At 45.7% G+C, this 461373-nt stretch carries 383 protein-coding genes and 1 riboswitch (2 of these 384 only partly in view); of the genes, 150 read left to right on the top strand and 233 right to left on the bottom strand.

The window, feature by feature from the left end:
- A protein-coding gene (locus B5X68_RS09745; RefSeq protein WP_082214500.1) for an AGE family epimerase/isomerase crosses the window boundary here: on the top strand, positions 1–930 show its 3' portion. Its footprint begins 249 nt before the window's first position; only the last 930 of its 1179 coding nucleotides appear in the window; the start codon falls outside the window, past its left edge; its stop codon occupies positions 928–930.
- Between the two features lie 8 nt (positions 931–938).
- Here the strand turns inward: B5X68_RS09745 and B5X68_RS09740 are convergent, their stop codons facing one another.
- Genes B5X68_RS09740 through B5X68_RS09730 form a run of 3 tightly spaced genes read right to left on the bottom strand, consistent with a single transcriptional unit; the run spans position 939 to position 6964 of the window.
- Positions 939–3110, bottom strand: coding sequence for a c-type cytochrome domain-containing protein (locus B5X68_RS09740; RefSeq protein ID WP_170916615.1), 2172 nt, complete (start codon positions 3108–3110; stop codon positions 939–941).
- Positions 3111–3155: 45 nt separating this feature from the next.
- A complete protein-coding gene (locus B5X68_RS09735) occupies positions 3156–4610 on the bottom strand; it encodes a DUF1501 domain-containing protein (RefSeq protein ID WP_082214499.1) in 1455 nt (484 codons plus the stop codon).
- 32 nt (positions 4611–4642) lie between these two features.
- Entirely contained in the window at positions 4643–6964 is a 2322-nt protein-coding gene (locus B5X68_RS09730) for a PSD1 and planctomycete cytochrome C domain-containing protein (protein ID WP_082214498.1), read from the bottom strand.
- Between the two features lie 150 nt (positions 6965–7114).
- Here B5X68_RS09730 and B5X68_RS09725 point away from each other — a divergent pair, with 150 nt between their 5' ends.
- On the top strand, positions 7115–7762 hold the full coding sequence (locus B5X68_RS09725) for a hypothetical protein (RefSeq protein WP_082214497.1): 648 nt from the start codon (positions 7115–7117) through the stop codon (positions 7760–7762).
- 44 nt (positions 7763–7806) lie between these two features.
- On the opposite strand, the gene B5X68_RS09720 is transcribed toward B5X68_RS09725, so the two are convergent.
- Positions 7807–9579: a DUF885 domain-containing protein gene (locus B5X68_RS09720; protein WP_082214496.1), complete on the bottom strand. Its 1773-nt coding sequence runs from the start codon at positions 9577–9579 to the stop codon at positions 7807–7809.
- A 147-nt stretch (positions 9580–9726) separates the two neighbouring features.
- Between B5X68_RS09720 and B5X68_RS09715 the strand changes: the two genes are divergently transcribed.
- The 3 genes from B5X68_RS09715 to B5X68_RS09705 are packed head-to-tail and all read left to right on the top strand — an operon-like array spanning position 9727 to position 12181.
- A complete protein-coding gene (locus tag B5X68_RS09715) occupies positions 9727–10326 on the top strand; it encodes a class I SAM-dependent methyltransferase (RefSeq protein ID WP_082214495.1) in 600 nt (199 codons plus the stop codon).
- Between the two features lie 9 nt (positions 10327–10335).
- A complete protein-coding gene (gene rbsK / locus B5X68_RS09710; RefSeq protein ID WP_082214494.1) occupies positions 10336–11235 on the top strand; it encodes a ribokinase in 900 nt (299 codons plus the stop codon).
- A 7-nt stretch (positions 11236–11242) separates the two neighbouring features.
- Positions 11243–12181, top strand: coding sequence for a nucleoside hydrolase (locus B5X68_RS09705; protein ID WP_082214493.1), 939 nt, complete (start codon positions 11243–11245; stop codon positions 12179–12181).
- A 6-nt stretch (positions 12182–12187) separates the two neighbouring features.
- Here the strand turns inward: B5X68_RS09705 and B5X68_RS09700 are convergent, their stop codons facing one another.
- The 21 genes from B5X68_RS09700 to flxA all read right to left on the bottom strand — a co-directional run bounded on the left by B5X68_RS09700 (position 12188) and on the right by flxA (position 30028).
- Entirely contained in the window at positions 12188–13420 is a 1233-nt protein-coding gene (locus B5X68_RS09700; protein ID WP_082214492.1) for a multidrug effflux MFS transporter, read from the bottom strand.
- 178 nt (positions 13421–13598) lie between these two features.
- Entirely contained in the window at positions 13599–13910 is a 312-nt protein-coding gene (locus B5X68_RS09695) for a hypothetical protein (RefSeq protein WP_082214491.1), read from the bottom strand.
- Positions 13911–14021: 111 nt separating this feature from the next.
- A complete protein-coding gene (locus tag B5X68_RS09690; RefSeq protein ID WP_170916614.1) occupies positions 14022–14453 on the bottom strand; it encodes a putative toxin-antitoxin system toxin component, PIN family in 432 nt (143 codons plus the stop codon).
- Complete coding sequence (locus tag B5X68_RS09685; protein WP_082214489.1) at positions 14450–14665, bottom strand: hypothetical protein; 216 nt, start codon at positions 14663–14665, stop codon at positions 14450–14452. The genes B5X68_RS09690 and B5X68_RS09685 overlap by 4 nt, the downstream gene beginning before the upstream one ends.
- 146 nt (positions 14666–14811) lie before the next feature.
- Entirely contained in the window at positions 14812–17031 is a 2220-nt protein-coding gene (locus B5X68_RS09680; protein ID WP_082214488.1) for a sodium-translocating pyrophosphatase, read from the bottom strand.
- Positions 17032–17189: 158 nt separating this feature from the next.
- Entirely contained in the window at positions 17190–18344 is a 1155-nt protein-coding gene (locus B5X68_RS09675; protein WP_082214487.1) for a DUF2062 domain-containing protein, read from the bottom strand.
- A 67-nt stretch (positions 18345–18411) separates the two neighbouring features.
- Complete coding sequence (locus tag B5X68_RS09670) at positions 18412–18768, bottom strand: ApeI family dehydratase (RefSeq protein ID WP_082214486.1); 357 nt, start codon at positions 18766–18768, stop codon at positions 18412–18414.
- A gap of 24 nt (positions 18769–18792) precedes the next feature.
- The gene (gene lolA2 / locus B5X68_RS09665) at positions 18793–19422 is read right to left on the bottom strand and encodes a flexirubin biosynthesis/transport protein LolA2 (protein WP_082214485.1); all 630 of its coding nucleotides are present in this window, start codon (positions 19420–19422) and stop codon (positions 18793–18795) included.
- Entirely contained in the window at positions 19415–20179 is a 765-nt protein-coding gene (locus B5X68_RS09660; RefSeq protein ID WP_082214484.1) for a polysaccharide deacetylase family protein, read from the bottom strand. Before B5X68_RS09660 ends, lolA2 begins: the two co-directional genes overlap by 8 nt.
- A complete protein-coding gene (locus tag B5X68_RS09655; protein WP_082214483.1) occupies positions 20169–21131 on the bottom strand; it encodes a beta-ketoacyl synthase chain length factor in 963 nt (320 codons plus the stop codon). The genes B5X68_RS09660 and B5X68_RS09655 overlap by 11 nt, the downstream gene beginning before the upstream one ends.
- A gap of 29 nt (positions 21132–21160) precedes the next feature.
- Positions 21161–22345 (bottom strand): beta-ketoacyl-[acyl-carrier-protein] synthase family protein, encoded by a 1185-nt coding sequence (locus tag B5X68_RS09650; protein ID WP_082214482.1) that lies wholly within the window; start codon positions 22343–22345, stop codon positions 21161–21163.
- 13 nt (positions 22346–22358) lie between these two features.
- Positions 22359–22616 carry a phosphopantetheine-binding protein gene (locus B5X68_RS09645; protein ID WP_082214481.1) on the bottom strand — a complete coding sequence of 86 codons (258 nt, stop codon included), beginning with the start codon at positions 22614–22616 and terminating at the stop codon, positions 22359–22361.
- Between the two features lie 44 nt (positions 22617–22660).
- Positions 22661–23272: a hypothetical protein gene (locus B5X68_RS09640; RefSeq protein ID WP_082214480.1), complete on the bottom strand. Its 612-nt coding sequence runs from the start codon at positions 23270–23272 to the stop codon at positions 22661–22663.
- Positions 23269–24351 carry a beta-ketoacyl synthase N-terminal-like domain-containing protein gene (locus B5X68_RS09635; RefSeq protein WP_082214479.1) on the bottom strand — a complete coding sequence of 361 codons (1083 nt, stop codon included), beginning with the start codon at positions 24349–24351 and terminating at the stop codon, positions 23269–23271. Before B5X68_RS09635 ends, B5X68_RS09640 begins: the two co-directional genes overlap by 4 nt.
- Before the next feature lie 10 nt (positions 24352–24361).
- Complete coding sequence (locus B5X68_RS09630; RefSeq protein WP_082214478.1) at positions 24362–24775, bottom strand: acyl-CoA thioesterase; 414 nt, start codon at positions 24773–24775, stop codon at positions 24362–24364.
- Positions 24776–24796: 21 nt separating this feature from the next.
- Entirely contained in the window at positions 24797–25216 is a 420-nt protein-coding gene (locus B5X68_RS09625; protein ID WP_082214477.1) for a hotdog family protein, read from the bottom strand.
- Positions 25216–26082: a lysophospholipid acyltransferase family protein gene (locus B5X68_RS09620; RefSeq protein WP_082214476.1), complete on the bottom strand. Its 867-nt coding sequence runs from the start codon at positions 26080–26082 to the stop codon at positions 25216–25218. The genes B5X68_RS09625 and B5X68_RS09620 overlap by 1 nt, the downstream gene beginning before the upstream one ends.
- A 2-nt stretch (positions 26083–26084) precedes the next feature.
- Positions 26085–26351 carry a phosphopantetheine-binding protein gene (locus tag B5X68_RS09615; RefSeq protein ID WP_082214475.1) on the bottom strand — a complete coding sequence of 89 codons (267 nt, stop codon included), beginning with the start codon at positions 26349–26351 and terminating at the stop codon, positions 26085–26087.
- Positions 26352–26546: 195 nt separating this feature from the next.
- The gene (locus B5X68_RS09610; RefSeq protein ID WP_082214474.1) at positions 26547–27767 is read right to left on the bottom strand and encodes a beta-ketoacyl-[acyl-carrier-protein] synthase family protein; all 1221 of its coding nucleotides are present in this window, start codon (positions 27765–27767) and stop codon (positions 26547–26549) included.
- A 3-nt stretch (positions 27768–27770) separates the two neighbouring features.
- Positions 27771–28502 (bottom strand): flexirubin biosynthesis SDR family reductase FlxB, encoded by a 732-nt coding sequence (gene flxB / locus B5X68_RS09605; RefSeq protein ID WP_082214473.1) that lies wholly within the window; start codon positions 28500–28502, stop codon positions 27771–27773.
- Positions 28499–30028, bottom strand: a complete 1530-nt coding sequence (gene flxA, locus B5X68_RS09600; protein WP_082214472.1) for a flexirubin biosynthesis tyrosine ammonia-lyase FlxA — start codon at positions 30026–30028, stop codon at positions 28499–28501. The genes flxB and flxA overlap by 4 nt, the downstream gene beginning before the upstream one ends.
- Positions 30029–30145: 117 nt before the next feature.
- Between flxA and B5X68_RS09595 the strand changes: the two genes are divergently transcribed.
- The 3 genes from B5X68_RS09595 to B5X68_RS09585 are packed head-to-tail and all read left to right on the top strand — an operon-like array spanning position 30146 to position 36862.
- Positions 30146–34030: a trifunctional MMPL family transporter/lysophospholipid acyltransferase/class I SAM-dependent methyltransferase gene (locus B5X68_RS09595; protein WP_229208350.1), complete on the top strand. Its 3885-nt coding sequence runs from the start codon at positions 30146–30148 to the stop codon at positions 34028–34030.
- 31 nt (positions 34031–34061) lie between these two features.
- The gene (locus tag B5X68_RS09590) at positions 34062–35594 is read left to right on the top strand and encodes a phytoene desaturase family protein (protein WP_082214470.1); all 1533 of its coding nucleotides are present in this window, start codon (positions 34062–34064) and stop codon (positions 35592–35594) included.
- A gap of 2 nt (positions 35595–35596) precedes the next feature.
- Positions 35597–36862, top strand: coding sequence for an NAD(P)/FAD-dependent oxidoreductase (locus B5X68_RS09585; RefSeq protein ID WP_082214469.1), 1266 nt, complete (start codon positions 35597–35599; stop codon positions 36860–36862).
- On the opposite strand, the gene B5X68_RS09580 is transcribed toward B5X68_RS09585, so the two are convergent.
- Positions 36848–37891 carry a beta-ketoacyl synthase chain length factor gene (locus B5X68_RS09580; protein ID WP_082214468.1) on the bottom strand — a complete coding sequence of 348 codons (1044 nt, stop codon included), beginning with the start codon at positions 37889–37891 and terminating at the stop codon, positions 36848–36850. The genes B5X68_RS09585 and B5X68_RS09580 overlap by 15 nt on opposite strands.
- Before the next feature lie 24 nt (positions 37892–37915).
- A complete protein-coding gene (locus B5X68_RS09575; RefSeq protein ID WP_082214467.1) occupies positions 37916–39550 on the bottom strand; it encodes a glycerol-3-phosphate dehydrogenase/oxidase in 1635 nt (544 codons plus the stop codon).
- A 193-nt stretch (positions 39551–39743) separates the two neighbouring features.
- Between B5X68_RS09575 and lysM the strand changes: the two genes are divergently transcribed.
- Positions 39744–40202 (top strand): peptidoglycan-binding protein LysM, encoded by a 459-nt coding sequence (gene lysM, locus B5X68_RS09570; protein ID WP_082214466.1) that lies wholly within the window; start codon positions 39744–39746, stop codon positions 40200–40202.
- A 64-nt stretch (positions 40203–40266) separates the two neighbouring features.
- Here the strand turns inward: lysM and rplI are convergent, their stop codons facing one another.
- The 4 genes from rplI to B5X68_RS09550 all read right to left on the bottom strand — a co-directional run bounded on the left by rplI (position 40267) and on the right by B5X68_RS09550 (position 42449).
- Positions 40267–40713, bottom strand: a complete 447-nt coding sequence (gene rplI / locus B5X68_RS09565) for a 50S ribosomal protein L9 (protein WP_082214465.1) — start codon at positions 40711–40713, stop codon at positions 40267–40269.
- A 20-nt stretch (positions 40714–40733) separates the two neighbouring features.
- Positions 40734–40985 (bottom strand): 30S ribosomal protein S18, encoded by a 252-nt coding sequence (rpsR, locus tag B5X68_RS09560; RefSeq protein ID WP_026630174.1) that lies wholly within the window; start codon positions 40983–40985, stop codon positions 40734–40736.
- Positions 40986–40988: 3 nt separating this feature from the next.
- Positions 40989–41369 carry a 30S ribosomal protein S6 gene (gene rpsF, locus B5X68_RS09555; protein WP_082214464.1) on the bottom strand — a complete coding sequence of 127 codons (381 nt, stop codon included), beginning with the start codon at positions 41367–41369 and terminating at the stop codon, positions 40989–40991.
- Between the two features lie 138 nt (positions 41370–41507).
- A complete protein-coding gene (locus tag B5X68_RS09550) occupies positions 41508–42449 on the bottom strand; it encodes a DUF8428 domain-containing protein (RefSeq protein ID WP_082214463.1) in 942 nt (313 codons plus the stop codon).
- A gap of 141 nt (positions 42450–42590) precedes the next feature.
- Between B5X68_RS09550 and B5X68_RS09545 the strand changes: the two genes are divergently transcribed.
- The gene (locus B5X68_RS09545) at positions 42591–43253 is read left to right on the top strand and encodes a YggS family pyridoxal phosphate-dependent enzyme (protein WP_082214462.1); all 663 of its coding nucleotides are present in this window, start codon (positions 42591–42593) and stop codon (positions 43251–43253) included.
- Here the strand turns inward: B5X68_RS09545 and B5X68_RS09540 are convergent.
- A complete protein-coding gene (locus B5X68_RS09540; RefSeq protein ID WP_082214461.1) occupies positions 43245–44291 on the bottom strand; it encodes a glycosyltransferase family 9 protein in 1047 nt (348 codons plus the stop codon). The genes B5X68_RS09545 and B5X68_RS09540 overlap by 9 nt on opposite strands.
- Before the next feature lie 147 nt (positions 44292–44438).
- Here B5X68_RS09540 and B5X68_RS09535 point away from each other — a divergent pair, with 147 nt between their 5' ends.
- Positions 44439–44816, top strand: coding sequence for a DUF423 domain-containing protein (locus B5X68_RS09535; protein ID WP_082214460.1), 378 nt, complete (start codon positions 44439–44441; stop codon positions 44814–44816).
- Positions 44817–44831: 15 nt separating this feature from the next.
- Here B5X68_RS09535 and rodA read toward each other — a convergent pair whose 3' ends face one another.
- From rodA to B5X68_RS09515, 4 genes are all read right to left on the bottom strand, one after another.
- Positions 44832–46115 carry a rod shape-determining protein RodA gene (gene rodA / locus B5X68_RS09530; RefSeq protein WP_082214459.1) on the bottom strand — a complete coding sequence of 428 codons (1284 nt, stop codon included), beginning with the start codon at positions 46113–46115 and terminating at the stop codon, positions 44832–44834.
- Positions 46116–46128: 13 nt separating this feature from the next.
- Positions 46129–48054, bottom strand: coding sequence for a penicillin-binding protein 2 (mrdA, locus tag B5X68_RS09525; protein ID WP_082214458.1), 1926 nt, complete (start codon positions 48052–48054; stop codon positions 46129–46131).
- Between the two features lie 120 nt (positions 48055–48174).
- A complete protein-coding gene (locus B5X68_RS09520; RefSeq protein WP_082214457.1) occupies positions 48175–49746 on the bottom strand; it encodes an NFACT RNA binding domain-containing protein in 1572 nt (523 codons plus the stop codon).
- Positions 49747–49782: 36 nt separating this feature from the next.
- Positions 49783–50841 carry a PLP-dependent cysteine synthase family protein gene (locus tag B5X68_RS09515; RefSeq protein WP_082214456.1) on the bottom strand — a complete coding sequence of 353 codons (1059 nt, stop codon included), beginning with the start codon at positions 50839–50841 and terminating at the stop codon, positions 49783–49785.
- Between the two features lie 141 nt (positions 50842–50982).
- Between B5X68_RS09515 and B5X68_RS09510 the strand changes: the two genes are divergently transcribed.
- Both B5X68_RS09510 and B5X68_RS09505 read left to right on the top strand, forming a co-directional pair.
- Positions 50983–51201 carry a DUF8507 family protein gene (locus tag B5X68_RS09510; protein ID WP_082214455.1) on the top strand — a complete coding sequence of 73 codons (219 nt, stop codon included), beginning with the start codon at positions 50983–50985 and terminating at the stop codon, positions 51199–51201.
- Between the two features lie 3 nt (positions 51202–51204).
- On the top strand, positions 51205–51615 hold the full coding sequence (locus tag B5X68_RS09505) for a putative toxin-antitoxin system toxin component, PIN family (RefSeq protein WP_082214454.1): 411 nt from the start codon (positions 51205–51207) through the stop codon (positions 51613–51615).
- Between the two features lie 86 nt (positions 51616–51701).
- Here B5X68_RS09505 and B5X68_RS09500 read toward each other — a convergent pair whose 3' ends face one another.
- From B5X68_RS09500 to B5X68_RS09485, 4 genes are read right to left on the bottom strand one after another with little or no spacing between them, the layout of a single operon-like run.
- Positions 51702–53276, bottom strand: coding sequence for a DHA2 family efflux MFS transporter permease subunit (locus B5X68_RS09500; protein WP_082214453.1), 1575 nt, complete (start codon positions 53274–53276; stop codon positions 51702–51704).
- Positions 53277–53308: 32 nt separating this feature from the next.
- The gene (locus B5X68_RS09495; protein WP_082214452.1) at positions 53309–54418 is read right to left on the bottom strand and encodes an HlyD family secretion protein; all 1110 of its coding nucleotides are present in this window, start codon (positions 54416–54418) and stop codon (positions 53309–53311) included.
- Positions 54419–54465: 47 nt separating this feature from the next.
- Positions 54466–55800, bottom strand: coding sequence for a TolC family protein (locus B5X68_RS09490; protein ID WP_229208349.1), 1335 nt, complete (start codon positions 55798–55800; stop codon positions 54466–54468).
- The gene (locus B5X68_RS09485; RefSeq protein ID WP_082214451.1) at positions 55778–56422 is read right to left on the bottom strand and encodes a TetR/AcrR family transcriptional regulator; all 645 of its coding nucleotides are present in this window, start codon (positions 56420–56422) and stop codon (positions 55778–55780) included. Before B5X68_RS09485 ends, B5X68_RS09490 begins: the two co-directional genes overlap by 23 nt.
- A gap of 272 nt (positions 56423–56694) precedes the next feature.
- On the opposite strand from B5X68_RS09485, the gene B5X68_RS09480 reads away from it, so the two are divergent.
- Positions 56695–59874 carry a zinc-dependent metalloprotease gene (locus B5X68_RS09480; protein WP_082214450.1) on the top strand — a complete coding sequence of 1060 codons (3180 nt, stop codon included), beginning with the start codon at positions 56695–56697 and terminating at the stop codon, positions 59872–59874.
- A gap of 3 nt (positions 59875–59877) precedes the next feature.
- Here B5X68_RS09480 and ruvC read toward each other — a convergent pair whose 3' ends face one another.
- Positions 59878–60462 (bottom strand): crossover junction endodeoxyribonuclease RuvC, encoded by a 585-nt coding sequence (gene ruvC / locus B5X68_RS09475; protein WP_082215291.1) that lies wholly within the window; start codon positions 60460–60462, stop codon positions 59878–59880.
- A gap of 7 nt (positions 60463–60469) precedes the next feature.
- Between ruvC and B5X68_RS09470 the strand changes: the two genes are divergently transcribed.
- Together B5X68_RS09470 and B5X68_RS09465 are read left to right on the top strand one after the other, a co-directional pair.
- Entirely contained in the window at positions 60470–61489 is a 1020-nt protein-coding gene (locus B5X68_RS09470) for a lysylphosphatidylglycerol synthase transmembrane domain-containing protein (RefSeq protein WP_082214449.1), read from the top strand.
- 4 nt (positions 61490–61493) lie between these two features.
- Positions 61494–62645 (top strand): glycosyltransferase family 2 protein, encoded by a 1152-nt coding sequence (locus tag B5X68_RS09465; RefSeq protein ID WP_082214448.1) that lies wholly within the window; start codon positions 61494–61496, stop codon positions 62643–62645.
- Positions 62646–62649: 4 nt separating this feature from the next.
- Here B5X68_RS09465 and B5X68_RS09460 read toward each other — a convergent pair whose 3' ends face one another.
- Genes B5X68_RS09460 through B5X68_RS09450 form a run of 3 tightly spaced genes read right to left on the bottom strand, consistent with a single transcriptional unit; the run spans position 62650 to position 66253 of the window.
- The gene (locus tag B5X68_RS09460) at positions 62650–63786 is read right to left on the bottom strand and encodes an FAD-dependent monooxygenase (RefSeq protein WP_082214447.1); all 1137 of its coding nucleotides are present in this window, start codon (positions 63784–63786) and stop codon (positions 62650–62652) included.
- Positions 63787–63821: 35 nt separating this feature from the next.
- Positions 63822–64535, bottom strand: coding sequence for a T9SS type A sorting domain-containing protein (locus B5X68_RS09455; protein WP_082214446.1), 714 nt, complete (start codon positions 64533–64535; stop codon positions 63822–63824).
- Positions 64532–66253 (bottom strand): tail fiber domain-containing protein, encoded by a 1722-nt coding sequence (locus B5X68_RS09450; RefSeq protein ID WP_170916613.1) that lies wholly within the window; start codon positions 66251–66253, stop codon positions 64532–64534. Before B5X68_RS09450 ends, B5X68_RS09455 begins: the two co-directional genes overlap by 4 nt.
- 508 nt (positions 66254–66761) lie before the next feature.
- Here B5X68_RS09450 and B5X68_RS09445 point away from each other — a divergent pair.
- The 3 genes from B5X68_RS09445 to B5X68_RS09435 all read left to right on the top strand — a co-directional run bounded on the left by B5X68_RS09445 (position 66762) and on the right by B5X68_RS09435 (position 73517).
- On the top strand, positions 66762–71243 hold the full coding sequence (locus tag B5X68_RS09445) for a M4 family metallopeptidase (RefSeq protein ID WP_170916612.1): 4482 nt from the start codon (positions 66762–66764) through the stop codon (positions 71241–71243).
- A gap of 3 nt (positions 71244–71246) precedes the next feature.
- Entirely contained in the window at positions 71247–71609 is a 363-nt protein-coding gene (locus tag B5X68_RS09440) for a T9SS type A sorting domain-containing protein (protein ID WP_082214443.1), read from the top strand.
- A gap of 189 nt (positions 71610–71798) precedes the next feature.
- Entirely contained in the window at positions 71799–73517 is a 1719-nt protein-coding gene (locus B5X68_RS09435; RefSeq protein ID WP_082214442.1) for a tail fiber domain-containing protein, read from the top strand.
- A gap of 143 nt (positions 73518–73660) precedes the next feature.
- Here the strand turns inward: B5X68_RS09435 and B5X68_RS09430 are convergent, their stop codons facing one another.
- The 3 genes from B5X68_RS09430 to B5X68_RS09420 all read right to left on the bottom strand — a co-directional run bounded on the left by B5X68_RS09430 (position 73661) and on the right by B5X68_RS09420 (position 77428).
- Positions 73661–73924, bottom strand: a complete 264-nt coding sequence (locus B5X68_RS09430; RefSeq protein WP_082214441.1) for a hypothetical protein — start codon at positions 73922–73924, stop codon at positions 73661–73663.
- A 219-nt stretch (positions 73925–74143) separates the two neighbouring features.
- Positions 74144–76228 (bottom strand): choice-of-anchor A family protein, encoded by a 2085-nt coding sequence (locus B5X68_RS09425; protein ID WP_082214440.1) that lies wholly within the window; start codon positions 76226–76228, stop codon positions 74144–74146.
- A 381-nt stretch (positions 76229–76609) separates the two neighbouring features.
- On the bottom strand, positions 76610–77428 hold the full coding sequence (locus tag B5X68_RS09420) for an XRE family transcriptional regulator (RefSeq protein ID WP_082214439.1): 819 nt from the start codon (positions 77426–77428) through the stop codon (positions 76610–76612).
- 130 nt (positions 77429–77558) lie between these two features.
- Here B5X68_RS09420 and B5X68_RS09415 point away from each other — a divergent pair, with 130 nt between their 5' ends.
- The 6 genes from B5X68_RS09415 (at position 77559) to B5X68_RS09390 (ending at position 82622) form a co-directional block, all read left to right on the top strand.
- Positions 77559–78467: a MerR family transcriptional regulator gene (locus B5X68_RS09415; protein WP_082214438.1), complete on the top strand. Its 909-nt coding sequence runs from the start codon at positions 77559–77561 to the stop codon at positions 78465–78467.
- On the top strand, positions 78449–79957 hold the full coding sequence (gene crtID, locus B5X68_RS09410) for a bifunctional phytoene desaturase/3,4-desaturase (RefSeq protein WP_082214437.1): 1509 nt from the start codon (positions 78449–78451) through the stop codon (positions 79955–79957). The genes B5X68_RS09415 and crtID overlap by 19 nt, the downstream gene beginning before the upstream one ends.
- Positions 79954–80790, top strand: coding sequence for a phytoene/squalene synthase family protein (locus B5X68_RS09405; RefSeq protein ID WP_082214436.1), 837 nt, complete (start codon positions 79954–79956; stop codon positions 80788–80790). The genes crtID and B5X68_RS09405 overlap by 4 nt, the downstream gene beginning before the upstream one ends.
- 72 nt (positions 80791–80862) lie before the next feature.
- The gene (idi, locus tag B5X68_RS09400; RefSeq protein ID WP_082214435.1) at positions 80863–81384 is read left to right on the top strand and encodes an isopentenyl-diphosphate Delta-isomerase; all 522 of its coding nucleotides are present in this window, start codon (positions 80863–80865) and stop codon (positions 81382–81384) included.
- A 39-nt stretch (positions 81385–81423) separates the two neighbouring features.
- Positions 81424–81897, top strand: a complete 474-nt coding sequence (locus B5X68_RS09395; protein WP_082214434.1) for a sterol desaturase family protein — start codon at positions 81424–81426, stop codon at positions 81895–81897.
- Entirely contained in the window at positions 81894–82622 is a 729-nt protein-coding gene (locus B5X68_RS09390) for a lycopene cyclase domain-containing protein (RefSeq protein WP_082214433.1), read from the top strand. Before B5X68_RS09395 ends, B5X68_RS09390 begins: the two co-directional genes overlap by 4 nt.
- Here the strand turns inward: B5X68_RS09390 and B5X68_RS09385 are convergent.
- From B5X68_RS09385 to B5X68_RS09370, 4 genes are read right to left on the bottom strand one after another with little or no spacing between them, the layout of a single operon-like run.
- A complete protein-coding gene (locus tag B5X68_RS09385; protein WP_082214432.1) occupies positions 82596–83768 on the bottom strand; it encodes an NAD(P)/FAD-dependent oxidoreductase in 1173 nt (390 codons plus the stop codon). The genes B5X68_RS09390 and B5X68_RS09385 overlap by 27 nt on opposite strands.
- Positions 83752–84447 (bottom strand): methyltransferase domain-containing protein, encoded by a 696-nt coding sequence (locus B5X68_RS09380; protein WP_082214431.1) that lies wholly within the window; start codon positions 84445–84447, stop codon positions 83752–83754. Before B5X68_RS09380 ends, B5X68_RS09385 begins: the two co-directional genes overlap by 17 nt.
- A complete protein-coding gene (locus B5X68_RS09375; RefSeq protein ID WP_082214430.1) occupies positions 84440–86398 on the bottom strand; it encodes a UbiA family prenyltransferase in 1959 nt (652 codons plus the stop codon). The genes B5X68_RS09380 and B5X68_RS09375 overlap by 8 nt, the downstream gene beginning before the upstream one ends.
- Before the next feature lie 59 nt (positions 86399–86457).
- Positions 86458–87567 carry a glycoside hydrolase family 26 protein gene (locus B5X68_RS09370; protein WP_082214429.1) on the bottom strand — a complete coding sequence of 370 codons (1110 nt, stop codon included), beginning with the start codon at positions 87565–87567 and terminating at the stop codon, positions 86458–86460.
- A 156-nt stretch (positions 87568–87723) separates the two neighbouring features.
- Here B5X68_RS09370 and B5X68_RS09365 point away from each other — a divergent pair, with 156 nt between their 5' ends.
- Both B5X68_RS09365 and B5X68_RS09360 read left to right on the top strand, forming a co-directional pair.
- Positions 87724–88200: an Lrp/AsnC family transcriptional regulator gene (locus B5X68_RS09365; RefSeq protein ID WP_082215290.1), complete on the top strand. Its 477-nt coding sequence runs from the start codon at positions 87724–87726 to the stop codon at positions 88198–88200.
- A 6-nt stretch (positions 88201–88206) separates the two neighbouring features.
- The gene (locus B5X68_RS09360; protein WP_082214428.1) at positions 88207–89154 is read left to right on the top strand and encodes an EamA family transporter; all 948 of its coding nucleotides are present in this window, start codon (positions 88207–88209) and stop codon (positions 89152–89154) included.
- Positions 89155–89404: 250 nt separating this feature from the next.
- Here B5X68_RS09360 and B5X68_RS09355 read toward each other — a convergent pair whose 3' ends face one another.
- The 14 genes from B5X68_RS09355 to B5X68_RS09295 all read right to left on the bottom strand — a co-directional run bounded on the left by B5X68_RS09355 (position 89405) and on the right by B5X68_RS09295 (position 110417).
- Complete coding sequence (locus tag B5X68_RS09355) at positions 89405–89656, bottom strand: hypothetical protein (protein ID WP_082214427.1); 252 nt, start codon at positions 89654–89656, stop codon at positions 89405–89407.
- Positions 89657–89678: 22 nt separating this feature from the next.
- Positions 89679–90857, bottom strand: a complete 1179-nt coding sequence (locus tag B5X68_RS09350) for a cysteine desulfurase family protein (RefSeq protein WP_082214426.1) — start codon at positions 90855–90857, stop codon at positions 89679–89681.
- Positions 90858–91031: 174 nt separating this feature from the next.
- Positions 91032–91125: riboswitch (SAM riboswitch) on the bottom strand.
- 126 nt (positions 91126–91251) lie between these two features.
- On the bottom strand, positions 91252–92679 hold the full coding sequence (locus B5X68_RS09345; protein WP_229208348.1) for a sulfatase: 1428 nt from the start codon (positions 92677–92679) through the stop codon (positions 91252–91254).
- 12 nt (positions 92680–92691) lie between these two features.
- Positions 92692–94071, bottom strand: coding sequence for a sulfatase (locus B5X68_RS09340; RefSeq protein WP_082214425.1), 1380 nt, complete (start codon positions 94069–94071; stop codon positions 92692–92694).
- A 22-nt stretch (positions 94072–94093) separates the two neighbouring features.
- Entirely contained in the window at positions 94094–95479 is a 1386-nt protein-coding gene (locus B5X68_RS09335) for a sulfatase family protein (protein WP_082214424.1), read from the bottom strand.
- 13 nt (positions 95480–95492) lie between these two features.
- Positions 95493–97100: an arylsulfatase gene (locus B5X68_RS09330; protein WP_229208347.1), complete on the bottom strand. Its 1608-nt coding sequence runs from the start codon at positions 97098–97100 to the stop codon at positions 95493–95495.
- A gap of 6 nt (positions 97101–97106) precedes the next feature.
- Complete coding sequence (locus B5X68_RS09325) at positions 97107–99446, bottom strand: arylsulfatase (protein WP_082214422.1); 2340 nt, start codon at positions 99444–99446, stop codon at positions 97107–97109.
- A gap of 19 nt (positions 99447–99465) precedes the next feature.
- Complete coding sequence (locus B5X68_RS09320; protein WP_082214421.1) at positions 99466–100902, bottom strand: sulfatase; 1437 nt, start codon at positions 100900–100902, stop codon at positions 99466–99468.
- A gap of 153 nt (positions 100903–101055) precedes the next feature.
- Positions 101056–102483 carry a RagB/SusD family nutrient uptake outer membrane protein gene (locus B5X68_RS09315; RefSeq protein WP_082214420.1) on the bottom strand — a complete coding sequence of 476 codons (1428 nt, stop codon included), beginning with the start codon at positions 102481–102483 and terminating at the stop codon, positions 101056–101058.
- A 39-nt stretch (positions 102484–102522) separates the two neighbouring features.
- Positions 102523–105555: a SusC/RagA family TonB-linked outer membrane protein gene (locus B5X68_RS09310; RefSeq protein ID WP_229208346.1), complete on the bottom strand. Its 3033-nt coding sequence runs from the start codon at positions 105553–105555 to the stop codon at positions 102523–102525.
- Positions 105556–105644: 89 nt separating this feature from the next.
- Entirely contained in the window at positions 105645–106577 is a 933-nt protein-coding gene (locus B5X68_RS09305; RefSeq protein ID WP_082215288.1) for a hypothetical protein, read from the bottom strand.
- A 474-nt stretch (positions 106578–107051) separates the two neighbouring features.
- Positions 107052–107204, bottom strand: coding sequence for a hypothetical protein (locus B5X68_RS28890; RefSeq protein ID WP_170916611.1), 153 nt, complete (start codon positions 107202–107204; stop codon positions 107052–107054).
- A 42-nt stretch (positions 107205–107246) separates the two neighbouring features.
- A complete protein-coding gene (locus B5X68_RS09300; RefSeq protein ID WP_082214418.1) occupies positions 107247–108116 on the bottom strand; it encodes a ThuA domain-containing protein in 870 nt (289 codons plus the stop codon).
- Between the two features lie 54 nt (positions 108117–108170).
- Positions 108171–110417, bottom strand: a complete 2247-nt coding sequence (locus tag B5X68_RS09295; protein WP_082214417.1) for a M1 family metallopeptidase — start codon at positions 110415–110417, stop codon at positions 108171–108173.
- 344 nt (positions 110418–110761) lie between these two features.
- Between B5X68_RS09295 and B5X68_RS09290 the strand changes: the two genes are divergently transcribed.
- Positions 110762–111136, top strand: a complete 375-nt coding sequence (locus tag B5X68_RS09290) for a hypothetical protein (protein ID WP_082214416.1) — start codon at positions 110762–110764, stop codon at positions 111134–111136.
- On the opposite strand, the gene B5X68_RS09285 is transcribed toward B5X68_RS09290, so the two are convergent.
- On the bottom strand, positions 111115–111309 hold the full coding sequence (locus B5X68_RS09285; RefSeq protein WP_082214415.1) for a hypothetical protein: 195 nt from the start codon (positions 111307–111309) through the stop codon (positions 111115–111117). The genes B5X68_RS09290 and B5X68_RS09285 overlap by 22 nt on opposite strands.
- Positions 111310–111455: 146 nt before the next feature.
- On the opposite strand from B5X68_RS09285, the gene B5X68_RS09280 reads away from it, so the two are divergent.
- Entirely contained in the window at positions 111456–111806 is a 351-nt protein-coding gene (locus tag B5X68_RS09280) for a hypothetical protein (RefSeq protein ID WP_212567990.1), read from the top strand.
- Between the two features lie 30 nt (positions 111807–111836).
- Positions 111837–112028 carry a hypothetical protein gene (locus B5X68_RS29085; protein ID WP_212567989.1) on the top strand — a complete coding sequence of 64 codons (192 nt, stop codon included), beginning with the start codon at positions 111837–111839 and terminating at the stop codon, positions 112026–112028.
- Between the two features lie 101 nt (positions 112029–112129).
- Here B5X68_RS29085 and B5X68_RS09275 read toward each other — a convergent pair whose 3' ends face one another.
- The gene (locus B5X68_RS09275) at positions 112130–113113 is read right to left on the bottom strand and encodes a GlxA family transcriptional regulator (protein ID WP_082214414.1); all 984 of its coding nucleotides are present in this window, start codon (positions 113111–113113) and stop codon (positions 112130–112132) included.
- Positions 113114–113241: 128 nt separating this feature from the next.
- Here B5X68_RS09275 and B5X68_RS09270 point away from each other — a divergent pair, with 128 nt between their 5' ends.
- Together B5X68_RS09270 and B5X68_RS09265 are read left to right on the top strand one after the other, a co-directional pair.
- On the top strand, positions 113242–114018 hold the full coding sequence (locus B5X68_RS09270; RefSeq protein WP_082215287.1) for a DUF899 domain-containing protein: 777 nt from the start codon (positions 113242–113244) through the stop codon (positions 114016–114018).
- A gap of 144 nt (positions 114019–114162) precedes the next feature.
- Positions 114163–116328 carry an outer membrane protein assembly factor BamB family protein gene (locus B5X68_RS09265; protein ID WP_082214413.1) on the top strand — a complete coding sequence of 722 codons (2166 nt, stop codon included), beginning with the start codon at positions 114163–114165 and terminating at the stop codon, positions 116326–116328.
- Here B5X68_RS09265 and B5X68_RS09260 read toward each other — a convergent pair.
- Positions 116320–116679 carry a DoxX family protein gene (locus B5X68_RS09260; RefSeq protein WP_229208345.1) on the bottom strand — a complete coding sequence of 120 codons (360 nt, stop codon included), beginning with the start codon at positions 116677–116679 and terminating at the stop codon, positions 116320–116322. The genes B5X68_RS09265 and B5X68_RS09260 overlap by 9 nt on opposite strands.
- Before the next feature lie 97 nt (positions 116680–116776).
- Between B5X68_RS09260 and B5X68_RS09255 the strand changes: the two genes are divergently transcribed.
- Positions 116777–117184 carry a winged helix-turn-helix transcriptional regulator gene (locus B5X68_RS09255; RefSeq protein ID WP_082214412.1) on the top strand — a complete coding sequence of 136 codons (408 nt, stop codon included), beginning with the start codon at positions 116777–116779 and terminating at the stop codon, positions 117182–117184.
- Here B5X68_RS09255 and B5X68_RS09250 read toward each other — a convergent pair.
- The 11 genes from B5X68_RS09250 to B5X68_RS09195 all read right to left on the bottom strand — a co-directional run bounded on the left by B5X68_RS09250 (position 117159) and on the right by B5X68_RS09195 (position 129712).
- On the bottom strand, positions 117159–118082 hold the full coding sequence (locus B5X68_RS09250) for a hypothetical protein (RefSeq protein ID WP_082214411.1): 924 nt from the start codon (positions 118080–118082) through the stop codon (positions 117159–117161). The two genes, B5X68_RS09255 and B5X68_RS09250, sit on opposite strands and share 26 nt — an antisense overlap.
- 210 nt (positions 118083–118292) lie before the next feature.
- Positions 118293–119921 (bottom strand): alpha-amylase family protein, encoded by a 1629-nt coding sequence (locus B5X68_RS09245; RefSeq protein ID WP_082214410.1) that lies wholly within the window; start codon positions 119919–119921, stop codon positions 118293–118295.
- A 91-nt stretch (positions 119922–120012) separates the two neighbouring features.
- Positions 120013–122988, bottom strand: a complete 2976-nt coding sequence (locus B5X68_RS09240) for a glycosyltransferase family 117 protein (RefSeq protein ID WP_082214409.1) — start codon at positions 122986–122988, stop codon at positions 120013–120015.
- Between the two features lie 188 nt (positions 122989–123176).
- Entirely contained in the window at positions 123177–123827 is a 651-nt protein-coding gene (locus B5X68_RS09235) for a response regulator (protein ID WP_082214408.1), read from the bottom strand.
- Between the two features lie 75 nt (positions 123828–123902).
- Positions 123903–125213: a sensor histidine kinase gene (locus tag B5X68_RS09230; RefSeq protein WP_082214407.1), complete on the bottom strand. Its 1311-nt coding sequence runs from the start codon at positions 125211–125213 to the stop codon at positions 123903–123905.
- 672 nt (positions 125214–125885) lie between these two features.
- A complete protein-coding gene (locus tag B5X68_RS09220; RefSeq protein WP_082214405.1) occupies positions 125886–126095 on the bottom strand; it encodes a hypothetical protein in 210 nt (69 codons plus the stop codon).
- 253 nt (positions 126096–126348) lie between these two features.
- Positions 126349–127050, bottom strand: a complete 702-nt coding sequence (locus B5X68_RS09215) for a DUF4097 family beta strand repeat-containing protein (RefSeq protein WP_082214404.1) — start codon at positions 127048–127050, stop codon at positions 126349–126351.
- Positions 127051–127071: 21 nt separating this feature from the next.
- On the bottom strand, positions 127072–127857 hold the full coding sequence (locus B5X68_RS09210) for a DUF4097 family beta strand repeat-containing protein (protein ID WP_082214403.1): 786 nt from the start codon (positions 127855–127857) through the stop codon (positions 127072–127074).
- Between the two features lie 72 nt (positions 127858–127929).
- Positions 127930–128703 carry a HEAT repeat domain-containing protein gene (locus B5X68_RS09205; RefSeq protein WP_082214402.1) on the bottom strand — a complete coding sequence of 258 codons (774 nt, stop codon included), beginning with the start codon at positions 128701–128703 and terminating at the stop codon, positions 127930–127932.
- Entirely contained in the window at positions 128687–129205 is a 519-nt protein-coding gene (locus B5X68_RS09200; protein ID WP_082214401.1) for a GFO_1088 family ECF-type sigma factor, read from the bottom strand. The genes B5X68_RS09205 and B5X68_RS09200 overlap by 17 nt, the downstream gene beginning before the upstream one ends.
- A gap of 186 nt (positions 129206–129391) precedes the next feature.
- Positions 129392–129712: a hypothetical protein gene (locus B5X68_RS09195; protein ID WP_082214400.1), complete on the bottom strand. Its 321-nt coding sequence runs from the start codon at positions 129710–129712 to the stop codon at positions 129392–129394.
- 350 nt (positions 129713–130062) lie between these two features.
- Between B5X68_RS09195 and B5X68_RS09190 the strand changes: the two genes are divergently transcribed.
- The 3 genes from B5X68_RS09190 to B5X68_RS09180 all read left to right on the top strand — a co-directional run bounded on the left by B5X68_RS09190 (position 130063) and on the right by B5X68_RS09180 (position 132445).
- Positions 130063–131256 (top strand): sensor histidine kinase, encoded by a 1194-nt coding sequence (locus B5X68_RS09190; protein WP_082214399.1) that lies wholly within the window; start codon positions 130063–130065, stop codon positions 131254–131256.
- Positions 131225–131998, top strand: a complete 774-nt coding sequence (locus B5X68_RS09185; protein WP_082214398.1) for a LytR/AlgR family response regulator transcription factor — start codon at positions 131225–131227, stop codon at positions 131996–131998. The genes B5X68_RS09190 and B5X68_RS09185 overlap by 32 nt, the downstream gene beginning before the upstream one ends.
- 138 nt (positions 131999–132136) lie before the next feature.
- Complete coding sequence (locus B5X68_RS09180; RefSeq protein WP_082214397.1) at positions 132137–132445, top strand: hypothetical protein; 309 nt, start codon at positions 132137–132139, stop codon at positions 132443–132445.
- A 2-nt stretch (positions 132446–132447) separates the two neighbouring features.
- Here the strand turns inward: B5X68_RS09180 and B5X68_RS09175 are convergent, their stop codons facing one another.
- Entirely contained in the window at positions 132448–133860 is a 1413-nt protein-coding gene (locus B5X68_RS09175) for an enolase C-terminal domain-like protein (RefSeq protein ID WP_082214396.1), read from the bottom strand.
- 102 nt (positions 133861–133962) lie between these two features.
- Between B5X68_RS09175 and B5X68_RS09170 the strand changes: the two genes are divergently transcribed.
- The 4 genes from B5X68_RS09170 (at position 133963) to B5X68_RS09155 (ending at position 138307) form a co-directional block, all read left to right on the top strand.
- The gene (locus B5X68_RS09170) at positions 133963–134442 is read left to right on the top strand and encodes a DUF1440 domain-containing protein (RefSeq protein ID WP_082214395.1); all 480 of its coding nucleotides are present in this window, start codon (positions 133963–133965) and stop codon (positions 134440–134442) included.
- A gap of 93 nt (positions 134443–134535) precedes the next feature.
- Entirely contained in the window at positions 134536–135060 is a 525-nt protein-coding gene (locus tag B5X68_RS09165; RefSeq protein WP_082214394.1) for a (2Fe-2S)-binding protein, read from the top strand.
- The gene (locus B5X68_RS09160; RefSeq protein WP_082214393.1) at positions 135057–136052 is read left to right on the top strand and encodes an FAD binding domain-containing protein; all 996 of its coding nucleotides are present in this window, start codon (positions 135057–135059) and stop codon (positions 136050–136052) included. Before B5X68_RS09165 ends, B5X68_RS09160 begins: the two co-directional genes overlap by 4 nt.
- Positions 136049–138307, top strand: coding sequence for a xanthine dehydrogenase family protein molybdopterin-binding subunit (locus B5X68_RS09155; RefSeq protein ID WP_082214392.1), 2259 nt, complete (start codon positions 136049–136051; stop codon positions 138305–138307). Before B5X68_RS09160 ends, B5X68_RS09155 begins: the two co-directional genes overlap by 4 nt.
- Positions 138308–138359: 52 nt before the next feature.
- Here B5X68_RS09155 and B5X68_RS09150 read toward each other — a convergent pair whose 3' ends face one another.
- From B5X68_RS09150 to B5X68_RS09095, 12 genes are all read right to left on the bottom strand, one after another.
- On the bottom strand, positions 138360–139292 hold the full coding sequence (locus B5X68_RS09150; RefSeq protein WP_082214391.1) for an aldo/keto reductase: 933 nt from the start codon (positions 139290–139292) through the stop codon (positions 138360–138362).
- Positions 139293–139427: 135 nt separating this feature from the next.
- Positions 139428–139853, bottom strand: a complete 426-nt coding sequence (locus tag B5X68_RS09145) for a hypothetical protein (protein ID WP_082214390.1) — start codon at positions 139851–139853, stop codon at positions 139428–139430.
- A gap of 87 nt (positions 139854–139940) precedes the next feature.
- Positions 139941–140303: a hypothetical protein gene (locus B5X68_RS09140; protein ID WP_082214389.1), complete on the bottom strand. Its 363-nt coding sequence runs from the start codon at positions 140301–140303 to the stop codon at positions 139941–139943.
- Between the two features lie 106 nt (positions 140304–140409).
- Positions 140410–142143, bottom strand: a complete 1734-nt coding sequence (locus B5X68_RS09135) for a PQQ-dependent sugar dehydrogenase (protein ID WP_082214388.1) — start codon at positions 142141–142143, stop codon at positions 140410–140412.
- 121 nt (positions 142144–142264) lie between these two features.
- The gene (locus B5X68_RS09130; RefSeq protein ID WP_082214387.1) at positions 142265–142606 is read right to left on the bottom strand and encodes a hypothetical protein; all 342 of its coding nucleotides are present in this window, start codon (positions 142604–142606) and stop codon (positions 142265–142267) included.
- A gap of 185 nt (positions 142607–142791) precedes the next feature.
- On the bottom strand, positions 142792–143136 hold the full coding sequence (locus tag B5X68_RS09125; protein WP_082214386.1) for a hypothetical protein: 345 nt from the start codon (positions 143134–143136) through the stop codon (positions 142792–142794).
- Positions 143137–143263: 127 nt separating this feature from the next.
- Positions 143264–145144 (bottom strand): RagB/SusD family nutrient uptake outer membrane protein, encoded by a 1881-nt coding sequence (locus B5X68_RS09120; RefSeq protein ID WP_082214385.1) that lies wholly within the window; start codon positions 145142–145144, stop codon positions 143264–143266.
- Between the two features lie 9 nt (positions 145145–145153).
- On the bottom strand, positions 145154–148408 hold the full coding sequence (locus tag B5X68_RS09115; RefSeq protein WP_082214384.1) for a SusC/RagA family TonB-linked outer membrane protein: 3255 nt from the start codon (positions 148406–148408) through the stop codon (positions 145154–145156).
- Between the two features lie 787 nt (positions 148409–149195).
- The gene (locus tag B5X68_RS09110; RefSeq protein WP_082214383.1) at positions 149196–149978 is read right to left on the bottom strand and encodes an SDR family NAD(P)-dependent oxidoreductase; all 783 of its coding nucleotides are present in this window, start codon (positions 149976–149978) and stop codon (positions 149196–149198) included.
- A gap of 7 nt (positions 149979–149985) precedes the next feature.
- The gene (locus B5X68_RS09105; protein WP_082214382.1) at positions 149986–150846 is read right to left on the bottom strand and encodes an alpha/beta hydrolase; all 861 of its coding nucleotides are present in this window, start codon (positions 150844–150846) and stop codon (positions 149986–149988) included.
- 54 nt (positions 150847–150900) lie between these two features.
- On the bottom strand, positions 150901–152322 hold the full coding sequence (locus B5X68_RS09100; RefSeq protein WP_082214381.1) for an SDR family oxidoreductase: 1422 nt from the start codon (positions 152320–152322) through the stop codon (positions 150901–150903).
- A 12-nt stretch (positions 152323–152334) separates the two neighbouring features.
- Positions 152335–153714, bottom strand: a complete 1380-nt coding sequence (locus B5X68_RS09095) for a Gfo/Idh/MocA family protein (RefSeq protein WP_082214380.1) — start codon at positions 153712–153714, stop codon at positions 152335–152337.
- 92 nt (positions 153715–153806) lie between these two features.
- Between B5X68_RS09095 and B5X68_RS09090 the strand changes: the two genes are divergently transcribed.
- Positions 153807–154289, top strand: coding sequence for a DinB family protein (locus tag B5X68_RS09090; protein ID WP_082214379.1), 483 nt, complete (start codon positions 153807–153809; stop codon positions 154287–154289).
- A 32-nt stretch (positions 154290–154321) separates the two neighbouring features.
- Here the strand turns inward: B5X68_RS09090 and B5X68_RS09085 are convergent, their stop codons facing one another.
- Positions 154322–155113, bottom strand: coding sequence for a 3-keto-disaccharide hydrolase (locus B5X68_RS09085; protein WP_310588642.1), 792 nt, complete (start codon positions 155111–155113; stop codon positions 154322–154324).
- Positions 155114–155153: 40 nt separating this feature from the next.
- On the opposite strand from B5X68_RS09085, the gene B5X68_RS09080 reads away from it, so the two are divergent.
- Complete coding sequence (locus B5X68_RS09080; protein WP_082214378.1) at positions 155154–157556, top strand: PAS domain-containing sensor histidine kinase; 2403 nt, start codon at positions 155154–155156, stop codon at positions 157554–157556.
- A gap of 18 nt (positions 157557–157574) precedes the next feature.
- On the opposite strand, the gene B5X68_RS09075 is transcribed toward B5X68_RS09080, so the two are convergent.
- Complete coding sequence (locus B5X68_RS09075) at positions 157575–157865, bottom strand: GNAT family N-acetyltransferase (protein ID WP_082214377.1); 291 nt, start codon at positions 157863–157865, stop codon at positions 157575–157577.
- A 145-nt stretch (positions 157866–158010) separates the two neighbouring features.
- On the opposite strand from B5X68_RS09075, the gene B5X68_RS09070 reads away from it, so the two are divergent.
- Positions 158011–159003, top strand: coding sequence for a phosphotransferase enzyme family protein (locus B5X68_RS09070; RefSeq protein WP_082214376.1), 993 nt, complete (start codon positions 158011–158013; stop codon positions 159001–159003).
- 40 nt (positions 159004–159043) lie between these two features.
- Positions 159044–159562 (top strand): hypothetical protein, encoded by a 519-nt coding sequence (locus B5X68_RS09065; protein ID WP_082214375.1) that lies wholly within the window; start codon positions 159044–159046, stop codon positions 159560–159562.
- On the opposite strand, the gene B5X68_RS09060 is transcribed toward B5X68_RS09065, so the two are convergent.
- Positions 159563–160477, bottom strand: coding sequence for a sugar phosphate isomerase/epimerase family protein (locus B5X68_RS09060; protein ID WP_082214374.1), 915 nt, complete (start codon positions 160475–160477; stop codon positions 159563–159565).
- A gap of 110 nt (positions 160478–160587) precedes the next feature.
- On the opposite strand from B5X68_RS09060, the gene B5X68_RS09055 reads away from it, so the two are divergent.
- A complete protein-coding gene (locus B5X68_RS09055) occupies positions 160588–161082 on the top strand; it encodes a VOC family protein (protein ID WP_082214373.1) in 495 nt (164 codons plus the stop codon).
- A gap of 6 nt (positions 161083–161088) precedes the next feature.
- Here B5X68_RS09055 and B5X68_RS09050 read toward each other — a convergent pair whose 3' ends face one another.
- The 7 genes from B5X68_RS09050 to B5X68_RS09020 all read right to left on the bottom strand — a co-directional run bounded on the left by B5X68_RS09050 (position 161089) and on the right by B5X68_RS09020 (position 171554).
- The gene (locus B5X68_RS09050; RefSeq protein WP_082214372.1) at positions 161089–162237 is read right to left on the bottom strand and encodes a glycoside hydrolase family 5 protein; all 1149 of its coding nucleotides are present in this window, start codon (positions 162235–162237) and stop codon (positions 161089–161091) included.
- Positions 162238–162321: 84 nt separating this feature from the next.
- Positions 162322–164343 (bottom strand): M56 family metallopeptidase, encoded by a 2022-nt coding sequence (locus B5X68_RS09045; protein WP_082214371.1) that lies wholly within the window; start codon positions 164341–164343, stop codon positions 162322–162324.
- A 22-nt stretch (positions 164344–164365) separates the two neighbouring features.
- Entirely contained in the window at positions 164366–164731 is a 366-nt protein-coding gene (locus tag B5X68_RS09040; protein ID WP_082215284.1) for a BlaI/MecI/CopY family transcriptional regulator, read from the bottom strand.
- Between the two features lie 84 nt (positions 164732–164815).
- On the bottom strand, positions 164816–165409 hold the full coding sequence (locus tag B5X68_RS09035; protein WP_082215283.1) for an HD domain-containing protein: 594 nt from the start codon (positions 165407–165409) through the stop codon (positions 164816–164818).
- A gap of 73 nt (positions 165410–165482) precedes the next feature.
- Positions 165483–166481, bottom strand: a complete 999-nt coding sequence (locus B5X68_RS09030; RefSeq protein WP_082214370.1) for a sugar phosphate isomerase/epimerase family protein — start codon at positions 166479–166481, stop codon at positions 165483–165485.
- A gap of 27 nt (positions 166482–166508) precedes the next feature.
- The gene (locus B5X68_RS09025; RefSeq protein WP_082214369.1) at positions 166509–167633 is read right to left on the bottom strand and encodes a redoxin domain-containing protein; all 1125 of its coding nucleotides are present in this window, start codon (positions 167631–167633) and stop codon (positions 166509–166511) included.
- Between the two features lie 78 nt (positions 167634–167711).
- On the bottom strand, positions 167712–171554 hold the full coding sequence (locus tag B5X68_RS09020; protein ID WP_082214368.1) for a PVC-type heme-binding CxxCH protein: 3843 nt from the start codon (positions 171552–171554) through the stop codon (positions 167712–167714).
- Between the two features lie 167 nt (positions 171555–171721).
- Between B5X68_RS09020 and B5X68_RS09015 the strand changes: the two genes are divergently transcribed.
- Positions 171722–172573 carry a hypothetical protein gene (locus tag B5X68_RS09015; RefSeq protein ID WP_141110245.1) on the top strand — a complete coding sequence of 284 codons (852 nt, stop codon included), beginning with the start codon at positions 171722–171724 and terminating at the stop codon, positions 172571–172573.
- Positions 172574–172660: 87 nt separating this feature from the next.
- Here B5X68_RS09015 and B5X68_RS09010 read toward each other — a convergent pair whose 3' ends face one another.
- Positions 172661–172918, bottom strand: coding sequence for a hypothetical protein (locus B5X68_RS09010; protein WP_082214366.1), 258 nt, complete (start codon positions 172916–172918; stop codon positions 172661–172663).
- A gap of 493 nt (positions 172919–173411) precedes the next feature.
- On the opposite strand from B5X68_RS09010, the gene B5X68_RS09005 reads away from it, so the two are divergent.
- On the top strand, positions 173412–175538 hold the full coding sequence (locus tag B5X68_RS09005; RefSeq protein WP_082214365.1) for a type IA DNA topoisomerase: 2127 nt from the start codon (positions 173412–173414) through the stop codon (positions 175536–175538).
- 24 nt (positions 175539–175562) lie between these two features.
- Here B5X68_RS09005 and B5X68_RS09000 read toward each other — a convergent pair whose 3' ends face one another.
- Positions 175563–175805: a transcriptional regulator gene (locus B5X68_RS09000; protein ID WP_082214364.1), complete on the bottom strand. Its 243-nt coding sequence runs from the start codon at positions 175803–175805 to the stop codon at positions 175563–175565.
- A gap of 167 nt (positions 175806–175972) precedes the next feature.
- Between B5X68_RS09000 and B5X68_RS08995 the strand changes: the two genes are divergently transcribed.
- Positions 175973–176815 (top strand): aldo/keto reductase, encoded by an 843-nt coding sequence (locus B5X68_RS08995; protein ID WP_082214363.1) that lies wholly within the window; start codon positions 175973–175975, stop codon positions 176813–176815.
- Positions 176816–176824: 9 nt separating this feature from the next.
- Here B5X68_RS08995 and B5X68_RS08990 read toward each other — a convergent pair whose 3' ends face one another.
- The 4 genes from B5X68_RS08990 to B5X68_RS08975 form a co-directional block, all read right to left on the bottom strand.
- Complete coding sequence (locus B5X68_RS08990) at positions 176825–178186, bottom strand: amidohydrolase family protein (RefSeq protein WP_082214362.1); 1362 nt, start codon at positions 178184–178186, stop codon at positions 176825–176827.
- A gap of 39 nt (positions 178187–178225) precedes the next feature.
- On the bottom strand, positions 178226–179404 hold the full coding sequence (locus tag B5X68_RS08985) for a Gfo/Idh/MocA family protein (protein ID WP_082214361.1): 1179 nt from the start codon (positions 179402–179404) through the stop codon (positions 178226–178228).
- Positions 179405–179521: 117 nt separating this feature from the next.
- Positions 179522–180346 (bottom strand): DUF481 domain-containing protein, encoded by an 825-nt coding sequence (locus B5X68_RS08980; protein WP_082214360.1) that lies wholly within the window; start codon positions 180344–180346, stop codon positions 179522–179524.
- Between the two features lie 58 nt (positions 180347–180404).
- Positions 180405–180848: an RpiB/LacA/LacB family sugar-phosphate isomerase gene (locus B5X68_RS08975; protein ID WP_082214359.1), complete on the bottom strand. Its 444-nt coding sequence runs from the start codon at positions 180846–180848 to the stop codon at positions 180405–180407.
- A 50-nt stretch (positions 180849–180898) separates the two neighbouring features.
- Between B5X68_RS08975 and B5X68_RS08970 the strand changes: the two genes are divergently transcribed.
- Positions 180899–184285, top strand: coding sequence for a DEAD/DEAH box helicase (locus B5X68_RS08970; RefSeq protein WP_082214358.1), 3387 nt, complete (start codon positions 180899–180901; stop codon positions 184283–184285).
- Here B5X68_RS08970 and B5X68_RS08965 read toward each other — a convergent pair.
- Genes B5X68_RS08965 through B5X68_RS08950 form a run of 4 tightly spaced genes read right to left on the bottom strand, consistent with a single transcriptional unit; the run spans position 184282 to position 188827 of the window.
- Entirely contained in the window at positions 184282–185412 is a 1131-nt protein-coding gene (locus B5X68_RS08965) for a glycoside hydrolase family 18 protein (protein WP_082214357.1), read from the bottom strand. The two genes, B5X68_RS08970 and B5X68_RS08965, sit on opposite strands and share 4 nt — an antisense overlap.
- Before the next feature lie 20 nt (positions 185413–185432).
- Positions 185433–186614: a fibronectin type III domain-containing protein gene (locus B5X68_RS08960; protein ID WP_082214356.1), complete on the bottom strand. Its 1182-nt coding sequence runs from the start codon at positions 186612–186614 to the stop codon at positions 185433–185435.
- Positions 186615–186656: 42 nt separating this feature from the next.
- The gene (locus B5X68_RS08955; RefSeq protein ID WP_082214355.1) at positions 186657–187559 is read right to left on the bottom strand and encodes a magnesium transporter CorA family protein; all 903 of its coding nucleotides are present in this window, start codon (positions 187557–187559) and stop codon (positions 186657–186659) included.
- Between the two features lie 5 nt (positions 187560–187564).
- Positions 187565–188827 carry an NAD(P)/FAD-dependent oxidoreductase gene (locus B5X68_RS08950; protein WP_170916610.1) on the bottom strand — a complete coding sequence of 421 codons (1263 nt, stop codon included), beginning with the start codon at positions 188825–188827 and terminating at the stop codon, positions 187565–187567.
- Positions 188828–189064: 237 nt separating this feature from the next.
- Between B5X68_RS08950 and B5X68_RS08945 the strand changes: the two genes are divergently transcribed.
- A complete protein-coding gene (locus B5X68_RS08945; protein WP_082215281.1) occupies positions 189065–189922 on the top strand; it encodes an SDR family oxidoreductase in 858 nt (285 codons plus the stop codon).
- A gap of 36 nt (positions 189923–189958) precedes the next feature.
- On the opposite strand, the gene B5X68_RS08940 is transcribed toward B5X68_RS08945, so the two are convergent.
- Positions 189959–193462: a PAS domain-containing hybrid sensor histidine kinase/response regulator gene (locus B5X68_RS08940; RefSeq protein ID WP_229208344.1), complete on the bottom strand. Its 3504-nt coding sequence runs from the start codon at positions 193460–193462 to the stop codon at positions 189959–189961.
- 245 nt (positions 193463–193707) lie between these two features.
- Positions 193708–193884: a DUF6496 domain-containing protein gene (locus B5X68_RS28885; protein WP_170916609.1), complete on the bottom strand. Its 177-nt coding sequence runs from the start codon at positions 193882–193884 to the stop codon at positions 193708–193710.
- A 138-nt stretch (positions 193885–194022) separates the two neighbouring features.
- On the opposite strand from B5X68_RS28885, the gene B5X68_RS08935 reads away from it, so the two are divergent.
- Entirely contained in the window at positions 194023–195357 is a 1335-nt protein-coding gene (locus tag B5X68_RS08935; protein ID WP_082214353.1) for an amidohydrolase family protein, read from the top strand.
- 28 nt (positions 195358–195385) lie between these two features.
- Complete coding sequence (locus B5X68_RS08930) at positions 195386–195754, top strand: VOC family protein (protein ID WP_082214352.1); 369 nt, start codon at positions 195386–195388, stop codon at positions 195752–195754.
- A 32-nt stretch (positions 195755–195786) separates the two neighbouring features.
- Here B5X68_RS08930 and B5X68_RS08925 read toward each other — a convergent pair whose 3' ends face one another.
- The gene (locus B5X68_RS08925) at positions 195787–196665 is read right to left on the bottom strand and encodes an alpha/beta fold hydrolase (protein WP_082214351.1); all 879 of its coding nucleotides are present in this window, start codon (positions 196663–196665) and stop codon (positions 195787–195789) included.
- A gap of 197 nt (positions 196666–196862) precedes the next feature.
- On the opposite strand from B5X68_RS08925, the gene B5X68_RS08920 reads away from it, so the two are divergent.
- The 8 genes from B5X68_RS08920 to B5X68_RS08885 all read left to right on the top strand — a co-directional run bounded on the left by B5X68_RS08920 (position 196863) and on the right by B5X68_RS08885 (position 206170).
- Positions 196863–197864, top strand: a complete 1002-nt coding sequence (locus B5X68_RS08920; protein WP_082214350.1) for a hypothetical protein — start codon at positions 196863–196865, stop codon at positions 197862–197864.
- The gene (locus B5X68_RS08915) at positions 197864–199009 is read left to right on the top strand and encodes a glycosyltransferase family 4 protein (protein ID WP_082214349.1); all 1146 of its coding nucleotides are present in this window, start codon (positions 197864–197866) and stop codon (positions 199007–199009) included. The genes B5X68_RS08920 and B5X68_RS08915 overlap by 1 nt, the downstream gene beginning before the upstream one ends.
- A 36-nt stretch (positions 199010–199045) precedes the next feature.
- On the top strand, positions 199046–200194 hold the full coding sequence (locus B5X68_RS08910) for a glycosyltransferase (RefSeq protein ID WP_082214348.1): 1149 nt from the start codon (positions 199046–199048) through the stop codon (positions 200192–200194).
- A 60-nt stretch (positions 200195–200254) separates the two neighbouring features.
- Positions 200255–201181 (top strand): glycosyltransferase family 2 protein, encoded by a 927-nt coding sequence (locus B5X68_RS08905; protein WP_082214347.1) that lies wholly within the window; start codon positions 200255–200257, stop codon positions 201179–201181.
- Complete coding sequence (locus B5X68_RS08900; RefSeq protein ID WP_082214346.1) at positions 201138–201704, top strand: WcaF family extracellular polysaccharide biosynthesis acetyltransferase; 567 nt, start codon at positions 201138–201140, stop codon at positions 201702–201704. The genes B5X68_RS08905 and B5X68_RS08900 overlap by 44 nt, the downstream gene beginning before the upstream one ends.
- The gene (locus tag B5X68_RS08895; RefSeq protein WP_082214345.1) at positions 201701–202444 is read left to right on the top strand and encodes a glycosyltransferase family 2 protein; all 744 of its coding nucleotides are present in this window, start codon (positions 201701–201703) and stop codon (positions 202442–202444) included. The genes B5X68_RS08900 and B5X68_RS08895 overlap by 4 nt, the downstream gene beginning before the upstream one ends.
- Before the next feature lie 152 nt (positions 202445–202596).
- Positions 202597–203805, top strand: coding sequence for an MraY family glycosyltransferase (locus B5X68_RS08890; RefSeq protein ID WP_082214344.1), 1209 nt, complete (start codon positions 202597–202599; stop codon positions 203803–203805).
- A 94-nt stretch (positions 203806–203899) separates the two neighbouring features.
- Positions 203900–206170, top strand: a complete 2271-nt coding sequence (locus tag B5X68_RS08885) for an NADP-dependent malic enzyme (protein ID WP_082214343.1) — start codon at positions 203900–203902, stop codon at positions 206168–206170.
- A 59-nt stretch (positions 206171–206229) separates the two neighbouring features.
- Here B5X68_RS08885 and B5X68_RS08880 read toward each other — a convergent pair whose 3' ends face one another.
- A complete protein-coding gene (locus tag B5X68_RS08880) occupies positions 206230–208092 on the bottom strand; it encodes a glycoside hydrolase family 2 protein (protein ID WP_082214342.1) in 1863 nt (620 codons plus the stop codon).
- A 116-nt stretch (positions 208093–208208) separates the two neighbouring features.
- Here B5X68_RS08880 and B5X68_RS08875 point away from each other — a divergent pair, with 116 nt between their 5' ends.
- Positions 208209–209273, top strand: coding sequence for an isoaspartyl peptidase/L-asparaginase family protein (locus B5X68_RS08875; protein WP_082214341.1), 1065 nt, complete (start codon positions 208209–208211; stop codon positions 209271–209273).
- A gap of 138 nt (positions 209274–209411) precedes the next feature.
- A complete protein-coding gene (locus B5X68_RS08870) occupies positions 209412–210515 on the top strand; it encodes a T9SS type A sorting domain-containing protein (protein ID WP_082214340.1) in 1104 nt (367 codons plus the stop codon).
- A 190-nt stretch (positions 210516–210705) separates the two neighbouring features.
- On the opposite strand, the gene B5X68_RS08865 is transcribed toward B5X68_RS08870, so the two are convergent.
- On the bottom strand, positions 210706–211629 hold the full coding sequence (locus B5X68_RS08865) for an alpha/beta fold hydrolase (RefSeq protein WP_082214339.1): 924 nt from the start codon (positions 211627–211629) through the stop codon (positions 210706–210708).
- Positions 211630–211834: 205 nt separating this feature from the next.
- Here B5X68_RS08865 and epsC point away from each other — a divergent pair, with 205 nt between their 5' ends.
- The gene (gene epsC, locus B5X68_RS08860; RefSeq protein WP_082214338.1) at positions 211835–212665 is read left to right on the top strand and encodes a serine O-acetyltransferase EpsC; all 831 of its coding nucleotides are present in this window, start codon (positions 211835–211837) and stop codon (positions 212663–212665) included.
- Here epsC and B5X68_RS08855 read toward each other — a convergent pair.
- A complete protein-coding gene (locus tag B5X68_RS08855) occupies positions 212658–213251 on the bottom strand; it encodes a TetR/AcrR family transcriptional regulator (RefSeq protein WP_082214337.1) in 594 nt (197 codons plus the stop codon). The genes epsC and B5X68_RS08855 overlap by 8 nt on opposite strands.
- Before the next feature lie 207 nt (positions 213252–213458).
- Positions 213459–215555 (bottom strand): polyphosphate kinase 1, encoded by a 2097-nt coding sequence (ppk1, locus tag B5X68_RS08850; RefSeq protein ID WP_082214336.1) that lies wholly within the window; start codon positions 215553–215555, stop codon positions 213459–213461.
- A gap of 144 nt (positions 215556–215699) precedes the next feature.
- Between ppk1 and B5X68_RS08845 the strand changes: the two genes are divergently transcribed.
- Complete coding sequence (locus tag B5X68_RS08845; RefSeq protein WP_082214335.1) at positions 215700–216722, top strand: aldo/keto reductase; 1023 nt, start codon at positions 215700–215702, stop codon at positions 216720–216722.
- Positions 216723–216785: 63 nt separating this feature from the next.
- Here B5X68_RS08845 and pyrE read toward each other — a convergent pair whose 3' ends face one another.
- The gene (pyrE, locus tag B5X68_RS08840; RefSeq protein ID WP_082214334.1) at positions 216786–217427 is read right to left on the bottom strand and encodes an orotate phosphoribosyltransferase; all 642 of its coding nucleotides are present in this window, start codon (positions 217425–217427) and stop codon (positions 216786–216788) included.
- A 2-nt stretch (positions 217428–217429) separates the two neighbouring features.
- Positions 217430–218734, bottom strand: a complete 1305-nt coding sequence (locus B5X68_RS08835) for a hemolysin family protein (protein ID WP_082215280.1) — start codon at positions 218732–218734, stop codon at positions 217430–217432.
- A 101-nt stretch (positions 218735–218835) separates the two neighbouring features.
- On the opposite strand from B5X68_RS08835, the gene B5X68_RS08830 reads away from it, so the two are divergent.
- A complete protein-coding gene (locus B5X68_RS08830; protein ID WP_082214333.1) occupies positions 218836–219525 on the top strand; it encodes an NUDIX hydrolase in 690 nt (229 codons plus the stop codon).
- A gap of 27 nt (positions 219526–219552) precedes the next feature.
- Here the strand turns inward: B5X68_RS08830 and coaD are convergent, their stop codons facing one another.
- The 4 genes from coaD to B5X68_RS08810 all read right to left on the bottom strand — a co-directional run bounded on the left by coaD (position 219553) and on the right by B5X68_RS08810 (position 222008).
- Positions 219553–220035, bottom strand: coding sequence for a pantetheine-phosphate adenylyltransferase (gene coaD, locus B5X68_RS08825; RefSeq protein ID WP_082214332.1), 483 nt, complete (start codon positions 220033–220035; stop codon positions 219553–219555).
- 18 nt (positions 220036–220053) lie between these two features.
- Positions 220054–220959 carry a DUF3822 family protein gene (locus tag B5X68_RS08820; protein ID WP_082214331.1) on the bottom strand — a complete coding sequence of 302 codons (906 nt, stop codon included), beginning with the start codon at positions 220957–220959 and terminating at the stop codon, positions 220054–220056.
- 27 nt (positions 220960–220986) lie between these two features.
- A complete protein-coding gene (locus tag B5X68_RS08815) occupies positions 220987–221502 on the bottom strand; it encodes an NUDIX domain-containing protein (protein ID WP_229208342.1) in 516 nt (171 codons plus the stop codon).
- Between the two features lie 65 nt (positions 221503–221567).
- The gene (locus B5X68_RS08810) at positions 221568–222008 is read right to left on the bottom strand and encodes a CBS domain-containing protein (protein WP_170916608.1); all 441 of its coding nucleotides are present in this window, start codon (positions 222006–222008) and stop codon (positions 221568–221570) included.
- A gap of 146 nt (positions 222009–222154) precedes the next feature.
- On the opposite strand from B5X68_RS08810, the gene B5X68_RS08805 reads away from it, so the two are divergent.
- Positions 222155–223582, top strand: a complete 1428-nt coding sequence (locus B5X68_RS08805) for an ATP-dependent DNA helicase (RefSeq protein WP_082214329.1) — start codon at positions 222155–222157, stop codon at positions 223580–223582.
- 131 nt (positions 223583–223713) lie between these two features.
- On the opposite strand, the gene B5X68_RS08800 is transcribed toward B5X68_RS08805, so the two are convergent.
- Complete coding sequence (locus B5X68_RS08800) at positions 223714–224670, bottom strand: L-threonylcarbamoyladenylate synthase (protein WP_082214328.1); 957 nt, start codon at positions 224668–224670, stop codon at positions 223714–223716.
- A gap of 177 nt (positions 224671–224847) precedes the next feature.
- Here B5X68_RS08800 and B5X68_RS08795 point away from each other — a divergent pair, with 177 nt between their 5' ends.
- The 3 genes from B5X68_RS08795 (at position 224848) to B5X68_RS08785 (ending at position 229100) form a co-directional block, all read left to right on the top strand.
- Complete coding sequence (locus B5X68_RS08795; RefSeq protein WP_082214327.1) at positions 224848–226587, top strand: GMC family oxidoreductase; 1740 nt, start codon at positions 224848–224850, stop codon at positions 226585–226587.
- 29 nt (positions 226588–226616) lie between these two features.
- Positions 226617–227252, top strand: a complete 636-nt coding sequence (locus tag B5X68_RS08790; protein WP_082214326.1) for a gluconate 2-dehydrogenase subunit 3 family protein — start codon at positions 226617–226619, stop codon at positions 227250–227252.
- 177 nt (positions 227253–227429) lie between these two features.
- On the top strand, positions 227430–229100 hold the full coding sequence (locus tag B5X68_RS08785; protein ID WP_141110243.1) for a hypothetical protein: 1671 nt from the start codon (positions 227430–227432) through the stop codon (positions 229098–229100).
- Between the two features lie 70 nt (positions 229101–229170).
- On the opposite strand, the gene B5X68_RS08780 is transcribed toward B5X68_RS08785, so the two are convergent.
- From B5X68_RS08780 to folP, 5 genes are all read right to left on the bottom strand, one after another.
- On the bottom strand, positions 229171–230784 hold the full coding sequence (locus B5X68_RS08780) for an ABC-F family ATP-binding cassette domain-containing protein (RefSeq protein ID WP_082215278.1): 1614 nt from the start codon (positions 230782–230784) through the stop codon (positions 229171–229173).
- 130 nt (positions 230785–230914) lie between these two features.
- Positions 230915–232195 (bottom strand): beta-propeller fold lactonase family protein, encoded by a 1281-nt coding sequence (locus B5X68_RS08775; protein ID WP_082214324.1) that lies wholly within the window; start codon positions 232193–232195, stop codon positions 230915–230917.
- Positions 232196–232367: 172 nt separating this feature from the next.
- Entirely contained in the window at positions 232368–232631 is a 264-nt protein-coding gene (gene rpsT, locus B5X68_RS08770) for a 30S ribosomal protein S20 (RefSeq protein WP_082214323.1), read from the bottom strand.
- Positions 232632–232736: 105 nt separating this feature from the next.
- Complete coding sequence (gene cdaA / locus B5X68_RS08765; protein WP_082214322.1) at positions 232737–233540, bottom strand: diadenylate cyclase CdaA; 804 nt, start codon at positions 233538–233540, stop codon at positions 232737–232739.
- A gap of 38 nt (positions 233541–233578) precedes the next feature.
- Entirely contained in the window at positions 233579–234427 is an 849-nt protein-coding gene (folP, locus tag B5X68_RS08760) for a dihydropteroate synthase (protein ID WP_082214321.1), read from the bottom strand.
- An 84-nt stretch (positions 234428–234511) separates the two neighbouring features.
- Between folP and B5X68_RS08755 the strand changes: the two genes are divergently transcribed.
- The 3 genes from B5X68_RS08755 to B5X68_RS08745 are packed head-to-tail and all read left to right on the top strand — an operon-like array spanning position 234512 to position 236697.
- Entirely contained in the window at positions 234512–235057 is a 546-nt protein-coding gene (locus tag B5X68_RS08755; RefSeq protein ID WP_082214320.1) for a DUF1599 domain-containing protein, read from the top strand.
- 39 nt (positions 235058–235096) lie between these two features.
- Positions 235097–236188: a BT_3928 family protein gene (locus tag B5X68_RS08750; RefSeq protein ID WP_082214319.1), complete on the top strand. Its 1092-nt coding sequence runs from the start codon at positions 235097–235099 to the stop codon at positions 236186–236188.
- A gap of 5 nt (positions 236189–236193) precedes the next feature.
- Positions 236194–236697, top strand: a complete 504-nt coding sequence (locus tag B5X68_RS08745) for a shikimate kinase (RefSeq protein WP_082214318.1) — start codon at positions 236194–236196, stop codon at positions 236695–236697.
- A 51-nt stretch (positions 236698–236748) separates the two neighbouring features.
- On the opposite strand, the gene B5X68_RS08740 is transcribed toward B5X68_RS08745, so the two are convergent.
- Positions 236749–238305 carry a hypothetical protein gene (locus tag B5X68_RS08740; protein WP_082214317.1) on the bottom strand — a complete coding sequence of 519 codons (1557 nt, stop codon included), beginning with the start codon at positions 238303–238305 and terminating at the stop codon, positions 236749–236751.
- Positions 238306–238416: 111 nt separating this feature from the next.
- Positions 238417–239673, bottom strand: coding sequence for a hypothetical protein (locus tag B5X68_RS08735; RefSeq protein ID WP_229208341.1), 1257 nt, complete (start codon positions 239671–239673; stop codon positions 238417–238419).
- A 187-nt stretch (positions 239674–239860) separates the two neighbouring features.
- Here B5X68_RS08735 and proS point away from each other — a divergent pair, with 187 nt between their 5' ends.
- The gene (gene proS / locus B5X68_RS08730; protein ID WP_082214315.1) at positions 239861–241336 is read left to right on the top strand and encodes a proline--tRNA ligase; all 1476 of its coding nucleotides are present in this window, start codon (positions 239861–239863) and stop codon (positions 241334–241336) included.
- A 72-nt stretch (positions 241337–241408) separates the two neighbouring features.
- Positions 241409–241837: an FKBP-type peptidyl-prolyl cis-trans isomerase gene (locus tag B5X68_RS08725; RefSeq protein ID WP_082214314.1), complete on the top strand. Its 429-nt coding sequence runs from the start codon at positions 241409–241411 to the stop codon at positions 241835–241837.
- 60 nt (positions 241838–241897) lie between these two features.
- On the opposite strand, the gene B5X68_RS08720 is transcribed toward B5X68_RS08725, so the two are convergent.
- Both B5X68_RS08720 and dprA read right to left on the bottom strand, forming a co-directional pair.
- Positions 241898–242530, bottom strand: coding sequence for an AlbA family DNA-binding domain-containing protein (locus B5X68_RS08720; RefSeq protein WP_082214313.1), 633 nt, complete (start codon positions 242528–242530; stop codon positions 241898–241900).
- Entirely contained in the window at positions 242531–243655 is a 1125-nt protein-coding gene (gene dprA / locus B5X68_RS08715) for a DNA-processing protein DprA (RefSeq protein ID WP_082214312.1), read from the bottom strand.
- A gap of 83 nt (positions 243656–243738) precedes the next feature.
- On the opposite strand from dprA, the gene B5X68_RS08710 reads away from it, so the two are divergent.
- On the top strand, positions 243739–245562 hold the full coding sequence (locus B5X68_RS08710) for an alpha-amylase family glycosyl hydrolase (RefSeq protein ID WP_082215277.1): 1824 nt from the start codon (positions 243739–243741) through the stop codon (positions 245560–245562).
- A gap of 48 nt (positions 245563–245610) precedes the next feature.
- Here B5X68_RS08710 and lepB (B5X68_RS08705) read toward each other — a convergent pair whose 3' ends face one another.
- From lepB (B5X68_RS08705) to B5X68_RS08670, 8 genes are all read right to left on the bottom strand, one after another.
- Complete coding sequence (lepB, locus tag B5X68_RS08705) at positions 245611–246789, bottom strand: signal peptidase I (protein WP_082214311.1); 1179 nt, start codon at positions 246787–246789, stop codon at positions 245611–245613.
- Positions 246790–246921: 132 nt separating this feature from the next.
- Positions 246922–248058 (bottom strand): signal peptidase I, encoded by a 1137-nt coding sequence (gene lepB, locus B5X68_RS08700; protein ID WP_082214310.1) that lies wholly within the window; start codon positions 248056–248058, stop codon positions 246922–246924.
- Between the two features lie 32 nt (positions 248059–248090).
- Positions 248091–248804: a 4-hydroxy-tetrahydrodipicolinate reductase gene (gene dapB, locus B5X68_RS08695; RefSeq protein WP_082214309.1), complete on the bottom strand. Its 714-nt coding sequence runs from the start codon at positions 248802–248804 to the stop codon at positions 248091–248093.
- A 24-nt stretch (positions 248805–248828) separates the two neighbouring features.
- Positions 248829–249521, bottom strand: coding sequence for a DUF5683 domain-containing protein (locus tag B5X68_RS08690; protein WP_082214308.1), 693 nt, complete (start codon positions 249519–249521; stop codon positions 248829–248831).
- 1 nt (position 249522) lies between these two features.
- Positions 249523–250437, bottom strand: a complete 915-nt coding sequence (locus tag B5X68_RS08685) for a ParB/RepB/Spo0J family partition protein (protein ID WP_082214307.1) — start codon at positions 250435–250437, stop codon at positions 249523–249525.
- Between the two features lie 27 nt (positions 250438–250464).
- Entirely contained in the window at positions 250465–251262 is a 798-nt protein-coding gene (locus B5X68_RS08680; RefSeq protein ID WP_082214306.1) for a ParA family protein, read from the bottom strand.
- A 165-nt stretch (positions 251263–251427) separates the two neighbouring features.
- Complete coding sequence (locus tag B5X68_RS08675; RefSeq protein WP_082214305.1) at positions 251428–252450, bottom strand: SPASM domain-containing protein; 1023 nt, start codon at positions 252448–252450, stop codon at positions 251428–251430.
- 76 nt (positions 252451–252526) lie between these two features.
- Positions 252527–252988 (bottom strand): Lrp/AsnC family transcriptional regulator, encoded by a 462-nt coding sequence (locus tag B5X68_RS08670; RefSeq protein ID WP_082215276.1) that lies wholly within the window; start codon positions 252986–252988, stop codon positions 252527–252529.
- Between the two features lie 183 nt (positions 252989–253171).
- On the opposite strand from B5X68_RS08670, the gene ald reads away from it, so the two are divergent.
- The 4 genes from ald (at position 253172) to B5X68_RS08650 (ending at position 257106) form a co-directional block, all read left to right on the top strand.
- Positions 253172–254287, top strand: coding sequence for an alanine dehydrogenase (gene ald, locus B5X68_RS08665; RefSeq protein ID WP_082214304.1), 1116 nt, complete (start codon positions 253172–253174; stop codon positions 254285–254287).
- 207 nt (positions 254288–254494) lie between these two features.
- Positions 254495–254704, top strand: a complete 210-nt coding sequence (locus B5X68_RS08660) for a hypothetical protein (protein WP_082214303.1) — start codon at positions 254495–254497, stop codon at positions 254702–254704.
- 42 nt (positions 254705–254746) lie between these two features.
- Positions 254747–256525 carry a DEAD/DEAH box helicase gene (locus B5X68_RS08655; protein ID WP_082214302.1) on the top strand — a complete coding sequence of 593 codons (1779 nt, stop codon included), beginning with the start codon at positions 254747–254749 and terminating at the stop codon, positions 256523–256525.
- A 62-nt stretch (positions 256526–256587) separates the two neighbouring features.
- On the top strand, positions 256588–257106 hold the full coding sequence (locus B5X68_RS08650; RefSeq protein WP_082214301.1) for a DinB family protein: 519 nt from the start codon (positions 256588–256590) through the stop codon (positions 257104–257106).
- Here the strand turns inward: B5X68_RS08650 and B5X68_RS08645 are convergent.
- On the bottom strand, positions 257103–258137 hold the full coding sequence (locus B5X68_RS08645) for a zinc dependent phospholipase C family protein (protein ID WP_082214300.1): 1035 nt from the start codon (positions 258135–258137) through the stop codon (positions 257103–257105). The two genes, B5X68_RS08650 and B5X68_RS08645, sit on opposite strands and share 4 nt — an antisense overlap.
- Positions 258138–258481: 344 nt before the next feature.
- Here B5X68_RS08645 and B5X68_RS08640 point away from each other — a divergent pair, with 344 nt between their 5' ends.
- Positions 258482–258886: a Dabb family protein gene (locus B5X68_RS08640; protein ID WP_229208340.1), complete on the top strand. Its 405-nt coding sequence runs from the start codon at positions 258482–258484 to the stop codon at positions 258884–258886.
- Positions 258887–258951: 65 nt separating this feature from the next.
- Here B5X68_RS08640 and ung read toward each other — a convergent pair whose 3' ends face one another.
- Entirely contained in the window at positions 258952–259617 is a 666-nt protein-coding gene (gene ung, locus B5X68_RS08635; protein WP_082214298.1) for a uracil-DNA glycosylase, read from the bottom strand.
- 150 nt (positions 259618–259767) lie between these two features.
- Between ung and apaG the strand changes: the two genes are divergently transcribed.
- The 12 genes from apaG (at position 259768) to B5X68_RS08575 (ending at position 271478) form a co-directional block, all read left to right on the top strand.
- Positions 259768–260154 (top strand): Co2+/Mg2+ efflux facilitator ApaG/CorD, encoded by a 387-nt coding sequence (gene apaG, locus B5X68_RS08630; protein ID WP_082215275.1) that lies wholly within the window; start codon positions 259768–259770, stop codon positions 260152–260154.
- 42 nt (positions 260155–260196) lie between these two features.
- Complete coding sequence (locus B5X68_RS08625; RefSeq protein WP_082214297.1) at positions 260197–260973, top strand: O-methyltransferase; 777 nt, start codon at positions 260197–260199, stop codon at positions 260971–260973.
- 106 nt (positions 260974–261079) lie between these two features.
- A complete protein-coding gene (locus B5X68_RS08620; protein ID WP_082214296.1) occupies positions 261080–262051 on the top strand; it encodes a DUF2157 domain-containing protein in 972 nt (323 codons plus the stop codon).
- On the top strand, positions 262048–263193 hold the full coding sequence (locus B5X68_RS08615) for a hypothetical protein (RefSeq protein WP_082214295.1): 1146 nt from the start codon (positions 262048–262050) through the stop codon (positions 263191–263193). Before B5X68_RS08620 ends, B5X68_RS08615 begins: the two co-directional genes overlap by 4 nt.
- Positions 263194–263244: 51 nt before the next feature.
- The gene (locus B5X68_RS08610; protein ID WP_082214294.1) at positions 263245–264222 is read left to right on the top strand and encodes a glycoside hydrolase family 43 protein; all 978 of its coding nucleotides are present in this window, start codon (positions 263245–263247) and stop codon (positions 264220–264222) included.
- A 91-nt stretch (positions 264223–264313) separates the two neighbouring features.
- Positions 264314–266356, top strand: a complete 2043-nt coding sequence (locus B5X68_RS08605) for a sialate O-acetylesterase (RefSeq protein ID WP_141110242.1) — start codon at positions 264314–264316, stop codon at positions 266354–266356.
- Between the two features lie 83 nt (positions 266357–266439).
- Positions 266440–267501 carry an endonuclease/exonuclease/phosphatase family protein gene (locus B5X68_RS08600; protein ID WP_082214292.1) on the top strand — a complete coding sequence of 354 codons (1062 nt, stop codon included), beginning with the start codon at positions 266440–266442 and terminating at the stop codon, positions 267499–267501.
- A gap of 132 nt (positions 267502–267633) precedes the next feature.
- Positions 267634–268416 (top strand): EcsC family protein, encoded by a 783-nt coding sequence (locus B5X68_RS08595; RefSeq protein ID WP_082214291.1) that lies wholly within the window; start codon positions 267634–267636, stop codon positions 268414–268416.
- A 48-nt stretch (positions 268417–268464) separates the two neighbouring features.
- Complete coding sequence (locus B5X68_RS08590; RefSeq protein ID WP_082214290.1) at positions 268465–269253, top strand: MlaE family ABC transporter permease; 789 nt, start codon at positions 268465–268467, stop codon at positions 269251–269253.
- Position 269254: 1 nt separating this feature from the next.
- Positions 269255–270019, top strand: coding sequence for an ABC transporter ATP-binding protein (locus B5X68_RS08585; protein ID WP_082214289.1), 765 nt, complete (start codon positions 269255–269257; stop codon positions 270017–270019).
- Positions 270019–271032 carry an MlaD family protein gene (locus B5X68_RS08580; RefSeq protein WP_082214288.1) on the top strand — a complete coding sequence of 338 codons (1014 nt, stop codon included), beginning with the start codon at positions 270019–270021 and terminating at the stop codon, positions 271030–271032. The genes B5X68_RS08585 and B5X68_RS08580 overlap by 1 nt, the downstream gene beginning before the upstream one ends.
- A 74-nt stretch (positions 271033–271106) precedes the next feature.
- A complete protein-coding gene (locus tag B5X68_RS08575) occupies positions 271107–271478 on the top strand; it encodes an Hpt domain-containing protein (protein ID WP_082214287.1) in 372 nt (123 codons plus the stop codon).
- Positions 271479–271516: 38 nt separating this feature from the next.
- Here B5X68_RS08575 and B5X68_RS08570 read toward each other — a convergent pair whose 3' ends face one another.
- Together B5X68_RS08570 and B5X68_RS08565 are read right to left on the bottom strand one after the other, a co-directional pair.
- Complete coding sequence (locus B5X68_RS08570) at positions 271517–272689, bottom strand: glycosyltransferase family 2 protein (protein WP_082214286.1); 1173 nt, start codon at positions 272687–272689, stop codon at positions 271517–271519.
- Positions 272690–272692: 3 nt separating this feature from the next.
- Complete coding sequence (locus B5X68_RS08565) at positions 272693–273610, bottom strand: glycosyltransferase family 2 protein (protein WP_082214285.1); 918 nt, start codon at positions 273608–273610, stop codon at positions 272693–272695.
- A 188-nt stretch (positions 273611–273798) separates the two neighbouring features.
- Between B5X68_RS08565 and B5X68_RS08560 the strand changes: the two genes are divergently transcribed.
- The 5 genes from B5X68_RS08560 to B5X68_RS08540 are packed head-to-tail and all read left to right on the top strand — an operon-like array spanning position 273799 to position 277524.
- Positions 273799–274344 carry a hypothetical protein gene (locus B5X68_RS08560; protein ID WP_082214284.1) on the top strand — a complete coding sequence of 182 codons (546 nt, stop codon included), beginning with the start codon at positions 273799–273801 and terminating at the stop codon, positions 274342–274344.
- A complete protein-coding gene (locus tag B5X68_RS08555) occupies positions 274341–275498 on the top strand; it encodes a response regulator (RefSeq protein ID WP_082214283.1) in 1158 nt (385 codons plus the stop codon). The genes B5X68_RS08560 and B5X68_RS08555 overlap by 4 nt, the downstream gene beginning before the upstream one ends.
- Positions 275499–275504: 6 nt before the next feature.
- The gene (locus tag B5X68_RS08550) at positions 275505–275843 is read left to right on the top strand and encodes an STAS domain-containing protein (RefSeq protein ID WP_082214282.1); all 339 of its coding nucleotides are present in this window, start codon (positions 275505–275507) and stop codon (positions 275841–275843) included.
- Between the two features lie 3 nt (positions 275844–275846).
- A complete protein-coding gene (locus B5X68_RS08545) occupies positions 275847–276413 on the top strand; it encodes an ATP-binding protein (protein WP_082214281.1) in 567 nt (188 codons plus the stop codon).
- A 1-nt stretch (position 276414) separates the two neighbouring features.
- Positions 276415–277524, top strand: a complete 1110-nt coding sequence (locus B5X68_RS08540) for an acyltransferase family protein (RefSeq protein WP_082214280.1) — start codon at positions 276415–276417, stop codon at positions 277522–277524.
- 103 nt (positions 277525–277627) lie between these two features.
- Here the strand turns inward: B5X68_RS08540 and B5X68_RS08535 are convergent, their stop codons facing one another.
- Entirely contained in the window at positions 277628–278971 is a 1344-nt protein-coding gene (locus B5X68_RS08535; RefSeq protein ID WP_082214279.1) for a flippase, read from the bottom strand.
- Between the two features lie 34 nt (positions 278972–279005).
- Positions 279006–279218: a hypothetical protein gene (locus B5X68_RS08530; protein WP_082214278.1), complete on the bottom strand. Its 213-nt coding sequence runs from the start codon at positions 279216–279218 to the stop codon at positions 279006–279008.
- A gap of 153 nt (positions 279219–279371) precedes the next feature.
- Here B5X68_RS08530 and B5X68_RS08525 point away from each other — a divergent pair, with 153 nt between their 5' ends.
- The 4 genes from B5X68_RS08525 to B5X68_RS08510 are packed head-to-tail and all read left to right on the top strand — an operon-like array spanning position 279372 to position 284490.
- Entirely contained in the window at positions 279372–280244 is an 873-nt protein-coding gene (locus B5X68_RS08525) for a glycosyltransferase family 2 protein (protein ID WP_082214277.1), read from the top strand.
- 5 nt (positions 280245–280249) lie between these two features.
- Positions 280250–281023 (top strand): glycosyltransferase family 2 protein, encoded by a 774-nt coding sequence (locus B5X68_RS08520; RefSeq protein WP_082214276.1) that lies wholly within the window; start codon positions 280250–280252, stop codon positions 281021–281023.
- 23 nt (positions 281024–281046) lie between these two features.
- Positions 281047–281814, top strand: a complete 768-nt coding sequence (locus B5X68_RS08515; RefSeq protein ID WP_082214275.1) for a glycosyltransferase family 2 protein — start codon at positions 281047–281049, stop codon at positions 281812–281814.
- A 60-nt stretch (positions 281815–281874) separates the two neighbouring features.
- Entirely contained in the window at positions 281875–284490 is a 2616-nt protein-coding gene (locus B5X68_RS08510; protein WP_082214274.1) for a hybrid sensor histidine kinase/response regulator, read from the top strand.
- Here B5X68_RS08510 and B5X68_RS08505 read toward each other — a convergent pair.
- Both B5X68_RS08505 and B5X68_RS08500 read right to left on the bottom strand, forming a co-directional pair.
- Complete coding sequence (locus B5X68_RS08505) at positions 284472–285686, bottom strand: glycosyltransferase (protein ID WP_082214273.1); 1215 nt, start codon at positions 285684–285686, stop codon at positions 284472–284474. The genes B5X68_RS08510 and B5X68_RS08505 overlap by 19 nt on opposite strands.
- Before the next feature lie 6 nt (positions 285687–285692).
- Complete coding sequence (locus B5X68_RS08500) at positions 285693–286571, bottom strand: beta-1,6-N-acetylglucosaminyltransferase (RefSeq protein ID WP_229208339.1); 879 nt, start codon at positions 286569–286571, stop codon at positions 285693–285695.
- 48 nt (positions 286572–286619) lie between these two features.
- Between B5X68_RS08500 and B5X68_RS08495 the strand changes: the two genes are divergently transcribed.
- Positions 286620–286823: a hypothetical protein gene (locus B5X68_RS08495; RefSeq protein ID WP_082214272.1), complete on the top strand. Its 204-nt coding sequence runs from the start codon at positions 286620–286622 to the stop codon at positions 286821–286823.
- Here the strand turns inward: B5X68_RS08495 and B5X68_RS08490 are convergent.
- The 4 genes from B5X68_RS08490 to B5X68_RS08475 all read right to left on the bottom strand — a co-directional run bounded on the left by B5X68_RS08490 (position 286813) and on the right by B5X68_RS08475 (position 292522).
- Entirely contained in the window at positions 286813–288342 is a 1530-nt protein-coding gene (locus B5X68_RS08490) for an O-antigen ligase family protein (protein WP_082214271.1), read from the bottom strand. The two genes, B5X68_RS08495 and B5X68_RS08490, sit on opposite strands and share 11 nt — an antisense overlap.
- Before the next feature lie 156 nt (positions 288343–288498).
- Positions 288499–289680 carry a glycosyltransferase gene (locus tag B5X68_RS08485; RefSeq protein ID WP_082214270.1) on the bottom strand — a complete coding sequence of 394 codons (1182 nt, stop codon included), beginning with the start codon at positions 289678–289680 and terminating at the stop codon, positions 288499–288501.
- The gene (locus tag B5X68_RS08480) at positions 289677–291857 is read right to left on the bottom strand and encodes an exopolysaccharide transport family protein (protein WP_082214269.1); all 2181 of its coding nucleotides are present in this window, start codon (positions 291855–291857) and stop codon (positions 289677–289679) included. The genes B5X68_RS08485 and B5X68_RS08480 overlap by 4 nt, the downstream gene beginning before the upstream one ends.
- On the bottom strand, positions 291854–292522 hold the full coding sequence (locus tag B5X68_RS08475; protein ID WP_229208338.1) for a TolC family protein: 669 nt from the start codon (positions 292520–292522) through the stop codon (positions 291854–291856). Before B5X68_RS08475 ends, B5X68_RS08480 begins: the two co-directional genes overlap by 4 nt.
- Before the next feature lie 109 nt (positions 292523–292631).
- Between B5X68_RS08475 and B5X68_RS08470 the strand changes: the two genes are divergently transcribed.
- Complete coding sequence (locus B5X68_RS08470) at positions 292632–293249, top strand: acyltransferase (protein ID WP_082214267.1); 618 nt, start codon at positions 292632–292634, stop codon at positions 293247–293249.
- A gap of 46 nt (positions 293250–293295) precedes the next feature.
- Here B5X68_RS08470 and B5X68_RS08465 read toward each other — a convergent pair whose 3' ends face one another.
- The 4 genes from B5X68_RS08465 to B5X68_RS08450 form a co-directional block, all read right to left on the bottom strand.
- On the bottom strand, positions 293296–294510 hold the full coding sequence (locus tag B5X68_RS08465; RefSeq protein ID WP_082214266.1) for a sugar transferase: 1215 nt from the start codon (positions 294508–294510) through the stop codon (positions 293296–293298).
- A 13-nt stretch (positions 294511–294523) separates the two neighbouring features.
- Entirely contained in the window at positions 294524–294913 is a 390-nt protein-coding gene (locus B5X68_RS08460; RefSeq protein WP_082214265.1) for a response regulator transcription factor, read from the bottom strand.
- Positions 294914–295397: 484 nt separating this feature from the next.
- The gene (locus B5X68_RS08455; RefSeq protein WP_082214264.1) at positions 295398–296408 is read right to left on the bottom strand and encodes an energy transducer TonB; all 1011 of its coding nucleotides are present in this window, start codon (positions 296406–296408) and stop codon (positions 295398–295400) included.
- Entirely contained in the window at positions 296395–296865 is a 471-nt protein-coding gene (locus tag B5X68_RS08450; RefSeq protein ID WP_229208337.1) for an RNA polymerase sigma factor, read from the bottom strand. The genes B5X68_RS08455 and B5X68_RS08450 overlap by 14 nt, the downstream gene beginning before the upstream one ends.
- Positions 296866–297141: 276 nt before the next feature.
- On the opposite strand from B5X68_RS08450, the gene B5X68_RS08445 reads away from it, so the two are divergent.
- Positions 297142–298995: a YfbK domain-containing protein gene (locus tag B5X68_RS08445; RefSeq protein ID WP_082214262.1), complete on the top strand. Its 1854-nt coding sequence runs from the start codon at positions 297142–297144 to the stop codon at positions 298993–298995.
- Between the two features lie 14 nt (positions 298996–299009).
- On the opposite strand, the gene B5X68_RS08440 is transcribed toward B5X68_RS08445, so the two are convergent.
- The 4 genes from B5X68_RS08440 to B5X68_RS08425 all read right to left on the bottom strand — a co-directional run bounded on the left by B5X68_RS08440 (position 299010) and on the right by B5X68_RS08425 (position 304852).
- On the bottom strand, positions 299010–299594 hold the full coding sequence (locus B5X68_RS08440) for a DUF4202 domain-containing protein (protein WP_082214261.1): 585 nt from the start codon (positions 299592–299594) through the stop codon (positions 299010–299012).
- A 22-nt stretch (positions 299595–299616) separates the two neighbouring features.
- Complete coding sequence (locus B5X68_RS08435) at positions 299617–300090, bottom strand: hypothetical protein (protein WP_082214260.1); 474 nt, start codon at positions 300088–300090, stop codon at positions 299617–299619.
- A 74-nt stretch (positions 300091–300164) separates the two neighbouring features.
- Positions 300165–304376 (bottom strand): malto-oligosyltrehalose synthase, encoded by a 4212-nt coding sequence (gene treY / locus B5X68_RS08430; protein ID WP_082214259.1) that lies wholly within the window; start codon positions 304374–304376, stop codon positions 300165–300167.
- A gap of 98 nt (positions 304377–304474) precedes the next feature.
- Positions 304475–304852 (bottom strand): response regulator, encoded by a 378-nt coding sequence (locus B5X68_RS08425; protein WP_082214258.1) that lies wholly within the window; start codon positions 304850–304852, stop codon positions 304475–304477.
- Positions 304853–305157: 305 nt separating this feature from the next.
- On the opposite strand from B5X68_RS08425, the gene B5X68_RS08420 reads away from it, so the two are divergent.
- The 5 genes from B5X68_RS08420 to B5X68_RS08400 all read left to right on the top strand — a co-directional run bounded on the left by B5X68_RS08420 (position 305158) and on the right by B5X68_RS08400 (position 314369).
- Positions 305158–307143: an alpha-1,4-glucan--maltose-1-phosphate maltosyltransferase gene (locus tag B5X68_RS08420; RefSeq protein WP_310588640.1), complete on the top strand. Its 1986-nt coding sequence runs from the start codon at positions 305158–305160 to the stop codon at positions 307141–307143.
- A 4-nt stretch (positions 307144–307147) separates the two neighbouring features.
- A complete protein-coding gene (gene treS / locus B5X68_RS08415; protein ID WP_082214257.1) occupies positions 307148–310489 on the top strand; it encodes a maltose alpha-D-glucosyltransferase in 3342 nt (1113 codons plus the stop codon).
- 10 nt (positions 310490–310499) lie between these two features.
- Entirely contained in the window at positions 310500–312431 is a 1932-nt protein-coding gene (gene glgB, locus B5X68_RS08410; protein ID WP_082214256.1) for a 1,4-alpha-glucan branching protein GlgB, read from the top strand.
- Positions 312432–312460: 29 nt separating this feature from the next.
- Positions 312461–313258, top strand: coding sequence for an SDR family NAD(P)-dependent oxidoreductase (locus B5X68_RS08405; RefSeq protein ID WP_082214255.1), 798 nt, complete (start codon positions 312461–312463; stop codon positions 313256–313258).
- Positions 313259–313601: 343 nt separating this feature from the next.
- Positions 313602–314369, top strand: coding sequence for a LytR/AlgR family response regulator transcription factor (locus B5X68_RS08400; protein ID WP_082214254.1), 768 nt, complete (start codon positions 313602–313604; stop codon positions 314367–314369).
- On the opposite strand, the gene B5X68_RS08395 is transcribed toward B5X68_RS08400, so the two are convergent.
- From B5X68_RS08395 to B5X68_RS08310, 18 genes are all read right to left on the bottom strand, one after another.
- A complete protein-coding gene (locus tag B5X68_RS08395) occupies positions 314362–314745 on the bottom strand; it encodes a DUF3037 domain-containing protein (protein WP_082215272.1) in 384 nt (127 codons plus the stop codon). The genes B5X68_RS08400 and B5X68_RS08395 overlap by 8 nt on opposite strands.
- A complete protein-coding gene (locus B5X68_RS08390) occupies positions 314723–315520 on the bottom strand; it encodes a HipA family kinase (RefSeq protein ID WP_082214253.1) in 798 nt (265 codons plus the stop codon). The genes B5X68_RS08395 and B5X68_RS08390 overlap by 23 nt, the downstream gene beginning before the upstream one ends.
- A 41-nt stretch (positions 315521–315561) precedes the next feature.
- Complete coding sequence (locus tag B5X68_RS08385) at positions 315562–317628, bottom strand: S8 family serine peptidase (protein WP_082214252.1); 2067 nt, start codon at positions 317626–317628, stop codon at positions 315562–315564.
- A gap of 70 nt (positions 317629–317698) precedes the next feature.
- Entirely contained in the window at positions 317699–318172 is a 474-nt protein-coding gene (locus B5X68_RS08380) for a hypothetical protein (protein WP_082214251.1), read from the bottom strand.
- Between the two features lie 29 nt (positions 318173–318201).
- A complete protein-coding gene (locus B5X68_RS28880; RefSeq protein ID WP_082214250.1) occupies positions 318202–319323 on the bottom strand; it encodes an eCIS core domain-containing M35 family metalloendopeptidase in 1122 nt (373 codons plus the stop codon).
- A 10-nt stretch (positions 319324–319333) separates the two neighbouring features.
- Positions 319334–320812, bottom strand: a complete 1479-nt coding sequence (locus B5X68_RS08370; RefSeq protein ID WP_212567988.1) for an ATP-binding protein — start codon at positions 320810–320812, stop codon at positions 319334–319336.
- Positions 320806–322161: a contractile injection system tape measure protein gene (locus tag B5X68_RS08365; protein ID WP_082214249.1), complete on the bottom strand. Its 1356-nt coding sequence runs from the start codon at positions 322159–322161 to the stop codon at positions 320806–320808. Before B5X68_RS08365 ends, B5X68_RS08370 begins: the two co-directional genes overlap by 7 nt.
- Positions 322162–322164: 3 nt before the next feature.
- Entirely contained in the window at positions 322165–325692 is a 3528-nt protein-coding gene (locus tag B5X68_RS08360) for a contractile injection system baseplate wedge protein (protein ID WP_082214248.1), read from the bottom strand.
- Positions 325693–325704: 12 nt separating this feature from the next.
- Entirely contained in the window at positions 325705–329922 is a 4218-nt protein-coding gene (locus B5X68_RS08355; RefSeq protein ID WP_082214247.1) for a baseplate J/gp47 family protein, read from the bottom strand.
- Positions 329919–330383, bottom strand: coding sequence for a gp25 family contractile injection system sheath assembly initiator (locus B5X68_RS08350; RefSeq protein WP_082214246.1), 465 nt, complete (start codon positions 330381–330383; stop codon positions 329919–329921). Before B5X68_RS08350 ends, B5X68_RS08355 begins: the two co-directional genes overlap by 4 nt.
- 33 nt (positions 330384–330416) lie before the next feature.
- A complete protein-coding gene (locus tag B5X68_RS08345; protein WP_082214245.1) occupies positions 330417–330710 on the bottom strand; it encodes a PAAR domain-containing contractile injection system baseplate protein in 294 nt (97 codons plus the stop codon).
- A gap of 25 nt (positions 330711–330735) precedes the next feature.
- Positions 330736–332364: a type VI secretion system tip protein VgrG gene (vgrG, locus tag B5X68_RS08340; RefSeq protein ID WP_082214244.1), complete on the bottom strand. Its 1629-nt coding sequence runs from the start codon at positions 332362–332364 to the stop codon at positions 330736–330738.
- A 5-nt stretch (positions 332365–332369) separates the two neighbouring features.
- Positions 332370–333044, bottom strand: coding sequence for a CIS tube protein (locus B5X68_RS08335; RefSeq protein ID WP_082214243.1), 675 nt, complete (start codon positions 333042–333044; stop codon positions 332370–332372).
- Complete coding sequence (locus B5X68_RS08330; RefSeq protein ID WP_082214242.1) at positions 333044–333226, bottom strand: DUF5908 family protein; 183 nt, start codon at positions 333224–333226, stop codon at positions 333044–333046. Before B5X68_RS08330 ends, B5X68_RS08335 begins: the two co-directional genes overlap by 1 nt.
- A 3-nt stretch (positions 333227–333229) precedes the next feature.
- The gene (locus B5X68_RS08325; RefSeq protein ID WP_082214241.1) at positions 333230–333685 is read right to left on the bottom strand and encodes a phage tail protein; all 456 of its coding nucleotides are present in this window, start codon (positions 333683–333685) and stop codon (positions 333230–333232) included.
- A gap of 9 nt (positions 333686–333694) precedes the next feature.
- Positions 333695–334153 (bottom strand): phage tail protein, encoded by a 459-nt coding sequence (locus tag B5X68_RS08320; protein ID WP_082214240.1) that lies wholly within the window; start codon positions 334151–334153, stop codon positions 333695–333697.
- Positions 334154–334180: 27 nt separating this feature from the next.
- Positions 334181–335680: a contractile injection system sheath protein gene (locus B5X68_RS08315; RefSeq protein ID WP_082214239.1), complete on the bottom strand. Its 1500-nt coding sequence runs from the start codon at positions 335678–335680 to the stop codon at positions 334181–334183.
- A gap of 30 nt (positions 335681–335710) precedes the next feature.
- Positions 335711–336343: a contractile injection system cap protein gene (locus B5X68_RS08310; protein WP_082214238.1), complete on the bottom strand. Its 633-nt coding sequence runs from the start codon at positions 336341–336343 to the stop codon at positions 335711–335713.
- Between the two features lie 263 nt (positions 336344–336606).
- Here B5X68_RS08310 and B5X68_RS08305 point away from each other — a divergent pair, with 263 nt between their 5' ends.
- Entirely contained in the window at positions 336607–336981 is a 375-nt protein-coding gene (locus B5X68_RS08305; RefSeq protein WP_082214237.1) for a hypothetical protein, read from the top strand.
- A gap of 76 nt (positions 336982–337057) precedes the next feature.
- On the opposite strand, the gene B5X68_RS08300 is transcribed toward B5X68_RS08305, so the two are convergent.
- From B5X68_RS08300 to B5X68_RS08290, 3 genes are all read right to left on the bottom strand, one after another.
- The gene (locus B5X68_RS08300; protein WP_082214236.1) at positions 337058–337897 is read right to left on the bottom strand and encodes a KilA-N domain-containing protein; all 840 of its coding nucleotides are present in this window, start codon (positions 337895–337897) and stop codon (positions 337058–337060) included.
- A gap of 89 nt (positions 337898–337986) precedes the next feature.
- Complete coding sequence (locus B5X68_RS08295) at positions 337987–338388, bottom strand: DUF1801 domain-containing protein (RefSeq protein ID WP_170916607.1); 402 nt, start codon at positions 338386–338388, stop codon at positions 337987–337989.
- Positions 338389–338464: 76 nt separating this feature from the next.
- Complete coding sequence (locus B5X68_RS08290) at positions 338465–340915, bottom strand: ABC transporter permease (protein ID WP_082214234.1); 2451 nt, start codon at positions 340913–340915, stop codon at positions 338465–338467.
- A 193-nt stretch (positions 340916–341108) separates the two neighbouring features.
- Here B5X68_RS08290 and B5X68_RS08285 point away from each other — a divergent pair, with 193 nt between their 5' ends.
- The 4 genes from B5X68_RS08285 to B5X68_RS08270 all read left to right on the top strand — a co-directional run bounded on the left by B5X68_RS08285 (position 341109) and on the right by B5X68_RS08270 (position 347057).
- Positions 341109–342002: a LysR substrate-binding domain-containing protein gene (locus B5X68_RS08285; protein WP_082214233.1), complete on the top strand. Its 894-nt coding sequence runs from the start codon at positions 341109–341111 to the stop codon at positions 342000–342002.
- Between the two features lie 123 nt (positions 342003–342125).
- Positions 342126–344777, top strand: coding sequence for a DUF7133 domain-containing protein (locus B5X68_RS08280; RefSeq protein WP_082214232.1), 2652 nt, complete (start codon positions 342126–342128; stop codon positions 344775–344777).
- Positions 344778–344902: 125 nt separating this feature from the next.
- Positions 344903–346207 carry a hypothetical protein gene (locus B5X68_RS08275; RefSeq protein ID WP_082215270.1) on the top strand — a complete coding sequence of 435 codons (1305 nt, stop codon included), beginning with the start codon at positions 344903–344905 and terminating at the stop codon, positions 346205–346207.
- Between the two features lies 1 nt (position 346208).
- A complete protein-coding gene (locus tag B5X68_RS08270) occupies positions 346209–347057 on the top strand; it encodes a hypothetical protein (protein WP_082214231.1) in 849 nt (282 codons plus the stop codon).
- A 155-nt stretch (positions 347058–347212) separates the two neighbouring features.
- On the opposite strand, the gene B5X68_RS08265 is transcribed toward B5X68_RS08270, so the two are convergent.
- Positions 347213–348364, bottom strand: coding sequence for a threonine aldolase family protein (locus B5X68_RS08265; RefSeq protein ID WP_082214230.1), 1152 nt, complete (start codon positions 348362–348364; stop codon positions 347213–347215).
- A 92-nt stretch (positions 348365–348456) separates the two neighbouring features.
- Between B5X68_RS08265 and B5X68_RS08260 the strand changes: the two genes are divergently transcribed.
- Both B5X68_RS08260 and B5X68_RS08255 read left to right on the top strand, forming a co-directional pair.
- Positions 348457–349863 carry a DUF4932 domain-containing protein gene (locus B5X68_RS08260; RefSeq protein WP_082214229.1) on the top strand — a complete coding sequence of 469 codons (1407 nt, stop codon included), beginning with the start codon at positions 348457–348459 and terminating at the stop codon, positions 349861–349863.
- A 102-nt stretch (positions 349864–349965) separates the two neighbouring features.
- A complete protein-coding gene (locus B5X68_RS08255) occupies positions 349966–350343 on the top strand; it encodes a hypothetical protein (protein WP_082214228.1) in 378 nt (125 codons plus the stop codon).
- A gap of 16 nt (positions 350344–350359) precedes the next feature.
- Here the strand turns inward: B5X68_RS08255 and B5X68_RS08250 are convergent, their stop codons facing one another.
- Positions 350360–350812, bottom strand: coding sequence for a GNAT family N-acetyltransferase (locus B5X68_RS08250; protein WP_082215269.1), 453 nt, complete (start codon positions 350810–350812; stop codon positions 350360–350362).
- 119 nt (positions 350813–350931) lie between these two features.
- Here B5X68_RS08250 and B5X68_RS08245 point away from each other — a divergent pair, with 119 nt between their 5' ends.
- The gene (locus tag B5X68_RS08245) at positions 350932–351162 is read left to right on the top strand and encodes a DUF433 domain-containing protein (RefSeq protein WP_082215268.1); all 231 of its coding nucleotides are present in this window, start codon (positions 350932–350934) and stop codon (positions 351160–351162) included.
- Positions 351146–351469, top strand: a complete 324-nt coding sequence (locus B5X68_RS08240) for a DUF5615 family PIN-like protein (RefSeq protein WP_082214227.1) — start codon at positions 351146–351148, stop codon at positions 351467–351469. Before B5X68_RS08245 ends, B5X68_RS08240 begins: the two co-directional genes overlap by 17 nt.
- Before the next feature lie 18 nt (positions 351470–351487).
- Here B5X68_RS08240 and B5X68_RS08235 read toward each other — a convergent pair whose 3' ends face one another.
- The 15 genes from B5X68_RS08235 to B5X68_RS08165 all read right to left on the bottom strand — a co-directional run bounded on the left by B5X68_RS08235 (position 351488) and on the right by B5X68_RS08165 (position 374494).
- A complete protein-coding gene (locus tag B5X68_RS08235) occupies positions 351488–352786 on the bottom strand; it encodes an MFS transporter (RefSeq protein WP_082214226.1) in 1299 nt (432 codons plus the stop codon).
- Positions 352786–353424 (bottom strand): bifunctional 4-hydroxy-2-oxoglutarate aldolase/2-dehydro-3-deoxy-phosphogluconate aldolase, encoded by a 639-nt coding sequence (locus B5X68_RS08230; protein ID WP_082214225.1) that lies wholly within the window; start codon positions 353422–353424, stop codon positions 352786–352788. Before B5X68_RS08230 ends, B5X68_RS08235 begins: the two co-directional genes overlap by 1 nt.
- Positions 353421–354428 (bottom strand): 2-dehydro-3-deoxygalactonokinase, encoded by a 1008-nt coding sequence (locus tag B5X68_RS08225; protein ID WP_082214224.1) that lies wholly within the window; start codon positions 354426–354428, stop codon positions 353421–353423. Before B5X68_RS08225 ends, B5X68_RS08230 begins: the two co-directional genes overlap by 4 nt.
- Before the next feature lie 78 nt (positions 354429–354506).
- Positions 354507–356723, bottom strand: coding sequence for a pyrroloquinoline quinone-dependent dehydrogenase (locus B5X68_RS08220; protein ID WP_082214223.1), 2217 nt, complete (start codon positions 356721–356723; stop codon positions 354507–354509).
- A gap of 34 nt (positions 356724–356757) precedes the next feature.
- Complete coding sequence (locus B5X68_RS08215; RefSeq protein WP_082214222.1) at positions 356758–358236, bottom strand: RagB/SusD family nutrient uptake outer membrane protein; 1479 nt, start codon at positions 358234–358236, stop codon at positions 356758–356760.
- A 13-nt stretch (positions 358237–358249) separates the two neighbouring features.
- The gene (locus B5X68_RS08210) at positions 358250–361240 is read right to left on the bottom strand and encodes a SusC/RagA family TonB-linked outer membrane protein (protein ID WP_082214221.1); all 2991 of its coding nucleotides are present in this window, start codon (positions 361238–361240) and stop codon (positions 358250–358252) included.
- 126 nt (positions 361241–361366) lie between these two features.
- Positions 361367–362608 (bottom strand): galactonate dehydratase, encoded by a 1242-nt coding sequence (gene dgoD / locus B5X68_RS08205; RefSeq protein WP_082214220.1) that lies wholly within the window; start codon positions 362606–362608, stop codon positions 361367–361369.
- A 40-nt stretch (positions 362609–362648) separates the two neighbouring features.
- Positions 362649–363890 carry an enolase C-terminal domain-like protein gene (locus tag B5X68_RS08200; protein ID WP_082214219.1) on the bottom strand — a complete coding sequence of 414 codons (1242 nt, stop codon included), beginning with the start codon at positions 363888–363890 and terminating at the stop codon, positions 362649–362651.
- Between the two features lie 106 nt (positions 363891–363996).
- Complete coding sequence (locus B5X68_RS08195) at positions 363997–365034, bottom strand: LacI family DNA-binding transcriptional regulator (protein ID WP_082214218.1); 1038 nt, start codon at positions 365032–365034, stop codon at positions 363997–363999.
- Positions 365034–366389 carry an enolase C-terminal domain-like protein gene (locus B5X68_RS08190; RefSeq protein WP_082214217.1) on the bottom strand — a complete coding sequence of 452 codons (1356 nt, stop codon included), beginning with the start codon at positions 366387–366389 and terminating at the stop codon, positions 365034–365036. The genes B5X68_RS08195 and B5X68_RS08190 overlap by 1 nt, the downstream gene beginning before the upstream one ends.
- Positions 366390–366453: 64 nt before the next feature.
- Positions 366454–367995: a SusD/RagB family nutrient-binding outer membrane lipoprotein gene (locus B5X68_RS08185; protein ID WP_082214216.1), complete on the bottom strand. Its 1542-nt coding sequence runs from the start codon at positions 367993–367995 to the stop codon at positions 366454–366456.
- 36 nt (positions 367996–368031) lie between these two features.
- Positions 368032–371163, bottom strand: coding sequence for a SusC/RagA family TonB-linked outer membrane protein (locus tag B5X68_RS08180; protein ID WP_082214215.1), 3132 nt, complete (start codon positions 371161–371163; stop codon positions 368032–368034).
- A gap of 469 nt (positions 371164–371632) precedes the next feature.
- Positions 371633–373957: a mechanosensitive ion channel family protein gene (locus tag B5X68_RS08175; RefSeq protein ID WP_170916606.1), complete on the bottom strand. Its 2325-nt coding sequence runs from the start codon at positions 373955–373957 to the stop codon at positions 371633–371635.
- A gap of 19 nt (positions 373958–373976) precedes the next feature.
- On the bottom strand, positions 373977–374288 hold the full coding sequence (locus B5X68_RS29185; RefSeq protein ID WP_229208336.1) for a hypothetical protein: 312 nt from the start codon (positions 374286–374288) through the stop codon (positions 373977–373979).
- Positions 374285–374494 (bottom strand): hypothetical protein, encoded by a 210-nt coding sequence (locus B5X68_RS08165; RefSeq protein ID WP_082214213.1) that lies wholly within the window; start codon positions 374492–374494, stop codon positions 374285–374287. Before B5X68_RS08165 ends, B5X68_RS29185 begins: the two co-directional genes overlap by 4 nt.
- 126 nt (positions 374495–374620) lie before the next feature.
- On the opposite strand from B5X68_RS08165, the gene B5X68_RS08160 reads away from it, so the two are divergent.
- Together B5X68_RS08160 and B5X68_RS08155 are read left to right on the top strand one after the other, a co-directional pair.
- Complete coding sequence (locus B5X68_RS08160; RefSeq protein WP_082214212.1) at positions 374621–375358, top strand: DNA-formamidopyrimidine glycosylase family protein; 738 nt, start codon at positions 374621–374623, stop codon at positions 375356–375358.
- Between the two features lie 80 nt (positions 375359–375438).
- Positions 375439–376032: a 2OG-Fe(II) oxygenase gene (locus B5X68_RS08155; protein ID WP_082215266.1), complete on the top strand. Its 594-nt coding sequence runs from the start codon at positions 375439–375441 to the stop codon at positions 376030–376032.
- Between the two features lie 33 nt (positions 376033–376065).
- On the opposite strand, the gene B5X68_RS08150 is transcribed toward B5X68_RS08155, so the two are convergent.
- From B5X68_RS08150 to B5X68_RS08125, 6 genes are all read right to left on the bottom strand, one after another.
- Positions 376066–377400 (bottom strand): WG repeat-containing protein, encoded by a 1335-nt coding sequence (locus tag B5X68_RS08150; RefSeq protein WP_082214211.1) that lies wholly within the window; start codon positions 377398–377400, stop codon positions 376066–376068.
- A gap of 100 nt (positions 377401–377500) precedes the next feature.
- Positions 377501–379666, bottom strand: coding sequence for a 2'-5' RNA ligase family protein (locus tag B5X68_RS08145; RefSeq protein ID WP_082214210.1), 2166 nt, complete (start codon positions 379664–379666; stop codon positions 377501–377503).
- A 110-nt stretch (positions 379667–379776) separates the two neighbouring features.
- A complete protein-coding gene (locus B5X68_RS08140; protein ID WP_170916605.1) occupies positions 379777–380391 on the bottom strand; it encodes a 2'-5' RNA ligase family protein in 615 nt (204 codons plus the stop codon).
- Positions 380391–381086, bottom strand: coding sequence for a hypothetical protein (locus B5X68_RS08135; RefSeq protein WP_141110240.1), 696 nt, complete (start codon positions 381084–381086; stop codon positions 380391–380393). Before B5X68_RS08135 ends, B5X68_RS08140 begins: the two co-directional genes overlap by 1 nt.
- Positions 381087–381209: 123 nt before the next feature.
- Positions 381210–381782, bottom strand: a complete 573-nt coding sequence (locus B5X68_RS08130) for a cupin domain-containing protein (protein WP_082214207.1) — start codon at positions 381780–381782, stop codon at positions 381210–381212.
- Complete coding sequence (locus B5X68_RS08125; RefSeq protein WP_229208335.1) at positions 381782–382228, bottom strand: hypothetical protein; 447 nt, start codon at positions 382226–382228, stop codon at positions 381782–381784. Before B5X68_RS08125 ends, B5X68_RS08130 begins: the two co-directional genes overlap by 1 nt.
- Before the next feature lie 113 nt (positions 382229–382341).
- On the opposite strand from B5X68_RS08125, the gene B5X68_RS08120 reads away from it, so the two are divergent.
- Positions 382342–382962, top strand: coding sequence for a TetR/AcrR family transcriptional regulator (locus B5X68_RS08120; protein ID WP_229208334.1), 621 nt, complete (start codon positions 382342–382344; stop codon positions 382960–382962).
- A gap of 9 nt (positions 382963–382971) precedes the next feature.
- Here B5X68_RS08120 and B5X68_RS08115 read toward each other — a convergent pair whose 3' ends face one another.
- Positions 382972–383442: a DUF6644 family protein gene (locus B5X68_RS08115; protein WP_082214205.1), complete on the bottom strand. Its 471-nt coding sequence runs from the start codon at positions 383440–383442 to the stop codon at positions 382972–382974.
- Between the two features lie 2 nt (positions 383443–383444).
- A complete protein-coding gene (locus B5X68_RS08110) occupies positions 383445–383798 on the bottom strand; it encodes a DUF6152 family protein (RefSeq protein WP_082214204.1) in 354 nt (117 codons plus the stop codon).
- Positions 383799–383882: 84 nt separating this feature from the next.
- Between B5X68_RS08110 and B5X68_RS08105 the strand changes: the two genes are divergently transcribed.
- Entirely contained in the window at positions 383883–384341 is a 459-nt protein-coding gene (locus B5X68_RS08105; RefSeq protein ID WP_082215264.1) for a lipocalin family protein, read from the top strand.
- Positions 384342–384460: 119 nt separating this feature from the next.
- Here B5X68_RS08105 and purL read toward each other — a convergent pair whose 3' ends face one another.
- Together purL and B5X68_RS08095 are read right to left on the bottom strand one after the other, a co-directional pair.
- Entirely contained in the window at positions 384461–388120 is a 3660-nt protein-coding gene (gene purL, locus B5X68_RS08100) for a phosphoribosylformylglycinamidine synthase (RefSeq protein WP_082214203.1), read from the bottom strand.
- Between the two features lie 39 nt (positions 388121–388159).
- Positions 388160–388987 (bottom strand): SGNH/GDSL hydrolase family protein, encoded by an 828-nt coding sequence (locus B5X68_RS08095; protein ID WP_082214202.1) that lies wholly within the window; start codon positions 388985–388987, stop codon positions 388160–388162.
- Positions 388988–389095: 108 nt separating this feature from the next.
- Between B5X68_RS08095 and B5X68_RS08090 the strand changes: the two genes are divergently transcribed.
- The gene (locus B5X68_RS08090) at positions 389096–389656 is read left to right on the top strand and encodes a DUF4468 domain-containing protein (protein ID WP_082214201.1); all 561 of its coding nucleotides are present in this window, start codon (positions 389096–389098) and stop codon (positions 389654–389656) included.
- 15 nt (positions 389657–389671) lie between these two features.
- Here the strand turns inward: B5X68_RS08090 and B5X68_RS08085 are convergent, their stop codons facing one another.
- Positions 389672–390016 carry a winged helix-turn-helix domain-containing protein gene (locus B5X68_RS08085; protein ID WP_082214200.1) on the bottom strand — a complete coding sequence of 115 codons (345 nt, stop codon included), beginning with the start codon at positions 390014–390016 and terminating at the stop codon, positions 389672–389674.
- 249 nt (positions 390017–390265) lie between these two features.
- On the opposite strand from B5X68_RS08085, the gene B5X68_RS08080 reads away from it, so the two are divergent.
- A complete protein-coding gene (locus B5X68_RS08080; protein ID WP_082214199.1) occupies positions 390266–391513 on the top strand; it encodes an SGNH/GDSL hydrolase family protein in 1248 nt (415 codons plus the stop codon).
- A 121-nt stretch (positions 391514–391634) separates the two neighbouring features.
- Here B5X68_RS08080 and B5X68_RS08075 read toward each other — a convergent pair whose 3' ends face one another.
- Positions 391635–392225, bottom strand: coding sequence for a hypothetical protein (locus tag B5X68_RS08075; RefSeq protein ID WP_082214198.1), 591 nt, complete (start codon positions 392223–392225; stop codon positions 391635–391637).
- A 173-nt stretch (positions 392226–392398) separates the two neighbouring features.
- Here B5X68_RS08075 and B5X68_RS08070 point away from each other — a divergent pair, with 173 nt between their 5' ends.
- Positions 392399–392698: a hypothetical protein gene (locus B5X68_RS08070; protein ID WP_082214197.1), complete on the top strand. Its 300-nt coding sequence runs from the start codon at positions 392399–392401 to the stop codon at positions 392696–392698.
- Positions 392699–392704: 6 nt separating this feature from the next.
- Here B5X68_RS08070 and B5X68_RS08065 read toward each other — a convergent pair whose 3' ends face one another.
- The 3 genes from B5X68_RS08065 to B5X68_RS08055 all read right to left on the bottom strand — a co-directional run bounded on the left by B5X68_RS08065 (position 392705) and on the right by B5X68_RS08055 (position 395110).
- Positions 392705–393469, bottom strand: a complete 765-nt coding sequence (locus B5X68_RS08065) for a methyltransferase domain-containing protein (protein ID WP_082214196.1) — start codon at positions 393467–393469, stop codon at positions 392705–392707.
- Positions 393470–393510: 41 nt separating this feature from the next.
- A complete protein-coding gene (locus B5X68_RS08060) occupies positions 393511–394614 on the bottom strand; it encodes a Fic family protein (RefSeq protein WP_082214195.1) in 1104 nt (367 codons plus the stop codon).
- Between the two features lie 97 nt (positions 394615–394711).
- Positions 394712–395110: a GNAT family N-acetyltransferase gene (locus B5X68_RS08055; RefSeq protein WP_082214194.1), complete on the bottom strand. Its 399-nt coding sequence runs from the start codon at positions 395108–395110 to the stop codon at positions 394712–394714.
- A 113-nt stretch (positions 395111–395223) separates the two neighbouring features.
- On the opposite strand from B5X68_RS08055, the gene B5X68_RS08050 reads away from it, so the two are divergent.
- From B5X68_RS08050 to B5X68_RS08020, 7 genes are all read left to right on the top strand, one after another.
- Positions 395224–396744 carry an ArnT family glycosyltransferase gene (locus B5X68_RS08050; RefSeq protein WP_082214193.1) on the top strand — a complete coding sequence of 507 codons (1521 nt, stop codon included), beginning with the start codon at positions 395224–395226 and terminating at the stop codon, positions 396742–396744.
- A gap of 101 nt (positions 396745–396845) precedes the next feature.
- A complete protein-coding gene (locus tag B5X68_RS08045; RefSeq protein ID WP_229208333.1) occupies positions 396846–397406 on the top strand; it encodes a TetR/AcrR family transcriptional regulator in 561 nt (186 codons plus the stop codon).
- A gap of 93 nt (positions 397407–397499) precedes the next feature.
- Positions 397500–398678, top strand: a complete 1179-nt coding sequence (locus B5X68_RS08040) for an efflux RND transporter periplasmic adaptor subunit (RefSeq protein WP_082214191.1) — start codon at positions 397500–397502, stop codon at positions 398676–398678.
- A 134-nt stretch (positions 398679–398812) separates the two neighbouring features.
- A complete protein-coding gene (locus tag B5X68_RS08035; RefSeq protein WP_082214190.1) occupies positions 398813–401971 on the top strand; it encodes an efflux RND transporter permease subunit in 3159 nt (1052 codons plus the stop codon).
- Positions 401972–402022: 51 nt separating this feature from the next.
- Positions 402023–403444 (top strand): efflux transporter outer membrane subunit, encoded by a 1422-nt coding sequence (locus B5X68_RS08030; protein ID WP_082214189.1) that lies wholly within the window; start codon positions 402023–402025, stop codon positions 403442–403444.
- 243 nt (positions 403445–403687) lie between these two features.
- The gene (locus B5X68_RS08025) at positions 403688–404194 is read left to right on the top strand and encodes a DinB family protein (RefSeq protein WP_170916604.1); all 507 of its coding nucleotides are present in this window, start codon (positions 403688–403690) and stop codon (positions 404192–404194) included.
- 106 nt (positions 404195–404300) lie between these two features.
- Positions 404301–405206, top strand: coding sequence for an NAD(P)/FAD-dependent oxidoreductase (locus B5X68_RS08020; protein WP_082214187.1), 906 nt, complete (start codon positions 404301–404303; stop codon positions 405204–405206).
- Between the two features lie 71 nt (positions 405207–405277).
- Here B5X68_RS08020 and B5X68_RS08015 read toward each other — a convergent pair whose 3' ends face one another.
- Genes B5X68_RS08015 through B5X68_RS08005 form a run of 3 tightly spaced genes read right to left on the bottom strand, consistent with a single transcriptional unit; the run spans position 405278 to position 411081 of the window.
- A complete protein-coding gene (locus tag B5X68_RS08015; protein ID WP_082214186.1) occupies positions 405278–405973 on the bottom strand; it encodes a DUF3823 domain-containing protein in 696 nt (231 codons plus the stop codon).
- A gap of 8 nt (positions 405974–405981) precedes the next feature.
- Positions 405982–407865, bottom strand: coding sequence for a RagB/SusD family nutrient uptake outer membrane protein (locus B5X68_RS08010; protein WP_082214185.1), 1884 nt, complete (start codon positions 407863–407865; stop codon positions 405982–405984).
- A gap of 12 nt (positions 407866–407877) precedes the next feature.
- Positions 407878–411081 carry a SusC/RagA family TonB-linked outer membrane protein gene (locus B5X68_RS08005; RefSeq protein ID WP_229208332.1) on the bottom strand — a complete coding sequence of 1068 codons (3204 nt, stop codon included), beginning with the start codon at positions 411079–411081 and terminating at the stop codon, positions 407878–407880.
- 482 nt (positions 411082–411563) lie between these two features.
- Between B5X68_RS08005 and B5X68_RS08000 the strand changes: the two genes are divergently transcribed.
- From B5X68_RS08000 to B5X68_RS07980, 5 genes are all read left to right on the top strand, one after another.
- Positions 411564–412871: a nucleoside hydrolase-like domain-containing protein gene (locus B5X68_RS08000; RefSeq protein WP_229208331.1), complete on the top strand. Its 1308-nt coding sequence runs from the start codon at positions 411564–411566 to the stop codon at positions 412869–412871.
- 63 nt (positions 412872–412934) lie between these two features.
- Positions 412935–413186 carry a type II toxin-antitoxin system Phd/YefM family antitoxin gene (locus B5X68_RS07995; RefSeq protein ID WP_082214183.1) on the top strand — a complete coding sequence of 84 codons (252 nt, stop codon included), beginning with the start codon at positions 412935–412937 and terminating at the stop codon, positions 413184–413186.
- Positions 413183–413461 (top strand): Txe/YoeB family addiction module toxin, encoded by a 279-nt coding sequence (locus B5X68_RS07990; protein WP_082214182.1) that lies wholly within the window; start codon positions 413183–413185, stop codon positions 413459–413461. The genes B5X68_RS07995 and B5X68_RS07990 overlap by 4 nt, the downstream gene beginning before the upstream one ends.
- A 114-nt stretch (positions 413462–413575) precedes the next feature.
- Positions 413576–415153: a MutS-related protein gene (locus B5X68_RS07985; RefSeq protein WP_141110239.1), complete on the top strand. Its 1578-nt coding sequence runs from the start codon at positions 413576–413578 to the stop codon at positions 415151–415153.
- Positions 415154–415252: 99 nt separating this feature from the next.
- Positions 415253–416155: a DUF808 domain-containing protein gene (locus B5X68_RS07980; protein ID WP_082214181.1), complete on the top strand. Its 903-nt coding sequence runs from the start codon at positions 415253–415255 to the stop codon at positions 416153–416155.
- Here B5X68_RS07980 and B5X68_RS07975 read toward each other — a convergent pair.
- Positions 416147–416692 carry an alpha/beta fold hydrolase gene (locus B5X68_RS07975; protein ID WP_082214180.1) on the bottom strand — a complete coding sequence of 182 codons (546 nt, stop codon included), beginning with the start codon at positions 416690–416692 and terminating at the stop codon, positions 416147–416149. The two genes, B5X68_RS07980 and B5X68_RS07975, sit on opposite strands and share 9 nt — an antisense overlap.
- Positions 416693–416863: 171 nt before the next feature.
- Between B5X68_RS07975 and B5X68_RS07970 the strand changes: the two genes are divergently transcribed.
- Positions 416864–417286 (top strand): secondary thiamine-phosphate synthase enzyme YjbQ, encoded by a 423-nt coding sequence (locus tag B5X68_RS07970; protein ID WP_082214179.1) that lies wholly within the window; start codon positions 416864–416866, stop codon positions 417284–417286.
- On the opposite strand, the gene B5X68_RS07965 is transcribed toward B5X68_RS07970, so the two are convergent.
- The 9 genes from B5X68_RS07965 to B5X68_RS07925 form a co-directional block, all read right to left on the bottom strand.
- A complete protein-coding gene (locus tag B5X68_RS07965; RefSeq protein WP_082214178.1) occupies positions 417260–420577 on the bottom strand; it encodes a VCBS repeat-containing protein in 3318 nt (1105 codons plus the stop codon). The two genes, B5X68_RS07970 and B5X68_RS07965, sit on opposite strands and share 27 nt — an antisense overlap.
- 44 nt (positions 420578–420621) lie before the next feature.
- A complete protein-coding gene (locus B5X68_RS07960; RefSeq protein ID WP_082214177.1) occupies positions 420622–421896 on the bottom strand; it encodes an MFS transporter in 1275 nt (424 codons plus the stop codon).
- Between the two features lie 6 nt (positions 421897–421902).
- A complete protein-coding gene (locus B5X68_RS07955) occupies positions 421903–422916 on the bottom strand; it encodes a LacI family DNA-binding transcriptional regulator (RefSeq protein ID WP_082214176.1) in 1014 nt (337 codons plus the stop codon).
- A complete protein-coding gene (locus tag B5X68_RS07950) occupies positions 422913–424400 on the bottom strand; it encodes a sialate O-acetylesterase (protein ID WP_212567987.1) in 1488 nt (495 codons plus the stop codon). The genes B5X68_RS07955 and B5X68_RS07950 overlap by 4 nt, the downstream gene beginning before the upstream one ends.
- A 22-nt stretch (positions 424401–424422) precedes the next feature.
- Positions 424423–427068, bottom strand: coding sequence for a glycoside hydrolase family 38 C-terminal domain-containing protein (locus B5X68_RS07945; RefSeq protein WP_082214174.1), 2646 nt, complete (start codon positions 427066–427068; stop codon positions 424423–424425).
- A 66-nt stretch (positions 427069–427134) separates the two neighbouring features.
- Entirely contained in the window at positions 427135–429477 is a 2343-nt protein-coding gene (locus B5X68_RS07940) for a GH92 family glycosyl hydrolase (RefSeq protein WP_082214173.1), read from the bottom strand.
- A 76-nt stretch (positions 429478–429553) separates the two neighbouring features.
- Positions 429554–431005, bottom strand: a complete 1452-nt coding sequence (locus tag B5X68_RS07935; RefSeq protein WP_141110238.1) for a RagB/SusD family nutrient uptake outer membrane protein — start codon at positions 431003–431005, stop codon at positions 429554–429556.
- 27 nt (positions 431006–431032) lie between these two features.
- Positions 431033–434101, bottom strand: coding sequence for a SusC/RagA family TonB-linked outer membrane protein (locus B5X68_RS07930; RefSeq protein ID WP_082214171.1), 3069 nt, complete (start codon positions 434099–434101; stop codon positions 431033–431035).
- A gap of 247 nt (positions 434102–434348) precedes the next feature.
- Positions 434349–434825 carry a hypothetical protein gene (locus tag B5X68_RS07925; protein WP_082215261.1) on the bottom strand — a complete coding sequence of 159 codons (477 nt, stop codon included), beginning with the start codon at positions 434823–434825 and terminating at the stop codon, positions 434349–434351.
- A 353-nt stretch (positions 434826–435178) separates the two neighbouring features.
- Between B5X68_RS07925 and B5X68_RS07920 the strand changes: the two genes are divergently transcribed.
- A complete protein-coding gene (locus B5X68_RS07920; protein WP_082214170.1) occupies positions 435179–435505 on the top strand; it encodes a PadR family transcriptional regulator in 327 nt (108 codons plus the stop codon).
- Positions 435502–438141, top strand: a complete 2640-nt coding sequence (locus B5X68_RS07915; protein ID WP_082214169.1) for an ABC transporter permease — start codon at positions 435502–435504, stop codon at positions 438139–438141. Before B5X68_RS07920 ends, B5X68_RS07915 begins: the two co-directional genes overlap by 4 nt.
- Positions 438142–438197: 56 nt before the next feature.
- Here the strand turns inward: B5X68_RS07915 and B5X68_RS07910 are convergent, their stop codons facing one another.
- Genes B5X68_RS07910 through B5X68_RS07895 form a run of 4 tightly spaced genes read right to left on the bottom strand, consistent with a single transcriptional unit; the run spans position 438198 to position 443908 of the window.
- Entirely contained in the window at positions 438198–440927 is a 2730-nt protein-coding gene (locus B5X68_RS07910; protein ID WP_082214168.1) for a PQQ-dependent sugar dehydrogenase, read from the bottom strand.
- Positions 440928–440971: 44 nt separating this feature from the next.
- Positions 440972–441799, bottom strand: coding sequence for a class II fructose-bisphosphate aldolase (locus tag B5X68_RS07905; RefSeq protein ID WP_082214167.1), 828 nt, complete (start codon positions 441797–441799; stop codon positions 440972–440974).
- Positions 441796–442749 (bottom strand): carbohydrate kinase family protein, encoded by a 954-nt coding sequence (locus tag B5X68_RS07900; RefSeq protein WP_170916603.1) that lies wholly within the window; start codon positions 442747–442749, stop codon positions 441796–441798. Before B5X68_RS07900 ends, B5X68_RS07905 begins: the two co-directional genes overlap by 4 nt.
- 16 nt (positions 442750–442765) lie before the next feature.
- A complete protein-coding gene (locus tag B5X68_RS07895) occupies positions 442766–443908 on the bottom strand; it encodes an SIS domain-containing protein (protein WP_082214166.1) in 1143 nt (380 codons plus the stop codon).
- A 227-nt stretch (positions 443909–444135) separates the two neighbouring features.
- Between B5X68_RS07895 and B5X68_RS07890 the strand changes: the two genes are divergently transcribed.
- From B5X68_RS07890 to B5X68_RS07840, 10 genes are all read left to right on the top strand, one after another.
- Positions 444136–446106 (top strand): S9 family peptidase, encoded by a 1971-nt coding sequence (locus B5X68_RS07890; protein ID WP_082214165.1) that lies wholly within the window; start codon positions 444136–444138, stop codon positions 446104–446106.
- A 58-nt stretch (positions 446107–446164) separates the two neighbouring features.
- Positions 446165–447052 (top strand): DMT family transporter, encoded by an 888-nt coding sequence (locus tag B5X68_RS07885; protein WP_082214164.1) that lies wholly within the window; start codon positions 446165–446167, stop codon positions 447050–447052.
- Between the two features lie 126 nt (positions 447053–447178).
- Positions 447179–448423 (top strand): hypothetical protein, encoded by a 1245-nt coding sequence (locus B5X68_RS07880; protein WP_212567986.1) that lies wholly within the window; start codon positions 447179–447181, stop codon positions 448421–448423.
- Positions 448420–449625 carry an NHL repeat-containing protein gene (locus tag B5X68_RS07875; RefSeq protein ID WP_082214163.1) on the top strand — a complete coding sequence of 402 codons (1206 nt, stop codon included), beginning with the start codon at positions 448420–448422 and terminating at the stop codon, positions 449623–449625. The genes B5X68_RS07880 and B5X68_RS07875 overlap by 4 nt, the downstream gene beginning before the upstream one ends.
- A 33-nt stretch (positions 449626–449658) precedes the next feature.
- Positions 449659–451581, top strand: a complete 1923-nt coding sequence (locus B5X68_RS07870) for a glycoside hydrolase domain-containing protein (RefSeq protein WP_082215258.1) — start codon at positions 449659–449661, stop codon at positions 451579–451581.
- A 36-nt stretch (positions 451582–451617) separates the two neighbouring features.
- Positions 451618–454869 carry a DUF5107 domain-containing protein gene (locus B5X68_RS07865; protein WP_170916602.1) on the top strand — a complete coding sequence of 1084 codons (3252 nt, stop codon included), beginning with the start codon at positions 451618–451620 and terminating at the stop codon, positions 454867–454869.
- 9 nt (positions 454870–454878) lie between these two features.
- Positions 454879–456909 (top strand): alpha/beta hydrolase, encoded by a 2031-nt coding sequence (locus tag B5X68_RS07860; protein WP_082214161.1) that lies wholly within the window; start codon positions 454879–454881, stop codon positions 456907–456909.
- A gap of 5 nt (positions 456910–456914) precedes the next feature.
- Positions 456915–457202 (top strand): ACT domain-containing protein, encoded by a 288-nt coding sequence (locus tag B5X68_RS07855; RefSeq protein ID WP_082214160.1) that lies wholly within the window; start codon positions 456915–456917, stop codon positions 457200–457202.
- Positions 457203–457326: 124 nt separating this feature from the next.
- Positions 457327–458085: a transcriptional repressor AgaR gene (gene agaR / locus B5X68_RS07850; RefSeq protein ID WP_082214159.1), complete on the top strand. Its 759-nt coding sequence runs from the start codon at positions 457327–457329 to the stop codon at positions 458083–458085.
- A 231-nt stretch (positions 458086–458316) separates the two neighbouring features.
- Positions 458317–461373: the 5' portion of a T9SS type A sorting domain-containing protein gene (locus B5X68_RS07840; protein WP_170916601.1), read on the top strand. Its footprint extends 1194 nt past the window's final position; only the first 3057 of its 4251 coding nucleotides appear in the window; its start codon is at positions 458317–458319; its stop codon lies beyond the right edge, outside the window.

Genomic DNA, 461373 nt, shown 5'->3' with positions numbered 1-461373 from the left:
GTAAAACATTTCTTCGACCCTGAGCACGGCGGTGTTTATTGGTCTGTAAAAGCGGATGGTACGCCACTTGAAACCAAAAAACAGATTTACGGCAATGCATTTGCAATGTATGGACTGAGCGAGTATTATCGCGTTACGCACTATCAGCCGGCGTTGGACAAAGCCAAAGAACTCTTCAATGTTATCGAAAAATACGCATTTGACGCGGTTAATGGCGGTTATAGGGAAGCATTTGCTCGAGACTGGTCCGAAACGGATGATTATATTCTGAATAAAAGTCCATGGATCAAGAGCATGAACACGCATTTACATTTGGTTGAAGCCTATGCCAATTTGTACAGCGTATGGCCGGACCCGAAACTGAAAAAACAAACGTCCGACATGCTGGAAGCGATTATTACACGTATCGTAAATCCGCAAACCAACAGCATGGAGTTGTTTTTCGACGAAAAATGGAAGCCAAAAGATCACATTATCTCCTACGGACACGACATTGAAGCATCATGGCTTTTGTTCGAAACGGCTGAAATTCTGCATGACGAACGCCTGATAGAAAAGCTGAAAAAAGTGTCTATCGCCATGGCCGATTCGGCCAGCAAAGGCTTAGCAGCGGACGGCGCGCTTAATTATGAATATGACCCTGCGACCAAACATTTGCAGACCGACAGATCCTGGTGGGTTTTGGCCGAACAAATGGTCGGGTTTTACAATGCATACCAGCTTACTAAGGACGAGCAATATAAAGTGAAGGCCGAACGCAGCTGGGATTACATTGTAGATAAATTCGTAGACCACGAAAAAGGCGAATGGTACGGCACTGTGAAGGCAGACGGCACGCCGGTGAAGGGCGACAAGATCAATTTTTGGAAATGTCCCTATCACAATTCCCGTGCGTGTGCTGAAATGCTCAGGCGCGTCTCTAAAAGTTGATTATTGGATTAATTAAGGAACATTTCATCCACCAATAGCAGGGCCTTATTGCCTTTGCTTCTGTGCCATTCCGGGATTTTGCTTAGAGGTTTGGCAATGATTTTCAGGTACGAAACGCTTTGCGGCTTGAATGTCCATTCCACCGTTTGCAAACTTGGCCTATCCCCTTTTTTCGGCATTCCAGCCTTGAATTTGGTTAATAATTTCAGGCTTTGCGCATTCTCGCCGCCCCAGATTTCTATGGATTCGGGAGGAAAAATGCCGGTGTCTTCTTCCACCATATAATGCACGCCGAGTGACGAGATCAGGATCGGTTTTTTGAATTCTGATATAAAAGCCATGTCATTGTCCCTAACGCCCGCCCAGTTATTAGCCCAGGCGGGATTATTAGCTCCGATAACACCCAATTTATGGTCAAAAAATGTCTTCGCACCCTCCGCCTGATGCACCCGGTTCAGCGGTGCGAGCAGGTTAACACTATCAGGGTTATAAGCACTTTTGAAAAAGTCAAATGTGGCCAGATCGCTTCCATACCAGCCTTCTTTATATGCTTTTGCTTTAATAGTCCCGCTTTTGGTAACGAGCATTTTGTCAAATAAAGGCGACTTGATGCTGTCCGGCTCCGAGCCATCGGTCGTGTAACGGATATCCACGTTTTTGATCGGGTGGCGAAGTTCCAGGTTGAGTGACCGGGCAAAGATCGTGGAGCTGTTTTTTACTTGCGGCGGGTTCAGCTTCAAAGGGTTTTTCCCGTCATCTTTAAATCCGCCAATGATCTCAATGTTCTTGTTTGCATTTTGAAGATTCTGTACGTCCGTCGCGGTCAGTTTTGTATCCCAAACGGCAACCGTTTTAAGTGGTTTGAGTTCGGGTAATAATGCTTTCATATCATTAAAATCAACTTTTGTGCCCGACAATGTGAGGTTTTGCAAATGTTTTAATGAGGCCAATGTCTTCAAACCATTGGCTGTGACATCGGTAAAATTGAGGTCCAGCCTGCGAAGGTTTTCAAATTCGGTAATGCTTTTTAAATCAGCATCTTTAACAGGCATTTTATTCAAATTCAGCGATATAACCTGCTTTTTTATTGTCTCTAACTCATTCAACTGCTTAACGTCATAGGTTGCGCTGTTGTAAATGTTTACGGCCAGGGCGGGAGATTCTCTTGCAAGCGGCAATATTGTGCGGTAGTCCGTGTTCAGTTTGGCAACTGTTTCCTCATCAGCGGCATCAAAATTATATGCTATTTCCTGCTCAACGGGCTTCAAATATGCTGTTGCAACGATTCTTAATGAATCAGTTGCGGGCAATTCTGTCAGCTTTTTCTTGAAATCCGCATTCTTTTTGACCCAAAGCGTTAGCAAAGCAATTTCCTGCAATGTAAGCTGCGCCTTACCTGTTGGCGGCATGTGCTTTTTGTCCTCCATCGGCAAATGGACTCGTTTCAGCAGCAAGCTTACCTCAGGGTTTCCGGCAACGAACAATTTCCCCGATTTTCCTCCTTTCAATAATGACGCTGCATCCGCCATGTTCAACTGGCCTTTCAGCTTATCGGGATTGTGACAGCTTGTGCACTTTTGTTCCAGAATGGGCCGGATCACATTTGTAAAAACAACCGCCTGCTCCAAAGGAACCGCCGCCATTGTTTTTTGGCTATCGATCGGCTCCCAGATAAAGTTGCTGCCGTGGGTTAATGCGGCGCCATAATGTCCCGTCATCACCAATGCCACAACCGTTACGAAAGCGCCAGCCTTCGCCACGGGAGCCTTGTACCAGGTCGTATTCCTGACAAAATAAATGAATGATGCAAAAAAGAAGATGCCGGCACCCGTCCATTTGTGATAATTAAGGACATCGCCGCTATAACCCTCTTCTCTTGATAAAAACAGGCCCATGACCACCGTAATGGCGGCGAAAAGCGCGCCTACCAGCAGCATATTTTGGAGAAAATTCCTGTAAAACTGATTGGTCGCATATTCCGGCTTGAACCTGAAAAATTCCAGCAGCATAGCGATAAGCAGGATCACAATCGGAAAATGCAGGATCAGCGGATGCATACGCCCGACCGTTTGTAACCAGGCGGGAATGACCAGTTTGTTTTCGAAGATCAGTAAAAATAAAATGACAATATTAGAGGCAACCAGTAACTGCTCTGCAAAAACCCTGAATCTCAAATGCATTAAAATTTAGCCGATAAATTGATTAATCGATAACTGCCAGGCATTTTAGCTGATAATGTCTTTTACCACTTTCCCGGAAACATCGGTAAGCCGGTATCTTCTTCCTAAATGTTTGAAAATCAGTTTTTCATGATTCAAACCCAGCTGATGCAGGATAGTTGCCTGAAAATCATGCACATGCACAGGATCTTTGGCAATGTTGTAACCCAACTCATCCGTTTCGCCATACACCATTCCCGGCTTAATGCCGCCGCCTGCCATCCAGATCGTGAAGCATCTCGGATGGTGGTCACGACCGTAATTATCGGCAGTCAGCTTGCCTTGCGTGTAGCTGGTGCGGCCAAATTCCCCGCCCCAGATCACCAGCGTTTCATCCAGTAATCCGCGCTGTTTCAGGTCGGTTACCAATGCTGCCGACGCCTGATCCACGTCCATAGCCTGTTTTGTTATTTCAAAAGGCAGGTTACCATGTTGATCCCAACCCTGGTGATAAAGCTGCACAAACCGCACCCCATTTTCAGAAAGCTTCCTGGCCAGCAGGCAGTTGGCTGCATAAGTGCCTGGAACAAGACATTCGGGGCCATATAACTTGATAATGTCGTCCGATTCTTTGGACAGATCCATTACTTCCGGCACGGCAGTCTGCATGCGGTAAGCCATTTCATACTGTTTGATTTTGGCCGTTATTTCCGGGTCACCAAACTCCTGGTAAGAAAGCTCATTCAACTGCGAAAGGTTATCAAGCATATCCCGCCGATCGTGGCGGTCCATTCCTTCGGGGTCACGCAGATATAAAACCGGGTCCTCGCCCTTGCTGAACTGCACACCCTGGTGCACAGAATCCAGAAAGCCATTGGACCACAATTTGGAATAAACACCCTGACCATTTCCTACGCCGCGTGAAAGCAGCACAGTGAAATTGGGCAGGTTTTTGTTCTCATTACCAAGTCCATAGCTCAGCCATGAACCCATACTCGGGCGGTTACCTTGTTGTGAACCAGTTTGCAGGAATGTCAACGCAGGATCGTGATTAATAGCCTCCGTATACATTGATTTTACAAAACACAGATCATTCACAATCTTGGCCGTATAAGGCATCAAATCACTCACCCACGCGCGCGAATCGCCATATTGTTTGAAATCCACGAATGATCCGACAAGCGGGAATGATGCCTGGTTAGCCGTCATGCCCGTTAGCCGCTGCGTTCCGCGCACCGAAGGTGGAATTTCCTTGCCAAGCATTTCGCGAAGCTTAGGTTTATAATCAAACAGTTCCTGCTGCGACGGAGCGCCGTTTTGGAACATATAAATGACCCGTTTTGCCTTGGGGGCAAAATGCGGAATCCCCGGGGCAAGCCCCTCCTCTTCCAAACCTCCGCCTTTCAACAGGTCGGGCATCAATAATGAGCCGAGCGCCACGCCCCCGATCCCGAGGCTCATGGAAGACAAAAAACGCCTTCTGTTGAAATTGAACCCGTGTTCTAATATTTCCTTTTCCATATTATTCCGGCTTTGAGCTTTCGCTGTCGGCTTTAAGATTTTGTTATGGTTTCTTCCAGATTATAAATGGTGGAAATGACGCGCATTAATGCTGCCTGCGCCTTTTTATCCAGATTTTTGGTCAACGGATACTCTCCTACCGCAACCATTTTCTCCGCAGTTGCGGGCTTGATGGATTTGATTTGTTTATCATAATAAGCAGTCAACACGTCGAGTTCCTTCTCACTTGGTTTGCGACAGACGATCAGGCGAAATGCTTTCGTGATCTTGTCTTTCGATTCCGTTTTTTCCTGTAACAGTTTGGCTGCCAGCACACGGGAAGCTTCCAGCACAGCCGGATCGTTCATCATCACAAGTGCCTGCAATGGCGTATTGGTTTTTAACCGTTTTACTTCGCACAAATCCCGGTTACTCGCGTCAAAGATGCTCATCGTCGGCGGCGGAACGGTCCTTTTGATCAATGTGTACATGCCGCGACGATACAATGCTCCGCCATGGTCCTGGTTGTAAACTGACAGCAAACCACGCCCCGATGTGGCTCCTTCCCAAAGTCCTGCTGGTTGATAGGGCTTCACGCTTGGACCGCCAATGGTTTTGTTGAGCAAGCCGCTGCTTGCAAGCACGAGATCTTTGATAAACTCGGCGTGAATGCGGTAACGCGGGCCACGCGCCAGCAGAATGTTGTCCGGATCAGTGGCTAGCTTCTCTTTCGTCACAACGGCCGACTGCTTGTAAGTAGCAGATGTAACCATTTGTTTTACAAGGCGTTTAATGTCCCAGCCATGATCCATAAAATCGGTTGCCAGCCAATCCAGCAATGCGGGGTGTGACGGAAGCTCGCCTTGCATACCGAAGTCGCCGGAGGTTTTAACAATGCCTTTTCCAAAGAATTCCTGCCACAGAATGTTCACATATACGCGGGAAGTCAAAGGATTTCTCTTGTCGAAAAGCCATTTTGAAAGTCCTAACCGATTTTTTGGTAAATTTTTATCAAATGGCAAAATGGAAGTCGGCGTTGCTGGCTGCACCTCGTCGCCCGGTGCATCGTAAACACCTCTTAGTAAGATATGCGTCTTGCGCAATGTGTCCAGGTCACCCATCACCGACACGATCAAACGGTTGGTATCCGGCTTATTTACGAATGTCAGAATGTCTTTAACGTCCTGATTGCTGATCTCCATCAGCGGTTTCTTGGCATAAGTTTCCGGTCCGCCGATCACGGATTCAATCCCCACTTCCTTCACATTATTGAAGAACGCAAACATTTGATAATATTCCTTCTGGGAAAACGGGTCGTATTTATGGTCATGGCAATGTGCACATTCCAGTGTAACGCCCAATAACCCCTTACCAAACAGATCATTACGGTCCGTTACGTACATAATGCGGTATTCTTCCGGAATGACGCCGCCTTCTTCCGTAATCTTATGGTTTCTGTTAAAACCTGTTGCGAGCAGCTGTTCCTTGGAACTGTTTGGCAACAAATCACCCGCTAACTGCCACGTCACGAAGTCATTATAATGCATGTTTTTGTTGAATGCATGGATCACCCAGTCCCGCCAGGGCCATTGCGTGCGGTAACCGTCGTCCTGGTAGCCGTGCGAATCTGCGTAACGTGCCAGATCCAGCCAGTGAATAGCCATTTTTTCGCCGTAAGCAGGATTTTTGAGCAACTGATCGACCATTTTTTCATAGGCGTTCGCACTATTATCCGCCATGAACTCGTCCATCATTTTCAATGTAGGCGGCAAGCCGGTGAGGTCCAGGCTGAGGCGTTTCAGAAGTCGTTCTTTATCTGCTTCCGCATTGGGTTCAAGACCTTTCTGCTCCTGTTTGTCCAAAATGAAGTAATCGATCTCATTTTTCGGCCAGTCCTTATTATCAACCTCTGGCAAAGCAGGCTTTTTGGGCGCTACAAAAGCCCAGTGCTTTTCATATTTGGCGCCTTGCTTAATCCATTTTCCGATGAGGTCAACTTCCCGCTGGGTGAGTTTGAGATTAGAGCCTGTAGGAGGCATGCGAAGCGCGGTGTCCGCAGTAGTAATGCGCAGATAAACCTGAGAAAGTTCGGGTTTGCCCGCTACCAATGCATGTGCTTTGGGATTTTCCTGCAATGCTTTGAATGCATTTTCGGCAACATCAAGGCGCAATCCTGCCTCGCGTTTATTGGCGTCAGGGCCGTGACAGGCCAGGCATTTGTCAGAAAGGATCGGGCGAATATCAAAATTGTAACTGACTTCCTTTGGAATATCTTCTTCAACAGCCGTATTTTCTGACGATTTGTTGCAGGACTGGAAACAGACAGCCGTTCCAGCCAGCAGCATGGTCAAAATCAATCTTACTCTAAAAATCATATCGTGGGTTTAGGAAAGTGCGTTTTTTTACTTAATATAACTAATTAACTAAAAAAATGTACATTTATTGGGGACAATAATGTCAATTTCCAATTTCCCAACTGTCCTGCTCTATGCTGTTTTGCCATTAATTCTCATCCCTATTCTGCTATGAACCAAAGGTTTTACCTACCTATTCTACTTTTTTTCACTGTAATTACGGGCTTTTCACCGTCCAAAACAGGTTTGTTTGAACAAAGTGCAGATATTGGCAATCCAAAACTGGCCGGATCGGCAAAATATGACGCGTCTACAAAGCAGTATACATTAAAAGGCGCTGGCTATAATATTTGGTTTGAGCGTGATGAATTTCAGTACTTATTCAATAAAATGGTTGGCGATTTCACGGTAACCGCTGATTTTGAGTTTGTAGGAACCGGCAAAGATCCGCACCGGAAAGTGGGCTGGGTGGTCCGGGAATCGATGGCTGACGACGCTTCACATTTAAGCGCGGTGCTGCATGGCGACGGCCTGTCTGTTTTGCAATGGCGTGTGGCAAAAGGGAAAATGATGCGGGATCCCGAAGATGAGATTTTCAGTAAGGATAAGAATTTCCAAACCATTCAAATCGAGCGGAAAGGGAATAATTATACTATGCGCGCAGCGGCAAAAGGTGCGCCGTTACAGGAAGTGGGGTCGCACGAAATGGATAATCTGAACAAAGAAGTGATGGTAGGACTCTTCATCTGCTCTCATAACCCTGCTGTTTTGGAAGAAGCCAAATTTTCCAATGTTACAATTTCGAAAGGAAAGAAATAGTAGAAAGCCTCCGCTTCTCAACAGACAGCGGAGGCTTTTCTATGTTATTTTTTGGAAGTAATCCAGGCATTCGTCTTGTCTTCCAGCAGCCTGAGCGGCACGCAGCCTGACTCTAAAACCAGTTTGTGAAAATCCCTGATATCAAATTTTGATGCCAGCTCCTTCTCTGCCTTTGCTCTTAACTCTCTTATTTTCAGCTGTCCTATTTTATAAGAAAGTGCTTGTCCGGCGCCGGCCATATAGCGTTCAATCTCAGCCGTGATGCTTTCTTCCGACTCCGCTTCATGGTCCAGCGAATATTGAATAGCCTGCTCGCGCGTCCAGCCTTTTGAATGGAGGCCTGTGTCGACCACCAGCCTGATTGCACGGTGCATTTCGCCGCTTAGCATACCAAAATACTGGTAAGGATCAGTGTAAAGGCCTAATTCTTTGCCCAGCGATTCAGAATATAGCGCCCAACCTTCTCCATAAGCACTGTACCAAAGATTTTTTCGGAATTCGGGCAGGGTTTTGTTTTCCTGTTGCAAAGAAATCTGATAATGATGGCCCGGGATGGCTTCATGCAAAAACAGACTTTCATCTGATACCACATTATACTTTTTGGCATTCGGGACAGGAACATAAAAAACGCCAGGCCTTGAACCGTCTGCCAGCCCCGGATTATATTCTGCCGCCGCCGAAGCTTCCCGGAATGCTTCCGTTCTGCGAACCTCAAATTTGGTTTTTGGGGTCAATTCAAAGAGCTTTTGAAGGTTTGGCTTCATCGTTTCATGAATTTTGTTGAAATGCACGATCACTTCTTCCGGTTTGGCAAAAGGCATCAACTTTTTGTCCTCTCTCACCACATTGAAGAAGGATTTCAGATCGCCTTTGTAACCAACCTGCGCCTTCACTTTTTCCATCTCACCCGAAATTCGCGCAACTTCATCCAGACCGACCTGATGGATCTGCTCGGCAGTCATTTCAGTGGTTGTGAAATACTTAATATAATAATCATAGAGCGCTTTTCCATTTGGCAATGCGTCGAAACCATTCGTGCTCCTTCCCGCCGGCAGATATTCCTTTTCAACAAAATTATGCAGTTTCTTAAAAGTCGGGATGATCTTTTCTTCCACCATGGCCGCATATTCTTTCTCAAAACGGGCTTTATCGTCGGCTGAAAAGTCCTTCGGGAAATTTTTAGCAGGAGAATAGAAAAGGTGCGCTGTCGTTGGACCTTGATCCATATCAGCCAGCTGCGGGATCATTTTTTTAATGAGCGGCTTCGGTAAAACGTAGCCCTCCTTCATGCCTTTTTTCATGTTTACCATAGCCGTATCGCACCACACAACAAAACCATCGACGCGTTTGAGCCAGTTTTCATAGTCTTTAACAGTCTTAAATGGTTGTAAACTTCCACCGCTGGCCATTTGGCCAATCATCAAATGGGTAGAAAAAATTTGGTTCAAAGGCATTAGTTCAGTTGGGAATTTCAACCCTTCCAGGCTGATATTACATTCCCACTGCAGCAAGTCCCAACTTGTCCTTTCTTCTTCTGTCAGCTTTTCGCGATTATATTTGGCAAGCTCTGACTGGTATTTTTTGAAGAAGGTTTCCGCCTTCAATTTTCCGGCTTTCGTGAGGTCGTCCGACATTTTGTCGTTGTAACGGTTATCACCATTCATTGTCGCTTCCAGCGGAAACAATGCGAGGCGCTCTTCATAATAATCGGCAAAAACATCCTTAACAGGCGCTAATGCCTCATCTTTTTCCGATTTTTGCTGGCAAGACTGCATAGCGGCTCCTAAAAAGATAGTGAATACGATAAGTTTTAACATGTTTGCTCATTTAAGGGATTGTCAGACAACCCTGATGTTGTCTTAGAAAATAACGTATTCTTTAAATATCGGATTTCTACGATTAAAATCAGTTGTTCGGATTTTAATTATTTGTCATAGGTTTGCATTTATACAAAATCGACAGCCATGGGACTGAGGACTTACATCAGGGAGAATTTTATTGAGGACATCAAGCCGTACAAACCGAAGCATTTCAGCAAGCCGGAAAAAATGCTGGAAATTGTTTCAGCCTGGAAGGGGTTGGAATTAATTATAGCCGACATTATTGACCAATTTGATTTGAAGAAGGAACGCTGCATTGAATTTGGGGTAGAATTTGGCTATTCTGCCGTCGTTTTTTCTAATTATTTTAAAAACGTGACAGGCGTTGATACTTTCGAGGGCGACATTCATACGGTTAATAAAAACGAACATTTCGAGGAAACGAGTCGTCGCCTTGCTCCTTATACAAACATTCAACTCGTAAAATCAGATTATAAGGACTGGATTGCGACTGACGATCAGCGCTATAATCTGGCCCATGTGGACATTGTCCATAATTATAACGAGACATTTGAATGTGGCCTTTGGGCGGCTCAACATAGTGATTGCACTATTTTTCATGATACGGAAAGCTTTCCGGAAGTGCGCCGGGCGGTGAAAGATCTGGCAAAAAAGACTGGTCACAAGCTGTACAATTATCCGCAGCATCACGGTTTGGGAATTTTGGTTGCGCGGAAAAGATGAGTTGAATAAATGAAAAAGAAAGTTCTTGTCATTGGAAGCTCAAATACGGATATGGTTGTGCAAACAGCCGAGTTCCCTAAACCCGGCGAAACGGTTTTGGGTGGAACATTTCTGATGAATGCTGGCGGGAAGGGCGCCAATCAGGCCGTTGCGGCGGCAAGGCTGGGTGCAAGTGTTCGGTTTGTGGCCAAAATCGGTAAAGATATTTTCGGGCAGGAGGCTAAAAAAGGCTTTTTGAAGGAAGGTCTGGATATTGATTATTTGATCGAAACTACCGATCATGCCTCTGGTGTCGCATTGATCACCGTTAATGCAAATGGTGAAAACGAGATTGTAGTGGCCTCCGGTGCGAACATGGATCTGCTGCCGGCAGATCTTCCTGACGAAATTTTTCAGGGCATAGACTTCGCTTTAATCCAGCTGGAAATTCCTATGGAAACCGTAACCTACATCATTGATAAATGCCGCAGTCTCAGCATAAAGGTTATTCTGAACCCCGCTCCGGCAGCTTTACTGGATAAGGAGCTTTTGTCGAGTACGTTTCTCATCACACCCAATGAAACCGAAACCGAACTCCTGACAGGCATTTATCCCAGCAATGTTGAAACTATGCAAAGGGCCTCCGATTATTTTCATCAGGCTGGCATTGAGCATGTTATTATCACGTTAGGAAGCACCGGAATTTATTTGTCCAATAAACAATATGCCGAAATGATTCCTGCGCAACAGGTAAAAGCATTGGATACGACGGCTGCCGGTGATGTGTTTAACGGCGCAATGTTAACCGCATTGGCTTCCGGAGAAGACTGGCCCGAAGCTTGCCGTTTCGCGTGTGAAGCAGCGGCTATATCCGTTACCCGCATTGGCGCACAGAACTCTGCCCCTTACCGACACGAGCTGACTTCCTAAAACCATCATGAAAAAGAGACCATTAATCATTGATTGCGACCCCGGACATGATGATGCATTGATGATAATGCTCGCAGTGGGCTGTGGTTTGTTTGATATTAAGGCCATAACGGTTTCCGCCGGAAACCAGACACAGGAGAAGACGCTGTCCAATGCATTAAAAATCCTGACATTAATTGACGCAGACATTCCGGTTTATCGGGGTGCCGAAAAGCCCATGTTCCGCGATCTGATCGTTGCAGATTATGCGCACGGCGAAACCGGACTGAACGCTCCTTCCCTGCCAACGGTCACCCGCTCGGCAGCACAAGGTTCAGCAGTGGAAGGCATTGCAAAAATTTTGAGCACCACTATTGAAAAGATCACGATCGTCCCCACGGGGCCACTGACCAACATTGCTACATTTTTGCTGGCATACCCGCATTTAAAAAATCGGGTAGAGAGAATATCATTAATGGGCGGAGGAATTTTCAGGGGAAACATGACGCCTTTGGCGGAATTCAACATTTATGCCGATCCGGAAGCGGCCGCCATTGTTTTTAGTTCGGGCATTCCTATTACCATGTGCGGCCTCGACGTGACGCATAAAGCACTTGTGTTTCAAAAAGACATTGACCATTTCAGGGCAATAGGCAACAAAACGGGCAATGCTGCGGCTGATCTCATGGATTTCTTTTCGGTGTATTACCGCGAACATCATTTGGAACTGGAAGGAGGCGCGGCACTGCATGACCCCTGCGCAATTGCCTGGTTGATAGATCCATCGATCTTCAAAACCAAGCTTTGTTATGTAGATGTTGAAACTAAGGGAGAATTAACAACGGGTACGACAGTTGTGGATTTTTACAACACGCTGAAAAGAGAACCCAACACCGAGGTGGCTTACGACATTAATCGCAAAGCTTACATGGAAATGATTTATCAGGCTGTAAAACGACTGCCCTGACTTAAATTAAAGCAAAACGGAGACTTCGTCTTCCACTTCATTCCTGCGTGCCTGATGCTTAACAACCGCGTTACCAGCATGCAGAATAACCAGTCCACCCAATGAACAGGCGGCCATCATTCCGACCATAGGCAAGGCGGTGTTATTGTGCAAAATACTCACTATAGCAGAAATGATCGCCCCTGCGCCCATTCTCCAGCTGCCCATCAATGCGGAAGCACTGCCCGTATGTTTTCTGAATGGCGCAAGCGATAATGCAGAGCCGTTCGGGCCGGTAAGTCCCTGGCCTGTAAGGAAAATAAACATCATTCCGATCAGTGAATATAGCCCGAACCAGTTGTTGTAAACGCCTGCAATGAGCAATACACCGACAATGCTTTGGTAAAATAAAGTCACCTTGATGATCTGCTCGCTTTTAAATCTTTTAAGTAAAATATGGTTCAACTGTGTAGAACCTATCATGGCTACGGCAAGAAATGCGAAAATCCAACCATATTGCTGCTCTGTAACCTTGTAGATGTTCATGAACACATCCGAAGAACCCGCTATATAAGCAAAGGGAGCTGCTGTCGCGAGACCACCTGCTAATGTATAAATTAAAAATTGAGGTTGCTTTATCACGGTTGCAAATCCATTCATTACGGCTTTTGGACGTAGGGAAACGGAAGAGTCAGCTTCTCTTCCCGTAGGAAGGAAAAAATAAATAGCCGCGATAATGAGCGAAACAATTCCCGCTAAAATGATAAAAATCCACTGCCATGCAATAGAGGCCGTCACGTAACCACCAACGGTTGGCGCGATCATTGGGGAAACTGCTATTACAAGGGTAATCAATGAGAAAACTTCTGCACGTTTATCAGACGGAAAAAGGTCACTAACAAGTGCCTGAGAGGCAACCAGACCGACGCATCCACCCATCGCCTGAAAGAAACGCATCACGATCAAAGCATCAACTGAGGACGTCATTGCGCAACCAAAAGAAGCCAGCACATACAAGGCTAAACCCGCATACAATGGTTTCTTCCTGCCAAACCGGTCTAATAAGGGGCCGTAAAGAACCTGTCCTATGCAAATTCCAATCAGATAACTCGTCAGGGAAAGCTGAACCTGATCTATCGTTGTCCCCAAATCCTTTGCAATGCGCGGGAAACCAGGAAGATACATGTCAATGGAAAATGGACTAACCGTGGCCAGAGAGCCAAGAATGAGAATGATGAAAAAATACTGCTTACGACCCATAGATTGCTAAAAACTTACTTCGGGTTAACGAGCAATTTATCGTATTAAGTTCCTGTTTTCCAATAAGTACAATAATTTCACCGATGATCAATATCCAAACCTACCTTCCCGGTAAAATGCAAAATGCCCGCCTGAACGCTGACGTTCAGACGGGCACGAAATTGAACGGAATGTTCCGCTATTTGTCTACTTTTTCTTTGATGTCTTCTTTTGCTTCCTTGGCTTCTCTCTTCGTTGCTTTATAAGCTTTTTTGGTTCCTTTTTCCACTTTATCGGCTCCTTTTTCTACACCATCTCCAACAGCCTCAGCGCCTTCTTTGGTTTTTTCACCAACCACTTTCGCGTCCTTTTTGATCTCCTTACCCGCTTTTCTTCCAGCAGCTTTCGTATTATCGACCGCCTTTTCCGTTTTTGTCTTCGAGTCGTCCTGTTGCGCAAATGCTGCCGTCGACAATCCGATCAATGCAGCTAAAACAAATACTTTTTTCATGTTATTTCTTTTTGATGAGATATTTCTGCTTCCTCACAAATCGCTAAATCAGCAACATTATAACGGAAGCATTAAGACTCAACAAAAATCGTTCCGGGCGGAAATCAGCTGCTAGAAATCTGACTGATTAGTTGGGAAGTACTCCACTAGAAATTGTGTCAGGGATAAAATTGATGTGGCCCCATATTGCTTTAAATCGAGCAAATCGATCTTATTACCCGTGATCAAATAATGCGAGGCCCCATCCAGGGCTAAGGCGAGGAGAAAATCGTCTTTCGGATCTGGACTGTGTGAAACTTTCGAAGTTGTGTTTATACGCGTGCAACGTTCATCAAGCAAATTTAAAAATGATTCAATCTGCTCAACACTAACGTATCTTTTAAACTTAGGTCTATGAATAACCTCGTGGAATTCTTCAAAAAGCGTTTTATCAATCAGAATATCAAAGCGTTGATCTTTAAGTATTTGATCTAATCTGTGACGTGAATTTCTACTGATCATAGCACTCACGTACAGATTCGTATCAATGACAATACGGATCACAAACCGTGGCGATTGGATCTTACAATTGCAATTTCGTCAAAAATATCCTGCTCTGAAATGTCTTCGACGTCAGGCAATGTTTTGGAAAAATCATCCCAGCGCTCATTCCACGCCGGTTTCGCTTCCTTAATTGATATTAAACCCAAATCTGCCAAATCATCGAGCAAACGTTTGGCTTTTGGGTCACTTACCTCAATGGTCAGTACTTCCATGACAATAACTTTTTATCAATTTAACTATTAACATTTGGAGAAACAAATATTACCATCGGCAGTTACGTGCTACGAGAATAAAAAACCGCCCGACAAATTACTGCCGGGCGGTTTGCAATATATCGGTTCAATTAATGTTCGCCAACCTACCTTGCAGGATACACCGCAATATCAGCCCGGCCTTCCATGTTGGTGGCTTGTTCGGAAATAGCGTGGATTTCTTTCGGTTTTGCATCGAAACCTTCCAGATCAGCCTTATCTACTGCGATGTGCGGTGCGATGACGAGGGAAACGATGGACATTAGTTTAATAAGAATATTCATCGACGGACCCGAGGTGTCTTTGAATGGATCCCCAACCGTATCGCCCGTTACAGCGGCCTTATGCGGCTCAGACTTTTTATAGTAAGTTTCACCATTGATGACAGCACCTTTTTCAAATGACTTTTTCGCATTATCCCAGGCACCACCTGCATTGTTTTGGAAAATACCCATTAACACACCTGAAACCGTAACCCCTGCTAATGTGCCTCCCAGCACCTCTGGTCCAAAAAGGAAACCAACAATAACCGGGACAATCAAAGCAATGAGACCAGGCGCAACCATTTCTCGGATGGATGCCTGCGTGGAAATGGCCACACATTTATCATATTCAGGCTTGGCAGTTCCTTCCATAATTCCCGGAATTTCACGGAATTGGCGGCGCACTTCTTCAACCATTTTCATGGCGGCGCGACCTACTGCGGCAATCGCCAGAGAGGAGAAGATGAATGGAATCATAGCTCCTACAAACAGCCCGGCCAACACATTTGCTTTGTAAATATCAATCGAATTAATGCCTGCTACACCACAGAAAGCGGCAAAAAGCGCCAAGGAAGTAAGTGCAGCGGATGCAATGGCAAAACCTTTTCCCGAAGCGGCAGTTGTGTTACCAACCGCATCCAAAATGTCCGTACGACCACGAACTTCCTCCGGTAAATGGGCCATTTCAGCAATGCCACCTGCATTATCAGCAATCGGTCCAAATGCGTCGATAGCAAGCTGCATAGCAGTAGTTGCCATCATTCCTGCGGCTGCAATCGCCACCCCGTACAATCCGGCAAATTCATAACTGATGAAAATACCAGCTGCCAAAACCAAAGTTGGAATCACCGTAGATTCCATACCAACAGAAAGTCCGCCGATAATGTTTGTTGCGTGACCTGTTGAAGATTGATTTACAATGGATTGAACGGGCCTTTTACCCATAGCGGTGTAATATTCAGTAACCAGGGACATGATCGCACCCACAATAGATCCCAATAAAATGGCCCAGAAAACATCCAGTGAAGTAAAGTCAACGCCCCGAATTGTCAATGTTCCTTCCGGCAGCATCCATATGGTGAGTGGATAACTTGCGATCAAAACGAGGATGATTGAACCCCAGTTGCCCAGGTTCAATGCGCCCTGCACATTTCCGTTATCATCTTTTACGCGAACCAACAGCATGCCAATGATCGATGCGATCAAACCCATGCCCGCAATCACCATAGGGAGCAAAATCGGGGAAATCCCTCCGAAATTATCTGTTCCCTCCGCGATGATCTCCCGGCCCAGAACCATTGTTGCTAAAATTGTTGCCACATATGAGCCGAACAAATCTGCTCCCATACCAGCGACATCGCCCACATTATCACCCACATTGTCAGCAATTGTCGCGGGATTTCGCGGATCATCTTCCGGGATTCCAGCTTCTACTTTTCCAACAAGATCGGCTCCAACGTCGGCAGCTTTGGTATAAATACCACCGCCCACACGCGCAAAAAGCGCAATGGACTCAGCGCCAAGCGAGAACCCTGCAAGCACTTCGAGCACTTTCTCCATGCCCAGCCCATTCACATCCGTGCTGTCGCCAACAAAAAAATGATATAAAATGATAAATAAACCGCCCAGTCCGATCACGGCCAGGCTTGCCACACCAATGCCCATGACGGAACCGCCAGTGAACGACACTTCAAGCGCCTTGGTAAGACTTGTGCGTGCTGCCTGCGTGGTGCGGACGTTGGATTTAGTTGCAATATTCATCCCGATGTAGCCTGCAAATGCAGAAATAAATGCACCGATCAGGAACGAAATGCCAATAAAGGCACTGGAATTTTCAACCAATGTGCCTGAGTAACCCAACAAAATGCTGACAATGATACCAAAGACTATGAGTACACGCCATTCGGCTTTCAGGAAGGCAAGGGCACCATCTGCAATAGCATCCGCGATTTCTTTCATCTCAGGACTTCCACCGTCCTGCCGGACCACCCAGCCTCTTTTGAAGAACATAACCAGCAAGCCAACAAGGCCCAAAGCCGGCACTAAATAGGTAATGTTACTCATGCGATAAACTAAATTAGGTTAAAGGTTTTTAAAATCTCGTAAATATAGAGAATGAGACCTCATAACAAAATGTGAAACCGCTAATTTTTGATCAATTCGTATAGATTTTATAAAAATTTGTAGAATGCCCGGACGGGCGGGATGCTGGTGAAGTGGCGTTACCCGCGAAAAATGACCAATAAAAGATACGTTATAATGAAGCCCACAACTCCGGTTGCCGTCGCAAGCAATGTTCCGCCGATGAAATATTGTACGAAATTTACATGGATCGAGCTGAGTGTAAGATTCTCAATTGAAGTGAGTTGCAAGCCATCTTTATAAAACAGCCCGCCAAACTTATAGCTCCCGTAAATAATAATGGGAATAAATGGAGGAATGCTAATGTTAGCCGCAGCCAGAAAAAGCACCTTGTTCATCCTAAAATAAATGGAAAGCGGAATCCCGATCAACAGCTGAAAACCCCAAACCGGGACAATGCCCATAAAAAACCCAAAACCAATGGACTTTGCCTTGCTTAAATTGGACTCTTCCGGCTTGACCGCCTCCTCCTTAATGATCTTCCAGAGGCCTTTTTTTTTTATTTTACCAATCAGCCTTTTGGGTAAATAATAAAGCAATGTGAGAATGACCAGGACCGTGTTGAGAACGCTTATCCTTGCAAAATCCTTGAACGGGCGAAAGTGTGTGACGCGCTCTTCCTTATCATATATCACATCAATTTTTACGGGAATGATGGGAACATTGCGCCATGCAAGCCTTACCAGAACTTCAATTTCCGTTTCGAACTTGGTCGTGTAAAGCTTCATCTCGGCGATTTCAGCCAGTGGATACAGCCGGAAACCCGTTTGCGTATCCGGAAGGGAAATGCCTGTCTCGAACTTGAACCAAAAGTTGGAAAACTTATTCCCGAAAGAGCTTTTACCAGGCACGCCCTCCTGCTCCATATCCCTGGAACCCATGATTACCGCGCCGGGGTTTTTCGCAGCGGCCTCAAGGAAAATCGGAATGTCGGAAACTTGGTGCTGGCCATCAGAATCGATTGTAATCGCATTATCATAGCCCATAATAATCGCTTGTTTAAAACCTGCACGAAGCGCGAAGCCCTTGCCGTGGTTAAGCACATAGTCGATAACAGTTACCCGCTTCGTGTATTTCAACAGCAGATAAGGTGTCCTGTCCGTAGAGCCGTCGTTGACAACAATGATGTCCTGTTCGCCTGAGAAGAGAAGAAGGGATTCGAGAATCCTTTCTATGGTATTGATATTATTGTAAGTAGGTACAATTACGCAGCAATTGATGTCCTTTAAGGTCATTGTTATGTTTATGATCAGTTGGCTAATTTGAATGATCGGCCGCTGAGTATATTGAACGAATCTTCAATTAAAGGTAGCTCGCCTGCATTTTGAAAAAAACTTTTCCGTTGTCTTCTCCTGAGGCAATCACATCTAAAATTTCCGACTGCTTGTATTTGATATGGATCCGAACATTTGGATTTTTCCTTGGATCAAGCACTTCAAGGAATTTACATGTCCGCATCGCTTTCATTGCCAGTTTCCTTTCAAGATGCGCTTCCAAAACTTCTTTCACGATCTGTAACTGCACCACGCCAGGCATAACGGGTGAGTTGGGAAAATGGCCTTCAAATACGGCATGTTGTTCATTGATCTTTATCTCTGAAACAATGTTCTCCGGAGTCAGCTCATTGCTGATGATGAAATAGAGACTATTTACAAACATGCCTGCGTTCTATTAATGGATACCTCAAAAGTTCAAGAAAAGACTATCGTCTATCGGTTGATTAAATTTTTCGTTCTGAAATTTCATGACACTTTTGTCCCCGCCTTTTTCAAAAAACGAAAGCTCTTTCAGGTGCAGCGTGTTTTTCGGAAAGACCAATGTGATCTTCGAATAGATACTTTTCAACCTGCGGTTAACGGGTGTCAGCACGACCATATACTGATCCGCACTTTCAAGACAGCTCTGGGAAAATGCTTTATTTTGATGAAAATCGCCGTTAACAAGCCCAATCATTAGTTCCTTGATCTGTCCCGCCATCCTACCTGCCTGCCCTACATTTTTCTCCTTTCCAGCCTCCTGAACACGCATTCTATCACCGTTAATTAATATTACATAATTAACAGGCGTCTTTTGCTCCCACCTCATCTTGTCATTTTTTTTGTAATAAAAAAGCCCTGATGAATATTCAGGCTGCTTTAAAACGGACAAAAATTTCTCTTCCGTAAATGCTGCCTGAATAGAACTCACTGCTTGCGAGGCCCTGCGCAGGTCCTGAAAAACTTTTTCCTGATTTGCAGAATTTTTGAAGGCTTGTCCATTCGCGAGCCGGATGGTCGCAAAACACACGAGCAACATTAACGCGAATTTATTCATATGGTTCCCTTTGGATCAGCTTTGAAAGCGGTTCAATTTTTATTCCTTTTTGCAAACAATGTTCGATAAGATCTTCGAGCGAATCGGCAGTAACCTTCCTGTTGTCGTGCAGCAAAACGATGTCTTTCGCCTTTAATTTTGAGATGACCCTATTAATGATTTCGTACTTATTTTTTGCCTTCGTGTCCATGCTCCTCACCGACCATCCGACGGAAGCAAGTTTCAGTTCGCGCAACACATGGGCATAGCGCGGGTTGGTAACACCGAAAGGCGGCCTGAAAAAATTTGGTGTTTTTCCAAGAATTCCGGAAATCACATTTGTACAATGGTCCAGGTCCTGTTTCAGTTTTTCTGTCGAAAAAAAAGCGATCAGGTAATGATGGCTGTATGAATGATTGGCAATGATATGGCCTTCCTCATCGATGCGGCGAAGCAGGTCCGGATGCCTTTCGGCTCTTTTACCAATCACAAAAAACGTCGCTTTAATGTCCTTTTCTTTTAGAATATCCAAAATCCTGGGGGTGGTTTCGGGATCTGGACCGTCATCGAATGTTAGGGCAATTGATTTTCGCTTTCCCCGATTGATGGATTTGATGAAGTAATTGGCCTGGATCGTAAAAGAACCGTACGCCGTGATGGCCAGATATGCGAGTGTGATCGCGATGAAGACCAGCCATGCAAAACCTGTTTCCCAGAAAATAATTCCGCAGAGTGCAAAAACGGTGATGGAGATTGCTGTTGTAATGTTATGCTTCAACGGATTGCAAGAGTGTTAACCCCAGGTTACTTTGAATCAATGTATTGCAAATCAGCACATTTTTTAGCGATTTATCCGCTTTCATTTTATCCGCTGCCAAATGCATTGCAAAAGCAGAAGCAGTAGGGTAAATTCCTGAAAAGCGCAGATAATCGACGCATTTATTTTCTTCCAGATTCAAACTGGCGAGTGAAGCAGGAAGCCCATCGCTATGATGGCTGGTTCCAGGCAAAAGCACTAAATCCAGATCCTGAACTTTCATTTCATTCCCTGCCAAAAAATCCTTGATCTGCCCGGTAACATCATTAACAAGCCCTATTGCCTGGGTATCCTTCACACACGCAAGCGCATGATCATTTTTCTGCTTCGAAAGGATAAAAAACGACGCCCCGGAAGTGAGGGAATGTTGCAGCTGCAAGTGAAGCTTTTCAGAAATTACGTTTAGAAAGTCAATAGCTTCGTCAGCAGCGCCTATCAGAACGTTTCTTTCCCCTTCTTCCAGAAGCAACATGGCGTCAAGCAGGGCATTTTCAAACGAAATAGAATTTTGCGTGTGGGTCATGTTATACCCGTGGTTGCCGATGCTTAAAGAAATTTGGCCAGCCATGGTGTTGTGCGTCGACTGAATAAACGACGTTGGTGGAAGCAGACCTTCGATTGTCAGAACATTGTTAAGAAATTTTTCAGTATCCAAAAGACAGCCTAATCCCGTTCCAACGATGATTGCGTCCGGCTGATCGATCCCGGCCTGCCCTATGCAATCTTTTGCGCAAGCCACTGACATCCTTAATATCTTGCTCATTCTGCGAAGAAGTCCTGCGTCGATAAAACCTTTATAATCCGGCGTTAGAAGCACGGAAGTTTCCTGCAGCGGCTCAATATGCGTGGAAAAGCCAACATTCTGAAATGTGGGCTGATGTGAAATGGTCGATGCGGCAGAAATGTAATACAACTATAAGGGGCTTTGAATTTGTTGAAAAATTAATCGTGGTTGGAAAAGACCAATGAAGAGTTATTTCCGCCGAAACCAAAAGAATTGGACAGAACTGCCTTGACAGGTTTTTCGGTTTGCAGCGAAGCAACAGGTTCCAGACCCGTTTCAGCAATAGGTATTTTGTAATTCAAATTGGGAAAAATCAGGTCGTGCTGAATGGCCAGAATGGAAAAAACTGCTTCAATAGCACCGGCAGCGGCTAATGTATGACCTGTAAACGACTTTGTTGAACTAAAAGAAGGAATATTCTCACCGAACACATTCCGAAGTGCAACCGACTCAGACAAATCGTTATTCTTCGTGCCCGTGCCGTGGGCATTAATGTATGAAATGTCCGATAACGCAAAGCCGGATTTCTCCAAAGCATTCGTTATAGCCAGCGTAGCGCCTTTTCCGTCCGGTGACGAGGCAGTTTGATGATATGCGTCTGCCGCATTCGCCCAGCCATTGACGTAACCGATCGTTTTATTTCCCGAAATGTCAATGCTGCTATCATTTTCAAGTAATAAAAATGCGGCACCTTCGCCAAGATTCAAACCGCTTCTGGTCTCGTCAAATGGCCTGCACCATTGATCATCGTAAATCATCAGCGAGCGAAAACCATTGATTGTGAATTTTGTCAACGCGTCGGAGCCTCCTACCAAAACCCTGTCCAGTTTTCCGCTTAAAAGCAGGCGTGCACCCAACATGATCGCATTAGCGCCTGACGAACAAGCTGTTGAGAGCGTGTTGATGTAACCTGAAATGCCCAGCTCAGCAGCTATTCTCTCCGTTGTATTGCCGCTGTCGTGCGTTTTCAGCAGCTTATAATCAGGATTTGTGCCAGCCAGATATGTTTTGTAAAAATCCTCAGTCCTGTCCATTCCTCCGACGGATGTTGAAGAAATAATTCCGGTCCTGATCTTTTTTGAGTGCTGGTTTTCACCCCAGGCCTCTTTTGCCGCTTTAAGGCCTAGTAACGACGTGCGGGAAATGGCTTTTGAACCAATCCCAAGCTCATTTTTCAGGGTCTGGTCAGACATTTTGACCTCGCCAACCAGCAATCCTTCCTCCTCTTCCAGATATTGTACCGGCCCTATTCCGGACCTGCTTTCTTTCAGCGACCGCAGGTTTTCCGCAACTGTTAGTCCAATCGCTGAAATAATGCCAATACCGGTTACTCGGACGCTCATTTTGAGATTTCGTTCAGCTTTTTCTTTTACGGATGTATTCAGCCATCGTATCAATAGACCTGAATGCGACCTTTCCTTCTTCTGGATTTACAACTTGTATCCCATGATATTTTTCAAGCAAAACGATCAGTTCCAACGCATCGATAGAGTCCAGTCCAAGACCTCCGTCATCGAACAGCAATGCATCGTCCGCAATGTCGGTGGGCGTAATATCTTCGAGGTTTAACTGCTCTATTATCTGTTTTTTAAGGTCTTCCTTTAAATTATCCATTGTGAATTAATGTGTAAACTTAAATTTCGGTTTGTTATGACGGACTAAATCCCGGCGAGTTCCAAAAGATTTTCTTTGTTGAAATCCAAACCATTCTCCGATTCGTTTTCTACCAACCATACGAACACTTCAATATGATCCCCCAGAACGCCCAGCCATCCGCAAAGAACGGCTTTCGCGCCGGTTGACAGGAGAATCCGACCGTAGTCTGCGAAAAAACCGGGGGCGAATTTAGGCAAAACAGCGAACATATTTTCGCCATACCATTTGTTTATAATCGCTATTTCACCCAGAACAATGTTAGGTAAGGTGTACACAAACAGCGATGGGCTCGGCGCACCATTATGCTCATAGGAGTGCATAAACCGCAGATCCGTGTCTGCGCTGGACGACTGGTTTGCAAAAAGCATGGCAATCTCGTCGTCCTTATAACTGTTTACTATTCCCTGATTAGCCCTCTTTATCAATTCGGATGCAAGAAAACCGGCCTGTGAAAGCGCATCCATTTTGTAAAACTTGGGATATACAAATTCCTGCTCCTTATAAATCTGTTTAAACCAACTGCCAGCCGCGCTTCTCTCGCGTGTTGACACGACTTTACCATTCACAGAACATTGATCAGCAGATAAATGACAATATGTGGTAATTAAACTCATAAACTCCTGATAATCAAAGAAGCATTCCCACCACCAAAGCCGGAAGCTGTTTTTAAGATGGTTTCGGGCCGGCTGCTAACGTTCTCTGCAAGAACATTTAATTTTTTCGAAGTCCCGCTTTCATGATAACCAAGACTTTTTAGCAGCGTTCCATGTCGCATCATTTGCATAGATGCAGTCGTCTCAATCACGCCAGCAGCTCCCAGCGTGTGTCCAAAATAGCCTTTCAGACTGCTTAGCGGCACATTAGTCAGACCAACTCTGTCAAAAGCAATGGACTCCATTTCATCATTAAAAACCGTAGCGGTTCCATGTGCACATACAAAGTCAATCTCGTCCGGCGCGATCTGATTGCTTTCCAATGTTTTCCTAACGCTACGAAAAAGCCCTTCACCCGTTCTGGACGGCCCCGAAATGTGATTGGCATCATTGGCACTTGTACCGGACAGGAGCTGTAAGGCACCATTTCGGAATATTTCCTTTGTATTCGAAACCACCACTGCGCCGCAGCCCTCGCCCATGGTTATGCCGTTACGCGAAGCGTCAAAAGGCGCACAAGGCTTGTCGCTGATGGCAAAAAGCGACTGAAATCCATAAACTACAAAGTCCGAAATCAGGTCGCAGCCGATAACAATTGCGTGATCGTAGATTTTAGCCTGTATAAAATTGCTGGCTGCATTGATGGCCAACACACCGGATATACACGCATTCGAAAGCACTAATGGTTGATTAACAAGCGAAAACCTCTCAACCAATGCTGCAATGCTCTTTCCAAACGGATCATTGATATCTTTATCCAACTCACCTTTGGTCGAACTGATAATCACAATAGTCCGTTGTGAAGTCAGGATTTTCGGATCAATTTGCTCTGAAACCGCTGTCAATGCATCTGAAAGAAGCCTTTCGAATTTATAGTCATCAACCAAATCAAGCATTTTTGACAAATAAAGGTCAGCATTATCAAATCCTGCCTGTTTCACCAAAGAAATTCCAGACTGGTTTGCGCTGATAGCTGCCCAGTTTTGCGCTGTGGTCCTACCCAATGGACTTATAATCACTTCCGCACCAATGTAGGTCATTCTGATTTTCCTAAACCTTATTTTTATCTTTCCATTCCCGGTAAAAATCGGGTGTGATTAATTCCAATGTCCTTGTCTCCTTGTCCAAAAAAACCTGCATTGTTTTCCCAACGGCACATAGCTCGCCGGTTGTCAGGTTAATCACCTCGTATTCGAACTGGATTTTTGCAGATTTCGCAGGAACATATTTTGTTATTACCTTGATAATCTGACCGTAATAAACCGGCGCCTTATGGTCAATTTCGGATTTCACAATGGGTGTGAAATAGCCTTTGTCAAAAATGGTCAGGTATTCCAATCCGTAGGCTTTGCCAAATGCTTCTCTGCCGTCTTCAAAAAATTTGAGGTAGTTTCCATGCCAAACCACGCCCATTGCATCTGTTTCACTAAAACGTATATCAATTTCGATTTCCGAAGCAATCATATAATTCAATCTCGTTAGGGGTTATTGTGTCACCACAATCTTCATTTCACAGCCGAGCAATATACGCCCTTCCCTGAAACTTTCCCCTTTAACAAGGTAAATATTTCCTAACTGGTGTAGTGGAACAACGATGGTACGGATCGTTGAATTGACCGGTGGAAGCTCATAAACTTCTACTTTGGTCATTGCGCCAATGAAGCCAATTTTGGGTTCGCCTGCTTCTTCACGATCTAAAAATCCAAATGAAGCCGCACAAGTTTGCGCAATATTTTCCAGTAACCCGGACTCCGTCAAACGCCCGCCTTCAACCAGCACATTATTCTCTTTAATTAAAAATTCCGACTCAAACCGCTCAGCCGTGGCGCTTACCAGACTGCCGATCATGATAAAGGGATCTCTGTGAGGAATATATTGATTTATAGACTCTTGCGGTACGATCATTAAACAAAAAAGTTGAAATAGTTAAACCATTGTTCCGGATATTCCTTCACTTTTCGTTCGAGTTCAGCAACATACAATCTGGCAATTTCCTCCGGTTTCAGTTTATTCATAATGGGCAATGTTGCGCTCAGGTGATAACTGTATTTGCCGTCCTTTGCCGCAAATACAAATGTTACCGGCGCATCAAACTTGGAAGCGATCACAAATGGTCCGTAAGGGAATTTTGCCTTTTTACCGAAAAAATCAAGCTCGATAAACTTAGCGCCATCCAGGTAACGATCGGAATGAATGGCAACGAACTCGTTATTAACCAGTGCATTACGAATGGCTATAATGTGGGAAAGGTCATCCTTGATCGCAATTACTTTAAAACGGGAACCGCCAGTTGAGGTGTCCATAAACTGCTTAATGCTTTCCACTTCCGCATCCAGCATGACGATATTAATGGTCGGCGTAATGCGCCCTTTGAGCAAATTGCCCGCAGTTTCCCAGTTACCAAGATGTGCGCTTAAAAGTATCCCTCCTTTTCCACCATCACGGATATCAATCAGATATTGCTCATTTTCAAAAACATGCGTGAATTGCCCGGTTTTCCCAAGCAGAAATGCGGCCCTGTCCACCAACGTCTGGCCGAAGATGTAAAAATTTTGCCTGGCCAGCTTCTTGGCCTTTGCAACAGGAAAATGAAGGATATTTTGGTAAAAGTCCAGTAACGCACTTTTTTGCTTTTTTGCAAAAAGATAATAATAGTACGTTACCAGCTGCAAAAGGCGGTAGGCAAAATCCAGCCCTAGCGTATTAATGAAAAAGAGAAAGATTTTGTAACCAGCTAATGATCCTTTGGTCTTACCATCCCAACGGCTCATTCTTACAAATTTAGTTTCTTACGGACAAGCTGATAGAAATCGCCAAATGTTACGATTTCTTTGAAATCCTCACCTGTAATTTTAATGTTAAGATTTTCTTCAATGAGCACTACCAGATCCACATAGTCAAGACTGTCTAAATCGAGCGTTTCTTTGAGACTGTTTTCAGGAAGAATCAGATTCCGGTCCACCTCAAACTCCTCAGATAAAAAATCCCTCGTTTCTTCAATAACTTCTTCCCAACTCATTTTTACGTCGTTAGCATACATGGCTACAAAATTAATTTATTCTTGCTGATAGTTTAAAAATAATCCTCTTTTTTAAATTAAATTCTAATAGTCACACAATAATTTTACCAAAAAACCATTGCGCGACCCAACTCAAAACCGAGGAGAACAAAAATACTAATTTATGGTCGCCGGGAGGTGCCGGTTACGAAGTTATAATATCGCAAACGGCTTCGATCAGGAGATCTTTTTAAGGATCAGTGTTGAATTTGTCCCCCCAAAACCAAACGAATTGGAAAGGAAACAATTGATATCCTGCTCCTTGGTTTGCGCGACAATGTTGATTTTCGCCGAGTCTTCGTCCGGGTTTTCGAAGTTGATATTAGGTGCAATAAATGAGTTTTGCATCATTAATAAGGAGTAGACGATCTCGCTTGCGCCAGCCATCCAGCATTCGTGACCCGTCATCGACTTGGTGGAACTTACCGGCGTCTCATTACCAAAAACCTCGAAAATCGCCCTGGCTTCACTCCCATCGCCCACGGGTGTAGATGTTGCGTGCGCATTAATGTAGTCGACATCGCTGGCTGCAATGCCTGCCTGCTTCATTGCCATTTTCAATGAGCGCGTTTGTCCGTCAATGCTTGGGTTGGAAATGTGGTCGCCATTGGAAGAAAAACCGTAGCCGATCAGCTCGGCCAGGATCGGGGCGCCACGCTTTACTGCTGCTTCGTAGGATTCGAGAATAACTGTGGCCGCGCCGCCGCTTGGAATAAGTCCGTCCCGGTCACGATCGAAGGGCCGGGATGCTTTTGTCGGGTCCGATTCGCGAACGGAGAATGTTCCCAGGCCGTCGAAACTGGCCATAGCAGCCGAGTTAATCTCCTGCGCACCGCCGCAAATAATCCTGTCTTGCAATCCCTGCTTGATCATCAGATAGCCCATTCCTATTGAATGTGAACCGGATGCGCAAGCCGCGCTCAGGGTAAAATTGATACCTTTTAGCTTGAAAATCGTCGAAAGGTTCATATTTACGGTGCTATTCATGTTTTGAAAAATAGCGCCGCTTCCAATTAATGTCGTGTCGTGTTTTTCTTTGGCCTTATCAACGGCTTCAACCACGGATGCAGCTGTGCTGTCGTTGCCATATATGATGCCGGTTTCGGTCGTTTCGAGGAAATCGACGTCCAGGCCTGAAAGTTCAAGCGCCTGCCGGGTGGCCATATAGGCATAAATTGCGGGCTGGTGCATACCCAGGCGTTGCCTTCTCGACAGGTAATTTTTAAGGTCCGGTTCCGGAACCATGCCCGTTAAAGCGGAACGAAAGCCGAAATCCTTCCTTAGCTGATCAAAAACAATCCCGCTCTTCCCGGCATATAATGATTTTGTGACCTCGTCCAGGTTTTCACCCAGGCAGGAGTAAATCCCTATTCCGGTTACGACAACTCTATGATCCATCAATTATGAATAAATTCCTCCGTTGATATTAATCACCTCACCCGTAATGTAGGCGGCCTTATCCGAGACCAGAAAACTCACCAGATGTGCGACTTCCTCTGCTTGCCCAAAACGGTTCATAGGGATCATTTGCTTCAATTCTGCTTCGTTCAGGTCTTTGGTCATATCGCTGGTTATAAAACCAGGCGCAACCGCATTCACCGTGATCTTGCGCTTGGCAACTTCCTGTGCCAACGCTTTTGTGGCCGCAATAATTGCCCCTTTTGCTGCCGAATAGTTGGTTTGCCCCGCCACGCCTTTCATGCCTGAAACGGATGCAATGTTAACGATCCGGCCCGAGCGCTTACGCAACATTTGCTGGATTGCGTTCTGGGTTACATTAAAAAGTCCTTTTGCGGAAATGTTGATTACGTCGTCCCAATCCTGCTCGGGCATCCACATAAAAAGCCCGTCACGCGTAATTCCGGCATTATTCACCAAAACACTGATATGCTTTTCTTCGTTCTTTTCCCTCCATTTGTTCAGTGCCTCATCAACCTCTGTTTTTGTCTGAACGTTGAATTGCAAAAGCTCACCATTGCCGCCCGCAGCCACAATTTCCGCAAGTGTTTCCTCCGCAGCAGCTTGGTTGGAAGCATAATTGATCAGAATGTAAAGTCCGTGATCTTTTGCCAGCTGCACCGCAATGGCACGGCCCAGTCCTCTTGATGCGCCTGTTACCAATGCACAGTTCATAATTTAAACGGGGTTTCTTTGATATATTCAAAAACCGCAGCAATGCTTTCAGACTGAGGTAAATCTTCTTTTACAAAATGCGCATATTGCCGGATCTGGCTATAAATTGATTTTGCATTGGGCGACAAGCGTTCCTTCTCACCTGGTTCAAGCAGATCAATCGCCTGGCAAATAGCCATAATATGGATAGACATCACCTGAAATGAGTTTTCCAGAACCTGTTTTGCCAAAACCGCACTATTGGTTCCCATGCTCACAATGTCCTGATTATCATTGTTATTCGGAATGCTATGCACATAAACTGAACCGGATAAGGCTTGATTCTCAGCCGTTGTAGAGGTTGCGGTGAACTGCACGCCCTGAAATCCGAAGTTCAGCCCCCAGGTCCCAGCATTCAAGAACGGAGGAAATTTACCATTCAATTTGCTGTTCATCAGGAAGTTTAGTTGGCGTTCCATCAGCATTGAAAGCTTCGTCAGGACAATTTTCACTTTATCCATTTCCAACGAAATATAATCGCCGTGGAAATTGCCGCCGTGGAAAACATTATTGTCGTCCGGGCTGACGATTGGGTTGTCATTGGTTGAATTCAACTCATTTTCAACCACTTCCTGCGCATATTGTAATGTATCAAGTACAGGTCCCAGAATTTGCGGAACGCAGCGAACCGAATAATATTCCTGAATTTTGCGTTCGAACTCCTTCCGCTGCAAGGCCGTATCGTCTTTAAAAAGTTCTTCCCTGCTGCGTATTAGCTGACTTCCGGCCAAAAAATCGCGCATTTGCTGCGCAATCACTTGCTGTCCTTTATGATGTTTTACGGCATTCAGTTCTTTGGAAAATGAATCATCAAAGGCCTCAATCACCTCGTTCAGCATCGATGAAGCTGCAACTGCCCATTGCAACAGCCTTTTTGCATAAATAATGTTTATAGCCGCAATGCCTGTCATGCAGGAAGTGCCGTTTATCAGCCCGAGGCCGTCGCGCAATTCCATTTTAAGTGGGGCGATGTTATTTTTTGCCAAAACATCCGCCGTCTTAGTCCGTACGCCCGCTTCATACACATGCCCCTCGCCGATCAGGTTAAGGCCCAGGTGAGAAAGCTGAACAAGGTCTCCGCTTGCACCCACACTGCCGTGCTCAAAAATTTCGGGAACAATGCCATTATTTAAAAACGCGACAAGCTGCTGGATTACGCCGGTGCTCACACCCGAATTGGCCTGCAAAAAGGAATTCAGGCGTGCCACCATGACGCTGCGGGCATAAATTTCGTTGAGTGGTTTTCCTATGCCGCTGGAATGGCTGCGGATCAGGTTGTATTGGAGGTTACTCAATTTGTCGGTCTCGATCCGATATTGGGCCATCGGGCCAAAACCGGTATTGATTCCGTATATAATTTTATCTTTGGAGAAATTCGTGAGAAAGGTAAAGGACTTCGAAACTTTATTAAGGGCGTCTTCGGCTAAGATAAATTCCTTCTTTTCAAAAGCATACTGCTCGATATGAGCTAAGGAAATACTATTCATTTATAGTTTGCATAATTAATATTACGTAAAATAAATCTTTTTTTGCGGTTTTGACAAACATACCCTAATCTGCAAACGTGCCACCGGAAGTTGCCGGAATTTTACATTTGCTTACTTTTGTCTGACATTCACGTTCCCCTTTCAATGATCGGAGATTTACTTTTAAGGTTATATAAGTTCCTTTCCAGACACAAGCCCGCATTTTTCCTGAGTCTGGTTGTCCTTACAAGTATTTTGCTCTTTGGCATTTCGCGTTTAAAGGTAACTGAAAGCATCTTTGCCACCCTACCGAAGGGTAAAAGCTTCGAAGAGTTCAACAGGCTGATCGAAAGCAAAAACATCATTAACCAGATCGTCTTCTCTATCGACATTCCCGAAGAAACCACGTCCGATGATGCGAAACTGCTCGGAGAAGCGTTTTCTGACTCCTTAACACGGTACACCAACGGCGCAATACGGAACATTCAAATTGACAGGCCGTTTGCTCAGGAAGACGTTTACCAATTCGTTTACGGTCATTTTCCGCAGTTGATCGATTCCTCCTATTACAGCCACATTGCCAGCCGCCTGAACTTGGACTCGATTAAAGCATCTGTGAATTCAGCTTATAATCAGCTTACTACACCGGGTGGCACCTTCCTCAAACAGTTCATCATCAATGATCCGCTCGGCATAACCGGTCCTTATTTCCGAAAACTGAACGCCACAAGCAACGCCAACGGAATGGTGCTGGAAGACGGTGTCATGTTTACCAGCGACCGGAAGAAGATGATCATTTTCGCAGCCACAAGCTTTGATTCGGGTAATTCCGAGAAGAATGTTGAGCTGTACGAAGATGTGGAAGCATTCAAATCGCGCTGGAACAAGCAGCAGCGGCATCATAAATTTTCCTATTTCGGGACATTTGAAATTGCGGCGCGCAATGCGATTCAGGTCAAGCGGGATTCTTATTTTACCTCATTTATCGCATTAGGAAGCATTTTGCTGCTCTTAATCTTCTATTATCGCAAATTCCTCATCCCGCTATACATAATATTACCAGGCGTGTTCGGGGCTGTTTTTGCATTGGGCATCATTGGTTTTATCCGGCCGGAAATCTCCGGCATTTCCCTTGCAACAGGAGCTGTTGTTTTTGGAATCCTGCTGGATTATGCATTTCATTTTTTTACGCATTTAAGACATACCAACTCAATTTCCACGGCCATAAAGGAAGTAAGTGAACCGCTTTTAACCGGCAGCTTTACCACCGTTATGGCATTTAGTGCATTGCATTTTGCCAATTCGGCCGTTTTGCAGGATTTTGGTTTGTTTTCGTCCCTTAGCTTGCTGGGAGCTGCGCTCTTTACATTAATTGCCTTGCCCGTTATTCTTTCGTCTTTTGCATTTGACAATAAGAAGATCCCGGAGGACGGTCGCGGATTCCAATTCCCCCAAATCCACGAAAAAGCAAGACCGATCGTCCTGGCATTTATTGCCATTTTGACACTGTTATTCCTTTATTTTGCCCGATTTACAGAATTCGATAGCGGGTTTGATAACCTCAGCATTCAGGACGATGATTTGCAGAAACGGGAGGAAGCAATGACCGGAATTGATCCGAAGTCTGAAAAACGGATCTATATATTTGCTGGCGATCCGGTAAGGGCGAAAGCGGAACAAATGAATTTTCAGGTCTACCAAAACCTTATTCGGCTTCGTGACCAAGGAAAGATAAACAGTTTTGTATCGTCCGGATCTTTTCTGGTGCCGCAGAATGTAAAACTCGAACGCAATCGCAGGTGGCATAATTTCTGGGACATCAGCCGCAAAGAAGCAACCTATAACGTTTTGGATCAGGCCGCTGTGAAGAACGGTTTCAACGCCACGGCTTTCAGCGATTTCAAGTCGTGGATCGCCGGCCAGCCGTCCTACTCCGTTTCCGCCGACACACTTATGAAGGAGCTGGGCCTCGATAACCTAGTCGATTCCAACAGCAAGGGAACCACATTCATCACCACATTGATCGTACCTCAGAACCAGCTTAACAGTGTTAAAGCTGAACTGCGGGCCATTCCGGGAATCGCATTATTTGATCGCGGCGAACTTGCGGGTGACCTACTGAAAATGGTGAAAGACGACTTCAATTACCTGCTGCTGATCTCGGCATCTATCGTGTTCGTCACTTTGCTCCTCGTTTACGGCCGAATCGAGTTAACACTGTTAACTTTTCTTCCAATGGTGATCAGCTGGATCTGGATCTTGGGTATAGCGGCCATCTTGGGCATAAAATTCAATTTTGTTAATGTAATTGTCACCACATTTATCTTCGGGCTCGGAGATGATTTCAGCATTTTCGTGACAGATGGATTACTTAATAAATACAAATACGGAAAGGATTCGCTTCGTTCATATCAGTCGGCGATTGCTTTATCTGCTACCACGACGATCATAGGAACCGGTGTCCTATTCTTTGCGAAACACCCGGCCATCCACTCCATTGCATTCATCAGCGTACTAGGCATTTGCTGCATCCTTTTCATCTCGTTTGTCTTCCAACCCGTGTTGTTCGGTTTTTTTGTCCAAAACAGGATTGCCAGGAAAAAGGCGCCGGTTACGTTCCTTCCATTTTTGATCAGTATTTCGAGTTTTACTTATTTCTTGTCGGGTTGCCTTTTCCTGCATTCAAAGCTGGTCACAATCTTGTTACTGCCGATTTCTAAGTTGAAAAAGAAGGCAGTGCTGAACCGCTCGCTTTCTTTCTATGCAAAAACCGTCATTTATTCCGGTCCGCATGTGAAGAAGAATTTTTCCGGTCTCGAAAATCTGCACCCGGAAAAGCCTGTCATTTTTATTGCTAACCACACTTCGTTTCTGGACATTTTACTGGCTATCATGCTCAACCCTAAGATCGTTTTAATGGTTAAAGGCTGGGTTTACAATTCACCGTTCTTTGGCCCCATCATTCGTCACGCAGGTTACGTATATACTGACGACGGGCCTGAGGAAAACATTGAGAAGGTTAAAACACTGGTTAAAGATGGATATTCGCTCTTGATTTTCCCGGAAGGAACCCGGTCCGAAGACGGCGGGATCGGGCGGTTTCACAAAGGTGCTTTTCACCTCGCCGAACAGCTTAATCTGGACATTCAGCCCATCCTGATTCACGGGGCATCTGATGTTTTACCCAAAAACGACTTCCTCATACGCCCCGGTGCGCTGAATGTGCGCGTACTTCCCCGCATCCGGCTGGCCGATGCGCAATGGGGCACCCAACTTCGGGATAAAACCAAAAACATTGCGACATTCTTCAAAGCCGCGTTTGCTTCGTATAAGGATGAAATGGAGGACACGGCTTATCTGAAACATAAGATTTTTACCAACTACGTTTTCAAAGGCCCCGTGCTCGAATGGTATTTCAAGATCAAATGGCGGCTTGAAAGCAAGAATTTTACTTACTACAATGACCTGATCGGAGAGCGGAAAAATATTCTGGACATTGGCTGCGGTTATGGCTATCTATCGTTCTATCTGCATTACAAAGACGCGGAAAGAATCATTACAGGCATCGATTATGACGATGAAAAGGTGAGTATAGCACAGCACAGTTATCATAAAACAAGCCACCTACGCTTTATTTGCGCGGACATTATGCAGGCGGACCTGGGTAGCCAGGACGTGATATTTTTAAATGATACCCTGCATTATTTATCGAAAGAAAAACAGCTTAAATTGCTCAATCGTTGCGCCTTAGCGCTGCAATCTGACGGCATCCTTTTCATCCGCGACGGCATCACTGATAACAAAGAAAAGCACCAGAAAACAGAAACAACGGAAGCTTTGTCAACCGGATTATTTTCATTCAACCGCAAAGAAGATGCATTTCACTTTTTTTCGTCGGCCGACATCCGCGACTTTGCTGCAAACCACAATATGCATTGCGAAATGCAGGAACACTCTGCAAACACGTCGAACGTCCTGTTCATTTTGAAACCCATGCATGTAGACCTACCGAACAATAATTAGCCTGTTATAAACTTTTTCAGTAATCATATAAATGCAATCTTCCGCCTTGCAAAAAGAATACGACTTCGTAATTGTGGGTAGCGGCCTCGGTGGCCTGGCTTGTGCGAACATTCTGGCACTGGAAGGTTTCAGCGTTGTTGTGCTGGAAAAAAACCATCAGATAGGCGGGCACTTGCAGGTTTACAGTCGCGGTAAAAGTATTTTCGATACGGGCGTGCATTATGTAGGCAGCCTGGACGAAGGTGAAAATCTGTATCAATTCTTCAAATATTTCGGTATAATCGACAAGCTGAAAATGAAACGGATGGACAATGACAAGTTCGATGTCATTCGCTTTCAGGACGGTTCAGAATATGACTATGCGCAAGGATTTGATCATTTTAGAGACACGCTGATCAACTACTTCCCGGAAGAGAAAACTGCTATCGAAACGTATTGCGATAAAATCCAGGAAGTGTGCAACAAGTTTCCTCTTTATAATCTCCGCGTTTCCGGTGAAAATTATCAGATGGATGGCGAGGTTGTTGGATTGAATGCTTACGATTTTATTGCTTCTATCACCGATAATGAGCGACTTCGTAATGTTCTGGCGGGCTCAAACCTGCTTTATGCGGGTGTCCGTGACAAGACACCGTTTTACGTGCACGCGCTGATCATGAAAAGCTATCTTTCAGGCTCTTATAAATTCGTCGACGGTGGTTCGCAGATTGCGATTCAGATGAGTAAGGCGATCAGAGCGCATGGCGGTGAAATTTATAAATACAAAAAAGTGGTCTCAGCCAACTTTAATGACGATGGCCAGATTGCCGAGGTGGTTTTAGAAAATGGCGAAACCTTTAAGGGAAAACAGTTTATTTCAAATGTTCACCCCGCTGTGACCATTGATATTTTCGGCAGTGAAAGGTTTCTTAATGTCTATAAAAACAGGGTTCAGGGCCTTGAAAATAGCATTTCCACTTTTCTGGTCCACATTACTTTCCGTGAAAAAAGTTTTGAATACTTAAATCACAATATCTATCAGCATCACATTGAAGACGTTTGGGGTGGCATTGACTATGATCAGGAAACCTGGCCGCAAACGTATTTTATCTGCACGCCATACATTTCAAAAACCGGTCAATATGCTGATTCAATGTCGGTTATGACTTACATGAATGCTTCTGAAACCGAAAAATGGAGTGAAACTTTCAGCACTGTGGCTGAACCTGGAAATCGCGATGCGGAGTATGAGCAGTTCAAGAAAGATAAAGAAGCAAAAGTGCTGGCGCGTCTCGAAGAAGTTTTTCCCGGAATTTCCCGGAAAGTAAAGGCCATCCACAGCGCTACTCCCCTGACATTCAGGGATTATATTGGTAATAAGGACGGCTCCCTGTACGGCGTGCTCAAAAACTCAAATTCGCCTACGCGGACGCAGATCAATACCAAAACAAGGATTCCTAACCTGCATTTGACAGGACAAAATATATCCATGCATGGCATACTCGGCGTCACGGTAAGCGCCTTCGTAACATGCTTCCCATTTGTTGACAAAGATAAACTCATCCAAAAAGTTAAAAGTGCCTAAATATGCGAACAGTTGATGTTGTGGTCATTGGTGCCGGACCTGCCGGGACAGTTGCAGCTTCTTATTTGAAAAAACAGGGCTACAATGTCACAATTTTAGAAAAAGAAAAATTTCCCAGGTTCCAGATCGGCGAAAGTCTGCTTCCATGCTGTATGGAACATTTGGATCAATCGGGCCTGTTGGATGCTGTTGAAACCAAAAATTTTCAGAAGAAAACCGGCGCAGCATTCATGAAGGGTGAAAAAAGATGCGAATTCCTGTTTTCCGAGCAATTCACAAAAGGCTGGACATGGACCTGGCAAGTGAAACGGGCAGACTTTGATCTTACCCTGGCAGAAGCCACACGCGCAAAAGGCGTTGATGTAAACTTTGAATGCGAAGTGCTGAAAGTCACTTGCAGTCCGGATATTCAGCACATTGAGTATAAAGATGCCGACGGAAACATTCACGAGATCCAATCCAAATTCATTATCGATTCCAGCGGGTATGGACGCGTGCTTCCACGGCTTTTCGATTTGAGCAAGCCTTCGTCATTCACTCCGCGTGGAGCTATTTTTGCGCATTTAGAAGATAGAAACCGCACTGAGAAAACCAGTAATAACATTTTTGTCCACTCCTTTGACAATAATAAATCGTGGATCTGGGCCATTCCATTTTCCGATGGCTCAACGTCTGTTGGCATTGTGGGTGACAAGGAAAAAATCACGGCTATGGCCGAAAACGGCGGTGAGGCCTATAAGAATTTTATCCGTGAATTTGAAGATCTAAGCGGGCGCTTCAAAGATTCAGAACTGAAATTTGAGCCGCGTCACATTCTCGGCTATTCAATAGGTGTAAAAAAAATGTATGGCGATGGATTTGTTCTTTCGGGAAACAGCACCGAATTCCTCGACCCCATATTTTCGTCTGGTGTAACCTTTGCGACCGCGTCGGGATTGCTGTCCGCGAAAATGACGCATAGACATTTGCAAGGCGAAACGGTGGATTGGGAAAACGAGTACGAAAAAGTGATTCAGAAAGGCATAGATGTGTTTAGAAGCTATGTTACCGGCTGGTACAGTGGTGATTTTCAAACCATTGTCTTTACCCCGCTAATTGATAACAACATTAAAAACCAGATTTGTTCGGTCCTTGCGGGTTATGTCTGGGATCAATCAAACCCATTTGTGAAAAAGCATGATACGATTTTACCCACTTTGGCAAAAGTGATCAAAATGAAAGAAAAGAATGCAGATGACAGCGGTGGACATCTGTTAAGCGGAGAGTAGGATAAAGCTATGCTGAATGCCCTTGTAATGATTGTAAATCAACACATTATTTGCTTTTTCTACGTTTCGAGTGGTATGAATACATGGTGAAGGAACGGGATGGCCTGAAAGTATTTTGACGGCCATCCATGTTGCGAATGCCGAGGCAGTAGGATAATCGCCAACCATATTTTTATAGGTGTAACTGCTGCTGTCCGGGAAAAATTTCTTTTGAAAACCCGCGTACAAATGATCCGTTCGATTATCTCCGCTGATGCCTAAAATTAGCGAATCGATATTCTTTCTTGTGAGCCCGTTTCTGGCTAAAAAATGCTCCAATTTCATTTCCAGGTCGTCTTCGCTCGGAGAATTCATTTGATCCACATCTTTGATTTGAGCCAATGTGCGCTCATTTCGCGCTGATTCAACAACAAACATCGTCGCCCCTTCCCCATTCGCTGACCCGGGCGAAGCGCTTGTCAGAATGTTTTCCGAAGACGAGTCCTCGACTTTAAAATGTCCGTTCAGGAAATCGATGTTGTGATTGTAATCCGAAATTTCATCCACGCTGCCAACCAGCACACGGTTGAATTTATGTTCTTCCAAAAGCATCATGGCGTCCAGTAAAGCTGCTTCAAATGCCAGTCCTTTGTGAACGTGTGTCGTATTATAACCCGTAACCTTGCTCATCAGAGCCAGATTTCCGGCCACAGCATTAGGCGTGCTCTGGACAAAGTTGGTTGGAGTTAAAGTGCCTTCGTCATAGTCCACGATCTGGTTCAGGAATTTGAGGCAGTCCTCCAATCCGCCGTTGGCCGTCCCGAGAATGATCCCGTCCATCGTGTATTTCTGGATCAACGGCAAGCCAGCACCCACACCCATCCGCACGGCCTTACCCATTCTGCGCAGTAAACCGGCTGGGATTAATTCTCCATAACCCGGCTCGACAGCAGCATAACGATTGCCATAATGCACTTTTATCTCTCCCTGAAAAAAGGCATCATCGAAAGTCCTCTGTGGAGAGATACAAGCTGAATCGGTTATGTACATTTCTGGCTTTATGTGAGTTGGTTGCTATGCTCCGGCGTCGGCGATGAATTGTTTAAGTTGAAGCGAATAGTCATCAATTTGCCGCTTCGTTTCGCTCTCATCCCAACCCAATTCCCGTGCCATCAGATTTGCGACAACAGGCAGACATTTCAAGGTCTCATTCCAATCTGTAATTTCCAGCCTGACCCTTCTCGCCAAAAAATCGCGCGGCGCAACAACCATTTCATTTCGAACTGTATAAATTACCTCTGCCTTAATGTATGGATAGGAAGTGCTCAGACGCTCTTTTAACGTGCTATCAGAAGACGTAAAATCGGCCACCAATGTCGCCCGCGATCCGTATTTTCTGACCAGGTGCCGGGCCACATCCACAGGTAACGCGTATTTTGAAACAAGTTGTTCAGATAATAACGGATCAAAGTTTTCCCCACCGGCCAGCATATGGTTTGCCGTAAGACATTCATTTCTTTTGGACAAAATGGCATCTGCTTCATCGATTGTATCTTTTGCCATGAGCCGGTAAGTGGTCCATTTTCCACCCAGCAAACTCACAAGGCCGCTGGACGAATCCACCTCCACTTCATGATCCCTAACCAGGCTTTTTGTTGATTTGGACGGATCGGCTGAAAGCAAAGGTCGGAGTCCCCCGAATCCTGCTTTTAATTTTGAAATGTCTATCTGGTTAGCCAGGAAAGGATTCAGCGTGTCAACAAGATATTGCTTTTCCGATTCGTTCAGCGTCGCTTCGGAATCTATGCTGTCCGATTCTGTATCCGTTGTGCCAATCATCATCGCACCCTCGAACGGGATCGCAAAAACCACACGCCCATCCGAAGTCTTGGGAATAAGCATGGCATATTCGCTGTTTAACGTTTCAAAAGGCAGCACAACGTGAACGCCTTTGCTGGGGCGTAGCCGTTCTGGCAATGCGGGATTGGCAAGCAGCCTGACCTTATCCGAAAACGGCCCGGTGCAGTTAATAACCAGTTTCGACTTAATGATGAATTCAGGTCCCAGCTGCGTGTCCCTTACCTGAACACCGACCAGCTTGCCGGAATCATTCTTTGTAAATCCGGTTACGTCCAGATAATTCGCAGCAACGGCACCAGCTTCCGAGGCCGATTGAACCAATGCGAGGCAATAACGTGCATCGTCCAGTTGGCCGTCGTAATATAATACGCCGCTATGCAATTTCTTTTTATTGAGCGTTGGAATCTTATCCAGCACTTCCTTTTTCGAAAGCCATTTGCTCTTCGGAAGCGAATCATTGGTCGCAAATGTGTCGTAGATCTGCAAGCCAATTTTGAAATACAAACCTTCTATCCACGAGCCTACAGGCGTCATCAACGCGAGCGGGCGTGCCAGGTGCGGAGCGTTTTTCAGAACGGTATGACGCTCTTCCAATCCATGCCGAACCTGTTTCAGTTGTGCAAAATCAAGCTTTTTAAATGCCTGTTCGAGGTAGCGCACGCCACCGTGGATGAGTTTGGTGGAACGGGACGAGGTTTCCGATGCAAAATCCTTTTTGTCAATGATAGCAACTTTATAACCGCGCAAAACGGCATCCAACGCACAACCAGCTCCGCTTGCTCCTGCCCCAATGATACAAATATCAAATTCTTCACTTTTTAACTTATCCAGCGACGCGTTACGATTCATTTATTTGCAGAATATCGAGCATTTGATTGACCTGGTGCAAAAGTACAAAGCCAGACTTTAAAACTGGTCGCTGTGGACGGCTGTTTTGCGAATTTGATTCAAACTTTGGTATAGTTATTGCTCTTTTGATTTGTGATCAAGCATCACTACTACTCTTACAGTTTTCACAATCTATCATTTAACCAACTTAAACATGGGCTTACTATCGTTTTTAAAAGGCGTAGGAGAAAAAGTTTTTCATAAGGAAGAAACTGCTGTTCCGGCACCTGAGGCAGAACCATTGCGTGCGAGTGCACTACTGGCTCACGTGAAAGCACTTGGACTTGCGTATAACAACCTCACGGTCAAAACATCTGGTGACACAGTAACAATTGAGGGTGAAGTGGCCAAGCAGGAAGATGCTGAAAAAATAGCCCTTGCCGTAGGGAATGTGGAAGGCGTACAAGTCGTAGACAATCGCCTGAAAGTGGCAACACCAGCACCGGAAGCAACATATCACACTGTGGAAAAAGGCGACACGCTTTCAAAAATCGCAAAAGAGGTTTATGGAGATATGATGAAATACCCCATTATTTTTGAAGCAAATAAACCAATGCTCACACATCCGGACAAAATATACCCAGGCCAGGTTTTGAGAATTCCAGCGCCATGACAAATATCTGAAACAAAAAAAAAGCAACCTTTTGGGTTGCTTTTTTTTTGAATTCTTGAAACGATTAATCTTCCTGAGCGATAACGTTCAGCGCGATTTTGTGTTTCACTTCTTTATGCAAATCGATTGTTGCAGAGTAAGTTCCGATGGATTTTACATCATCCAAAGTAATTTTCTTGCGGTCGATATTGAAACCTTTTGCTTTGAGGATATCAGCAACCTGTGTGTTGGTAACACGTCCGAAGATACGGCCGCTTTCTCCTACCACAGTTTTGATATCAATTGTAAGATCGCCGATTGCTGCTGCAATTTCTTCTGCGTCTTTTTTCAGCTTTTCAGCTTTGTGCGAAGCCTGACGCACGTTTTCAGCAACGATTTTGCGGTTAGAGGCGTTAGCCAATAATGCAAAACCCTGAGGGATAAGGTAGTTACGACCGTAACCTGCTTTCACAGTAACGATATCGTTTTTATAACCTACACCTGCTATATCAGTTATTAGTATGATTTCCATTGTTTGTAGCTCTTTCTATATTATTTCAATTGATCAGCAACAAAAGGCAATAAAGCCAAGTGACGCGCTCTTTTAATGGCCTGAGAAACTTTGCGTTGATATTTCAAGCTTGTTCCTGTAAGGCGGCGTGGCAAGATCTTACCTTGCTCATTCACCAGTTTCAATAAGAAATCCGGATTCTTGTAGTCGATATATTTAATGCCTGCTTTCTTAAAACGGCAATATTTCTTACGGTTATTGTTTTTTTCAACCGGTTCGTTTACTAGTGACATAGCTTATGCGTTTTCGGTTTTAGACTCAGTTGATTCTTCTCTTTTTCTTCCAACCAGACCCTTACGTTTTTTCTCGTTGTAAGCAATTGAATGCTTATCCAGGGCGATTGTCATAAAACGCAAAATGCGCTCGTCACGACGGAATTCGGTTTCCAAAACGTCAACCACGTTTCCTTCTGTTGCAGAATACTCTACTACATGATAGAAACCTGAGTTTTTCTTTTGGATAGGGTAGGCCAGCTTGCGCAATCCCCAATTTTCTTCATGTACAATCGATGCACCATTTGAGGTGATGATTGTCGTGAATTTTTCAACGGCGTCCTTTGCCTGGGCCTCAGACAAAATGGGAGTTAGAATGAACACCGTTTCATATTGCTTAGACATACGGTAATTGATTAATTATATAATGTTAAATAAAAACCCTCACTTTGGGATTATACCAAAATGAGGGTGCAAAAATAGGGCTTGAAATTAACAATTCCAAGCCCTGATCTTACTTAAATTCAAGTTATTCAGCTTCGATTACTTCACTTCGAAGTCGCCCTGCCCTATCTTAAAGCCTTCGCTGTAAACTTCGATGGCATATTTGCCGTCTTTCAAGGGAATGCCGCCGCGTCCGTACAGGATATCAACGGACTGTCCGCTGTTAGTGAAATTAACCGTCTGCCGCGAGCTGTAAATCAACTCCTTACCGTCATGAATGAATGATCCCGATCCTGTGGCCATATCCGACAACACTGCGCCGTCCGGATCCAGAATCCGCAGATACATCTCTTTCTCGTTCTGCTTTGCAACCGCATTGGGCGCAAGACTGAAATTTACTCTCAGTTTGTCAATCCTTTTGGCTTTGTATTTTCCGCCCTCACGTTCTTTTCCTTTTGCGGAAACGGCATTAACTGTCAGGTTTTCAGCTCTTAGTGCAGAGGCAATGGTCACCTTCTCGGCCAATTCCCTGTTTTGGACAGAATAATTGGTTACTGAGTCGGCAAGTTGCTGTTTTTCTGTTTCCAGACCCGTCACTTTTTCATTCAGTTCCTGGTTTTTTGTAGTTGCAATGCCCAGTTCCTGTCTCAGCTGCGCTATCTCCGTGTCTTTTTCATTCAAGACCGTTTCATAGCCTTTGATCTTCTTATTGTAGCCGGAAGCGGAGTAATTACTCATATTCTTCAATTCCAGCTTATCCTTTTCTAACTGATTTTTCATCTCGATCAGGGAGTCAACACTACCGCCCAGTTTCTGAATTTCGGCGATTTTAATGTCGAGTTCCTGCGAAATAGAGTCGAGCTTGGTTTTGATAAAAAGCACTTCCTCGGTCTTGGCCGTTATAATGTCATCCTTTGCAAGATTTTCCTGTTTTTCATGATAGATAAAATAAACAAGTACCAAATTAAGCAATAGTAATACCGCCAGAGCGGCCCATAAAAGTGTTTTCCTGTCTTGCTTTTGTTCCTGATTATAGTCCATACAGAAGGTTATATTTTTTAATTAGTTGGTAAAAGAACTATGTTTTTTTCAATTTTGAAATATGTTAACATCTATTTTCTGGATGCCAACAGGCAAATCTTCTGTTTAATACTTTAATACTCAAAAAATTAGTCTTCCCAAATGTCATCAATCGCTGAAAATATTGATCAAATAGAAAAAGGATTAAAACAGGAAACCCGCTTAATTGCCGTAACAAAAACCAAGCCCGAAGAAGTTCTCCTCGAAGCTTATCAGGCTGGCTGTAAACGCTTCGGAGAAAACAAAGTCCAGGAGATGACGGCTAAATACGAGGCACTTCCCAAGGACATTGAGTGGCACATGATCGGCCATTTGCAAACTAACAAGGTCAAATATATGGCTCCTTACGTTGCTTTGGTACATTCCGTTGACAGTTTTAAATTATTAAAGGAGATCAATAAAGAGGCTGCCAAGCACAAGCGCGTAATCAACTGCCTGTTGCAAATTTTCATTGCGCGGGAAGAAACCAAATTTGGATTGTCAGAAGAAGAAGCCATTGAAATACTAACTTCCCCGGCACTGAAAACATTGCAAAATGTGCGGATACTTGGGTTAATGGGAATGGCCTCAAATACAAATGATCAGAATATGATCAGGAACGAGTTCCGGGGACTGAAATCGCTTTTTGAAACATTCAAAAAATACAATAATGAACAAATCAGTATGCAGGAGCTTTCCATGGGCATGAGCGCGGATTACAACATTGCAATGGAAGAAGGAAGCACACTTATACGGGTTGGGAGCTTTATTTTCGGGTCAAGATAATTTGATTACGCCCGCTACTTTATCTTTTACAAATTCAAACGAGAGCTGCGAGCACGGAAGGCCTTTCTGACGAACAAAAACTGCGTTTTCCTGCCTGCCATACCCCCCTGAATAAGGATTATACTCGGGGAAATCATTCAGCGACCCCATTAAAATGATCCCAAAAGTGCCCGTAGCATTGCCCAAGTGCGACGGGCCGCTGTCCAATCCGATAAAATAAGACGCACGCCGGATCACTTCGGCGGTTTCCAGAATTGTAAACTGCCCGCACAAATTGCGGTAAGATCCAGTCTTTACCGAAAGATTGCTTTTCAGTCCGATTTCAACAATTTTATAAGGATAATTATCAGCCAGCCATTCCACCAATTGCTCCCATTTTTCGGCAGGCCAATCCTTTGGCGCGTAATTGGATTGGCAATGCAGCACGATAAATGGCTCTTTCAGATTTAAAGAATCTACCTTTTGCCGGTGCTTATCCTGCAAATAAAGTTTGGGCCTGTCGTCGCCTGGGAATGCTGCTTTTTCAGGAATCAGATCACCTGTTTGCGCGAAAACTTCCAGCAGGTTTCCAAAATTGAAGTAATTGAAAATGTTGATGTTACGGCGATCGGCAACAGGATTGTCAACGAAAACCTGGCATTTGGGGCAGTGATTGTTATTGGTGAATTGCAGCTGGATAACCTCATCAAAAATGCCGGTGTCGAGTAAAGTCTTTCTTTCCGTCACGCAAAACTCCTTGAAAACCTCGTCTAGGGATGGATTGTGACTAACCAATTCACTGAATGAAGGCTTGACAAACCATACAATGTGCGCATTTGGATGCAGTGACCGCACATATCGCGAAATTGGTTCCGCTGCGACTATATCGCCAAAATGTTCGGTGCGGATGATCGCAATCAGCTTCTGATCCGTCTTTAATTTACTTTTTACTCCCTTGAAATGTAACCAGGCCCGATATCCAAGAAAATGCGCTTTGCTAATGTGCGTGTATTTGTGATAACGATGAGTCCAGAGCGCTATAAAACTTTTTAAAGTCATTGCTAAGTATAATCTACAACTGGCGGCCACGATGAATCCGCCTCTCCAAGCGCGCAAGATAATAAAATTGAAACAAAGAGTTGGTTACGCTTCGATCCGGGCATAACTTTACCGCATTGCGTTAACAATACATTAATAATAAAGAATATGAAATTCATGATTCAGGCTGGCGGTATTTTGGGAGCGCTCGCCGTAGCACTAGGCGCTTTCGGCGCACATGCATTGAAAGGAATGCTGGAAGCTTCCGGCCGGAGCGAAACTTTCGAAACCGCTGTAAAATACCAGTTTTATCATGCTATTGCCATGGTTTTGGTAGGGCTGCTCATGCAACGCGCGGGCACGGATGCCGTAAAATTGCTAGGTTGGTCAGGCAATGCATTTGCGATTGGCGTGATCATTTTTTCGGGCTCGCTTTATGCAATTTGTTTCACCGGCATCACCAAATTTGGCGCAACGGCTCCGATTGGCGGGTTAGCTCTGATAGCTGGTTGGGTTTTGCTGATTTTGGCCGCGGGCAAATTATGAATGATTGAATTCATTTCACCCCCGGGAAAGCGTAAAGGGCCGCTGCGCGTCAATTTTTAAGAATACAAAAAGTAAAATCGAGAACGACCATAGCGAAGAACCTCCGTAACTGAAAAACGGCAGCGGAATCCCGATCACCGGCATCAGCCCGATCGTCATACCAATATTGACCATGAAGTGGAAAAAGATAATCCCAGCCACGCAGTAACCATACACCCGCGCAAACCGGCTTCGCTGTCGCTCGGCCAGTACAACAAGTCTTGCTATTAATGATACAAAGAGCACAACTACAACAGCGGAGCCAATGAAACCGTGCTCCTCTCCTACGGTACAAAATATAAAGTCGGTGCTTTGCTCTGGTACGAAGTCGAATTTGGTTTGTGTTCCCTGCAAAAATCCTTTTCCGGTAAATCCACCAGAGCCAATCGCAATCTTGGACTGTATCACGTTCCAGCCAATTCCCCGAGGATCGGAATCCGGGTCCAAAAGCACCATAATACGACCTCTCTGGTGTTTTTGAAGCACATTATTCATAAAAAAGTCAACCCCGAAAACGATGCCTATCATCACAAATGCGATGATGATCGTCGCCCAAAGCCCTCCGCGTCGTCGTGTCATTACGGGCATAAGCCAGATAGCAAGCCCTGCAATAACGATGATCACACCCGCAATATACCATTTCACAAAAAGCAATGTAATGATCAGCAAAGCTGCCGTAACAATGCCGATGGAAGGAATAAAACCAGGCATTCCTTCACGATAAAGGACAATTGCAAATGACGCAAATACGAGCATAGAACCCGTTTCATTGGACAAAAGGATCAAAAAAGCAGGCAATGCAATGATCCCCATAATAGGATAGTAATCTTTCAGCTTACGTGTGAGACTGATGGCGGGATCACTCAGATATTTGGAAATAGCGAGACTGATTGCAAGCTTCGAAAATTCTGCTGGTTGCAGTGAGAAAGCCCCGAATTTGATCCACGAGCGTGATCCGTTAATGTTGCTTCCGGCAAATAACACCACCACAAGCAGGAAAACGATGACCGCGTATATAATGAAGGAAAAGGTTTCGTAAAACTTATAATCGATCACCAGAATACAAATGATCAGCAATGCAGCGGTCCCGATCCACATCAGCTGCTTTCCCGCATTGTTGGAGAGGTCAAACATGCTCATGTTCACTTCCGGGTTATACACGGCGGCATAAATATTCACCCAGCCAATTCCCAGACAGGCGATGTAAATGAGCACCACCATCCAGTCAACATTCTTCGTTATGGGCTTATTTTCAGCCATTTTAAGTCTTTGGTTATTGTTTTTTTGGTGCAGTTATTGGCTTCACAACTGGCTTTTTCTTCATCGAATCCGCAGAAATCAACTTTTTCTTTAACGAATCGGCAGAAATCGGCTTCTTCTGTCCCGGCAAAATAACTTTGCTCATTAAGTCCGCTTTGAACATCCGCTCTTCCAACGCTTTGTTTGTAATCTTCCGCGTCAGATATTTTTCAATGATCAGGTTGGCAATCGGCGCGGCAGCCGAACCTCCCGCTCCTGCGTTCTCTACAAAAACGGCAATGGCGATTTTAGGATTTTCGACCGGGGCGAAGGCTATAAAGATCGAATGGTCGTCCCCGCGTTTGTTCTGCGATGTTCCGGTTTTTCCGGCAATGGTAATGCCTTCCACGCGAGATCTGCGGGCCGTTCCGCCTTCCACCGCTCCGATCATTCCTTCAATAACCGGATCAAAATTGTGCGACTCAACACCTGTGTCGTGTCGTACTAAAAATTCGGGATTCACTTTCTTGCCGTCACCAATTCCGTGGATCACGTGGGGCGTGTAGAAATAACCTCTGTTGGCAATGATGGCTGCCACATTTGCCATTTTGAGTGGCGTAATCAGCAACTCACCTTCCCCGATGCTTAGTGAATAAATGTTTGAGAATTTCCACCGATACTCCCCGTAAAAGCGGTCATAGTATTTTTTATTAGGCAAATTCCCTTTGTACTCGCTGGGAAGGTCAATTCCCAATCGTTGTCCGATCCCAAATTTGCTGATCGCATCATGCCAGGCATCCAGGCCGACTGCAGAAGCTTTGAATGTATTCTGAATGTTGTTTTTATAAATGATTCTCCTGAAAACATTGTAGAAATACGGGTTGCAAGAGTGCATAACCCCCAAAGCCACCGTTCCTGTTGCGGGGTGATTATGGCAGCCAACCGGGCAATTGGCATGCGTAAAACCGCTTTCCGGCGTAATCACACCTTCTTGCAAACCAATCAATGCCTGTATTAACTTAAATGTAGAACCCGGCCTGTAACTCGCCATGACAGGCCTGTTAAAAAGCGGCTTGTAAGGATTTCGCGCCAGCGCAGCATAATTTTTGGAAAAATAACGACTCGCCAGAATGTTGGGATCATAAGTCGGAGCGGACACCATGGAAATGATCTGACCTGTTTTTGGCTCAATGGCAACCACACTGCCTACTTTATTCACCATCAGACTATCAGCATATTGCTGCACTTCGAGATCGATCCCGGAATACAGATTTGCGCCGGCAACAGCCATTGTGTCCAGTTCGCCGCCTTTCCAGGGACCCTTGTAAACGCCGCTTACATTTTGCATCACAAACTTCGTCCCACGTTTTCCGCGCAGTTCGTTCTCGTATATTTTTTCAATCCCGCTTTGTCCAATGTAATCACTTTGGCGGTAATAAGGCTCTTCCTGCTTTTCCAGCTGTCCTTTTGTGATCTCACTTACGTAACCGAGCGTGTTTGCGAGCGTAGGCGCCGTATAAGTGCGCAAAGAGCTTTTGGCAAATTCAAAACCGGAGTAATCCACCATAATGTCCTGGATTGAGGCAAAATCCTCTTTGGATAACTGGCGGAGAAATAAGGATGGTTTTACGCGGCTATATGCGCTCGCGGCGTTCATTAAACTGTCGAAATCACGACGTTCGATGCCCAAAACCTGGCAAAAACGGAGCGTATCATCTACTCTCGCTTTGTAAGGCGTAACCAATAAATCGTAAACGGGCGTATTATAAACGATGAGCTTTCCTGTGCGGTCGTAGATCTGTCCACGAAAGGGGATTTCTATGACACGCTTTATGGAGTTACTGGACGATTCGATGGAGTAACTCTCGTCCAGAACCTGTAAGTAGAAAAGTCGTAATAAGTAGATTATACCTACTAAAGCAAAAAAACCAATGATGACAAAGCGACGACTTTCAAGCATTCTGCACTAAAAATTCCTGTTCTCTATTTTCATACGAAGTTCGTTATATCGCCAGACTTATCAAAGCCCGCTTATACGTTTCACGCACTAAAAACTTCATTTTTAGCAGAATAAAATCGGCTACTCACCTTTCGCCTCCACCATCAATACATTTTCCTTATCAACCACCACAGCACCCTCTGGCAGGCCTTTTGGCTTGCGGACAAATTTCTTCGGTGTATAAATCACCGGGCATAATGAATCGTTTTTTCTTTTGGAATAAAAGGCGGCCAGTTCCGCCGCTCGCTCGATGACCAATGCCGGAAAATTGCGTCCAGGCTGGTTTTTGATCACCACGTGCGAGCCCGTAACATCCTTTGCGTGCAGCCACAGATCGTCTTTGGAAGCAAATTGTTTGGTCAAAACATCATTGTTCTTCGCATTACGCCCGATCAGAATGGTATATCCCATGAATTCCACTTTTTTAAACAAGTCGGCCGGTGTTGCAACGACTTTGGTTTGATCAAGACCATTGGTTTTAATGTAACTTCTCAGCTCACGGAGCGACTCAATTGCTTCTATTGCACTTAAATGTTTAGCCAGATTTTGCCGCTCCGTTTCCCGTGCACTCAGACTGTCATTCAGCCTTCCTAATTCAATTTTCTCGTTTTTGGATTTTCTGTAATACCCTTCCGCGTTTTTCTGAGCGGTGAGCTCCTTTTTTAGTTTTACCACAATGGGCTGGTCACGGTAAAAATCAAAGAGTTCTATTTTTTCAGTTCGTTCCGGAATGATGTGAAGATTGGCCATAATGATATTTCCGATCTCGTCATTTTTTGTTGCTTCTTCCAGCTCAACCAGTTTTTTGAATGTGTTGTCAAGATAATTATCAGTCTGGGTAAGGCGCTTGCGGAGGACCCGAAGCATCTCCGCCTTCTCTTTTTCAATGCCGCTCAGCCGGATATAAGCCAGATAAGACCCGTTCAATGCCTCAATCGGATCGCTGTATTCAGAAATGATCTCTCCTACCGGTAAAAGCGAAAGTGTCGGAACAAGCTCGATTTTGGTTAAATAATATGGCGGAGAACTCAATTCATTTAATGTGTCCTGGATGATCGCCCACTTTTCAGCGGCGGTATTTAAATGTTGAAATTTGTTTGCCAGATAAGCGTTCACAAGCTTCCCAAATGTTGGAAACAATGCTTCATAGCGTTCATTATTTTGGACAAATGCTTCAAATGACTGGTCAATGTTGCGGTCGAGCGATGCGGCTGTGATGGATTTGTCCGCGGGAAGTTTATTGTTAAAAAGCTGCGTCGCTTCGCCTTCGCTGTTTAAAGCGATCAAATTAGAACGGTTACCAAAAAGCTTGAAGACCAGTTTCTTACCATCTTCAAAGCTGATTTGAATCGCCCTTTCATTGAGATAAACCCGAACAAAATCAACTTTTTGTTTTTGAAAATCTGTGAAAAGATTAACGCTGTTCCGACGGGCACGGTCGAAACTATCGGGAAAGCTCAGGCAGGCAAAATTAGACCTTAATGTTGCTTTGATAAAAAACGGATCCAACAGCGCCTCATCATTCACCGCTGTATCAAAGACCAAAATGATTTCATCCTTTTCCTGGCTGAAAGCTTCAATAAAGGTTTTTCCGGCCAATTGCTGATGCAAAACCGGGGCAAGCTGTTTTAGAAAATAGTAATTCTGATGCACGGGATATTCAATAATTCAGCGCAAAAGTAGACACTTTTACACTAAACCGGTCACCGCGGCCAATCTGCGAGACTCTTCCTGAACTGCATTTAGAAACCCATTCTTCGCCAGCCATGCATCATTATAGTAAGTATCCTGATAACGCTCTCCGGAATCACAGATCAATGTAACAATAGAGCCCTGCATATTTTGTTCTTTCATATCCTGTGCAAGTTGCAGCACGCCCCAGAAGTTGGTTCCCGTTGAGCCTCCTACCCGCCTGTTAAGCAGTTTCGACAATGTTTTCATGGCAGCAAAGCTCGCCGCATCCGGCACACGGACCATGTGGTCAACCACTGTCGGGATAAATGACGGCTCCACTCTAGGCCGGCCTATGCCTTCAATCCTGGACCCATATTCGCTGCAAACGCCGGGATCATTGGTTTGCCAACAATCATAAAACACGGAATTCTCCGGGTCAACCACACATATCCGGCTTGCGTAACGCTCATAGCGCACGTATCGGCCCAATGTCGCCGAAGTCCCACCCGTGCCAGCACCTATGACGATCCAGGTTGGAACCGGGTGCGCTTCAAACTGCATTTGCCGGAAAATGGATTCCGCAATGTTGTTGTTGCCGCGCCAGTCCGTCGCCCGCTCGGCATAGGTGAACTGATCCATGAAGTGACCATTATTTTCTTCCGCAATGCGCTTCGAAACACCATAAACTTCCGCAGGGTGATCCACGAAATGACACCTCCCTCCATAAAATTGTATCGCCTGAACTTTATCCTGGCTTGTGGTTTTGGGCATTACGGCAATGAATGGCAGACCAAGCAACCGCGCAAAATACGCCTCAGAAACAGCAGTAGAACCACTTGACGCCTCCACCACCGTGGTTCCTTCATGAATCCAACCATTACAAAGCGCATACAAAAACAACGACCGCGACAACCGATGCTTCAAACTCCCGGATGGATGCGTCGACTCGTCCTTAAAATAAAAATCAATTCCAGAAAATTCAGGCAACTTCAAGGGAATCAAATGCGTATCCGCCGACCGCTGATAATCCGCTTCAATCTTGGTAATGGCGGTGGTTACCCAGGAATTAGACATGTTCGTTTCAATAATTTTATCAATAATGTGCACAAGAACGGAATATTTGGAGTTAACTTTTAGTTCTACTTATGAGAAATCGAACTTCCTTTGAGGTTATCTTAAAGGTTACTAATTTGTAAAAATTTAATTCCTTTAGAAATGGAACAGGCGACTAAACTAAACTCCATGCAGTTGTTTATGCTCAAAATATTTGAGAAACAACTGAACAGCAAACAGGAAAAGGAAATCAAGCAGCTGCTTTCCGAATATTTTGCAAAGCAGATTGATGAAGAAATGGATGAAATCTGGGAAAAGCGCGGTCTATCACAGAGAGATTTGGATGAAGCTTTGATTACACACAAACGCACTAAATACTAGTTAATGGTTCTTGTCATTGACACTAATTGCCTGATGGTGAGCATCCCAAAACTATCGGCATCACGCTGGCTTTTCGACGGTTTGAAATCAGGCATTTTTGAATTTGGCATTTCCACAGAGATTCTCGAAGAATATGAGGAGGTAATAGGTGGATTTTATTCCCCTAACCTTGCTACCAATGTCGTTGAACTTCTTCCAAATTTGGAAAACGCAATCTGGGTCACACCATTTTATCGGTGGAACTTGATCAGCGATGTGGACGACAACAAATTCGTTGACTGCGCATTGGCTTGCCAGGCAGACTACATTATCACACACGACAAGCACTTCAATGTGCTCGGTTCAATTCCTTTCCCAAAGGTTAACATTCTCAATTTACAGGAATTGAAAATTATCCTGGCAACTTGGAAATAACGAAGACCAGGACTAATTCACACGCCCAAACAACAAAAAGGCCTCAAATGAGGCCTCCTGTTTAAAACACCACTACACTTGAAATCTTAATGTACTGAGGATGGGTCGACTTTGGTTTTGCCACTTTTGGTCCAGAGTACAAAGGGAACGCAGATCAGGAACATGAGTCCTAAATAGAGAAATACGTCCATATATGACATTACCTGGGCTTGCTTTGTGACCGTGTAATCCAGGATCTTATAGCCGCTTTTTAGTGCAACATCTGACGGCATGCCTTTGGCCATGAATGAATGCTGTAAACCTTCCACGCGTTGCATAACGGACGGATTATTGACATCCAGCTTACTTACCAGATCATTGCGGTGCAGCATATTCTGTCTGGCCAAGTATGTGGTGATCACTGCCACGCCAAACGAACCGCCCAACTGCCGCATCATCCCCGTAAATGCTGCTCCTTCGCCAATTTCACGGCCTTTCAGTGTAGAAAGGGCTAATGTCGTGATCGGCACAAATAGCAATCCTAAACCAATTCCGCGCACAATCAGCATATTGAAAAACGCATCCTTTCCTGTGTCGGGCGTTAGAATGAGATAGCCCCAGTAACTATAAATAAAGAAGAAAATCATTCCGGCAGCTACCAGATATTGCTGTTTCACCCCACGCTGGATCAGCTGACCGACAATGGGCATCATCATGGCCGTAACAATGGCTGCGGGCACCATCAGCATCCCCGATTGTGTTGCCGTCCAGCCTAATGTCGCCTGGGTGTACAAGGGGATAATAAATGTAGAGCCATATAAGCCAAAACCAAGAATGAAGGAAAGAATGGTCCCGACCCGGAGGTTTCCATTGGCTAAAACCCTGAGGTTCACGATCGGATTTTTATACGTCCATTCACGCCAGATGAAGAAAAAGAAACCAAAAACGGCTGTAACGGTCAGTAGAATGATAATTTCATCATTAAACCAATCCTCTTCCTGCCCCTTTTCCAATACATATTGAAGCGATCCTACGGAAATGGCCAGCAGGACAATGCCCCAATAGTCAATCTCGTTGGCCGCTTTCTTTTGAGAGAATCTGGGGCTTCGTACAAATTGCAAGGTCAGCATTGCGGCAATGATACCGAGCGGAATGTTGATATAAAAAATGTAAGGCCAGCTGTAATGATCCACAATGTAACCTCCCAGCGGCGGGCCCAGGGTTGGGCCTACAATCACACCCAGACCGTAAATAGCCTGCGCAATTCCGCGTTTTTCAGGTGGATAGCTTTCGGTAATCAATGTTTGGGCAGTTACCAGCAACGCGCCGCCACCCAGTCCTTGTATCAATCTGAAAAATACCAGTTCCCAGATGTTATTCGCATTACCGCAGAGAAAGGAGGCGACCGTAAAGATGATGATCGAAGCTGCAAAATAATTGCGGCGTCCAAACTGCTGTGAAAGCCAGCTGGTCATGGGCACAATGATCACATTACCAATGGCATAGGCCGTAATAACCCAGCTCACTTCAGATAATGTGCCGCCCAGGTTTCCCCGCATGTCGTTGAGCGCGACATTGACAATAGTGGTGTCAACGATTTCGAGCAACGCACACAGAACAGCTGTTATCGTTATGATGACCCTTCGGAAACCATATTCGACGAGTGATTCCTGTAATTCCATTTAATTTGGGTTTAAGGTCAGTAAGCTGATCCTTAGTTCAATTCCACGTCCACGAACACGTTCATGCCCGGTCTCAATTCTGCTATGCGCTCATCTTTTGCCTGCGTAAACTCAATCCTTACTGGCAGACGCTGCACAACTTTTACAAAGTTTCCACTTGCATTGTCAGGAGGAAGCAATGCGAATCTTGCGCCTGTTGCCGGTGAAAAAGAAGCCACTTTTGCCTCAAATTCATGATCCGGATAAGCATCCACGTGGATTTTTACTTTTTGTCCGAGTTTCATTTTAGTCAATTGCGTCTCTTTGAAATTGGCAACAACCCAGGGCTCATTGGTGGATATAATGCTGAACAGCGATTGTCCTGCCTGTAAATACTGGCCTACCTGTGCATTAACCTTCGAAACGCGTCCGTCTGTTGGAGCAGTGATAACGGTGTAGGAAAGGTTCAACTCTGCGTTTGCAATTTCTGCCTGACGAGCCTTAATGTTCGCATTAGCCACATTGGTTTGTACCGAAGTTGCGCGCGTTTGGCTGCCTGCCGCCTTTGCCTGGCGTTCGGCGGCATTTTTCTGAGCCACCAAAACGGCCAATTGACGTTCAGCACGTTGTTTTGTAGCGGAAGCCTGCTCAAATTCCTGCTGCGTGATCGAGTGATCTTTGATCAGGTTTTCATAACGGGCAAAGTCCTGGTTAGCGCGCCATACATTTACTTTCGCCTCCTCAATCTGCGCTTCCACAATTGAAACATTGGCTTGGTAAGTAATGCCGCTTGCCTGTGACGCATTTGTAGTTGCATTGGCCACAACCAAACTCCCCTGTGATCCGGCCAATCCAGCTTTCGCTTGTTCGAGTTTGATCAGCTGATCGCGGTTATCCAGAACGATCAGTGTGTCGCCTTTTTTAACAGTTTGGTTATCCTTAACCTTAATTTCTGTCACATATCCCGAGATTCGGGGAATTACGGGACTGATGTTCGCGTCGATCTGCGCGTCATCCGTCTCCTCATGATGCAGTCCGTGGTTATATTTGGTATAACCCCAGGTCCCGCCGATTGCGATCAGGACGCAAAGAATGATAACGAATGTGTAATTTTTCTTTTTTGGAGCTTCCTCAGTTTCCAATGTATTTTGTCTGGTTTCCATTGTGTAATGTTGAATTTTGAATGACTGAATGAGTGAATGATCTTCGGTTAATTAATCACTCCGGCTGATTGTTCTAATTTTTTGTAGGCTACGATGGCGTCGGCTTTGGCGGCTTCGTAGTTGATGCGGGATTGCACTTGTGCCACGTCCGCGTCGAGTAGTTCTGTGGTGGTTACCAGACTGTTATCGTACTTATTTTTTGTGATCCGGTAATTTTCGTCTGCCTGTTCCACTGCTTTGGCATAGACATCTATTTTTCTTTTGCTCAAAACATAATTGTAATAAGCCGTGTTGACTTCCAGATGGATACGGTCGAGAAGGATTTGCTCATTTGTTTTTAGCTGGTAAACTCTTGTTTTGGCCTGCTCCATTTTGGCTCCCGATTTCCAGAGCGAACCAATGTCATATCTGACGCCAATTCCGGCATTCATAGCATTCGGGATCACAGCCACACCTGGAATGTTAAGCGCCACATAACCAGCGGTCAAAGCCACATTTGGATAAAAATCTGCTTTTACAACCTTAATGTCCGAGTTGGCCGCCTTCTGACGGATGCCGTTTGCAGCAAAATCCTTCCGATGTGAAATTGCCGTTTGCTCCCACTCGGCTGCATTGCCTTCTTCCTTTAATGTTATAAAACTTGCCGAATCTGCCGCTAACACTGTATTCTCCGGCATTCCGAGCAGCAGGTTCATATTAATGGTCGTTACTTTCAGATCATTCTCAGCATCCAGCAGCGTAAGTTCAATGTTCGATTCCTGCAACTTGGCTTTCATCAGATCATTTCTGGCAAGCATACCGTTTTTTTCACGGTTTGTAAATTCAGCCACGCGCTCACGTTCACGCAAAAGGTTTTCAGCAACCAGATCGACCGATTTTTTTGCTTTATACAAATTACTATATGCTGCAACTGTGTTCTGGATCACTGCGTCACGGTCGTTTTCAGCGTCCAATTTTGCAGCTTGTTCCAGATAATGTGCTGATTCTAAGCCGTATTTAAACCTGAAACCCGAAAAGATAGGCAGCGATGCGCTCGCCATGCCGTACATTACCTGATGCACCTGCGGTGTGCTTCCACCCGTGCTGTCATTTCCATCCTGAGGAAGTTTAAGGTTAATGTTAGGTGTGTTCAATCTCAGATAAGAGCCTGATACGCTAAGACTTGGCAGTTGGTTTTCCTTAATTTGCCTGATGCTCAGACCGGCGAGATCTACATTCGTCTGGCTTAATTTGAGCTGCTTACTATTTTTCAAACTCATTTCAATCGCTTCTTCCAGCGTTAGTTTCCGCGGGTCCTGAGCGAACGAATGAGCGGTTGCGGCGAGCCAGAACACGCTGGCGATCGCAAAAACCATTCTTTTAGTTCTGGTTGTGGTGTTCATTAGTTACTGTTGATTTAAATAAACTTTTTAAGTGCTGGCTTAATTTTCTTCTCAAATGAATCTGAAATTCAGCCTCTTCCATATCTTCCAGGCCATTGATCCGCTTGTAAAAATCCTGCGTAGCGATCGCGTAATTGATCGTGCCGTATAATGTTGTGCTCATCAGGCTGAGATCGATATTTTTACGGAATGCGCCTACGGCCTGGCCCTCTTCGATCAACTTCTGCATTAACTGCACATTCCGCAGTTTCAAGCCCCTGATATGCTCCGAAATGGTTGGCGTCCGTTCCGAAGAAAGTTGCTCACGCATCATAATGTTGTGAAAGCACTGGTTTCCCATCAAACGGTCAATGGCGCTGTCAATCAATATGTTGATTTTTTGAATTGGGATTAAATCCTCGTTTCCAAGCAGCATTTCCATCCGCGAACGCGACTCGCCCATGCGCATCGCAAAAAGCGCCTCGATCAACTTTTCCTTTGATCCGAAATAATAAGAGATCATCGATACGTTCACATTAGCTTCTTGCGCAATGTCCCTCACGGATGTTCCCGCAAATCCTTTGTCGGCAAACAACCGTTCTGCGACTTCTATAATCTGTATTTGCTTTGCGTTATATTCCATTTAAATTGCTCATTACCAGTTATTAGCGTTGGCTTTCCGATAATGGTGATGCAAATTTAATTGAACCAAAAATAAAAATCAAACGATTGTTTGATTTTACCAAACAAACGTTTGATTAGTAAAAGGAAATGTTGTTTAAATACCATTAAAATTTTTTTAATCTCGGTTCTAGGGCAGTTGCAACGAAAATGTGTCAAACATTGTCCTATTTTTAAAGCAAACGGGCACATTGACATGCGCCTAAACTCCAACCTCGCGTCTTCCCTCTTTCTATGAAAATATCCTTTACCAAAATCATTTGCCTGATTCTGCTTTTTTTAGCGCACGCCGTATTTACAACAGCGCAGCACGGTCCGCCTGTCTGCGGCACAAATGACTCATTATCAGCGTCCAGATTGCAAAAATACAGCCGATCCAAAGACCTGACCCGCGCCAGAACAGCCGGTGACGAGATGTTGGAATACAGGCTGGCACTAGATATCAATTACAAGACCTACCTGCTTTACGGAGGAGATAAGGCATTGATTACCCGCAAAGCAGTTAAATTTATCAATGAAGCCTCGGCCATTTTCGAGCGCGACATCAATGTAAAGCTTACGATCACTTCGATCCTTATTTGGGACCACCCCGAGCCTTACGCGCTGGACGACGATTTTCAATATTATAACAATGTTCAGAATTACTGGCTCTTCAACAGGAGCGACGAAAGGGACGCGGTTGTAGGCTTTTCGGTGCGGGATGGCTGGTTTTATGGTGGTTACCGGATGTGTACATCTAATTTTCCAAAACCTGAAATGTCCGACCTTCCGGTTGATTTGCTTTGCCATGAACTCGGTCATACGCTTGGCTCGCCGCACACGCACAATTGCTATTGGCCAGGCGGACCTATCGACCGCTGTACAACACTCGACGGTGCCAGTGTGGAATGTGAGGAAGGTTATCAGGAGTCGGTTAATGGCTCCATTATGTCCTATTGCCGGTCTGTTTTGAGTTTCCATCCGCTTTGCCAAAACCTCATGCGCGATTACGCTGAAGGGCGCATTGACGAGAGTTTCAAGCTGAACGCAATAACGGAGCATCCCAACACGCCGGACTCGTTGACCATTTATGAAGATAATGCTCAAGAAGCTTCGCATACGCCATCCTTTCGATGGAAAACGCCTTTTGGTGTAAACAAATATCGCTTTCAGATTGCCCGGGATGCGGCTTTTGCGAACATTGTTGAAGATACATTAGTTGCCCAATCTCATTTCACGTCAGTTGGCCAGCGCGAAGGAGATTACTTCGCCAGGGTGCTTTCCATGCAAATCCCTAAGGCTGCGTTGTGGTCGGAGACATTGCCATTTACCATTTCCCCGTATAACGAAAAGTCATCACCGCCGCTTCTGTTGCAGCTTGACTGGAAAGACGACGGTTTTCTTTCGGGCACTTTTCATAAATATGATGGCATCCAATCTTACCAGGTTGAAGTCGCTGACAAAAACCAGACGGACGGTGTTATTTTTCATGATTTCTCGGCTACCGAACCAAAAATCCAGCATTTCAACATTCCACTGGCTTCCAAAGGCTTCGAACGATACGCCGTCCGGCTCCGGGTCAAAAAGGACGACATTTGGAGCAGATGGTCATATCCAACTTTTTTTAGCTCGCCCTGGACCAGTCAAGTTTGGGCGCCCACCAACCTTTCGAACACATCAGCAAATCCAATAATCGCCGTTTCTACTTACGCATCAACATTGCACACCGGTTTTTTGCAGAATATTGAGGTTGCAGAAGATGAAGCATTCAAAAATATTGTGTTCAGAGATTCTGTTGCTTTAAATGGGATGAATGAAAGTTTCGTCAATAAAGCCATTTTTCAGCCAGTTCTGGAAGAAAACAAAACTTATTATGCCCGGACAAGGGTTCAGTATATGCCGGGAATTTTTACCAGCTGGAAAAATTTCGAGCTGAGTACAAATTGGAATGATACACGATTTGAATTTTTGGGAGTTGTTTCTAAAAACCTGCTTTCTACAACCAATTCCTATGGCGCGACGCTAAAAAACCGGCTCTATAATGCGGGTGATAAACTGTTTGTGTTTGACATTAACAACGGTTACTACACAACAAAAGACCTTAAAACCTGGGAAGCCAGCACCACAACAACCACAAAAGGCAGAAGCCCGAACATTATCAACTTGTTCGGGGCATCGAAGTCGGGGGATGTTTTTGCAATGAGTTTCAATAATGTGCTGCTTAAACGCAATGTGAGTGGCGCGTATGAGCATAGTTTTGCCAATGAAAAGTTTGCGACGGATGCAGTCGCACCGTTCGTGGTGACGTCGTCTGCGGGCATATTTTTCGCGACGATTGACCGGGGTGTTGGGCACTTCCAAAACGGAAAATGGATTTTTTACGGCGCGAATGTGCTCACGAATGATCACGCAATTTGCGTGGCCGCCGACGCAGACGATCACGTATGGGCGTTGATGCAAGAAGGTTTGATTTATTCATTTGAAAATAACACATGGATTGCACAGCCTGCGATCCGCAATTTCAGGGGACTGGTGGGCATAGCCTTTGACAATGAAGGCGACATTTACGCCTACGGTGAACCAGGCGTTTTCAAGCTCAATCGATCTACCCGAAGTTGGGAACCGGTTTTTTCACTGAACGGCTATGTCATCCGCAAAATTATTTTTGACAAAGACAATCGAATGTGGGCTGCTTCCTACGGCATCTCGGAACAGAATTATGAGCCACACGCCTTGATCCGTTTCAAAGATCAGAAAGCGACCATTTATTCCGACGGTCTGAACATGCTAAAAGAGCCATTTGACCTCACAATTTTTAATAATAAACTGCTGATCCTCACCACCGGAGGAGAACTTCACGCATTCGATGAAGAAAATTTCCAACGTTTTCAACCCAAGGCTTCCTACACTGCCGGAGACGAAATAGCATTAACATTGACCACCAACACGACTTTTGGGAAAAATAACGAGGCCAGCTTTATCCTGCGAAATGTCAGCAGCAATGAGACAATAAAAATTACGGGAAGGAACATTGCGAACAAGACTTACACCTTCAAGATTCCCATGAGTATAAAAGAGGGAATGTATCGACTAAAAACTGTCACAACCGAGCCGGAAGTTACTAGTAATGAAAGTGTTGCATTCAAAATAACTCCGTCGGCCTCGTACAATATGCCAACGGAAGTGACTTTAATGCAGAATGTTCCTAATCCAGCCGGCACCACCACGGATATAGCTTTCTTCCTGCCTAATGATGAACTGACTACACTGACGCTTTATAATGTGAAAGGCCAGAAGATCAGGTTGTTGGCAGAAGGAAAATATCCGGCGGGATGGCATATCGCAAGGCTGGACGGCCAAAATCTGGCCTCTGGACTTTACATCTATCGGCTCAAAGCGGGAAATGTGACAAAAACGCTTAAAATGATTCGTTAGGAGCTATTTTACACGTTCAGGATTCTCGCTGACGAATGCGCCCCAACCTCCTTTTTTGGATTTTTTGGAAGATCCTGAGGAAACAGAAGCGGGCGAATTGGCGTGATACTGATGGCAAATGGCGATGGCAATTCCATCTGTTGCATCCATAAATTCACGGCTCAGCTCCATATTGAGAATTTTTTCAAGCATATAGGCAACCTGTTCCTTGGAAGCGCTGCCGCTGCCTGTGACGGATTGTTTCACCTTTTTGGGAGAATACTCGACAATGGGAATGTCCCTCGCCAGCGCCGCTGCCATTGCCACACCCTGCGCACGGCCCAGTTTGAGCATAGACTGCGGATTTTTCCCGTAAAATGGATCTTCAATCGCCATTTCGTCGGGCAGATAGTCTTCAATTAGCTGGGTAATGCGCTCAAAGATTTTCTTTAACTTCAATTCATGCGTAGTATATTTGCTCAGATGAATAACACCATATTGAACCAAAGTAATGTGCTGGCCTTTCACCGAAATCACGCCGTAACCCATCACCTGGGTGCCGGGATCCACTCCAATAATCACTTTTTCGGTAGCGTCGGTTTGCTGCATTTTAATCATGGTGCAAGATAAGGAACTCTCTACTGCCAAAGAAAAAAGAAACCTGCAAAACCTGCTGTGGCTGGGCAAGCTGATTGTCACGATCCTCATCCTGAGCTACATCTATAAAACCTTCCGTAATGAGCAAAAAGGCATTGGCGATGTGGGATCCGTTTTTCACGATATCCTTGTATCAGATCATCATCCGGTCCTTCTCGTGATGCTCCTGCTGGTGCCTGTTAATTGGGCTCTGGAAAGTCTGAAATGGCAGCGATTAGCTAAAAAAGTGGTTGATATCACCTTTCGGGACGCTTTTCGCGGGACATTAACCGGGCTTGCCTTCGGCGTGGCTGCGCCAGCGCAGCTCGGCGACACGATCGGGCGCGTGGCTGCACTTAAATCGGATCGGCGGCTCGAAGCGATCGGTGCGGCCATTGTTTCTAACGGAATTCAGTTTTACATTTCTGTTGCAGGCGGTGCGGTCGGTTGGTTTCATTTGCAGGAAAAAATCGGGCTGTCATTGCAGAGCAAGCAAGTGATCAATGCGCTGCTCGCCGTGGTTACTATATCCGGTATCCTGGTGGTATGGTTTCGCAAGCCGCTTACAGATTGGCATCCTGAGAAGAGAGTTTTTCAAAAGGCAAATACTTATTTACGCATCATTGGCAATTATTCTGCATGGGATTTGGCCGTTTCTGCGTTTTATGGTTTGCTTCGTTATCTTGTCTTTTTGAGTCAGTTTGTGCTGGCATTATCGCTTTTCGACTTTCCCGTTCCTGTAATTGAACTTTCCTCAGCGGTTTCGCTGATTTTTTTGGCCAAAACACTGATCCCGGCTATCAATGTGTTGGGTGATCTGGGGCTGAGAGAATTTACGGCTTTGCTGGTTTTTGAACAATACAATTTGCCCGCGGAAGAAATTATTGCGGCTACCTTTTTAGTCTGGATACTCAATGTGCTCGGACCGATACTGATCGGAATTTTCCTGATCTGGAAATATAAATGGAGTAAGATGAAATTTTCAAACTCCAATAATTAACTCAATGACAGAACATTACCTGCTTTCATGGCTTATTCCCCTACTCTGGCTCCTGATTTTGAGTTATGCGGTCTTCACATTCATTCTTACCTTTTTCTGGAATCGGATCAAGCCATCGGGTGTTTTTAAATTTGACAAAAGAATTTTCATTACTGTTATCGTTCCGGTGCGTAATGAAGCAGAAAACATTGGTTTTTTGCTCAATGACCTGGACAAACAGCACTTTCCGCACGAGCAATTTGAAGTCCTCATTATGGATGACGGTTCCGTTGACCGGACGGCAGCCATCGTTCGGGCATTTGCCGCCAATTCCCAGGTAAATCTGCAATTAATAGCGCTTCCCGACACCGTTACAACATCGCCTAAAAAGTGGGCGATCGAAACAGCTATAGCCCGCGCAAAAGGAAACCTTATTGTGACCACAGACGGTGATTGCCGTGTGGAATCGGGCTGGTTACAGGCCATTGCCGCATGTTATGCAGCAACCAATGCAAAATTGATCAGTGCGCCTGTTACTTTTTCAGAGGAAAAATCGGTTACGGATCATTTGCAGACAGTGGAATTTGCAAGCCTGATCGGAAGTGGTGCGAGCGCGATTGCGGCGGGATATCCTTCTTTATGCAATGGGGCTAACCTGGCTTATGAAAAGAATGCCTTTCTGGAAGTCGGTGGATTTGATGGCGTGCGGCACATTGCCTCAGGTGATGACGAATTTTTGATGCATAAGATTGCTGCGAAATATCCGGAAGGGGTCCATTTTCTGAAAGATCCGAGGGCGATTGTTACTACGAAGGCGCACAACAACTGGCAGGCTTTCTTTTGTCAGCGCAAGCGCTGGGCAAGCAAATGGAAACATTATCAAAGTAAAACGCCTCTTTTTCTGGCACTTTATGTTTTTGCTTGCAACTTTTCGCTGATAATCAGTGCCTTGCTATATTCTTTTGGACTTGTAGATGGCTACTTTTTTTTGAGCCTGTTATCTGCTAAATGTCTGCCTGAGTGGCTTTTTCTTGGCTCTGTATTATCGTTTTTGAAAAAGCCAAAATCAATTCTATACATTCCGGTAACGCAGATTATTTATCCTTTTTACGTTTGCTTTTTCGGGCTGGCCGCGCAGAAACCGGCGTATGAGTGGAAGGGACGTAAACTTGTGTAGGCGGTTACAATTTCATCGTTGTAACGTCATACAAAAAGTATTTATCGACAACTTTCAGCGTGAAGGATGAAGGGGTCAGGCTTAGGATCTTATTCCTTACGTAAACAGCAATGCTATTTTCCAGTTGTCCAACCTTACCCAGTTTACGGCTGTCCTGGACAATGTTTTTTGCGTGGATAAAATGCAGGGATTCGTACCGCTGAAAGACCGTATCTGTAATGCCGTATTTCCGGATGATCTCTCCGAGTATATAGGCCCCCTCTATGGCAAGACACCCGCCTTGCCCCAGGTTGGGCGTGGTCGGGTGCGCTGCGTCTCCTAATAGCGTACAATTTCCTCTGGACCATCCTCGGACAGGAATCCTGTCTGACAAGCTTGTTTTGAAGATTTTGCCGGTTTTGGAGATTAGTTCCGGGATCGGATCATGCCAGCTGCCGAATAACCTTTGCAATTTTTGCTTCGTTCCCTCGGGCTCGTCGTCTGCCATAAACTTCTCATTCTTTGTTGCCCACCAGCCACATTGACTTTTGCTGATCGGGATAATGCCAAATCGTTCCCCTTTGCCGTAACTCTCACTTGTATAACCCACGCCTGCATTTGATTCGGCTATGCCACACCAGATGCTGTAACCCCGAAAAATAGGTTTTCCATCACCAATAATGTTTTGCCTGACAACTGAGTGAATCCCGTCGGCGCCGATCATTGCGTCAAACACTTTAAACACACCATTCTTAAAGCTAACATTGACCTTTCCATCAGGCGTATTTTGAAAGGATTCAAGCTCGTGATCCGAATAAAATGTTGCATTGGCGTGTTTGACCAGGATGGCATGCAGGTCAGCGCGGTGCATACTCATGGCTGGAAGCTGATATCTTGGTTCAGTCTGACCCAGGATTTTGCCCTGATCCGTTTTCATTATGATTTTCGTTATTCCGCTCGCTATGTCCATTACATCTTTCAAAACCCCCAGTTGTCGGAGTACCCGCAAGGCATTCGGAAATAAGCTGATTGAAGCATCTATCTCTTTAAACTCTGTACTTTTTTCAAATATATGGCACTTGAATCGCGTGTTTCTCAGGCTGACGGCTAATGTCAAACCTGCGATTCCGCCGCCAATGATTGCAATTTCCTTGGTTTGCATTGGGTCAGGGTTTGGGTTTTTAGTTGTTGATGATTTTAGTTCTTGATAATTTTTTCGGATTGTACAGATCCGTCCTTTCTGGTTACACTGATGATATAGATTCCGGAAGAAAAGTCCTGAAAATCAAACGCCTTTCCCGTCAACTTCTGCAATTGCTCTTCCCGAAACGCTCCGACTGTAACACCAGCGACATTGGTAATTTTCAGATCTTTCACCGTAACCCAATCCTTGACATCGACCGTTAGCCAGTCTGAAACCGGATTGGGATGAAATGTAACCCCGCTTATGCCTTTGAAATAAATATTACGCACACGACTATACGCAAAAGTTGCATCGTGATCCACCATTTTGAGCCGGTAAAAATTATCTCCGCTCACGGGGCTGCCATGTTCAAATTCATAAGTCTTCACCGCACCACTCTCACCATTCGCCTTCACCTGCCCGATCTGCGTCCACTGTTTGCCATCAACGCTATGCTGGATTGCGAAAAAATCACTGTTGGTTTCCTCCGACGTGCTCCATGTAAGTGACACGGTGGAAGCATCGGTAAGCACACATTTAAAATCGATAAGCTTCACCGGCAATGCGGACATTGCCTGCAGCGTCAAACTTCCCAAAACCCAGCTGACGCTTGCCCCGCCACCGGGCGAAGTGCCGGACGCCCCGTAAATCCCGGAAGGGGAAATGGATTGTGCGCCAGCCATGGTGACTGAGCAGCAAAAACCTGTAATTATTAGAAGTCTTCTCATTTTGCAGCTGTTTTAACTTCCGAAACACCGGCTCCTTTATTGATACTCGCTTCCAGCAACTCCAACCGCTTACCCATTTCCCGCATGCCTTCCAATTCCTTGCGCAGCACGGCAATTTCATCCGTTTTGCTTTTCAATTCCTTAACAGACTCAATCAGGTGCGGAACCAAACCAATGTAGTTGACAGATTTAAACCCATCTTTATTCGTCGAAACCAGCTCAGGAAAAATCGCCTCAACTTCCTGCGCAATCAAACCCGTTTGAAGCGTCTGATCTTTGGCTTTATCTTCCCAATTGTAATGATAACCCTGCAAGTTATTGACCTTGGCGAGGCTGTTTTTGAAAGGTTGAATGTTTGTTTTAAGGCGGCGGTCTGAGGTCTGGATCAGGTTGCCGTTTAAGTAACCATTACCTTGGTCGTTTACCCAAAACCGCCATGCTGCGTTTATATAGAGCCCGATTTCTTTGTCCGTCTTCATTCCCACGAAACCTTCGGCAGCGCTTTGTGAGGCATCTAGATAAATTCCGGCAGTAGAACCGTTATGTCTGATTCTTAAGCGACCAGCTACGTCCAACGGAAATTGTGGATCTACGGTATTATTTCCAAGACCAATATTTCCATTTCTCATTATGGTCATCGCATTGGAGCGCGTATTTTCTCCTGTTCCATTTCCAATCTGAAAAATTCTATCAGTTGCAGCTGCGACATCTGGATTAGGATTGTCACCTATCCAGTTGTAAGCACCAAGGGTCGTAGACCTAAGGGCTTTTGCTCTTGAGCTTTCCCCAATAGCGACAGAATAGCTTCCAGAAGCTAGACTGCCACCACCCATTGCCACTGAATGAAAGCCTGTTGATTTACTAGCCGCACCTATTGATACTGAATGACCTCCACTTGCCAATGTTTCATACCCAATAGCCACGGCAAAATCATTCGTAGCGTCCGAAAAACCCAATGAAATGCTGCCTTGGGCAGAAGCCGTTGCACCATAGCCCAGTGCTGTGGAAAATTCATTTGACGCATTCGCTCCGGAACCAAGCGCAATTGCATCTTTTCCATCTGCCGCGGAAGATTTACCTAGCGCAGTGGAATATTTCCCACTTGCATTGGACCCGTGTCCCATTGCTATTGAATAATCACCTATGCTTCCGTCTTCCCAGCCACCTATCGTATGCCCTACTCGAAATGCGCTTTTTCTTGGATACCATATCAACCTGGATCCTGAACCAACACCGGATAAAATATTTCCGCTACCAAATGTTCCTTTAAGAACTATCGGATCATCATTCTTTAATCTTGCCGCTTCTTCGGCATGTAATGCATAAGGAACGCTAAGTAGCTGAGTAGTGCCTATATCACTATAATTACTTCCACCTTCTTGATCCATTTCAACTTGCAAAAAATATGAATTTGCCTTCCAATCCACCAAAGCAAGATTTCCTCCCGCGCTGCCTACTGATACGTTAAAAATACCTCCTGCACCGGTTTGTACGTTATGTTCCTCTGTAAAACTGGATGGTCCGTCAGCAGCTCCTAAATGAATTGTCAGTCGAATAGCAATGTTTGCATTCCCAATAACTTTCCCTGCCGCGTCCCGCGCGACTCCTTGGAAACTAAACTGCTTTGGCGCTTGTGCTCGAGCTAGTAAGCAAAGAAGCAGCAGTATTATTGCGATGAGCAATGTTCGATAATTTGATGGTAATTGATTTGTCTGCATGTTTAAGTGTAGTGTTCTGTTTCTCATTTTTTCTATTCGTTATCAATATGAATGAGCCGAATGCATTGCCCAAGACCTCGCATTTGCTGAGCCTAATTTTCAGTATAATGTTTGAGAGAAAAAACAGCCAATGAGCCAGAGGCGCGTTTGAATTATTTAAAGGTTAGGATTTACGGTTTTCGTAAACTATTATAAGCAGTGCTTATAATTTGGCTATTTTCACCAAAGTACTCTATTCCGGCCAACCTCAAAAAGCCCCATACTTCGTGCAAAAGGACCTTTGCTGTCCCAGAAAAACCAACATACTGGAAATTGTTTTTTTGATCAAAAAACCGTTTGGAAAATTCGCGTAACCGTTAATTCATTGGATAAAGGAGAGGTGTGATGAAATGCGCTATTTGAGGCGTTTTAAATAGTAGGTCATTTCAAATACACATTATCTATGCAAAAACTCTCCCAATTACTGCGAGTTAAAATGAGCAGCTGTCCATTTCTTCAAACATCTGTTATGATGTTGATGACGCTAATTTTCTACTGCAGTCCACTTTCGGCACAGCCCTATTATCCCCCCAAGGAAAAAGCAGGTCCGTTTGGAACGATGTACCAGCCTGAACCTTACAAGATTCCTGCAGGGAAAACATATTATCATGGCAATGTTCCTTTGTATGCAACCAAGTATCTCAGAGATCCGAATGACCCTGCTTCGACTTCTGTAGCATTGTGTTCGTTCAAGAATGATGCGCTTGGTCTATATGGCAATATTGAAGTTGTCGGAGATGAATCTGACCAAATAACACATCCATTTGCCGCCCCTGTTGTTGGACCAAATCAGAATGGCCCATTCAATACAAGTCCCAACCTAAATTCGTTGCCAGGGAATTTCCAGCATCCACACCCTACTATTTATGGTTTAAGCGCATTGGCTCACATTCAGGAATTTAACCGAATGACGTTTAATTTGTTTGGTTGGGCAGGAGTTGATAAAGGTGGATTGAAAACTTTAATTACCAGAATCTCAAATACAGCACAAACGGCCGCTCACCATACAGATCCGCCACAGATATTTCTAAATGTTGGTCAAGGGAATAAAAATCCCCGGGTATCCAGGGATATTATCGGTCACGAGTTCACCCATCATATTTCCATACATAGCTTGGGGTCAGGAAACTATGGCCCTGAAACCCAAGCATTAAATGAAGGATTTGCCAATATAATAGGGGCAGCTTTAAAAAATTATTTTGCAGATTTCAATGATCCGGGAGCCGGATTTGCAAACCCGGACTGGGAATTTTTAAGTAATGAACAGGGCCAATACAATGTTTGGAATTTTGGAAATTCTCCCCATGAATGGAATATGCCCGAGTGCTATAAGGGTCTGTTCTGGAAAGATGAGGGACAGCCGGGATACGACTATGACAATAACAGCATCGTGTTGTCAAAAATCTTCTTTCGTATGAACGTCGGCGAAACAGGCTACATTGACAAGAATCCGGCAAATGGCACTTTCATCATATTGCCACTCATTCCGAATAACCCAAAGGCAACTTATGAATTATCACTGAAGCTCTTTTTCAGGACTTTTACAGAAAAGATATCCTATTCATCAACATTCCCAGATCTGCGCGAGAAAATGCTTGAAATAGCAGAGGACATGGGATATGCTGACGGTTCGCACGTTTACCAACAAATCAAAAATGCTTTTAAAGCAGCTAAGATAGGCGACGGATGGGGTTTCGATAATGCAGACTGCGTTTTAGGGCCAAATACGCTAGCGCAAGGCTGGAACGGCCTTGTTCCTATCAGCGTACAAGTTGCAAGCCTCGACAACGATCCCCAGGGCAAAAAAGTAAACTGGATTGCGGACTGTGCGGGAAACGAAGTGCTGGTAGAAACAGAAATATACAATCCGAAAAGCCCGGACGCTCCGTACTATCCAATTGACCTTAATGACGACGGTATTTATACTGTAGATGACAATCTTCCCCTGTCGAAATCGATTGTATCATTGAACCATGGAATCAGGTCAAGTGTGGATCACTTTGCGAAAAAATTCAATTTCCAGGCGCTTACCGGGAAAGGCAAATATATCCAGCACATCATAGGCCCTTCTGGCCCGGACTTCATTCCAGGGGCTTATGGTGCCCAAATTAAATCTGATTCGGACCCTTCAAAAACGACGTTAGATCAGATTGCTGGAAATTATTTTGGCGGAATTTATCATTCAGTAAAAAGTGTACAACTGCCCGAATCGAAAGAATCGATAGCCATTCGCCGGGCTTTGATGGATATTTTCGGCTTGGAAATCAGTAATGAATTTAGATTATCCAATGGTGACGAAGCATTATGGACTATTGGTTCTGATCTTTTTGGCGATGGCAATTACCTACGCAGTTTTTCTAACCCAAAATCAAAAGGTCAATTTAATTTTTACAACGTGCAGGGCTGGGACGTGGCACATCCCGATCAAATGGCCGGAGTATGGACACAGTTTTATTACCTTATTGCCAAGGGAACCCCACTAAATGGCTTTACTAATGTGGTGGGGCAGACCCGCTTTTTTACCGGGCTTGAAGATGGAGTTCCGGAAAAGATCATGTTTGCTGCTTTTTTATATTTCCTTCCCGCGAACCCGACCTTCGATGATATGGTTGCGGCCATTCAATCTTCAATTCTGTTCCATGGCTATAAAGAAACATCGGCAACCTGGAAGAAATGTAATGACGCACTCACCTGCGTGATTGGCAAGGAATTTACTCCGCAACCCAGATTGTGGGCAGTTGATTCGGAAGGCAATGAGGTAAAAGAAATTGACCCATTTAATGCGCAATTCCGCTCAGAGGAATATTTTCCGGACAAAATTGAATATCGCTTATTTGAAGTGTCCAAAAATGTAGCATTCGATGATCAGATATCACCAGTATACCGGGCGTTTCAGCATACAACGGAAGTGTTGCTTCCTTATATTGATGAAAAAGACCCAGGTAAGCGGACTAATACGGCCAAGTTTTTCTTGGAAGAAGGCACCTACTATGTCCGGAGCAGGTTTTACAGCGCTGGCGGGCCGGGTTGCGCGAGCTCATTAGGCGGGAATCTGGAATGCCGCGCCCTTGAAATGATGGTAAATAACTGGAGCCCCATATTACAGCTAACAGCCGCTCCGATTATTACTAAACCGATCAGTCCTTTGGAACACGATAAGCTTCAGGCATGGAACAGTGTTTTCGAATGGCAGGCGACGCCTGGTGCAGCAGGTTATGTTCTTAGGGTAACGGATTTAACAGGCAAAGTTCCCGTACAGGATGTTCCGGTTGAAGCGACTAGCGATGAGGCAGAAGCTGCGGAGCTTGCACTTGCTAAGGAACGCGATTACAGCTGGCAAATAATTGCTACGCACAAACTGGGGTCAGAAGAGGGCGTTACATGGGATAAGGGTTTGAAGAAATTCCTACAAACCGGGCTGACCGATATTGACATCTTTGGCTCTTGGACAGATCCAATGTCGTTCCTGACTGACTTGCCCGAGTCCCCTTTATTAGTTCCTCCCGGACCTGCTGATGCAGAACATGTCCCACCCTTTGGGGAAGAGATCCTGCTGTCCGCCAAGGAAGTGCCCGGTGCGAGCGGTTATCGTTACCATATCCTTGACAAAAAGGATGACATGGAAACCCCGCAAGTCCTTTACGATCATGAAAACCTGAAACTCCCAGACATCTCAGACGGGAAAGTATACACATGGGCGTTTGAACCTTACAAGGATATCACGGCGCCATTTATTACCGAGCAGGAATTTGGTAAAAAGTACTTTTCGACTTTTGTGGTTGATTATGCATTAATTCCCGCGCCTCAGTTGCTTTCGCCAATTAATGATGCAGTTTTCAACTATGGGACGTCTACACCAGATGAAGTATTTAACTGGTTACCTGTTGCAGGGGCTATGGAATATGATTATTCAATTGATTTTTTTGAAGACCCAGTCACCAATAATCACAGTTCTACATCGGAAGTTAGTGTCATCCACAACGTCGGCAATGTATCTGCCAAAGCACAGGGAGGGTTTAGATGGAAAGTAAGGGCTAAGGGAAAAGATGAAAACGGAAATTGGATTGAGGGACCTTATTCTCCATTGTCATTTTACTGGCTTAGACCAGAAAAGACGACCCTCAAATATCCCTCTGACGGTGCACAAACGGTCGATAACCATAAAGCCGAATTCTCCTGGCATGAGCAGTGGGCACCTGCCGGGCACCTTTTTAGGTTATGGAAAAATAATGTGATCGTTTTTGAAAAGGAAGTGTTTGGTACGAGCATAACGATCACAAACTTGGAAGTCAACAGCGATTACACATGGGACGCCCCGGCCATGACCAAAACACCGACCGCTACCCATTTTCCTAAAACTTACACTTTTGCACATTTCAGGACAGCAAATGCGCCAGATGAAGAAAAGAATGGAACGGAAATCAAAGAGTATGACCCTAATGAGGAACAATCAGATCCTGGCAATCCCAATGACCCAAATGATCCTGACCAGGATTCGGGTAAAAATTTCCTTCCTGTACTAGGTTTTACACTCGATGTAACTGACAGCGAAACAGCCAATATACCCAATAGTTATAATTACAAAGTAACTGTTACCAATGATAAAGGCTACTTTCAAGAGTGGGAAAATTGTTTTGTAAATGGATTTGGCGTTCCATTCATTCCAGAAGACTTGACCGTGGCCGATATCAACGGGGACTTGCCGGAAGAAACTGCCATGTTCACCGTTAAAATTGAGATTACCAACCTCAACGGTATTGCTGACAACTATGCCGCTACTCCATCATGGAACTTTTGGCTTTACTTATACGATGGCTTGCCAGCAGTGCAGCAAATCGGCAAAATGCCACTTATTGATGCGATCCCAAAATCAGGTGCATTTGGCGGTCGATGGGTGGGAGCCAGCGTAGAATTTGATTTTGGATATATACACACCAATAAAAAACCCTAGAATATGAAGAAGATATTAACAAGTGTGACAGCATTGCTTCTATTCTGTGCTTTTCAAACTCAGGCACAGGAAAAAATAATTCGTAGCAAATATGGGTTAACAATATATCCAACCATAAAAAGGCCTAATCCAGTAACAATTTATCCAAATCCAGCAAAGTCATCGATCAGGATTAGGTCAGCAAAGCCAATCATCGGCTTTGATTTGGAAGTATTCGACCAGACTGGGTTGAGCTACTTGAAACAGCCCCAATGGAACGGAGAAGCAGTCGATGTCTCCAAGCTGCATAACGGAATTTACATTGTCAGGTTTACCAGAGGTAGAGAGCATTATTCGCAGAAACTGATTGTCAAGCAAGAGAGGTGATGATGGTTACCGTATATTTTTAATGTTAGTGAAAGATTATACGTCTTTCACTAACATATTGACCGCTTCCTTAAAAAAGTTCATCCCTACCATACAGTAATCGCTTAGGAGTTTTTTCCAGTTTAAACAGCAGGTTTGTTTTTAAAAAGCGAGGCAGCTCAAACAATTGCCCGATAAACAAACATAACGATGAAAAGAATTAACAAGGCGGTAGCGCTATTTTTAACAATTGGTTGCCTTATTACCCAAGTAAAAGCGCAGACACATTATGGGTTGGGAGCTGGCATCAGTGGCGAGAAGCATACTTTTTTTGGTAAAGACGCGGGCAAGTTTAATTTAAGCTTCAATAACGTCTTTATTGGCCAAGAAGCTGGTCTCAGCAATACTACGGGTAGTGAAAACATATTTATAGGAACCTATTCTGGTTATAAGAACATTTCTGGCAAGCAAAATACATTCATTGGAAATGCAGCTGGTGACGCTAACAAAACTGGAAGTTACAATTCAATGTTTGGACATAACGCCGGCAGTTCCAACATAACTGGAGAAGAGAATGCATATTTTGGAAATTCTGCTGGAGGCTATAATACGAGCGGCTCATTCAATACTTGTATGGGTTCCTCGGCAGGATATTACAATTTAAATGGCAGCAATAATAGCATTGTAGGTGCCTTGGCAAATGCGGTTGGGTTTGGTGGAAACGATAATTGCATTTTTGGTTTCAAAGCTGGACTATTCTATGAGGGAAATTCAAATGTTGTTATGGGCAGTGAAGCCGGATATAACAGTAAATCGGGAGACCAAAACACACTAATTGGTTTTCACGCGGGTTATCAAAACCTCAGCGGTCAATGGAATACCTTCTTAGGTGCAGAATCAGGCCTTTCCAGCACCGTCGGCGCCGCGAATGCATTTCTAGGAACGCAAGCAGGATATGCCAATACCATCGGCAGCAACAATGCGTTTGTGGGATTCGGCGCCGGATACACCAATACTACCGGTGATAAAAACACTTACCTGGGTTATGCATCCGGCGGAAATGCTTCAATAACCAATGCGACCGCAATTGGTGCTCTGGCGAAAGTGACGACAAGCAACAGCCTGGTTTTGGGCAATAATGCAAACGTAGGAATTGGATTGTCGGCCCCAGCCTATCAACTTCAATTAAGTACGGATCTGGCAGCGAAAGCAGGATCACCGGACTGGAAGGTGATGTCCGACAAAAGATTAAAAAAAGACATTTCAGATTTTACAGACGGATTAACCGTTTTGAAAAATATCAATCCTGTGTGGTTTAGCTATAACGGGGCAGCGGGAATTAAAACGGGCGACAAGAAATTTGTCGGTGTCATCGCACAGGATATGCAACGGATTGCACCTTACACGATCGATCACTTCAATTATCAGGATTCGCTGGGAAATAGCACGCAATATCTGGATTACGATGCCAATGCGGTCACCTACATCCTCATCAACTCTGTAAAAGAGCAACAGAAAGCTATTGAAACGAGGAACGCAGAAATTGAACAGCTAAATAAGCAAGTTTTAGATATGAAGCAACGATTGGAAAAACTAGAAAACTTAGTAAAAGCTAATGCGACTGCTAGCCCAGCGCATAACCTCGCTTCTGCCAGAGAGAACGCGGAGGAGGTTGTTCTAGAGCAAAACGCTCCAAACCCTGTCACCAGAAGTGCCTCCATAAGATTCTTTATCCCACAAACAGTAAAATCGGCTACTTTGCAAGTAACATCAGGTGAGGGCAGAATGATTGGTTCTTATCCAATCGGGGAGCGCGGAAGCGGACAATTTACATTCCATGCGAACACATTGGACAGTGGAGTATATACATACCATTTAATCACCGACGGAAAAATCAGTGGCGCTAGAAAATTGGCAATTACTAAATAGAAAGTAATTGACACAAAAGAATACTGCCATCAAAATTGATTGCAGTGTTCTTTATTCTCTTCGATTAATGGCTATTCTCTAGCTCTTTTTTAGCCTTTCAACCTCCGCATTTAGGTATTTAATCGACTCAATCAAATGAGGGATCAGCCCGATATAGTTGACTGATTGATACCATCAATACCCGTATTTACCCGCTCACGAAAGGGGGCTTCCACTTCCTGGTTATTAGGCCGGTTTGCAGGCTTTGATCCTTTTCGCCCTCTTTCCAAATATTGGTGACCTTTTAAGGTATTAATCTTTCCAAGGCTTGAAGCCAAGAAAACATTCAAAGTTATAAGGACATCAGCATACAAAAATTTGAACTTTCCTATAAGAAATGTTGCAGAAGCGGTTGTTTGATTTTTCATCGTATTCAATTTGACAATTAAAGAGAGAACACATGTTATGACAGGTGCCTCGAATATCCGTCAAACCTATGTTTAAAACTGGCAGGTGTCCAGCCCTCGGTTGCGCATTGTCGCCGAACGGTTTAGCGTAAATCTAGAACCGTAAATCGCAAAAAAAGGGCTGTCCCAAAATGAGACAGCCTTTTCCAAGTCACATAACGCTATATAAGAATTTCAAACTTACTTTTTCACGATTTTGGAGGAGTATTTACCTTCGGCATTGACGATATTCACGATGTACATCCCCGTTGCGAATGCCTGAATGTTCACTTTCAATTCGGTTTGGTCCTGATTGGGCAATGTTTGGTAAACCTGCTTGCCGCCCGATGTCAGGATTTCCAGTTTTTTAACCGGAGAGTAGCTTTTCACGATCACTTCGTCTTGTGTTGGATTCGGATAAAAATCAACTGAAAGTCGTGCATCGCAAGTTCCGGCTTCTACGCTGCGGATGGCGCTGTATTCAAACGTCTCATCTGTATCAACCTGCTGTAAACGATAATAATAGTTTTTTGAAGGTGCTATTTCCCTGCTGTAAGGCGAATCGTTGTAAGCATATGCATTTTGGTTCGCGCTGTAATTGACGCGGTTTAGCGAGACGAAGTTTTTTGCATCCGTTGAACGCTGCACAACAAAGTGCGAAAAATCTTTTGCTTCGGTGACCGTCCATTGCAATTGAATATCGCAATTTTCATTTCTCGCGGTGAAGCTTGCTAATGTTACTGGTAACGAACCTGAGGGCGGAGGGCTGGTGTAGCACTTTCCGTCTGATACCGGATAAGTAATCTCTACGACCTTCCAGGGAGTAACGGTTATCCTTACCTTCGCGCCGTCATCCAGGATGGACGAATACCGATCCGTAACTTCAACCCATTTTTCACCATCTTTTTCCCATCCTGGCCAAGCGATCCCAGCTCCGTTTTCGTCCACAGCTGCTCCTGGAAACAAAATGCTGCCTGTCAACGGTCTCTCGGTGTCTTCCTGGATTACATTGTTTTCCGAATTCAGCCATTCGATTTTAGCTGTTTCGCCTGTTGCTGGATAATTTGGGGTAATTGTATATTCAAGCCAGGGTGCATTATTAATACATTTTGAGACTACATTCACTTCTATCGCCTTTTCCACCGGCTCGGGAATCGATGGCAAAAAAGGCCAGAAGTGCACTTCGTCACGGGTGTGAACAAAGCTTTTCGCAATAATCTGACCGTTAATATTGCCGTTGTTTTCTTTGATCAAGTTTGCACAGGGAGCGAAAATGGTTCCGTGAATTGGCGTATTTCCGCCAAGCACTAATTTATCCGTCGCATCAGGAAAATTGTAGATCACGTAGCTTCCCTGCGGGTCAGACAAACCACCCACGCCCGGAAAGTTAATAATTGGATTATTTCCTTTTGACGCTGCGAAGGTTGGGAAGTCAACGATGTTAATGATCAGTGCAAATGGACCTGTATAACTGCCGTCTCCTAACTGTGGCCCCTGGGGAATTCGCTCGATATTCGTGTTTCCGATTTTATCCCAAACCGCTGCTGAAACCGTTAAAACATTAATCGCGTTCGGGTCGACGATAATTTTGGGGTTGTTTCCAATTTTCGAAGGATCCAGGTAAGGTCCTGTTTCCATTCCGGTGATGATATTGCCGTTCTGGTCACGAATGGCCAGATTGTCTTTCATGTCTTTCAATTGGTTCGAACGCTTTATGAAAGTTGTGAAAGCGCCGTCGATATCAATCTGATTCGCGCCTGTTCCGAATACGTTTTCACAGATCGGATTCTCACTATCTCCTACCTTTGGCGACCACGTATTTACGCTTGCATTAATGGTAATGTTGGGTGTATCGCTGTATCCCGCCGTAGCGCCGGTAATCCGGATTGTGGATTCGGCATTGTTATTGTCTTTATACCAAATCCGCAATGGCGTTGCAGTATTCGCGTCTGATGGGGCGCATTGGCCGATTTTCACATAATTATCACCATTTACAGTCAGGCTTCCGCTGCTAAGCTTCACGCCACCACGCACTGCCAGGCCGATTGATGCGCCTCCTACAAAAAATACGCCGTGGTTCTTATTAAAACTGATTTGATACTGGTTCGTAGTCAGATTACCTCCGATAGCAACAGGTCCTTCTGTTTCGTCGGAAGTAAAAGTGGCATCGCCTTTTACAAAGATGTTGAATCGCTTGGCGGCTGCGGTCGGGCTTTGCGCCCTGGCATCATTCAAGTTAAGTGTGATAGATGCAAGAAGGGTTACGAGTAAAAGTTTGGCAGACATTGTTGAGTTACTTTTTATTACTCAACGAAAGTAGAGGACAGCCAAAAGTTTGTGATTCTTTTTGTGACCAGTCTGCAAATGCTTGGGGTAATATCGGACAATCCAGGGGTTTTGACAAAAACAAAAATTGCACTTTCCCGATATATTCCCACAGCAAACATTAACTATATTGCATCGGATACATATTTATTCTTTTGCGTCAATTTTATTTATTCTACAAGCCTAACCTCTATCCTACCGCGAAAAATCTATCCCAACATAGAAATTCTACGATATCTGCCCGATTTAGGGTTTTAATACAATTCTAACGTTGTAATCGTCCCAAAGTAATCTGGCTAATCTAAAAACATCTTCAATTAGCGACGTATGGGGATTATCCAATTATTTGGATGCCGGTTTACTCTTAATTTCCTTGATTTCATTCTGCATTTCCTGCAACATCTTCATCAGTTGCTGCATATCCGTTTGCGGTTCGGGAAGAGCCTTACTATGAAAACTGTAGTATTCCCAAAGCTCAATTACTTCCGAAAGCGGCACGGTGTAGGCGAAATATTGCTTGTTAAATGATTGCAGCAGCATCGTTCCGTCTTTATTAATGGTCACTTGTTTGAAGACGAAATCCTGATCCCCCTTTAAAATGACGATGCATGGTGTCTCCGGGCGGATCGTTGTCCAGTCTTGCACATATCTTGTTATAATATCAGCACCTTCGGGGACCGGCAGCATGGAGTCACCCACAGTCGGGAACATTCTGAATGTGCCGTTTTTGGGAAGCGTAGGCAAGCTGAAACGTGGCAATGTTGCCAGAAACTCAGGGTCGCTGTAACCGGAGCGATATCCGGCTTTGGCCTGAACCGGAACATATTCAATGTTCTCTTTTTCCTCGCGGTCCACTGTGATGGCCAGTACACGAATATTATTGCCCTTCATAAACAGCTCGCTGCCCTGTTCGAAATCCTTCACCTTTTGTTCGGAAAGCTTACTCAGGTCAACCTTTAGTAAACTGTCGATGCTCATCCGGAAAAACTCCGAAAAGTGTATCAGATCGTCAATCGTCGGATTGGCCGTGCGGCCGCTTTCATGTGCATTTAACTTCACTCTCGTGATTCCCAGACGCTCCGCAAGTGCCTCCTGACTCAATTTAAGGCGTAAACGAAGGAATCTGATGTTCACCGGCCAAAAAATTTCCTGACTTCCCATAACGTGAATGATATTTTATAAATCAAACATATGATATTAATAATATCAAAAGTAGCAGCATTTTTTTATTTTCCTACAAATAATCGCTAAAATAATTTTGTTTAACTATTTTTGAAAAAACTTAAACAAAATGTCATCGTATTCGATCAAAGACCTGGAAAGAATCAGCAGCACGAAAGCGCATACGATTCGCATGTGGGAACAGCGCTATGGCTTGCTTGTACCCGAACGGACGGATACGAACATTCGCTTTTACAATGATGAACATGTAAAAAAGATCCTGAACGTCTGCACATTACTGGACAAGGGAATGAAAATTTCCAGGATCGGCAAGCTCACGAAATCTGAAATGGCTGCGGAGATCGACAAGATTATCCGGGAATCATTTCAGGGGGATATGCATGTAGAAGCGATCATTAATGAGGCTTTGGTGGCTGTCACCACATATAATGTTGCGCTTTTCGACGAACTCTTTGCCAATGCTGTTAAAAGGCTTGGATTAAAGAAGACATATGTAAAAATCTTGTATCCGCTGCTGGTGCGGACAGGATTAATGTGGGTAAAAGATGACCTGCTTCCCTCGCAGGAACACTTTTTATCAAATTTGATCCGGCAAAAATTATTTGCTGCGATTGATGCCCTGCCTTCAACCGAAAACGGCGACCAGAAATGGATCCTTTTTTTGAATGAGGAAGAAGATCATGAGATCGGATTACTATTTGCATATTATATGATAAAGCAGCTCGGCAAGAATGTCATTTACTTGGGTGCGAGGGTTCCTTTCCGGGACCTTTCCGCGGTGATTTCAGCTTGCAAGCCCACACACGCATATTCTTTTTTCGTACGCCACCAGTTTGATAATCAAGCAGAAACACTCCTGGGAAGTCTTACCAGCAGTTTCCCCGATGTGCACATATGCATCTCGGGAGGTGACGAAAAAACAAAGGAAATCGCCATCAAAAAAGGCGTTACCTTAATTGAGACAATTGAAAATCTGACAGAAATTCTTAACACTTCTAAATGCATAACCGAAGCCTGACCCAATCTGGAAAATCACATGAAATTGCAGTCATAGGTGCAGGATTTGCGGGACTGGCTGCCGCGGCTGTGCTGGCCAAAAGTGGAAATAAGGTAACCGTTTTTGAGAAAAATACGAATGCAGGAGGCCGTGCAAGGACTTTTTCCCAAGATGGGTTTCTCTTTGATATGGGGCCGAGCTGGTATTGGATGCCCGATGTTTACGACAGCTTTTTTGCGCTGTTTGGCAAATCCACTGCTGATTTTTACGAACTAAAAAAACTCGACCCGGGATTTGCCGTCATTTTTGAGAATGAAGTAATGGACATTCCAGCCGATTACGATGCGGTTTGTGCGCTTTTTGAAAGCATTGAGGCCGGCAGCGGGGCCAAGCTGCGGAAATTTATTGCAGAAGGCGAATTCAAATATAGGGTTGGGATGGACGACATGGTCTACAAGCCGGGCCATTCGGTTACAGAATTTTTTAGTTTTAAACTGTTCAAAGACGCACTGAAACTACAACTTTTCACCTCATTCAGTAAGCACGTCAGGCAATATTTCAGAGATCCGCGGTTGCTTGCACTCATCGAATTCCCAGTCCTTTTTCTAGGTGCAATGCCCAAAGACACGCCTGCATTATACAGCCTGATGAATTTTGCAGGCCTGAAACAAGGCACATTTTACCCAATGGGCGGTTTTGGCAAAGTTGCCGAGTCATTCAAAAAGATAGCAGAGGGTGCCGGCGTCGAGGTGCTGACGGCACAGAACATTGAAAAGTTTGATATATCATCCGGCAATATCAGCCACTTACACACAAACAGCAAAAGCATTCAAACCGACGCCGTCATTGGAAGCGCTGATTATCACCATATTGAGCAGGATTTGCTAAACAAAGAATACCGCACATATGACGAAGCTTATTGGAAAAGCAGAACATTTGCGCCTTCCTGCCTGCTATTTTACCTGGGGGTAGATAAAAAGATAGAGAAGCTGCGTCACCACAATTTATTTTTCGACGAAAACTTTGATCAACACGCAATTGAAATTTATAAAGACAAAAAATGGCCACAAAATCCGCTTTTTTACGTCTGCTGCCCTTCGAAAACAGATCCTTCCGTCGCACCCCAGGGAAGCGAGAATTTGTTTGTATTGATGCCCATCGCCATTGGTTTGAATGATCCTGACGCAATCCGTGAAAGCTATTTCAACGTACTTATGGAAAGGCTCGAAAAATTTGCTGGTGAAGACATCAGGAGCCATGTGGTTTATAAGAAAAGTTATTCAGTTTCCGATTTCATTACTGATTACAATGCTTACCAGGGAAATGCTTACGGACTTGCTAACACACTGATGCAGACCGCAATTTTTAAACCAAAGCTCAAAAGCGGCAAGGTCAAAAACCTGTTTTACGCCGGCCAGCTAACGGTTCCGGGACCCGGAGTTCCGCCTTCGATCATTTCGGGCCGCATTGCAGCCACCGAACTTCAAAAATTCCTAAATAATAAGTCATGAAGAGCTTATTCGACAATCTTTCCGCGTCATGCAGCAAAACAACGACCCAACTTTACAGCACGTCGTTTTCGCTTGGCATTTATTTTCTAAAACCGGCGTTGCGGGCGCCGATCTACGGCATTTACGGCTTCGTGAGGCTTGCCGACGAAATTGTGGATAGTTTTCATGACTACGATAAGGAATTTATGATGAATAAAATACGTGAGGATACGGTGGAAGCGCTTAAGCATAAAATCAGCATTAACCCGATCCTGAACAGCTTTCAGCATGTCGTGCACGCTTACAACATCGAATGGGAGTTGATCGACACATTTTTAAAAAGCATGGAAATGGATCTGATGAAAAAAGAACACAATCCGGATTCCTATTCCGAATACATCCTTGGTTCTGCGGAAGTTGTAGGGTTAATGTGCCTGAGAGTGTTTACAGAAGGAAATCAGCAGCTTTTTGAGGATCTAAAACCATTTGCAATGAAGCTCGGGGCAGCTTTTCAAAAAGTTAATTTCCTGCGTGACCTGAAAGCAGATTACGTGGACCTCGGCCGGACTTACTTCCCGGGCGTGAATTTTGACCATTTTTCCAACAAAGAAAAGGAAAAGATCCAGCAGGAAATCGAAGAGGATTTTGAACAGGCATTGATTGGCATCAAAAGGCTGCCCAGCGGCGCACGACGTGGCGTTTATCTTGCATATTATTATTACAAAAAGCTTTTTCTGCGGATCAAAGAAACGCCGCCGGAAAAAGTGATGAACGCCCGAATCAGAATTCCGGACTATGACAAAGTTGGACTCATGTTTCGTTCGTTAGTAAGGCATCAGTTCGACCTTTTATAACGTTTTTTTGTTAGACATTAAAAAGGAACTGAATTATTGAACTGTTAGCCCGTGAACCTAAATCCCGATTTTATGACTGATCAAGTTGTGCTGGTGAATGAAGACGATATGGAAATTGGCTTGATGCCAAAGCTGGAAGCGCATCAAAAAGGCGTTCTACATCGTGCATTCTCCGTTTTTATTTATAATTCAAATGGCGAAATGCTCCTGCAGCAACGGGCTTTCGGAAAATATCACTCGGAAGGACTCTGGTCAAATACTTGCTGCAGCCATCCGCTTCCCGATGAATCCGCACATCATGGAGCAGTACGGAGGCTTTCGGAAGAAATGGGGATTACGGCTGATTTGCAATTCCTTTTCACATTTCAATATCACGTTAACCTTGAAAATGGTCTTACAGAAAACGAGCTTGATCATGTTTTTTGGGGAGTTTCGGACGCCAGGCCCAACATTAATGTGAGTGAGGCAAATGATTACAAATACATGAAACCGGCTGATATCAAGGCAGATATGCAGCAGAACCCCGATTCTTACACCGAATGGTTCAAAATCTGTTTCTCAGAAGTAGCCGACAAAATAAAACCCAAACACTAGCCAAGGGCCAAAACCCGGAAGCTGACAGCTTGATTTGCAATGAGTCCCTGGATCGTCAACACATTAATCGTACTGGCCGCATTTGTTGGAATGGAATGCGTAGCCTGGCTTGCACATAAATACCTGATGCACGGTGCTTTATGGTTCTTACACCACGATCACCACCAGCGTGATGATGGTGATTTTTTTGAAAAAAACGACTACTTCTTCGCGATCTTCGCTACACCCGGGATCCTTTGCCTTTTGCTGGGGGTCAACCAGGGATTTAACTTTTTCTTTTGGATCGGATTGGGGATCACGCTTTACGGATTCACTTATTTTTTAGTGCATGACATTTTTATTCACCAGCGCTTCAAAATGTTCCGAAACACCGATTCTGTATACTTGAAAGCAATTCGCAGGGCCCATAAAATGCACCACAAGCATCTTGGGAAGCATCAGGGAGAATGTTTTGGCATGCTTTGGGTGCCATTGAGATATTTCAGAGAAGCTAAAAACGCAGCGGTCAAATGAATTTCCTCTATCTGCTCGTTGATTTGGGCGCTATCGCCGTTCCGCTGTTATTTTCCTTTCATCCTAAAATTCAGCTTTACAAAAGGTGGCACCTGCTTTGGCCTTCTATCTTGCTTTCATTGGTGCCATTTGTAATCTGGGATAGCTATTTTACCAAAATCGGCGTGTGGGGTTTTACTCCGAAATATTTGGTGGGCACATACTTATTTGGCCTTCCTATTGAAGAAATCCTCTTCTTCATTTGCATTCCCTACGCTTGTCTTTTCACTTATTATTGCTTCCGTATTTATTTCAAGACAGATTATCGTTTAAAAAACGAAAACCTGATCACAGCCATTTTCCTATGCTTCACTGCTGTGATGGGCGTAACATATTACGACCGTTATTACACATCATGGACTGCGGTAGGATTGGTCGCTTTCCTGCTATTTTTAAGATTTATCGTGAAAGCCAGGTGGCTGAGTCTTTTTTACTTCTCCCACATGTTTTTATTGGTCCCGTTTTTCATCGTTAATGGAATTCTAACCGGATCGGGGCTTGATGAGCCTGTTGTGTGGTATAACAATGCCGAAAACATTGGCGTAAGGATCTTTACAATTCCGTTCGAAGATATTTTTTACGGCATGTTAATGCTGCTGCTGAACACGTTTTTGTTTGAATATCTGCTGTCAAAATATCCGGTTCCTGAGAATAAAGACCTAGAAACGGTCTCCGTGGGTCAGTGAAACAAGCTTGTTTGTAAGGGCCGGAAATTTATCCAAAGTCCTCAATGCCAGATCAGTTGTGATTCTTTTCCCAAACAATCCCTGCAAATAATAACCCGCAGTTATCCTTCGGCCGAAGGCGTTGTCCCAGGCTTTTTTATAACGTGCCGCGACCGCTTCTTTTGTCTGTTTTTTCTGAAAATACCCGATTAATTCACCCGCAAGAATCTTGGATGCGCGCATGCCCATGCTCATGCCGTTCCCACAGAGCGGAGTGATAGACCCAGCTGCATCACCGAGCAGGAAAACGCCTTCGGTTTGCGTCTGCTTTTTGGAAAAATGCACATTGCTGATGACCAGCGGCTTAGGGTTAACAAATTCCGCACGGGTGAAATAATGTTTCAAAAAAGGATTCCTGTGAAGCACATTTGCCTCCATGGCCTGAATGTCCTTGCCATTTTCCAGCAAATTCCGGGACGTGGTCAGGTAACACAGGCAATGCCAATCCTGGTCCACCTTTGAAACGCCACAATAGCCGTCTTTGAAGTTGTGCAGCTCGATGCGATTGGGCGCAAGATCCGTTTTAATGTGATATTTTACACCGATGTAGTTGGTGTTTTCACTGCCATCACCGGGCGTTTCATGCGGCACTCCATGAGGCATTCCATGCGGCATTCCATGAGGCAAAAATTGAGGCGTGTATTTTCCGTAACTGCCGCACAGGATGTTTACATGGAAATTTCCGAGCGCTGATTTTACCTCAAAACCATCACGATCATTGTTTTGCAGTCCGTTAACCCGGCAATGTTCCAGAATATGAACGCCTTTTGCGGAAGCAATTTGTGACAGCGCGTGATCAAGGCTAAACCTGCTAATCCCAAACCCTCCCATTTGCAGGCTGTGTTCGAGCAAAAAACCTTTTTCTGAGCTAATTCCGAGCTTATTAATGATGGGCAAACAGAGCGATTCGAGATCCAAACCAAGACTTTTAATAAAATCCCAGCTTTCCATGGAAATGTATTCGCCACAGACTTTATGAAAAGGAAATTGATTTTTCTCAAACAAAATAACTGAAATACCGCGATCCGCAAGCTGAATAGCCAGGCAAAGGCCTGCTAACCCACCGCCAATGATGCCACAATCGTACGTTTTAGCCTGCGTTTCCATACACTATCACTTCATGCCTGAACGCCCATTTATTTCGAACCGAATATTTAACCGCTCCCGCTTTTTGCAAAATCGCTAACCACTCCACTTTCTTGAAACCCCTTAAAACAGACAATGGCGCATCGTTTTTGACCAGGTAGGACTTTGAAAACAACTGCGTGAGCCATTTAATGGAGTAGTAAGCCAAAGAATTCCGTTCCAGATCATTGATCACCAAAACCGACTTGTTATGCAGAGCAAACCTAACAAGCTCAACAAGTTGATCTTCCGCTAAATGATGGCAAAACAGGCATGCATGAATGACGTCGACCTGCTGCAAATGATTGAAAATGTGCCGGTAATCATCGCAAATGAGCTTCACCGATGCAGTTCCCAGGTTTTTTTCCGCATAAGCAATACAAACCGGCTTAATATCCACACCATATAAGTCGAGCTGATAGCCAGCATTTCTGTTCCATTGATCAATGCGTTTCAGCGTATCGCCGCCGCCGCAGCCGATGTCTACCAGAATGTATGGCTTTCCGGGCTTTATGACTTTTTTTAAAGCATCAAAAGAAATTTTATAACCGCCAAGCCAGTGATTAATGAAGTCAAGTTCTCTTAAATTTCGGAAAAGATCCAGGGGTGGAATCTCCTCTTGATCAAGCAGTTCCTTATCCTGGCTGCGAAATCTAAACATAGCGCAACTGCATTGTTTCAATGCTTAATCCCGGACCGAACGCAGCAGTAAAAATACGGTTTCCAGCATTCTCCGGTTTCGCTTTTTCCAGGACTTCCTTTAACACAAACAAAACGGTCGGGGACGACATGTTTCCATAATTTTTCAGCACATTATAGGTAGGCGCCAAATGACATTTGTCCAGTTCCAATGCGCTTGCAAAATCATCCACAATGCGTTTTCCGCCAGGATGCACCGCCCAATGTTTAAAACTTTCCGCCGCCAGCCCGATTTTTGCCATCATGGGTTTGATATTTTTCCGTATCAGATCCGGAACGTAGGAGGACAAATTCATAATAAAGCCTGTTTCTGACAACTGCCAGGCCATATCGGAATATCCATTATGCAGTATGAGCGAATTGAATGTATCAATTTGAACAGCATGAATATAATGCTTGTCAGGTTCAGCAGTTACCAAAACCGCTGCAGATCCATCTCCAAAAATCAGGTTTGAAAGCAGATAATCATCATTATACCGCTTCTGAAAATGGATGGTGCAAAGTTCTGTACAAACGATCAAAACTTTTGCGCCAGGTTGGCTTTTGCAGATCGCGTCCGCATTTTTCAGCGCAATGATAGCTGCATTACATCCCATAAAATTGACGCTGCTACGCTGTATGGCTGGATTAAGGTCCAATTCACGCATGAGCTCAACATCCAGGCCAGGTGCAAAAAGACCTGTGCAAGTGACGGTTATTAGATGGGTTAATGTGCTCTTTATTTGTTCAAAACCCTTAATTTTCTCTATCGCACTTTTAGAAAGTTTCGTAGCATGCCGCTGGTAAATTTGCATGCGTTCGGTCAGCGTCGGCTCGGGGAGCAATGTGGCCGTTTTGTTGAAGAATTCGTAGTCCTCTGGCGACTTATCAAAGTCTGAAATCACGGAATAACGGTTCTCAATGCCCGTCTTTCCTGCTACTATTTTAATCTTTCTCTTATTGGTCAGATCATCCGTCGATTTCAGGTAAAATGAAGTCAACGCTTCTTGCGAATAACAATGTTCGGGTACTGCTGTCTCAATAGCGGATATATAACTCAATGGAATTCTGTTAATTACAATTAAAACTATGAAACAACTGTTCATGCAAATGGCCGCAATCCAGTTCATCCGCATTGTATTTCTGAAATTTGCTTCGCCCCTATCCTTCCAGACCAGGTAAAACCAATAACCGAAATAGACGACGATCGGCAGGAAGAATACCTGGATAATGTAAAAAACCATTCCAAGGTCCTTCGATGTAAAATACAAATAATAAAATACATTGCACAGCAAAAACATCAGCGCAGTGAACAGAAACGTGCCTATGTAACCGAGCTTATAACTCAACGTCACAACGCCGTCTTTCAGATCCTGCTTATGCTGGTAAACCTGCGTCAACGGATAGGCACCGGCAATCTGAAAGGAACAGCCCAAAAGCACATAAATGTGCGCTTCATTCAGCACAAACGCACTTCCGGAAACGCCCGCAATGGACATATAATAAGTAAAGGCCCCCTGAAAAATCACGACGGTCAGGAAGCCGATGATCGGATATTTCTTTAACCGGACCTGTCGCGAACTGTACGCACGTGATGCAGCAATGTAAAGCACCAGACACCCTGCGAACATTGTATTTACGAACAACAGCGCCAAAACGATCGCGGTAAAATCCAGAAATATTGTGAGATAAAACAGGCTTTTCGTTGGCATAGGTGGTTTTTCCAACCCGCCAATGCTGTCCTCATCCTTGTCCACATAACTATTGTAACCATTGCTGGCTGGATAAATCAGCAAATGAATGATCAAAAACGCGAAAAGCGCCTGATGATGTATAACCGTTTGTGCCTGGCTGTATGCAAACAGGAACAGGGGCAATAGAAAAAAGGAAAAGGGGATCCTGAGAAGTTTGATTGTATTGCCATCGATGCTCATGGCTCAATTTAAGAAGAAAATCGATGTACGAAAGTGTAAGTTTGATGCGATCATTTGGGTTATTTATAAATATCCTTTAAGTCCTTTTCAAACAACGTGTAAGGATCATTATAAAACTTCACAAAATCCGCAGCGCTGACCTGCTCAGGGAAGGGCGCGTAAAAATGCGTCGGACTTTTGCTGTCATTTCTCCAAACGAGCACGTAGGCGAGCTGCAATTTTTCCGCTTTCAATGTTTTCAGCAATGTTTCTGTCCACCAGGTGGGGTTAGGGATGCTTTCCAGGCCCGTTTCTGTAAATGCAGCCAACTTATCCGCCTTTTTGCCATAGTCTGATATGATTTTGAGTTTCTTCAAACCGGCTTCCAGATTATATTTTCCGTCGCGCCCAAAGTCCCCGTAATTGTCCATCCCAACCATATCCACCCACTCATTGCCGGGATATCTTTCCAGGAATTCGGCCTCCGTAGTAAATTTATTATCTGGGGAAAACGCATAAATAAAGTTGTGGACATTCAGGCTATCACGCAGATACGAAACGGTGAACCGCCAAACGTCGATAAAATCCTGCCGCGATGTGTGTCCTTTTCCCCACCAAAACCAATCACCGTCAAACTCATGATAAGGCCTGAAAATCATGGGTGCCAATGTACCATCCTTACCTTTCACCGAGTTGGCAAAATCCGCCAGCGTTTTCAGTATTTGCTTATATTTTTCATGATGCGAGCCGCCCGGCTTAATCAGTGCCATGGAAGCTTTTGAAACAGAATCATTCCAATAAAATCCCCCACCCGAAGCTGGGTTGGAAAAATGCCAGGCCACCGTCGTTACCCCGCCCCGATCGTAAGTCGCGACCACATTCTTTCGCAGAGCCTCTTTTGTCTTTGCAATGACATCATCCGGGCGTTCAGACAATCCGCTGAAATCGATGCCTATCACCGCCGGATGTGAGCCTGTTACCGTTTTCACATCCGAGCGTTCCTCATCCCCTGACCAGCCATGCCCGTATTCCGTCGCATGCTGATGCCCGAACAAAATATTGGTTTCGGACAGCTTAGCCAGGTTTCGATAAAGCGCCTGTGTTTCCTTTGTTGCTTTCGTATCAATCTGAGCAAATGACAACTGCCTGTGACACAGCAACAATGCGGTAAAAAGAAGAAATTTTCTCATGAGCTGGGAAGTGAGGTTGCTATCAAGATAAAAAACTCCGGAAATACATTACTTAAAAGAACCGTTTACTCAAAGTCTACGCATAAACTGAATTATATACAAAATATTGGTTTGTATATTGAATATAATTCTGAATTATTATACCTTCACAGAATTATGAACGGAACGGAAATTATTCTCGATAAAACAGATCTTGGCATCCTCCGCCTCATGCAGGGCAATGCCCGTATCACCAATGCGGATATTGCACGTGAGCTTGAAATGGCTCCATCTGCGGTGCTTGAAAGGGTCAAGAAGCTGGAACAGAAGCAAGTAATATTGCAATATACGGCCAGGATTAATCCGGTGGCTGTAAATCAAAAACTGCTGGCATTTATTTCCATGAAATCCTCTGAAGGAATGGGCTCCAATAATACGGCGAAGGAGCTTGCGAAGATCCCGGAAGTGCAGGAAGTCCATCACATTGCAGGTGAAGATTGCTATCTGGTGAAAGTGAGGACAGCGGATTCCGCGTCATTGATGAATTTAATGCGTAACACTTTCAGTCATATCCCCAATATACTTTCCACCAGGACAACCATTGTTTTGGAGACAGTTAAAGAAGAACAACAATTAGTCATACCTGAAAAATAAAAGATCATGCAAGCACAAAGTAAAGCACCGTCCACCCTGTTGGTTGTATTGGCTTTTGCCACCGTTTACATTGTATGGGGATCCACCTATTTCTTTATTCAACGTGCGCTGGAAGGGTTTCCGCCCTTTTTCTTAGGTGCTTTTCGCTTCATCACGGCAGGGGTGATTATGCTGATATGGAGTCTTTTCCAGGGAGAAAATGTCTTTTCCGCGAAAGCAATCAAGCCGGCGATCATTACCGGGCTTTTACTGTTATTCGTCGGAAACGGCATTGTAATCTGGGTTGAACAATTCCTGCCTAGTGCAATGGTTGCGATCATGATTTCTTCATCTCCCCTTTGGTTTATTTTATTGGATAAGCCAAAATGGTCGGAAAACCTGAGCAACAAATCTACAATTGTTGGTCTGCTGATCGGGTTCGCAGGTGTTGTGCTTTTGTTCAGTGAAAAAATAATGGTTTCCATGTCTTCCTTAAACAGCTCCCGCGACCTGTTTGCCATGGCGCTTGTGGTTTTTGGCTCTATGGCTTGGGCAGGCGGTTCTTTGTATTCCAAATATAAATCCGGTACGAACTCAGCGACTGTCAACTCAACCTGGCAAATGCTCGCAGCGGGCATTGCCTTTCTTCCCGGAAGCATTATTTCCGGCGAGCTTACCAGCATTGATCTCGCAGCGATTCCATTGGATGCCTGGCTTGCAACGACTTATCTTATCATTTTCGGGTCAATAGCCGGTTTTGGTGCTTACGTGTGGCTTTTAAAGGTGCAGCCGGCCACCAAGGTTAGCACTTATGCATATGTAAATCCCGTTGTCGCAGTTCTGTTAGGCATATTTTTCGCCAAGGAATCTATTTCCATACTGCAAATAGTAGGACTCGTAATCATCCTGGGGAGTGTTCTTTTAATCAACCTGCACAAATATCGCAAACCGAAAGAAGTTGTTTCCGCTTATTAGATCGGTTTTCGTTCCATGCCTCCGGCATTTGGGACCACCTTAGCCGGGCGATTTCGCTACCGATATGTTATGCCTCTGGCATTCGGCTTCCTACATGAGCTGGACAATTTTGCTACCGATATTTATGCCTCCGGCCTCCGGCACTTTGCGAGGGCATAGAAAAGTGCCGGAGGCACGAAATATCGGTAGCAAGATAAATTTAGAGGAATCACAAAATCCCGTAGGGATGTAACTGCATCCGACAGCCCAATTAACAAAAGCTTGCATCGGTGATCTGCTCGACCTCCGAAATGTCCGTGTTTCCTCTGATCATGTTATAAATTTGCTCGAAATCAATGAGCTGTGATGCTTCAAAAGCAATTACCCCGACGAACTCCCGGCCCTTGCTGATGAAATTAAGGTGTTTGATCTTCGCACCTTTGACCGATTCTACGATAGACGTGATCTTGTGGAGACTTACAGCGTTTCTGTAAATGATTCTCAGAAAAAAGATTTTGCTCATGTTGATGTTTAAGCTTGCACGGTCAATGCGTTAGTTCAAAATGGAAGCGTGACTGATTTTTTTGTGTAACACGATCGGAATTGTAAATGCCAGCAATGGCCTGAACAATGTGATCGATCTCGTCAAATGTGTTGAACTTGCTGAATGAAAAACGGACATTTTCTTTGTCCTTTTGACAGGGAAGTGCGGTGATCACATGCGAACTGCCCTGGCTCGAACAGGCACTTCCGCCCGAAACCGCAATCCCCAGATTATCAAGGCTTTTAACCAGACTTCCGACAGCCAGGCAAGGAAACGAAACATTGAGAATGTTTACCAGACTATTTTCGAGCGAATGACTTTCACCATTATAGCAAATGCTATGCACGCCGCTGATCGCCAGTTTGGAAACCATATATTGCTTCAATTTCGAAATCTTACTATGGTTTGCATCCAGGTCGCGGTAAGCCACTTCCAGCGCTTTTGCTAATCCTACAATGCCAGTCACATTCTCAGTACCGCCCCGCTGGCCCTTTTCCTGGCCACCGCCGAATATTTGTGCTTCAATGCGGTGCTTTTTGTTGATGTAGATGAAACCTGTGCCCTTAGGCCCATGAAATTTGTGCGCGGAACCCACCAGAAAATCGATTGGCGTTTGGCTCAGGTCGAACCATTGCTTACCGATGGTCTGTGTGGTGTCCGTGAAAAAAATAGAATTATAACGTTGAGCAAGTTTACTGATCGCCTGGATATCTGTAAGATTTCCAATTTCATTATTGCCATGCATCAGGCTGATCAAAGTCCTTGGATTGGCTCTTAGAAGATTTTCAAGATGGTAAAGGTCAACATTGCCGCGCTCGTCCAGCTTCACAAAGCTGGTTTCAATATCGCCTGACTTTTCGTGCTGCAAAATAGTCTGCAATACAGCCTTATGCTCAATTTTGCTCGTCACAACATGGTTTATATCATAAGCCCGGATCACTCCCGAAATCGCCAGGTTGATCGCCTCGGTTGCGCCGGAAGTGAAATAAATCTCATCCGGAGATGCATTTAAAACCTTTGCAACGGTTTTGCGCGCACCATCAATCGCATCCTTCACCTTTCTTCCGGCCCAATGGGTTGAGGAAGGGTTACCGAAGCTTGCGGTAAAAAATGGGAGGATAGCTTCAATCACTTCCGGATCCAGTGCAGTTGTGGCGGCATTATCGCAGTAAATTTCCATTTTGATCTAAGTTTATTTGACTATTTCAGTTTGTCGATTCCGAAATGCCGCACGCTCCCAAGTAACTATTAACGCTTTCGCCAGTTGCGAAATCGACATAGACATTCATGGATAAGCTTGTGGCTTTCCTGTTAATTCACCATTACTCTGTTTACTCCGGTGGTTGGATTCTCAGATTTATCATTAGAATTAGGTTGGGGCACCTTAAAAAGTCATAGGTTGCCAGAAGATCATAGAGCCTAACCTCTCCCTTCCTTCTTTATAAATCTACTAATTCGATAGACAAAGATTGAATAAAGATTTTAAGAATGCAAGAAAGGGCTGGTAAAAAATATTTGGGAGGGAAAAAAATGCAAAAAAAAGGCCCCGAAGGGCTTTTTTAATTTGTATCAGATTACTTCGTCTCAGGATAGCCCTTTTGGAGGAGCATAGACATTTCGCTTACTGTGATAATGTAGGTAGCTTCTTTGGCCAGATTCGTGAATTCGTTTGGGTCTTTCTGGTGGTCGTAAAGCTCTACGCCAGCTTTTCCCCCGTCCCATTCGGTGTAGCGGAAGCGTTCTGTTCGCACACTGCGCCCAAAAATCTGGTTGCGGCGCACTTGCGTGTAAGCGGCTTTATCCCAGATAGCATCCGGGTTTTTAAGTAATGTTGTAAGGCTTTTGCCACCTAATTTTTGTGTAGGAGTCAATCCGCATAGCTCAGCCAATGTCGGGTAAATGTCCAGCAACTCTACGGTCCTGCCGGAGGACTGGCCTTTTGTACCGCCCGGAACTGAAACGATCAATGGAACGCGTGCTGAGTTTTCAAACAAACTTTGCTTCATCCATTGCCCGTGCTGCCCAACATTATATCCATGGTCACTCCACAAAACGATGACTGTTTTATCGGTCAATTTCAGTCTGTCGAGTTCGTCCAGCACGCGTCCTACTTGTGCATCCATGAATGTGATGGTCGCGTAATAAGCTCTTAATGCTTCTTTTCTTTCCGCAACCGATAATCCCCAATGCGATGGTTTTGTGAAAATTGCAGCCTCAGGAATGTCGTCCAGGTCATTTTCAACTTCCTTAGGTAGCGGAATTGTGGCCAGCGGATATTGGTCAAAATACTTTTTCGGAGCTACATAAGGCGAGTGCGGACGATAAAACCCTACGGCCAGAAAGAACGGCTCATTTTTCTTTTCCTTTAACAATTTGATTGCCTCGCTTGCCACCATGCCGTCGGTTTGCTCCCCGTCTGTTCCCTCACTGGCATGCCAGGCCAGTGCGCTGCCCAGACCTCGATCCGGCGTCAGATTTTTAACGAGTGATTCTTCTGTCTTGTCGCGGCCTTTCGGATTTACCTTATTGTCCCACGAAATCGGGTCATCGAGTCCGTCGGTCCCGATCTGGCCCGGAACGCCGTAATGATAAATTTTACCCACGCGGGCGCTGTAATATTTGTTGTTTTTAAACAACTGAGGCAATGTAACCACATCCGGCAAAATCTTGCGAAAGTGTGTTTGCAGCTCGTAGATTTTGGTGACGTCAGGCCTTTGCCCGGTCAGCAGGGATGAGCGGCTCGGGCTGCAAAGCGGGAATTGCGTATAAGCCCTGTCAAACTTCACGCCCCGTTTGGCAAGGCGATCGATATTGGGCGTTTTTACATATTTATTACCATAGCACCCCAAATCCGTATTGAGGTCATCAACTGCAATGAAAAGCACATTCAACTTCTTTTTAGCATTGCCGTTTTCCTCCCCCGCAGCATAACCTTTATGGACATGAAACCCGGAAATTGAGCAAAACAGAAATGCGGAAAATAAGTATCGTTGTATCATCATCAGTTGAGAGATTTATTCTTTGCCTTCCTTCACGGTCGGGGCGTCTTTTGTATTGATAGCAGGCAATGATTTTGCCAGTTTGATTTTTTCGGACAAATATTTTTCGTCTTTGGCCACGTTTTTGAATTCCTGTGGATCATTTTCGTGGTCATACAATTCCTCAGAACCATCATTGTAACGTATGTAACGCCACTTTTCAGAGCGTACCGCATGGTTTCCAAAACCATGGGTTGTGACCGAAGGATGTTCCCAAGTAGCCGAAGGATTTTTTAAAAGTGGTACAATGCTGTTTCCTTCCAGCTCCTTTTTGGCGGGCAAATTACACAATTCCGCCAGAGTTGGGTAAATATCCAGCAGATTCACAGTCCTTTCAGAAACCGAATTCTCTTTCGAAAGACCGGGTGCATACACAAGAAACGGAACGCGTGAAGCTTCTTCCCAAAGCGCAAACTTACGCCAATGTTCCTTTTCGCCCAGATGCCAGCCATGATCACCAAAGAAAACAATGATCGTATTTTTGGCATATTCGCTATTTTCCAAAGCATCCAGCAACCGTCCGATCTGGACATCGGCAAAAGTAATGCTCGCCAGATAACCCTGTACAGCTTTCTCCCACTGCTTGTTATCGACGATGAACTTATGGTCGCCCTTCGGTTTGGCAATCTTCACACCTGCGTCTGGCACGTCGGAGAGATCATTCGCAACCACTTTTGGCAGCTTAATGGATGATAGCGGATACAGATCATAATATTTCTGAGGCACATACCACGGTAAATGCGGGCGCGTCAAGCCGATCGCCAGGAAAAAAGGCTTATCGTGTTTTTGATTAAAATATTCAATGCCCTGATTGACCACTTTGAAGTCACCCATATCTTCATCCTTCACATCCACCGGGCTCCAATCGAAATGTGCAAAACCATTGACGGGCGCTTTCGGCGGCTCTGGTGATTTGGGCACATCGAAATATACAGGCCACGAAGCGTCATCATTAAAAGCATTGTGAAAGATCTTCCCAGCTCCCTTAACATCATAACCATTGGCAGTAAAATACTGCGGCAATGTAACGGCATCTTTCAAAACCGGGCGCCAGGGCTGGTTGTTATGGTAAACTCCCGAAGTGGAAGGACGCACGCCCGTCAACAAGCTCGCCCGCGATGGATTACAAGCCGGCGCAGCACAGTAAGCCCGTTTGAAAACCACGCCTTTCCTAGCAAGCTTATCTATATTAGGCGTCTTAATCCCCTCGTAACCGCCAAACGGACCCACCCAATCGTTCATATCGTCCACCGCGACGAAGAGGACATTGTATTTGGGTTTGGTTTGGGCAAAAGCGTTATCAAACAGCGCCGAAACAAGCGCTAACCCAGTGAAAAATGTGTATTTGATTTTCATAAATATCTGACGAATGTTTTTATCAATCCCCTTTCTCCGCAAATGTTGGGTCCGGCTCCAAGCTAGGCAACACAACCTTCGCAACGCCCGGGTCACCGAATTTCCAGGCTGGAAGTTTCGCAAGTTCAGCCTGGAATATCTTCCGCGCACGTTCACCTTCCGTATCTGATTTTCCTTCCCCGATCGGGCTTTTTTCTTCAATGTCCTTTTTCAGATCGTAGAATCTCCCGTCCGAATAAAGCTTATAGTGATGATTTCGGAAGAAGCGTGCGGAATTTTTGTTGGCACCTTCGCTGTGGATCGGCTGATAATGTGAAAAAATCCATTCTCTTTCCTTAAACGGCTTTTTGGTGAGCAAAGGCAGGATACTAACTCCGCCATTCGCATCCCAGCTTTTGGGGATTTCATGCTGGATCGCTTCTGCTATCGTTGGCATAACATCTGTAAAATCGAACAAATGATTGAGCTCGTGCTGGCTGTATTTGAATTTAGCCCAGTTTACAATCAGCGGAACATGATGTCCTCTGTCTAATGTAAGCCCTTTACCGCCAGGCAGTTTGCTCCCATCTCGTAGCGGTGTCACAATAGCCCTTCCCGTGCCGTTATCGCCTGTAAAAATGATGATCGTGTTGTCATAAATGTTCAGGTCTTTTAATTTCTGAATGATTTTTCCAACATTTTTATCACTGTAAGACACCATATCACGGAAATTGAGCGTGTCTTTTTTATGGCGTCCGGCCACGTCGCTTTTCCAGCTTTTGCTGTCGGGAGTTGGCAGGAACGGATCATGCACCAATGCCATCGGGTAATAAGCCAGGAACTTCTTATCCTTATTTTTTTCGCTAAAATCGAGCATATAATTCACAAAAATATCCGGCCCATAGTCATCATCGGTTGTTTTGAGGATTTCTCCGTCCTTATCGATCAGTGCTTTTGCGTAGCGCTCTCCTTCTCGCCTTGGCTTGCTCAGCTGCCACAAACAATATTGATCAAAGCCAAAATGTTTCGGCAATTTCTGGTTCGCGCCAAGCTGCCATTTACCAGCTATCGCCGTTGTATAACCCGCTTCTTTTGCCAGATGCGCAAATGTTTTCTGATCCTGGTTCAGGTGACCAAACTGTGAATAATTCTTGTAATTATACTTGCCGGTCATGATCTGCACACGAGATGGCGTGCAGAGCGGTTGCGAAAATGCGTAATTGAATTTCAATCCTTCTTTTGCCAGCTGATCGATGTTCGGAGTCTTGTAAGTGCTTCCATAAGCGCCGATACACTCTTTTCCCATATCATCCGCCATGATGAGGATAATGTTAGGTGTATTTTTTTGGGCAAAAACATTCGGAATGAACGCCAGGGCCATTAGCAAAAGCACGAAGTAACGGCTGGTTTTATTTGTTTTCAGATTCATTTTTCAGTTGAAATTATTTACCGGAAACGGCTTGTTTTTTTGCTTTGTCATAATCGTAAAACCATTTGAATGTCTTGTCATATTCCTCTGCTCCTACCCGCTTGTACCATTCTTCATATTGAACAACGAGCTTTTTAGCGATTTCCGGCTGCTTGTCAAACAGGTCATTCAGCTCCGTTCTATCCTTTTCGACATCATATAATTGCCATTTTTCGGTCTTTTCGGCTACAAGCTTCCATTTCCCGTCGCGTATGGCGCGGTTGCCTTCGTGCTCCCAGAAAATCGGGCTTTTACGATTGATTGATTTTCCCCCGAATGCAGGTTTCAAACTCGTTCCTTCCAATGGCTGGATCGCCTGTCCTGCAAAAGTTGTCGGATATTTTGCGCCGCCGAGGTCCACGAGCGTTGCCATAATGTCGATAATGTGCGCAGGTTGTTTTTCAAATTTGCCATTTCGGGATGCAAGAATGCCATTTGGCCACGAAATGATGCCCGGAGAAGAAATTCCTCCTTCATGCGTGTGATGTTTATATGCCCAGAACGGCGTGCAAGCCGCTTCCGCCCAGCCCTGACCCAGAAACACGGTCGATTGCGCGTTGCCTGGCTTATCGCCTTCGTATCTTCCTTCCATGCCCGGCTCGGCGTTCCCACCATTATCAGAAACGAAAAGAATCACCGTATCATCAAAAACACCTCTTTTTTTCAAACCTTCAACCAGGTCGCCAATGCTTTTGTCCAAACGGTAAATAACGGCGGCATAAATAGCCATCATATCATCATATCGCTTTTTCTCCTGCTCGCTCAGGCTTTCCCATTTCGGGATATTCGGATTAGCCGGCGGCAATTTCCAGGAAGGATCGATCAATCCAAGTTTGAGCTGTTTGGCATAGCGTTGCTCCCTTATTTTTTCCCAGCCCTGGAGATATTTTCCCCTGAATTTCGCAATGTCTTCTTCCGGCGCTTGCAATGGGAAATGAGGCGCATTGTGAGCAAGGTAAAGCATAAATGGCTTCTTTTCGGCTGCCGCTTCATCAATAAAACGCAGGCCAAAATCCGTCCACAAATCCGTTGAGTACCAGTTCTTCGGCAGCTTATCCGAGTCGTTTTCCAGCGCTTCGCCGTTCAAAAAAACTTTTGCGTTTTTGCCGTCACCATAATAAAAGCCGCCCGCAGGTGCATTCAGCGACCGGTCAAAACCCCGCTTCCACGGAACTGTTCCGGCTGCCTGGCCCACATGCCATTTGCCTGTCATCGCCGTAAAGTAACCCGCCGTCTTCATCACTTCTGCGATGGTCACGCTGGTCTCATTCAAATGTCCGCGGTAAGCTGGATGATCTGCGCCTTTGTCATCCATCATGTGCCCAATGCCTGCCTGATGACTGTAAACGCCGGTTAGCAATGCCGCGCGCGTCGGGCAGCAGCGGGCCGTGTTGTAGAAATTGGTCAGCCTTACTCCGTTCTGTGCCAGTTTATCCAGGTTTGGAGTAGGAATTTCACTTCCATAACAACCCAGATCAGCATAACCCAGGTCATCAGCGAGGATGACGATGACATTTGGTTTTTTCTGGGCGAAGGAAATGTGGGTGGCGAGAAGCGCAACGAACAATAACTTTATTTTCATAAACATTTAATTATATGTGATCGTAACCTTTTTCAATTTGCCTGTAAACGTGAATGGTGCATTGTACAGATCCGAAACTGCGTATTTCTGATCCCTTCCTACATCTGTCCCGTCCAGATTGCGTGGCCCCTGAATGGGAGCTTGCGTGGCTGTGAAACTCCTTTCGCCTATTTTTTCATCATTCAAATAAACCGTTTCCTTCCCTACTGACTTTCCTGCCTCGGCTGGCCCGGAATGTTCGTACACGAGCTTGAAATTCACTTTTCCTTTTGGAATAACACTGGATGAACTCGCATTGAAAACGTCCTTTGGCGTCTTATGTGCGTAGTGGAATTTCCCGTCCTTCAAAAACAAACTGATCCCACTTTTATCACCGCCTACTGCAAACAAAACGCCCTCTTCTTTGCCGGTAATAATCTCTGCCTCAGCATTAACCGTAAAAGAACGACCGTCATAAAGCGGGCTGCTCACACCAACCAGATTATCCACACCGGGAAACAATGTTACCACCGGCATTTTGCCGAAAACCGTCCTTCCGGCAGGCATATCATGCGCTGAAAAATCCTTGATCGGATAGACATTGTATTTTTTTGCTTCCTGATCAAAAACGCCTTGCAATTCTTTGAGCTTGTCGGGAAATTTCGCTGCAAGGTTTACATTCTCGTTAAAATCCTCATTCAGGTTATAAAGCTCCCAAACCTCTTTGCTGAAATCCACCTTCTTACCGCTCGGATCAGCAGCATTGCCAATATTGATGCCCTCTTTCGACTCGTGTAAAACCCCCGCTTTCCAGCCATCCTTGTAAATGGAGCGGCTTCCGGCAATTTCATAATACTGGATCGTGTGCTTGGATGGTGCTTTTGCATTGTCTACAGTGTAAGCCAGACTCGTCCCCTCGAATGGTTCCTGTTTGTATCCATTGATGATCTTAGGCGATTCTCCCTTCACAATTTCAAGTGTAGTAGGCAGTATATCAATCACATGACCGTACTGGTGCCGGATTCCGCCTTTGTCCTTAATGCCTTTTGGATAATACAACACCATCGGATTACGCGTGCCGCCTTCTGTGTTGGCATCTGCTTTCCAGTAGCGGAAAGGCGTATTGGCGGCCGCTGCCCAGCCGATCGGATAATCTGTGCTGGACTCGTCCGTTCCGATGAGGTCGCTTGCATTCAGGATCGCATCAATGCGTTGCTCGCCTTGCAGGCGGTTGATCTGCGGGTTAATGGTGCCATGCTGTGTGCCGCCTTTACTTGCACCATTATCGCCAAGGATGACGGCGATAACCGTGTTATCCAACTGATCGATTTGTTCCAGATAATCAACAATTCTGCCGATTTCATAATCGGTGTAAGAATAAAAGGCCGCATACACTTCCATGAAATGAGCGTAGGCTTTTTTCTCTTTTTCTGTTAATGTTGCCCATTCCTTTACGCCTGGATTTCTTTCCGGCAGAATGGCATTTTGGGGAATAATTCCTAATTTTTTCTGTTTTTCGATCACCACTTCGCGGTAATTATCCCAGCCCAGATCGAATTTCCCCTTGTATTTATCAATCCATTCTTTCGAAACCTGATGCGGTGAATGCGTGGCGCCAGTAGCCAGATACAGGAAAAAAGGCTTTTCTGCATCGACAGATTTTTGATTAGCAATGTATTTGATCGCCTTATCGGCCAGCAGTTCATTCAAATGTTTTGTGTTGGGTTCAATGTCAATCTTGGTCACATCTTCCCAAAGCTCGGGATGCCATTGGTCTGTGGCGCCGGGCAAAAATCCGTAGTAATGGTCAAATCCCCTGCCGGTTGGCCAACGATTAAACGGGCCCGCCTGAGAATTTTCAGTGACCGGTGTCAGATGCCATTTTCCTAACGCAAATGTACTGTAACCATTTTCGCGAAGCACTTCTGCCGCCGTTGCTTTTTCGAAAGGAATGTAAGTGTCATAACCCGGGAAATCGATCGCGGCAGGTGTAAGCAGACCCACGTGCGTAGAATGGTGATTTCTTCCGGTCAATAATGCTGCTCTTGTTGGCGAGCAGATTGCCGTGGTGTGAAAATTGGTAAACCTTAAACCTTGATTCGCAAGCTTTTCAATGTTGGGTGTCTCTACCAGCCCGCCAAAAGCAGTTGTCGCACCGAAACCAGCATCGTCGATCAGGATCCAGACGACATTAGGGGCTCCTTTCGGGGCTTTTTTGTTATACTCAATTTTATAAGGTGTCGATTCCAGCAGCGTTTTGCCTTGCTTGCCATTCCACGGTTGCTGTGGACTATTTTGGGCAAGAGCCTGAGTGAAAGGCAAAAGGCCGGTTATAACCGACGCGGTAATTTTTAAAAATGTTTTCATAAAATCGCTTTGGAAAAAATTATTTACCCGTTGCAGAGGGTACATATTCAGGGTTTAGTTTTGTGGGGACGGGAGCGTTGGTTTTTACCTTCCAGGCTTCCAGCCTGTCTTTCAACTCCTTGGTTTTAGCCGGATTAGTCTTCGAAAGATCTTTTGTTTCGCCAATGTCTTCCCTAATGTTGTAAAGCTCAATACGGCCGTCTTCGTAAAACTGATGCAATTTGAAATCCCCTGAGCGAATGGTGCTGGTGGGCCGCGTGCGGAATGCATCCTTGTTTCTTTTATCTCCTTTATAAGCTTCCAAATACGCCGGGAAATGCCAGAAGATATCGCGGTCTGGTGTTGTTTTTTGAAGTAATACCGGCGCAAAGCTCTGCCCGTCAAACTCCGGGTTAAGCGGCTTTTTAATGTTGGCAATTTCCAGTAATGTGGGATAAAAGTCAATGCCGATCACTGGCTTATCCGTCGTGGCGCCCGCCTTTGTTTTGCCTGGCCATTTCACGATGAGCGGAACGCGAACTCCACCTTCATATAACATTCCTTTGGAACCTCTTAACGGATGCTGCGCTGTAACTGCTCCCATGCCGCCATTGTCCGAGAAGAAAACCACCAGTGTATTTTCGTCAAGATCCAGTTTTTCGAGTGTTTCCAAAACTCTTCCAATGCCCTGGTCGGCGCTTTCGATCATGGCAGCGTAAATCGGGTTGTTGTGATTTTCATCTCCTTTTTTTGCCTTGTATTTGGCTATAATTTCCTTTTTGGCCTCAATGGGCGTGTGCACAGCGAAGTACGACAGATAAAGAAAAAATGGCTTCTGCCTGTTGGTATCCAGAAATTTGACGGCCTCATCCGTCAGGCGATCGGTTAGATATTCTCCCTCCGGCCCGGACGTAATGCCCTCGTGAGGGGATGCTTTACCTTCTTTGTTGTAAGGATAAAAGTAGGAACTGGTGCCGCCTGTGCCGCCTATCACATGATCGAAACCCTGCGCGTATGCGTCAGCACCCTTGTTTTTTCCGCCGAGCTGCCATTTTCCAATTAGCCCTGTGCTATAACCCGCATTTTTGAACTCCTCGGCAATGGTTACAAAAGACGGGTTCAAAACGGTGTTGTTTTCAACCGGAATGAGCTTACGATCAACAGATTCTCCACGATCCGCATTGCCGACGGTGTAGATGCCGTGCCGCGGTGTATATTTTCCCGTCATCAGCGACGCACGGCTTGGCGCGCAGTTTGGCCCAACTGAATATGCCTGGGTAAAACGCAGCCCTTCTTTCCCTAGTTTATCAATGTTCGGCGTTTCGTAAAATTTGCTCCCCGCCAAACCCAAATCTGTCCAACCCCAGTCATCCACGAGAATGAAGAGGACGTTGGGCTTTTTTTCAGTGGTTTGGGAGAAAGTGGTTAATGTGCTTGCGATCAAAGCGATAGTGAAGATGATAGCGCTTTTTTTCATTGGGTTTGGTTAAATAGTTAAGGATGATAGTATTATCGGATCGGAAGTATCTTTGGTGGATGTCCCTTCGACTCCGCTCAGGGTGACAAGGCGTTGTGCTTGTCACCCTGAGCGGTCCGGGCCGCCTGGCGGTCGAAGGGACGAGCAGCCAAGCTACTCCCATCCCGGATTCTGCACCAACTTAGGATTCAAATCAATCTCCCTTTGCGGTATCGGGTGCAGGTAATGTTTTTCGGCAGCATTTGTTTTACCGGCGGCGTGCAAAGCTGTGATCATTCTTTTGGTCCTTACCAGGTCGAACCAGCGCTGGAATTCAAACATCAGTTCCAGGCGCCTTTCCAGGTAAACCGCTTCGCGGAATGTGTCCTTGGTGAGGCCTGCCAAAGCTGTCAAACCAGCGCGCATCCGTACTTTGTTGATGGAGGCATAGGCTTCGGCTGTCGGGCCGCCTGCTTCGTTTACTGCTTCCGCATGGATCAGAAGGATTTCGGCAAAACGGATGACCGGAATGTTTTTGGCTGATTCTGTGGGATTTCCGATTTGGGCCGGATCAAAATATTTGAAAAAACGTGGGGGAAATGTAATTTCCTTGCTGGTGGTCGGACTAACAAGTGATGTGAAAAAGGTCACGTCACGCCGCTTGTCCGTTGCGCTGTAAAGGTCATAGGCGCTCGCATGAGGCTCGTCTGTGCCCGCAGATGCAACGCCCGGAATGCCCACCGGCGTTGCGGAAGACGCCAGGCGGTTGCCCTGCCCGTTTACATTGGATTTGCATTGAACCGAGAAAATATGTTCTTTCCCATTTTTTGTAGCAACATTGAAAACATCCGCAAAATTTTCGAAAAGATCATAACCATAAGGGCCATTGATCACTTCAAGACTTTTCGCAGCTGCCTTCGCCCACTCCTGCCGTGTAAGGTAAACCTTTGCCAGAATTGACTTTGCTGCCCCACCTGTCGCCCGGCCAGCGTCACCGCCCGAAAATGAAGCGGGCAATGCTTCTGCATCGGTCAAGTCTTTGATAATCTGCTGATAAACTTCTTCTTTTGGTGTCCTGGAAACCTGAATTCCCTCCTTATCCAATGAGTTGGTTTCTGTCAGAATCAAGGGAACATCGCCCCACAATCTAACCAGATTAAAATACAGCAAGCCACGCAGAAACTTGGTTTCATTCACGAGCCTGGTGCGCAATGTGGCATCCATTTCGATCTGCGGAATCCGCTCAATGGCAATGTTGGCCCTGTTAATGGCCACGTAACTTTCTCGCCAGAGCTCGTCTACACGGTCATTCGTTGTGGAATGTGACAATACAGAAATTGACCGCACATCCGCATTCGTAACCCGTAAACCGGCAATGGCATCGTCGGACATGATCTCAAACGCCAGGTGGAAAAGGCGGTTATACATCGTCAGACCGCCATTGTTCAACGCCGCATTATACACACTTGTCACAGCCGAAAGTGCATCGCTTTCGGTTTTGTAAAATTGTTCCGTGGTGATCAGTGAGGCCGGGTTTTCGTTCAGGTCCGTGCAGGAGGTGAGAGCAAAAACGCTTAAAAATATATAAAGTATCTTTTTCATTATGATGATCTTAGAATTGATCTAAAACATTTATCTTACTTAGAATGAAATGCTTAAACCCGCGAGAAACGATTTAGAAGAGGGATAAATGCTGTAATCGATGCCCTGGTTGAGCGTGCTTTGCTCATTGCGGCTCACCTCGGGATCAAAGCCAGTATATTTTGTCCACGTGAATACATTAGCCGCCGAAACATAAACTTTGATCTGGTTCGAATGAATCTTTGCCGCAATGTTTTTAGGTAGATTATAACCCAGCGTAATGTTTTTAAGCCTTAAAAACGATCCGTCCTCCACATATCTGCTGGTGTTCACAGGGGCAGGATCTTCAAAAGCGCGTTGCACATCATTGGTCGGATTGGTCGGTGTCCAGCGCTCGTAAGCGGTTACCGAAGCATTTTGCTGACCGGTTAGCAGTTCCAGTTGCTGCTTATTCTGGTTAAAAACCTTATTGCCGTAAGTCCCCTGAAAAAAGATGCTCAGATCGAAATTCAGGTAAGACAATGTGTTGGTGATCCCACCTTGGAACTTGGGTTGTGCATTGCCGATAAATGTGCGGTCGTCAGCCTGCGTAATTTTGCCGTCGCCGTTAATATCAATGTAACGACGGTCACCTGGCTTCGTCGTTGCCGGATTGATCGTTGGAAGATTTGCAATATCGTCACCCGTCTGGAATAATCCGTTGGTTTGGTAACCATAAAATGTGCCCAGTGGCTGCCCGACCTGCGCAATGTTGGCTCCGGAAATGATGTAATCGGCCCCATCTCCCAGCGTAAGCACTTTATTGCGGTTTACAGAGAAAACGAAGTTGGTATTCCAGGAAAACGGACCCGTCAGGTTTTCGGTGTTAATGCCCAGCTCAATCCCTTTATTCTCAACCGATCCATAGTTCTGTAAAGCCGTCGTCTGGCCCGAAGTGTAAGGAATCGGCACGTTCAGAAGCAAATTTGTGGTCTTTTTCAGATAAGCGTCGAAGACAAAGTTGATTCGGTTTTTGTAAAGAGACAGGTCGATTCCGGCGTCATATTGCGCTGTTGTTTCCCATCCAAGATCCGGGTTTGCAATTCTGTTGGGCGCAAAACCCACGTAAGTCTGGCCGCCAAAAAAGTAAGTGTTTGAGCCTAATGTTGCCAATGAAAGATACTGGCCAATTTCCTGGTTACCCGTCACCCCGGCGCTGAGACGCACTTTCAGGTTGCTGATCGTCTTATATGAGGACAGAAAATCTTCCTTCGAAATGTTCCAGGCAAACGCTGCTGATGGGAAATAACCCCATTTTTTATCCTTACCAAAACGCGAAGAACCATCGGCGCGGCCACTTACTGTAAAAATGTACTTTTGGTCAATCGAATAGTTGATCCGGCCCAGGTAGGAGTTTAAAGCCCAGGCAGAAGATCCCGATTCGGGCTGCGTGTAGACCGAGCCGCTGGCCAGATCATTATAACTTAGCTGATCCGTAATAAAAGCCTGTGAGCCTGCAATCGCACTTTCTGTTTCAAAAGCCTGCTGCGTGTAACCCACAACGACATTCAGCGAATGTTTGTCGTTAATGGTTTTGGAATAGCTTAATGTGTTCTCATTCAACCAGGTTGACGCAAACTTGCTTCCTACGTAAGCCTTACCCGTTGGATTGGAATTAGCTCCCTGGTAAATATCTGATGGGATAAAGCGGTTTTGTTTGTTGTTAATGATGTCTGTCCCAAACGAAACCTTTGCAACCAGACCGTCAAAAAAGGCGTATTCACCATACGCATTACCCAAAAAGCGGTAAGTTTCGGTGTAATTGATTTCTTTTTCCAAAGTCGCGATCGGGTTTCCCAGGGGCGTTTCAAACTCACTTTGATAAGTGTATTTGCCACTCGCATCCCGGATGTTTACCGCTGGCGGCATCGCAAGTAATGCGTTGACAACGCCAGCATTCGCAACCTGCGCGCTAATTTTGCTTGCCGTCAAATTAACCCCTACTTTGAATTTCTCAGAAAAATCACGCTCCAGATTTACCCTTCCTGAATATCTCTCAAAGTCTGTATTTAATAAGACCCCCTTTTGCTTGAAGTAATTTCCGGATATGGCATAACGCGTTTTATCGTCACCGCCCGTCATCGAGATCTGATGGTTTTGAATAGATGCCGACCGGAATGCCGCATCCTGCCAATCAGTTCCTTCGCCCAGTCCATTAATCTGATCCTGAGTATAATATGGCGCTTTTCCAGAGTTGGCACGCGCTTCGTTTTTTAATATCGCCCAATCTTTTGCATTGGTCATGACATCGATTTTTTTCAACACCTGCTGCGTGCCATAATACGCATCGTATGTCAATGTATTCTGGCCCGCTTTCCCTTTTTTAGTCGTGATCAACACCACACCGTTTGCTCCGCGTGATCCATAAATGGCCGTCGCGGAAGCGTCTTTCAACACCTCAATGGACTCAATATCACTGGGATTAAGGCTCGCCAATGCGTTGATGCTCGGCCCGGCCGTAACACCCGCACTCGCATCACCGTTGCTGTTATAAACCGGAAAACCATCGATTACATAAAGCGGCTCGTTACCACCCGTAATCGAGTTTCCACCGCGGATACGGATACTCACAGCAGCGCCTGGCTGACCGGAAACCTGCGTAACCTGCACGCCCGCCGCAGCTCCCTGCAAAGCCCGATCGAAGGAACTAATAGGCTGTTTTAAAGCTAATTGTGGAACAGAAGAAACGGAACCGGTAATGTCGCCTTTCTTTTGTGTCCCATAACCAATCACCACCACTTCGTCCAGGACATTCGCCGTTTTCAGAATAATTTCAGCAGGCTCGTCTGACAATTCATAAATATCAATTTCCTGCTGCTGGTAGCCGGTAATGTTGATTTGTAAAGTAAAGGGAAAATCTTTGAGCGCCGCAATGCTGAATTTACCGTCCAGATCACTGCTGACATACTTTGAGGTGCCTTTAATAACAACTGTCGCTCCGGGAATTGTCTGCCCGGTTGCATCTTTTACTACTCCCGTGACGACTTCCTGAGCATATGCATTGAAAAACAGCCCCGAAAAGAACAGGGTAAGATAAATGTACTTCTTCATCATTAAAAACCAGGGTTATTTGAATTTTAGGGCGCAACAATCCTTCCGCATATGTATATACGCGGAAGGATATTATTTGAAACAGGCCTTGGCTACTTCACAGCCGCGAACCTTTCAATTTTCTGTTTTTCGTCTTGCAGGCGTTTTGGATCTGGTTTCAGATAACCGAATTGCTGTAAATCTTTCTGTGCGTTTTCAGCCACCCATAAGAGAAACTTCTTAGCCTCGGGATTTGAATTGTGCTTATCGATGGAAAGATGAATGTATTCGACCGGCACATTTTTTATCTTCTCATTTTCAACGCTAGCCAGCACCTGATCCAGGTTTTCGAGCGCTTTTTCTTCTTTTGAAACTCTGCCATTGCCGTCCAGGTCGACAGGGATCAGCGCGATTCCTTCCGTCGGCTTACGGGTTGTGAGGTCAAAGGCAAGTCCCGGAATTGTGTAAGTTACTCCTGTTTCATCTTTCAAAAGTGCCTTGATCAAGTGCTCATCGGCACCAGCAATGGTTTTGCCTTTGATATCCTTTTGCTCATAACCGAAGTATTTGGCAAATGTGATCGGCGCACCTGCTTTTTGCAAACGGGTATAAATGGTATATGGCGTGTTGAGCGACTTGTCCTTTTCTGCATAGATGTCGTGAAAGAAAATCTGTTTGTAAGTTTTCTCATTCAAACCCTTCTCTGCATATTCTTTGGCAAATGCTGATTTCGCATTGGCGATGGGAATTAAAGCGTAACGGGCAATGGAAATGTATTCACGCGTTTCCTTTACTTCTTTTTCCTGTTCATAAGCTTCAATGAGCAGGTCGTATTTCAGCGGATCAGTTACTGTTCTTGTTTCAATACGGATCTGCGCTTGTGGATTGGCAGCTTTGTATTCTCCGATCCATTTCTCCACCAAAGGATAGGCGAATCGCACGCCGGTAATAACAACTTCATTAGGATTTGCGGTTTGTGAAAAACCCGACTGACTGATTGCCAGGGACAAACCAGCTGCTACAAGTAATGTTTTGATACTTCTCATGATAATATAAGAGTGATGATGGCCCAGGCTGAGGCGCATGGTTTTTGAAAAAATACTGGTTTTGATCAACTGTTTAGTTGCAACAACAGCACGTTTCGAAATGCGGAAGATTTTTGGAGTTGACCACCATGGACGTAGTTATCTTGTTCGAAGAATATGAATTCATCGCTTTCATAGGTTAATAATGTTTCTGCTATCTCTCTTGCTGGTGGTTAACAAGAAAGAATCCTACTAATCTGATAGACAAAGTAAAGTTAAAGGAGAATGAATAACAAGATTTTTTTTTCACTTTGTTGAAAATAGTGGAAAATTTGGAGATAAAATCCTGATTACCAAACTAATTTCAACCCTTCTGACGCATATTTACTTATGTTCTCATCATCGCTGATCAATGTATAGCGGTGAAAAAGCGATTGCCAAATCAGCATTCTATCGAACGGGTCTTTGTGGTAAGTTGCGGAGAGTTGGTGAATTCTACGACTTTTCTTCAAGTTTTTTATAAGGAACAAGATAAGCCTTAATTCGGCCGTCAGCGTCATCTGATATTGCAACTTCTTCGCCGCTTAGGACTTCATTCATGATTAAATCAAAATCAATTTCTAACTCTTCAATAGTCACTGTTTTCATATTTTTAGACTTAGATAATTAATAAATACGAAATTAATAGCATCACTCAACCTTCTTCGTCAGCGCGTTCAAGTCGGCTTCCGTGGGCGTTGTGGATGGGATCCCTTCTTTCGGGACTTGTGCTCTGGCAGTCCAGGCGATGGCGTTGAGAACTACCTTTCTGAAATTATCATTGCCCCAGTTTTTATGCATATGACCACCCGAAAAACCAAATCCCCGGCCTCCATCCGGGCGTTCCAGCGCCCAGGCGACGGGCTGCAACTCTTTTTTGGTGAGCACTGCTTCACGTACCGCCGGATTGTTTGAATGTGTTCCATCTTTCCCTTTTAACGTAGATTCCGGCGGGAGCGCTTGTAAAATGGGCGTTATGCTTTTCGTATCGTCTGCAAATCGCATGTGATAGTACCACTCGTCTTGAATCGAGAACGGCTTCACACCATTGGCAACGGGATGATCAGGAAAGCTTGAAAAAGCGGCTTCCCAAACCGGATTAACAGACCAATTAATCTCAAAATACCCTCCTATCCAATCTTTAAAATAATTCCCCACCTTTCCTTCCGGCACTTCCAGTGAAAAATGCAACATGACCAACCCTACGCCTTTCTTGGTCAACCGATCGATCTCAGCCAAATGCGGTATCAACAAATGATCCCCACCGCCATCGGCATAAATAACAATGGCAGCCGCATCATTTAAAATCGTACTGTCTTTCGGCCATCCGTTCCGGGCGAGTACAGCATTAGCACCGGGCAATCCTTCGTTGATCGCTTTGACGAGCAATGTGCTGCCGCCATGGTGTTCGTGCTCTCCTTTGCCGTGGCTGTCGGGTCCTGCGATGAATACGATCTTTTGCGCCAGCAGGCTACCACTCAAAAACGCCAGTAATAATGTGATTTTCAATATCCGCTTCATCCTCATTTATCGGTCGGTATGGAAACAGGATGGTAAAAAATCACGCCATATCCTTTATTCCTTCAAAAATCGGACTGCTTTTATCGTTTTTGCGTCGGTATCTTGCAACTGCAAAATATAAAGGCCGCGGGCTAATCCGGAAACATGGATCGAACCTGAATTCAGGAACAAAACTTGCGGTGCCAGTTCCAGACGCCCATCTGGATTATAGATTGAAATTGTTTTGATTCCCTTACTGCCTTCATTGGTTTTGAAACTCAATTCACTTCTCACGGGATTCGGCGAAACGATCAGATCCGACTTTTCCATCTTTTCACACGCACTCCGCAGAATGCGCGACTGTTGGGTTTTACCATCCAAATCGTGTTCAAGTATCCGGTAATATTGCCCTTTGGCGAGCCCGGCGTTATCAGTGTATGTATAGTGTTTCAGTTGTACGCTATTTCCAGCTGCTTCCACGGAGCCGATTGACGACCAGTTAACCGCATCGAAACTATTTTGAACTTCAAAAAAACCTGCATTTACCTCCTCGGAAGTGGTCCACACCACCTGCGGCTGATCTCCTACACATTGGATCTTTACTGATTCAAAGCTGACCGGCAACGGATCATCGACATGAATTATATTATTATTTTTAGTGACCAGCCATTTCTCCGGATCAAAGGTTACCTGATTAGGTGTAAATCCCAGATTTTCCAGAAATACCTGACCATCAGCAATGTTAATAAGCACCACCAGCTTCTGCTGGCCCGTCACTGAATTCCTGAACAGCAATGGCACGGGCAATTCAAAAAAGCTGACCGACGCATGAGAAGTGGTTTGGCTTAACTTGATTTGTACATCATTTTCACCAGAAAACCACTCCACTTTGTATGAAGGATAACCCTGACCTGTAAACCATTGGTTAAAAAAATAGGTTAGATCTTTGCCGCTGGCATCTTCCAGATGACTTTTGAGATTGGCCGTTGTAGCAAATCCATATGCGAGCGCGGGATCCTTCAAATAATTTTTAATGGCTGTAAAAAACACTGCATCGCTCAATATCCATCGCAGCATATAAAGTAAATGTGAGCCTTTATAGTAGCTCAGCCGCTGGTCAAAAATGCGGTTTGGATTACCCACATCATCCACCCACACCGACCCACCGGGCTGTGCTGTGATGGCATTTATTTGAGCATTCCTGTAAACAACCGCATTGGCCGACGTTTTATTTTCATTGTAAATGCTGGCCATATGCGTTGCAAAGCCCTCATTGAGCCAGATATCTTCCCAATTTCCACAAGTAATTTTATCCCCGAACCATTGATGCGCCAGTTCATGCGCTATCAGGGTTTCGCCCATATTGACCATGAACGAGCAGGTCTGATGCTCCATTCCACCGCCGAAGGCGAATTGCACATGTCCGTATTTTTCCTTTTTAAAGGGATAATCCCCTAGCAGATTGCTGAACTGGGTCATAGCGTTCATCGCATTCTGCGCACCGGCTGCAAATACTGCCTGGTTTTCGGGATAGCAGTAAGTTTGCATCGGGATTGTTGTGCCACCGATAATCACGCTGTTGTTCAATACATTATAATTAGAAACCGCAAGGCAGACCAGGTAACTGGCAATGGGATAGCGATGCTTCCAATGCGTGACGATTTTTGAGTTAGCAACAGCGGTTTCGGACTGCAACACGCCATTGGAAGCGCCTTTGTAATTTGCCGGATGTTTCAGATATACGTCTATCGAATCGGCTTTATCGTCCAGCCCGTTCTTGCAAGGCCACCAGTCCCTGGCACCGTATGGCTCACTGACCGTCCACATTGTAGGGTCTTGAGCGGGGCCGTGCGTCGCTGTTGCAAATGGACCGAAAGCTGTCGGCGGAATGCCTTCGTAAGTCACGCTGATGGAATCCTTTGCCCCGCTCGCAAGCTGCGACTGAAAAGAAATCGTCAGCGTACTATTGCTGTGAACAAATGATAAAGCAACATTATTTCTTGTTACCGAACTCACGGTGTGCTCATTGGCCAGATCGAGCGCAATGGAATTCCCGGAACCTGTCATTACAAAATGGGTGGTGACCTTACCTTTGATATACCGAATGGCCGGGTCCACTTCCCACTCGCAGCGATAATAAGTTACATTGAAATTCTGTGAGGCACTGGTTCTTGCATTCGACTGGTTGACTGCCACCCTGCTTCTAAACCATTTCTGTTCCAGTTCAGCAATTTCTTCAATTTCGTCATCAATGTGATCGGCCTGCTGCGCCTGACTAAAATCTGTGATTATAAGAAAAAGGACAAGTAGAATTAATCTCATAATCAGTGAGTTAGTTATTCAAACTATTTAGATATTGCCTTTGCAACCTTTCTACGAATATGAAGAAAAATCCGGTAACAAGTAAGACTCATTTATCCAGGCGTGCATATGGATTTTTTTTCGGTCAATGGTGAAAAAGTCTACACATTGGATAGATTAATATAAATCCCGCTAAACGCGATCTGCCAGCACAGTCGGCAATAGAAACTAGATAAATGTGGAGATAAACGTATATAGGAAGGTATGAGATGGGAATTGCTTCCGGGAATCTGATAAACAGGCAGCAACTGCTCGGTTTGGCATGATTTTGCTGCCATATTGGGCCTAATCGAAAAAGCAACAATATGGAAGTCGGGACAATCAAGGCTGTTCACATATACATTCATGAAGAAAAATATGTCACTGCCGAGCTCGAACTAAATGTGAAGGGAGCGAATTATTCTTTTGGAGGAACATCAACATTTTTGTCAGGCCCGCAAGGAGGGGATGCGGGGGATGCGCCTTATCTGGCAAGATTTATATTTCGCTGTATGCAGATTTGCGGTGTTGAAACTTTCGAATCGCTCAAAAGCCATAAAGTGCTGGCGCACATTGTCGACGGCGAAGTGATTGCCATCGCCAATGTGGCCGGTCAAAACTGGTTTAACGTAAGACAGGAATTTGATACGATCAGGAAAGAAAAACTGACGAATTCAGGTCACTCCAATCTGATCCTGTAACTTCCGTCCTCCCCTTTTTCAGGCAGCGACATTTCGAGAGCTTCCCCCTTATTTACTCTTAAATAATTTTCTACGGCCAGAATTGCCTCGTTTTCCGATGACGCATTGGTTACAGAAAGTGTCACCCCCGCCTTAACTGATCCGGATGGATCCATATTTTCAATATTTGGCATATCTATCAGTGTTTTTAAATGAATCAACTATAATTCCCATACCAGCAACTGGCATAAAACAAAACAGCCCACCGAATGGCGGGCTGTTCATATTTCAAAACCTAACTATGCCCAGCTATTATTTCTGAGGAGTTGATGGTCTTGAAGTGCTGCTACCTGGAACTGTTGAGGATGATGGCGTTGTAGCACTTCCCGGCACTGTTGATGATGGGATAGTTGTACTTTGCGGAACAGTTGAAGGTTGTGTTGTATTGTTTGGAATGCTCGAAGCAGGCACATTGCTGTTAGGCACTGTGTTGGATGATGGCTGCGTTGTGCTTCCCGGTACAGTTGTCGATGGCTGTGTAGTTGAACTTGGCACAGTGCTCGATGGCTGCGTAGTCCTGTCAGGCACGGTTCCCGGCGGGATAGACGATGGCCTGGTTGTAGAACTTGGTGTTGTAGTCGACGGCTGGGTGGTCGTTGTCGAACCCGGCTGGGTCGTTGAACCTGGCTGAGTCGCTCCCGGTAAAGTTGATGGCTGCACTGTGCTTCCAGGAACTGTTTTCGGTTGTGTTGAGCTTCCCGGCGTAGTCGACGGTTGTGTTGTGCTGGACGGCGTGCTGCTCGACGGTGTACTGCTCGAAGGCGTTGTCGTTTGCGCAAACACGGCTGTCGATCCTAATAATGCGATTGCTAGTATGTTTAACTTTATAGCTTTCATGACAATTGGTTTTTGATGATGAATCTTTATTGTTAATATGATATTATAAAGATTAATTAAAAAGAATCGTACCAAAGCCGCATACCAGCAAGCATAATTATCAAAACCTGCTGAAAATCAGGCTGCAATTGCACCCGAACGACTATATTTTTTCCTGTAATCCTGGGGTGTGAGGCCGGTGATCCGTTTGAAAACGCCGCGAAAGGTCTTCATATCATTGTAACCGGAATCGTACATTACATTGGCAATATCCTGCGAGCTGCTTTCCAAGGCCTTTTTTGCCGACTCAATCTTCACGCGTTGAATGTATTCCAACGGTGTGTTTTGTGTGGCTGATTTAAATCTTCTGATAAAATTTCGCTTGCTCATATGCGTTTGGTCAGCCACCTGGTCGATAGAGATCTGCGTGTGATAATTTTGCTCAATGTAGGTCTGCGCTTTAAGGATCACCTCATCTTCATGCCTGCGCTGCCCTTTAAATACGGCAAAGTGGGCTTGACTTACCCGGTCCATATCAATGGAAAACATCTTGCTCACCGGAATACAGATTGCGCGACCACAAAATTTCTCGATCAGATAAAGGATTAAATTTAATGAGGAAAAGGCTCCTCCGCTTGTATAAACGCCTTCGTGGTCAGTCAGCACCATATCCGAAAGCACCTGTGCGTCGGGATATCTTTTTTTCATATCGTCAATGGCCATCCAGTGCGATGTGCAAGTTTTGCCCGATAACAACCCCGCCTCTGCCAAAAAATAACTTCCTACGCACAAGCTGGCCACTTCCACCCCTTTTCCGCTCATTTCCTTTATCCATCCAATAGCCGCCTGGTTTTTAGCGAGCAAGTTTTCCACATCGCCCAGAAAGGCGGTTGCAATGATCAGGTCTGTGTCATTTACTTCATCAAAAGTCTTAAGAGCAACCAGCTGTGTATGCCCTTCGAGGCGAATGTTATCGGATTTCTCACCAACCAGCTCGACCTCAAATGCCGCCGGCTTACCCGCAGCAGTTAGTATTTGATTCGTGCCTGCGAACAGGTCAAGAACACAGGAAATAGATGATAGTACGGCATCTTCGTGGACAACAAGTGCAATTTTTTTCATGACGAAGTAAATTGAGTTTGGCTAAGGAATTGGAACATTCTGTCTCAAACACCCCCTTTATCCGGCGTTTTTGCACAGCTTGCTTTACAAAATTATTGGGGAAGTTTGTAAACAACAATAACATCGACATGGAAAAACAAAATGAAATGCTGGCTGGAATTTCAGCCGAAAGCACTGAACACCATCGCGTTGTCTCTCAACAGGAGTGGATCGAAGAACGAAAAGAACTGCTTAAAAAAGAAAAGGAACTTACCCGCCTGAATGACGAGCTTGCCCGTCAGCGCCGCACGCTGCCGTGGGTGAAGATAGATAAATTATATTCATTTGAAACCGAGCAGGGCAGCCAAACATTGTCAGACCTGTTTGGCGGAAAAAGCCAGCTCATTATCTATCATTTTATGTTCGGCCCGGGCTGGAAGGAAGGCTGTCCGGGTTGCTCTTTCCTGGCCGATCATATAGATGGTGCCAATCTGCACCTGGCGCACCACGACGTTTCCGTGGTAGTCGTTTCCCGTGCGCCATTGCAGGAATTGCTGCCTTTTAAAAATCGCATGGAGTGGAAATTCAAGTGGGTATCTTCCTTCGGCAGCGACTTCAATTACGATTATTTTGTTTCTTTTACCCAGGAGCAAATTGCTAATGGTGAAGTGTATTACAATTATCGGAACCAAATTAACGATGAGGGGACCGAATCACCTGGAACAAGCGTGTTTTTCAAAGACGGATCGGGAAACATTTATCACACCTATTCCAGCTATTCACGCGCCGGCGACATCCTGATCGGTGCTCATAATTACCTCGACCTGACGCCAAAAGGAAGAAATGAGGACAGTACAATGGATTGGATGCGTCATCATGATAAATATGATGACTTTAAAAAAGACAGCGGTTCCTGCTGTCATTAATGCATACGAAGGGTTGAAATAAGCAGAATGAGTCAGGTTAGGGAAAAAGAAGTAAAACAGACTTGCGGATTTCTTTTTGGTAATGTCCGTTTTCTCAAAAAGATAATCTTCCTAAACCACCCTTAAGCAGCATTTCAACCCTTTATGATTGAATTTCTACAATTTGCGCTGCGCTTTTACAAAAAAAATTTTGGCCTAGCGCTGGCAATCCCTGCATTCATTGTCCTGGTAGCCAACCAGACGAAAGATGAAGAGCGTACCTGGGGAGTCTACAAAGCCGACGCTGAAAGCACGAGTTATGCGCCATTGAGCCAGATCAATACTACAAATGTGCACCAGTTGCAACCAGCGTGGACATTTGTATTAAATGATATAAAGCCCGGATCCCGGGCTGGAAACAGCGAATGCAATCCGATTATTATTGACGGTGTACTTTTTGCCACATCTGCAAAACACCTCGTTTACGCAGTGGACGCCGGAACGGGTAAGCAGATCTGGGCTTTCGATCCGTTTGATGGAGCCGAAGGTGGCGGTGTAAGCCGCGGTGTCACTTATTGGGAAAAAGGCAATGATAAACGCATTCTCGTCACTGGTGGCGATGTGCTGTTCGCACTGGATGCAAAGACTGGGAAACCGATTCCTTCATTTGGGAAAGATGGGAAAGTGAGTATGAATGTGGGGCTTCGTGACGATCCGGAAACGATTTCCGTGATTCCTACCAGCCCGGGAATTGTGTTTAACGACTTGCTCATCATGGGCGCTGAAGTATCTGAATTGTATGGCGCCCAGCCCGGCTATATCCGTGCTTACAACTGTGTGACCGGCAAATTGGAATGGACATTTCACACCATTCCGCTTCCGGGCGAGCCGGGCTACGAAACATGGCCAAAGGATGCCTATAAATATGCGGGCGGTGTGAATGATTGGGCCGGAATAAGCCTGGATATAAAAAGAGGCATTGTTTTCCTGGCATTAGGATCTCCCAGCTACGACTTCTATGGAGCTGACCGTAAAGGAAGTAATCTCTATGGAAACAGTGTCGTGGCGCTTAATGCTGCCACCGGAAAATATATCTGGCACTATCAGCTTGTGCATCATGACCTTTGGGATTACGATCTGCCTGCCCCGCCGAATCTGGTAACAGTACAGCGGGACGGAAAAAATGTGGATGCGGTTGCCCAGGTCACCAAGCATGGATTTGTTTTCGTATTTAACAGGGAAACGGGTGAGCCGCTTTTTCCGATTGAGGAGCGGAATGTGCCGGTGTCCCACATTCCCGGCGAAGAAGCCTGGCCCACGCAGCCGTTCCCAATCAAGCCTAGGCCATTCGCCCGGCAATGGATGACCGAGGAAGATCTGGCGCATTATTCCGATGCGGGCCGTGACTCTGTTGTGAAAAAGTTTCGCTCTATGCGCTACGAAGGGCTTTTCACCCCACCCGACCTCAAAGGTACATTGATGCTGCCCGGTACGCGCGGCGGCGCAGAATGGGGCGGCGCTGCCTACGACCCGTCCACTTCGGTTTTATTTGTCAAATCCAACGACTCTCCCGAAATCCAGTCTATGAAAAAGGTGGATGCAGAGAAGGAAGCAAAGGACCAAACTGTGTTTGAACAAGGTAAAACCATTTATATGACCTATTGTGTTGCTTGTCACGGGAAGGATAAAAATGGCGATGAACCGAATTACCCTTCACTTGTTGGGCTCAAAAACCGCATGACGCGGGAAGCTGCATTGGATAAAATCAAAAAAGGAGGAGGAAAAATGCCTGCCTTCGCCAGTGTGGTTAAAGGCAAAGAAAAAGGCATCATTGCATTCCTTTATGAACGTGAGCAAAACTCGGGCAAGGTTACCAAAATGGAGACAGGCCAGACAAAAGCAGGTGCAGATAAATATCTGAACCTGACTGCTTACGGGCATTTCCGCGACCCCGATGGAAACCCTGCGCTGCGTCCGCCCTGGGGAACATTGAATGCGATCAACCTGACGACGGGAGATTATGAATGGCAGATCCCGCTTGGAAATAATGAGCGATTGCAAGCCAAAGATTCCCCCGAAACAGGGCAGGAAGGCTCTGCCGGACCAATTGTGACTGCCGGAGGGCTCATTTTCATTAGTGGAACGAATGATAGAAAGCTCCGCGCGATCGATAAAAAGACCGGAAAGATCCTCTGGCAAACCGTCCTGCCCGGAGTGGCAAACGCAACGGCCTGCACGTATATGCACAAAGGCCAGCAATATGTTGCGTTGTCGGTAGGTGGAAACAAGGAAAACCCTTCCGGCTCCATTATGGCATTCAAACTACCTTGATGCTGAATCGGGCAGAAAAATACTGCTGTCGCGCAAAAAAGCAGCGATCCATACCAATGAAATGGGTAAAAGCGCATTGAATGGCATGCCATGAGAAAGTTCTGTGGCCAGTGCGCCCGCGAAGTAGCAAGACAGCAGAATGAATCCGATCTTCATGGTTTTGGGGTAAAGAAATAATGCGGTAAAGCCTATTTCCATTAATGCCAGGGGAACAAGATAGGCTGCTATGCCGACTTTGCTCATTGAATTGACGATCTCTTCACCCGCGGTCAGCTTCATAATTCCGCTCATTACGACCAGTGCACTGGCGACCACGGTAACACCGATTGTGATAATTTTTTTTGCTTTCATAGTTATTTTATTTCTCGCAAATCTAATTACCTTTACTAACGAAAATATAGTAGTATACAAAAGGTTAGTAGTATTCTTTTGGTTAGTCAACAGATATATGGAATATTCAAGTCGACATTCGGAACATCATTCCGGTGCAGAATGCAATAGCAAATTGGGTGCGATCGGCGACGCATTGTATGTGATTGGCGGGAAGTGGCGACTGCGTATCATCATTGCACTTAAAGAAGGAGGCACCCGTTTTAACGAGTTGCAGCGGATGATCCCGGGTATATCTCCGCGAGTGCTTTCCAATGAACTGAAAGAATTGGAGATCAACGGTTTCTTGACCAGAAACGTGTTTACAGACATACCTGTGATTGTGGAATACAGGCTTACCCCATACAGCAGCACGCTCGACCCTGTCATGGGCGCGCTTGTGGAATGGGGCGAAATGCACCGGGCAAAAATACGGCAGGACGATCGGGAGAAAATGCAGCCTATTGTTCAGGAAGCGATAATGTAATGTGCCACATATCACCAGAATTGGTCACCCTCGGCGTTCCCCACACACCAGGCCCGCCATCTGTTCGCAGGTAAACGCCGAAAACCAGGCTGGTAACGTCCGAGCCCGTTACCATTACGCTCCCGCAAGCAGCCCCGTTACCGCAGTTGCCGGTAATGGTTGATTTTGTGTGTAATATTTTCGTTTTGGTATCATCCAGGACAAATTCCTTGCTCCCCGAAAGTTTTATAAGCGTGCGCCCGGGCGATTGCAGTTCCAGTTCGGTTGCAAACCCAAGCCGCTTATTCGAGAAGTTCGTCGTTGCACCCAACCCTATAATAGAAATTACAGGATTATTCACAGGCCTGCTGAACTGTAAGCGAAGCTTCCCATAATAGTAGCGACTTGTATCCGAAGTCGGCGCGTTGGCGGTCAGCAACGGTTTGGCTGACAAAAAAACCTGTACACCAACATTATTATACAAATTAACTCCACGGCCCGCTTGCCCTTTCGGATGTGCGGTAAAAATGCTGCGCGTCGTATCTTCGAAAAAATTATTGTTAACAACCGGAACAGGTTTTACCTGGCTGGTACTGGCACCCGAAGCGGCTCCGAATGTCAGGCCGGTAACGTGTTGCGGTACGGTAATATACGTCTGATCATCAAAGCTGAATGTAACAGATAGTTGAGATGAAGGCCTTTGAAAATAAATCCCTTCATCTTTGCTCCCATTGCTATTAAGGAAGAAGGAAAGCGTTTGTGGAATGGATGTCGGGCCATTTGGAACAGGCGGATTGTAACTGTTATTGATCCCGTCCTGTACAAATTCCAGCGTGTTTTGAGCGGGTGCGGCATGAACTGCCAGGCAGGTGATCAATAGGAAACACCCTCGAAGGATGAAAGTTTTTGTAGAGAGCATGTGTAGAAACGTTAAATAACATTGAGCTAATAATTGAGTGCAATATACCATTTCGTAAATAACGTTGACATCCTATTACTCACAAATATGACGATTGCGACGAAGGATTACGAAATGCAATTTTAACCAATAAAGGATTAACCCAATGTTAATTTCGTTTGTAATTATCGTATGGACACTATTCGCAGTCCAAGCGGAGTTCTCTATTCCTTACGGGACTGCGCGAAACCAGCGATAACCGTAAGCTTCTAATGTGATTGTATGCCTGCCCTTTTCGTCCACAATGCTTTCAATGTTACTCATCAGATCAGCGATCCGGGATGCTCCGGCCATTTTTTCGGGCACGACCAATTCGAGTGATTTTTCCTGAAAATTGTGCCATATGAGCAGGATCTTGTTTTTCCAGGTGTAACGCATACCCAGAATTTCAGTATGGCCCGTTTCCATAATTTCCCAGTTTCCGTAACCTATCTCCGGGCACTCTTTCCGCATCCGTATCAGGGAAGTCATCCAGTTCAGCAGGGATCCCGGTTCGCGCCGCTGATCTTCAACATTCACATGTTCATATGAATAATAACCTTCGTCGACAACGGGGTGGATCGGCGTTTCTCCTTTTGTGAATCCGCCCTGTTTTTCACCAGTCCATTGCATAGGCGTCCTAACCGAATCACGCTCTTCCAGTTCCAGGTTATCCCCCATGCCAATTTCATCACCATACCGGATCACGGGCGTTCCGGGCAAAGAAAACATCAGGCTATAAGCCAGTTCTGTTTGCTGCCGGCTGCCTAACATTGGGGAAAGCCTGCGCCGGATTCCCCGCTCATACAGCTGCATATGCTTTTCCGGCCCGAATCTTGCGAAAACAGTCTGGCGTTCTTCCTCGGTAAGTCGGCCCAGATCCAGCTCATCGTGATTGCGCAGGAAATGCGCCCATTGGCTGCTTCCCGGGATGTCCTTGGTGGCTTCAAGCGCTTTAATCAGCGGCCGGGTGTCGGCAGTGGCCAGCGCGTAGAATGTATATTGGTTAACAAAAAAATTGAACATTAAATGAATGCCTTCGCCCTCCTCGCCAAAATACTTTTTGCTTTCATTCGGCAACACATTTGCCTCTCCAAGCAGCACCGCGTCCCCTTTTCGCCATTGAAGGAACTTGCGCATTTCTTTGAGATATTCAAAATGGAGTTTCGGATTTTCGCCTTTTTTGGAATTACTGGATTCCAAAATAAATGGAACGGCATCCACTCTGAAACCGGCAATGCCAAGTTCCAGCCAATAACCCATGATCTTATTTATTTCCTCTCTTACTTCGGGATTATCCGTGTTCAGATCGGGTTGAAATTCATAGAAACGGTGAAAATAATATTCCTTTGATTCCTTGTCCCTGGTCCAGGTAGCCTTTTGTACGCCGGGGAAAACCATGCCCTTGTTCCAGTCTGCCGGCCGTTCCTCCGACCATACATACCAATCCCGCTTTGCATTGTCCTTCGAAGACCGCGCCTCCTGAAACCAGCGATGCTGATCCGACGTGTGGTTAACAACAAGATCAATAATCACTTTAATGCCTAGTTTCCGTGCCTTATGAATGAAGCTGACAAAATCCCCGCTGGAACCGTGTCGCGGGTCTACGCCGTAAAAGTCGCTGATATCGTACCCGTTATCCCGGTTTGGAGTGGGCTGAAAAGGTGCCAGCCAGATCGTGTCAAGCCCTAGTGCATGTAAGTAATCCAGCCTGTTGCATAGTCCCTCAAAATCGCCTGTGCCATCATTGTTGGCATCCATGAAGGTTTCAAGATCGAGGCTGTAAATCACAGCGTTTTTGTACCAAAGGTCTTCCAGCATAGGTTTGAGGTTTGTTGGTTTTTATAAAGCCTTAAAAAAGCAATGCCATGAAATCTGCATTCCATGGCATCAATTTGATATAACCCAACATCTAATTACCTCCGCTGTACATATTGAACGCCAGCAAATGTTTCCTGAAAATGGCATCGTATTCTTGCGCAGCGGCTTCCTGTTTAGCACGCTTGCATTCCTGAACGATGGTTTGCAGCGTATAAAGATCTACATTCACATCCCGGTTTCGCACCCCTCCGTTTTTCTTGATCCACGAGAGATTTTCGTCTGATCTGAGTGCCATGGTCCTGGCGGAGTCCAGCGCTTTTTTCTTCTCGCCCAAATCAAACAACATGCCCACGAAACCAACGGAAAACTGGTCGAACGGGATTGTGTCATCTGGCATCACAGTCATGGCTGTGTTAACCACTTCTTTCGCCTTTTTCAGATCATTTTCAGCAATTAACTGCCCTGCGAGCCGCAAAAACGAGATACGCGCGGTTGCGACCGGGGAGCCGCGGTAGGTGTCGTCATAATAAACGTCGGGGTTATCCAGGGATCGCCACTTCATCTTTTTCATCATGTTATCATACATGATTTCTGAATTGACATACCCATCCGTAGCACCCTGTACGCGGACCGGCAACAAACGGTAGGTGTAACCTTCCAGCTGCATGTATTCCTGCAAACCCAGATTATGCGTGGCGCCCATTGTAGAGGAAAAATAAACGGGCCGCTTCCAGTTGTTGGTGGCAATAATGTCCAGCATCACCAGATCGCTTTTGTAAAGATCGCCGGTCCCGATTTTCCAGCTCATGGAGTCGGACAGCATGGGCAACAATTCATTTTTGACAATTTTCATGGCTTGCACTTTTTGAGCATCCACGGGCAAAAAGAGTGTGGACGAGGGCAAAATTGAGGTCATATCGCCACTGGTCAGCGGAACCTGGATCGCCTTATTTTCCTGATTGATCAGATCAAGATATTCTTTCAGGTTAATGCCGTTTTTCACTGCCGGAATCTCATAGAACGGCACGAACTCGTTTTTCCCTGTGGCATAATCACCCATATCCAATGACAGCGGCAACGCTTCTGACTGGTTGGTCTTCCTTTTGAGCTGCTCGATGTACCAGTCGATGCCTAAAAATGTCTGCACACAAACGCGCACATCCGTCCGGACGCCCTCCACTTCCTGCAAATACCACAATGGAAATGTATCATTGTCGCCACCTGTGAAAAGTATCGCATTAGGGGCGCAGGAATTGAGCAGGTTGCGCGCAAAATCAACAGAATGATAGCGGTTGCTGCGGTCGTGATTGTCCCAACCTTTTGCCAACATGATGAGAGGCACGGAAAACCCGGCGGCCACCGTCAATGCTGTGCGCAGTCTGGTCGTTTGAATGGCTTTTTGCAAAAATCCCGCAACGGCCATTACGCCAAACCCGATCCAGATGCAGAAAATATAAAACGATCCAACGTAAATATAATCCCGCTCGCGAGGCTCAGCGGGTGGAGAATTAAGGTAAATCACAAGCCCCACACCCGTTAAAACAAACATCAACCCAAGAACCAGCAGGTCGTCACGGCGTTTTCCGTACATCCAGAATAACCCTGCAATGCCTAGCAGAAGCGGCAGCATAAAAAAATTGTTATGTCCCCTATTTTTAGCAATCGATGAAGGAAAATCACTGGTGGCCTGCCAGGGTAACACCGTCCCCGCTCCTTCCCGGTCACTTTCACGTCCCACAAAATTCCAGAGAAAATAGCGCCAGTACATATGCCCGATCTGGTGAACAAACATGTAGGCGAGATTGTGTTTCATCGTCGGCTTTTGCCCTTCTGCCAGCCCCGTCATTTGCTGGTAAAGCTGCGGATGACCTGGCAGCGAGCTGGACATCCGCGGAAAAAGCATGTTGCTGCCGGGCTCGTATCCATAAACCGGGCGGTAATCAATGATCACATATTTCCCGTCTTTTTTGCGATAAACCGGCGCGCCCCGCTCCTGGCTTATGGGTCTTGAGTTGAATGACGGTCCATAAAGCAGCGGCCTGCTTTCATACTGTTCCCTTTTCAAATAAGAAACAAAACGCAAAACGTCGCTGGGATTATTCTCATTGATCGGCGGATTATACTCCGAGCGGACCAGCACCATCACGTAAGATGAATAGCCGATCAGCACAAAAACGAGCGATAACAATGCTGTGTTGAGCAAAACCTTCTCCTTTTTGTGCGCGTAGCGGATCGACCAAGACAGTGTCCCCAGAAAAAGGACGATGAAAAAGACAATCCCGAAGTTATATGGGAGCCCGAGCGTGTTGACAAAGAAAATTTCAAACTTACCAGCCAGATCGGGCAGGCCTGGAATAATGCCCGAATTAATGATCACCAAAACAACCAATCCGCCGCAAAATGCCAGAATCCTTCCTAAAATGGTCGGTTTCGGGTATTTTTTGAAGTAGTATACCAATGCCAGGGCAGGAATGGTGACCAGGTTCAGTAAATGCACGCCAATGGAAATGCCGGTCAGGTAAGCGATAAGGATTAGCCAGCGGTTTGCAGTTGCCGGATCTCGTGTTTGCTCCCATTTGAAAACTGCCCAGATTACTATGGCTGTGAAAAAGGAAGACATGCCATAAACTTCTGCCTCAGCCGCTGAAAACCAGAATGAATCGGACCAGGCGTAGGCAAGCGCACCTGTTATGCCGGAAAAAATGACCAGGATTGCATCTGATTTGCTCAGTTCGTGCTCACCTTTATTCAAAAACTTTCGGACAAGCAATGTTATAGTCCAAAACAAAAACAGAATGGTAAATGCACTGCTTAGGACCGAAACCATATTTACCCAGTAAGCGACACGGGTAACATCGCCAAAAGCAAGCAATGAAAAAAGTCTGCCCACGAGCAGAAAAAAAGGTGCTCCCGGCGGATGAGGCACTTGCAGTTTAAAAGCCGCTGCGATAAATTCACCGCAATCCCAGAAACTGGCCGTACGCTCCATGGTGAGCGCATAAGTCAGGAATGCTGTTAAAAAGACTGCCCAGCCCGTAATGTTGTTCCATTTTTTGAAAAGTGTCATGTTAAGTTAAGTTTATCCTGAGGTTCAAAGCTATCGAAAGCACCTTGAACAAAGGCCCGGCCAACTCTTAAAAAAAGTTAACTGAACCCCTCAAAATCAACCATTTAACTTAAATTAACACTTACTTCCCAACAAAGCGATAACCTGAACACGGAGTTGAATTAAGGTGTATCTTTCTGCGAGTACGGCTAGGGAAAGCTGTTGTTATGCTTTTTGTAGATTTCAACTTTTTTAAACAATTCGAGGACATTAGTAACTTCCAGCTTTTCAAAAATACGGGCTTTATAAGTGCTTACCGTGCTTTCCTTAATGTTCAGGTCAATGGCGATGTCCTTTGTCCACTTGCCTTTGAGCAGCATATCCATGATTTCAAGCTCACGGTTGGAAAGAATTTCAAGCGGGCTTTCGCGGCTTTCTCTTTCCATAATGGTGTTTTTAACCAATTGGACCTGAACGAGATTTGTAATATATGTTCCTCCATTCAAAACCGAAGTCACGGCACGCTCCAACTCTTCGTTACTGGTATCTTTTGGCAGGAAACCGTTTGCGCCTGCCTTCACGTAATGCAATGCATAAAGCTCCTCTTCCTGGGATGAAAACACCAGGATTTTTACCTTTTCCTGCACGGACCTGATCTTGGGAATCATGTTGAAAGCTTCACCGCCGGGAATTCGAATGTCCAGGATAACCAGGTCAAAGTGTCTGGTATGCAACACTTTAAGCGTTTCATTAAATGTTCCAACTTCAATAATAACCACCGATGGCATGAAATCTTCTATCAGCAACTTCACTCCCATCCGGACAATCGAATGATCCTCTACTAATAAAATTGTCTTCATTCCGTACTATTTCGTAAACCTCTAAAAGTAATTTAATATAGAGGGAAATTAAATAGGACTTTAACTACAACAAATTCATTTTTGAAATATTATGCTAATCGCAACACCCTGTTTTTCGTTAGGTTGTGCAAATAATCCCGCATTGATCAAAGCACTAACTTCCTTAACAATGACGAGCCCCATTCCAAAACGCTCCGGATCGAGGTCTTTACCAGGCACTTTTTCACTGCTATTAATCCAGCTTATGATCGCAGGATCCATGCCAGGCCCGGTGTCCTTAACGATCAGATGCACCGACTCCCTATAATCCCTATGCAACACCTCTATAATCCCCTTATTGGTCACCTTGTTTGCATTATCGATCAGATTGTGCAGCATAATGCTTAGTAGTTGCACATTGTTCTTAAGAATGACGCCCTCCCCAACGGTGTTTAGAAATTTGTTTCCGCTGCTTTCCGCCTCGCCCATAAATATGGCAAACTTCTGTTCGACCAGCTCATGCACATCCAGATAGTTAAAAGTAACCTGCGTATTCCGGTATCGGAACTGTGTATATTCCAGCAGATTTTTCATAAAATGATATAGCCGGTAACTGGACTGGCTGATGGCACGTATCGTAGGCAAATCCGGATTGCTTTTGGCAAGGCGACCCGTTGTTGCCATTAAAAACCGGAGCGGGCTTTTTATATCATGTGAAATGCTTGCCAGCAACAACTTCTGATGCCTGAATTCAGATTCCAGCTGCTTTTGCGAATCCTCCTGAAAAGCGAGACTGGACGATAGTTCTATGGTGCGCGCATCCAGTGCAGAGATTGTCGAATAAAAAGAATTGAAAAAATAATAGTTGATCAAAAAAAGGAAGAGAAAATTATCCAGAAGCAGGATCGCTATGGTTATTCTGCTTACGCCCATAGGCCCCCACGGAATTGCGGCACCCAGCTGGTGTGCCAGGTACATGTATACAAAAAGAGGTAAAATGGCGAATAGGGAATAGAATATCCCCCATTTGTTGCCGAGGCCATAAAAGGCGTAAATGCTGATGATCACAACATATTGCAGCGTAACAACGTGAAAGCCTTCTTCATAAAAGAACAGGTTGGACCATATAAGTGACACAAAAACGAGGATCGCAATGTGAATGGCGCTCCGCCAGTTAAGCCCTAATCTTAATGCAAAGTAATATAGCACAACAACGCCCATCAGAAATCCAACCCGCTGGATTTGCAATGTATGATCTTCGGCAAGATATAGCGCGAGCAGCATAACGGTGCTAACCAGCCTCAGATGGAGAGACAAGGATAACACCTTTACACGCGCAATGTTGAGGATATTTTTTTCCTCGGCCAGTTGTTTTTGAACCGGCCAGTCTATAAAAGATAATTTCATCTAAGGATCCATACACTACTCCCGGAATAATTATATTTCGACAACACGGGACATTGAAAATCCCGTCCGACCCTACTCGCCAAAGCATGGGTTGTAACTAATTTTGAAACTGGGAGGGGGCTGGTAGTGATGCGTTTTTCAATCCAAAAAGCAGCTCTGAAAAGTAAAGGAATAATTCCAGGCAAAAGTTGCTTCATTTCGTGTAATGGTAACAAAAAGCCAAATTTACCTAAAAATGATCACAAACAATGTAGAGAAATTGCTACAACAGATTTTACAGCTGGCTACACCGAATGTTGGTTTTAGATTGTAAATTTGTCTATCCTCTCTTTTCTGTGGCGTGTGTTGATCGGCTGGGAGGATTTTCAAAAGAGTGAACGTAATGAAATACGTTATAAACGTTGAGTATATCTTACACCTTCCGGCTCTGCTGCGAAGGTGTTTTGTTTTTTGGAATATTAAAAACATCCATTTTTCAAGACACTCCGCTTTAGCGCGTGATACGGCAGCTGCTGCGATGCTGCGAAATTTTAAAAATTATTATGGGGCAAACGGCGTTGAGAAACCGTGTAAAGTTAAGTAGAGGAACTTGGGCAAAACAATGCGTTTTTTAATCGGGCATTATTCAGTAAAAGAGGAACGCGGTGAGGCAAATCGGCAAATCATTGCTTCTTAATTCCCCTGGGCTTTTTCCTGGGCCTGCCGTTTTGATTTTTTCACTTCTCCTGGCGTAAACTCGCCATTGATCCATCTTACAAAATTCTTCGATTGCACCTGGTAAACCTGAGCTGATAAGGGCTTCAAATCTGAGTTTTCAATCTCCTGAAGATAGTCTGCAAGCAGCCTGTTAATCTCTTCCAAATACTGCTTTTCTGTTCTCATGTGGTATTCTTTGATTAAAACGATAATGTGATTAAATCAAGTCAGGAATGACTGAAACTCGTCTTCTAACTATGTGCAATTATAATTTATTCATTTTATTCCATTTATATTTTTGTGGTGACCCTGCCAATTTCAAGGGTGTAGCCTGAGCTTCGTGGGGACATGCTTTGGTCTTCTCACCACCTATATGCGATAAGGGCTATACGCAATGCGTACAGCCCCTAATTCCTTCTATAAAAGTGTTGAAATCCTCCTAGTCCTTACTACGTAAATATACATCGTTGCTGATGGATTCTAACTTCACATCCGGCCCACCACCTTTGACCGTACCTTCCAGCAGATATCCTACGATCGGGTTCTTTTGTTTCTTATTTTTGAAATCAATGTCAAAGTCGGAATATACCTCGCCGGTGATCGTTTTCATGGCGACATTGATGCCTTTTGATTTTGGCCAGCTCATGTCAACGTATCCGCTGATCGTCTTTGCAAAAACAGTTGTGGAGGCACCCTCAATGTCAATATTTCCGTCAATGGTTTCCAGTTTGAGTTTCGCATTGCGTGGTAAAAACACCTGGTAATCAATCTCTTTACACATATAATATCTGTGCGTGCCGTCTTTATCATTCCAGCTGCTTCTATTATCGCCTGGACAATCCTCCTGCTTTCCCTTTTTCAGCATTTCATTGTCAAATCCTATTTCCAGGATCACTTCGTCGGCAGTCGCTCGATCGGTAACCACCAGGGCATCATTTAACTTGTTGCTGTTAATCACCGCTTTGATCTTCACATAAACTTCGGGCTTATCCCAATATCTGACCTGGATACTGTCAGCAAATTTCAGGTTCAAATTTGCCGTTTGGCCATCTTTGAAAGGCAATTTCTTTTCAATGATCTTTTGCGCTGACAAAGGCCCGGCAAGCAGGGCTAACATGAGTATTATTAAGTTTTTTTTCATGACGCTAGATGCAAATCGTGGTTATTTTTTACGGATATAAATGTTGCTGCTGATCGTATTGAGTTGCACTTCAACGCCCCCCCCATTCGTCGTCCCCTCAATATTCCTTCCACCACCTACTTTCGAAAGCCCATCCTTACTGCTTTTTGTGCCCAGGTCAAAGTCCGTATACATCTCTCCGTTAATGGATCGCAACTTCATCGAGGATTTTGCGGTTGCGGGTAATGTTACATCCACCTCGCCGCTAATGGATGAAATGGCAGTGGGTTTGGTCTGATTAAGCGCCGAAAAAACTACATTCACATCGCCACTCGTTGTGTTGGCCACAACCGGGCCGGTAACGTTGGTCAGATTGATATTGGCGCCGTTCGTTTTTATTTCCAGGTCGCCGTCCATGTTGCTGATCGCAATTTTGGATCCACCCTGCCAGTTCACTTCCTGAAAAAGCACCGAAACCTGTTTTGGCAAACGGATCGTGTACTTTACTTCCTTGCGCGTCACTTTCTCCACTTTCAGCCCATTTGCCTCTGTTGTAATGGAAAGCCCGATTCCCGTATTATCAACGCCCGTGTAGTAAAGCGGCTTTAAGCCTTTTGCCCGCTCCGGTGGCGCTTCAAAGCCGGACGAAGCCTGGATAAGAACCTCATCACCAGCATATCCTTCGATCTTCACCTGGCTGGCAGCCATTTCAATGGTCACTTTCTTGTCCTTTGAATTGGCGAGTTTGCCTTTGTATTCGTGCGTCTGGGCCATTGATTCTGCAAGACACAGCAGGCAACCCATACTCATTAAAAGTACTTTTTTCATGGTTTTTGATTATAATATGTAATTGAAATTAAATGCAGTTTGGTGTAATTCCAGCGGGGCAGGGATCTGTTTTCAGACGTCTGCGGCGGTCAGTTCGCTTACTCCCTGCTGTGCTTTGAGCCTTACGACTTCCATCACATCCTGGTTCCTGACCAGTTGCTGAAATGGCTCCACAGCGCGTTTTTCTTTGATCGAAACCAAAACCTCGATCAACATGATCTGAATGTTGGGATCTGTCTGAATAGCGAGGGAAGGCACCAGTGATTCGGCCACATCATCCTCATTTCGAAAGCGTTGTAACGCCTGGCAAGCGGCCAGACGAACATTAATGTTGGGGTCAAAGTTGAGCGTGTTAATGAGCAGCTGTGTGATTTCCTTATCCACATCGGACAAATCATAACTCTGGTTTACAGCATGAATGCGTTCACTCGCAGAGGTCGAATTCATTTTTTCAAAAGCCAGCACATTTCTAATTTCCGCCTGCGAGACAGATTCTTTCGTAGCGATCAACGGTTCACCTCCGCCACTGCGCTCCTGGAATACACGCCCTCCCAGAAATCCGACAATAAGTAAAGCAAGCCCGGCTGCAATTCTTAACAGCCAGCTGCCAAATCTGCGCACGGGAGTTTGCTTTGGCGGATCAAGCAATGCTGATAGTTCGCCTCCGAATGTTAAAGAAGGGTATTCATTTCTGGCTTCGATGAAGTAACCAAACTGTGCCGCGTGGCTCATCAAATGTGCCGGCACGTGCTCCTGCTGGAAAAAGCGTTTGAGCTCTTTTTCCTCCTCAATGGTCGTTTCGCCCTCGTAATATTTTTCCAGTAATTTTTCAATATCCTGATTCATAGTTGTTTGCTTTAAGATAATTCTCCCGGAGCTTCTGCCTTGCCCTTGACAGGACCGTGCGAATATTGGCATTGTTCAATCCCGTAACCTGCTCAATCTCCTCAAATGAATACTCCTCCACGTCGCGCAAATGCAGCACCAGTTTATGCTGTTCGGGCAGCTCGCCAATCAGCTTGTGAATGAGCGATGCACTGTCGCTATTTTCCAATTGCCGGTGCGGCGACAACTCTGCTGCCTGCACACTGGTGACATCTGCATCGTTCTGCATTTTCTGTTTATGATGCGATTTGAGGCGGTCCAGACAGAGATTTTTGGTCATTTGCACAGCCAATGCTTCAATGCTATGATAACTTTCCAGCTGCTGCCTGTTCGTCCATAACCTCAGCAACACATCCTGAATGGCGTCTTCCGCCTCTTCGCGGTTGCGAAGAAACATTTGCGCCAGTCTGAAAAGGCGTCCCTGCACGGGAAGAATGCGTTGATTAAAGGCTTGTAAATCCATTTCAAATACAAAGACGACCACACTCCGATTTCGTTACAGATCAGGTGTAAATATTTTTTGAGGTGGTCTTTGCGAGATGAAACGAGTCATTGTCGGCGAAAGTCCTTTACCGCCGAACAACATACGAGGGAGGCTAGTCTTCAATGAAGCATGATGACCAGCATTCAAGGAACATTATAGAGAAGATTATGATCGAAGTAAGGGAGCTGCTTTGTAAGGCACAGCTTTGATAAGTCGTGTATTATTAAATTCTTCGATGGTGCGAACATTATCCGCTGGGATAATGCCGCGATTGATCCAGTTTACAACAGTCTCAACATTTTTTATCTGGAAACGATTACAATATTCTTTGATGGTCACCCATTCGGCCAGGTCGACCACTTCTCCCTGACTTATCAGGTAATTGGTTGCTTCTTTAATGGCAAGGTCCGCGCCCGCAATCAATCGCTCAATTTCCTTCGCCAAATCTGGTTTAGCTCTCATTTCATTGTTATCTTCGATAGCCATATTTCAATCTTTTAAAGATTCCAACTTTTCAATCAAATCCTGCAAGGCTTCAATCTTATTCCAAATTTCAAGTCTCTGATCTTCTGACATTTCCTCAGATCTATCCCTGAGTAACTGTCTGAGAGCAGCCAAGTGCATTCTCAAATTGAACAACTGCATAGGTGTGTATTTTGGATAAAAATAATGAATGTTTGGTTGCCAAACAATTTCCAGTAAGATTTCAAGCTTACACCTTCAGTTCAAATAAAAATTAAAACGTTTCAAATAATACAACAGAGGGAAAGACGTGGCGATCAGTTAGATTTGTTTTGCACAATCTGCATTATATTTAAAGCTGTAAACGAGCCCCTATGCCCTTTCTCCGGCGACTTCTGGATCAATCTAAAATACCGCTTTCGGTCGGCGAGTTCTGGAAATATTCGTTTGGCTACTGGGGCATCTTTGCATTGATCACGCTGTGGCAGCTTACTATGCTCTGGCTTATGCGCGAAGGCGCACCCATGGAATATCACGAAATGTTCATTTGGCTGCTCGACGGCCTTTTCTGGTGGTCTACGACCCCGTTGATATTATACGCATCGCTGAAAATTCCCCTTACGTTCAAGCTGCGAAAATCGGGGCTGATGCTGCCCATCCTGTATCATTTATTGATCGTGACGTTCCTCAATCTCTTGATCAATACATTTCATTATTTTGTCACCAATCCCTTGATGTATCTCGCTGTTGGTAAAGCAGTTCCTCTCGAAAAATATATCTTTTCCTTCTTTATGGCCTATACGGGCAGCGTGGGGCAGTATTTGCTGCTTGTCCTTGGGTTTAACAAAGTATCTTACATTTATCTTTACCAGGAACTGAAACAACAGCATTTTGAAACAGAACTAAACAATGAGCAGCTTCGGGGCCAGCTGGCTAATGCGCAATTGCAATCACTCAAAATGCAACTCAACCCCCACTTTCTTTTCAATACATTGCATGCTGTTGTGAGTTTGATGATCAAGAACGATATCCGAAAAGCCACACGCATGATCACGACGCTCAGCGATCTGCTCCGTGCGGTGCTGGTAAATCAGAAAGCCGATTACATTCCTTTGCAGGAGGAATTAAAACTTACGCGGCAATATCTGGACATTCAGCAGATCAGGTTTCAGGATCGCCTTAAAGTAACATACGACATTGACCCGGCGACCGAATTGTATCCCCTGCCGCAACTCATTTTACAACCATTGGTCGAAAACTCGGTCACGCACGGCATTTCGGACCTGACGACCAATGCATTAATCCAAATCATCACTTCCATGGACACAAATGGCCTGAAGATCGAAATTTATGATAACGGCATTGGCGCAAATCAGCGCAAGCCTTCCAAAGGGATGGGTATGGGTTTGGAAAACACCATTTTACGCTTGCAGCAGGCCTATGGAGATAAAGCCAGCCTGATTTTCGAGCAGCCGTCGCAAGGCGGGACCATTGTTACACTTCACATTAACGGGCAACCCAAAACAAAAACACACGATGAAGCATTGTTGTCTGATCATAGACGATGAAATACTGGCGCGGGATGTGATCCGCACGTTCCTGAAAGACGATATGAATATTGATGTTGTGGACGAGGCCGGTAACGGTTCCGAAGCTGTGATCAAAGTACTCCAGCACAGGCCTGATATTATTTTTCTGGACATTCAAATGCCCGAACTGGATGGATTTGATGTATTGAAAGAAATCTGGCCGCATCATCAGCCATTTGTTGTTTTTACAACTGCTTTTGACCAATATGCTTTGCGTGCTTTTGAGGTTAATGCCGTTGATTATCTGCTCAAACCGTTTGACGAAATCCGGTTTCACCAGTCACTCGGCCGTGTAAAGGAGCGTCTGAGCCAAAAGGCGCAACCAAGAGTGGAAGAGCTGGTTAACAGCCTGTTCAGGGAACAAAAAGAAAGAAAGGGCGGCGATTATTTGCAGCGGATACTCGTAAAGGAAGCGGGCAGAATGTATTTGGTCAAACTGGCAGATATCACCCATTTCTCCGCCGATGGCAATTACATTTCCTTGCACACATCTCAGAAAATTTACACCATTTACGAAAGTCTGGGAAGCCTTGAGGGGCGGCTGGACCCGACTGTTATGATCCGCACAAGCCGTTCCAACATTGTGAATATGAATTACATATCCGAATTGGAAAACTACTTTAATGGAGAATACATTGTCCACCTTTCAACGGGAGAGAAAATCAAATGGACAAGAGGTTTCCGGGACAACATCAAGGCCTTTCTGGCCAGGATCGGGTAACCAATAATTACAATTCAGACACAGGAAATAACAATCCGGATAGCCAATAGCACAGATTAGAGAATTTCATTCTGATTTCAACCATTTGCGGCGCTAATTTGTCAAGAAGTAAGTTACCAGTTACTCAATCTCTTAGCCATGACCTTGAAACTTTCTACCCTAATCATTGGGTCCGCGCTTGCCGCAGGAACCGTTACTGCCATTTGCTTTGGCGTCACTTTGCAGCGCAACAGCCAATTATTACGAAATTCGCTTCCCGGCAATGTTGTTAAAATTGAAAAGGCAGCACGCTGCAAATATATGTACGACGAAATGGCCCACAAGCTCGTCGCTTACAGCTCATCTGAAACGAGCGCAAATCAAAACGGCTTCTCCCGCAAGCTGGGAAGTCGTATTTTAGAGCTGACAAAAGACGTCGGGTCAGAGCAGCAGATCATTACACTTTAATATTAATGTGCTGTCTCAAACATTTCTTCATAATGTCTGGAGGGGGTAAGAATGCCGCCACTTTCTGAATAAAATGAAGCGTCTGTGAGGTAAACGCCTTTCTGCGTACAAATCCAGGAACCGTCCTTTTTCGGATGATAAGAGACCAGCTTTTCCCAGTTTTTGTAGTACTGATGGCCGTTGGTCTCCTGTAAACCTACGGTCATGCCCGGAAACGGTTGCAAACGCGCAGCTACATTCTTGTTCCAATCCACCAGGATCGGGTTAACGGTCAGGTCGGCACAGAAGCATGGCACTTTCTTTTCATAAGCGAGTTGCGTTATCTTCATGGTCATGCTCAGCGTTTTAGCGATGGCTTTCACCGCAATCGCGCTATAACCCAGCTCGATCCGGTGCGCGGCGTCTTCCACCGTATGCGCACTTTCGTCAGCAGCCACGCGGACGCCTAAATCTCCCACAAAAGCCTCATTACTCTCTTCAAACGGCTCCTCGATTACCGCAATCTGGTCGAATGCACCGATCTTTTTGGCATGGTCCAGAAACCGAAGCAATGTCTCTTTTTTCTCATATCGACCATTTGCATCAAAATAATAAGGGATCTTGCCGTTTTGTGTGTAGGGTGTTTCGTAGTGTCCGATCGCCTTATGCACCGCGGTCAGAAAAGCAATGTCCTTTTCAATCATTTCCTGCTGCGTTCCTGCCGACCCTGTCTTTAATTTCAGGATAAAATAACCTTCATCCGCTGCCTGCTTGATCCGCTGTGCCGACGTTCCGACACTGAATGACGGAATGCTCGCCACTTTCTCATGCTTGTAAGAAAGGCCGGGCTGATAGGCCGCAGGGATCAGTTTATCAAACTGATCGATGTTGTTTTCTTTGGCATACAGCAGCCATGCAGCATTATCAACACACACCAACGCATTGAGTGCAAATGTCTTACGCAGGTCCGGATTCCCTGTAATCTTTTTTCCATAAGCCAAAACCTCCGGCAATATGTCATCGAGCAACTTTACGGGATCGGAGAATGTGGTGCCCTTGATCATTTGTAAAGCCCGTTCGCTCATGGCATACATTAAGGCATTCCCGGCGCTTTCAGAATGCCCCGCAAAAACCTTGGAATCAGACCATAACACGCCTTGTGTGCCGATACCGATCTTTTTAACGCCCGATTCAGACTCCAACATTGCAATAGCCTGCCAGCTATCGGTGATGGCGCTTCCCTTGAAACGGTAGGGATTTAAAGGTTCTCTTTCAAAATTGGAATCAACATTTTTGATCCTGATCGTTTTCATGGGTTTGGGAAATTGCATGGATGCGCTCGTAAGTTCCGGGGCCAGAACTCCTGCCGCAGCAATGGCGCCGGCCCGGTTTATAAAATCGCGCCTGGTTATATTTTCATTGTCTTTTTTAAGCATAGACATCAGGGATTGTCGGCAGTTTATTTCAAAGGACTCAGAAATGCATTACTACCTGTGGATTGCGTAATTTCGTATATTTCAACACTCAATCCTGCCGCTATGAAAACATCGAAATTTGCCGGGTCCGGTTTCAGGACCGTCGTATGGGCTGCTTTTGTAGCTGGCTCTCTTGACATCATGGCCGCATTTGTCGTTTACGCGATCATTATGGACAAAACAACGCCCGTTCAGATTCTTTTATCGATAGCGAGCGGCGTGTTTGGCAAAGCTGCTTATGAAGGTGGAAACATGATGGCTGTGTACGGACTATTATTTCACTTCCTGATCGCACTGGCATTTGCGCTCTTCTATTTTTTGATATACCAATACCTTGCATTTCCCGGCAAACACAAGTTACTGAGTGGGATCATTTACGGCATTTTTATCTGGCTGGTGATGAATATGATCGTCCTGCCTGTCGCATTTTCCGGAATGCCCACTGCATCCTGGGATGCCGCATTACTAGGTATAACCATTGTAATATTGGCCGTGGGCTTGCCTATTGCATACATCATACCTACGGGTCAACAGTTCCCATAATCCACATTAGTCGCTCTTAAACCGGGCATTTTCTAAGGGGAATAGTTTTTATACTGCCTATAAAAAATCAACAACTATTCACCAATTGAAAATATGACAACTGAATCAGCAGTTTTGGAAGAACCTGTCGTGAAAAAACAGGAGTTACCTGAATTTGAATTGGTAAACCTGACGATCAACGGGCAGTCCTTCAAACTCAAATTACAGCCGTGGGTCAGCCTGCTCGACGCAATCAGGGAGTATGCGGGATTAACCGGGACGAAGAAAGGATGCGACCACGGCCAATGCGGCGCATGCACCGTGCTCATTAACGGGAAACGCATTAACTCCTGCCTCACCCTCGCAGTAATGAGAGACGGCGAGGCCATAACGACCATCGAAGGACTTTCGGACGGTGTTGTCAACCATCCATTACAGGATGCATTTATAGAGCATGATGCATTTCAATGCGGTTACTGCACACCCGGACAAATCTGTTCCGCTGTGGGCATGATTAACGAGGGCCGGGCAAATTCCCTGGAAGATGTACAGGAGCTCATGAGTGGCAATATCTGCCGCTGCGGTGCCTACAACAACATTAATGCAGCCATTATGGAAGTAAAATCGAAAATGGCATGAACAGTTTTTCATACAACAAAGCCCATGACGTCGCAGAAGCTGTGGCGGACATTCAGGAGCATGAAGGCGCCAGGTTCATAGCAGGCGGGACAAATTTGCTGGATCTGATGAAGGAGAATGTGATGAAACCAGCTCATTTGACGGATATTAACCGCCTGGATCTTGCAGATATTAAGGAAAATGAAGAAGGCGGACTAACACTTGGAGCGCTTGTGACCAATGCAGATACAGCCTGGAACGAGCGTGTTGAACAGCGCTATCCGCTTCTTTCGAAAGCCATCCTTGCTGGTGCTTCTCCGCAATTACGCAATATGGCGACCAATGGTGGAAACCTGTTCCAGCGCACGCGCTGCTATTATTTCTACGACACGGCTACTGCCTGCAACAAACGCGAACCAGGTTCTGGCTGCTCTGCGATCAACGGCATTAACCGCATTCACGCCATTCTGGGAACGAGTGAACATTGTATCGCCACGCACCCTTCCGATATGTGTGTTGCGCTTGCGGCTCTGGACGCGAAGGTAAATGTTACCGGCCCCAATGGCGACAGGACAGTGGAATTCGGCGATTTTCACCGTTTGCCAGGCAACACGCCCCATTTGGATAATAATATCAGCCAGGGAGAACTAGTCACTTCTATTGATCTTCCGCCCAGCAATTTCACAAAGAATGTTTTTTATCTGAAAGTCCGTGATCGTCAGTCCTATGCATTTGCACTGGTTTCGGTTGCTGCTGCATTAGACCTGGAAGGCGATGTGATCAAAGATATCCGGGTTGCAATGGGCGGTGTGGCGCATAAGCCCTGGCGGCGGCGGGAAGTGGAAGAAAGTTACATTGGAAAAGTTGCCTCAACTGAAAATTTCAGGGCTTTGGCCGAAACAATGCTGACCGGCGCCGTTGGTTTTGGTGGTAACACTTTTAAAATAGAGTTGGCCAAAAGAGCCATCGTACGTGCTTTGAATGAGGCGCTTAAATCAGGTGAGAATTTATGAAAACGCAATATATTGGAAAACCCGTGAGCCGGGTGGATGGATTGGCCAAGGTTACGGGGAGTGCAAAATACTCCGCTGATTTCAAAGTCGAAGGGATGCTTTACGGCTACATTGTGTCCGGCAGCATTGCAAAAGGCAGGATTATCAGTATAGATACGTCAGGGGCCATGTCGCTGAAAGGCGTTTTACAGGTCTTTACGCACGAAAACGTTTCAGGCCTGCCTTGGTTTAGTATTAAATACAAAGATATGGACGCGCCCACAGGTTCGCCATTCAGGCCTTTGCATGATGATAAGATTATTTACAGCGGTCAGCCGGTGGCGTTGGTTGTTGCGGAGACTTTTGAGCTGGCCAGATATGCTGCCTCGCTGGTTCATGTGAGTTATCAGGAGGAAGATTTTACGACTGATCTGGTGAAAAATATGGACCAGTCTTACAAAGCTCCGGTGGGAAAACTGGGTTATGTTTCGCCCAAATCACGCGGTAATGCGGACGAGGCATTCGATCAGGCAGCATTCAAGATGTCTGGCTCTTACCAGCACGGTGCGGAGCACCACAACCCGATGGAGCTGTTTTCAACCACGGCGATCTGGGAAAACGGTAAACTGACTGTTTATGATAAAACCCAGGGTGTTTCCAATTGTCAGTTTTACATCGGTAATGTTTTCGGGCTTGCCTACAAGGATGTGCGCATCATTTCTCCGTATGTTGGCGGAGCTTTTGGCTCGGGATTGAGGCCTCAATATCAACTTTTTATGGCTGTCCTCGCAGCCTTGGAACTGAAAAGGCCCGTAAAAGTGGGATTAACGAGACAGCAGATGTTCACATTCGGCCACAGGCCGGTTACATTGCAGCAACTGCAACTGAGCGCATCGACTGACGGCTCGCTGGAATCGATCAAGCATGAGGCATTTTCAGAAACTTCCCGATTTGAAAATTATACGGAAATTATCGTCAACTGGTCGGGGACCATGTATAATTGCGATAATGTAAAATTGAAATATGAGCTTGTGGGCCTGGATATGTACACGCCCGTTGATATGCGCGCGCCAGGTGCTGTTACGGGTGCGCACGCCATAGAAAGCGCTATGGATGAGCTCGCCTATGAGCTCAAAATGGACCCGCTGATTTTCAGATTAAAGAATTATGCGGATGAGGACCAGACCGAAGAAAAACCATTTTCCAGCAAGGAACTGATCGCCTGTTATCGCGAAGGTGCAGAAAAGTTCGGCTGGACCAAAAGGAGCATTGGACCACGTTCCATGCGGGAAGGGAACCAGCTGATCGGATGGGGAGTTGCAACGGCGGCCTGGGATGCATTTCAAGCGCCGGCCAGGGCAAAAGCACTGCTATCGATCGATGGCAAACTAATTGTAAGCAGCGGAACATCGGACATAGGAACAGGCACATACACCATTATGACCCAGATCGCCGCTGAAAGCCTTGGATTGAAAATCGAAGACGTAACATTCAAGCTGGGTGATACGAACATGCCGCTCGCACCGCTGGAAGGAGGCTCCTGGACTGCTGCTTCGGTTGGCGCTGCCGTGAAAGGCGTTTGCGAAGATGTTAAGAAGAAACTCAAAAAAATGGCGGTTAAGACAAAAACTTCGCCCTTTTACGATACCAGTTCGAAAGACATTGTATTTGATTCCGGCATAATTTCCGATGTAAATGACAGTTCAAAGAGCATTTCAATCGTTGATCTGATGCGAATTGCGGGTGTCAACAGCATTGAGGAAACTTCAACCAGCGGGCCGAATCCGATCAATAAAATGAAATACACTTTCAATTCCCATGCGGCAGTTTTCGCGGAGGTAAAAGTGGATGAAGACCTTGGCATTGTACGCGTAACGCGCGTTGTATGTGCGGTTGCGGCAGGCAAGATTCTGAATCCAAAGACGGCCAGAAGCCAGATTTTGGGTGGGGTTGTTTGGGGAATTAGTAAAGCGCTGGAAGAAGAAAGCAAAATGGACCATCAGTATGGCCGGTTCATGAACCATAATTTATCCGAATATCATGTGCCTGTCAACAAGGATATTAATGATATCGAGGTGATTTTCGTGGAAGAAAAAGATGATATCGTGAATCCATTAGGCGTGAAAGGCGTTGGGGAGATCGGGATTATCGGTGTTGCGGGTGCGATTGCCAATGCTGTTTTTCATGCAACCGGCGTCCGCGTGCGAAATTTGCCTATCACGATGGATAAAGTACTTCAAATTGCCGAAGATGACAAAAATCAGGTGGCAGTTTAAGGCGAATGACAAACACATAAATAATGCGTGGCGGTCGAACGTCACGCTTTTTTTATACTTTCTCAATCCACTCAATCATCTTTTTTCGGCCAGTTGCATCCGGAAGTTTGCCCAGGCCAGCACCCAGATTATCTACTAAATGTTTTACGTCTGATGTTCCCGGAATGGCGCAGGTAACTGCTTCGTGGCTCACAATATATTTCAAAAAATACTGCGCCCAACTTTTAATATCATATTCAGTTGCGAATGGCGGAAGCTCCTTGCCTTTCACTGCTCTGAACAATGCGCCTTGCTCGAACGGCTCATTAATGATCACCGCCACGCCGCTGTCTTTGGCCGCATTGAGCAAACTTTTCTCCGCATTGCGTGACCGGATTGAATAGTTGAATTGGACAAAATCGATTTCCTTTGATTTCACAATTTGTTCCAGGCGGGCGTGAGCGGAATCCGTATAATGTGTGACGCCTATGTATTTAATTTTCCCCTGCGCCTTCCAGTCCTTTAAGGTTTTGAGATGCGTTTGCCAATCCTGCAAATTGTGGACTTGCATCAGGTCCATTTTTTTACGGCCCATCTTTTTAAATGAGTCATTCATCTGAGTGATCCCCTCCTGCTTTCCTGTCGTCCAGACTTTCGTTGCGAAGAAAAAATGATCATTGTTTTTCAGCTCTGTTGTGAGCGCGCCAATCACTTCTTCCGACCGGCCGTACATGGGTGAGGCATCGATGAGCTTGCCGCCCAATTCCTGCATTTTTTTCAAAACTTCCTTTAATGGCGTCCTTTCGCTGGCAGCCTGGCCAACGTCGAACTGTTGCCAGGAACCCAGCCCAATTAGCGGTATCTTTTCTCCACTTGCCGGAATCGCCCTTTGTAACATCATTTTCTGATTGGTTTTTGCATGGGATAACAACGGGTTCAGCAGCATTGCGCAGCCGGAGACGCCAATGCTTTTCATAATATCGCGACGGGAAAACAACTGCTCCATATTTAAAGGGTAGGATTCGGGATTTTTTCTTGCCCTAATTTACGCAACAATCCTAAAAACGCGCCTGCTAAGCAAAAAAAGGAGCCCGACCAATGGCCGGGCTCGTTCATAATTTTCACACCAAAACTTAATCTACTACTTTTTCTCAATCGTAACATTCACCTTATATTCTTCGATTTTAGGTGTTTGGGTACTCACCGGATAAGGCTGCAACTCGCTCACTTTCAAAACATAATTTTGGCCGCTTAGTGTGAAAGTTTGAAAATCTGCTTTGCTATCCCCTTTAAATTCAACCTCCACGTCGGTTGCATTTTTCGAATCGGACACATTGAATTTTATTTTCGCGCTTCCCATTTGAATACAAACTACGTCCTTTGGGCAACGGCTGTCATTTACTTCCCGAAGGTCAACTTTCAGGTCCGATCCCGAAGCGGCAATTGTTGTTTGCTGGCGATATGGTACGCTGGTTGCTTTCAGTTCAGGTTGTGGTGCTGCATCCTGCTTCTGGTCGCAAGCCACTGCGGCTACCCAGATCAGTGCGAATAAGATTGTCTTTTTCATGCTAATAATGCTTTTTAAATACAAACAAAAGAAACACCAGGTCTGAAAAAGGTTGTAACAAAAGTTGAAAAAATTATAGAATCGTATTTAAACCTCAAATGGGAGGTCATAGTCTTTGGTAATGGGTTTCGAGCTGCGCGTCTTAACGGTAATGCGGGCTTTCAGCGGGCTGCCGGTGACCAGGAAATGTTTGATATACTGGTCTTCATGAAAAGTCCAGGACTTGTCTTCAAGAAAATATTCCTCGGCGTTTTGCTTTCCGGCTTTGTATGCCCATTGTTCCACAACATTGGGCTCGTATGTAACGATGCTTCCCATGCTTGTGATCTGAATTCCCGGAACGCCGCTATTGCCTAGCTCCGTGCAACTTTCCACGACAACATTAATAGATGAATTGTCTTCAAGATCTTTTACCGACCATTGGTCGAGTAGCGTTTTTACATTAGCCATTTCGGATGAACTTTGATTTAAGTGTAGAAAAACAAAGAAACATCGCACGCTTTGATAAGCAGAAAGCAGTTATTCAACGGCCGATTTGAAATAGGGAAAGGCAGGATCAGGGAGTTTTGCGCAAATGGGCAGCGGTCACTTTCCTGATCTTGCCATCGCTTTTGGTCATGATGTAAAGATTTTTGGTGTAGGCATCATATTCAATTCGCAGATCCACGCGCCTGGAACCAGTCATTTCCCGAAGATTGGTATCTTTTCCGTCCCGGATAATGCTTAGTTCATGCACAGTACTGTCGGACAATGTTTTATCAACATTGGTAAAAAAGATCCGCCCGCTTACAATGTCGCCAAACAGATATTTGTTTTTCAATGCAGCTATATCTCCTTCGTACACAGCTCCTCCGCTGATTGCAGCTCCATCCAAGTGGTCATATAATGCATAGGGCTTGATAAAAGTAGGAGAAGGTTTTTCCAGCTTGAACACATTTTTCAGGTCTTTGGGAGAAATGCCGTAATTGCCCTCCTGAATGTTCCAGCCGTAATCGCCGCCTTTTTCAATGATGTTAACCTCTTCAAAATTCGACTCACCCACTTCTGTACTAAACATTTTCCGGCCATGGGTCACGTTCCACGACATGCGGTGCGGATTGCGGAAACCAAATGCATAAATTTCTTTTCTTACTTCGGGATCTGCATTATTTACGAACGGGTTATCTGTCGGAATGCCGTAGTTTCCGTATCGACTGTTTTTTCCAAGCGGATCAATGCGGATGATGGTTCCGAGCAATGAATGCAGATCATGACAAAGCTCAGGATGACCGCTGATGGTTGAACCGCCATCTCCCGTTCCTATATAAAGCATTCCGTAGTCTTTATCACTTTTATCAATTTCAGGAACGAAGCCGATGTCCTGCGTCCCGTGCACATTTCCCGGAACATTAATACGCAGCAGTTCACGTCTGTTGCCTTCAAAAGTCGAGCTTTTCACGTCATTGATCTTCCATTCTGAAACCACCCATTGCAGGAATACTTTAACAGAGTCAGCATATTCATAATCTGCCTTTTTGCCTTTGAATGCTTCTGTGTGGGTTATGTAAATCAAACCGTTTTCCAGATAACCGGGATGAAATGCAAAACTTCCAAGTCCTGTTCCGAGGCCCGGTTCATTAATATAATCCTGAACAAGTGGCCTGATATCCAGAAAAATACCTGCTTTACCATCCTTGATCTTGTAAATCAAACCGCGCTGATCGCTGACAAAAAGTGATCCGTCGCGCTCAGGGCCGGGCCGCATGTTTGCGATCCTCGTTCTGGGCATCTTTTCAGAGGAGGCGGGAATGGTTACAAAATCTTCTGTTTCAATTTCCAGTCCGGAAACGATCACGGGCTTGGCAAGCCGTTCTGCTGTGCCGGCAGATTCGTCAACATTTACTTGTAATGGCTTGATGTTGTGAGCGTTAGTTTCTTCGGCAATGTAGGAAAGGATCGATTTGATCTCATCGTCTTTCAGAAAATCAAACGGCGGCATGATCATCTTATAGCGCTTTGTCAGGCTCACCGCACGCTTATTTCCTGCCTCGATAGCCGCATTGGGGTTTTTGATAAAGGCAACGAGCTCGGCTGTGGATAGCACGTTCGTTACGCCCCCTAGTTTAGGGCCAATCTCTTCCTGTTCGAGTGCGTGGCAAGAGATGCAATGTGTTGTGTAAATGGCTTTGCCCGATTGTGCGGTTTTTTGGGCGATGGGAGAATTTTGTGTTTTTGATTTGCTGCCGGTGCAATTAATCATTCCAAAAAACAGCAAAAGAGCACAGATCGGGTAATGTAAAGGTTTTAACATTCAATTCAGAAAACAGTTAAATATTTAGGGAAGGCAATGTTAAGGATAACTGTTTCTTATACAAAACAAAACAGCCGGAAACTTCCCGGCTGTTTTTCAAAAATGTGGAAAAAATTATACTCTATCCCACATTGTTTCCGTCTTTATCTAATTTCACCCTGGCACTTTCACCGCCTTTGGCTACTTGTAATTCGTAATATGGAGTCTTATCGCCCTCTTTTACAAGAAAGGCTTTCTTCACTGTCCAACCTGAGAATTCCTCCCCTTTGATTGTTTTTTTGATGCCCTCTGGAAGGTCTTCCGGTTTTACCGCTACTTTATCTTCCTTGGAAGTTGTAGTTGTTTTTGTAGTCGTCTCCTGCTTTGTTTCCGTCTGCGCCGACTCCGCTGTTTGCGCCGTGGCCTGAACAGAAGCGAAAGAGATAAGTCCTAGGGCAAATGCCGATACTATTAGCTTTTTCATAATTTAGGTTCTTTTGAACTTGATGTTATTTTGCGTTTCTGTGCATCCGCACTGTTGCAAGGATAACTAACATGATTATGCCTAAATATATAAGTCTCTAAAAATCAATTATTTACAAAAATAAAGAGAAGTGTGGTTGTGTCGACCGAAATCCACGTTTTGTGGGATTTATCTCCAAGCTTGTATCAATTAAGCACCTGACCGTCCTTGTTAATTTTCATGCGGGACTGCTCATCGGCCTTTCGGACAACGAGTTCGTAATACGAACCACCGTCATCTGCCACGACCAAGTACGCGTCTGAAATTGTCCATCCTGCATACGATTTGTCGTTCAGTGCGTTTCTTACTTTTTCTGGCAGATCCTCTGGCCGCATCTGCACGCGTTTTTCAAGCTCGATCACAGTTGCTTCTTTAACAATATCCGCCTTCTTAATGCCCTCGCCGGGAAAGGTTGAACTGATAACCCCGAACCCATATAAGATCGAAATAAGTAAAAGTCCCATTTCGAAAAACATTTGTCTTTTTTTCATGATAGTTAATAGCGAACTGACGCCTTGGTCGGAGTCAATGCTATTAAGCTAAAAATTATGCCTGCCGTAAAACAGTGAAGCCACGTTCCCGACCGGAACGTGGCTTCAACAATCATTTCAAAAACAATTATTTATCGTAACCCGGGTTTTGAACCAATTTCGCGTTACGGTTGATCTCATCACGACTGAAAGGACGGAAATACATTTTATCGACCCAAGTACGGTTTTCGTGCGATTTCTCGACTACCGGGGTGTAAGTGTAAGTATAAACGTCTGTATCGTAATGATATGGCTCTCTCATAGACTTACCAGCCTTGAATTTGCCTAACACATTAATGTACTCCAATGGACGGCCTAATGTTTCTTTGGCGATCATCCAGCGACGCGCATCATGGTAACGTTGTTCTTCGTAAGCCATTTCAATGCGTTTTTCGTGACGGTAAGCTTCTTTCAGAGCCGCGCCGGTCACTTTCAATGCTGGCATACCAGCACGGAAACGAATTCTGTTCAGCCATAGCAAAGCTTCTGCTTCCTGACCAACTTCAATGCTCGCCTCAATGTAGTTGAAGACGACTTCGGTTGTACGAAGGAATGGCCAGGGGATGTTCTGACGATCGGTGTTGTCATACAATGCAGGGTTTGGATCAATGAATTTACGCATGTAATAACCTGACCGGCTACCATTCCAGTCTTCAATTGAGCTGCTGCGTGTATCCAATCCTTTGCGGTTGATCAATGCGCCTTTATCATCCAAAAGGTCGTAAGCACCCGTCTGGATCTGGTTTGCAGGATCTTTTGCATCCGAAGGACGTGGCTTCCAATCTGCACCGTCGTACATTACTGTTGCGTAAAAACGCGGATCGCGGTTTTTGTAAGGCGCTGCTTTGTGCGTAGGATTAGTCCATGCAAAACGTGTTCCGTCCATCATTTCGTAATCATCGACAAGCAATCCGATTGGTGTATTTCCAGCCCAGTTATGATAACCGTTAGGACCATTATTCAGACCCATCTGACGGGCTGCTTCACTAAGGCTAGGCGTGAAATAACGTCCGAAAATGATTTCATTAGCAGCAGATGCATCCAATGATTTGTCAGCGCTTGCGCCGCCCATCGCAATTGAAATGTAGTTGGTTCTTCCTTGTGCAGCAGTTACCGGAGCAGTCAGGTTCAGTTTATAACCACCGTCGGTAGCATCAAGAGCAGCTTTTGCAGCGCGCTGTGCAGCTGTCCATCTTGCCTTACGATCTCCTGACACATAACCAAGGAATTCCGGGTTAGGATAAGCAGCCAAAACCGTGGATTTCGCTTTCATGGTTGGCACATCGTGCAGATCGCTCGCAGCATATAACAGCACTCTTGATTTGAGCGCTAGTGCAGCTGTTTCACTTGCACGGCCTTTGGCGATTGTTTTTCCTTTGAGCAATACCGCCGCGCTGTCAAGGTCAGTAACGATACGCGTCACACACTCTTCGAACGTGTTGCGAGGCACTGAATAATCTTCGTTCAATGCGTAGACCTTTGTAATGATCGGCGCTGAACCGTAGTAACGAACCAATTGGTGATAGTAATAACCACGCAAGAAATAAGCTTCTCCCATCAAACGCGCCTTCAAAGTTTCATCCGTGAATGTCGCTGTCTGCAAATTGATGAGTGCCAGGTTCGTCGCACGAATTCGCGTGTACATAGGACCCCAGCCGTAGGTATCATCTACCCAGCCCAGATTTGAAGGACTCAAACTTCCTTCATTCACCGTATTAATGTTACGCCCTGTATGCGTAAATACAGCTTCGTCAGAGAGTGAAGCGAGCATTTGCTCAGCAAAACCACCTTGCTGAAGACCAGCGTAAATCCCGGTTACAAAACCTTCCGCCAGGGCACCATCTTTCCAAACTTCTTCTGACGGAATTTCAGTAGGAGGCGTTACGTCCAGAAATTCTGTGTCGCAAGACACCAGCCCGATCGAGCCCAGTGCTGCTAAAAATATCCAATGTTTATAATTCAGTTTCATTTCTAATTCTTAAAAAGTTACACGTACACCTGCATTAAGCACTCGCGATTGCGGATAATATTGTCCGTTTGAGCTGGTCGATTCCGGATCCCAGATTTTGATCTTGTCGAATGTGAACAGGTTAAGTCCATTTACATACACCCTCAAATTGCCCAAACCGATTTTGCTTCCGATTTCAGAAGGCAGGTTATAGCCAAGCTCAATGTTCTTTAGACGCAGGTAATTGTTGCTTCTCAAGAAGTAAGTATTAGCGCCGGCATTATCGAAATTGGTATAATAAGTATTATTTCTGTTTGCAAGCCTTGGTTCTGTTGAGCTTGGATTGTCGATCGTCCAACGGTTATCGAATGCGTATTGGAGATAGTTACCAATGTCACCGGATTCTGTTTGACCAATGTATTGCAAGCCACCCAATGCTCCCTGGAACAGGATTGAAAGGTCAAACGCTTTGTAACCCAGGTTGATCGCCGCACCGCCGGTGAATTGTGGACGGTTTGTTTTTTCTGATCTCACTTTATCATCAGCAGTAATTCTTCCATCATTGTTTACATCTTTGAACTTCATATCACCCGGACGGATCGAACCAGTGATACCGCTGTAATCCAATGGATTGGAATCAACTTCTCCCTGATCGCGGAACACGCCGTCATACTGGTAAGCCAGGAATGAATTGTATGGCATTCCGGTTGTCTGCTGGTAAGTAGGTGCTCCCGGTGTTTCATCCCAGAATTTGATCTGGTTTTTAGCATAACCACCATTCACGCTCACAGAGTAAGTGAAGTCGTCGGCGCTGCCATCGTAGCTCACTTTGAATTCCCATCCTTTGTTTTGCAGTTTACCCAGGTTTTGAGGAGGAAGTTTTCCGTCAATACCAGCACTTGAAGGCGTAGAGCCTGTTTTTGGGATCAGGATATTCGAACGGTTGTTAACGAAATAGTCAAATTCGAAAGCAATTCTGTCGCGGAACAATGTACCCTCGATACCGAAGTTCATGTTGTTGGCAACTTCCCAGGTAAATGCTTTGTTTGCAACACGCGATTCAAGAAGGGTTTTAGCAACCTGATCGTTGATCACATAAGAGCCGAAACCCATTGTAGACAAATACTGGTATTCAGCAAGTGTTTCTGTTCCGATCAAGTAAGGTTCTGCACCCATTTGACCCCATGAACCGCGGATTTTAACATTGTTCAGGAAGTTGATGTTGCCCTTCCAGAAATCTTCTTCCGAAATTCTCCAACCTGCAGAAACCCCAGGGAAGAAACCGAAACGGCCATCTTGCGGGAACACATAAGAACCATCTACGCGCCAAAGGAATTCAGCAAGATATTTTTCTTTGAAATTATAACCTGCTCTACCGAAGTAGCTTAAACGAGCTCTGCTAAACAGATCTGTATTATTGATAGTCTGTCCGTTAACAGTTGCAGTTCCTGAGTTACCAATGTTTTGCTCAGGCGTTCCACCTGCAAAAAGCTGATCTACAACTGGCGAAATAAAGTAGCGACGGTAAGCAAAAAACCCATCCGCATCCACTTTTTCACGCTGGATACCAGCCATAACATTGAAGTTGTGCGAGCCAAACGATTTTTCGTAAGAAACCTGACCTGTCAGCTGAATAGACAATTCCTGTGAAGAAGTTTCCGTCAAACGCGGATCACTGAATGTCGAACGAACAGTTCCCGTCAGGAATGGAGAAGTTCCATCCGCTTCGTAGGTCTTTTTATCCCAAAAATAAAGCGTCCATGGCTTCTGGAAAGACTTCTGACGGCGGATCTGCTTATCGATCGCTGCCATTGCATTTACTTTCAAACCTTCCACACCAGGGATAAGGATTTCAATGGATCCGTTTGTTTGAATGTAGTCGCGTTTGTCGTGGTTATAACCCGTTGTGTTTGTTGTAATAACCGCCGGGTTCTGCCCATTTTCGATATCAGGACCAGGTCTTCCGTCCGGCCAGATCGCGATTTCAGTTGGCTTACCACGCATTAACATACGGAAGATATCACCCGCGCCGCCACCATTCGGAAAACGACGGAATTCTTCACGAAGCGTCAATCCCAGGTTTGCACTTACATATTTGTTGATTTTAGTATCCAAATTGATACGCATATCATACTGCTTGTAACCTGTTGCAGAATTCACATAGTTACCTTCCTGGTTAATGTGGCCAAGCGACGCAAGGTATTTGATGTTCTCGCTACCACCCGTCAGCTGCAAGTTGTGACGTTGCTGCGGCGACCAGTTACGGATCACGCTGCCATACCAGTCGGTGTTCGGGTGGATCAATGGATCCGATCCGTCGGTAAATTTCTGGATGTCATCCGGCGTAAAAACCGCGTTCAGGACATTGCCATTGTCTTTTCTTGTGTAAGCGCCGCTGGTGTTGAAACCTTGAAGCGCACCTTCCCACTCACCCACAGCGAGGTTATCGTAGATCTGCAATTCATTACGGATTGTTGCGTATTGCGTTGCATTTGACATAGTAGGCGTACGGGTCGGTTGAGCCATACCCATATTGAAGTCATACGACAGCTGTGGTTTTCCGGTTTTACCTCTTTTGGTTGTAATCAAAATAACCCCGTTACCCGCACGTGAACCATAAATCGCAGCAGCCGCATCTTTCAAAACGGAAACGCTTTCAATGTCGGCAGGATTCAGACGGTCCAGACCACCACTCCGGTTGGGAACACCATCCACAACGATCAATGCGTTGCTGTTACCCAGCGAGTTAGTACCACGGATACGAATAGCAGAACCATCATACCCCGGCTCGCCGCTGCCTTGCACGGCAGATACACCCGGCAGACGCCCACTCAATGTGTTGGAAAGGTTGGTTGCCGGCGCTTTCGCCAATTCCCCACCCTTAACAGCTGTTACTGAGCCGGTTAATGTTGCTTTTTTTGCCGTTCCATAACCTACAACCACCACTTCATCCAATGCTTTCGTATCCGTAAGCAGTTTTACGTCGAGGCTTGTCTTGTTGCCCAAGGCAATCTCCTGTGTAATATAACCTATGAAAGAAAACACTAACGTACTGGTTGCAGACGCATTCACTGTGTAATTCCCTTCCAGATCCGTAACGGTACCCGTAGATGTACCTTTCACCACAACGCTAACGCCGGGAAGCCCCTGCGACTGCTCATCATTGACTTTTCCCTTTACCGTAACATCCTGAGCAAATGTACCGGCCGTGACGATGAACGTCAGAAAAAGGGAAAAAAAGTACCGGCTTAGGTTCCGGTCTTTTTCAGGTTTAGAAATCCCCATAAACAGAGTATAGATAGTAAATAGTTAAAAAATAGTTAAACATTGATAAAATCTTCGTCCTTTATATAGCATTCAGGCGTCGTTCAGCGCAGTTAATTCTGTGTCTTTTTTACACAATTATTTCTATTAAAAATCAGTTACATCCTATTCTCCGCTGGACGTATTTTTCCGCAGATAGCATTCGACAAAATTTAGAGGGGGTTGAAGCAAAAGCGACACTTGCGCTGCTTACATTTTCCGTCGTCTCGGAGCCGGTAAATAGTAACCGGGAGTACAAAAAGATATGATATAATTCACATAAACAAGGATTCCTGCTTTCTGACTATGTTTTCTTCGAAAATAACCATAGGTTACATAACGTATATGCAACAACCGTGTCATTCCGACACTTAAATGTATTGTATTCCATCGTTTTGTAAATTTGATTCTTGATGCTGTTCCACTAAACCTTTTCCAACACTGTTCAAGCCATCCTTCGGCAACAAGCCGCATAGAAGAAAGAGCCAATATCCATTTGCTCCGTAGCAGATATAACTACCGGTGAATTGTTTTTATTATGTTTTAAAGGAAGATAATTATGTTACGTTATAAGCAGAGCTGATAGGGTGTTTCGAAAAAGGATTTTACATTTGTGGCATAGCATGTAAATGAAGATCCGAATTGGCGATCCCAATTATCACGGCGCTCGTTGGCGCCATTACTTACGTCGCTGTCATCAACAGACGAATCGGCTTACATGACGTAAAAGAAAAAGAAGCCATATTGGTTATGCTGGACCTTCAAGAACTTAATGAGCCGTCCAGCCGCCGTCTACGGTTAAGATAGACCCTACCATGTAGCTGGATGCTTCGCTGGAAAGGAAGATGGCGGCGCCCTGGATCTCTTGCAGATTGCCCCAGCGATGTAAAGCCGTCGCACCGATGATGATGTCGCGGGCCTCGTCGCTATCAGCGATGGGAATGTTCATTTCGGTGAGGAACGGGCCAGGGCAGATCGCATTTACGTTGATGTTGAATGGCGCGAGCTCCATCGCTAAGGCGCGGGTCATTTGCACAACGGCTCCCTTACTGGCTGTGTAAGGTGTTCTGTTGGCTAAGCCGACCAGGCCGAGCGTACTCGCGAGATTAATGATCTTGCCACTTTTCTGTTGCTTCATAACAGGTGTAACGGCACGCGAAGCAAGCCACGTGCCGTTTACATTAACTTCCATAACCTGATTGAAATCTGCCGGTGAAAGCTCGTCGATCGGACCGCGTATATTGATCCCAGCACTGTTGATCAGAATATCGATCTTACCAAATGCTTCAACCACAAATCCTACCATAGCTTCGGTCTGTTCCAAACTGGTAATATCTGCTGCGAAGGATGTGATCCGCGTACCGAATGCGCGCAACTCTTCCGCACTTTTTTCTCCATCCGCAGCATTGCGGTTTACCAGCACAATGCTGGCGCCCGCTGATGCCAGCCCGGCGGCCATTGCCAGGCCAAGTCCCTTTGAGCCGCCGGTAATAACGGCCACTTTTCCTGTCAGATCAAATAGTTTTATTCCTGGTAAAGCGGAAACGGACATAATATTTTTAATACTGATGAAAGGCCTGCGATACGAATTCGAGCACTTTGGGAAGCGACTCACGCCAGTAGGTCCAGTTATGTGCGCCTTCCCGGATCCTGAATTCGTGGGGAATTTCTTTTTTCTTCATGGCAATGTGAACGAGGCTGTTTCCCTCATACAGGAAATCATCGTCGCCACAGTCAATATACCAGCGAATGGCCTTTTTCTGGTCTTCCTTAATGTTATTTATTAATGCCAATGCGCTGTGGCGGTTGTAATAATTGGTAACCGTTGAATCCTGAATGTCGGGGTTGTTGCGTAAAAGGTTCTTTTTGGCATCTTCAACTGTGATCGGCCCGGCAGATGCGCTTAACGGGCAAGCGGACGAAAATAGCTCGGGATGATGCAGTGCGTACATAAATGTGCCACCACCGCCCATTGAAAGTCCCGCTACGGCCCGAAAACGCTTGTTCGCTTTGATGCGAAACTTCTTTTCCACATGCGGCATAAGCTCTTGAAAAAAGAAATCTTCATAATTCCAGTCGCCCTTTACATCATTGAAATATCCCCTCCTACCCGTGTCTGCATCCGGCATGACAATGATCATTGGCGTGGCTGTTCCTTCGCGTATGGCTTTGTCGGTAATGTTAAGGACCTCGCCAAACTGAACCCAGCCGGTGTGATCGTCACCAGCACCATGCAGGAGATAAAGAACAGGATAGCTTCTTTCTGAGGTGGCGTAATCGGGTGGCAAATAAATCGCGTATTTTCTTTCGGATTTCAGAAGCTTACTTGGAACCGATAAATTATCCATCACCTTGCCCGTTTGGGCGAAGGCGGAAACTGCCAGCATAGCCAGCAGAAAAGTAACGTAAATCTGTCGCATAATTCCGGGTTAAATTGGGTTGGAAAACTCTTCCCATTGAAAAGTAACCGCGTATCACACTTTACCCGCAATGTTGGTAATCATTCCCTTAAAAATGAATGCATGAAACGGAAGCACGGCATACCAATACAATCGCCCTGCCAGTCCAAGGGGACGAAAAGTGGCGGTTTGTCTTAAAACATTGTTTTCGTCCAGACAGAATTCCAGCCAGGCTTCCCCGGGAAGTTTCATTTCAGCATATAGCAGAAGTCTCTTTTCTTCCTTATTAGCAAGCAATACTCGCCAAAAATCGAGCGGATCGCCGGGGTAAATTTGCTCCGGATGCCTCCTGCCGCGCCGCAACCCTACCCCGCCGGTAACCTTATCCAGAAACCCGCGTATTTCCCAAAGCCAGGTCCCATAATACCAGCCGGTTTTCCCGCCGATGGACCATATGCGTTTCAACACATATTCGGGGTTATCAATTTTAAGTTCTCTTTTATCAATGTAACAACCATTGGTAGGCACCTGCATGTAACTGGAAATACCTTTCGAAAGCGCGGCACTGCTTTGCGCGCCCGTCCAGCTGGACAGAACCTGGTTTTGCTCTATTTTATCAAAAGCGAGACTGATCGCCTTTTCGTAACCAATGCGTTCAATGTGAAGTTTTTCTGCAAGATCATTCGGTCTGCAAACAACTTTGACTTTCATGCTGTGCACGAGGTTTTTGGCTAGCGTGTACGATGTGGAAGTGACAAAATACAACCAATAGGAAGACAATTTCGGCGTCATAACTGGCACGACCAGAATGCGCCTTTTTAACCCGCGCACTTCTGCGAATTTTAAAAGCATCTGCTTGTAGGTGAGAATGTCCGGGCCACCTATATCAAAACTTTTGCCGTAGGTTTCTTCGAGGAGCAATGTGCCGGTCAGGAAATCGACAACGTTGCGTATGGCTATGGGTTGACATTGTGTATGCAGCCAGCGCGGCGCGATCATCACCGGCAGCTTTTCAACCAGATCTCTGATAATTTCAAAAGAAGCGCTGCCTGAGCCTACAATGATGCCTGCACGCAACGTGGTTAATGCATAATGTTCGGATTTGAGAATTTCCTCAACGTTTTTGCGGGAAAGCAAATGTTTGGAAAGCTCCTCTTCATTAATGATCCCGCTCAGATAAATGACCTGCCTGGCATTCGTATTTTCGATTCTCTGCTTGAAATGCGTTGCGGTAGTTTCTTCCAGTTTCTCAAAATCCTCGCCGCCACCAGTAGACATGGAGTGGATGAGATAATAAGCGACATCAATGTCATGCGGGATGTTAGCGAGCGTTTCTTCACGCAAAAAATCTACCTCTAAAACAGCTGCGTCAGGAAACTGCGCGTTGAACCGCTGCTTATCCCTGACGCAACAAAAAACTTCGTGTCCTGCTTCCAGCAACACCGGAAGTAATCGCTGTGCAATGTATCCGGTGGCACCTGTCAGTAGGATTTTCATTCAGTTATGGTTTTATTTCTTTTTAATCTTCATTGCCACCGGGTCCCAATTGATGATCTTTTTGGAAAAATAACTTTCATTACAAGCCAGCACCGGAGCCGCCGCGCGGAAACCGAAAATTGGATCCTCAACCGTTCCTACGCTTCCTTTTTTAATGTTATCAAAAAAATCGGCGAAGTGATTGGCATGCGCATCGTCTTCTTTTGGTGCAGTGAACTTCACTTCCTTAACCGGTTCTGCCTTGCGGGTGTCTTCCGGATATTGCGCATCGTATTGTTTCTTGAATTCCTTTTGCTCGCTTTCAGAGAATGTGTTATAACTATCATAACCGCCAAATCCGGGCGCTTTCGGCAATTTTTTCTTGGTAAGGACCAGATTATTTTCGGTGAATTCGATCTGTCCTTCCGTGCCGATAATGCGCGTATTGTTGGCAATTGCACCGGCATTTGCAAAGTTTACGCGAAGTACCATCTGGAAATTGGCATGAATGTCTGTTTTGGGATAATCCAAAATAGAAACCAGCACATCCGGCACATCACGGCCATCTTTCCAGTAACTGAGCTCGCCGGATGACATGATGCGCTCCGGCCCTAGTGAATTGGTTACAAAATGTACGCCAGTGATCAAATGCACAAATAAATCGCCTCCCACTCCGGTGCCGTAATCCCTGTAATTTCTCCAACGGAAAAATCGCTTCGCATCAAACGGCATTTTGGGCGCGTCACCCAGATATTGGTCCCAGTCCACGGTTGTCGGTGACGCGTCCGTCGGGATGGAGTAATTCCAGGCTCCTATTGAATTGAAACGGTCATTATTGGATTCAACATAATTGATCTCACCAATCTCCCCAGCCTGAAAAAGTCTTTTGGCTTCCTTAAATGAGGCCGAACTAATGCGCTGACTGCCTATCTGCATGGTTTTGCCCGATTTCTTCCAGGCATCTATCACCGAAAGTCCTTCATTAATGTGATGCACCATTGGTTTTTCACAATAAACATGCTTGCCGGCTTGCAGCGAAGCTTTGGTAATATGGTCGTGCCAATGGTCGGGAGTTACGATTAAAACGGCATCAATGTCTTTTCTTTCTAAAATCTGACGGTGATCGCGCGTTGTAAAAATGTCTTTCCCAAAAACCTCTTTCACACGCGTCAGTCTGCCGTCGTACAGGTCAGCAGCGGCAACGAACTCTGCGTCGGGAGCTCCCCTTAACGCGGCTTTGGTATCCTGATTACCCTGGATTCCCATGCCAATGGTGGCAAAGCGAATCTTGTCGTTCGGACTGATTTTTTTTAAATCCTTAATAATGTTAAAAGGTTTGGCAATACTTTCAGTGGCTAACAATGCTGAGGCAGCTGTTACGTTCCTGAGAAATTTCCGGCGGGTAGGATTCATGTTAAATATGACTAAAATGTTACATTGTGATGATTCCACTAAAATAGGGAATAAATGTTTGTCGAACCACAACGAGCTTCTATTTAGAATTTATGGACCAGACGCAGCGCAAAAAACTTGTTAATGAACTCATTAGCCTTATCGAAAAAGGAAATGCACATGTTAGCTTTAAGGAATCGGTAGCAGACTTGCCGTCCGGATTACGCACTGTTATTCCCGAAAACCTGCCTTATAGCATTTGGCAGCTGGTTGAACACATCAGGATCGCGCAAAAGGATATTGTGGATTTTTCAGCCTCAGCCGACAGCGAGTCACTGGCCTGGCCGGACGATTACTGGGTTGAACCCACCGACTCCATCAGCGATGAGGATTGGAATCATTCATTGAAACAAATTGAAGAAGACCAGCAGCGCTTTCATGCTTTGTTGACAGATGAAAACAACGATCTGTTTTCGCCACTTCCGTGGGGAACAGGACAAAGCTTATTGAGGGAAGCCATGCTTATTGCCGATCACAATGCCTATCACACTGCCGAAATAGTGGTTGCGAGAAGATTACTGAAAAGCTGGAAATAAAACGGACAGCCAGGATATTGGCCGCCTGGCTTTTATAATTCCTCTATATAAATATCCTTATAATAAACCTTTGCCTTACCGCCGCCATGAATCTGTAAGCCAATGATCCCTTGCTGCGGAATGGATTTATCCGGTTCTGTATAATCCACAGTTTGCTTGCCGTTGAGTGCAATCCTGATCCGGCCATTCTCACTCCGAACCTCGTAATCGTTCCAATCGTTAAGCTTAACGAGTTTGAGAACCTCAACAGAATCGGGCGCAATGAGCGTTTTGTTCCTGCGGGACTCGTCGTAAAGACTTGCCCAGAATTTCGCTCCCAGGTCTGCCTGATAACCGATCATTTCGTAGGACGGATCTTTGGACCTCACGCTGTGAAACTGGACGCCTGTATTAATGAAACCTTCATGACCAGTCAGCTTGAATTTGACATTCAGGATGAAATTGGAATAGGTCTTTTTGGTGCATAAAAAATTATTGTGCGGAACCGTTTCTTCCAGAGAGCCGCCTGCAATGGCTCCATTCTCAATTTTCCAGGTCTTCACGGTGTCTCCTTCCCATCCGTTGAATGTCTTGCCGTCAAACAGTGAAACTTTCTTTTGTGGGGAAGTCATTGCAAAAACGGTCAGCAACATAACCGCTATCAGTAAGTAGGCTCGGGTTGTTAGCATAATGTCAGCATTAATGTGGTTACGGATAAAAGTCACCCTGTCAAAATCTTTACTATCCGCGCCTGGCGTAATCCAAAATACGGGAGATCCCGTAGGTAACCCATTAACTGCTTTATCATTAATATCAGTATTTTTACGGACAATGCATTTTTTCAAGTATTGAGAAAACCGAACACGGAGCTGGATTTTATTAAAAATGATTGAAACGCTTAATAACAACAATAAAGACAACCTGCTTGTTGCCATTGAAAGATTTGAGCTCGTGGCGAAAGCGACGCATGATGTTATCTGGGACTGGGACCTCGAAAAAAGCACGGTTTGGTGGAACGAGGGAATGAGGGAAGTTTTCGGCTATGCGCTACAGGAGGTTGAACCTGGACCGGAATCATGGTTCAGCCGCATTCATCCGGACGACCGGGGCGAGGTGGTCCATAATATAAATGTTGCCATCGACCGTGGAGATACCAACTGGACGTATCAATATCGGTTCCGCCGGGCAGATGGCAGCTATGCGCACGTTCACGACAGGGGTTACACGATCCATGTGGACGGAAAAGCAGTGAGAATGGTCGGTTCGATGAGAGACCTTTCCGAAAAAATGCAGTCGGATGAAGCAAGGCTTGAAAGTGAGGACAATTTGCAATTTGCACTCAATGCTGCACAGCTCGGAATCTGGAATATGAATCCGGAAACGGGTGTAGTTTACTTCGATGAAAGGTGCAGGGGGCTCTACGGAAATCCACCTGAGGAGATCCTGAATTACGAAAGTTTAATTCAACACATTCATTTCGAAGACCGGGAAAAAGTAGTTACTGCCATTGCTAATGCACTAAATCCGGAAAAGCGGGCTGCTTATGACATTCGCTACAGGACTGTTGGCGCGTCAGATAAAATTTTGCGCTGGCTGCATTGCACCGGCAAGGCCTATTTTACGCCGGAAGGAATGCCACATCGGTTTTCAGGCGTTTCCCGCAATGTTACCGATGAAATATCCAACCGGGAAAGAGTTGCGTGGGCCGATCAGCAGGCCGCAATGACGGTTGAGGGTTCGGGGGCAGGATCATTCCTGGTTTCGCTGGAGTCCGACGAGATCATTTACTCGCCTACTATGTCGCGAATCATTACAGGCAAAGAAAGCACTGAAATGTCCCGTGACTTATTCATCATGCACGTTCATCCGGAAGATTTTGGTAAAAGATCAGCCGCGTACGAGAGTGCCTCCAAAACAGGTGAATTGCGTTACGAAGCCCGTTTTGTATGGTACGACAATTCGGTTCACTGGGTGAGGGTGATCGGGCAATATCTTTTCGACAGCACAGGAAAAGCCATTTCGCTTTCGGGTATTGTTATGGACATTACGGACCGCATTGAGTCCGAAAACATCATCCGGACCAGTGAAGAACATTTGCGCACGCTCATCGAGCAGGCGCCCGTTGCCACGAGTATGTTCATAGGGAAGGATATGATCATTGAATTGCCTAACGAGGCTATGCTAAAAATCTGGGGAAAAGGTGATAGCGTAATCGGCAAACCACTGCGTGAAGCGCTTACTGAACTCCAAAATCAGCCATTCCTGCAAATTCTGGATGATATTTTTGAAAGCGGAAAACCATATGCCGCATCCGGCAGCCGGGCAGACCTGGTGATGAATGGCGTCCTTGAAACCTTTTATTTCGACTTCACCTATAAACCATTACGCAACTCAAAAGGAGAAATCTACGCGATCCTGGATATGGCTGTAGACGTAACAGAGCAGGTAAAATCGCGGCAGGCACTGGAGCGGAGCGAAGAGCGCTATCGCCAGCTCGTTAACGAATTGGAGAGAAGGGTCCAGAAACGTACGGAGGAATTGCACCTGGCCAATCAGGAGCTTGTTAATTCGAACAGCAACCTGCAGCAATTCGCCTATGCTGCAAGCCATGATATGCAGGAACCGTTACGCAAAATCCAGTCTTTCAGCTCGCGCCTGCAAAGCGTTTACGGAGAGTCATTTGATGAGAACGGCATTTTTATGCTGAACAGGATCCAGGATGCTTCCAAACGAATGTCGAGCATGATTGATGATTTGCTCGCCTACTCAAGACTCACCACAAGGGATAGCTCCTTTGAACCTGTTGATCTGAGCCAAATCGTATCGGCGGTGATTGCTGATCTTGAATTTTCAATTGAAGAACAAAAATCTCAAATCAGGATCGGGCAATTGCCTGTCGTCTGGGGAAATCCGTCTCAATTGACACAGCTTGTACAAAATCTGCTGAGCAATGCAATCAAATATAGAAAACAGGATGTGGCGTCGATCATTGAAATCCGCGCTGAAGATCTGGCCGAAGCAGAGATCGCTGAGTTACCGCGCCTGCTGCCGGAACATTCCTACATCAGGTTTGAGGTGATCGACAATGGCATTGGCTTCGACGAAAAATATCTCGACAGGATCTTTCAAATGTTCCAGCGTTTACACGGTCGCGGTGAATTCTCTGGATCGGGAATTGGGCTCGCGTTATGTAAAAAGGTTGTACAAAACCATCACGGGCACATTACCGCTCGAAGTGAGACAGAAAAAGGCTCCACTTTTATAGTCTATTTACCAATTCCTAACTGATCAGCTTACCGTCCCGGCTTATTTTTTCCAGACATCCTGATATTCTTCAGGGTGTCTTTTAAATTGGACATGCACATACTCGCACAACGGAACCACTTGAAGCTCGTGCTTGCGTGCATAATCAACCATTTCGTCCAGCATTAACTTCGCCAGGCCTTTTCCGGACATATTTTCGTCCACTTCGGTATGATATACGGTCAGAGCTGTTTCGCTTACGCCGATCACCATTTCTCCAACCTGCTTTCCCTCTTCTTCAATATAAAACGCACCTCGTTTGCGCGCATCCAGCCTTAGTTTTACTTCACTCATACATTTGTTTTGATATACCAAAAACTCAAAATAAGGCCGCTAAATAATTGTTCCCGCCATTGGCCGCCAAATTCACGCATATTCGACTAAAAACCAAATTAGTTGCGATGATTCTATAATTTCGCGGCTTAAAGCAAATCTTCCCATGACGCATTTTCCGGTTACAAGTTCCAACCTGTCGATTTCTCATCTGGCCGAATTCCTGAAAGCGAAATATTTCCCAAACGCCGTAGTTACGTGCAGACTCCTTAAAGCTGGCATTAGCCACACATATCTGGTCAATGCTTCCGGCTCCAGACATATTTTTCGCATTTACACATTCGGCTGGCGAAGCGAGACAGAAATCAACGAGGAGCTGCGGTTACTTTTGCACTTAAAACAGAACGGTATTCCCGTTTCATATCCTGTTACTGACGAAGAAGGCCGCTATATCCAATCGTTCAATGCTCCGGAAGGCGACAGGCTTGGCGTAATGTTCTCTTATGCAGAAGGTGAAAAGCAACTGAATTTTTCACCGGATATGCATTTCAAAATTGGCGCAATAATGGCTCAAATGCATGTGTTGACAAAAGATTTTTTTCTGGAAAGGGTTACCTACACAAGCAAGACAATCCTGATCGACCCACTGGAACAAATTAGTAAATTTTTGGCAGCAGACGCAGAAGAAATGGCATTTCTAAGCGATGCGAAGGATTTTTTATTACAGGAATTCGCCAATGCTGATGAAAGCCAGTTGCGGAAAGGAGCAGTGCATCTGGATATCTGGTTCGATAACCTTAATATTGACAAGCACAACCAGGTTACGATTTTCGATTTTGACTTTTGTGGAAATGGCTGGCTATGCCTCGATCTGGCTTATTATATTTTGCAATTGCATAGCGTTGAAAAAGACGAACAGGAATGCAGCAGCAAACTTCGTAAGTTTATCGATGGCTATGAATCCGTAACGGCGATCTCCCGGGAGGAAAAAAGGATTATTCCGATGCTGGGTGTAAGCTTGTATTTCTTTTACCTGGGCATCCAATCACAACGGTTCGACAATTTCTCCAATGTCTTTTTTAATGACGTTTACCTGAAAAGGTTCATCAATATCCTGGTCAGAAAGTATTTGGAAACAGCAAAAAACATGCAGCTTTGAGGTCAAAGCTCCGTATTAATCACGCTAATCAAGCACCACTATGCTATTTAAGATCATTTTCCCAGCCCTCTTTCTGACGGGTGTTTACTTTTTAATCAAAAGCATCGGCCGCATTGTGCAGGTTTATGCCGGCCCAAAAATCGAATTCCCTGCAAGGACCGGTTCAAGCCAGCTTAAAATAGATCAGTCCGGTGATTATGAAATCGCTTATAAACGACCGTCGTTAACTGGCGTTATTCCAACAAATTGTGAGTTTAAGTTAACCGAAGATGCAGATCAGCGGGAGTTGAAGGTGATTAGCTCTGTTAATTTGCTGGGTATGCGAAAAGACATGTCCGGCAACCGCGTTGTGCCGGTTGCATCATTCAAGATCGAGCGACCGGGCACATACACATTATGTACCACGGAATCAGCAGGTTTTAAAGAAGGCGATAAATTACTGATCACCACCAAAAGCGGCACAAAAGGCTTTTGGGCCATTCTGGCGATCGCTATTTCAGGCATCGCGACAATTGCGGGCCTGGTTTTAAGCATTCTGGCCTTTTTGAATAAATTTTAGTTATACGCCTTCCGTCACCTTTTTCATTTTGGCAAGTCCCGTTTTTGCAACCAGCAACGCATCCTGCGCATAATAATCTTTGTTGAAAACTTCAAAGGAAAGAATTACCGGCCGCTCCGGGTTTTTCAGCGACTTCAAAAGGTCTTTTAATGGCGCCACGCCGTCACCCGCATACACGCGGTCCGCATCCGTGATCGTTTCCCGCGGAGGCGTTGCAGGATAGTCGTTAATGTGAAAAATTTCTACCAATGGCTTACCAACATCTTTCACTGCATCCATGCCTGAGCCGCCTTTATGCAAATGGTAAACGTCCATTAGCAAACGAGCGGACGGATGTCCCGATTCTACCGCAACGTAAAGGATCTCCCCTACGCGGCTCAGGTTCTTAGAAAAACCCCACAGTTCCAGATGCGGCACCACGCCGGTTTTATCACCCAATTCAAGAATGGTCCGGTAACGCTCAGCTACTTTTGCAAGATCCAGCGAAGCGCCGGTTGTGGCGCCCATAGGCGGCGCAGCAATACGCGGGCAGCCGATTTGCGCCAGTTGATCCATCTCAACTTTCAACTGCTCGATCGCTTTGGAGCGCGCCGATTCATCGTCTACAATCCAGGTCGCAAAGCCAATGGCATCTTCCACTTTAATGCCCAGGTCATCAATGATCTTCTTTGCTTCCTTTACTGTTCCGCCTTCTTTCAGATAGTCCTGCAATGTGTTAATCCATATTTCCACGGATCCGAAGCCTGCCTTCGCAGCCACTTCCAGCTCCTTCCTGAAACCCAGCTTATGACCACGCAAAGTGCTCATATTGAGTGAGTAAATAAAGGGCTGTACTTTGGTTTTCGCTGCTTCGGCAGGCAACATGCCTGTACCGGAAACGGCCAGGATAGAGGATAAAGCGGTTCGGCGGTTCATTCAATTAATAGCTGATTGTAGACTGATATCTTGGTAAAGGGGCTTGCGGGAATTTTTTACCGCAACTTGATGTAAATTGATTGACAAAATCACCTTTAACAACCCTCCTTATGGAACCCGAAGAGTATAAAGTACCCGCCAAAACAAGCATAGGACATGTTCATTTGAAAGTTTCTGACCTGGAAAGAGCCCTCGATTTTTACTGCGGACTTCTGGGCTTCGAAGTCATGGCGCGTTATGGTGCGCAAGCGGCATTCATTTCTGCGGGCGGCTATCATCACCATATCGGCCTCAACACCTGGTATAGTGCAGGCGCACCCGCTGCACCGCAGCATGGCGTAGGACTGTTTCATACTGCGATTCTTTACCCGACGCGCAAGGATCTGGCGATGATTTTCAATCGCCTTCAGCTGGCCGGTTATCCACTGTCAGGGGCGAGCGATCACGGTGTTTCCGAAGCATTATATCTCAATGATCCCGATGATAATGGTGTGGAATTATACTGGGACCGCCCGAAAGAGCTTTGGAATTTCATGCCGGACGGAACGGTCGAAATGTATACTAAGAGCCTTAATTTGAAAGGATTACTGGCAGAATTAAGCTGATTTTTTCTAATATTTCATCATTAAAGTAAGCAGCTTTCGGTCGAGCTTGTGACCGTGCCAGTCCTCGTAAGCCACGTCGTCACGGCGGGAATCCAGCACGCCAAAATCGCCGGCAAACTCCCAAAGAGAAAAACCGATCCCGTTGGACGAAAGGATGTCGAGCACATCGCCGAACCAGGCCAGGAAGACGGCGTGCGGCGTTTTGTTCCAGCATCCGCATTCTCCGCAATGAACGCCTACGCCCTTTCCTACCAGATCAATCCAGGGCTTGTAGAACTTTTCAAGCATGGCGCGGCTGAGATATTGGTCGCCTACCTGGCCGGGCCATTTCGGTTCAGGAATATTTTCTGTGTCCTTCATTGCCCACGGCGCTTTATAATGCGAAATAATACCCGGGTGATAACCCCGGCAACTTTGCCCGATATCCAGATCTGCTATCTCAGGAATTACCGAGCTGCCTACATCGTTGCCATCGGCAATGATCATATGCATGGGATTTTCCTTTCTGATCGCTTCTGAGGCCGCAATGGCAAGTTTTCTGTAAACCGCGCCCGGCACAGAGGACCTTTTTGAATGCTGATCGTTCATATCCTCGCGCATACTTGGCTCGTTCAGCAGGTCGAAGCTGATCTTTTTGGAAGAAACGTTTTTGTATCGCTTCGCCCACAAGTTCCAGTGAAAACAAAAAGCGTCCAGGGCTTTCTGGTCTGTCCACAAATTGTAAGGCTCGTGAAAACCTGCATTCACGCAATATCCAGGCGCGCGGTGCAGGTTGAGGCTTACGTGAATGTTGTATTTATGCGCAGTTGTGACGAGTTTGTCAATGCGGTCAACAGCCTGCTCATCAATCTGATAAACCTCCTCGGGCGTAATGTTGCGGCTCCTGTCAAATTTGAGATAGGCGGGATAAGCCATCGGGACCCTGACAAAGTCAAAACCCCAATCGCTCATCCATTTAAATTGTTCTTCTGTGGTCGGCTTCCGGCTCGAAGCGGGGTCAGGAGAAAAGAAATCCAGCAAATTAAAGCCCTTCCACTTCGGGAGCTTGTTTTTCGCATTTTGATTTTTGAAAGAGAAGCCCGTCGAAATAGCGCCGCCCGCTGCTACTGCTCCGGCTGCCACGCCTGTATTTTTGATAAAAGTCCTGCGATGCATGATAAAACATGTTCGTTGTTACTTTTATAAAATACAAATCGGCCGGTGTTATACTTGTGCGTTCAGCGTGTTAAAAACGCTTTGTTAATTCTGGTAAATGAGGCCAGTTGACGTTGAGCCAGACCTTGTGCTGAAATTGTAGACCATTTCAAACTCTTTGCCCATCATATATTTTTCTTTCAGCTTCTGGTGCAAAGCCGCAGGTTGTTTCACACCGTTCACAATCAGTTCACTCTTGCCCAGCTTGAAAGACAAGTCTTTGCGACTGCTTACCACGCCGCTTTCCAGCAAATCCTTGATAACCGATTCCTGCAACTGCTCATAATTTTTCCGCTCGGTTTCTGCTTCTGCCCGCTCGTCGTCCGCTATTTCACGGTAATTGTCGGCCCTGTTGCGTTGCGCTTCGGCGTAAAGCTTTTGTTGCTCGCCGTAAGCACGCTGTTTTTCTGCATCAGCATACACCACTTTCGCTTGCTTTTCAAATCCTTCCGACTGTTTCCTGTATTCAGCTGATTCCTTTTTGTAAACGTCTGCGGCTTTGCGATACTCTTCCGCCCTGGCTTTGTACAACGCTGCATGCTCTTGATGGACGAATGTTTCCTGGCGGCGTTTTTCCGCGTCCTTGCGCATGATGTCCGCTTCAGCCCTCATTTTATTTGCTTCTTTTCTGTGAACTTCGGCCTCCTCATGATTTTTCACAATGTCCTTCATTACTGCGTCAATCTCCTTCTTGTAATCTCCGTATTGCTCTTTTGGGATTTCTTTTCCGTCAATTCGAAGCAAAGCCGTTTTGCCTTCAATTTGAACAACATCATAATCCTTTCCATTGCTGTTGATCCGGTAAGTGTTTATTCCTTCCGAGTTAATGTTGACATTAGAAATGGAGTTGTGATCGTCTGATGAATCAACTTCGACGGATTGGAAGTTTTCGTTTTTATTATCCTTCTTCTTAGGCAAAGTGTCCTGTGGCACAGCGGAAATTTCTGTTTTCAACGCCTTTACGAAATGGGGACCTGGCCTGCTTTCGGCGATAACGGACGGCGCGGCTTTGGCTGCGGGTGCCACATGTGAGACGGCTGCGGACAGCGCAGCAACGGTGATCAAACTGATTGTTACAAATAATTTTTCCATGGCATTTAGAGGTTTATTATTACTATAAATTATTCGCTTGATTCTGTCCAGCAAATGGTTCCGCTTTTGGGAAAACGCCATCTCAAATGCGGAGCCCTTCCTATTATATTCCTGAAATGAGACCAGTGCGTGAACAAATGACGTCTTGTTCTCCATTACGGCAATCGCCAGATCGTCACAACAATGCTCTCTTTCTTCTTTGATCAATTGAGAGAGCCATAGCAATGCAGGGTTGAAAAAGAAGATGTTTTCACAAAAGATCTGGATTAGGTTTACGAGATAATCACTGCGTTTGATGTGTGCCAGTTCATGCAGTAATATAGCCTCTATCTGCGCCTCGGGAATATTGACAAAAAGCCCGAACGGGATGATAACCAGCGGCTTGAAGACCCCTATAACCATCGGAACAGTTACATTTTCAGATTCAATTACGCTGATAACCTGCCTGATCTTCATCTTTTCCGCAAGTTTATCAAACTTGTGTTTCCAACTGTCCCTAAGCGGGTGAATGTTGTTCGTCTTGATTTTGCGTAGATAAAGCATCCCGGCCGTTGCCTGAAACGATTTAAATGCAAATACCACAAACCATATTGCCACGATCACCTGGGCATTCTGGCTGCAAAAATTCATGATAAGACTGCTCCACGAGACGCCATCGTTCATTCCGCTCAAACTTGAAGCTGTAAGGTCGGCGACTTCCGCACTCGTGTTGCCCGAAACTAGGGTTAACCCGCTGCTTTGGGCGATGATCCGGTCCGCTGAAAACAGCGATATAAAGGTATAACATGCCGCCGCAACAAAACCGAAAAGCAGCATTGCCAGCAGATTGTAGCGTGTGGCGGGCCTTGCCTTTTTAGTGAACGTCAGTAATAACCCGGCCAGAATGGCAATGAGAAATCCCTGCCATATGGAGTGAATCAGCGTCAGGGAAAGCGCCTGCACCAGTTTTTGGATATGCGGTTCATTCATGTTCATGGCTATCGGATGCTGTAAGGTGTTACTTATCCAGTTTTTTCAAAAAATCCTTAATCTCGTTCAACTCTTCCTGCGATGTATTTTTGTTGCCAAAAAGCTGCATGACCAAATTCGAAGCCGAACCCTTGTACATGGAATCGACAAACTTTTCCAGCAAGGCGTTTTTGGTTTTATCCTCTGCCTCCGCTGGACTATATACGTGCTTCATACTGCTTTCATCGCGGATCACAATGCCTTTTTCGGCCATAATCTGCATCAGCTTCAAAGTCGAAGAATACTGCACCGCTCTCTTTTCTTCATTCAGCTTATCGTTCACGAACCTGACGGTCGACGGGCCGTGTTCCCAAAGCACCTGTAATATCTCAAGTTCCGATTTTGTAGGCTCCATCATGCTATTTGTTTAACCACCTTTCAAAGGTAGGAAAAATTTCGTACGAAAAAATATTTAGGTAAAATAATTATTTATTTTCAATCATTTCTTTTTTAAAATGCCTTTTTCAACGCTATCCTCAATTAATTGCTCGGCATAATTCCAGATGGACGCCGAACCGTTCCTGATCACCTGCTTTTTCTCATACACTTTGGCATAATCAACCCCAAACTCCTTCCAGGTCCCGCCGTCATTGGAAACATTTTGCAGCAATGGTTCCAGCCGGTCCATAGACTTGGCAAATTTCGCCTCATCCGTTTCCCCTGCTTCAAATTCCTCCCAGATAGCGATCAGCTCATCGCATTGCGACTTAGGGAGCATTCCGAAAATTCTTTCGGCAGCCAGGCGCTCCTGGTCTGTGTTCACGTGATTTTTAGCCGTGTCATAAATAAATGTGTCTCCGGCGTCAATCTCGACAATGTCGTGGATCAACACCATTTTCAGCACTTTCAATACATCAACAGGCACATTGGCATGTTGTGATAAAATAATGGCCATCATGGCCAGGTGCCAGCTGTGTTCGGCGTCGTTTTCGTTGCGGTCGCTTGCGAATAACCTGGTTTTTCGCTGGATGTATTTGAGTTTATCAATTTCCTTAATAAATTCTATTTGCTTCAAAAGATCTTCCTGCTGCATATTTTCCATTATTTTAAATAAAAAAGCCGTCCCGGAAACATTCCCGCGACGGCCACAAAATTAATTACATTTATCAGGCTCCTAATGCTTTTTTAGCATACTCAACACATTTCGCCGTTTCCTTTACTGCGTCCGAACCTGCCGGGATCTCGTATTCCAGCTCAATGGTTGCCGGAAACTTGTATTTCCTGGCGCGCATCAGTTCCAAAGCTGCTGTAATAGGCGTGTCTCCTTGTCCCCAGGGCACATTAGCACCACCATTCTCCTTATTTTTTCTGTCTTTGACGTGCATGCTTACAATGTGGTCGTGCTTGGTTTCGATCAGCGGGATCGGGTCAAAACCTGCGGCCACATAATGTCCCATATCAAAGTTCATCGCATTGTATTTTGATTGGTTCAAAGCCGTGTCCCACCAGGTCGGCGTTTGCTGCGTATGACCGTGGTAACCTACATACACTTTGTTTTTAGCCGCAATGTCGCCCAGGCGTTTTGTCTGCGCAGGGTCATTCGGCTGCTCAATCGTAGCCTGGTTGGCACCTAATGCTTTGGCGGCACGGAAAGCATAGTCCACTTCCTGATCCGTATTTTTCTCGCCCAATGCGGATGGTTTGAATGCGTAAATGCTTACGCCGGCATCATTATACATTTTGCGCAGCTGGACAAATTTGTCCATAGGAACCTTGGCGCGCCATTCAGCCATTTTCACCACATGTTCGGCCTGCGCAGCCTTTTGCTCATCGGTAAGCTCGGGACGCTTGCCTCCTGTCCAGGGCGGCATTTTCGGTCCCTCGGGCGCACCCGCAAATAATTCACCCGTTGGTCCCATGAGCTCAATCGCGCTGATATTGGCGTCAATGCAATATTTAAGAATGTCCTCTGCGCCGCCCGGCATACTCCGCCAGGAATAAGTTATTGCCCCCACCTGCACACCATTGAAAAGTGAATTGGGTTTGCCCAGATTCTTGATATAGGCCGGAAAGCCAAAGCCAGTGGTTGGCAACAGGCCCACGCCAGCCGTTAAAAGTGCGGACGCGCTCAAAAACTGACGTCTTGAAATTTCGTGTTCTGCCATGATTAGTAAAGGTTATTGACCAGGTTGTTAGTAATATCTGCCTACGTATTTATTTTCAACGACTATTTTCTTCATCTTATGCGGATCAATCGGCCCCTGCTGTGCGTAAACGATCTTTCCGCCCGGCTCTACCAGGAGCGTATAAGGCAATGCGCCCTGCCACTTAGGATCAATGGCTTCGATCAGCTTATACTTGTCTTCTACATTGAAGATGTAATTTTTGTTAGAAGCAAATTTGCCTTGCAGGAATTTCAACGCCTTTTCTTTTTTGTCAGGACTATCGGCGCTGATGGATACAAACTCAAAATCACGGCCGCGATACATATGGTGCATGGCCATGAAATCGGGAAATTCCGTGACACAAGGCCCGCACCAGGTGGCCCAGACATTAATGAGCCGCAGCTTGTCCGACTTGTTACTGATAAGTTCTTTTAACCCCGCCTCATCGATGGTTTCCAATGTCACGGGCTCCTTTGCCCAGCCAGCTTTCTCTTTTTGCACGCCGTCTTCTTTGGATATCCATTTCATGGAACAGCCAAATGTTTTAGTGGAAGGAACGGGAACCGGTTTATTGGCCAGCAGCGCTTCAATAGCGTTTTTCGCATCCAGATTCTTGGGTGGACTTGTTGGTTTTTCAACGTCATCAATCCGGCCGTGATATTGCAGCTTCCTGGCTTTGTCAAAAACAAAAATGTGCGGGGTAGCAACCGGGCCGTAGGCCAATGCCGTTTTCTGATCATCGCCATCAAACAGATATGGGAAATTATAAGCCATATCTTTTGCGCGTATCTTCATCTCGTCATATGTGTCGCTCAGATCGGTATAACCGAGTTCATCCAGGCGGATTGCCTTGGGATCATTGGAAGAGATCGCGACCAGCGCAAAGCCTTTGGACTTGTAGTCTGCAGTTAGTTTCTTGATACGTTCCTCATAAGCCTGCGCCGTAGGGCAATGATTACAGGTAAAAACGATGGCCAGAACGGGCGCAGCGGCAAAACTTTTCAGTGAATATTTTTTGCCATCAACGCCCAAAAGATTGAAATCAGGAGCCGCGGCGCCGATTTTTAATGTCTCGGGCTGTTCGGCTTTTGAATCAATGTTTGTAGAAACGAGAACAATAAGCGCAAATAAAATCTTGTAATATGTCCGCATAACGATCTCCTATTTGATTTAGCGTTTAATTTAAATCAAAAGCAGATCTATTACAATAAATTACTGGTATCGTAACATTTATTTGGGCAGTTCAACCTGCGCCGTTGTTCTCAGATAAGCCACGAGCTCAGTCACTTCTTTATCCGACAAGGCTTCCAAAAGTCCCGACGGCATCATGGAAACCGGCGTTACTTCCCGCGTTTGAATATCCGATTTATTGATAGCCACCGCGTCCTGTCCCACAATGCGCAATGTGACCTGACGCTCGGTTTCCTTGGCAACGTTACCCACATATGTGCGCCCGTCACGCGTAGTCACGACCACCATTTTGTAATCATCCTGAATTTCACCGCTCGGATCCAGGATATTGCCCAGCAGATAGTCCAGATTGGCGCGGTTTGAGCCGGTAAGTTCGGGCCCGATTATGCCGCCCTCGCCGTAAAGTTTATGACAAGGCGCACACGTCCTTTGAAAAATCATGCGCCCGTGGTTGCGGCTGGCTTCGGAAACGCTTTTGTCTGTGAGCAAACCCTTGTATTTTTTATAAGCTTTTTCATCAAATGCCACGTGGTCGATCGGCCCCCAAACTTCCACAAAACCACTTCCTACGACCCGTCTGAGCTGGCGCGCAACATATGTAGGAATGTCCTTTTTAGGAATTACATTTTTTGAAATGGCCTGCGTGAGCAGCCAACCCGACTTGGGCCTGGAAGCAAGAGTTTGAATGGCCTCGGCTTTTTCACTTGCATCGAATTTCGGATATTGGTCAAGTAGCAGTTTACCTAGCGCTTCGCTGTCGTAACCAGCCATGGCGCGAATAGCGTCAAGTTTTAAGTCATTGTTATTAAGCAATGTTGGTAACTCATTTACCAGTTCCGGCCTTTGCCTGATGGCCAATGCCTGCAATGCTTTCCGGCGCTGATCCACTGGCGCATTCGCATTTTTTAATGTTACCAAGAAGTTTTTTGCTGCTTCCGTATCTCCAAAATGCTGCGAGATTTCCAGCGCCAGTTTCGCAGCCGGTTCGTTTGCCTGTTTCAGCTTTGCATAAACTGCTTTCCAGTTCGCAGGTGTTTTAATGTCTGTCCTTCCTTCGAGCCCATCGCGCATGCCTTCCATAAGCGCCAGGTGATTTGCGGGCATTTTACCAATGGCCGATACAACTGCTTCCACAGCATCGGCATCGACGGATCGACGGGCGATAAATTGGGTTACCATTGGAATTTTGCTCTTTCCAGCCATTTCCAAAGCTTTGGCAGGACTGGTTTTTACCAACGGTTCAATGCCATACCAGATCATTTTAGGTATGTTGTGGTCGTCGGCGTCCATTTGATGTGCAAGCAGATTTTCCGCAATGCTCCATCGCTGCGATTGATCCATGCGCTGCAATGCGGATGCGAGATAGAGCCGAACAACAGGTGATGGATCGTCTTTGGCAAGCTTCACAAACTTGGCAACCGTTTCCTGCGAAGGTTTATTGGTTTCACATAAAAACTGGATTGCCCAAGCCCGGATATAAGCATCTTTGTCTTCCAATGCGCCCGATAATGCCGTGACATCCAGACCATTGGTCACCTGCAAAGCCCACATGGCACGAAGTCGGTAATCCGCATTGCCATCTTTTAAATAAATGTCGACGAGCTTTTGATGAGCTTCTTTAGAAAAAGCCCCCTTCCCAGCTCTGTTTTGCAAAATGATCCTCGCCCGCCGCGCATGCCATTCGCTTTTACTGGTTTGTAAGTTAGCAAGTGCGACATCAGACATTTTAGCCAGATCATCATAACGACCTTTCCAGTTTTCAGCATTCGAAACTTTGGGCATAATCCTGAAAATACGGCCCGTTTCTGAGTTCAAAACATCCGATCCGCAAATGTCGGCATCATGCCAGTCCAGCACATACATGCCGCCTTCCGGCCCTATTTCCATGCTGAAACCCACCCATTGCGCATTATTGGCCATCATAAAATCGTCGCCATGCTTGCCGCTGAAACCGGAGCCTTTGGGCGTGAGAATGTCAGATAAAATGCCATGCTCGTGAATGTTGGCCATAAATATTTTCCCACGTTCTGATTCCGGGAAAGCGTCGGATAAGTAAACGCGTGCGCCGCCATGCGCCGAGCGGTGCGTGTGATCGGCAATGGTTTTGATATCATTATAAACATACGGATTGAAATGCTGTCCGCCCTGCCGGTGATAAATGCCACCCGGCACAACATGCCATAAATGCGGGATCACACAAGCCGTCATCAGCAACTGGCCCTTTGCATCATAATCAATGCCCCACGGATTGCTGAAACCATGTGCTACAACTTCAAAAATATTTTTAGTAGGATGGTAACGCCACACGCCGCCATTGATATCGACGCCATTTTCTACTTCAAAATTCTCCGGAAACGGGTCCTTATGCTTATAAAGCTTGCCTTTGTCTTTGGGCTTACCCACTTTGGAAGGCGTTGCAAAACCCTGCAAACCATACAGCCAGCCATCAGGTCCCCAGTGGAAACTGTTCAATGTTTCGTGCCGGTCGCGGATGCCCCAGCCTGTTAAACGCACCTCAATGTTCTCCATATCGGCTTTATCGTCGCCGTTTTTATCCGGGACAAAAAGCAAATTAGGCGGTGCGCCCACGAAAACGCCATCAAAACCAACGGCAATCGCCGAAGGAAACGCAATTCCTTCCATGAACACTTTCCTGCTGTCCGCTACGCCATCACCATTGGTATCTTCCAGAATTAAGATCCGGCTGTCACCGGCATTGGAAAAGCCCTTTCCTCTTGACTCATAATCCTTGTTTTCGGCGATCCACATCCGGCCCTTGTCATCCCAGCAGAAAGCCATCGGCTGTGTCATCATGGGTTCCGATGCATACGCATTCACCTGAAAACCATCTTTGATCGTCATAGCCGCAACGGCTTCCTGCGCATTCAGGAATTTGGCCTCCCTGCCCTCTTTTTGCGCAATGGCCCATAATGCTGCCGTATTATAGGTGCCATTATTCCCTATAAACTCTCCAAATGTTTTATTGAGCTCCACATCATTCAGCTCGCCGGTGTAAATCACCAGTTCGTGCTTGATGGTTTCGGTTTCGCCTTTTTTAATGTGCCAATCCGCCTTCCGAGCCCGCGCGGGACCAGCGCCTAATTGTGTGTCTACGCGCCAGGTTTGGGGATAACCTTTGTTTTCCGGATGATCCAGGATTGCAATGTGTGCCAGATTATCCCGGCCCTCCACCTGCATGCCGATATCCACCCACATAGCGGCCTGGCCCTCGGCTTTTTCATTTTTTTGGCGGGCAGCGTTTACCACTTCACCCTTAATGCCCTCTTTCCAGGGCATGCGCACAAACAATCCACCATAATCATATTTTCCAATGGTCACATCTGTTTGTGCCTCGCCATTCCATTCCAGATCGAGCAAATATTTCCCATCCTTAAAACGCATGGACCAGTTTTGCGTTTCGGTTAAAACGGCTTTGCCCGTTGAATCCAGGAGATTATAGACGGTTTGCCATTTCACTTCGGTCCCTTTTGCTTCGGTAACTTTTGCTGAAACCCTTTTCCAGTAATCGCCGTCGGGATGGTGGAAATAATCCCTTCCGTTCACCCGCGTGTAACCCCAGTAAATACCCGTCTGATGTTTGTGATGCCCGGGACTGTATTCGGTAAGTACGCCTTTGCCATCCGGTGCCGTGATCGGGTGCAGGTAAGGCCTGAAACCGGCTTTGGCGTTCTGCACTAAAATCGGCTTTTTATCTGTGCCGCTAAATATACTGATGGTCTCTTCTGCTTCGTTTTGAACGGCAGAAAGTGAATTTGCTGCAACCGGAGTTTTTTTGATTTCCTCAGTAGAATTTCTGAAATTATATCCGAAATTGAGCAGCAGGAAAATAATGAAAAGCGGGGCTGACCTGACGATTTGCATGGGTTAAGGATCAGATTTTGGTAATTAAAAGGGCTTAGAATGACTGGAATAAGCGACATATCTCCCCAAAATACTCTTCCGACTTTCCACTGGACTATTTTAAACAAGAAAGGTTTCGTTTCGCTATGATGCTGATCAAATCCATATTACTGCTGATAATGATTATCATGATGGACCATCATGGGATTATTTACCGCGGCGTGGAGCAGAAAAAAGATGCGGATTACCAGGGCCGGATCACGGATATTAATCCGTTGATCCTGCACAAGGGAAAGCTTAGCGGATCATGGCGGCTGATTGATTTCGACAAAAATTTCAAAAATGGTGAATTAATAAAAGCAGCAGGCAGAGTGAATGAGGTGCTGGTTTCATTTTTCCCCGACAGCACGTTCACACGTGTTTATCATACAGGGAAATACGATTTCGGCCATTATTCTTACGACGAGAACGAACAATCGCTTTTGTTGACTGCCAATCGGAATACGGAGGAATTGAAGGTCGTTACGCAAACGTCACCATCCGGGCAGCAGCGGCTTCTTGTGGAGTTTTTGCCGGGCAAAAGTCTTTCGCTTGCGCAGTATGGTGCACCTATGGACAAGTTTATGGAAGATCCGTTTTCAGTCCAGAACAATGCATGGCGCATACGCCCTTCCGCACCGGAAACTAAGGACCAGATTTTTAACCGGCTGATTAATTACATAGGACATAATGCTTCCATTCTACGGGCAGCTTATATCCGGGAGCAGGATTTCATATCCTGGGAATTTTCCAAAGGCATCATCAAGGTTTATAATGTAGGCATTGGCATCGTTCCGAAAAATGAAGTGCCGCAGGTTTGGATCGATAGTTTTCACTCCCGTGAGGATGCAATGCAGTGTTATGCACTGTTTGAAAATTATCTACGCAATGGCAAGCATACCAAGCACAACTCCGGCAACTGGGTGAAGGACGACTATCAAATCCTGGCCGACATTCGCGAGGGACTGCTCAGATGGCAAAAAACCGGCGTTCGCGAATAATGCGGGCACAAAAAAAGAGGGAGAAATGATCCCCCTCTTTAACTTTTGATTCTCAATAAAACCTTCTTAAACTAAGGCTGATTTCAATTACTTCGTAGTGCTCTTCAATTGTAGACCTACGATAGCTGCTTTTTGTGATGCACTGTGATTGTTGGTGTCAACCGAATTTTTTGCCTTCTGGGGCGCTGGACTCTCCAAAACTGGAAGTGAAGCTGGAAGTGCTTTGCTTAATCCTGTAACCTTTACTTTTTCTTCAACTGTATATGCAGTAGTATTAGCGTTAGCGTAAGTTGCGAATGTCATGGCCATCAAGGCTGCTACGAACAAGTTTTTTGTATTTTTCATCGTTAATAGTGTTTACGTTTTCTTTTTTGTTTCTGTTGTTATTTCGAGTACAAATATACTACAATATTCTGAATACAAACGTTCAGGCAAACATTAAGCTTTATAATATTTGGTTGAAATGCGCTAAAAATACGCTTACCAGTGTCACTTAACGAGTGAAAAATATAGTATTATTCAAAGATTATAAATTGAAAAGTAACTGAAATCTCAAATTTATGACTTAACTTAATTTCGTTCGACAAGGTGTTTGGTCAATCTTAGAACAATCCTATTTTAAATACTGAGATACAATTTGGCAATTGTATTAACATTCAAAATAAAATTTGGAGTGCATTATATCAATAGGGATTTTTGCCAAATTTTCCCCCAAATCCTGCCTGCTTCGAAAAAATATTTTGAAAAAAATTTGAAATATTTTTAGGCGATTGATTATTCGGTCAGTTTTTCGGCTGTTTTTATAAACTTTGCAGGCCAATCGAGTAAGTTTGCACCTATGAAAGTGTGTATTGCTGAAAAGCCAAGTGTAGCCAAGGACATTGCCGGAATTATCGGGGCCAATCAGCGCAAGGATGGTTATTACGAAGGAAACGGTTATCAGGTAACGTGGACATTCGGGCATTTCTGTACTTTAAAAGAACCCCACGACTACACAGAACGCTGGAAATCGTGGCGGCTGGAAGATCTGCCAATGATCCCTTCCAATTTTGGTATCAAGCTGATAGACAATGCTGGTGCGATGAAGCAATTTGCGGTGATCGAAAGTTTGGTCAGCAAATGTGAGGAAGTCATCAACTGCGGGGATGCGGGCCAGGAAGGCGAGCTGATACAGCGCTGGGTTTTGTTGAAAGCAAAATGTGCCGTGCCGGTTAAGCGCCTCTGGATATCTTCACTTACCGAACAAGCCATCCGCGAAGGCTTTGAAAAACTCAAAGACAGTGCCCTTTACAACAACTTATATGCGGCCGGCAGCGCGCGCGCCATCGGCGACTGGCTGCTGGGCATGAATGCGACCCGGCTTTTCACCAAAAAATTCGGTCAGGGAAAAGTGGTGCTGAGCATTGGTCGCGTGCAAACGCCTACGCTTGCACTCATAGTACAGCGACAAAAGGAGATCAATGCATTTGTTTCCGAAGAATACTGGGAGCTGAAAACCATTTACCGGGAAACAGAATTCACTGCGACCATTGATCGCATCAGAAATGAGGAAAAGGCTAACAAAGGCCTCGCTTATCTCCTGCTGCACGATTTTGAAATAACCTCATTCGAAAAAAAGGAAGGAAAAGAAGGAAACCCACGCCTTTTCGACCTGACTTCCCTGCAAGTGGAAGCCAACAAAAAGTACGGCTATTCCGCTGAGGACACATTGAAACACATTCAAAACCTTTACGAAAAGAAGTTTGTCACTTACCCAAGAGTTGACACGACTTATCTTTCGGAGGATTTGCATCCCAAAATTGAAGGCATTTTAAGGGAGCTCACCTACTACGCCCAATACACGGCGCCGCTTTTAGAAAAACCAATTCCGAAATCGAAAACGGTTTTTGATGATAAAAAAGTAACCGATCACCATGCCATTATCCCAACCGGCGTGCTTCCTAACCACATTAGCCAGGACGAAAAACGCATTTATGATCTGATTGTCCGCCGGTTTATTGCTGCCTTTTATCCGGAATGTAAGGTTTCCAACACAACGGTTTTGGGTAAAGTTGGACAAGTGGAATTTAAAGCGACAGGAAAGCAGATTCTCGAACCGGGCTGGCGGGCTGTGTATGCCAATGATGCGAGCGCAAAAAAGGAAGCTGCGGAGGAGGAAAAGCTGATGCCCAACTTCGAGGTGGGCGAAAGAGGTCCGCATGAGCCGCGTGTCCATCAGGGAAAAACTACACCACCAAAAGCGTATACGGAAGCCACATTGTTACGGGCCATGGAAACGGCAGGAAAGCAGGTGGAAGACGAAGAAATGCGTGAGTTGTTAAAAGACAACGGCATAGGCAGGCCTTCAACGCGGGCAAACATTATTGAAACGCTTTTCAAAAGGCGTTACATTGAAAAGAAAAAGAAGAATATTTTCGCTACACAAACCGGCATGGATCTCATTGATACGATCCAGAATGAATTGCTAAAAAGCGCGGAATTAACGGGTAACTGGGAAAGAAAGCTGCGCCTGATCGAAAAGGGTGACTATTCCATGGAAACATTCAAGCAGGAACTCATTCAAATGGTTGTGGAGTTGACAAACGAAGTTAAAAACAACCGTGGCAGGGCCATCAGCATTGCCGAAGAAGCTCCGATTGAGGTCCTGAAAGAAGAAAAGGAGAAACGGCCGGCCAAGCCAAAAGAGCCAAAGGAAGAGATCAATATTGAATCCCTTACCTGCCCCAAATGCAAGGAACAGTTGCTAAAAAGAGGAAAAGCTGCTTATGGCTGTTCTAATTTCAGCGCTTGCGGCTTTAAAATCCCGTTTGAATTTTTGGGCAAAAAGCTCAGCGACAAGCATGTTTACGATTTGCTGAGCAAAGGTAAAACGGCCAAAATAAAGGGGTTGCAAATCCCCGGAAACCCCGAAACCACAGACGCAAAGTTAATCATGAACGGAGATTTCAACTTTGAGGTTGGTTAAGATCAAAGTTTCTTTTAACTAAACCTACATGGGCGTATTGGGCGTCTCAACTGTCGGCAACTGGAACGATATCCCTGAAATCTGGCATAGCGCCAGAAATTCCGATAAACTGGGCAGTTGCTCACCCTTGAAGATCCTATCTGCGATTTCGCGGCTCAACCCGGCCTCTTCCAGCGCATTTCCATTATTAATTCCCTTAGCTTCAATTAATTGTTTCATTTCAGCGATCAGCGCTTTCGCCTGATCTTCGTAAACTGTGGTTTCCATTTTTCGAGAACATTGGTTTCAATAGTAAGGAACAAAACTGTGCCAAATTATGCGTTGGCCTGACATTTGTGACCTTGTTGATTAACAAATCAAGAACATTCCCACGCCGCGAATCAAATTCCTGAACTGCGGGTTAATGTTCAATAACCTTTAACAAATCACTAATCATGAGCACAGCAATTGCAGACACATTCCGCGTTGGCGGGGAAATTGAAATAAACAGATTGGGTTACGGCGGTATGCAGCTTACAGGCAAAGGCGTCTGGGGCGATGCGCCTGACCGTGAAAATGCGAAAAAAGTTTTAAAAGCGGCGGTAGAAGCTGGCGTAAACTTCATTGATACCGCTGATTCCTATGGCCCGCATACCAACGAAGTCCTGATTGCAGATGCGCTGCACCCATATCCGTTGGATTTATTAATCGCCACAAAAGGCGGATTTGACCGCACGGGGCCAAATCAATGGGTGACTAACGGCGACCCAAAACACATCCGCGAGGCTATTGACGGAAGCTTAAAACGCCTGAAAGTAGAGAAAATCGACCTTTGGCAACTGCACCGTTTTGACCCGAAGTTTCCGGTTGAAGAAACACTTGCTCCGGTTGTAGAAGCGGTGGAAGCTGGTAAAATTCGTTATGTTGGACTTTCGGAAGTTGATACTGAACAAATTAAACGCGCTGAAAAAGTGGTAAAAATTGTTTCGGTACAAAACCTCTACAATCTTGACGACCGGAAATGGGAGGAGGTGGTGGATTACACCGAACAGCAGGGCATGGCTTTCATTCCCTGGTATCCGCTGGCGTCAGGCCCGAACAAGTTGCAGGCAAAAATTGCACAGATCGCTGAAAAGCATGGCGCTACGACGTCTCAGATCGCATTGGCCTGGCTCCTGAAGCGCGCGCCGCACATTCTGCTTATCCCTGGAACAAGCTCGCTGGAACATTTAAAAGAAAATATGGGTGCAGCAAACATCACCTTGTCCTATGAGGATTTTGCAGCATTATCGAAATAGAATCGCCCGCTACTTTTCGAGCTTTTTCAATTCACTTTGAATGAAAGCTTTGGGTAACCATTTTGTGCCGATCATAACACCTTCAATGTTTCTGGTTTGGCTGATGTCTTCCAGCGGATTCCCGCTCAGGAGCACCAAATCAGAAACATTGCCGGTTTTGATCGTTCCTGAATCGGTTTTGTTGAGATAACTTGCCACATTAACCGTCCCTGTTTTCAACGCCTCATATGGCGTCAAACCCGCCTCGGTAAGATACTTCAATTCATGATGCGTGGCAAAACCAGGCACATTTAAAACCTGAGGGGCATCACAGCCCAGCAGCAACTCCACACCGCCTTTCTGACAAGCCAGAATCAATTTTCGGCGGATGTTTACAAAAGCTTCCGCACGTTCTTTATTAAATTTAGGATTGTTATTGTAGCTGTTTTTGGCATTCATCCAGTTTTTGATCTCCTCCGGTTTCAGATATTTCAGCTCAAGGTCTTTCTCATAAGCACTCGCGGGAAGCGGCGAAAGCCAGCGCTCGGCAATGGCCTGCGTCGGCACCACGCGAATGTTTTTTGCTTTCAGCGCGGCTATTAGTTTTGGAATTTTGGTCGTATCGGCAGAATATGCGATCCACGTGCCGAAAAGGCCGGTTTCCTGCTCAGCCAGTGTGTCGATTCCGGGGGTAATGGCTTCTACAAAACCGTCCAAATGATCAATAGACGAATAACCGGCGTCAATAGCCATCCACACGCCGACGGCAAATGAAACGTGACCGACCATTGGGATTCCCAGCTCCTTCGATGTTTTAGCAATGCCGGGAAATGTTTCTTTGGTCAGGCCGGGAAGCAGTTTCAGATAATCGTAACCTGCTGCTTTTTCCTCTTTTACCAATTCAATGCCTCTTTGGGCCGTTTTCACCGTTTGGCCGCTGAAAGCCGGTCCGGTCGTGTAAAAGTTGGGACCAAGGATTTCGCCAGATCGCACTTTCTCGCGCAATTCAAGATGCTTGGCATTGCCCAACATGCCGCGGATGGTCGTAATGCCATTGGCCAGATATAATGTCAAAACATCCTTCATAGGGGCCAAATCCTCTACCGCAGGCACATGCGCATGCATTTCCGACCAGCCAGGCGTCAGATATTTGCCTTTTGCATCCACTACCAGCGCATTACTGGCATATTTCACCTGGGATCCCTGCCCCAGTGCCGTTATTTTCCCATTCTTCACCACCACAGTCTGATCCCTCAAAACCGACTCCCGATCCATCGGAATCACATGCACGGATTTGAAAACAATCTCACGATCCGCATTGCTAACAGGCGCCTGCGCAAATGCGTGGGGCGCCAGCATCACGCCTAAAATCAGAAATAAGTTAGGTTTCATGATCTTATGTGGTTGGTTTGAATGCTTAACTAAAACGGTTCAGCTCAGCGCCGCTACATTTTGTGCGTTCTTTTGTGCTTTCAATGCGAGCTCGGTGGCCAGGAAGCAATGTTCCTGCGACATGGCGGTTTCGGTTCTGTTCAGGACGTCGTCTACGAGTTGGCGGCCATAAGGCAATTCTACCTGGCTGCAATCAACATATTGTGTTTCCTTATTATTGACTACAAAAAGGTGGTTTCCTCCTTCCCTGCCGCCAATATCAACGTTTTTACGAATTTCAATAAAACCTTCGGTGCCCAAGACTGTCAGGCGGCCGTCTCCCCATGATTTGAGGCCGTCGGGCGTGAACCAGTCCACACGGATGTAGCCTGCGCCGCCGTTGCCTCTTAACATAGTGTCACCAAAATCTTCAAACTGAGGATATTGCGGGTGATTGACATTGCCAACCTGAGAAGCAACAATTTCAGCTTTTGTAGAGCCGGTGAAAAACAGGAATTGGTCAAACTGGTGGGATGCAATGTCGCAAATAATGCCACCGAAGCGCTTTTTGTCGAAAAACCATTCAGGACGGGACTTGGGCGTCATACGGTGCGGGCCCAGGCCGATGGTCTGCACCACTTTCCCGATCACGCCTTCTTTGATCAATTCACCGGCCTTGATGGTCGCGCGATTTTCGAGCCGCTCACTGTACATAATCGAATAGATACGCTTGGTTTCTTTCTGCACTTTCCGGACTTGCGCGAGCTGTTCTAGCGTCGTAATGCCGGGTTTGTCCACCATATAATCTTTCCCGCTTTTCATGACACGGATCCCGAGCGGCGCCCGTTCATCCGGAATGCCGGAGCTAAGAATGAGCTGGATGGATTTGTCATCCAATATTTCGGCTTCGCTTTTGGCCTGCTTAGCCTGCGGATAACGCTTGGCAAATGCAGCCGCCAGATCTTCTTCTTTGGCATAAAATGAAACCAGCTCGCCGCCACCTCGCGTAACCGCTTCTACCTGACCGTAAATATGGCCGTGATTCATTCCAATCACAGAAAATTTGATTCTCGGTGGAAGCACACGTGTAAATGTTTCCTTCACTGGGCGCGCCTGCGTGTGACGCACCAGCGTAGAAGCCGAAGCTGTATCGGCCAGTCCGGGCAGCAACATTAACCCGGCAGCTGTGCTTACTGAGCTCCTGATAAACTGGCGGCGGTTATCGTCTGATTCTTTCATGTCAAGATTGGAAAGTTGTGATTATATATAAAGCACATTTTATGCAGATATAATGTACCGCAACCATGGACATGATTATCAGCGATTTTCCCTTACAAGCCAAGGATAACGGCGCTATTATTTATTTCCGACAGAAACCCCGAATGTAATCCGCGAATCGTTACGTTTTCTTGTGGCTTCTACAACACTTTCATAAGAGTTTTCGAAGCTCGTGCGCAATGTAACCCACTTGTTTAAAGGCAGTTCGAAAGAAATGATCGTATTCCAACGCAGGTTGGAAAAGTCATTCAAAGCCGGTTGAAGGAACGTGAGGTGATTGATACGGATCTTGTCCTGGATCATCGAATGTTTGCCCTTAACCCGAAATGAGTTACGAATGGTGCTTACCGTGGCTATTTCCTGGAAATTTGTGGATTCATATAAAATCGCATTGGTAAGGCTCAGATCATTGGTTTTGGTTTTCACAACCCGATAACCCACTCCGGCTCCCGCCATTTGACGCAAATCGATACGCCGCAGATTGCTTGTTTCCAACGCTCCAAGCCCGAAAACGTAAGTTCTCCGCTTTTTGAAAACATCAACAAAAAGGTCGACATAACTGTCGCGTTCGGCGAGAATACCACTTTGTTTTCCGTAAGTAAAACGCGGGTTTGTGGCAATGTTGATCACCGGCCCGCTGAATGTAAGCTCGGCGCGAAGCACAACCAAACTACGGTTCACATTCCCCCGGGCAAAGTTACCATCGCCGATAAACCGGTAACGGACCGTATCGATCAGCGGTGGTGGCAATGTAATAACGCTGTCTTGTTTTACGGTTGCCGAATCTGCAAGGGAAGTCCGGAGCGTATCCGAAGAAGGCTGCTGCGCGTAAACGAAAAGCGTCGAATTGAACAAAAAGAAAGCGGTAAGCTTTGAAATGTGGCGGTAAGTCAATTTTCTCATTGGCATTTTTTGCAAAATAATAATGCCAAAACAGACTCTTCCATCAAGAAATCTACCCTCATTTTTCCAGCGCCTTTACCTTTCCCAGCCTGCGCATATGCCTTTCCTCGCCCGTAAAACGCGCATTCAGAAATGATTCTGCCAGTTCCTGCGCAGCCATATTTCCCGTAACGCGGCCGCCCAGGCATAGCAAATTAAGGTCATCATCTTCCACACCCTGGTGTGCCGAAAAGTGGTCATTAATCAACGCCGCACGCACGCCGGAGATCTTGTTGGCTGCTACCGAGGCACCCACACCACTTCCGCAAACCGCAATGCCACGTTCAATCTCCTTACGGACAACAGCTTGCGCAAGAGGAATCACGAAGTCGGGATAATCGTCTTTGGAATCCAATTGATATGCCCCAAAATCCGTTATATGATGTCCTTTTCCCATTAAATATGCCTTTAAGAACTCTTTCAGTTCGTATCCGCCGTGGTCAGCAGCAAGTCCGATTTCCATGTTGAGAATGATTTAAAATGAATGTGCAAAATAGTTCATTAATTTGCCATATGAAAAAGAATGCCCCTGCCGACGCAGAAAACCAGCCAGCTCACAACTTCGTCTTTCAGGATTTTAATCTGACCGATTTAACTACCACACACATCCTGCAAAACAGCGCTGAACTTCCGGCGACAGACCGGAGAGGGTTCTTTGACATTCAGCCCCACGAAATAGATATTGATTATGCTTCTTTCAGAATTTCCGCAGCATTAACGGATCATTATAAGGTTGTAGCAAAGCAAAACAGCCATTCGCTTACAATTTATTGTGAATGTGGCAAGCCCAAAAAGAGGCTTTGCGAGCATCAGATTCAGGTTTTATATAATCTTAACAATAGAAAAGACCTGCGCGCATTCTTCGATAAAAAGCTGAGATTTGAGAAGATTAAAGTCGTTGCAAAGGATTATGGGTTAGAAAATGAAGCAGACCCGGACGTATACTTTCAGCTGTTTTATACCAATAAAGAATTGGAAATCAAGCCGAAGATGAAAGAGTTGATTCCTCTCAACGCCACTTCCGTTTCATTTTTAGAAAACCAATGGATCAATAAACCAGTCATTGACATTCCCGGCGCCAAGGTGCAGGCGGAAAATAGCAAAACAATTGTCATTATCGGGCAACACAAATATTATGAGCACTTTTACCTTGAAATGTACGAGGCGGGAACTACGCGGGAAGGCAAGCTCAAAAACCCGCTGACATTGCTAAATCCGCTGGACGCCATCTGGAAAACGCAGGATGCGGACATTATCAAGTTTTACACAGCCGTTGCCTCCTTTCAAAATAATTTCCGCAAAAAGCAGCTCGAAACAGATCTAGCAGGCTTAAAAAGCATTGTCAAGAATCCGGATAAACTTGATTTCTTTTACCACAATCCGCTTATCTCGGAAAATGTCAGCGCAGCTTCCCTCGTTTTGGTGAAGCTTGCAAAATCGCCCGTGGATATGCATTTGACCATCGACCGCAAAGATCCTTTTTTCCAGATTTCGGGGCAACTAAGCTTAAATGGCGTCTCGCTTGACCTCGAAAAGGTCAAAATGCGTTACGATTATTTTGTACTCTATCTGGATTCCCTGCATCTGATCGACAATGAGGACATTTTGAAAACGGTAGAATTTTTTAGTCAGCACAATCAGAAAATCATCATTCACAATTCAAAATTTGAGGAATTCAGGCAAAATCTGCTGGCAAAACTGGAATCTAAAATCCGGATCACTTATTCCTATCTGAAACCGGCAACGCCGGCCCAAAGGGAAGAACAAGGTTTTGATCTGGAAAATGAGAAGATCATTTATTTGGAAGATTTCGGGAATTACGTGATGATTACGCCTGTGATAAAATATGGCGCCGTGGAAGTTCCGGTATTTTCGCAAAAGCAAATTTACTCTATGGATAGCCACGGAAACCCATTTACAGTGCAAAGGGATGAAAGTGAAGAACTGCGTTTTGCAGGCGCCATTATCCGTCAACATCCTGATTTCGAAGATCAACTGGGTCGAGAGTTTTTCTATTTATACAAAGAACGTTTCCTCAGCGAATCTTGGTTTCTTAACACATTCGAAGAGTGGCGGGATCAGAAAATCACTGTTCTGGGTTTTGATAAACTCACAAAAATGCGTCTGAATCCGAATCGTGCGCAAGTGTCGGTGAACGTCATTAGCGGGATCAATTGGTTTAACACAACGGCCGGTGTAAAGTTTGGAAATCAAAAAGTTACATTAAAAAACCTGCATAAGGCGGTAAAAAACCGGAGTAAATATGTGCAGCTGGATGACGGAACACAGGGCATTTTGCCGGACGAGTGGATTGAGAAATTTGCGAAATTTTTCGAGGCCGGAGAAGTTGTAGGCGAAACAATCCAGACTTCAAAAATGAACTTCGCTTCGGTGAGCGAAATGTATGATGCAGAGGCCCTTAGCATGGAAGTGAAGGAGCAGATCGCTTTCTACAAGTCGCGTTTTGCAGATTTTGAATCCATTGAATCCGTGACAGTCCCAGCCAACCTGAATGCATCTTTGCGTGAATACCAAAAACAAGGTTTGAACTGGCTGAATTTTCTGGATGAATTTGGCTTCGGAGGTTGTCTTGCGGATGACATGGGACTGGGTAAAACGCTGCAAGTCATCGCATTCATATTGTCCCAAAGAGAAAAACAGGTTCAAAACACCAACCTGATCATCGTTCCTACTTCGCTTATTTTTAACTGGCTGGCAGAAATTGAAAAGTTTGCCCCATCGTTAAAAGTGTTGACTATTTATGGCGCGGACCGGATGAAGACCACCGCGGATTTCGACAATTACGAGGTTATTCTCACCTCGTACGGAACATTACTGTCGGATGTGAATTTTCTGAAAAAATATCATTTCAACTACATCGTCCTCGACGAATCACAAGCCATTAAAAACCCTGAATCACAGCGCTATAAGGCCGCCAGACTGTTGCAATCCAGAAACAAGCTGGTGCTGACCGGAACACCTGTTGAGAACAATACATTTGATCTCTACGGACAGCTTTCCTTTGCCTGTCCGGGTTTACTGGGCAACAAAACACAGTTCAGAAACCACTTCTCCATGCCGATCGACCGCTTTAAAGACACTGACAGAGCCAGGGAATTGCAGAAGAGAATTGACCCTTTCATTTTGAGGCGGACTAAAAAGCAAGTTGCTACCGAGCTTCCGGATAAGACCGAAATGGTCATTTATTGCGAAATGGGCGAGGAGCAACGGAAAGTTTACAATGCTTACGAGCTGGAATTTTATACTTTTTTGAACACCAGAAACGAGGGCGACATTGCGCGGGAAAGCCTGCACGTGCTGCAAGGCCTTACGAAGCTCCGGCAGATCTGCAATTCGCCTGCCCTGCTGAACGACCATCTTTATTACGGCAATGCTTCCTCCAAGATCGAGACGCTTCTGGAACAGATCGAAAGCAAGTCGCCGCAGCATAAGATCCTGGTGTTCTCGCAGTTTGTAACCATGCTCGATCTTATTAAAAATGAGCTTGTTACGCGCGGAATTAAATTTGAATATTTGGCAGGTCAAACGAAAGACCGCGCTGCAAGGGTTGAAAGCTTTCAGAATAATGCCGAAGTCCGGGTGTTCCTGATCAGCTTGAAAGCAGGCGGAACAGGGCTTAATCTTACAGAAGCGGATTATGTCTATCTGATCGATCCGTGGTGGAACCCAGCCGTTGAAAATCAAGCGATTGACCGGAGTTACAGGATCGGGCAAAAGAAAAACGTGATTGCCGTCAGGCTGATCTGCCCCGGGACGATTGAAGAAAAAATTCTCGAATTGCAGGAATCCAAAAAAGACCTGGCCGACGATCTGGTTAAAACCGATGCTTCCGTTTTGAAAACGTTAACGAAGAATGATTTGCTGAGTTTGGTCAGTTAGTCCAGATCTTTGCTGATTTCTGTGATCAGATATTCCTTTGGATCGCTGAAATATTCCCAGAAAAAGATCCCGGCTAAGTTGTTTTTTTTGATATACTTACATTTTCCCTTAATAGACTTTTCGTCCTCGTAAGTGATCAGGACTTTGGTGGAATCATTGAACAGATAGGGTGCTTTTGCTTTTTTGTCGTAAAACTTTTTATAACCATTCTGATTGATCAAAGTGTCTTTCAGCTTGGTGTAACCGCCTCCCTGAACCGCTTTTACGCGCTTCTCTCCCAGCCCGTTGTTCTTACTGGATTCAGCTTCCCAGCCTTTGCCGTAAAATGCTGCACCCAGCACAATTTTGCTTGCCGGAACGCCTGCGGCTATGAAATTTTTCACGGAGCGATCCGCCGACGAACCATCCGGAATGTCGCCGTAATCGTACAAATTAGTATGATGTCCTACGGTTCCGTTCTTGCCGCCGTAGTCGTAGGTCATGATGAAAACGTAATCAAGATATTGCTGCGCGAGGCCCATTTCGGTGTTGTCGACAAAGGATTTTGAGCCGCCTACTGCGGTCGTGAGCTGGTAATCACGGCTTTTTTCCTTTTCCAGAATGTCCAGCTCCTCGCGGATTGCCTTGAACATTAAGGTAAAATTCCGTTTGTCTTCGGGCCGGAAAATGTTGCCTTCTTCGCCCCGCATGGCAGGATATTCCCAGTCAATGTCAACACCGTCCAGATTGAACTGGCGCACAATGTCAACGCTTGATCTGGCAAATTGTCTGCGGGAAGTTTCGGTTAAAACTGCGTCTGAAAAATTTTCGCTCCATGCCCAGCCACCTATGGAAATAAGGATCTTAAGATCGGGATTTTTTAAAGCCTTCATTTCATTGAGCTTGCGGAAATTCGTTGAGTCCGTCGCCAGATTGGTCAGCACGGCAAGGCTGTCCTGCACATTTACGAAGGCGTAATTGATATGTGTCAATTTATCAACGTCAATTTCCTCTGTTTTCACTAACCCGCGAAAACCACCTACATAAGCATTAACAACGTATTTTTTCTTTTTTTGAGCCCAGGTATTGGCAGAGCAAAGTACAGCCAGCGCGAATGCCGGCAGCAAAAGGTTCTTACAGAATTTCATGGTTTTGAATTTAGGAGATACTAGTCAAAAAGCACTATTTTGTGAGATATTACTTCCTTGTCAGTGAGTATCCGGACAATATAGATTCCCGGGCTAAGGCGAGCAAGATCTGCCCGGAATGATGCGCCTATTTTAGTATCTAACTGCCTTTTGCCATTTACATCATAAAGTTGCAACTGCGCCGACGTTTGTTTGTTTAGTTCAACAATAAGCGTTTTTTCCACGGTGTAAATGATCGGACCATTTGGTAACGGCTCATTTGCTGTGATTATGGAGTTTGCCAGAACAATTGATATAAGGCTGTATGGTGAACTTCCGCCTGCATTCACTGCTTTGATCCGATAATAATAATCCGTTTTAGCAAGTGAATCAGTGTCCTGGAATTGCAGCACGTTAGCTGCGACTTTCCCGATTTGTGCAAACTGCATGGTGACACCTTTGGAACGTTCGATTATCACTTCTCTGGTATTTGCAGAAACGGCTGCCCAGCGTAGCTGAACAATATCCGGGGCAATGGGCACAGCAGAGAAATTCACAGGCATATCGGGCACAGGAATGTTGTCTGTCGTCGCTGAACCTACATTGCTATATGCCGAAGCGCCTGTGGCATTCACTGCGCGAACACGGTAATAATATTCGGTCGCAGGATTGAGGCCGGTGTTTTGATACGTTTTAATGTTGGCGCCGAGGTCGGCAATTTTGGTAAAAACGGTCCCATTCAATGACCGCTCCAACTGAAAGCCACTCTCATTCAAGGCGTTATCCTCCCAGCTAATGTTAATCTGAACAGTTGAAACGGATACAGCAGCGAGGTTTTTTGGCGCATTTGGAGCAATCAGGAAGGTGTTTGCACTTACAATGTTGCTGTATGCGGACTTCCCGGCTGTATTCTTGGCAAGGATCCTGTACCAATATTTGGTGGAAGCCGTAAGCCCTGTATTTGCAAATGTCTTGATGTTAATGCCCAGGTCAGCAACTTTCACAAATTTCAAACCGTCCACTGACCTTTCCAGCTCGAAACCCGTTTCATCCAGGGCATTGTCCATCCAGGCCAGATTTATCTGCGTGGCGGATATTGCTGTCGCTGTCAGCGCCGACGGCGCTTTAGGAATCACCACAGCCTCCGCTGCCGATTGACAAAGCAAAAGGACAATGATAAAAATGGAACGCAGGCAAAAACTTTTGGTATAAATAAACTCCATACATTAAGGGCAACAAGCAACAGGATAAACATCATTAAACACTCACAACCAACCTTTTTTCTTGAACCAGCCGTAAATCGCGACTGTAATCAAAGCCATTACAATCATCACACCCGGGTAACCATATTTTAACCTGAGCTCCGGCATATAGTCGAAATTCATTCCGTAAATGCCAACAATGAAGGTTAACGGCATAAAAAACACCGAAAACAATGTCAAAACGCGAACGATCTCATTTGTGCGCTGGGACGAAATAGAAAAGTAGATCATCACAAGCTGGTTCATATTTTCGAACAATGTGTCATAAATATTCTGCATTTTGACAAAAAGGTCGCGCGTATCCCTTGTATAAGCATTGGAATGATCGGCTGCATCCATTTTGTCGACGATCTCGTGCGAGAGCATGATAACACGCCTGGTCACCTCCACCCGGCGCCGCAAATAATAAAGGCCTTTGAGCAAGGAAGGTTTGCGGTTTTTGAGAAACATATTCTCCTCATAATACTCAATGTCGCTGGTGAGCTTTACCGAGGGCGCTTCGTAGGTAGCCAGACAGCTCTTAATGATTTCATTGACAAGTTGTAATGTATCCTCGCAAGCATGTTGTTCGAGCTGGTTTTCGGCGATGTATTCCGGTGCTGCCCATGGTTTACGATGCAGTGTGATCACTTTTTCGGGAAACATGAAGATAGCCACCTTATCTGTCAGCTCCGGAACGGTGTCGGCTTCCGAGCCAACGGTTTCGGCGTGCATCCGGAAAATAATGAATACATAGTCGGCCACTTTTTCGTACTTGGGAAGGTGGTCGGGTTGTCCCCAGTCCTTAATGGAAGATGCGTGAAGTGAATGTGCCTCGGTCAGCTCTTTCAACTCTTCCTCGTTGGGATCGGTGATATCCAACCATTCAAACGGATATTTGGCTTTCTCGGCAATCGTGTGGATCATAAATTTTATTTGTCGGGCTTGGCATCCATGATGAACCGCAGTGACTGATCTCTGGTAAAAAACGCAACCATCCAGTTATAGAATGTTTTAACCTGGTTGCGATAGCGGATCAACGAGAACAAATGCACGACCAGCCACAGAAAGTAAGCTATAAAACCTTTGAAATGCAAGCCAGGCAAGTCGGCAACGGCCTTATTCACGCCAATAATAGCCATCGTGCCTTTGTCCACATAGTGAAAATCGTTCAAAGGCTTACCCTCAATCAGACGAGGCAGGTTAGCAGCCAGATTTTTGCCCTGCTGAATGGCGACCTGCGCAAGCTGCGGATGACCTTCCGGAAATTTCTCGTCAGAGGTCATCAGGCAAATGTCGCCGAGAGCAAAAATATTCTCAAAGCCCAGCACCTTGTTGTGGCTGTCCACGAGCACCCTTCTCCCTTTCCCTAATGCTTCCCTGGGCAGGCCTGGGAGTTCGGCTGCGGTTACACCCGAGGTCCAGATCAGTGTTGAGGTTTCAATTTGTTTCCCGTTACCAAATGTCACAACGCCGTTTTCAAAATCCTTTACTGCGTGATCCAGCAGCACATTAATGCCCAGTTTCTGCAATGCTTCCAGCGTATCTTCCTGCGATTTTTTAGACATCGGATTTAAGACAACCGGCAACGCGTCAACCAGGTAAATCTGCACTTCTTCCCTGTTCAGCTCCGGGTAATCCCATTTAAAAATATTTTTATGCATTTCTGCCAGCATCCCCGACACCTCAACGCCGGTAGGCCCGGCCCCTGCCACGACAATACAGAGCAGCTTTTTGCGCTCATTGGAATCCTGCATTTTGGAAGCTCTTTCTTTGTTCAAAAGAATGTGGTTACGCAAGGCGAGCGCGTCCCTGACCGTTTTCATCGGCACCGCGTTCTTTTTCACATTTTCCATTCCAAAATAATTGGTTTCTGTGCCTGTGGAAAAAACCAGGTAATCATAATAAATGTCGCCGCTTTCCGTAGCGATCCTCCTTTCGTTTGGGAACACTTCCTGGAATGCACCGAGACTAAACCTGAGGTTTGCCTTTTCCTGAAAAAATTTCCTGAATGGGTAACTGATGTTGGACGCTTCCAGAAAACCGGTCGCGACCTGATATAATAAAGGTGGGAAGAAGTTGTAGTTATTTTTGTCAACCAGGACGATGTTGAAACGCTCATCCCTGGAAAGTTTCTGCGCAAGGTTGATACCGGCAAACCCTCCGCCTACGATGACTAACTTTATTTGCTCCATAATCCCTGTTTTAAGCTCAAATGCCTGTATTGCACCATTATAATTATGCCGAGGGCATATTAGGGCGGATTGCGGACATTTTTTTATCATAAATACTGTGCAAAACATTGCTCACGGACAAAGTCAGGGAGCCTCCATGGGAAATTCTGGATGGATTTTGCACTACACTTCGCATTGGCACACGGTTTGAGGCAAAGCCGGCATTCACAATAAATGAACGCTAACTTTAACAAGATCATGGATTACAACATAGATACGAAGGGACAAACCCAAGGCTCGCAGCCTGGTATTGAGGAGATTATGGATCCGGCGCCGATCATTATCCGGGAAAATTATCGCGGTAGCGGGAAACTGCAAGGCAAATCGGCACTGATAACAGGCGGGGACAGCGGGATAGGAAGGGCTGTTGCCGTCCATTTTGCCAGGGAAGGCGCTGATGTGGCCATTGTTTATCTGGAAGAAGACCAGGATGCCGAAGAGACCAAAGCCATGGTAGAAGCGGAAGGTAAAATGTGCCTGCTCATTCCTGGCGACATTCGGGACGAGGCTTTTTGCAAAGAAGCTGTGACACGCGTTATCAGCGAGTTTGGCAAGCTTAACATTTTGGTCAATAATGCGGCTGAGCAGCACCCTAAGGAAGATGTCCGCGAAATTACCCCTGAGCAGCTCAGCAATACATTCGCGACCAACATTTACTCCTTCTTTTACTTTACCCAGGCGGCTCTGCCTCATTTGCAGGAAGGGGACACGATCATTAACACAACGTCGGTGACTGCTTATCACGGAAGCCCCGCATTGCTGGATTATTCTTCTACGAAAGGTGCAATTGTTGCCTATACAAGGTCGCTAGCCGGTGCGCTTGCGGATAAGAAAATAAGGGTTAATGCTGTTGCGCCGGGTCCGATCTGGACACCTTTAATCCCGGCAACGTTCGATGCTGAGAAAGTTGAAAAATTTGGAAAGGATACTCCTTTAAAACGTCCCGGACAGCCGGCCGAGGTTGCACCCTGCTATGTATTCCTCGCTTGTGAGGATGCATCCTATATGAGCGGGCAAGTCTTGCACCCCAACGGCGGTCAAGTCGTTAACGGTTAATATTATAACTAAAAAGGAGGCGTAAGTGCCTCCTTTTTAGTTAAACTCTACTTTCGAGCGCTGTAAAAGCCACCTGGCAATGGTGTCCTGCAATGTATCTTTCACAACAGGTTTGGTAAGATAATCGTCCATGCCTGCTTCAATGCATTTTTCACGTTCACCAACGACCGTCCCTGCTGTGAGAGCGATGATGGGTATCCGCCTGCCGGATTCCAGTTTACGGATTTCCTGTGTGGCCTCATAGCCATTGACTTCCGGCATTTGAATGTCCATGAAAATAATGTCCGGATTGGTTTCTCCGTATAATTTCACTGCTTCTTTCCCATTCACTGCTTCGATCATCGTTACATTCGACAGGATTTTTGCCAACATTGTTTTTACCAACAGCATATTGATCTTGTGATCTTCGGCAATCAATACCGTAACGTTTTCTGAAACAGTCTGCCCGCCGAAGCTTATTCCAGCATCTGCCACCAACCTCCTTGCCGGCTGATTTTTGGTATGAATCCTCGACAACATTGAAAACAACTGCTTGATCTTTACAGGCTTAACAAGGAAATGCGGGATGTTCAGCTCAGCCATGACGGCAGTAAGTGTTTCCTCTTCAAAAGAATCATTGAGCAGGATAATGGGCAGGCTTCGTAATTCGGGATGCTCGCTGGTGCGCACCTGGCGAATCGTTTCAATGCCGTCAAGGCCGGGCATTTGACAATCCATTAAAACAACATCGTATTTTACATCAGAAAACAATTTTTCCAATGCCTCCTCTCCACTCGGAACAATGTCCGAGCGTATCTCTTTATTGCTCAGAATATCGGCCAGAATGTTTCCGTTGTTCACGTTATCGTCCACCACTAGGACGCGTTTGATATTGTCGGTATTATCCCAAACGAATTCCTCGCCATCCGGGATGATCTGAAAGGTAACGTCAAAAAAGAAAGTGCTGCCTGCGTTTGTCCGGCTGGTGAGCTGCAATCTGCTGTTCATTAGTTCAAGGAGGCTGTTGGAAATCGTCAGTCCGAGACCTGTGCCGCCGAAACGCTTGGTCGTTGAAGAATCTTCCTGCGCAAAAGCATCAAAAATCTTCCGCTGGTTCTGCGGCTCGATCCCGATACCGGTGTCCCTTACCGAAAACCGGACCGTAACGTCCTCATTGCTGCGATCCAGCAATGCTATTTTCAGCTCGATCTCCCCACTCATTGTGAATTTGACCGCATTGCTCAGCAAATTGGCCAAAACCTGTTTTAGTCGCAGCGGATCTGCCCACACATAATGCGGAATGTTGGCCGGAATGTTCAGGAGCATTTCCAGGTGCTTTTGCTGCGCCTGATAAGTAAGCATATCTGATACTTGTCCGCAGATTGTCAGCAAGTCTGTTTTCTCGTAACGCAATTCCAGTTTACCCGCTTCAATTTTGGAGAAATCAAGAATGTCGTTGATGATTTCCAGCAGCGAATTAGCGGACTGGAAAACCATGGACATATACTGTTGCTGGGTTTCGTCCAGGTTCGTTTTCATCAGCAGATCCGTAAATCCTACAACCCCGTTGAGCGGCGTACGGATTTCATGGCTCATATTGGCAAGAAATTCAGATTTTAGCTTACTGGCAGATTCTGCCTGTTCGCGTGCTTCAAGCAGTTCTAGTTCCGCCTGTTTACGTAAGGTAATGTCACGGATCACGGCCTGGATAATCTGGGAGTCATTTACATTGATCAGGTTCAGGAGCACTTCGGCTACGAAACTGTCAGTATCCGGCCCAAAGCGTTTGAAAACCCACTCGAAACTGTGGCTGCCTCGCTCGTAGACCGTTTCCAGATTCTCCTTTGCAATTCCGGCAAGTTGGTCATATGATGTGTAGGTTGCCGCGGCCAGTTCCTCATGCGTTTTGCCAACGAGCATATCCACGGATTGCAGTTTAAACATTTTCAATGCGGCGCGGTTGCAATCCAGATATCCTTTCCGGTCAAACAACACTACGGCATCGCTGGTTGAGTCGTATAGACTCCGAAATTTGGCTTCCGAGTTCAGGATTGCCATTTCTGAGCGTTTACGGCGGGTTATGTCCTGAAATGCACCAAAAACCCTGACACATTCGCCGTTGACCATTTCTGCCTTGCCGATTGTCCTGACCCAAACTTCATTGCCTTTCGCAGTGATAAGCTGCAACTCGTTATCCCAGGGCGTACCATTTGTGAGACCGGCCATCACCACCTGGTTGATTGTGTCGCGGCTGTTGCCTTCCTTGTAAAACGCTATGGCCACATTGGCATCGGGCTTGAAATCTTCCTCAACTTCATGGATCTGTTTGGTGATGGTTGACCAGTATAGCTCGCCAGACTTCGCATTCAATTCCCAGCCGCCAATCCTGGCGACGCTATTGGTTTGTTCCAGCAGGTTTTTCATACGCCGCAGCTCATCATCTGATTTTTTTCGTGCGGTAATGTCCCTTTCAATGGCTATATAATTGGTACAATTGCCTTTATCATCAAAAACGGGTGTAATTTTTAAATCCACCCAATAACTTTCCCCGCTCTTTTTATAACATAAGATCTCAACCTGGACAATTTTTTTATCCCTGCTTCCCTCGTAAATCTTTTCTATGGTCCGCATATCCGTGTCCGGGCCACAAAGCAGCTCCGCCGGGTTAAGGCCTTTGACTTCACGCCGGGTGTAGCCGGTCTGGTTTTCGTAGGCCTTATTAACCCAGGTAATGTATCCCCTGTTGTCCGTGATAACAATGTAGTCTGTTGTATTGGAGGCAACAATGGCAAGCTCCTTCAATCTTTCCCGCGAACGGCGCAGCTCGGTGATGTTATGGCTGGTAAGAATGATCTCCTTGCTCCGGCTATCAATACTTGCGTTGGTATTGCTCCATGACCAGGTTCCGTTCTTATGCAGGATACGGTGTTCTATGCCTCCGCGAATCGGTGTATTTGTTTCAACAATTTTCAGCAGTGATGCCGTGCAAAAATGCAGGTCGTCCGGGTGTATGTAGTTTGTAAAGGAATTTCCAAGTGTTTCTTTGATATGGTAACCATAAACTTTTGTCCAGCTGGGCGACACGTAAGTAAATATCAAGCCGGGAGATAATGTAAAAAGCACATCCTGCACGTTAGACACCAGAACAGACAGATCCTGCTCTGTTTTCACCTTTTGCGTGATGTCGTAACCCATGCAAAAAATCTCCTTTACAGTGCCCGACTCGTCCGTCAGCCCGGTAAATTCCCACTGCGTTGTTTTGATCCCGCCATACTTCGAAGTTTTACGCAATGTTACAGAATGCGGTTTGCGGGGACTAACCACGCAAAGCTCCCCTACTTGCAGGCACTTTTCTATGTCTTCGGCAACAACACCCAGCAGGGACGATTGCCCCAGGATGTCTTCGCGTTTCATTCCATAGAAATTGCAGAAATAGTCGTTTACGAAAGTATAATTTCCATTGGTATCCGTACAAACTACGTACATGGAATGGCTTCCCAGGAAAGTCTGAAAGAGCTGAAAGTCACTGGCATATTTTGGTTCGTTTTGTTCCTCAGACATTGCTCTACTTGAAGTGTTCATCATCAAAAGCTCATGCAATTAAACGTCAGCTTTACAATTACCTATATCCGTACAAGATAGCTTTTATTTGAATACCTCAACCCTTAAAACAATGGTGTTTGTAATACTTTTAAGCATGCGTGCGAAGTATTTCTATTTTTCAGCGTAGCATCTGACTATGAGACACAAAAAATCCCTTTATCTGACGTGGATCAGGTAAAGGGACGACTGTCGGAAAGGATGGTTCAGCTTTTCTTTTTAGGCACTTTGGCGCCTTCTTTTCTAGCTTCGGACAAACCGATAGCGACCGCTTGTTTTTTGGATGTAACCTTTTTCCCGGAACCTGTTTTCAGTTTGCCTTCCTTCTGCTCATGCATAGCTTCCTCGACCTTTTCTCCCGCCTTTTTTGAATACTTTGCCATGATTTCAAAATTTATAAGTTGAAATAATTTACTTTAACCTTTTGAAAATATTCTTCCTATTATACAAAACCTGTACCAGCAAAACATTGTTTAGAAAACGGGTACGGTTATAATGCAAGTTTCTCAAAACTCATATTTATGAAAAATCCTGTGATTGTCCTTTTCCTCTTTCTAATGCTGACAACCGGCTTTTCTGCCATTGCCCAGCCAGGAGCGATCATATTGAAAAATGCCACGGTCATTGACGGAACCGGCGAGGAGCCGCGCGAGGGAGCGGATATCCTTATCATGGATGGACGGGTGGTCGCGGTAGAATCCAATATTAAGCTTAAAGGCGCAAAAGAGATCAATCTGACGGGAAAGACTGTGATTCCCTCGCTCATCAGTGCGCACGCCCATGTGGGAACGTTGAAAGGAACGACTTCGTCGGCGGACAATTACACAAGGGAGAATGTGCTCCGCCACCTTCAAAAATATCAGGATTACGGCGTTAATGCAGTGCTGGCTATGGGAACAGACAGGCCGCTGATTTTTGAAGGGCTGCGGGATTCTACCGTGGCGGGGCTACTTCCGGGAGCGCGCTTGTTTTCTGCTGGTTATGGATTTAATACGCCTGATCCTAATCCGGGCTCCTGGATGAACCTGTTGCTGCGCCCTGAAACGCCCGAAGAAGTTCCTGCTATGATTGACAAACTCGTTCCCCTTAAACCAACTGTTGTTAAAATCTGGGTAGACGATCATGGCGGCAATGCGCAAAAAATGAAACCGGAGATTTACCAGGCCATTATTGCAGAGGCTCACAAGCGAAACATCCGCGTGGCTGCGCATTTGTTTTATGCAGAGGACGCGCGTCTGCTGACCGACGCTGGCATCGACATCATTGCGCACAGCATTCGCGACAGGCCGGTGGATGGCGAGCTTTTGAATGCAATGAAGGAAAAGAATGTCATTTATATTCCCACATTATCATTGGATGAATACCAGTTTGCATATGCCAACCAGCCCGATTGGATTAATGATGAATTTTTCAAAAGGTCACTCGAACCGGGTGTGTATGAAATGATTACAGATCCGGCTTACGCGGAAAAAATACGGACTTCACCAGACTATGAACGCAATTCAGCTGCATTCAGAACCGCATTGATCAACTTAAAAAAGATCATGGACGCGGGCGTAACGGTTGCATTAGGCACAGATTCCGGTGCTTTCCCGATCCGGACGCAAGGTTTTACCGAACATTTGGAGCTGGAATTGATGGTTGAGGCGGGGCTTACGCCTATTCAGGCGATCATGCTGGCAACCCAGAATGCCGCCAAAGCGTTAAAGGTTGAAAATGAACTGGGCACATTGACCCGTGGAAAAAAAGCCGATCTGATCATTTTAAGCGCTAATCCTGCAAATGATATAAAAAATACACGCAAGATCGAGGCAGTCTGGAAAGACGGGCGGCAGGTGAGCAAAGGACCTTTGTGAAAATTATCAGATTAAAACACTCCTAACTATGAAAATTGAATTTGAAAGGCTTAACCATATTATGCTATGCATTCCCGAAGGTGCGGAAGAGGCTGCGAGGGAATTTTATGGCGGCGTGCTGGGGCTGGAAGAATTGAAAGATATGGGTTATCCGCTTCCTAACGGCGCAATTTGGTTTCAGTTGGGCGACATTGAACTGCATATCCGCGCTGAACATTCCTCAGAGATTTCGCAAAGGCATCCCGCGTTTGAGGTAAAAAACCTTGAAGTTGCGCGTGAATTGCTGGAAAAACATGGAATCGCGGTCAGGAATGATAGCCCTATTCCGGACCGGAAGCGATTTTCGTTTCGCGATCCGTTCGGCAATCGCATCGAGCTGATAGAAATGTTAGCCTGAAACCAAACCGGGGTTGCAGGCTAACATAATGATTAAGTTGTGATATCCGCGTAAGGATTGGAGATGGTAACCACTTCCTGGTTAATGAACTGGATGAGATTTTCATTCAGCCTTTCTTTCTGCGTAACAAAAAGTCCGTGCGGGGCACCTTCGTAAACAATGTATTCGGCCCCGGGAAGCAGATCCGATGTAATGTCGCTGCTAATCTTGATAGGCACGATCTTGTCGGAATCGCCGTGAATGATCAGCACAGGAACGTCTATCATCGAAACTTCATTTCTGAAATCCGTTGCGCTGAAACTTCTGATACATTGTGTTGTAGCCCGTCCCGAACCTTGCAGTGCCAGTATGCTGTGCCAGTTAAGGATTTCGTCACTTACTGCATTGTTCAGCAATGAATTGCCATAAAAATCCTTGGCAAAACCCGCCAGAAACTTTGGCCTGTCCGACTCAACATTTTCCACAAATCCATCAAACACTTCCTTCGGCAACCCATCCGGATTGTCATCTGTTTGCAACATATAGGGAACCACAGAACTGATCAGGACCGCTTTGGAAACGCGCTCGCTTCCGTATTTGGCAAGATAGCGGACCACTTCGCCACCGCCCATGGAGAAGCCTACCAATGTTACGTCGTGCAGGTCAAGACCGTCCAGCACAGCTTTCAAGTCAGCCGCTAATGTGTTGTAATCGTAACTTTCCCAGGGCTTGTCCGACTTACCAAAACCACGGCGATCGTATCCAATGCAGCGGATTCCATGCTTTGGCAGCACATTAAACTGATATTCCCACATTTCGTGGCTCAGCGGCCAGTCTGAAATAAAAACGGCGGGCTTACCCTGCCCTACGTCCTGAACAAACAATTTTACAGGTTCTCCTGTGGTTTCCGTTTGTGATTCTATCCACTTCATAATGATATGATTTAAAGGAAAAATCTGTTTAAATAAGCTGATAAGCCATTGCTAACCTCGTTCAGATTATGTGAAAGAACCATTCCAGTTTCCTGCATTTATGTTAATTTATTCCCCGTATTTGTTAAAAAGTCGTAATTGGAAAAAGTAATTCTAAATTTGCATGCGCATTTGCAGCGGACACAGCGTTTTCTTTAATGTTAAAATATTTTTATAGATTCTTAATCCTCGTAGTGATCCTGGCGATTACTGCGGAAGTTGTTTTAAGATATAAATACGGCTTCTGTAATTCTCCGCTATATGTATCGGATCCCGATTTTGAATACATATATGCACCAAGTCAAGACGTTACAAGGTTTGGATACAATGTGCGCACCAACAGTTTATCCATGCGCAACGAGGAAATTCTTCCTTCGGACAGCATTGTAATCCTCCTGATCGGCGATTCCGTTGTAAACGGTGGCAGCCTTACCGACCAGGACAGCATTGCTTCCACATTACTTGAAAAGTGGTTTCTGAAAGATTTCAACAAGCGCGTCCGCGTACTGAATATTTCGGCAGGCTCATGGGGCCCTGATAACATTGCGGCTTACCTGAAACGATACGGCACATTTAAGGCTAAACTCATGTGCCTGGTTACCAGCAGCCACGATGCGCACGATATTATGTCGCATCAAAACCTTGTGGGCAATGATCCCGGCTGGCCCGACAAGCAATATAAAGTTGCTCTTTACGAGCTATGGGACCGTTACCGCTGGATTTTCTTTTATTATTTCAACACCTGGTTTTTCGCCCCGACAGTAGAACAGGATCCCGAAAAAGTGCTTCTGGATTCTATAAAAAAAGATTCAGTCAAAAAAGAAAAATTAAACGATTCGGGGATCAGAAAGCCGGGATTAACCTTCAACCCGGGTTACGATCAGCTTTACGACCTGGCAGAAAGAGATTCCATCCCGATGTTCATTTATCTTCACCCCGAAACTTCCGAAGTCGAGTTGGGCCATTTTAATGATCAGGGTGATGAAATCATGGCATACGCCATCCAAAAGAACATCCGGCTTATCAACGAGTTCAGTCTGGGGATTGATAAAAAATATTACAGAAAGCTGGATGTTGTGCATTACAACAGCCAGGGGCAGCTTTTTCTGGCCAATAATCTTTATCCTTTGTTTCAGGAATATTTAAATCTGAAAAAATAATGCGCGTGCTTGTTATACATAATCAGTTATGGGCGCATTATAAGTCGCGGCTTTTCAGCGAGATCCATCGCGCATTTAAGGAAAATTATCCGGATAGTGACTTTCTGGTGATTCAAATTGCCCTTTACGAAGCAAGCCGCAGCGTCATGCAAAGTGATGATACGATCACTTATGACTATCCCTACCAGGTCCTTTTTCAGCGGAGCCTGGATCAGGTCGGCTTTAAGGAAAGGCGCGCCGCTTTGTTCGCTGCTTTCGACGCATATAAACCTACGGTTCTTAACATTACGGGTTATTTTGATCCCGCGCAGGTCTTGCTTATGTTTTATGCGAGAACAAAAGGCGTCAAAGTCGTGCTTTCTTCCGAATCGTCTTCGGCGGATAACAGCCGGTCATTTTTAAAGGAATCTTTGAAAAAATTGATTGTCAACCGGGCAAATGCATTTTTCTGTTTTGGTAAAACCTCTTCGGAATACCTGGAAAGCCTGGGTGTAAAACCCGCGCAGATTCCGGTAAGAAATGCGGCCGTGATCGATGAAGCAGTGGTCAGCTCCCGCTACAATACTGGTAAGCAGGAGAATGTGAATATTGCACGGGTAGCACGCTTCGTTTTTGTGGGACGACTGGCGCCGGAAAAAAACCTCGAAACATTATTACGGGCTTTTGCGAAGGTTGTTCCTTTGGACGCAGAATTGTGGCCGTGGGAAATTATGTTTATCGGTGACGGCCCCGAACGGTCCTCGCTCGAAAATCTGACGAAAGAGCTGCAACTCCAACACAAAGTCTCATTCACTGGCGGACTTCCCTGGTATAAGGTTCCGGATATGCTGGTGCATTGCGATGTGCTGGTTTTACCGAGCAAATCAGAACCCTGGGGATTGGTGGTGAACGAAGCCATGGTTTGCGGAATGCCGGTAATCGTGTCAAAGAATTGCGGCTGTGTGGCCGATTTGGTTGAAAATGGCGTGAACGGTTTTACTTTTGACCCCGATAGCCAGCAGGAACTGGAAACTGCAATGATTTTCTTTATAAAAAATTTAGACAAAATATCCGTCATGGGTAGGGAGTCACGCCGACTCATTGCACCGTTTTCGTCCACCCAAGTGGCACGGCAAATGGCGGACTGTTATCACAATTTAGTATAACAGATTTATGATCAGTTTAATACACGAAATACACGCATGCGGATTTTAAATATTTGCGCTTATACCTGGGAGATCGGCGGCCCAGCAAGGATTATTTACGACCACACCACGGAAGTTCTAAAACACGGACATCAGGTGGATATCCTGAGCCCGATGACGCCCGGCGATGAAATGTATCCCGCGCCCGAAGGCGCCAGGTTGTTTGCCGTTGCCCGTACAACGCCGGTTAGTAATTTTTACCGGGAATTTTCTATTGAAATGTATCGGTTTTTAAGGCATCACATTCATGAGTACGATGTGATCCATATGCATGGAATCTGGCATTTCGGGAGTCTGGTGCCGTTTTTGATCCCTAATAATGCAGTGAAGGTGATCACGATCCACGGCTTGCTGGACAAATGGGCTGTGGCGCATCACAAATGGAAAAAAGACATTGTGACGCTGCTTTATCAGAAAAAAATTCTGGGCAAAGCAGACCTTATACAGATCAACAACACCGATGAAGAGGCGGATGTGATCCGTTACCTGGGTTATCGTCCCAAAAACATGGTGATCGTTCCTAACGGCATGAAATTGTCTGAATATGCCAATTTGCCCGCAAAAGGGAGTTTTCGTGCAAAACATCAGGTTGCCGAAGACGGGCAAGTGGTGCTTTTTATGGGTAGGCTGAACATTAAAAAAGGTCTGGATCTGTTGCTGCCCGCATTCAAACAAGTGGAAAAACAGCTGCCCAAAGCGACGCTTTTTCTGGCCGGAGGCGATGACGGTTACCAGCAGGAAACAGAAGATTTTATCAGAAAAAACAATCTTCAAAACCGGATTAAACTTGTAGGATTGCTGACCGATACGGCCAAAAAAGAGGCGCTTGCTGATGCCGATCTCTTCGTTCTCCCCTCCTATTCCGAAGGTTTTTCGATCGCCGTTCTGGAAGCAATGACATCAAAAGTGCCCGCAATTGTTTCAGACCGTGTGGGTTTCGGAGATTATATAAAGCGCTACGATGCGGCCTTTCTGACTCCGCTGACGAGTGACGGCGTAGCCCAGGGCCTTCTTAAAATATTACAAGATAAGGCTTATGCGCAGGATCTCGCAAATCGTGCTTACAAGATGGTAACGGAAAATTTTGACATCCGGAATGTGGCTAATCAGTTATTGGAAGAATACAAGAAAGTTCGAAAAAACTAATTATCTTTGGCCGTTTCCAATCACCGCAAATCGGTAAATTTCTGACTGTTGCTCCCGGGTATGATTGATTTGTCCGTCATCATTTTAACACACAATGAATCCAAGCACATTGCACGTTGCATAGAAAGCTTGCTTCAGGTGACCGATAAAATTTTCATCGTTGATTCATTCTCTACGGACGACACGGTTGCCATTGCCCAAAATCTGGGCGCTACGGTAATTCAGAATCCCTGGGTTTCATATTCTTTTCAATTCAATTTCGGCATTCAAAACAATCCGTTTGACACCCAGTGGCTTATGCGCATGGATGCCGATGAATACATTACGCCCGAACTGGCAATAGAACTGAAAAACACCTTGCATCTGACGCCGGCGGAAGTGTCTGGATTATATGTAAAACGACGCGTCTTTTTCATGGACAAGTGGATTCGTCGCGGCGGTTATTATCCCATATGGCTGCTTCGGGTCTGGCGTAAAGGCGTTGGTCATTGTGAGGAACTATGGATGGACGAGCACATCAAGCTCAGCAGCGGCACCACCGCCCAGTTGCAGCACGACATTGTGGACCATAACCTCAACAACCTGACGTGGTGGACTCAAAAACATAACAATTACGCAATCAGGGAAGTCATTGACCTATTGAATATTAAATATAATTTTGATAGTAAAGAAACGGTAACCCCGAGCTTTTGGGGAAGTCAGGAACAGCGTACAAGGTTTTTGAAAATCAAATATGCAAGCCTGCCTTTATTTACGAGGCCTTTCATTTATTTCGTTTACCGCTACATTTTCAAAGGTGGTTTTCTGGACGGCATGAAAGGATTGATCTGGCATTTTCTGCAGGGGTTTTGGTATCGCTTTCTGGTCGATGCCAAAATTTATGAAGTTTACTATCGTGCAGGAAGAGACAAGCAGGCCATCATAACACATTTTAAGACAGAATATGGAAAAGACCTTAAAAGCCCGAACCGATCTGTCAAAGTATGATAACGGCTGGTACAAGCCGGGTAGCTTTTTAAAACAACTGCTCTGGTATTTTGCCAACAGGCTGTTTATCAACACCTATTTGCCTTATCCGATGGCGATAAAGCGGTTTGTTCTCGAAATATTTGGTGCCAGACTTGCCAAAGGGGTTGTTATCAAGCCCAAAGTGAATGTAAAATATCCCTGGTTTTTGGTAATCGGCGAAAACACCTGGATCGGCGAAAATGTGTGGATTGACAACCTCATAATGGTGACAATCGAATCAAATGTATGTTTGTCGCAGGGCTGTATGCTGCTGACCGGAAATCATAACTTTACTAAAAGCACATTTGACCTGATCGTCAAGACGATAACGATTGAAAGTGGTGCTTGGATTGGTGCGAAAGCCACGGTTTGTCCTGGTGTAACAGTCGGTTCACATGCCGTATTAACTGTGGATTCTGTTGCCACCTCCAATCTGGAAGCGTATGGGATTTATCAGGGAAATCCGGCTAAATTTGTCAAAACAAGAAATTTATCCCGTTGAAAGTAAGTATCATAACCGTCGTTTACAATGGCGCGAAAACCATCCGGCAGTGCATCGAATCGGTTCTCGCCCAGGATTTTCCTGAAATCGAATACATAGTCATTGATGGAAATTCCAAAGACGGGACGCAGGAAATTGTAAAAGAATTTGGCAGCAAAATTGCGACTTTTATCAGCGAACCCGATGGCGGAATTTACGATGCGATGAACAAAGGCATAAAATTAGCAACAGGTGAGGTGATTGGCATCCTGAACGCTGACGATTTTTATGCATATAATGCGGCCATCAGCGATGTGGCTGCGAACATAGAATCTGCTGATGTTCAGGGTTGTTATGGTGATCTTGTTTATGTTGATTCAGTGAATGAGGTGGTGATCAAGAGGAAGTGGATCTCCGGTAATTACAAGGAAGGTGCTTTTCTCAATGGCTGGATGCCGCCCCACCCTGCTTTTTTCGTCAAAAAAGAACTTTATGAAAAGTTCGGCTTGTTCCGGCTGGATCTGGGAAGCGCGGCGGATTATGAATTAATGTTACGGTTTATTCACAAGTCAAAAATTAAGATAGCTTACGTCCCTAAAGTGCTTGTAAAAATGCGGACAGGCGGCGTAAGCAATAGTAATATAAAAAACAGGATCGCAGCGAACCGGAACGATATGAGAGCCTGGAAGGAAAATGATCTGAAGCCCCATTTTTACACATTGTGGTTGAAGCCTTTAAGGAAGATCTTACAGTTTCGCTAAAATAAAAAACGTAAACTAGCATCCAAACCGCATAATAATTATTTTGATATACAGCGGTTTAGCTATTTACAATATAAACTTTAATTACGACTTTTGATTTAAGGGTCGAAACCTACTACAACGTTAATACTCTATTTACATTGGCAGACACTATGGAATTAAAGCTACCTCTACAGATATTGAGTGAAGGAAACTTCAGCAACATTCTTCATCATGACGTTTACCAGTGCATCCTTTCATTTTTGATTGCCTGTTTCCTGTCCATCATCAGCATTCCGATCATTATTAATTTATCGAATCTGTTGCATCTTACAGCGAAACCAGGTTTCAGAAGCTCGCACGAAACAGAAACCCCGACTCTGGGAGGCATAGCGATATTTGCGGCAACGCTGATCGCTTATTTTTTGTGGCCACATTCGGAAAACATCCTGGATTCCAATTTGATCAGTCTCGCCATGACGGGGGTGATCATCCTGTTTTTCCTTGGAATCAAAGATGACATTCTCGCAGTTGACCCTACGAAAAAGCTGATTATCCAGATTTTCGCTTCGTTGATCCTTGTGGCCATGGGTAATTTCAAGGTCGATAACTTCTATGGAATCTTTGGAATCCACGACGTTTCGGATTTTATAAGCATTCCGCTAACGGTCTTTATTTTCATTGCCATTATTAATGCCATTAATCTCATCGATGGCATTGACGGACTTGCAGGCGGCATCAGCCTGATTGCAGGGTTGGGTTTCGGGATCTGGTTTATATTAAATGACCATTTTTCATTCGGCTGTCTGGCATTTGCCATGTCGGGTTCGCTGCTTGGTTTTCTCCGTTTTAACTTTTCGAAAACCAGCAAGATCTTCATGGGCGACACCGGTTCGCTGATCGTTGGTTACTTGCTTTCCATATTTTCAGTTGAATTTTTATCATTGAATGTTGGCTATCTGCACGATCCAAACGCTTATTTCAACGCGCCTATCATTGTGATGGTTTTACTGATCGTCCCTATTTTTGATACGCTCAGAGTGTTTATTGTCAGGATTTTTAAAGGTGGTTCGCCATTTGTAGCGGATAGGAATCATATGCACCACATCCTGATCGATAATGGCCTGAACCATTTCTGGGCTTCATTTGCGCTTTGGATGGTGACGATCATGAACACCACATTGTTCTTTACGTTTCACGGCAATATCACAAACACCGCATCGCTCTACATATATATAGGCATGTTTGGCGCATATATGGTATTTGCGCATTTTCTCAAAAAGCGCATCGTTACAGTAAAGAAAAGAAAGAACCTGGCAAAAAGCCCTTCATTTAACGAAGATGATGTTGCTTCTTCCAATAAGATTCTCAGGGATTTGTGAAAATTTGACCCTAAAATCCCCTTTTAATACCAGCAGAAATTCATTGCGTTGCATCTAATGTTTGTACCTTAGCACGAAATAATCGTCAACAGGTATGAATAAAAAGATCAGAAAAGAAGACGCCCTATACTACCACTCAAAAGGCCGGCCTGGCAAGATCCAGGTGATCCCGACCAAAGAAACCAGCACCCAGCGCGACCTTTCGCTCGCGTATTCTCCGGGTGTTGCCGAACCTTGTTTAGAAATCGCTGCTAATGTTGAAGATGCCTATTTGTATACTGCAAAAGGCAATCTCGTAGCTGTTATCAGCAACGGAACGGCTGTGCTCGGGCTCGGTGACATCGGCCCTGAGGCTTCCAAACCGGTGATGGAAGGAAAAGGACTTCTCTTTAAAATATATGCAGACATTGATGTTTTCGATATTGAATTAAATACAAAAGACGTCGACGAATTTGTAAGGACTGTCAAGATCCTGGAACCTACATTTGGCGGCGTTAACCTGGAAGACATCAAAGCACCCGAATGCTTTGAAATTGAGGCCCGACTGAAAAAGGAGCTGAATATTCCGGTCATGCATGATGACCAGCACGGAACGGCCATTATCAGCGCCGCTGCGATGTTGAATGCACTTGAATTAGTCAAAAAAGACATTAACGACATTCGGGTAGTAGTTTCCGGCGCGGGAGCTTCGGCGGTTTCGTGTACGAAACTTTACCTCGCATTGGGTGCCAATCCGAAAAACATTGCCATGTTCGATACCAAAGGCCACATTCACAACGGCCGGACGGACCTTACGGACATGAAGAAGCAATTTGCAACTGATGTTGCTTACGAGTCGCTGGAAGATGCTATGGTTGGCGCTGACCTGTTCCTGGGACTTTCCACCGCGGACATTGTGTCAAAAGACATGGTTAAATCCATGGCAAAAGACCCGATCGTGCTTGCTATGGCCAATCCAAACCCCGAAATTCCCTATCCTGATGCTGTCGAAGCACGTGAAGATGTGATTATGGCAACAGGCCGGTCGGATTATCCCAATCAGGTAAACAATGTGCTTGGTTTCCCTTACATTTTCCGCGGTGCACTTGACGTGCGTGCGACTGAAATTAACGAGGCCATGAAACTGGCAGCCGTTCATGCACTTGCCGATCTGGCAAAAAAATCGGTTCCCGACATTGTAAATCTGGCCTATAATGAAACAAACATTGTTTTTGGCAAAAATTATATCATTCCCAAACCCGTTGACCCGAGACTGTTAACAACTGTTGCCCCTGCTGTTGCAAAAGCGGCGATAGAAACAGGCGTTGCACGTAAAACGATTACCGATTGGGACGCTTACGAGCAGGAGCTTTCCAGCCGCCTGGGCCGCAATGAACAAATTTCACGCGTTATCCTGAACAAAGCCAAGCTGGCTCCGAAAAGGGTCGTTTTTGCTGACGCAGAAAACATTCAGGTGCTCCGTGCTGCTCAACAGGTTCGCGATGAGGGCATAGCAGTTCCAATATTGCTGGGTAGCAAGGAGACGATCCTGAGTTTGATCAAAGAAAGCAAGCTGGATCTGGGAGACGTTGCGATTGTTGATCCACGTGCGGACGAGAACGAGGAAATCATTAACACTTACGCCAACTTGCTTTTCGAAAAGCGTAAGAGAAAAGGCTTAACGCCGATTGAAGCGCACAGAAGCATTTATTTCAGAAGTTATTTCGGCTCGATGATGGTGGAAAACGGAGAAGCCGACGCGCTGATCTCCGGTTTGACACGGACTTATCCCGATACGATCCGTCCTGCACTGCATGTCATAGGCAAAGATCCGGGTGTGAATAAAGTGGCCGGTATGTATATTTTGCTGACCCCAAAAGGACCGCTATTCTTCTCGGATACAACGGTGAATCTGGACCCGACCGTTGATGAAATCGTTGAAATCACCGAATTAACCGCGAAAGCAGTAGAACGCTTCAACATTCAGCCGCGCATTGCGTTGGTAACCTATGCCAATTACGGAAGCGCAGATGGAACCGATGCAGTAAAAATGCGGGAAGCAACGGCGATTCTCAAAAAGAGAAATCCATCGATGATCGTAGAAGGTGAAATGCAGGCGCACCTTGCATTTAACACAACGCTTTTAAAGGAAAACCATCCATTCAGCGACCTTGTCGACGGCGGTGCTAACACGCTGATCTTCCCAAACTTGTCGGCAAGTAACATTGCCTACAACTTATTGAAAGAAGCCGCCGAACTGGAAACCATCGGACCGATCCTCCTTGGAATGAAAAAACCGGTTCACGTGCTGCAATTAGGAAGCTCCGTGCGGGAGATTGTGAACATGGTGGCGATAGCGGTTGTAGAAGCGCAGATGAAGAAGTAAATTTTATAATATTAAAAACAGAACGAGCGAATGGTACCATTCGCTCGTTCTGTTTTTAATTAGGGCTTCAACTTCACCCAATCTGCATTGTAAAGCGGAGCGTGAATTTGCTTCAACTTCGCCTCTGGGAACTTGATAACTTTCCGATCGTACGTCATCAAACCATTTATTTCCACCTCCACGTCAGTCGTTTGCGTGTAGACCGCAGCAGATAGTCCTTTTTTGATCAAAGGTTCGAATCGCTTGATAAAGGACTCATAACGGGCGTAGAGCTCTTCCTGACTTTTAAAACTTTGGTAACCCCAGTTGTCCTTTTGCTGCCAGACGTGATTGTCAACCGGCAACCCAAGCCCTCCGAACTCACCCAATACAATGATCTGTTTTGCACCGAAAAGATCTGGTCTCGGCATGACGGGAGCAGGGTAATTGTGCATATCAATAATGTGTCCGACAGGATGGAAATTGCCTCCGCTTGCGCTGTTAACCAGTCGGCTTGGGTCATACTGCATCGTCCAGTTCGTTATTTCCTCTGTCTTGAACTGTCCCCACGCTTCATTAAAAGGAACCCAAACCACGATCGACGGGAAATGATCGTTGGCATCAATTATGGCTTTCCATTCCGTTTTGTAGATGTTTTCTGATTCCGGCGTGCGGTCTTTATCGGTTTCGGCGCCGGTTATGCCCGGGCGTTGTTCCCAATTATTTCCCATATCACCGCTCGGCATGTCCTGCCATACCAGCATACCCAGCTCGTCACAATAGCGATACCATCTCGCAGGCTCCACTTTTACGTGTTTTCTGATCATATTAAAACCCATTTCCTTGGTTTTCAATATATCGAATTTCAATGCTTCGTCTGTCGGCGCAGTATAAAGTCCGTCTGGCCACCAGCCCTGGTCAAGCGGGCCGTATTGAAACAAGAATTTGTTATTCAAAGCCATGCGCTGTATCCCGTTGGCGTCCAGCTGCATTGAAATTTTCCGCATGGCAAAATAGCTTTTCACCTCGTCAACAACCTTACCGTTTCTGGTCACCGAAATTGTCAGATCATAAAGGAATGGGTTTTCGGGAGACCACAATTTGGCATTTGGAATGTTCAACACGGCATTTTCGCCGGAGGCAACTTCCTGCTCAGCTACTTTGTTCGGCCCATCCATAGCAACAACCTTGATTTTGTCTGTCGCTGCTGCATTTGTAAGGGTCGTACTTACACTGACAGTCTGCTTGTCAATATCGGGAACTTGCTTAAAATCAGCGATGTGCGTCGTTGCAACCGTTTCCAGCCAAACTGTTTGCCAAATGCCTGTTACCGGCGTGTACCAGATTCCATGCGGGTTTTTGATCTGCTTGCCGCGTGGCTGAGGCCCGTCGCTGCTCGGATCCCAGACCCGGACACTAATATCCTGCTGCTTTTTCTTTACAAGCAAATCGGTAATGTCAAAAGAAAACGGATCGTAACCGCCCTGATGCGTTCCCGCTGGTTTGCCATTCACAAATACGTCACACTTCCAGTCTACTGCACCGAAATGGATCAAAACACGCTGATCCTTTAATTTTGGTGCAAAATCAATGTTGCGCTGATACCACAACACGCTGTCTTTCCCAACCGTTTTGCCAACACCGGACAATGCCGATTCAACTGCAAAAGGAACCAATATCTGACCGTCAAAAGACGAAGGTTTGGTTTCCGAAGCTTGTTTTGGAACAATTGAATAATTCCACAGCCCATTGATATTTATCCAGTTCTGACGCACCATTTGCGGTCTGGGATATTCGGGATGCACATTGGCCACATTCACTTTTTCTGCCCACGGAGTGACAATTTTCCCTTCTACATATTTCCATTCGGACGGCTTTTGTGCAACCGAGTCTACGCTCAGGACACATGACAGTAGTCCTAATCCAAGCAGTGCTGTTTTCATTAAATTTGAGTTGTTCTGAACAAAATGTTAAATATTTTCAAATTTAAAAGGATTGCCCGAAACCGCTCTACTATCATTTTGATTAGCTTTGAAATAACTCACTCAAATCCTACCCCATGAAAAAGCTTTACAACCTAACCATTTTGCTGCTGATCAGCCTTTCTGCCCTAGCCCAGGATTATTCAGATAAAATTACGCTAGTGCTGCACGGCGGAGCGGGAACCATCACCCGGGCTAATATGTCCGAAGAGCAGGAAAAGGCCTACAAGGAAGTACTTAACACGGCCTTACAAAAAGGTTATGGCGTTTTAAAAAGTGGTGGAACAAGCGTACAGGCCGTCGAGGCGACGATCCGGGTGATGGAGGATTCGCCGCTTTTCAATGCGGGAAAAGGGGCTGTTTTTACCAATGAAGGAAAAAACGAACTGGACGCTTCCATTATGGAAGGCAAAACGCTGAAAGCAGGAGCCATAGCAGGCGTCACCATGATCAGAAATCCGATCAGCACAGCCATTGCAGTAATGGAAAAATCACCGCACGTCATGATGGCTGGCAAGGGCGCAGAAAAATTCGCGAAAGATCAGGGACAAGCGATCGTTGATCCTTCCTATTTCTACACCGAATCAAGGTTTAAAGCGTTGCAGCGTGCGAAGGAGCAGGAAAAAACCGAATTGGATCATGATGCAAAAGAACAACAGGAAGTAAAAAAGGCGCCGAAAACCGGTTCGGTTGAGCACGGAGATCTGATATTTACAGAAGGCAAAAAGTTCGGCACGGTCGGCTGCGTTGCGCTGGACAAGTTTGGTGACCTGGCCGCGGGAACTTCTACGGGCGGGATGACGAACAAAAAATACGGTCGGATAGGCGACGCGCCCATCATAGGTGCGGGAACATATGCCAATAATGCAACTTGCGCTGTTTCGGCAACAGGACATGGCGAGTATTTTATCCGCTCCGTGGTTGCCTACGACATTTCGGCATTAATGGAATACAAAGGAATGACATTGAAAGACGCTTCCAATGAAGTAGTGATGAAAAAACTGGTGCAACGCGGCGGCGAAGGCGGTATTATTGCAGTAGACAGGAACGGTAACATTGCCATGCCATTCAATAGCGAAGGCATGTATCGCGGCTACATTAAAAGCGATGGGAAAAGCGAGATCCTGATTTATAAGGACTGATTTTTAGCATTTAATACAAGTGATTTAGGAGCGGTTACAAAAACTGGTTTTTATGCACTTGTTTCTTCTTCCGATAATACAAAACAGGCTGCTCCCGTCGTTCTGAATAAGTAACGTAACATTCAGCTTCCTTACTCTATGAAATCAGTTTACAAGGTTTTTCTGTTGATCTTACTGGCTTCTCCGCTTTGTTTTGCAACCCATATCAGGGGCGGTGAAATCATGGCTTCGCATGTTTCCGGACAAAATTATAATATAAAAGTACGGTTATACTTTGATCTCAACATTGGAGAAGGAGCTGCGACTGCTCAAACCAACGTTTTGGTTTGTTTCGGCGACGGTTCCACAAAAGAGTTCCAAAGGTCTAAGACGGAAAAATTGCCGGGGAATGTTTTGGTATCGGATTACGAAGGGGCCCATACATATGCTTCGTCCGGCACTTTTCAAATTTCGGTATCCCTGGAAAACCGTACTCCGGGCATTCTCAATTTCCCAAATTCAGGTGACACCAGAGCCTTTTTCTGGACGGTTATCAATACACAGGTGCCCAATGCAACGCCGGTTTTGCCCTATCTTGTGTTTGAGGCGGGCGTGAGGCAGTTATTCAAGATTGAACTCAAACCGGCCGTTGCTGACGCTGATAGCATAACTGTTAAGCTTCCCAAACTAAGCAAGCCTTCACCAGGAGAATGTGGCGTAAGGATGTTGGAACACAACTATATGTATCCCAATGAAGTAAGCAGTACCGGAACATTTAAAGTCATTCCGTCTGTCAACCAGCTGGTGTGGCAAGCGCCGGAGGTTTTGGGCAATTACATATTTGCAATGGTGGTAAGCGAATGGCGTGATGGCATCATCATTTCCGAATCGTATCGCGAAGGATTAATTACCGTCCTGGATAAGCCAGGGCCCACGGTTGAAATTCCGCCTTATGAATCAGCTGCCAACGGAGGCCTGATTACCTCTACGCCTAATGTTCAGTCTGCCGAAGTTTCTATGGCCATTGAGGCCTATCCTGTTCCTACCGAGACATTTATTACAGTGAAAGCGTATAGCAAAAAACGCTCCGTTGTAACATTGCAGCTAATAGACATCAAAGGAAGAGTTCTTCGGGAAATTAAAAGCGGCGGTCCGGTTATATCCGTTCAGGAGGAATTCGATATGCGTAGTCTGGCAAAGGGGATTTACATTATCAAGGCGGCCAACGAAAAGGATTCGGTATCTCAAAAAGTATTGCGATAGTAATTGAATCAAAAATCTTTATTAAATCCTAAGCAACATTGTAATGGTATAAAATAAAAAATTCGTCCTATGAGAATATGGCACTTCTGTAATGAAATAGATATCCGTATTTATCATAGGTTAATTATAATTCAGAAAAACGGCTGATCGAATGATCAGCCGTTTTCTTTTCCACAATGTATAATTGAGCTTAGTTTCCCATCTGCCCGGAGGCGCTGGACACATCAATTGAGCTGATCTTGTCTTCAAACAACTGGTTTTTCAGCAGCATTTCCTTGATCATCGACAAATGCGTGTAAGTGATCATATGCCCGGCTTTGTGCAGGAAAATATACTGAGCGCGCTTGCTCTTGATGTGTTTTTTGGCAAAATCAATGTTTGCAGGATCTGCGATCCAATCGTTCCCTCCTTGGATTACTGTGGTAGGCACATCGAGGCTATGCCACACAGGCAGCAGCTTTTTCAGCTCGTCGGAGTGGCTATATTTTTCAGCCGTAGCCGTGTTGAATTCTCCGGGAAGGAATAGCTGGATAAACGAATTCCTGCCCCATTTGGAAAACCAATAAAACTTCTCTTTTTCGGGATCAATAACCGGCGAAACCATGATCAGTTCCTTTACCTTTTCAGGTTCCAGAGAAACCAGCTTCGCGGCGATGGGCGCACCATAGGACCTGCCCAGAACGGTCACTTTTTCTTTACTTTTATTTAAATCAAAAACGGGTAAAAGCGCATTTGCCTGAGTCGCGATAGAAGTAACATAACGGCGCTTTTTCTTCATTTTAAGCCTCGATTTCCCATAACCCACCCGATCCACGGAAACAATGTGAAAACGCTTTTGCAGGTCCTCGTCGTCCATTAGGTTCATATAGCCCCACAGCGACCCGGGCGCACCGTGGATAAGCAGCAACATCGGCAATGTATCCGAGCCCACACTGGCTATACAAAGCGCAAGCGTGTCATTTTTGATAATGCGTTCCTCAGGTTTTATTTTTTTTGCTGCATAATGTTTCCTAACCTGCTTGGCTGATATAATGTACCGGGAAAAGCAGGAACTTAACGAAGCCGATAGAAAAAAAACGAGAATTACAAATCGCAAAAATTTAAAACTTGGCATACATTCAGGAATGTTACTCTAATTTATAACTTCACAGGATATTTCAATATACGATTATAATCAGATAAATAGCGAAATTCAGTGCTTGTTTTTCAAAGAAAAAGCCTGAACCAAATTTTTCCGGTCATTTCTGTGTTCATACTAAAAATTGATGCCAGTAAGCCCTGGGCGTAAGCCGGCGATGTAAGTCAAATTCCTATTCTTAATGACAACCAACCACCAAAACCAGTTCCTTCAGCGCCTGGCAGCGCAGAACGAAAGATATCGCTATCAACTGCCATCCCGGCACGATGCCGGAAAGTTTATTCAGGGCCTGATTAATTTTTTGTTTCCAATCAGTAAAGATTGTCCGAGCTGCCCAAGCAAGGATATCGCCATGAAATATGCTGATTTACGCAACAGTCTGGACTGTATGCTGGAACCTTTGTTGCCGGAGCTGGAAAAAAGTAAAGAAGAAATTCTGGACGAGGTGTTTTCGCAGATCCCGGATATCTATGAGAAACTTTTAATGGATGCCAAATCCATTACCGATAATGATCCTGCATCTGTGAGCATTGAGGAAGTTATTTCCGTTTATCCCGGCTTCATGGCGATTGCGACCTATCGTTTTGCCAATTCATTTGCATTGTGCGGCATACCATTGTTACCAAGGATGTTAACCGAATTCGCGCACAGCCAGACCGGTATCGATATTCACCCCAATGCAACGATCGGGCATTCGTTTTTTATCGACCACGGCACGGGTGTAGTGATTGGAGAAACGACACACATTGGCAATAATGTGAAACTATACCAGGGCGTTACCTTGGGCGCTACGCATGTATCCAAGTCGCTGGCATCGCGCAAGCGTCACCCGACCATTGAAGACAATGTGGTTGTGTATGCTAATGCGACTATTCTGGGAGGAGAAACCGTGATAGGCCACGATTCTATTATCGGCGGAAATGCCTGGCTGGTGCGAAGCGTACCTCCATTTTCACAGGTTTATCACCAGAGCAAAATAGAGATACGCCAGCAGACACCATCTGTTACATAATACTTCTTATAAATCTGCGGACACCTTCCATATACACCGGCTCAGCTTGCGGAAATGCATATCTGGGCTGTGTTGTCATGGTAATGCTGATAAAACCGTAAGTTAGGCACCACCATTCATAGTAGGTTTTGGTGACCATTTCGCCCGATCTCGGACGCAAGCTTGCTATCATTTCCCAAACCGGATTGCCTTTAATGCTCATTGCCTTTCCATACACATTCTTGGAATCGCAATAAGCGCCTTCCAGGTTGAACATTACCTGAAAAACTTCCGGGTTCTCAATAGCGAACACCCAGATACGCTGTGCTACTTCCGCTAATTGTTTCTGAGGATTACTGAAATGTGTCTTGATCTTCAAAAATTCCGCCTGCAGGATATCGAAGCCTTCCATGCGGATCGCTTCGAGCAATTTATCCTTGCTCTCAAAATATTCATAGAGAATTGGAGGGCTGTATTCGATCACTTCAGCAATTTTGCGGATGGAGACCGCTGTCCACCCGTCCTCACGGGCTATTTCTTTTGCTGTTTTGACGATATCCGAACGTACCTGTATTCTGAGGCGTTCTCTTCGCTCTACTATTCCCATACTATAATGTTGATTTTATGATGGAGTCAGAATGATATGCATTCAAATATAAACATATAGTCCTTACCGCTCAAGAGGATTTTAACCCGTTTCTTCAAAAATTCCCCCGGTTTCAATTATTTTTTTCTGCAAACGCCGCTAATTAAATCTAACGGCGGATTATAAAATTTAAGCGTAAAAAAATTTTTTTTAACGCCCGAAATTGTTTTATTCTGCTCGCTTCGTAGGCCCTGCCTTCTCAATTTTTTCTACCAAACGGTAATTTGCCTCCTGCGCGCGGACCTTCCCGCGAGAGTCATCGGTGATCCTGAGATTGTTCTGATACACATCCAGCCGAACGGATTTCTGGTTATCACTCACATAATTCCGCAATACCAGCCGCATCTGACTTTTGAGTGCTTCATCTAAAATCGGAAAGCAAACATCGATGCGCCGGTGCAAATTCCGATGCGTCCAATCACAGGACGACAAATACATTTCATCATTGCCTCGATTCCCAAAATGAAAGATGCGCGTGTTTTCAACATAGCGGTCAACATAGCGACTCACGACAATGTTATCGCTGATAGACGGCAGCCCCGGAATAAGTCCGCAACTCTCGCTGATAATGACGTGTACCGGCACGCCCGCTTGACCGGCCTGATAGATTTTATCGATCAGCATATGATCCTGCAACTGGTTTATCTTGATTGTCACAAACGATTTCAGACCTGCATTGCAATTGGCAATTTCCCTGTCGATCAAATCGAGAAGCCTTTTTTGGAGTGTAAATTGTGTTACAAATAAATTATTGAAGGGTAGATACTTGTATTTCTTAGGTTCGTCCTGCGTAGATAAATATCCGAAAAGCAATTCCAGCTCATTGGTCAGCTCGCGGTGGCTTGTGAGCAATGCGTGGTCGACAATCTCCCGGCTGGTAAGCCTGTAAAAACCGCCTGTTCCCAGGAATGCATAGCGTTCCCACCCTTTGTGGACTTTACGTTTGATCAAGGCAATCTTGGCATGGACTTTCAGGCCCGGCACACTCAAAATGATCTTGACGCCCGCATCGCGCATCTTCTTTGACCAATGCAAATTTTCCTGAATGTCCAGTTTTGTATTGAGCTCCACATAAGTGGTGACCCGCTTGCCATTACGGGATGCGCTGATCAGTGAATTGAGTATAAATGAATTAGGACTGATTTTGTAGAGCGAGACATGGATTTCGCGCACATGCGGGTCCACTGCTGCCTCATTAAAAAACCTGACAATCGGCTCATAGGAATTATACGGCAAATGTAACAGCTGATCTGCCTTTTGTATTGATTCAAAAACGGAAGTTGTGTCATCAAAACCTGGATTCTGAACTGGCCTTTGGTGCGGATAATCCAGGCGTCGGGAAAGTTGCGGAAAGGTCATCAGATCCTGCATAAAGATATAATGTCCTCTTTCGTGAAACTCATTCATGGGTATCCCCGCCTTACTGACGAGATATTCACGCATATAAAGCGGCATCCCGGATTCATAAAAATACTGCGCAGGCTGAACGAAATTGCGTTTCTCGAGCTGTTTCAAAATACGTTGCGCGAGCTGCATCGGATACTCGTCTTCAATGGATAGTTCGGTGTCTTTCTCTACCCGCAATGCATAACTGTCAAGCACATCGTAACCCGGGAAAAGCAGCGGCAGAAATTCACGGATAATGTCTTCCAGAAATGTTACCTGACGCTTTCCTTCCAGTTCAGGCAGTTCGATAAACCGCCCAAATGGCTCCGACGGAATGTTCACGAGCGCATACCAGTCTTCCTCGGTGTCTTCCCTATGCTGCAGCCTTACAACCAGATACAACTGCTTGGATTCGAAGAAAGGCATTTTGGAGCTTCGTCTGCTATCCAGGAAAACAGGTTGCAAATGCCTGAAAAGTTTGTCGATAAAAAACTTTCTTAGAAATGTAAGGTGCTCATTCGCAAATGTTTCCCGATAATATAAATGTACGCCTTGGTCGTGAAGCGCGGGAAGAATTCCTGTGATCAGGATATCATTAAATTCCCTGAGCTGGTTTTCCACGGTTTCATAAACGTGTTCCAGCAGCGATTCGGGAAAGAGATTCAATTTGGTACGGATATCGTTGCTCACCTCCCCCATCGCCAGCAGGCTGGGAACACGCGCCCTGAAAAATTCTTTGGTCTGATATGCGTAAATTCCAAGAAAACGTAAACGTTCCCTCACCGGTACAGTCTCATCGTTTGCTTCCAGTAATAATCTGTAATTATTGGATAACCAGCTCAGATTTGTATCGAAGTAGGGATAAGCAACATCTATCATTGATTAAGGTAAAAAAGATTCAAAATTTGCTACAATATAAATACATTTGGTGGGTAAGGATCTAACTTTGCGGCACAAAGATTTAACAAAGTTCGGTAAGCATCCAGTGTTATATCTTTCAATTCAAAACCTAATTATAATCTTATGCAATATCAATTATTGGGCCGGTCGGGTTTACGTGTTTCGGAAGTTTGCCTGGGCACAATGACCTTCGGAACTGAGTGGGGATGGGGAGCAGATAAGCATGAAAGCTTTAAAATATTCGAAAGTTTCGCAGGCGCTGGGGGTAATTTCATCGATACGGCCAATCGCTATACAGAGGGTTCTTCTGAAAAATATGTGGGTGAATTTATTGAAAGTGACCGCGATCACTGGGTTCTGGCAACTAAATTCACACTGAAAGACCGGAATGATGACCTTAATTTTGCTGGTAACCACCGCAAAAATATGATGCGCTCGGTAAGAGCAAGTTTGAAACGCCTTAATACAGAGTACATTGACCTCCTGTGGGTGCATATGTGGGATAACACAACGCCCGTAGAGGAACTTATGCGTGGATTGGACGACTTGGTTACCAGGGGATTAGTACATTATGTAGGCATATCCGATACGCCAGCATGGGTTGTCTCACAAGCCAATACAATTGCTGATTTCCGCGGTTGGAACGCATTTGCAGCCATCCAGTTTGAATACTCACTCATCCAGCGCACACCAGAACGCGATTTGCTTCCCATGGCAAAAGCACTTGGGCTGGCAGTAACTCCCTGGGGAACAATTGGTGGCGGTGCGCTTACAGGAAAATATTTAAGAGGAGAATCCGGCCGGGTTCCGGATCACAGCATCCGAAGAAGTGAACATAGTAGCATTATAGCACAAACTGTGGTAGATGTCGCCAGTGAACTTGGGGTTACACCTGTGCAGGTTGCCATTAACTGGGCCCGCCATCGCGATCAGGTTATGATCCCGATCATAGGCGCCTCGAAGGAAAAACAACTCGCTGATTCGCTGGGTTGCCTGTCATTCAAGCTGCCTCAGGAAATGATTGACAGATTGAATGAAGTTAGCAAAATCGAACTCGGTTTCCCGCACGAATTCTTAAAATCAGAGGGCATTAAGGAAGAAGCTTTCGGCGGCCTTTACGAAAAATTGGAAAATCACAGGAATTAGAAAGTGCTCGGCATTTGGTCATTGGCATTCGGGATTGAAACCAATGGCCAAATGCTGCTTCTCCTATTTGCCCCAACTTTCGGGAGCCAGGCGCCATGCGCTTAAACTTTCCAACTGAGAGCTGTCAATGTAATTATGTTCCAAAGCGGTTTCTATCAGCGCATTGTAATTGCTTACCGTGCTCAGTTTTACATTTTTCTCTTTGAAATTATTTTCCGCAACTGCGAATCCATAAGTGAAAATCGCGACCATTCCTGCCACCTCAATCTCTGCTGCACGCAATACATCCACCACCTTCAATGAACTTCCTCCGGTTGAGATAAGGTCCTCAATGATAATTACCGACTGACCTTTTTCTAATCTGCCCTCAATCTGATTGCCCATTCCGTGCTTTTTAGGCTCGGGGCGGACATATGCAAAGGGCAATTCCAAAAGATCCGCAACCAACGCGCCCTGGGCAATTCCACCTGTGGCAACACCAACAACCGCCTGCACATCAGGATATTCCTTTTTAATCAAAGCAGCTAAGGTCTTTTTGATAAAAGTCCGCGTGTCGGGGTAAGATAATGCCACGCGATTATCGCAATAAATCGGGGACAGCCAGCCTGAACTCCATTGAAATGGTTTGTCGGGACTCAGTTTTATTGCCTTTGCTTCAAGCAGCAATTCAGCGATTCTTTTGTTAATATCCTGTTGGTTTAGCATTGCTAGTCTTCGGATTCTTCGTTTTTACTATGATTAATTACTAATAACTTATCGATCCGGCTGCGGTCCATGTCGATTACTTCAAACTCGAAGTGTTTCCATTTGAACTTGTCGCCTGTGCTCGGAATGTTTTCCAGAATGTGCAGCACAAAGCCGCCTAATGTGTTAAACCCAACAAATTCGCGGCGTTCGGCTTCCTGAATGTTGAGATTAAAATATTGTATAAAATCATCGAATGGCAATTGCGCGTCGATCAGGAAACTGCCGTCGTCTCTCCTGATTACTTCCGACGCTTCTTCGATGTCCTCAGAAATATCGCCAACGAGCGCATCCATAATGTCGTGCATCGTTAACACACCCAAAATGCCGCCATACTCGTCTACAATGATGCCGAAATAGACCCGTTGCTCTTTAAATTTAGCCAAAGCCTGATATGCACGGTTGCTTTCCGGCAGGTAGACGGGATCTTTCACAACTGCATTCAAATTGGCAAGCTGCGCTTCTATATCCGTGGCAATGAGGTCCTTAACATACACCAGACCTACAACATCATCCACAGCACCGCGGCAAACCGGGTAAATAGAATGTCTGGCGTCAAAAATTTTCGCTTTATTTTCTTCAATAGAATCTTCCAGATCCAACCAAACGATTTCCTGGCGGTTGGTCATTAATGAAGTCACTTTCCGATCCCCCAATTGGAACACATTATGCACGATTTCCTGCTCAATTTCTTCAAAAACACCACCGGACGTGCCTTCCTGGATCAGGCTTTTGATTTCCTCTTCTGTTACGGAATTTTCGCTTTGTTTGATATTTAAAACCTTAATAATAAGATCACTGGAAAAGCCAAGTAATGCTATAAATGGCGCTGTGGCTTTTGACAGCAGGTTCATAGGCGTGGCCATGAACTTGGAAATAGCTTCCGGATTCGCCATTCCGATCCGTTTCGGAACGAGCTCACCGAGCACCAGGGAAAGATATGTGATAAAAACCAGCACCGTTCCCACAGCAAGCGAATGTGCATAGGGCATCAGAAAAGGAATGGTGGCAATGTATTTTTCAAAATCATTCGTAATGTTGTCGCCGCTGTACATACCCGTTAACAGACCGATCAGGGTTATGCCAATTTGTACGGTAGACAAAAAACGTGTGGGCGAATTAGCGAGATGAAGTGCGGCTTTTGCGCTGGAATCCCCATTTTTTGCAGCAGCTTCGAGACGGGATTTGCGGGATGAAACAAGTGCTATCTCGGACATGGAAAAGACACCATTGAGCAGCACAAGAAGTAGAATTATCAGGAGTTCCAAGAACTGTATATTTGATACAAACACAAATTTATCAATAATAATCACTGTCTAAACTAAACTCTTTACTTAATTTTGGCATCGATTAACGTACCATTTGAAAAATGATCATTTTTTTTGACGACCGTCCTTTGCGAATTGTACGGACCAATCAGCTTTCTGCAACGGAAACTTCCGCATTTGATCACATTGTAGACCTGAGACTTGATAAGCTGCAAAAAAAGATGTTGACAGGCCATGTGCTGTTTTTGAACACAACCGCTACATCGGCAATACAGATCATCGAGCTTTTGGAGAAAGCAGTGCCGAAAGAAATGCTGTCCGTTACGATGGCCACACGTGAAAAATCGGAAGTGGAAGAGCGGATTAAAGGAATTTATAAGGTAATTAAAGCCGCAGGAGGTGTTGTGGTAAAAGACGGGAAGTGGCTTTTTATGTTTCGCCGCAAAAAGTGGGACCTGCCCAAAGGCAAGCTTGACAAAGGCGAAAATTCGAGAACGGCTGCAATTAGGGAAATCGAGGAAGAAACCGGGGTTAAGGCCTTGGTTAAAGACAAAATCTGCACAACCTGGCACACCTACAGCCTCAATAACAACCGCATTTTAAAGCGGACCAAATGGTATCTTTTTGACTGCATTGACGATTCAAATATGCAGCCCCAGGCCGAAGAGCAGATCGAAAAACTGGACTGGTTTTCACAGGCAGAATCAAAGTCGATCCTCATTAACTCTTACAGCTCAATCCGTTACGTGATCGAAAGCCTTAATAAGATCCACGACATTAAAGAACAATGATATCGCAACACTTTACTTTCAATAAACTCAGCCCTCGTGGTTGAGTTTATTCAATTCCGTAAGAGAATAAGGAAGAAAATCGTCCACCCGCTGCCCGTAACGGTGCAGATCCCGGATAATGCTTGAACTAATAGGCGCCAGCATAGGCGAAGTGATCAGGAAAACGGTTTCAATTTCTTCGTAGAGGTAACGGTTAACCTGCGAAATGCCGTTTTCGTATTCAAAATCGGTCGTGTTACGCAAACCTCTCAAGAGGAACGTTGCGCCAAGCTCCCTCGCTGTGTGGGCAGTAAGGTCATCATAAGTAACTACTTTCACGTTTTTTTGATCGGAGAATGTCTTTTCGATCATTTCCTTCATCACATCTAATGGGAAATAGCGCTTTTTCGTTGCGTTATTCCCAATGCCAATGACCACTTCGTCAAAAAGCCGTAATCCGCGTACAACAATGTCTTCATGTCCTTTTGTGAATGGATCAAATGATCCCGGAAATAGGGCAGTACGCTTCATAAGAGCAGTATTTACAAATTAAGATGATACGAGGTAGGTGTTGAACAGCCCAAAATAACGATGTCCCGGGACATCAGCACATTGCCTGTTGTATCTGAGCGTTGTAGGTCCGTTGCCGATCTGCAAATTGGGAAAAAATCTTGAAAGCTCGGTGTAAGCATCAGCAGAAGGTGCGATTTCACCATAACAAATGACTTTCATTTCCTCGGGCAGGAAATTCAGCTGACTTAATGTAAACAAAATAATGTAGGCCAGTTCCTGCGTTTTTGAGAAGCGGAAACGGTTGCACAGGATCAGCTGCTGACTTTCTGTGATGACCAGCGTGAAATAATCTTTTTCGAAATAAATGGAAACCATTCTGATCTGCTGGTGTTCCAGGTGGCTGACCAAAGCGCCGATAATCAGAGGACTGGTCAAATGATAAAAAGTGATCTGGGAATTGCCGAAATGGTTGATCATCCAGTCGTACCAGATTTGCGGAACGCTGAATACATTCTGCGCATGAACAAGCGGTAGATCGTGGTAAAGCACTTTCTCGTCCTTCGGAACAGGGTTACCCAAAGCAAATGCCAGATAATCAGCCGCGGAATCTTCCTCGAAAATCAAATTAGGAATCAGACTGAATGCATGAGAATTGATGGAGATTCTTACGTTTTTCCAGCTGTGGGACGACCAAAGCAAATGCCCTGTAAAGACCTTTTTGAGCCTTTCAAAAATTTCATTGGGGTTCAAAACGGTTTCAAAGCTGTAATCTTCCAGCCAGATACACTCCATGTTTTCATCGCGGACAATGCAAAACCGGATGCGTCTTTCATCCACCTCAATGCACAATGTGCACAAAGGAATACTGGACGCGTCGAATGAGTTATCGCCTACGAGTAATGTAGGAATAATTTCAATGACCTGGTTTTCAGAATTTGCCACAAGAAAGGGGTAAGGTTAAAAATCTATTTATGCTTTCGGATCAGTAATTCCCGGTTTGGACAAGAATTTACCCAGTCCTGATATTTCCTCCAAAGATCGTACCCCGGTGAAAATACTATGATGTGCTTCCACCGGAAGAGACCGAATTTCTTCCAGGCGCATTAGCCTCACTTCTTCAATGATTTGGTTGACTGCTGAAATCTCAGGGTCAGCTCCTTTGCCGATGTTGCCCTGAACCGATTTTATCTCAAAAAACAGTTCAATAGCATGAAGAGGCGGCCGCACATGTTCGTTTACAAAAAGAAACTCCCCGATTTCCGCATCTAGTCCGGTTTCTTCTTTGATCTCTCTTTTTAAGGCCGACCTGGCAGTTTCTCCAAATATAACGCCACCTCCCGGCGGACTCCAGAACGACTGATTTTTGCCGTACAATGAATGGTTCACCAAAAGAATCTGATCCTGAACAATGTATATGCCGCTCACACGGACACGCACATTGCCTCCATACAAATTCTTTACTTCATCATTTAAAGTCTGCACCACCGCTCACTTTTTTGGAGCGGCAAAGATAACCAACCTAAGATAATTGGCAAGAGATAATATAAGGATCAGGAATAAGGACTTCCCGAAATGTAGCTTTCCAGCGAATTGATGTGCTCTTTTTGCTCATGAATGATCGCCGAAACAATATCGTTGATGGATATGATCCCTATTAGCTTACCATCCTGATTCACAGGTAAATGTCGAATGTGTTTGTCAGACATGATCTGCATACACTCTTCAATTTTCTGGTCAGTTTCGACGGTTATTACTTTACTTGTCATAACCTCCCTGATGCGCGTGTCCCGCGAGCTCTTTCCCTGTAAAATAACTTTTCGGGCATAATCCCTTTCGGAAAAGATACCGATCAATTCATTATCTTCAAGAACCAAAACAGCTCCAATATTTTTTGCGGCCATGAGTTCCAGAGCCTCAAACACTGTGTTGTCCTGCGTTACCGACCAAAGCGCATTGACAGGCTTGTTGCCCATTACATGTTGTACTAGCATAGATGTTTGGGGTTTTGGAGTGTAATTGATAAATTTTGGGAATCTAATATATGCAATTACGCCTTTAAAATACAATAAATTCTAAGTATATTTTTGTAACTGACGCGCACTTTGATTTTAGTAATCCTTGCGTTAGCTTCGGCATTATGGAAACAGATAAGATTTTACCTTCCCAACTTTTACGCAAGCGTTTTCCTTTCAAACCCACCGAAGGCCAGCTTCGGTTTTTCGATCAAACCAATGATTTCCTGGTCGAAGAAAAAGGGCTGGAACGTTATCGCGATTGTTTTTTGCTAAAAGGTTATGCCGGAACCGGAAAGACAACCATTATCAGCACATTGATTAAAGTGTTGAAGAATTTTGGGTATAAATCTATACTGCTTGCCCCGACAGGACGCGCTGCGAAAGTAATGTCCGGTTACTCTGAAAAAGTCGCATTAACGATCCACAAAAAAATATATAAGCAAACCGCCGACTCATTTTCGGGCAATCTTACATTCCAGCGCCAGAAAAATTACCATGATAACACGCTGTTCATTGTCGATGAAGCTTCCATGATCACCGATGATGCCGATTTTGGCAATAAAAGTCTGCTGGCAGACCTGATTGAGTTTGTTTTTGAGAACCCGGGTAACAAACTCATGCTGGTCGGCGACGTGGCGCAGTTGCCGCCGGTTGGCAAAGAACTTAGTCCGGCATTGGATGGTGAATATCTGGAAAAGACATTCTATATGTCTGTTTTTCAGGAAGAATTAAAAGAGGTTATGCGCCAGGACGAGCAATCAGGCATATTGTTCAACGCAACATTATTAAGAAATCAGCTTGCTGCCGAAAAGCCCGAAATCCAGATCACCACGCGCTCTTACCGCGACGTTTTCAAGATGACAGGCGAAAAACTTGAAGAAGGACTTCGCTATGCTTATGACAAATACGGACAGGAGAATTCCATCATTCTGACGCGATCCAACAAGTCTGCTGTTCAATACAATGAATATATCCGTCGCACGATCAATTTTTCGGAAGAAGAACTCGACGCGGGCGACCGGCTGATGGTGGTCCGCAATAATTACAACGTTCTGGATGAAGAATCACCCGCAGGCTTCATTGCAAACGGCGATTTTGTTGAATTATTAAAAATCCGGAAGACTCAGGAAATGCATGGATTCCGCTTCGCGGATGTAACATTGCGCATGACGGATTATGAAAAGCAACCCGAGTTCGACGCCAAGATTTTTTTGGATACCCTGCATTCCTCCTCTCCTTCCCTATCCTCGGAAGACAATAAAAAGCTGTATGAGAGCGTCCAGAAGGATTATTTTTATATCACTTCAAAAAAAGAAAGAATGGAAGCATTGCGAAAGGATCCTTTTCTCAATGCCTTGCAGGTGAAATTTGCTTATGCTCTAACCTGCCACAAAGCGCAAGGCGGTCAATGGAGTTCCGTGTTTATCGACCAGGGTTATCTGCCTGAGGAACAAATCAATGTTGAATTTATCCGCTGGCTCTATACGGCCATTACAAGGGCAACCGACGAGGTTTTCTTAATGAATTTCCACCAGCACTTTTTTAAATAAAAATGCTGAAAGCATCAAAATGGCGGAGGCATGTAACGACATGCATAATGCTTGCTGTTGCATCCCTCCGGGATTGGCAATGTGCATCAACATCGTTCATTCTACCAATATTGCGTCGCTCTGCGACTTTCCTAATCTTTGACCGCTGCGCGTTGCAAACGGTCGTTGATGGCTAAACCTAGTCCATTCAAAGGAACGAATTCAGCGCGGATTTGCTGAATGGGTAATGTATCCAACTCTCTCAGATAGGAAAATAAGTTGTGCGCAGCTTCCTTCATATCACCGCTTTTACTTAAAATACGCTGATATTTCAGATCAATGCTTTCCAGATATTTGTCAAAAACCAGATAACCTGTTATCTCATCATCTCCTGCCGGAAATATTCCTCTTTCATACAAATAAAGCGGTTTCCTGGGCGCGTAGTGGCTTTTCAACATTCCCGGCGCTTTGGGATTCGATGAAGAATGTGGCATAAGCTTTACTTTTCCAACGATCTCTTCAATCTCCTCCACGGCTAAACCGCCCAACCTGTAAACCACAGGCTCATCATTTTCAAAACCCACAATGGTCGATTCAATGCCCACTTCACTTTCACCTCCATCCAATATATAAGCTATCTTTTCCCCTAATTGCGCATTCACATGGCCAGCATTCGTAGGGCTAATGTACCCGAACGGGTTAGCACTAGGCGCAGCAAGTGGAAATGGTAGTGCCTTCAAAAGTTCAAGCAGCAAAGGATGATTAGGAATGCGCACGGCAACATTGTCCAGTCCGGAGGTTACCAGATCAGGAATGATCTGTTTTTTGGGAAGCAGTAAAGTCAGCGGGCCGGGCCAGAAACGCTTTGCTAACGCGAACGCTTTTTCCGGAAAGTCGGAAACGTAATGCTGCACTTTCTCTAACGAATCGGTATGAATAATCAGCGGATCGAATGCTGGCCGGTTTTTCACTTCAAAAATAGAAAGTACTGCATTGTCGTTCAGTGCATTACCAGCTAGCCCATAGACCGTTTCGGTAGGAATAGCCACCAATTCCCCTTTTAGGAGAAATTCTTTTGCAATGTCAATATCGTTTCCGGTGATCGCCAAAATGGGTGCTGTTTTTCAAAATGCAAAAGTACGGCGATGATCGTTAACAGCAAATGTTGGGTCAAGTCATTTAGATTGTTTTTAAATAACCTCTAAAATGAAGATTGCAGATTACGGATATATAATCCGTGTTTATATTTATTGATTAAATAGCATTTCTAAACTACCCTTTTTACTATGTTTCAAATCAAAGAACAACCTGCCGTTTTTGACGTCTGTATCATTGGCTCAGGAGCGGGAGGCGGAATGGCAGCACTTCAACTTGCCCAACAGGGAGCCAAAGTGGCCCTTTTGGAGGCAGGTGGATATTTCGATCCTGCTGATCCTAAATATATTACGCAGCTGAAATGGCCATACGAGTCGCCACGCCGCGGTGCTTCCAACCACCGTCCGTTTGGAGACTTTGATGCGGCCTGGGGAGGCTGGGAACTGGAAGGGGAACCTTACACAAAAAAGAACGGAACGCAATTTGATTGGTTCAGATCAAGGATGCTGGGTGGCCGTACCAACCACTGGGGCCGGATTTCCCTGCGTTTTGGACCAAAAGATTTTAAAAGAAAGAGCATTGACGGACTTGGAGACGACTGGCCGATCGGTTACGACGACGTAAAGCCTTATTATGATAAAGTTGACAAGCTGATCGGGGTTTTCGGAACGGTTGAAAATATGGACAATGAGCCGGACGGCATTTTCCTTCCTCCTCCCAAGCCACGTTTGCACGAGCTTTTCATCAAACAGGCTGGGAAAAAAGCCAACATTCCCGTCATCCCTTCCAGACTTTCGATTTTAACAAAACCTATTAACGACCAGCGCGGCGTTTGCTTTTATTGCAGCCAATGTTCACGCGCTTGCCAGGCATATGCGGATTTTTCTTCGTCGTCTGTCCTTTGTATCCCTGCTGTAAAAACCGGAAACGTAACATTGATCAACAATGCAATGGCACGCGAAGTGCTTACAGATCCGGTTACTGGGCTTGCAACAGGCGTTTCTTATGTTGACAGTCAAAAACTTACAGAGCATACTATTAAGGCAAAAGTCGTGGTTCTTGCTGCTAGCGCAGGAGAATCTGCAAGGTTATTGCTGAACTCAAAATCAGACAGACACCCTAATGGTCTTGCCAATTCAAGCGGCGTTGTGGGAAGATATTTGCACGATTCAACGGGTGCTTCACGCGGTGCCTTCCTGCCCCACCTGATGGACAGAAAGCGTTACAACGAGGACGGTGTGGGCGGTATGCACGTGTACACGCCGTGGTGGCTGGATAACAAAAAACTGGATTTCCCAAGAGGTTACCACATTGAATACGGTGGCGGAATGGGCATGCCGAGCTACGGATTTGGCGCCGGAATTGAAAATATGAACGGAAAATATCCAACGGCAGCAGGTGTTACAAAACCTGCGGGAGGATATGGCGCTTCATTGAAAGAAGATTATCGTCGTTTCTACGGAGCATATGTAGGAATGGCTGGTCGTGGGGAAGCGGTTCCGAATTTTGACAATTACTGCGAAATCGATCCGAGTGTGGTTGACAAGTTTGGTATCCCGGTGCTTCGTTTCCACTACAAATGGACGGATTACGAGATCAAACAAGCGAAACACATGCATGATACTTTCGAAGAGATCATTCATGCTTTGGGTGGTGTTGCAAGCGGAACCAAGCCTGGCGCTGATACAAATTATGGTATTGCAGCTCCTGGCCGCATTATTCACGAAGTAGGGACAGTGAGAATGGGTAATGACCCAAAAACTTCTGCCCTGAACAAATTCTCCCAGGCGCACGACGCGAAAAACGTGTTTGTTGTGGATGGTGGATCTTTCGTATCCCAAGCCGATAAAAACCCAACCTGGACCATTCTTGCGCTTTCTATGAGAGCATCGGAATACATTGTGGATCAGGTTAAACAGAAAAATATCTAATTATTTGAACACAGTTTCAAATCATAACTATGAAACGTAGAGATACATTAAAAGCATTAACGCTCAGCTCATTGGGTATATCTGCACTGAATCCGCAGGTTGCGATGGCCGAGCAAAGAGAGCTTGAAACGCAGATGCCTCCAGAAACCCCGATCAAGATTCCGGGCGGACGGACCAAGGACGAGGCTATCAGGGACGCCAAGCTGATGAAAGAAAAATTCCTTACCGTGGCGGAACTGGCGACCATTAAAGTGTTGGTGGATATCATTATTCCAGCTGATGACAAATCGGGCAGTGCCTCACAAGCCGGCGTTCCCGATTTTATTGAATTCATTGCGAAGGATATGCCTCAAAACCAGGTTCCTTTGCGTGGCGGCCTTAAATGGCTTGAACTGGAATCCAACAAAAGATTTAAAAAAGGATTTACATTATTGACAAAAGCGCAGCAATTGCAGATTGTCGATGATATCGCCTATCCTGAAAAGGCCAAACCGATTCATAGCCAGGGTGTTGCATTCTTCAACTTAATGCGCAATCTGACGGCATCGGGTTACTACACATCTAAAATCGGTATTGCTGATTTGGGTTACATGGGTAACACGCCAAATGTCTGGGAAGGTGTTCCTGCTGATGTTTTGAAGCAATATGGTTTAAGCTACGACTGATAATCGTTTACAGGACAAAAGCAAAACCCCGGTCGCTTATGTAAGCAGCCGGGGTTTTGCTTTTAGAACCGGGGAATAAATGAAGTTCTCCGGCTGGTAAACGGATTAGAAGCGACTATTTTTAATGATTTAGTTAGCAGCATGAGCACGCACACGCTCTTCCCTAACTGCTAAATCATGCCCTCAATCACATCCCATCACTTGTTTGTTAGAGTAGTCTGGCTGCTCGTTTTCGTCATCATCGGCGTATTCTGGACAACAGTTTTTTATTACGCATACAACTTCCCCTATTACGACGACTTCCAGTCTATCGTTTTATTTCTTACCCACTACATTCAATCAGATAGCTTTTCAGAAAAGCTAATGTTGTTTTTTGAACAAAACTTCGAGCACCGCGTTGTGCTTGCCAAGCTTTTGACGCTGGCGGTTTTTCTGATCACCGGCCAGGTAAACATTAAAATTCTGATCATTCTGGGAGATCTGAGCCTGCTGGGGACATTATTTTTAATGTTCAGATTTTTGATGGATAAGCAGATATCGTTGCTTGGCTTTTTTGCGATTGTTTGCTTGCTTTTCCAGGTGCAACATTACGAAGACACCATTTCCTGGGCCACTTGCAGCTTGCAGCATGCGCCTTGTTTGTTCTTTTCGATGTGGAGTTTTTATCTGGCGCTGCATCGACGGAGTGTAATTTGGAGCAGTCTATTAGCGGTCCTTGCGCTTTTTACAAGTGCAAACGGCCTGTCCACCATCTTCATTGTCATGATCATTACGGCTTATTCCAACATTCCAAAGCTCCACAAAATGACGCAAGCGGCGTTTCTGTTATTTATCACCGCTGTACATTTACTGACGATCAAGATACATTCGGGATCGATACTGGATCATGTCTTCAATCATGTTGCCGTCAAATCGGTGCTGCTGCTATCATTTGTGGGCCAATTGGCAGATACGAATTATACCAACAGCATGATTCCCAGTGTTGTGCTGGGATTAGCATTTCTGTCTCCCATGATAATTGTTTTAAAGAAATTGCTTGGCAATACATTATCGGACATTACTAATCTGCAATGGTTCTGCATTGCGGGGATCCTCACGCTCCTGTTTGTAGGTTTTCTGATCGTTTTTGCGAGAGGTGAGATGCCGGATTTTGATGGATACAGAATGGATCGTTACAAGATCTATTCTGCATTCTTTGGTGTTTTCTCCGTTGCGTTTTTTGATCGCTACTGGAATCCTGGAAAGTTGGGCTCGTTGTTAAAAATAGCTGTCGCCGCAGCCGCCGGGATATTTTGCATCAGTTCTTACTACATATATTACGATAAGATCACACATTTTAATAGAGAAATCAGCGCGAATGAACTTAACTACGGTCTGAGCAAAACGATTTACTATCCTGTTGTATTTGAGGATGTTGACATTGTAAGAAATCTTGATTTTGCTCAACAGCATTTTATGTTATCAGATCCAGGCCGTTTAAATAAATTGGTAAGTAACATTGATTGGAAAAAAAGCGAAGGAAACATCGCAGTCGAAATAAAAAACTTGCAGGATCGCATTGTAATCAGCAATGCGCACAACATCGAAATCGATCAGCAGGCAGATGAGCTTTACATTGTTATGACGGATCCTGTTAGTAATCAGCCTAAATATTTCTGTATCGCAGTCAACAATTATGTCAGGTCGGTCAGGAATTTTTATACAACCTTTAAAAAATCCGTGGGAGCCGAGTTTACCTCAACTATTTATAAAAGGAAATTAAAGCCTGGAAATTATAACTTATTTCTGCTCTCAATTCATGCCGGGAAAACAGCTTCCATAAGCTCAATAGGAAGAATTGCGTTGTGAAGTTACCCGGCTATCCATAAAAAAAGGCTGTCACACATCGGACAGCCTTTCAAAATATAACATTAAAAACCTAATACAACTTCTGACGTTGCTGCTTCACAGTTTCGTCTTTCAGGAATTCGTCGTATGTCATTAGTTTATCCAAAATCCCTTTCGGTCCAATTTCAATGATCCTGTTCGCAATCGTGTGTACAAACTGGTGATCATGGGAATAGAAAAGCAGACAGCCAGAGAAATCAATCAGGCCATTGTTCAGTGCTGTAATGGATTCCAGGTCCAGGTGGTTGGTAGGATCATCCAATATCAACGCATTCGCTCCGGAAAGCATTGTTCTCGAAAGCATACAACGCACTTTTTCCCCTCCCGAAAGTACTTTCGCTTTCTTCAATGACTCCTCACCTGAGAAAAGCATTCTTCCCAAAAACCCACGGATAAAGCTTTCGTCCTTTTCTTCTGAATATTGACGCAGCCAGTCGACCAGGTTCAAATCCACATCAAAAAATGAGGTCGGATCTTTTGTGAAATATGACTTTGTAATGGTTACTCCCCACGTGTAAGTTCCTTTATCCGCTTTCTGCTCTTCATTGATAATGTCGAAGAAAGAGCTGATAGCCATTACATTACGACTTACAAATGCAATTTTATCTCCTTTATTGACATTGAAACTCAGGTTATCAAAAAGCTTGGTTCCATCATCGGCTGTTTTGGCTAAACCTTCAACACGCAAAAGTTGATCGCCAACTTCTCTTTCAGATTTAAACGCGATATATGGATATTTACGGGAAGACGGCTTAATGTCGTCAATCGTAAGCTTTTCCAAAAGTTTCGCACGCGAAGTTGCCTGCTTGGATTTGGAAGCATTTGCACTGAACCTTCTGATAAACTCTTCCAGTTCCTTACGCTTATCCTCCGATTTCCTGTTCTGATCCTGGCGCTGCTTCAAAGCAAGCTGGCTCGATTCGTACCAGAATGAATAGTTACCCGAGAACATCTGCACTTTGCTAAAATCAATGTCCACAACGTGCGTACAAACCTCATCCAGAAAGTGCCTGTCGTGGGAAACTACGATCACTGTATTTTTGAAATCGGCCAGGAAGTTTTCCAGCCAAAGCACTGTTTCAACATCCAGGTTGTTGGTAGGCTCATCCAGAAGCAGCACGTCCGGGTTTCCAAAAAGCGCCTGTGCAAGCAGAACGCGCACTTTATCATTAGCATTCAAATCGCCCATCTTGGCAGAATGTTGTTCTTCCGTAAGGCCCAATCCGCTCAATAATTGTGCAGCTTCGGTCTCGGCTTCCCAGCCATTCAAATCAGCAAATTCCGCTTCCAGTTCTGCTGCTTTTTCACCGTCGGCATCCGTGAATTCCTCTTTTTCATAAATCGCTTCGCGCTCTTTCATGATCTTGTAAAGGCGCTCGTGACCCAGGATCACCGTTTCCATGACCGTATATGCGTCAAACTCGAACTGATCCTGCTTCAAGAAAGTCATCCTTTCTCCGGGATTCATGCTTACATTCCCTGTTTGCGGTTCTATTTCGCCTGAAAGTATCTTCAAGAATGTAGATTTCCCAGCGCCATTCGCTCCGATCACACCATAACAATTGCCGGGAACAAACTTTATATTAACCTCGTCGAATAATACCCTTTTGCCGTATCGCAATGATACGTTCTGAACCGTAATCATTTTAAAATAAATTTTTATGAATGAAACCGCAAAACTACGAAATTCAGAACGAATTCGCATGTTGGGCAAACTAAAACAAATGAAGCGGGCCGGTGATTACCAGCCCGCTTCATCAAAATTGCAGATATGATTAAGGAATAACACGCAATGTGTGGGCACCTTTGCCGACACTAATTGTCGCCTCCTGTTTTTTAAGTGAAGGAGAATCTCCTTTTGAGACTGTCCAGAACTCAATTCCGCCATTTCCCGTGCCGTAAGCAAGATATTCAAATACGGAAACGGCAATGTTTGAGCCATCCTTGTCAAATGTAACGCTTTGCGGATAAATTCCTTCAAACGGATAGTCAGCCACCTTCGTTAATGCGCCTGTGGTTGCTGCAACTTTGTATAATGTGAGAGAGGCACCCTTTCCCGAACCTGCTTCTGTCCAGGGAGAACCGCTTTTGCCAGCGTTCACAGTAACCAGCATGGAACCATCCGGGCTGATCGCAAATGAACCTGTGTTGGTTCCGGCAGGAGCCTGAGCAGCAACTTTATGTTCAATTGCTCCGTCCATGGAAAAATTAACAACATGGATTTCGCCGTCCCCCGCTCCTTTTCCAGGCGTTGCGGATTTGGTATCCAGTACAAAATAATGCTTTCCATCTGCCGAGAATCTTCCAAAAGAAGGTTCTGTTCCCACTTTAACAGGCTTGCCGACCAATTCCACATTCTTCAATTTCCCTGCTTCGCGGATCACTTTATAAAGCCCTACTTCATTGGAATTATCCAGGGTAAATGCTATAAAATCGCCAGACGGATGCCAGGTAATGTCAATGATCTTATTAGCCGTATCAATCGCTGCGGGCAGGTTCAGGAAACGTGCAGGCTTGCCGTCGGGTCCCGCTTCAATGAAAACGAGTTCTTTCCCCACATCATTCGTTGAAAGGATCAGCTCATTTTTGTTTACATCAATCGCATTTGGTTTACGTCCAACCGGGAATCCAAACTTGGCTTTCGGCGCTGCCAGATTGGTAATGTCCACAACAAACAATTTTTCACCGGCCGGAAATTCGGCGGATGCGTCTTTATATTCACTTACGCCGTCTTCCGGGCGCAGCCTGCTATCGAGCACGTAAGCGAGCGTTCCCGTGGTAGGAACCGCTAATGTCTTTCCGGATGCCAACGCGGAGTTCGACACAAGAGCACTTCCGAGCCCTTTGCTGCCCCGCTCAACGGGAAATTTAATTGTAGTCAAAAGGTCTTTTGCAGTATTATCCCTTAACAACTTGCCATCAACGAGTGCAGATGCCGCCATATCAGCATCCGAAACAACTACCAAACCCCGGGCATTGAAGTTAATGGGCGATTGGGCAATAGCGGGAACTGCACCCAGCGCTGCCAAACCAGCAAATAATGCGACTTTTTTCATAGAAAAGAATTTAAGTTATAGGTGGTTTAAAATATAAAAAAGCGGTTATACCAAAAGAAACCTTGTGAAGCATTTCAGCCTCACAAGGTTTCTTCTTCAAAACGCAATATACAATTAAAAATAGAAAACCCCGATAACAGCGTTACCAGGGCTAAATCTTTGCTACAAAAAATTATGCTGCAACTGCAAGTGAATTAACCAGTCTGGCTAATTTCGACTTTTGGTTAGAAGCTTTTTTCTTGTGGATGATGTTTTTCTTTGCCAAACGATCCAACATTGAAGACACAGTTTTGTAAACTTCAACAGCTACTGCCTTATCAGTCGTTTCACGCAATTTCTTTATGTATGAACGTGTAGTTTTGTGTTGGTAGCGATTACGCAAACGCTTTGTTTCGTTAGCGCGGATTCTTTTTAATGCTGATTTATGATTTGCCATTTTGTAATGATGATTTTCTCTTCTTCAATTCGGTTTGCAAAAATAGAAATTGCTTGTTGAAATGCCAAATTTAGCCGTAAATATATTTGTTAAACCTCACAATACTTACTTGGGCATACGTTGCACATCCGAATTCAGGTATTCTTCAATGCGGTTTTCCAACTCCGAGTAAGGAATGTTGCTGTGAAGCTCCCCTTCCACCGCCAACGAAATCTTACCTGTTTGCTCTGAAATGACAATCACAATCGCATCCGTAGCTTCGCTCATCCCCATTGCGGCGCGGTGCCTGAAACCCAGGGAAGATGGAACGTCGACGCCGTCGGCGACGGGCAACACACATCGGGCAGCTTTCAAAATGCCATCCACAATGATAATGGCCCCGTCATGCAGTTCGCTATATTGATTGAATAAAGAAACCAGCAGCGGCTTGGAGACACGTGCATCGAGCAGTTCGCCCGTTTCCACGAATTTGCTCAGGTCGTCGCGCTTGTTGACGACGATCAGCGCGCCGGTAAAATTGGAAGCAATGGTTTTTGAAGCATCCACAATTTCCCGCAGATTTTTGCCCTTTAAATCCAAAACAGAATTGCCCATTACTTTTTTCAGCAAACCATTATTGGTATAAATCGTCGATTTACCAATGATCAGCAGGAACCGCCGGATCTCTTGCTGGAAAATAACGATCAGAGCCACAGCCCCTACGCCCATAAAATATTGCAAAATCGCAGTGAGTAAGCCTAACCCGAGCCCTTTTACAACCAAGTAAAACACGTAGACAAACAAGTAACCGAGGAAAACCCGGCTTGCAATGCTTCCACGGACAAGTGTATAAACCTGATAAAGAAGAACGGACACTAAAAAAACATCCAGGACGTCGGCCCAATTGATGTTCAGAAAACCCACACGCATAAGAAAATCAATATTATTTCGCGACTAAATTACTATTTTTAATTTACACTGGACGCAGCCAGCCACAGTTTTACCGCCTCCATGGCCGGTCTCACATCGTGCACTCTGATGATGGAAGCACCTTGCTGCAAGGCAAGCGTATTCATCACAGATGTGCCATTCAAAGCCTCCGCAGCGGATATTTCGAGCTTCTTATAAATGAATCCTTTGCGGGAGATCCCGACTAGTAAAGGGCAATCCAGCAAATGAAATTCAGACAAGTGCTTCATCAATTCAAAATTTTGCTCGCCGTTCTTGGCAAATCCAAAACCTGGATCCACAATGATATCTGCAACGCCCAATGATCTCAGCCTATCTAATTTCTCCTTCAGATCCTTCAAAATATCCGGAACAAGCTGATTATAAGTCGTCAATGTGCTCATCGTTTGCGGTGTCCCACGCATATGCATCAGTATATACGGAACGCGCAATGCGCTGACAACTTCGAACATCTGATCATCCAGGCTTCCGCCGGAAACATCATTAACGATGTGCGCACCTGTTTCTATTGCCCGTCTGGCTACTTCCGACCGAAATGTATCGACAGAAATGATAAGTCCGGGGAAATTCTTATTCAGTGGCGCTACCGCCGATTCAACCCGGTCCAACTCTTCGGCCTCCTCAACTTCCTTTGCTCCGGGCCGTGTGGAATATCCGCCTATATCGATCATTGTGGCGCCGTCAGCTAACATTTGCGCTGCTTTTGAGAGTAACTCATCCTCAGACCTCATCCGGCTCCCTTCATAAAACGAGTCAGGTGTGATGTTGAGAATTCCCATCACTGCCGGCGTGGACAGATCAAGGAGTTTGCCCCTGATGTTGAGCGTTTTTTTGCTAACTTGCAACATAAAATCTTGTTAAATCCAGACAAGGAAGTGATTATCAAACCGTTTGATTTTCTTGTCTATTAAGCAGTAAACCAATTTTACGCAGTGAAATCCACAGAATCGGAATATCAGGAAATCATTCAGTATTGCCAAGATCTTTTCGCAAAAAAAAATAAAGATTACGGAACGTCTTGGCGCATCTTGCGCATTCCTTCTCTTACCGACCAGATATTCATCAAAGCCCAGCGCATTCGCACCATTCAGGAAAAAGGCATTCAAAAAGTGGATGAAGATGTTTCCTCCGAATTCATCGGGATCATCAATTACTGTGTGATGTCCCTGATCCAGATCGCTTCTATCGAGCACAAGCAGGAGATCAATGATTCCGAGCTGACGACATTATACAATGAGCAAGTGAACGAAGTAAAGGAATTGCTGTTTAATAAAAATCATGATTACGGCGAAGCATGGCGTGATATGCGTGTCAGTTCAATGACGGATATTATTCTGATGAAGTTGTTAAGGATCAAACAAATTGAAGATAACCAGGGATTAACCCTTGTTTCGGAGGGAGTTAAGGCCGGATATCAGGATATTATCAATTATTCCGTTTTCTGTTTGATCAAATCCAATGCTTTGCAAACCAATTGATCCGATATCGTCGTTACCGGCATTCCTAAAATTTTTGAAATGAAAATCCTGGCTCAGATTTCACGCGTCATCGTTGGCTTACTCTTCATTTTTTCAGGGCTTATCAAGCTCAACGATCCAGTTGGAACCCAATACAAACTCGAAGAGTATTTCGAGGTTTTTGCAACGGACTTGCCTCAATTCCATGATTTTTTCATGGCGCTTGTCCCACTGGCGCTTTATTTTTCGGTGTTTTTGTGCACGGCCGAAGTGGTTTTGGGCATAGCCTTACTGGTTGGATACAAACCCAGAACAACGGCATGGTCACTTCTGCTGATCATTGTCTTTTTTACCTTCCTGACATTCTATTCTGCTTATTTTAATAAAGTTACGGATTGCGGCTGTTTCGGCGCGGCAATTAAGCTTACCCCCTGGACCTCGTTTGGAAAAGACATTTTCCTGCTTGCGCTGATCCTGATCATCGTTTTTTACCGAAAGAAATTTAAAGCATTGCCCACAGGCATCATTGTCGTCATTTCAACGATTGCCTCGCTGGGCATTGCCGTTTACGCTCTGAGGCACTTGCCGATCCTGGATTTACTTCCCTACCGCGTTGGCGCCAGCATTCCTGCACAATTGAAACCATCAGAGCCGCTGCGCTATCTGTATGTTTTCGATAAAGGCGGTAAAGAAGTAGAATTTGAAAAATATCCGAGTGATACTACATTGGTTTTCAAGGAAATGGTTGTGCTGAATGAGGATGCGAAGCCAAAAATCACTGATTACAAAGTCTGGAACGATGCTGGCGATTACACCGAAGAAACATTCAAAGGCAAAAAGCTCTTTCTGATCATAAAAAACCTCACAGACATCAATACAGCCGCCTTGCCTGACATTAACAAGCTTATTAATAATGTGAAAACCAAAGGTGTTGAACCGATAATTCTGACATCAGGCAATAGTGAAGAAATTGTAAAATTCCTCTCGGCACATCAGCTTAATGCGCCATATTATTATGTAGACGCAACTGTTCTCAAAACAATTTCCCGCTCCAATCCGGGATTATGGCTCTTGAAAGATGGCAATGTGAAGGGAAAATGGCATTATAATGATACGCCGGAAGCAGAGGAAGTAATCGAATTAGTAAAATAATAAGCATGAAGAATGTCATATTAGTCGGTATGATGTCGTCCGGCAAATCGACATTGGGTAAAAAGCTGGCGAGACTTCTTAATTACAGATTTGTTGATTTAGATAAATTAATTGAGAAAGATCAGCAAAGTGACATTCCTACCTTGTTTGCTCAAAAAGGTGAACATTATTTCCGCGAAGTCGAGAGTCGTCTGCTGAAAGAACAGGGTTCACAGCAGGGCATTGTGCTGGCATCGGGCGGTGGAACGCCTTGTTTTCATGATAACATGGATTTTATCAAAAAAATGGGGGTTAGTGTATTTCTCGATGTCCCCGCCGCTAACCTTGCCAAGAGAATTCGCAGCCACGGCAAAGATGACCGCCCGATCCTGTCAGGAGCGACATCCCTTGAAGAGACATTACAAAGTAAAATAGACGATCGCCTGCCGTTTTACACGCAAGCTGACATTGTCATTAAAGGCGAGGTTGAGGCCAGCCAATTACTGGAAATTCTTCATCCATTGTTATAAAAAAAGCCTGCTCGAAAGCAGGCTTTTTCATGCTGATAGCAAAATCTTTGTCTAGAAATTTACACCCAAAGTCAGCACTACATTAACCGGCTTATGCGTCACTTCAACAGATGCATAATTATCAGGATTGTTCAGAACATACGGAGTGTACACCGACTTAAATGTGCTCATTGTCCCGCTTAGGTCAGCAAAAAACCTGCTTTTTCTAACGCCTACACCAGCTGAAAAAAGCAGTTTATCCCGCTTAATCCCGTCATTATCACGATATGGATCTCCAATATATGCAGCACCAAGTCTGGCGCGAAATAAATTGGCACGAAATTCCCCTCCCAATCTGAAATTGTAAGAACTGCGGAATGTGTCTTCGATCTCCGCCTTTGTATTGGATTTAAATGCACTGTTATCGGTGCTGCTCAGGTAAGTCGTCCGCACGCCCATCATGCTGTAATCCTGATACTCCAAAGAGCCGGTAATGAAACCTCTATCCTGAATAAAAAGGGTTGCCCCCACATTTGCTTTTAACGGACTTCTTAGCGAATACACAAAGTCATTGGGAGCAATAGGAAGGTTCAAATAGGGAGGTTGTATCAATTCCCCGTCCGGCCCGGTTACCAGATTATCCACATATTCTGCATTGACATTCTGCGTGAATGTCTCTTTAATGGAGGTGAATGTCGGGCTGGTCAAGACACCACCCACTTGAAAGATCGGGTTGAACTTGTAAATCACGCCCAACGCAAAGTTGATCCCGTTGCCTGTCACCGTCAGTGCCTCGTTTTGTTGGGTGTATATCAACTCTGGGCTGTCAACATAATTATCCTGCAAAGTGCGATCATAAGAATATCTCAGCCTGCTGAAACCGAAGTTGGCACCGATATACAGCTTGTCATTGTAATTACCAGCGTATGCGATCGTCCATTGTGTATTTGCGCCGGTTGCGGTGTAAGTTCCGTATTGATCCACCACGCTATTTCTGTCCAGCGCATTATAAGGCGGGCCGCTGTTCGATGTTGGGTTGATCAGATACATTTGATAATATGCTGCTGGCAATGAGTAAGCCACGGGTCCGCCGTTGGATGCGCTGCTTTCAAAGTCTGCTTCAAGCTGCTGCGTCGAAATGCCACCATTTATGCTGGCATCTTCTGCGACTTTATCAACAAATGCACTCCTATCATTCAGGCCCGTGAATGTATAATGTTCACGAAATGATTGCTGTCTTGAAAAGGAGATCCCAAGTGAGGAGCGTTTCCATTTACGCTGAAATCCAGGCTGGCTTGTCAGCACCAATGATGCCTGCGCAAGATTCAGATTGCCTTTGCTGGCTGAATTGTTATCGCCGAAATAGCTGGTTTTTGTATTCGTTGGTGTCACGCCTGGGCTGAATGTAAATTCGGACCGGTTATAAAACCCCAATCCGGCCGGGTTCCCATGAATTGAGCTGGGATCACCGCCTAATGATGCGTGATTTCCACCCAATGCCTGAAATCTGGCCGAGCCGGTCTGATCACTTTCTGAATATCGTAACGCGTCGGTCGCGTACTGCGCATAGGCTGTTGAGGAAGTTAAAAGCGCACATAAAACAGCGCTCCAAAGAATTGGTTTAGTCATGTTTCAAATAAAGAAATGCGACGGGTTATTTCAAATACTAATTAAACGAAAACCCTGCAAAATTATGACATCTTGCAGGGTTTGAAATTCATTTAAGCGCAATTGGAGCTATTATCTTGGACCTCTTGAAGAAGAACGGGTTGCTCCGCCTCCACCACCACCGCTCGAAGGAGCACTGTAACTTCTTGATGGTGCGCTATAACTAGGTTGGCTGTATGTTCTCTGAGGAGCACTGTAAGACTCGCTTCTGCTCGGTTGTGAGTAACTTCTCGTTGGAGCAGTATAGTCAGACTGGCTTCTGGTTGGCGGCGTATAAGTGCTGCCTGAACCTCTGGTCGATCTTGGTGATGCATAATTACCGGATGTCACACCATCAGAAGAATAATTACTTCCGCTTGCTGCGCGAGGACGTGAGTAATATACATTGTTTCCCTCGCTCGCGCCTCTGCTGTAAGACGAACCGGCCGCTGTTCTGCCGCCTGCATCTGCTACACCTGTTCTGTTGCCAGATCTCGATGAGCGGGGAGAAGCATAAGTATCATTTGCAGAAATTGTGCTGTTAGCAGCGCTCCTTCCAGATCTGTTACCAGATGCGTTGCGGGGAGAACTCACATAATTTCCATTGCTGCTTGTGCGGCTGTTGCTTCTTGAACTGGTTCCAGCGACAACCCGCGGACCAGCAGTTCTTGTCAAACCTCTGCTTTCATAATTGTTAACTACGACCACCGGACGGCTGTAAGCCCATGGATTGTAGCCATAACCACCTCCGTAGAAGCTGTCATAACCATAACCGTACATGCTATTGTATCCCCAGGGTGAATAACCGAATCCGTTATAACCGAAAGGATCGTAACCAAATCCGTACATGCTGTTCATTCCCCAAGGAGAATAACCTAGCATCGAGCCCATTCCATAACCCATTCCCATTCCAAATCCCATGTAAGGACGAATTCTGCCGTAACCGAACTGGAAACCAACATTCATCATGCTTCCAGGCCAGTAAGAACCAAGTCCACCGAAACCGTAAGGATTCGCAAATGCGGTTGCTCCACGGTTGTAACCATCCGCAAAACCCGCATTATAACCGGGATCTGGTGATAGTGCGCGGTTCACGCTGCGAGAAGAGAGATAGGATTCATCATAATAATCACTTGTTCCCTCACCCGCGTTGCCTGTGTAGGCATAGTCAGGATTGTCTGAGCGGGATATATCTTGATCTGCACCCTGGTCTCCTATTGCAACGCCAGGGCCGGTGTTATTGCCGTAGAGGTCATCATAGCCGCCTGATCGTGAAACATATTGATTTGTGGTACATCCCCAAGCTCCCAGCAACACTAGCAAAGAAAGATATTTTGCTTTATTGATCATCGTCATGGCTTTTAAGGATTAAAAGTTTGTTGCTAATATATATAAAATTTCGTTCCTAAGTACTAAGTAAACGTCCGTTACAATACATTAATTCCAAAGTTAACATAAAAAACTATCTTTGCAACTCTTGAAAAAACAGGGTGAGCATAACGATATACTCCTTTTCATTTATCAAATAATCCTAATAATGAGTAAAGCCTTACCAACCCGAAGTGAAAATTACTCCGAATGGTACAATGAGTTAGTAAAAAGGGCCGATCTGGCCGAAAATTCCGCCGTGAGAGGTTGTATGGTGATCAAACCTTATGGCTATTCGATCTGGGAAAAGATGCAGCGGGCATTGGATGACATGTTCAAGGAAACCGGCCATTCCAATGCATATTTCCCGCTTTTCATACCAAAATCATTTCTCAGCAAAGAGGCTTCCCATGTAGAAGGTTTCGCCAAGGAATGCGCGGTTGTGACACATTACCGGCTCAAAAACGATCCCAATGGAAAAGGAGTCATTGTGGACCCTGACGCAAAGCTGGAAGAAGAACTGATCGTGCGCCCGACTTCGGAAACGGTGATTTGGAGCACATACAAGAACTGGATCCAGTCTTACCGCGACCTGCCTCTGCTCATTAACCAATGGGCCAATGTGGTGCGCTGGGAGATGCGTACACGCTTGTTTTTAAGGACTACTGAATTTTTATGGCAGGAAGGCCATACAGCGCATGCAACCTCCGCGGAGGCCATTGCAGAGACGGAACAAATGCTGGAAATATATGCACAGTTCGCCGAGGAATGGATGGCGCTTCCGGTTGTAAAGGGTGTAAAAACGGCTAATGAAAGGTTTGCGGGCGCTGTGAACACCTATTGCATTGAAGCATTAATGCAGGACGGCAAGGCTTTACAAGCCGGAACGTCGCATTATTTAGGGCAAAATTTCGCCAATGCATTCGACGTGAAATTCCAGGATAAGGACGGCAAGCTGGAATATGTGTGGGGAACTTCATGGGGAGTAAGCACGCGGTTAATGGGCGCATTGATCATGGCACATTCGGATGATGCAGGATTGGTTTTACCTCCGAAATTGGCACCCATACAGGTTGTGATCGTTCCGATTTATAAAAATGAGGAGCAATTAAATTTAATTTCGGAGAAAGCAACAGAAATTTCCAAAGCGCTTAAAAAACTGGGGATCAGTGTGAAATATGACAACAGTGATGCCTACAAACCTGGTTATAAATTTGCCGAATATGAACTGAAAGGTGTTCCGGTTCGTCTTGCTATGGGCGCACGCGATCTTGAAAACGGAACGGTTGAGGTTGCACGCAGGGATACAAAAACGAAGGAAACGGTTTCATTGGAAGGCATTGCAGAATTTATCCAATCACTGCTGGACAATATTCAGGAGTCGATTTATAACAAGGCGCTGGCTTTCCGCGAAGAAAACACCACGAAAGTTGATTCTTTTGAAGAGTTTAATAAACTGCTCGATTCCAAAGGCGGGTTCATCCTTGCACATTGGGACGGCACATCAGAAACTGAGGAAAAGATCAAAGAAGAGACAAAAGCTACCATCCGCTGCATTCCTTTGGATCAGGAGCAGGAGTCTGGCATTTGTATCTACTCAGGAAAGCCTTCGGCAGGAAGGGTGGTTTTTGCCCGGGCATATTAATTTTATCAATCTGAACGCAGCCCATTCATTCCGCTGTTATTAAGGAATTTTTAACCATTTAAGATTTACAAGATGAAGCAGGCGCAGGCAGGAGACAATGTGCAAGTCCATTACAAAGGGACTTTGACAGACGGACAACCTTTTGATTCCTCAGAGGGACGTGATCCGTTAAATTTCAAGCTGGGAAGCGGCCAGGTAATCAAAGGCTTTGATGACGGCGTTACAGGCATGGAAATTGGTGACAAAAAGACCATTCACATTCCAAATGCAGAAGCTTATGGCCCTGTGAACGAGGATATGGTTATCAATTTCGAACGCTCACAAATTCCTGCTGACATTCCCTTGGAAGTTGGCGGAACGCTCAATATGCACCAGGATGGCGGACAGGTTATTCCTGTTGTTGTAAAAGAAGTTACAGACCAATATGTAATTCTTGATGCTAACCATCCATTGGCAGGTCAGGATCTGATTTTTGAGCTTGAACTTGTCGGGATTAACTAACTGAGATTTTTGTATAGAAAAAGCTGAAAGTCGAACGAACCGGTTTGACTTTCAGCTTTTTTATTTGGCATATTTTAAACTGAATGCTTCCGGCTTGTTCCGGGAGATTTTCAGCAGCACCTGTTTCTCTGCCAGATCGTGCAGCATTCGTTCTGCCCGTTTTTCCGAAATATTTATGATACGCGAAAAGACTTTTGCCGTCACAGAATCCTGTTCCCTCAGATAAGTGATCAATGTTTTCACATGCCTGGACGCCAACAGTTTTTCAAGATCTGCATCCGTTTCTCCCTGCATTAATAGTTTTGGGATCGGAATACTTTTATCCTTTACACGGATGTAAATGATTTTCATATCCTTCTCATTTACGGCATAATGCGGCTTATCTGAGCTCTCGTCAATGTCGATATGCAAAACCTTCCGTCCATCCAGCAATGCTGATTTTATTCGGACAGTCAACTTCGGCTCGATCAGTTGGGAAGTTGCTGTTTCCAGTTTTTTCAATTCAACCAGCTCCGATGTTACGCCCAGAATCGCGCCCGAATCTGAAATTCCGATCAGCAGACTGCCACCCGAAGTGTTCGCAAAAGAAACAATGGTTTTCGCAATCTTAAATGCGCTGTCAATTGTCCTTTTGAACTCGGTCGTAAGCCCCTCCCCTTCCTTAATAATCTGAATGATACTTTTATCCTGCATTTAAATTAATCCATATTTTTTACCCGGCATCGACCGCACCATTCCCTGAAATTCAAGATTTAGCAGGAGCGCCGCCAGCTTATTGAGGTGCATTCCAGCCTGCCAGGCCAGCTCATCAACCTGCATTGTGCCTTTTTGTTTGAGTAAGGCCAATATTTGCCCTTCATCTTGCGTAAATCCTTCAAAACTCGTCTGCATTTGCACCATACGGACAGGCTCCGGTTCACTCCCATTCTGTTCCCAGCCCATCGCCTTTGCCATATCTCCAACAGATGTAAAAATCGACGCTTTGTTATCCCTGATCAAAAAATTGCACCCTTCTGAATGAACGCTGCCCAGCATCCCGGGAACCGCGTAAACATCCCGATGATAGTTCTGCGCAAATTCAACGGTGATCAGGCTCCCGCCCTTTCTGGCCGATTCTACTACAATGGTAACATCGCTCAGGCCCGCAATGATTCGGTTACGCGCAGGAAATCTCATAAAATCCGGTTTGGTAGCAAGCGCATTTTCGGTGACAAGTCCACCGTTTTCCTGCATTTCGGAGGCCGTTTTCTTGTGAGACGAAGGATAAATAACATCCAGACCGCTGGCCATCACACCAATGGTCGGCATATTGTATTTCAAACAAGCCCTGTGCGCTGTAATGTCAACACCGAATGCTAGTCCGCTTACCACGAGCGCATTGTAAGGTTCGAGCTCCTTAACGATAGTTTCAGTTACCGATTTCCCATAATCACTCACTTGCCGCGTGCCTACAATGCCAACCGTTCGGGTCATATTGAAGTCGAAATCGCCCCGTGAATAGAGAACAATGGGCGAATCGTATAATGGTTTCAGTCTGGCTGGATAAGTAGGATCGGTAAAAAAGTGAAGATGGGTTGCTGAGTTTTTACAGCTGGTGAATTCTTTTTCTGCAAAACCCAGTGATTCCTTGCATAAAATCGCCCTGACAACTTTTTCCCCAATCCCGGGAATGTTAATGAGCTTTTTGAAATCCGCCTGAAAAACTTTCTCGGCACCTCCGCAATAGCTGATAAGCTGTCTGATGGTAACGGCGCCGATTCCAGGCGTATGGATAAGTGCAAGCGTGCAGATCTTTTCGATCTCTGTTAATTCCAACATGATAGTGTGTTTTGAGTGGCATACAATTTGCCAATATACGTAATGAAGATAAATCAAAAATAACAATAATCCTCAAAGGGAATATGGATAATTTACAGACCGCTGAAACAGAACCGGTTCAGAGTTTTGAAGGAATGGGTGCGACGTGTCATCCCGAAGGAGTCTATTACAGAGTATGGGCGCCACACGCGGAAGGGGTTTCAGTAGTTGGAAGTTTTAATGATTGGGAAGAAGATGCTAACCCTCTTTCACAAGAAGAAAACGGTCACTGGGGCGCATTAATAGAAAATTCAAAAGAAGGAGACGAATATAAATTCGTTTTAAAAACACCATCGGGTAATTTGTATAGAAACGACCCTTATGCGCTGAAAATGACCAATTCCGCGGGAAACTGCATTGTTTATAACCATGCAAGTTTCGACTGGCAGAATGTGGGTTTCCAAATCCCGAGCTGGCACGAGCTTGTTATATATGAACTGCACGTAGGGACATTCCATGTGAAGGAAGAAGGTCAGGTTGGAACATTATACACCGCTATTGAAAAATTGCCTTACCTCAAAGACATGGGATTCAACGCTGTTGAATTAATGCCCTGTTCTGAGTTTCCCGGATCGCGCTCATGGGGATATAATCCCGCAAGTCCATTCGCGATAGAATCGGACTACGGCGGCCCCGATGGCTTGAAGGCGTTCGTGAAAGCAGCACACGAGGCTGGGATTGCCGTTATACTGGATGTGGTTTACAACCACTTTGGACCCTCTGACCTGGATATATGGCAATTTGATGGCTGGCAGGAAAACGACGGCGGCGGAATTTATTTTTACAACGACTGGCGCGCTGAAACGCCCTGGGGAAGCACACGGCCGGATTACGGTCGCGGCGAAGTAAGGCAATACATTCATGATAATGCGATGATGTGGCTGCGTGATTTCCGCGTCGACGGTCTCAGAATGGATATGGTTCCTTACATCCGGAACGTAAAGGCTGACGGAAATCCGGGTAACGACATTCCGGAAGGCATTTCGTTAATGCAATGGATTAATAAAGACATACGCGAAAACTGTCCCAACTGCCTTACAATTGCAGAAGATATGCATTCACTGGATTTCATCACGGATTCCGTGGAAGACGGTGGCTTAGGTTACGGTTCACAGTGGGACGCCGAATTTGTGCATGCTATCCGAGACACTATTATTACTGCCAATGACCAGGATCGGAACATGGATATGGTTGTGGAAGCCATCACGAACCGTTATAATACAGATTCCTTTCAACGCATTATCTACACAGAATCACACGATGAAGTGGCCAATGGGCAGGCGCGTGTGGCCGAAGAGATTGCAGATGGTGATGTGAATAATTGGTATTCCAAAAAACGGGCCGCGCTGGGCGTTGCTTTGGTGCTTACTTCACCGGGTATCCCGATGATTTTCCAGGGACAGCCTTTGCTGGAAGACAAATGGTTTTCCGACAGCGACCCTATCGACTGGTCCAGACTGGAAAAGTTCAGCGGTTTCGCGACTTTGCATCGGGACATGATCCATTTGCGGAGAAACTGGTTTGGCGTTACCAAAGGTTTACAAGGCCAGAATGTGGAGATCATTCGCGCCGATAATGATAAAAAAGTGGTGATCATGCATCGTTTTGACCAGGGCGGCCCGAAAGACAGCGTGGTTGTCGTGCTCAATTTTTCAACCGAAACATTCCACGATTACAAAGTTGGATTCCCCAGAGCTGGCAAATGGCATCTGCGTTTCAATAGTGACAACGAACAATATGATCCCGAATTCTCGCACCTGGGTGTCTTTGACATTGAAACAATGGATGGGGAATTTGATAATCTGCCGGTTCATGCTGCATTGCAAATTCCGCCTTACACAGCACTTATTTTTTCTCAGGAAGACTAATAACAAACCAGATAAATTGCAAAAGACCGGTCTCAGCCGGTCTTTTTGCTATTCAATAACCCTGAATATTCTGTCCCACCGAATTTTGTTAACAAAACTGGCGGGATCAGGGTCCAGCGACATCCATACAAAAACTGCTTTTCCTACAATGTGGTCTTTGGGCACGAAACCCCAATATCTCGAATCCGCCGAATCGTGCCGGTTATCGCCCATCATGAAATAATAATCCTGACGGAATGTGTAACTGCTCAGCACTTTGCCGTTTTGGATGATCTTTCCTTCCTTAATTTCGACATTGTCATTGCCTTCGTAATTTTTGATAACCTCTCCGTAAAGCGCAATGTTCAGTTCATTCACATTGATGCTTACGCCCTTTTTGGGAACAGCAATGGGCCCGTAGTTATCTTTATTCCAATACAATAGGTCCGTTGCCGGGAAGAGATACGGTTCTTTCAAACCCTTGCTTGTCTGAATAGGCTCAACTCTTTTCACAAAGTCCAACTCCTTCAATTTATCAATAGTAGTGCTCGTCGTCTTCACAATGTAACCCGACTCATCATTGGAAGCAATGGTATCATTGAAGGTTTCCGTAAACTGTGAAAAGTCCGTAATACCATTCTTGCGAAATACATTTTGTTCATTGACCGCCGTAGTTGTGGAAACAAAATATTCACTTTGCATACGAACCGGATTAATCTGAGCCTTTCCGTTCACATAAACCTGCCCTCCGCGCACTTCAAGCTTGTCTCCGGCAACAGCCACGCACCTTTTGATATAATTTGACCTGAGATCCAGGGGATGCGGATGCAGATCTGGCAGCACAGAGCTGTATTTCGCATATGCATCGGGATGTTCCACCGGCAGATTGAAGACTACTACATCACCCCTTTTGACATCTGTAAACCCCGGAAGCCGGTATTGAGGCAATTTTATCCAGTCAAGATAAGACGGAATGTCCGTTCCCCAGATCGTCTGATGCGTGAGCGGGATTTGCGAGGGCGTCACAGGAGTTGTGGTCCCGTAGTGTAACCTGCTCACAAACAGATAATCCCCGACCAGCAACGAATTCTCCATTGAGGGAGTGGGGATAACGAAAGCGCTGAAAATAAACCAGCGGATCAATGTAGCGGCAATAACTGCAAACAGCACAGAGTCCAGCCACTCTCTTAAACCAGACTTTTTCTGTCTGGCTTGCTGCGGCTTTTGAGGAATAGAGGTGACAGACATAAATGCTGATAGTTAATTTTCAGCAATATAATGTTTATCTTAATAAGATATAAACAACCATATAGCATTTATTTATATATAAAAAAAAATAGGGAACGCATAGCGCTCCCTATCACAATGAGATTAAAAATTTTAATCAATCACACGAAACAAACGGTTCCATCTGATTTTATTGAAGAAACTTGTTGGGTTCGGATCAATGGACATCCAGACGAAAACAGCCTTACCAACTATATGGTCCATGGGAACAAAACCCCAATAACGCGAATCCGCAGAGTTGTGGCGGTTATCGCCCATCATAAAATAATAATCCTGCTTGAAAGTATAGCTCGTAATGGCTTTACCTGCCACTTTTACTGATTTTTCGTCCAATTCAACGCCTTCAAGTCCTTCATAATTTTTTATAACAGGGCCGTACGTGGCAATGTTTTCAGGCGTAAGTTGAACCGTAGCGCCTTCCTTCGGAACGGTGATCGGGCCGTAATTATCGCGGTTCCATTTGAAAAGGGAAGAATTCGGGTAAAGCATTGGCTCACTTATGTCTTTTGAAGATTTAACCAATGTAATGCCTTTGACAAAATCGTATGATTTCAATTTTGCCGCAATGTCGACGGTTGTGAAAACCAGATAACCCATTTGGTCATTGGAAGGGATTGTATCATTAAAGCTCTCCGTATAAGCATTGTATTCTGAGACCCCGTTTTCTTTGAATACTTTTTCCTCGTTTACAGAAGTCGTTGTTGCTACAAAATATTCATTCTCCATCCGGACCGGATTCTCCACTGCGGTGCCATTGGCATAAACCTGTAAGTCTCTCACTTCCAGCTTATCACCCGGCAATCCCATGCAGCGTTTGATATAATTGGTTTTAAGGTCAACCGGATGTTGTAATTCGGGCGGATAATTGAAAACGACCACGTCGCCGCGTTTCACTTCGCTGAAACCGGGCAGGCGATATTGCGGCAACTGAATTGCATCTGAATAGGACGGAATGTTTGTCCCCCAAATGGTCTGATGCGTCAAAGGCACTTGCAAAGGCGTTTTTGGCGTCCGGGTGCCATAATGCAGCTTGCTAACAAACAAGAAATCACCTACCAAAAGGCTGTTTTCCATAGACGGTGTCGGGATCGTGAATGCTTCGAAAAACAACCAGCGGATCAGGGTCGCAGCGACAACAGCAAAAAGTATAGAGTCGAACCATTCCCTAACCGGCGATTTTCTCTTGCCGGTATCAGCAGTTCGGGAAGTCATTTCTTTATTAATAGCCATGCTATATTCAATTGATTGTTAAGAGTTATTATTTAAATTTTCAGGAGGTCGTTCATTCCAAAAACGCCGTTTCTGCCAGGAAGCCATTCTGCGGAAACCACAGCTCCCAATGCGAAACCGGCACGGCTGTGTGCGGTATGTGAGATTTCAATCGTATCCACTTCCGATTCATAGCGGACAATGTGCGTCCCAGGCACTTCGCCTTCCCGTTTGGAAGTGATTTGCAGATAACCCGCTTCATTTTCAGGAGCAAGCTTCCAGCCTTCCAGGTTATCGATCTCGTCCGATATTGCTTCTGCCAATGTAATTGCCGTTCCGCTGGGCGCATCCAGCTTGTGAATGTGGTGGATTTCGGTCATGGATTGTTCGTAACCATGTCCATTCATTAATCTTGCAAGCTGGCGATTGAGGCGGAAGAAAAGGTTTACGCCAATGCTATAATTGGAAGCGTAAAAGAAGGCCCCGTTCTGTTCCAGGCAAAGCTTTTCGATTTCAGCGCGGTGTTCGAGCCAGCCGGTGGTGCCGCTTACTACGGGCCAGCCTTTTTTCAAACAGTATGTAATGTTGCTATAGGCAGCTTCGGGAGCACTAAATTCAATGGCAACGTCCACATCGGCTGGTTTCAATGCATCCATTTCCGAGCGGTTATCAATATCAATTTTTCCTACGATCGAATGTCCTCTTTCAAGTGCAATTTTCTCGATCGTCTTTCCCATCTTTCCATACCCCAATAATAAAATCCTCATCAACGTAAATTTATTCTGTACTAATTATTTTAGGTTAAAAACAAGCCTTAATCCAGGCGTCGGCGTCAGCATGGCAGGTTGATTCAGTTTCGGCTCAACCCTTAAAGTCAGATCTTCGGACAGATCAAATGTTTTTAAATGTGCCGCCACATTGGCCTCAATAATGGACAATGTGTAAATCAAACCGGACACAATCAAAGCAAAACCACGGTTACGTCTCCAGTAATTCTTGCCTCGCGCAGCTTGATCGCGCGTCACTTCTGTATAAACACTATTGGTATTCAACAAATTACGTACCCTTATCGGCTTCTCCAGATCCGGCGTATATCCCGGAATAGGATCTCCATAGTTAGGGCTTTTGGGATCCATATCATAAAATGACCGGTAAGTATCCAGGTAATCGTGGTATTTCAGCGAGTTGAGATAATAAGCGTACAATCCACCTCCGAATGCAATGTAAACGATAGGAAGTTTCCAGTAATCCCGGTTATAAATCTGGCCGCCTCCCGGTATTAATGCAAGCCTTGTGGCCGTTTTAGGAACCGGAAAAAACTTCTTTTCCTTTTTCCCGGTCAATGAATCTACTGCCGAAATAACGGTGCTATCCGCGGTAATGACCTGAACCTCGCCGCGCCGCACAGAGTCTTTTTGTGTTTTTTGCGCTATCGCTTCCTGAGAAAATAACACCACTACGATAAGCCAAAACCAGTTTTTCAAGTTATTTAAATTTCAGTGTTTCCAGAATCTTTTTGAGCTCGTCCTGTGACCCAAAAGGAATTTTAATTTCCCCTTTGTTATCATTATTGCTTTTTACGGAAACCTTAGCCCCGAAAAAGGACGATAATTGAAACTGTAACGACTTAATTTCTTGATTAATTGTTGCCTGTTTTTTGCTCGCAAACGAGATATTACTCATCATTCCCAGCTTTCTGACCTCCTCTTCCACTTTTCGCACCGACCAGCCCTCTTCAATTATTTTGTTAAAAATCTTTAATTGACTCTGATCGCTGTTAATAGTGATAATGGCGCGGGCGTGGCCCATGCTGATCTGGTTGTCCCGAAGCGCAGCCTGGATTACTGGCGGCAGTTTCAGTAACCGGATATAATTGTTAACTGTCGTTCGGTTTTTACCAACGCGAACTCCCAGTTCTTCCTGTTTCAGATTACATTCCAATATCAGCCGCTGATAGCTGAGCGCAATTTCAATGGAGTTGAGATTTTCACGCTGAATGTTCTCTATCAGCGCCATTTCCAGCATTTGCTGGTCATTGGCAGTCCTTATATAGGCAGGAATTGCAGTCATTCCAATAGATCTGGATGCCTGCAAACGCCTTTCACCGGAGATCAGCTGATAGCTGTCCTCAGATAATTGTCGTACGGTAATGGGTTGGATAATGCCCTGCACACGAATAGAATCTGCCAGTTCCTGCAGCGATTCCTGGTCAAACTTTGTGCGGGGCTGGTAAGGGTTTGCCTCAATGAGGCTTACATCTATTTCACTCATCGAGCCCACGACGTCTGTGGAAGACGGTCGCTCCTTGGTCCGATGCGTATTTACTTTTTCAGAATCCTGAAGAAGCGCTCCGAGGCCTCTTCCTAATCCTGTCATTTTCTTCGCTTTACTGTTCTCCATTGCTTTCTCGCTATTCAAACCATTTATTTAGTTTACACCCAACTGTTTATCAGAGGACAGCAAACCGTTTTTACTGAGAATTTCCCGGGCAAGATTTAAATAGCTCACCGCTCCCTTACTGTCTGCATCCTGCGCCATAACGGGAATTCCGTAGCTTGGTGCTTCACTGATACGTACGTTGCGAGGAATAATGGTGTTAAAAACAAGTGATTCAAAATGGCTGGTCACTTCATTCACAACCTGGTTTGACAGACGTAAACGCAAATCATACATTGTCAGCAAAATGCCTTCAATGATCAGCGCTGTATTGAGCCTGGACTGAATAATAGTGATGGTATTCAAAAGCTTACCCAATCCTTCCAATGCGAAATATTCACATTGAACCGGAATTATGACCGAATCGGCGGCGGTAAGGCTATTGATGGTAATTAGCCCGAGTGAGGGCGAACAGTCGATAATGATAAAATCGTAGTCGTCGCGGATTTCAGCAATAGCATCTTTCATGCGCTGCTCACGGTTTTTGAGATTGATCATCTCTATTTCCGCACCCACGAGATCAATGTGTGAGGGTAATAAATTTAGATTCGGAAAATCAGTTTCCAGGATAATATCTGCCGTTTTGGCCTGCTCCACCATGCATTCGTAAATGCTGTTCTCCATCTCCTGCGGATTGAAACCAAGCCCGGAAGTTGAGTTGGCCTGTGGGTCAGCATCGATGATAAGCGTACGGAATTCCAGCGCGGCGAGACTTGCCGCAAGATTAATAGCAGTTGTCGTTTTCCCTACTCCTCCCTTTTGGTTTGCAATTGCAATTACTTTGCCCATGTATTCATTTGAGTTACCCAAGGTCAAATTTCTATTATTCGGGGCAATTCACCAAAAAATGTTCCACGGAGTTTTAAATAAATCATATAAGTAACTGTCATTAAATTACTTATTTGAGATTATTATTTAATTAAAAATGAAAATGGGGCATTTCAAAGAAGTGTTTCACGCCCAGACCTGCGTTCCTTCGGTGCAGTTTTTGCACATTTCGATCTCTGAACGCGAGCGGATCAATGATGCCCGGAAGTCGCTATACTTTTTACCTTTCCAAAGTTGCCGGAAGGTTTCCCGCTTCATATCGCCAAGCTGATATTCAGCATCTTTATCAAAGCAGCAAGGCACCACAGCGCCGTCCCAGGTAATCACGCAGGAATGCCACATTTTCCAGCAGTGGTCTACAAATTTGTTTTTAATTGAATAGCGGCCGCTTTCCGCTTTTTCGTAGCGGGAATATTTGTCAATGGTTGGGATCAGGTCAGAACCTTCCTCGTAATCGTAAATCTGGGCTGTTTTCAAACCCACTTCATCCACGCCCATTTCCTCTGCCAATTTTTTCACATCCTCAATCTGATGTTCATTGGGTTTTACCACCAAAAACTGGAAAATCACATGCGGCGTGGCCGATTTCAATTCTTTTTTCCACTTGATAATGTTGCGCGTTCCTTCCAAAACCTTTTCCAGGTTCCCGCCGATGCGATATTGCTGGTAAACGTCCTGCGTGGTGCCATCAATAGAAATGATCAGACGATCCAAACCTGACTCAACTGTTTTCCTCGCCTTTTCGTCTGTCAGGTAATGTGCATTAGTGGATGTGGCCGTATAAATGCCCTTATCATGCGCATACTGAACCAGTTCAAAGAATTTGGGATGCAGATAAGGCTCACCCTGGAAATAAAAAATCAGGTATAATAATGTATCGGCAAGTTCGTCAATGGTCTTTTTATACAATTTCTCCTCCATCATTCCGGTCGGGCGCGTGAATGAGCGCAAGCCACTGGGACATTCAGGGCAACGTAAATTGCAGGAAGTGGTGGGTTCAAATGAAATGGCGATCGGCATTCCCCAATGGACCGGGTTTCCTGTCGCTTTTGAATAAAAATAGCTGCTTAAAATCTGGATGGCATTCCAGGCCCTTTTAGGTGTAACCTTGGACATCAGGTTCAGGCCATCTTTAAAATTTTTATTCATTATTTGTGGCTTTGGGCTATTAACAAATGCTAGCAGCCTATTAATCAGGAAAATCAAAAACAATGTTGCAGCAAAACTACACTACCGCGATTCCTGTTGTGTACTTGATCTCGGAAATTACGAAATAACTGCTGATGTGTAACACACTTTTCAGGGCAGAAAGTTTGTGCTGGTAAAATTGGTTATAGGCTTCGGCATCTTCCACGATCACTTTCAGCATATAGTCAAAGTTCCCCGAAACGACCGAACATTCCAGCACTTCGCTCATTTTCACAATGGCCTGGTTAAAGTCCTCGAAGCTCTCCTTCCGCTGTTTATCCAAGGTAACATTACAATAAACGACCAGTGCTTTACCCAGTTTGCGGCGGTTAAGCAGGCAGACGTATTTATCAATGATCCCTTCTTTTTCCAATTTCCGGATCCGCTCGTGAACCGGCGTTACCGATAAATTAATCCTGCTTGCTATCTCCTTGATTGTCAATTGAGAATCAGCTTGCAGCAATTCCATTATTTTACGGTCTGTATTGTCAGGTTGCATAAAGTATTTTTTTTCGGCCATTGAATGTCTGCGGGAATGTCTGCCGAATATTTTTTTACAAGTATGATCAAAAATAGTTTTTTTTCCTGTCCTTTTCCGGTCTGATAGCATCTTTTTTCTACAAAAAGTACTTTTGTAAACTTCAAGATTTGAAATTCCTACACATAGCAAACCGACTGTCCAATGATCATTGGTGTTCCCAAAGAAATTAAAAATAATGAAAACCGCGTAGCCGTAACGCCCGCCGGAGTAACTGAATTTCGCAAGCACGGACATACCGTATATGTGCAGGCGGAAGCAGGCAAAGGCAGCGGTTTCAGCGACGAACAATATACAGAAGCAGGTGCCGTAATTCTTCACACCATTGAAGAGGTTTACGCCATTGCCGAAATGATCATTAAAGTAAAAGAGCCGATTGCGAGCGAATACGGCCTGATCAAAGAAAACCAACTGCTATTCACATACTTCCACTTTGCTTCTTCGGAACCATTAACACACGCTATGATCGAGCGTAAGGCTGTTTGTCTTGCGTACGAAACGGTCGAAAAAACGGACAGAAGCCTTCCATTACTCGTTCCTATGAGCGAAGTTGCGGGCAGAATGGCGATCCAGGAAGGTGCCAAATATCTGGAAAAACCAATGGGCGGTTTCGGCATCCTTTTGGGAGGCGTTGCAGGTGTTAAGCCTGCTAATGTGCTTGTGCTGGGCGGCGGGATCGTAGGAACCCAGGCTGCAAAAATGGCAGCCGGACTCGGTGCTAATGTAACAATCGTGGACATTAGCTTACCCCGATTAAGATATCTGGAAGACATTATGCCTGCCAATGTTGACACGGTGATGTCCAACGAATACAACATCCGCGAGCTGATCAAAAGCACTAATCTGATCATTGGCGGCGTGTTAATCCCGGGAGCAAAAGCACCTTCGCTGATTACGCGTGACATGCTTAAATTGATGAAACCCGGCACTGTAATGGTGGACGTGGCCATTGATCAGGGCGGATGTTTTGAAACCTCCAAGGCAACAACCCACGAAGATCCTATTTATGAAGTCGATGGCGTGGTTCATTATTGCGTTGCCAACATGCCAGGCGCGGTGCCGTACACTTCCACCCTCGCTTTGACAAATGCAACATTGCCTTACGCGCTTCTTCTGGCAAACAACGGGTGGAAAAGTGCCTGCTCAACAAACGAAGAGCTGCGCAAAGGCTTGAATGTGGTGAATGGAAAAGTGGTTTTCAAAGGCGTTTCGGATGCCTGGAACCTTCCCTACACCGATGTGAAAGATGTATTTCAATAACAAACCTAGCTAATAGACCTGGCTGGCTGAAAAGTCGGTCAGGTTTTTTCATTTCCCGAAATATTACAATTATTTTCTCTGCCTGCATTGCATTTTCGAAATATTTCCTTACTTTTGCATAAAATTTGAACGAACATCCGTTCGTTTCTCTGCTTCTTACACGGTTTAGCACTTTTAGATTCGCTACCAACCTTAAAATTCGCCCGGTTGGCACACCGTTCTCATGCAGGACCCCACGGATGGTTTGTGGTGGGCTTTGCGCAATCCCCTTTTGAATTAGTTTACGATTTGGCTTTGAGTTTTTGGTTGTGGGACAATTCTATTGTTTCTGACTTCAACCCATCGAGCCTGCTGATCTACGATACGTTTTCTGTTACGGCGATCCGCAGCAGCATTCAAATAACCGTAACAATCTGACTATCTTTTATTTACCCAAGAATTAATACAAAAATAAATATAATGACTACTGAAAATTTCGAAACTTTCGAAGAGCTTGGCCTCTCAGAAAACATCCTTAAAGCCCTTACTGAAATGGGTTTTACTAAACCCTCACCCATACAGGCACAAGGAATTCCCGCAGTAATGCAGGGATCTGACGTGATCGGACAAGCACAAACAGGAACCGGAAAAACGGCTGCGTTTGGTATCCCTGTCCTGGAAAGAATTGACGTAACAAATAATGCCGTTCAGGCATTGGTACTTTGCCCGACCCGTGAGTTGGCGGTGCAGGTTTCTGAAGAAATTGGCCGTTTGGCTAAATATGTTAGAGGTTTGAGGATTGAAGCAATCTACGGTGGTGATTCCATCGACCGTCAGATTCGCTCCCTTAAAAAAGGTGTTCACATTGTTGTAGGAACGCCTGGCCGTGTAATGGACCACATGGAGCGTAAAACGTTGAAATTTGACGAAGTACGCATGATGGTTCTTGATGAAGCAGATGAAATGCTTGATATGGGTTTCCGCGAGGACATCGAAAGCATTTTGGCCGATATGCCAGCTGACCGTCAGACGATCTTGTTCTCGGCAACAATGTCCAAGCCGATCATGTCCATCACAAAACGTTTCCAGACTGATCCAATTTTGATCAAAGTGGTTCGTAATGAGTTGACTAACGTGAACATTGAGCAGGTTTACTTCGAAGTGAAGCCGCAGGCTAAGGTTGAAGTAATGACGCGTTTGATCGACATGCACCATTTGAAATCACTGCTTGTTTTTTGTAATACCAAAAGAAAAGTAGACGAAATCGTTGAAGATCTTCAATTGAGAGGCTATGCTTCGGAAGGAATCCACGGCGATTTGCGCCAGCAGCAACGTAGCAATGTAATGAGCAAGTTCAAGGCGGGCGTAACAACCATTCTTGTGGCTACGGACGTGGCAGCTCGTGGAATTGACGTAAGCGGACTGGATGGCGTGATCAACTTCGATATCCCATTGGACGAAGAATATTACGTACACCGTATCGGCCGTACAGGTCGTGCCGGCTTGTCCGGAAAAGCATTCTCACTGGTTGCACGCGATGAAAAATATCGTTTGAAATCCATTGAAGGCTTTACCAAAGTAAAAATTGAAAAAGGCGTTATCCCTTCTTACGAAGATATCGTTGGTGTTCGTAAAGCACGTTTTGTTGAAAGCATTTCTGCTTCTATCAAAGAAAGTGACGATCAGGAGCTTTTCGGCGATGTACTGGAAATGTTGCACCACGCCGGTTACTCAACTGAGCAAGTTGTAGGCGCAATGGCGAAGCAGATCATGGGCGTTCAGAAGAACGAATATGCAGATGCAAACCTTGCCTGGGAAGAAAGACGCGGCGAACGCGACGGACGCAGAGAAGGCGGCAGCGACAGGTTCGAGCGCCGTTCATCAGGCGGAAGCCGTTTTGGAGATCGCAGAGAAAGCGCGCCACGCGGAAATGACCGTTATGCTCCTGCTGCACGCGGCGAATCGCGTCCAAGATACGAAGCTGGCCGTGACGGAGATTCGAAGCGTTCGGCAACACCGGAAGCTGGCATGACCCGTTTGTTCCTGAGCCTTGGGCGTAAAGATCACATCTTGCCAAAAGATATCGTGGGAGCCATTGCAGGCGAAGCGAACATTCCAGGTAAAACGATCGGCGCCATTGATATTTATGACAAATTCACATTTGTAGATGTTCCTGAGCGTGACGCCCGCGCGGTTTTGCGCGCAATGGACGGCAACACCATTAAAGGTAAGCCAGTACAAATCGATATCGCTAAGTAATCAGCAAATCAAATAAGAATGAGGGACTTGTAAAAAGGTCCCTTTTTTTGTTACATTTCGCTATGCAAATCGAACCAAAGCCCGAAGTTTGGCTGAGAGGCCCTTTACCCGAAATTTCAGATTACTTGCAGCCTGTTGCGCATGCGCTCTTGCAGGCCCAAGAGGAAATCAATGCACAGCTTGTTAATTTTCCCGATGCTTTGTTATGGAAACGACCTTCGAATGTGGCATCTGTGGGGTTTCATTTACAACATCTCTCCGGTGTGCTCGACCGCCTTTTCACTTACGCGAGGGCTGAGTCTTTGAGTGAAAACCAGCTTGCTTACCTGAAAGCAGAGGGTCAGCCACATGCACCGGAATCCACCGTTGCAGACCTACTGGAGACATTTAACAAGCAAATCCTGATCGCATTAACCCAGTTGAAACACACAGACAAGGAAACGCTTACGGAAATGCGTTATGTTGGACGCGCTATGTTGCCGTCCACCCATCTGGGCCTGCTGTTTCATGCCGCTGAGCATACACAGCGACATACAGGACAATTGCTAGTGACAGCACGGATCTTGGAAGCGAAAAGCTAATCTTCGCTTTCCGGCCTGACATGAAAAAGTCGCCTGATCCATGACTGGCTTTCTGTCTGTTGCTCTTGCTTATCCGATTCCTTGAAAGAAAAGTGTTTCAACTCGCTCAGGTCTGGCTGACCCGCATTGATCCAGCACGTAAACCAAATATCAGCCACCGTTTTAACAGACGCCTTCATTCGGCGCTCGACCTGGTGGTTCAGCATTGCATGGTATTTCGTACAGAATTCCAGCGAATAAGTGCGGGTGAGGACATTGTTACGAAGTTCATAACTGAATTTCTTGTCTGATGGAAAAGAAGAAGATAGTTGCTTTTCAAACAAAAACACCGAATCCGTAGCTGCGTGCGACTCGGCAACGGTTTGCCACGCCACACTAGCTACATTGTCTCTATACATCGCCGCACCAATCCACAAGTCGTACCGGTCTGCGAATAGTTCTGGTAGCCGTGACTCCCAGAAGCCGTGGATACCTTCCTGTCCGGTCAATTGGCCATTATAGTTTCGGGTTGTGTGAAGCGGCACGTGCGCGTCGGCAATGTAATGTCCCAGATCGGCCGAGATCCTGAGAATTTTCCGAGCGTCTTTTTCCTTAAAAGCCTCCGTCAGCTGGTAAGCCCCGGTTTGAATATGCCAGGGAACAATGCCATGTTTGCGCAAACTGTCCTCGCCGATCTGCCTGACGGCTTCATTCCAAAATTTTGGCAACATATGCATCGCACTGTCTCCGTACACATCGAGGTCAATGTAATGGCGCTCGGCCTCCCCTACCACAGCATATCTCCGGCGATCCGGGTTAACCGCATTTTCCGTAATGAAGTCAATGTTTCTTTTGTAAAAAACCTGCATTTCCGGTGGTAACCGGAACACGGCAAGCCGATTAATACGCTTGTGCGCCCAAAACCCCCAGTCGGGTTTGAGTGAGGTTAAGAGCCAAAAAGCAACGGTAACCGCACTGATTTTCAGCCAAAATTTGATCCCAAAGCTATTTTTTTGTGAAAATTCTTTCTGCTCGCTCGATTTTGCTTCCATATAAAGTTTTGAATGCCATTTTTGGCACCTTCAACCCATTTATACGCTTTCTACAAAAAATGGTAACACAACCGCACCTTTGGAATGCCGCAGTTTTTATTTTTTTAAAAAAAACAGTGTCAAAAAGGCGTTTTATGCCATTCATTTCCCAAACACACCCAAAACAACGCTTTTCGACCTAGCCAAATTAAATTCCGATTTCCTGAAAAAAGGTAACCGTTCATTTGGTTATTGATGCTAAAATCAAAATAAGTTATATTTTATATATAAATAATACAATTAATAATTAATGTTTTATCTTTGTATTAAGAAAAACTTAGAAAGACTTATCAGATTTTGAAATAATGAGAACTAGAAATAAAACATTAGGATACTTAATACCCGTTTTTGCATTATGCGTTTTTATGCTTGTCATTTATGGCGCATATGTTCCTCACAAACCGGCTGAAATCCAGCGCGTAGTTTGTATTAAGTTTAAGCAAGGAACAACCAATGAAGACGTTGAAAAACATTTACGCGATTTTGCTTCGATGAAAAACGCAGTGAAAGATGTGGTTGCTTATTCAGCCGGACATGTTCAGAAGGCGGAAGGAAGTGAAAATCAGTTTGATGTGATCCATTATCTGACATTCAGAACAAAAGAAGGTGCAGCGCAATATGCAGCCAATGCCGACCGCAAGCAGTTTGTGAAGGCTAACGAAGGAAATTGGGACAATGTATTGGAGATGAACTCCAACATTGAAAAGTAATTTACAATAGTAATAGGAGTGAAAATCTTAAAAAGAGCCGGGCATCCCGACTCTTTTTTTTGTTCCTACCAGTTGATTGGCTCCAATCCTTTGCTTTCCAGAAAAGTATTTGCCTTACTAAAATGATTATTCCCAAACCAGCCACCGCCATTCGCTGACATAGGCGAAGGATGTTTGGATTTGAGCACATAATGATCTTTCTCTTTGATAATGCTGCCTTTATCCTGGGCATAACGCCCCCAAAGCATAAAAACAACGTTCTTCTTTTCGTCGGACACACATTTGACAACTGCATCGGTGAATCGCTCCCAGCCTTTATTCTGATGTGATCCCGCTTTTCCGCTCTCAACGGTTAATGTAGCATTCAGTAATAAGACACCCTGCTTCGCCCATCTTTCCAGGTTACCGGTTTTGGGAACAGGTTTACCCAGGTCATTCTGGATTTCCTTGAAAATGTTGATCAGCGAAGGCGGCATGCGGACACCATCATTCACCGAAAAGCACAGGCCATTTGCCTGTCCCAGCCCATGATAGGGGTCCTGTCCGAGTATCACAACTTTGCAGTCGTCGAAACTGCAATAGTTGAATGCATTGAAAATTTGCTTGGCTGGCGGAAAAATCTGCTTGGTGTTATATTCCGCTCTTACGAAGTTCGTGAGCTCGGTGAAATATGGTTTCTCAAATTCCGGTTCCAGGCGTTTCTTCCACGATTGCTCTATTTTTACATCCATCTCATTGTTTTTAATTCCGAAACCAAATTATATGATTTTGTTTTGGTTTTATCAGGAATTGATTGTTATTTTCGTTTTAGCAGAAGTGATGCAAGTCAGCCCAAGGCTGTTTCCCCTTACCAACGCAAAACGCCCAACACCCTCATCCATATGGTTTCCAAAGTGACAGATGGTGTGAAAGTCACCGTATTAACCGAATATCAGCCCGACTATTCCAACCCGGGCCAGGATCATTTCGTGTTTACATATAAGATCCTGATCGAAAATCACAGCGAACATACAGTTAAGCTTTTGAGAAGGCATTGGCTCATCTATGATGCAAACGGAACCGTAAGAGAAGTGGAAGGGGCCGGCATTGTAGGCTTACAGCCGATCCTGGAACCGGGAGATGTGCACGATTACGTTTCTGGATGCAACCTGCGCACGGATCTTGGTAAAATGGCCGGGACGTATTTGATGGAGCGTGTGCTGGACGGCAGGCAGTTCCGCGTGATTATCCCCGCGTTTTCCCTCGTCGCACCATATAGAATGAACTGATTTAACCGGCCCTAGTTAGTCGGTTTCCTAAATACCCTACCATTGATTGCAGCCTATTTAAAGTATTTGCTTCGCTCCGGAAACGAGCATTCGATCCATTCCCCCTTTTTATTTGACCTTTATACTCAGGTAATTGCCACAAAAAAGGATACAAATCCGCATTATGCGAGTTTAAAAAAGCTGCGCAAGGAACTGCTGGCATCCAACGAACAAATCAACATTCTGGATCTGGGCGCGGGCTCCCGGATCAATAAATCGAACCTCAGGAAAATAGGCACCATTGCGAAGAATGCAGAAAAGCCCGAAAAATTCGGAAAGCTTTTCAACCGGCTGGTGCAAAGATTCCAGCCGACAACCATTCTTGAACTGGGCACTTCTCTGGGACTGACGACATTGTATTTATCAAAAGCAAAACCGGATGCTAACATTCTGACATTTGAAGGCTGCCCGGCAACCGCTGAAATTGCACAACAAAATTTCAAAAAACTAAACGCTGATAACATTGAAGTAATCCTTGGCAACATTGACAAGACATTGCCGGAAACGCTTGCCAAACTAAGTCCTAAGCTTGATTTCGCGTATTTTGACGCCAATCACCGTTACGAACCTACGGTGAGATATTTCGAGGACTGCCTCCCCTACATGCACAATGATTCTGTCTTTATTTTTGACGATGTTTATTGGTCTGATGAAATGACCCAGGCTTGGGAATTTATAAAAAAACACCCGCAGGTAACACTGACCGTGGATTTGTTCTGGATAGGACTGGTGTTTTTCCGAAAAGAGCAGGTTAAAGAGGATTTCATACTGAGATTCTGATTAAAACCGCTTTATAAGCCGGACGCTCCGTTGGATAAGTAAGCGCAGAATTCGCTAGCATTTTATCTATAATTGCTAACTTTTACTCACCCCTCTTTCCATCTGAATGAATATACAAACCATTCTCAAATCCTTCGTCGGTAAGGCGATCATTTCCGACGAGCAAGCTTCATTAATAGCTGATTACGAAGAAGATAAGCCATTTTCGCTGCACTGGGAATTACGCTCTATTCTTTATTTGGGCATTGTCCTCTTTGGCTCGGGCATTGGAGTCATTATTTATGAAAACATCGACACCATTGGCCATCAGGTCATTATCGCACTTATTGCCGCACTTACAGCCTGGTGCTTCTTTTACACTTACAAGCACGCCCTTCCATACAGCAATCTGGAAGTAAAAAATCCAAAAAAGCTTACCGATTACGTTCTTCTGCTCGGCTGCACCACTTTCCTGATCCTGGAAGGTTATTCGCAATTCCAATATAATGCTTTCGGAACGCGGTATGGTGTGGCGGTTCTCATACCCACCATTATTTTCTTTTTTTGCGCTTACCGTTTCGATCATAAGGGTGTGCTTTCCATGGCCATTACCGGGCTTGCTTCCTGGCTCGGCCTAACAGTTGCACCGCTTTCCATTCTTTCTGAAAATGATTTTACAGAAGACAGGTTGCTTGGAACCGCTGTGATTCTGGGCATAATGTTAAGCATTGCAGGATGGGCATCAGAAAAGCAGAATATAAAAAAGCACTTTTCTTTTACATACATTTTCCTGGGCGGTAACCTTGCAGTGCTTGCAGCGATGACGGGCATTTTCAGCGACAAAGCGCAATTCATCTATATCGTCGCGGGAATCGCTTTATCCGTATTTTTTGTCCAACGTGCCCGCTTTGCACAATCATTGCTTTTTCTGCTGATGGGCGTTGTGTATGGTTATATCATCATTACTTATCTTATTTTTTCCAACATAGAATCGGACGACGCTTCTTTCACTTTCGGGACATTTTATTTTATGTTCACCAGTGTCGGCGTGGTTTATTTCCTGCTCCATTTCAAAAAATTCTTAGGGATCAAAAAATGAAAAAAGCCTATAACGAAACCTGGATTGATAATCTGCATATTCTCAATACCGCGGATCATTGGTTTGAAAAGAAACTGATTTCGCAGGAACAACTTGAAAATGCCAGGAAGGCGTTCCCGCAAAAATTTTACAGACCCGGTATTTTTGTCAAAATCGGCCTCTTCATTTTCACGCTCATTGCCTGTTCCTTCGCTTCTGGCTTTGTATCGCTTTTTCTGATAGGCAATGGTGCTGGTGAAAACATTTCGATCATCAGCCTGATTTGCATGGCGGGATTTATTTTTTTCCTCGAACTATTAATTAAAAATAACGGCCTGTATCATTCCGGCGTGGATAATGCGCTGCTATATGCTGCAATGGGCGCCGCAGTGGTTCCGTTTGTTTCGCTATTTGATAATCTGGAAGTTTGGCAATATTGCATCATCCTGTTTGCCGTTGCCTTCACGGCCACGCTGCGTTATGCGGATATGGTTACAGCTGCGAGCGCTTTTTTCCTATTGATATGCTTGTTAGGCAACCTAATGATGAAATTTCCAATCGGTAAAGCAATCCTTCCTTTTGCAGTGATGGCTCTTTCTGCTGTGATTTATTTGCTTGTAAGAAAAGATAAAAGCACATACTATGAAAGGTGCACTAAACTGATAGAGGTTTTATCGCTGACGACTTTCTACCTGGGCGGAAATTATCTTATTGTTCGCGAGGGCAATGCTTTATTGAATGATCTCAACCTTCCATTTGCGCCGCAAATCCCCTTTGCCCCGCTTTTTTATCTCTTCACGCTCAGCATTCCGATCGTTTACATATTTTTTGGTTTGAGAAAAAAAGACCGGATTTTACTGATCCTGGGCCTGCTCGCCTTTGCGTTGTCCGTATACACTTACAGACATTATTTCAGTCCGTTTACCCCCGCTCAGGAGCTTGCTATCGCCGGAATGTTTATGATCATTCTTTCTGCTGCTTTGATAAAATATCTTCATACACCCAAACACGGCATATCAGACGAGCAGGAAGGGAAGCGAAAACTGGCCAATCTGGAAGCCATATTGGTAGCGCAACACTTGGGTCAGACGCCGGTTGAAGGCAATAATGTTGAATTTGGCGGCGGAAATTTTGGCGGCGGCGGCGCAGGAGAGACCTATTAATTGGGCAAAAATTCAGAACTTAGCCCAATTCTTTTCTTGTATCGTCCTAAAATGAAAACATCGATTGTATCCATTGCGCTGCTGCTTTGCAGCCTGAGCTCATTTGCTCAAACCATTCAGAAAACTTCTGGCAATCCCGTCTTTCCAGGCTGGTATGCCGATCCCGAAGGCATTATTTTTAACAAACGGTTTTACATTTACCCTACATTTTCAGCCCCTTACGAAAAGCAGGTTTTTCTGGATGCCTTTTCTTCGGAAGATTTGATCACCTGGAAAAAGCATCCGGCTATTCTCGACACGGCTGCCATAAAATGGGCAAAACGCGCTGTTTGGGCGCCTTCAATCATTGAGAAAGACAAGAAATATTATCTCTTTTTCGGTGCCAACGACATTCAGAACGATCAGGAAAAAGGCGGCATAGGCGTTGCCGTTTCTGATAGCCCGGAAGGACCTTTCAAAGACCATCTGGGAAAACCATTGATTGATAAATTTCACAACGGCGCACAGCCGATAGATCAATTTGTTTTCAAAGACAAAGACGGTCAGCATTATTTGTTCTACGGCGGCTGGAAACATTGCAATGTCGCCAAGCTTAATAAAGATTTTACTGGCTTCGTTCCCTTCGAAGATGGCACCATCTTCCGCGAAATAACGCCGGAGAACTACGTAGAAGGTCCCTTTATGTTCATCAGAAATGGAAAATATTATTTTATGTGGTCGGAAGGTGGCTGGACAGGCCCTAACTATTCGGTTGCATATGCCATTGCCGATTCTCCTTTCGGTCCGTTCAAACGGGTTGGTAAAATTTTACAACAAGACCCCGAGGTGGCAAGAGGAGCAGGACATCATTCAGTTATACAGGTTCCCGGCAAGGATCAATACTTCATTGTTTACCACAGACGCCCTTTGACCGAGACTGACGGCAACCACCGCGAAACATGCATTGACATCATGACTTTTAATGATAAAGGCGAGATTAACCCCGTCAAAATCACCAAAGAAGGCGTTGGGCCAGTCACTTTGAAATAAGAAAAAGGTGATCAATAAATCGACTTCAAGTTACTAATGCACAGCGCAACTGATTATATTTGTTGGATCCCAACTCAAAAGTCAGTTGCCTGTGAAATTCCAATTTCTATCATTAAGAATTCTTAGTAAGCTAGGCCATTTCAGATTTCAACTCTTCCTGCTTTTTGGGCTAATATTTTTAAACAACATTGCAGATGCCCAGCGCATTGCACCCGTCGTTTTCAGCAGGCTCCCCCAGGATTCACAGCTTTATCCCCGGAATGCGCAAAGTGAGGCAACCATTCCTATTTCCGGCATCGTAGAAACGGCGGGTTACAATTATTTGTCTATTCAGGTTTTGAGAAATAATGCGGTGCAAAAATACCTGCGTGCAGACCTCAAATATGATAAGGGCGTTGGCTCATTTTCTACGGAGACAAGGATCAAAGCTGAGCTGGCCAATTACAATTTCAAAGTATATCTCTGTAAAGGCACTGATTCGACATTGATCGTCGAACGAAAGAATGTGGTTGCCGGAGACGTGTACATTGTTTCAGGACAATCCAATTCGACCGGCTTTTTCACCGAAAGCGACACCAGCCTTTTTTGCCGCACCTTTGGAAAAATTACTGCTGATCTCAATACAGGCGCTTACGATCCCGCCGACACATTGTGGGCATTTTCCAATCAGCATCCATATAACAACGGCGTTGGGACAATGGGACTGGAAATTCAGAAACAGCTTATCCAGCAATCCGGTGTCCCCAATTGCCTCATAAATGCCGGTTTTCACTGGTCGTCGGCCGCTGCACACGCGCAAAGGACCGAGAGCAACCCGGCTGATTTGCATAACGGTTATGGCCGGATGCTTTACAGGCTTCAAAAAGGCGGTTTGGCCAGCTCGGTGAAGGCCTATATCTTTCGTCAGGGTGAAAGCGAAGCTTACCATGAGGGCGGAAATTGGCCAGGAAATTTTGAGCTTTTGAGGAAAAATCTAAAACAAGATCTTGCCAATCTGGGCAAAATATACGTTTTCCAGATCGATGTGATCTATTATCCTTCACCCGTAGGGGCCGAAGTAAGGGATTACCAGCGCAGACTTCCCGAGATTTACCCGGACCTCCGCTCACTGGCGACGGTAGGAACCAAAGAATTTGACGGTTTGCACTACGGAAAAGAGGGTAACAAGCAAGGAGGCGTGGAATTATCGCGACTCATCGCCAGGGATTTTTACGGATTAAAAGACACCGCCAATATTAACTCACCCAACATCAGGAAGATTTTTTATAAAACGGCTGAGAAAAAGCAGGTTATCCTCGTGTTTGATGAAGGCCAGGAGCTTGTATATCCCGAACCTTATAAGCCTAATGGGCAGGTTACGCTGGATATGAAGGACTTTTTCTACTTCAATGGTGAATCTGGCTCGGTGACGTCAGCCAAGGTGGAAGGAAATCGGATTATCCTCGATTTGAGAGCTCCTCAGCAAGCTACCACAATGGACCTCATGCCGATGTATACACCGGAAAATGGGCCTTATTACCCGCTAAATGGCCCGTTCATTAAAAACGCGATGGGTATGCGCGCCTTTACATTCTTTAAAGTTCCGATAGGCGAAATTCTGCCCGTTCCCGAGCTGGCGGCTCAATTGGAGCCCAGCGGTGATGTCAAACTGACGTGGAAAAAAGTGCCCGGCGTTTCAGAATATATGCTTGAAAGGAAACTGGAAGGCGAAACCGAATACATGCCCGTTGCACAACTCGACAGCGCAACTTACGCGTACATTGACAAAGATGCCAGCAAATCGAAAATAGCATATTTCAGATTGAAAGGAGCTAGTAAGCTTTCTGAAACAGCGGATTACGGCTATACTGAAATTGAAACCGTCATTGTGACCGGCGTTGAGAAGGATGAGGACGCCATGTTTACCGTATTTCCTAACCCTGTTCAAAGAGGACAGCAAATGACGGTACAGATTAAAAAGCCGGTGAAGGGAACACTATCGCTGCTAAATTCTAATGGCCAGACAGTTAGCGATGAACCCGTTTCACAAGGCTCCGACACTTCTGTCCGCATCCCGGAAAATTCGGAGGGCTATCATTTCCTCAGATTAAAGACAGGCGATAAAACCTGGTCGAAAAAAGTGCTTGTCCGTTAGGCAGGCCTGATATTCATTGTGATTAGAACAATTTGTTTGTGCAAAATTAAAAACGATATTTAGCAAAATTTTTGCACCCACAAATGCTCTCTTTTAAATACGCACTGGAAATTTTCGGCGGGATCATCGTCCTCTTTTCCATCATTCCGCTCATCCGCCATGACTTCTGGGCATTTCGGGTTTTCGAGTATCCCAGGCTTCAAAAGCTCTTCCTGAACCTGCTTATCGTCATCTTATATGCCTCGCTATTTGAGATTAGCGGCACATTTGAGAAAATTTTTACGGCAGTAATCTCAGCCAATGTCATTTACCTGGTTTACCAGATCTTTCCATTCACCTTTTTTGCAAAAAAGACACTCTTAAAAGCCTCGGTCAAGGATGAGGCCAACCAAATCAGCATTATTTCATCCAATGTTTTTCAGGACAACAAAAACTGCGCGGGATGTTTGGCAATGCTCGAAAAACATGGTCCGGACCTGATTTTGCTGTTGGAAACGGATCAGTATTGGGATGAGGGAACAAAGAAATTACAGGAAACCTATCCACATCAGGTCCTGGTGCCGTTGGAAAATACATATGGGATGTTGTTGTACTCAAAGCTGGAATTGGTCAATTCGGAAATCCGGTATCTGGTTGACGAAGAGATACCTTCCATTAAAACACAGGTAAAACTGGCTTCGGGAAAATTGATCCAGCTGTACTGCGTACACCCTACCCCGCCAGTCCCGGGTGAAAATATGTATTCTACCGAGCGGGACAAGGAATTGCTGCTGGTTGCAAAAGAAGTAAAAGGCAATAATGTGCCAACCATCGTAGTAGGAGACCTTAATGATGTGGCCTGGTCATATACCACAAATTTATTTACTAAAATCAGCGGCTTGCTGGACCCACGTAAGGGCCGGGGTTTTTTCAATACATTTCACGCTAAATATCCTTTTCTGCGATTTCCCCTAGACCACGTTTTTTGCACAACGGATTTTAAGCTGATAAGCCTGAAAAGGCTCGAAAATTTCAATTCCGACCACTTTCCTATTTTAATCTCGCTCCAATACGAAAAGCAGGCGGATATGGAACAGGAAGAGCCTGAGGCCGATCAGGAAGAGAAAGAGCTTGCAGAAGAAAAGATTAATAAGGATACAGATTAGCACTTGATGTTACGTTACAAAACAGCCGAAATTCTGTTTCCGGCATGTTTGGAATGATTTTTGTAACACTGATGGCAGGATTACCCGAAGCAATGCTTCCCTTCTATCTTAACATTAATCTTTTGTTTGAATATGCTTTACCAGACATATGAGGAAAAAATAACGCCTGAATTGCATAAATGGCAGCAAAAGATGCAAAAGCGGCCAAATCTGGTAGACAGGACATCCAAAGCGGTTCAGGACAAGATCAATAATATAATCCCGGATAAGGTTCACGACGTTATCACTGCCACGATCAAGCAAATGACGCGGGCCGTTCTGACTGGGGCCGAATTTACAACTTCGCTTCCCGCCCCCAAAAATTCACTTGAAGAGATTGAAAGAGAAGTTTCGAGGCGTATCGAGTTTTATAAAAAAGCAGGCGCGGCGGAAGGCGGCATAACCGGGGCAGGCGGATTCCTGCTCGCATTAGCGGAGTTCCCTATCCTGATCGGCATTAAAATGAAGCTGCTATTTGAAATATCAGCCTTATACGGACATTCGGCAGAGGATTATCGGGAGCGGCTCTTTATCCTGCATGTTTTCCAACTAACATTTTCAAGCCAGAAACAGCGCCAGAAAGTGTTTGAACAGATCATTCAATGGCAGGAAAAAAGCAAGGAACTCCCTACCGACATTCACCAATTCGACTGGAAAACCTTCCAACAGGAATACAGGGATTACATTGATCTTGCCAAAATGGCCCAACTTATTCCGGGCATCGGAGCTGCCGTGGGAGTCATTGTGAATTACAGGCTTTTGAATCAGCTCGGCAAAACAGCCATGAACGCTTACCGCATGCGATGGTTTGAAGAGCGTACATTACAGGCCGCAAGAAACCAGGAACAATTGCCGTCACCGGCTCATAATCAATAAAGTATACCAATAAGAGTTACCCTTTGATCCACTTTGCATAACAATTGAATGAGCGCCAATCAAAAGGAAAAAGTTTTTACAAAAGGCCTGGATTCGGCTTTACTGGCAGTTTATAATGGTTACATGTTTTTCCTGCGCTTTTTCCGGGAAGCCTTTCGGGGCAGAATGGAATTTCAGGAACTGGTGAAGCAATGTTATGCCATCGGTAACAAATCTTTGCTGCTCATCGGCCTTACCGGGTTTATTACCGGAATGGTTTTTACCAAGCAGTCACGTCCGTCGCTGGCGGAGTTCGGGGCGGTTTCCTGGCTTCCATCATTGGTCGCGATCGCGATTGTCCGCGCCCTGGCAGCGTTGGTTACGGCTTTGATCAGTGCCGGAAAGGTTGGCTCAAGCATTGGTGCGGAGCTCGGTTCCATGCGCGTAACCGAGCAGATCGATGCCATGGAAGTTTCAGCGGTTAATCCGTTCAAATTTTTGGTCGTAACGCGTGTACTCGCATCCACGATCACCATTCCGATCCTGATGTTCTATTGTACAGGCGTGGCGCTTATGGGTGCCTTTCTTAATGTTACACTGAACGAGGGCACAAGTTTCAGGGCGTTTTTTGAAAATGCTTTTGAGCAAATCACCTTCCTGGATGTGGGAACTTCGCTGGTAAAAGCCATTGCATATGGATTTACGATCGGGATTGTGGGCTGTTACCAGGGTTATAATGCCAGCAAAGGAACGGAAGGCGTGGGTAAGGCAGCGAATTCGGCGGTCGTTATTTCCATGTTCCTGATCTTCATCGAGGAGGTTATCATTGTTCAGGTATCGAATTATTTTAGAATATAAAATGGCAGAAATCAACCAAAACGAAGAGCCAGTTATCGAGATCCGAGATCTTTACAAATCTTTTGGTGATCTTCATGTGCTTCAGGGCGTAAATCTGAAAGTGGATAAGGGCGAAAATGTGGTGGTGCTGGGCCGTTCTGGAACAGGGAAGTCTGTATTGATTAAGATCATAGCAGGCTTACTTACTCAAGATAGCGGCATGTGCCATGTTCTGGGTAGGGAAGTTTCGGAACTGAATCAGAAAGAACTCACGGACATTCGCCTTAAAATCGGCTTTTCTTTTCAGAACAGCGCACTTTATGATAGTATGACGGTGCGTGAAAACCTTGAATTTCCGCTGGTAAGGCACGTTAAAAATCTTTCCAAGGCTGAAATCAATGAGCAGGTGGAATATGTTTTGGATGCCGTTGGCCTGCTGCAAACCATCAATCAGGTCCCTTCCGAATTGTCGGGCGGGCAGCGAAAGCGGATCGGGATTGCCCGGACGCTTATTTTAAAACCTGAGATCATGTTATATGACGAGCCTACGGCAGGACTCGACCCGATAACTTGTCTGGAAATAAATGAGCTTATCAACGAGGTTAAAGAAAAATACCACACAAGTTCTATCATCATCACCCATGATCTGACCTGTGCAAGAGAAACAGGCGACCGGATTGCGATGCTTCTTGACGGCAAGTTCCTCAAACAAGGCACTTTCGAAGAAGTATTTGACACCGAGGAGGAAAGAATCAAAAGTTTTTACGATTATAATTTTATTCAATAATGGAAACATCAGCCAGAAAACGCTCCATAACAGTAGGACTTTTTGTTATAATAGGATTAATCATCTTCATTGTGGGGATCCTGACAATAGGAAGTATGAAGAAAGTATTCTCCTCAACAATTTCGGTAAAAACGTTATTTGATGACGTAAACGGACTTAAACAGGGAAATAATGTCTGGTATTCCGGTGTGAAAATCGGGACGGTAAAGACCATTCGTTTTTTGTCCAATTCCAAGGTTGAAGTCATCCTGCACATCGAGGAAAAGTCACAGGAATTTGTCCGGAAAAATGCAAAAGCCAAGGTGAGCACGGACGGATTGATCGGTAACAAGATCATCGTTATTTACGGTGGAACGCAAAAAGTGCCCTCCATTGAAGACGGTGACGAACTGGTGGTTGAAAAAATGGAAAGCACAGAAGAAATGCTTGCTGTCCTGTCTGAAAATAATAAAAACCTGCTGGGTATTACAAGCGCATTTAAAACAATCAGCAAAAACATTCTGGAAGGAAAAGGCACTGTGGGGATGCTCTTGAATGACGAAAGGCTGTATAATGATGTAGATCAAACATTGGCTGCTCTCAAAAAAGCCTCTGTAAATGCCCAAACCATGACGGCTTCATTATCCGGTTTTACCGATAAACTTAACCAGAAAGGCGGCCTGGCAAATGATTTTGCTACGGATACGGTTATCATGCGCGACCTGAGAACAACAATCGGCAGATTGAACGAGACCGTTACATCCGCCAACGGAATGGTAAGTAACCTGAAAACGGCAAGTGAAAACCTTAATTCGAACAGAACAAGCCCGCTGGGGGTTTTGCTGCATGACGAAACCACTGCGAGCAACTTAAAGGGAACATTACAAAACCTTGAAAGCAGCACCGAAAAGCTGGATGAAAACATGCAGGCGCTCAGGTCTAATTTCTTGTTCCGCAGATATTTTAAGAAGAAAGCAAAAGAGGAAGCGAAACAGCCTGTAAAAGAGGCAGTAAAAGATTCGGTGAGTCAATAAGAAAATTTTATATTTTTGTAAAAATATTTCGTAAACTCAACCGCTCACTCTGCGACAGCTCTAACTTCTACTTAATGGACCTACAACTTAACCCTGCTCTGGATCTCACTTACATTGAACAAGTTTATGGAGATGACCCGGTAATACTTTACATGATTTTCGATGCATTTTTGAGCGATTCTGTTCCCCGCTGGCATTCTCTTCACAAGGCGTTGGATACAGAAAACATGAAAGAGTCGGCGAGTATTGTACACGGATTGAAACCCTCTTTCACAATGGCGGGGCTCACCTGGATCAGGCCAAAAGTAGAAGTGCTTGAAAAGGCGATTAAGGAAAATGAAACACCCGAGAATCTGATGACAATGTACCAGACCATCTCAGCAGAACTCAATGAGCTGCTTCCGATCATTGAACAAGAGTCAGAGCGATTAAAACAGATTCAATAAGCACTAAAAATACATCAGGAACGGGCGTGTGGCATTTGCTACGCGCTTTTTCTTTTGGATTTGTCCCAGGCTGCGCTCTGATTTCCCTTGTAAAACCGAATAATTCCAGCAATCACGGCATAGTTCATCACGCAGAAATAATAGGGAACAAATAAGGCCTTCACTTTGATTTTGCGCTTTTCTAATATCCATCCTGCAAGTGCTGCTCCGTAAAATGCGACCTGCGCAAACAAAATGAGTTTGTAAAAAACATTCCCGGAATTGGCAACAATGGCCACGTTCAGGACAAACGCAAGGATCATTAAAAATGGCGTAATTGTCCAGCGCAGCACCCTATGGCTAATGTATTGAAATGATAACATGGGAAAATGAAAAGGATTGAGCAGTTTTTTTAGCCTTAATATGGATTGAATCCCTCCTGCCGCAATCCGCACTTTTCTCTTCAACTCTTCTTTAATGTTCTCCGATGAAAGTTCGGATGCATAGGCGTCTGGTTCGTAAATGATGCGGTAACCTTGCTGCGCAATGAGCATGGAAATCATAAAATCGTCCAGGATCGTGTCGGGTTCCACTTGCCTGTAAAGCGAATGTCTCACGCTGAAAAGCTCTCCTGCCGCGCCCACAACGGAATACAGCTCGGAATCCCACTTTTTGAGTGTTGATTCGTATTTCCAATAAAAGCCTTCCCCAGCCGTCGCGTCGGAAACGGCATCCTGCATTACGCGCTTCTCACCTGAAACGGCTCCTACTTTTGGATCGGCATAATGTCTGGCAATGAGCAGCAGCGCGTCCGGGTTCAGATAAGTATTCGCGTCCGTGAATACAACTACTTCTGTACCAACCTCATGCATTGCGCGGTGCATAGCCAGGATTTTCCCACTTCGTACAGGCGTGTGCAGCAGCTTGATCTGGCTGTATGCGCTGACGAGCTCCGGTGTGCGGTCCGAAGAACCATCCGTGACAAAGATCAGGCTTAGTTTTCCATGCGGATACGAGAGCGCCAGCGTGTTCTGGATTTTTTCTTCAATGATGCTCTCCTCATTGTATGCGGCAATGATCAGGGTTAATGTGGGCATATCCTGGTCAAGCGACGGAACCGGCCGCTTTCCTTTCACAGCCCTCCTTATCCTGACCAAAACATATAAAACAATACCATAACCGAGGAATGTGTAGAAAACAACGAAAAGACTGAGCCAGAAGAGTAATTCCATAAATTAACGGGTCAAGGGATAGCCCAGGTTGTCGCTATCCGCCTTATTGGTGAAATGCCAGGTTATTGCTTCCAGAAATACAGGAATGAAGCTGTATTCTTTGTTTTTAATGTATTGGATCAAGTTTCGCGGAACCACCGCCAGCATAAAATAGCAGCAAAAAATAAAAAATTGACCTGCTGAGCCATTCTTACGAATAAATAATATCCGGTTCCGGTTCATAAAAAACTCTTTCAGCGCCGATCGTTTGCCTACCGCAACAGATTCCTTGTGATAAATCAATGCAGAGAGATCCACATGAATTTCATAACCCGCTTTTCGGATCCGTTCGCACCAATCCAGTTCTTCATAATATAAAAAGTAATTCTCGGCCATAACCCCTGCTTTTTCGAGTGCTTCCCGGCGGATCATCATCGCAGCCCCATGCGCATAGCCCGTTACTCCACTTAGCGAATCATACTGGCCCCTATCCTGCTCAAATTGCCCGATACAAGCATTGCGGGCCGTGTAATAGTTCATAGGTGTGTAACCCGTGTATTGCAACATGCCTGGCTGATCGAAATAATGGATTTTGGGAGAAATCATGCCAATTTTCGGGTTGGCGTCCATGGTAGCGACGAGCTTGCCTATGAGCTCCGCAGTTACTTCTGTATCATTATTGATCAGAAATAAATATTCGCCGGTGGCGTGCTGAATGCCAATGTTGTTGCCTCCGGCGAATCCGGTGTTTTTTTCGGACCTCACAAATTTGACCCCGGGATAGCGTGGGATCCATTCCGGAACCGGATTGGGTTTGCTGCCGTTGTCGACAACGATAATTTCAAGATTTGGATATGTATTCACTTCATCCAATGACCTGAGCAAATCTTCTGTAACCTTGGGCTGATTAAAATTTACAGTAACAATGGAAACACTTTTCATTTGATCGGAGCTGGGCACTGGGAAACAGTCTGAAATGAAGGAATATTTTTATTGATTTGTAGAACTATTTCAAATTTAACAATTAAAACATAGCTTTAAACAAAATGTAAATTTTGCATGCAGAAAATGTTCGCAGCCCCATTAACAGCCCCGGTTTTATCGCTAAAATCTAATCCGATATTTATAAAGTGAAAATTACGCGTCTGCTTGATATAAAAAAAAATTCACCAATCCCGGATGCTGCCAGACTCTCTGCCGAAAATGTGTCGCTCCGGAAAAAAGTGGATGAATTAATTGAGACCATAGAACTATCCGGCGCAGACCATGCGCAGTCTCAAGTATATCAGGAAGAGATTGCAGAAGCATTCAGGCGCTCAGCGTTCAAGGCGAAGGCCGTTGCTCCATTTCAGGCGCTGGATCAGGACAATAACCTTTCACGGGAAGAACTTCTGGAAGGGTTGGAAAAATTACTTTCCGAAAACAAAATTGACAGCAAAATCAGCAGCTCCTATATAAGACGAAATGCAATTCAGAAGTTTGTAATGTTCATTCTGGCGATCCTGCTGATTGTTTTCGGCTTTGCGATGATCATTATGCCAGCGCCTCCCAGCTTTGAGATTTTTACAGTTTTCTATTTCAATGCCAATGACGGTGTGACAATCATGGATCTGGTATCACTACTCATCATTTTTGGTGGAGTACTTTTGTTTGTGTTAAACTTCAACAAAAAATGATCACATTTTCTGATCCTCCTGCTTCTGTAAAAAGAATCCTCCTTGTAGAGGATAATCTGATGTTCCGCAAGGTTTTTGAAGCGTCACTGATCAAAGCCGGATATAGCTGCGTAGCCTGCGAATCTGCCACAGAGGCACTGGAGTTGCTCCTGGTAGAAACCCCGGACCTGATCCTGTCCGACTACGACATGCCCGAGATGAACGGCTTCGACTTCCGCCAGGCCGTGCTGCTCAATCCCAACATTAGCGACATTCCGTTTGTGTTTTTGACTTCATTTACCGATGCATCGCTCGTAATGGAAGGTCTGAGCATGTATGCAATTGATTTTATCAACAAGGAAACGCCCATTCCGGTGATCATTTCCAAGCTGAGCAACATTATCAAATCGCTTCAAAATGAGCACGTAAGATCCGTTCGGGAATTAAAGATCGCGGCTGAAACGCTTAATGTAAAGTCAATCCCAACACGCAGCCCCGATATCTCCGGCTTTCGTGTGTATTTCTGGCATAAGGGCTATCTGGGATATCCAGGGGGCGATTTTATCGATTTTGTGCAAGTGGACCAGCGCTTTTGCTTTGCATTCCTGGGCGATATTATGGGTAAAAAGTGGAAGGCGTGGTTCTTCACTTTTGGCTTTCTGAGCTACATACGCGCCGCTATCCGCTTTTGTGTGCTCGATAATGATTTTACACTGGACACCATTGTCCAGAAGATCAATAAGCTGATCTGCATGGACGAAAGCCTGCAAAATATTCTTTCCAGCCTTTCGCTGCTTTTACTTGATAGCGAAACCGGTGAAGTGCATTATACAGGTGCGGGCGATCTGCCGCTGATCAGTTTCAGGCCCGAAACCACCAGGGCAACCACCGTGCTCTCATCCGGATTGCTACTGGGCTTGCTGGAAGATGGATTTTACGACCAGCAGGTTATTCAAATGAAGACCGGTGATCAGCTTGTCATTTTTACAGACGGCATGATCGACATTCCTTCCGATGGTTCGAAAAAAAGTGATTATCCATTTTTTGTATCCAAAATCACTCCTTATCTGGGTAATACGGAAAGCTTTGACCTCATTAAAACACACGTTTTGGAAAGCATCAATGACTCCAATCAAATGGACGATGCGAGCATTATTTTTATTGAAAAAACATAACCCCTCATGGTACTCCAAGTAAAAGAAACCGACAATGTGACGCAGGCAACCATTTTGCCGCAAGAAGCAAGCCTTGCCAATGCAGAAATGTTTAAAGAAGAGATGATCACCCTTGTAGCCAATGGTGCGAAGCTCATTGTGGTGAGTTTTGAAAATGTAAATTATATCGACAGCTCGTTCCTGGGAAGTCTGGTCGTTGCGCTTAAATATGCGATGCCACGGAACGTTGATATTTATCTTGTTTCACTAAAACCCGACGTAAAAAACCTGTTGACGCTGATCAGAATGGATAAAGTCTTTAAAATTTTTAACGACTTCGGGGAAGCAATGGAGGCATCAAAATAGCTTATGGAGCAGGATCGGATAAGAATTCATTTTACGAGTAACCGGGAAGAAATTCCTGGCATTATAAATACTTGCCTGGAACATGTCGTGCAAAGGACAAAAACCTCGCCCTCATCTCCCGACACATTTTCGAAAGTAAAATGGGTAATTACCGAATTGCTCACCAACGCGGTGAAACATTCGGGCACCGGATATTGCACATTGATTATTAAAGTGGATAATGATACGCTGACGATTGAAAAGCAGGATGAGGGAAATCCCTTATCCCTCCGCGAACAAGCCACAGGCAATGTTTTTAGGTGGCCCATAGAATCGCTTTCCGGCAAGCTCGAATTTCAAATCTATCACAACGGCATTGATTCGCTGTTCGTGACATCGGAACACAGCAACTGCGCGAAATTCCATATCGAAGAGCTGGAAGGGGTAGAAATGCCGGGGTTACTGATCGACACCAGCGAACATTTCGGGTTACTGATCATGACGAAGGCGTCGGATGAATTTTATTATGAGTATGATCCTGCAACCAAGGTTAACCGCTTTGTGAGCCTGTTTAATCTCAAAAATCACTAGTATGAAACACAGGTTCGAAGTTTTAGATATTTTTCGGGGGCTGTTTGCGACCCTGGTTTTTGCCTTTCACCTTGCCCCGTTTGCAAATACACCACTGCTGAACAACCGGTTTGTCGAGAATTCGGATATGTTCGTTGATTTTTTTTTCGTTCTTAGCGGGTTTGTCATCGCTTACAGCTATCAATCACTTTCCGACGGGCCGCAGCTGAAATTGTTTTTAACCAAAAGAGTCTACCGGGTTTACCCTTTGCACTTCGTCATGCTCATTGCGTTTTTAGGAATGGAAATTGCCAAAAACATATTGAGCCCTTACATTCAAGTGAACAACCTGATTAATCCCGCTAACAACTTTTACACTTTTTTCACATCCCTTTTTCTCATCAATTCAACGCCTATTCCGGGTGTTAGGGACGTAAGCTGGAACATTCCAAGCTGGTCCATCAGTGCGGAAATGATCGCTTATGTGGTTTTTGGATCGCTGCTCGTCTTCATTCATTCGTCGGGACAATTCACAAAGCGAAACCTGTATTACGTGCTGATCATCCTTATCGCGCTGACCGGTCTGTGGTTCGTTTCCCATAGCTTTCAAATCAATTACAGCTTCGATTACGGATTTTTGAGAGGGATTCTTGGCTTTTTTACAGGCGTTTTGTGCTTCAATTTTTTCAGTAACACACATACATCCGTCCGCACGATGCCGTCCTGGATTTTCTCGGTGGGTGAATTACTTACGCTTTCGCTTATAGGACTCTGCATTTACAATGGCCAGGCAATGAAACCCTGGGGCGCCGTTTTTGAAGTCCTGTTTTTTGCCTGCATTTACACATTTGCATTTGAAAAGGGCATTATTTCCGCTGGTATGAAGCGTGTGGGATTGTTTCATAAACTTGGACAGTATTCCTACTCCATTTATATGACGCACGCTCTCCTTGTGAGTCTTTTCAATGTGCTTTTTATACGGATTTTAAAATTTCAACCGGAAGATTATGCCTATCTGGTCTTTCTGAACTTCGCCCTGATATACTTTGTGTCAGCCTGGACTTACAAAAATATTGAAATGCGTTTTCAATATAAATCGAAGAAAAAAGCGGTTACGGAGCGTGTAAAATAGCCTGAAAGCTCAGGCCTTGCCTTAAAATTATGATCTGATGTCCTTTCAGTATCATTTATCAAGCATATTCAATAGGTGTATTCATGCAGGATCAAGCTGCCTGTCATTTCATTTTAAGCATTGGTTTAAGGTGCTTATTCAAAAACTCGGGATAAAACTGGAACATGTAAACAAAAGTATTCAGAATATTTACGCCTATCGTTTTTCTTAGAATAGCTTGCGCCACGATAAATCCGGCTATGCTCGAAATCAAAGTAGCATAAGCAGCGCCCATCACGCCAATAGACCGGATCAGAAAATAGTTGAGTACAAGATTCAGTGTTGCCGAGCCGATGACCACTAAAAAGGTGATTTTTGTCTTACCTATGGAATCGAGAATGTTACCGAAAAGCCTTCCAAATGGCCCCAAAAGGCAGTATAGCAGGGTAATCTGCAACAACGGAATGGAATCGTTGTACTTTTCACCAGCAATTAAATGGATAACAGTTCCAGAGAAAAGATAAAGAAAAAGCACCACAGGAACTACTAGCGCCAGCGTGGTCCCCACGGATTTCTCATACAGATATTTGATCGCACCGGGACCTTCCGACTCCATACGCTTGGCACTTTGCGGAAATACAATAGTTGCCACCGCATTGCCTGGAATGTCGATCAGGTTTGTGACCCTTACCGCAATGTTGAATGCCCCGGAAGCCGCAGGAGAAAGCAATGCGCCCAGCATCATCTGGTCGATCGTGCCCGAGAGTAATGAGCTTATTAATGTTCCAAACGCATATTTCCCGTAACCAAAAAGCTTATTAACCCACATTTTGCTAACATTCCGAGATAGAACAAGGTTGTCTTTTGCAAAATTATACGCAATCAGCATGCCTAATAGAGCACTCAAAATCTGCACCCAAACCAAATAGATCAGCTCCACATGAATTGAAAATACAAAACAGACCAGCACATATGCAAAGAAGGTGCCCTGACGAATAATGGTGGTGATAAAAATGCCATTGAAGCGGAGATTCGCCTGCTCCACACCATTAAACTGCGCCTGCATTCCAGAAAAAAGATAGATCGCAATGTAAAAATAAAGCAGCGACACCAGCTGCGGCGAGTCCCAGATCCGGCTCAGAAATGGTGCGATCAGGATAATGGTCGTAATGCAAAAAACGGATACGATGCCGCTGATCGCGAACGATGCCGTGATAATCTCAGGATGCTCCTTCTTGTCCGTTGAAGAAATGTATTTGACGAGCGCATTTTGCAAAAGCCCGCTCCGAATGGCTTCCAAAATGGTGGTCGTACTAATGAATAGCGTCCAGACACCGAAATCGTGCTTTGACAACAACCTTACCAGCACATAAAACCCTGCGAAACCAAAAAACACCCCAGAGAAATTCTGAAGTATATTGATAAACCCCGACTTAATCCAATACTGATCTTTGGGCTTATTCTCCATTATGGTTGCATAAAATGTTCTTCAACATATTTCATCACTTCGTCGTCGGTTTTGGCAGGTAATATTTTTGCCCCGGAGAATTGGGGATAGAGCTTATGAAAACACTTGAAATAATGTTCAGGTCCTTTAACCAATATTTCCACTGCATTACCTGGCAATAAAGCGTGTCGCGATAAAAATATCTTACTTCCCAGGGCAATTTTCCGTAGCGGATCAGCACAATCAGACTCAACAATTTATTCAACATGCTGTATACTTAATCAGACTGCGATAATAGAACTAATTTTACTAATTTTTTGCGCAAACCCGGATTAAAGTTTTAACTTTCATCCGAAAGTGCACACTCAGTGCCAGCAAAGCAATTTATTAAAGCATATCGACTCCACTTTACTATCCGGACATGAGTTTATTTGGCTTGCCGCAATGGATTTCCCCGCATCTTTTTACGAATAAGCGGTTCCAGGATCTTACAGGTGAAGAAATTGAGCGCCTGAAAACTAGCATCAGCCGTTTCAAGGAAGAAAGCCCCGAGGTTTCCGTAGTAATTCCCGCCTGGAACGAAGAAAACAACATCTATCGCACACTTTCATCACTATCAGCCAGCAAAAGCAAGTATAAGGTTGAAATTATTGTCATTAATAATAATTCAACCGATGGCACGCAGCATGTGCTGGAAACGCTGGGCGTTCGTACCTATCTTCAAACCGTCCAGGGAACGCCTTTCGCGCGGCAAATGGGTTTGGAACTTGCCCGCGGTAAATATCATCTCTGCGCCGATTCCGATACATTTTACCCGCCCGACTGGATCGATCTGATGGTTGCGCCGATGGTTAAAGACGTAGGAATTACGGGTGTTTACGGCAACTACGCATTCATTCCGCCGGAAAATCAAGGTCGTTTTGGGCTTTGGGTCTACGAAAAATTCGCAGGGATCATGATCCAGGTCCGCAAGAAAAACCGCGAGTATCTGAATGTCTACGGCTTCAATATGGGGTTTGTTACGGAGATTGGCCGCTCCACGGGAGGCTTCAAGGTAAGCGGCTCACGTGTTTATGCCAACATTGTGGGGAGCGATTTCCAGAACGAGGCGGAGGACGGGCGCATGGCATTAAACCTGAAAAAAGCCGGTAATCTGAAAATGGTGGCCGATTCCCGCGCAAAAGTTTTCACATCTCCCCGCCGCTTACTGGACGACGGAAGCATTACTAATGCCTTTTTCAACCGCGCCAAAAGACAGTTGAAAGGAATGCGTGACTATCTCTCGATGTTTTAGAACTTATGCATATTTTTCCCGATACCACTTTATTAATAACGCATTACAACAGAAGCGAGTCACTGGAACGACTTCTGACCAGTTTTGAAGAGCTCAACTGCCGCTTCGGCGACATTGTTGTGTCGGATGACGGCAGCAAACCCGAACATCTGGAGAAGATAAACGGATTGCAGCACCGCTTCAATTTCAACCTGGTTACCACCCCTAAAAACAAGGGATTAGGAAATAACATTAACAAAGGACAGGACGCCGTCAAGACGGCCTATACTTTATATGTTCAGGAGGATTTTCAGCCATCTGATATTTTCCCGGCCCATTTCGAGGACGCGATCACCTTCATGCGAAACGATTCGAAGTGGGACATCGTCCGGTTTTACGCCTATTTTGCCTACCCTACTTTAAAGCCGTTTCAAAAAGGATTTTCGGAAATGGTTTACAAATTCTGGGATATGAACCACCTCAAATTCTACTATTACAGCGATCACCCGCATTTGAGGCGAAGTACTTTTTTCGAAAAATTCGGCAGATATCCCGAAGGGATCAAGGGTGATCTGACAGAGTATAAAATGGCGGTTAGCTTTTTACAAAATAAAGGCAAAGGATTGTTTTTCAATGAGTTTACAAAATTATTTTACCAAAAAAATTCATCTGACGAACCCAGCACAATGGTCCGGGCCGACTGGAAACTGAGCGAAAATCCACTGATCAAGCTAGCCCGCCTTGGTTATCTTCGCTACCGGTGGCTGAAAAATACGCTCGACCTAGTGTTCATGAAATAACCCGACCGGAACTGCTTAACGTTATGGAAAAAGAGTATATTTTTAATGGTGTGACGCTGCTCATTACACATTATAACAGAAGCCAGTCGCTCGAACAGCTGCTGAAATCATTTGCCGGGCTGCGTTGCAAATTTGAAGACATTGTCGTTTCCGATGACGGAAGCAAGTCCGAACATATTGATTATCTGCACGGACTGCAAACGCAGTTTAATTTCCGGCTGATCACAACGCCAAAAAACAAAGGACTTGGCAACAACATTAACAAAGGCCAGGACGCGGTGCAGACTCCTTTGACATTATATGTGCAGGAGGATTTCACTCCCGCCCCGATTTTCCCTGAGAAGTTCAGGCACGCATTGCAGATCATGCATAGCAGGCAAGAAATTGACATGGTACGATTTTATGCCTATTTCGAATATCCATATCTGACCAACGGGGATGAGGGTTTTTACGATATGGCGTTCAAAATGTGGAAACCGGGTTACAGAAAGTTTTACATGTACAGCGATCACCCGCATTTGCGTCGTACAAGCTTTTTCCAAAAATTCGGTAGATACATTGAAGGCCAAAAAGGTGATTTTACCGAGTATAGCATGATGATGTCATTCCTGAAAAAGAAAGGAAAGGCCGTTTTTTATAAAGATTTCACAGGTTTGTTTACGCAAAGGAATTCCGAAGTGGAGCCTAGCACCATGAAGCGTGAAAACTGGCGACAGAGCGAGAATTTTTTCCTGGCAAACGTCCGGCACCTGTACAGGCATCTGAAATTTAACTTTGATTACCTGCTCTGACTCCTCCATTTCTGAAAAAATTTCAATGATCATTTACCGTGTGCCAATTCACTTAGTTGTATGCCGATCAGTTTGACAGAGCCTACTTTCAGATGGTATTATGCTTGCATATACCTTGGCCTCGCATTGATTTTTGGCTCCCAGTATTTTACTTATAAGAATGTCCGGGATCTTTCACTCAATAACGAACGCCTCAACCGGACGATCGGTGTCTTAAATCAAACTGCCAATTTCGGGCATGTTACCAAGGATTTCCAATCCAATATGCGCGGTTACCTGATCACGCAGGACAAAAATCTGCTGGCAGACAACTATAACAAGAAAATTGAGCTGATCGGCATTACGGACACACTTTTCAATCTGGTTAAAAATGATGCTGTACAAACCGTCAGGGTTCGGCAGCTGTTATCGATTTCCAGTAACATTGTGGCTTATTCTCAGGGCATTGTCTCCATTTACAGGACCATTGGCCGCGACAGCGCTTTTACCAAAATCAGGCAAGGTGAAGGCATCAGGCTCAATAAGGCACTGACCAATAAGATCAATGAGATCGAATATCATGAAAACCATAATCTGAATCTCCGCCGCATGCTCGTGGCACGGACACAGGAAAATTCAGTGCTGTTTATCATTGTTACCGGAATTGTAGGCCTGTTTCTGACTGTCCTTTCCATCGTATTCCTGAATCTGGATAAGCGAAAACAGATCCTTTTGCAGAACGAAATAAACGAAAAAGAGCGGCTTGTAAGTCAGTATCTGGAAGCGATCCCGGATGGCGTAATGGTGATCAACAAGCAAAGTGAAATTGTGTTTTTAAACCAGTCGGGACGGGAAATATTAGGATTCAAGCCGGGGAAGCTGGTCACGCTGGAAGATGAGCTGAGCGAGATCACATTGCTGGATCCGACACGCTTTCACGAGCGTTTTACGCCCGAAACCCTGCCCGTAGCAAGAGGTTTGAAAGGGGAAAAACTGGCTGGCAATAAAATTGATTTAATTAAAAACGACAAAATATATCACCTGGAAACCAATGTGCAGCCCGTGATCGCGATGGAGGGTGAAGTGACAAGCGCCATTACCGTTTTCCGTGACATTACCGAAAGGGCCAATTATGAAGCCACACTTGAAAAAGCGCGGGCGCTGGCCGAAAAATCGGTGCGCGTCAAAGATATTTTCCTATCCAACGTAAGCCACGAAATCCGGACGCCGCTTAATGCAATTATTGGCTTTACCAACCTGCTTGTCGGGGAAGTGAAGGAACCAAAAAGCATTGAATATGTAGAGTACATCCAGTATGCAGGACGGAATCTGCTGGAACTGATCAATGATATTCTGGATTTTTCCAAAATCGAGGCCGGCCAGGTGCATCTGGAAAAGACCACAATTTCTTTGAAAGAAGTCGTAGAATCCGTGTCCGTGATTGCCAATCAGAAAGCGGTGGAGAAAGGAATTTCTTTTCAGTATAGCCTGGCGAGCGACTTACCCGCATTCGTGGAAGCCGACAAGCTCCGACTTACCCAGATCTTGCTGAATGTGTGCGGCAACGCGGTTAAATTCACAGAAAAAGGAAGTGTTACATTAAATGTCTCGCCGATCAGAGAGTCCGTAAACGGGGTGCAAACTATCCGGATCACGGTGACCGATACGGGGGTCGGCATAGCAAAAGATAAGCTGAATGACGTTTTCAACCGCTTTGTACAGGCAACGGAAAGCACAACCCGGGTTTTCGGCGGAACCGGGCTCGGGCTTAGCATTGTAAAATCCCTCGTGGAGCTTTTCGAGGGAACATTGAAACTGGAAAGTGAGCTCGGCAAAGGGACTACATTTATCATGGATTTTCCTTTCCAGGTCATGCAGGCTCCCGAACCAGCAGCAATTGAAATGGTTATTGATCCAAAAGAATCTATTTCCATGCTTAAAGTCCTGGCTGCCGAGGACAATACATTAAATCAGAAGTTGCTACATGCTATATTTGAAAGATTAAAGATTCCATTGCGAATCGTTAATAATGGTCAGGAAGCATTGGACAGGCTGCGCGAGGAGGAATTTGACATTGTTTTAATGGATATCCAGATGCCTGTCATGGACGGCTACACGGCAATAAAAGAAATCCGTAAGTCCATCTCAAAAACAATCCCGATTATCACGATGACGGCACACGCGATGGTGGGCGAAAAGGAAGAATGCCTTAGCATTGGTGCTAACAGCTACATTTCAAAGCCTTTCAAGGAAAGTGAATTATTATATACAATTGCATACCTGGGAAATAAAGGCAACGTTGAAACGCCTCCTCCCGCATCACAAACCAAAGAAGTAAATCCTCAACAACAGGGTACCATGTCAGACAGTATACTTAATCTCGAATACCTAGCGGAAATTACAGGCGGTGATAACGAACTTCGCGGCGAACTGATCCAGATGTTTGAGAACGACAGCAAGACACAATTAAGTGCTATTGAAGAATCCTCGGCATCAGGAGATCTCGAAAGGCTTCGCCAATCCATCCACAAATTCCGTTCCTCCCTTTTTTCTGTGGGAATGCTTTCAACTGCCAACCAGTACAAAGACCTGGAAGCCATTCTTAAGCAGGGAAAATGGAGCAGTGAACTGAGCCAAAAACTGGTATTATTGAAAGCGGAATCCGAATCGGGGCTGGTTCAGCTGAAATTGCTGTAATGATAGTTTTTTCTGTCGGAACTCGACAAACCCATGGCTTTGTAAATTTCTCGAACGCTGTTTTCCCACGTGTGTGAGCTCGCAAATGTCCTCCGCGCCGCAATCCTGGCTTCTGAATTTTCCAAAAGTGCGCGCTCTATGAGCGTAATGTAGTCTTCTTTGGTTTTCGCCAGATAAACGTGCTCTGAAAAAACACTCATGGCGTCGGTGCTGGTTGCCACGGTCGGCTTTCCGACAGCCAGATATTCGTCAATTTTCCTTGGGTAATTGCCAATGGTTACCTCATTCAGCAGCTGCGGATTAAGACAAATGTCAAAGGAATTAATGTAGGCCGGCAATTCGCTGATGTCCCGCGAGCCTGTGAATATCACGTTAGGCATTTGATGTAATGTGCTGGTCAGAAACTCGTTATCCTCCGGACCAACGAGCACAATGTTCCACTCGGGACGTTTTTCGGCAATGTATTGGAGCAGATCCATGTCCAGGCGGATGCTTTGCAACGCGCCTACATAACCAATGCGTGGCCGCCTCAAATGGCTCAGATCCGCTGGCTCGGAAGCTTTGCTGCCTTCCAGGAAAATATCCAGGTCGCAGCCCTGTCCTACGTAATGTGAATTGGGATTGAATTTGCGACAGTAATCGGCCAGATAAGTTGAATTTGCTACACAAAGGTCGCTTTTGGCAATGAGCTCCGGTTCTAGCAGGTCACCGTGTTTTTTCCAGTAGTCAACTGCCCGCATGTAATCCCGCGAGTAATAAACAGACAATTTAGGTTCGAGCATCTCTTTGAGATAGAAGCTCCGGAACATGTCATTGTCATTGAAATGGATGATATCTTTAAAGCCAAGCCCGGCAACTTCGCGCTGGATACAATCTGCAAAAATCCGGTTATTGCGTTTATTGAAGAAAGAAAAAATTTTGTCCGAAGAAATCCAGTTTATCGACTCTATAAGCTCGTCAGGATAGAGCACCCATAAGTTTTCCTGTATCTTTTCCAGTCCGTCCCGCTTATTTTTGATTATCTCCCGGCGCTTCAGGACCTTAGGATCGCTGCTGTTCTTGTACGAACTGGCCCGGTCGAGAGGCGAATTCACATACAAGACACGGTGGTGCTTGCTGAATTCCAGTGCAATGTTTTTGCAATTACTCCCTATCTCCACGTCCCAGGCCTGCTGTCCGGTAATAACGATGTCCATAATAACCTATGTATAGCTAAAAATCTTCTTGTCTAAATAGTCCAGTATCTCAGGTTGGGAACTCATGTCAAACTTGCGCGCAAAAAGCGCCTTCGCTTCCGATAACTTCGCCTGATCTTTCATTGTCAATGTTTCCGGGCTTGCTTTCCCTTCTTTCCACTGTATATATCTCAAATTATCGTTCACCATCTTGTCGCGAAAGTGCGAGTTGTACAGGATGGTTTGAAAGACGATTTCATCCGGTGCCCAGGTATGTTTAAAGTAATTTACCACCCGAGGATGCGCCTGCAAATAGCTCAATATATGCCTTGCCGCATCCATGGTAATGCTCAGCCATTGTGATTTTCCGACAGGAACGAGGTTGTCGGGCATTGATCTGGCTGGTAATAGCTTATTCATCCATTTTTGCACGAGGTATTTTCCGGGAAAATTGTAATTGGTCAGGTGATACTGCGTCAGACGCGGAATCGCTTCTGTCCATTCGTGAGTAACCGACTGAAATTCCATGAAATTTTCCCCATTTTGCTTTTGAAAAAAATCGTGGATCTCATCGGCCCGCTTCAAAGGATAATCCGAGCCGCTTAACAAATTAATGTAACCAATATCCAATCCCGAAGAAGCGATCTGCGTCAAACCGTTTACAGTGGCCTGAACAATACTATATGCACCCCAGCCGACCGTCTCGCGCTTTTCTATAAAATACACTCGTTCTCTCGGTAAAACTTCCTCAAAAGCCGAAATAGCCGCTTTTTTATCAATGTGCAGAAAAAAATACGCATCACTGTGAGCCAGCACTTTGACCAGCCTTGCCACTTGCGCAGGTTGTGAATGAGCCAGTATAAGGTGAGCGATTTTCACTATAATTGTTTGTACGAATATGCGCATAATTTAATATTATTTGTACAAATAATATTACCTCGCCCTTCAATTTAAATGTCTAAGTTACTGCTTAGGATCCATTCACTCGACTATTTGCGCGGCCTTGCGGCTCTGGGAATCATGTTTTACCACATGCATCTGCTCAACTTTGGCAAAACCGACGCTTCCTCTCCTTTGGCGGTAATCAAGATCTACTTTATGGGGCTTGCCAAACATTTCAAAAAGCCTGTCGCAAAAGCTACTATGCTTATAAAGTAGATTCCAGCGGGGCTTCCAGCCGGGCCTTTCTGATCTGCTCTTTATCATCAATGATTTTGGTAATGTTGATGATAGCGACCGCGAGATAAAAATAGATGTTTGACGGAAATTGAACCAGCGCTTCCTGGGGATAGTTGCCAATGTTATAGGCAAATACAATGAGCAGCATGGCCATACAGTACGTTTTTAGTTCGGGATTCCGGATAGAAAAGTAATTATTAATACCCTCCCTCAAAATAAAGAACATTAATAAACAAAAGATAGCAAGACCGATCCAGCCAAGTTCCACTGCAATCCGCACATAGCCGCTATCGGGCGGGAAATTGGCCAGATAAGACTGAGGTGCAAAACGCTGGCCCCATGCGCCCGTCGCACCCAGCCCCCCGCCCATCGGATGGGATAATATGTAAGGCTGGATGCGTTTCTGGTTGTTTTTCCGTGCTTGAAAAGAAATGTCTTCGTTAGGTTTGAATGCAGTTTGAAAGCGTACAATATTGGAATTGGTCGTAGGCACCATGATCAGAAATAATATCCCTACGCCCGCTATGGCAGTCCCTATGAGCACCTGCTTGTTGAATTTTAAAATAACAAACAGTACCATCGCCGCCGGAAGCAGCACATATGCGCCCCTCGTACCGGAGAAAAGCATGGCTGTGAACATGATCACGGTAAGCACAGTTAACACTACTTTTTTCCATCGTTCCTTCACATACGACAACAAAGCAATGCACAAAATACTGCTAACCACCATGTTGTAAGAGAAAGCAACAGGATCCGAAAAGATCGAAAACTTACGCCAGTGCCCGGAAATGAAAAGCAGCTCTTTAATGTTGGGATCTGAATATAACCAGGCTTCCTCAGCGGCTGAAAAACCGATAAATTCCTGTTTGAATGCATATAATGCAGCAAATGTTGCCAGCCCGATCCACATCTTTAATATGAAACGAACCTGTTCCACTGTCCTGATCTGATACATAAACACGAAATACGTAAGCATCACAATCGCCACTGCCCTGATCGTATAAACCCAGGCCAACCGCGATTCGGCAACGGGATTAGCCACTTCGGTAATGTTGTACACAATCCAGATCAGGATCATTGTCCCGATTGGCCCTTTGAACATGGTCCAGTTGGGGTTTCGTTTCTGGCGAATGAAGAAGCCTAAAATGAGCAATCCCTGGATTCCGTCCATAACCGTCCCGAGCGGAAAGTCGATGCCCAGCCTGCCCACGAAAAAGAGCAGATAAGCAAGCATCAGCAGCACAGTAATCCCGAATTGCGGATAAACCACAATGGAATAAACAAAGGGTGGTCCGATCATCAGCACGATGATCAACGCGCCTGCAATAATGCCCTGGTAAGCGATTAATGCGCCTAATCCGGCCGAAAGTAAAAGAAGAATGAGCAGCCCGGTGGTGTTGCTGAGCTTATCTACCAAAAACAACTTGCGGAGCCTGCCTTTGAAGGTTTGCTCAGCTGCATTGCTGTTGGAAATAAAAAGTTGTAACTCCTTCTCCATTAAAAGAACAAGATTTTAAAGAAAAAAATGAATGCACTGACGAAAGCCAGCAACAAAGCAACCTGCCGCGTTTTTTTTTGCAGCGGTGTCAGATGGTCAAATGTCTCCTTCTTTCTCTTCTCTGTCTTAACCGGATAAATTTTCATAATGCAGGAGCTATATCTGTTTATGGTCTGTCTGGCTACTGCGCGTTGCCACAGAGATTTGATTGGCTTTCCTTGCGTTGAGTAAGGCGAGAAGCTGAAAAGAAATGAATTTGGGGATATTAACCAGCGACTGATAGATCCTGGCATCCGTATGCGACCGTTTTAAAGAAATATAAAAACCTGTAACAAAGACACATAACCCCACAAACCACATAACCGACACGGGAATGGAAATAAACAGGTTGACCAGCATAAAAAATACCGACAGGATCAGAAATATGAACAAAGGCGGCCTGAGCAGCACGAGTCCGAACAAAGTCTGGTTCCAGTTCAAACTGGTTAAGCCATTGAAAAAGATCTTAAAACCAAGCGCAAAGTATTTGAACCAGGTGTTGATCCAGCGGGCGCGTTGCTTTACGAGCTGATCGCTTCCGGTGGTTTTTTCATCGTAAACTATGGCCTTTTCGGCGAATGCAATGCGGTATTTTCTGCTGACAATGCCATCTTGAAGCACTTTATCAAAACCCGCTCCGGTAACGTCCAGATGCCCCAGACATTCCTTGTAAAGCGCTGTCGTAAATGCCATTCCCGAACCGGCCAGAGTTGCCGAAGATCCCGCGCCGAAAAGTATCTTTCCGTCATAAAAATGATAATAAATATCCCTGGCTGCATCCAGGCAAGCATAGGTGCTGTCCAGATTCTTGGCCTCCCTAACACCCTGAACTGCCTGAAATCCAGCTTTGAAATAAACATTCAGCTCGTTCAGATATTGGGGATCGGTGAGGTTATCACTGTCGATAATCGTTAAATGGGAATGAGGCCTGATGAAGTTTCGTATCGCGTAAAAATGGGAACGGGTGTTACTTCCCAGCACTTGCTCCGGCCTGAGCAATGAAACCCGGTCCGGCGGAAAATGCAGTCCGGTAATGTCACATTTATCCGCGACCACATAAATATGAAAACGCTCATAATCCAGTTTAAGCAGCGAAGCCACCACTGCGGGAAGCTGCTGCGTGTATTCGTAGGCTGTGACAATGATGCCGTAATCCGGCAATTCAGGGACCGGCGCAGGGCCAGTTGCCAGCTTGTCTTTGCCGCGAATGCTGTAAATAATCAGCAGCAACACAGGAAAGACCAGGTTATACCAGATCAGGAACTGAATGAGTAACCAAACCGCTTCCACTATTTTCATACTTCCACAGGTTTTCCAATTTTTCCAGCTTGCTCAGGAATGTCTTCCGTGTTGGTAAGCACCCAGCCGGAAAACTTATCTTCCAGATTATTGAGATACTGGATTTTAGACTGATCATCATCCGAAATAGACCTTCCGGCTGCAAAAACGGCCACCACACGGTCCGAGAACGTAATCCATTCTTTGGCCTTGTTCATGGCTGTGAGCGAATCTGTTTCCACCAGAATGATGTCAAACTGCGTTTTCAGCACTTGCAAGCGGTCTCCAACCGACTTTTCATCAGCCAGTTCAAGCAGTGAAATGTCACCTCCCTTATTACCCAGAATGCGTATTTGCCCTGAGCTGGCCTCAATCACCGTGTTGCTTTTCACGAAGTTCTCGATCAGGCTTGTATCCGGGTTCAGTTTCGAAATGTCCGGCTGTCCGAAATTTCCGTCGATGATCAGCACTGACTTATTTATTTTAGAAAATGCCCAGCCAAGTGCGACCACAAAAGATGTTTTGCCAACGCCGTATGACAAGCTGGTAACGGCAATGATTTTCGGGTCATCAATTTCATTATCAAGCTCATAACGGATCGAGCGAACAAGGTTTTTATAAAGCCTTATCGACTTATCATCCGAAGCATTCATGCCGGAAAGGCTAAGATTTGAGCCTTTGTCCAATGCATTGAGATAACCCAATACAGGCCTTTCCGTAGCATTGGCCAACTGCAATGGATAGCGGATGGATTTATCAATGTAAAATAAAATGAAGAATACAAACACGCAGAATGTGAAGCTGATAACTCCGGAAAGCACCACTAGCACCATTTTCTTCGAAGCCTGCACTTCACCCGGCATCGCTCTTTCAATTAAACGCAGGTAAACCGGGAAGCTGAATTCCAGACTTGCCTCATTATAGCGTTGCAGCGCCTCAATGTATTCTTTGCTGGCAATGTCAATGGAAGTTTCATATTCCTGGATTGTGGCCTCATTCGGCACAAGCCCGTCGAACTTCTTGTTCAGCCGGTTCAGCTCGCCCTGGATCGAAGCGACACTGTTTTTTGCCAGTTCGAGCGAAATTTCCATTTGCAATTTTTGCGTAACCAGGTCCTGTTTCAGCGCCATGGGGTTGTAGGCGTATTTATCCGTCGCCTCATCGATTTCCTCCGTGAGCTGGTTTCTCAGTGAATCCATGCTCAATTTCAGGCGCTGATCAAAGTTGCTGAGCACATATCGTTCATTCAATGCTCTCAGGTTACTTTTTGAAGTAATGATCTTCTGGTTGATCCCGGTCAGCGCACTTTCAAAATATTTACGCTCGGTTGGGTCAAACTTTTTATCAATGTTATTGATAGCCGCCCCGAGAGCTACAATATCCTTTTGCGCAACCTCTCTTCTGGTTTCATAATCAGCCATTTGACCGTAAATGCTCTTGGCTTGCTCATTGAGATTCAATACCCTGTTCTGGATCTTGAAATTCCGCAGCGTGTTCATACGGCCATTGAGCGCGGCTAGTTTTTGCAGCATAAAGCTCTGCAGGAAGTCGATCGTCTTTTTATTGTTTCCAACCACACGTGAGGAGTTGTCAGAAATGAACTCTTCACTTAGCGTATTGATTACGTAAGCAGCCAGTTCAGGGTTTTCGGCCTCAAATTCGATGTCAATATAATCGCCTACACCCGTTCGGTAAATAATAAGCTTTTCACGCAACGCATTGGCCCCGTAACCCATATCCACAATGATGTCATTCAATTGATTTTCATACGGTTTTGACAAAAACAGCTCTTCGCGCTTTTTGTATTTCTCTGTAATCAACGCGATAGCTTTACTCTTGTCGGCCTTGCTCATCGATTCCAATTCTTTCACCGGTTCACGCCAGGTTGAGTCTTTCAAACCTTTCAAGTCGTTAAGAATCAGCCTGTATGACACTTGATCAATGGTCCTTTTCAAACGCATGACCTGGATAAGGCTTTCAAACTTGCGCGCAATCTGCTGATCCTGTTCATCTTTGGCTTTGGTAACAACCTGGTCTGTTTTATCAACAAGTCCCGTTGCAATACGCGCGTGCGATTCGAATGTGTCGGGCAGGCGCCGGACGAGGAAATAGCAAAGGATGACGGTGATCAGCGGAACCAGGATCAGCGTAATTTTATTGCGTTGCAGTAATCTCAGAAATTGTACAAACTCGCTCATTTTATGTCTTCTAATTTTTGTCCCAATAATTCTTCCAGACTGCTTTTCGCTATCAAAATCTCGCTTTCTGCGTTCAGCAAGTTTTGGTAATGGTCTGTCTGCATAACCAGTATCTGATTATATTTTTCCAACGTCTCCTGCCCCATCTCGAAACGTTTTTTCACATTGGCAACCATACTTTCCACATCCAGCACGGCGTTGGAACGCACTTTGAAAATAGCCCGTTTCTGGATCAGCGTGAAATAGCGTTTCTTCACTTCGGCTACCATATTCAGGTCAAATGCTTCCTTATCATGCTGCATAACCGAAAGCTCTCCTTTGGCCTGCTTGATCATGCTGGGCTTTTGCAGAATGGCGCCAATATTAACGAAGAACCCCAGCTGGTAACCGCTCAGCAATGTTGGTGAAATCGTCGCTGTGTTGTTATTTGGGCTGTACAGGTATGAAAAATTGAAAATATCAAAATATGAAAGTTTCGCTTTTTTGATCGCATATTCAGCTACTGTTACCCGGTCGTCATACATTTTAATCTTCGGATAATTCGCTCTGGTAATGGCAATTAGTTTTTCGAGATACGCATAGTCCACATCTTTGCTCAAAGATTCCTGGGCGTGTGTTGTGAGGGTAATCAAAAACAAGGGAATTAAAAACACTGCGTATCTCATCGGCATTATTTTTTAAAAAATAGTTTATTTAAAATGGATTTTGCTTGGTTTTGTAGTTATTGGAAATACATTTGAATAAAATTACTTCTACTTTCCCTGCCCCGACCGAATGGCTTTTTCAGACCAAATCAAGAGCAACCCGCGTTTAAAAAAATTCTTTCACTGGCTTCTTATTCCTACAAATCAGGCCCGTCCGAGGCTTTGGGTTAGGGTGATATTGAACCGGTTTTATCATCAAAGAGGTAAGAATGTCGTTATAAGGAGCTGGGTTAGAATGGATGTGCTTCCGTTCAACCCTTTCTCAATCGGAGACAATTCCATGATTGAAGACTTTACTACGGTTAATAATGGCGTGGGGGAAGTGAGGATTGGCAATAATTCGCTGATCGGGCTGGGTAATGTGATCATTGGTCCTGTAACGATCGGCAACAACGTCATTCTCGCACAGAACATTGTGGCAAGCGGACTGAACCATAACTACACTGACATTGCGCAACCGATTCACCAGCAAGGCGTTAGCGTTGCGCCCATTGTAATTGAAGACGACTGCTGGATTGGCGCCAACACCGTGATCACTGCCGGGGTTACCATTGGAAAACACTGCGTAGTTGCCGCAGGAGCCGTTGTCACCAAAAATATCCCTCCCTACTCTGTCGCTGTCGGCAACCCAGCCCGGGTTATCAAACAGTACGACGGGTCCCGCAATGAATGGGTTAAGACCATTTAACATAAGCGTGTATAAGTAATTTCGATAATGTTCTGATAGAGGAGGGTTACACGTTTTCTGATTGCAAGAGGGCCGGGAAAGTTTTAAGAATGATCTGCATATCCATCTTAAAGGAAAATTCCTTTGCATAAGTAATATCCAGCTGCGTCCTTTCTTCTTCTGACATATCCGCTTTCCCTTTTCCGCGTTTGGTCACCTGCCACAAGCCGGTAAGACCGGCCGGGCCTGCGAAGCGGAGGATTTTATCGTCGGTGGTCATTTTTTCAGCTTCGTAAAGCGGCAGCGGGCGGTTACCCACCAGCGACATATCGCCTTTCAGTATGTTGATCAGCTGGGGCAGTTCGTCCAGGCTGCTGTTTCTTAAAAACTGCCCAAAACGCGTAATCCGCGGATCGTTCTGAAATTTCATAAAGGCAGCTTTCTGGTCCTTCTGGAAGTGATAAAGCTTCTCGCAAATCTCCTTTCCGTCGTGGAACAGCAAGCTCTTACATTGATTCCCCGCCAGACAATCATCACACAAGCCGTTACTTTCGATCTGGTTTACAGGCTCAGTGCTTTTGTTGTACATGCTTAATGCAGCCATTTTTCGGATGAGCTGATCGGCATCTGTACGCATGGTGCGGAATTTGTAAAGGTCGAAGATCTTGTAACCGCTCCCTACCCTTTTTGATTTGTAAAAAACCGGCCCTTTCGAGTCCAGGCGTATCAGAAGCGCCACCAGCAGAAACACCGGAAGCAAAAGGATCACTGCGCCGCCCGTTGTAATGACGTCGATGGCCCTTTTCCAGAGTGGTGTACGTGTATTTTGGGCGCTGATTTTTTGTGAAGCTTTGCTGGCCACATACCATTGTCTCTTTTTGAAATAACGGATGCGGGTAATGAGGTCGCCGTCATCAAAACGAACGGAGAAAATATCGTCAGCGTGATGCTTGCGGGCAATTTCTATCGCTTCGTAGCTCAGGTTGTTCACCATAAGTACGAAGGGAATGTTGCCAAAGCCAGCATTATTGCGGATCGTGTCAAGCAATTCCAGGCCGCCGCTTTCTGTGTGGGCCAGGATAATGTCTGCGGGATAATTCTCTTCAAGGGCGCGGAGAACGCCTTCCTTGGAGTCGAAATATTCAACCTGCAGCGAATCGGCATACTGTTCCGAAAATTTCAGGTATTGTTCCAGATCTTTGTTCAGATAAATAACCCTGAACAACGCGACGTAGGATTTTGGCTCAACAACCATTCCCGCGGACGTGCTTGTCAATTCCATATTGATTTGCTGATTAAGAGTAGCGTTTACTTCGGCGAAGGATTGCATTGATCTTGGCGTGAACTTCCATCGGATTGAATGGTTTGACCATAAAATCGTCCGCGCCCAGGTTCAGGCATTGAATGCGTTCACTGCTTTCGTCGGATCCGGAAAGGATGATCACCGGAATGTCAGCATACAAATTGCTGGCTTTTGCAACCTTTAAGAACTCTTTTCCGCTCAAATTGGGCATATGCAAATCTGCAATGATCAGGTCGGCCTGATTTCCTTCTTCGAGCCAAAGCATGCCTTCGGATCCGTCACTTTTAATTACAACATTAAAGTCCTTTTTTAGAAAATGCTCCAATATCTTGGTGATACTTGGTTCATCGTCTATAATCAAGAGATTTCTTCTACTGCTCATAGGTTGAGTAAAAAATATTCAAATTATCTAGTGCTTTTTTGATGTTACCGCTCGGAAATTTTGGCTGATTTGCGCCGGGCGTATTTTAAAGATATAAAAATACAGCCAATTATTTCGTAGAATTAGTAATAATACTGTCCAATACAAAATCTATCCGGAAAATTTATTAGAAACGACCCGTTTCCATCGTATCAGACCTAAAAAAACATCAATGATTGGTTGTATGGTTTGATTTACAGAAACATTTATAAAGGGTGTATGTATGAAGGGAGTGGCGACGTAGGTAGTAAAATTAAATACAACTATCCAGAACGCAAAAATTTAGGATTCAAATTTCAAAAAAAAATACAAATTAGTTCTACGGTTAATTTTGTAACCGACTGATCCATGCGAGATTATTTAAATCCATGGATAATTATATACTCCAAAAAGTTGTAAAGTGCTTGAAAACAGTCCTTAGGAAGAGGTGCAGGCGAAAACTACCTTACTTTTTGAACAGTAACTTGACAGTTACCGGAGTGCGTACAGCAAAGCCATTTTGCCTGGCGGGCAACCAAAGCGGGCCTTCTTGCACAATGCGGATCGCCTCTGAATGCAATTGCTTTTTGCCCTGAGCAGTGAAGTCGGCCAATGTCCCGTCCGCATTTACATAAAAAATTACCGTTACTTCTCCCTTACGCCTGGCGGCGCTGGCTTGCTTTTCCAGATAGGCATTGTACGCGTCCCAGCCCATTAAGGGACTGGCTGACAGCTTAGTAACTGAATCTGTCAAGTCGGGCAATGCTGCCAGAGTTCTGGCGGAAGCTGCCTCGGCCACAACGGTTTGACTCTTTTTGTATTTGGGTTCTTGCCCCCTCCGCCCGGCCGTTGCAGCGGGCATTGGCGTGCGCGCCGTATTGCCGAATGCTTGTTTCTCCACAGGCGCCGCAGCGGGGACACGCACCTGCTCTTCGTTATCTACGGCCGCTAAATCTGTTTCCGTTCGTTGTTCAGGAATTTCAATGGCCAGTTCGCGCTCCCGCGCACGCTTGCTTGCTGAATGCCTGCGTGGAGCGGGTTTTTCGGTCGGTAATGCTATTTCCGGTTTCGTTTCGGGAGCAGATCGGGGCGCTGGTTCAGCCTCTGCCAATGGCTTTTCAACTGGATTTTGTCCAGTTTCCTTCATGTCACCTTTCTGGGGATCGGAAATAAATATAACCCAGAATGTGCCCAAAGTAATGATCAGAGAGGCCGCTGCTCCATAAGTCCATAACGGAATTGTCCTTTTTCGGTTGCCGGTGACCCTGTTTCGCAAATTCTGGTTCAGGGCCTGTTTTATATCGGCAACATTAGCCTTATTACGATGCATGGCCAGAAACCCATCGTACGCCTCGGCGAGCATAGGATCTTCCAGCATCTGCTTTTCAAACAAATGCTGCTCATTGGTCGACATTTTACCGTTATGATAGCGGCGAAAGTCCCCAAATCCAGCCATATCTGACTTATTCTCTGCCATTTTTCTCGATACAAATTTTCAGGTTACGCTTGCCATTCTGAATGTAACTTTTCACTTTGTTGAGATCAAAACCTGTCTCTTGACTAATCTCGCTGTAACATTTTTCCTGCATATAAAACAGCTGAATCGCCGTTCTTTGCTCCGCCTGCAATGTTCCCAGACATTTTTCCAAAGCATCTAATTTCTGATCATTAAAAAGCGGCTCTTCGGGTTCCATAGCAATCAGGAAGGTCTCGTCTTCTTCATTGCCGACATCAGCGGCTGAAACGAATGTCTTTTTGGCACGGAGCTGCATCAGGCAAAAATTACGGCAAACGCTGTGTAGCCAGCTTTTGAAATGCCCCACTTCATGCGTTTGCAAATCAACGACCAGCTTTTCAAAAATCTGCATTACCGCGTCTTTGGAGGCATCTTCGTCTTGTAAATATTTGTAACACAGCGCAAAGACCATTTCCATGTAAGGCGAATAGAGCGCCCCCAATAAGCCGACATCCGCCGCGCCGCCGATAGCCGAGCTGCGATAGGCCGCAAGTTGCTGCGCTTCTGAAAGCGGTGCTGCTTTATTTCCCCTGAGTATTTTAAAAACCTCACATGCGCCGGCTTAAAAACATGATAATATCCGTGTGTCAACCATTAGATGCAGCTTTTTTGAAATTCCATAAAAAAATCAAAAAATTTTTATGGAATCTGAATGTGCCCTGCATCAAGTCAATAAACAAAAAATCTATTAACCATGAAAAGTAAAATTGCATTACTCCTCTTTTTCGCTCTCACTGCGTTTACATTGCTGCAAACCAGGAAAATCACCGGTGTTGTGACGGACGAAAACCAAAAACCGCTTGCTAATGTGATCGTTATGCTCAAAAATTCCATGATCTCTACCAAAACGGATTCATTGGGAAGATACGCAATCCTGATCCCAACTTATGCACAGACGCTGACGTTCACAATGCCTGGTTATGCAACCAAGGAAGCGAAACTGGGCGCCACCAGCACACTGAATGTGACACTAACGACAAGCCGCATCGATCTGACGGACGCGCTGAGCGAGCATCAGCAGGTCCACCGGAAAGTTTCGGGAAACCATGTCAGGATGGAACAGGCCATGCACACCTTTATGGCGCCGTTACCGCAACAGCATCGTCAGGAGACTGAAAATTACAACCCGATTAACGAAAACGGCTTTCAGGTCGCATCGCAAACGCCCGTTACAACATTTTCAGTTGATGTGGATCGGGCCTCTTACAGCAACACGCGCCGTTTTTTGAACACCGGACAAATGCCGCCTGTTGATGCGGTGCGGATTGAGGAAATGATCAATTATTTTGATTACAATTATGCAGAGCCATCGGGTGAGCACCCCATTGCCGTATCGACCGAACTGACTGATTCTCCGTGGAATCCGGGTCTGAAATTACTGCACATTGGCTTACAGGCAAAAACCGTCCAGACTAAAAATCTGCCAGCCTCGAACCTGGTCTTCCTGATCGACGTTTCAGGCTCCATGTCTGACCAAAATAAACTTCCCCTTCTGAAACAGGCATTTAAATTGCTGGTTGACCAGCTTCGGCCGCAGGACAAAATTTCCATAGTTGTATACGCAGGTGCTGCGGGTGAAATTTTGAAACCAACACCGGGAAGTGAGAAAATCACCATTAAGGAAGCACTTGACGGACTGGAAGCAGGCGGCTCGACGGCTGGCGGCGACGGCATTGAACTGGCATATAAGCTTGCGAAGGACAACTTCATGAAAGATGGAAATAACCGCGTAATTCTGGCAACAGACGGCGACTTTAATGTTGGTATTTCAAGTGAGGGCGAATTGCAGCGTCTGATAGAAGGAAAACGGAAAGAGGGTATTTTCCTAAGCATTATGGGATTTGGGATGGGAAATTACAAAGACAGTCATATCGAAACACTGGCCGATAAAGGCAATGGAAACTATGCTTACATTGACAACATTCAGGAAGCGAGAAAAGAATTTGTGCAGGAATTCGGTGGAACGCTCTTCACCATTGCCAAAGACGTCAAAATCCAGATCGAATTCAACCCGAGGCATGTACAAGCTTACAGGTTAATCGGTTACGAAAATCGTGCGCTCAAAAATGAAGAGTTTCATGACGACAAAAAAGATGCCGGCGAAATGGGCTCGGGCCACACGGTAACTGCTCTCTACGAAATAGTCCCTGCGGGTGATAACAGCCCCTACCTGTCAAAGAATGATGCATTGAAATATCAGAAAACGGATGCTTCGGACATTGGGAAGACGGAAGAAATGTTAACCTTAAAAATTCGCTACAAAAAGCCGGATTCTGACAAAAGCATATTATTTGATATGCCTGTTAAAAACGCATCTAAACCACTGGCCGACTGTTCAGAAAATCTTCGTTTCGGGAGTGCAGTGGCAGAATTCGGGTTATTGCTCCGGAACTCGGAGTTTAAGGGGCAAGCCAGTTACCGGCAAGTGATTGCGCGTGCAAAAACGGCTTTCGGCAAAGATGAGGAAGGTTACCGCTCAGAATTTGTCCAATTGGTTAAGACGGCGGAAACATTGGACAACAGAAAAGCTACGGCGCAAAAAGATTGATCATTAACATTGCATCATGCCTGCGCCAATGCAATGTTAATCAGGCGCTTTCCTTCATCGCTATAAGGCAAGGAAAGCGCCATATTCCTGCCTGGGTCACTCATTTTGGCCCAGGTTTTTTGTAAAATAGTAACCATTTTTTCCTCACTCGTCTTGGCAATGAGATCGTCATACTGATATTGGAGAAAAACCAGGCAAAGTGCATTTTCCATGGTTTGAACCTCCTCGTCTGCCTTAATTTTTTGCTTACGAATGATTTGCTGGACCCGCTCAATAGTCTCTGCGTCATAACCCGCCGATTCCAATATTTCAGCAGCTTTTGCAGCATGGAATTTCGACAGGTCTGTTCGCCATTTGAGATAACCTGCCCTACCTTCCGGGTAAGTATTGCGCGCAATTTCCCACCGTCCTATATGTTGTGCCCTTGAAGCGAGTAACAAGCTTTCACTTGCGTCGGGCGAGAGTTTCGTGACCCATTCATGCAATTTTAGCGCGTAGAAATATTCTGCTGGATAATCTGTCCCGTCGTGAACCAAATGCTCCGGCGAATTACGGTTGTAAGCGTCAAAAAGCGCAAAGGCTTTTTCAATATTTTTCATTTCCAATGTTTTACAAACGGGTTTACTTTACAGCTTTAAATTTCAGGGCTATGTTGGTCATCCTGGGATAGTCGTAAGCGGTGCTTTGCGTTTTCATGGTAAAAAAATCACTGCTCGCATCTTTAGGATCAATGGTCCATTCGCCTCCTTTGGCCGCTGCATCTGCCGCACCGACCGTAAGATTTTTATCGTTTTGCTTCCATTTGAGGTTAAATGGCTTGGTATCCCCTTTAAAAACACCTGAAAATGTGCCGTCCTTCCGAAGTTCAACCGTCTCCATATACCGCTCAAAATCAATCCCGCCAAACTGCTGCGTCATCTTTCCATCCTTGAAAGTGACCGCATCATTCACGGCAATTTCATCAATTTTCCATTGTTTCACCGCAGTCAGCAAAGCGGCTGTATCCGCCGGGCTGTCAGCTACGTCCTTACAAGCTGATATTTGGATCAGAAAAATACTGATTAAACCCAATAATGCGGCTTTTTTCACAAGCATAGGAACATTCAAATTTGATGTATTTCCACAAATATAACCACATCAAAACATTCACAACCATTTTCCTGCAACGCCTAATCGCGGTTGTAGAGCGTTGTCATATTTAAAAGGAATTGCTGCGCCTCGTGCGTAACCTGCCCCGGCTTCAACCGCCACGACCAATTATTCTCGTTCGAGCCGGGAATGTTCATGATCGTCGTCTCGTCGAGGTTAAGTACATCCTGCATCGGAAGAATGGCCACTTTCGCAACGGACGAGTATGTAAGCCGTGCCATAACCTCGCAAATGTTGTCCTCATTCACCTCATAACCAACATATTTTTCGATTAAAGCTTTCATATCCTCATCCTTCGAAGTCCTGAACCAGCCTAATGTTGTATTATTGTCGTGCGTGCCTGTGTAGGCGTAAAAATTGGCGTTGAAGTTGTGCGGGATGTGATCCGATTGTGCCATGTTTTCGTTAAATGCAAACTGCAAAACCTTCATTCCGGGCAATGCAAACTTGTCCCTTAGCTTATAAACGCCGGGGCTCATTTCACCCAGGTCCTCTGCCACAAACGGAAGCCCGCCCAAGGCTGTTTCTATTTTTGTGAAAAATTCGGCATCGGGCCCCAGTTTCCATTCGCCTTTTACCGCCGTTTTTTCTCCGCCGGCAACCTCCCAGTAATCGGTAAATGCCCGGAAATGGTCCAGCCTGACAATGTCGAAGAGCTCCACATTTTTGGCTAGTCGCTGAACCCACCATTTATAATCCTGTTTTTTAAGTGCACCCCAGTTGAAAACAGGCATTCCCCAGAGCTGCCCGTCGTCTGAAAACGCATCCGGCGGAACGCCTGCTATGCCCGTTATTTTACCTTCCTCATCCACACAGAAAAACTCGGGATTAGCCCAGACGTCCGCAGAATCATAACTTACATAAAAAGGAATGTCACCCAAAAGCTTAATGTCCAGATTATTACAGTAGGTCTTCAACTCTTTCCATTGCTTATCGAAAATGTATTGCTCCCATTTGATAAACTGTAATTTCTCAGATTCAATTTGAGCTAATGCACTTTCCTGCCGCTTCCTATATTGCTCCGGCCATGTATACCAGGGCTTTCCTTCGTGTTGTTTTTTGAGGGCCATGTAAATCGCGAAGTCGTCCAGCCACTCCTGGTTTTTTTCACAAAATGCTTCAAATGCTTCATTGGCATCTGCATCATTCAGCGAAACAAATTTTTCAAATGCTTCCCTCAAAATGTCGTGTTTCAACTTTCCGGCCTGCTCATAATCCGTTTTTCCCGTTTGCGGAAGCTCATAACCGGCTAAATCATCCTCTTCCAAAAGTCCATCCTTAACCAATAGTTCAGGGCTAATCAACAGCGGGTTGCCGGCGCGGCTGGAAAGTGCGCTATAAGGAGAATTGGCTTGTGCAGCCTCAATCGGATTCAGCGGCAATATTTGCCATAATTTCTGGCTGCTTTTTGCCAAAAAGTCTGCAAAAGCAAATGCTTCCGGGCCCATATCCCCTATTCCAAAAGGCGACGCGAGCGATGTAATGTGTAGCAAAACGCCTGCCTTACGTTCATTATCAGGCTTTTTGCCCTTTAAAACTGCAATAGGAAGCCCCCTGAAAATTTCAACCGGCGTGAGCTTGCCTTCATATTCGGCTTCTTCTCCTGTTAGCATATCCGCCCAGCCGGCTTCCATATTATCGGGCAACACAATGGACGTGTCTTTCCAATCCAGGTCAAAAAACTCCTTTTCTTGCTCTTTACAGAGCATTGCGCTATGCAAAGGCACCGCTACAACAATATATTCTTTTTTGTATTTCCGCGCAAAAGCCAGGATATGCTCTTTGTAAGCACCACGGATTTTCAATGGCACATAATCGCCTTCGGAGAACAGAACAGGATTAGATTTTCGCAAATTATAAAGCTGGTGCGTGAGCCAAAGTTTGATCTGCCCGGAATTCCTCGTTTCCCAAAGCTTTTCAACCAGCCTTTCTGTATTGTAATCTTCAAATTCGCGCAGCCAGCTTTCACGTTTTTCATAGTCAAACGGCCTCCGGTTATCGGGGTCAACCAGGCTAAGGTCCCAAAGTTCGGTTCCCTGGTAAACATCGGGAACACCCGGACAAGTAAATTTCAACAGCAGCTGCGCAAGCGAGTTGACGATTCCTGCATCGCAAATAGTTTTCAAATATTCCTGAAAATTCTCAAAGAATGGCGACTCGGAATCCAGCAGGCTAAGGGCAAACTCTTCCGTGCTTTTTTCGTAAACTTCATTTGGCTCTGCCCAGGTTGTGTCGGTTTTGGCTTCCCGAAGGGCTTTTTTTAAATAATCGCCCAATCGTTCCGCGAAATCGCCTGCATCTTCACCAGGCATTGGATAAGCTCCTACCAAGGTTTGATAGATCAGATATTCGTCATTGTCCGTGGGGCCATCCGGCTTTCTTAGCGCAGCATTCAGTTTGCGCCATTCGTTTACTTTGGCAATCCATTCCTGGGGCAGATCCGTGAGCACATTTAACCGCGCCCTTACGTCTTCGCCTCTTTTTGTATCGTGCGTCGATGTCGTATTCAATGATAGCGGCCATTCTTTTTGGCGTAAGCGCATCTTGTGGTGAAAATCTTTGACCGGCATGCCAAAGCGGTCAGGGAAATCGCCCACATCGTTGTGCCCGATGAAGCGATTATACGTGTACATCAATGTATCCTCGCCTCCCTTTGCCATCAGCGGCCCTGAAAACTGCATCCAGCGCTGATAGAATTCCAATGCTTTGGCATTATATGCCTGGTCACCGCCAATGGTTTTTTCCAGAATTACCGCTTCCAAAAGCTCAATCGCGCTTTCCAGGCCACTATGGTGTGCACGAACGTCCTCAAAAACCGCTTTCACTTCTTTCGTTTCCGCTTCCGATAAAGGCATTTGATTACCATAATATCTGTAAATCGGACAGTGGATTAGAAATTCACCAATGGCTTTTCTGACATTATCCTTGCCGACGGATTCCAATTTTTCGAGATCCACTAGTTCCAGATCCGTGAAAAGCTGATACAGGTTATCCAGCTCTCCACCCATATGGTTGTTGAGAATTCCTGACTTCTTTTCCAGCAACTGCTCACGAACCGGGTCATTGTTATCTGTTAGCTCTTGGTAAAATTTTGAAAAAACTTCCTCAGCATCCGCGTTGGTGAATACGTTATTCACATCCGCCAGAAACTCATAGCCCGATGTGCCTTCAATTGGCCATTGCGCAGGCATCGATTCGCTTTTTTCTAATATTTTTTCAACAATAAGATAAGTTTCGGGTCCGGCCAGCTCACGCAGCTTTTCGAGGTAAGACGCGGGATCATAAAGTCCGTCTATATGATCTACGCGAAGTCCCTGAAAAATGCCTTCGTCCACAAGCAGCTTAATCAACTGATGATATCTATCAAAAACGGCCTCATCCTGCATGTTCAGGCAGATAAGGCCGTTCACTGTAAAAAACCTTCTGAAATTGATCTTTGAATCGGTTTCCTGCCAGAAGCAAAGGATATATTCCTGCCCTTTCACAAGCGCAGTGATTTTAGACTGATCTGCATTTATTGCTTCAATCTCCTGATCGATCCAGCCTTTGATCATTTCATTTTTCATCAATGACGAAAGCTGCAGAAGAAATTCGCTCCATCGTTGCGAAAACATTTTCGGATCTTCGGTCTCGTGGATCTCAGCAAGTTGCTGTACAAGTTGCTGTATCGTTTCGGGCGCATTTTCTTTGTCCGTGCCCAGGATGTTCATGTATGACCGGATATTCAGCGGAAAAGTCGCTCCTTCATAATTAAGGACCAACCGGTTTCCGGCATATTCCACCTTTATCTGCTGGTTATCAATCACTTCTTCCAGCGAGGCGCCCAGGAAAGGAACCATTAGTTTTCCCTGAAAGAGCTTACTGTTCCAGGCAATGTCAAAAAACGAGGCATATTCCGACTGCTGGCCTTTTTCCAGCACATCCATCAACCATTCATTTTCGGAATGAAACGCCATGTGATTGGGCACAATGTCTTGCAACCAGCCTATTTCAAGCTGTTTTAAGGTTTCGCTGAGTTTCCTGAGCTGTTCGGCCGTGCCTATTTCCGGGTTAATCACCTCAGGGCTGATGCCGTCATACCCGTGCGTGCTCCCCTTCGTGGCAGCTAAAATCGGTGAGGCATAGAGCGTACTGACCCCAAGTTTCTGTAAATATGAAACCCGTTTTTCGAGGTCTGAAAAGGAAAAGTCTTTATGGAATTGTATTCGATAAGTAGCAACTGGATTGTTCATAATGGCTGAATGTTATGCTTGCAAGCATATTAAATATTGTGCCACCTGAATAGCATCAGCAAAACAGAAACAGACTTGCATTTACGAAAAAAAGCGAATTACCTTTCCAAAAGCGATCGTAAAACCGGAATTTCCAATGGTTTGGACAGCAGTTCGATCACATAAGGGTTTGAGCGGACCTCCTCAATGTCCTCGGTGTCCACAGTGGAAGATATCATGAAAAGTTTGATGCGATTTCTCAAAGCCTCCGGCAATGTAGCGTAATGGCCGGTAAATTCGAACCCGTTGATGCCTGGCATTTGAATGTCCAGCAGGATAATGGTTTCTGGAAACCCGTCTGATTGTTCAAGTAAGAAATCCATCGCCAGCTGGGCCGAACTGAATGTTCTAACGGATTTGGCAAGGCCGCTCTTAATAAGCAGTTTTTCTTGCGTGAACAAGTCAAAAACGCTGTCGTCTATTAGAATGAACTCCATTGATCCGGCTGAGAAAATGATTGATCAGAATAATCTCAAAACACCAACTAAATCTAAAACGCGTAAGTAATATCAATTTCAATTACACAATTAGCTTGCAGTCCAGATTTCTCAAGACCGGATCTCATTCTCAAAATGTGGTGGGTAAAGGCTTTGTGAAGTGGTTGAAATTTACGCCATTAGATAGTTTAAACCAAACCGCTAAATATAAATTATTGAGAATTTAGACCCGTATTGTGCTCAATGATAAGGTTATAAATATTTTCTGCAGGCATGGTTTTGATTGTTACAGTAGCCATTCATCAATGGAAACCAAAAAAATCGGATCGATGCATATTCAGGACGGCAGAAAGCGGGTCGTGATTTCCAACGTTACTCCCCAGATTGAAGGTGGCAGATTTCCCGCTAAACGAGTAATCGGCGAGCAGCTGACTTTGACTGCGGACATTATCGGGGACGGCCACGACGTAGTAGCGGCAAGCGTAATCTACAAACACGAGTCAGACATGAATTGGGAAGAGATTCCCATGCAATATGTTATCAATGATCAGTGGCAGGCAACGTGGAAACCGGAAAAGACCGGGTTCTACGAATATCGGTTCACAGGCTGGATTGACCATTTTACGACTTGGAAGAAAGGTTTGGTAAAAAAATATGACGCTCATCAGGACATTTCGGTTGAAATACTCATTGGCGCCGAATTGCTTCTCGAAGCATCTCAACTCGCCAACAAAAAGGAAAAGCCTGTATTTACTAAATGGATAAAATCGCTGAAATCAGCCGAAAATCCTGAGATGGCCGTCAACCTGGCAGTTAGCGATGAAGTAGCAAATGCCATCGCACAAATCCGGTACACAGATCGCATTACGGTTTACGACCAAACATATAAATTGGAAGTAGAGCGTAAAAAAGCCGGTTTCAGCAGCTGGTATGAGCTTTTCCCAAGATCAGCTTCCGCATTGCCCGACAGTCACGGCACATTCAATGATGTCGCAAACCTGTTGCCGCTCGTTTCCAAGATGGGCTTTGACACCCTTTATTTTCCGCCGGTCCATCCGATCGGGGAAATGAAAAGAAAGGGCAAAAACAACTCCCTTACGCCGTCGGAATCCGATCCCGGGTCGCCCTGGGCCATTGGTAACCGGCTGGGAGGCCACAAGGCTATCCATCCCGAACTTGGTACGATCGAAGATTTCGAAAAATTGGTGGCCGAGGCTAAAAATATGGGTATTGAGATCGCTATGGACATTGCTTACCAGTGTGCACCAGATCACCCCTATGTGAAAGAACATCCACAATGGTTCAAATGGAGGCCGGACGGAACGGTGCAGTATGCCGAAAATCCACCCAAAAGATATGAAGACATCCTTCCCTTTGATTTCGAAACACAAGACTGGCAAAATCTTTGGGAAGAATTAAAAAGCGTCATTGATTTCTGGATCGGCAAAGGAGTGCGGGTTTTCAGGATCGATAATCCCCACACCAAGGCCTTTGCATTCTGGGAATGGATGATCGGCGAAGTGCGCAAGGTTAATCCTGAGGTTATATTTCTGGCAGAAGCTTTCACCCGTCCCCGCGTTATGGAGCGGTTGGCTAAAATCGGCTTCAATCAATCTTACACGTATTTCACCTGGCGAAACAGCAAATGGGAGATCGAGCAGTATATGCACGAGCTCACCAAAACAGACCAGCAGTATTATTTCCGGCCCAATTTCTGGCCCAATACACCCGATATCCTGCCACATCATCTGGTGGAAGGAGGTGAAAATGCACACATTACGCGCTTCATTCTGGCAGCAACATTGTCTTCCAATTACGGGATGTATGGCCCTGTGTATGAATACGGAGTCAACACCCCGCATCCGGGAAAAGAAGAATATACGGACAATGAAAAGTACGAAATCAAGCATTGGGACTGGAACCGTTACAGCCGCACCCGCGAAATCATTACCCGCGTGAACCGGATCCGCAAGGAAAATCCAGCACTGCAATCTACCTGGAACATTGATTTTACAGAGACCAATAACGATATGGTGATCTGCTACGTAAAGGCGGATGATGCAACCAACAACGCATTGATCATATCGGTAAACCTGGACGTCTTCAACACGCAGGGAGCCCACATTAAGGTTCCGATACACCGGTTTGGGATCCATCCCGACCAGACTTACAGGGTCAGCGACATGCTGAGCGGGGAAAAATATTACTGGCAGGGGGAATACAACTTCATTCAGCTAAACCCATATGAAATGCCTGCGCATATTTTAAAAATAGAAAAACTGAACGGATAAGAAGATGGAATATAAAAACGGAGTGATACACAAAGACTTGCATTGGTATAAAGATGCAATTATATATGAACTGCACATTAAGGCATTTAAGGATGGCAATTGTGACGGGATCGGTGATTTCAAGGGGCTCATGGAGCAGCTTGACTACTTGCAAGACCTGGGCGTAACCGCAATCTGGCTACTGCCTTTCTATCCCTCGCCATTGCGTGACGATGGTTACGATATTTCCGATTACTATTCTATCAATCCTTCATACGGGGATTTGCATGAATTTAAGGCGTTCCTGAAAGAGGCACATAAACGTGGCTTGAAGGTGATTACGGAGCTGGTTATCAACCATACTTCCGACCAGCACCCATGGTTTCAGCGGGCCAGAAAAGCGCCGAAGGGTTCAGCACACCGTAACTTTTACGTGTGGACAGATGACCCCAAGCAATTCAAAGACGCCCGGATCATATTCCAGGATTATGAAAAATCCAACTGGACCTGGGATAGTGAAGCCGAACAATATTACTGGCACCGTTTCTTCCACCATCAGCCCGATTTGAATTATGACAGTCCGCTGGTGCAGGAAGAGATTTTGAAGATCCTTAATTTCTGGTGTAAAATGGGTGTTGACGGGTTCCGTCTGGATGCCGTTCCTTACTTGTTTGAGCGCGATGGTACAAACTGCGAAAACCTTCCTGAAACGCATGAATATCTCAAAAAACTTAGAAAATTTGTCGACGAGCGCTATCCAGGAACATTGCTCCTAGCAGAAGCCAACATGTGGCCCGAAGATTCGGCTGCGTATTTTGGTGATGGTGACGAATGTCAGATGAATTATCATTTCCCGATCATGCCGCGGATGTTTATGTCGCTGCAAATGGAAGACAGATATCCGATCACCGATATTTTTGACCAGACACCAGAAATCCCAGAAAGTTGCCAATGGGGTATTTTCCTGCGTAACCACGATGAGCTGACGCTGGAAATGGTGACGGACGAAGAGCGTGATTACATGTATAAGGTGTATGTGAAAGATCCTAAGGCAAGAATTAACCTCGGGATCCGGCACAGACTGGCGCCATTGATGGAAAATAACAGGAAGAAAATCGAGTTGCTCAACTCATTGCTATTCACATTCCCGGGCACGCCCATTATTTATTATGGTGATGAAATCGGGATGGGTGACAACTTTTATCTGGGTGACCGTGACGGAGTAAGAACGCCAATGCAGTGGAATCCGGATCGGAATGCGGGATTTTCGCAGGCCAATCCACAGCGACTTTATCTCCCGCTCATCCTGGATCCGCAATATCATTACGAGTCTGTGAATGTTGAGTTGCAGGAACGCAATTCGTCCTCATTGCTTTGGTGGATGAAAAGGGCCATTGCCACCCGTAAAAAATATAAGGCGTTCAGCCGCGGCGACATCAAGTTTCTGAATTCTGAAAACTCAAAAGTGCTTGCATTTACAAGGTCTTTTAAAGACGAGACCATGCTTGTGATTGCCAATTTATCGCGCTTCCCGCAGCCCGTTGAGCTGGATTTAGATCAATATAAAGGCTATCAGCCTGTTGAGATTTATAGTAGGAATAAATTCCCGTCGGTTAAGGACAGCACGCCCTACTTCTTTACGCTGGAAGCATATGCCTGCCAATGCTTTGTGATGCAAAAAACGCATCCGGAGATTGATCAGAACGAGGAGCTTCCATTGTTGGAACTGGCCGACTGGAAGGATCTGCTGGAACCTGAGGTTTTGGAAGACCTGGAAAACAACTTCCTGCCGTCCTACCTGATGAAAATGCGCTGGTTTGGAGGAAAAGGAAAAGGTCTTGATACGGTTAAGATCATTTCACATGCATCCATTCCACTGGGCCACAATCCGCCGGGATACATTTTATTGCTGGAAGCATCATATCAAAACGATCTTCCCGAAATGTATCAGCTTCCGGTGGCTTTTGGAAAAGAACCCTTCTCCTATAAAGTGAAGGAAAACTGTCCGCAGGCTGTCATAGCAAGGATAAAAATTGATGGCGAGGAAGAAGGTGTGTTGTTTGACGCCATTTACGGGCTGGAATTACAGCAGGCCCTATTGCTCAATATGGCTGAAAACGAGAAGTTGCATGCCAAAAACAGTGAAATCCATTTCACCGGCAATGCCGAACTGACCCGGCATGTAAAGGAAACGGATAAGATCAAACCGCGCGTGCTTTCCGGCGAACAGAGTAATACTTCCATTACTTATGACGGAAAGTATTTCTTTAAGCTTTACCGCAAAGTGGACCGGGCGATCAATCCCGACATGGAAATCACACATTTCCTTACCCATGAAGCCAAGTTCAAAAATATTCCTGCCTTTGTAGGTGCCGTGGAGTGGAAGCACAAAAAAGACAGCATGGTACTGGGAATGATGCAGGAAATGGTCGTAAGCAGCACCGATGCCTGGGCCAATATGCTGGACAGACTGAACAGTTTCAACGAAAAAATTCTTTCGTCCAGCGAAATCCAGTTACCCACCGAGCTTAGGGGAACATTAGCAGATCCGGTTGGCTATGAAGACATTCCGGACGCGCTGAAAGATCTTCTGGATGTTCCTGTTGCCGAGCAAGTTGCATTACTGGGTGTTAGAACAGCGGAAATGCACTTAGCGCTTGCTTCGGGCAAAAATTCGCCGGATTTTATTCCGGAAGACTTTTCGCTCCATTACCAGCGATCTGTGTATTCTTCGCTCCAATCACTGGTCCGTGTTGCATTTCAAAGCCTGAACCGTAACATGAAAAAACTGAAACCCGAAGTGCGGCAGGAAGCGGAAGCTGTATTGCATATGAAAGAAGAGATTTTGACAGAGCTTAAAAAAGTTTACAGCCGCAAAATCGATACAGCCAAGATCCGGATTCACGGAGATTACCATTTAGGCCAGGTTTTATTCACGGGCAAGGATTTTATCATTCTCGACTTCGAGGGCGAACCGGCCCGCAGTTATAGTGAAAGAAGGTTGAAACGTTCCGCGCTCAGAGATGTAGCCGGGATGTTGCGGTCTTTCCATTATGCTGCCTATGGAAGTCTCTACCTAGATAACCAGATCCGCAAGGAGGACATTGGTAAACTTCTTCCATTTGTGGAACAATGGTATCACTATATGAGTGGATTTTTCATGAAAGCTTATCTGGAAACCATTCATGATAGTCCGATCATTCCGCAGAAAAAAGACGATCTGGAAGTCCTGTTGCAAACATTTTTGTTACAAAAGGCCATTTACGAACTGAATTACGAGGTCAATAACAGGCCTTCGTGGGTGATGGTGCCATTGAGCGGTATAAAATCGATCATGAACAAAACCGAACCCTTGGTAACAGCTTAAAATTTTGATTATGACAGATCAGCGCAGCGATGCATTGCCTATGTTTTCCGGATTCGACATTGATTTGTTCAAGTCCGGAACACATTATCATATTTATAACAAACTCGGCTCGCACATCCTGGAACAGGATGGCGTTAAGGGAACTCATTTTGCCGTCTGGGCGCCAAATGCGCAGCATGTTTCGGTAGTAGGGAACTTCAATGGCTGGAATAGAAATTCGCACCCATTGGAATGCCGGGCAGATCATTCAGGGATTTGGGAGGGCTTCTTGCCGGATATTGGCCGCGGAGAATATTACAAATATTTCATCCGCTCCAATAACGGTTATGAAGTAGAAAAAGGAGACCCGTATGCATTCCATTGGGAGACACCGCCGCATACCGCCAGCGTAGTATGGGACCTGGATTTCCAGTGGACTGACACTCAATGGCTCGAAAACCGCCAAAATACTCCACCGCTCAGCAAGCCAATATCCATCTACGAAATGCACATTGGTTCGTGGAGGCGGGTGCATGAGGAGGAAGGCCGTTTCCTGACATACCGTGAACTGGCAGCAACATTACCGGAATATTGCAATTATATGGGCTTTACGCACGTAGAATTCATGCCGATTATGGAGCATCCTTTTTATGGTTCATGGGGTTATCAGCTGACGGGTTACTTCGCTCCAAGCAGCCGTTTCGGCACGCCGCAGGACTTTATGTTTCTGATCGATGCGCTCCATAATGCTGGAATCGGTGTAATACTTGACTGGGTTCCTTCCCACTTCCCAACTGACGAACACGGACTTGGCTATTTTGATGGCACGCACCTTTACGAGCATGCAGACCCGAAAAAAGGCTTTCATCCGGACTGGAAGAGCTTTATTTTCAACTATGGTCGCAATGAGGTAAAGGCTTTTCTGATTTCCAATGCTATTTACTGGCTGGATAAATTTCACATTGATGCTTTACGGGTGGACGCCGTGGCCTCCATGCTGTATCTGGATTATTCGCGCAATGAAGGTGAATGGATCCCGAACCAATATGGCGGCAGGGAAAATTTGGAAGCATTGGATTTCCTGAGGGAATTCAATAATGCGGTGCATACTAATTTCCCCGACGTTATGACCATTGCAGAAGAATCTACTGCATGGCCCGGAGTGACCAGTCCTACCACGCATGGCGGCCTCGGGTTTGACATGAAATGGATGATGGGCTGGATGCACGACACCTTGTCTTACTTCCAAAGAGATCCCGTTTACCGCTCCCATCACCAGGGACAGCTTGCATTCAGCATTCATTATGCCTTTTCCGAGAAATTCACATTGCCGTTATCCCATGATGAAGTGGTCTATGGTAAAAATTCCATGATCAATAAAATGACCGGGGATCACTGGCAACAGTTTGCAAACCTGCGGCTTTTGTATGGTTATATGTTCGGCCATCCCGGTGCTAAGCTGCTTTTCATGGGCGCAGAATTTGCCCAACGGCATGAGTGGCGGCACGATTTTAGTCTGGATTGGGACGAAAATCTCAACCCCGCGCACAACGGGATCCAGACATTGCTCAAAGACCTGAACGCATTTTATCAGTCCCAGCCTGCGCTTTACGAAAAGAATTTTTCGCCGGAAGGCTTCGAATGGATTGATCATCAGGATAGCCTAAACAGTGTAATGAGCTGGATACGCAAAGGAAAAAATGGGGAGGATGATCTGATCTTTATCGGAAACTTTACACCGGTCGTCAGGAGCAATTACCGGATAGGTGTTTCAAAACCAGGATATTATCAGGAGATCTTTAATACAGACAATTTGAAATATGGCGGTTCTGACTTGCTTCATCCCGATGAGCAGGAAAGTTATCCCATTCCAAAACACGGCAGGATCCATTCGATTCCGCTTGTTTTACCGCCTTTGGCCATTGTGGTGTTGAAATATGTGCGGGGATTCGATTGGCTTTAATTCAATTTCATCAATAAACCTTTAAAATTATGTCAACTAATGGAAAATATGCGCTGATAACCGGCGCAACAAGTGGCATAGGCTACGAGCTCGCCTTGCTGTTTGCAAAAGATCAGTACAATCTGGTAATCGTTTCCCGTGACGAACAACAACTGGAAGTAAGGGCCCAGGAGTTCAGGCAGCATGGCGTGGAAGTGGTTACAATTGCGAAAGACTTTTTCAACAGAGAAGAAACATTGTCTGTTTATGACGAAGTAAAAAGCAAGGGAATTACCATTGATGTACTTGTAAACGATGCAGGACAGGGTGTTTATGGTTTGTTTCAAGACAATGAGCTGGATCGTGAGCTGGACATTATCGAGCTGAATATTTCAGCAGTTGTAATCCTTACCAAGCTTTTCCTAAAAGATATGGTTGCGGCCAACTCGGGAAAGATATTAAACCTGGCTTCGATTGCCAGTAAACTTCCCGGGCCATGGCAGGCTGTATATCACGGCACAAAAGCGTTTGTTTTCTCATTCAGCGAGGCACTTCGCGAAGAGCTGAAAGAAACAGAAATTACGGTAACAGCGTTACTACCGGGCGTTACCGACACGGATTTCTTTAATAAGGCCGACATGAACAGCAGTAAAGCGGTGCAGGACGAAGATGCGAAAGCCGATCCTGCTGGTGTTGCAAAAGACGGTTATGAAGCGTTGATGGCCGGAAAGGACAAAGTAATTTCCGGATTAAAAAACAAGGTTCAGATCGGCATGAGCAACATTACGCCCGATAGTATGGTCGCGCATAATATGAACGAAATGCAGAAACCCGTAGACGCCAAATAAGCTGATCGCTTTCTGAAACACAAGCCCTGTCATCCAAGCGATGGCAGGGCTTTTTGTGTCCAGCCTTTAAATAAATGTTATCAGCCTTTAAATGGTTGAGCTCATGGCTTCTCTATTTTTTCTCTTAATTATACTTCCAGAAACTAAAACGGATCAACAGGCTGCATTAACCTTTCCTTTCTCTCAGGAGTTCAGCCAGTAAGGACAATTTCTTTTCGACAAACCATAGCTCAAACGTTCAGCATTAATGTCTGCATGATGACCCCCTTCCCTCTCCATATCTGGCTAGCTGCCGGGCAATTTTTTAACTTACTACATCATCCTTTACAACATTGAAAACGTTATGATAAATGCGCTGATTATTGATGACGAAATAAAAGCCCGTCTTATCCTTGCCCATTATCTTGAAACTGCAATTACCGAACAGATCGACATTAAACACGCAGAATCTGTAAACGAGGCATTGGAAATCATGAAAAGTTACGAACCCGGGATCGTGTTTCTGGATGTTGAAATGCCCTACCGAAACGGTTTCGATTTTTTGATGGAAAGAAAAAATCCTGATTACGATATCGTTTTCACCACTGCATACAACCAATATGCGATCCAGGCGATCCGGTTCAGCGCGCTGGACTATTTGTTGAAACCGGTTGATCCGGGTGAGCTGCAATTTGCCATCGACCGGCATCTGGAAAAAGTAAGGGAAAAGATCCAGGCACCCAAGCAGGAACTGTTTGATAATCTGGTGGAAAACATCCAGAAAAAAGAAATTAAGGATTTCAGACTGGCGGTTCCTTCCAGCGAAGGCGTTTTCTTTTTTACCCTGGATGAAATCCTGCGACTCGAAGCCGACAAAAACTACACATCCATACATCTGGTGGGCAAAAGGCCATTTGTTTCCAGCAAAACATTGAAGCATTTTGATGAAATGCTGGGTGATTTCAATTTCATTCGCACACATAAATCGCACCTGGTCAATTCCCGCTATATCAAGCAGGTTGCTCATAACAATCAATATGTGCTGCTTGCGGACGGGTCACAGGTGGAAGTTTCGCGTAGGAAGAAGGAGGAAGTGCAACAGCAGCTCAATCTGCGCCAGAAAACTATTTAACCAAATGATTGAACAGTTTACTTAAACTCAGGTCCGGGTCCTGGCAAAAACCGGGATGCACTTTTGAAGACTGGACCACCGTGCTACGTGTGGCAGTGAGCCAGCGAAAGCGGGAAGCGGGCGGCAATGCAGCAATGGTGCCGCCTTCTTTTTTGCCCACACAAATCAGTTTCAGTGCATTCAGATAAGCGCCTACTTCATCCAGATCGAGACCATCCGAAAGCGCGCGTAGTTTGGGCGCATTCAGCTCGAAAACACATTCCAAAAAACGCTTGGATGGGCAAAACAAAATAACACCGACATTAACAAATTCTTCGCGCTCGACCCTGGGTACGACGCGGATGACGGCGTACTCAAATAAGTGCTGCTCTTGCATCATTCGCTCCTTTAACAAATACATCCGACACGGAGAGCCGCGACGCTAAAAATTTCACATATGCCTGCCGGTGCGCTTCGGCGGACTCAAAAGGTGCATCTCGCAAAAGCCAGTCATCCGGAATCAATGATACGATCGCTTCGATTTGCTCCAATCCCAAAATAGCCCTGAATTCTTGATCAATGACCTCAATATCAGAGGCATAGCGAAGCAAAACGTGGTCTTTTACCTGCGCAAACGGCCGTTTTGCCTGTTCTTCCCAATTGTCCCAGGAATGATGAAAATACAATGCAGCACCGTGGTCGATCAGCCATAACTCCTTATGCCACATAAGCATATTGGTGTTACGGGCCGTGCGGTCAACGTTGGTAATGAGGCTATCGAGCCAAACGATGGCGGACGCAAGCCTGGCATCAACGGCGGTAACGACGGGATCAAAAGTGATGGCGCCGGACAAATAGTGAATGGCCAGATTAAGGCCTGTACTGGCCCTGAGCAGATCCTGGATTTCTTCGTCAGGTTCTGTTCTTCCAAATGCTTCATTCAGATTGGCAAAAACAATTTCAGGCACTTTCAAACCCAGCAGGCGGGCAATTTCCCCGCCTATCAGCTCTGCAATCAGTGCTTTTGTGCCCTGACCCGCGCCGCGGAATTTCAGGACATACAAAAATTCGTCGTCCGCCTCGGCAATAGCCGGGAGCGATCCGCCTTCCCGCAAAGGGGTGACATATCGGATAACGTTTACAGTTCTGAGTTGCGGCTGATGACCATTCATGGCTTACGCTGATGATTCAAAGCCGTCAATATAGGGATTTTTCAGAAAACAAGTTCCATGCCCGGCTTCACCTGCGCGCCCGTGTAAGCGACCCTGTGAACCTGGTTTCCGGCTATGTCTTTGAGGATGATGGTGCCGCCTGTGTTTGCCAGGATGATTTTATTTGTTTTTAAATCGATGCTCATGCTCGAAACCGGTGGAATGGATCCCGTCAGGATCTGCGCGCGGTTATTTTTATCAACCAACGCCCAGCCTTCAATGGAAACAGGCACATTACTCTGATTTTCCAGCGTTACTTTCTCTTTATTATGATCATTACCGGCGGGATTAACAACTGCGGAGCGGATTTTTACAGCGGGAACAACAGGATCAGCTCCTCCCAAACGCATAGTAAGCGCCTTTTTAACTGCTTCAAATGCATCAACCCTGCCAAAACCAAACCATGGGCTCCAAGTGCCATCGGCATGTCCCGCGTTTTGAAAATCGGAAGCAAAAACGGGTGAAATATCCCAGGAAGTGTCATTATCGAAGTTTGCAGGCGGCGTTCTCGGATATGGTGTTTCGTTCAGATCTTTGGAGGCCGTGCTTTGTAAAACAGATATCACTTCAAGCGCATTCAGGTCCGGGTTAGCTGAAATAACCAGGCCGGCAATGCCGGCAGTCAACGGCGTTGCGCTGGATGTGCCCCCGAAATCCTCTGTAACAGCTGTTATACTGTCGCCCGTAGTGGTTACCACGCCTTTTCCTTCAACGGCCAGCCTGTAATAGGTGTGCACATTGTTGGTGGGGGCTGTGAGTGAAATACCGGGCCCGTAGTTGGAATAATGGCTTCGCTGCGCTGTGCTCGCTAATGCCGCAATGTGCATCACACCCGGAATGTCGACCAGATTATGCGAGAAAACCTTACTTTTTTGAACACCAACCCAAACCAGTGAACCGCCCTGAACGCGCACGCCGTGATCAAATGGAATGTCTTGTGTTCCCGAATGCTCAATAGGACAATTTTCGTTGCCCGAAGCCCATAAGAACACGATGCCTTTCCCGCGCCTGCCGCCAGTTAATGCGAGCGATTTGATCCGGTTTACAACCTGCTGGCTAAAATTCATTTCGGGAGAACTTCCCCATGAATTGGAAAAAACATCGACCTTATCTGAAATGTATTGCAGTGTGAGCATCATTTTATTGTCATCGATAAACAGCCCGCCGCCATCGGACGACTCCCATTTGATCGGTAAAAGTTTGCATCCGGGTGCGGCGCCTACGGTTAATGTGCCATCCACTTCGCCTGCAATCACACCTGCACAGGAAGTCCCGTGATTATTTCCAGGCGCATACATTCCGTTCGGATCAGCGCCGATGTCTGTTTTTTTGACCAAAATATCATTGACAAAGTATCCCCAGCCTGCAAATTTCCCCAAAGAATTGAAATCATCATGATCCAGCTTGCAACCATCATCGGCAAGGCCGATAACCACATCAGCGCTGCCGAAATTATCAAGCAACTGCCAGGCCTCCTCGCAGCGACTCGAACAACGCGGATCGAAATCGTCAGCAGCCGGCGTGTGTTTATGTAAATGCCATTGCAGGTCGAAAGATGTATCGGCGGGCAATGTCAGATATTTCGTAACACGCTGGATCAGGTCATGTTCGGCAATCTGCACGGAAGGTTCTTCTTCATTGATCTTCACGATCATTTTCACCGGGTTCATGCCCGACTGATTGGTCAGCTGAAACAGGAAATCGACATCGCTATACTGATTTTTGATCACCAGGGCATATTTCGCAATGAATGCAGACAAATGCTCCGGCGTTGGCTTGTCTTTGAATGTAACCATAATACGGTCCGTGATCAGAAACTCCTGATTGGTGTCCTGTAACTGGTAAGCGTGGTGCGTTGGCGCTAGTTCGCGGCTTTCAACCATGAGTTCATCCAGCCTTTCGGGCGACACTGTGGCGCGGAAAGCGGAGGGAGAAACCTTCTCGATCTTGTCAATTCCCAGATTAGCAATGTTATCGGCAGAAGTGCGGGCTACAAACTGATCGTCTTTTTTGTACAGGGCAACTTTTTTTCCGTTGCGATAAGTGTACAATGCATTATCATTAGGCATGGCTGTGTTTGTTTAAGAAGTGAAGTGTCACATTACAAACATCAATGTAATAATTATGCGGCTTAACTCCTCAAAAAGGAGCGATTAACCAGCATTTGATCAGGCTGAAATTCAGCTCACCAGCGTCGCTTACCGTGTAATTGTAAGCGCAGGCCTTACAGTCACCGTTGATGCAGGATTTGGCAATAGCAACGTTTGTTTCCGTTTGCCACAATGTCCGCACCGTCAATCCACCCTCCGTCGTTATATCACATTCATGCATTTTCGCACTCGATGGGGAGAGCCGGCGTGCTTTTTCGACCTTATCTGAAACACCCCTGTCGTTTAATAAATAATGTTCTGTCAGTCGTTTTGCGAAAGATTCGACGTCGTTTTCCCAGCCTTCATCGGTCGCCTTTACCTGTGTTGGAGCGGGAATCCGTTGCGCGAGATTGGTCTCCATCCGGATCTGCATGTTTTGGGGTACATTAGATAATGCATCCGTTGCTTCCAATTCTTGTGCGGAATTGCTTTTTCCGGATGCGGATATGCGGTTTGTTTTCATTGAGATCAAATGAAGTTATGGCTGTCAGCTCAATGTGCTCCTGCTGCACAAGAAAAATCTCCCACGGCCTGCCCGTCCACTCTCCTTGCAAATCCTTCCAGGCAAGTTGCGTTGGCAGATTTGGTTTGGTTACCATGGTCCATATCAAACCAAATGTGAAAAACTTCGTGCAGGATCGTTCCTGCGCGCTCGTTCGGCGAATCCCAAAAGTTCTGGCATAACACCACAAGCCTGTTACCGGGACACGCAAAAGCAAAAGTGTCACCGTCACAAGATGTGGCTGCACATCCAACCAGGTTGACATTGTTTCCGCCACGGCACATATAACGCAGATAACCACTTTCCAAAGTCGTTCTGACGCGGGCAATGCGCGTTATAGCGACCTGAATCTGCCTGCGATTTCCCGCATTATCCAGGTCCAGGCCAAGCTCTTCCCGTAAAATCAAATTGAGTGCCGGATCCGCCGGATTGCCTGCAATGGCATCATTTAAAGCGTTTTGCAATGTATCTTCCGCATTTTGTAAAATGCGAATTGCCTCGGCATCTGCATCAGCAATTGCCTGAACAACTTCGGCGCCCGTCAGGTTTGGACTAATAAGCCCGGTTGCGCGACAGGTCACATTCCTATCATTAACCAGCCTGCGAACCGAACCGCTCTGCTGCATCGTATGAGTAAGCTCATGAGCCAAAAGCCGTTTTCCCGAGTCGCTTTCCGGCGTAAATTTACCTTCATTAAAAAACACATCATTACCAACCGTAAATGCCTGTGCATTCAATTGGCGGCTCAGCTGCACAGCATTCGCGTCCGTGTGAATTTTTACGCTGGAAAAATCATTGCCAAACCGGCTTTCCATAAAACTTTTGGTTTCGCCGGTTAATGTGCTTCCGCCTCCCCGAGCCGCATTGATCTGGCTGCTAACCCTTTCGGGCACTTCAAATCCGCCTTCGTCGCCTTTCATTTGTATCAATGTCGACATCGGTTTGCGATGCGCCTGCTCTTCTTCTTTTTCACAATGCGCACATTTGCGCTGGACCATAACCGGCTCCTGCATGCGCATAACACGTTCGGCCATAGCGTCGGCTTCGTGTTCCATAGGGTCGTTTACAGCACCCACGGTCATACTTTTGGGACTTATTTCTGATGCTTTCATATCACACGGCTTAAATTGTCTTGCCTTCCTTCAAATATTCTTTGCGGATTCCCTGAATAATGTCGCTCTGACTGATAACATTGCCTCCCCTGCTCAATGCGAGCAGCGAAGCATATTGAACTACATTTACAATTGAGCCGCCCGAGAGTTCATACTGCCGTGCGATCTGCTCAAAGTTGACGTCTTCGGCAAACTGGGCTTTTGCGCTGAACGAGCTCTGCCAAAGTCGCTGCCTCTCCTTACTTTGCGGCTTGGGAAAATGTACCACAACCTGCAAGCGACGCATAAATGCCTCCTCGATATTATAGCGCATATTGGTTCCCAGAATCACCAGACTCGGGTAATCTTCGAGCCTTTGCAGCAGATAAGCGATTTCCTGGTTGGCATATTTGTCATGTGAATCCGAGATTGTCGTCCTTTTGCCAAACAATGCATCCGCCTCGTCAAAAAACAGTATCCAGTTTTTGTTTTCGGCTCTTTTGAAGACTTTTTCAAGATTCTTTTCGGTCTCGCCAATGTATTTGGAAATCACCATGGAAAGGTCAACGCGGTAAACGTCTCGTTTGAAAAGCTTTCCCAACAGGCTGGCTGTCAGCGTTTTTCCTGTCCCTGGCGGGCCGTAGAAGAGTGCTTTGTAGCCCGGTTTCAACTTTTTGGCCATCCCCCAATCGTTCATCAGCGTTTCGCGATGCTGTAACCAGATCCTGATCTCATCCAGCTGTTTTGCGGTCACCTCTTCGAGTACGAGATCTTCCCATTCCATTTGCGTTTGCAGCCGTTTGGCGGGAAAATCCATGCTGAACTGTGGCGTTCGTTGCTTGCCGGTGGTGAAAAAATCGGTGTATTCGTCGGTCAGGCAAATCTGGCCGGATGTATATGGCTCGTTGCCGGGCTGTGTGTGGATATATAATATGTTGTGTAAAAAGAAAAAATGATCGGGCTCGAAAATATGCGCAAGCCGGAAACGCCTTTCCAGATCGTTGCCAGCGGCAATGTACAATGCTGTTTCAATGGTCGGCAAAAATCCGCCGAACTGCTGTCCCTTAATCCCGCCAAATTCCGAAAAGCCACGGTTATTGATTTTATTGGGCGCAAAAAATATGTCCAGAAGCTGAGGCTGAATGTGCGGGATCAATGCCAGCATTAGCACGAGCCTTTCTTCGGTGGACATACTATAATGGCGAACGAGTTCTGCATAGGTGGCAACGCTTTGCGTCAGGTCGGGTGGCGTCGCCGAACTGGTCGTAAGCAGCTTGATGTCACCATATTGAGCTGCTTCCTGCTCGTCTGAAAACAATTTACCGAGCCAGCCTTTGTCCCGCGGCGGCTCCTGTTTTGAGTCCTTTTCTGATGGCGCAGGCGGATTCGGGAAAGTGACCGACAGCCGTTCATTAGCAACAGCTACAAACCATTGCAACTCAGTTCTGAGACATTGCGCATTCACAGCTTCAAGCGGCTCCATTTCCATATGCTTCGCGTTGTTCACCATTCTGTTTCGATCATTTTGGGATTCCATGAAAATCTGAGCACCCGAAAGCCCCACGGCGGCGGCTTATGATCGAACAGCACGTCGTAAGATTTTCGCTCGACCCGTAACAGCCATGAGCTGCCCATATCCTGCAAGATTCCGTCCCGCTCAAAGAAGCCCTCCCGGAGCCCTGAAACAGATTTTAGCACATTCCAATGCCCTATGACCGCATTCAGCAGCTCATCCGCTTCCTGTAATTCGGGTAATGTCAGCGCGCAGTCCAGCGGCACAGGCTCGTGTATGGGAACGCCGCAAAGTAATTTTTCAAGAATCAGTTCGTACTCCGGAACCACGGATTTCCCCCTTCCTATGTATCCCAAAAGTGCCACGGCCCGCAAAGCCGCTTGTTCATCTCTAAATGTTCCGCCCTCATCGGCCAACAAGTTTAGCTGCCTGAAAAGCTGCGGTAAAAAAGGAGCGATAAGCACAATTCCGGCATGCCTGATCACATATTTAGTCTGCTCTTCTGAAAGCTCTTCTTTATCTTGCGATGCACTTTCAACTTGTAAAATGGCATCGGTAAGAGCATTCATTTCTAATGAAGATCCTGAAAACTGCCTCCATTCGTTTTGTTTAGCGAACGGTAAAAATCGCTCAGAAACTGCTTGCAGGCTAGACCCAGCGTTAAGATTTTCCACTTTGTTCAAATGTGCAAAAAAAGCTAAAACCCTGAACATGTCAGTTTCGCTTTCGGCAAGCGCCTTGCCCTTATTTTGCCAAAATTCAATCCGCTTTTCAATTTCTCCCTCATGTCCATCCATTCCGAAAAGGCTTCGCAAAATGTTGATAATAATTTGATTATCAAATTGATATAACAATCTTAACAGCGAATCTTTACCCTTGAAAGCATTAAGCAACACATCTCTCATTTCCTCAGGCTTTTCCACTGATGTTGTGTATATAATGCGGTTAAAATCAATGTCTTTGTAGGATTGTGACCACCAGGGAAGCGCGCCGGTCTTTAAAAAACTAACCAGCAAGTCTTGATCTGTTGCACTATTATTACTAATTAAATGGGAAATACTTTTGGAATGTATTATTTTTTGAAGACGATCGGAAAACAATTTCTCAATGCGTTCAGGAAAGTCATCGTCAAAATTTTCTGCTTCCAATGTTTCCAGATCAAGCTCTAACTTGTCAATCCGGATCATCGCATTGACTGGACTCACTTTATCAAATGCTTTTTCCAAATGCAACATCACCCATTGCTGCCAGTAATGATTTAAAGCGTCACGCAGTCGAAATGCAGTGCTTTCGTCCGACGTTTCAATTTCAATTTGCAGGCTATTGATGACGTGCGTTTGAGACATGGCTTAATAGAAATAGCGGTTTCCATTGTTATCCTCCGACATTTCGGAGCATTCGTGATCGGGCTCGCAAGAGCCACATTCAACCAGATTGTTCAGCTCATACACGAGCGCATTCACCGGTCCATATTCCGGGTAAGGGTTATTAAGAAGCTCTTCCAGCCAGGCCTGATATTTGTCTTCAAAAGATTTCATCTGACTGATGCCCACCCACTTGATACGCGGCGCAATGTGCGCGGGAAGCTCTGTCCGGATGGTTTTTTCCACAAAGTTGCGGTAACTTTTATCGCGGAAGCGTCTCACCCAGCAAGGCAAAACGATCGTCACCCGGAACGAGTAAGGGTCTTCGTTGTGGTCGCAAGGATCTTCCTGGCAGTACAGATCGAGCTGATAACCCAGGTATCTTACCATCGCTTCAATTTCTGTCCGGGCCTCATGAATGGTTCCGTAGTAAATGCTTCTTGCCAGGACCTGGTCGTTTTCAGGATTTTTGATCTCGAAGTAATACTTAATATCCTCCCGTTTAGAACCATCCGCAATGTCGTCGGTGTAGCGCTGAATTTGATAATTGCTTATTTCTGAGCCAAATTCGCGCAAATCGGCCAGCCTGTCCTGTAACTGTTCGTAGTGCCGGAAAGAAAGCAAATCTGGGATTTTGGGCTTATTATCCAGGGCAATGGTTTTAAAAAGAATGCTGCGGTTTGCCGGTAACTTTACCTCAATTGTGACCGGTTTTCCTTTGCTGTTGTGCGATTGGATCGTTTTTTTGATCTCATTCACCCGGATTAGCTCCATCACCCAGGCCTCGTCATTGTAACATTTATCTGCCGGTAAGCGGCTGATCTTGATTTTATAATCGTGCGAATCTGTGTTTTGTCCCAAACCTTTTCCCAGATCGCATGCATCCAGACAAATGTCCAGCGTATTGACTTTGATTGCGGGCGGCACTTTGTAATCTTTCAGGTTATAATCTGCATATTCGAGCACTGTATCGAGCTTCGGACGCAGCAGCAAATGTTCCACCAGGTGCATGCCTTCATTATCATTGATTTTCCGAACCACAGCCATGATCAGCTCAATGTGCTTTCTCGCACTTTCATCGTTGCCAAATTCGTTGCTGACAGCCACTATGTCGCCATCTTTATCGCGCAGTTCTACACGGAATGAACCGCTTTGCTGATTTTTGGTTTTGCTCCGCGAAACCGATTTGACTTTTCCGTTGATATAAAAATTAACTCTCGACTCGGCCAGGCCAAGCAGCAAATTTACCGTTTCGTCGATGCAGCAATTGTCCTTAAAAATTGGCCTGGAAGATAATATCACCTGGTTATCCGCATTTGTATTCACCAGTTGAATGTAAACTTTGTCTTTCTTTTCGCCCGCTTTCGCTGGTTTTTCTTCCACAATGTCGATTACCACAATGGCATTTACGGCCAGGCTGTGCCGCGTAATGTTGGAAAAGCCCAGCAGCCTGCCGATCCGGCGCTCGGCACCGGAAATATTTTCTGTGTCCCAAACCTGATCGGGCAATGTATAGTTGAGACCTTCGCCACGGTCTTTACTAACGCGGACGTAATCCTGCAAAAGCCGGATCTTATCGCCAATGAGTTTTGTGCCAGTCTTGTCCTTCCAAACATATCTGGTCAGCGCTTCATATTCTGTAAGATCCTCGCCAAAGCGCGCCAACATATGGTCCAGAAATGCGTTGCGTCTTTTCAGGAACATGTGCTCAGGCTCCAATATATCTTGCAGGATTTTTCCAAATTCTTCAAAAAAGTGCTCAGTCGACTCATTCAGCATCGGATCGTGATCGATAATGAGTTCTTTGAGATTATTGATTTCAAAAAGCAGGTGCGCATAGTAAGTTTGGTCTACCTTTTCATCAAAGGAAAAGATATCGCGTAAATGATTGAGCTGCGCATGGTAATTGGCCAGAATTTGCTCAAAAAACAGCAGGTAACATTTCAGCTGGTAGGCCTGTGTATCGCGTTTGCTGACCGGCGTCTCAGGAAGCTCTTCATACTCGCCCACGCCGTAGCATTGCGGGAGGGAATATTGAACCGGATAATAGTTTTCCAATTCCATATATTCACCCACTGGCACAGGGAAGTCTTTTTGGTGGCCGCGCAGCTTGTAATCTTGGTCTTGCGTTTTAAGATCTTCAAAACGCCTTACCGCCCGATTTTTAGCGGGATCTTCGTTTACAAAATCGTAAGTAAAAACCTCGCGCTGTTTTAAAAATATAAATTTGGAATTCTTCAACTTCAAACGGGCGACTCTGCGCTGGCGACGCAGTTCTCTGATCCAGTCATTGAAATAAACGCTGGCATCGTCCAGGTCATTTAGCGGATTTCCTGCCGCATCGAAAGGAATGTACAAATTGGTAACAGCCACAACGCCTTCGACATCACATATCGCATTGATCAGGTCGGAAAGGCGGAAGTCACGAAAAAGATCCGATCCTTCCAGTTCTTGGGTGTCAATAAAGCCATGTTTTAAAGCGGGTCCCTCGAATATTTCCTCAACGGTGTAATGCTGCCCATTCTCCGGATTGATCTTTTCCATCATTTGATCAATGGTATAAAAGCGCACGGACGGTGTGAAGTAACGGTAAATTTCAAAACAGATCCTGGCGAAAACCTCTTCGGGATTGGCATTTTCTTTCAGTACAAAAAGGCCCATGACGGAAAAATCGTCGTAAACAACCGAATTCACTGAGATGAAATCCTCGCATAAATTCCTGTGCGTATGCAACCGCTGCACCACCTTTTCGCGGATCTGGTCACGCTGCTTTTCCTCGATTACATCTTCTTCATATTCAACCATGACATTGAGAAGGCCTTCCAATTCAAGTATCTTGGACTGGGTTGTGTAAGTGATTGCTTCCTGATAGCTGATAACCAGCTTTTGCAGCCTTGCGACTTGCCGGCGCAACTTGTCCTTGTCTTTTTTGCTGTCCGGAGCATTGATCTGATCGTTTAGTTCGGCAATTTCTTTATTCTTCTGCGCGATCATTTTATCGATCTCTTCCCTTCGCTTTTCGGCTTTGGCAAGCTCCAACGCCAGCCTTCCCAGGCACGGCTCCTTCTCTTCGCAACCGCAATCGCCTTTGCCTTCTTCATTAACGTAACTGTAATCCACAAACAGCGGGACCTCATAATCTTTACTCATTTCAACCCACGCATTGCGGACGCCTTCTATGTCAATGATAAGTTTTCGGTAATCGGTGATTGTCAGCGGACTGCTGTGCAGGATCTGGCGGGCTGTGTAAAAGATCTTTTTGAATGTGTCCGGGCCCAGATGCTCGGGAGTCAGCAAGTCCTTCATGTCGAACCCGGTGCGGTAAGACAAGTCGGTTATAGCGTAGCAAACTGCTTCCAGGATTGTGATGCCGGGATCGGAGACGTTATATTCCGTCCAGTTTGCGCTGCCCAGTTTTTCTATGTGATGGATGCCTTCTTTTCGCAATCCGTCAAAATCCTCAGCCGGGAGCAGTGGATTTGCCTTGTTCAATATCAGTTCGGCTGTATTCATGAGGTTTGGGAATTAAAAGTCAACCCTTCTGTTGGTAAGTTTATTTTTTTCGCAAGGATCCAGCGCTGGTTCCGCTTCGTAGAGCATGATAATGTGCTGCTGCGCCGATACGAGTAATGCACGCTCGTTGGTGGGTTCAGCCAATGTGGTCATTTTGAAAACAGGCAGATATTTCATCAGGTCAGCAACCGTTTTCAAGCCCATATTCTTGACCAGGTTGATATACCATTCAACCACTTTAAGCACCAACTGCTGCTCGTACTTGTTGGTAGCAGTCTGCAAAGCCACATCCTGGCTTATCTCAAACCAGCTTAGCACATTGCGGATCACCCATTCGACCATCGTCTCCGATTCGTCGCGGATAAAATCCCACAATGCACCCGAATCGCTGGTCAGAAAACCGGCGGGGTGGTTTTGCGCGTTGATCACTTTGGCAACGGCAATAGGATCTGCCTTGTCGTCGGTTGGATCAAGCTTCTTTTGTTCGGTGATCATTTCATCTGCTATCGCTTTGGCGCGTTTGGCCGTTTCCTTAATTTCATCTTTCAATGACTCCGTGCCGCAACAGTCGCATTTGACCTGATACATCATGAAATCCGTGATAAAATCCACATAGGGTCTTTCCTCAATGAAATTAATGACGGACGATGCATAGATCTGTGAGCCAAAAACAACATCGGCGCTGGCGTCAAAAGCCCAGGGCGTCAGAAATTCGCGCAGCTCTTCATTAAGTTTGGTCAGAAAAAAACCTTTGTCCAGGCCGTTGTAAAACTGCACGCGGAATGCGGTCAGAATTTCTTCATACACGGGGTTACGCGCATGAATTTTCACAAAAGGCGATGTGCGCTTTTTTAATAATATTTCTATCTCCCGCAGCACGCGATAGCTTGTGCGGGGTTGTAAAATGTTGATCGCATTCCTGTTCTTGAGGTCTTCAATCGGGACAATAAGCACGTGGCCGGGAGCAACCTGTGGCCCGCAGCAAATCACAGGTTTTGGCACCTGCTGCGGATCTCTCGGGCTGCATTCATCGTCAGGCTCTGCATTAAAATCCCGGCAAAGGCAGTTGGGGTCCGTGTGTGTAATGCATTTAACTTTAAATACCGAAGGGAAGTATTCAAGAACCAGCTTTTCGTAATCCGAAGTGGTTATAGCGCGGTTTTTATGCCGCAACCGCTCGCTGACCCGCATGTAAAATTCCTTGCCTATTTCAGCCGGAACACCATTATAAGAGGCGAACGGCTGCTCAATGGTCTTGATTTCTTCAGGCTTGTCGAGCAGGGTGGTAATGCGCTTGGCAGGCAGGGCGGCGTCATAATGTTCCGGTGCATTGCCCTGGTCCCTGAACCGTGCAGGAACAGCCTGGGCAACGATTTTTACCAGATAAGGCAGTCTGTGGCTGTCCGAATCCACACTGGCCGCTATCCAGTGCAGGCCGGTTGTCATAATCGTGTTCTGTGCGGTGGCGTCTTCGGGAATGTCAAAAAGGACGATGCCCGTAGTTTGAAGCCCGTATGTTGTGTCCAGAATTACGTTTGTAACAGGCAGCACTTTCCATTGATTTTCGGACAAATAGGACCAATTTATCCGCGGCGGGTCACGGTCATCGTCCATAGCCGTGCCTTCTGCAACCTGGAAAAGCAATGAAAGATTCTGCGGCACGACAAGGCCTTCCAGACCGATGTATAAGCTGGCTTCCTGCCTCACCGCGCCGGTGTATTGATTTGGTTTTGAAACAGATACAGCATCCAGCGAAAATTCCCCGTTTTTGGTGTTGCTGAGAGTGTTGCGCCTGGACAATGTTGCCGTGTTGTCAAAGTTGATTTCCGCCGCTTCGGTCCAATCCTGCTCACTTAATTTATCCACTTTCACACCGGCCAGGCTGATTGTCTGCATGCCATATTTAAAGTCCGGAAAAGCGCGATTGGCGGCCCAAACTTTGCCATCACCTACATTGTTGCGCAGTGAAACATTGACTTTGGATGCCTCTTTTCTTATTGAAATATCCTGCTGGTCCAAAGCGGATTCAACCACACCAAAAGGATAAACGTGAAAAAATTGGTCGAGGGAATCTTCCAGCCTCGTGAGGGTGGAAACATAATTGAGCGAAATTGCATTGACCTTTGACTCATTCCCCAGCTGCATCAGCTGAACAGGATCGGTTTTAATCGGATCGTCAAAAACCATTTTGATAAAACCTGTGCTGAGGCTTTCACTGAATGCATCGAACTTCACAATCTGGCGTTGTGCAGGCTGCTCAAATGTGCGCAGCCCCTCATCATTTTTAACATTTACCCAGCTTTTATTAACGCGGGCCTCATAGCGGATTTTATCAAAAGGACCGCCCCCAATCTGCCAGTCGGGCACGATATCAAAATCCAGGATCCGCTTGTTAAACATCTCCTCGTTGCCAATATAAAGCGGCGAGCCGGGCGTAGGAAGCGGTGTGAAAGGATAAAACGGCGAATCCGCGGGCTGAACGCCCTGCTCGTTTTGGATAATCACATTTTTCAGGCCTTTGACATCTATGAGCAGTTCGAAATTGTTGGTCATGGTATTTACCGCATTTACCACAGCTTCCGTGACACCAAAATCCAAGGCAGCATTCTCCCAGTCCTCGCTGGCAATAGACAGCACATCTTGTTTTAGTAATATCTGTAAAACCGGCTGATTGGTAGGGAATGTTGCTTCCGTGTGGATTTTTGGATCGTAACCGATGATTGCGTCCTCCTTATTAGGAATATAGATCCAAATCGCATCAGGGTCCTGCGTATCCATGTGATAAGTTGGCTCAGGAGGGAAAAAGCGCGCTGCAAAAAAAGTAAAACCGTTATTTGGGTCGGCAATCGCTGGTGTGTCAATGTCCATCCATTTTTTTGCCGCGCTTAGCCTGATCGTGAAATCTTCGCTTTTGGTCAAAATCTTGGATAAACCCTTCATTTTCAGCCTCATCTTTCGATTTCCTCCTTCCATACGCAGCTGGGGCGACGCAATGGCAAAACCGATTCTGGCATAGTTACTTCCGCGATGGCGGATTATCTGCCCGCAGCTATTCTGGTGTTTGAGAGAATCTGAGCTATAGGGATTCCACCAGCCATTTTCCTCGACAGTTTGTTTGCCTTCCCCGTCTTTTGAATTGGCAACGGATCGCGCGTAAAATCCGCGGATCAAACCCTGCGGACATTGATCAATAAATACATTTTTGACCTCCTTAACTTTGGCCTTGTTAATGACCATATCGCGGTCCGTAACATAAATCTGATCAATGCCAAAACTGTCTTTACCAGCGGATAAAGGCGTTCCCTTCGGCAAATGACAGACAGATGCATCTTTGGCAAGCTCGAAAATCACATTGACCTGATCGGGCTGTGCGGCTTTTTCTTTGATATGCAGGACATCCTTGTAATAAAAATTCAAGTGCCTCTCTGTCAATCCGTTCAATTGCTGTTGCGCAATTCTGAACAATTCCAAAAAAGCGATAAATAGCGCAATGTGGGGCTGGTGTTTTGGATATTTTTCAATAGAAATGCTCAGGTAAGCTTCGGCTTTTGTGACGATATCGGTCAAAACATGCAAAGCCGCATTGAAAATCGTATCCACTTGCAGCGAAGCGTGAAAAAGCTTGTCTTCGGTGGTAACGCCATCATACAAACTTCCCACAAACGGAATAACCACGTCCAGATCCCAGGTGTCCTCATTGACCGGCTCAAAATCAATGCCTAATTCCTCACTATTAATCAGAACGGCGGCTTTATCCAGCTCAAAAACTTTCAGCATCTGGGTGCGCATGGACGACCTGATCGCCAATTGCACATCCTGGTAAAGCGGAAAATCGGTGGCGCTTTGCGACAGCCATTTGTCCAGACGCTCGGCAATGCCCGTTATGGGCGAAAACAATGCTTTAAATGTGCTGAGTGTACGGACCTGATCAAAATGCTGACGGGTTTCGAGGTAATCTTTTTCAATCTGGGCAAGATCCGTCAGCAGAATGGTTGCTGCAATAAATGAGACGTCGCTGGCAAAAAATGCTTTCCAGGAAACGTCCGCACATTCATCTTCGGCAAGCTTGTGAAAGCGGATCTGAGCAGAGAATTTTTTGGTAAAAACTAGCAGATCGGCCAGTGAGCGGTCGTCAACAGGGTTGTATGCCGGGTCGAGCGCGCGCAGGAAACGGCTCAAACGGCCTGAACCGTCCCGGATAATGTCGGCATCGCAGTCACAAGTTTTCATAGCTGAAGATTGGTCGCTTCGTGGATGTAGAATGGATACACGTAATTGTATCGGGTGTTGGTGGTAATCAGCAGATATTCAACCGATATTTCGATCAACCCGTCAAGTGGCCGCGAGTAAGTTTCGACTTTATTTACAATAATTCGGGGTTCATGCAGCACAATGGCTTCTTTTACAATTGTTTCCAGCATAGCCTCAGTCGGCGTCGATTCTCCTTTTGCGGCATTTCCGTGGAGGTCAACCGTTTGTTGGGTGGTGTGTGTGATGGGCTCGAAAACGAAACGCCGCAATCCGCAGCCAAAGCCCGGATGCATAATCCGCTCGCCTACTTCGGTTGAGATAATGATGTGCAGGCTGCTTTCTACGTCTTCCCTGCCTGATAGCATATCGACCCCGCCTATTGTGCAGCGAAAGGTTGGCGGAAAGCCCCAGCCAGTGCCGAGAAATGATGTATCTTTCATATTATGAGTGTTTTAACAGACTATAACCCGCAGTTAACCAATGTTCACTTTGGCAAAACCTGTTGTAATTGTTCCACCATGTTTTGTGGCGTCACCTACTCTTGCGGCTGGTTTTCCATTGATTTTGACTGTTGATGAACCTCCCATTATCGTGTTATCCGTCGCGCCGGCACAAAGGCAGCTGTCGTCCTTTCTTGCGGCCGGTTTTTTGCCAATGTTCACATTCGGACTTCCCGGCGGGCCGGTGATCAGTCCCCCCGCATGCGCCTGCGGACCATTGGAAGCCGGACATACATGCGCATCGCCGATTCTTGCTGCTGGTGGCATTTTTTGTTGCAATTAGGGTGTTGGACTAATTAATATTAACCGCTGTTTGTCCTTCTATTTTTATAACTTTCGGGGTGCTGATAGTGATGCCCGCTGCATCCATTTTGAAAACGTTTTGGTGTTCATCTTTCATTTCAATCGCTCCTGATTCGCCGATAATGATCGATTTTTCGGCTCCGCCGGCCGGGACAGATATCGTTAACACTTTGTTTTCGTCGTCAAAGATCATGGTCATTCCTGATCTGGTAACAAGTCCTTTTTTGTGATTTTCGTCATTTTGAGGCAGTGCGGCGGGCGGCGATTTGGCCTGACTATGCAGCATGCCCAAAATGACTGCATCGCGCGGATCATCATTAATAAACCCGACAATCACTTCATCATCAATTTCAGGCCTGAAAACGAAGCCCCGGTCCTGACCAGCATCCGGCACGGCTACCCGGGCCCAAATGCCATCGCCTCCGTTGGCAACCATCGGCAGGTTAACCTGAATGTGATTAGGTCTCCCGCTTCCGTCGCCTGGTAATGTCAATTTTTTTACCTTTCCAATTTGTAGTCCGGTAACGCCCGGAACCAGGCCCGATGAAGGTTTTTCAATAATGTCATCGTGCTTGTAAAACCAATCCTCTGCCCAGCCAAACTGAATGTCCGTTGTGAATTCCCCATCATATTGATGCAAAATGCCTGTTACAAAAACATCCCCATTAAAGCGGTCTCCTACCCCGGCCAGCCTGATATTCTGACCCGGTTTGAGGCTTGGGCTCCCTAAAATCCTCACCCGGCCGCTGGCTTTGGAAAGGTGGTTTTTCATGGCATGTGCATTGGCCCAAAGTTCGAGTTCCTTATCCAGCAAACGTCCATTATGCTTCAATTCAAGGGTTTGACCCATAACCTCGGCTAATGTTGAAGCAGACAAATCACCACTTTCAGCCAGTGCAAAAACACCGTCCCTTTTCGTTTCAGGATTAATTTTCTGGTTATCAAAATCCCAGGCTGATGCCTGCATTTTTACGAACTGCCTGCGCGCATCCATTTCACCTTCAAACTCAATGATATTGTCTCCGTAAGTCGCGGTAAGTGCGGAAGCCGGTGTTAATGTGGGCTTTTTTACAACTATTTTTCCATTATCTGTATGCACAAACATGGCGTTGGCTTCGGCCCGCATCAGAATAAAATCCCAGTCTGTGCAGTAATACTGGACCATTTGGATGTGCGAACCATCCGTTGTATCCACTGATTTTTCCAGGCTGTAAGTGCCCGCAATCTCATCGATAATGTCCTTATCGGTTTTTTTGATAAAATATTTACTTTTCCGGACCTGCGTGAGCTTGACCGCTTTGTCTTTCGCCTCGACCTCCAAAAAAGAGCCTCCTTTCACTTTGATGCAATGACGAATGATGATGCCTTTAAAAACAGTTGATGGGTTATCATCATATCCAAGCTGGATTTCGAGCTCGTTTCCTGGTTTAAACAAATTAGAATTGCTTTGCAGAAAATCACGTGCGGCTACATCTCCATCTTCAACTTTCAATTTTGCGGATGCTATTTTGTTGAAATAACACATTGTACTCACGCTCATCACACCTACTTCATTGCTGAGCGGCGTACCATTGACGAGCACTTTGTACGCAATCCGTGAAGTGGGGGTATCAGCCATAATAATCAGACAATTGGAGGCAGTTTCAACTCAGATTCATCAGGCAGTTTCCGGAAATTCTTGATCCGGTTGGCCCTGGCAACCTGCAAGTAATAACGCTGGTCGCTATACGTGCGCTCTGTGAGCAATGGTAAAATCTCTCCGCGCTTCACCGTGTGCAAATGCGTCAGGTCGGGCGAGGACAGCATGGACGTGATCTTGCTGAAAGTATCGTCAACGAACTCTTCAAAATTGGCCGTGATCTTCGCCCTTAATGGCAAGCCAAATTCATCGAAAAGCGTGTATTCTACTTTTGAAGTCGTGATTTTGCAGCGGCAGATGAATGTTCCCCATTGTACCAAAAGGCAGTTGGATTGGTGAAAAACACCATTCATGAGCGTTGTAGCCTCCCTGAAAAGCAACACTTGCAATGTTACCGGAATTTTCGGGGCATTTACACCCGTTCCATCCAGTACAAAACTGAGCGAGAACTTACGTGAAGTAATCCGCTTGAAACGCAGTTTGTTGTTGGTTTGCCCAGGCGCGCAGGAACGGTTATACTCGACGCCTTCATCAATTACCAGCGTTTCCGGGTTGAACATGGTCAGGAACGGCAGCCCAAGCGGAAAATAGTATTTGGGGTGAATGGGAATGATTTTCAGGTTCAGCAGCAGCTTTTTACCAAATTCGCCAGCATCCATTATCGTTCACGTTTAGCTTTCAGTATTTCAAAAATTTGTTCTGCGATCTGCTCCGTGGAAGCTCCGCCTGCTGTGCCCGTGTTGGCATCTTCACCCGGTTCCGGTGTTTTTGTATCACCGCAGCCGGGCAGCCGCTCGGTCACTGTGGCACGTATGACAACCTCGTTGATGACAATGGGCATGGCTTAGTTCCGTTTAAACCGTTGGTAAGAAAACTCCATTGATTCTACAACAATCTCATTCCCAGATGCCTTAAAATCACTAATAACCCATTTGACAGGAAAGGCATTAAAGACGGTCCAGCTTACCAGCGGCTCATTGGTTTCCCCAAGCAGGCTGATCGTGATGTCGCAAGTGCTGGAATCAAGGTTCAAAACATTGAAATAGCTATTAACGGCCTTGTCGAAAAAGCCGACTAATGCTGAATCAACGAACATTCCCCTTTTGAGCACCAGATTGGTATACTTTACTTTTTTTGGAAATTTGTAAGCGCTCATCGGGTTGGCACCGTCCTTCACTTCCTCTAATTCAATCTCCCGGGTTAGCCCGCTTACATCCTGAAACAGCGTGTCGTTGTCTCCTACACCGTCAATTCCCTGGAAGACTGCCTTGAACCTGAAACCTACCGGTGGTGTATACATGTCAGTAAATTATACGATGGAAACTGTCAGTCCTTCGTGAGCCAGTTCAATGGATTCCACGGCAATTTCGTTGCCGGCCGCTTTTAGCGAAGGGCCTTCCACTTTCACCGGCCAGGCTTGTTTCACGTTCCAGACCATTGCCGGCGCATTGTTCTCGTCGAGCAAGCTGATGACCAGATCTTTGCGTTTGATCGTATTCAGTTTCACGGAGTTGAGCCAGGTGTAAAATTCATTATGCCCTTTGACGATCCCGCGCTTGAGGGTGATGTTGCTGACTTTCTGGATGCCCGGCATTTTCATTGCCGATTGCTGGGGCGTAAGGCCGTCGCGGTATTCGATCACCTGAACTTCCTGGGTAAGCCCGCTGACCTCGGAAAAACCGATGGTCGCGTCCGTAGTCAGCAGCGGATCGGCCGGGGCTGTTTCTGCTACCTGGAACCGGAAAACGGGAAGAGGAAATGCTGCCATTTTTTCAAGATTTTAAGTGATGGATGACTAAGATTTTTGAAGCACCTGGATGAATTTCAGGACAATGAATTCGGCTGGTCGGGCGACTGCGAGGCCTATCTCGACATTCATAATGCCGTTCAGCACATCTTGCGGCGTCATGGTTGTACCCAGGCCGATTTTTACATAAAATGCATCGTCTGGTTTTACGCCGGCCAGTGCTCCCTGCCGCCATTTATCAAACAGGTAATTTTCAATCAAGCCTTTTACCCGAACCCAGGTAGATGCCGTATTTGGCTCGAAAACAGCCCATTGCAATGATTTTTTAATGGATTCTTCCACCACCATCATAAAGCGCCGCACGTTTACATACCGCCATTCCGCATCATTGCCTTTCAATGTTCTGGCTCCCCAAACGAGTGTTCCGAAACCCGGGAAAGTGCGGATCACATTAATGGATTCGCCTGCCAGGCTATCAATATTCAAGTTTTCCTGTTGCTTGGATGAAAGCTCAACCAGCGCGCCGGAAACATTCATAACCGCTTCGTTAGCAGGTGCTTTCCAGACACCACGCTGCGAATCAACCCGCGCATAAATGCCTGCAACAGCAGGAGAAGGCGGCAGCACCACGCGCGTTTTGGGATGCTTGCTTACTTCTGCGATGAGCTGGTTGTATGCTGAAAATCCCCTTTTTGGAATGGTTTTCAAATCGTTGAGCGATTTGTCCTTCATATCGGGATGGTTCGGATTTGTTGCGGGCAATGCTGCACCGTTCAATGTGTGCGTATCTATTTTGACTTTATCCAAACTAAACCGCTCGTAAGTCGTAACCAGATTGGGGTAATAAGCCGCTGCATAGCTGGAAGCTTTTGCGTCATTGCGAATCGCAGCCGCATCGCCATCAATTGCACTTGTATTTGAAGGGATGGTTACCTGCTTTGGATCTATGAGAACAAAGCGGTCTTTAAGCTCTTCGGCCTGCATGACCGCGGCTTCGTACACATCTTTGTAACCATCACTCCATTGTGCTTCGGGAATTACGAAAATGGTCACCTCGTCAACGTCCTGGACCGCTGCCACACCGTCCAAAAGTTTGCCTTTCACGGGTGAACTTGTGTCGGTAAACTTGTCTACCGCCACCACATAGCAGTTTCCGCCTCCATTGGCAAAATAATGTTTTAGCGAATAATACAGGTTATGTTTTGGAAAATCTTCATCTCTGACCTCCATAGTCACCTCAAACTTTGCCGTGGCTGAATCCGGATTGGCAGGATCTTCGGTTACTTCGTTGATGGACAGCTTTACTCCTTTTGTTGCATCATTAATCAACGTTTCGGGGACTTCAATTCCCTTTCCAAAGAACAGTTCATATTCTTCCATTCCCGATATTTTAAACGGGACGCCAATCAGGTCGTCATCTGCAAACCGCTTGGCTTTTTCGGTGTATCCAATGAACGCCGGGATGGCCGAATCAACTTCCGCAACTGTGGGGGGCAATGTCGGGATTTCATCAACATACACCCCCGGCGTGGCTAGTTTTGTGATCATAATGGTATGGATAAAAGCGTTTATAAAATTTTAGATTTGCTCTGTTTCAGCATGTACTGTAACAATTTCACGAACCCGCTCGCCATTTCTGTCGGCAAATGAGAGCAGCCGGACCTGATAAACCACGTGTGGAAGATATTTTGTCCCAAGCGATGCCCAAAGGTTATTTTGCTGTTCGAAACTCAATGGATGCAGTTTAAAAATGATCTTTTCAATGGCGCGCCATGGCTTGTCCGGAGGCACATTAATATTCATGTCAGGATATCTCGGATCGCCGTTAATATCCGTTGCATCCTTATCAAAAACCGAAAAACGCTGAAAAAACCCGACGACATTGGACAAGTCCCTGAGAGATTTGGCATAATCATTGGCTGTGGCAGTAAACAATACATACATGGTTGCCTGCAACGGTGCGCTGAATTGCGTATAACTTTTGTCCGGATTTTGTTCAAAAAATGGCCTGATGCCATCCATTCGTTCTTCTTCCAAACTTACGAGTGTGATTTGGATCTGTTTATTCAAATCAATGGTGCTGTTTCCGGTTGGCGAGAAAAAGCCCGACACATTTGTTATTTCTCCTGGCAAAGGATAGTCATCCGGGTCTTTTAAAAAAAGATACGAGGCCAACTCTTCTTTGATAAATTCCAATGCAGTACTGATCATAGCCGGGTGTTGCTATACGTGAAACAAAACTTGGATTTATAGAGGTGGTGTTAACGGAAATTTTTGAAGCGGAGCTGTTTAACAATCAGCGGTAGTGGGTGTTATTGAATAAGACAAAGTAAATCTTAAAATAGTCCGATTTTTAGCGTAGATGTACTGTTTTTGGTCGCGTAATTCTACTTGAATTACCCCAAGCGCCGGATTGGAACAATATTTGATATGTTGCTGGATATTCTATATCGCGAACTGAAACAACCAATTAGATGAAAACGCTGAAAATATTTTTGATAACAATGGTGTTGATCGCACCTTCCATCGCATTTTCCCAATCGCGTGCCAGCAAAACGGAAACCGGCAGGTCGGAGCGGACTTTCCAGAAAAAGTCCTCCCGCGTTAAATCGACTATAGGCACTTCTGATGTGTCAGCCATTATTAAAGATTCGTCCAACGCAGAAAGTGGGCCGATTTTAAATGATAATGGTAATGTCAGCACAACCGGGACAATAGACGGAAGAAGCAGCACAGGACGCCCCGACGCAGACACGACAGGCTCATACACAGTAAAGCGTAACAAGAGGACAATCAAAACCGGCGGCGCAGTAATGCCCGACACAACAAAGCGGAAAACACGTCCATAATAATGAATGTTAATCTGGAAAAAAGGTAGCCCTGATGAAGACGGGGTTACCTTTTTTAATGCGTTTTGTTCAAAGTTTAAGATCCTGATCCGTCTTTCAGCTTTTTCAACTGAATGTTGTTAACCAAGGATTTCATTTGAGAAATGGCAACCAAATTAAGCTGTAAAAGCCGCTCATGCTGCGGCAAGCCCTGATGAATTAAAAGCGCATTCACACTTTCAAGATTCGACAATACAACGAGCTGTTCCAGGGTTGCTGAGTCACGCACATTACCTAACTCATGCGAGTTTAACTCTTTCCATTGTTTAGCTGTGATACCAAAGAGCGCCATATTGAGCAGATCAGCCTCATTTGCATAAACAAAGCCAATTTGTTTTCTATTTAACGTTTTAGGGATAAGATTCTCTTTAATGGCATCGGCATGAATCTGATAATTCACCTTTGCCAGTGTCCGCTGAACATTCCATTCCATTTTCAGGTCGGAATGCTCTTCTTCTTTCAGGCGTTGGAATTCTTTGATGAGATAGAGCTTGAAGGAAGGGCTTAGCCAGCTTGCAAATTCAAATGCAATGTCACGATGCGCAAAAGTGCCACCATAGCGGCCGGATTTTGAGATTATGCCAATAGCGTCAGTTGCCTCTATCCACTTTTGAGGAGTCAAGGCAAAACTGTTGCTGCCAGCTTCATTTTTAAAAGCATCGAATTCAATGCTTTTAAAACTCGGGTTATTCAAAACTTCCCATAGACCTACAAATTCGATTGCATTACGGGTTCGCATCCAGTTTTGGATAATGTAATTTGTTCTATCTGAATCCCGGTAACGCGCCATGTCTGTCAAGGAAATATACTCCTGCTCATTTCTCGATAACAAAACAATTTTGAAATTTTCGACCTGAATAGTTTTTGATTTACTCATAGTAGCATAGTGTTTAAGTGATAAACACTATACGGAGCTTTCGTGCTTTGGTCAAAGCATCGAGCACTTATGACTAAACATTTTACGAACTAACCAACCAACCCCACATACTCACTCAAAATCCCCTCCAAAACTTCTTTCTTGGCCTCGACGTCGGCCATATCGGTAAAATACATCATGCGCCTGTCCTTATAATCACCTTCCAACAGGTCGGAGGCAATTTGAACAATGGCTATGTGGTGGAAGATTAAATGCACCTTGGTTTGCAATCTGTGATTGAATGTCAGCAGATCCGCAGATGTATAATAACTGGGCGCATTCCACTTTATCCGTTCCTTAATGGCAGGATTTGTATTCTTTATGATGTTCCTGACAACTTCAATTTCAGCTTTGAGCGGATGCTGCAATTGCTCCATATAGGATGCGACCTGCTCTGCATCGCTTGGTTTTTTGGGTTTAGCTTTTGGTTCCTGATCGGTTTTTGCTGGCATAGTAGCGTTGTTGAATTTGGTTAAGTGCTTGCAATTACGCCAATTATGCATTTCGTCCGAAAAGTATTCTAAAACTTTATTCCGATTTCAAAGATTTGGCCGGGCTCATTAATGCGGCCCGGATCGCTTGCGTACTAACCGTTAAAAATGCGATCAATACCGCGAGCATTCCCGCCAGAATAAACATCCACCATTCGATTTCAATTTTATAAGCAAAATCATTCAGCCAATGCTTGACGCCAAACCAGGCAACCGGCGAGCCAATCACAATGGCAATAAGCACTAGTTTCAGAAAATCCACCGATAGTAAGGCCACAATGCTGGAAATGGTGGCGCCCAAAACTTTGCGCACACCAATCTCCTTGGTGCGCTGCGAAATTGTGTAGGAGGACAATCCAAAAATGCCTAACGACGCAATAAGTACCGCTAATAATGAGAAAAAGCTGGTTATCTGGCCAAACGTTTTGTCATCCTTATATTGACGGTTAAACTGCTCGTCCATAAAGAAATAGGAGAAGTCATTGCCCGGATAAAATTCCTTGTATTTCGCTTCGATCAAACTAATGGTCTTTTCCAGGTCACTAGTTGTGATTTTGAAGGAAAAATAGCCGCCATTTGTGTAGTACGGCGCGAAAAAAATGGGCTCGATGGCGTGCTTCAAGGATTGCTGATGGAAATCTTCGACCACACCTACAACGTCCCATTCTCGATTAAAAAGCAAAATCTTCTTGCTAACAGCCGATTCAGCATCTGCGAAGCCCAATAGCTTTGCTGCGGACTGGTTAATTATAAGCGTTTTTACCTTGAAGCCGTCAGGGTCAGAATCGGTCGGGATAAAATTGCGTCCGGCCGCCAGGTCAATTTGATAGGTTTTGAAAAAATCAAGATCCACATTCATCCGGCTAAGCGTTACGCCCTTACTTTGATCATCTCCTACTCTTTTTACATTAAATGTTCGCGACAACCGGTTGCCAAAAAGATTTACCGAAGCCGTGGCTGACTGAACTTGCGAATATCTTTTTACCTCGGATTTGAAAGCAGTAATGCGGTCAATGGCCGTTGAATCAAACCGGGTAAGGCTAGCACCGGGAATTACCAGCACTTTTTCCATATTAAAGCCCAGATTCTGCTTGCGCATGAATTCGAGCTGGCGAAACACGATTAATGTGCCCACGATAAGCACAACGGAAGCTGTGTATTGAAATACAACCAATGACTGGCGCACCCAAACCCCTTTTACCGATCTTTTAAAACTGCCCTTCAAAACGCTGATCGCCTGAAAAGCTGATAGTGCAAATGCAGGATAAAACCCGGAAAGCAATGTCCCTGCAACGAAAACAAGCCCCAGCACAATTGCCATAACGGGACCTCCATAACCAATTCCGGTTAGCAAAGACAAAGATAGCGGCCGGTCTACAATGCTATTTAGAAATGGTTGTAAAATCACTGCCAGGCAAAGCGCCATCATCATGGCCACCACATTAAGTATTACAGACTCAGAAAGAAATTGCCCGATCAATTGTTTCGAGGTTGCTCCGGCAACCTTCCTGATGCCCACTTCCTTAGCCCTTTCCATGGATCTTGCTGTCGACAAATTGATATAATTTACCCACGCAATGATGAGAATGAAAGCAGCAATGATAAGCATCGTCCAAACTGCCTTGCCATTGTTAACATTGCCAATCTCGTATTCATAATCAGAGAAAAGATGCGTTTGCGATAAAGGTTGAAGAAAGAATTTTTCAACGCTTCCCGAAACCTTGTCACCCCGGAAATAACGCTGGCTGAATGCAGGGAATTTTTGTTCCAGACTGGCTGCATCCACTCCATTTTTTAATTTTAAATAATGCCACATATCCGATCCATCCCAGCTTGTCTTAACCCAGCCACCCCATGTCGTGACGAGCGTTTCGTAGGACATCAGCGCGCCATATTGCAAATGCGACGCTGCAGGGAAATCTTTCATGACACCCGTGATCTGATATGGCTGCGTATCCAGATCAATCAGGATCGATTTGCCGATTAAACTAGCGTAATTGCCTTGGTTTGCGCCGAAAATTCGTTTTGCATTACTTTCGGAAAGGACAATCGAATATGGCCGTGCTAATGCACTTTTTGTCTCACCGACGATCAGAGGAAATGTAAAAAAGGAAAGAAATTGGTTGTCCGCATAAAGGCCTTGTTCCTGAAAAATCTTCTTATCACGCTGTAATTTGAATGTCCCGGGATTTGACATGGTGGTGTAAGCTTCCACTTCCTGAAAATCCCTGGCCATGGTCGCCCCGATCGTCGGATAAGTGATCGTGCCGTGCTGAATAAGTTTACCTTGCTGAAAACGATCGTTGGTTATCCTGTATATGCGCTCCGAATCTTTGTGAAACTGATCGAAGCTAAGCTCATAGCTGACATATTGCAGGATCATCACACAAGCGGTGATCCCGACTACAAGGCCGGTCAGGTTAACGGTGGAAAAAACCTTGTTCTTCCACATATTCCGCAAGGCAATTTTGATATAATTTCGAAACATACCGGGTTGGATTAGACCTAGACTGGACAAATGCCTTGCCAGCAGCTAAATAATGTGCTGTAAAGCTTTCAAGGCCATTTTTACCAACTGAGATTGTTCACATTCGAACGTTCTTGTCCAGCTGCGGACGATATAAATGCTGTCCTTGTGCGCTCTTTTTGAATTTTGCATTTTTAACTGCGAACTTGCGCCTATGGTCTTCGATTTTCGTTTGCAGGTTTTCAATACAGTTGCCCGGCGGCTCAACTTCACAAAAGCGGCAGCCGAGCTTTATATTACACAACCTGCCGTAACAAAGCACATTCACGAGCTCGAAAACCAGCTTAACACCAAGCTTTTCGAAAGGAACGGTTCGCGGGTGAAGCTCACGCAGGCGGGTGAAATACTCTTGCACCATAGCGAGCAGATTTTCGAGATTTACCGCAACATTGAGTTTGAAATCAATAATTTATCACAGCGCCAAGGCGGAAAACTGCGGTTAGGCGCCAGCACAACAGCCGCACAATATATCCTTCCTCCTATCCTTGCCGCATTTCACCGCAAATTTCATAACATTCAGGTAACCCTTACGATCAAAAACACCGAGGAAATCGAGCAAGCGCTTCAAAATAAGGAGATTGATCTCGGGGTAATCGAGGGTTTTTCCAAAAGCGCTGCGATTAAATACATTGAATTTTTAAAAGATGAGATCGTCCTGGTGGCCAGCAGCAAAAATCCTGTGGCCACAACCGGAGCAGTTTCGGCGCAGAAGTTGAAAGAGATTCCGCTGCTTATGCGTGAACCCGGCTCGGGAACATTGGAAGTGATTGCACATGCCTTGAAAACGATCGGCGTCAGCCTCGCAGACCTCACCATTGAAATGCAGCTGGGCAGCAGTGAAAGTATGAAATTGTATATGCTGCATTCCGACGCAATGGCGTTGCTTTCCATTCATGCCGTGTTGAAAGAATTGCAGAGCAAAGAATGTCGCATTGTGGATGTGGAAGGGCTGAACATTGAGCGCTTTTTCTACTTTACGATCCTGCACGGGCAGCACGACGCGCTGCCTGAATTATTTATGAAGTTCTCCCGCTATCTTGCCAAATAGCGGCCAACAAATGAATTGATGAATTTTGAGTAGTTATGCCCATTATCCTATTTTATTAAGTTGAGTTTTTTATCCATGTTTTCCATTCTGACGTCAGGTGGAGTGTTTTTCTGAAATAAAATTATGTTAAAAATTACTTTTAGTCTTGTAACTGCCTTTCTGATCCTTTATTGGAATAATGCAGTTAACGACCGTTCCGAACCCATTAAAAGTGCCACAAGTCTCGCCAAAGCCGATTCCCTGCCGAACGCAGCCAGCTGGCCTGCCGAACTTAATGTTACCCATTTCGCCGGATCCGACCTCACGCCAAGTCCTGCTTGCCTTGCGGTGGCAGCCAGCGGTGAAGTTTTCGTCGGTGTCGATATGATCGGTTCTTTGGGTAAAACGCCTGGAAAGGGCCGCATTGTGCGGCTAGTGGACACTGATCACGATGGCAAAGTGGATAAGAACACCACATTTGCCGAAGTGGACAACCCGCGTGGCATCATTGCCATGGGTGATCGTGTTTTTGTTTTACACACCACTTTTTCCAAAGAAACACAAAAGGCATCGGGTATGGACCTGGTTGTTTTTGAAGATAAAAACTGGGATGGCGTGGCCGATGGCGGGCCCTCACCTTTGATCCAAAGTATAAGTTCACCCAAGTTCCTGCAAAGCCGCGGAACGGACCACTCTACCAATGGGATTAGAATGGGGATCGATGGCTGGATTTACATTGCAGTGGGTGATTTTGGTTTCCATGATGCGGTAGACAGGTCGGGTAAAAAACTGACCCAGCTTGGAGGCGGAATTGTGCGGGTTAGGCCCGATGGAACCGAAATGGAGGTTTTCACACACGGAATGCGTAACATTTACGATGTGGCGATTGACCCTTATATGAATGTTTTCACAAGAGATAATACCAATGACGGAGGCGGCTGGAACATTCGTTTCAGCAATCAAATCCAGTCCGGTGAATATGGTTATCCGGTTCTATTCAAGCATTTTACGGAAGAGATCATCCCGGCATTGGTCGACGTGGGCGGTGGCTCGGGAACGGGGTCATTGTTTATGGACGATCCGAACTGGCCTGCAAAATACAACCAGGTGCCTATGATGGCTGACTGGGGCAGAAACCAGCTCTACATCCACCGCGTCACACCGGACGGCCCGACCTTCACGCAAAAAGAAGAAGAATTTATCAAACTGGCCCAAATTACAGACATTGATATCGACGCTTCGGGCAGCGTTTACTTATCTGCCTGGGATGGAGCAGGTTACTCTGGTAATCCGGGTAAAGGGTTTGTGGTTCGGGCTGTGCCCAAAACATGGCAATACAAGCCATTTGTTGACCTTAAAGAATCGTCTGTAAAGGACCTGGCTACGTTATTGACAAATGCAAGCGCCGTTCAACGTCTGGCTGCACAGCAGGAATTGCTGACCCGTAAAGAGAAAGATGTAACAAAAGCCTCATGGAAGGTAGCTGAGAATAAGCAGCTTCCTCTTTACGCACGGGTAGCGGGTATTTACACATATGCACAAGCCGCAGGCGCTTCGGGCAATGACAATCTGGTAAAATTGACCAATGACCAGGACGTCAGGGAATTTGCTTTGCGTGCATTAGCGGATCGCATGAAGAGTAATTCAAATGTTCCCGTTGAGCCGTTTTTGAAAGGTTTGCAAGATGGAACACCGCGTGTTCAGCTTGCCGCAACGGTTGGTTTGGGACGCCTTGGCCGCCCGGAAGTTGCCGACGCGCTGCTAAAAGTGAAAGTTCCCGCTTCTTTCGTTTCGCCAGCTAAGGGGACCGAAGGGCCTCACGCAACGCCTAATTCCCCGATTATCCTGCCACACGTTGCTGTAAGGGCACTTGTTGCACTCAATGCGGTGGATGCCTGTGTGCAAGCTATTGGCACCGAAAACGCCACCCTCGCGCTTTGGGCGCTACGCTATATGCATGACCCCAAAGCAGTTTCGGGGCTCATCTCGGCATACGGACAGGCAAAAGATGATGGCACTAAAAATCAAATCCTAACCACACTTTCGCGACTTTACAAAAAAGAAGCACCTTACGATGGCTCATGGTGGTGGAGCACGCGTCCCGATACGCACGGCCCTTATTACAAGGCCATAACCTGGGAATCGTCCGATACCATCAAGGATTTTCTGATGCAACAATGGAATAAAGCGGATGACAATGGAAAGCAACTTTATGCAGACCTGAACGGACGCCTGCGCATGGGCATTACCGAATTTGGCGGCGAAGAGGTGGTCGCAGCAAAAGAGGAAGTGAAGGTTGATTTGAACAAAATCCGCAATAAAAAAGGACAGGTTGGCGAGTCATCCATCGAGGATGTAATGCTTGCAATAGCCAAAATAGAAGGCAATCCAGCTTTGGGAAAACAGCTTTTTACAAAACAGGGATGCGTTGCCTGCCACAGCCTGAGCAAAGGCGAGGTGATGAAGGGGCCTTTCATGGGCCAGATTGGCTCCATTATGAACCGTGAACAAATCGCTGAATCGATATTAAAGCCCAATGCCTCTATTTCACAAGGATTTGCCTCGGTGCTGATCACGGCAAAAGGCGACAAAAGTTATATGGGATTTGTTTCGGAGGAATCTGCTGACAAACTGGTGGTACGCGACATTGCCGGACAGGTAACAACCATTAAAACCTCCGACATTATTTCCCGCAAAGAAATGGAATCATCGATGATGCCTCCCGGACTCGCTAATGAGCTTTCGTACGAGGAATTTGCCTCGCTGATCACATTCTTGTCGCAGCAAAGAAAATAACAAGCATTATCCGCGAAACCGCCGGTCAATATGTTTCGCAAATGGTTTCGATCCTCGCTCTGCTCAAACAGGCGAGGATTTTTTTTGACGAAGTATTTATATACATTGCTTTAAATATTTTGCTTATGAAAAATAACATTTGGCTCATACTCATTGCCTTACTGCTGTTCAGCAACACAACGGTAAAAGCGCAGGCGGAAGAGGAAAAGCTGGACTTGCCGGGTGATAACCTGAACTTGTATGCGGTTATGAAGCTTTTCCAGGAGTCGGAAACGCTGGAAGGTTTTGAACGAAAACTAAATGACGAAGAAACACAAATCAATAATCTTGATCTCGACGGCGACAATAGAATTGATTACATCCGGGTCTTTGACAATGTAGACCGTAACCTGCACACCATTTCGCTAAAAGTGGCTCTGGGCCAGAATGACGAGCAGGATGTTGCCGTATTTTTTGTAGAAAAAAAGGATAATGGACAGGTCTTGATCCAGCTGGTGGGCGACGAGGATTTATACGGAAAAGATTACATTATAGAGCCCAATTCGCTTTCTGCCGATAATGATGGCCGGGAGACGCCAAACCCGGGTTACTCGGCAGACCGGGAGAGACCAACGGTTCAGAACAATACTACTTACGTAATTTCCTCCTGGCCGGTGGTCCAATATATTTATGTCCCAAATTATATCGTTTGGCGATCGCCCTGGCGCTGGCAATATTATCCGTCTTACTGGCGCCCTTGGAGGCCGCATTACTGGCATTACTATTACGGCTATCACTATCATTATCACAATTACTACAACGGGCATTTCCGTCGTTGGAACTCCTATCGGAACCCGGTGTGGCAAACGTATTATTACGGCGGCGGTTACCGGTCGCGTTCCGTGACAGTTACGCGTAGGTCCAGCCGGGGCGATTACAGAAAAACATATTCGAAGCCATCGTCAGCCAGACAAGGTTCTGCGGTTTTTGTAAAAAGAAATCCGACAGCACCATCCGCAAAAGATCGGTTACCAGCATTCGACAGAACGGGCCGGCCGGTAGTAAGCAGGCCGGGAACCAGCCGTCCGTCCACAGGAAGGCCCGGTACGAACCCGGATGTAACCCGCCCGGTAACAAGGCCAATTGAGCGGCCCGCAACAACACGTCCGGCAACACCGAATCCAGGTCGTGAACGGCCTGCAACAACGCGGCCCAGCAATCCAAGCCCGAACGCGCAGCGGCCGGCAACAACACGTCCGGTTAATCCAAGTCCGAACCGTGAACGCCCTGCCACCCGGCCGGTGACACCTGGTACAGGTCGTGAAAGACCCGCGCCAACCCAACCATCCACGCGCCCTGCCGTTGAAAGGCCAGCGAACAGGCCATCCACACCTGCTTCGTCGCGACCTTCCGAAAGAAGCCGTTCAACTGAACCACGATCAAATCGCTAATATGAAAAAACTTCTGCCGCTGGTTTTCCTGCTTATCCTGGCATCCTGTAACGATGACAAGGATCAGCCCGTTCCTTATCCGGACCCGGCCGTTTTGGCAAAACAACAGGCTCCTTTTGGTGCGCCAGCTGTTGATGTCAAACTCAAAAAGCTGCTGTACAACGGCAAATTGTTTGCAGAATACATTTATGAAGGTGATTTGCTCAGCGAGCAAAAGAAATACTTATTGTTTTCTGTTCCCGGACATTATCAAACCGGAAGTTTCAAACGAAACGGCGCGCAGCTGGAATCCTATGATGTCGTTGCCGCACAGTGGATTGCCGAATCACAATTTGTTTCCGACGTCTTCAAACCATCCTATTCGATCAGGTTCGATGCGCCAGCCAATGACACATTGCGGACGGTTACAGAAGAAAATCTGATCTTTCTTGAAAATTTTTACAGGACATATATACTTGACAAACAAGGCTTTATTAAACGACAAGAATTCACGGAACGTAATAATGCTGGCAATGATTTTACAATAACTTATACAAGAAATGAACAGCATAATGTTGTCACAAGCGCTGTTGTTTATGCATCCCAGCCAACCGCGGCCAATCGGGTTGAGTATGAGTACGACAATCACCCGAATCCATTTTTCAAATTAGGAATTGACCGGAACGGGCAACTGGCAACCCATTCATTAAGTCCGAATAACATTGTTAAAGAGACCATTATAGATGCAACCGGCCCCGTTTATTCCATCGAATACAAGTATGAATATGGCGCAAACGGTTATCCGAGCAAGGTCAAAGTTGAGTCCAAAAGCCAGGGTTTCACTGCTTACACCATGGACTTTTTATACTAATCCAGTCCTCTTAAACGCCAAACTGCGTTAAATGATGGTTTAAATGTTTGCAGAGCATCGTATTATTGATCCTGTCAATGACTCTTTCTGTTACTGCTGGCTCAAAAATGCTTTCCATATCGTTTTAAATTTAGTGTGACTTTTAAATTCAGAACTTATGCGGCTGCTTCCTTCATCGCCTCAAGAAAATAACCGGCGAGACTCGAAGGCGTTGTACGGTTAATCGAAGGGTTAACTTTGAGTATAAAACCTGTTGTATTAGGATTGGATAGCCGAATGTTCCTTTTTCCCAGGGATTCTCTCAGCTTTGGCAAATTTGTTTTCAAAATATCCAATTGAACATTATGCGAGCCGTTTTCCAACTTGACAACCTTGCATTTATCATTCTTTTCAATTTCTGCGAAAAACTTTTCAGCATTAGCCCAGGCCTTTTTGTATTCATTGGAAAAACCGTCTGCATAATGCAAGGCAACCGCTGCAAACGGCCACGAAGCCGGCAAACCACCGCCAAACATACGTCTTTCGTGAAATAATTTCTCAGTAAATGCTTTGTCACCAGCCAAAATTGCACCTGAACTCGCATTAAAGCATTTCCACATGGAAGTGAAAACGGTGTCAAAAAGCGCACCGTATTGGCTTGGCTCAATGTTTTCATGAACAGCCTGTACAAAAAGCCGCGCTCCGTCCAGGTGTGTTTTAATGCCGTTGGCTCTGGCAAAATCAGTCATTGTTTTCAACTGGTCAAAGGGTACGATCCGGTCCTGCTGACGACGCACCGGCGTTTCGATCGCCAATGCTCCAATGTGGGCTTCCACTCGGCCTGCTTTGGTTTTCGCAACAACCTGCTCCACTTCGGCAACGCTAAAACCAACCGAATTTAGTCCTAATGGGATCAGGTTCAGATTACTGAGAATTTGAGCAGCATCGCCAGTATCGTTATAAATATGGCTTTGTTCCTGCACAATTATGCGGTGATTATTGCCTGAGAGTTTGCGAATCGCCATATGATTGGCCAATGTTCCTGTTGGCATAAACACAGAAGATTCCTTCCCGAGCAACTGGGCAAATTTATTTTCGAGCTCCTCCACCACACCACCATTGGAGTAACAATCGGGCTTAATTTTCCCCTCATCAGCCAGCTTTATCAGCAACTCCGCATATTCCCTGGGAGACAGCACCAGGCCGTCATTCAGAAAATCGACCGATTGAGCATTGTTTACACCCTGAGTAAACGGTTTTTCGGCAAAAGCGCTGCCGGGAGCTGCGGCAAGCATGCTGCCGAGTTTTACAAAATCTCTTCTTTGCATGGAGAACGGATAAATAATATTTGGTCTAAAATAAGGATAGAAATGGTCAATGCCACTGTTTTAGTATCCTGAACTAAAAATATATCCAACGCATGGGCATACACGCAAACACTCACCTCTTAGCTATCCTTTCCTTACTTTTTTCTTTTTCCAATTCCTTTTCTCAAAAACCTGTTGTTATCAAAGCCTCGTCTAAAATCGCTGATACCAAAATCGGAAACGAGTTGCGAAAAGCAGCCTGGAACATTAACCCTTCCATCCGCCCTGATGTGTTTGACGCAAGGGTTCCGGCAGAAGGGATGCCTGTCACTTTTCTTACGGATCAGGATTCTATCCGCTTTGACGTAAAACCGGGCAGCTATTATGAATTTGTGATATTGATGAATGGGAAAGACAGTGCGCTTACTGCTGTGAAAGGAATTTTAGACATTCCAAGAGCACGGTTTTCCAACGATTATAAAACATCGCACAGCGGCAAGACATTTGTGGAAATCCCCGCTATGTATGAGTTGGTTAATGTAGCATTCGCCCTCACCGAAACAGGCAAAAAAGATAACGGTTTGATCATGAAATCAACGCCTTACTATGCCGATGTGATGAAATGGTTCGAGCAATATAGCAACGAGCCGGTCATCGCTGCGCTGAACAAGGAGATTGCAGATTTGAACAATTCGCATGGTTACAAAATGGATGCATATGCATTTGATTTGAACAATGGAACAATCAAGCCGAGTGCCATTTACACGCGAATCGGATATTCAGACGAGAACCATCTAAAATCTTTCATTCCCGGATTGCAGGAATTGGCCACGAAAAGTAAGTTTACCGACTTTTACAAGGCTCATGAGCCATATTACAACGCGCTGATCACCAGTTACCGCGATTCGATCGGCGTTCCCGAAATGCAGAAATGGCTCGTCAAAAACTTTCCTTCCACAAAATATGATTCTTTCAAAATCATTTTCTCTCCGCTGGTAAGCAACAATCAATCAGCCACCTGGTTCGATTACGATGGTTTCAAAGAAGCACAAGCACACGTAAACTTCCCATTCCCGCGCAAAAGCAGCACATCATCCGTTTCAAAAGAAGGCTCGCTCGCGCGCGACGGTACAATTGTCTTTACCGAACTCAACCACGCATTTATCAACCCGGAATCCGAAAAACCCGAATACGCCGAGAGAATCGCAAAAGCACTCAGCAACATTAGCACCTGGAACAACCCCGAAAAACCAGCCAAATACTACAACGATGCCTACTCATCCTTCAACGAATACATGAACTGGGCCCTGGTGTCCCTTCGCTACATCGACTACGCCCCAGAAAAAGACCAGCCCACCCTCATTACCGCAACCGAAAACCAAATGGTAAACTCCCGCGGTTTCCTAAAATTCGCCGAGTTTAATCAGTTTCTGGTAAAGTTATACAAGAACAGGAAAAAGGGCCAGGTGCTGGCGGACTTGTACCCGGAGATTGTGAGGTGGTTTGAGGGGAATGGGTGAATAGGGTTATTATTATTGATATATAAGTATATTTAACAGTTTCAATTCCAACCAATCTCACACAAACAACATCCTTCATATGTAACCAGTAGACATAAACCCATGCGCCACTTATCACGACTCGTATTCCCTCTCGCCGCACTTCTTGCTACAGTTGTACTATCTTGTAAAGACAAAAAGGAATCCGCGATGGCTTGCGGCTGCAATGGGCCGGTGTTTAAGACTGTTGAAAATGCTGAGGCTAGTTATCTTGGAGATGGTTATTTTATTATCAAGAACAACATGCAAGGCGACTCGCTACTCTACGGCTGGGCTTGTGAACAGGATACTACATTGGCGAAAAGTCCGGATCAATACACCCGGGATTACATTGTTTCAGTAAACCTCATGCGAGCCTGCCCCGTAAATGACGTCGTGTTCCCTGCCACCATGTTTGCAACAGTTGATATGGTAAATGTCACGGCAATCCGTAAGAAATAGCTATGAACTTTACGAATCAGCCTATCACTTTCTCAAAGCAAACGCTATTCGCCACGCCGATATACTGGCCATAATTTTCAATGATTTGGTAACCATTCTTTTTGTAAAGCGCTATGGCTTCCGCCTGGCGTTTGCCGGTTTCCAGCACGCAGCGCTGGAAACCGAGTTCCGCGGCCCAGATTTCCAGTTCCTTTAATAATGTGGATGCAACGCCCTTGTTTCGGCCAGCTTCGGCAACAAACATCCGCTTCACTTCCATTGCATCGTCTCCAAATGCCTTAATCGCGCCGCAGCCAATTGCAACGTCATTTTCATAAGCCAAAACGACATGTTTGATCATGTCTATTTTGTTATATTGGTTGTAAAAAGCGTGCTCATCGCCATCCGTTACAGCTAAATAAGCATCCAGCGCTCTCACAAGTGCAATGAAATCAGAATGTTCGGAATTTGTTCTTAGAAGTTGGATCATTGTTTTTAATGCAATTTGATCAATTACCCAAATATAAACGCAGGGAGCCCAGGAAGCCAATGCTGCTCATCACATTCATCAAATTTTTGTATATTCGAATAAACTATTCATGTAGAACCATGCGATTCGGACAAGTAAGCATCGACCCGGAAATAATGAGCGGAGCGCCAGTCTTTGCTGGAACGCGTGTTCCAATTAAAACCCTTTTTGATTACATAGAAGGCGGAGAACCGCTTTCAGAATTCCTCGATGACTTCCCATCCGTTACAAAAGAAGCTGCATTGACCGTTTTGGAAATGGCAAAAAAAACATTGACCACAGAAAAAGTCTTGCATGAAAATTTTGCTTGACGAAAGTTTGCCCCGTAAGCTTCGCCAGGACTTTGGAGAGGAGCATGAAGTTTGGACTGTCCGAGACAAAGGATGGCTTGGTAAGAAAAATGGCGAATTGCTCCGTTTAATGAATGAAGACAAGTTCGAAATTTTTGTAACTGTTGACAGAAATCTCACTTATCAGCAAAATATCGAACGTTTCCCCGTCACTATATTTGTGCTTTGCGCATTCAATAACAGAAGAGATACTTTGAAACTATTAGTCCCTAAGATCTTCGAAAGAATCCAGCAAGGCAATTTGCAAAACCTTATTGAGATTCATTAAAGCCTACTTTCGACAGTATCACCGCAATTCATCCAGCTCCACAATTTTTGCCGTCTTTGTCAGCAAATGTATTATCAGCCAGGCGATGAGATAAGTGCATCCGCAGATGGTGAAGATGATATTATAGCCCTCTTCCAGATTTCCTGCGGCTTTGTAACTATCCAGCAGACTTCCAATCAATATCGGAAACAAAATCCCTCCGACAGCCCCGGCCATACCGCCGATGCCTACTACTGAGCTTACGGCTTGTTTTGGAAAAAGGTCGGACGGCAGAGTGAAAACGTTCGTTGCCCAGGCCTGGTGTAATGCTACGGCGAAGCTGATGAGGCCCACGGCGATCCAGACGTCACCTGCGAATTGGATCAGGATTACGGATAATTCGAGTACGGCGAAAGCAAGGAGCACGGTTTTTCTGGCTTTCAATGTGGGCCAGCCTTTTTTGATTAACCATGAAGATAAGTAACCGCCGCCAATGCTGCCGATTGTGGTTGCAGTGTAAATCAGCATTAATTCAAGGCTAGGTTTTTTGAGATCCAGGTTGAATGTAGAGGCAAAGTAAGACGGCAACCAAAAGAGGAAAAACCAGTAAATGGGATCTATAAGGCCTTTTCCGGTTATATAAGCCCAAGTTTGCGGGAATGTAAAAAGCTTAATCCACTGCACAGGCTGCTTCTCGGCGTCGTGTTCGTCCTGGTCCTGGCCGCTGACGATGTAATGCAATTCTTCGGCGCTGAGGCGTTTTTGCTGTGCAGGAATGTCATAATAAATCAACCAGAAAACCAACCATACAAAACCCAATGCGCCAGTGATCCAAAACACTTCCTGCCAGCCATAATGACTTAATATCCATGGCACAAGCAACAGTGCAACCACCACGCCCACACTGGTTCCGGCATTGAAAAGTCCTGTTGCCAATGCACGTTCCTTTTTTGGAAACCATTCTGCAACCGTTTTCACCGCCGCCGGATAATTCCCCGCCTCGCCCAAACCAAGTCCCACACGCGCGACGCCAAAACCAAATGCGCTCCTGGCCACCGCGTGCAACATGCCTGCAATGCTCCAAAAAACAATGGTGATCGAGTAACCCAATTTCGTCCCGATTTTATCAATCAGCCAGCCAAACAGCAACAAACCCAGCGCATATGCAGCCGTGAAGGCCATGACAATACGTGCAAAATCTGTTTCCGTCCACACAAATTCCTTTTCAAGAATCGGTTTGAGCAAACCAATGATCTGCCTGTCGAGGTAATTGATGGTTGTGGCTGTGAAAAGCAGCACGACAATGAGCCAGCGGTAATTCTTGGTTTTATTTGGCATTACAAAGCTAGTTTGCTGTGAAATTGACGGAAATGTGCTTTCAGGCCTTCCCAATTCTGTTCTTGAATCAGCTTTTTGTCAAACAACTGCCCTCCTACTCCGAGGCCATTGGCCCCGGCTTTCAGGAAGGTGGCCATGTTTTCCAGGCCAACGCCGCCGGTCGGAAGCAATTTGAGCTGGTTCATAGGAGCTTTTAAATCTTTGATATACTCCGGGCCGAGAGAAGTTGCGGGATAAATTTTCACCATTGTTGCACCCAGCGTCCAGGCGTTGTAAATTTCTGTCGGCGTGAATGCGCCCGGAAAAATGGGAACCTTCTTTTTGACACAGGATTTGATCACTTTTTTATTGATAATAGGTGTCACAATGAACTGAGCACCCGCTTCGAGCGCTATTTCCAGATCATCTTTTGTGCACACTGTCCCTGCACCAATGTTAAGCCCTTCGCCCTCCGATTCCAGGGCTAACCGGATCATTTCGGCGGCACCAGGCGTGTTCATCGTTATTTCAATGGTTGTTAATCCGGCCTCCCTGTAAATCGGCAGGATCTTTTTCACATCGTCTGGTGAAATATTACGGATAATGCCCACCAAAGGTGCTTTGTTAAATAATTCCCAGGAAAATGTACGCTCACTCATAAGTTTATTTTGTTCAATAGTAAATTCTGAAATTCGAATATTCTGATCTGTCCGGCAGAGGCAGCATTGTCAACCGTTTCGGACGGCACAATGATGGTGCTTTTGCTAAGTTGCAGCGTTTCAATGGCTTTTTGATAAAGTGCATGAAGATTTTGACCACAGCAAAGTATAAGTTGCCAGTTTGTTTCACGGTTCAATTGCCGCAGTTCAGAGCCTATCAATATCCCGCTCAAATACATTGCATTTTGTTTTTTATCTAATAAATCAAAAAGCTGCCTCGTCCTTACTGTAAATAATGCATTTAAAATCTCTGAATATTCCGATTCCCTGATCCCATCTTCAAAAGCCTTCCACTCGGAAGCTGTAATTTGCGTTCCTAAACCTGCTGTAACTGAATCCTTTAATATGCTGTAATTAGCCATCACATTAAAGACCTCTCCCGTCATATAAGTTTTGAAATCAACGAGCACACCTTTTTCGATATACAAATGTTTGGAGTGCGTACCGGGAAGAATGAATATCGCGTCGATATCCATCGAAAGATCAATCATTTCCGCCAGACCAATAAGCTGCGTTTCCTCTCCCCGCATCACGTCCCGGCTGCTGCGCACGCCGGAAAACAGCATAATGTCATTGGGCAATGTCTCATCCGCTTCATGATATTTAATCAAAACATCACTCCCATCCAGCGCGAAAGGAAGCTGCGCATAAGGAATTTCCTGCATACCAATTGAGGAAGAGGCCATGCCTGACATCAGGATTGTAATGTTGTCCAAACTGAAACCGGCTTTGATGGATAGTGCGTCTATTTGATTTTTTAGCTGTTCTTTAAAGAATGTTATGCGTTCGATTCCGCTTTGTTCGCGTTGTTTCCAAATGTCGTAAGTTTGGCCAATTCCGTTTTGGGAGATTTGCTCGGCAATTAATCTTTGATCTCCCCGGTTGATTAATTGTAACCGGAATGAAGTTGTTCCCCAATCGCAGCAGAGAAGGTATTTGTTCATTTTTGCTAGGTTTTGACTCAGTAGTTCTTTGCTATTAAAGTGTTTTTGCCTTTTTGTCAGCCTGAGCGGTCGAATGCCTCACGGCAATGCGAACGCAACATACGTCCCGCCCGCTTTCAACCCGTAACGCGCTCCGCCTGCTGCGATGGCAATGTATTGCTTGCCATCGACCATATAAGTGATCGGGGTTGCAAAGCCTCCGGCGGGCAGCTTGTATTCCCAAACGACTTTTCCTGTTTTGGTGTCAAATGCCCTTAATTTCTCATCATAAGTTGCTGCGATGAAAAGCAAACCGCCTGCCGTGACGATGGGTCCTCCGTGGTTTTCTGTGCCTGTGGGTGGGATTCCTTGCTTGGTTAATTCAGGATATTCTCCTAATGTGACTTTCCAGAGATATTCGCCGGTATTAAGGTCAACAGCGTTTAATGTTCCCCAGGGTGGTTTGATGGCAGGGTAATTGTCCTGATCGCGGAACTGGACATTGCCATTATTCACATAAGGAGGTGAATGCGGGAAATCGGCAATGGTTTTTTTTATGTCGGAAACGGCATGAATGTCGTTGGCTGCGGATTTTGTTTCCATATTTAAAAGGAAATTGACAAGCTCTTCGCGGTCGGCTTTGGCAATGTGCTGGAAAGATGGCATCCTGCCGCGGCCGGTTTCCAGCAACGCGCTGATCTGCGCGCGGCTAATTCTTTTTCCAATGTCTTTTAATGATGGATAGGCTTGCGTTCCTGCTGTTGCGGGCGCATTTTTACCGTCGGTTGCATGGCAGGCTGCACAGTTTGTATTAAACAAAACATTGCCTTTTGACAATGCCTTTCCATCCGATTTTTCCCTGGCGTCGCGCATTTTGAGCCACCAGAGCATATTGTTGGCGTTTACATACATAATTCCGTTTGGATCAGCGGCTGCACCGCCCCACTCTGCTCCGCCTCCGATGCCGTATAGCAAGCTTCCTTCCAATGTTGGCGGCAGGTTTTTGGGTCCTATAATGCTGTTTGTAAACCGGTCGAGCACGTAGGCATGTGCTTCGGGCGTGCGGTTCGTGATGTCTGCTTCAGTTAAGGTCTGGTTTGCGAATGGAGCTGGTTTTACGGGAACAGGCTGTGTGGGCCAGGGTTCTTCGCCGGGTAATGCGTTGGAAGTTGGCGCAGGCATTTCTTTTACATCAAATAGCGGTTTACCCGTGTCACGGTCGAAAAGGAAAATAAGCCCGTCCTTGGTTGCCTGGGCTACTGCTTCTATGGTTTTGCCTTTGCTTTTAACTGTGATCAGATTCGGCGGGCAGGGAATGTCGCGGTCCCACAGATCGTGGTGAACAGTTTGGAAATGCCACCTGCGTTTTCCGGTTGCTGCATCCAGCGCGATGACACAATTGGCAAACAGATTAGTCCCTTTTCTTGCGCCTCCATAAAAATCCACTGACGGCGAGCCGGTCCCCAGAAACACCGTGCCGCGCTTTTTGTCAATGACCATACCGGCCCAGCAATTGGCCCCGCCCAGCTTTTTGTATGAATCCTTTGACCAGGTTTCATAACCGTATTCCCCTGGAAGCGGAATTGTCCTGAATACCCAGGCCAGCTTGCCCGTGCGCACATCAAATGCACGAATGTGGCCGGGTAAAGCGTCGCCGCCTTCGGATACAGATGAACCGGTTATTAGTAAATTTTTGTAAATAACGCCGGGCGTAGTGGAGCGAATGTTGAAATTATTAATGTCATAACCGTAGGTTTCTTTGTCACCAAGTCCTTCATGAAAATCAACTTCGCCGTTTTTACCAAACTCTTTGACCAACTGCCCGTTATCCGCATTAATGGCGTATAATGTTGAGCCTGCTGTATACAAAATCCGTTTATCATTGCCATCCTGCCAGTAAACAACACCGCGCACAGGATGAAATCTCGGCCGCACATTCGGGTCTGCATAAGGGTCGAATTTCCAGAGCTCTTTGCCTGTTGCTGCCTCGATGGCGAACACCTTCAAACGCGGCGTGGTGCCGTACATAATGCCATTGATGACAATGGGCTGGCATTGCATATCCCCGCCGCGCTGCTGCTGATCCTTATTTTCACCCGTGTCGTACGACCAGGCTGGTTGCAGGTTTTTAACATTGTCTTTGTTGATCTGAGTCAGCGCAGAATAGCGGCTTCCACCACTGTTTCCGCCATAAGCAGGCCAGTCTTCGCCAGGACCCGAAGACTTTCCAGGCTTTGTAGACCTGGAAAGCTTCATCCCGCAAAAAAGACCGATTACCAAAAGAACACTCAGATATTTCACAGCGTTTCGGGTCATTTTTTCAAAAATTGGGCGCTGTCAGGCGCTTTGTTTAATTCAAATTCGGATTAATGGATGTGTCCGTGTAAGGCAGCGGCAGCCAGTAATTGGCTTTCGTGATCGGCTTGATCGGCTGCAAATCGTCCGGACTCTTTTTAGCATTGGCTTCCTCAACTTTTTCCAATCTTACGAGGTCAAACCAGCGGGTTCTTTCGCAGGCAAATTCCCAGGCACGTTCCTGCACGACGGCATCCGCAAACTGCGCGGCTGTGAGGCTTCCCATCGTCAAGGGTTTTGTTCCCGCAGGAAGGCCACGCAGGCGAACCTGGTTCAGGGCATCATAAGCAGCCTGGTCCGGCCCGCCGGCTCCGCGTGCTTTCGCCTCGGCGTAAATTGTCAGCACGTGCGGGTAACGCATCATGACAGACGGCAGCGAAATGCTGGAAGTTACGATGTTGCCCTTGATATACCACTTTTGATAATAGGGATGCTTGGTAAGGCTGTTTTGCCATGGAATTTTTGTGGCGCCCAATCCGAATTCCGTGCGGAATGTAGCGTCTTTTCTGGGGCCGGCGGGAAAGTCGCGGAAGAAATTGAGTTCGGCAAACATATCGTCCCAGCCGCCTTCTTCACCGGGCATAGTCGTGTTTCCGTAAGTTGCATTGGCGGTGCCGCTTCCGGCTGCAAATCCGCTGATCTGGAAAACGGCTTCTCTTGTTCCGGATGAGGCGGGATCATTTTCAAAAACGGCGGCGAATGTTGGCAGGAGTTCGAAACCATATTGTGCACGGTTATCGATTACTTCTTTTGCTTTTGCTGCGGCCAGCGCATATTTGTCTGTTTGTTTCAACGGCCAGCCCGCCATCGTCAAAAAAACGTCGGCCAGAAATGCTTTCGCAGCACCTTTATTTGCTCTTCCCGGATCGCGTTTTGTGTTGGGCAAATTGTTCTCTGCCACCGTCAAATCGGCGATAATGAGGTCATAAACCTGCTGGGGAGTTGATTTGCCAACAGTCAGCAGTTCATCGGAATATTCCCCGGCTGTAATAAGCGGAATGTTTCCGTAAAACCGAACCAGCCAATAGTAAGCGAATGCACGGATAAAATGCGCTTCACCAACGATAATGTCGATTGTAGCCTTCGTTCCAACGGTTTTTTCCCAATTATTGATCACATTATTTGCTCCCTGAATAGCCTTATAGCAACCTGTATAAACGGCATTGGAGCGCTGGTTGGTTGTAGAAGGATTGAACTGATCAAACTCGCGCCAGTCGGCCTTGTTACTGGCCGGATGCGTGGTCACATCGTCGCCGCCTAACATTGCAGCTTGTGCCCCCGGGTGAATGAATCCATAAGACCACTGTGATCCGAGCCCTTTGTAAGCGCCTGTCAGCGCCGATTCGAGCCCGTCTTGTGTGGAAAGCACGTTTTCGCCGTATAGCAAACCCGTTGTGTCTTCTTCCAGATAATCTTTGCAGCCCGCGCCTGTCAAGAGCATTGCCGCTAATATGAGTATGTTATATTTTTTCATTGTGTTGTCTGAATTAGAATCCAAGATTAAGCCCGATTGTGTACACTTTTGCATTCGGATAGGAACCGCGGTCGATGCCCATTGCTGTATCCGTGTTGGAACCCACATTGCTGGATTCCGGGTCCGGGCCAGTGTATTTTGTGAAGGTCAGAACATTGGTTGCGCTCGCAAAAACGCGGATTGTGGCTTTGTCTTTGAAGATCGACGTCGGCACATTGTACGAAAGACTTACGTTTTTCAACCGCACATAACTGCCGTTTTCAACGAAGCGGCTGGATTGTGTGAATGGCTGATATGTTTTGGTAAAGGCAGGAATATCAGAATTCTCATTTCCAGGACGATAGTAATCCCTGATCTCGGTCAGCAAAAACTGGCGTGCTTCTCCTGAGCCGGACATAGCGCCTGCTCTGGTGTAATTCAACTTATCCAATCCAAATGCGCCCTGAAAGAATACATTCAATGTCAATCCACTATATGTGAATGTGTTATTCCAACCTCCGGTGAGTTTTGGGAAAGCACGTCCTACAATTTGAAAATCATCTGTTGTGATTGCATTATCACCATTGACATCTTCATAACGCGGATCGCCCGGCACACGGCCTTGTTTTGCGGCTGCGTCGGCGTCGGCTTGCTTAAATGTTCCCAGATAATTCAGTCCCCAGTAAGAGCCAAGCGGTTCGCCTGGTTTTAGCATAAATTCATTGGTAATCGACATCCCGCCGCCAGCGCCCGTTCCCGTGCCCAAACGCGGCAAGCCACCCAGACTAAGCACCTGGTTTTTCAATGTTGAGAAATTCAGATTGGTTTCCCAGGAAAATTTTCCGCTTTCGACGGGCGTGCCGCCAATAGCAAACTCGAAACCTTTGTTTTCAATTTCACCGACATTTCTAACCTGTGTTCCGCCGCCTGCATAGTTGGGCAAAGCCACATTAAGCAGCAGATCAGTTGTATTCTTATGGAAGTAATCCGCTTCTACATGCAGGCGGCCATTCAGGAATTCCATTTCGATACCCACGTCGGTTTGCCTGGTCGTTTCCCATTTCAGGTTTTTATTTCCCTGGTTTCCCTGGATCACGCCAGCCGTTACTGCGGTATTGTTAAAGGCCATTTGCGTGGTGTTATATGGCGATAATGTAGCATAAGGGTTGATTGCCTGGCTGCCTGTCATCCCCCAGCTGGCACGTAATTTCAGGTTGCTGAAAACGTTGATGTTCTTAATAAATTCCTCCTCGGAAAGTCTCCACCCCAATGCTACGGACGGGAAAACGCTGTTTCTGTTGTCCTTACTAAATTTGGAAGAACCGTCTCTTCTGATGGCTGCCGTTACCAGATATTTATCCCTGAAAGCATAATTTACACGTCCTAAAAATGATAGCAATGTCCATTTTGAATAACCCGAAACGACTGTTGCTGCTGAATTGCCACCAATGTTGTCGTAACCCAGCTGCGGAAAGCGTAAGCCCGTGGCGGTTGCCGTGAAGTTCCTGTCGGTAAATTGCTGTGTTTCCAGAACTGCCACTGCATTGATGGAATGGTTGCCAATGGTCGTGTTGTAATTCAGTGCATTGGTGTTCTGCAAGGTTACCTGCTCAGAAGAATAGCGTGATGCACTCGGGTTATTGTTAGAAAGTCTTTTCCCTGTAAAGTTCTTGTTCTGCGCATTCAGGTAGTTGATCGCATATTGCAAATCCAGGCTCAGTCCTTTGACAGGCAACTGCCAGTTCAGTCCTCCGATCGCATTGATGTTCATGCGGTCGATGTCATTAGATTTGTCATAAAGCTGATCCAGCGGACTTCTTGAAACAGAACCGATCGGATCGGCAAATGTGGGCTGGCCGTCTTCGCCATAAGCTGGCGTTGTAGGCGCCCATTGCAATGCTTCGATCAATGCGCCGCCGCCGTCTGTGTTATGGTTCATAGATTTTGCGCCTGACAAATTCAGCCGCATCGAAAGCTTCTTATTGATCTGCGTATTCAGGTTTGTTCGCAAAACATAGCGCTTGAAACCACTGTTTTCGACTATTCCGCGTTGCTTCACATAATTTCCTGAGACCAAAAATGACGTTTTCTCATTACCGCCTGAAACTGTGATCTGCTGCTGGGTCCCGCCGCCTTTTCTGTAAACCAGATCTTGCCAGTCAGTGCCGCCGTTTTGCTTAAAATTTGCAATCTGGGCATCGGTAAACGGTGTGTTAGATCCGGTTGCAATGGCTCTTGCATTTACAATTTCGGCAAATTCTCCGGCTGGCAGAATGTCAAATGTTTTAATCACATTCGAAACACTTCCTTGTCCTTCGTAATTTACTTTCAGGCCTTTTGTGCCTTTTTTGGTGGTGATAATCACAACCCCGTTCGCACCCCGGCTACCATAGATCGATGTCGACGCGGCATCTTTCAGAATTTGAAGTGACTCAATATCAGCGGGATTGAGCAAGTTATAATTCGCTCCTACAAACCCGTCGATCACATATAAAGGATCATTGTTTCCCAAAACCGAGTTCGCTCCCCGCACCCTTACGCGGGCATCTCCACCCGGCGCGCCATTGGACTGTGTAACCTGTACACCCGCCGCCCGGCCTTGCAAAACCTGATCAAGGCGCGTGATGGGTTGCTGGGAAAATTCTCTTGTTGAAACCACCGATAAGGCGCCCGTAACGTCTGTTTTCTTTTGCGTTCCGTAACCCACTACGACCAGCTCTCCCAAACTGGTGGACTCCTGAACAAGCTTTAAATCAATGGTTGTCCGGTTATTGATAGCGACTGTCTGGCTTTGATAACCGATAAAAGAAAAAACAAGACTTCCGTTTCCGGGCGCGTTAATCGTAAAATTGCCGTCAGCATCTGTAACTGTCCCCGTTGTGCTTCCGCTTAACAAAATGCTCACACCGGGCAGGGCAACATTGTCCTGATCGGTCACCTTTCCCGTTAATCTGCTGCTCTGCGCAAAGACGTAGCTTTGACTCAGAATGAGATGTAACAAAACCAAGCTTACCAGTTTTTTCATAATTTAAGGCAAATAGATGTTTATAGAAAAAATTTAAATAATACAATTTTTGGAAACATTTAGAAATAGCGAAGCTCGACCTGCGTGAGCAGACTTGCATTTGTTCAATATGAAAGAGCGTTAGGTTTACCAGTCGACTACTGAGCCGTCGAGTGCATTATAGGTTTCAGGATTTTTCCAATCGTGGCCGATTTTGTCTTTCAGCTGGTCTTCGTCGAGTTCTATTCCCAGTCCTGGGCCGGTGGGAACCATTACAGTGCCGTCTTTTTGCAGTTTAAATGGGTTTTTCAAATAACCTTCTCCTAATGTCACCTGTTCCTGCACCAGGAAATTGGGAACGCTGGCTGCAAGCTGTAAGCCAGTGGCCAAAGAAATTGGCCCCATGGGATTGTGCGGGGCAATTGGCACATAATAAGCTTCTGCCATTCCGGCGATAATGCGTCCTTCCGTAATGCCACCTGCATGGCAAAGATCGGGCTGTACAATGCTTGCCGCGCCTTTTTCCAGAATTTCACGAAAGCCCCACTTGGTAAAAATGCGCTCGCCGGTCGCGATCGGCAAATGCGTTCCGCGGGCGATTTCGACCATTGTATCCACATTCTGCGCCTGGCAGGGTTCTTCTATAAACATGGGTTGGTATTGTTCCAATTCCTTAATTAAAACTTTGGAAGTCTGCTGGGAAACGGCTCCGTGAAAGTCGATGGCAATGTCCATTTCAGGTCCGCCTGCTTCTCTCAACGATGCAAAATTGTCGGCCGCGTACCGGATGAATGCAGGGTTCTCCACAATGTTGGCCGGGTTTTTCTTGGCAACCCCTGTTTTGATTACCGTGAAACCTTCTGCTTTGCGCTTTTTCATGTCCTCGGCGTTGGCTGCACGTCCATAAACGCGGACCCGGTCACGCGTTTGCCCGCCAAAAAGTTCGTAAATAGGAACATTCAGCAGCTTACCCTTAATGTCCCACAGTGCCTGATCAATTCCACTGAGCGCGCTGGTAAGGATCGGGCCGCCGCGATAAAATGCATGTCGGTAAATGGCCTGCCAATGATGTACAACCTGCCTCGGGTCTTTGCCGATTAGATAAGGCTCCACTTCCTGAATGGCCGTTTTGATCGTAAGTGCACGTCCTTCCAGAAGCGGCTCGCCCAAGCCGATCACGCCCGCATCAGTGTGGATTTTCAGAAATATCCAGCGTGGCTTCACCAGAAAAGTTTCCAGTTTCGTGATCTTTACACTTCCATACTCACGGAACGGTGCCGGCGTGGAAGCATATGAAGATTTTGGCAAAAGCATTGTTCCCATAGCAGCCACGCCCAAAACGGACTGGATGGCTTCTCTGCGGGACATTCCTTTTTTTGTTGCGTTCATCGGACTACAGATTTAGGAGCTTTGAATGATTGAGCACTGATTACCAGTTATGAATCGAGCCGTCCGGTGCTTTCAGGATCGGATGCGGGAATTTAGTCTTCTCTTTCACTTCCATGACAAACGTGGCCTTTTTCGGGTCAAACTTTACACCCAGGCCGGGGCTGTCATTGAGATACAACTTGCCGTTTTTAAAATTGATAAAATCCTCATTGAAATAAGGCGGACGCTCCGGTTCACCTCCGCCCAGCTCCATCATCGCACGCATGGGACTGCTTGATCCCAAAACATGAACAAGTGTAGCAGTGGATAATGGACCAGTAAAATGCGGGATCATGCCTACATAATGCGTTTCGCACATTGACGCGATTTTCTTGAACTCGCCAATGCCGCCGGTGTTCGGAAGCGTAAACCTGGTGTAGTCGATGAGCCTGTTTTCAATCAGTTCATTGGTGTCCCAGCGGTCGCCGAACTGCTCGCCCACAGCAATAGGAACTTTGGTCATGGATCTTACATTTTTGTAGACGCCCGGATTTTCAGAGCGCACAATGTCTTCGATGAAATAAGGTTCCAGGTCTTCCAGTGCCGTGCATATTTTCAGGCCGTCGGTCATATCAAACCGCGTGTGCAGGTCAATAGCCCATTTGCCGCCACCGCCCACGGCCGTATCTATCCTTTTACAGAATTCGATTGTCTTTTTTACATTATCATAAAAATCGAAGGGCTGATCGCCGTTGCCGCCGGTGGGGCCGATCCGATAGGACCTTAACCCGGCTGCTATGCAATCCTGGGCTCTTTCTTCTTCGGTTTTGGCTTTGGAAGCGCGGAATCCGGTGGCGTAACATTCAATGTAATCGCGGGTTGCGCCACCCAGCAATTCATAAACGGGCACGTTCAGTGCTTTGCCCTTAATGTCCCAGAGGGCCATTTCGAGCGCGCCCAGTGCGTGCAGTTTTTCACGTCCGGGCGGATAGAACATGCCGCGATACACATTCTGCCAGATATGCTCAATGCGGAACGGGTCCTCACCGATCATCATCTGCGCACATTGCTCGATCATATCTTTGGAACCGCCTTCGCCGATGCCGATAATGCCGCCATCGGTTTCGATTTCTACGATTCCCCGGGCTTGATTGAAGAGTGGCTTGTTATAGCCGGGAGCCGCGTAATAGCGGATTTTGGTAATCTTCATTTTTGACGCAGCCTCGGCTTTCAGAAGCGGAAGACCGGTCATGACCGCAGCAGAGCCAAGCGCTGTTGATTTTAGGAATGTTCTTCTATGCATATCAAAAATTGGGTTCAGGTTATTTATAGGTTATTGATTATTTGCCCAGGGCCGGAACGTTTTGCAACCGGTTGTTCATTAATCGATTAAGCATTTTTACAAAAAATTATTCTGCCAACCAGACAGATTTTGCCATAGATGAATCTCTGGCGATCAGCTTGGCTTCCATCAGGATTTGCTTCATTCCTTCGTCGGGATTTTTTAGTTTTTTCAAAAGATATTCTACTGATGTTTTTCCTAACAATTCCAATGGCTGACGCAGGTAAGTGATCGGACAATAGTAAAGATCAAAAACCTCTGCCTGACCAAAACTTACAATTGCGAGATCCGACGGCACTTTTAGCCTGAGCTCATTAATGTATTTTAACCCGTTGATCGCCAGGCCATAAGTAGCAAAAATCAATGCTTCCACTTTATGCTCGGAAGCGAGAAGCTCGTCAATGGCCGTTTTTACGTCCTGCTCCATATTCTCGAACATGACCTCTTTCAGCCAGTTGCTTTCGAATTCAATATTGTTATCGCTCAACGCGTATTTATATCCCCGGATCCTTTCGACCATGTGATACATCTCTGATTTGTAAGCGATCAGCCCGATCCGCTCATAACCTGACTTGATCAGGTGAATGCCGGCGTCGTAGGAAGCTTTGTAATTGTTGGTCGCGACAAAGTCCGTTTGAATGTCCGGAAAATGCCTGTCCAGCAGCACAAAAGGTAGATTTCTCTCTTTCAGATATTGTATCTGATTTTCAGATCCTTCGCAGGAAACAATGATGAACCCGTCGACTTGCCTGTTGATGAGCACATTGAGCAAATCCCAGGATTTATCTGCATTTTCATCACAGCTTCCAATGATGACCGTGTAACCGTTTCGCTTTGCCTCATCTTCTACGACTCTGGCAATGTTGGCAAAAAACGGGTTTGAAATGTCTGCAATAATAAGTCCGATTGTATGCGTTTTGCCGCTTCTAAGGCTTTTGGCGAGGTGATTGGGCTGGTAATTAAGCTCTTTTGCGATCTCTCTTACCTTTTTAGCGATCACCTCTCCCACCCTGGTCTCCTTTTCTTTCCCATTGAGGACATAGGAAACCAGGGCGGTTGATACACCGGCTTTTTGGGCTATGTCTTTGAGGGATGTTTTTTTCATTAGGGACGAATCAATGTTCCATCGAATTTTCTTACTTGCCAATTGGATTTGGTGGTGATCGGGTATTTGGCGGCGGCTTTTTCGTCGATGTCTACACCAATGCCGGGGACTTCATTCACGGACATATAGCCGTTCTTCATGGTCGGGCAGCCGGAGAACACTTCTTGTGTTTTTTCATTAAAACTCACCGCTTCCTGAATTCCGAAGTTCCAGACAGCAAGGTCAATGTGGGCGTGCGCCGAGTGTCCAACGGGCGAGACGTCACCAGGTCCGTGCCAGGCTGTTTTTATATTGAACCACTCTCCCAACCTTGCTACTTTCATCGCCGGCGTTACTCCGCCGATCTGCGAAACGTGAATGCGTATAAAGTCAAACCACTGATTGACCATTGGTTCTACAAATTCATTGACATTATTGAAAAGCTCGCCCATAGCGATCGGGACAGTCGTATTCTCACGAAGTATTTTAAACCATTTCTGATTTTCGGGAGAGAAGGGATCTTCGATAAAGAATGGGTTAAACTCTTCTAATTTTTTGATCATATTGATGGCATTCATCGGCTGTACCCGCTCGTGGATGTCGTGCAGCAGCTCAATCTCCTCTCCACAGCTTTTCCTTACTGCTTCAAAAAGTTTAGGAATTGCTTTCAGATAGCTGTTCTCATTCATAAAACTGTCGGTAGGACCGCCGAAGTTTTCCTTTTTGAAATCGGGCTGCTCGGCTGTGCTGCCTACGGCTCCATAACCTCCCTGCTGAATGCGGATATACTTAAAACCGCGCTCCTGTATGCTTTTCACACTTTCAACCGTTGCCTCGGGCGTGTTACCATTGGCATGCGTGTAACAGGGAACCGCAAACCGGACTTTCCCTCCAAGTAACTGATAAAGAGGCATTCCGGCACGTTTCCCCTTAATATCCCAAAGCGCCTGATCCAGACCGCTTAATGCATTGTTAAGGACAGGGCCATTCCGCCAGTAAGAACTTACATATGCGCCATGCCACATGTCTTCAATGTTATCCACATCCTTTCCAGCGCAGAATTCATTCAGATAAGTGTTTATTGCAACCAGCACCACGGCGGCGCGCTGCGTGAAAGTAGCGCAGCCCAGACCATATAATCCGGGTTCGGAAGTTTCCACTTTCACCACGATGAGGTTGGAACCCTGGGGCGCTGTGGCAATGGCCCGCACACTTTTGATAGTGACCGGTTTCATTGCTTTGGCATAATGGGGCGTTTCTTTCTCTTCCCTTGCTTTTGCCTGAGCAGTTCCGCCAAACAAGCCTAATATTCCTGCTGACCCGGTAAGGCCCAATGCTTTCATCGTTTCGCGACGATTCATATTACTATGATCCATATGTTTTTGGATAAAATGAAAATGTTAAAGGTTCAGGCATTAAAAGTTTCTGTGCTACAAGGTTTTACTTCTTATCCCACCAAACGCGTGTATTGAGGTCGTTAGGGCCTTGCCTGGCATTGGCGTCGTTGACGTTTTGCAGGTTTACGATGATCTCACTGTCGGGGTAAGGCATGCGCCTGATGAAATCTTCTTTAATCTCCGAGCCTGGATAAGGATTTTTCTTCAACGCCGGAAAGCCGCTCCTTCTGAAATTGGCAAAGAGCTCATTACCGTCCAGGAATGAGGCCACCCAATATTGCGTATTAATTTGCTCTAATGCCTTTGCCGCATCTAAGGGATGTGCTTTCAGATAAGCCTGGATTGCATCTTCCTTAATGGCAGCGCTCGGATCGTAAAGCGCCATTTGCTCTAAATGTGCCCTCACACCATTGGTAAAATAAGTTGCTGCGGTGCCGCTTACCCAGCCGCGAACGGCGGCTTCGGCCAGTAAAAGCTGATTTTGCGCGTAAGTAATATGAAACTCGGGAGCGTCTAGTTTTAATACCGTCGTCAGGTCGACTTGCGTAAAATCCCAGAGGCTTGCTACACCATTTTGTGCCAAAACCGTATTGATTGTCACGTCATTGTAACCCATCGGCATGCCAATCTGCACTTTCGGATCCGATGATGCGCGGGCTGCAACCTGCTCGGGACCGCCTTTGGCACCTACATAGCGCACCGCCATCACTGCCAGCCGGGGATCGTTGTTTTCTTTAAGATAATTGACAAAGGGCGCTGCGAGGTAAAAGTTTGTCTTTTCCCTGGCAGCCAGGTGGTTGGCAATGTAGTTATTGTAAATGGCCGTGTGACGAATGATCGAATTATCTGCATTGCTCTCAAATAATCCGCCCGCTACCGCCTTGGTAACATACGTTTTTGCAGTAGTCTGATCCACCTTTGTCAAGCGCATGGCGGCGCGCAGCATTAACGAATAGCCCAGTTTTTTCCATTTAGCAACATTTCCTCCATACAAAATATCGGTTGTCACTGCCGGCTGAGCAACATCCAGAGCTCCCGAAGCTTCATCGAGTTCTTTTAAGATATCTTTATAAATGGCCTCCTGCGGATCATATTTTGGCCTGATCACTTCACTGATGTAGCCCTGACCTGCTTCAAAATAGGGAATGTCGCCATAAGTGTCGGTCAGGATCATGAATGCGTATGCTTTCCAGATCCGGGCTGCATGATATGTGTTGGACTGCATGGGATCATCTTTTGTTTGATCCGTTACGGCCACTACTTGCTTGATCACATTCCGGTAGAAATTGACCCAGACAAGCGGCGTATTCGCATTGTTAAACTGGTTATAATTCCCCCCCGACAGCGAACTTCCATAGGGCGTAATGATCTGTTGCACAATGCCAAAATTGTAGGTTAGCATGCCCAGCGTAGAAACGCCGTCCAGATAAGTGGTGCTGATAATGGCTTTGTTCAAAATCAGCGACGGGGCCAGCGAGGTCGGGTCCACTTTATTGGTATTAATCTCGTCAAAGCCTTGATCACAGCCTGTTATCAAACTAAGTGATAACAGTGCTGCTAATGTATATTTTGATATAGATTTCATTTTAATGCTGTTTTGAAAAGTTTGGATAACCGCGTTTCAGAATTTCACATTCAGGTTAAAGCCGATACTTCTCGTTGGGGGCAGGCCTGGCCAGAAATCCAGTCCGGTTGCATTGTCTGAGGAGTTCAGCACTTCTTCCGGATCCATGTTTTCTGTCCATTTCTTGATGATCAGAACGTTGTTGGCCACAGCGCTTAAACGCAAGCCTTTGACAAAGAAATTTTCTGGTAACAGCTTTCCAAGGTCATAGCTGAGCGTGATCTGACGGAGTTTCCAGAAGCCCGCATTGTTTACAAAATCTTCGTTGACCCCAAGCGGGTTAACTGACTCGTAAAATGGCTGAACTGCCGCCTTGGTCTGATTTACCTCACCATCCGGATTTACACCATTTCCAATCACAAAGCCTTCTGCACGTCCCGGAAGCGTTCTTTTGGACAGCCCGTGGCGCAGATAATTGATGTTGCGGCCTGCGATCATTTTGTGCCCAAGCTTGAAATCAATCAGCGTTGAGAGCATTATTCCCTTATAAGTGAATGTGTTGGTAATGCCGCCAAAATACTTTGGAAGCGCGTTGCCTACATTTCTCAAAGTGTTGTTTCTGATGGGCATGCCACTGTTTTTATCAAAAACCTGCCTGCCCTGCGCATCTCGCTGGTACATGAACGTATAAAGCTGCCCCAATGGCTTGCCCACCACCATGTTCAACGTCCGGCCGCCGCCGCCGCCCACCGTAATCACCGTATCTTTCTCAGCCAGGCCCAATTTCAGGACTTTCGAAGTGTTATAAGACACATTAAAACTGATGTCCCACTGAAAATCCTTCGTATTAACCGGCGAACCTGTCAGCAGCAACTCGATTCCTTTGTTCATGCTCCGGCCCACATTAATCAGCTGCGCTGTATAGGAAGATGCGTCTGATATTTGCGCGGCAAGGATCTGATCGTCCGTAGTTTTATGATAATAGGTAAAGTCAAAACCGATCTGGTTGTTGAACAACTTCATTTCCAGGCCTGCCTCAGCTTCCTTGATCCGCAATGGCCGTAAATTTTTGTTAGGGACCGTCGAGGCGTTAATCCCGCCTACCGGCACAAGCTGCCCTGTCGGATTTGGGAACGAGTTGTTATCGACCGCATAGTACAATGCATTGGAATATGGGTTCACATTATCCGATCCTACCTGTGCATATGCCGCCCTCAGCTTTCCAAAAGTGATCCACGAAGGCAGGTTTGAGAATGCTTGTGAAAAGATAAAACTTCCTGTTACAGACGGATAGAGAATGCTCCGGTTTTCCGGTGCCAATGTCGAAAACCAGTCGTTTCTGGCCGTTACATTCAGGTATAAAAACTCTTTATAGGAAATCGTTGCGGCTCCGTACAGTGAATTGATTTTCTTTTCAGACAAACCATAGAGCGGATTTTTTACACGGCCGTTCATCACTGTATAAAGTCCCGGCTGAATAAAATCCTGGACCGTAACGCTGTTGTAATCCATCCGTGCATAACGCTGGTTTCCACCCAGGGTAACGTCCAGACCGATGTCCCCGAAATTGTGATTTCCTCCCAGGATGAAGTCAAAATTACGTTCCGTGTTACGGCGTATATCCTGTGTAAATTGTCCATTAACGTAGCCCACAGGCGCTTTTGCAATGGGTGCGTATCCATTTGGAATGTTGTATTCCTGGTTTCGCACATAAAAATCCTGCGCAATACGTCCTTGCAGATACAACCATTTGGTGAACTGGTATTTCATGGCAATGTTTCCGAAAAGCCTGTCACGTGTGATGGTTTCAAAGTGCTTGCTCATCGAATAGTACGGATTATTCCGCACCAGAAACCTTGAAAACACAAACTCATCGCCATTAGGCTGCGTCTGGTTTTGTTCGAGGGCTTCAAATGGCATCGAATTCGCCAGGGTCATGATCACCGTAGAAACTGCAAAGTCCTGTGTGTCAATCTGCGGCGGGTTCGTGTTCTTTTCTTTTGAGTAATTAATGTTACCAAAAACCGTGAGCTTTTTCGAAATGTTTTGCGTGAATCCCAGGTTGACGATTTTCTTGTTGAATTTGTTATTCTGCATGATCCCGCGGTTATCCGAATTGGCCAGCGATAAGCTGAAACCGCCGTTTGCACCATTATTCGAAACGGTTACCGTGTTTGTCATGTTTGTGCCGGTGCGATAAAATTTCTTGATACGGTTGAAAACAGGCTCATAGGGCCAGGTTTCATTATCAAAAAGGATCTGCGTCATACCGGGCTCAAACTTTTCCCCGAAGCTCCAAACTCCCGAAGTCGGATTTGCCGAGGTAGGCCGCTTACCGCCTTCGCCTTGCCCGTATTCATACTGAAAATCAGTAAAATCCAGCGGCTGATCTGTGGTGAGGTTAATGTTATATTCCACTCCGATGCCTTTTCCAGTGCCGCGATTTTTTGTCGTGATCATTACCACACCGTCCTTCGCCCGCGAGCCGTATAATGCAGCCGCTGTGGCTCCTTTCAACACCGTCATGGATTCAATGTCATCGGGGTTAATGCTGGAAAGACCATCACCGCCATCGGAAGCATTCATGGACCGTGGCCCAAAATCCCCGCCTCCGGCATAATTGGAATTATCAATAGGAACACCGTTCACAACGATTAAAGGGCTGTTCTGGCCGCTGAACGAGGACTGACCACGAATACGGATCTTGGCCGTTCCACCCGGGCCCGTCGACAACGAGGAGATATTTACGCCAGCCATTTTCCCTTGCAGAGAGCTGACGACATTGGGTGTACGGTTGGTCGAAATCTGATCCGCATTTACCGTAGCCGTTGCATAACCCAGCGTTTTAGCTTCTCTTTTGATACCCAGCGCTGTTACCACCACTTCGTTAAGGTTCTTGGATTCCAATGCCAGCTGCACATCGATCACAGACCTTGAATCGACTTTAATTGTTTGGCCCACATAACCAATGTAAGAGAACACAAGGCTGGAATTGGCAGGTGCTTCCAGGCTGAATTTCCCATCCGAACTGGTAACGGTTCCCTGCTGCGTGCCGCTTACAAGGACGTTCACGCCGGGAAGCGGTTCATTTTCCTGCCCGGTGACAGTTCCGGTAATTCTGCTGTTTTGTGCCCATGCCATCGCGCTGAGCAATATTAACAGCCAAGTAACTGTAAATGTTTTTCTCATCTTCGCATCGTAAGAATGTGAATAATAAATAGATGAAACGCGCTAACTATATGCCATATACGCACATAGTTTTTCCGTGTTTGCCTGAGTGAATGTCAGCCAATCCGTCCTGATATGAAATATTTAGACACTAAACCGGAACATGAATGCTCCCGGCACCAGTTTAATCGATTAAGCAATTGATTTTAATAATCTGCTTTAAATGATTGTGTTAATGGTTAAAAAATTGACGCTTTTGTAGGATTGAATTTGGTATAACCTGAAAATAGAAACGCGGTGACCCGACGACAATAATAAGTTTCTATGGATAATTTTATAATAATTCTTTTATAAAGATTATTAACGCTCCCAAATGTAAGTTTAATCGATTAAACTAAAAATTTTTAACACAAAATTTTTATACATTTTAATCAAATACGCCTATTAGGTCCTAATAGGCGTCCAAATGCATCCCTTGCTCAGGGTTCGGTTACATTACTTTGATCTCGCTGGCTTTGAAGCGGATTAATATTTGTTCTAAAACGTAGCTCTTGAATGTTGTTTCTGAGTAAACACTGTTGAGCCATACCATAATTTTGAGTTCGATGCTATCGCCCGTTATGGCGTTCAAAAGGATTTGTCGGGGCGCTTTTTTTACAACACCCTCCGCTTTGTCTACAATTTCATTGATGATCTTTTTGACCTGCTCTAAGTCGGCTTCCGAAGTTATCTTGAATGTTACCTCACTTTTCAGGCGGGCGTTACTTGTGGTGTAGTTGACCAGTCTGCCCGATAGTAAATCGCCATTGGGAATAATAACCTTTGAACCTTGCGGGGTTAGCATTCGACTGGACCGGATCCCAATGTCGAGCACCTTCCCTTTTTTGTCGGCCAGTTCAATGTAATCGCCAATTGTAAAAGGCTTTTCAAATATCAGTATGATCCCGGACACGAAATTATTGACAATGTTCTGCATACCAAGGCCAATGCCGACTCCTAATGCACCGAGTAAAACAGAAATTTTGTCAAGGGGCACACCGGACGCGGTAACAGCAAAAAGAAATCCTAATACAATGATAATCAATCTGACAAGCGCAAGCTTTGAACCTTTATGAACTGTATCTGTCGTAAAATTCACGTCAGGCCCCGAGAACAGCAGACCGACATGCTTTTGCAAATTGTTAGCCAGCCAGATGATCACGGAAAAAAACAGCACATTGCCCAATGTAAATGTGATAGACCCGAAAGTGCGGGGTTTTTCCAGGACTTGCAGCAAAAATCCGAAGATAGGGTCAACAATATTGAGGTTTATGCAAAACACCAGCAACCATAAAAGCACTGATATAAAGGATATTAACTTTTGGAATGATGCGCGGCTCTTATCAATGTTAATACGCGAAAATAATCTTTTTGAAGCAACACTCACCTTCGTATGCAGTTCCAGCGCTTCCAAAACCACGTGTACAAAAATGCCAAGGCTCAGGACCTGAATAAGCCCGCTGATGGCGGTAACATTAAAGGATTTAGCCAGTGAAATACGCCCCAGGGCGTTCAGGACAACAGCCAGGATGTTCAGAGCAATATAGATTATCACAACGGGCTTAATGAATTTTTCCTCCATTTTCACCTCGCGCAACTTCCGGAAAAACCACACCCCAAATGCAATCGAACCCAGATTAAGCGCAATTAATGCTAACCGGGAAAGGAAAGATTCGCTCACCAAAATATTACTGATAACGGTAAGAACGTACAATATCAGCACCGAAAACCACCATAGCAGTTGTTTCCCAGGGAGCCTTTTCATGAAAAAGATCGTCATGGTAACCAGCAATAAAAACTGGTTCAGCTCGATGTAAATGGACGGCGATCTTGGCTCAAATAAGGGGGTAATGTTGAAAAGGAAGATGAAAGTGGCCAGTATCGGCCTCGGGTTAATGTATTTAAAATCCAGTGGACCTATGTCCTTACTGATCGCAGCGCCTTTTGCAAGTCTGAAATTCACGAAAATCCAGACAAAAAACCCTGCGGAAAGCAGCAAAAGCAATACGCGGTTATCCCATGTCGACTGAAAAAAGTAGCGCAGGATTTTGTTTTGCCCGGTATAAGAAACCTTAATGAGATCATTCAGCCTGGTATTTCCGTCGCCTTTTGAAGCTTTCCAGATGTAGCTGGATTCCTTGCCTAACAAGTTCCGCCCGGATTCTTTGATGTAATCATTAATGGTTGTTTCCAGGTCGTTTGCACGAAAATAAATTTCCGACACTTCTGCCAGCAAGTTGCTGACCGTGTCCAGATTGGCCGTCGTTGTTTCTCCGGCCAGTTGTAATTTTTGTTGCAAATCACTGATCTGACCTGAATAAAGCTGTTTCTGTGTTGAATCGCCCGCTTCAACCGCCAAAAGCGAATCCCGACCAAAATCAATGACTTGTTCTGAAAGGAATTGGAGTTCAGAGTTATGCTTGCTGAGCGTCTTACGCCATTGTCCCGTCCGCTGCTGTACATCGGTGAGCATCAGCCGGTAATTCTGTAAATCTTTGTTGCCGGGAATAGCATTTTCGATACTCACTGCCGCCTGGATCTGATCCACATTACGCCTTACGCCTACCAATTCCTTTTGGATCACATCGCTGTCGTAACCTTTCTTATTGGCCGCATTGATCTGCGTAATCACCGCCTGCGCCTTCTCGATTCTGAAAAGCAGCGTGTCCGGTATAACGACGGAGCGGGTGGATTTTTTTGTGGTGTCTTGTGCTGCAACTGGCAGCGAAAGCAGGATTATAGTCAGGAGTGTGTAAAAAACTTTACTTTTTGTCATATGATTTTTAGCTGTTTTCTCAGTTCTTATCCACCAGTACAATGCTGGCGGGACGGTCGGAACTGTTTGCATCACCGGAAGTTTCCAGTTTCAATTTTTTGCCGGTTTCATCTGCTTCTTCCAAAAGCTCGAACACCCGTCTTTCCCCAACCATCAGAAGGGCCTGGAATAAAACGCCGGCATATTTACTTTCTTCACTTTCGGGCCCTTTCGCTTTGGCCAGATCATTGTAATGCCCGAAAAGATCTTTCCCTTTTCCCATAGCTGTTTTATTGGTTTTGGTTAAAAAAGTGGAGGTGAGGTTCAACTTACTCAAAATGGCCCCGATCATTCCGTTCCTTCATAATCTTTAACGTCCTGTTCGGAGATCTCCACGATCGCGATCACTTCACCTTTCACTTGGTCCTGCCCACCCTGGTTGACTACATTATTGATATAGGATTTGCCCGGAAACGTCGGGGATTGAATAATGTGGCGCTCAAATGTCAGTATATTTTCTTCCGACGTGGAGGCAATTGTAATCATGAAATTTCTCATTGCTTGCTTGTTTGATGATGATCAATTGTAAAACGGACTTCAATAAGTGTGCCCGGGAAGCGGAAAATCCTGGCATCATTGTTTGATATTGCTATTAAAACAACATTTCCATTAATATCCTTAGTCATGCCCGAGGGACCGTCCATTGTCATTTTAAGGGAATCAATTGAGGCCCTGAGTCTGGACAACTCAGTGATCAGACTTGCCGAAGGCAACACCAAAATAGATATAGACCGGCTGACAGATAAGAGAGTGGTTGCTTTCAGATCATGGGGAAAGCACTTTTTAGTGTGTTTTGAGGATTTCATTTTGCGTATTCATTTCATGCTTTTCGGTTCTTATCTCATCAATGAGCGTAAGAAAACGCCGCCCCGCCTGAGCTTGATTTTTGATGACGCAGAGCTAAATTTTTATGCCTGTTCCGTGGCCATTCTGGATCAGCCTGCCGACGAAATTTATGACTGGAGCGGTGATATCATGTCCAATTCCTGGGATCCGGCCAAGGCAATCAGGAAGTTAAAAGGTGCGCCGAAGCTGCTTGCATGCGACGCGTTACTGGATCAGAATATTTTTGCCGGAAGCGGTAACATTATCAAAAATGAAGTCCTATTCCGGATCATGGTTCACCCGCTAAGTACGGTTGGAGAGATGCCCGAGACGAAGCTGAAAGAAATGGTAAAGGAAACCCGAAATTACAGCTTTGATTTTTTGCACTGGAAAAAAGAATTTACACTGAAAAAACACTGGCTGGCTCATACCAAAAAGATGTGCCCACGTTGCCTGATCCCATTTCATAAGGAATATTTAGGCAAAACAAAAAGAAGAAGCTATTACTGTGAGAACTGCCAGAAGCGATATAACTGATGTACAGACAGCGATAATGCAACCGATTAACGTTATCTTCACCTGAACCGGAAAACGCCGGGTCGGTTAATATGCCTTATTTGCAAACCATCTTTAATGAACTCATCGACAGCTACATCGATAACAAAGTAGGCATTGCAAAGGATTTTCTCAGCGCTCCGCTGGCCTCTAATCTGAAAGCCAATTTAATGTCGCTGCTGGCAACAAACCAGCTTCTTTCGGCAGGCACAGGCAACGACACCAAGGTCGTCCATGACCAATTATATCGCAGCGACAGCATTTACTGGCTCGATCGCAAGCACAATGATCCGCACGAAAACGATTTTTTCGATTTAATGGATCAATTTGTGGAACATTTGAACCGAACCTGCTACACTGGCATTACCGGCTACGAATTTCACTACGCGCTGTATCAGTCCGGCAGTTTTTATAAAAAGCATTTCGACCAGTTCCGAAACAATTCCAGCCGCCAATATTCCATGATTATGTATCTGAACACAAACTGGACATCTGGCGACGGAGGCGAGCTGCGTATTCACAATACCGATCACGAGCAAGATATCGCCCCCACAAACGGCAAAAGTGTCTTCTTTAAAAGCAGCGAACTGGAACACGAAGTGCTGCTGACAAATAAGCCCCGAATGAGTGTGACGGGGTGGTTGAAGGTCGGTTAGGAAGCCCGACAGTATAGCTGGCCGAATCTTGATTTACTTTTTCCCCTTTGCCTTCGCAATCTGCATTCGCTTGAAAATTAGGCTGTTCGCATAAATAAACAACGCCAGGCCGATCAGAATGAAGATGGCATTCAGCTTATAGGAAAAGCCGATGAATTTTTCCTTTCCCTGCATATTGAGTTCAAACCGAAGCCAAAGTCTTTCAACTACCGTTGTTTCTTTGTCAAATGGAAGGGCCTCGTCGTAGATAGGCTCTATAATGTAGCGGTTATTGATGTCGATATATCCATACTTGTCATCAATGCGGACCATGGAAATGCCGCGGTTGTAGTAAGACGCAAAGTCGTATTTGAGTGGCGTTCTGATTTTGCCTTTTTTATCAATGTGCCCGAATTTACCGTTGATCGCTACGGCGGATCGGTCTTCGCCAGTGAACCCGGTCGCCTCATCATACAGGAAAGGGATTCGGGTTTTTCCGGTTTTATCGATGCAGCCCCATTTGTTATCTTTCTTTACCCAAAATAGTCCGGAAGTGGGCTTGCGCGTGTCAGTGTATAAAAAATCAGTGATAAGCTCTCCGGTAAAGACATTGAGATAACCAAATTTATCTCCATATCTGACCCGCTCCATGCCCTGCCCTGAAAACTTATATTCAGGATCAATGTCGTCAAGCGAGACAGGCACGCGCAGGATCATTTTGTTATCTATAATCCCATACTTGCCCTCATACAAGAAATGATAAATGTACTTAGAGCTCTTTACCTCCTTTTCAATGAACGGACTAAAATTCCAGTTCAGAATAAAATAGTTGCGGCCTTTCCACCAAAGCACATCTTCCCTGGTGTCCTGGTTACAAACCATATCCACCTTCGCGGCGGAGATCAGGAAGTCTTTTTTGAAATATTGAATCGGAACTTTGTAAATTTCTTTTCCCGTGGAATCAATGTAAGAAAGCCCATACTGCTTTCCTGAGCGGTAAATCACCCACGTTTTTCCTTCATAAAACTTGTCCGTAGCAACATAAATCGGCGGTATAACCACCTCCCCGCGCCTGTTGATAAATCCATGACGACCCAGTTTTTCTGCATCCAGCTCCATGGGCACAAACTCCGCCAGATCTCCTGAAAAATCTCCGATATCGCGGTAAGCGGGCGTTAGTTTTTTGCCATTGCCGTCAACCAGGAAAGTCTCATAAGCACGGCAGGGAATGGTTATTTTTTTGACAACATACACACCCTTATAGTCTTTATGGACATTGTATTCCGAAAGCCACGGCTTCCCGGGAACTGAAACCGATTGGCAAAATGCGCCATTGAAAGTTGCGAAAAACCAAATAAAAAGTGACCAGCTTACAGCCTTTTGAAACATCCCAACAAAAAAATTTATCCAACATCCATTATTTCAACAGCGACTAATATACCTATTATGCGCATTGATCGGATAATAAATGATGTTTTTATGTTGTAGGTCAAGGCTGGAACAAATCCAGCTGAGCAAGTGGCTCGGGGTTTCCCAGCAAGGGAAGCACGTCAATTACATCGTACTGCCGCCGTTTTTCATTGAACTTCCGGATGACAAATGCGTCGCAAAGAAAACGCGCTTCGTATGCGGGCAACGTGGAATACGCCAGTGCGATCCACTCTCGCGTGAGCCTGCGTCCGATCGACATATGCGGATTTTTGGACTCATCGGCCCATTTTTTGGTATATTGTTTTTTAAGTTTTTTATCAAATGCTTTCATAACCGCTTCACTGCGTTGCCGGATCTCAAAGGACGACTCCATAGTTGGCTTGATGTAAAATGCAGAGTAATTGGCCCTGTCAAAATCATCAAACCCTGAAAAGTGGATTTCAAAAGGGGTGAGCTCCGAAATAATCCGGCGATACTCGGCCAAAACGTACGGATAGTCATTTTCATCGGCCTCAAATCCATCCAGGGAAATGTGCGCCTCCGCATTTGCGCTGCCATAACTTTTACCGATAGCAGCCCGCAACCGCTGCTTGATATCCGCCACTTCAAGGGATATCGCCGCGCTGGGCATGATGGCCAGGGAATATTGCGATAATGGTGGTTTTAGCATAATTTCATAAAATTGTTCTTCAATTGCTTCAACTTCTTCTTTTGACAATTCCGAAAACTCCCGGTCTAACGCCCTATTTGAAAGCCTGCCATTGTGCTGCTCGAGAAACCGGATGAGCAAGGCTACTGTTTTGTCTGGCATTTCGAATTCTTCCTCTAGCCAGCCCTTTATTAAATCGTATCGCTGCAAATATTCGACCTCCTTTGGAATTATTTTGTCAACAGTCTGATAAACACATTCAAATAAGAATTCAGCTTGTTTGGTTGCATCGAAATATCGGTAATAATCAATTGTCTCATTCGAAACCTTTACATTATTGTTCGCAGTGGGTGTCCAATCTATCAAGTCCAGCAACGGATGCGAATATTGTTCAAGCGTCTCTCGATAATCGTCTATACGTTCCAGAATGGCGGCTGATATAGGAAAAATGATCCCCTGCGGGCTAAATTTGGTTTTGGCAAGTAAGTGATGAATTAAATAGCGGTGAATTCTTCCGTTACCGTCGACAAAAGGGTGAATGAACACGAAACCAAAAGCAATGCTCGTGGCGGCCAGAACGGGATGGAAGTTCTGACGCTCCATTAATGAAGCAGTGGCAAATAATCCATTTAATAAAACCGACAGATCTTCCGGCTTTGCTGAAATATGTTCGGGCATAGGCGCACCACTGGTTCGATCATGCACCCCTACGAAACCTCCATCTGTCCGAAACCCCATCTTGACAAAACGGCTATTTTCAATGACTATTTGCTGCAGTCGTAATAATTCGTCCTCACCTAACTGTATACTGCCAGCTTGACTAATGGCCTTGCCCCAGCGCATAGCACGATTTGGCGTCGGATTTTCACCTTCAATTGAAAACGAAGCTTTGGAATCTTTCAGTAATAAAAAAGCAGAAGCACGAAGAATCACATCTCTATGGACTTCGTTCAAAATGGTATGTGTAAGTTCGGACAAATTCGCTTCAATGAATTCCTCTAACTTGTGTGTCCGAAAAATTAATGGACAAAAATCAGGTGTTCCAGGAAGATTGTTTCTGATCCGCTGTCTCGCAAAGTTGATTGCGGGTGAAACTGCATACTGAATTTCTTCATCGATCAAAGCAACATAATTCCCGTCTTTCAAATCAGGAATGTCCAGTTGCCTTCGCATAAGCCATTCAAATAAAAACCAAATCCTTCGACTATACTGACCTTTGGGCTCAATGCTGATAACGGTTTTTACACCCTCATCACCGATGCTCTCAAACAGTTTTTTAAAGAACAGCAGGTTAACACCCTCATATTTTAACGCAAAAACCAGATGCCCATATAGATTATCAGCAGGATTATGCCTCGGCGTTAAAATGCGCCAGTTATCATCGGAGACTTGCCTATGCTTGTCACTTATTAACGTTAATTTTGCAGGCATGGGCAATTGCAAATTTAATGCCTCTATAATCGCCCCATAGCCAACAATGAGTGCCTCCTCAGGCGCTTGCCTTCCATCAATAACTTTAATTCGTCTTGAAAAAAGTTTCCCGTCGCTTTTCCGAAAATTATTTTCTGGTGACATAATCTGAAATAGATTTTGTCAAAACTATTGAATTTTAACTAAAAAACATGAATAGTAGCTAAATCCGACTCAAAAATATGAAAACTAATTACTGTCATTAAACATCAGTGTCAAAACAGCCGCATCTGCTGGCCTACCATATATTCGTGACCCAGTAATGGAATAGTGTCAATGATTTCGTACTGTCCTTTCCCAGGATTCAGCTTTCGGATAACGAATGAATCGCAGGTAAAGTGCTCATCAAAATCGTCGGTGAATAAGGAGTGGGAAGCCTTTATTTCTTCCAGGATCAGATCACGGCCTATGGTTAGATGCGGTTCTGTACGACCTACTATTTCCCAGCGGTCGGTATATCTTCGCTTCAAAAATTTATTAAAATTGGTTCCTATCGTTTTGCAACACTCAATAATTTGCCTATTCGAACATTCATCGGGTTTAACAAAGAACGTGCATGGGTAGGTTTTCGAAAAATCACCAAAGCCTGACAGTCCAATGTCAAATGGCGCAAGGCCGGCCAGGACCCGCTCGAATTCTGCCAAAATGGGAGGATAATCGTCGTCGTAGGCAACAAACAGGATTAAGGTCACATGAGCAAGAGAATTAACGCTGCCGTAATTTCTCCCCAGATGCTTCTGTAAACGCTTTTTGAGCATTTTTACCAGCCCGATAATACGCTCATCGGGACTTATCGCAAGGGTGTAAACAGATAATGTTTTACTTTTCATTAATAAACCACATCGTAAAAATGCTGCCGCGAATTGCCGGAAATAAGTCTGGTAATCCATGCGGCTCTCAGCGTAATGCTATATTTAATTTTCCCGGCCTTTGGATCATTTTCTTCAAAAACAATCCTGATCCGTTCCGGTATACCGGCTATCTGAGCCTCTCCTGCCGTCTTGAAAAGCGGCAGCATTGTATTATCGAGATAACCTTTTTCAGGTCTCCAACCGTTTTCGGACATTTCCGAGACGATTCCTCCCAGGGAGGATGTGGAAGTGATAAAGACCGTTTGCGCTACGTCATCCCAGGCCCAGGTTCCGTCTGTTGTCAGTCCCATACCAGTTTCATTCAGCGACTTTGCACCGTAAGGAATCTTGCCAAACGGGCCGGTGCTGATGATTTCATCGAGGTTATTAACATTATTGGCAAATCGTTCAAATCGGAAACCGACATTCGGCGTTACGTTTATCCGGGTTTCGGCCGTTATGATCTTAGATGACTCTGCTACGTTTTCGACCGTCTTAACTCCCTGTTTTTCGATCGCAATCTCCTCGAAGCGCCAATTGCGATCAGTTGCTAAAAGAGACGCTATTACTTTTTCTTTATCTACCTGTGCCTTGACGACGTCGTCCTCCCTGTCATCACAGGAAAAAAGCAGCAAAAAAACCATTATTCCGGAACATTGTAGAAGCAATTTCATGGTCAGGAGGTTTTAGGTGTAAAGTAATTTTACACCTAAATATCGGCAGGAATATTCTAGCAACCAATGCCGGAGATCAAATTCTGCGTTCAATTCGCCGGTATGCATCCCGGCGAAAAAATCCTAAGGAACAATGACAGCCTCGGGCGCGTCCTTGAATTTTTTATCCAACCCTCGCAACTTTCCGACAAAAAGCACAAGCGGGAAAATAAATTTTTTGACGAAAGGCGGTATTCCCAGCATGTCAAACTCGGTCTTGTACTTCCGCAGCAGGTAAGCCGCATCGAATGGAGCGGGCACGCCTTTGCCGTTCTCGCGGCTGGAACGATAGATTTCTGAGAGAAAATATTCAATGTTGTGCGGCGGCCAGATTTCCCCGGAACAGCGGAGCGGTGTTTCGCCAGCATTCCAAAACCGGTGTGCTATTCCACTGTGGAAAGTTGCCGAATCGCCCTGATTTAGAAAGTAGGGCTCCTGGCCATCGATCTGAACGCCCATTTTGCCTTCATGGATATACAGACTTTCGTGCTGGTGATGATGTACATGCATAGGCGGACCGGATCCGGGGCTCACCTGATTCTCAACTTGTATATACTCGACACCATCCCGAAGCTCACGTCCCAGAAATGTCAGCCGCTCGCCATGACCGTTATCGATTGTGACCGGATAAACTTTTTTCATTGTTTTGGTTTCCATTATCTGACCTGTGTTTGCATGCTTAAACTCCTTAAAAGCGTCGCTGCTAATATCAATAACACGCTCAGTCGCAGCAAGCTAAGCATTTCCCAGGTTGAAGCTCTGGCTGCCAGGTCACCGCTAACCGCAGCCGAATAGGCCGATGTGGTAATGGCAATAAGTTCGGGCACAAAATACGTGGCTGTGATCGCTAAAATCAACAGGTAACAACAGAGAACGATTAAAATTTGTTTGCGGCGCTGCTCCTTCCAATTTGCCATTAATGCCGCTGCCAACAACAAAACGGTTACAGGATGTACTGGCATCCAGAAATTGATAGGCTTGATTCCATATTCGCCCTGGAACATGGACAGTGATCTGGGCGGCGCAATGCTCCAGACAGGTACAACTGCGGCATGCTCATATATTGCAGCGCCGATAATGGAGATGAAGGCGATAGACGCCATGATTAAAAAGATGTTTGAAAATGATTTCGTCATACGGTTCAAATGTTATAATTTTGGACAACGACCTAAAATTATAACGGATTAGGACATTGACCAAATATTGATACTGAAAAGTGAACGCGACACAGGAAAAAATTATTAACCGGGCATTGGAGCTGTTTAATCAGAAAGGAATTGAGTACGTAGGCATGCGGGAGCTCGCGGCGGACTTGGATATGCGAATCGGCAACCTCACTTATTACTTCCCTACCAAGAATGATCTGGTTTACAGCCTGAGCCAGGCATACACAGAATCCAATAACCAAATTCACAAAGAGTTACCAGTAAAAAGTTTACATGATTTTTTGAAAAAGAATGTACTGCTGTTTGAAAACGGCCTGAAATACCAATGCTTAATGTTAAGTATGGTGCATCTGATGGAACAGAATACGCTCATCGCTACCAATTATAAGAATGTTATGCAGAATCGTGCATCGGGCCTGATGAATGACGTAGCTGTTTTAGAGGAAAATAAGTATGTAAAATTTGCCGGGGAAGATGACAAATTATTGATCGTTTCCAGCAACAGCCTCCAAAACCGATTTTGGTTTTCCGAAGCTGTACTGTCGGGATCGAGGCAGAACCTCGCCAGCCAGATGACACATTACCTGCGCATGAAGGCACACTTGTTTCGACCCTATGCAACAAAAAAAGGCATTGACGATATCGAGCGTTTCCTGAGCGAACTTAGCTGATTTTGATCACTAATAAGCCAGCAACCTGCCACAGGCGATGACGGCAACCCAGACAATGATGGAGATGCAGGCACTGATCCGAGCCTGAGATGGAAGGTTGCCATTTGGGTTTAAATTTGATTTAAAAATAAACCTGTGAAAAACGAAAACATTAATAGCAGCAACGCCTATTAAGCTCATCTTCGTCCAAAATGTGGGATCAACGCCCAGCGCATTGGCATTGGTTATGAAAAGCAGCGCCCCCGAGGGAATAATCAGCAACAGGGACCTGCGTGACCAGGGCAATAAATGCTCTGCCAAACTGGCAAAAGGAATGTTCTGCGAAAAACCCAATAACCTCAGATCAAACATAAATGCCGGGCCAACCAGCATGACTATACCCAGGATATGGACAATTTCCAAAGCCGGGTATAGCCATAACGATTGGCGAATTCCTACCGCCCAGGAAGTTTTTTCAAGCCAGTCGAGAAATTCCAGCACTACTAGCGAAGTTCAAATTTTTTACCATCCACAAATATCCTTTCCGCGCGCATTTCGCCTTTTTCGGTCTTATGTGGATAAGCCACGAGCCTGACAGAAGTGCCTTTCTTGATCATATCACTTGTCAGGCCGCGATCCGTCATACGGCTGGTGGGGGCCAGGAAAACGGTGTACATTTCTTTATTGTACTTCACCTTGGCAAGCACATGCGGATTTTCATAAATGGATTCTTCAATCGTTGTTGTGAAATCCTGCGGCTTGGTTTGATCATAATCAGCCCAGCCGTGATGCAACACTGTGAAAGATGCGCAAAGTAAAACTGCAAGTGCAAAATAAATGTTTTTGATACTTTTCATAAGATGCTGAGTTTAGTGTATTTAAAGTTAATCAAATTATCCATTAACTTGAAAGCGAAATCCACCTCAATCCTTGAATCAGCAATGAGATCAAAATTTTACGGCTTTGCATTATTAGTTATCTGTGCTGCTTGCACCGAAAAAAAGGAAGAATCAAAAACGTCCACATCGCCATCGATTATCGGCACATGGGCCCTTTCATCAAGCAAAGTGGTTACCAAAGGCGACACGCTTGTAACTTTTCCTGTTAAAAATCAGGAAATGATAAAGATGTTTACAGAGTCGCATTTTACATTCATGAAGCACGACATCAACCAAGGCAAAGGTGACTCGGCCGTTTTCGACGCTGGCGGTGGCACTTACACTTTGAAAGGTGACGACTATTCAGAACATCTCCAATACTGTAACTACCGCGACTGGGAAAACCGCGATTTCCATTTCAAACTACGCCTCAACGGCGACACGCTCATCCAAAGTGGCGTGGAAAAGATTGATAGTCTGGGGATTGATCAGGAGATTTTGGAGGTTTATGTGAGGAAATGAAAAGCCAGGACAAATCCTGGCCCCACAATATCAAAAGTGCCTGACGGCACTTGCTTCCCGCAAGTGCCGTCAGGCACAACACATGTCTTAACCCGGGATTTCATCCCTGGAACTTAACCTCACAAACCTTCAATCCACTCCCGCGCGTTCACAAATGCCTCTATCCAAGGACTCACTTCGTCCTTCCTTCCCTCTGGGTAATTGGCCCAGTGCCATTGGAACAGGGACCTCTCAATGTGCGGCATCATGACCAGGTGGCGGCCGGTTTCGTCGCAGAGCATTGCCGTGTTGAATGCGGAGCCGTTCGGACTGGCCGGATAGGTTTCGTAGCCGTATTTGGCTACAATGTTATATTGATCCTCGGAATACGGGAAGTCAAAGCGTCCTTCTCCATGAGATACCCAAACGCCTAATGTACTGCCCGCCAGTGTGGAAAGCATTACAGATTTATTTGGTTGAATGGTCAGCGATGTGAAAATACTTTCATGTTTGCCACTTGCATTGTGCAGCATTTTTGGTTTTTGCTCATGATTTTCATTGATCAATCCAAGCTCAACAAAAAGCTGGCAGCCATTGCAAACGCCAACCGACAGTGTATCCTCACGCTTAAAGAAATTTTCCAGCGCAATCTTGGCCTTTTCATTATAAAGAAAAGCACCGGCCCAGCCTTTTGCTGAACCCAGAACATCTGAATTTGAAAACCCTCCTACTGCGCCTATGAACTGAATATCTTCCAGCGTTTCGCGACCAGAAATAAGGTCGGTCATATGAACATCCTTTACGTCAAAACCGGCCAGATACATGGCATTGGCTAATTCTCTCTCCGAATTGCTGCCTTTTTCACGAAGCACTGCTGCCTTAGGCCTCGGCCTGAATTCGTCTATGACCGGTTTTTTTCCATCAAATTGAGCCGGAAATTTATAACGCAGCAAGTGGTTTTTATAGTGATCAAAACGCTCCTTCGCAAGCTCAGGTTTTGTTTGTTTCTTATCTAGTAAATAGGACGTTTTAAACCAAACATCACGCAATGTTTCAATATCAAAATCCCACTTCCCGGCAGCATCTTTCACCGTCAATTTAGAAGCCAGATTAACCGTTCCTATTTTATGAAAATCAACTCCCTGAGCCGCCAGCACTGATTCCACAGATTCATCAGCCTGAAAAACGATCCCGATGTTTTCAGCAAAAAGCTTTTCAATAATGTCCTGATCACCCAATGCTGAAAGATCAATGGAAGCGCCTAAATCGCGGTCCGAGAAGCACATTTCGAGCAATGTGGTGATCAACCCGCCGCTGCCGATATCGTGTCCAGCCTGGATCTTCCCTTCTTTGATCAAATCCTGAATAGCATTGAAGGCAGTTTTAAATTTGCCTGCATCCTGAATATCAGGCGTTTGATCGCCAATTTTGTTCAATATCTGAGCAAATGAAGATCCGCCTAGTTTATAAGTATCACCTGAAAGATTGATATAGTAAATAGAACCGCCCGTTTTTTTCAAGACCGGCTCAACGACCGCAGTAATGTCATCACAATGCCCGGCTGCGGAAATGATAACAGTTCCTGGCGCGATCACCTCATCATTTTTGTATTTCTGCTTCATCGAAAGCGAATCCTTTCCAGTCGGAATATTGATTCCCAGACTGATAGCAAATTCCGAGCAAGCTTTCACCGCCTTGTACAATCGCGCATCCTCGCCTTCATTCTTACAAGCCCACATCCAGTTTGCAGAAAGTGAAACACTGGTCAGGTTATCTTTCAAAGGTGCCCACACAATGTTGGAAAGCGCCTCAGCGATTGCATTACGGCTTCCCGCAGCAGGATCGATCAATGCGGAAAGTGGCGCATGGCCAATAGAAGTCGCGATACCATCTTTCCCTTGAAAATCGAGTGCCATTACGCCCACATTGTTCAGCGGCAATTGCAGAGGACCAGCGCATTGCTGCTTTGCTACATGCCCGCCGACACATCGGTCTACTTTATTGGTAAGCCAGTCTTTGCTCGCAACGGCTTCCAGTTGCAGCATTTGTTCCAGATATTCATGCAGCTTTCCAGTTTCATAAGTGACAGGCTCGTAATTTCTTTGAATGGTTTTGTCGGCCATCACCGTTTTTGGTGAACTGCCAAACATATCGTCCATTTCCAGGTCCATCGGCTTAGCGCCGGTTTTCTCTGATTCAAACGTAAACCGGTGCGTTCCCGTCACCTCGCCTACCTGATAAAGCGGTGCGCGCTCGCGATCAGCGATCCTTTTAAGTGTTTCGAGATTTTCTTTCGAGATAACCAGTCCCATGCGCTCCTGGGACTCATTTCCAATGATTTCCTTCGCAGAAAGCGTCGGGTCGCCAACGGGTAGTTTATCCAGGTCAATGTTTCCACCCGTTTCCTCAACAAGCTCGGAAAGACAGTTTAAATGTCCGCCAGCGCCGTGGTCATGGATAGAAACAATGGTGTTATTGCCGCTTTCCACCATTCCGCGCACGGCATTGGCAACGCGTTTTTGCATTTCGGGATTGGAACGCTGGATCGCATTCAACTCAATACCGGAACCGAAAGCGCCTGTGTCCGCGGAAGAAACTGCCGCACCGCCCATTCCAATCCGGTAATTTTCCCCACCCATTACGACGATTTGATCGCCGGTTTCAGGTTTGGATTTTTTGGCCTGATCTGCGATGCCGTAACCAACTCCTCCGGCCTGCATAATCACCTTATCATAACCCAGCTTCCTGCCCTGTTCTTCATGCTCAAATGTCAGAACAGAGCCGGTAATCAAAGGCTGGCCAAATTTGTTACCAAAATCGGTCGCACCATTGGAAGCCTTAATGAGGATATCCATCGGTGTTTGGTAAAGCCATTCTCTTTCCTCAACGCCTTTTTCCCAGGGACGATTTTCTTCCAGGCGGGATAATGCAGTCATATAAACCGCCGTTCCAGCCAATGGCAAAGAGCCTTGTCCACCTGCAAGTCTGTCACGAATTTCGCCTCCCGAACCCGTTGCAGCGCCGTTAAATGGCTCAACAGTTGTTGGGAAATTATGGGTTTCCGCTTTTAATGAAAGAACAGATTGAAAATCTTTAATTTCATAATATTCAGGAACATCCGGCCTTTTGGGAGCGAACTGCTGCACAACCGGGCCTTTTACAAAAGCAACATTATCCTTATAAGCAGATACAATAGAATTCGGATTTGTTTCCGAAGTTTTGCGGATCAGTTTAAATAAGGAAACCGGCTGTTCTTCCCCGTCAATGACAAATGTGCCGTTAAAAATCTTGTGGCGGCAATGTTCAGAGTTGACTTGTGAGAAGCCAAAAACCTCCGAATCCGTTAACTTACGGTTCAGTTTTTCTGCCAGCTTGTTCAGATAATCGACTTCCTCATCACTCAATGAAAGTCCTTCCTGCTTGTTATATGCTGCAATGTCAGCCACTTCCAGAATAGATTCCGGCTGGACGCTGATCGTATATATTTCCTGATTAAGCTCAGCGTATTTCTGCGAAAGCATCGGATCAAAATCTTTGAAATCCTCCCCTACTTTCTTGAACTCCTCAATGCGGATGATGCCTTGAATGTCCATGTTTTGCGTGATTTCAACGGCATTAGTGCTCCAAGGTGTGATCATCGCCGCACGGGGTCCAACAAAAAACTCCGTGATGACGGTTTCATCCCGGAGTTCCGCGCCGCCAAAAAGCCAGCTCAATTTGGAAGTATCTGATTCTGTTAGCGTTCGCTCTATCTGGACCGCAAAAACAGTGTTCTGTTCGTCTGCAAAAAAGTAGATCATGGTATCGAATTATGGCGCAAAGGTAAGTTAATTTTCACCTCACCGCAAACCATTCCACTTTTTCTCAATCATCTCAGCGATTATCTTGTAACCTTTGTCGGATGGGTGGAGGCCGTCGTAGGTGTTGTTGATCGCTTCGGGGGGATAGGGATATTCGTCTTTTTCAGGGTCGAAAGGAATGGTTGTGTAGTCGGGATATGTGTAGTTTTTATAATTACCGGTCGCAGGATCTTTCAGCTTTTTGAAATTGACCATGTTTTCGACTGTCATACCGCTTTCGTGAAAAAGATCAACCACCTTGATTTTTTCAAGCTTCCCAATTTCAACGACTGCGTTGGCAAAATCTTCGAGATTTTTGCCATTTTTAGGCTTATAGGATCCGAATGCGTTGTTTTTTTGATTGTTAATATAAACAAAATCGCCTCGCTGCATGGGCGTAATGAGAATAATTCTGGCCTTTTTGTTCAGCTGCCTCAGTTTATCGTTGATGATCCGAAATGCGCCGTAAACCGTCTTCGTACCCGTTTTCTGTTCATAATCCGAAATCGATCCCAGCTCTTTTCCCTGCCACCAATCATTAGTCCCCAAGAACACAGTGTAAACGTCTGCCTTCTGCAATTCCAGTGTCTCAATTTTGTCCGCAATGTTGATCGAAGTCCAGCCATTGTAACCTTTATTGATATACTCCACACGCGGATATTTCTCGGAAATCAATGTCAGATATCCCTTTGTAACACGGTTTCCCGTTTCATCTTTATGATCATTCAAATAGGTGATCGAATCCCCGATGGCAACCCACGAGATCTTTCTGGGTGCAGAGGCGAGGCAGGTCAAGAATAAAACAAAAAACAGCAAATACTTCTTCATATGGGATCAGGATAAGTTACAGGCCGAAGATATTAATTCCGTCCGAACTGCCAGTCGCTCATGCTGCCAAAACTTTTGTTATTACCTTTATCATTCCAAACATCCACAATGATCTTGAAACATTTAATCCTAATCCTGTTCCTTTTCGTCTGCCAGAAAGGCTTTTCACAAACCGGCCTGCTTCCGCTGGACGCCGAGAAAAATGTATTTTATTCCGATTCGGGCAAACCAAAAAAATCTAAATCAGAGATTTTCAAAGAAGCACAAAACTGGATCAGCAAGACATTTGGCAATTACGAAAATGCCGTAACATTTGAAGATCCGCAGCTCGGAAAATTGATCCTGACCAGCTATGCGCCAGTTTCTGGCATTGCTTACGAGTACGTGCGTTTTGATCTGACCATTGAATGCAAGGATGAACAATATAACGTGCGGATCGATAAACTCGATGGGATATCAACCACACACAGCCCTAAAAGACTGGGTACGAAAGATAATGATGCCGTTATGGAAAAGGAAGTAGCTGTAAAAACGGAGCAAACCAAGAAGAAACGCACCGAAGCGGAAACAGCGCTGAACAATGCGAAAGCCGACATTGAGAGCATTAATAACGCGATGTACAAACTAATGTCGGATCTCAAACTTTCCCTGACGCAATCGGCCAATTAATGGGTCCTGCATTTGTCAGATAAGCCCGGGAAGCTCGCTCTCTTCTTCGATCGCGGCGCGCAATTTCGTGTTGAGCTTGCTATATGCAGCCAGCACCGCTTTTCCGCGCTCGGTAAGCTCCGTTCCGCCTCCTTGCTTACCACCTTTTTGGGCCACAACATAAGGACTTTTTCCCATCGCATTCATTTCGTCGACCATGCGCCAAGCTTTTTTATAAGACATTTCCATTGCCTTGGCAGCCTTAGCAATAGAACCTGTATCCTGGATATGCACCAGTAATTCCGCCCTTCCCGGCCCGAAAAACTTGATCCCGTCCACGAAGACCCAGTGCATGAAACGTAGTTCAATATTTTTTTCCATCAGGATAAATCTGTCGGTTTATGGGTTCAATTTAAATATTTCTGCATTTGATGTGACATTTTGCGCGACCACCGGAAGATCAGCATTGTAACCGAACATTCATTCAAATGAACCGATTAAACGCCCAAACCTGCCTCACAATAAAACTATTCAGATAAATAATAAAATTTTATAAAGAAAATTTTTCGCTGTTTTTATTTTTAGTGAGGGGTTAACTGTTAAATTGGCAATTGAATCAGTCCGTTTACAATGTCTAAATCCCAGACCCGGCTGGTCATTTCGATGGCTGGTTTTTTTCTTCTTTCAGTAACCGTTTATAAATGGCAGGCATTCACACACTTTGCATGGACCATTATTTTATTTAAAATACTTGTTGCCTTTTCATTCCTGATGATCTTTTATGGCCTGGGCAGGCTCGCCAGGCTTCCTCTGCTCATTTGCCTGATAATTCCCTTATTGCTGGAAATCATTTCCTGGCGCTATATCAGGCACGTGATCACCGTAAATCAAACCGCCGACAGACCCAGCATTGGTGTGCTGGACCAGTGGATTCATTATCGGGATGTAGTTCAGTTTAACCGGCAGTTCAGCAGTTATTCGCAGGATTTGGGATACACATTACGGCCGGGAAGCGAGGGTTACCATCAGGATTTGGAATACAAAAACAAATACAGCGTAAATAAATCCGGGCTCCGTGACAACGACTATTCTCTAATAAGTCCCAGGATTATTTTTCTGGGCGACTCGTTTACAATGGGTTGGGGAATAGATCAGAACAAAACCTTTGCACATTTAACCGGCCAGATGACGGGCGCAAAATCCCTGAATGCCGGCATTTCTTCATATGGCACTTACCGCGAAATGCTCCTGCTTTCCAAATTACAGCGCGATTCCTGTAAAGTTTTGGTAATCCAGTACTGTGATAATGACCTGGAAGAAAACACCGCCAGAAACGACCCAAAAACCCCGCAAGAGTCATTAACGCTTGAAAAATTTGAGAAAGTCGGCATCTTTAACCGCTTAAACGAAGGCTATTTCCCTATGCGGTTTACGTATTTTTTTTTCAGGGAAAAGAATTTTTTCAAATACATTTTCACTAATCCGGTACAGGTTTGGCAAGATTCCAAAACCGCATTAATCTCCTGGACTTCGGGCAAGCCTATGCCAGACGGCAAACCTCTGGCCATAAAATCAGAAGCCATGGTTGCTGAACACACCCTGCAATTTTTCAAAATCCTGACCAAAATCCGTGCGATTTATGCTGGTCACATTGTCGTGCTGCACCTGGACGGCCGCTACACCAAGCCAGAGCTGATCAGCGGTTTTGAATCAGCAGGACGGAAAAGCCAGGACCCCAAACTGCATTTCTTGCGCGCTTGCGACCTGCTTACCGCCCGGGATTACTATCCGGTAGACGGCCACCTTAATGAAGCGGGACATCATAAAATTGCTGGCGAACTAACGCGTATAATTCAGGCAAAAGAGCTTTTAGAATAATACATTTGCCCGCTGAAACCTACTTCTGAACGTCTCAGCGAATTACATTTCTTGGCAGGTGGCGGAGAAATGGGCCAGCTTTTTCTGCCTGCAAAGCAAAATGGTTAACGATCCTAATCCGTCACACTGTTTTCCCCGCTGACTTTTCGGGCAGCCGGTTGATAAACCATAGCAAGCACATTGCATTAAAGACAAGCGTAAGGGGAATTACCGACAAATTTTTTAGCAAGAGAATAATGGTCCATTCGGAAGCATTGGCATGCAGGAGGCCACGCTCCCGCAGGCTGATGTACATACAGGTTTCATAAGCGATATGATCAATGAAAAGGTTGATCAAAAAAGAAATAATAAGGAAAGCTCCCAGATTCCAAAGCATTCTTTTCCAATGCAATTTGAATTTTTCCAAAGCCAGCTTCCGTTTCTGACTGCTATCTTTTTTCACAGAAAAAATGGCCACCGTCCTTTTTATCCCCGAACGGATATTTGTAACACCCAATGCAAACAAAAATATCAGCATCCTGGCCGACTGAATGATCATTTCCAATACAAAATGCAACGTGGAAGAAATTTCGCCGAAGGCTTTCAACTGGGCGGCACGGCCTAAGCCTGCGATCAGGCCGAGCGTGAGGATTACGAGAAAATGTTTTCTCAAAAAATACAAGGAATGATGCGTCCAATCCAGTGTTGTACGAAGGTCTGTAATGTTTTTCATAGCTAATGACGGTTAAATTCTGACCAATAAGATCTGCATTTATCACATCAAAATCAACACGTTGCCATCCTATTTTTTGTTGTTTAAAGAATAAAAATGCTTCTGCTTGCAACGTTTGGTTTGCTTTTCTTCTCCTTGTTTCAAACCCTTGCTATAAAAAGCATTATTACTCAATGGACTTCGAAAGAGAGATTACTTTGAAAACCGGGAGGTGTGTCAAAGTTTTTGCCAATGCTGTACAGAACCATTCGCGAATGGCTTTTGAGCTTATCGTGCTCGTAAAAGACCCGGGTGAAAACACCTTTTATCCCCCCATAGGCCCGAATCACTCCAAATATTGGCAATTGAAAAGATTAAATGAGCAGCTGGCCGGCATTTTGCAGCTTCGGCACAGCGGCATTTCGGATAAGGATTTGAAACAAATACTCTCCGATGTGGAAGAAATGGTCGCAGCCAGTGAAGCAAGCACTTAGATAGTATTAAAACAAAGCCGATATAATGATCCTTTTGAACGGATAAAAAACTGGCGATCCGGGGAATTTTGTTTTAAGTCTTAATTTGAATTCATTAACAAATCGCTGCCGGTTTTCACCATCCAGCTTTTGCACATAAGGAAGCAATGCGGTGCCCGAAGTCCATTCAAAAACAGCATCAGAATCTTTCAGCACCAGCGGATATATTTTTTCATAAACCGTGATCTCACTTCCTCCTTTTTCAAACAATATCCGCGCATAATCCTCAATATTCAAAACAGGAGATAAGCGGTGAAAGCCTGCCAGGTCCTTTTCAAACGGGTCTTCCTCAGACAATTGCAAAAGCATCTGATTAGTCACATTATGGTGCTGAGCAGGCATTTGAACTGCAAGCTGCCCGCCGGGTTTGATGTTTGAAATGATGCTTGGAAATAGCGTTTCGTGATCTTCAACCCATTGGATGGCCGCATTGGAAAACACAAGATCCCATTTCGACTTTGTGTCAATGCCCGCTTCGATTGTATTTTGTTCAAACCTGACTTGCTCATTGAGAAACGCTTTGGCATCATCCAGCATTTCTGCCGATGAATCGATCCCTAAAACACTCGACCCCGGAAGCAGTTCAGCCAACTTGCCGGTAAGCTCCCCCGTCCCACACCCCAGATCGATCACATCCAGATCGGGACGGATTTTTATCAATGCTATCAGATCCAGAAAAGGCGCAAACCGCTCTGTTTTAAACTTATTATAGGTCTCCGGATTCCAGGCCATTGGTTTTTGTTTGGTTAAAATATAGGATGTGAGCCAACATGCTAAATGTTCAATCCATAGCGAACACTCCTACCGCCGCCTGCCGCTTGTAAGACGTTCATTTCGAGCAATGTTTGCAGATCGCGGGTGGCCGTTGCTTTTGAGGTTTTTGCAATAGCCATGTATTTTTTTGCGGACATGCCGCCGTCAAAACCAGCCTGGCCGGCTTCCAGCATTCTTTGGATCACTTTCAGCTGACGGTCATTAAGCCGTTCTTTATGAAGGTCAAAAAACTGCGTTTTCTTCAATGTGAAATCAATCAGTTCCCTGCTTTCCCGTTGCGCCTGTAAGGTGATATTTACAAAATAATTGATCCAGTCCGTAATGTTGTTGGTTTGTTGCGCCTTTTTCAAAGCGGCATAGTAACCTTTTTTATCGGCTTCGATAGTGCGAGAAAGGCTCATCATTATCGGTCTTCCCAGCGTTTGCGATAATGTTTTTTCTGCGATCGCGCGACCGATACGACCATTGCCGTCTTCAAAAGGGTGGATGGTTTCAAAGTACAAATGGGCAATGGCGGCCCTGATCGGTGCACTGTTAATGACCTTACCTCCGCCCGGTGCAGTCTCGTTAAACCAGGCCAGGAAACCCTCCATTTCGGCCGGGACATTCATAGATGGCGGCGCCTGAAAATGCACCTCCTCTTTTCCGATACTGCCGGAAATCACCTGCATAGGCTCACTCCCGGTCCGCCAGCGCCCGACCTGAATCCGCGTTTCCGCAGTAAACAGCAGTTGGTGCCAGTCAAATAATGTTTTGTCCGAAAGTGGCTCTGCAAATGTCTTGCGCACATCCACCATCAGCGCGCCTATCCCGCGGGCTTTGGGGTCACGTACTTGCTCATGCTTCGCATTAAGGCCCATATTATTTCGGATGGATGACATCACATCCAGCCGGCTCAAAAATTCACCTTCAATTTCTGATGTTTTAATAGCCTCGGAAAGCATTAGCTGCAAAAGCGATTCCTCCTGAATAACCGGCGGGAGCGATTTGAGTATGCCCGTAATTTCACCGGTTTCCATAGCAAAGTCGTAAAGCACAGCCTCAACATCTCTAAAAGAAAAAGTAAAATTTGGCCAGTCCGAAAGTTCCCAGTTGTAAGCCATGAGCCGATTAAATTGTCTATTCGGCTCAAATATAGGTAATTTTTGAGCCGAATAACCGAATTATTCGGCTCAAATACATTCTATATACTAATCTGGATTATTTAGTCCTCAAAATAGTAAAGCCCCGATTCTCCTTTACAAAGCCAATCTTAGGATAATATTCCATAGCAGTCGGCACGGAAAGCAATAGAATGGTGGTTTGCTCGCCGACTTGCTCTTTGGTAATGTCGATCAGTTTCTTGCCGATGCCTGATTTTTGATAATCTTCATGAATAGCCAGATCCGCGAGGTAACAGCTCCAAGCCCAGTCCGTGATCGAGCGCGAGACGCCGACCAATTTGTCGCCGTCCCAGGCCGAGACGATCAGATTTGAATTTTGATAAATCCTGCCGATGCGCTCTGCGTCGTGGGTAGGCCTGGGCAACTTGGCACTGTCGTACAACTCTATCACCTGCCCGGGCGACGGCACAACGTCGGTTTTGTAAGTTATTTCCATCTTTCAGCTAATTATGATAAAAAATTTCAGGTTGCCGGTCAAAAGTCACCGGCGAATCGCCAACTTAGTTACATTCAAACGAAAATAAGAGAAATCGCCCTTAACCTCCTATAATGACAAAGAAAACGCTGATCCTCTGCTTTTTTATCCTCATAAAACTCACCCTGCATTACGTGATCATTGCACCCGGATATGATCTGCACAGGGACGAGTATTTGCATCTGGACCAGGGAAAGCATCTGGCCTGGGGATATTTGTCGGTGCCGCCGTTCACTTCCTGGAATTCCTACATTATTCTTCTTCTGGGCAATGCTGAATTTTGGGTGAAATTTTTCCCGGCACTCTGGGGCGCACTGACGCTGGTTGTTGTCTGGAAAGCCATCGAAGTGTTGGGCGGAAATTTATTTGCATTGATTTTAGGCGCAACAGCAATCACGTTTTCTGTGCTGTTGCGGATGAACATGCTTTATCAGCCCAATTCGGTAGACATTCTCGGATGGACGTTGCTGTATTTTTGTTTGTTACATTATCTCAAAACAGAGCAGAATAAATGGCTCTACATTGCCGCCGCCGTCTTTGGGTTTAGTTTTTTAAATAAATACAACATCGTGTTCCTGGCTGCGGGCATTGTCCCTGCTCTTTTGGTAACAAAAAATTATAAAATATTCACAAACAAAGCATTATATATGGCTGCATTCATTGCGCTGATCATTATTTTACCAAATTTGCACTGGCAGTATCAGAACAATTTTCCGGTTATCTATCATATGAAGCTGCTTGCTAAGTCACAGCTGGTGAATGTAAACCGGATTGATTTTTTGAAAGAGCAGCTGCTTTATTTTATCGGCTCGATCTTTATTTTAATCGCTGGTTTTGCGTCATTTTTCATCTATCCGGCATTTCGAAAATACCAGGCATTTTTCTGGTCACTGGTGTTTACGCTGGCCCTGTTCACTTACCTGAGGGCCAAGGGATATTACGCTGTCGGGCTCTATCCGATCTTCATTGCGTTTGGATCGGTGTATCTGGAACGGCTGTTCCAAAACCGACTGACTTGGCTGCGACCTGTTGCAATTGTAGTTAACCTGGCCATGTTCGTCCCCATTTTCATGGTGGCATTTCCCATAAAAAGCCCATCCGAAATAGCACGAAATTCAAAACCTTACCAAAAGCTGGGATTGCTGCGCTGGGAGGACGGAAAAGACCATGAACTGCCCCAGGATTTCGCCGATATGCTTGGCTGGAAGGAACTTGCGCAAAAAGTGGATGCTGCTTATGCAAGGATCGATGACAAAAAACACACTGTGGTGCTTTGCGATAATTATGGACAGGCAGGCGCAATTAATTATTATTCCAAATTCAAAAACATTCAGGCGGTTACGATGAATGCGGATTATATTAATTGGGTTCCGCTTGATGAAGAGATCAAACATGTCATACTGATTCAAAATGCGGACGATGACGACCCGGAGCGGAACAAAGAAAAACCGCTCTTCCAGACAATCCGCCGTATAGGAAAAATTGAAAACCGCTACGCACGGGAGCATGGAGCGAGCATATATGTGCTGCTGGACGCGAAAGTTTCCATCAACGCGGTCCTGAAAAGTGATATCGAAGAAAACAGATGGCATTAAGTCTTGACAAAATCAAAAAACGCCACTACCTTTGCTAACACCGTTAGCTATTTTTTATCAAAATGGGCATTCTCGAAAGAAGGATAAGGCAAAAAGAAAACATGCGAACCAATATTTTGTCCGTGGCCTTACAGCTGGTTAAGGACGAAGGCTGGCAATCGCTGTCCATCCGGAAAATTGCCGATGCCATAGAGTACAGTGTTCCGGTGATTTATGATCACTTCGAAAATAAAGAAGCCATCCTTTTTGAACTTTCTATGGATGGTTTTCGGTTGCTGGAAAGAACGCTCGAAAAGAACAAGAAAAAATATCCCAATCCCGAGCAACTGCTCAAAGCACACGCTGAGGCCTATTGGAGCTTCGCATTTAAAAATCCCGAGTATTATCAACTCATGTACGGACTGGGAATGCCTTGTTCCGGGACTGGTAAGGTCAAGCCGCAGCTCAATTGTTTCCGCGATTACATCGGGCAAGCCATTGAAGGAATAGTAAAAGAAAAAAAATCAACCGACGATGAAACCTGCTTCAAAATTTATGCGTTCTGGTCGGTACTGCACGGACTGATCTCGATCGTAATGATGCGCTGCTCGGACATCGACGACTCTACAATGAACAAGAAAGTAATGGATGACACGGTGGAAGCCTTCATAAAAAATTTATAATTTTTTTGAAAATAAGCTAACACCGTTAGTTATAATAACCACACTATCTCTTAAAAAAGTCTATTTCCACCACAAAAAACAACCTTCATAGCCATGAAAAGCACTCAACTAACCACAACAAGAAAGCTTGTCTCATTTTTACTTCTGGCTACACTAACCGGCGCTCTTTACAGCTGCGGGTCCACCACAGCCAATGCTCCGGCCGAAATGCCAGCCCAATCATTGCCCGTTCTCACTGTAAGTGACCACCAGGTTACAGCGCACAGGGAATTCACCGCATCCATCGAAGGAAGCCGCGATATCGAGATACGTCCGCAAGTGGATGGTTACCTGGATAAAATCTCGGTTGACGAAGGCGCGTATGTAAGAAAGGGTCAGGTGCTGTTTCATATCGACGCACGTCCTTATTCCGAACAGCTGAACACGGCAAACGCAAGTCTGCAATCTGCAAAAGCAGCATTGGAAAGCGCGGCCATTAATGTTGATAAACTCACACCGCTTGTGGCAAACAATGTTGTTTCGGATGTGCAGCTGAAATCTGCAAAAGCAGCCTACGACGCAGCAAAAGGCAATGTTGCGCAGGCGCAAGCTGCGGTGGACGCTGCCAAAATTAACATTGGATACACGTCCATCAAAGCACCCGCGGATGGTTATATCGGAACGATTCCTTTCAAAACGGGAAGCCTTGTTGGCAAAGGAACAATGGAAGCGCTCACTGTACTGTCTGAAACCAAGGACATTCACGTCTACTTCTCAATGAGCGAGCTGGATTTTCTTGATTTTAAAAATCAGTTTCCCGGCAAAACCGTGGAGCAAAAGATCAAGCAAATGCCTGCTGTTGAGCTGCTTTTGGCCGATAACAGCGTTTATCCGCAGAAAGGAAAAGTGGAAGTTGTGGAAGGCCAGTTCGACAAAACCATGGGCGCCATCAATTTCCGGGCAACATTCCCCAACGTAAACGGACTGCTCCGTTCAGGCAACACAGGAAGGATCCGGATTCCCAGGGAGCTTACCAAATCCGTCCTGATTCCGCAGGAGGCCACATTTGAATTGCAGGACAAAGTCTTTGTTTACACCGTTCTGGATAGTAACAAAGTAGAAGGCAGGCCCGTGACCGTATCAGATAGAAGCGGTCGTTACTACCTGATTTCCAATGGCTTAAAGCCAGGAGAAAAGATCGTATACAACGGCCTGGACAGATTAAGGGACGGAATGGCCATTGCGCCGCAAAAAATGTCAATGGACAGTTTGCTGCTTGCAAATCCTATTTGAGCTGATCTAAAACAAGAAGTGGTCCTACCCAACGAATAGCGCCATAGCGTTTGAAATGCTATGGACCGCTATCCGTACGCAAAAACAAATTCACTCAACAATGCTCCGGCGCCCCGGGGCAAAACAGAATATTTATGTTTCAGAAATTTATAGAAAGGCCTGTCCTTTCGACGGTTATCTCCATCCTTATACTATTGCTGGGGGGTATCGCACTGACGACATTGCCTATTACCAAGTTCCCCGACATTGCTCCGCCAACTGTGCAGGTTACAGCAGTTTACCCGGGTGCAAACGCAGAAGTGGTTGCCCGCGCGGTAGCCACGCCGATTGAAGAAGCCGTGAATGGTGTTGAAAATATGACATATATGACGTCCTCGTCCAACAATGACGGCACGATGGCGCTGAACGTTTATTTCAAACAAGGCACAGACCCGGATATAGCGGCGGTCAACGTGCAGAACCGCGTTTCAAAAGCGGTGAGCCAGATTCCCCAGGAAGTGGTTCAGGCAGGGATTTCAACGCAGAAACAGCAGAACAGCATTATCATGTTTGTGGCCTTGTCCAGCGAGGACAGCACTTATGATGAAACGTTTTTATTAAATTATATCAAAATAAACCTGGTGCCCCAGCTGCAACGTATACCCGGTGTCGGACAGGCCCAGCCTTTCGGAACACGGGATTATTCGATGCGTATCTGGCTGAAACCGGACCGGCTTGCGGCCTATAAATTGTCGCCCCAGGAAGTCACCGACGCCATTCGTGAGCAAAGCCTCGAAGCTGCTCCCGGCCGTTTGGGAGAAAGTAGCAAGGAAGTTTTCGAATATGTATTGAAATACAAAGGAAAACTGACGCAAAATGCTGAATATGAAAACATTATCGTTAAAGCAAACAGCGACGGTTCGGTGATCCGGTTGAAAGACCTGGCCCGGGTTGAATTTGGTTCTTACACCTATTCATCCAATGGTAAATTAAATGGTGACGCATCTTCCGGTGTAGCCGTTTTCCAGACTGCGGGAACCAATGCAAATGAGATCCTGATCCAGGCAGAAGCATTGCTTGCAGATTTTGAAAAAACACTTCCCAAGGGGATGAAAACGACCATTATGTACAATTCCAAAGACTTTTTGGATGAGTCGATCGGTCAGGTCCGCACCACGCTGATAGAAGCCTTTATTTTGGTTTTCATCGTTGTATTCATCTTCCTGCAAGATTTCCGCTCCACCTTGATCCCCGCCATTGCAGTTCCCGTTGCGATTGTAGGAACATTTTTCTTCATGCAGCTTTTCGGCTTTACGATCAATTTCCTGACACTCTTTGCGTTGGTTTTGGCCATTGGGATTGTGGTCGATGATGCCATTGTCGTCGTCGAGGCCGTCCATTCCAAGATGGAGCTCACGCATATGGATGCCCGGCCGGCTACAAAAGAGTCTATGAACGAGATTTCAGGCGCGATCATTTCGATTACGCTTGTGATGGCGGCAGTGTTTGTTCCTGTGGGTTTTATGCAAGGTCCGGCCGGGGTCTTCTACCGGCAGTTTGCCTTTACGCTCGCCATTGCCATTTTGATCTCAGCGCTTAATGCCTTGACGTTGAGCCCCGCACTTTGTGCATTATTCCTGAAAAACCCACATACGAATCAATCGCATGACGGTCATATGGTGCGCAAAGGCTTCTCGGCAAGATTCTTTTCGGCATTCAATACAGGTTTTCAGACCATGACGGACAAATATATCCGTAGCCTGCAATTCCTGGTGAAGCGTAAATGGATCACCATCGTTGGCTTGCTGGTAATCACGGGTTCCACGCTTTGGCTTACTCAAAAAACACCAACGGGTTTTATCCCTACTGAGGATCAGGGTTTCTTGCTTTATGCGCTTAATACACCTCCGGGAAGCTCGCTGGATCGCACGCAAAGAGCAATGGCTCAGGTAGACAGCATCGTTAAAGGCTCACCTATTGCCGAAAACCGCTATATCGTGGAAGGGATGAACATTATTTCCAACTCCAATGCCTCTCCTTATGGGGTTGGTTTTATTAAAATGAAACCCGAAGCAGAGCGTGGCGATGTGAAGAATTTTGATCAGATCGTGGCCATGATGTCGCAGAAAGTAAGGGCGGTAAATGACGCCAATGCCTTTTTCTTCACATTCCCGACTGTCGATGGTTTTGGTAATGTCAGCGGTTTCGAATTTATGTTACAAGATCGCGGCAACGGTTCCCTTGAAAAGCTGAGTGCGACAACGAATAAGTTTTTAGCTGCTTTGATGCAGAAAAAAGAGATCGCTTATGCCTTTACGACATTTGCAACGGCGAATCCGCAGTACATGCTTGAAATCGATAATGCCAAAGCCAAGCAGCTGAACGTGCCTGTAAATGAGCTTTTGCAAACACTACAAATCTATTATGGCAGCAGCTTTGTCTCGGATTTCAACCGTTTTGGAAAATATTACAGGGTTATGGCGCAAGCCGATGCCTCCTACCGTGCCAATCCGGCGTCTTTGAATAATATTTATGTCAAAAACACCGAAGGAGAAATGGTGCCGGCCAACCAGCTCGTAACATTGAAACGCGTTTTCGGGCCTGAAACAGTAACACGCAACAACCTGTACAATGCAGTGGCGATCAACGGAACACCAAAACCGGGTTACAGCACGGGTGACGCCATTCGCGCGGTAAGAGAAACTGCGGCAGAGGTTCTGCCCAACAATTACCGCACGGAATGGACTGGCATGACGCGGGAAGAGATCAACGCCGGCTCACAGATCCTATTGATCTTCGTTTTGAGCCTCGTGTTTGTGTATTTCTTGCTGGCAGCACAATATGAGAGCTATATCCTGCCATTTGCGGTGATACTTACCATTCCGCTGGGTGTTTTCGGGGTCATGCTGTTTATCAATTTATCAGGCATTGAAAACAATATTTATGTGCAGGTAGGTCTGATCATGCTTATTGGTCTGCTTGCTAAAAACGCCATTCTGATCATTGAATATGCCGTGCAACGCCGCAGAGCAGGCATGAGCATTGTCGAGTCGGCGATGGAAGCTTCGCGGTTGCGGTTAAGACCCATCTTGATGACATCTTTTGCCTTTATCGTCGGTCTGATTCCGTTGATGAGAGCAACGGGCGGCTCAGCTTTGGGCAACCGGTCGATCGGAACGGGCGCGGTTGGCGGCATGTTAACGGGCGTGATCTTCGGGATTTTTGTGATCCCGGTTCTGTATGTCATTTTTCAATATTTACAGGAAAAAGTAGTCGGTAAGCCCAAAGAGCTTCGCGAAGGTCTGGAACATTAACCGGCCTTTTTGAATACAAAAAACCGACTATCATAACAAAGAACCACAATTATGAAACTGAAATTTAGTCAAATATATATCCCGCTTTTCATGCTGCTGACGGTGCTGGCGGCCTCCTGCAAAGTGAGCAAAGATTATCAGCGACCCGAGCTTGCATTGCCGACGCAATACCGCAATGTTGCATTCGCAGACACTGCCACCATTGCGGACGTGGAATGGAGAAAATTCTTCCCCGACACAACCCTGCAAAGGCTGATCGAGCGCGGGCTGACCTATAATTACGACCTGCAACTGGCCTTAAAACGAATCGACGTTGCCGAACAGCAGGTAAAACAGGCGAAGTATTTACAGATTCCCTCGCTGGACCTGCAAATCACAGGAACTTATAACCGCCCTTCCAGCAACAGTTTGAACGGGATAAGTGCAGCCAATTTCTTAAAATCAAAGCACATTGAAAACTATCTTGGCGCCGTTAACCTGAGCTGGGAAGCGGATATCTGGGGCAAGATCCGCAGACAGCAACAAGCCACATTAGGACAGTATCTGCAAACTTATGAAGCGACAAAAGCTGTTCAAACCAAGCTCGTTGCCGACATTGCCAAAGGTTTTTTTAATCTGTTAATGTTGGATAAACAACTTGCAATCGCGAAAAGCAATCTGGAATTGAGCGAAAATACATTGCGCCTGACGCGCCTTTTGAAAGATGCCGGCGAAGTCACGTCGCTCTCGATCCAGCAGTCCGAAGCGCAGCGCGAATCCATTGCTTTACTTCTTCCGCAGCTTGAACAGGACATTGCTATTCAGGAAAATGCCTTGCAAATTCTGACGGGACAAATGCCCGACACGGTTGCCAGAAAAGTCCAGCTATCCGATTTTAATGCCAATGACAGTCTGGCAACAGGCGTGCCGGCGGCCGTGGTAAGCCGCCGTCCCGATGTTCGTGCAGCGGAAATGTCCGTTCTTATCGCCAATGCGCAACTGGGGATTGCCCAGGCCAGCATGTATCCGTCGCTGATCATTACCGCAGGCGGCGGGATTGAATCATTCAAATCCAGTAATTGGTTCAACATTCCCGGATCGCTGTTTGGTTTGGCGGCCGGAACCATCGCCCGACCGATCATTGCAAGAAGGGAGTTGAAGACCAACCTGGAAGTTGCTAAAATCCAGCGCGAGCAATCGGTGATCGAGTTCCGTCAGTCGGTGCTGAATGCGGTTGGAGAGGTTTCCAATTCTTTGATCCAAACCCAAAAACTGAAAGAACAGGAAGCCATCGCAAACAACCAGGTGAACATTTTGCAGCAAGCCATTACCAATGCTCAACTGCTGTACAAAAGTGATATGGCCAACTACCTGGAAGTGATTACCGCCCAGGGAAATGCTTTACAGGCCGAGCTGAACCTCGCATTCATCCGCAGCCAGTCACTGATAGCCCGAGTGGATCTTTACCGGAGCCTCGGCGGCGGCTGGAAATAATGTTTCCCAAGATCATTTATTAGCCATGATTTAGTTTAATGCAGCAAGGCGGAAAGCCGGAGACCTCAAATGGTTTCCGGCTTTTTGCCGTCATGTGTGCCAAAGCGATTATTTGTCGCAAATTCCCCCTCTAATTGTCACCGGATCACCTGTTTTGGGACATTTACTCTTATTAAATTTGTAGCGTCGAATTTTCACTTCATCAACATCGCAACCGGCGCGTTGCGCCAAATCGTTATCACAATGGAACAGGAAGTTTTTGTAGAAATGGTGCTTACGGCCTGGCACAAATATCAGGAGCAGCTTGACGACTTTTTCGATGATCTGCCCGACGATGATTTTGACATCGAAGTGTATCCGGGCAAAAACCGCGTGCGCTACATTATCGGGCACCTCACAGCAGTGAACGACGGAATTCTCACGCTATTGGGTGCAAGAGAACCGCTTTATCCCGAGCTTGTTGACGAATTTCTCATCAAAAGTTACCGCGTCGGCAACTCGGAGCACAGCATCAATGATCTCCGGATTTACTGGAGAAATGTCAACCGCACGCTGACTACTTATTTTTCGACCATGCCGCTGTCGGAATGGTTTGAAAAAAACGCGAGCATATCAAATGAAGATTTCCAGAGAGAGCCGCACTGCAACAAGCTGAACATTGTCCTGACCAAAACGCATCACCTCGTGTATCACCTGGGACAGCTCACCTTATTGAATAGCAAAATCAGGAATTTAGCAAGCAGAAATTAGAATATGCAACATTGTTGCAAATACGAAAAGTTGTGCTAACTTTGCTATATCACCGCGCGCGCTAAACTAATGGTGCGACGGATCAAATTTTACAGCATTTAGCATCATGGAAAATACTGATTTTGAAGTCATTGTCATTGGCGGGAGCTACGCCGGGTTGTCAGCGGCAATGAGCCTGGGCAGATCATTGAGAAAGACATTACTGATAGACAGCGGCAAACCCTGCAATGCTCAAACACCGCATTCTCATAATTTCCTTACTCAAGACGGACAAACACCAAAACAGATAGCGCTAGTCGGCAAAGAACAGGTTTCGAATTACCCTACCATTCATTTTTACGACGGATTGGCCACTAATGGCCAAAAAACAGACGCAGGTTTCGAAATATCTACCGCAGCTGGCGACACATTCAGTGCCAAAAAACTGATTTTTGCAACAGGGCTTAAAGATCAAATGCCCGACATGAGGGGTTATGCCGAATGCTGGGGAATTTCGGTGATACATTGCCCTTACTGTCATGGCTATGAGGTTAAGCATGAAAAAACGGGCATTCTGGGAAATGGAGAGGCAGGTTTTGAGTATGCCAAACTGATCTCGAACTGGACAAAAGACCTGACCATTTTCACGAACAGCCCCGCAACGTTTACCCCGGAGCAAACTGAAAAACTTTCCGGCCACCGCATTCGCATTGTCGAAAAAGTGATTGCTGAGCTGGTCCATGAAAATGGAAAAGTCGCAAAGATTATTTTTGATGATCATTCTGAGGAACAAATCACGGCGATTTATTCACGGCCTGTATTTAAGCAACATTCCGACATTCCTGAGCAACTAGGCTGCGCGCTTACCGAAAATGGTCTATTAAAGTTGGAGACTTTTCAACAAACCAGCGTTCCGGGCATCTATGCGGCGGGAGATAATTCTCATATGGCCCGGTCAGTAGCAATGGCCGTTTCGGCTGGCTCCATGGCCGGCGCATTGATCAATCGGGAGTTGATTGAGGAAGCTTTTTAAAGCATTGTCAGCCTGATCGGACCGGACCGCGGGGCGGCCCGGTCTGATCAGGCTGACAATGCTTGTAACTATTACTTCAACATCACCTTCTGAGGCTCGCCAAAAAGCATCTCGCCAACTCCGGAGGTCTTCACTCCTACCCGCACATACACATAATCCCTTCCTGCGAGCGCAGCTGGAAGCGTTGCAGTCAGAGTAATTGGTTTGGAAAGATCCTTTATGTTCGCCGCAACCTCCTGGGCGTTGGCAGCATTGTTGTTTGGATCGACAATGCTGGTTGTTCCAACGTATAAATTGACCCTTTCCAATGTCCTGGCAGCGGTTACTTGTTTGAGGCTGAATGTGGCCGACACTTTTCCTTCACCTTTTGCATAAGTGTCATTTTGAAAAACAAAATAAGGCTGAACAGGCACATCCAGTTCCGTATTTCCGCTCAATGCAACCTCGATTGTATCCGTATTATCCACCCACGGACCATTCCCGCGCAACCGGACCAGCTTGTAATTGCCGTCAAAAAGAGCGGCTGAGAATGTGCCGTCCTGCCGCACGTGAACAGGAATTTTTGTAAATAATTGATAACCACGCTGCCACAATTCCAGCTGAACGCCATTGGAACGCAGCCCCACCGGCTGGCCTTCGTAAACGACCCGCCCCTTGAGAACCGACTTCGGTTCTACACGATTATCTTTTTCACAGGCTGAAATCAGCGCGCTTAACGCCAGCAGAGCCAGGAATAAAGGTTTGAAATGAATGTTATTTGCTTTCATAATGCGGATCAATGAAATGGGTTCCTGACAATTTTTGGGTTGTTATCGATCACGATCTGTTCGATGGACGAGTAATAATTGCCCATCTGGAAAAATCTCGGCGCGCGGAAACGGGGCGCCACGAGTTTGTCGAACACATATTTTCCGTGTGTCGCATGCCCCGGGCGCACGACGCGGTAAGGATATAATGCATAAATGACCGCATCTGGATTGGACGCATTGCCGTTCCAGAGCTCATGGGCTATCCGCCATCTTTTCAGGTCCCAGACACGGTGATCTTCGAAGGCCAGCTCGACGCGTCTTTCGTTTTGCAAACGAGCAATGGTCAAGGTTTTAAGGCTGTTCGCTCCAAATCCTGCACGCTCGCGAACCAGATTAACGTATTTTAATGCATTGGCTGTTTTACCTGTTTCCAGTGCTGCCTCTGCTGCATTCAGATAAATTTCACCCAGGCGATAGCGTACCCACCACATATCGCTGCGGATACCGCGCGTGCTGGACATAGCGGTTTGATCCACATATTTTCTCAGATAGAAACCCGAATTGGTAACTTCCGTCTGAGAGCGTTGCGGGCCCGACGAACCGGTTAGCAAGCCTCCATCTTCATAAGTGGAGCCCAATGTATTGGATTCCACATTCTGAAAGCTGCTTGTATTGCCATTCCAAACTTTTACCCCGGCCTGGATCTGCACCGGCGTACCGCGGAATGATGTTCCGGGATAAACGATCGTTCCATACAAACGGGCATCCTTATTGGCAAAAATGTCGGCCACATTATTGTAATAAATATAGTCTGTGTTACCTGTATTGCGCGTTTTCAGCTCACCGGAAGTTCCGTCCAAATATTCAAAATCCTCCACCAGATTCAGCGACGGCGTAATGGAAGACGACGAGAGATTGTCTTCACGCACATTACGGGCGATGTTATCATAAGTAAAACCATGTCTTTTATCTTTGCTTACCAAAAAATCCTGCGCCAGGATGATCTCCGGATTGGCTGATTTTTTGGTGATCGCATCATAAAAGTTTTCGCCCAGGTTAGGATTGGTTTTATATAGCTGATAAATTCCGCTATTGATGATCTCTTCGGAGGCAGCGAGTGATTTGGCATAATAATCATTGGCCCTCGAAGCTGGAATCCCAACTTCACCGCCAGGCGTCGAAATCGGTGATGCCATCAGGTTATTGTATTTGGCAATAGATCCGGCGTAAAGCATTGCCCGGCTTTTGAGCGCCATAGCGGTATATTTGTTGGCCCGCGTGTTGCTGCCGCCATTACCAAGCTGATCCTTGATCGCATCGAGTTCCGAAGCAATGAAATCGTAGACTTCCTCTTCTTTGGCGCGGGGCTGCTGCAAATACGAAGGATCACCATTGTAATCGTAGATCAACTGCTTGGTAACCAGCGGCACACCGCCCATTCTTTTCACCAAATCAAAATAAACCTGAGCACGCAGGAAGCGAAGTTCTGCCGAAAACTGGACTTTTTGTTCTGCTGACAGCGAAGTTCCAAACTTCTCAATGTTTTCCAGGGCCAGATTAATGTCCCTTACCAACACATAATCCCAAAGTCTCCACCGGTCGAACGCATATGTAACAATGTTGTTGCGGGCATCATCATTGTTGGACCACATGGCCTCATCGTAAGCCGCAAAGTCCTGCCATCCTTCCTTGTTAGGGATCGCATTATCCGTTGTCGATCCGTGATTCAGGTCGGTGTGGTAAGGCAAACGGTCGTAATAATTGGCGAGCAGGCCGGTGATCAGCTTGGGATCGTTCCAGATCTGGTCTTCCAGAATAATGTTTTGTGGCTTTCTGTCGAGCCACTCTTCCGCGCATCCCGACATGGTCAGGACAACGAGGACGAGGATATATCTTGAAAATCGTTGCATAGCGAATTTGAATTAAAAATTAATACTAAAACCGGCATTAAACAGGCGCTGCTGCGGATACACAAGTGCATTACCGGAAGAAATCTCGGGATCGATCTCATACTTTTTCACATTGTCAATCGAGAACAGATTGCTCGCATTGACATAAACCCGGAGTCCGCTGCTTCCCAGTTTCTTGAAAACTTTTGGATCGAAATTATATCCTAATTCAATGTTCCTCAGACGGATATAGCGTACATTGGTAATCCAGAAATCACTTTTCCGGAAATTTACATGGCTCGAATTATCCTTTCTAATGGCCGGGTAAGTGCCGGGAATCCATTGGCTGGTTGGATCAAAGGGATCTTCGCGGTGCCAGCGGTCTTCGAGCATGAAATGCGGCGACGTTCCATTATTCTGATAAGGGATTTTCAACTCCCATGCACGCTGGAAGCTTTGTAGTGAAGCACCTGCAAAATCAGCAAATAGCGAGAAACCTTTGTAAGAAATGCTTCCGTTCAGGGCAAAGCTCAGGTAAGGGTTTGCGCCTTCTGCATAACCAATCGGACGCTCGTCGAGGCCGTTGATAATGCCGTCACCATTCACATCTTTGTAAATGAAATCCCCTGGCAGATGCGTGCGGTTGCCCTGGCCGTCGTTGTCAATCGGATGACTTTCAATTTGCTCCTGCGATTGGAACTGGCCTTCAACCTGGTAACCCCAGTTAATGTTTCCCCAGCGGTCCACATAAGAATCGCGGTATTCATTATAAGAGTTACCAAAACGCGGCTTGTAAAAATCCAGGTCGCGGCGGCGAGACAATGTTGCATTAGCGCTGACCGTGTAGTCAAACTGTCCAACTGAACTTTTATAGGTCAAAACACCCTCTATCCCGCGGTGCGTATCGCTGTTCAGGTTTTCGTTGGGCAATGTATAACCCACCTCCGAAGGCAGCAGAACGTCATAGCGGGCGGCAGGAAGTCCGTCCCTTTTTCTTTGAAAAATATCAACCTGACCATTCAACTTCCCACCCAGCAAACCAAAATCAACACCCAGGTTGGTAGAAATATTGGTAATCCAGGAAAGCGTCGTAATAGGCAAGCCGCGCGGCCTTACGCCGATGTTATATTGTCCGTTAAAAATGGCGCTTCCTTGTAAGAAATTATACCCTGGCAAATAGCTGAAAGGCGCTACAATAAATGGCTCATTGGCAACAGTAGCATTCCTGTCACTTCCCGTGCGACCGTAAGAAGCGCGGATTTTCAGGCTGCTGAACACATTTTCGAGCTTTCCTTTAAAGAAATTTTCCTCGGAAATCCGCCATCCCGCCGAAACACCAGGGAAAAACCCAAATCGTTTTCCAGGAGCGTAAAGGAAGGAACCATCGTAGCGGCCCACCGCTTCCAGCAGATATTTTTGTTTGAAATTATAATTCACCCGGCCAATGTATCCCGCCCTTGCCTCTGTGCTCCATTCGTCAATTAAGAGATCCTGATTTGCAAATGACATTAAAGGAATGTAATTGTTAGGCGGAACGGTGTGCACAACCAGGTAAGTGTTCACATTATCCGACTGCTCATAGGCGGCAACGGCCGAAACTTCGTGATCACCGAATGTTTTGCTGTAATTAAGCTGCAACTGCGCGAAACGGTCAACAATATTGCGTTTCCGACGCTCCCGCCACGGATTCTGGTTTCCGCCGCCTGCGACAACATTGTATTTATCCGTTGCCGCATCATAATTATAAGCATCATAAGTGTATTCAAAACCATCAAAATCAAAGTTGTGATACTGGTAGGAATACGTTCCTTTTACTTTCAAGCCAAATGCAAAATCGTATTCCGCGTAAAAATTTCCTTTCACCACCCTTGTAATTTCGTCAATGTATCCCGTCACATCTCTCTTGTAAGTGGCAGGGTTCACATTCACATTGTGCGTTTGGTTAATGTATTTCGGGTTATCGTTCGCATAAGGGCGCTCGGTAGGCCACATTGTGAAAATACTCAGGAACGGGTTGAAATAATCGTCCAGCCCGGGGACACCCACCTGAAAGCGATCTTCAATACGGGCGCTGATCTGCGCGCCCACTTTCAACCTTTTGGTAATGCTCGACTCCACGTTCGCCTGCACGTTGGTGCGTTTGAAGTTGTAGTCTTTAATTAGTGCATCCTGGCTCAAATGCCCCACAGAAAGAAAATAACTGATCTTTTCTGTGCCGCCGGAAACGTTGGCATTCACCGAATACTGCGGCACATTCGGACGCATTACCATTTTGTAATAATCAAAGCTCTGATAACCTTTTTCGGTCCCGGTTTTCCATTTGGCCAGTTCCTCAGGTGTGATAGAAGGTGTGCGCCCCTGGTTCACGTCCGACTCCACAAGGCCTCGCATATGCTGATAAGCACTCGCCGGCTTGGGATAACGCGTAAAGTTTTGTAAACCGTAATAGCCTGAAATGTTGATCTTGGCCGGCCCGTCGCCTGCTTTTCCGCGTTTGGTAGTAATGAGCACCACTCCGTTCGCAGCCCGAAGTCCATATACTGCCGCAGATGCATCTTTCAGGATGGAAACACTCTCGATGTCGTTCTGTCCCAGGTTGTTGAAGTTGGCGGCATCCGAAGGAATCCCATCAATAACATAAAGCGGCGTTCCCAAATTCCGGATCTGGATGGTGGTTGCCGCGCCCGGGCGCGCATCTGCTTTCCGGGCCGTAATCCCCTGCACCCGGCCAACCAGCGCATCGGAAGTTCCAATGGACGGCGTCCTGATCAGGTCCTTTGCCTGAATGTTACTGACCGCACCTGTTACTGCTGCCGACGACTGCGTGCCGTAGCCCACAACCACGACTTCGGTGAGTTCCTCGCTGCTGGGAAGCAATGTGATATTGAATGCAGATTGATTGCCAATGGCCACATCCTGAGACGTGTAGCCGATGAAAGAAAAGGTCAGCGTTTGTGCCGCATCTTCAACTACCAAGGTGAAGCTTCCGTCTGTGCCCGTGGTAGTCCCTCTGCTGCTTCCTTTAATAATGACGCTCACGCCTGGCAATGGCGTATTTTTTTCATCGATCACTTTGCCGGTCAGCGTTTTATCGACGCGAAGATGGAAATCAACCGCCCTCGGCCCGGGAACGGGTGAGGCGGTTATCATGCCCGGGGAATGCATTATTCCTGTTACCATTACGGCACAAAGAAGCTTGCAAAGTCCCTGGGAGGGATTTTGTCTAATTGGGTTCATAAAATTGAGTTAACTTAACGGTGAGAATTAAAATCTAAGACGTAGCCAGTCACCGGCGCAAAAATGCCGCATCACGACTTAACTGATTACAATAAACGTCATGTCATCTATCGCTGATAGTAGTATTCATAGGCATATTTAGTTTTGATGATTAGGTGTCAAATCGATTTTCACAATACAATTTTAAAGTAAAATAATACCAAAAACGTTTCGGGATTTGATTAGTATTGACTGTATTTTGACGTCTTTTTAGAACTAATTAAGCATTTTATTGAAAAATACTACCATAACCGGCTGTTAGCATTGATTCTTAGCCGTTTCTTTTGGTGTGTCCATTTAAAATTTCTTCCTAATTAATCCCCTCAGGAGCAACCATCGTTTAATTTCTATTTTTTTCGATTGCTTTCTTTTTATCTTTACAAATTCGCTAAAAGCAAATGCTGCTTTTAGCGAATCATTCTCTGTCGCTTAATCAGAAAACAATGTTTATCCAATACTTAACGAAGGAAGCAAGCAGCCGGTTTGGCATAATACTGCTCATCATGGCTTTGACATTGAGCAACTTCTGCGCGAAGGCACAGCAGAAACCACGCATTTTTATCAGCACTGATATAGGCGGCACAGATCCCGATGATTTTCAATCCATGATCCATTTGCTGATGTATGCCGATCTGTTTCAAATTGAAGGATTGGTTTCCACATCATTTCAAACTGGCCGTAAAAAGGACATCCTGGACATGATCGATCTCTACGAGAAAGACCTTCCTAAACTATTAAAACACAAAAAAGGATTTCCGGAACCTGCTTCATTGCGAAATGTCTGTAAACAGGGAGCTACCGCGTGGGCGCCGTACGCGGGGTTACGAAAATCTACGGAAGGTTCGGAATGGTTAATTTCTTGTGCCAAAAAATCGATTGATCAGCCTCTTTGGGTGCTGGTATGGGGTGGCATTGAGGATGTTGCGCAGGCATTGCATGACGCGCCGGAGATCAAGGATAAGATCCGCGTTTACTGGATTGGTGGCCCTAATAAAAAATGGGGCGTGAATGCCTACGATTACATCGCCGAAAACCATCCCGACCTCTGGATGATTGAATGCAATGCCACTTACCGCGGCTGGTTTATGGATTCGGAGTCGCCAAAGGACATCACTGCGGAGGCCTATTATCCCAATTACATCAAAGGTCGAGGAGAAATGGGAAAGGATTTTATCAAATATTACAAAGGTCACATTAAAATGGGCGATACGCCTTCGCTCGCATACGTAATGCATGGCGAACCGGAAAATCCCGCAGGCGAAAGCTGGGGCGGCACATTCACGCCCATTACGAGAAGTTCAAAAACAATTTTTACCGGCAATAGCACCGCAGCCGACACCGTTGCCACCTATGGCGTCATTGAATGGCGATTTGACGGGCCAGCGCTTAATGTTCCAGCCGACTCAACCGTTTTCACATTAAGCATAGGCGGCCAGCAATGGCCCGGATACTACATTGGAAATGGCAAATACGCAGTCCGCTATTCTCCCAAGCAAGTTGAAGTTGGTGAATACGTCACCATAAGCTCCATTGAGCAGCTCAATGGCCAGAAGGGAAAATACGTCAGCACAGCGCCTTGGCCCGGAAAACCTAAGCCCAACGATTACAAACTAGGAAGACATTGGTACGGCGACCTTCCCAACCCTGAGCTATTCCTCAGCCAGCAACAAGGCGCGAAAACCGTGTCAAAGTTCCGCAAGGAGTTTTTAATGGACTGGGCCAAGCGATGGGCTTGGTTGGAGCGAGATTAAAATGATCTTTCCGAATTTTTCGCTATACTTGTGTACCAATTTCGTACACTCAACTACTCAATCATGCTGGTAATTAGCTCACGTGAATTCAGGGATAACCAAAAAAAATACATGGATCTGGCTGACAAAAACGAACAAATAATCATTCAGCGAGGCAAGGAAAAAGCTTATGCTTTAACTCCTGTTGGCGCAAAAGATCAATATTTTATGGACCCTGAGGTAATGGCCAATGTTCAGGAGGGGATCAGGCAGTATCGAGAGGGCAACACAGTCAAAGTCGAAAAAGCCGATTTCGATGAGCTGCTGGGTTTATGAGCTATTCTATTGAATTTACTCCAAAGGCTCTCGAAGGCATTGATAAACTCAGGAAATCCGGTGATAAACCCGCACTCAGAAAAATCCGCAAACTTCTTGACGAATTGATTGAGCACCCTTATACCGGAACCGGGCAACCTGAACAATTAAAACACAACCTGGCAGGATTCTGGTCCAGAAGAATAAATCAGGAACATCGGATCGTCTATGCCGTTGACGAGAAAAAGGTGACGGTTACGGTTATTTCTACAAAAGGGCATTACACTTCTTCGTAGCCCATTCCCGCTCATAACACTTTCAACATATTCTGCTTTCAAAAACCATAAATTGATCCTGGATTTGGGTTTGGGTCTCAATGTCCTTTGCCTTCGCGATTTATTTTATGAAAGATGCCGTCGAAAACATTACCTGAGCAAGAAATTCAGCAGAGAGTCAAAACAGGATTCTTCAATTTTAGTCAGATTGAGAAGTATTTCGTTCACGACGAACGGAAAGGTGTTTTCCAGGCGATTTCTGACCGGACCTTCCAGGATTTAGATTTGGAAGATGTATTCAAGTTTATTGATAGGACCGTTTCCTGCGTTGGTCAGCAGTACTTGTATTACTTCATGCGGACCATTCCCCAAGACGATACACGTAAACAGCGGCTGGAAAATATCATTACGCTTTTTCAAAAAAATCCCGACCTTAAAACAGCACTTACGCCCGAAATCTCAAAACTCAATAAGAAAGACGCCTACTATATCACTTCGCTATTTCACGGAAAGTATACCGAAAGACCAAGCTGGTACTGGCTTATTAAGATACTTTCCGTCATTAGTGTCCTGTCGGTAATGCTGTCTTTCTTTTTCCCGCAAATTCTGATTTTTCTTATCATTTTGTTGCCTGTAAACCTGGGCATACATTATTGGAACAAGAACAATCTATATCAATACGGAAGCTCCATTCCCCAGCTTTTGGTATTGACCCAAACTGCGCAGAAAATATTGAAAAACAGCGGGTTCTCCGCTCAAAATATCGGATTGCAACAACGTGTTGACGCATTGGACCAACTGGGTTTGCCAATGTCTATTTTCAAGATCGAGGCTAAGCTGCAGGGTGAGATCGGTCAGTTCGTCGATTATGTTGTTGAATTGTTCAAAGCATTGTTTTTGATTGAGCCCGTTTTGCTTTTCACGATACTGAAAATTCTTGACTCCAAACGGCAGCACATTGAAGACATCTTCCAATTTGTAGCCGAAACCGACATTGCCCTCTCAATCATTGCATTAAGGGAAAGTGTTCCCCACACCTGCGAACCGATCATTGGCTTGAAAAGGAAATTTTTACACATTAAACAAGTCTACCATCCACTCATATTCAACGGCGTCTGTAATGACATTACGTTAGATGAAAAATCAGTGCTGCTAACCGGCTCGAATATGTCGGGCAAAACCACATTTATTCGCACGGTTGGAATTAATGCGTTACTTGGACAGACCATTAATACGTGTTTTGCAAAAGAATTTGCTATGTCTGCCATGAAAATACATTCGTCGATCCGGATTTCTGATGATCTGCTCGGCGATAAAAGCTATTACTTTGAAGAGGTTCTTACCTTGAAAAATTTGCTCGAAGAAAGCCAATGTGGTCATTCCAATCTGTTTTTACTCGATGAGCTTTTCAAAGGTACCAATTCCGTTGAACGCATTGCAATCGGAAAATCGGTGCTCAGTTATTTAACGCGAGGCAATGATCTGGCCATAGCCTCCACGCACGACAGGGAATTATCTGACTATTTAGCAGACACTTTTGATCTTTACCATTTCACAGAAGTCATTGATGAAGAAACAATTATGTTTGATTACAAGCTCAAACCGGGGAAATTACGCACGACCAATGCAATCAGGATACTGGAACTGAATGATTATCCGAAGGAGGTTGTGGCCGAGGCAGTTAAGTTGGTGGATGGGATGAAGAGTGGGTAAGAGGCCGGGTAGGCACACTTTTATAGTTACCTTTGCATATATGCTTAATACTGGAATAGGTCCAGCAAAGCGACTTTTATCGTGAATTCTTAATATTATATGGCATCCGGATTTTTTGCAATTTTAGATGATATAGCCTTTTTAATGGATGATGTTGCGCTTGCAACAAAAGTAGCAACCCGAAAAACTGCGGGAATTCTGGGCGATGATTTAGCCGTGAATGCCGAAAAAGCGACGGGTTTTTTGTCTGAACGGGAATTGCCGGTCTTGTGGGCAATTACAAAGGGCTCACTGGTTAATAAGCTCATCATTGTTCCGGTGGCATTGCTGCTGAGTGTATTTTTGCCAGCTGCTATCAAATACATTCTGCTTTTAGGAGGACTTTACCTGGCGTACGAAGGGGTCGAAAAAATCATTGAATATTTCTTCCATCGCCCTCAAAAGGAGCATACAGTCATTAAGGAGACGCCGCAGGGAAGCGCAGAGGTTAATCTTGAAAACGAAAAAGAGAAGATCAAATCTGCTGTAACCACTGATTTCATTTTGTCCATCGAGATTGTGATCATTGCCCTTGGAAGTGTTGCCGAACAAAGCATTGCGATACAAATAGCGACCGTTTCCGCCGTTGCATTGCTCGCAACAGTAGGCGTCTATGGCATTGTGGCAATCATTGTAAGATCCGATGATGCCGGTTACAGACTGATCAAAAAATCGAACGACAAAGGCATTCTGTCCAAACTCGGACACATGCTTGTCAAGGCCTTACCGGTAATGATCAAGTTTTTAGGGGCTGTCGGCACTGTGGCTCTGCTTCTGGTTTCAGGTGGTATTTTTGTCCATAACATTGAATATTTCCACCATCTTTTCCCGGCGCTTCCTGCAACGGTTAAGGAATTCGGAATCGGGCTGGTTATGGGGTTGATCGTGTTTTTGGTAGCATCAGTTTTCAAGAAAATATTTTCGAAAGGCAAGCAAACAAACGAGCCGCAGGCCTCACATTGACTTGATATCGTCTGCAACTATTTTAAGATCGTTACCAAATTGATGGCCGCCACGCGCTATTTCCTTGAATGTGCCCCACGGAAGTTGTTCTTTATAAAAGGCCATTTGTGAGAAGGGAACTTCCTCATCATCAATACAATGATAAAAGAACAAGGGAATTTTCTTATCAATGTTCCCCGCAAAGTCCGGCCTCAATTTAAATGCCTCAACCCAGTCTTCGTCTCCCTGCCAAAAAGGTGCAGCCAGAAGAAAAATGCCGCCAATATTTTTGGTAATCGCGTTTTCAGACAAGTACGCAAGCAACATAGAAGCCCCAAGCGAATGGCCAACCAAAATGACGCCGTTCTCGCCTGATAAAATTGCGCGGCCAATCTGCTCGCGCCTGCCCAGATCGGGAGATCCGTCATTCGGCAAAAACGGGTAATGAACGGTGTATTCAGAACCTAACTCCCGCCTTAGGGATGCCACCAGTTTTTCATCAGCACTATAATCTTCCTGCGATCCACCGCCGTGAAAGAATGTGATTTGCTTTTGCATATTTATTCTGTTTACAAGAAATTAGACCATCGAATAATTGCTTCAAAATTAGTCGTTTTCAATGCTAGCGGAGGCGTGCGATCCGGCCATTTGCAGGGGGGCGACGTGCCAATGTTGAGCAAAATGCGCCTGGTCAGAACTGAATCGAATACAGATTAATAACTTTACCAGATGAAGATATTTCAGCAAAGTATAACATTGCGCGAGAAACGCCGGGGGTTCCACCTGATCACAGGCGAGATCCTTCACGCAATGCCTCAAATTTCGGAGATCAGCGCAGGGATATGCCAGGTTTTCATTCAGCACACATCTGCTTCGCTTACCATCAACGAAAACGCAGACCCGACGGTGCGGAAAGATTTCGAGATGTATTTCAACAAAACTGTCCAAGAAAACGACCCCGACTATGAGCACGACTACGAAGGTTCCGACGACATGCCCGCACATTTAAAAGCCTCACTATTAGGAAGCTCAGTCATGATCCCCATCCGAAACGGCCGCCTGGCGCTGGGAACCTGGCAAGGCATTTATCTCTGCGAGCATCGGGATCGCGGCGGGGCGAGGGGATTAATTGTGACGGCTTGGGGGGAGTGAAGGGGGGTTAACATAAACCTCCAGTTTCCCGGAATTAGATGCACCGATCAGCAGCACCTTCCCACTTTGCATATGCAGCTCAACCAGTGCTCGGTTATCTCCATACAAAGCCAGGCCGCTTAACTTTGGAGGCACAGGGACAAAGTTTCCTTTACCATCACCTTTTAAACACAAACCCTGCATGGCGTCAAACCGTCCGATAGACGCATCCGGCGCGTATGAATTTCCTGAAAGGATCAGGTCCGGATGGCTGTCGCCATCGATGTCTCTGGCTACAATTCCACGAACCGGAGCAAACTGTGCCTGCATGGGAAGCGGGCGCATTCTAAATTTATCATTACCCCGATTCTCTATATAGGACGAAGTGAAGCAGCTGCTTTTTAGCACCGCCGCTTTATGGAGTAAATCGGGAGAAATGACATCCTGAACGGTTGCTTTGGCATATTCATCATACAAAAAAAACTTCTTCCCAATCTTCGGCATCTGACGCAACAATGCGTCCCGCGAAGGCCAGGGATAATTTTTGCCCTGAATGTACCAGGAAAGCAAAGACTGATGCACCCCGCTCCCATCCAGATTGCCGCTGTACACGGTAAGAGGTTCTTTGACAGATGCCTGGAAAGGCGTATTCATGCCCATGTTGCCCAGAATATAATCGGTGTCACCGTCATGATCCATATCCATTCCGATAATGCTGTTCCACCAGCCCGAAGACTCTCCCAAACCGGTTGATCTGGTCACGTTCACAAGTTTGCTATCATTGTTTTTGAAGAAAGTAACGGGCATCCATTCACCTGTGACGATCAGATCAACGCGGCCGTCGTTGTCGAAATCGGTCCATAATGCACTGGTTACCATGCCAATGTGACGAAGTTGAGCGCAGACTTTTTCAGTAACGTCTGTGAATTGACCGTGATCGTTTCTTAAAATATAACTTTCAGGCGCTGTCGGATATTGGCCAGGCGTCACCCGACCACCGACAAAAAGATCCAGGTCACCGTCCCGGTCGAAATCGGAGGCGGTGATACAGGATTTGCTGGCAAACATTGGTGGGAGCGCCTTGGCATCCCTTGAAAAATTTCCTTTGCCATCATTTTTGTAGAGCCGGTCCTGGTAAAGCGCGGAGCCAGCTTCGAATTCGCTGCCGCCGCTGGCAACGTACAAGTCAAGGTCGCCGTCACGGTCGGCATCGAAAAGCAGTGTTCCCGCATCTTCCTGCTCCTTGTCTGCCTGAAATTCCCGCCGTGCAAAGCGCCCGTTCTTTTGCTGCAAAAAATAAACTGCCGGCAACCCCGCTGCTCCACCTATGAACAGGTCTTCCAACCCATTTTGATCCATATCCCCCACTGCCATCGAAGGTCCGATCGTGGCGTAGGTTTGTGGCATCAGCACATGCGTGAAAAGATCCGAATAATTGTTTTCTGTGTGCGTAAAATTAAGTCCATATTGGTCAGCGACTTCTACAAAAATGGGTTGCAGCAGCTTTGGAGCGATTAACGGATTATTTCGGGCATCTTTATGATCTAAAACTAATCGCTGGTTAACAATAACATCAAACATTTGCTGAATTCGTCCGTCCGGCCAGCGAATTTCCAGCGTGTCCACCTTGCCTGCATTTCCCAAACCAAAATGAACTTTACTGTCAACAGTCGACTGGAATCCGCGGTATAATGTATGTTCATAAACCTGCAATTTTCCTGTGTAATGCAATGTAATCTTTGCCCCCAGCGCGAGACGGTTCAGGCTGTCGCCTTTCAGTTTAAGTTGCAGCCAGTTGTTCTTAGCCAGTTTTTGCGTTTCATTTTGGTATACAAATGCCTTCTCATTGACATTATTTACCACAAGATCCAAATCGCCATCATTGTCAAGATCGGCATAGGAAGCACCGTTTGAAAATGATGGCTGATCAATTCCCCAATCCGCTTTGTGCTCAAAAGTCAGATCGCCTTTATTGCGAAAAATGTAGTTTGGCACTTTCACACCTTTCAGGTTTTCCATCAGTTTCAGCAATTTTGCATTAGCCTCGTCCTTTTCCTCGAACATGGTCGTCTGCTGGCTGTATTTGATAAAATCCTTATCGGTCATATCTTTCAAATGCCCGTTGCTGATAAAAAGGTCGCGGTAACCGTCGTTGTCAAAATCGGCGAATAACGGTCCCCAGCTCCAATCCGTTTTGTCAATGCCCGCCAGCTGCCCGATCTCGCTGAAATGGCCGTTACCATTATTCAGTTGCAGCGTGTTACGCATATACTGCGGCTGGTAACCCATTTGCAGCATAAAATCAAACTTTTCATTAGACATGCCCGCCGCCATAATTTTCTGCCGGTAATTATCTTCGGGAAGCATATCCAGCACCACAATGTCCTGAAAACCATCATTATTGTAATCCGACACGTCCACGCCCATCGCATTATAACTTTGGTGTTTCGTGTATTCACCAATGCGGTTTGTAAAAGTGCCGTCCTGATTATTAATGTACAGCAGGTCATTGCTCAAAAAGTCGTTGGCGACGTAAATGTCCGGCCAATTGTCACCATTGAGGTCATTCACCGCCACGCCAAGCCCATAACCCTCTATCTGAATGCCCGCCTCGGCGGAAACATTTTTGAAAACCGGATGTCCGGCAGGACCATTGCCCTCATTTCTGAACAATTTATCCGTACTGACTGCTTCTCCTTTCGAGCGCACGGGCATCAGGTTATTGACTGCGCGCGGCGAATGGTCGTGCGTGAGCAGATACACATCCAGGTCGCCATCTTTGTCATAATCCAGAAATGCCGCTTGCGTGGTGTAACCCGTATCCGCCAGTCCATAAGCAGCCGCAGATTCGGCGAATGTGTTGTTTCCCTGGTTAATAAAAAGCAGGTTCGCACGTTCGGCAGGATTGGGACTTCCGGCGCGACTAATGTAAATATCCAGCAAACCATCCGTATTCAGATCCACCATGGAAACACCTGTACACCAACCCTTTGTGGCAATGCCAGCTGTTTTGGTAATGTCTTCAAACTGCATATTCCCTTTGTTGAGATACAATTTTGAAGACACCATATTTCCCGAAAAGAACAGGTCAGTAAGGCCGTCATTATTGATATCCCCAATTCCCACGCCGCCGCCGTTATAGAAGTACATGTATTTCAAAATGTTCAGCGAGTCGGTCTGGCGGATGTCATTTGAGAAATCAATCCCCGTTTCCTTCGAATCCAGCAGCCTGAATAGCGCTTCTTCCGACTTTTTCCAACAGGCAGAAAGGGTCAGCAAAATGAAAAAACAGGACAGGTAATAAGTTTTCATGGAAAGTTTTAGGGCATCCGGTGTGGCAGCCGGTTTTTTGAAAACTAGGAAAACCGACTTTCAAGCGCTTCGAGCGAAACGCCTTTTGTCTCGGGCATCAGCAGCGTGACAAATAATAATTGCAACACCATGAGCGACGCGAAACCCGCAAAGATGATCCAGCCCGGCACTTGATGGATGAGCACAGTCCCCAAAAGAGTCGTTAATCCGGCGAACACATTCAGCATTCCCGAACCCCATGCCTGCCCGAAAGCGCGCACTTTATTTGGAAAAACCTCAGCAATAAAAACCCAAATTACGGCGCCTTGACCGATGGCGTGCGAAACAATGAAGAGCAGCATAAAAGTCAGCACAAACCAAGCGGACCAGCCCGCATAGAAACCCAATGCGATCATTGACAAGCTCAGAATATATCCAATCGACCCTGCAAACATAAGTTGTCTCCTCCCTACCCGATCAATAAAATACATGCCTACTCCGGTTGCTAATAAATTCACAAGCCCGATGGAAACGCCGCCTAACAATGATTGCGAAGTGCCCAGTCCCGCCTGCGTCAGGATCTGAGGGCCATAGAAGAGCACAAAACTGATGCCGGAAAATTGGTTAAAAAAGGCCATCAATAGTGTAATAAGCAGCACTTTGGCATATTTCCCCGAGAATAGCCCGGCGCCCTGCGGTCTTTCATATTGTTCCAAACCCGGCCCCGAACGCACCGGCCACCGTGGACTTTCGGGAATGCCCACCGCGAGCAAGCTGTAAAGAAGCGCGATCACACCCGTCGCGCCAGCCATTAATCGCCAGTCATTTATGCCGCCCAAGCCTGCAAGTGCATAGTTGGAAATGTAGGCCATCAGAATGCCGCCCACAAGATTGAATTGAAAGAGAATGCCCAGTTTTCCGCGATCCTCCGCATTGCTGACTTCGGCAATGTAAGTCGGTGCGGCAATGGCGCCTATACCCGCCGCCAGACCACCCATGAAGCGAAAAAACGAGAACATGTACGGCGAAACCGACAATGCAGTTCCCAATGAGGAAAGAACGAACAATGCGCCTGTAAGCAGCAAAGCCGCTTTTCTGCCCCAGCGCTCGGTTGGGTAACCTCCTATGAGCGCGCCGACGACTGCGCCCCACAATGCAATAGAAACAATAAAAGTGCCATGAAACCAATCGGAAGTAACCCACAATTGCCTGACTGACAAGTTAATTCCGGATATTACAATAGAATCAAAACCGGATAAAAAACCGGTCATAGATACGATCAGCACGCAGCGGAAAGTCCGGCTTTTCAGATTCAATGTTGTGTCGTTTTCTTGATCCATAAACGATCAGGTTGAGGCTCTGACAATCAGTGAAGTTGGCAATGTAATTACCTCGGCTGCCTTTTTCATTAATGCCGGATTACGCAGTTTCGACATTAGCGTATCAATGGCCACCTGGGCAATGGCTTCGATCGGCTGGGCTATTACTGTAATGCCGGGTCGGTGAATGCGGAAAAGGTCATGGTCGTCAAAGGAAATCATTGCAATATCACCGGGTATGCTGAGTCCCGACTCATTAATCACTTCCAGCCCTGCAATGCCCAGGTAATTAGTCCCAAAAACAACAGCATCCAGCTTATTTTGACTGAGTATTTCACGGATATCTTCCAGATAATGCTCATATCCGTCCTTAAATGGCATCGGGAAAACGTGGGTGGCGAGCCCGTGGTCGGCTATGGCTTTTTTGAATCCGATAATGCGATCCTCCTTTTCCGGATCGCCCAAGGCGAGGGCGATCAACCCAATGTTTTTTGCGCCCCGGGCAGCCAGGTGCTCCACTGCCTGATACATGCCGCCCTGGTTGTCGACCATTACCGCATCGGTGCCGTCATTGCCAAAATAGCGGTCGAATAATACCACGCTTTTGCCTTTGTCAAGCATGTCGCGGATCTCCTGCTCCATGCCCTGCGTGGGCGCAATAATGCAGCCGTCGACGCTGAGCGTGGAAAACATGGTCAGAAAATCCTTTCCGCGTGCCACGTCATTTTCTGTGCTGCAATACACGATTTTATATCCATTTTGATAAACCTTTTCCTCAATCAGTTTGGCGATGCTGGCATAAAAGGGGTTTGAAATGTCCTCCACCATCAGACCGATAATGTTCGTGCGGCCGGTTCGCAGGCTTTGTGCAAACTGGTTGGGCCGGTAACCCTGGTTTGCTGCCTCCGCCAGCACTCTTTCTACCAGCGATTCGCTGATCCGCTTTTCCTTCGCCTTCCCGTTGAGTATGAATGATATAGTGGTTTTAGAAACATTAAGCTTCTTGGCGAGCTCGCCCATCGATGGTTTCGGATCTGTCATTTTTTAGAAATTGGTTCATCCCAATCGTCGCTGCGGAATGGCAATACGGGCAGGGCGTCTTTGTTCTGCAAATTGGTGACCGGAAAATTAGTGAATGCATAGCGAACGGCCACAGGATTCTTGACCTTAGGGCAAGTCAGTATGATCCGGCTTCCCTCAATTCTGGCCGTTGCGGGATAGAATCGCTGATCGGCGCCAGCCAGGAAAAAGTGTTCCGGCGCTTTGCCATTGTTTGTTTCCAGTCCTCCCCGCACGGTTTCAGCAAGGAAATGTATCTCTGTTTCTTTTTTTCCAAACAATACAAAATCAAACTTTGGCCCCTGATAGCTGATGCTGAGCGCGCCATAAGTCCGGTTCAATGCTGTTTTGGCCAGACGAACGCCTATCGGCTTTTTATTTTTGGGATGCAGATCTCTGGACTCGCCCACGTCCATCGTCACAACCATTTCCGTGTTTCCCAAACTGCCTATCCGTTCCTGCGCTTCACGGAAAAATGCGTAATCAGCCAGCGTCGCATCATCCTTATCATACCAGAACGGTGCTACCTGTACGTAATAAAATGGCAGATTCCCTTGCGCAAAAGCCGACCGCCAGCTTTGGATCATCGTCTGCGTGAGCCGCGTGTAACTCGCCCGCTCGCTACGGTTGGACTCGCCCTGATACCATATAAATCCCTTTATGGACAAATTGATAAATGGACTGATGACCGCATTGTACAGCAAAAACGGCCTGGTCACTTTCTCGAATGTAAAGCCGCCCTCGATCTTTTCTTTGGATTTGGGACTATCCATATACGGCTGTAAATAGACGCGGTTGAGCAGCGTATCAGCTGCCAGCGCTTCTCGGGGCACGTAAGCCTGCGCCGACGAAGCGCCGATTCCGGTGAACACAAGTCCGATAGGCACATTTAATTTCGCAAACAATTCCCTTCCGAAGTGATAACCCACCGCGCTGAATGTGCGCACGGTCGCTGGCGTACATTCCTGCCAGATGCCCTGAATGCTATCCAGCGGTTCGTTGCTGAAATTGAGTCCGGCACTGAACAAGCGGATCTGCGGATAAGCAGCGGCTGGCACCTCCCTGGCCGAATCCAATGTTTCATGCAGCTTGAATTGCATGTTGGACTGCCCGCTGCAAATCCAGGTTTCACCGATCAGCACATTTTCCAAAACCTGCGTTTCTCCTGAACCTGTAACAGTGATTTGATGTTTCGAGAAATCGCCGGGCCTGACTGCCGGAACCGGGATAATGCCTAAAAATTTGTTCTCTGTATTTGCGATAACGTTTATGGGCGTGGACATCCAATCGGCCTGGATGGAAATAGCAGTTCCAACTGGTGAATGGCCCCAGACTTTGAAAGGCTGATTTTGCTGAATCACCATATTGCTTTGCAGCACACTGCTCAGTTTCAACTTTTTAGGTAGCTGCGCAGTGGCCGATAATGCGATGCAGAGCAAGCCGATGATGATTTTAACTTTTCGCATATTCATTGAGGCAAGATATAAATCAATTTGCTATAAAGTCCTTTAAACGAATCGTCCTGATGCCGAAACGGGGCATTGATATGTTTAGGACGGTTTTGTCGGATTCGATATTTAATGGTAATTCTTCTTTATGGGTTCCGTTTAGCTCCACCAATGCGGCGGATTTGGCTTTGCCGTTTAAGGTAATTTTTTGTGGTTTGGCGTCGCCTTCGGCATTGAAGATCCTGATTAGTAGGTCCTCTCCGTCAATTAAAATTGACGGGTATTGGTAGGCTTTTGGGGATGTTTCTATTAGGGATGTTCCGGCTCCTCTGGCTTTGTTTCGAATAATGCGGTCTTCGCCGCCCACTTCAGTGGACGGATATTGAAAAGCTGATTTGGATGTTTCTATTAGGGATTTCCCGGCTGTGTTGAGTTTGTTTGTGATTGCTGCGATGGCTGGTTCGTTCCAGTTTGATGCTTCTGTGGAAATGCCTGCTTTGTCCCATTTCCCGGCGTGCGGCACGAGGGCATAACGCATTTTTGTTGGGCCGGTTATGGTGTGGTTCCGGCCCCAGAGCCCGGCACCGGAATACTGTACATTGAGCCCGAGCGGGAAGTTTTCGCCGTGCGCATAGGTTGTGGTCTGGTCTGAAAGTAAGGCCAGGCCTACATTGTTTTTGGCGTCATACAAATCCACCCAACTTACCATTAAGTTGTGCTTAATGCTATCCCAGCGGCTAAAAAAGGTGTTTTCCAGTTTGCTTTCTGTTACATCGAAAGGCGCATCCTTGTATATTTTTTCAGATTGGAAATTGGCTGGAAACAATGCGAGCAATTTCTGGCTGTCGTCATAAAATGGTTTGTGATAGTCTTTCGGATCAATCTTTTCGTGCTGTTTATAATTACTGCCAATGCCAATGTTCGTTTTCCAGTCGATTTCGAGCGCACATTCAATTTTACGGTCGCCTTGTTTGAGGGTAATGGTTTGGGTAAATGGATTGGAAAGCAGCTCGCCTTTGATTTGGGCCGTCACCACCAGCGGCCCGTTCTCAATAATGCTGATCGTCACCGGCTTTTCGGTGGTGGAATGAAAACCGCCATTGTCGTAAAAATTCCCGCGCAGCTCATTGAATGAACGTTCGCTTTTTGCATCCACAAACTCTTTGTTTCCCAGTGCTTTAACCACCAGACTTTTGATACTGCCGCCTTTGGATTTGTTCAAAACCAATTTGTACTGGTCCGTTTCCAGCACCACATCCCCGGAAGCCGCAACTGTTGCTTTGGCTCCTGCTGTTTTGGAAGATTTTTTCCTGATCATTTTGTACTGACTATAACCCATCGCCGGAACACTGGATTTGAAATACACCATTTTTTGATCAATAATACTCACCTGCAACGGCACTTCCTTGTTTTTTGCATCCACTATACTGATCGTCTCAGGATTGGTTCCGGCAGGCAAAATTAAGGCCACGTGCTCGTTTTTAATGTTGCCTGTTGTATTATAAACGCTGATGTATTGTTCTCCGTTTTTACTTAAATCAACATTTGAGCCTGCGGCCGATGCGATAATCCGATCGCTGATGCGGTTGGTGGTATCCGTCCACGTGACTACTTTATCTGCCCAGGTCTGTCCACGCTTGCCATTGTAAGGCACGATCCAGCAATCGTGGTGCTGGGCCAGCATCAGCCCGCGCCAGGCTTCGTCGATCGCAGCTTGCGGCCAGGGGGTGTTGTTGTAGATTTTGTTCAAAGCCGCCATTTTCTCGGCCATGACTATTTTGTTTTCCGAAACCCGAACCTGCTGCGCGATTTTTTGCAGAATTTGCGAGCCCCACACCAGGCTTACTTGCATATCCTCCTGCGAGAAATGCCAGTCCTGATCGGTTTTTCCAATGGAAGCATTGGCGAAATAGTCGCGCCATGTTTTGTATTCAGTCGGTTGGTAACCCTTTTCACCATTGCCGATCCACGGGCCGTTTCGCCAGCCTGCGTCCTGCAGGGTCATAGCCACCGGATTTTTAATGCCCGACTTCAATGCATCATTCATGTATTTTGGCGAATTGGTCCAGCCTTCGGTTTGCCATGTTGAATTGGGTTCCAGTCCCTCGCTGCCGTAACGAGGCACCGCAGTAATCCGCGAGCCGTCGGGCCCGACCCAGTTGACGAGCTCGCCACCAAATGCGCGCGTGTAGCCGCCCCAGCAGGTGTTAGGGTTTTTTAGTGAGGCATATTTATACCCAAATGAATTCAAAATCTGCGGCAAGGCGCTGGTAAAGCAGGGCTCTTCGGACGAATAGGTGGTAAAAACAGCCGAAGGAAAGTGGCTTTTTACTTTTTTGATACCATAATCAAAATGGCGGATAATGCTCTCGCCTGATATATTGTAAAAATAACTCTGCCCGTAAGCCGGACTTACATACTCTATCCGTCCGGACATTGACTGATCCGCAAAAAGCTTTTGAAATTCGGCCAATGCTTGCGGTTCACGCACTTTGACAGAATCCCAGGTTTCAGGTTCAATTTCCAGATTTATCTTCCAGAACTTATTTTTATTTAACTCATCTACAATGAATTGCGTATAACCAACCGGATAATGTCCATACACGCCGCCATGATAGCCATCGATAAAATAGGCCTTCTGCGCGTGCGTTCCGATGGACAAAAACACCATCGGAACGGATATCATTAAAGGGTTTAGGAACGTCAAAAAGTACTTTGTCAAGGGGTTCAGGATTAAGGTTAAGGGTAGGAATCAGTCACCAAAGCTTTCGTTGGGTTTTGGACCCATTGTTAGTTCTAATGTGCCACCGGCGGTGATTTCGTTGTAATCGATAAAGCATTTGTTATAAGCTTTGCCATTCAATTTTGCGCTTTGAATATATATGTTAGTGGGCGAATTTTTGAGCGCGATAATGTTAAATGCTTTGCCCTTCGCATAATTGGGATCAAGGCGAATCGCAACCTTGTCAAACACGGGACTGGTGATTTCAAAGCGGTTTTTGCCTGGACAAACCTGATAAAGTCCGCCGGCGGCCAGCACATACCAAGCCGACATTTGGCCCACATCCTCATTACCAACCAATCCTTCCACAGAATTGTGGTAAGCGCGGCGACAGATTTCTCGCGTCCATTTCTGCGTCAGCCAGGGTTTCCCAACATGATTGAAAAGGAACGGCACGTGGTGCACCGGCTCGTTGGCGTGGTTGTAATAGTCGTTCCACATCATGTTTTCAGGGACTTTGTCAAAAAACACAGCCAGGTCAGCAGCCACTTTTTCTTTGCCACCCATCAACGTCACCATGCCCGGAATATCCTGCGGCACAAACCAACCCTGCTGATAGGCATTGGCTTCAATGCTGCCATACCATTGTTTCAGCCTGCCTTCTTTTGGCCATGGCTGCCAGTTGCCGCTTTTGTCTTTCGGCCGGAACCAGCCCTCCGATTCATCAAAAATGTTGCGGTAACTCTGCCCGCGTTTGTCAAAAACCGCTGCGATATCTTCCTTACCCAGTGATTTAGCCAGATTAGCCGTGCACCATTCGGTATAAGCGTATTCCAATGTGTTTGAAATCCCGAACGGCTCCACCGTGTAACCCCGCTCGCCGTTACCAAACTGGTTACTGGTCTGCACGGCGTATTTCAATGCTTTGTCTTTATCAAACCGCGCGATGCCTTTTGCGCTAGCGTCGGCAATAACCGACAATGCGGGGTTCCCGATCATGCAGCCGCTGTACGCATTGAGCATTTCCCAGCGTTCGAGGTAAGTTTTCTTGCGTTCGTCTGCCAGTGAAAGCAGCGAGTTCACCACATCATTGACAAGCTTTGGATTGATGATGGATTGTAGCGGAAACTGGCTGCGGAACACGTCCCAGCCGCTAAAAATGGTGCGGCGCGTATAATTTGCAGATGCGTGAATTTTACCGTCTCCACCTGTAAAGCTGCCATCCACATCAGCAAAAATGCGCGGGTCGATCATTGTGTGATACAACGCGGTGTAGAAAATACGCTTGTCCTCATCCCTGCCACCGGAAACTGTCATGGCACTCAATGCATTGTTCCAAAGCGCAACGGCCTGTTTGTGCAGTGCGTCGAAATCCCAGCTGGTAATTTCTTTTTGCAGATTTTTCTCAGCCCCGTCCATGCTTACGAACGAAATGCCCGATCTAAAAAGCACCTGTTCATCTTTTTTTGTATCATATTCGGCAAACACACCTAAATGATCGCCTTCCAGCTCGGTGACCGAATCCATCACCACTGCTTTGGCAACCTGTGCTTGATAGCGGTCGTTTTCAATGTCTTCGCGCTTGCGTTTCCAGTCTTTGGGAATGTCAGCTTTCCAGGCACCTAGTTTTTTGAAGGGTTTGCTGAACTGCGCGTAAAAATAAACCGTATACTCTGCATGCCCGTCGCCATTTCCCCAGCCGCCGCCTTCGGGCGTGCATTGCATCCAGCCTTTAATTGTATGATCGTCGACCACTTTTACATACTGCCGCGTGGAGGTGCCTCCTACCCTGCGTGCAAGGTCTATTTGAATGCGCGATTTTTTGTCTTCGGGAAATGTAAAACGCAGCATGCCGGAATGTGGGGCGGCGGTCATTTCGGCTTTGATGTTATAGTCGGTTAATGTTGTCGCGTAATAGCCCGCGGAGGCTTTTTCATCCTTTTTGGAATAATTGGAACGGTAACCGCTGCCTGCCACGCCTTCTTTGCCTCTTGCGGTTTTTAATGCGCCCGTCGTTGGCGTTACCAAAAGGTTACCCAAATCCCCGTACCAGCCTACGCCACTCATTTGGGTGAATGCAAAACCTTCTATGGAAGTGTGCTCGAAGCTGTAACCCGATCCGTTATCGCCGCCGGTAATGGTATTTGGACTCACCTGGACCAATCCGTAAGGCGTGGTTGCTCCCGGAAATGTTTTACCCAAACCATGATAAACCCCCGCCTTTCCCGTGCTGGTACTCGCGCCAATCAGTGGATTTACATATTCAGCAGGAGACAGTGCCGCCTTTTCGGCAACATGCTCTTTGTCGTGCTCTGACCGGCAGGCCGATAAAAAACCGAAAACGGTCATTAAAGCGATAATGCAATGCTTCATTGAGATATATTATTCTTAAAAATACCGGACGTCAAAATCTGACGCCCGGTCCCCGGCAAACGAGTGGGTAATTCTATTAATATCCCGGGTTCTGCGGGAGTTCGGGATTCACGTCGCGCTCTCGCTGCGGCAGTGGGAATAAGTAGTAAATTGGCTTGACGGTTACCGATTTGGCTTTTTGCACTTTAGCTTCCAATGTATTGGTCCGCACCAGATCATACCAGCGATGCCCTTCGGCTACAAATTCCTTCCTGCGCTGGTCGAGTATTTCTTCCTTTAAAGCAGCGCCCGAGAGGTTAACCTCCGCCAGCTTTGCCCTTTTGCGTACCAAATTGACATACTGATTAGCAATGGCCGCGTTACCCAGCTCGGCCTGCGCTTCGGCATAGGTCAGCAGCACGTCGGGATAACGGATCACCGGGAAATCCTGCTGGGAATCGCCTGCCACCGGCTCGGCGGTCCTGTCCCAGTATTTTTGAATGTAAATGTCGTTCAGCTTGATGATTGCCCCTTTGTCATTGACAAACTCGGTCAGGAAAGTCACTTTTTTGCGCTCATCCTGGTCTGTAAATGAGTTATACAAATCTTTCGTAGCCGCCTGCCAGCCTTGTGTATTGCGGATGCCTGCAATTTCTTTGGAAAGCTCCGGCGGCAACAAACGCACATTGAACTGACCGAATTCCCAGAAAGAAATGCTTCCGCCGCCATCGCCAAAGCTCACAGAGAAAAGTGCTTCTTTACCATTGCGGTTAGGATGTTTGAATGCGTCCGCAAAATTCGGCCAAAGTGCATATTTGTTAGACTGAATCACTTCCAATGCTTTTGCGGAGGCGTTCTGAAAATCTTTTCTGGTTAAATAAACCTTTGCCATCAAAGCCTTCGCCGCACCGCTGGTCGCACGTCCTTCCTGGATTGCGCCGTCGAGCGGCAATGCTTCGGCCGACTGCAAATCACTGATGATCTGCGCATAAACTGCGTCCGTATCTGCAACGCCGGGATTCAGCGGTTCTTCTTCTTTTGTCAATAAAGGCACATTGCCAAACATCCTGACCAGGTTGAAATAGGCCAGCGCACGCAAAAACTTCGCTTCGTTAACCAGCCTGTTTTTCAAAGTTTCGTCCATTTGGATCGGTGGAATGCGTTCGATGGCAATGTTGGCCAGCGTGATCGTTTTGTAGTGAATGCGCCAGATTGTGCCCACGTTGCCGTTCTCTGCATTCCAGGAAAAAGTTGCGAGCTGGTCGTTGGCAATCGCACCTTCCTGTTTGTTGATCAGCTCATCGGAAGCAAGTCCGGCCGCAATCCATGTGGTGCTGTGGTAAATGCCTTCCGGTCCTGAGGAAGTTGAGCCTAAATTGGAATACACCGAATTAACAGCGGCTGTCGCATCCTCGGCGGTTTGGTAGAAACGGTCCTGCGCAATGCGGTCTTGCGGGTCTTCTTTGAGGAAATCCTCGCAGGAGCTCAGCCATAGCAGCGCAGTCGCCAGGATCAATCCGGATGTTTTTATGAGTTTTATATTTTTCATTGTATTGATAAAAATCTTGTTTGAAAACTAGAATCCGAAATTGAGACCGACTGTGTAGGTTTTGGCTTGCGGATAACCTCCGAAATCGACGCCGACAATGTTGGTTGTGCCGCCATAAGCATTGCCTTCCGGGTCGTAACCGCTGTAATCGGTGAGCGTCCACAGGTTGGTTGCGCTTACATAAAGACGCGCGTTGGCAAGTCCGATCTTTTTGAGCACGGCTCCCGGCAGGTTATAACCCAGCGTGATATTTTTCAGGCGCACATAAGATGCATCCTCAACAAAGCGCGACGAAAACACATTGTCGTTGGCCGTAGCCAGAGCGCGGGCGTATTTGTTACTGCGGTTTTCGGGCGTCCACCGGCCAAGACCCGCTTCTGCCAGCACGTTTTGCTTGCCGTTTACATTCGCCAGGTCTCCACGGTTCTGGTTCACCATTTGGTTTCCTTGTGAACCCTGGAAGAAAAGCGACAGGGTAATGCCTTTGAAAGTGACATTGTTGTTCAAACCCCAGGTGAAATCGGGCTGTGCTGATCCGATAATGGTGCGATCAAAATCGTTGATAATACCATCTGGTGTTCCGGCCGGGCCGTTGATATCCTTGTATTTACGGTCGCCCGCCGCGGGTGTCTGCCCAGCGATAGCCGGACTGTTTTTGGCTTCTTCGTCGGTTTGATAAATTCCGTCGAACACGTAGCCATAAAATGTCCCGATGGGCTCGCCTTCCCGGAGAATGTTGCCGCCTACACCCAGGTTCACGTCTTCCTTGCGTGCCAGGTTCGTAATCTTATTACGGTTCACCGACACATTGAGCGAAGTATTCCATTGCACTTTCCCATCAAGGTTTACCGAACTAATCGCTACATCGATACCACGGTTTCTGACATTCCCAATATTAAGTAATGTATTGTCAAAACCGCTGGTATAAGGAATAGGTGTATCAAGGAGCAGGTCAATGGTGTTTTTATTGTAAGCTTCAATGGTGAAGTCAAGCCTGCCTTTCAGGATCGAAAGGTCGATGGCTGCATTCAGCTGGTCGGTGGTTTCCCATTTCAATTCCCTGTTTGGATATGAGACCGGTTCGCGGCCGCGAATCACTTCCTGGCCGGTGGTCGAGAAAACACCTTGTCCTAATGCGCCGATCAGCGCAAGCGAGCGATACGGCTGGATCGACTGGTTACCCGTGCGGCCGTAGCTCACACGGAATTTCAGGTCCTGAATTGCACTCACCGACTTCATAAAATCCTCTTCCGTCACCTTCCAGGCAAATGCTGCCGAAGGAAAGAAACCAAACTTGCGCCCTTCGGAAAACTTGGAAGAACCATCACTCCTGCCGGTTAATGTAAAAAGATATTTATTTTTCAATGTATAATTGATCCTCCCAAAATACGACAGCATGCTCCATTGCAGCTCGCCGTTTGAGGTGGTTTGCGGGTTTTCTGCTGATCCTATATCGTGCCATCCTGTGCGCGCATCGGGGAAGCCGAATGCATAAGCATTAACGGATTCATTACGGAATTTCTGCGTTTCCAAACCCAGCAACACATTGAAGCTGTTATCCTTATTGATCTGTTTGGTGTAGTTGAATGTATTGGTGTTCAGCCAGGTCAATGCCTGTAAAGTGGTTACCGAGGCTTCTCCTTTGCTGTTTTCTGTCCTTTTCAAAAAGTTGGGCCCGAATGTGTTGGATTTGGTGTTCAATGCATCTATCCCAAAACTTGACCTGAATGAAAGCCCTTCCACAATCTTATACTCAGCAAAAACAGAACCTAAAACGCGGGAAGTGGTAGTGATCGCTTCATATTCCTTTGCCTCCGCAATCGGGTTGGCAATGGCGTCACGCCTGTCGTGCTGGAAGGTGTAGCCACCAGGCCTCGACGGATCGTAAACCGGAAGTATTGGGTTGAACATTAATGCATTGGTAACCACCCCTTGCACCACATTGCCCGGTCCGGTCAGCACGCCATTGGTAGACATGCGGTTATAGGATACGTTCGTGCCAACTTTCAGCCTTTTACTTACATCGGAGTCCAGGTTCAGCTTGAACGAGTAGCGGCCAAAATCGGAGCCGGTCACAATACCATTCTGCTTAAAATAACCGCCCCCTAAGGCGTAGCGTGTTTTTTCGCTGCCGCCGGCGATGGATACCTGATAATTGGAAATGGAAGCTTTACGAAAAAGCTCTTCCTGCCAGTTGGTACCCGCTCCAAAACTGGCCGGATCCGCATAAACAGGGGCCAGTTTCGCATTGACGCTGGCCTCATTAACCAGTTCTGCAAATTGAGTTGCATTAAGCATATCCAGCGTTTTAGTCACCTGCTGGCTGCCGTAATAAGTCTCGATGTTGATAGAAGCCTTACCCGCTTTGCCCTTTCGCGTTGTGATCAAAATCACACCGTTTGCGGCCCGCGAACCGTAGATGGCTGTTGCAGAAGCATCCTTTAAGACTTCGATGGATTCAATATCACTCGGATTGATCGTAGACAATGGATTAAGGGATGGCCCACGCCCACCGGCCGACATTTCACTTGTATTGTTATTGATCAGCATCCCATCGATCACATACAGCGGCTCGCTGCTTGCACTCACGGAAGTGGTCCCGCGGATACGGATGTTAGTCCCGCCGCCTGGAACACCATTGGATTGCACAACCTGTACACCTGCCGCACGCCCTTGTAAAGCCTGATCAAAAGTGGCAACCGGGACTGCTTTCAGCTCGGTCGACGAAATGGATGTAACCGAACCCGTCAGATCCGATTTCTTAACTGTTCCATAACCTACGACCACCAGTTCATCCAGATTTTGAAGATCTTCCTTCATCGTCACGTCGATCTTCGATTGCCCGTTGACAGGCACCTCGGCTGGCGAATAACCAATAAAGGAAAACAGCAAAACCGCATTGTCGCCTGATACATTCAGCGTGAACCCACCGTTTACATCGGTTACGGTTCCGGTTGAAGTATTTTTAATAATAATGTTGACACCGGGCAAAGGCTCGCCCCGGGGATCTGTGACTTTTCCGGTCACCTGCTGCTGCGCTGCCGCTTTTGCCCAAAACAGGGCAAAAAACAGGCAAAAGAGTAAAAAGCTTCTCATAGAATGGAAAAATTAAAGCGGGTTTAGAAATAGTAAAACGATTTAGCACACGAAGTAAATCGATTTAGCACAAATTGAAAAATTTTTTATGGAAATATTTATATTTGGTTACAGCGACTGGCTGAGAGAGGTCGCCTTGGTTAGCAATTCAGTAGTTCGATCTATGCAAAAATCGTTGAATATCATCCGAAATCCTGACAGTCGTAAACGCGGATCCTGCGGCCATTGGCGTTGTATCAATATGCATTCAGGAATTCTTTTCCGGCGCATATACCGAGCGCCGGATCCATGCATCTGCGGCTTCCACATCAGTAAAAAAGTGCTCATTATCGCTGCTGTACAATGATTCGTATTTTTCGATTTTGGTAATATCCTGATGACAATGCACAGCAGCAATGCATTGAACATTTCTATTTTTAGAAATTACCAATTTCTCAGCCTCTTCGGGAAACATGTCTAAGTATCCGACTTTCCAGCCATAATTGGCGAGTGTGAGCGGGATAATGCTTCGAAACTGTTTGTGCGCATCCAGATCAACTGCTTTAAAACCGTGCAGATTTATAAAAATTTTGAATGCTCCCGAATCGGGAATCTGATTCAGCGCAGCGTGTAATGTTTGTTCCCAGCGGGCGACATCTTCTTTTTCTATATCGCCGCTAATCTGTGTAATGATAAGCTTCTCGTCAGCGAACCATTCGCTACCTATCGTTTTTACTTCTGACATTTTCATTTGATTAATAGAACATCTCTGAGCATAATTCGGGCAACAGCGTTTTTGTTCTTACCGTCGACAGAAAGCGTTGAACAATCGACAAATGAAATTCAGCGTTCCACCATGAGGGTTTGGGATCGATTGGAGCCAGTACTCGATTATTATTCCATTTTCAATTTTTAAACTGCGATGGTAAATTCGATGAGTGGCAATCCGGTTGTGATAGTAGCTGTTCAAAACCGAACGGCACTGTGTGCGCTATCGGACGCCCATAACCGTAAAAATAGCCCTTAGATCCTGTTTAAGCAATGATTGCGGTTATGGTAAGGTATTTGTTAGACATTTACATATCTAATGTATTGTCGATGAAAGGGACTTACCTGGGAGAATTTGAAGAAGTGGTTTTACTGGCCGTTGCAATCCGGACGGGTGATGCTTATGGGGCAGCTGTTGTGAATGAGATTGAGCAGCAACTTGGACGCGCCGTTAACCTGGGCGCCGTGCATACAGCATTGCACCGGCTCGAAGAAAAGGGACTTGTAAAATCGGAAATGGGTGGTGCAACAGCCGAGCGGGGCGGGCGCAGCAAAAGGCTATATGTTGTCACAATTGCAGGCCTTCGTGCATTGGAAGAAATCAAACAGCTCCGTAACCAAATGTGGGACAACATTCCAAAAATAGCGTGGTCATGAGCTACAAACCTAACCGTGAGAAGCCACCGCGATGGGCAACGCTCCTGTTGCAATTGTTTTGCCCGGCAAATATGGCCAACGAGCTGGAAGGCGATTTGGATGAATTGTTCCGGCAGCGTATCAGTTCAATAGGCCTGCGAAGGGCCAGATTACGCTATTTAAAGGATGTGCTAAGTCTAATGAGGCCTTCGCTATTGCGAGGTAAACCCAGTGAGTATCCTAACCCAAACCCTATTGATATGCTTCAAAACTACATGAAGATTGCCTTTCGCAACCTTTCCAAAAACCGCACTTATTCGGCTATCAACATTGCAGGCTTATCTGTGGGCATGACGACGGCCATACTCATTAGTCTTTGGATGTGGGACGAGCTTTCCTACAATAAATATCATCGGAATTACGACCGCATTGCGCGTGTGATGCAACACCAGACCTATAACGGAACAACTAGTACTGCAGTAGCCACTCCCCTCCCCATGCGGGCTGCCTTGCAAAACGAACATGCAAGCGAATTCACACATATTGCGTCTTCATCGTGGACGGAGGACCGGATTTTGGCATTTGGCGACAAGAAAATTTCCAGAAAGGGCAATTGCGTGGAGCCTGAATTTCCAATAATGATGTCGCTACGGGTCATTAAGGGCACAGTTACAGGGCTTGAAAACCCAACTTCTGCCCTACTTGCTGAATCAGTCGCTAGGGCACTATTCGGCGATGATGATCCGATCAACAAAACCATAAAAGTTGATAACAAGAATTACTTCAAGGTTACGGGCGTTTATGAAGATCTTCCTTATGGCACAGAGTTCCGGGATGTTAAATTTTTACTTCCGTGGAGCTTCTTTTTGCAGACAGAAGCTTGGGTAAAACGCTCAGAAACGAACTGGGGGAACAATTCTTTTCTGTTGCTGGTACAGGTTGCCCCGCATACAAGTTTTGATCTGGTTAGTAACAAGATTGAAAAAATCAAGGCCCGTCATGCCAAGGAAGAAGCAAGATTTAATCCCAGAGCATTCCTTCATCCCATGAGCCGCTGGCACCTTTATTCCGAATGGGAAAACGGAGTGGCCGTCCGCGGGCGGATCCAGTTCGTTTGGTTGTTTGGCATTATTGGCGCATTTGTGCTGCTTCTGGCATGCATCAACTTCATGAATTTATCCACGGCACGGTCACAAAAACGGGCCAAAGAAGTTGGCATCCGTAAGGCAGTTGGCTCATTGCGACGCCAGTTGATTACGCAGTTTTTTAGTGAATCGATTATGGTTTCCGTGCTCGCATTTATGTTCGCCTTGCTGCTGTTACAGTTGATCCTACCGTGGTTCAACCAAATCGCCGACAAGCAGATCACTTTTCCCTGGGCCCATGCAGAAAGCTGGCTTGTGGGCTTGGGTTTTACACTCGCGACGGGCCTTCTCGCAGGCAGTTATCCGGCTATTTATCTGTCTGCATTTCGGCCGGTGAAAGTGCTTAAAGCCACAGGGTCCTCTCTTCGTTTGCATGCAGGCCGGTATGATGCCATTCCCCGCCAAACTTTGGTAATTGTCCAGTTTACAGTGTCAATTACCCTGGTCATAGGCACATTGGTTGTCCTTCGGCAGATCCAGCATGCCAAAGACAGGCCGGTGGGTTTCGACCGCGCGGGATTGTTGACCGTAGCCATGAACACGTCGGATCTGCGAGCACATCCACAAGCACTTCGTCAGGATCTGCTTCAAACGGGTGCCGCCCTGAACATGGCCACCTCTTCGAGTCCAACTTCCGAAGTTTGGAGCAGCGACGCCAGTTTCAGCTGGTCAGGAAAGGACCCCGATCAGCTGGGCGACCTTGGCACTGTGGGCATTACGCATGAGTATGGCAAGACAGTCGGTTGGCAGGTCAAGCAAGGGCGTGATTTCTCGAGCAATTATACTACTGATCGCCTTGCTATGGTAATTAATGAAAGTGCCGCCAGGTTTATGGGTCTCAAAGAAGCCGTTGGGACGCCGGTGCAATGGAATGGTGACCAGTACAAGATCATTGGGATAATCAATGATGTGGTCACAGGATCACCGTTTATGCCCATCCAGCCTACGGTATTTATGCTGAAAGAAGACTGGGCTTCCTTCATCCATATCAGGCTTGATCCCAATCTGAATGCAAGAGAGGCGCTTTCCAGGCTTGAACCGGTTTTTAAAAAATACAATCCCGGAAGTCCTTTCGAATACAAATTTGCCAGTGACGAATATGACTTCAAGTTCCAGGCAGAAGAAAGGATTGGTAAGCTGTCCACCACATTTGCGTCTTTGGCAATTTTTATCAGCTGCCTGGGTCTTTTCGGTCTGGCAACATTTTTTGCAGAACAGCGTCAGAAAGAAATTGGACTTCGCAAAGTGCTGGGCGCTTCCATAGTACAACTTTGGCAAATGCTCGCAAAAGATTTTGTATTTCTGGTTCTAATCTCCTGCCTGATAGCAACACCTATTGCCTATTACTTGATGCACGATTGGCTGCAACATTACACTTACCGAACAGCACTTTCCTGGTGGATTTTCGCTGTGGCATTATGTGGCGCTCTGGTTATTACGCTGATCACTGTCAGTTTTCAGGCATTGAAGGCAGCACTTTTAAACCCTGTAAAGAGCTTAAAGAACGAATAACTTTTTTTGAGGTGACAGGTGATCGCTTTGCGTTCCAGGAAAGATCTTTACAGGCATTAATTAGTTGTAAACCGGATCGCTTTAATGGTGATAGGATCTCCGTTGAAAACCAAATAAATGTCTTTTGAACCGGATGCAGCCTGACTGGTGATATTCAAAACCATTTTATCACTGTATTTACCAGAAAATCTTCCTAAAAGCGCTCCATTCACGGCATTATCACGTGCTTCAATTAACATGGAATGAAGCACGTTTCTATTTTCTTCGGGTATGCCAAGTATCTCTATTTTTTTGATATCGGTCAGATCGATTTTTTCAAATGTTAAAAAAGCGCCGGATTCGTTAATGAACGCACTCGTACTGTCATCGTTGAAGCTTATCTTACCCGACTGATCCGCATAAGACACTGGCAGAAGCGGATTTCGAAGTATAACAGTTGCTTGCGAAGATTGTGCAGCTGCCGAATTTGCTCCCCGATCCGTATAGGCCGCACGGAAAATAAAGCTGCCCGCTGAACCGGCTTTCGGGACAATGGTTGTGTAGGTTCCTTTTATGGGTAATGTTTTTGCGGACTTTGGCTTATCAGATAAGCTTAAAATGTAGTTCACAATCCCCTTAACGTCACTTTCCGACATCGCAGGATGCGCGGGCATATATGCATCACCCCAGACTCCTGAACCACCGTTTAAGATTTTTTTAGACAAACTTACCACCGCAGAAGGAACATCTTTATACTTTCTCGACACATCCGTAAAAGACGGTCCCAACACCTTTTCGTTAATCGCATGACAAGCCTTGCAATCTCCGTTGTTGATCTGATAAATGGCAGTTGCGTATTGTGCCGAAGCGTCTGTGCTTAATTGTTTTTGTGCAATCCTGGTTAGATTAAATCCTTCCGAAAGATAATTGGTGCTTACCGAAACCTGGGACGGCAGAATTTTCCCGTTGGCAAGACTACCATCTTCCTTATCACTTACGCTAACCGCGTATTGAATACTTTTTCCGGGAAAAAAGAAAGTTGAATTGCCTTTCGTAACCTTGAATTTCACCACCGGAGGTTCGTTACCAGCCATAATCTCCACCGATTTACTGTTCTTTTCGCCGAGCTTGTCCATGACGGTCAAGGTTGCCTGGTAAGTGCCTGCTGATGTAAGCGTAATGACTGGATTGGCCTCTTTCAGCGTTTTATAGGCTGCTTTATTTTTAGTAATCACCCATTCATATTGCAACGTTTCATCTTCATCGTAATCTTTTGTTCCCGAAGAAGAAAGCGTAACATGCAATGGAAGTGCTCCTGCTGTTTTACTGGCCGATGCTTCCACTGACGGTTTTCTGTTTCCACTGTTATATTCGATCCGGATCAATTCCGCTTCGGGGTTATCTTTAAAATACCCGTTTCCATATTCAAGTACATACAGATCTCCATCCGGCCCAAATTTCATATCGATTGGACCATTCAGTTTCATATCCGGAAGAAATCGCTCCATTGATTTATAATGGCCATTCTCATCTATTTCTACCGCATTGATCCAACCCCGTACCCAGTCGGTAATGAACCATTTCCCTTCATAGTATTCAGGAAATAAGCGCGCTGCATTTTTGAAATCATCCTTCCTGAAAATGGGCCCACCCACTGCACTGTTTCCGCCACTTTCCAACAAAGGAAATTCCCTGCTTAGCCCTTTCGGATACCAGATCAATGCGGGTTGCGCAGCGGGAAGTTGTTTCAGGCCGGTGTTATTCGGTGAATTGTTGACGGGCAAAGCAGCATCGAAATGATTTCCGGATGTTTTGGTTGCGAAGTCATAATTCACGTATGCTTTGTTGTCGGCTACAAAGTAAGGCCAGCCATAAAAACCCGGCCCTTTGGCCATATTAAATTCATCGTATGATTGCGGCCCGCGTTTTTCCATGTCATCGTCCGAGCCATCCGGGCCGACTTCCCCCCAATACAGCCAGCCGGTTTTGGAATCAATTGTTGGTCGCCACGGGTTTCTGTTCCCCATGGTGTAAATTTCAGGTCTGGTTTGTGGTGTTCCTACCGGGAACAGATTGCCTGCCGGAATGCTATAAGGGGCGTCACCCGGTTCGGGATGTATCCGCAAAATCTTCCCTCTCAGATCATTGGTATTCGAAGATGATTTCTGGGCGTCCCGGGGTGATTCCCCTGGCCTTTCATCAATGGGCGTAAAGCCGTCAGAAGCTCGTGAAAAGGTGTTATCGCCGGTGGTCAGATACAAATTTTTGTCTTTATCAAACAGCATTCCTCCGCCTACGTGGCAACATTCTTCACGCTGAACGGCCACTTCCAGCATCACTTTTCGCGAGCTCTCCAATAGTTGCTTTCCCAGCCACTCGTAACGTACCAGCACATTTTTTGCATCATCGCCAACCGGCGAATAGTAAATATAGATCCAATGGTTTTTGTCATAATCAGGGTCAAGGATAACACCTTGCAACCCATCCTCTCCCTCGGTTACTTCTCCTTTTTTACTTACATATTTTGTACTGACCGTAAATTCGCCTATTGTCTCGGAGGCCCCTGACTTTGGATCATAAACCTTTAATTTTCCTTTCCTTTCAGCATAAAGCACCCGGCCATCTTTCAAAATTTGAAATTGCATGGGTTCTTCAAGCCGCTGGGCAAGTACAACTTTGGTAAACCGGTTGCTTTCAGGCTTTTTCGGGGCTTGTGCAAACACTGCGGTTAGTGAAACAGTGAAAGCAAGTAAGGAAAAAACCAGTTTGCGCGGCCTTACCAGGTTTTTGAAAACGGATTGTACCATTATATTCTAGAATGCAGATTATGAATTGAATCTCGTAAACAAAATCACCCCATTACATTCTCAACCATTTCCAGCTTGGTTTTAACCAGTTCAGTGATTTTGCAGGTAGCTCTGGGAAATACTTTCCGAAGGTCGATGTCCTGATTATTGGTAAGCTCGGCTTTCAGGGAAGCCATGAAGATGTTTTTGATTTCGGTGGCCAGATTCACTTTGCAGATGCCGTTTGAAATGGCTTGCTGCACTTGGGTATGCGGCACGCCGGAGCTTCCGTGTAAAACCAATGTTGCCGCAGTTCTGTCAGCGATTTTGCGCAAAAGGTTAATGTCAAGCTTGGGTTCTTCTTTATAAAATCCGTGGGCTGTGCCGATGGCAACTGCGAGCGCATCCACGCCCGTTTCCTCCACAAATGCAGCCGCTTCATCGGGTTGCGTAAAACCCGTGGTATGATGTGACTGCCCCAGTTTGGCAACATAGCCGAGCTCTGCTTCCACGTGCACATTGTATTGCTTAGCTCGTTCCACCACTTCCCGGGTTAGCCGCACATTTTCCTCAAAAGGAAGTTCGCTGCCATCGATCATCACCGAATCAAAACCCGCATCCAGGCACCGCTGCACCAGATCCAAAGACCCTCCGTGATCCAGGTGAATCCAGCCTTCAACGCCAAATTCTTCCAGTCCGTTTCGGCCCAGGTTTACGGCTGTTTTCAGGCCCATGTAGTCGATTGAGCTTTGGGTAAGTTGCAGGATAACAGGTTGTTTCAAATCAGCGGCTGCTTGCAAAACACCGTGCAATGTTTCCAGGTCGTAATAATTTGTTGCTAGTAAGCCCTTTTTCAGCTGTGTTAATTCGCGTAGTTTTTCTTTCAGTTTCATGACAGGCTTAATTCGATTCCCCAGAAGTCTTTAATGTTTTCGCTGATTTTGTTGAAGTCGCAAAATGCGCCTGTGCCGCCCGCAGCCGTGGTGTTCAGCGCGCCCATGAGATTGCCCTCGCGCAGGCATTCTTCCAACGGTGCGCCGGAAATGTATTTTTGAATAAATCCGGCATTAAATGAGTCGCCGGCACCGATGGCATCCACAAAATTCGGCACTTCAAATGCAGGCACGGTTAATTGCTCGCCGCCGCTCACGCCGAAACTGCCTTTTCTGCCCATTTTCAGAGCGAGCGTGTTCAGGTAAGGGCGGATTTTTTCAATGCCGCCGCTGATCGAATTTGTTTTTGTGAGCGCCAGCAATTCTGACTCATTGGGCATAAAAACATCCACATAAGGCAGGCACCGCGCATAGTCAAATGCCCATTGCTCAGTAGGGTCCCATTGCAGGTCGAGCGATGTGGTCATGCCCGCTGCGCGTGCGTTTATTAAAATTTGCTCAATGTCATTTAGCAGACCATTTTGGAGAAACAAGCTTGATACATGCAAATGCTGATAATCAGCAAGCATTTCAAAAGGCAAATGATTGGCCGTCAATGCATTCATCGCGCCCTGATAAGTCACATTAGCCCGATCCTGTCCATAGTTTAGGATCAATGTGCAACCCGTTTTCTGGCCCGGAATCCGGGTCACATGCCGGCAGCTCACCGACTTCCGTCCCAGTTCGCCCAAGATAAAATCGCCGAAATAATCATCCCCTACCACGCCACAGAATGTTGTATCCACGCCCATAGCAGCACTATTAGCGGCCATAATGGCCGAAGAACTGCCCAGGCACACATTCATTTCATCCGCGATCGTCTCTTTTCCTATCTGCGGAAAAGCCTGGATTTTATTCAACAGCAGATCGACATTCAGCTCGCCTACAACCAGCAGTTTAGGGGTTATCATATTCAGCCTCAATGTTTTATTCTTTATAAATATTCACACCTTGCACCACCCGGCTAATCGACCCGGACAGGGACGGACTATCAGGATTAATACCCAAATTCACCGCACTATAAAAACCGAGCAACTGGCCCACGAGGGTAACCGGAATCATTTGATATGGGTTTTGGGGATCAATGCTTAGTTCAATCTTGCTGCTGTTCGGAAGTGTCAGTTCATTCACACCACCGATCTGAAGGGAGTGGATTGCCCGGGCATCCCTTGCAATGTCTTCGGCCAGGTCCCGCTCATAGCGCATGATGTGCGGATTTCTGGAAAAGAGATAGACCATTAATGTGTTCTCATTCACAAATGCCCTTGGCCCGTGCCTGAATCCTAAAAACGAATCCGACATACACACCAGCTTTCCGTCAGTCAGTTCGAGCAGTTTCAAATGGCATTCCCTGGCAATACCCAGGAATTCGCCGGAGCCCAGGAACACTACGCGTTCAAAACCTTTGAGGACCAGTGTTTCCAGCAAATATTTTTCATCCAGGATCATGTTTCCGTGCTCCACGATGCGCTGGATTTTCTCAAAATCTTCGTCCAGCGAATCAACCCGCGCCACCAGCAGCACGCTGAGCAACATGCAGGTGAAGCTGCTGGTCATGGCCAGGCTCTTGTCATTGGTGGCTTCGGGCAGCACAATGCTAAATGTATTTTTAGCAACGCCTATATTCGCCAGCGCGCCTTCGCCATTGCAGGTAATGATCAAATGATAAATTTCATCGCAGCAGGCATCGGCGAGTATCACCGTCTCCACGCTCTCCGGACTATTCCCCGAGCGTGCGAAAGAAATCAGAAGCGTAGGGACCGAGCGAACAAAAACAGTTTCCGGCTGGGTGACGATTTCCGTCGTCGCTACGGCCTGAACCGGTCTGCGCCAGATCTGCTGCAAACTTCCCCGGGCCGCTTCGCCGATAAATCCCGAGGTGCCCGCGCCTGTCAGCAAAATGCTCAGATTTTTCTTTTGTAAAATCGGGCTGAGAAAGCTGGCGATAGCAGCACTTTCCTCTTTGATTAAAAGATATACTTCCTGCCAAAGCTCCGGCTGCGACAAGATTTCTCGTTGGGTGTGTGCTTCCCCACCGCTTTTAAGAACACTGATTTCATTTTTCTGCATTATGCTTGCGGTAATTAGAAGACGGTTGTTAGGTTCATTTGGAATGCAATATTATTACATTTCAAAGTAAACATCATAAAACGAAAGTAAAAAATATTCTTAAACCTTTCTTTTATTTTATTTATTCTTACTTATATATTGCACGAAAATATTAGCGTATTTTTAACAACTAAGTCGCTTCTAAGTAAGATGCAGCTCACAATACAATCGCTCCTGGACCAACTTTTATGATCTCGACGGAAATGAAGGCCTCAGCCCGGGGACTTTTGACAAGTGATTTACACAAAATCAGAAAAGTAGGCGCTCCACTGCTATCTCCTGTTGGCGACGACCTCGTATATCACGTTTCGGTAGCCGATGATGTTGAAAATGACCGTTATGATCTGATTACATTGCTGTTATCAGATGGAACAAAAACGGTTTTAGGTAGGGGCACTGCAAATTGCTGGTCGCCCGACGGCACTGCGCTTTTCTATGAAACCGAAAGTGGCGCATTGCAAATTCACACGCTACAACCAGCAACCAGCCGTTTTTTGACCCAGCGCAGTGATTCCACCTATTTTTTCAACCACCTTGCCGACAAGAATTGCATCTGGTCACCGGATGGAAAATACATTGCTTACGTTAGCGCCGACATTTCAACATCGGAGCCGGAAAATGAGGCGATAAGGGTAATTGACAACCTTTTATATAAATCGAAAGGCGGAATGGGCCGGCCTGTGTATGCCGATCATTCCTATACGCATATATACATGATGCCCGCAGCGGGAGGATCGCCCGTGCTGCTCACAGCCGGCACTTTTAATGAACATTCCATTACCTGGTCGCCGGACAGCAGCTATATTGCGTTTGTCAGCAACAGAAGCGCCCGCCCCGATGACACCCAGCAAAACGACATTTGGAAAATAGCTATTCATACCAAAACAATTACGCGTCTTACCGAGCACACAGGTCTAGCTTATCAGCCAACCTGGTCGCCGGATGGAAAACACATTGCATTTCTGGCCGTTTCCGGCGCTTTTGGAACCAATGACAGCACCGCCGAAGACACGCACATTGCGTTAATATCTGCCAGTGGCGAGAACTTCCGTTACCTGACAAAATCCTTTGACCACAGGGTTGAGCACATCCGTTGGCATCCGTCGGGCAAGCATATTTATTTCACGGCAGGTGATCGCGGGGATACTTCCATTTATCAAGTTAGCATTGATAATGAAGAAGTCATAATGGTTCAGGGAGGCCTGGGGAGCATTTTCGAATTTTGTCTTGATACAAAAGGAGTGGATCTTGTATTTACCAAGTCAGATACGAACCATCCCGCAGAGCTTTTTAAAACAAAAAATCACGGCGCTGACATTGAGCAAATCACACGGGAAAACGCACACTGGCTGGAAACGAAAACTTTGCAACAAGCTGAAACATTCTGGTTTGAGAGCTTTGACAAAACGCCGGTTCAAGGATGGTTAATGCCGCCAGTTGATTACGACCAAACCCAGCATTATCCGCTCATTCTGCTGATTCACGGCGGTCCGCATAACATGTTTGGCCATGATTTTGATGAGCGCGTGCATTTGTTGTCGCAGGCTGGATATGCGGTCGTTTATATCAATCCAAGGGGCAGCCACGGTTACGGACAGGCATTTTCAAACGGAACACTCGCAAACTGGGGCGGCGGTGATTATCAGGATTTAATGGCGGGTGTTGATTTTGTTTTAAATAAAAATCAATGGCTTAATGCTCAACAAATGGGCGTAACCGGCCAAAGCTACGGCGGCTACATGACCAACTGGATCATTACGCAAACCGCTCGTTTTAAAGCAGCGGTGACGGATGGCGGGCTGAGTAATCTGGTTAGTTTCGCAGGAACATCCTTGTATCATTCGCTGATGGAATCGGAATTCGGAGGCCGGGCCTACGAGAATTTTGACCTGTTGTGGCAATGTTCACCGTTGCGAAATGTGGCTCAGGCAACCACACCAACGCTCATCCTGCATGGCGAAACGGATAACGAAGTGCCTTTTTCCCAAGCCGAAGAAATGTATGTCGCCCTCAGAAAACGTGGTGTAAACACAATGCTGGTTCAATACAAGGGCGAAGGTCACGGGTGGCGCCCCGAACTAAAACCCCACAACAAAGCCGACCTGAATGAGCGCTTGATACAATGGTTTGACACTTATGTAAAAGCCATAGCCACTTAAATTTCAAGCACTTATCAACTGCAACACAACCACCAATTATAAAGCAATTCAGGATTTCATGAGCAAAACCAAAAACCACTGGCCGATTTACGTAATTATTCATGTCCTGTTCATCGGCGTATGGGGCGCTGTCATTGAAATCCCTGAAAAAAATGGTTTCCCCGCGACGCTCGGCTATGCAGTATGGGCACTGACCATGATTCCGGCTTCGCTGGCTGCATTGAAATTCAAAAACTGGAAGTTGGATTTTAACAAAAAAGCGGTGCTTTGGGGCAGCGCGGTGGGACTTTTGGGAGCGGGTGGTCAGTTGGTGCTTTTCTTTACCCTACGCATTGCACCTGCTTATCTGGTTTTTCCGATCCTGTCGCTTACTCCGGTGGTAACCATTCTGTTGGCCGTTGTTTTACTTCATGAAAAAACGAGCAAAAGAGGCTGGATCGGGATTTTACTGGCGCTGATTTCCATCTTTATGCTGTCTTACCAGCCCGTGGGCGCGGTTCAGGCGAGCGGCTACACCTGGCTGCTGCTTGCTGCCGTCCCATTGCTTGCCTGGGGGGCTCAGGGGTGCATTATGCGCTTTGCCAATGAGCTTATGTCTGCCGAAAGTCTTTATTTCTATATGATGCTTTCGTCGATCGCGCTGATCCCGCTGGCATTGTATATGACCGATTTTAGTCAGCCTATTCAATGGGGATTTAAAGGACCTTATTTATCGTTTATCTTGCAGTCACTTAACGCATTTGGCGCGCTTTGTCTGGTTTACGCCTTTCGTTATGGCAAAGCCATCATCATTGCGCCCATTACCACGGCCCTTTCTCCGGTGCTTACCGTTACATTATCCCTCGCCTTGTATCAGACCATTCCGCATCCTGTCATTATCGCTGGAATTGTGCTGACCATCATTGCTGCATTGCTCATGGGATTTGAGGAAGCCAGCAACGCATAGGTTCAAAGGGTTAAGATTCGTTCTTATTGAAAGACAAAAGAAATGAAATGAAAATAAATTTATTTCATATTTATCACTTTTAGGTAAGATTCTTTACATTAGCGTCGCTTACTCAAAATAGCATCTATGAACTTTCACTTTACCAATCCATTGTGCGTTGCAACATGCTGGCTGGCCGGTTTGCTGCTAACAACTAGCAATCAAGCTGCGCATGCCCAAAAATCTGCCATTTCTGAAAAGAATGTCGCTTTCATTGAATATCCCGATTTTCCCGAAGCGCATTCAACCTGGGGTTCAATCGGTTACAATGCGGCTTCCAATACAGTGCACATCGGCGTTACCAATCACCGGGACAACATTGGCTTGTTCACCTACGATCCTAGTCAAAACGCGATGAAGCTGAACGGTTTCATCCGGGATATGGCAAACTTGCGCAGCTATCAATGGCAGGGAAAAATACATTCCAAAATTGTTTCGGCACCGGATGGTTCCATTTATTTCACTACGGACGGCGGCGAATCCAGGGAAGAATATCTGATGGAGCACCCACAGGGTTATGCTGGTGGATTTTTTATGAAATGGGACTCGAAAACAGGTTTGAAAAATCTTGGAATCGGAATGCAATTTGAAAGCATCAAGGACATCGACATTGACCCAAAAACCGGAATGCTTTACGCCATTACTTATCCACAAGCGCATTTCCTGGTCTATAACACGGAGAAAAATCAACTCCGCGACCTCGGTCGCCTGGCCAGCTCGCACGTGCCGCGTATATTGTTCACAGACTGGTGGGGAAACTGTTATTATGTGGATTGGCGGCAGCGTCTGGTCAAATACGAAAAAGACAGCGACTCATTGGTTTTTGCGCGAGAAAGTCTGCCAGCATTTCCAGGCACGCCCGGCTCGAAGATCATTACCGGAGTTACAGCCTTTGCCAAAGACGAGGCCAAAGGCGTGATTTACCTCATCACTTACGGTGCCAAATTGATCGCGTTTTATCCTGAAAAAGACGGAATCGGCAAGGTTAAAGACCTGGGCGGCGTGATCGAAACCGGCCATGCAGACGCCTGGGGGCCTTACGTTCCTAACCTGAACATTGGCAAAAACGGCAAGCTGTACTACATCATCGGCGGTCATGATAATTATGTTGTAAAAGACAAAACTGTTCTGGTTGAATACGATCCAGCATCGGGCAAAAAGACGATTCTGCAAGAGTATCCTATTACTGCGGTTACCGAGGCAACGGGTTGCGATGTGCGGGACAAAGACGGGAATATTTATTTCGCTGCCCGCCGCAATCCCAAAAGCGAGGGTGATTTTACGACGCCATTTATGATCAAGTTCAATCCTGAAAAAGAAATCTCCAAATGAGAAATCTGACCAATAAAATATTCCTTCCTGCTCTACTTCTGACCTGCTCCGGCCCGCTGCTGGCGCAATACACGTTTTTCACGCCGAAAGAAGCGTTTGCGATCGAGGTTTCGCTTCCCAACAGTGCAGAAAAGCGCCTGCCCATGTATCGCAATGCAATCACGTCATTGCACGTGCAGGGTGATTTGGTGCTGGGTGGGACAACAGCGAAAGCGGGCTTGTCACCTTATCTTTTCGTGGCATCTATTTCCAAAAAATCACTTTTAACCACAAAGGATTTGCAGGAAGTGATTCCAGGTCAAAAGGGCATTGCAACGGGTTTTTTCAAAGGCACTGGAAACCAGCTTTATGCAGGCACATTGGCACAAGTGAATAACAATCAGCAGCCTGGACATTTGTTGCAAATTAATGTTGGCAATGAAGGAACAATCGAGGCGAAAGACCTGGGTGTGCCTGTTGCCGGAGAAAGCATTTTCACATTGCTGAGCAACAAGCAAGGCACTGAGCTTTTTGGCATTAGCTATCCGACTGGCCGGTTTTTTACCTACAACATTGCAACCAAAAAGACGCAGGTTTTCGACGAGGTTGCTCCCAAAGAAAAAGACTTGAAAGATTATCATGATTTTGCTGTTGGACCGGAAGTTTACTTGTGCAAAGCGCTCATTCAGGATAATGCAGGAATCGTTTACGGCAGTATGGCGGGCAATCGCATGTTTGCTTTTGATCCTGCCAAAAAGAGCTTTTCGTTTCTGGAAAATCCGCTGCCAGCAGTCTGGGGCCGTGAAGTTTTGGGACAAGTAGAAGCCTGGGCAAAAGCGCCGGATGGAAAACTGTATGGTGGCAATGCAGGTGATGGTCAGTTGTTTGTCCTGGATCCTACAACCAAAAAGATCAAAAATCTGGGCAAACCAATGATGATGCCCCGCTTGCAAGCATTAGTGTTCGGGCGCGATGGAATATTGTACGGACTAGCGGGTGGCGCGCTGGGCTATTCTCATTTGTTTTATTATGATGAAAAAGGCGCTGGTTTTGTCGACTTGGGAAATCCTGAATTTACGATGGTTGCACCCGGCATCGAGCAGGGAATCATGTGGCGGGGCTTTCAATTGAGCACTTTGGCTGCCTCTGCTGACGGGAAATATATGGTTATGGGCGAAAATGAAGCATTGAGCCAGTTGATGATTTTCCCGGTCGGACAATAAGTGCGAAACAACATTCCTGAACCAACCTTCACTATGATCAAATTTGTAAAATTCATTCTTTGTCTAATCGCGTTCGCCGCATTCAACTTCGGAAATAAAACTTACGGTGCTGATCCATGGCGGCTGCGCGCGTTGCCTTCTTCCGTCCGGCTCGATCCTGTTTCCAATGAAATTATCGAGCATCGCTTTAAAGGCGTTCCTGCCAGCCAGGCGGAAAAAGGGAATTTGCTTGATAAGAACTGGATATTTGACGGAAAGCAGGTTGCATTGCACGGCGCGCGAGGCGAATATGTTTCTTTTCAATTGGTCTTAACCAATGAATCCGATGCTGAACTAACCGGAATTCAGCTTGAAATGGCACCATTTAAGAATGGAAGCACGGAGTTGGCTGTCAAACCCGAGCTTTTTCTGGAATGGTCGGTCAAAGTGGAAAGTCCAAGCACAGGATATCCCAGATCGACGCTCGGCAAAGGCTGGTATCCCGACGCGCTGATCCCATTTAAATTCCTTCAAACGGATTCCGCCAAAGTCCATGGCCGCTGGGTGTATCCATTGACATTGCCAGACTTTAATAACCGCATCAGCAACCAGCGTTCGCAGATCATTTGGGTGGACCAATTCATTCCGCTGGATGCGCAGAAGGCAAAGCCTGGCACATATCAAAGCGTGATTACAGCTAAAATTGGTACGGTAACAAAACAAATCCCAATCAGCCTCACGATCTGGGACTTTGAATTACCCAATGAAAACCTTTTCAAAGCCAGCTTACAACACGAAGGCTTCCTGAGCCGGATGGATGAAAAGCAGGAACTGGCCGTTTATCAACTCTTTAAAAGAAACCGCATTTCCCTGATGGACCCGACTTATGATCCGGAAATGCAGGTTAAAAATGGCAAGGTCGAAATTCAATGGGCAAAATTCGACCAGCGATTGAAAAAATACCTGACCGGCCAGGCCTTCACAAAAGCCCAGGGCTACACCGACGGCCCCGGCTACGGCGAGCCGCTGGAAACATTTGCGCTTCCGTTCGACGTCTACGGCAAGCACGGCACAGCCGGTTGGCCGGACATTGGCAAGCCTGAAGTAGAACGCAATGCAGCCAATCAGGCGATTTACCTCAGCAGCATCCGCCAGGTTCGTCAGCATTTGCTGCCGATGGTTGATCCTAAGAAGACGCTGCTAACGGTTTACTTGAATGGTTTGGACGAATCCTATTTTCCTGAGGCGTGGTCGCGAATGGTGTTTTATGGCAATTTGTTTAAAAAAGAATATCCTGAGGCCAAGTTTCGCGTGGATGGCGGCTATAACAAAGAAGCCATGGATGTGATAGGCAAATCCATTACGGACTGGGCTTCTCATACCATCGGCTACAACATTGACACGGTAAAACTATACCAGCAAATGGGCATTAAAGACTGGCTTTACGGCCCGATGCTCTATGAAGCAAAGCTCAACAGCTGGGTAGGGAGCTCGACATTCATCGATTTGCCTTTGGTCAACGACCGCGCCATCAGCTGGGCTTGCTGGAAATACAAGACTTACTCCTGGATAAGCTGGGGCGTGGGCGCAGGCTGGGAACGCGGCTGGTATGACCCCGAATCCTGGAAAGACTTTTACAAAGAAGCCTCCGAAGCCGACGCCGAATTCACTTACCGGACATTCAACGGAAACGGCTCGGTCATTTATAAGCCCGGCATGGTGCCCAATGTTTCCGAGCCCTGTCCATCGATTCGTTTGAAAACCATGCGTGACGGCGTGCAGGAGTATGAATATCTGCGGTTGCTTGACAAGCTGGATGGCAATTCAAAACGCGCGGATGCACTTGTTGATCAGCTGATTAAGGAGCCATTTGGCGAAAAATCCATTGGTAACCTGGATGTTTGGAGCTATGATCAGGAGCAATGGCATAAAGTCCGGATGGAACTGGGTGAGCTCATTTCCAAAAGCAAAAAATAACATCAGCGTTTATTCTTAAACCTTTCATATTGCTACGTGATTGCCTTCTCCACTTTTTCAATGTTGCCGTCTAATGCCAGAATAACCCGATTTATTCTGGCATTGCTGGTGTCATCGCCTGCATTAAAAGCACAAAAGGCCAGCGTTGCGGAAAAGGTGCAGGCATTCAAAACCTATCCTTATTCTGATCCAAACCGGGTGCCGGTGATGGGAATCAGCAAGAAAGTTTCGCCATTTTATCCTTATTACGTTTTCGACGGTTATACCAACAAAAGCACGACCAAAAATTGGAAAGTAGTCGAGCTGGAAAATCCCTACATTAAAGTGCAGGTACTGCCCGAAGTCGGCGGGAAAGTCATGGGCGCAACTGAAAAATCGACTGGTGAAGAGTTTGTCTACACCAATCACGTTATGAAATTCCGCGCCATCGGCATCCGCGGCCCATGGACGAGCGGTGGCATTGAGCATAATTTCGGGCTGGACCTTGGCCACGCGCCCTGGGCAGCCGCGCCGGTAGATTATGTCATGTTGGATAATCCGGACGGAAGCGTAACCTGTGTGGTCGGCGGCATTGACCTGGCTTCACGCACACAATGGCGCGTCAAAATTGTCTTGCCCAAGGACAAAGCCTATTTCGAGACGCAAAGCCTTTGGTATAATCCCCTGCCCCTGCACGATTCCTATCTTTCGTGGGAGAATGCTGCCTTCCGGGCATCGGACGATATGCAATTCTTTTTCCCGGGAACGCACCACATCGGGCACGACGGACTGGCAAGTCCCTGGCCTATTGATCAGAATGGCGTGGATCTGTCTTATTACAAAAATGTCAATGCTGGCGGGGATAAGTCTTACCACGTCATGGGCACGCATACGAGCTGGTTTGGCGGATATTGGCATAACAAAAATTTTGGTTTCGGTCATTGGGCTCCTTATTCGGATGCGCCGGGTAAGAAATTGTGGATCTGGTCGCGTGCAAGGGAAGGTGCGATTTGGGAAGATTTGCTTACCGATACCGACGGACAATACATTGAAGCACAGTCAGGTGTAACATTCAATCAGGCCGCGGAGCGAAGTGGGTTTCATAGTCCATTTAATCAGAAAAATTTGGGGCCTTTTTATGCTGAAACGAAAACGGAATACTGGTTTCCCGTCAAAGCGGCTGGCGGAATGGTCGATGCCTCACCTTATGGAACGCTCAATGTGGTGGCGGGCGGCGATAGTCTGAAAATCATTATTAATCCGATTTCTACAATTCAGGATACACTCAAAGTGACGGCAGCCGGGCAATTCATTTATCAAGCCCCGCTTCAACTAAAACCTATGGAGGTTTATGTCAAAACGATTCCTTTGTTGAAATCTCAGTCTGAACAGCTTCGGGTAAGCATTGGAAATGATCGCCTTGTGTATTCCACGAAGTCAGAAAAGGTTTTGGACCGACCTGTTGTTTCCGCCAATAAACAGGATTTTCATTCAGCTGAACGCCTTTTTGGGTTGGGAGAAGATGAAAATGCAATGCGTAACTTTGAAGGCGCGCATTTACGTTATCTTGAATGTATTAAGAAAGAACCCACCCACAGCGGCGCATTGATCCGGCTGGCTGAATATCATTATCGCAATGGTCAATATGCACAAGGGCTGGATTTTGCCAGAAAAGTTTTGGCTGAAAACACTTACAATGGCGGTGCAAATTACTTATACGGTGCACTTTACCGGAAACTTGGAGATCTGACCAAAGCAGAAGAAGCATTGTCCGTCGCAACCTGGACAATGGAATACAAATCCGGCGCCTACGCGCAGCTGGCAGGCATTGCATTACAAAAGCAGGACTTTGAGAAAGCTGAATCCGACGCCCGGAAAGCACTGGACTTTAACCGCAATAATCTGACTGCCTATCAATGGCTAGGCACTGCACTCCGGAAACTGAACAAAGCTGAGCAAGCTACGCAGGTTTGGAAAGATTTGCTGGAAATTGACCCGCTGAGCCACTATGCACATTTTGAACAATATTTGCTTCAACCAACCAAAGAAAACCAGGCCCTTTTCCAAAACGCAATCCGCAACGAGTTGCCGCATGAAACGTATTTGGAACTGGCTATGGATTATGTAAATCAGGGCCAAAATCAGGAAACAAAGCAAGTACTCGCATTAGCGCCCGCCTACCCTACTGTTTCCTACTGGCTTGCATATCTTAACCGGGATGCGGCGCCGGGAGAAAGCCGTAAACATTTGCAAAATGCAATTGCCATGTCACCTGAGCTGGTCTTTCCTTTTCGGTTAGAAAGTATTCCTGTTTTGACATGGGCAGAAACACAGCAGCCGTCCTGGAAAAACCGTTATTATCTGGGATTGATTTACTGGCACATCGGTGATAAAGAAAATGCCAAAACGCAGTTTGCAGCCTGTAAAAATGAGCCGGATTATGCACCTTTTTATATTGCGAGAGGCCTTCTTTTCCAAAAAGATGCGACTCAGGCGCAATTGGATTTCGTAAAAGCCAATCAGCTTAATCCCAAAGAATGGCGCACCTGGCATTATCTGACTGAATTTTTTAACGGTCAAAAAATATACGAAAAAGCGCTTTTTAAGGCTCAAACAGCATATAAACAATTTCCTGACAGTCCTGTCATAGGAATCGATTATGCCAAGTCGCTGCTGGACGCCGGTAAATTTGCGGCGTGCTTGCAAGTGTTAAACAAGATCCAAATCCTGCCGCAGGAAGGTGCGCGCGAGGGACATAACGTGTTTGTCCTTTCTAACCTGGCAAATGCCTTTAATTTAGCAGAAAACAAAAAATACAACGATGCATTAAAAGCACTAGAAAAAGCCCGCTTATGGCCCGAGAACCTGGGCACGGGCAAACCACATGAACCCGACACACGTTTGATGGATTATCTTGCAGCTTACTGCGAAACGCAGCTCGGTCATGCTCAAAAAGCGACTGAATATGCAAAAGAAATTGCCGATTACACGCTCAATGCAAGCAAAGAAAGCAACCGCAATGTGCTTGGTAATTATTTTGGTGTGAAGTTACTGCGCGATGCCGGCAAACCGGAACAGGCTTCCAAATTCCTCGAAACCTGGAAGGCAGAACAGGATTCGCTGCGCAATTGGGAAATTACAGACGGCTCGGATGCGCCGGAAGTGCAGTGGATTTTAGCCAAAACCCAGAATGACCAAGCCCGCGCCGAAAAGCTTAAACAGGATTTAACAGCCGATAAGCGATACAATTTGACAACCCTATTTTTTAAAATTCTCGATCTGGCGGAAACTCGGAAAAAGGAAGATTAATGCTGCATTATGAATCAGACTTATCTATTTTATGATTTTTATACAAAACGCAAACTTGACCAAGCTCGGACATGGTTACTGGCTCTGCTATTAATAGTATCGCTAAACGTTTACGCGCAGCCGTCACAGCGAAAGGCCATTATTGAAGACAAGCTGCATTATAGCCAGGTTTTCAAGGAAAACCGGAACATTCGCCTGATCCTGCCGCCTGATTATTACGTGCATCCGGAGCGGCGTTATCCTGTGATTTACTATTTTCATGGCAACGCCGGGCGTTTTAATGGGCCAGCTGAGGGTGAGGTTTCACGTTCCGGTGAGGCGCGTTATTATGATGAATTTAACGGGAATCATGAACGCACCGGGCCCGATTCGCTGGATAATTTTGCGAGCTACGTGACTGATAATGACGTAATTATTGCCAAATGGGACGGTTATGTGCCAGCGCAATATCCGCGTCCGTACGACATTGCACCGGTGAAGGAAGACAGACAGTTTGTGGATTACTTCCCGGAATTTGTGCAATACGTGGATAAACATTATCGCACCAGGGCTTATCGTGAAGGCCGGGCAGTTTCCGGGTTGAGTATGGGCGGGTTTATGTCCATGCTGGTTGCTTCCAAATATCCGCATTTGCTTTCGAGCGCTTCGTTTTTTTGTCCGTCCGCCTCTTTCACAGTCGGGCCGAAAGCTTTGCAGATTTACACGCCGTTTAAAGAAATGGGCCGCAACTTTGTGGGTTTGCCCATTCGCATGCATTTGGGCAGCAAGGATTTTTTGCGGCAGCATGATCGGGAGATTGACGACGCTTACCAAACACTTGAACTGAATTACGAAAGCTGGCATTACGGCATCGGCTACTTCAGGGGCTTTCATAATGCGGTTAATATCAAAGGACAATTTGATTTTCACATGAAATATTTCCGGATGCCGCTTGCCAAACCAGAAAAATGGCACCATATCGATGTTTATCCCAACTTTTCTGTCTGGAATTACGATGTTTCCACCAACCGAAATGTGCCCGGCTTTACTTTGCTGGATAATGTTCGCAAGGAAGGATTCAGTTTTCAAACCAAGAAATGGCTGCCCGACGGACCATCGGTGCCAAATGTTTCAATCAAAATTGAGACTGATAGCATTTACACTCCGAACAAAAACTACGAATTAATCCGCCTGGATGTGCCTACCCGCAAAATCTCCCGCTCTAATGTGCGCAGCGACAAAAAGGGGCGAATCCAATATGAAGGAACCGGACAAGACAGCAACATTGGATTTTATCAAAATGGTGATCCCGCCCACATTACCATGGCCACTTACACGCTGGATCGCAAAATGCCGGGCATTGCAGACATTGTCTCATTAAGTCCATTGTTATTCAACAAAGGTGGAACTGCCGTCGATTCCATACGCATCGAGCTGATTGCGCAGAACGAAGAAGTGGAAGTAATTGACCCGGCTATCACCATTGGAAAAATCGCCCAGGGAACATTGTATGAAAAAACGGCTTTCAAAATACGCGCACGAAATGCAAGTCTGGACCGCGCTAAGTTGAAATTAGTACTGACTTATCATGGCAAAAAAGATCAGTTTTTACTCGAAGTGCCATTTTATTCGCCAGAAAAAAAACTTACTAATTTCAAAATAGCTGATGGACAAACGGTTAACCTGGAAGTGGAAGAAAAAACGCGCCTGGGAGAAGGAAATGGCAATGGAATCGCCAATCCGGGTGAGTGGATCAGCATTTTCACAAAATCCGACCTGGATTCGCTGCATGATTTTGGTCTGCAACTTTATACGGAAGATCTTTACGTGGACATGGAAAACCGGCGCATGCTTTTCCTGGCCCGCGCCGACTGGTCGGGTGCGCAGCGTTTGACTTCGCAAGTTCAGATCAAACCCGATTGTCCAGACGGGCATGAAATCGCTTTTTATGGCATTTATGAATATCCGAAAACCGGCAACACACGCCGCGACAGCCATGGCGCACATTCGTTTATTCACGAAACAAAGCGGGTTTCTTTTACCGTGAAAGTCAAAAGATAGTTGAGATGGAAAATCAGTTTGCCGTTTCGAGCCGGATATCGGTCTATGCCAGCGACACCAATAATGTTTTGAGCAGGATTTTGCAGGTTTTTGGCAAGAGCCGGTTTGAGGTTACTTATATGCAGGTTTTCAATACACAAGACGCGGACCTGAAACTGATCATTGTGGAGGCGTCATTCCCGAAAGAAATGATGGCGCTGATTCTCGAACGCATCGAAAAGATCATTGAAGTGCACCGGGCCTTTGCGCATCAGGACGAAGCGGAAAATCCGTTGGTCGTAAGAAACCGTTAGTTCTGGTTTTTACAAAAGCATTTCCCCGGATGTTGCTACCTTTACAGCCTGGTGTGACCGCCAGCGGTTCGGACGCAAAAGACAATTGAAGCAATAACAATAACAGAATCAAAGGATTGATACCATGAAAAAGACTGCACAGCGCCGTTCGCTTATATTGCAAAAACTTGATGAGTTGGGCGAAGTGAATGTGAATGATTTGAGTGAAATGCTGGAAGTAAGTGAAGTCACTATCCGCAATGATCTGGATAAGCTGGAAAACAGTAACCTGCTCGTGAGGGCGCACGGCGGGGCTTTTAAAACGAACAACATTGCCCTGACAGTCACTGAAAAACGGAAGATCAATCACGATACAAAGCGCGCAATCGGCAAAAAAGCCGTGTCGCTGATCAATGAAGACGACAGCATTATACTGGATTCGGGCACCACGACTTTTGAAATATCAAACAACCTCGAAAAATTCAAAAACCTGACCGTGATCAGCAACGCGCTGGACATTGTCAATAACCTCGCCCAATACGAAAACCTGCAAGTTTACATGCCGGGCGGCTATCTGAAAGAATTCTCCATGTCGCTCGTCGGCCCCATGGCCGAGCGCAATTTCAAACAACTATACTGCAACAAACTTTTCCTGGGGATCGACGGCATAAAATCCAACACCGGCTTTTTCACCCATTATATGGAGGAAGCCTACCTCAACCAAATCATGATCGACATCGCCGAAGAAGTAATCGTGGTTACGGATTCATCCAAATTCAAGAAGTCGGGATTGGCCTTTATCTGTGGCTTTGATAAGATTGATAAGGTGGTTACAGATGACAAGATTGACGAGGCGGATTTGAAGATGCTGAAACAGCATAATGTGGAGGTGATTATTGCTTAGGGGGACTGATGACATTTGGGAATTTCGGAGACTTTATCAAGGTTCTCAATACAGACTCCTTGCATTTTGGGATAAAACTTTAGGAAAAGAAACATTAGTGGTATTCACGCATAGATTGACACACATTATTAAACCAGAATTTCTCAGAAACATCACAAAATGTTTCTACACCGTACGTTACCATCAGGTTACATTTATTATTTTTGGATAGACATTTATCCTCTATCCTGCATGCGTGAATTTTTACTTTCTGTTTCTTTCTGTTTTCTTTTTCTTGCAAAAATCTGCGCTCAAACGCCTTCCATCGAGATTAACACGCAAATGATGCCCGGAAGGGCTTGCGTGGATGCGCCATATCAGCTTCCCGTCGTCATTTCCGGGCGGTTTGATCTGGGTAACCAGTTTAAAGTCCAGGTGCGTTCTGCACAAACTGGTCAGGTGATAGCGGAGCTTCCCGCGACGCTGGCTGGTGATGTGCTGGAACTGAAATTCACCGATGCCCGACTTTACGACAATCCCAATGTATACCTGCGGATCCTCACTTCCTCTCCCAAAACCGAGACGCCGTGGCTTCAAAGCACTTTGGTGGTGTACAGCAAGGGAAATGTGGCACTGAGCCAGGCGGCGTTTTCTGATTCGGTAAATCTATATGATGATTACCGCGTGCGAATTTCAGGCTCGTCCACTTCCTATGGCTGGGCTACGCTCAACGACAGCTCCCGGATACAGCTCCTTACTTACGGCAAATTTGATTTTTTTAAGGACGTTATGATCGTGCAGGATGGCCCACTTAGGATTGTGCATGCTGAAAATGAATGTGGTGCCATGCAAATCTCGGGCTCGGTTAAGCCTGTTGTGAACAAAACTTCGATTAAAACATTGGCCGTCAATCCGCAGCTTGCCTGTGAAGGTGCTGAATTGATCATTGGGTTTTCGGTGTCCGGCTCTGCCTTACCTGCTCAAACCAAATACAAAATCCGTTTCTCCGATGTCAACTCCAATGATGCCAAACCCAAGTCCGTTGATGTCCCGGCACAATTAAAGGACGGTTTTTTGGTCGCCCGTTTCCCTGAAAACTTCAATGTTCAATATGCTCAGGAGTTTGTTGCACAAGTTGTCACGGATAATGCTGTTGCTTCTCAGTCCAACAGGTTCGTGGTCCGTACAAAACCGTCTGCCAGCTTCAACTCCGCTAGTCAGACGATCAGAATCGGCGATTTTACGGGAATCAATATTAACCTGACCGGTCTGCCTCCGTTCACGCTCACACTGAGCGACGGAACAACGCTGACTTCTCCCAATCAGGGACCTGCCCAGGTGAATTTGGGGCCAGACAAAACGACTGCATACACCATTAAGTCCCTGACAACGGGCTGTGGCAATGCGGCTTCCATCGGAAATAGTGTGTTAGAGATCAACGTGAATCCAGGCATCCGGTTTGCTGACGTGAATAAAAAACAGTCCTTCTGCGCGGGCTCGAAAGCGTCTGTAAAATACGTTTCCAATGCTGAATTAACACCGGCAACACAATTCTGGATTGAATTGACGGACGTCTACAATGATGCAAATAAGATCCGCATTCCAGCAACCCGTTCGGGAGATCAGCTGTTTTTTGATGCCCCGAATCGCCTAAGTGGTTTCTACGGCACGACGTCCAAAATCATTACAGCCAACCCTTCGATGGAATCTCCACCTTCGGGATGGATAGATATCCAAACGATGCCGACCCTGCTGCCTGTTGATTACAATATCTATAATTACGCTACACCTTCCAGTGTAAACTTCTCATACATTGCCCGCGGAGGCGGACCTTACGTTGTGGAAATGCCCGAAGGTGAAAAGATCAATCTGGAAGGCGACGGAACGCACAGCTACATTTTTTATCTCAAAGAAAACCGGGAGTTTCGGGTCAAATCGATATCCAACGGTTGTTTTAAAAATGAAAACCTGACCGCCAGGTCATACCGCATTACAGGTTCAGGAACCGAACCGGCAATTGCCCTGGAACCGCTCAAAGGTCCGGTCTGCTCGGGGGATAGTCTGGAAGTTAATTTTGAAAAATTCGGAAATTTCAATGCTGGAAATCAGTTTGAAATCCAGTTAATAACGGATTGTTGCGATTATAAAACCATTGCAACCGTTTCAAATCAGGGGAAATACAAAGTGAAAGTTTCTGCCAATTCTTTCAATAACGGAGCTGTTATCCGCGTTGCCTCCACCTCGCCGATCATGTTCAGCGAAACCCGCACTTTCGGCATTCAGCTGCTCCCGGAAAACAATCGTTTAGCCATAGAAGCCACGAAGGAAAATCCTTACGAGTCTATGCCCTATTATCCTTTTGAGACGCTCTATCTACCTGCCGACAAGGGTGTCGCTTCACGTGTGGAGTTTACAGAAAATGGTGAAAATAAGGTGTATTTGAATACGAGCGACCAGGGAACCTCCATTCCCATTAAACTGGTGGCAGGAAAGGTCAATGAATATGTGATCAAATCTGTCAGTAACGTGTGTGGAACGGTGCCACTTGACCTGAAAACCTACATTTACGCGGTCCCTTACCGGATCACCATCGAGCCAACGGGCAACGAAGGCCGTTACTGCATGGGTGGCCCTATTTCAATCCCTTTTGGTGTGGCAGATGCCATGTCCAAACCAGCTACGTTTTCCCTGCAAATCGCAAAAGACGATGGCTCGTTTGCATACACGACCATCGCTTCCACAGAAACCGCAAGGATTCTGACTGGCAAAATACCCGCCGCCATTGAAGCGGGCTATTACAGGCTTCGCGTGCTGTCCTCTGACGGTGTGGTTTCGCCCTCGCAAAACATCCTGATCGGGACTGCTCCTACTGCTCAACTGGGTTCCGGCGCTGATTCCGAACCTCTTGTGCTTAATCCGGGAGAGAATACAAACATTAAAGTTTCCCTGACCGGCGGTGCATTCTGGTGGGTGGTTTATGAAGATAATTCAAGGTATGCTTATTCCAATGCCGAGGAAATCAGGAGTTTAAACCCGATGAAGGGAGGCAAGTTTTTTGTAAAATCGATTTATAACTTTTGCGGCTACGGCACAGCTTTGGGTTCGGTGACGGCAAAGGTAAATCCGGGTTTGCAGGCCTCTAACAACGCAATGAATGTTTGTGAAGGAAGCACTGCGCCGGTTACGTATGCATTGGTGGGTGACGCTGATATTTCCGACGATTATATTCGTTTTGAGCTTGTAAACCTTGCAACCAATCAGGCCACGGTGCTCGATTCCACCAAAACGCTGTCCGGAACGCGTTTGGTA

Source organism: Dyadobacter psychrophilus, from assembly GCF_900167945.1.
Taxonomy (GTDB): Bacteria; Bacteroidota; Bacteroidia; order Cytophagales; family Spirosomataceae; genus Dyadobacter; species Dyadobacter psychrophilus.
Note: the sequence above shows the minus strand (reverse complement) of the source record. Positions and strands in the feature narration are given on the sequence as shown.

What these genes read in the sequence shown, in the direction of transcription:
- B5X68_RS09255 (WP_082214412.1), top strand. Translation starts at nt 116,777, where the DNA reads ATGGAATATTCAAGTCGACATTCGGAACATCATTCCGGTGCAGAATGC.
- B5X68_RS09640 (WP_082214480.1), bottom strand. Translation starts at nt 23,272, where the DNA reads ATGAGTTTAATTACCACATATTGTCATTTATCTGCTGATCAATGTTCT.
- B5X68_RS09350 (WP_082214426.1), bottom strand. Translation starts at nt 90,857, where the DNA reads ATGGAAATTTACTGCGATAATGCCGCCACAACTGCACTGGATCCGGAA.
- B5X68_RS08080 (WP_082214199.1), top strand. Translation starts at nt 390,266, where the DNA reads ATGTCTAAATCCCAGACCCGGCTGGTCATTTCGATGGCTGGTTTTTTT.
- B5X68_RS09345 (WP_229208348.1), bottom strand. Translation starts at nt 92,679, where the DNA reads ATGATGATACAACGATACTTATTTTCCGCATTTCTGTTTTGCTCAATT.
- B5X68_RS08435 (WP_082214260.1), bottom strand. Translation starts at nt 300,090, where the DNA reads ATGCTTGTGAAAAAAGCCGCATTATTGGGTTTAATCAGTATTTTTCTG.
- B5X68_RS08010 (WP_082214185.1), bottom strand. Translation starts at nt 407,865, where the DNA reads ATGCAACGATTTTCAAGATATATCCTCGTCCTCGTTGTCCTGACCATG.
- B5X68_RS08165 (WP_082214213.1), bottom strand. Translation starts at nt 374,494, where the DNA reads ATGAGAAATTTCATGATTACAATTGCCTCCACGTCGGAAGAAAATATA.
- B5X68_RS07965 (WP_082214178.1), bottom strand. Translation starts at nt 420,577, where the DNA reads ATGAAAACTTATTACCTGTCCTGTTTTTTCATTTTGCTGACCCTTTCT.
- B5X68_RS08030 (WP_082214189.1), top strand. Translation starts at nt 402,023, where the DNA reads ATGAAACTGAAATTTAGTCAAATATATATCCCGCTTTTCATGCTGCTG.
- B5X68_RS08775 (WP_082214324.1), bottom strand. Translation starts at nt 232,195, where the DNA reads ATGAAAAAAGTCGCATTATTTGCTGGTTTGGCAGCGCTGGGTGCAGTT.
- B5X68_RS09535 (WP_082214460.1), top strand. Translation starts at nt 44,439, where the DNA reads ATGAAATTCATGATTCAGGCTGGCGGTATTTTGGGAGCGCTCGCCGTA.
- B5X68_RS08875 (WP_082214341.1), top strand. Translation starts at nt 208,209, where the DNA reads ATGAAAAAGCTTTACAACCTAACCATTTTGCTGCTGATCAGCCTTTCT.
- B5X68_RS08445 (WP_082214262.1), top strand. Translation starts at nt 297,142, where the DNA reads ATGAAAAGTAAAATTGCATTACTCCTCTTTTTCGCTCTCACTGCGTTT.
- B5X68_RS08325 (WP_082214241.1), bottom strand. Translation starts at nt 333,685, where the DNA reads ATGTATACACCACCGGTAGGTTTCAGGTTCAAGGCAGTCTTCCAGGGA.
- B5X68_RS08400 (WP_082214254.1), top strand. Translation starts at nt 313,602, where the DNA reads ATGATAAATGCGCTGATTATTGATGACGAAATAAAAGCCCGTCTTATC.
- B5X68_RS08790 (WP_082214326.1), top strand. Translation starts at nt 226,617, where the DNA reads ATGAAACGTAGAGATACATTAAAAGCATTAACGCTCAGCTCATTGGGT.
- B5X68_RS09685 (WP_082214489.1), bottom strand. Translation starts at nt 14,665, where the DNA reads ATGGAAGTACTGACCATTGAGGTAAGTGACCCAAAAGCCAAACGTTTG.
- B5X68_RS09485 (WP_082214451.1), bottom strand. Translation starts at nt 56,422, where the DNA reads ATGGAATATAACGCAAAGCAAATACAGATTATAGAAGTCGCAGAACGG.
- B5X68_RS08500 (WP_229208339.1), bottom strand. Translation starts at nt 286,571, where the DNA reads ATGCGCATATTCGTACAAACAATTATAGTGAAAATCGCTCACCTTATA.
- B5X68_RS09055 (WP_082214373.1), top strand. Translation starts at nt 160,588, where the DNA reads ATGGAACCCGAAGAGTATAAAGTACCCGCCAAAACAAGCATAGGACAT.
- B5X68_RS08565 (WP_082214285.1), bottom strand. Translation starts at nt 273,610, where the DNA reads ATGAAAAGTGTTTCCATTGTTACTGTAAATTTTAATCAGCCCAAGGTT.
- B5X68_RS07935 (WP_141110238.1), bottom strand. Translation starts at nt 431,005, where the DNA reads ATGAAAAATATAAAACTCATAAAAACATCCGGATTGATCCTGGCGACT.
- B5X68_RS08250 (WP_082215269.1), bottom strand. Translation starts at nt 350,812, where the DNA reads ATGATCCAACTTCTAAGAACAAATTCCGAACATTCTGATTTCATTGCA.
- B5X68_RS09695 (WP_082214491.1), bottom strand. Translation starts at nt 13,910, where the DNA reads ATGAAAAAAGTATTTGTTTTAGCTGCATTGATCGGATTGTCGACGGCA.
- B5X68_RS08455 (WP_082214264.1), bottom strand. Translation starts at nt 296,408, where the DNA reads ATGGCAGAGAATAAGTCAGATATGGCTGGATTTGGGGACTTTCGCCGC.
- B5X68_RS08355 (WP_082214247.1), bottom strand. Translation starts at nt 329,922, where the DNA reads ATGAAAACTTGTGACTGCGATGCCGACATTATCCGGGACGGTTCAGGC.
- B5X68_RS08935 (WP_082214353.1), top strand. Translation starts at nt 194,023, where the DNA reads ATGAAAAATCCTGTGATTGTCCTTTTCCTCTTTCTAATGCTGACAACC.
- B5X68_RS08425 (WP_082214258.1), bottom strand. Translation starts at nt 304,852, where the DNA reads ATGGAGTTCATTCTAATAGACGACAGCGTTTTTGACTTGTTCACGCAA.
- B5X68_RS08960 (WP_082214356.1), bottom strand. Translation starts at nt 186,614, where the DNA reads ATGGAGTTTATTTATACCAAAAGTTTTTGCCTGCGTTCCATTTTTATC.
- B5X68_RS08530 (WP_082214278.1), bottom strand. Translation starts at nt 279,218, where the DNA reads ATGTTGAATAAATTGTTGAGTCTGATTGTGCTGATCCGCTACGGAAAA.
- B5X68_RS08420 (WP_310588640.1), top strand. Translation starts at nt 305,158, where the DNA reads ATGGAAACCAAAAAAATCGGATCGATGCATATTCAGGACGGCAGAAAG.
- B5X68_RS08925 (WP_082214351.1), bottom strand. Translation starts at nt 196,665, where the DNA reads ATGAAGTGGATAGAATCACAAACGGAAACCACAGGAGAACCTGTAAAA.
- B5X68_RS09430 (WP_082214441.1), bottom strand. Translation starts at nt 73,924, where the DNA reads ATGAAAAATCAAACAACCGCTTCTGCAACATTTCTTATAGGAAAGTTC.
- B5X68_RS08230 (WP_082214225.1), bottom strand. Translation starts at nt 353,424, where the DNA reads ATGAGTGAGCGTACATTTTCCTGGGAATTATTTAACAAAGCACCTTTG.
- B5X68_RS08385 (WP_082214252.1), bottom strand. Translation starts at nt 317,628, where the DNA reads ATGCCTAATGATAATGCATTGTACACTTATCGCAACGGAAAAAAAGTT.
- B5X68_RS09740 (WP_170916615.1), bottom strand. Translation starts at nt 3,110, where the DNA reads ATGCATTTGAGATTCAGGGTTTTTGCAGAGCAGTTACTGGTTGCCTCT.
- B5X68_RS07940 (WP_082214173.1), bottom strand. Translation starts at nt 429,477, where the DNA reads ATGAAGCATTGCATTATCGCTTTAATGACCGTTTTCGGTTTTTTATCG.
- B5X68_RS09725 (WP_082214497.1), top strand. Translation starts at nt 7,115, where the DNA reads ATGAACCAAAGGTTTTACCTACCTATTCTACTTTTTTTCACTGTAATT.
- B5X68_RS08020 (WP_082214187.1), top strand. Translation starts at nt 404,301, where the DNA reads ATGGAAAATACTGATTTTGAAGTCATTGTCATTGGCGGGAGCTACGCC.
- B5X68_RS08300 (WP_082214236.1), bottom strand. Translation starts at nt 337,897, where the DNA reads ATGAGTAAATCAAAAACTATTCAGGTCGAAAATTTCAAAATTGTTTTG.
- B5X68_RS09215 (WP_082214404.1), bottom strand. Translation starts at nt 127,050, where the DNA reads ATGAAAAAAAACTTAATAATACTCATGTTAGCCCTGCTTGCCGGGCCT.
- B5X68_RS09415 (WP_082214438.1), top strand. Translation starts at nt 77,559, where the DNA reads ATGTCATCGTATTCGATCAAAGACCTGGAAAGAATCAGCAGCACGAAA.
- B5X68_RS08870 (WP_082214340.1), top strand. Translation starts at nt 209,412, where the DNA reads ATGAAATCAGTTTACAAGGTTTTTCTGTTGATCTTACTGGCTTCTCCG.
- B5X68_RS08725 (WP_082214314.1), top strand. Translation starts at nt 241,409, where the DNA reads ATGAAGCAGGCGCAGGCAGGAGACAATGTGCAAGTCCATTACAAAGGG.
- B5X68_RS08225 (WP_082214224.1), bottom strand. Translation starts at nt 354,428, where the DNA reads ATGAACAAATACCTTCTCTGCTGCGATTGGGGAACAACTTCATTCCGG.
- B5X68_RS08940 (WP_229208344.1), bottom strand. Translation starts at nt 193,462, where the DNA reads ATGTCTGAGGAACAAAACGAACCAAAATATGCCAGTGACTTTCAGCTC.
- B5X68_RS08610 (WP_082214294.1), top strand. Translation starts at nt 263,245, where the DNA reads ATGAAAACATCGATTGTATCCATTGCGCTGCTGCTTTGCAGCCTGAGC.
- B5X68_RS08460 (WP_082214265.1), bottom strand. Translation starts at nt 294,913, where the DNA reads ATGAGCAGTAGAAGAAATCTCTTGATTATAGACGATGAACCAAGTATC.
- B5X68_RS08360 (WP_082214248.1), bottom strand. Translation starts at nt 325,692, where the DNA reads ATGAATACAGCCGAACTGATATTGAACAAGGCAAATCCACTGCTCCCG.
- B5X68_RS08210 (WP_082214221.1), bottom strand. Translation starts at nt 361,240, where the DNA reads ATGAAAAAACTGGTAAGCTTGGTTTTGTTACATCTCATTCTGAGTCAA.
- B5X68_RS09030 (WP_082214370.1), bottom strand. Translation starts at nt 166,481, where the DNA reads ATGGCAGAACACGAAATTTCAAGACGTCAGTTTTTGAGCGCGTCCGCA.
- B5X68_RS08785 (WP_141110243.1), top strand. Translation starts at nt 227,430, where the DNA reads ATGCCCTCAATCACATCCCATCACTTGTTTGTTAGAGTAGTCTGGCTG.
- B5X68_RS09590 (WP_082214470.1), top strand. Translation starts at nt 34,062, where the DNA reads ATGCAATCTTCCGCCTTGCAAAAAGAATACGACTTCGTAATTGTGGGT.
- B5X68_RS08185 (WP_082214216.1), bottom strand. Translation starts at nt 367,995, where the DNA reads ATGAAATCTATATCAAAATATACATTAGCAGCACTGTTATCACTTAGT.
- rpsT (WP_082214323.1), bottom strand. Translation starts at nt 232,631, where the DNA reads ATGGCAAATCATAAATCAGCATTAAAAAGAATCCGCGCTAACGAAACA.
- B5X68_RS09180 (WP_082214397.1), top strand. Translation starts at nt 132,137, where the DNA reads ATGACCTTGAAACTTTCTACCCTAATCATTGGGTCCGCGCTTGCCGCA.
- B5X68_RS08095 (WP_082214202.1), bottom strand. Translation starts at nt 388,987, where the DNA reads ATGAAGAAGTATTTGCTGTTTTTTGTTTTATTCTTGACCTGCCTCGCC.
- B5X68_RS08595 (WP_082214291.1), top strand. Translation starts at nt 267,634, where the DNA reads ATGCTTTACCAGACATATGAGGAAAAAATAACGCCTGAATTGCATAAA.
- B5X68_RS09285 (WP_082214415.1), bottom strand. Translation starts at nt 111,309, where the DNA reads ATGCCAAATATTGAAAATATGGATCCATCCGGATCAGTTAAGGCGGGG.
- B5X68_RS08640 (WP_229208340.1), top strand. Translation starts at nt 258,482, where the DNA reads ATGAGAACTAGAAATAAAACATTAGGATACTTAATACCCGTTTTTGCA.
- B5X68_RS08035 (WP_082214190.1), top strand. Translation starts at nt 398,813, where the DNA reads ATGTTTCAGAAATTTATAGAAAGGCCTGTCCTTTCGACGGTTATCTCC.
- B5X68_RS08085 (WP_082214200.1), bottom strand. Translation starts at nt 390,016, where the DNA reads ATGGAAAAAAATATTGAACTACGTTTCATGCACTGGGTCTTCGTGGAC.
- B5X68_RS08350 (WP_082214246.1), bottom strand. Translation starts at nt 330,383, where the DNA reads ATGAAAGATACATCATTTCTCGGCACTGGCTGGGGCTTTCCGCCAACC.
- rplI (WP_082214465.1), bottom strand. Translation starts at nt 40,713, where the DNA reads ATGGAAATCATACTAATAACTGATATAGCAGGTGTAGGTTATAAAAAC.
- B5X68_RS09620 (WP_082214476.1), bottom strand. Translation starts at nt 26,082, where the DNA reads ATGAGCCGTTGGGATGGTAAGACCAAAGGATCATTAGCTGGTTACAAA.
- B5X68_RS08065 (WP_082214196.1), bottom strand. Translation starts at nt 393,469, where the DNA reads ATGGCCTGGAATCCGGAGACCTATAATAAGTTTAAAACAGAGCGGTTT.
- B5X68_RS08600 (WP_082214292.1), top strand. Translation starts at nt 266,440, where the DNA reads ATGCTCTCTTTTAAATACGCACTGGAAATTTTCGGCGGGATCATCGTC.
- B5X68_RS07925 (WP_082215261.1), bottom strand. Translation starts at nt 434,825, where the DNA reads ATGTCAGAAGTAAAAACGATAGGTAGCGAATGGTTCGCTGACGAGAAG.
- agaR (WP_082214159.1), top strand. Translation starts at nt 457,327, where the DNA reads ATGAAAAAGACTGCACAGCGCCGTTCGCTTATATTGCAAAAACTTGAT.
- B5X68_RS08315 (WP_082214239.1), bottom strand. Translation starts at nt 335,680, where the DNA reads ATGATCACAAAACTAGCCACGCCGGGGGTGTATGTTGATGAAATCCCG.
- B5X68_RS08245 (WP_082215268.1), top strand. Translation starts at nt 350,932, where the DNA reads ATGCGATTCGGACAAGTAAGCATCGACCCGGAAATAATGAGCGGAGCG.
- B5X68_RS28890 (WP_170916611.1), bottom strand. Translation starts at nt 107,204, where the DNA reads ATGAAAACAGTGACTATTGAAGAGTTAGAAATTGATTTTGATTTAATC.
- B5X68_RS09395 (WP_082214434.1), top strand. Translation starts at nt 81,424, where the DNA reads ATGAGTCCCTGGATCGTCAACACATTAATCGTACTGGCCGCATTTGTT.
- B5X68_RS08945 (WP_082215281.1), top strand. Translation starts at nt 189,065, where the DNA reads ATGGATTACAACATAGATACGAAGGGACAAACCCAAGGCTCGCAGCCT.
- B5X68_RS09300 (WP_082214418.1), bottom strand. Translation starts at nt 108,116, where the DNA reads ATGAAGCGGATATTGAAAATCACATTATTACTGGCGTTTTTGAGTGGT.
- B5X68_RS08570 (WP_082214286.1), bottom strand. Translation starts at nt 272,689, where the DNA reads ATGGAATTACTCTTCTGGCTCAGTCTTTTCGTTGTTTTCTACACATTC.
- B5X68_RS08615 (WP_082214295.1), top strand. Translation starts at nt 262,048, where the DNA reads ATGAAAAAAGCCTATAACGAAACCTGGATTGATAATCTGCATATTCTC.
- B5X68_RS09025 (WP_082214369.1), bottom strand. Translation starts at nt 167,633, where the DNA reads ATGCGGACATATTACAAGATTTTATTTGCGCTTATTGTTCTCGTTTCT.
- B5X68_RS08195 (WP_082214218.1), bottom strand. Translation starts at nt 365,034, where the DNA reads ATGAAAAAAACATCCCTCAAAGACATAGCCCAAAAAGCCGGTGTATCA.
- B5X68_RS09435 (WP_082214442.1), top strand. Translation starts at nt 71,799, where the DNA reads ATGAAAAGAATTAACAAGGCGGTAGCGCTATTTTTAACAATTGGTTGC.
- B5X68_RS07950 (WP_212567987.1), bottom strand. Translation starts at nt 424,400, where the DNA reads ATGCGAAAAGTTAAAATCATCATCGGCTTGCTCTGCATCGCATTATCG.
- B5X68_RS09080 (WP_082214378.1), top strand. Translation starts at nt 155,154, where the DNA reads ATGATTGAAACGCTTAATAACAACAATAAAGACAACCTGCTTGTTGCC.
- B5X68_RS09100 (WP_082214381.1), bottom strand. Translation starts at nt 152,322, where the DNA reads ATGAAAATCCTACTGACAGGTGCCACCGGATACATTGCACAGCGATTA.
- B5X68_RS09105 (WP_082214382.1), bottom strand. Translation starts at nt 150,846, where the DNA reads ATGCGACAGATTTACGTTACTTTTCTGCTGGCTATGCTGGCAGTTTCC.
- B5X68_RS08190 (WP_082214217.1), bottom strand. Translation starts at nt 366,389, where the DNA reads ATGGATCATAGTAATATGAATCGTCGCGAAACGATGAAAGCATTGGGC.
- B5X68_RS08280 (WP_082214232.1), top strand. Translation starts at nt 342,126, where the DNA reads ATGTTAAAAATTACTTTTAGTCTTGTAACTGCCTTTCTGATCCTTTAT.
- B5X68_RS08480 (WP_082214269.1), bottom strand. Translation starts at nt 291,857, where the DNA reads ATGAGCGAGTTTGTACAATTTCTGAGATTACTGCAACGCAATAAAATT.
- B5X68_RS08130 (WP_082214207.1), bottom strand. Translation starts at nt 381,782, where the DNA reads ATGGAAACCAAAACAATGAAAAAAGTTTATCCGGTCACAATCGATAAC.
- B5X68_RS09330 (WP_229208347.1), bottom strand. Translation starts at nt 97,100, where the DNA reads ATGAAAATAAAGTTATTGTTCGTTGCGCTTCTCGCCACCCACATTTCC.
- pyrE (WP_082214334.1), bottom strand. Translation starts at nt 217,427, where the DNA reads ATGCTAAACCAACAGGATATTAACAAAAGAATCGCTGAATTGCTGCTT.
- mrdA (WP_082214458.1), bottom strand. Translation starts at nt 48,054, where the DNA reads ATGCTTGAAAGTCGTCGCTTTGTCATCATTGGTTTTTTTGCTTTAGTA.
- B5X68_RS08980 (WP_082214360.1), bottom strand. Translation starts at nt 180,346, where the DNA reads ATGAGAAAATTGACTTACCGCCACATTTCAAAGCTTACCGCTTTCTTT.
- B5X68_RS08175 (WP_170916606.1), bottom strand. Translation starts at nt 373,957, where the DNA reads ATGACAAAAAGTAAAGTTTTTTACACACTCCTGACTATAATCCTGCTT.
- B5X68_RS08290 (WP_082214234.1), bottom strand. Translation starts at nt 340,915, where the DNA reads ATGTTTCGAAATTATATCAAAATTGCCTTGCGGAATATGTGGAAGAAC.
- B5X68_RS08025 (WP_170916604.1), top strand. Translation starts at nt 403,688, where the DNA reads ATGGAACAGGAAGTTTTTGTAGAAATGGTGCTTACGGCCTGGCACAAA.
- B5X68_RS09245 (WP_082214410.1), bottom strand. Translation starts at nt 119,921, where the DNA reads ATGCTGGAAGACCTTTGGTACAAAAACGCTGTGATTTACAGCCTCGAT.
- B5X68_RS09160 (WP_082214393.1), top strand. Translation starts at nt 135,057, where the DNA reads ATGAACAGTTTTTCATACAACAAAGCCCATGACGTCGCAGAAGCTGTG.
- B5X68_RS08795 (WP_082214327.1), top strand. Translation starts at nt 224,848, where the DNA reads ATGTTTCAAATCAAAGAACAACCTGCCGTTTTTGACGTCTGTATCATT.
- B5X68_RS09495 (WP_082214452.1), bottom strand. Translation starts at nt 54,418, where the DNA reads ATGGAAACCAGACAAAATACATTGGAAACTGAGGAAGCTCCAAAAAAG.
- B5X68_RS09540 (WP_082214461.1), bottom strand. Translation starts at nt 44,291, where the DNA reads ATGACTTTAAAAAGTTTTATAGCGCTCTGGACTCATCGTTATCACAAA.
- B5X68_RS09645 (WP_082214481.1), bottom strand. Translation starts at nt 22,616, where the DNA reads ATGGATAATTTAAAGGAAGACCTTAAAAAACAGATAATAGAGCAGTTA.
- lepB (WP_082214310.1), bottom strand. Translation starts at nt 248,058, where the DNA reads ATGGCTATTAATAAAGAAATGACTTCCCGAACTGCTGATACCGGCAAG.
- B5X68_RS09310 (WP_229208346.1), bottom strand. Translation starts at nt 105,555, where the DNA reads ATGATGAAGAAGTACATTTATCTTACCCTGTTCTTTTCGGGGCTGTTT.
- B5X68_RS08295 (WP_170916607.1), bottom strand. Translation starts at nt 338,388, where the DNA reads ATGCCAGCAAAAACCGATCAGGAACCAAAAGCTAAACCCAAAAAACCA.
- B5X68_RS08260 (WP_082214229.1), top strand. Translation starts at nt 348,457, where the DNA reads ATGGGCATACACGCAAACACTCACCTCTTAGCTATCCTTTCCTTACTT.
- B5X68_RS09635 (WP_082214479.1), bottom strand. Translation starts at nt 24,351, where the DNA reads ATGACCTACATTGGTGCGGAAGTGATTATAAGTCCATTGGGTAGGACC.
- B5X68_RS09500 (WP_082214453.1), bottom strand. Translation starts at nt 53,276, where the DNA reads ATGGAATTACAGGAATCACTCGTCGAATATGGTTTCCGAAGGGTCATC.
- B5X68_RS09135 (WP_082214388.1), bottom strand. Translation starts at nt 142,143, where the DNA reads ATGTTAAAACCTTTACATTACCCGATCTGTGCTCTTTTGCTGTTTTTT.
- B5X68_RS09390 (WP_082214433.1), top strand. Translation starts at nt 81,894, where the DNA reads ATGAATTTCCTCTATCTGCTCGTTGATTTGGGCGCTATCGCCGTTCCG.
- B5X68_RS08545 (WP_082214281.1), top strand. Translation starts at nt 275,847, where the DNA reads ATGGAGCAGGATCGGATAAGAATTCATTTTACGAGTAACCGGGAAGAA.
- B5X68_RS09295 (WP_082214417.1), bottom strand. Translation starts at nt 110,417, where the DNA reads ATGAGATTAATTCTACTTGTCCTTTTTCTTATAATCACAGATTTTAGT.
- B5X68_RS08510 (WP_082214274.1), top strand. Translation starts at nt 281,875, where the DNA reads ATGCCGATCAGTTTGACAGAGCCTACTTTCAGATGGTATTATGCTTGC.
- B5X68_RS09355 (WP_082214427.1), bottom strand. Translation starts at nt 89,656, where the DNA reads ATGAGCAAAATCTTTTTTCTGAGAATCATTTACAGAAACGCTGTAAGT.
- B5X68_RS08345 (WP_082214245.1), bottom strand. Translation starts at nt 330,710, where the DNA reads ATGCCACCAGCAGCAAGAATCGGCGATGCGCATGTATGTCCGGCTTCC.
- B5X68_RS07890 (WP_082214165.1), top strand. Translation starts at nt 444,136, where the DNA reads ATGATCTCGACGGAAATGAAGGCCTCAGCCCGGGGACTTTTGACAAGT.
- B5X68_RS08495 (WP_082214272.1), top strand. Translation starts at nt 286,620, where the DNA reads ATGTCTAAGTTACTGCTTAGGATCCATTCACTCGACTATTTGCGCGGC.
- B5X68_RS08910 (WP_082214348.1), top strand. Translation starts at nt 199,046, where the DNA reads ATGCGGATTTTAAATATTTGCGCTTATACCTGGGAGATCGGCGGCCCA.
- B5X68_RS09010 (WP_082214366.1), bottom strand. Translation starts at nt 172,918, where the DNA reads ATGAAAAATACAAAAAACTTGTTCGTAGCAGCCTTGATGGCCATGACA.
- B5X68_RS08450 (WP_229208337.1), bottom strand. Translation starts at nt 296,865, where the DNA reads ATGGAAATGGTCTTTGCGCTGTGTTACAAATATTTACAAGACGAAGAT.
- B5X68_RS08055 (WP_082214194.1), bottom strand. Translation starts at nt 395,110, where the DNA reads ATGGAAATAACTTACAAAACCGACGTTGTGCCGTCGCCCGGGCAGGTG.
- B5X68_RS08750 (WP_082214319.1), top strand. Translation starts at nt 235,097, where the DNA reads ATGAAAATCCTGGCTCAGATTTCACGCGTCATCGTTGGCTTACTCTTC.
- lysM (WP_082214466.1), top strand. Translation starts at nt 39,744, where the DNA reads ATGGGCTTACTATCGTTTTTAAAAGGCGTAGGAGAAAAAGTTTTTCAT.
- B5X68_RS09715 (WP_082214495.1), top strand. Translation starts at nt 9,727, where the DNA reads ATGGGACTGAGGACTTACATCAGGGAGAATTTTATTGAGGACATCAAG.
- B5X68_RS09150 (WP_082214391.1), bottom strand. Translation starts at nt 139,292, where the DNA reads ATGGAGCAGTTGTTTTCCCGTCGCGATATTATGAAAAGCATTGGCGTC.
- B5X68_RS09140 (WP_082214389.1), bottom strand. Translation starts at nt 140,303, where the DNA reads ATGGCTAATGTAAAAACGCTACTCGACCAATGGTCGGTAAAAGATCTT.
- B5X68_RS07955 (WP_082214176.1), bottom strand. Translation starts at nt 422,916, where the DNA reads ATGACAGATCCGAAACCATCGATGGGCGAGCTCGCCAAGAAGCTTAAT.
- B5X68_RS09375 (WP_082214430.1), bottom strand. Translation starts at nt 86,398, where the DNA reads ATGAGCATCGATGGCAATACAATCAAACTTCTCAGGATCCCCTTTTCC.
- B5X68_RS08735 (WP_229208341.1), bottom strand. Translation starts at nt 239,673, where the DNA reads ATGATCAATAAAGCAAAATATCTTTCTTTGCTAGTGTTGCTGGGAGCT.
- B5X68_RS08985 (WP_082214361.1), bottom strand. Translation starts at nt 179,404, where the DNA reads ATGAAAGAATCAGACGATAACCGCCGCCAGTTTATCAGGAGCTCAGTA.
- B5X68_RS08135 (WP_141110240.1), bottom strand. Translation starts at nt 381,086, where the DNA reads ATGAAATTGCTTCTACAATGTTCCGGAATAATGGTTTTTTTGCTGCTT.
- B5X68_RS08150 (WP_082214211.1), bottom strand. Translation starts at nt 377,400, where the DNA reads ATGTTTCAAAAGGCTGTAAGCTGGTCACTTTTTATTTGGTTTTTCGCA.
- B5X68_RS09235 (WP_082214408.1), bottom strand. Translation starts at nt 123,827, where the DNA reads ATGAAGACAATTTTATTAGTAGAGGATCATTCGATTGTCCGGATGGGA.
- B5X68_RS09060 (WP_082214374.1), bottom strand. Translation starts at nt 160,477, where the DNA reads ATGAACCGCCGAACCGCTTTATCCTCTATCCTGGCCGTTTCCGGTACA.
- B5X68_RS08320 (WP_082214240.1), bottom strand. Translation starts at nt 334,153, where the DNA reads ATGGCAGCATTTCCTCTTCCCGTTTTCCGGTTCCAGGTAGCAGAAACA.
- B5X68_RS07875 (WP_082214163.1), top strand. Translation starts at nt 448,420, where the DNA reads ATGAGAAATCTGACCAATAAAATATTCCTTCCTGCTCTACTTCTGACC.
- B5X68_RS08950 (WP_170916610.1), bottom strand. Translation starts at nt 188,827, where the DNA reads ATGGAGCAAATAAAGTTAGTCATCGTAGGCGGAGGGTTTGCCGGTATC.
- idi (WP_082214435.1), top strand. Translation starts at nt 80,863, where the DNA reads ATGACTGATCAAGTTGTGCTGGTGAATGAAGACGATATGGAAATTGGC.
- B5X68_RS09040 (WP_082215284.1), bottom strand. Translation starts at nt 164,731, where the DNA reads ATGGAGCCTACAAAATCGGAACTTGAGATATTACAGGTGCTTTGGGAA.
- B5X68_RS08220 (WP_082214223.1), bottom strand. Translation starts at nt 356,723, where the DNA reads ATGACCCGAAACGCTGTGAAATATCTGAGTGTTCTTTTGGTAATCGGT.
- B5X68_RS09130 (WP_082214387.1), bottom strand. Translation starts at nt 142,606, where the DNA reads ATGAAAAAGCTAATAGTATCGGCATTTGCCCTAGGACTTATCTCTTTC.
- B5X68_RS08465 (WP_082214266.1), bottom strand. Translation starts at nt 294,510, where the DNA reads ATGGAATTGACAAGCACGTCCGCGGGAATGGTTGTTGAGCCAAAATCC.
- B5X68_RS08200 (WP_082214219.1), bottom strand. Translation starts at nt 363,890, where the DNA reads ATGCATAGAAGAACATTCCTAAAATCAACAGCGCTTGGCTCTGCTGCG.
- B5X68_RS09405 (WP_082214436.1), top strand. Translation starts at nt 79,954, where the DNA reads ATGAAGAGCTTATTCGACAATCTTTCCGCGTCATGCAGCAAAACAACG.
- B5X68_RS08395 (WP_082215272.1), bottom strand. Translation starts at nt 314,745, where the DNA reads ATGCAAGAGCAGCACTTATTTGAGTACGCCGTCATCCGCGTCGTACCC.
- B5X68_RS08505 (WP_082214273.1), bottom strand. Translation starts at nt 285,686, where the DNA reads ATGGACATCGTTATTACCGGACAGCAGGCCTGGGACGTGGAGATAGGG.
- apaG (WP_082215275.1), top strand. Translation starts at nt 259,768, where the DNA reads ATGGTTTCCAAAGTGACAGATGGTGTGAAAGTCACCGTATTAACCGAA.
- B5X68_RS09120 (WP_082214385.1), bottom strand. Translation starts at nt 145,144, where the DNA reads ATGAAACTGAATTATAAACATTGGATATTTTTAGCAGCACTGGGCTCG.
- B5X68_RS09625 (WP_082214477.1), bottom strand. Translation starts at nt 25,216, where the DNA reads ATGATCGTACCGCAAGAGTCTATAAATCAATATATTCCTCACAGAGAT.
- B5X68_RS08965 (WP_082214357.1), bottom strand. Translation starts at nt 185,412, where the DNA reads ATGAAATTCTGTAAGAACCTTTTGCTGCCGGCATTCGCGCTGGCTGTA.
- lepB (WP_082214311.1), bottom strand. Translation starts at nt 246,789, where the DNA reads ATGTCTGTCACCTCTATTCCTCAAAAGCCGCAGCAAGCCAGACAGAAA.
- B5X68_RS08885 (WP_082214343.1), top strand. Translation starts at nt 203,900, where the DNA reads ATGAATAAAAAGATCAGAAAAGAAGACGCCCTATACTACCACTCAAAA.
- B5X68_RS08670 (WP_082215276.1), bottom strand. Translation starts at nt 252,988, where the DNA reads ATGCAACCTGACAATACAGACCGTAAAATAATGGAATTGCTGCAAGCT.
- B5X68_RS09510 (WP_082214455.1), top strand. Translation starts at nt 50,983, where the DNA reads ATGGAACAGGCGACTAAACTAAACTCCATGCAGTTGTTTATGCTCAAA.
- B5X68_RS08745 (WP_082214318.1), top strand. Translation starts at nt 236,194, where the DNA reads ATGAAGAATGTCATATTAGTCGGTATGATGTCGTCCGGCAAATCGACA.
- cdaA (WP_082214322.1), bottom strand. Translation starts at nt 233,540, where the DNA reads ATGCGTGTGGGTTTTCTGAACATCAATTGGGCCGACGTCCTGGATGTT.
- B5X68_RS09015 (WP_141110245.1), top strand. Translation starts at nt 171,722, where the DNA reads ATGATGGACCATCATGGGATTATTTACCGCGGCGTGGAGCAGAAAAAA.
- B5X68_RS09050 (WP_082214372.1), bottom strand. Translation starts at nt 162,237, where the DNA reads ATGCATCGCAGGACTTTTATCAAAAATACAGGCGTGGCAGCCGGAGCA.
- vgrG (WP_082214244.1), bottom strand. Translation starts at nt 332,364, where the DNA reads ATGGCTGATACCCCCACTTCACGGATTGCGTACAAAGTGCTCGTCAAT.
- B5X68_RS09195 (WP_082214400.1), bottom strand. Translation starts at nt 129,712, where the DNA reads ATGGCTATCGAAGATAACAATGAAATGAGAGCTAAACCAGATTTGGCG.
- B5X68_RS08015 (WP_082214186.1), bottom strand. Translation starts at nt 405,973, where the DNA reads ATGAAAGCAAATAACATTCATTTCAAACCTTTATTCCTGGCTCTGCTG.
- B5X68_RS09275 (WP_082214414.1), bottom strand. Translation starts at nt 113,113, where the DNA reads ATGAAAAAAATTGCACTTGTTGTCCACGAAGATGCCGTACTATCATCT.
- B5X68_RS08540 (WP_082214280.1), top strand. Translation starts at nt 276,415, where the DNA reads ATGAAACACAGGTTCGAAGTTTTAGATATTTTTCGGGGGCTGTTTGCG.
- B5X68_RS08650 (WP_082214301.1), top strand. Translation starts at nt 256,588, where the DNA reads ATGCAAATCGAACCAAAGCCCGAAGTTTGGCTGAGAGGCCCTTTACCC.
- B5X68_RS09045 (WP_082214371.1), bottom strand. Translation starts at nt 164,343, where the DNA reads ATGAACATGAATGAACCGCATATCCAAAAACTGGTGCAGGCGCTTTCC.
- B5X68_RS09075 (WP_082214377.1), bottom strand. Translation starts at nt 157,865, where the DNA reads ATGAGTGAAGTAAAACTAAGGCTGGATGCGCGCAAACGAGGTGCGTTT.
- B5X68_RS07995 (WP_082214183.1), top strand. Translation starts at nt 412,935, where the DNA reads ATGCTGGTAATTAGCTCACGTGAATTCAGGGATAACCAAAAAAAATAC.
- B5X68_RS08975 (WP_082214359.1), bottom strand. Translation starts at nt 180,848, where the DNA reads ATGGAAATCGGACTTGCTGCTGACCACGGCGGATACGAACTGAAAGAG.
- B5X68_RS28885 (WP_170916609.1), bottom strand. Translation starts at nt 193,884, where the DNA reads ATGGCAAAGTATTCAAAAAAGGCGGGAGAAAAGGTCGAGGAAGCTATG.
- B5X68_RS07970 (WP_082214179.1), top strand. Translation starts at nt 416,864, where the DNA reads ATGAAGATATTTCAGCAAAGTATAACATTGCGCGAGAAACGCCGGGGG.
- B5X68_RS08215 (WP_082214222.1), bottom strand. Translation starts at nt 358,236, where the DNA reads ATGAAAAAATATAACATACTCATATTAGCGGCAATGCTCTTGACAGGC.
- flxB (WP_082214473.1), bottom strand. Translation starts at nt 28,502, where the DNA reads ATGAACTGTGCATTGGTAACAGGCGCATCAAGAGGACTGGGCCGTGCC.
- B5X68_RS09705 (WP_082214493.1), top strand. Translation starts at nt 11,243, where the DNA reads ATGAAAAAGAGACCATTAATCATTGATTGCGACCCCGGACATGATGAT.
- B5X68_RS08265 (WP_082214230.1), bottom strand. Translation starts at nt 348,364, where the DNA reads ATGCAAAGAAGAGATTTTGTAAAACTCGGCAGCATGCTTGCCGCAGCT.
- B5X68_RS08005 (WP_229208332.1), bottom strand. Translation starts at nt 411,081, where the DNA reads ATGAACCCAATTAGACAAAATCCCTCCCAGGGACTTTGCAAGCTTCTT.
- B5X68_RS08370 (WP_212567988.1), bottom strand. Translation starts at nt 320,812, where the DNA reads ATGGTGAACAACGCGAAGCATATGGAAATGGAGCCGCTTGAAGCTGTG.
- ppk1 (WP_082214336.1), bottom strand. Translation starts at nt 215,555, where the DNA reads ATGATAGATGTTGCTTATCCCTACTTCGATACAAATCTGAGCTGGTTA.
- B5X68_RS07975 (WP_082214180.1), bottom strand. Translation starts at nt 416,692, where the DNA reads ATGCAAAAGCAAATCACATTCTTTCACGGCGGTGGATCGCAGGAAGAT.
- B5X68_RS09205 (WP_082214402.1), bottom strand. Translation starts at nt 128,703, where the DNA reads ATGAATCAGGATATTGAAAAATTACTGGAAAAATATTACGAGGGCGAA.
- B5X68_RS09185 (WP_082214398.1), top strand. Translation starts at nt 131,225, where the DNA reads ATGAAGCATTGTTGTCTGATCATAGACGATGAAATACTGGCGCGGGAT.
- B5X68_RS07990 (WP_082214182.1), top strand. Translation starts at nt 413,183, where the DNA reads ATGAGCTATTCTATTGAATTTACTCCAAAGGCTCTCGAAGGCATTGAT.
- B5X68_RS09670 (WP_082214486.1), bottom strand. Translation starts at nt 18,768, where the DNA reads ATGTTTGTAAATAGTCTCTATTTCATCATCAGCAATGAGCTGACTCCG.
- B5X68_RS08380 (WP_082214251.1), bottom strand. Translation starts at nt 318,172, where the DNA reads ATGAAAACAAACCGCATATCCGCATCCGGAAAAAGCAATTCCGCACAA.
- epsC (WP_082214338.1), top strand. Translation starts at nt 211,835, where the DNA reads ATGACAACCAACCACCAAAACCAGTTCCTTCAGCGCCTGGCAGCGCAG.
- B5X68_RS08475 (WP_229208338.1), bottom strand. Translation starts at nt 292,522, where the DNA reads ATGAGATACGCAGTGTTTTTAATTCCCTTGTTTTTGATTACCCTCACA.
- B5X68_RS09315 (WP_082214420.1), bottom strand. Translation starts at nt 102,483, where the DNA reads ATGAAAAAGATACTTTATATATTTTTAAGCGTTTTTGCTCTCACCTCC.
- B5X68_RS09240 (WP_082214409.1), bottom strand. Translation starts at nt 122,988, where the DNA reads ATGACACTTTTCAAAAAATGGAACAACATTACGGGCTGGGCAGTCTTT.
- B5X68_RS08110 (WP_082214204.1), bottom strand. Translation starts at nt 383,798, where the DNA reads ATGAAAAGTATCAAAAACATTTATTTTGCACTTGCAGTTTTACTTTGC.
- B5X68_RS08845 (WP_082214335.1), top strand. Translation starts at nt 215,700, where the DNA reads ATGCAATATCAATTATTGGGCCGGTCGGGTTTACGTGTTTCGGAAGTT.
- B5X68_RS09385 (WP_082214432.1), bottom strand. Translation starts at nt 83,768, where the DNA reads ATGGAAACGCAGGCTAAAACGTACGATTGTGGCATCATTGGCGGTGGG.
- B5X68_RS08485 (WP_082214270.1), bottom strand. Translation starts at nt 289,680, where the DNA reads ATGAAAATAGTGGAAGCGGTTTGGTTACTCATTCAGTTCCTGATCTGG.
- ung (WP_082214298.1), bottom strand. Translation starts at nt 259,617, where the DNA reads ATGGATGTAAAAATAGAGCAATCGTGGAAGAAACGCCTGGAACCGGAA.
- B5X68_RS08045 (WP_229208333.1), top strand. Translation starts at nt 396,846, where the DNA reads ATGCGAACCAATATTTTGTCCGTGGCCTTACAGCTGGTTAAGGACGAA.
- B5X68_RS08275 (WP_082215270.1), top strand. Translation starts at nt 344,903, where the DNA reads ATGAAAAATAACATTTGGCTCATACTCATTGCCTTACTGCTGTTCAGC.
- B5X68_RS08970 (WP_082214358.1), top strand. Translation starts at nt 180,899, where the DNA reads ATGAAAAAGAATGCCCCTGCCGACGCAGAAAACCAGCCAGCTCACAAC.
- B5X68_RS07860 (WP_082214161.1), top strand. Translation starts at nt 454,879, where the DNA reads ATGAATCAGACTTATCTATTTTATGATTTTTATACAAAACGCAAACTT.
- B5X68_RS08440 (WP_082214261.1), bottom strand. Translation starts at nt 299,594, where the DNA reads ATGAAAAATATTGAAAAAGCCTTTGCGCTTTTTGACGCTTACAACCGT.
- B5X68_RS08270 (WP_082214231.1), top strand. Translation starts at nt 346,209, where the DNA reads ATGAAAAAACTTCTGCCGCTGGTTTTCCTGCTTATCCTGGCATCCTGT.
- B5X68_RS09630 (WP_082214478.1), bottom strand. Translation starts at nt 24,775, where the DNA reads ATGATTGCTTCGGAAATCGAAATTGATATACGTTTTAGTGAAACAGAT.
- B5X68_RS09090 (WP_082214379.1), top strand. Translation starts at nt 153,807, where the DNA reads ATGGACCAGACGCAGCGCAAAAAACTTGTTAATGAACTCATTAGCCTT.
- B5X68_RS29185 (WP_229208336.1), bottom strand. Translation starts at nt 374,288, where the DNA reads ATGATCGGGGCCATTTTGAGTAAGTTGAACCTCACCTCCACTTTTTTA.
- B5X68_RS09545 (WP_082214462.1), top strand. Translation starts at nt 42,591, where the DNA reads ATGTCATCAATCGCTGAAAATATTGATCAAATAGAAAAAGGATTAAAA.
- B5X68_RS08865 (WP_082214339.1), bottom strand. Translation starts at nt 211,629, where the DNA reads ATGCCAAGTTTTAAATTTTTGCGATTTGTAATTCTCGTTTTTTTTCTA.
- B5X68_RS08075 (WP_082214198.1), bottom strand. Translation starts at nt 392,225, where the DNA reads ATGAAAAACATTACAGACCTTCGTACAACACTGGATTGGACGCATCAT.
- treS (WP_082214257.1), top strand. Translation starts at nt 307,148, where the DNA reads ATGGAATATAAAAACGGAGTGATACACAAAGACTTGCATTGGTATAAA.
- B5X68_RS09515 (WP_082214456.1), bottom strand. Translation starts at nt 50,841, where the DNA reads ATGTCTAATTCCTGGGTAACCACCGCCATTACCAAGATTGAAGCGGAT.
- B5X68_RS09115 (WP_082214384.1), bottom strand. Translation starts at nt 148,408, where the DNA reads ATGGGGATTTCTAAACCTGAAAAAGACCGGAACCTAAGCCGGTACTTT.
- B5X68_RS09700 (WP_082214492.1), bottom strand. Translation starts at nt 13,420, where the DNA reads ATGGGTCGTAAGCAGTATTTTTTCATCATTCTCATTCTTGGCTCTCTG.
- B5X68_RS08490 (WP_082214271.1), bottom strand. Translation starts at nt 288,342, where the DNA reads ATGGAGAAGGAGTTACAACTTTTTATTTCCAACAGCAATGCAGCTGAG.
- B5X68_RS07855 (WP_082214160.1), top strand. Translation starts at nt 456,915, where the DNA reads ATGGAAAATCAGTTTGCCGTTTCGAGCCGGATATCGGTCTATGCCAGC.
- B5X68_RS07980 (WP_082214181.1), top strand. Translation starts at nt 415,253, where the DNA reads ATGGCATCCGGATTTTTTGCAATTTTAGATGATATAGCCTTTTTAATG.
- B5X68_RS08160 (WP_082214212.1), top strand. Translation starts at nt 374,621, where the DNA reads ATGCCCGAGGGACCGTCCATTGTCATTTTAAGGGAATCAATTGAGGCC.
- B5X68_RS09370 (WP_082214429.1), bottom strand. Translation starts at nt 87,567, where the DNA reads ATGAGAAAATTTCTTCTTTTTACCGCATTGTTGCTGTGTCACAGGCAG.
- B5X68_RS08580 (WP_082214288.1), top strand. Translation starts at nt 270,019, where the DNA reads ATGGAAACATCAGCCAGAAAACGCTCCATAACAGTAGGACTTTTTGTT.
- B5X68_RS09070 (WP_082214376.1), top strand. Translation starts at nt 158,011, where the DNA reads ATGACGCATTTTCCGGTTACAAGTTCCAACCTGTCGATTTCTCATCTG.
- B5X68_RS08780 (WP_082215278.1), bottom strand. Translation starts at nt 230,784, where the DNA reads ATGATTACGGTTCAGAACGTATCATTGCGATACGGCAAAAGGGTATTA.
- rpsF (WP_082214464.1), bottom strand. Translation starts at nt 41,369, where the DNA reads ATGTCTAAGCAATATGAAACGGTGTTCATTCTAACTCCCATTTTGTCT.
- B5X68_RS08930 (WP_082214352.1), top strand. Translation starts at nt 195,386, where the DNA reads ATGAAAATTGAATTTGAAAGGCTTAACCATATTATGCTATGCATTCCC.
- B5X68_RS09380 (WP_082214431.1), bottom strand. Translation starts at nt 84,447, where the DNA reads ATGTTTAGATTTCGCAGCCAGGATAAGGAACTGCTTGATCAAGAGGAG.
- B5X68_RS09585 (WP_082214469.1), top strand. Translation starts at nt 35,597, where the DNA reads ATGCGAACAGTTGATGTTGTGGTCATTGGTGCCGGACCTGCCGGGACA.
- B5X68_RS07885 (WP_082214164.1), top strand. Translation starts at nt 446,165, where the DNA reads ATGAGCAAAACCAAAAACCACTGGCCGATTTACGTAATTATTCATGTC.
- B5X68_RS08655 (WP_082214302.1), top strand. Translation starts at nt 254,747, where the DNA reads ATGACTACTGAAAATTTCGAAACTTTCGAAGAGCTTGGCCTCTCAGAA.
- B5X68_RS08585 (WP_082214289.1), top strand. Translation starts at nt 269,255, where the DNA reads ATGGCAGAAATCAACCAAAACGAAGAGCCAGTTATCGAGATCCGAGAT.
- B5X68_RS08330 (WP_082214242.1), bottom strand. Translation starts at nt 333,226, where the DNA reads ATGCCCATTGTCATCAACGAGGTTGTCATACGTGCCACAGTGACCGAG.
- B5X68_RS07960 (WP_082214177.1), bottom strand. Translation starts at nt 421,896, where the DNA reads ATGGATCAAGAAAACGACACAACATTGAATCTGAAAAGCCGGACTTTC.
- B5X68_RS09360 (WP_082214428.1), top strand. Translation starts at nt 88,207, where the DNA reads ATGCAAGCACAAAGTAAAGCACCGTCCACCCTGTTGGTTGTATTGGCT.
- B5X68_RS09455 (WP_082214446.1), bottom strand. Translation starts at nt 64,535, where the DNA reads ATGAGAAGACTTCTAATAATTACAGGTTTTTGCTGCTCAGTCACCATG.
- B5X68_RS07985 (WP_141110239.1), top strand. Translation starts at nt 413,576, where the DNA reads ATGCCGTCGAAAACATTACCTGAGCAAGAAATTCAGCAGAGAGTCAAA.
- B5X68_RS08520 (WP_082214276.1), top strand. Translation starts at nt 280,250, where the DNA reads ATGCATATTTTTCCCGATACCACTTTATTAATAACGCATTACAACAGA.
- B5X68_RS09615 (WP_082214475.1), bottom strand. Translation starts at nt 26,351, where the DNA reads ATGTATGCTAACGACGTAAAAATGAGTTGGGAAGAAGTTATTGAAGAA.
- B5X68_RS09675 (WP_082214487.1), bottom strand. Translation starts at nt 18,344, where the DNA reads ATGACCTTAAAGGACATCAATTGCTGCGTAATTGTACCTACTTACAAT.
- crtID (WP_082214437.1), top strand. Translation starts at nt 78,449, where the DNA reads ATGCATAACCGAAGCCTGACCCAATCTGGAAAATCACATGAAATTGCA.
- B5X68_RS08955 (WP_082214355.1), bottom strand. Translation starts at nt 187,559, where the DNA reads ATGATCCACACGATTGCCGAGAAAGCCAAATATCCGTTTGAATGGTTG.
- B5X68_RS08285 (WP_082214233.1), top strand. Translation starts at nt 341,109, where the DNA reads ATGGTCTTCGATTTTCGTTTGCAGGTTTTCAATACAGTTGCCCGGCGG.
- B5X68_RS09580 (WP_082214468.1), bottom strand. Translation starts at nt 37,891, where the DNA reads ATGTACATAACCGATTCAGCTTGTATCTCTCCACAGAGGACTTTCGAT.
- B5X68_RS09490 (WP_229208349.1), bottom strand. Translation starts at nt 55,800, where the DNA reads ATGAACACCACAACCAGAACTAAAAGAATGGTTTTTGCGATCGCCAGC.
- B5X68_RS09290 (WP_082214416.1), top strand. Translation starts at nt 110,762, where the DNA reads ATGGAAGTCGGGACAATCAAGGCTGTTCACATATACATTCATGAAGAA.
- B5X68_RS09470 (WP_082214449.1), top strand. Translation starts at nt 60,470, where the DNA reads ATGGTGCAAGATAAGGAACTCTCTACTGCCAAAGAAAAAAGAAACCTG.
- B5X68_RS08645 (WP_082214300.1), bottom strand. Translation starts at nt 258,137, where the DNA reads ATGGAAGCAAAATCGAGCGAGCAGAAAGAATTTTCACAAAAAAATAGC.
- B5X68_RS08880 (WP_082214342.1), bottom strand. Translation starts at nt 208,092, where the DNA reads ATGAAAACAGCACTGCTTGGATTAGGACTACTGTCATGTGTCCTGAGC.
- purL (WP_082214203.1), bottom strand. Translation starts at nt 388,120, where the DNA reads ATGATCTACTTTTTTGCAGACGAACAGAACACTGTTTTTGCGGTCCAG.
- B5X68_RS07930 (WP_082214171.1), bottom strand. Translation starts at nt 434,101, where the DNA reads ATGAGAAGCTTTTTACTCTTTTGCCTGTTTTTTGCCCTGTTTTGGGCA.
- B5X68_RS09735 (WP_082214499.1), bottom strand. Translation starts at nt 4,610, where the DNA reads ATGGAAAAGGAAATATTAGAACACGGGTTCAATTTCAACAGAAGGCGT.
- B5X68_RS08235 (WP_082214226.1), bottom strand. Translation starts at nt 352,786, where the DNA reads ATGCCAAATAAAACCAAGAATTACCGCTGGCTCATTGTCGTGCTGCTT.
- B5X68_RS09270 (WP_082215287.1), top strand. Translation starts at nt 113,242, where the DNA reads ATGGAAAAACAAAATGAAATGCTGGCTGGAATTTCAGCCGAAAGCACT.
- B5X68_RS09335 (WP_082214424.1), bottom strand. Translation starts at nt 95,479, where the DNA reads ATGAATCTGAAAACAAATAAAACCAGCCGTTACTTCGTGCTTTTGCTA.
- B5X68_RS09460 (WP_082214447.1), bottom strand. Translation starts at nt 63,786, where the DNA reads ATGCAAACCAAGGAAATTGCAATCATTGGCGGCGGAATCGCAGGTTTG.
- B5X68_RS09320 (WP_082214421.1), bottom strand. Translation starts at nt 100,902, where the DNA reads ATGAAAAAAAGCGCTATCATCTTCACTATCGCTTTGATCGCAAGCACA.
- B5X68_RS09165 (WP_082214394.1), top strand. Translation starts at nt 134,536, where the DNA reads ATGACAACTGAATCAGCAGTTTTGGAAGAACCTGTCGTGAAAAAACAG.
- lolA2 (WP_082214485.1), bottom strand. Translation starts at nt 19,422, where the DNA reads ATGAATAAATTCGCGTTAATGTTGCTCGTGTGTTTTGCGACCATCCGG.
- B5X68_RS08675 (WP_082214305.1), bottom strand. Translation starts at nt 252,450, where the DNA reads ATGAATAAAAATTTTAAAGATGGCCTGAACCTGATGTCCAAGGTTACA.
- B5X68_RS08810 (WP_170916608.1), bottom strand. Translation starts at nt 222,008, where the DNA reads ATGCTAGTACAACATGTAATGGGCAACAAGCCTGTCAATGCGCTTTGG.
- B5X68_RS08830 (WP_082214333.1), top strand. Translation starts at nt 218,836, where the DNA reads ATGATCATTTTTTTTGACGACCGTCCTTTGCGAATTGTACGGACCAAT.
- B5X68_RS08900 (WP_082214346.1), top strand. Translation starts at nt 201,138, where the DNA reads ATGGAAAAGACCTTAAAAGCCCGAACCGATCTGTCAAAGTATGATAAC.
- B5X68_RS08620 (WP_082214296.1), top strand. Translation starts at nt 261,080, where the DNA reads ATGAATATACAAACCATTCTCAAATCCTTCGTCGGTAAGGCGATCATT.
- B5X68_RS09200 (WP_082214401.1), bottom strand. Translation starts at nt 129,205, where the DNA reads ATGGATTTACAAGCCTTTAATCAACGCATTCTTCCCGTGCAGGGACGC.
- B5X68_RS08680 (WP_082214306.1), bottom strand. Translation starts at nt 251,262, where the DNA reads ATGGGCAAAGTAATTGCAATTGCAAACCAAAAGGGAGGAGTAGGGAAA.
- B5X68_RS09440 (WP_082214443.1), top strand. Translation starts at nt 71,247, where the DNA reads ATGAAGAAGATATTAACAAGTGTGACAGCATTGCTTCTATTCTGTGCT.
- B5X68_RS09450 (WP_170916613.1), bottom strand. Translation starts at nt 66,253, where the DNA reads ATGCAGACAAATCAATTACCATCAAATTATCGAACATTGCTCATCGCA.
- B5X68_RS09480 (WP_082214450.1), top strand. Translation starts at nt 56,695, where the DNA reads ATGAAAATATCCTTTACCAAAATCATTTGCCTGATTCTGCTTTTTTTA.
- rbsK (WP_082214494.1), top strand. Translation starts at nt 10,336, where the DNA reads ATGAAAAAGAAAGTTCTTGTCATTGGAAGCTCAAATACGGATATGGTT.
- B5X68_RS08995 (WP_082214363.1), top strand. Translation starts at nt 175,973, where the DNA reads ATGAGCACAGCAATTGCAGACACATTCCGCGTTGGCGGGGAAATTGAA.
- B5X68_RS09125 (WP_082214386.1), bottom strand. Translation starts at nt 143,136, where the DNA reads ATGAAAAAAAGACAAATGTTTTTCGAAATGGGACTTTTACTTATTTCG.
- B5X68_RS08915 (WP_082214349.1), top strand. Translation starts at nt 197,864, where the DNA reads ATGCGCGTGCTTGTTATACATAATCAGTTATGGGCGCATTATAAGTCG.
- B5X68_RS09680 (WP_082214488.1), bottom strand. Translation starts at nt 17,031, where the DNA reads ATGAGTAACATTACCTATTTAGTGCCGGCTTTGGGCCTTGTTGGCTTG.
- B5X68_RS09220 (WP_082214405.1), bottom strand. Translation starts at nt 126,095, where the DNA reads ATGAGAACAGAAAAGCAGTATTTGGAAGAGATTAACAGGCTGCTTGCA.
- B5X68_RS08145 (WP_082214210.1), bottom strand. Translation starts at nt 379,666, where the DNA reads ATGTCACCAGAAAATAATTTTCGGAAAAGCGACGGGAAACTTTTTTCA.
- B5X68_RS09250 (WP_082214411.1), bottom strand. Translation starts at nt 118,082, where the DNA reads ATGCTCTCTACAAAAACTTTCATCCTTCGAGGGTGTTTCCTATTGATC.
- dapB (WP_082214309.1), bottom strand. Translation starts at nt 248,804, where the DNA reads ATGAGGATTTTATTATTGGGGTATGGAAAGATGGGAAAGACGATCGAG.
- B5X68_RS08305 (WP_082214237.1), top strand. Translation starts at nt 336,607, where the DNA reads ATGAAAACGCTGAAAATATTTTTGATAACAATGGTGTTGATCGCACCT.
- B5X68_RS08240 (WP_082214227.1), top strand. Translation starts at nt 351,146, where the DNA reads ATGAAAATTTTGCTTGACGAAAGTTTGCCCCGTAAGCTTCGCCAGGAC.
- B5X68_RS08335 (WP_082214243.1), bottom strand. Translation starts at nt 333,044, where the DNA reads ATGGATGCTGGCGAATTTGGTAAAAAGCTGCTGCTGAACCTGAAAATC.
- B5X68_RS08000 (WP_229208331.1), top strand. Translation starts at nt 411,564, where the DNA reads ATGTTTATCCAATACTTAACGAAGGAAGCAAGCAGCCGGTTTGGCATA.
- B5X68_RS07880 (WP_212567986.1), top strand. Translation starts at nt 447,179, where the DNA reads ATGAACTTTCACTTTACCAATCCATTGTGCGTTGCAACATGCTGGCTG.
- B5X68_RS09720 (WP_082214496.1), bottom strand. Translation starts at nt 9,579, where the DNA reads ATGTTAAAACTTATCGTATTCACTATCTTTTTAGGAGCCGCTATGCAG.
- B5X68_RS09230 (WP_082214407.1), bottom strand. Translation starts at nt 125,213, where the DNA reads ATGAAATTATCTTTTATAGACTGGCCGGTTCAAAAACAACTGGCCGAG.
- B5X68_RS09065 (WP_082214375.1), top strand. Translation starts at nt 159,044, where the DNA reads ATGCTATTTAAGATCATTTTCCCAGCCCTCTTTCTGACGGGTGTTTAC.
- dgoD (WP_082214220.1), bottom strand. Translation starts at nt 362,608, where the DNA reads ATGAACGCAACAAAAAAAGGAATGTCCCGCAGAGAAGCCATCCAGTCC.
- B5X68_RS08180 (WP_082214215.1), bottom strand. Translation starts at nt 371,163, where the DNA reads ATGAGAAAAACATTTACAGTTACTTGGCTGTTAATATTGCTCAGCGCG.
- B5X68_RS08805 (WP_082214329.1), top strand. Translation starts at nt 222,155, where the DNA reads ATGGAAACAGATAAGATTTTACCTTCCCAACTTTTACGCAAGCGTTTT.
- B5X68_RS09575 (WP_082214467.1), bottom strand. Translation starts at nt 39,550, where the DNA reads ATGAATCGTAACGCGTCGCTGGATAAGTTAAAAAGTGAAGAATTTGAT.
- B5X68_RS09650 (WP_082214482.1), bottom strand. Translation starts at nt 22,345, where the DNA reads ATGAGCGTCCGAGTAACCGGTATTGGCATTATTTCAGCGATTGGACTA.
- B5X68_RS08060 (WP_082214195.1), bottom strand. Translation starts at nt 394,614, where the DNA reads ATGGCTTACAACTGGGAACTTTCGGACTGGCCAAATTTTACTTTTTCT.
- B5X68_RS09465 (WP_082214448.1), top strand. Translation starts at nt 61,494, where the DNA reads ATGACAGAACATTACCTGCTTTCATGGCTTATTCCCCTACTCTGGCTC.
- B5X68_RS08685 (WP_082214307.1), bottom strand. Translation starts at nt 250,437, where the DNA reads ATGGAGAACAGTAAAGCGAAGAAAATGACAGGATTAGGAAGAGGCCTC.
- treY (WP_082214259.1), bottom strand. Translation starts at nt 304,376, where the DNA reads ATGAACAATCCAGTTGCTACTTATCGAATACAATTCCATAAAGACTTT.
- B5X68_RS08255 (WP_082214228.1), top strand. Translation starts at nt 349,966, where the DNA reads ATGCGCCACTTATCACGACTCGTATTCCCTCTCGCCGCACTTCTTGCT.
- B5X68_RS07945 (WP_082214174.1), bottom strand. Translation starts at nt 427,068, where the DNA reads ATGATATCCGTTCCGATGGTGTTTTTGTCCATCGGAACGCACGCGCAG.
- B5X68_RS08590 (WP_082214290.1), top strand. Translation starts at nt 268,465, where the DNA reads ATGAGCGCCAATCAAAAGGAAAAAGTTTTTACAAAAGGCCTGGATTCG.
- B5X68_RS09730 (WP_082214498.1), bottom strand. Translation starts at nt 6,964, where the DNA reads ATGATTTTTAGAGTAAGATTGATTTTGACCATGCTGCTGGCTGGAACG.
- B5X68_RS09445 (WP_170916612.1), top strand. Translation starts at nt 66,762, where the DNA reads ATGATGTTGATGACGCTAATTTTCTACTGCAGTCCACTTTCGGCACAG.
- B5X68_RS09145 (WP_082214390.1), bottom strand. Translation starts at nt 139,853, where the DNA reads ATGAAAAAGACAATCTTATTCGCACTGATCTGGGTAGCCGCAGTGGCT.
- B5X68_RS07915 (WP_082214169.1), top strand. Translation starts at nt 435,502, where the DNA reads ATGAGCTACAAACCTAACCGTGAGAAGCCACCGCGATGGGCAACGCTC.
- B5X68_RS08140 (WP_170916605.1), bottom strand. Translation starts at nt 380,391, where the DNA reads ATGAAAAGTAAAACATTATCTGTTTACACCCTTGCGATAAGTCCCGAT.
- B5X68_RS09210 (WP_082214403.1), bottom strand. Translation starts at nt 127,857, where the DNA reads ATGAAAAAAGTACTTTTAATGAGTATGGGTTGCCTGCTGTGTCTTGCA.
- B5X68_RS08515 (WP_082214275.1), top strand. Translation starts at nt 281,047, where the DNA reads ATGGAAAAAGAGTATATTTTTAATGGTGTGACGCTGCTCATTACACAT.
- B5X68_RS07920 (WP_082214170.1), top strand. Translation starts at nt 435,179, where the DNA reads ATGAAAGGGACTTACCTGGGAGAATTTGAAGAAGTGGTTTTACTGGCC.
- B5X68_RS08390 (WP_082214253.1), bottom strand. Translation starts at nt 315,520, where the DNA reads ATGAATGGTCATCAGCCGCAACTCAGAACTGTAAACGTTATCCGATAT.
- B5X68_RS28880 (WP_082214250.1), bottom strand. Translation starts at nt 319,323, where the DNA reads ATGAAAGCATCAGAAATAAGTCCCAAAAGTATGACCGTGGGTGCTGTA.
- B5X68_RS08525 (WP_082214277.1), top strand. Translation starts at nt 279,372, where the DNA reads ATGAGTTTATTTGGCTTGCCGCAATGGATTTCCCCGCATCTTTTTACG.
- B5X68_RS09305 (WP_082215288.1), bottom strand. Translation starts at nt 106,577, where the DNA reads ATGAGAAGTATCAAAACATTACTTGTAGCAGCTGGTTTGTCCCTGGCA.
- B5X68_RS08125 (WP_229208335.1), bottom strand. Translation starts at nt 382,228, where the DNA reads ATGGCGTCTATCGCCTTCATCTCCATTATCGGCGCTGCAATATATGAG.
- B5X68_RS08535 (WP_082214279.1), bottom strand. Translation starts at nt 278,971, where the DNA reads ATGGAGAATAAGCCCAAAGATCAGTATTGGATTAAGTCGGGGTTTATC.
- folP (WP_082214321.1), bottom strand. Translation starts at nt 234,427, where the DNA reads ATGTTGCAAGTTAGCAAAAAAACGCTCAACATCAGGGGCAAACTCCTT.
- B5X68_RS08365 (WP_082214249.1), bottom strand. Translation starts at nt 322,161, where the DNA reads ATGTCTCAAACGCACGTCATCAATAGCCTGCAAATTGAAATTGAAACG.
- B5X68_RS08555 (WP_082214283.1), top strand. Translation starts at nt 274,341, where the DNA reads ATGATCACATTTTCTGATCCTCCTGCTTCTGTAAAAAGAATCCTCCTT.
- B5X68_RS08070 (WP_082214197.1), top strand. Translation starts at nt 392,399, where the DNA reads ATGGACTTCGAAAGAGAGATTACTTTGAAAACCGGGAGGTGTGTCAAA.
- B5X68_RS08090 (WP_082214201.1), top strand. Translation starts at nt 389,096, where the DNA reads ATGATCTTGAAACATTTAATCCTAATCCTGTTCCTTTTCGTCTGCCAG.
- B5X68_RS09610 (WP_082214474.1), bottom strand. Translation starts at nt 27,767, where the DNA reads ATGGATCATAGAGTTGTCGTAACCGGAATAGGGATTTACTCCTGCCTG.
- B5X68_RS09095 (WP_082214380.1), bottom strand. Translation starts at nt 153,714, where the DNA reads ATGAATCCTACCCGCCGGAAATTTCTCAGGAACGTAACAGCTGCCTCA.
- B5X68_RS09365 (WP_082215290.1), top strand. Translation starts at nt 87,724, where the DNA reads ATGAACGGAACGGAAATTATTCTCGATAAAACAGATCTTGGCATCCTC.
- B5X68_RS08990 (WP_082214362.1), bottom strand. Translation starts at nt 178,186, where the DNA reads ATGAAACCTAACTTATTTCTGATTTTAGGCGTGATGCTGGCGCCCCAC.
- B5X68_RS08575 (WP_082214287.1), top strand. Translation starts at nt 271,107, where the DNA reads ATGGACCTACAACTTAACCCTGCTCTGGATCTCACTTACATTGAACAA.
- B5X68_RS09155 (WP_082214392.1), top strand. Translation starts at nt 136,049, where the DNA reads ATGAAAACGCAATATATTGGAAAACCCGTGAGCCGGGTGGATGGATTG.
- B5X68_RS07910 (WP_082214168.1), bottom strand. Translation starts at nt 440,927, where the DNA reads ATGGTACAATCCGTTTTCAAAAACCTGGTAAGGCCGCGCAAACTGGTT.
- B5X68_RS09340 (WP_082214425.1), bottom strand. Translation starts at nt 94,071, where the DNA reads ATGAAAATCAAATACACATTTTTCACTGGGTTAGCGCTTGTTTCGGCG.
- B5X68_RS08310 (WP_082214238.1), bottom strand. Translation starts at nt 336,343, where the DNA reads ATGATCAGTACTGCATTGGAATTTATCAAAGAAGAGTTGGCCTCGTAT.
- B5X68_RS09550 (WP_082214463.1), bottom strand. Translation starts at nt 42,449, where the DNA reads ATGGACTATAATCAGGAACAAAAGCAAGACAGGAAAACACTTTTATGG.
- B5X68_RS09420 (WP_082214439.1), bottom strand. Translation starts at nt 77,428, where the DNA reads ATGGGAAGTCAGGAAATTTTTTGGCCGGTGAACATCAGATTCCTTCGT.
- B5X68_RS09110 (WP_082214383.1), bottom strand. Translation starts at nt 149,978, where the DNA reads ATGTCCGTTTCCGCTTTACCAGGAATAAAACTATTTGATCTGACAGGA.
- B5X68_RS08405 (WP_082214255.1), top strand. Translation starts at nt 312,461, where the DNA reads ATGTCAACTAATGGAAAATATGCGCTGATAACCGGCGCAACAAGTGGC.
- B5X68_RS08105 (WP_082215264.1), top strand. Translation starts at nt 383,883, where the DNA reads ATGAGATCAAAATTTTACGGCTTTGCATTATTAGTTATCTGTGCTGCT.
- B5X68_RS09020 (WP_082214368.1), bottom strand. Translation starts at nt 171,554, where the DNA reads ATGCAAATCGTCAGGTCAGCCCCGCTTTTCATTATTTTCCTGCTGCTC.
- B5X68_RS09505 (WP_082214454.1), top strand. Translation starts at nt 51,205, where the DNA reads ATGGTTCTTGTCATTGACACTAATTGCCTGATGGTGAGCATCCCAAAA.
- B5X68_RS08470 (WP_082214267.1), top strand. Translation starts at nt 292,632, where the DNA reads ATGGCTTTTTCAGACCAAATCAAGAGCAACCCGCGTTTAAAAAAATTC.
- B5X68_RS08050 (WP_082214193.1), top strand. Translation starts at nt 395,224, where the DNA reads ATGACAAAGAAAACGCTGATCCTCTGCTTTTTTATCCTCATAAAACTC.
- ruvC (WP_082215291.1), bottom strand. Translation starts at nt 60,462, where the DNA reads ATGCAGCAAACCGACGCTACCGAAAAAGTGATTATTGGAGTGGATCCC.
- B5X68_RS08855 (WP_082214337.1), bottom strand. Translation starts at nt 213,251, where the DNA reads ATGGGAATAGTAGAGCGAAGAGAACGCCTCAGAATACAGGTACGTTCG.
- rodA (WP_082214459.1), bottom strand. Translation starts at nt 46,115, where the DNA reads ATGGCTGAAAATAAGCCCATAACGAAGAATGTTGACTGGATGGTGGTG.
- flxA (WP_082214472.1), bottom strand. Translation starts at nt 30,028, where the DNA reads ATGAATAGTATTTCCTTAGCTCATATCGAGCAGTATGCTTTTGAAAAG.
- B5X68_RS08550 (WP_082214282.1), top strand. Translation starts at nt 275,505, where the DNA reads ATGGTACTCCAAGTAAAAGAAACCGACAATGTGACGCAGGCAACCATT.
- B5X68_RS09170 (WP_082214395.1), top strand. Translation starts at nt 133,963, where the DNA reads ATGAAAACATCGAAATTTGCCGGGTCCGGTTTCAGGACCGTCGTATGG.
- B5X68_RS09000 (WP_082214364.1), bottom strand. Translation starts at nt 175,805, where the DNA reads ATGGAAACCACAGTTTACGAAGATCAGGCGAAAGCGCTGATCGCTGAA.
- B5X68_RS09035 (WP_082215283.1), bottom strand. Translation starts at nt 165,409, where the DNA reads ATGCAGCAGGAAGATCTTTTGAAGCAAATAGAATTTATTAAGGAAATT.
- B5X68_RS09260 (WP_229208345.1), bottom strand. Translation starts at nt 116,679, where the DNA reads ATGAAAGCAAAAAAAATTATCACAATCGGTGTTACCGTGGTCGCCAGT.
- ald (WP_082214304.1), top strand. Translation starts at nt 253,172, where the DNA reads ATGATCATTGGTGTTCCCAAAGAAATTAAAAATAATGAAAACCGCGTA.
- B5X68_RS08720 (WP_082214313.1), bottom strand. Translation starts at nt 242,530, where the DNA reads ATGCAGGATAAAAGTATCATTCAGATTATTAAGGAAGGGGAGGGGCTT.
- B5X68_RS08905 (WP_082214347.1), top strand. Translation starts at nt 200,255, where the DNA reads ATGATTGATTTGTCCGTCATCATTTTAACACACAATGAATCCAAGCAC.
- B5X68_RS08740 (WP_082214317.1), bottom strand. Translation starts at nt 238,305, where the DNA reads ATGACTAAACCAATTCTTTGGAGCGCTGTTTTATGTGCGCTTTTAACT.
- B5X68_RS08890 (WP_082214344.1), top strand. Translation starts at nt 202,597, where the DNA reads ATGGAATTAAAGCTACCTCTACAGATATTGAGTGAAGGAAACTTCAGC.
- dprA (WP_082214312.1), bottom strand. Translation starts at nt 243,655, where the DNA reads ATGTTGGAATTAACAGAGATCGAAAAGATCTGCACGCTTGCACTTATC.
- proS (WP_082214315.1), top strand. Translation starts at nt 239,861, where the DNA reads ATGAGTAAAGCCTTACCAACCCGAAGTGAAAATTACTCCGAATGGTAC.
- B5X68_RS09190 (WP_082214399.1), top strand. Translation starts at nt 130,063, where the DNA reads ATGCCCTTTCTCCGGCGACTTCTGGATCAATCTAAAATACCGCTTTCG.
- rpsR (WP_026630174.1), bottom strand. Translation starts at nt 40,985, where the DNA reads ATGTCACTAGTAAACGAACCGGTTGAAAAAAACAATAACCGTAAGAAA.
- B5X68_RS09005 (WP_082214365.1), top strand. Translation starts at nt 173,412, where the DNA reads ATGAAAGTGTGTATTGCTGAAAAGCCAAGTGTAGCCAAGGACATTGCC.
- B5X68_RS08710 (WP_082215277.1), top strand. Translation starts at nt 243,739, where the DNA reads ATGGATAATTTACAGACCGCTGAAACAGAACCGGTTCAGAGTTTTGAA.
- B5X68_RS08920 (WP_082214350.1), top strand. Translation starts at nt 196,863, where the DNA reads ATGTTAAAATATTTTTATAGATTCTTAATCCTCGTAGTGATCCTGGCG.
- B5X68_RS08040 (WP_082214191.1), top strand. Translation starts at nt 397,500, where the DNA reads ATGAAAAGCACTCAACTAACCACAACAAGAAAGCTTGTCTCATTTTTA.
- coaD (WP_082214332.1), bottom strand. Translation starts at nt 220,035, where the DNA reads ATGAAGCGTACTGCCCTATTTCCGGGATCATTTGATCCATTCACAAAA.
- B5X68_RS09265 (WP_082214413.1), top strand. Translation starts at nt 114,163, where the DNA reads ATGATTGAATTTCTACAATTTGCGCTGCGCTTTTACAAAAAAAATTTT.
- B5X68_RS09425 (WP_082214440.1), bottom strand. Translation starts at nt 76,228, where the DNA reads ATGTCTGCCAAACTTTTACTCGTAACCCTTCTTGCATCTATCACACTT.
- B5X68_RS07895 (WP_082214166.1), bottom strand. Translation starts at nt 443,908, where the DNA reads ATGCAGAAAAATGAAATCAGTGTTCTTAAAAGCGGTGGGGAAGCACAC.
- B5X68_RS07870 (WP_082215258.1), top strand. Translation starts at nt 449,659, where the DNA reads ATGATCAAATTTGTAAAATTCATTCTTTGTCTAATCGCGTTCGCCGCA.
- B5X68_RS09175 (WP_082214396.1), bottom strand. Translation starts at nt 133,860, where the DNA reads ATGCTTAAAAAAGACAATGAAAATATAACCAGGCGCGATTTTATAAAC.
- B5X68_RS07905 (WP_082214167.1), bottom strand. Translation starts at nt 441,799, where the DNA reads ATGAAACTGAAAGAAAAACTACGCGAATTAACACAGCTGAAAAAGGGC.
- B5X68_RS07900 (WP_170916603.1), bottom strand. Translation starts at nt 442,749, where the DNA reads ATGATAACCCCTAAACTGCTGGTTGTAGGCGAGCTGAATGTCGATCTG.
- B5X68_RS09325 (WP_082214422.1), bottom strand. Translation starts at nt 99,446, where the DNA reads ATGAAAACATTTTTAAAAATTACCGCGTCGGTTATAACCGGCCTTTTG.
- glgB (WP_082214256.1), top strand. Translation starts at nt 310,500, where the DNA reads ATGACAGATCAGCGCAGCGATGCATTGCCTATGTTTTCCGGATTCGAC.